Genomic DNA, 455,866 nt, shown 5'->3' with positions numbered 1-455,866 from the left:
CACCAGCGCGCCATGATCGAGCCGCCGCGCGAGACGATGCCGGTCATGCGATTGGCGGTGAGCGGGACATGGGCGAGGCGCACGCCCGCATGAATGGTGAAATAATCGACGCCCTGCTCCGCCTGCTCGATCAGCGTGTCCTTGAACACCTCCCAATCGAGCTTGGTCGCCTCGCCGCCGACTTTCTCCAGCGCCTGATAGATCGGCACAGTGCCGATCGGGACAGGCGCATTGCGGATGATCCAGTCGCGAATATTGTGGATGTTGCGGCCGGTGGAGAGGTCCATCACCGTATCGGCGCCCCAGCGAATCGCCCACACCATTTTTTCCACCTCCTCGGCGACCGAGGAGGTAATGGCCGAATTGCCGATATTGGCGTTGACCTTCACCAGGAAATTGCGGCCGATGATCATCGGCTCGGCCTCCGGGTGATTGACGTTGGCGGGGATGATGGCGCGCCCGCGCGCGACCTCCTCGCGCACGAATTCCGGCGTCACGAAGGCGGGTATTTCGGCGCCGAACCCCTCGCCCGCCTCGATGCGCTCGGCGGCCTGCGCGAAGGCGCGCTCGCGGCAGAGATTCTCGCGATGCGCGACATAGATCATCTCTTCCGTGATCACGCCGGCGCGCGCGAATTCGAACTGCGTCACCGGCGCGGCGCCGCTGGCGCGGCGGATGGCGCGCGGGGCGGGACAAGGCGGAACCAGCCGGTCCTCGCCGACGAAGCCATTGTCCTCGGGCTTCACGACGCGGCCGTCATAGCTCTCGAGGCCGGCGCGGCCGTCGAGCCAGCGGCGCGCCGCCGGCAGGCCGGCCGACAGGTCCGGGAGGAAGTCCGCGCAGCTATAGGGACCGGACGGATCATAGACGCGCAGCGGCGCTTCGCCGGCGGAAGGGTGAAGCGCGATCTCGCGCGCGGGGACGCGAATATCCTCCCGCCCGCGCGGGGAGGAATAAAGCTTGCGCGACGCGCCGATCGGGCCAGTGGTCACGCTCTGGGGAGTCGTCGGGCGTTTGTCCTGCACGTTCATCGTCGCGCTCCCTTGTCTCGAGGATGGATGGGCGGCGGGCGATGAAGTCTGGCGACGCCGGTCCGAAAGATCGGACGACGCGTCCAGCTGGCCTTCCCTCGCGCCGGCATTACCCGGATCAGGTTCGATGGGTGCTTCTCAGCCGCTCCTCACCGGAGAGGCGCCCCTCGCCAAGAGGCCGATGTTATCCGCGGCCTCGGATCGCGGCAAGCCCGGCGGTCGAGCGCTGTGGCAAAAACGTGACAGCGTCGGAAATATTCACAAGGGCGCGAGCGATAGCGCTGTCGCGGGTCGCCTGCTCTGATACCTTTCCGGACGATAGTGAGTCGTGGGATACGAACGCCGCCGGGTTGCCGAGTGCTTCTAAATGGCGTGTGAACGGCGACCGATCTGGCGGGGCGATTGATAATGAACGGATATTCCTGGCGCACTCTCGTGTCGGCAGCTGCGCTCACGGCTTCTCTCGCGGCTCCGTCGCTCGCCGCGGACGGTTATTTTCTGATCGGCTACGGCCCGCGTCAGAAGGCTCTGGGCGGCGCGGGCGTCGCCGATTCGCGAGACGCCATGTCACTGTCGCTCAATCCGGCCGGCCTCGTCGATCTCGAGCGCCAGATGCAGCTGGGCGTCACCGCTCTGTTCCCGGAGCGCGGCTATTCGACCGACGGCCTGCCCAAAGTGCTCGCGCCTGGCGACGTCCGCAGCGGGCGGCCGATCTTCCCGGTGCCCCATGACGCCTATGCGGCGCCGATCGACGCCGATTCGGCCTGGGGCACGGCCTCCTACGCCAATGGCGGCATCAACACCTCCTTCGATTTCGGGCACTATCACCCGCCGCTCGGCGGCCCCTTCGGCGGCGGCTATGCGGGCGTCGATCTCGAGCAGGCCTTTTCGAGCTTCGGCTATGCGCGCAAATTCGGCTCGCTGGCGATCGGCGTCGCGCCCACCATCGCGGTGCAGACGATCAATCTTCAGGGCCTCAAATCCTTCTCGCCCTATTCCTCCGACATGTACCATCTGTCCGACAATGGATATGACTGGTCGGTCGGCGGCGGCGTGCGGCTCGGCGTGCAATGGCGGGTGACCGACCAGTTCCGCATCGGCGTCGCGGGCTCGACGCCCATGTTCATGACCCGTTTCCGCAAATATTCGGGCCTCTTCGCCGACAATGGCAGCTTCGATATTCCGGCCAATATCACAGCCGGCGTCGCCTATGATCTGACGCCGGACCTGACCGTCATGGCCGACTGGCGCCATATCTTCTATTCGGGCGTGGCGACTGTCGCCAATTCGAGCTTCCCGGTGCTGCTTAGGTCGCTCGGCTCGCCCGGCGGTCCGGGTTTTGGTTGGAAGGACACGGATTCGGCCGCCTTCGGCGTCGAATGGCGCGTGCAGCCGGGCTTTGCGCTGCGCGCCGGCTATCATTACGTGACCAACCCGATCCCGACGAATTCGGTGACGCTCAACATACTCGCGCCGATCATCAACGCGCATCACGTCAGCGGCGGCCTCAGCTACGCCGTCACCAAAAATTCGACGCTCGACCTCGCCGTCGTCTACGCCTTCAAGAACAATGTGCGTGGTCCCGAGGCGCTGCCGCAGACGCCGGCGACGCCCTTCGGCGCCTATAATCCGGCCGGCAATGTCAATCTCTGGCTGCGCGGCCTCGAGGTCTCGGTCGGCTGGACCTATAAATTCGACCTCGGCGACAATTCTCTGATCCCGACCCATCTCTGAAGACGAGAACGCGGCCGCGGCGCGCCTCAGAGGCGGCCGCGGCTTTTTGCGTCATCCGATGACGATTTTGGGCGGGGCGCGGCGCGACTGCGTCTCCAGCAAATTCTTCACCTTGGCGGCCAGCTCCTTGTAGATCGCCGCATGCGGCCCGTCCGGCGCGGTGGCGACGACCGGCGTGCCGGCGTCCGAGGTCTGGCGGATGGCGAGATCGAGCGGCACCTCGCCGAGGAAGGGCACGCCCAGCGCCTCCGCGTCCTGCCGCGCGCCGCCATGGGAGAAGATGTCGGTGCGTCCGCCGCAATGCGGACAGAGGAAATAGCTCATATTCTCGACGATGCCGAGAATGGGCGTCGACACTTTCTGGAACATTGCGACGCCGCGGCGCGCGTCGATCAGCGCCAGATCCTGCGGCGTCGAGACGACGACTGCGCCGGCGAGCGGCACCTGCTGCGCCATGGTCAGCTGCGCGTCGCCAGTGCCGGGCGGCATGTCGACGACGAGCGCGTCGAGCTCGCCCCAGGCGACCTCGCCGAGCATCTGGCCGAGCGCCTGCGCCACCATGGGGCCGCGCCAGACCATGGGCACGTCCTCCTCGACCAGGAAGCCGATGGACATGATCTTTATGCCATAGGCCTCGAGCGGGATCATCTTGTTGCCGACGACCTCGGGCTTGCCGCTGAGGCCGAACAGGCGCGGCGCGGATGGGCCGTAGATGTCGGCGTCGAGCAGGCCGACACGCCAGCCTTGCGCTGCGAGGCCGAGCGCCAGATTGGCGGAGGTTGTCGATTTTCCGACGCCGCCTTTGCCCGAGGAGACGGCGACGATGTATTTGATCTTCTCGAGCGCGGCGATGGGCCGCCGCTGCGGCGCCTGACCGGGCGGCGGCGCGGCCGGGGCGGCCTGCGGAGCGCGCTCCGCGGTGAGCGTCACGATCGCCGCCTCGATTCCCGGCACGGTCTTGACGGCGCCCTCGACGGCGACGCGCAGCACCTCGAGCTCCTTGGCCCGCGCCGGATCGCCGGTGAGCGAGACGAAGGCCTTGGCCCCCGACACATTGACTCCGCTGACGAGGCCGGCCGCGACAATCGATTTGCCGTCCGGACCGGCGACGCTCTCCAGCGCTTTCAAGACTGATGCTTCATCGGCCACTGTCTTCGCCTTTCGCACGAACCCGCTTTCCGACGCCCTCTTACGAGGGCGTCTTTGGAAGCGTTCTACGCAATCGGTATGCCGATATTCGGCCGATGCGTCTACGGGCTCGCGCGAATCCGACTAGGCTCTCTGCTTCTGAACGAGAGCGTTGCGGATGAGGCCGACGATCGCCGTCACGATCGCGCCCGAGACGCCGCCGCCGACGAGCTGTCCGGCGAAGACGGCGATATCGAAGCCGCCATTGCCCGCCGCCCCGGCGAGCGCCGGAACGAGCGAGGTGAGGATGGAGCCGCCGCCGGCGCCGCCGAGCGCGCCGATGATGGCGTTGGCGACGGGGCCGAGATCGAAACTCTTATTGGCCTTGGCGACACCAGAACCGCCGGCCGCTCCGGCGAAGAGCTGAATGATGAGGTTGATGAGCGTCTCCGACATGGGCTGCGCCTTTCGTTAACGGACTTTGACCGTAACGAAGTTGCGCGTGACCGCGGAATATCAACCCTGCCGAGACTGACAGCGGCGCATTGCTCGCGTCGCGGGCGCCTGGCTCGAGCGCGAACCGCCCACGGGTCCGCGCTCACTTTTTTCCTTCTCGGCTCTCGGCGTAGGGGAATGATCGGGAAAGCGACGGACCGCCGATCTGCTTGCCGGAATTACAACCAGCAGAAACGCTGCGGGCGCTCGTCGACGAGCCCATCGTCGACAAACACGTCGTATGCGCGCGCTCGGTCGAGTCGAGCCGCTCCTGCGATCGGCGCCGATCACGCTATCCGCGAGGGCGGCGCCGATCGTTATCCGCACTTTCTTGCGATCTCTGAATCGGAGGGCACGGCGAGTCGCCGTAAGAGCAAAATACGCAGCAATCGCCGGCCTTGGGCCGGAGCATCGCCTTGCACTTCTTGCATTCGTAAAAGACAACGCAAGCGTCCGCCGGCATCGCTTCAGCGGATTTATGGCCGCAGAATGGACAGGATATCGTAGACACGAGATGCATCGGGTTGCCTTATTTGGCCGACCGACGCTCGCTCACTTTCGATTGACGGCGGGGGACGATTTGGAAGACCAAGCTGGCCTCTATCCGCGAATACTCTCGAAACTCATATGCTCGAGGTGAGCAATGGTCGGAGTGGCGGGATTCGAACCCACGACCCCTTGTCCCCCAGACAAGTGCGCTAACCGGGCTGCGCTACACTCCGATGGGCGCTCTTATAGAGGCCGCCGAAGCCGCTGGCAACGCATGAGCAAGCAGAAGACGCGAGGAATTCACCGCCGCGTCAGCTCCAACATGCGGCGGCATTCGGCGAGATCGACCAGCGCCTGCCGCAACCGCCGCTCGTCCTGCGGGCGCAGACCCACGGCCGGAGCCTCCGAGAGCCGCACGGCCGGCAGCGTCAGCATGGGCGGCGGCTCGCGCGGGGCGAGCGCGACCAGCGATGTGGCCGGCTCCCGCGCCTCCCCCTCCTCCGCGATCTCGCGCAGATCGACCGGCGCGGGCCGCCGCTCCTCACGCGTCGGCTCATCGACATAGGAGAAGAGCGAGACCTCGGCCGCTGGCAGCTCGCGCTCGTCGAAATCCGTGTCGCGCTCGGCGCGCTCGAGCCCGGCGCCCGGGCCACGGGCGCTCTCGATCACCGCGCGCACGCCCTGCTCGCGCAACAGGCGCTGCACGCCCTTGATCGTATAGCCCCGCCCATAGAGCAGATGGCGGATCGCCGCGACCAGCTCGACGTCGCGCGGCCGATAATAGCGGCGCCCTCCGGCGCGCTTGACCGGCTCGATCTCGGAGAAGCGCGTCTCCCAGAAGCGCAGCACATGCGGCGGAAGGTCGAGGCTCTCCGCGACCTCGCCGATCGTGCGGAAGGCGCCGTCGGTCTTGCCGGTCTCGGTCTTGCCGGTCAAAGTCTTTAGCTCCGCTCCCTGCCCGCGCGACGATTCGCACGCTGCTATTTTCCTCCCTGACGTGGCGATTTTCAGCCGGAATTTTTCTCCCCGCCGCCGTTTCCGCTCCGCAGCCCCGTGGACAAGCGCGCGCGGCTCCCCTTAATTGGCTCGCCAGAGCACTATCCGATCCGATTGGATCGGATAGTGCTCCAGCTTTCTTTCGTTGGAGCGAATTCTGATCGATCGAACGATTCCGTTCGATCGGAAAGCGCTCTAGAGCCTCTCACCTCGAGCCGCGCCCATGACCGACTGGATCCAGTTCCCCGCTCAAACGCCCGCCATCGTCGCGCCGCCGAGCGAGGAGAGCGCCACCGATGTGCGCTTGTGGCTGTGGATCATCGCCGCGCTCGTCTTCGCCATGGTGGTGGTGGGCGGCGCGACGCGGCTCACCGAATCGGGCCTCTCCATCACCGAATGGAAGCCGATAGCGGGCGTTCTTCCGCCGCTCTCCGAGGCGCAATGGGCCGCCGCATTCGAGGATTACAAGAAAATCCCGCAGTATCGCGAGATGTTCCCGAACATGGAGCTCGCGCAGTTCAAAACGATCTTCGCCTGGGAGTGGAGCCACCGTCTGCTCGGCCGTCTCATCGGCTTCGTTTTCGCTCTGCCCCTCGCCTGGTTCTGGCTGCGCGGACGCCTGCCCAAGAGTGTCAAGCCGAAGCTCCTCGGCATATTGGCGCTCGGCGCGCTGCAGGGCGGCGTCGGCTGGTGGATGGTGTCCTCCGGCCTCGTCAATCGCGTCGAGGTGGCGCAGGAGCGCCTCGCCATTCATCTGCTGCTGGCGGCCTTCATCTTCTCCGCATGTCTGTGGGTCGCGGGCGGGCTCGGCTATAAGCCGCGCATCATTGTCGCAAGCGGACGCCGTCGCCTCTCCTTTTTCGCGACTGCGCTGCTCGTTCTGGTCTTCGTGCAGATCGGCGCGGGCGCGCTGGTCGCGGGGCTTCGCGCCGGCTACGCCTATAACAGCTGGCCGCTGATGGACGATAATTTCATCCCGCCGTCGGACGAGCTGCTGCGGCTCTCGCCCTGGTGGAGCAATCTCGTCGACAATGTCGCGCTCGTGCAATTCGACCATCGCATGATCGCTTATGTGCTGCTCGCGCTGGCGCTGTTTCACTTCATCGACGCGGCGGGCTCGGCGGGCGGCCGCGTCGCGCGCGGCGCCGGACTATTGTTCGGCCATATAGGCGCGCAGGCCGTGCTCGGCATTGTGACGCTTCTGCTCGTCGTGCCGCTGTGGGCGGCGCTCTCGCATCAGGCGCTCGCCATGGGCGTGCTGGCTGTCGCGACGCTGCATGCGCGTCGCCTGCGCACGGCCGAGGCCGCGGCAGACGACGACTGAGGTCGAACATTCAAAACCGCGCCTATCGTTCGGCGCGGTCGGATGAAGTCAGCTCACCTGCTCCGACAGCATCAACGATAGATTCTGTACGGCGGCGCCCGACGCGCCTTTGCCGAGATTGTCGAGACGCGCGACGAGCAACGCATGACGCCGCTCCTCATGCGCGAAGACGAAGATTTCGAGATCATTGGTTCCGTTCAAGGCGAGCGGATCGAGACGTCCCGACTTCGGCGCCGGAACGACGCGCACATGAGCCGCGCCCGCGTAATGCCGCGCCAGCGCCGCCTCGAGATCGACCGCGCGCGGCCGAGCGAACAGCGCATCGAGCGCGAGCGGAATCGAGACCAGCATGCCCTGGCGGAAATTGCCGACCGAGGGAACGAACAAGGGCGCCGAAGCAAGGCGCGAATAGGCGGCGATCTCCGGCAAATGCTTGTGCTCGAGCGAAAGGCCATACAGCTCGAAAGCCGGCGCCTCGCCTTTCTCGTAAGCCTCGATCATCTGCTTGCCGCCGCCGGAATAGCCGGAGACGGCGTTGATCGTGAGCTTCTCCTGAGGCGCGATCAGGCCCGCGTCGACGAGCGGTCGCAGCAGCGAGATCGCGCCCGTCGCATAGCAGCCGGGATTGGCGACGCGACGCGCGCCGCGGATCGCCGCGGCCTGGCCGGGCGCGAGCTCGGGAAAGCCATAGGTCCAGCCGGGCGCGACGCGATGCGCCGTCGAGGCGTCGAGAATGCGCGGGCCCGCATCGCCCAATTCATCGGCAAGCGCGACCGTCTCCTTGGCGGCGGCGTCCGGCAGGCAGAGGATGGCGATATCGACGCGCGCGAGAATGTCGCGCTTGGCGGAAACCTCCTTGCGCAGCTCGGGCGCAATGGAGACGAGCTCGATCGTCTTTTCGCCCGCGAGCTTCTCGCGAATTTCCAGGCCCGTGGTGCCGGCGTCGCCGTCGATGAAGATTTTCGCCATTGGTCTTCGTTCCGATCCCCGAGGAGACAAATAAAAAGGGCGGCTCGCGCCGCCCTTCGTAGTCGATCGCCGATCGAAAAATAATCAGCGCTTCGAGAACTGGAAGCTGCGGCGGGCTTTGCGCTTGCCGTATTTCTTACGCTCGACCACGCGCGAGTCGCGGGTCAAGAAGCCCTCGCGCTTCAGCGCCGTGCGGAGCTCGGGCTCATAATGGGTGAGCGCCTTTGCAAGACCATGACGCACCGCGCCGGCCTGGCCGGAGAGGCCCCCGCCGGCGACCGAGACGACGAGGTCGTATTGGCCGACGCGATTGGCGACGCCGAGCGGCTGCTGCAGCAGCATACGCAGCACCGGACGCGCGAAATAGACGGCGATGTCGCGGCCGTTCACGGTGATCTTGCCGGTGCCCGGCTTGATCCACACGCGCGCCACGGCGTTCTTGCGCTTGCCGGTAGCGTAGGCGCGGCCGTATTTGTCGAGCTTCTGCTCATATTTCGGCGCGTCGGAAGCTGCCGCGACCGCAGCCTGATTGAGCTCGGAGAGAGAGGAAAGCGTGGTCTCGGCCATGGTCAGGCGCTCTTAGCGTTCTTGCCGTTGCGGGCATTCTTGGGATTGAGGGCGGCGACGTCGAGCGGCTCCGGGGTCTGCGCGACGTGCGGATGCTCCGGCCCCTTGTAGACGCGCAGATTGCCGAGCTGCTTGCGGCCGAGCGGGCCGCGCGGCAGCATGCGCTGCACCGCCTTCTCGACGACGCGCTCCGGGAAGCGCCCTTCGAGGATGAACTTGGCCGAGCGCTCCTTGATGCCGCCCGGGAAGCCCGTATGGTGATAATAGACCTTCTGCTCGCGCTTGCGGCCGGTCAGGATCACCTTGTCGGCGTTGACGACGATGATGTTGTCGCCGTCGTCGACATGGGGGGTGAAGGTCGCTTTGTGCTTACCGCGCAGACGCAGCGCGATCAGGCTGGCGAGGCGGCCGACGACGAGGCCCTTGGCGTCGATCAGCACCCATTTCTTCTGCACTTCGGCGGGCTTCGCCGAATAGGTCTTGCCAAACATGGGAGAGCTATTTCCGTTTTTCTCGGGTCTGCGCCCGTGGGATGGGGCGTGATAAGCGAGCCACGCCTCCCTGTCAAACGGAATCGGGCGCCGATCGGCGCCCAAAACCCCTGCTTTTCCCGGCGATATCCGTGAAAGGTATAATAATACCTCCGCCCTCAGGGCATGATGATCGGCTTGCCGCGCGGGAATTTGGCGATGGTCGCCTCGTCTATGTCGAGATGCTGGGCGACCATGGCCGGCGGCGTATGGGTCAGCCAATCGACGAGCGAGACGTCGCGAAAATGCGCGGCCCGGAAAACCTCGAGGAATTTCAGCTCGCCATCGCCGACATTCTGCACGTAATGGCCATGGGCGCGCTTCACATAGCCGATGTCGCCGGCGTGGAAATCCTGGGTCACCGCCTTGGGCCCGGCGTCGAAGACCGTCATGCGGCCATGGCCCTCGAGCCAATATTGCCACTCGTCGCCATTGGGATGCCAATGCATCTCGCGCAGCGCGCCGGGCGCGAGCGTGACCAGCGCCGCGGCGATCGTCGACGAGACTTTGAAATTGTCGCTGTCGGCGACGCGCACCTCGCCGCCTTTCGTCTTTATGGCGGCGGCGCTCGCCTTCAGCGAGAAGGTGTAGGGATAGGGCGGCGCCCCCTCCGCTCCGGCGGCGGAGGCCTGGTCGGCGGCCAGGGGGCCCGGAACCTCCCCTTGAAAAATATAGAGCTGATTCAGCGGTATATTGGCGAAGGTCTCGGCCGGCAGGCCGAAATTGGCGGCGAGAATTTCGGGCGGTGTGTGCGCAATCCAGTCGGTCACCAGCAAAGTATTGTATTCGGTCGCCTTTCCGTCGTCGAAACAGAGCAGGAACTCGCAGCCGTCCGGCCCCAGCCCCTGCAGTGAATGCGGCTGGCCGGCCGGGAAATACCAAATGTCCCCCTCCTTCACGTCGGAGACATAGGCCCGGCCCTGATCGTCGAGCACGGTGACGCGGCAGGAGCCATAGGAGACATAGCCCCATTCGGCGGCGAGATGCCAATGCATCTCCCTTATCCCGCCGGCGGTGAGCCGCATATCGACGCCGGAAATCTCCTCGGCGATGGCGAAATCATATTGCGTGACCTGCCGCGCCCATCCGCCGTTCTGCACGCGCTTGGGGGCATTGTTGAACGAGGCCCAGAACATGGGCATGTCGCTGACGTCGGTCGGCGGCGGAAACTGCGCCGAGGGGAATTGCCCGCCGAGCGCCTCGCTGTGCGGTCCAGGATCGGTGAGGCTCGCCTTGTTCTGCGCGTTGATCGCGCCCTGGGGCGGCAGATCGGGATTGCCGAAGGAGGGGACCGGACGTCTCGCGATCGTCTCGCGTTTCGATGCCGTGGCCATGTGGTTCTTTCTCCGCTGGAACAAGGGGGAAGGCGACCGCTCCTCTCAGATTGCGCCCACCGGACGAGGGTCAACGGCGCGGCAAAAAACGCGCGATCGATAAAATCCGAGCATTCGGATTGGCGGGCGGGCAAAAGGGCGCGCGCATTCTCACCCCCGACGGCGGGGCGCCTCCACGCTCCCCGCCTGAGTTTCGGGGGGTCGCGTGGTCTATTTTCTCATTCGCGTCTTGAGTCCGCTCGCTTTGGCGCTCGTCGTCTTCGGCGCTTCCGCCGCCAGGGCCGAGTTCGGCGCCGCCGCCGCCAGGGCCGAAGTCCCGCGCGCGAGCTTCGCCGGCGCCGGGGAGCCTACCTCCATCCCCTATGGCTGGATGGATTTCTGCGGACGCCAGCCGCAGGAGTGTCGGCAGACGGTCCTGCCCGCAGCCGACCTCGAGCTTTCCCGCGAGGCGTGGGCGCGGCTGAACGAGATCAATCGTGAGGTGAACGCGTCGATCCAGCCGCTCTCCAATCTCGAGCATTGGGGCACGATCGCCGATCATTGGGACTATCCCACCGACGGCAAGGGTGACTGCAAAATCTATGCGCTACAGAAGCGCCGGCTGCTGATGGAAATGGGCTTTCCGCGCCAGGCGCTGCTCATGACGATCGTGCGCGACAAGAACGACCAGGGCCACGCCGTTCTGACCGCGCGGACGAGCCGGGGCGATTTCATTCTCGACAATCTCACCGACGAGGTGAGGCCGTGGGAGGCGACCGGCTATCGCTTCGTGAAGCGCCAGTCGCAGGAAGACCCGAATGTTTGGGTCGCGATCGAGACGCGGCGGCGCGTGGGCGCGCGGTGAGGCTCAGGCCGAGATCACATCCCGATAGATTTCCGCGAGCGGCACGCTCACCCCGATCGCCGGAAGATCGAGCTCCGCCTCCAGACCGTCGAGAATGCGCACGCCGGCCCAGACCTCGCCCGCGCGGTCGAAGGTCTCTATATGCGCCCGGTCGCGCTCGACCAGCACGTAATGGCGCAGGCTCGGCAGCTTCTGATAGACGGCCCATTTCTCGAAACGGTCGCGCGCCTTGCTGCCTTCGGACATGACCTCGACGAGGACGGTCGGATCGTTCAGCGACGCCGCGCCGGGCTCGAGCGGACGGCAATGCACGATCACGTCGGGCAGCATCGACGATTCCATCGGGGCGTCTCGCAGCCGGAAGCTCTCGATCAATGTCCGGCACGACGACCCATTCGCCCGAAGCCTCTCGCGAACGCCGGTCGAGAGGTTCTGGATGATGTAATTATGCTCCCATCGTGCGCCGACCATCATGCGGACGACGCGGCCGCCGATCAGCTCCCATTTTTCATCGGCGGGCTTGTCGGCGAGAAGTTCCTCGAAATCGTCGAGGGACATATACTCATATTGCGACGAGAGGCGGCTCACGGGCTTTTCTCCTCACGGATAGTCTAGCATAACGCCCTGCCCCGCGCATCCGACACAATTGGAGCCCGATTCTTTGACCACCCCTCCTCGCCGGCTGGTGACGCCCGAACAACGCGACGACGATCCGGACCTCTCGCTGCGTCCGCTCTCGCTCGGCGATTTCACCGGCCAGGAGGCGGCGCGTAAAAATCTCAAAATCTTCATCGAGGCCGCCAAGACGCGCGGCGAGGCGCTCGACCATGTGCTGTTCGTCGGCCCGCCCGGCCTCGGCAAGACGACGCTGGCGCAGATCGTCGCCCGCGAGCTCGGCGTGAATTTCCGCTCCACCTCCGGCCCGGTCATCGCCAAGGCCGGCGATCTCGCGGCGCAGCTCACCAACCTCGAGCCGCGCGACGTGCTGTTCATCGACGAGATTCACCGCCTCAATCCGGCGGTGGAGGAAATCCTTTATCCCGCCATGGAGGATTTTCAGCTCGATCTCATCATCGGCGAAGGCCCCGCGGCGCGCTCGGTGAAGATCGATCTCGCCAAATTCACCCTCGTCGGCGCGACGACGCGCGCCGGCCTGCTGACGACGCCGCTACGTGATCGCTTCGGCATTCCGGTACGGCTGAACTTCTACACGGCGGAGGAGCTGGAGCTGATCGTGCGACGCGGCGCGCGCGTGCTCGGCGTGTCCATGAGCGAGGATGGCGCGCGCGAGATCGCGCGGCGCTCGCGCGGTACGCCGCGCATCGCCGGCCGGCTCTTACGGCGCGTGCGCGATTTCGCCATCGTCGAGAATGCAGGGCAAGTCACGCGCGAGCTCGCCGACCGCTCGCTGGCTCTGCTCGAGGTCGACAGCATCGGGCTCGATGTGATGGATCGCCGCTATCTCGAAATGGTGGCCGTCAATTTCGGCGGCGGCCCGGTGGGCATCGAGACGATCGCCGCCGCGCTCTCCGAGCCGCGCGACGCGATCGAGGACATTATCGAGCCGTTTTTATTGCAGCAGGGTTTTCTCCAGCGCACGCCGCGCGGCCGCCTGCTGACGCCACACGCCTTCCGCCATTTGGGCCTCGCCGAGCCGACGCGGCCCGCGGCGCAGTTCGGATTGTTCGACGGGGATGAAGAGGGAGAGTGAGGTAGAAGCGCTGGACAGAGGGGGCGCTTCCCGAACCTCTCAACGCTCCCGGACAGCCGCAGCGTCGAAATCCAATATCTCCTTCGTGTAAGTCTCGCGCACTTCCGAGATCGGCTTGCCGTCGCCGCCATGCACGATGGCGCGATGCTCGAACAGCGCATGAGGCGGATCGAGGTCTGCCGTCTTCGGCCGCTCGCTCATGAGCGTCTCGCGTGTCTGGCCCTCCCAGCCTGCCGGCAGCGGCGACCAACGCATCTCCACCGAGAATGTGCGACGGAACGGCCGCAGCGGGGCGATCACTTTACCGAAAGGCGCGTCGCTCGTCTCCAGCGCGCGATTCATCTCGGGCGTCAGGCGCGAGGGCACATACCAATTATCGGCTTCCGAGAGCGTATGCTCGCCGCAGGCGAGCGAGACGCGGCGATATTTCACCTTCTCCTCGGCGCCGACGGCCAGTCGCTCGCGTTGCTCGGCGCTCGGCGGCGCGGCGACGCCCGCCGCGACATGGGCGACGATCTTCGGCTCCGCCGCCATATGATGATCGGCGCACCATTTCTCCAGCACCAAAGTCGCGCTGCGGCCCGCGAGCAGCTCCGCATTCAACGTCTCGACCAGCGCCAGCGCCTCGAGACGGCCGATAAAATCATCCGGCCAGGGCGCGCGCGCCCATGTGGGCGCCGCTGCGGACAAAATGGCGAGCCCCGCAAAAGCCGCTCGTCTCATCATCGATCGCATCGCAACGCTCCTCGACTCTGTGATCGCGCGTGAATAACGCAAGAAAACCACGTTGTCGCGCGCCGCAGACGACGGCGATTTCGCGGCGGCCGCGTCCGCGCGTGGCGACACTGTGACGGTTCGAAGGTATTCCGGCGAAGTCCGTGTTTTTGCTTATTGCTAAGCTTGTGAACCGCAACGGCCTCGCATAGTCCTGATCTCGAACGAGACAAGAGGACGCAATGAAGAACGTCGAATACCGTCTTTTCGCTGCCGCCCTTTGCTTGGCGGCCGCTCCCCTTTCCTCCTCCGTGGCGGAAGCCGGCGTCACTCAGCAGGCGAAATTCTCCGCGGCTGCACGGTTCGAGCCGACGAATGTGCTGGTGCTCGGCTCCGAGCGTCGCGCCAACGCCGAACAATACGCTGTGCGTCAAAAGCTCGACGCCGCGTCGCTGAAGCAGGCGCACGCCGCCTCCGGCCTCATCCAATGCGGCCGCGCGCATGGCGCCGGGCAGCTCACGCTCGCCAATAATGTCGTCACCACTGCGGCGCATGTGTTCTTCGACGAGCGCGGCGCCAAGCGGGCGCGCAGCTGCCAATTCGTCACCGAGGTCGACGGCAAGAAGCGCCGCATTCCGGTCGACATGACGTCGATCGTCGCCGGCGCCTCCAAGCCTTATGCGGTCAAGGCGATCAATGATTGGGCGGTGGCGCGCCTCGCGCAGCCGCTCGACGATGTGAAGCCCTATGATCTCGCCGATCAGATCGCCGTCGAGCAGACCGTCGAATTCGTCTCGCGCGGCCACTCCGATTGGCGCGACGCGGAGACCATGTCCTTCGAGGCCTGCCGCCTGCGCGCGCAGACCAATCAGCTGAAGGGCGGCGCGCGCGAATTCGCCTTCGACTGCGGCACCGGCGACGGCGCCTCCGGCGGAGCGGTTCTCGCCGGCGAGCCGCGCGTCAAACTCGGCGCCATTCTCGTCGGCTGGCGCAGCAACGATCCCTCGCATGTCGGGCCCTATTCCTCGACGAACTATAATTTCGTCGTCTCGGTCGAAGGCGCCTTCCGCGAGGCGGTGCTGGCCGCGGCTGGCCATGAGGCGAGCCCGGCGACAGCGAGCGCCGCGCCGGCCGGCGACAAGGCGGCCGAAGGCGACAAGGCCGCCGCGGAGAGCGACAACCGCCGCTCCGCCGGCCGCGACTGACGGGAAAAGGATTTGCGAGCCTCGAGGCTCGCATCTCGGACCATGCATTCAAAACGCCCGGCGTCGCTCTCAGCGGCCGCCGGGCGTTTCGATTCCGCCCCAGGAATCCTTCACCGCCTCGAAATGCGCAGAGGCGTCATAGGCCGTGACGGCGAGGCCGAGCTGTTGCGCCGACAGACGTCCAATGGCGGCGAGCACGGCGTAAGAGGCGACGACACGGTCGCGCTGCGCGACGACGAGCGCCATGCGTGCGCCGAGCAACTCCTGCTGCGCGTTCAAAATCTCCAGCGTGGTGCGCTTGCCGGCCTTGGCCTCCTCGCGCACGCCCGCGAGCGCGCGCTCGGCCGCCGCGATCTGCGCGCTGGCGGCGGCGATCTGCGCCTTGGCGGCCTGCAGCCCTCCCCAATTGGCGCGGGTCAGCGCCATCAGCTCGGCGCGCGCGGCGTCGACGTCGAATTTCTTCTGTCCCGCCGTCTCCTTGGCCTGACGCAGCCGCGCCGAAGTCCCGCCGCCGGAATAGATCGGCACCGATAATTTGCCGAGCAGCTGCGCGCCGAGGGCGCGATTGCCGCGACCGTCGATGTCGGACTCCGTGTACACCTTGCCGACCATCGAGACGCTCGGCAGGAAATCGCTCTCGATCACCCTTATGTCGAGATCGGCGGCCTCGGCGTCATGCTGGGCGGCGCGCACCACTGGATGCTCGGTGAGCGCGACGCGCTCGGCCGCCTCGCGCGTCTTCGGCAGCAGACGATCGATCGGCTCCGCGGGCGCGAGACGCTTCGCCTCGGCGCCCATGATCTGCGCATAGCGCGCGAGGCTGGCGTCGAGCTCGGCGCGCGCCGTCGCCGCCTGCGAGCGGCCGGCGGAGAGCCGCGCCTCCGCCTGGGCGATATCGGTCGGCGTGATCTCGCCGGCCGCATAGCGCTCCTTGGTCTGGCGCAATTGCTCCTCGAGCACGGCGACATGATTCTGCTGCAGGCGCAGCGCCGCCGTGTCGCGCAACACATTCATATAAACGGCGACCGCCTCGAACAACACGCGCTGCTCGAGCAGGCGCAGCCGCTCGCGCCCCGCATGCACATTGGTTTCGGCGGAGAGCGCGGCGTTGCGCGTGCGAAATCCGTCGAACAAAGGCTGCTCGACGCTGAGCACGGCGGAGCGCGGCGGACCGCCGCGATTGTTCTGAATGCTCTCGACCCAGAGCGGCTCGAGGTAGTTGCCATTGTCGTATTCGAAGGACTTTTGCACCGAGCGCCGCCGCTCCACGCCGAGAAAGGCGTCGGCGCGCACGCTCGGGCGGAATTGCGAGAGCGCGCGCGGCACATTCTCGTCATTGGCGCGCTGCCCGGCGCGCGCGGAGTTGATCGTCGGATTGATCTCATAGGCGCGCGCCAGAGCGCCGGAGAGCGTCTCGCCGAACGCCGCGGCGGGCGCGAAAAGGCCGAGCGCCAGAGCGACGAGTGAAACGCGTCTCATAGGTCGGCGCCCCGCGGCTCTGCGACGACCTCGGCCGCCGGCTCGACGACGGCCTCGTCGCGACCGAACAGCGCATAGAGCGCCGGCAGCACGAACAATGTGAGGATCGTCGCGCTGACGAGGCCGCCGATGACGACGGTGGCGATGGGCTTTTGCACCTCCGCGCCCGTTCCCGTGGCGAAAGCCATGGGCAGGAAGCCGAGCGAGGCAACGAGCGCCGTCATCGCCACCGGACGCAGGCGCGTCATCGCGCCTTCGACGATGGCGTCGCGCGGCGCGCGCCCCTGCTGGACGAGTTGCAGAATATAGCTGCGCATCACGAGGCCGTTGAGCACGGCGACGCCGGACAGCGCGATGAAGCCGACGGCCGCGGAGACCGACATGGGCATGCCGCGCAGCCACAGCGCCGCGACGCCGCCGGAGAGCGCCAGAGGCACGGCGCTGAACACGATGAGCGCGTCACGCGCCGAGCCCAGCGCCGAATACAGCAGCAGGAAAATGAGGAAGAAGCACAAGGGCACGACGAGCATGAGCTTCTGCCGCGCGGCGGCGAGATTTTCGAACTGCCCGCCCCAGGAGAGCCAGTCGCCCGCAGCGAGCGTGACTTTCGCCTTCACGCGCTCCTGCGCGTCGGAGACGACCGAGGCGATGTCGCGCCCGCGCACATTGGCGGTGACGACGACGCGGCGCTTGCCGTTCTCGCGCGATATCTGGTTCGGCCCCTCGTGGAAGGAGAAGGCGGCGACCTGCTTCAACGGCACGGTGCGAACGCGCCCCGTGTCATGGCCATGCACCGAAACGGGAAGATTTTCGAGCGCGCGAATATCGTAGCGCAGCTCGTCCTTCAAGCGCACGATGATCGGAAAGCGGCGGTCGCCTTCGAAGACGACGCCGGCGCGCTGGCCGCCAACCGCCGCGCCGATGACATCCTGCACCTCGGCGACGCTGAGGCCGAGATGGGCGATCTCGGTCTTGTCGATCTTGATCTCGAGGAAGGGCAATCCGGCGATCTGCTCGACCTTCACATCCTCGGCGCCGGCGACGCCGCGCAGCACGCCGGCGATCTGCTCCGCCTCCTTGGCCATGGAGTCGAAATCCTCGCCGAACACCTTCACCGCCACATCGCCGCGCACGCCGGCGAGCAGCTCGTTGAAGCGCAGCTGAATGGGCTGCGAGAATTCATAGAGATTGCCGGGGAGCTTGGAGACATGTCCGTCGATGCGGCGGATCAGCTCCTCCTTGGGGAGCTTGGGATCGGCCCATTCCTCGCGCGGCTTCAAGAAAATATAGGTGTCGGTGAGATTGGGCGGCATGGGGTCGGTCGCCGCCTCCGCCGTGCCGGTCTTGGAGAAGACATAGGCGACCTCTGGCGCGCGATGGACCGCGTTCTCGACCTCGTTCTGCATCGCCTGCGATTGGGTGAGCGAGGCGCTCGGAATACGGCCCGCCTGCATGGCGAGATTCTTCTCGTCGAGCGTCGGGATGAACTCCTGGCCGAGACGCGAGGCGAGCAGCAGCGCCAGCAGGAATGCCCCGGCGCCTATGGCGATCGGCTTGCGCGGCGCAGCGATCGCGCCCCGCAGGCGCGGCAGATAGGCGCGCTTCAGCGCCGCGATGAATTTATTCTCGCTCTCCTCTATGCGCCCGGAGACGAGAATGGCGATCATCGCCGGAACGAAGGTGAGCGACAAAATAAAGGCCGCGATCAGCGCCAATATGACAGTCAGCGCCATCGGATGGAACATCTTGCCTTCGACGCCGGAGAAGGACAGCAGAGGCACATAGACGAGGATGATGATGGCTTGGCCATAGACGGTCGGGCGGATCATCTCGACGGCGGAGGCGATGACCGTCTGCAGCCGGTCCTCGAGAGACAGCGCGCGCCCCAGCGCATGACGCCGCTCGAAGAGATGGCGCAGGCTGTTCTCGGCGATGATGACCGCCCCATCGGCGATGAGGCCGAAGTCGAGCGCGCCCATGCTCATGAGATTGGCGCTGATGTGGCCATAGACCATGCCTGTGGCGAGCAGCAGCATGGTGACGGGGATGACCAGCGCCGTGATGAGCGCCGCGCGGAAATTGCCGAGCAGCAGGAACAGCACCAATATGACGAGCAGCGCGCCTTCCGCGAGATTGGAGGCGACGGTGCGGATCGTCGCGTCGACGAGCACGGTGCGGTCGAGGATCGTCTTCGCCTCTATGCCCGGCGGCAGCGAGGCGCGGATGGCGTCGAGCTTGGCGCCGACGGCGGCGGAGACCGAGCGGCTGTTGCCGCCGATCAGCATCAGCGCCGTGCCGATGACGACCTCCTCGCCGTCCATGCTGGCGCTGCCGACGCGCATCTCGCGGCCGATACCGACTTCCCCAATGTCCTTGACGCGCAACGGCACGCCATTGCGCGTCGAGACGACGACGCGCTCTATGTCCTCGATCGTCTCCAGCCGGCCGCCGCTGCGCACCACATAGCCTTCGCCATTGCGCTCTATATAGCCGGCGCCGCGGCTCTGATTATTGCGCTCGAGCGCGGTGGCGACATCGCCGAAGGAGAGGCCGAGCGAGAACAGCTTCATCGCGTCCGGCCGCACGTCGAACTGCTTCACGAAGCCGCCGAGCGAATCGATGCCGGCGACATTGGGCACGGTTTTGAGCTGCGGCTTGACGATCCAATCCTGCACGGTGCGCAGATAGACGGCGCGCTCGAGCTCGTTGCGCAGGAATTGCCCGTCCGGCGTCAGATAGGTTCCGTCATTCTGCCAGCCCGGCTCGCCGTCGAGATATTTGCGTCCCGGCGTCTTCGGCGCATAGCGGATCGCCCACATATAGATTTCGCTGAGGCCCGTGGCGATCGGCCCCATGCGCGCCTCGACGCCGACAGGGAAATTCTCTTTCGCCTCCGCGAGCCGCTCATTCACCTGCTGGCGCGCGAAATAAATATCGAGCTTCTCGGCGAACACCGCCGTCACCTGCGAGAAGCCGTTGCGCGAGAGCGAGCGCGTATATTCGAGGCCGGGAATGCCGGCGATCACATTCTCTATGGGGAAGGTGATCTGCTTCTCGACCTCGGTCGGCGACAGCGCCGGCGCGATGGTGTTGATCTGCACCTGATTATTGGTGATGTCGGGCACGGCGTCGATCGGCAGGCGATCGAGCGACGATGCGCCGATGAGACAGGCGAGCAGAGTTAGCAGCGCGACGAGCCAGCGCTGGCGAACCGAAAACGCGATGCAACGCTCGATCATCTACCGCCACACATTTTCGCGCGCCGCCACCATCGACCGGGCGGGCGGTCAGTCCAACCCTTCGAGTCGCGATTTGCCGAGCTCCGCCTTCAGGACGAAGACATTGGTCGCGGCGACCTGCTCCCCCTCCTCGAGCCCAGCGACGATCTCGATCGACTCGGCGTCGCTCGCGCCCGTCTCGACCTTGCGCTTCACGAACCCGTCGGGCGCGCGCACGAAGACGACGGTTTCGCCCTCGAAGGTGAGAACCGCAGAGCGCGGCGCGCGCAGGCGCGCAGACTTCTCCTCGAGCGCGATGCGCGCCGTCATCGCCGTGCCGGGGCGTAAGCCGAAATCCGCATTGGCGAAAGAAGCGACGGCGCGGCCGGAATGAGTCTCGTGGTCGAGCATCGGGCCGATGAAGACGATGCGGCCCTCGGCCTCGTCCTCGCCGTCGTGAGAGAGGCGCACGCTCTGCCCCTCGCGCACCGCGGGCAGATCGGCGATGGCGACGGCTATATCGGCGAAAACGGTGGTGAGATCGGCGATGACGAAGAGCTCCTTCGTCTGCCCCTCGCCGCCGACCGGCTGGCCGAGATCGGCGCGGCGCTCGATCACCTTGCCGGAGGACGGCGCGCGAATCTCCTTGCGACGCAGCTCGCCGACCGGCTGGCTCGGAAGCGCGGCGATCTCCGTTTCGGAGAGATCGAGCGCGGCGAGTTTTTGCCGCGAAAGATCGACGCGCAGCTTCGCCTCCTCGAAAGCGCCGCGCGCCTTCAGAAAGCTCTGCTCGGCGGAAATCTTCTTCTCGAAGAGCCCCTTCTCGCGCTGGAACAAGGCCGATTGCAGATCGAGGCCGACCTTGGCGGCGAGATAATCGCTCTTGGCGTCGGCGACCTCGCGGCTCTCGATGATGGCGATCACCTCGCCCTTCTCGACCGGATCGCCGAGCTTCTTGCGCAATTCGGCGACTGCGCCGGCCACTTTCGCGGCCACGCGGCCGATGCGGTCCGGATCGACGGAAACGACGGCCGGCGCGACGACGTCGCGCGTCAGCACGCCGGGAGCCGCCGCGACGGTGGCGATTTTCGCCGCTGCGATCTGCTCGGCGGTCAGCCTGACGAGCCCTTCCGCGCCCTTGGCGGCGGAGGCCTCGGCGGCTTTCTCGCCGGCGCCGAACAGCGCTCGAATCGGCGCGGAGAATTGCGGAAACAGCGAACCGAGCAAGGCGCTCGCCAGCAACGCCGCGCCGAAACGCAGCCCGCGCGCGCGAGCCGAATTAGAATAGCTCCAAACAGGGAAGAAGCTCGACCGCCGCTCCCCTGCATCGGTCGGAACGACGTCCGACACCGCCAATCGGCGGAAGATATGGGCCAAGTCTCTCAATCGCATCTCGAGACTTCTTTAACCCGTACGCCCGGCCGCGTCCACGCCGGCGCGCCGGAAAACCGGGCGCCGCGCCTGCTTATTGAACAGAGAGGCCGATGCGCGACGAAAAAAGCCCGGCGCGATGCGCCGGGCTCTCTCGATGACGGGCTCTGCGACGAGCCGGACGATCAATATTTGGCGACGACCGGAGCCGGCGCGCCGAACAGGTTCAGATGATAGTTCAGGCCGACGCGAACCGTGTGGAAGTGGTTCTGCACGCCGCGCTGCTGCGAGGTGAAGGCCGTGGCGGCTCCAGCGGCATTGAACTGGTTGAAGAAGAAGCCCGGCGCGTTGTCGAGCTCGGTGTAGAGATATTCGATCTTGGCCGAGAGATTGGGCAGGAAGGCCCATTCCACGCCGCCGCCGGCGGTCCAGCCGGTGCGGATGTCGCTCTCGGACTGCTGGCCCCAGAAGCCGGCCGTGTCCCAATAGGTGAAGCGGCTGGAGCCTTCGCCATAAGCGAAGCCGCCCGTGCCATAGACGAGCAGGGTTGGCAGCACGGCGTAGCCGACGCGGCCGCGCACCGTGCCGAACCAGTCGATCGTATGACGGGTGGTCAGCAGCGGGAAATAGCCGACATTGGAGCCGACGCCCTTCGACTGGCCGGTCAGATCGGCCGCCTGGATGTCCGCCTCGAGGCCGACGACGAAGCCGGTGTTGGCGTATTGATAATTGTAGCCGATCTGGCCGCCGCCGAGGACGCCGCTGATGTCGGACGACGGATAATTCCAGGCGACGCCGGTCGGCGCGCCGCCGGGGCCGAACTCGACACCGGACAGGCGATAGGACTCCGTCCAGCCATAGCCGACGTTGACGCCGCCATAGACGCCGGTCCAGCTGAAAGCGGGAGCGACGGGAGCGACGAAAGCCGGAGCGCCCTTTTGCGACGGAAGGTCGGCCGCCAAAGCCGGAGCGGCGGCGAGAGCCAGCGCGAGCGCGCCGACTGCGGAAAACGTCTTCATGGGTTCCTCACTCGAATCAGTGCGGCCGTCTTTCCTGCGCCCCCCGACGCTGATTGGTCCGAGCGGCCGCTCGGTGTTGCCGATCCAGCGTGTACTACGCCTCGGCGCAAAGCCGCGTCAACGCTGGACAGCCCCCTCTGCTTGGCTCGCATGCGATTTTATTTCGATTGTGACAATTCCATCACAATGAATACTCGTTTCATGACGCTATGCGCTTGACATTGTAGGAAAACACGAGCCAGGACACGATTCGCAACAGCGGGGCAAAATGTCTATTTTATTGTGTTATTTCAATATGCTGAATGATATCCGACGCATGTCTCGGGACGTTGTCGGCCGCCGACCGGGAGTCGCGCGTCGATGCGACGCAGCATCGAGCCGAACTATCTGTCAAAGATGAGACGCGAGGCGACAAGCATTCGTTGCGCAGACGGCATGTCGCAGCGACGATTCGACGCGCGAAACTGAATCTTCTTCAATGACTTGGGTGGATCACTTGGGTGGATCGGAGCTGCGGCGCTCGCGCGCGCGTCAGGAGCCGCGCCGCTCGCGACGCAGCCGCTCCCAATAGTCGAGCCGCTTGGCGATCTCGCGCTCGAAGCCGCGTTCCACCGGGCGATAGAAGCTCTGCCGGCCGAGCGCCTCGGGCCAATAGTCCTGGCCGGAGAAGGCGTCGGGCTCGTCATGGTCGTAGCGATAGCCCTCGCCATAGCCTTCGCTCTTCATCAATTTCGTCGGCGCGTTGAGGATCGTCTTGGGCGGCGTCGGCGAGCCGCCCTCCTCCGCGAGGCGGCGGGCCGCCTTATAGGCGACATAGCCGGCGTTGGATTTGGGCGCGGTCGCCACATAGAGAACCGCCTGCGCGAGCGCCAGCTCGCCCTCCGGACTGCCCAGAAAATCATAGGCGTCCTTGGCGGCGTTGGCGACGACGAGCGCCTGCGGATCGGCGAGGCCTATGTCCTCGACCGCCATGCGGACGATTCGGCGCGCGAGAAACAGCGGGTCTTCGCCCGCCACGAGCATGCGCGCGAAATAATAGAGGGCGGCGTCCGGGTCGGAGCCGCGCACGCATTTGTGCAGCGCGCTGATTAGATTGTAATGGCCCTCCTGCGCCTTGTCGTAGATTGGGGCGCGCCGCTGCACCACTTCGACGAGCCGGGCGCGGTCGAAAACCTCGCCCTCGCCGGCGGCGCGCCAAACATCCTCGGCGAGCGTCAGCGATGCGCGGCCGTCGCCGTCGGCCATCGACGCGAGCGCGGCGCGCGCATCCTCGTCGAGCGGCAGGGGGCGGCCCTCGCTCTGCTCGGCGCGCTGCAGCAGCTTCTCGATCGCTTCGGCGTCGAGCGATTTGAAGACCAGCACGCGGGCCCGCGACAAAAGGGCGGCGTTGAGCTCGAAGGAGGGGTTTTCCGTCGTCGCGCCGATGAGCGTGACCGAGCCGTCCTCCATCACCGGCAGAAAGGAATCCTGCTGGCCACGGTTGAAGCGATGAATCTCGTCGACGAAGAGCAGTGTGCCCTGCCCCATTCCGCGGCGCGCGCGCGCCGCCTCGAAAGTCTTCTTGAGATCGGCGACGCCGGTGAAGATCGCGGAAATCTGCACGAAGGCGAGATCTGTCTCATGCGCCAACAGGCGCGCCACCGTCGTCTTGCCGGTGCCCGGCGGACCCCAAAAGATCAGCGAGCCGATCGAGCCGGAACGGATCGCGCGCGTCAGCGCTCCGTCCGGACCGACGAGATGATCCTGGCCGGCGACCTCCTCCAGCTTCTGCGGACGAAGGCGGTCGGCGAGCGGATGCGGCGCATTGCGGTCGAGCCCGGCGGCGGCGAACAAATCACTCATGGGGGCCATTATAGACGATCGCCGGAACGGACGCCCCGCCCCGCGCCCGAGCGGGATTTTTAAAAAGCCGGAAGCGGCTCTCCGATCGAAACCCCGCCCGACCTGTAGTTCGTAGTTTCCGAACCTTTACCTTTGCCGGGCCTGTTTAACCGACGGTTAACCATTGGGGGAGTATTACGATTCTGTAAAATTTTACCGACCCTCCCTGTTCTCTCGTGGCGTTCTTTCTGGTGGCGTCCCGGCGGCGTAGGAGCCTAACTTTCAAACACAGGTCGATCAGCATGCGCACTATCGCATTCGTCACGCAGAAGGGCGGCGCCGGAAAGAGCACGCTCGCTAGCAGCATCGCCGTCGCCGCCAGTTGTGCGGGCGAGCGTGTTTTCATTATCGATTTGGATCCGCTCCAATCATTGGTCAAATGGTCGAAGGCGCGCGAAGCGACCGACGTCCCGGTCGAACACGTGCCTCCGGCCAAGCTCGGCAAAGCCCTCGCCGCGCTCGAGAAGAAAGGCGTCACGCTCGTCGTTATCGACGCGCCCGGCGCCGACAGCGAATATTCCGACGCCGCCATTCGCGCGGCCGATCTCTGCATCGTCCCGGCGCGTCCCAATGTCTTCGACCTCTGGGCTTGCGAGCTCACCCGCGCCAGCATCAAGGACAAGAAGAAGGATTACGCCTTTCTTCTCAATCAGTGCCCGCCCGCTCAGCAGAACGCCCGCGTCGATCAGGGCGCTCAGGCTCTGCAGGCGATCGGCGCGCTGCTCGCGCCGCTCGTCTCGGCGCGCGTCGACTATCAGGAGGCCGCCCGCATGGGACTGGGCGTCTGCGAGCTCAATCCTGAGGGCGTCGCCGCCGAGGAGATGCGGGAATTGTGGCAGTCGGTGAAGCGCCGCCTCAAGAAGGGCGCGCCGGTCGTCAAGGCCGAGCCGAAGGTCGAGGCCAAGGTGGAGGCGAAACCCGCCGCCAAGGCCGAGGCCAAGCCCGTAGCCAAGGTCGAGGCCAAAACCGTCGCCAAGACGGAGGCCAAGGCCGAGACGAAGCCCACGGCCAAGGTCGCCGGCAAGATCACGCCCAAGCAAGAGCAGCCGGTCGCCGCGCGCAAGCAGGCCGCGGCTCCCGCTGCGGAGAAAGCGGCCAAACCGCAGGCCAAGCCCGCAGTCCGCAAGGCCGCGTGACGACATGACGAACCGCGCGGTCGACGCGCGGTTCCTCCTCAGGCGATCTCGACGATCCTGGCGCTGTGATGGATCGCCTCGACGACATCGCCAACGCTCTTGCCGAGCAGCGCCTTCGCCAGCGGCGCGACATAGGGAATGAGCCCCTTTGCGGGATCGGCCTCGTCCTCCCCCACCAGACGAAAGCTCTGACGCTTGCCGGTCTCGTCCTCGATGACGATGCGATGGCCGAAGCGCGCCTGCTCATGGTCGGCGATCGCCCGCACGATCTCCGCGCTCGCGCGCCGCGCCGTCCAATAGCGCAGATCGCGCGCCGCCCGCGCCACGGCGCGCTTGTCGTCCTTCGCCTGCGCGGCGTCGAGCTCCGAATGGAGCCGCCCGAGCTCGGCCTCGATCTGCGCGAAGCCCTCCGGCGTGACGAGATTGCGATGCGGGCTGACCGGACGATCGGGCAGCTCTTCGCGGAGCTCGTCGTCGTCCTGTTCTTTGGTGAAGGCGCTGCTCATTTGCTCACGTCCTGTCCGCCGCCTCGAGAATCGCCTGTCTCGCGAGCGTTCATCGAACGTCCGCGAGACAGGCGCGTCAACCGATCTCGATCACCAACCGGCCTCTGATCTTGCCGGCGACGATCGATCGCGCGCGCTCGAGCGCCTGCGCGAAAGGCGCCGTCTCCGTCATGCGCGCGAGAATCCCCTTGTCGAGATCGCGCGCCAGACGCTCCCAGCCGGTGCGCCGCAGCGGCAGATTTGGCCGCACGCTCTCCACGCCGATGAGCGAGACCCCGCGCAGAATGAAGGGCGCGACCGTGGTCGGCAGCTCCATTCCCTGCGCATTGCCGCAGGCCGCGACGACGCCGTCGATCGCCGTCTGCGCCAGAACATTGGCGAGCGTCACCGAGCCCACCGTGTCGACGCCGCCGGCGAAACGCTGCTTCTGCAGCGGCTTGCCGGGAATGGAGAGCTCGGCGCGATCGACGATCTCCGCCGCGCCCAGGTCTTTGAGATAGGCTTCCTCCTCGGGACGTCCAGTGGAGGCGACGACGCGCCAGCCGAGCGCCGCCAGCAGCGCCACCGTCACAGAGCCGACCCCCCCTGCGGCGCCCGTCACCACCACGGGCCCGCGCGAGGGCTCGAGGCCTCGGCCCTCCAGCGCCAGCACGCAGAGCATGGCAGTATAGCCGGCGCTGCCGATCGCCATCGCCTGCGCCGGCGTCAGCCCCTGCGGCAAATGGACCAGCCAGTCGCCGCTGACGCGCGCGCGCTGCGCGAAGCCGCCGTAATGCTGCTCGCCGAGCCCGCAGCCGCCGGCGATCACCTGCTCGCCGGGGCGGAAATTCGGATGACTGGAGCGCGTGACCACGCCGGCGAAGTCGACGCCCGGAATCATCGGGAAGCGCCGCACGACCGGCGCTTTGCCGGTCACGGCGAGCCCATCCTTGTAATTGACGGTGCTATGCGACACTTCGACGTCGACGTCGCCCTCCATCAATTCGTTCTCGCCCAGCTCGGCATAGGCTGCGCGATAGCCGGCCTCGTCCTTGTCGATACGTATGGCGGTGAAAGCGCTCACTCTTTTACTCCTCACGTCCCACTATCCGGCCGGATACGTAAAAGCTTATGTAAACGAAAGATTTCTGAAGCGGGACATTACCAAACATTAAGTTGCTTTTCGGCGCTCGCGAACGAATTCTGAGAGCGTCAAGTCCACCCATTCCCCCCAGGTGAACGCTCATGAAGAAACATCTCCTCGCCGCCGCCGCCGCGGTCGCTCTCACCCTTCCGCTCTCGGCCGGAGTCTTTGCTGAGCCGGCTCCCGGCGAGCATCATCATCACCAATTCTCGGCGGAGGATCACGCCGCCTTCACCGACGCCAAGATCGCCGCGCTGAAGGCCGGTTTGAAGCTCACCCCCGCCCAGGAGAAGAACTGGCCGGCGGTCGAGACCTCGCTGCGCGACATCGCCAAGGCGCGCGCCGCGCGCTTCGCCGAGGCCAAGGACAAGATCAAGGAAATCCACGAGCATCGCAGCGTGATCGAAGGCCTGCAGCTGCGCTCGAAGGCGCTCGCCGCGAAAGCCGCCGAGACGGAGAAGCTCGCCGAGGCCGCCAAGCCGCTCTTCGACAGCCTCGACGATGCGCAGAAGCGCCGCTTCGCCGTGCTGCTGCATACGATCGCCAAGGGCCCGCATCACGGGCATGAGTTCGGCGGCCCGCATGACGGTCCCGAGCACGACTGACGCTTTTAGAAACCGTAAGTCCTCACGCCCCGCCGGCTCGACGCCTGCGGGGCGTTTTCGCGTCAGTAAGCGCGCTCGACGCAGAAATCGACGACCTCGAGCAGCGCCGACTTCCACGGCGAAGCGGGGAAAATCTCCAGCGCGTCGCGCGCGATGGCGCCATAATGGCTCGCGCGCTCGACCGTGTCCTTGATCGCCTCGTGCTTCTTCATCAGCGCGCAGGCGGCCTCGACGTCGCCGTCGTTTATCTCGCCCTTCTCCAGCGTGCGCCGCCAGAACTCGCGCTCCGTCTCGCTGCCGCGACGGAAGGCGAGCACGACGGGCAGCGTGATCTTGCCCTCGCGGAAATCATCGCCGACATTCTTGCCGAGCTTGGACGATTGTCCACCATAATCGAGCGCGTCGTCGATAAGCTGGAAGGCGACGCCGAGATTCATGCCATAGCTGCGGCAGGCGGCCTCGTCCGCCTTGGAGCGGCCGGCGAGCATGGGGCCAACCTCGGCCGCAGCGGCGAACAGCTCCGCCGTCTTGGAGCGGATGACGGCCATATAGGCGTCTTCGGTCGTCTGCGTGTCCTTGGCGGCGTTGAGCTGGAGAATCTCGCCCTCGGCGATGACGGCGGCCGCTGTCGAGACGACGGAGAGGCAGGAGAGCACGCCGGGCTCGACCATCATCTTGAAGGCGTGGCCGAGCAGAAAATCGCCGACCAGCACGCAGGTCTCATTGCCCCACAGCATGCGCGCGGCGATCTTGCCGCGGCGCATGTCGCTCTCGTCCACCACATCGTCGTGCAGCAGAGTGGCGGTGTGCATGAATTCGATGCCGGCGGCGAATTTGATGTGGCCGTCGCCCTGATAGCCGCACATTCCGGCGGTGGCGAGCACGAGCATCGGGCGAAGGCGCTTGCCGCCCGCCGAGATGAGGTGGTTGGCGACCTCGGGGATCGTCGTCACGTCAGAGCCCGTGCGCTGCAGGATCAGCTGGTTGACGCGCTGTAGATCGGGGCCGATCAGCGAAAGCAGATTATCGAGGCCGGCGGACTTCTTTTCCTTTTCCTCCAGCGGTATGACGATGCCCACGTAGACCCCTTTGGCTTGTCTTGGAATGCTGGGGCGAACTTAAGGCTTCGGAGCGCGCGCGGCAAGCCAGGGGAGCGCGCGCCCCGGCGAGCCCTCCCCTGGCCGATCCGACGCTGTTCTGCGTGAGAATTCAGCATCCGTTCCGGCGCTCCAAGGACTGGAGCTGCCGAACCCGTCGGGCTTCGGCGCCGCCCAGCTGGCCATAGGGCGGAAAGCAGCCCCCGCCGAAAACCGAGCGCCCGCGCGTGGTCCTGAAGCAATGCCCGGCGCGCGCATAGATGGCGTTGCGTTCCCGCCAGAGCTGGTCGCAGAAAGCGCCCGATTGCGCGAGCGCCGGCGCCGGCGCGCCGATTTCGGCAAAGGCCGACAAGATCGCCCCTGCGGCGAGAATACGGATCATGGCGTTCATCGATTTCATCGCATTTCCTCCTCGACGACCACGCGACCGAGCTACGGTCGCGTGACCCGATCCGTTTCAGGCCGTTTCCAAAAGAGCGGAAGCTGATTGCTCGATGCGAGAACTCGCGCTCGATGCGAGAGCTTGCACGACGTGAGAAGCTGTGACATTTTTTCAGTGCGATGAACGTTTCCCGCGCATGAACGTTCCCCCGAACACAAAGGAGAAACGGTCGGAGGCCGCCGCCTTTCTCGGCGGACGCTTGCGTCTGCGCCAAATGCCGCGCGGCCACCGGGCCGGAACCGACGCCGTTCTTCTCGCGGCGGCGACGCCGGCGCAGACGCGCGGGCTCATCCTCGACATCGGCGCGGGAACCGGAGCCGTCGGCCTCGCCGCGGCGTTGCGCGCGCCCGCCGCCACGCTCGGCCTCGTCGAGATCGATTCGGAGACTTGCGCGCTGGCCCGCGAGAATATCGCGGAGAACGGCCTCGCGGCGCGCGCCCGCGTCCACGAGGCCGATCTCCTCTCCATCGAGGCGCGCCGGACGAGCGGGCTCGAGAACGAGAGCGCCGAGGTTCTTCTCACCAACCCGCCCTATCTTTCGCCCACGCGCACACGCGTCTCGCCCGATCCGCGTCGCGCCCTCGCTCATGTGAGCGCCGGCGGACTCGAGCCTTGGCTGCGCGCCAGTCTCGCCCTGCTGCGCCCCGGCGGGGTCTTTGTGATGATCCATCGCGCCGACGCCTTGCAGGAGTGCCTCGCCTGCATCGGCGGGCGCCTCGGCGCAATCGGCCTATTGCCCGTGGCGGCCCATGCGGGCGAAGCGGCGACGCGCATTCTGCTGCGCGGCGTCAAAGGCTCCAAGGGGCCGCTGTCGCTGCTCCCGCCGCTCGTGCTGCACGAGGCGGACGGCGCCTTCACACCGCGCGCGGAGGCGCTCCATCGCGGCGAGGGCGAGCTGCCCTGGCCGCCTGGCGCTTTCACATAAGTATATTCCACAGCTCGATTTCTGATTGCCAAGCCTGCGCTATTAGGGGAATTATATTAGGGAAAATCGCCAGCCCCTGCGGAGCTGCGCGATACATTTACATATTAATAGTATGTTAGAGGCGCAATCATGGATCTCCTGCATCGTGGGTCGAGCCGATCTGGCGAGGTTTCGAAAATCGTTCTGGCTCTGTTTCTCGCAGCTTCCGCCTCCGAGGAGGCCGCGCTCGCCCAGGAGAATGCGCAGATCGCCGATGTGAAAGTCGGCGCCGAGGTCAATGACGCCGGCCTCACGCGCCAGGAGGAGAAGGTTCTCGTCAAGACGCCGCGCTCCGGCGATCTGGTCACCGGCCAGAAGGCGCAGGTCGAGCATTTGGAGCGCCTGTCGGATTTCTCGCAGCTCGTCCCGAACTATCGACCCAATGTCGGCAATCCACAGACGTCGCGCCCGGCCATTCGCGGCGTGGGCCAGGGCGCCGGCACGGGCAATGGCTCGGAGAACGACACCGGCTTCATCGTCGACAATGTGTTCTGGAAAGCGGTCGGCTTCCAATGGTCGGATTTCGTCGAGATCGAGAATTTCGAGCTCGGCCTCGGACCTCAGGGAACCGCCGGCGGCAAGAACACCGCCGTCGGCAACATCATCGTGCGCACGCAGCTCCCCAGCTTCGAGCGTAAGGCGACATTCGAAACCTCATTCGGCAATCACACGCATCTCATCGAGAAGCTGAATGTGACGGGGCCGATCATCGACGAGGCGCTCGCCTATCGCGTCACCTTCTTCTACGACAAAGACAATGGCTTCGTGAAAGACCAAGTGACGGGCGCGGGCATTTCCAACGCCAATCGCTGGGGCGCGCGCGGGCAATTATATTACGTCGGCGACAATGTGACCGACCGGCTCATTTTCAGCTACACGCGCTCCGCCGAATACAACAATAACAATAACGGCCCCTTCTCCAACTCGCTGCAGATTTTCGCCAATGGCACAGTGGCGTCGACCTATTCCTCGACGCTGTTCAGACGGCTCGGCCGCACGGTGATCACCTTCGATCCCTATCGCCCCTATTACACCCATCTCGGCACGCTGAGCTCGCGCACGATCACCGCCTCCAACGAGTTGAACTGGCAGATCGGCGAGAACACGTTCACCTCGATTTCCGCCTGGGGCGAGTTCCGACTTTTGCCCTACAATAATACGGGCAATCAGGAGATCGACATCAGCGACAGCCACACCAATCAATGGACCGATCAATTTTCGCAGGAGTTTCGCCTCTCCTCGCCCAAGGATCAGCCGCTCGAATGGAGCGTCGGACTCTTCGGCCTCTATGAGAAAATCTTCAACTACAGCGAAACGGAATATGGCTCGGACGCCGCGCGATGGTTCGGGACGCCGACGACCGACAAGGGGCTCCTCTGGGGCGTCGACTACCACACCAACGGCAAGGCGCTGACGCTCAACGGAGCGGCCTATGGCCAGGCGACCTATCATGTCGACGAGCAGTTCGCGCTGACATTTGGTCTGCGCAACGGCTATGAGGTGAAGGGCGGATCGAATTTCGGCTGGATACAGCCCGGCTATCTCAGCGGCAATTTCACCTTGCAGCAATTGGCCAACGCCGTGCGCGGAGCGAGCTCGACGCAGCAATTCTTCGATACGGGTGGAACGTCGAAAGGCGCGAATCTGCTGACCGGAATCTTCAATCCGTCCTATCGCTACAACGACAATATATTGGTCTATGGACTCGTCGGGCGCGGCGAGAAGGCGTCCGCCGTCAATTTCGCCGTTCCGATCTACGACTCGACCAACGCCTTCAAGGGGTTTCAGCCGATACTGACGAAGCGCGAAGTCTCCTGGGACTATGAGCTGGGCGCCAAGACCAATTGGTTCGACGGCAAGCTCATCGCCAATATCAATTTCTACTGGAACGATCTCTATAATTTCCAAGCCAATCAGACCGACACGGATTACGTCGACGCGACCGGCTCGCCCATCCGCTCGACCTATCTCGGCTCCGTCCCCCATGTGCGGCTGAAGGGCGTCGAATTCAACGGGCGCTGGAATCCGATCGAGCGACTGTGGATCAACGCCTCCGGCGCCTTCACCGAAGCGCGCTACGTGAGCTATCCCGACGCGGCGCCGCCGGCAGACTGGATTTGGACGACCAATATCAACGGTGTGAGGCCGCCGCTCACCATCTCCCGCTCGAACACGCGCTGGGAGAATCTGCCGATCTGGGCTTTCAACATAGGCGCGAATTACGAGCATCCGCTCGGCGCCGCCTTCGCCGAATTGGGCGAATGGGGCAAACAGCCGGTCACCGCTTTCGGCTATGTCAATGCGAGCTGGTCGGACAAGATCCTCTTCACCAGCCCGGTCGCGACCAATACTTATTGGCAAGCGCCCTTCACCCTGCTCAACGCGGGCGTCGGGCTGCGCAGCGACGACGAGCGCTGGAGCATTTCGTTCTGGGTGAAAAATCTGCTGGATCGCCGCGAGGTCACCAATTCGACGACCTCCACCAACACCAACGCCGCCAACAACAATAACGGCTGGTCGCCCGGCTCCGCGACGACGCCGGCGACGATGGCCTTCACCAATCAGCCGCGCAGCTTCGGCGGCAGTCTGCTGGTGAAGCTCTACTGAAGCGGCGGCCGGTCAGGCGGCGAGATCGGCCACCACAGCATCGAGCACGGGAAATCCTTCCGAGCTCACGCGCAGGCGATTGTCGCGCGTCAGCTCGACCAGCCCATCGCCGATGAGCTCGGCGACGCGCGACTGCGACAGCTTCTTGCCGGTGAGGGCGAAAAAGCGCGCCGGGTCTATGCCCTCGCGCAGGCGCAGGCCCATCAGAAGGAACTCGTCGCCCTCCTGCTCCGCGGAGAGCAGATCGTCCTCGACGAGGCCATGTCCCTCCGTCTCGACGCAGGTGAGCCACATTTCCGGATGCTTCTCGGTCGCCTGGGCGCGGCGGCCGCGCGGCGTGATGAGCCGCCCATGCGCGCCGGGGCCGACGCCGGCATATTCGCCATAGCGCCAATAGACGAGATTATGCCGGCATTCCGAGCCGGGCCGCGCGTGGTTGGAGACCTCATAGGCCGGCAGGCCGGCGCGGGCCGTAACCTCTTGCGTCACGTCCCACAACGCGCGCTGCGTATCGACATCGGGCAGATCGAGCTTGCCGGCGTCGACCATGCGCTCGAACATCGTCTCGGGCTCTATGGTGAGCTGATAGAGCGAGACATGCTCCGTCACGCGCCCCAGCGCCAGCTCCAGCTCCTTGCGCCAGGCCGCCGGCGTCTGCTGCGGACGGGCGTAGATGAGATCGAATGAGGTGCGCTCGAAAATCTTATTGGCGACATCGAGCGCGGCGAGCGCCTCCGCCACCGAATGCTGGCGGCCGAGCGCGCGCAATTCTATGTCGTTGAGCGCCTGCACGCCGAGCGAGGCGCGATTGACGCCGGCCGCCTTGAAGCTGCGGAAGCGCGAGGCCTCGACGCTGGTGGGATTGGCCTCGAGCGTGACCTCGACATCGGCGGCCATGGGCCAATGATCGGCGATCGCCCGGAGGATCGCCTCCAGCGTGGACGGAAGCATCAGCGAGGGTGTGCCGCCGCCGAAGAACACTGAGCGCACCTCGCGTCCCGGCGCAAGCGCGGCGCGATGGGCGATTTCCGTGCGAAAGGCGTCAACGAAGCGATCTTCGTCGACCTCGCCCTTGCGGACGTGGCTGTTGAAGTCGCAATAGGGGCACTTCGACAGGCAGAACGGCCAGTGTACATAGACGCCGAAGCCCGGGTCGAACGCGTTTCGAATCGTCGCAGCCATGGGGGCTTTATGCCACTTCTCTTTGAGAAGGTCACGCTGCGGAAAAGCCGTCTCGAGCTTCGCCGCCGGCATGGTTTCTCATCGCCGCATTGAAAGCCGACGAAACGGCGTTAATTGCCGCTTCGCGGGGTCGTGTCCCGCTCGAGATCATCCGCCGGACATGACCTATTTTCTCGCCTTTTACGGCCTCTGGCTCGCCGTGGCCTTTCTCGTCGGCGCCCTTTGCGGCTTCGGCAGTCTCCGCCGGGACGGCGACGACCCCGCCCTTCTGCGTGAGGGAGATTTCTTCCTCGCGCTGGCGCTGTGTCTCGTCGCCATTCTCGGCAAAGCCGCGCTCGGCCGCTTCGCGCTCTATCTCGAGGGCGTTTTCGCGCTCTATGCGGCCTTTCTGGCCGGCGTCGGCGCCGTCGTCCTGTGGGCCGGGCCGATTTCGCGCGACCATCTCGGATGGCGGATCGGCGCGGGCGCGATCGCGCTCATCGCCGTCGTCGCCAATAGCGAAGCGGCCAAGAGCCTCGAGGATGCGCTCGAGCATCGTCTCGGCTCGCTGGTCCAGCGCGAGGGCGGCGACCCTTTGAATTTCGAGGTGAGCGGCCGCGACGTCTTCCTGCCGGCCGACGCGCTCGGCCATGGGGCGCTGGCGGAGCGGCTGGCGAGCGCCGCCGGCGTGCGAATCGTGTGGCGCGTCGACTCTCTGTCGCCGCCGGCCGCCGCGCAACGCGAGGAGGCCTTGGCCGCCGCCTCCGCCGAGCAGGCCGCCCATCGCGCCGCCGAGGCCGCTTGGACGCAGCGCGAACAGGAGCGCATCGCCGCCCTCGCCGCGCGGCCCCGCGCCGAGGCGCCACCGCCCGCCGTGAAAAAGGGCCGCAAGGAGAAGATCGCCGAAGGCCGCTCGGCCGAGCGTCCGGCGCCGGCCGCCGCGGAGCCGCCCGCCCCTGCCGCCCTCGTCTGGAACACGCCCAAGGATCCGACCCTGCCCGCGCCGGAAGGGCCCGGCGCGCCGCCGCCGGCGACCGAGGCCGAGGAAACGTCCTGCCGCGTGACGCTCATCGCCCTCGCCGCCTCCGAAAAAATCCGCTTTTCAGCGAAGAGCGTCGCGCTCGGCTCCGGGGCGGAGAAATTTCTCGCGCGCCTCGCCGGATCGATGAAGCGCTGTCCCGACGCAGTCCTCGAGATTCGCGGCCACGCGGACGCGCTGGAAGACAAGCGCGCATTGTCGCAGCGCCGCGCCCGCACGGTCGTCGACTATCTTCGCCGCATCGGCGTCGCGCGCGAGAAGCTGACCAGCGCCGGCCTCGGCGATGAGCAGCCGCTCGTCGCGGGCGACGATCCCGCCAGCCGGGCAGAAAATAGGCGGGTGGAGATTTTGGTGCGGTGACGGACTTCGCCGCTTACCGCAGACACGCTTGCGCCAGCGCCTGAAACGCCCGCGCCCTATGCGATAGAGCGCGCGAGCCGTCGCCCGGCATAGCGTGCTTTTCCGCCGACATCATCTCGCCGAAAGTGCGATCCAACCCATCCGGCAGGAAGATCGGATCATAGCCGAAGCCCTTCTCGCCGCGCGGCGGAAACACCAGCACGCCGTCGACGCGGCCCTCGAATTCTTCGATATGGCCGTCCGGCCAGACGATCGCCAGAGCGCAGATGAAATGCGCCGTGAACGGCCCCGTCGCGCCGCGCTCTTTCAGCTCGCGCTCGACACGGCGGATCGCCGCGGCGAAATCGCGGTTCTCGCCACCCCAGCGCGCCGAATAGACGCCCGGCGCGCCGTCCAGCGCATCGACGCAGAGCCCGGAATCGTCGGCGAAGGCAGGCAGCCCCGTCGCCGCGCAAGAGGCGCGCGCCTTCAAGAGCGCATTGCCGGAGAAGGTCGTCTCCGTCTCCTCCGGCTCCACAACGCCGAGGTCGCCGGCCGAGACGGCGTCGACGCCATGCGGCTCGAGCAGCTGGCGCAGCTCCCACAGCTTGCCGGGATTATGCGTCGCGATGACGAGACGACCCTCGATCCTGCGCGTCACGCCAGCGCCGCCTTCTGCAATTGCACGAGCCTGTCGACGCCCGAGCGCGCGAGCGCCAGCATGGCCCCGAGATTATCCTCGGAGAAGACGGCGACTTCCGCCGTCGCCTGCACCTCGACGAGGCCGCCCGAGCCGGTGATGACGAAATTGGCGTCGGTCTCGGCGGTCGAATCCTCATTATAGTCGAGATCGATGACCGCATCGCCATTGCACATGCCGCAAGAGACGGCGGCGACATGGTCGCGCAGCGGATTGTCCTTGATGATGGAGCGCGAGCGCATCCACTGGAAGCAATCGTGCAGCGCCAGCCAGGCGCCGGAGATCGCCGCCGTGCGCGTGCCGCCATCGGCCTGGATCACGTCGCAGTCGACGACGACCTGACGTTCGCCGAGCGCCGGCAGATTGGTGACGGCGCGCAGCGAGCGGCCGATGAGGCGCTGAATCTCCTGCGTGCGGCCGGACGGCTTGCCGGAGCTCGACTCGCGGCGCGTGCGCGTATGAGTGGCGCGCGGCAGCATGGCGTATTCGGCCGTCACCCAGCCGCGCCCCTGCCCGCGCAGCCACGGCGGCGGCTTGTCCTCGAGCGTCGCGGCGCATAGGACATGCGTATTGCCGAATTTGACGAGGCACGAGCCCTCGGCGTAGCGGGCGACGCCCCGTTCGAAGCTGACGGGACGCATTTCGTCTGGCGCGCGTTTGCTCGGCCGCATGAAGGCTCCTTGTTCGAGAGGGAGCCTTAGTAACGCGGTTCGGCCGGGAGTGGAAGCCGGCCGGGCCGGCGGCCAGCTCGAACCGCCGGCGCCGCGTTCAGACCTTGCTATATTTCTCGAAGAGCCGGTCGGCGTTGGACCAATCGATCGTCGACATGACGGTCTTGATGTAATCGCCTGCCTTCGCGCCGAAATCCAAGTGATAGGCGTGCTCGAACATGTCGAGCGCGAGTATCGGGGCGGCGCCCGCTATGTTCTGAGTGTGATCGCTCGCCGATGAATTGACGAGCCGCTCGCCATGCTTGTCGTAAGCGAGCAGCACCCAGCCGGAGCCGCCTCCGAGCGCCTTCCCAATGCCGACGAATTCCGCACGCCAGCGATCGAAAGAACCGAAATCCCGCCCGATCGCGCCAGCGAGCGCGGCGCCTGGCTTGTTCGGCGCGCCGAGGCCGGCGAAATAGAGCTCATGCAGAATCATCGAATTTCTGGCGATCAGCTCTTCGCGCTTCAGCCCGTTGATTTGAAATCCAGAGGCTTTGTCGAAGTCGAGGCTCGCGAGCTGCTCTAGAATGGCGTTCAGCCGCTTGACGGCCCCGACATAATTGTTCTCGTAATGCGAGACGAGGATTTTTTCGGACAATCCGCCGATGCTTTTCGGATCGAAGGTCAGCGGTTTCGGCTGGTGTATGATCGCGGCGCTTTTTGTCGCGGCGGCTTTCTCCTGCGCGCGCTCCTCCGCGCGCGCAGCGCCGGAGACCAATGCGGCGCTCGTCGCGGCGACGCCCAAAAATTGTCTACGATGAAAATCACGCGTCATTCTCGATCTCCTCGTGCGGCGCCGATCGCTCGGAATCCGACCCGAGCGAAGCTATCTCAGAATTGACTACAGCGGCGACAAATTTCTCGCCGTCGAATTTTCGCATGGCCGAGATTCGATGCGGCCGCATTCGAAGTTTTGCGCGAGGAGGCCAAGAGCGATGACGCATTCCATCCCCCAGCTGCCGGAGGAGATCGCGAAAGCCCTCGCTTTCCAGGCGAAAGCCTGCCGCGATCTCGCCTCGCCCTTCGCCGCCGCCGTCTGCGAGGCTCTCGCGCAGAGCCTCGACGAGAACAGCGCCTTCGGCCGCCGGATTTCGTCCTGGGGCGCGCGCGCCAAAGCCGATGCCCTGGCGCTGCGCGCGGCCGGCGCGCTGCATTTTCTCGCCCGATCGGGAAAGGCGCCCGCCCTCGCCGCCGCCTATCCACCCAATGCGTTCGACGCAGCGGCGCTCGCCCGCGAGATCGAACGCGCGATCGACGAACACGACGTTTTCCTCGCGGGCTTTCTCGATCGTCCGCCGCAGACCAATGAGGCGGGACGCTCCAGCGTCATTCTCGGCGGCGCGCTGATCGTCGCCGCGGCGACGGGCCTGCCTTTGGAGACATTGGAGATCGGCGCCAGCGCCGGCCTCAATCTCAATTTCGATCGCTACGCCTATGATCTTCGCGTCGGCGCTTTCGGCGCGCCTGCGGCGGAGCTTCGCCTCGCCTGCGATTGGCGCGGCGCGGCGCCCTCGCTCGAGACCGCATTGCGGATCGTCTCCCGCGCGGGTTGCGATATCGATCCGCTCGATCCGAGCGACGCCGAACATCGCGCGCGGCTGCTCGCCTATGTCTGGCCCGATCAGATGGAGCGTCTCGCCCGCATGGAGCAGGCGCTCGTCCTCGCGGCCGCGCGTCGCGAGCGGGTCGAGCGCGCCGACGCCGGCGACTGGCTCGCGACGCGGCTGTCGGCGCCGCCCGCTGGGAGCCTCGCGCGCTTCGTCTATCACACGGTCGTCTGGCAATATCTGCCGCCCGAGACGAAGCGCAATGCGATGGCCACGCTCGAGGCCGCAGGCGCGGCGGCGACGCCCGAGACGCCGCTCGCGCGGCTGCAAATGGAGGCCGATGGCGACACACGCTCGGCCGCGCTCACGCTGACGCTCTGGCCCGGCGGCGAGAGCTTTGCGCTGGGGCGCGCCGATTTCCACGGCCGCTGGATCGAATGGAGCGGCGCCGGCCCTCATCGCGCCACCTAGCTTCCGTTGTGCGCGCCTCTGCGGCGCCGCAGCGCTTTTCGCCGCTTGCGCGCCGACCCATGTGGTGGGAGCATCATCATCGACGGAGCCGACCAGGTTTCCACTCGCCGGCGCCGGACAACGGGAGCAGGACATGAGTGAAACGAGAACGTCCGGCGCGGCGAGAGCCGAAGGCGCGCGACTGATCGCGCTTGTCGGCCCCTTTCAGAGCGGCAAAACGAGCCTATTCGAGAGTCTGCTCGCGCGCTGCGGCGCGGTGCAGCGGCAAGGCTTCGTGCGTGACGGCGCCACCGTCGGCGACGCCTCGCCGGAAGCGCGCGCCCATGCGATGAGCGTCGAATGCAACATCGGCCGCGTCGATTATCTCGGCGACCGCTACACTTTCGTCGATTGTCCCGGCTCGGTCGAATTCGCGCATGAGCAGCGCCGCGTCCTCGCCGTCGCCGATGCGGCGATCGTCGTCGCCGAGGCCGATCCGCGCAAGCTGCCGGCACTGCAGCTCGTCATGCGCGCAGTGGAGGAGGCGCGCGTTCCGCACTTCCTGTTCCTGAACAAGATCGACGCCGCTGCAGGAAATCTGCGCGACTCTCTCGCGCTGTTGCAGACCGTCTCGCGCACGCCGCTGTTGTTGCGGCAAATCCCGATTTGGAACAATGGCATTGCGGTCGGCTTCATCGATCTCGCGCTGGAGCGCGCCTATGTCTATCGCGAGCACGCACCCTCTGCGGTTGTCGACATGCCCGCCGGCGCAACCGTGTCGGAGAAAGAGGCGCGCTTCTCCATGCTGGAGCGGCTCGCCGATTACGACGACACGCTGATGGAGGAGCTGCTCACCGACATAGAGCCGCCGCGCGACCAGATTTTCGACGATCTCGCCAAGGAGCTGCGCTTCGGCCATGTCGCGCCCGTCTTCATCGGCGCGGCGGAGCGCGGCGCCGGCGTGACGCGCCTGCTCAAGGCGCTGCGCCATGAGGCGCCGAGCGTCGCTGCGACACGGGCCCGGCTCGGAATCGCCGAGACCGGGCCCGCCCTCGCGCATGTGTTCCGCTCGGTCCATACGTCGCACGGCGGCAAGCTGTCGCTCGCGCGCGTGCTGCGCGGCTCCTTCTCCGATGGGCAGACGGTCGCAGGCTCGTCGGGCGCCGAAGAGAAAATCAGCGGCGTGTCGTCGCTGCTCGGCGCCACGACGATGCGCCAGGCGAAAGCGGAAGCGGGCGAGACCGTCGCTTTCGGTCGGCTCGACGGCGTCGTCGCCGGCGACGCGCTGCAGGACACGCGCGCCGGCGCGCCCGACGCTCCGGCTGCGATCACGGCGCCGCACCCGGTCTATGCGCTGGCGCTCTCCGTCGGCGACCGCAAGGACGAGATGCGTCTCGCCGCCGCTCTCGCCAAGCTCATCGACGAAGACCCTTCGCTCGTCTTCGTCCATGACCAGGCGCTCGGCGAAATGAAGCTGCTCGGCCAGGGCGAGATGCATATTCGCGTCGCGCTGGAGCGCCTCGCGTCGCGCTATGGCGTGACCGTCTCCACCCATGCGCCCGCCATCGGCTATAAGGAGACGATTCGCCATGCGGTGAGCGTGCGTGGACGCCACAAGAAGCAGTCGGGCGGCCACGGCCAGTTCGGCGATGTGGTGTTGGAGGTGGCGCCGCGCCCGCATGGCGAAGGCTTCGCTTTCGCCGAGCGCGTCCATGGCGGGACTGTGCCAAAACAATACTTTTCCTCGGTCGAAGCCGGCTGCCGGGACGCGCTGACGCGCGGGCCGCTCGGCTTTCCCGTCGTCGATGTGGAGGCCGTCCTCGTCGACGGCTCCTATCACAGCGTCGATTCCTCCGACATGGCGTTCCGCACGGCGGCGCGCATCGGCATGGCCGAGGCGCTGGGCAAGGCCGAGCCGGTGCTGCTCGAGCCCATGCTCGCCGTGTCGATTTTCGCGCCGAGCGAGGCGGTCTCCCGCGCCACCGGCATCGTCTCGGCGCGACGCGGGCAGATATTGGGCTTTGGACCGCGCCCAGAATGGGACGGTTGGGACGAGCTCGACGCGCTCATTCCGGAGGCCGAGATGGGCGATCTCATCGTCGAGCTGCGCTCGGCCAGCTCGGGCGCCGGATTTTTCGAGGCGTCCTTCGATCATCTCACCGAGATGGTCGGTCGGCAGGCGCATGAGGTCGTCGTCGCCCGCAGCGCCGCCGGCCATTGAAAACGAGACAGCTGCGTTTCGGAACGAAACGCAGCTGGCGCGGTTCTTGATCCGGCACAGGCGACGGCGAAGCATTGTCCCATTTTGGCAATGCTCGCATTTGGTCCCATCCGATTGGCGGATCGAAGGCGAGCGGGCTCGCGCCCTGCGGACCAGAGACGGCGGCGGTCTATACTGGAATGAATAAATGCAGGCTAAGACCGCGACGGAATTCGTGACTCTTCGGTCGCGGAGCGAGCGGCTGTTACGTCCTTCCGGCATCGAAGGCGCTGGAGAAATGCCATGGGGCACGCATTTCTGCCAGTTCTATGAGGATGTCGACGATCTTCTCGACATTGTCGCTCCCTATTTCGCGGCGGGCCTCGCCGGCAATGAGCGCTGCCTGTGGATCGCCTCGCCGCCTTTGACTGTGGCCGTCGCAAAGGCGCGTCTGTCCTCGCTGGTGCCCGATCTCGAGTCCGATCTCGCCCGCCGCCGCATCGACATCGTGAGCAGCGACGATTGGTATTTTCGCACCGGAAAAGTGGACAGCGATCAACTGGTCGACGATTTGCGGGCGGCCCATGACGCGGCCCTGCACGACGGTTTCGACGGGTTGAGGGCTTGCGGCAACGCCTTGGAGTTCGACGCCTCGGACTGGCCGCTCTTCATGGCCTATGAGAACGGGCTCGGAGCGTTACATGGCTCCCGCCGCATGTTGACACTCTGCTCTTATTCGTTGCGGCTGATCGGCGCCGCCGAGATCGTCGAGGTGATCGCTCGCCATGAATTCGCGCTGATCCGCCGCGGCGGCCGCTGGGAGACGATCAAGAGCCTCGACTATGAACGCGCGCGCAAGGCGCTGCGGCGGAGCGAGGAGCAGTTTCGCCTGTTCACCGAGGCCGCGCCTGCGTCTGCGATTTTCACGCTGGACCCGCAGGGACGGATCATCGGCTGGAGCGAGGCGGCCGAGCGCGTCACCGGCTGGAGCCGCGACGAGATTCTGGGCCTCCGGCTGTCGACCCTCCATCCCGCCGACGCGCATGACGAAGCGCTGCCGGGCTCCCTCGCGGAGGGGGGCGTCGTCAAGCGCCAGGACATGCGCCGACGGCGGGACGGCTCGATCTTTCCGGCGGAGGAGTTGATCGCCGCGCTGCGCGACGACGCCGACAATCTCTACGGCTACGCCGTCATGATCAGCGATCTCAGCGAGAGATCGCGGGCCGAGCAGGAGCGCCGGGCCAGCGATGCGCGCCTGCGCGCGATCGTCGAAGGCGCGGTCGACGCGATCGTCATCATCGACGAAAAGGGCGTCATTCTTTCCCTGAATTCCGCAGCGACGCGGCTCTTCGGCCATAAGGCGGAGGAAGCGATCGGCCAGCCGATCGACATTCTATTCCCGGAGCCGTTTCGCGACGCACGTCTCGACCAGATCCCCGCCGACGAGGCGGCGCTCGCCGCATCCGATCCTGAACGCCTCGGCTGCCGCAAGGACGGCTCGGTCTTTCCTCTCGAGCTCTCCATCAGCGAAGCCGCGCATGACGGCGAACGGCTGTTCGTGCTGTTCCTGCGCGATCTCACCGACCGTCACCGGGCGGAGGCGCAGATGCGCAAGCTGCGCGCCGACCGTCTCGATCTGATGGCGCAAATGGCGGCGAGCGTCGCCCATGAGATCAATCAACCGCTCTCGGCCATCTCCACCTATCTCAGCGCCGCGCGCCGCGTGCTACGACGCGGCCCAGTGGCGACGACCGACATAGAGACGATCCTCGACAGCGCCGTCGCGCAGGTGACGCGCGCGGCGCAGATCATCAGCCATTTGCGCGGCTTCGTCACCCGCGCCGAGCCCGACAAGACGCTGCAACGACTACACGACATCATCCAGGACGCCTGCGCCTTCACCGATATGGCGCGCAGCAATGTCAAGGTGACGACCACGCTCGATCTCGAGGCGCCCGACGACAACGTCATCGTCGACCGAATTCAGATTCGTCAGGTGCTGGTCAATCTGAAGCGCAACGCCATAGAGGCGATGCACGGCGCGGAGAAACGCGAGCTCGTGATCTCGACCCGTCTCGTCGCGGGCGGCATGATCCGCACCGACATCGTCGACACCGGCGCAGGACTGTCGGAGGAGGTCGCGAATGTGCTGTTCGAGCCCTTCATCACCACCAAGGCGCATGGGCTCGGCGTCGGCCTGCCCGTCTCTCGCGCGATCGTGGAGGCGCACTATGGGAAGCTCTGGGCGGAGCAGAACCCCGGCGGCGGCGCGACACTGAGCTTCACCCTGCCGCTCGCGGACGAGCGGACCGAGGGAGAGTGAGAAGCCTCTCGAAGGCCGAGTCGACCAACCGATAAAGCGGGGCGTCGAATTTGGGCGACGCCCCGCTCGGATATTTCTCCGCGCGGGGCGTCGCCCGAAACGCGTTCGGAAAGGTCAGGTCAGATACTGACCGCCGTTGATCGTCAGCGTCGAGCCGGTGATGAAGCTGGCGTCGTCCGAGGCGAGGAACACGACCGCGCGCGCGATCTCCTCCGGCTCGCCGAGGCGGCCGACCGCGATATAGGGAATGATGTGCTTGTCGAGCACGTCCTGCGGAACCGCCTTCACCATCTCCGTGGCGATATAGCCGGGCGCGATGGCGTTGACGGTGACGCCCTTGGAGGCGCTCTCCTGCGCCAGCGCCTTGACGAAGCCGATGTCGCCGGCCTTGGAGGCGGAATAATTCGTCTGGCCGGCCTGGCCCTTCTGGCCGTTGATCGACGAGATGACGATGATGCGGCCGAAGCCGCGGTCACGCATGCCGTTGATGACCGGACGGGTGACGTTGAACAGCGAGTTGAGATTGGTGTTGATCACCGCCTGCCACTGCGCGAGCTCCATCTTGTGGAACAGGCGATCCTTGGTGATGCCGGCGTTGTTGACGAGAATCTCTACCCCGCCCAGATCCTTCTCGATCTGCGCGATGGCGGCGGCGCTGGCGTCATAGTCCGACACGTCGAACTTATAGACCGGAATGCCGGTCTCGGCCTTGAACTTGTTGGCGGCCTCGTCGTTGCCGGCGTAGGTCGCGGCGACATTATAGCCGGCCGCCTTCAACGCCTTGGAGATCGCCTCGCCGATGCCGCGCGTGCCGCCCGTCACAACCGCTGTTCTGCCCACCTCGTTCCTCCTTCATCGAATTTTCAAAAAATTGGCCGCGAGCCTCGAAGGCTCGCGGCCCTGATATTTAGCGCTCGATCGTCAGAGCGATGCCCATTCCGCCGCCGATGCAGAGCGTGGCGAGGCCGCGCTTGCCGCCGCGACGGCCGAGCTCGTAGAGCAGCGTCGTCAGCACGCGCGCGCCAGAGGCGCCGATCGGATGGCCGATGGCGATGGCGCCGCCATTGACGTTGACGATGGCGGGATCCCAGCCGAGATCCTTGTTCACGGCGAGAGCCTGCGCGGCGAAAGCCTCATTGGCCTCGATGAGATCGAGGTCGGAGATTTTCCAGCCGGCTTTCTCCAGCGCCTTGCGCGAGGCCGGGATCGGCCCGGAGCCCATGATCGTCGGATCGACGCCGGCGGTCGCCCAGGAGGCGATGCGGGCGAGCGGCGTGAGGCCGCGCTTGGCCGCCTCGGCCGCCGTCATGATGACCAGCGCCGCCGCGCCGTCATTGAGGCCGGAGGCGTTGGCCGCCGTCACCGTGCCCTCCTTGATGAAGGCCGGCTTCAGCTTGGCGACGCCCTCGAGCGTCACGCCATGCTTGATGTATTCGTCCTGATCGACGATCACGTCGCCCTTGCGGGTGGAGACGGTGAAGGGGACGATCTCGTCCTTGAACTTGCCAGCCTTCTGCGCGGCCTCGGCCTTGTTCTGCGAGGCGACGGCGAAAGCGTCCTGCTCGGCGCGGCTGATCTGCCACTTGGCGGCGACGTTCTCCGCAGTGATGCCCATGTGGTAATTGTTGAAGGCGTCGGTGAGGCCGTCGACGATCATGGTGTCGACGAATTTCACGTCACCCATCTTGGTGCCGGCGCGCATGTGAGCGGAATGCTGCGACAGCGACATCGACTCCTGGCCGCCGGCGACGATGATCGTCGCGTCGCCAGCCTGGATCTGCTGGGCGGCGAGCGCCACGGCGCGCAGGCCGGAGCCGCACACCTGATTGACGCCGAAAGCGGTCTTGTCCTGCGGCACGCCGGCCTTGATGGCGGCCTGACGGGCCGGGTTCTGTCCCTGCGCGGCGCCCAGCACCTGGCCCAGGATGACCTCGTCGACGTCGGCGGCCTCCAATTTGGCGCGCTCGATAGCGGCCTTGACAGCGACCGCGCCCAATTCATGGGCGGGCGTCGAGCCGAAAGCTCCGTTGAACGATCCCACAGCAGTGCGCGCCGCGGAAACGATCACGATCTCCGTCGTCATATCGTTCTCCTGATTGGTCGGGCTGGCGCCGGCGGACGCCGCTCGCGCACGTTGAGCATTTTGCAGCAAGGCTCGTCAAGCGCCGGACGCGCGCATCGTTGACGCGGCGCGTCAATTCTTCGGGCGATGGAGGCCGAATTCGGCGGCGAGCCGCTCCAATTCGCTCCTCTCCGTCTCCGCCAGGCCGGGCTCGAGCAGCGCCCGCAGCCCAAGCCCGCGCAGCCGATCGACGAAGCCGGCGGCCGCCGGATCATCCGCCTCACGCCCGAAATAGGCGGCGACGCGGCGCGTCAACCCCTGCGCATGGGCGGCGAGGATGGGCCGCAGCTCCTCCTCCCCGCTCGCGCCGAGGACAATGGCGAGAAAAAAGCGCATCCGCCCGCGGCCCAGCATCAGATTTCGCAGCGCCTCGAGCACATCTTCCGACGCGGCGCCGGCCTCGTCGCGCTCGGCGCGGTCGTGGGCGGCCTGCAAAAGAGCGACGAAGAGATCGGCCTTGCGCGGAAAATAATAAGTGAGGTGGGATTGCCGCACGCCCGCGGCCTTGGCGACGCGCGGCTGGGTGAGCGCCTCGACGCCGTCCTTTTCGACGATATCGAGCGCGGCGTTCAATATTCGCTGTCTGACGCTGATTTCCGCCGTCACTGCATTTCTTTCCGGGCGCGACGCGGCTCCCTACCAAAAACCTGCTCGCTTGGGCAATGCGTCGGCTCGCCCGCGCCGTCCTTTTCGTATGGGTCGCTCTTTCATCCGGGTCGCTCTTGCCAAATCCATATTGGTAACTTACCAATATTTTCGAAAAATGCGATGGGGGCCGAAATGATATCTGTCGGGAGACGCCGGCTCGGCGCTGCGCTTTTCGGCCTCCTGTCGGGCGCGGGCGTCGCGGCCGCGGGGAGCGCCGAGGATGAAACGGCGGTGAAACATCTGCTCATGCAGAGTTTCGACCGTCCCGACGCGCCGCTCGCCGTCGATCCGATCGTCCTCGACGGCGACATCGCCATCGCCGATTGGGCGCAGGGCGAGCAGGGCGGCCGCGCTCTGCTGCGCCGCAAGGACGGCAAATGGGAAATCTCGCTCTGCGCCGGCGACGCGCTGAAGCAGAGCGCCGCGCTGGAGAAGCTCGGCCTCGCGCGGCCGCGGGCGCAAGCGCTGGCCGCCTCGCTGGCTGCGGCCGAGCGCCGGCTCTCCCCTGCCCTGCTCGAGCGCATGTCGCGCTTCGACGGCGTCGTCGCCGTGGACAGCGCGGGCGGCCACACGCCGCTCGACCCGCACCACCGGCCGATCCCCTGATGCCGCTGACCCGCCGCGCGCTGATCGCGAGCGCGAGCCTCCTCGCCGCCTCTGCGGCCGAGCCGGCCGGCGCCGGAGCCGCGCGCGAATTCGGCGTTCTTACCGTAGAGGAGAGCGGCGCCGGCGATCCGCTGCTGCTGATCCCGGGCCTCGCCTGCGGAGCTTGGGCGCTCGCGGACATCGCCCGCCGCCTCGCGCCGCGTTTTTCGATCCACGCTCTGACGCTGCCGGGCTTCGACGGCCGCCCGCCGATCGCGGCGCCGATGATCGCGCGCGTCGCCGCCGACATCGCCGCCTATGTGGCGGAGCGCCGACTGGAGCGACCGATCCTCGTCGGCCATAGCCTCGGCGCCTTTGTCGCGCTGCGAGCGGCGCTGCTGCGGCCGGAGCGGTTCGGCGGCGTCGTCACGCTGGACGGCTATCCGGTCTTCCCCGCCCTCGCTAGCGCAACAGCCGATGAGCGAGCGGCCGCCGCGACGCGCCTCGCCGAGCAATTCGCCGCCGGCGATCCGGCGCGCTTTCTCGCGACGTTGCGCGCCTTTCTGACCGCGCGCATGAATGATCCGCAGCAGGCGGAGCGTTTCGCCGAGCGCGCCGCGCGCAGCGATCCTGCCGCGACCGCCGCCTATGTGGTCGAGATGTTGTCGGCCGATCTGCGGCCCGAGTTCGCACGGCTCGAGACGCCGCTGCTCGCTCTGGCGGCGACCAACTCCTATCTCGCAGGCCGCGCCGAGGAGGATATCTGCGCCTTCTACGCCGGACTGCTCGCCGAAGCGCCGAAAGCCGCGATCGCGCCGATACGCGAGGCCCGCCATTTCGTCGCGGTCGATCGGCCGGATGTCGTCGCCGCCGCGATCGAATCCTTCGCGGCGGGATTGCGCCTCGGACGCGCGTGACTGTGTCCCGAAGGTCACAACCTTCGGGAATCTCCCGATCGAGGCGGAACCGGCCGCCCCTTCGGCTTGCCACAAAAGCCTTGGTCAGTTACCAAGAAAATGGAAGCAGAACCGTATCCCGGTTCGCGCTGCGCGAGAGGCGGATGATCCAGGCGAGGCGGATGACGAAGGCACGAGGAGCGACGCCACGCCCGGCGCGCGCCTTTGTCGCACTGCTCGCCGTTCTGCCGCTGCTGCTGCAATTGCTGTTCGCCGCCACGCCTTTCGCACTCGCGACGAGCGCCAGAGCCGAAGTCGCCGTCACCGCTCCCAATTGCGAGACGCAGGATCATCGGCCCGCCCCCGCCGGCGGAGGCGCGCATTCCCATTGCTGCCTGCTCTGCGAATGCAGCGCCCGCGATGGAGCCGCCGTCATCGGCTCCTTCATCGTCGCCGAGATCGGCGCAGACGCTCACGCGACGCCGATCCGTGCGGCTCCCGACCGGCCGCGACATGCGCCGATCGGCTGGACGACATCCTGGTCGTCGCGCGCGCCGCCTCTCTTCTCCTGATCGAAACAACCGCGCGGCCAAGCCGCGCCCCGCTTTCCGCTTCGAACGGCGCGACGCCGTCTCAGGAGACTTCCCATGTATCGCAGGTTTCTCTCGCGCGGCGTCGCCGCCAGCGCGCTTATTCTCGCCACCCCCGCCGCCTTCGCGCAATCGGCGCTGCCGCCGATCGATATCGGCGGCGACGCGCCCACGACGACGGCGTCGCGACAGAGCGGCTCGCTCACCGTTCCCTCGGTCGCGGAACAAAAGCGCCGCGTCGAGCAGACTGTCGGCTCGGTCGCCTTCGTGGACGCCGCCTCGCCGCAGATGCAGACGCGCCATATCGCCGATCTGCGCGACGCGCTGAAGGATGTGCCCGGCGTCTTCGTCGACACGCGCTATGGGCAGGAGCTGCGCCTCTCCATGCGCGGCTCCAATCTCACGCGCGATTACCATCTGCGCGGCTTCGAGCTGCTGCAGGATGGCATTCCGATGAACTATGCCGACGGCGGCGGCGACTTCTATCAGATCGACCCCAAATATTTCCGCTCGATCGAGGTCTATAAGGGCGGCAACGCGCTCGCCTACGGCTCCTCGACGTTAGGGGGCGCGATCAATTTCGTCTCGCCCACCGCGCATACGGCGCTCGCGCCCAATATTCTGGCTATCGACGGCGGCAGCTTCGGCTCCATCCGCGGCCAGGCGCAAGTCTCGCGCGTCATCGGCGACTTCGATTTCCTCGTCAACGGAACCTTCTCGCATTCGGATGGGTTCCGCACCCATTCGCAATCCGATTATGTGCAGATCAACGGCAATCTCGGCTATCGCTTCTCCAATAATATCGAGACGCGCTTCTATTTCGGCGTCTATGACACCAATCAGCAATTGCCCGGCACGCTGACGCTGAACAATGCGCGCACAAATCCGACGCTCGCGACTCTGCCCTATATCGCCGGCTTCGGCGCGGACGGCTTCGGTGCCGATCAGGCGCGCAATGTCCGCAACCAGCGCATCTCCAACAAGACGACATTCGAGACCGACATAGGCCGCATCGACGTCGACAGCTGGTTCGTTCACAATTACCTCTATCATCCGATCTTCGTCGTCATCGAGCAGGAAGGCGAGAGCTGGGGCTTCGCTCCGAAGCTCACGACGAAATTCGAGATCGCCGGCCATAGAAACGAGCTCACCGTGGGCGGGCGCGTGTGGGGCGGCGGCTCCACCGATAATTGGTATTCCAATTACAATGGCGCGAAATTCAATCCCTATGGCGCGATACCGGCGAATTTCGCCAATGCGGCTTTTTCCTTCCCGCCCTATTCCTTCAACGGCCTCGCGCAATTCGGCGCCGCGGGTTCCTGCTTCGGCTTCTGCGGAACCTTCATCAATCCCGGGCTGAGCGCGCAGATCCGCAACAACCGCATGGCGGCGCTCAATCTCGAGGCCTATTTCGAGGATCGCTTCTATATCGCGCCGCAGCTCGCTCTGATGTTCGGCGCGAAAATCTTCAGCGACGATCGGCGCTATTCCGTGCTCGGCGGCATTCCCTATGAGCCGCTCGCCAATCACACGGAAAAGAATTATCGCGGCATCGTTCCCAAGGTCGGGCTGATGTTCCAGCCGACGCCGGAGATTCAATTCTTCGCCGATATGACCGGCAGCCGCGACGTTCCCGATTTCATCGATCTGACGCAGGGCTTTTTCCCGCCGACGCCGGGCGCCTCCTTCACGCCGCTCGCTTCGCAAAAGGCCTGGACCGGCGAGATCGGCTCGCGCGGCAAATGGGATCGCTTCTCCTGGGATGTGACTTTCTATCACACCGAGCTGCAGGACGAATTGCTGAAGTTCAACGCCAATCCCGGCGCCGGCGTGCCGGCGACGACCTTCAACGCCAAGCGCACCATGCATCAGGGCGTCGAATTCGCCGGCAGCGTCGATTTGTGGCGAGACATCACGGCGCCGGGCGCGGACGATCTCTTGAAGCTCACGCAAGTGTGGACCTGGAGCGACTTCCGCTTCGTCGGCGACGCCAATTACGGAAACAATCCGCTCGCTGGAATTCCGCGCCATGTGCTGCGCACGACGCTCGCCTATAGCCGGCCGGACGGGCTCTATCTCGCGCCGTCGATCGACTGGGTTCCGGAGGGCTCCTATGTCGATTACATGCACACACTGCAGACGCCGGGCTATGTGCTGATCGGCATGCAGGCCGGCATGAAGCTGCCTTACGGGCTGACCTTCTATGTCGACGCGCGCAATCTCGCCGATCGGCGTTACATCAGCGATGTGACGACGGTGATCGACGCGCGGGCGTCGAATCCGGCGGCCTTCTATCCAGGCTATGGCCGCGCGGTCTATGCCGGCATGAAATGGGCGTTTTGAATCTCGATGCGCGAAGCGATCCGTCGGGATCGCTTCGTCGCGACGCTCACGCCATTCCATTTCGAACGCCGCGCCCTAGATGAGAAGTAGCCCGATTTGGGATCACTCCTCATGCCGCAGCAACGCTCCTGGCCATTCTTCCCTTCGCTGCCGCAAGCCATGCTGCGCTACGACCTCGCCGCCGGGCTGACGCTGGCGGCCATCGCCATACCGGAGCAAATGGCCACGGCGCGGCTCGCAGGCTTTCCGCCGCAGATCGGCTTTTTCGCCTTTCTCGCGGGCTCGCTCGCCTTCGCCGCCTTCGGCTCCAATCGCTTTCTCTCCTCCGGCGCGGATTCGACGATCGCTCCGATCTTCGCCGGCGCGCTCGCCCTGTTGGCGACGCGCGGCTCGCCGCAATTCATGGCGCTCGCCTCCTTTCTCGCGCTGCTCGTCGGCGGCATACTCATTCTCGGCTTTCTGCTGCGCGCCGGATGGGTCGCCGATCTCCTCTCCGTTCCGGTGACGACCGGCTTTCTCGCCGGCATATCGATTCACATTCTGATCTCGCAGCTTCCCGCGCTGCTCGGCCTACCCAGCGTCGAAGGCAGCGAATTCTATCGCGTCGCCGAAATGGCGAAGCATTGGCGCGAGGCCGATCCAGCCGCCATCGCCATCGGCCTCGGTTCGCTCGCGACCATCATCATCGGGGAGAAGATCAGCCCCAAGCTGCCGGGCGCGCTGATCGCGCTCGTTGGCGCAGCCTTCGCCGTCCGCTATTTTCATCTCGAGGATCACGGCGTCGCCGTGCTCGGCAAGGTCTCGACGGAGTTTCCGCATCCGCGCTTTCCCGAGATCGCGCCCGCCGATATTCCGCAAATCGTCGGTCTCGCCATCATCATCGCCATGGTGATCATGGTGCAGACGGCGGCGACCTCGCGCTCCTTTCCCAATGAGGAAGACCGCGCGCCGGATGTCGATCGCGATTATTTCGGCGTCGGCGCCGGCTGTCTGCTGGCTGGGCTCGTCGGCGCTTTCGCCGTCGACGCCTCGCCGCCGCGCACGGCGATCGTTTCGGCGACCGGCGGGCGCTCGCAGCTCTCCTCCATCGTCGCCGCGCTGGTCATCGCGGCTCTGCTGCTGTTCGGCGCCGCGCTGCTCGAGCATGTGCCCAACGCCGCGCTCGCCGGGGTGCTGCTGTTCATCGCTGCGCGCATCTTCCGCCTGCAAGTGATGCGCGACATTTATTCAAAAACGCGCGGCGAATTCGCGCTGGTGGCGCTGACCATGGCCGCCGTCGTCGCGCTGCCCGTGCAGACCGGCGTGTCGCTCTCCATTCTGGCGTCGCTGCTGCATGGCGTATGGACGACGACGCGCGCGCGCCTCATCACTTTCGCGCGCGTGCCGGGAAGCTCGGTGTGGTGGCCCAGCTCGCCCGTCGGGGACGAGCCTTGCGGCGAGCGATTGGAAGGCGTGCTGGTCGCGGCCTTTCAAGCGCCGCTGTCTTTTCTCAACGCCTATGGTTTCCAGAGCGATTTGCGCGAGGCGATCGAGGCGGAAAAGCCGACGCTCGTCGTGCTGGAGGCGAGCAATATCGTCGAGATCGATTACACGGCGGCGCGCATATTGCGGCAGGCGATCGAGGATTGCCGCGCTGCGGGCGCGGACTTCGCCATAGCGCGGCTCGAATCCGTGCGCGCGCGTGAGGCGCTGACGCGTTTCGGCGTGATGAGCACGCTCGGCGAAGGGCGGCTCTTCCACAGCGTCGACGAGGCGACGCGGTCGCTCGCGCCCGCCGCCGTCGCCTCGAAGATTGCGGTTCCCACTCTCGTCCCGCGCAGGAGCCGCGCGTTCACGCCGCCTTCTGCTTCGGCGTGATGAGCTTGCGATTGGCCAGCACTTCGGCGATCTGCACCGCGTTCAGCGCCGCGCCTTTGCGCAGATTGTCGGAGACGCACCACAGAACCAGACCGTTCTCGACAGTCGGATCGTCGCGAATACGCGAAACATAGGTCGCGTCCTCGCCCGCCGCTTCATGCGGCGTAATGTAGCCGCCGGGCTCGAGCTTGTCGATGACGAGCACGCCCGGCGCCGCGCGCAGAATGTCGCGCGCCTCGTCGGGCGACAATGGATTCTCGAACTCGATGTTGATCGCCTCGCTATGGCCGATGAACACCGGCACGCGCACGCAAGTGGCGACGAGCTTGATCTTCGGGTCCAGAATCTTCTTCGTCTCCACCACCATCTTCCACTCTTCCTTGGTGAAGCCGTCCTCCATGAAGACGTCGATCTGCGGAATGAGGTTGAAGGCGATGCGCTTGGGGAATTTCTTCGATTCCATCGGATCGGAGACGAAGACCGAGCGCGTCTGCGAGAACAGCTCGTCCATGCCCTCCTTGCCGGCGCCCGAGACCGATTGATAGGTCGAGACGACGACGCGCTTGATCTTGGCGGCGTCATGCAAGGGCTTCAGCGCCACGACGAGCTGCGCCGTCGAGCAATTGGGATTGGCGATGATGTGCTTCTTGCGGAAGCCGGCCGCCGCATCGGCGTTGACCTCCGGCACGACGAGCGGAACATCCGGGTCCATGCGCCAAGCGGAGCTGTTGTCGATGACGACGCAGCCCTGCGCGCCGATGCGCGGAGCCCATTCGCGCGCGACGTCGCCGCCGGCCGACATCAGGCAGATGTCCGTGTCGGAGAAGTCGTAAGTGTCGAGATGGCGGCATTTGAGGATCTTGTCGCCGAAGGACACTTCCGTCCCGATGGAGCGCGACGAGGCGAGCGCGACGACTTCCGAGACCGGAAAGCGGCGCTCCGCCAGAATGTCGAGCATTTCGCGGCCCACATTGCCCGTGGCGCCCGCGACGGCGACCTTGTAACCCATGGTTGCGAACTCCTTTTCGGCCCGCTTATGACGGCGGGCGCGCCTTTTGTCGAGACGGGAGAATCGAACAGGCGAAGCAATCCCGCGGGCCGAAGGCGGCCCGGAGACGGCTTCGCATCTGGTTCGCGAACGAGCCCGACTCCGCGCCGGGGCTCGACATCAGAAGGGCATTCCGACCGCCATATTGCCGCCCGAGCCCATGCTCACCGGCGCGCGGCCGCCGAAACGCGGCGTCTCGTCGTCCTTCTTTTCCTTTTTGGGCGGAGACTTGCCCGGCGACCAGCCCTCGAGCTCGCCGAATTGGCGGTTCTCGGCCTTGGCCGGCGGCTTGCCGGGCGCGGCAGCCTGGCCGGCCGTGGCCTGCTGCTGTTTGTTTTTCTTCGGCTTCGCCTTGGCGGCTCCGGCGGCGGACATGTCCAGCCGGCTCGGGTCGAGCGTATCCTCCGCTCCCGCGGAGAGCGGAAGCGCAGACGAAAAGGCGAAAATAGCGGCGACCAGAAGAAGCGGGCGCAATCGCATGGCGGCTACTCCTCAAGCATCGGGCTCCAAAATGCCCCCACGCCGGGAAAAAGACAAGTTCCGGCGAATCTGCGGCGAAGACTGTGAGACAAACCCGGCGCCATTGCGGCGCCGGCTCCGCTTCACTCGCCCGTCGTTTGCGCGATCGCCAGATTTTTGAGCTCGGCGATGGCCGTGCCGGGCAGCAGGCTCTTCGGACAGGCGTTGGAGCAGTTCAGAATCGTATGGCAGCGATAGAGGCGGAAAGCGTCGTCGACATAGGCGACGCGCTCGGCTGTCGCCTCGTCGCGGCTGTCCACCACCCAGCGATAGGCCTGCAACAGCGCGGCCGGGCCCAGGAATCGATCCCGATTCCACCAATAGCTCGGGCAGGATGTGGAGCAGCAGGCGCAGAGAATGCACTCATAGAGCCCATCCAGCTTGCGGCGATCGTCGGGCGCCTGCAGCCATTCCTTCTGAGGCTCCGGCGTCACCGTCTGCAGCCAGGGCTCGATCGCGGCGTGCTGGGCGTAGAAATCGGCGAGGTCCGGGACGAGATCTTTCACCACCGGCATATGCGGCAGCGGATAGAGCTTTATCGCGCCCTCGATCTCGTCCATGCCCTTGGTGCAGGCGAGCGTGTTGAGCCCGTCGATATTCATGGCGCAGGAGCCGCAAATGCCCTCGCGGCAGGAGCGGCGGAAGGTCAGCGTCGGATCGATATTGTTCTTGATCCAGATGATCGCGTCGAGAACCATGGGCCCGCAATCGTCGAGATCGACGAAATACGTGTCTATACGCGGATTGGACGCCTCATCCGGATCGAAGCGATAGATGCGGAACTCCTTGAGCCTCGCGCTCTCGGGGCTAGGCCAGACCTTGCCCTCGACAGGGCGGGAGGATTTGGGAAGGACGAATTCGACCATTGTCTTCAGCTCGCGATCTCGCCGCGCGGCCCTCGCGGTTTCCACTCCGCGAGGAGGACGATGCGGCTCTTGTGCCCGTTTGCGACGGCCTTTTCCAGAAATTTGCGATCGTCCGTCACCAATCTCGCGTCGTTCATAGCCGCGCAGGCGAGATAGACGCAATCAGGAAAGGGGTGACCGAGGTCGAGGGCTATGTCGAACGCGGCGCGCAAAGTGGCGCTGGAAGGGACAAGCAGAGAAAAGCTGCGCGGGAGGTCTTCCAATGCTTCGAGCGCTTGCTCGCGCGTCGCGGTTCCTTCCGAGACCTTTCGCCGGAGCGCATTTGCGACCTCGGTGAGAATCAAATCCGGCGCAGCGAGCAGGTCATTGGCCGCCGCCAGAATCTCACGCGCTTGCATGTGCTGAGCTTCGGCGACATACCATTTTACCGCGACACTCGCGTCGATGATCACCACTGATCGCGCGCCTCCCGGATGAGAGCTGTGCTGTCGCTCTGGGCCACGCCTTTCGGCGTCATAGAGGCGATGCGGTCGATGGCTGCGAGACGCGCCACGCGATCCGCAACCACCGTCTCGAGAATTGCAGCCGCCTCCTCTTCGACGCTGCGATGATGCAGCGCCGCCAGTTCCTCGATACGGGCGATTGCTTCCGCGCTGATGGTTCGGATGGTGATCGCGTTCATGCCGCTCCCTCTCGATCCCGAACGAATTGCCCCCGCCCCGAGGCGCCCCTCAATACACCCGCGCTTTCGGCTCTATATAAGCCACCTCATTCGACAGCGTGTAGCTATGCACCGGCCGGTAGTCGATCGCCACGCTCTTGCCCGCCTCGTCGATCGTCGAGAGCGTGTGCTTCATCCAATCGGCGTCGTCGCGGTTCGGAAAATCCTCGCGGGCGTGAGCGCCGCGGGATTCGGTGCGGTTCTTCGCCGAATCCATCGTCACCACCGCCTGCACGATGAGATTGTCATATTCCAGCGTCTCGACGAGATCGGAGTTCCAGATCAGCGAGCGGTCCGAAACCTTGACGTCGTCGCTCTTCTTCCACACCGCATGGATCGCCTGCGATCCTTCCTCCAGCACCTCGCCGGCGCGATAGACGGCGCAATGCGATTGCATCACGCGCTGCATCTCGAGCCGCAGATCGGCGGTCGCGATCGAGCCCGCGGCGAAGCGGCGCGCATCGAGGCGTGACAGAGCGAGCTCGGCGGAATCGGCAGGAAGCTCCGGCTGCGCCTGACCGGGCTTCACCAGTTCGGCGGCGCGCTGGCCGGCGGCCCGGCCGAAGACCACGAGGTCGACGAGCGAATTGGAGCCGAGGCGATTGGCGCCATGCACGGAGACGCAAGCGGCCTCGCCGATCGCCATCAGGCCCGGCACCACCACATCCGGGTTGTCGCCGATGCGGCGCAGCGCCTCGCCGTGAAAATTCGTCGGTATGCCGCCCATGTTGTAATGCACGGTCGGCAGCACCGGAATGGGCTCGCGCGTCACATCGACGCCGGCGAAAATCTTCGCGCTCTCGGAAATGCCCGGCAGGCGCTCGTGCAGGATCGCAGGGTCCAAATGCTCGAGATGCAGATGGATGTGATCCTTCGATTTGCCGACGCCGCGGCCCTCGCGAATTTCCACCGTCATCGCGCGCGAGACCATGTCGCGCGGCGCGAGATCCTTCACCGAAGGCGCATAGCGCTCCATGAAGCGCTCGCCCTCGCTATTGGTGAGATATCCACCCTCGCCGCGCGCGCCCTCGGTGATGAGACAGCCCGCGCCATAAATGCCGGTCGGATGGAATTGCACGAATTCCATATCCTGCAACGGCAGGCCGGCGCGCAGCGCCATGCCGCCGCCGTCGCCCGTGCAAGTATGCGCCGACGTCGCGGAGAGATAGGTGCGGCCATAGCCGCCCGTCGCCAGCACGGTGAGCGCGGCGCGGAAACGATGGATCGTGCCGTCATCGAGCTTCAGACACACGACGCCGCGCACGGCGCCTTCCGCATCGACGATGAGATCGATGGCGAAATATTCGACGAAGAACTCCGTGTCGTGACGCAGCGCCTGGCCATAGAGCGTATGCAGCATCGCATGGCCGGTGCGGTCGGCGGCGGCGCAAGTGCGCTGCGCCGGCGGGCCTCTGCCGTAATCCGTCGTCATTCCGCCGAAGGGCCGCTGATAGATGCGTCCATCCTCGGTGCGCGAGAAGGGCACGCCCCAATGCTCGAGCTCATAGACGGCTTGCGGGGCGTTGCGGCACAGATATTCGATCGCGTCCTGGTCTCCGAGCCAGTCGGAGCCCTTGACCGTGTCGTACATGTGCCATTTCCAATCGTCCGGCCCCATATTGGCCAGCGCCGCGGCCACGCCGCCCTGCGCTGCGACAGTATGCGAACGCGTCGGAAATACTTTTGTGATGCAGGCGGCTTTCAATCCCGCCTTGGCGCAGCCGACGACGGCGCGCAATCCCGCGCCGCCAGCGCCGACGACGACGACGTCGAATGTATGATCGACGATCGGATAGGCCCTGCCCCCGATATTCACCGTCGTCTTGCCGTTCGCAGCCATTCCAAATCCTCGTCGAAAGAGCGCCCGAGCCGCTGTCAGCGCGGCGCGGCGATGAGCATGATGGCGAGCGTCCAGACCGCCGCGATCGCGATCACCAGCCATTTGTTGATGAGCAGCGCCGTCGCTTTGAGCGATTTGTCGTGAACGTAATCCTCGATGATATTCTCCACGCCGAGCCGCGCATGATAGGCGACGACGACGATGAAGGCGATGAGCGCAATCGCCGGCAACGGCCGGCCGATCTCGGCGCGCGCGGCCTCATAAGATTTGCCGACCAAGCCGACGATATGCCAAATCGCGATCAGCGCCAGCGGGGCGAGCGCTCTGGCGCTGTGGCGCATGGCCAGCGCATGCAGCGAGCCCGAGCGGTCGGAGACGAAGGCGTCTCCCTTGCCGCTGCGGCCGCTCTGGAACGTCGAGCTCGACATATCCGTTTCTCCATTGACCTTGTTCGACAGGACCGCTCGTCGAGGAGCGTGCGAGATGGCGGCGACCGGCTAGCCCAAGAGCGAGGATGCGATCCACAACAGCGCCGTCAACGCCAATCCGCCGCCCAATGTCGCCTTGGCGAGCAGCTCGCGGCCCTCGCGATCGAGATAGAGGCCGCGGTCCCATATCGCATGACGCACGCCGCCGAGCAGATGATGAAACAGCGCCCAGCTGAACAGCAGCACGAAGACGCGGCCAATGAGGGAATCCACGATCCAGGACACGGCGCCGAAGGCGGACGGCCCGAGCGCGAGCCCCAGCAGATAGAGCGCCAGCAGAAGCGCGCCCACATAGAGCGCCGCTCCGGTGATGCGATGCGCGATCGACATCGCCATCGTGAAGATCGGCTTGTAGATCGAAAGATGAGGGGAGAGCGGCCGCGCGGCGGCGAGGCTCTCGCTCACGGGATCGGCGTCGGCCATGATGTTTTCTCTCCGCTCCAGGCTCGGCTGGACTGATAGTTCAATCGCGGCGCGGCTGCAACACGCGTTCCAGACTATAGCCGCAGCCGTCGTCGCGGCGCGGCCGCCGTCTCGTATCGCGGCGATAGGACGCATGACTTACGTAACGCGTCGAAGCTCCCGGCGCAATCAATGGGCCGATGCGTAGGATTCGAGTCGAAAAACATGGCGTGCGCGTTACGATCTGTTAACATGCGGCCACCGACGTTGCCCGGGACCAGCCGGCGCATCGTCGTTCGGAGCCGGCTTTTTCTCCACCGGCTGCGGACGCGTAGAATAGCGTGAGCGTCGAGGTCGGTCTGCGTCTTCATAGCGAGTCCATGTCGTGTCGGTTCTCGGAGTAGCGTCGTTTTCGTCGTAACGTCGGACCGTCGACTATTTTGTCGGCGGCGGGAGTTCGCTGGTCTCGTCCAATGACTTTTTCGTCAACTCATCTCGCGAGCGATCTATGAATTACAGTGAAACCATCCATATCTTGAACGTCGACCCCATCATTCGTTCGTCTTTGACGAGCGCGCTGGACAAGGCGGACTACCATCTCCGCCTCCATGACGACGCAGGACGCTTCTTCGAAGCCGTCGAGACCGACAGCCGCGGCTGCGTCATCATCTATGTCGACATGCCCGAGATGATCGGGATCGAATTGCTCAGAGACGCCAAGGCGCGGCGGATCGAATTGCCGATCATCGTCATGACCGCGCAGGCCAATGTTCGGGGCGCGATACAGGTGATGAAGGAAGGGGCGTTCGATCTGCTCGAGCTGCCCGTCAATGAGGCGAAGCTGCTCGCCTCGGTGCAGCAGGCGCTGACCCGCCGCATCGACCACCGGGCCTATCGGGGCCGCGCGCGGACCACTCCCGGCCGGCTCGCGACGCTCACCAACCGCGAGAACGACGTGCTGGCCGGCCTCGTCGAGGGCAAGCTCAACAAGGTCATCGCCCATGAGCTCGGCATCAGCGCCCGCACGGTCGAGACGCACCGCTCCCACATCATGACCAAGATGCGGGTCAAGAGCGTCGCGGACCTCGTTCGCATCTCGCTCGGCGCGCCGCGGCCCGATCCGACCGTCCGGCTCGGAACCCCGACTCCGCGCCCCGACTCCGCCGCTCGGCTGGGAACGCCGAGCCCACGGCAGCTCGTCGAGCCGGGCGCCGCGCCCCGCCGCTGACCGATCGACGCTCTGATCGGCAAAATTAATGACGTCGGAGCATGGCGCATGCGATTGGCCATGCGAACGCCATGCTCCGGCGCTAGAATATATTTCGTCATGAGATTCGACCGATCGGCCCGAGCGCCCGTGAACGAGACCGCCCCCGCCGAGGCGCGCGCGAGGACGACTCTCACCATTGATCTTTCCGCCCTCGTCGCCAATTGGCGGCAACTCGCCGCGCATGCGAGCGCGAGCGAATGCGCGGCCGTCGTCAAGGCCGACGCCTATGGCCTGGGCGCCGAACCCGCCGTGCGGGCGCTGGCCGCCGCCGGCTGCCGCACGTTTTTCGTCGCCGCCGCGGGGGAAGGCGAGCGCATTCGCGCCGTCGCTCCGCGCGCCATCGTTTATGTGCTGGAGGGCCTGCCGAGCGGCGGCGCCCGCACGCTCGCGGCCGCGCGCCTGCGGCCGGTTCTCGCCTCGCTCGAAGAAATTCGCGAATGGGCGGCTTTCGGCCGCTCCATCGGCCGCCGTCTCCCGGCCGCGCTGCAATTCGACACCGGCATGAATCGGCTGGGACTTTCGCTGCGCGACGCCGCGGCCGCGGCCGTGGCGGCGCAGGATGTCGACCTCACTCTGGCGATGAGCCATTTCGTCTGCGCGCAATGGGACGACGATCCGCGCAACGCAAGGCAGATCGCCGCTTTCGAGGAGGCGCGGCGCGCCTTCCCCGGCGTGCCGGCGTCCTTGTGCAATTCCTCGGGAATTTTCCTCGCGCAGAAGCCGCATTACGATCTGCTGCGGCCCGGCTACGCCCTCTATGGCGGCAATCCGACGCCCGGCTCGCCCAATCCGATGCGGAGCGTGGCGCGGCTCGAGGCCCCCATCCTCGCGACGCGCTGGATCGAGGCGGGCGAGAGCGTCGGCTATGACGGCGTGTGGACGGCGGCGCGGCCGACCCGGCTGGCGACGCTCGGCCTCGGCTATGGGGACGGATTTCCGGCCGCGGTCGCCGGCTCCGGCCGCCCCGCCCCGGAGGCGATCCTCGCCGGACGGCGCTGCCCGATCGTCGGGCGCGTGTCGATGGATTTCGTCATGCTGGATATCACCGACATCCGAGAGGACGCGGTCTATCGCGGCCAGACGGCGGAGCTCCTGGGCGAGACGATCGGCGTCGACGAGCTGGCGGAGCGCTGCGGGACGATCGGCTATGAGATATTGACTCGGCTCGGCCGCCGCTATGAGCGCGTCTATATCGGCGGATGAGCCTCACGCCCGCTCGAACCAAGGCGTCAGCACCGGATAGCCCTCGCCGGCGAGCAGCGAGGCCGTCTCATAGAGCGGCAGCCCGACGACAGCCGAATAAGAGCCGATGAGCCGCACCACGAAAGCGCCCGCAAGCCCCTGAATCGCATAGCCGCCGGCCTTGCCGCGCCATTCGCCGGAAGCGAGATAGGCGTCGATCTCGGTCGAGGAGAGGCGCTTGAAGCGCAAGCGCGATTCGACGAGGCGGCGACGCTCGGCCCCGCGCGGGGTGATCAGCGTGACGCCGGTAAAAACCCGGTGCTGACGGCCCGAGAGCAGGCGCAGGCAATCCTCGGCCTGCTCTATGTCCTCGCATTTGGGCAGGATTCGCCGTCCCACCGCCACCACAGTGTCGGCGGCCAGCACGAAGCTGCCCTCGAGCTGGGGCTGATAGGCCCTGATCTTGATGGCGGCGGCGGCCTTCTCGCCGGCGAGGCGCTGGGCGAGACTGCGCGGCAGCTCGTTGCGCTGCGGAGTCTCGTCTATGTCGGTCGGCAGCAGAGCGTCGGCGTCGAGGCCGATCTGCTGGAGCAGCTCGAGCCTGCGGGGCGAGGCCGAGGCCAGCACCAGCTTGGGCCGCGTATCGGTCGGGTGAGACGTCAAGACGATCGGCTCCGCCATAAATCGAAATTATTTGAAACGATAGGTAATCCGCCCTTTGGTGAGGTCATAGGGCGTCATCTCCACGAGAACCTTGTCCCCGGTGAGCACGCGGATGCGGTTTTTACGCATCTTTCCGGCCGTATGGGCGATGATCTCGTGCTCGTTCTCGAGCTTGACCCGAAACATCGCGCTGGGCAGCAGCTCGGTGACGACTCCGGGAAACTCCAACAGTTCTTCCTTGGCCATGTGGTTCCTTCTTCAGAGGCCGTTGCGGGCCTCGTATAGCGAAAGGCCCGCTTACGAAGCGGGCGCTCATCAATATGGGATCGAAGCCGAGACGCGCAAATCCGCGCCGGACCCTAATCGAGTACGGCCGATTTGTGAACCGGGGCTTTCGCTCTCCGGCGCGCTTCAGCGCTCCGGCGCGTGAGCGACCGGGCCGGTCGCCGCCGGCGGCTCGATCGCGCACGGCTCGGCGACGGCGGCGGCCTGCGCCGTCGGGACGAGTCGGCCCCCGACACTCTCCCCCGCCCAGGCGCTCAAGAGCTCCCAGGCGACGGCGAGCACCACCGGGCCGACGAAGAGGCCGATGATTCCATGCACCAGCACGCCGCCGATGACGCCGACGATGATGACCAGCAGCGGCGTCGTGAGCCCGCGCGCGATGACGATGGGCTTCAGCACATTGTCGACCAGCGTCACCGTCAACATGCAGCAGGTGAGGAGAAAGGCCGGCAGCGTGTTCATCTCGGTCCAGGCCCAGAGGATCGAGGGCACCACGACGAGCAGCGGCCCGATCTGGACGATCGCCAGCACCAATATGCACAGCGTCAGCAGGCTCGCGCCGGGCGCGCCGGCGAGCTGCAGGCCGAGGCCGCCGATCGCCGCCTGCAGCAGCGACACGCCGATGACGCCGCGCGAGACGGTGCGGATCGTCGAGCCCGAGAGCTCCACGAAATGCTCGGCGCGCTTCGAATCGATGCGCGTCACCGCGCTCTTGATGGCGCGCACCAGCGCCGGGCCGGGCGCGAACAAAAATCCGGCGATGATCACCGATATCAGGAATTTGAAGACGCCGGCGCCGGCGTTCTTCGTCGCGTCGAGCGCGATTTCGCCATAGGGCTTGAGCTGCGGCAGCGCCTGCTCCAGCGCGCTGCGCAGATTGGTGGAGGCGAGCTCCCAGAAATCATAGGCCGACTGGCCGATGAAGGGCCAGGAGCGCAGCGCCTCGGGCGGCGGCGGCACCCAGACGCCGCCGGCGTCGATGCGATCGGCCAGCGTGCGCAGGCCGTCGACGACGCCGAGGCCGAGCCAGGTCGCCGGCCCGATGACGAAGAGCAGGCCGATAAAAGTGATGACCGCGGCCGCCAGCCGCCGTCTTCCGCCGAGCCAGGCCGCCGTCCATTCGAATATGGGATAGAGCGCCACGGCGAGAATGGCGCTCCAGGTCACGATGGTGACGAAGGGCCTCACCAGCAGGAAGGACCAATAGGCGAGCGCGCCGAGCGCGCCCAGCCGAACGATCAAATCGATGAGTGTCGCATTCAACCGCCTGCGGCCGGACGCTTCGCGATGGTCCTCGATCACCCGAGTTTTCCCCGATCTTTTGTCGCGCCTCGGCTGCCGACGCGCCTCCCCCGCGACAACATAGCGCGGATCGGGAATGGTTTCACGCCCGCGGCCGCGCCTGCGTCATTCCCTAGAGCGCTATCCGATCCAATCGGATCGGATAGCGCTCTAGCTTTCTTTCGTTGGAGCGAATTCTGATCGATCGAACGATTCCGTTCGATCGGAAAGCGCTCTAGCGCCCGAAGGCCATGGCGAGCCGCGTCGCGATCAGCCGGCCGATGAGCCGCAGCGGAAAGCCGCGATAGCTCGGCGCGTCCTGCGGCAGCGGCAAATCCGAACGGCGGCGCTCGATCTTCGTTCGCATCTCGATCGGGGGGAGATCGCCTTCATATCTCAGCCGATAGGTCGAGACCCAGAAGCCGGGATCGAATTTCAGGAACATGCCCGTATTGCAGCAGGAGGCGACGACCCTGCGGGTGGGTGAATCCGGCTTCAGCCTATGATCCTCGAGCGCCTCCTCGCCCGCGAGGCAGCGAAAGCGGTCGTCGCGAAAGGTGAGATAGGGTGTGCCGCCATCCGCATCGCGCAGGCGGTGCGCGTAGGGAAGCGCCTCGATCCGGCGGCCGCCCTCCTGACAATCCGAGCAATAACAAACGGCGCTGACGATGGGCTCGCCGAGCGCCTCGCAGCGCACGCGCCCGCAGGCGCAGGAAAAAACACGGGAGGGCGATGGCATGCGCGAAATCCTCTGCATGAAACGAAGCGACCGCATTCTACAGCCGGCGGAGCAGAGGTCACCCCGCCCGTAAACCGTCCTTCCTGTGCTCGATCGAGCGCCGCGCATGGTCGATGGCGAGCGAGGACACCGGATATTGATCCGCCCCCGCCTCGCCCTCGGCCAGCTTGTTCACGCAATCGGCGACGATCTCGCGGAACTCCTTCTCTATTCGCTCGAGGCCCGCGCCATCGGCCGCGAGCGCCTCGTCGGCGAGGCTCAGCAGGCGGAAGACGCGGTTCTGATCCTCGACGAGGCGGCGATTGTTCCACAGGCCGATCAGCACCGCGACGAGCGAGCCCAGAAGGCTCAGCGGAATGCCGATGATGTAGAAATATTGCTGGAGCGAATCGAAAAAGCTCTGGTCGCCGCTCGCGAGATAGGCGGCGACGCCGGGATGGACAGGGAGCAGCGGGTTCTGGGCGTCGAGATCGGGCGCCTCGATCTGCGCGCCGCCGGGCGAGAGGGCGGCGAGCTTGGCCTTGGTCTTGAAGATGGAGCGGCCGACCGCCCCGGCGACGACATTCAGCATCGAAAAAGGCGCGACCAGCCGATAAGTGATGGCGAGGCCCTTCACCGTATCGTCCGGGACCGGCGGATGCGCCTTGAAGGCGCCGTCGGGAATATCGACCGATTCGAAGCCGGGAAAGCGCTTCACGATCGCGTCGGCCTGATCCATCGGCAGGAGCGAGGGCGCACCCTTCATGGCCTTGGCGATCGTCGCGACGACATCGACCGCCTGCCCCGGCCCGATCGGCCCGACCGCCAGCGCCGCCGCCGCGCGGCCCGAGCGCAACGCTCCTCCAATCTCGCCGAGCGGCAGGACGAGGCGCTTCACGCTCGCTGCGGGAACGTCGAAATAGGCGAGAATTTGATCCAGCGCCCGCTGATTTTCCACCTGCAGCGGGCCGGCGGGAATGGCGATGGTCTTACGGGCGAGCCCGGCGGCGTCCTTGATCGGCGAGCCATGCGGCAGGACGATCGCCACCACGTCGCGGCGCAGAATGGCGATGGTCTGGCCATTGGCGGGCGGCGAGACATCGGTACGCACGACGGCGAGATTGACTTTTCGGTCCTCGAGCGCCTTGGCGCTGGCCTCGAGATCGGCGACGGGAACCTCCTCTATGCGGAGAAAAGGATGCGTCCCGGAGACGACATGAATAAAGGTCGAGATCGCGCGCTGGGCGGGCGACATGGCGGGGCCGGTGGTGATGCGCAGCGTCGCCCGCGGCGACAGGAGATAGAACAATGACAAAGCCGCCGCGAGAGCGAACAGCAGAACCGCGACCCAGAAGATCGCGCGCGGCGCATGGCCTTTGGGCATGAGGGCTCCTCCGTCAGGAGGAAATAGGCCTCGGCGCGCCAGAGCCCACGGCCATGCGCGCTCTTCCCATTCGCGCGCGCCGGGCATAAATCTCGCCGCATGAGCGATACGCCCGATCTCCCCGAAACCCTCGACCCGGACGAGGACCGCGACGAGGATATTGCGGAAGAGGCCGAAGGCGCCGCCGCGCCCGAGCTCGCCAAGGACACGCCCGAGAGCGTCAAGCGCGGCGTCGGCGTCATCAAATCCTATTGGAAGAACGCGCCCAACGGGCCGGGCGTCTATCGCATGATCGCCGAGAATGGCGAGGTGCTGTACGTCGGCAAGGCCAAGAACGTCCGCAAGCGCATAGCGAGCTACACGCGCCTCGCCGGCCATGTGAATCGCATCGCGCGCATGATCTCGGCGACCGCCTCGATGATGTTCATCTCGGTCGAGACCGAGACCGAGGCTCTGCTGCTCGAGACCAATCTCATCAAGCAGATGAAGCCGCGCTTCAACGTGCTGATGCGCGACGACAAGAGCTTCCCGTATATTCTCATCGCGCGCGATCACGATGCGCCGCAGATCACCAAGCATCGCGGCGCGCGGGCGCGCAAAGGCGATTATTTCGGTCCCTTCGCCAACGCCGGAGCGGTGGGGCGCGCGCTCAATGCGCTGCAACGCGCGTTTCTGCTGCGCTCCTGCACCGATTCTTTTTACGAGAACCGCACGCGGCCTTGCCTGCTCTATCAGATCAAGCGCTGCGCCGGCCCCTGCACCGGCGAAATCTCGATCGAGGACTATTCCGTGCTGGTGCAGGAGGCGCATGACTTCCTCACCGGCAAGAGCCGCTCCGTGCGCGAGCAGCTCGCCACCGAGATGACCGCGGCGGCGGAGCGGCTCGAATTCGAGCGCGCCGCGCGGCTGCGCGACCGCATATCGGCGCTGTCGCTGATCCAGGGAACGCAGGGCGTCAATCCGCACAGCGTCGAGGAGGCCGATGTCTTCGCCATCGCCAAGGAGGCCGGACGCTTCTGCATCGAGGCGTTTTTCTTTCGCGCCTATCAGAATTGGGGCGATCGCGCCTATTTCCCGCGCGCCGATCAGAGCCTGACGGAAGAAGAAGTGCTCGGCTCCTTCCTCGCGCAATTCTATGGCGAGCATCCGCCGGCGCCTTTGGTGCTGCTCTCCCATGCGATCGAAGATCGCGAGCTGCTGGCGCAGGCTCTGTCGGACAAGCTCGGCCGCAAGGTGGAGATCGCGACGCCGCAGCGCGGCGAGAAGCGCGAGCTGGTCGAGCATGCGCAGACCAACGCCAAGCAGACGCTGACGCGCAAGCTCACCGAGGACGCGAGCCAGGAGAGGCTGCTGATCGCGCTCGGCGAGATGTTCGGCATGGAAAAGCCGCCGCGCCGCGTCGAGGTCTATGACAATTCCCATACGGGCGGCCAGCAGGCCATCGGCGCGATGATCGTCGCCGGCCCCACGGGCTTCATGAAGACGCATTATCGCACCTTCAACATAAAGAGCGCCGAGATCACGCCGGGCGACGATTACGCCATGATGCGCGAGGTGCTGGCGCGCCGCTTCGCCCGCATAACGAAAGACGCCGAAAAGCCGGAGGAGGAGGCGCAAGACGCCTTTCCGTCCAAGCCCGACCTCGTACTCATCGACGGCGGCCGCGGACAATTCGACGCCGCGCGCGCCGTGGCGGCGGAGATCGGCCTCGAGGGCGTGACCATCGCCTCCATCGCCAAGGGCGTCGACCGCAACGCCGGCCGCGAGATGTTCTTCGTCGAGGGACGCGAGCCCTTCCGCCTGCCGCCGCATGATCCGGCGCTCTATTTCGTCCAGCGACTGCGCGACGAGGCGCATCGCTTCGCCATCGGCACGCATCGGGCCCGGCGTAAGAAGGAGTTCGCCAAAAACCCGCTGGACGAGATCGCCGGCGTCGGCCCGGCCCGCAAGCGGGCGCTGCTGCTCGCCTTCGGCACCGCCAAGGCGGTGGCGGGCGCCGCCCTCTGCGACCTCGAGAATGTGCCGGGCGTGAACAAAGCGACGGCCCGGCTCGTCTTCGATCATTTCCAGCGCGGCGGCTGATTCGCGCCGACGGCTAAAATTTGTGCGCGGCCCGGCGACGGCCCCGCCGACCCGCACAATCTGCGAAAACGCCGGATTTGCCGAAGTTTCCCGCTGCGGCGCGGCGAATCGAGCGGGCGCGCGAGGTCGCGGCGCCGGCTCGGAGTCCGTCTCTTCTATTGACAAGGGTGGCGCCGGCCATGTTCCTTCCGGGCATGACATCGACGGCTATTCCGCCGCGCCGCGGGCGCGCGCTCTCCCTGCCCAATATTCTGACCTATGGCCGGCTCGTCGCCGTCCCGGTCGTCGCGGGCCTTCTGCAATGGCCAGAAGAGCATTGGATGCGCTGGACCGCGCTCGGCGTGTTCACGGCCGCCGGCATCACCGATTTCTTCGACGGCTATCTCGCCCGCGCCTGGGCGCAGCAGTCGACGCTCGGCGCCATGCTCGACCCCATCGCCGACAAGCTACTGGTCGCCGCCACTCTGCTGATGGTCGTCGCCGATCAGACGATCTCCGGCCTGACGATCTGGGCGGCGCTCATCATCCTCTGCCGCGAGATGCTCGTCTCGGGCCTGCGCGAATATCTCGCCGAGCTGAAAGTGCCGCTGCCGGTCAGCGCCATCGCCAAATGGAAGACGACGCTGCAGCTCTTTGCGCTCGGCTTCTTCATCGCCGGCCCGGCCGGCGAGCTGGTGCTGCCGGGCACGGTGAACATCGGCAGCGTGCTGCTGTGGATCGCCGCGCTGCTGACGCTCTACACCGGCTATGACTATATGAGAGCGGGCTGGGCGCATTTCGGAACGGACGAAGCGCGATGAAGGCCCTTTATTTCGCCTGGGTGCGCGAGCGAATCGGCCGCGCCGAGGAGGATATCTCCCCTCCCCCGGAAATCGCGACCGTCGGCGAGCTCATCGCCTGGCTGAAGGCGCGGGACGAGACCTACGCCTACGCCTTCGAGAACGCCGCCGTCATTCGCGCGGCGCTCGACAAGGCCCATGTACGCCATGAAGCGCCGATCGCGGGAGCGCGGGAGATCGCCTTTTTTCCGCCGATGACCGGAGGGTGAGATCGTGAGTGCGTCGGGAAATCGCGCTACTCTTCGCTCACCATTGCTCACATGCTCCCCACCATCCGCATCCAATCCGACCCCTTCGACCCGGCCCATGAGGCCGCGCTGATCGAGAGCAGCCGCCGCGACATAGGCGCGATCGTCACCTTCACGGGTCTCTGCCGAGACGAAGACGGGGCGCTATCGGCGCTGGAGCTCGAGCATTATCCGGGCATGGCCGAGGCGGAGATCGCCCGCGTCGCCGACGAGGCGCTGACGCGCTGGCCGCTGCAGGCGCTCACCATCATTCATCGCCATGGGCGCATTCTGCCCAGCGAAAGAATCGTGCTCGTCGTCACCGCGGCGCGCCATCGCGGCGAGGCCTTCGCCGCGGCGGAGTTTCTGATGGATTACCTCAAAACCCGCGCCCCCTTCTGGAAGAAGGAGCATCGCGCCGACGGCGGCGTCGGCGACTGGGTCGAGGCCAAGGCCAAGGACGACGCCGCCGCCGAGCGCTGGAGCAAGTGACGAGAGTTCGACGCGGCTCCAACGCCGAACCGGCGTCCACTTCGGCTGGAAACGCTCTATAGCTTCGTCACCGCCCCATCCGCCGTCGCGACGCGAATATCGGCATAGCGGCAGGCGCCGCGGCGGCGCTGGAAGGGCGTGACCGCCAGCAGCCAAATATGGCTGATCGCCTTGGCCGGCCCGCCGATATGGGCGGCGTAATCGGCGGCGACGTCGCGCTCGAGCTCGCGCCACTGCCCAAGGCCCGCGGCGCCCGAATCGACGACCATATGAGTCTCGACCGCGCTCCAGCCGGCGAGCGGACAGCGGAAGACTTTTCCGGTCGGCAGGCCGGCGCTCCAGAAATAAGTGAGGTCTTGCCCGTCCTCGAATTTCACGCCGATCGAGAGATAGTCGTGGAAAGGCGGCGCATCCTCCGCTCTCGCCGAAGGAAGCTGATCGATCTTCCAACGCCAGCCGAGCTTGGGACGCGTGGCGAAAGAAAGCGGCAGCGGACGCTCGATGATGGAGGCGCTCGCGGCGCTCTCGCAGACGATCTCGCCATTCGCCTCGCGGCCGAAGATCTCGGCGCCGCCGCCGAGGCTGAAGAGATTGTTCCAGCCCTCGGGCAATTTGCGTCCGCGTTTCAGCCGGGCGATCTCCGCCGCTATGAGCCCGCCGACGTCGCCATGCGCGGCGAGGCTCGAAAGGCCCGCAGCCGCGTCGCCCTTCCACAGCAGCGCGACGCCGACGATCTCGACCTCCTGCTTGCGATACTCCGCCTCGGGCGTCCACAGGCTTCCGTCTTCGTCCGAGAATTGCGCCGCGGAACGAGCGATCTCGAGCGGGCCGTCATGGGCCGCGGTCATCGTGCCCGTATCGACGCCAGGGCTGTACATCGGCCGTTTGCCGCGCGTGCGCGCATGGAGGACGAGGCCGGGCGCGAACCAGAGGTCGTAAGGCCGAGCGATCCACATGCGTCCGGCGACGAGAAAGCTGACCTGCTGGCCCTTCGCCGCCGCGAGTCCGAGATCGATCCAGGGCAGATCGGCGCCGCCGATCGTAAACAGCCGATATCCCGCGAGCTCGGGAGAGCGCGAGCGCGCGATCAGCTCCTCGACGCTGCGTTTGAAATCCGCCGGCGCCGGCCCGCTCTGCGCGGCGGCGCCGCCCGGCGCGACCGAGGCGACAAAGGGCAGAGCGGCGCCGATCGCGCCGGCCCGCAACATCTCGCGCCGCGACAGCCCCGCGCCGGGCGAAAGTCCGAGACAATAAAGGCACATATGAAGACCCTCCCTGAACTCGGGCAAACTCCCCGATGGATCGGCGTTCTTGAGCCGAGACCTCGATGCTATCGTCCGCGCCGAAGCGCCGCTTGCCAGGACATGCCGAAATCGCTCCAACATGGCGCGCGCGAGGGCAGATGCGACAGACCGGCTACACACGCGCCAGCACGCTCGGGCCGATCGCCGAGGTCGTCACCGCGACCGGCGGCTCGATCGAGCGGGTGTTTCGCCGCGCCGAGCTGCCCATCGGCCTCATGGAATCACCGGACACTCTGTTGCCGCTGCGCGATCATTGCCGCCTGCTCGCGGCCTCGGCGCGCGAGCTCGCAGACGAGGCCTTCGCCGCCCGTCTCGGCCGGAAGACGACGATCGCCGGCCTCGGCGTTTATGGAAAATGGGTCACCCAGGCGCCGACGCTGCTCGAAGCCATTCATCGCGCGGGGGCGAGCCTGCCGAACATGCTGCAGAGCGCGACGCGGCTGATCCTGCGACGACGAGACGAGGAGGTCGTCTGGTCCTATGAGCTCGGCGACCCGGCCAAGGAGGGACGGCCGCAGAACGAAATGCTGGCGATCTGGTATATGATCGCCATCGTGCGGCATTTCGCCGGCGCGCGCTGGCTGCCCAGCCGCGTGATGCTCGGCGGGCTTCCGGCGAGCGCGCGACGCTCGATCGGCGAGCAGATGGGCGCCGACACTGTGCTCTGCGACGGACCAGGCTCGATCGTCTTCGATCAGCGCCTGCTGATGACGGTCAATCCGCGTCTTTTCGAGCGGGACGGACTCGACGCCGACGAGATCGCCCGCATCTTCGACATACCGGCCCCGGATGATCTTCCCGGCAATATCGGCGTGCTCATCGAGCTCGAGCTGCTCGGCGGCCGCCCCACGCTCGACGACATCGTGCGGCGGGCGGGACTCTCCAAACGCACGCTCCAGCGCCGGCTCGCCGATCTCGGGCTGAGCTACGCCGATCTTTTACGCGACACGCTCCAGCGCCGCGCGATCTTTCTGCTGCGCCAGAAGGAGCGCTCGATCACCGAGATCGCGGCGATGCTCGGCTATCGCGATCCCGCGCATTTCAGCCGCGCCTTCGAGAAATGGGCCGGCGTCGCCCCCAGCCGCTGGCGCGAATCGGCGAGAGCGGGCGAATAGCCACGGACGAAAAAGGCGGCCCGCAGGCCGCCTTTCTCATTTCCATCGCGAGAGGCTCATTCCGTATAGGCGAGCGCCTCGATCGGCAATTGCCGCTCGACGCCTCTGTAGCGGCTCGAGCGCTGACCCATCATCGTCTCGAAGGCCTGATGCACCTCGCCGACCGATTTCGGCTTCATCTTGCGGCCCTCGCGGGCGAAGAAGATCGGCTTATTGGCGCGGGCGGGCCTGGGCAGGAGTTTGGCCGCCGGCGAATTCGGCGCCTCCTCCACTTTCGCCATGAAGCGCGCGGCGTCGTCCGGCCCCAGGAAATGGATGAGATAGGTCTCGCCCGCCGTCAGCGGCCGGCCGAGGCGCTCGGCGATGCGCTCGCCGTCATGCTTCAGCATCTCGGCCGCGAACACCGCGGAGAGATAAGGGTCGTTGCGCATGGCGAGGATTTCGGAGCGCTTCTGCGGCGCGACGCGATAGTCGCCGCCGATCGCCTGCGCCGCGGCCTCCTGGCCATGACTGCGGCCGAACATCCGCACGGCCTTGAACCAGGTCGAATCGATGAACTGGAACAGCCCGCTCGCCGAAGAGGTGCTGGCCTTGGCCTTGGGCGCGAAGCTCGACTCCTTGTCGGCGATGGCCATCAGCAGGGCCGGATCGGAGCCCGTGGTGCGGGCCGCCTGCACGACATGCTCGACAATGGCGCGGGCGACGCGCACCGGGCCGAATTGCAGCACCGCCGGCGCCGCGCCGGAAAGGCTCGTCTGCGCCTCGTTGGCGGCGTCGACGGAGCCGGACCAGGCCTTCACCGCCTCGCCGATCGCCTCGGCCGCATCGGCGTCGAGCGGCTGATCCGTGAGGCCGCGATTCGTCAAGAAGAACAATGGCGGAGGCGCCCGGCGCGCCTGCGCGCCGGCGCGCGAAGCCTCCGACAGTCTGAACCGGCCCCAGCCGTCCGGCAAAGACAGCAGCGCGGCCACCAGAGCGAAGGCCAGGGCCGTCGCTATGGCGAATGCGCGTAGGAGCATGTGAACGGATCCGTCGGGCCCCGCGAGGGGCCGGTCCGCGTCTGCGCGGTTGAGCACGGGCAGAAAGCGCGACCATTTCGGCGCCGACGCTTCGCCGCGAACGGCAGGAGCTATCGCTTCGAAAGACACTCTGTTTCATTCCTCGCTGTTGTTTGGACGAGACAGAGGCTAGCAACCGCGAGGGGCGAAAAATCGACTGCGCGCGTCACGCGCGCGTCACATTCGGGCGGGGCTCCGTAATTCCCACAAACCCTTAAAAATGAAGCGATCCGCTACGTACGGAGGGCGGCCGCCGAAACGCCCGCCACATTTGCGCCAAATCGACACAGCCACGCTTCTGTTTGAAAAAACTCGCTTTTTTATCGAATTCTCAGAAGCTGGTCAGCTTCGACAGCATATTGCGGACGAAATTGAACTCCGCGCCGGCGGTCGGCGTCGTGCGCGTGACGAAATCGACGACCTTGCCGTCCTGCAGCCCATAGTCGGCGATGCGTTGGACTTTTTTCGATTTGTCGAAATAGACCGAGAGAATGTGCTGATCGGCGACCTCGGGCGGCAGAAAGGCGAGCTCGCGCTCGATGCGCTGGCTGACATAGTACCAGGCGTCGCCGCCGATCGTCGATGTCGTCGACGGCGTGCCGAGCAGAGCGAGCACCTGAGGCGCCGCCATGCCGACCTTCACCTGCGCGGCCTTGCGCTCCTCGACGATCGCGCCGCGATTGATGACGCCGTCATAGCCGAGGCAGCCGGCGAGCGGCGCCGCGACCAGCGCGAGGACGGCGAGGCGATGGGCCTGCCGCGAAACGACGACGAGCGAACCCGGAAACCCCATTTTTCTCTCCGCGCTGAGCCTCGCTGCGAGGCCGACCTCTATCGCGACAATGTTCGAAGCGTTGCCTAACTCTCGCTCCGCGCGAAAGCAAGCGGCGACGCCTCCGGCGCAACCCTCAGGCTGGCGTCTGCGCCTCTTCGACCGTATCAATGGCCGGAAAATGGCGAAGCTTCGACGAATGGGCGCGGCGCCCATCTATATTTCCATATTGCTGACCGACGCTGCTGCGTCGGAGAGAAGGAGCGGCGAATGAGCGACGATCTACAATTGCCAAAGACGCCTTTCTCGCGTCCGCTCGCCGCGGTCGACGTTCCCGAGGACGGGCTGGAGCGCTCCATCGCCGCCGAGGCGAAAGAGCGCGCGGCCCTCGCCGAGGCGGATGGACTGCCCGCGCTGAACCGCCTCGAGGCGAAGCTGCTGGTGACGCGCGAAGGCCGCGACGGCCTGCGCGTCACCGGGGAGCTCAGCGCCGATGTGCGCCAGACCTGCGTGGTGACGCTCGAGGATTTCGACACGCGCGTCGTCGAGCCGATCGATGTGTCTTTCGCGCCCGAGGCGTCGCCGGCCGCGCCGCCGCATGAGCGGCGCCAAGAGCTGCGCCAGGAGCGCATGTCGCGGCGCCGGCGCGAGGCGGCGCCCGAAGAACCCAAAGATCCCAAAGAAGCGCGCGCGAGCCGCCATATCGCCGATCTCGACGACGACGCGCCCGACCCGCTCGTCGACGGGCGAATCGATCTCGGCGCGATCGTGGCCGAATTCTTCGCCCTCGCGCTCGACCCCTACCCCCGCAAGCCGGGCGCGCGCTTCGCCCCGCCCGGAGAGGCGGCGGCCGAGGAGGAGGAACGGCCGCCGGCGAAAGCCTCGCCTTTCGCCCGCCTGCGCGACGCCCTGGACAAGGACGGCGGAAACTAGAGGAAGCGGGAGCCTCGGCAGGAATTGCTCTTGCGCTGGCGCCGCGCAAATGGCAATTCGTCAGCCGCTGGCGCCTTGGGCCGGCGGCGAGCCCGGTCCCTATCGCAAGATCGCGGGGAACCGAGGAACGAGCGGACCCTAGCGGCTCCGCCTCGCCGCATCTTTCGCGCGACCGGCGGCCTCGTGGGACGGAACATAGCTGGCCGCGCGGACTTTCGTAATTCGTAACAGGTCGGGAGACGAGGCAGAATGGCGCAGCCCATTCGCATAGCGTTGGACGCCATGGGCGGCGATCATGGTCCGAAGGTCACCATAGCCGGCGCGGCCATCGCTCACGACCGCCATCCCGACAGCAGTTTCCTGCTGTTCGGCGACGAGGCCATGATCCGGACCGAGCTCGCCGCGCATCCGCGCCTCGCGCGCGTCGCGACCGTCCGCCATTGCGACGTCGCCGTCCGCATGGACGACAAGCCGAGCCAGGCGCTGCGCTCGGGTCGGCGCGTCTCCTCCATGTGGCAGGCGATCGAGGCCGTGAAGAAGAGCGAGGCAGACGTCGCCATCTCCGCCGGCAACACCGGCGCGCTGATGGCCATGGCCAAGGTCTGCCTGCGCACCATGGCCAAGATCGAGCGGCCGGCGCTGGCCAGCCTATGGCCGGCGCCGACGGCGCGCGGCTATTCCATCGTGCTCGACGTCGGCGCCTCCATCGGCGCGGACGCGCGCCATCTCGTCAATCTCGCCGTCATGGGCTCGGCAATGTCGCGCGCCCTTTTCGAACTCGATCGGCCGAGCGTGGGCCTGCTCAACGTCGGCAAAGAGGACATCAAGGGTAACGAGGAGGTCAAAGCCGCCTCGAGCCTTCTGAAGGAGACAGACCTTCCCAATCTGGACTATCGGGGCTTCGTCGAGGGCGACGAGATCGGCCAAGGAGTCGTCGACGTCGTGGTCACGGAGGGCTACTCGGGCAATATTGCGCTCAAGACCGCGGAAGGCACCGCGACGCAGGTCATGCACTATCTCAAGGAGGCGATCGGCAAGTCCTGGCTCTCCAAGCTCGGTTATCTGCTCGCCCGTAGCGCTTTTCGTGAGCTGCGCGCCAAAGCAGACGTTCGCAACATCAATGGCGGCGTGTTTCTCGGCCTCGAGGGGATCGTCATCAAGAGCCATGGCGGCGCCGATGCGCTGGCCTTCGCCCGCGCGGTCGAGATCGGCTATGAGATGGCGCATCAAGGCCTGCTCTCGAAGATCCGCGACATGCTGGCCTCGAGCCGTCGCGACGACCAGGAAGCCGCTCAGTGACTCTCTCCTCGCGCCCTCTGCGCTCCGTCGTCGTCGGCCTCGGCAGCTATCTGCCGAGCCGCATCCTCACCAATGAGGAGCTCGCCGCCACGGTCGACACCAGCGACGAATGGATCACGCAGCGCACCGGGATAAAAGAGCGCCACATCGCCGCGCCGGGCGAGACGACCTCCATGCTGGGTGAGAAAGCCGCGCGCGCCGCGCTCGCCGACGCCGGCCTCGGCCCCGAGGACATCGACCTCGTCATCGTCGGCACCTCGACGCCCGACTATACTTTTCCCTCGACCGCGACGCAGATCCAGGCCGCGCTCGGGATCACGCGCGGCGCCGCCTTCGATCTTCAGGCCGTGTGCTCGGGTTTCGTCTTCTCGCTGGCGACAGCGGAAAAGTTCCTGCGCTCGGGCTCGCACAAACGCGCGCTCGTCATCGGCGCGGAGACCTTCTCTCGCATTCTCGACTGGAAAGACCGCACGACCTGCGTGCTGTTCGGCGATGGCGCCGGCGCCGTCGTGCTCGAAGCGCGCGAGAGCGAAGGCTCGCTCGCCGAGCGCGGCATATTGACCACACATCTGCGCTCGGACGGACGCCATCGCGCGAAATTGCACGTCGACGGCGGCCCCTCCTCGACAGGAACCGTCGGCCATTTGCGCATGGAAGGCAAAGAAGTCTTCCGTTTTGCGGTCGGAATGGTAACGGATGTCGTTACCGATGCTTTCACAGCAACCGGCCTGACAGCGGCCGATCTCTCCTGGTTCGTGCCGCATCAGGCCAATCGCCGCATCATCGACATGTCTGCGGCAAAGCTCGGCATAGCGCCCGAAAAAGTCGTCGCCACAGTGCATTTGCACGGCAATACCTCGGCCGCCTCCATCCCCCTCGCTCTGTCGGTCGCCCGCGACGACGGTCGCATTCGCCGTGACGATCTCGTGATGCTCGAGGCCGTGGGCGGCGGATTCACCTGGGGATCGGCGCTCATTCGCTGGTGAGCGCCTGCGCGCCCGGTTCGCGAAAACTGCAACCTGCGCTTGATTTCCTCCGTAGTTTCTGAAAAATAATCAAATTGAGTTTTTCGCTCCTCGCGATACGCGCCTACGGCTGCCTGTCGCGAACGCTCGCGAGGAACCATTCTCCCGCGAGAGTTGTCACAAAGCAGAAAAAGAAGTCGAAACGGGCGATGTTAGATTTCGATTTGAATCAATAAGGCCGATCATGTCGCAAAATGTTTCAGAGAAAAGCGTGCCGGCTCTCGTAGAGCTTTCCCGGGAAGACGCCGCCATTTCCGAGTCGGCGACCGCGCAGGCGCATCACACCGTCACCCGCGCCGATCTCGCGGACGCCGTGCATCGCCGCATCGGCCTGTCCCGCGCCGAATCCGGCGAATTCGTCGAAGCCGTGCTGTCGGAGATTTTCGACGCCATCGTCTCCGGCGAGGATGTCAAGCTCTCGTCCTTCGGCTCCTTTCACATTCGCTCCAAGGGCGAGCGCGTCGGCCGCAATCCCAAGACGGGCGCCTCGGCGCCGATCACCGCGCGCCGCGTCGTGATGTTCAAAGCGTCGAATGTGCTGCGGGCGCGCATCAACGGACAGCGCGTGAGCGAAGAGTAGAGGCGTATCGCTTTCGCTTGCCGAAGCGCGCATCGGCGACATACAAGCGCCCATGAACGAGCCCTCGAGCGAGCGAGCCACAGACTCCGCGCGGACGATCCGCAGCGCCACGCCTATGCCCTCCGCCGTCTGGGCGCTGGGCGTAACCTCGCTGTTCATGGACTTCTCCTCCGAGATGATCCACGCGCTGCTGCCGGTCTATCTCGCCGGAACGCTCGGCGTCGCCATCGCCGAGATCGGTTGGATCGAGGGCGCGGCGGAAGCGACCGCCCTCGCGGTGAAAGTCGTCTCCGGCCGCGTGTCGGATATGATCGGCCGCCGCAAGGGTCTGGCGCTTTTCGGCTATGGCCTCGCCGCTGCGACAAAGCCGATCTTCCCGCTCGCCGGCGGCGCGGCGGAAGTGATCGCCGCACGCGTGCTCGACCGTGTCGGCAAAGGATTGCGGGGCGCGCCGCGCGACGCGCTGATCGCCGACGTCACCACGCCGGATCAGCGCGGCGCCGCCTATGGCCTGCGCCAGACGCTCGACACCGTGGGCGCGGTGATCGGTCCGCTCGCGGCGATCGGCCTGATGCTGGCGACGCATGACGACACCCGCTTCGTCTTCTGGGTCGCCTGCATTCCGGCGCTCGTCTGCGTGCTGGTTCTCGCTTTCTTCGTCCATGAGCCGGAGGAGACGCGTCCGCCGGCCTCCGGGCGCAAAGCGCTGCTCGCGGGATTTGCCGAGCTGCCGCGCGCCTTTTGGCTGCTGCTCGCCTTCGGCGCGATGCTCGCCTCGGCGCGCGTCGGCGAGGCGTTTCTGGTGCTGCGCGCAACGGGCGCGGGTCTTCGAATCGCCTTCGCGCCGCTCACACTGGTCGCAATGTCCTTCATCGCCATGCTCGCCGCCTATCCGGCCGGGAAGATCGTCGACCGCTGGAGCGAGCGCCGGCTGCTCGTCGCGGCGAGCGTGACGCTGGCGATTTCGGAGGCCGCGCTCGCCGCATCGTCGGACATCGCCGTCGTCTTCACGGGAATTGCGCTGTGGGGCCTGCATATCGCGCTGGCGCAAGTGGCGTTCTCGGCGCTGGTGGCCCGCGCGGCGCCGGCGCATCTGCGCGCCACCGGCTTCGGCGTCTTCGGCCTCGCCAACGCCGTGGCGGTCATCGCGGGCAATGTCGCCTTCGGCGCGCTGGCCGAGACGAACGGCCAGGGTTTCGCCTATGGCTGCGCCGCCGTCGTCGCGCTCGCGCCGCTGGCGCTTCTTCCCGTCATGGCGCGTGGAGGCGAAACCCGCCATGGCTAAACCCCGCCAGACCTTCGTCTGCCAGAGCTGCGGCGCGGCGACGAGCCGCTGGCAGGGCCGCTGCGAAGCCTGTGGCGAGTGGAACAGCATCGTCGAGGAGACTGGCGCGGCCGGCGGCGGCTTCGGCCCTGCGGCGCGCGCCGGACGCGGCCGGCCTTTCGCGCTCGAGGCGCTCGCCGGCGACGCCAGCCCGGCCCCGCGCATCGCCACCGGAATCGAGGAATTCGACCGCGTGACCGGCGGCGGCTTCGTGCCGGGCTCGGTGGCGCTGCTCGGCGGCGAGCCGGGCATCGGCAAATCGACGCTGCTTATCCAGGCCTGCGCGGCGCTGGCGCGGCGCGGCGAAAGGGTGATCTACATCTCCGGCGAGGAGGCCGCCGCGCAAGTGCGGCTGCGGGCCGACCGGCTGGGGCTGTCGAGCGCGCCGGTCGAGCTCGCCGGCGCGACCCAGGTCGAGGATATTCTCGCCACCTGCTCCACCGGAAAACGCGCCGCGCTCATCGTCATCGATTCGATTCAGACGATGCATACGCAGGCCGCCGATTCGGCGCCGGGCACGGTGACGCAGGTGCGCGCCAGCGCCCAGGCGCTGCTGCGCCACGCCAAGCTCAGCGGCTCCACCGTGATTCTCGTCGGCCATGTGACCAAGGACGGCCAGGTCGCCGGGCCGCGCGTCGTCGAGCACATGGTCGACGCGGTGCTCTCCTTCGAGGGCGACAGCGCGCATCATTTCCGCATGTTGCGCGCCTCCAAGAACCGCTTCGGCGCGACCGGCGAGATCGGAGTCTTCGAGATGACCGGCGCCGGCCTCGCCGAGGTCGCCAATCCGTCCGCGCTGTTTTTGGCCGGCCGCGACGCCGCCGCGCCAGGCGCCGCCGTGCTCGCCGGCATGGAAGGCCAGCGCCCCATGCTGGTCGAGATCCAGGCGCTGGTCGCGCCGACCTCGCTCGGCACGCCGCGCCGCGCCGTCGTCGGCTTCGATTCGAATCGCCTGTCGATGATTCTCGCCGTGCTGGAGGCCCATGCCGGGCTGAAGCTCGGCATGCATGACGTCTATCTCAATGTCGCCGGCGGGCTGCGCGCCGATGAGCCGGCCGCCGATCTCGCCGCCGCCGCCGCCCTCGTCTCCTCGCTGACCGGTGCGACCCTGCCCGCCGAGCTGCTGTTTTTCGGCGAGATCGCGCTCTCGGGCTCGGTTCGCCCGGTCATCCACGCCGGCGCGCGGCTGAAGGAGGCCGGCAAGCTCGGCTTCCACCGCGCGGTTCTCCCACAGGCCCAGCAGACGACCGACGAGGACAAGAACACGGGCGTCGCCCTGTCGCATTGCGGCCATGTCGCCTCGCTGGTCGCCGACATCGCCAAAGATTCGGTCGGCGCGCGCGAGCGCGGCCGCCCGCCGCGGCGCCCCTGAGCCGTCGAATTTTTCGTTTTCGCGCGAATTCTCGTCGCTCGATATGTTCCGCTCGGGCCGAAAGAGCTCTTTCGGTAAACGCAGAATACGTAGCCGAGGCGTGGATGAATACGTATTTCTACTTGAGACTCTGCACATTCTTCACAGGAATGACGACGTAGAAGCAGATTTATCGGTGCAGCGCCGTCCGCGAATGGTTGCAGAAAATTAACCATGAGCAATAATGATTTCATTCAGCGAATCACGCGTTTTTCAAGTTTCCACGAGGCCGAACGATGCAATCTCGGGAATTTGCGGAGACGAGCAGAGAAATCGCCCGCTGGAGTGAACCATTAGTGGCCGATCGAATATTCAGTGTCTATGAGACCTGGTTTCGAGGACGTCGGCAGATGTGGGACGCTCTCGGACGACAGCATTGCCGCATGTGGCGAAGCCTGCTCGAAGGGGAGCCGCTGATGGCGAGGGACGCGCGCGACGATCTCGTGCGCCTCGCCCGGCGCGCCAATATAGAAGAGCGCTCGCTCGAGGCCATAGACGAGACGGTGATGGACGAGCTCTTCCGCGTGATCCTGCGCCGCTGGCAGGGCCGCGACGAAGCGCGCCTCCATGGCATGGCGCTGATGATCGCCGCCTCCACGCTGGGCGAGATCCGCCGCGCCGCCTGAGCGCTCGATCGCGTTTCCAGCCGAAGCGGACGTCGGTTCGGCTGGAAATGCGTCGAGAGAAAAGGCGGTCGCCCCGCTTCGTCCGCCGCATTTCTCGCAAATGCCGCAATCACGGGGTTTGTATCCGGCCGCGCGCTTGTGGACAAACAGCGCCGCCCGCGCCGGGACGTGACGAACTATGGCCGCTCCCTTATACTCGGGGCTGAGATTCCGACGGCACGACGAACGCGCCGGCCTCGACCTTCGGCGGAGCCCTTCGCGAGCCTCGCCCGAGCGCCGAGCGCGCCCCAAGGGATTCACGCCCGAGCGCGTTCCGCTCGAACCGAATCGTTCGAGCGATCAGAATTCGCTCCTGCTCGAATTTAGACCGGATTCTGGTCCATCGGATCGGAATCCGGTCTAGAGAAGACGAAACACGAGAGGCCTTGCACATGCCGTCCTATCTCGATCTCGCCGTCACCATAGTGGTGCTGGTCTCGGGCCTGCTCGCGCTGCTGCGCGGCTTCACGCGCGAGGTGCTGGCCATTTTGTCCTGGGTGGCGGCCGCGGCAGCGGCCTATTACTTGCATCCGCTCCTCGTGCCTTATGTCAAACCCTATGTGCCGAAGGATAATATCGCCCTGCTCGCGGCGGCGGCGATCGTCTTCTTCGCCACGCTCGTGATCGTGTCGCTGTTCACCGTGAAGCTCTCGGATGTCATCCTCGACTCCAAGATCGGCGCGCTGGACCGCACGCTGGGCTTTCTGTTCGGCGCGGCGCGCGGGCTGCTGCTGGCGGTGGTGGCCTTCCTGTTCTATGCTTGGCTGGTGCCGGACGCGAGCCAGCCGGAGTGGATCAAGAACGCCCGCACCAAGCCGGTGCTGCAGGCCTCCGGCGACAAGCTGCGGGAATATCTGCCCGACGACATCGAGGGGCTCGTCGCCAAGATCAAGACCAAGAAGGCCGGCGTCGGCGCGGAAGAGCCGCCGGCCGAGACCGACAGCGATAAGCCCGACGCCGAACCCGCGCCCGAAAAGCGCGGCGATCTTACAAATCATCCGTCCGTCGCCACATATGGCGCGAACGAGCAACAGAAACTCGACGCCCTCGTCTCCGGACGAAAAGCGCGCTGAGCGTGGGTCGAATGGGCGTGACGCCCGAGGAGAGAAGCGAATGAGCGGTTCGGACTTGGACGGCGGCGGCGAACGTCCTTCCATGTCGAACATGTCGGACGATGATCTCGACGGCGACCGGCTCCGCGAATATTGCGGGGTCTTCGGCATATTCGACCATCCCGAGGCGACGGTTCTGACCGCGCTCGGACTGCACGCGCTGCAGCATCGCGGCCAGGAGGCGGCGGGCATCGTCGCCTTCGACGGCAAGCGCTTCAATTCGGAGCGCCGCCTCGGCCTCGTCGGCGACCATTTCTCGCATGAGAGCACGATCAAGCGCCTGCCCGGCAATTCGGCCATCGGCCATGTTCGCTATGCGACGACCGGCGAGACGATCCTGCGCAATGTGCAGCCGCTGTTCGCCGAGCTCAACACCGGCGGCTTCGCCATCGGCCACAATGGCAATCTCACCAACGCCCATACGCTGCGCCGCGATCTGATCGAGGAAGGCGCGATCTTCCAATCGACCTCCGACACGGAGGTGATTCTCCATCTCGTGGCGCGCAGCCGCAAGACGCGGCTCGTCGAGCGCTTCATCGAGGCGCTGCGCTCGATCGAGGGCGCCTATGCGCTCGTCGTGCTCTCCAACAAAAAGCTCATCGGCGCGCGCGATCCGCTCGGCATTCGCCCGCTCGTCATCGGCGAGCTCGACGGCAAATATATTCTCGCCTCGGAGACCTGCGCGCTGGACATCATCGGCGCGCGCTTCGTGCGCGATGTGGAGAATGGCGAGGTCGTCATCATCTCGGAGGACGGGCTCGAGAGCGTCAAGCCCTTCCCGCCGCAGCAGATGCGCCCCTGCATCTTCGAATATATCTATTTCTCGCGCCCCGATTCGATCGTGCATGGCCGGCCCGTCTATGAGGTGCGCAAGGCCATGGGCGGCGAGCTCGCCCGCGAGCAGAGGATCGAGGCCGATGTCGTCGTGCCCGTGCCCGATTCGGGCGTGCCCGCCGCCATCGGCTATGCGCGGGAGTCGGGCATTCCCTTCGAGCTCGGCATCATCCGCAATCATTATGTCGGCCGCACCTTCATCCAGCCGACTCAGACGGTGCGCGAGATCGGCGTGCGCCTGAAGCACAGCGCCAATCGTTCCGTCGTCGCCGGAAAACGCGTGATCCTCATCGACGATTCGATCGTGCGCGGCACCACTTCGGTGAAGATCGTGCAGATGATGCGCGACGCCGGCGCGCGCGAGGTGCATTTCCTCATCTCCTCGCCGCCGATCACCAATCCCGATTATTACGGCATCGACACGCCGCAGAAGGACAAGCTGCTCGCCGCGACGCATACGCTCGAGGAGATGCGGCAATATATCGGCTCCGACAGCCTCGCCTTTCTGTCGATCGACGGCATCTACCGCGCCATGGGCGAGGAGAAGCGTGACCCGCTGCGGCCGCAATTCACCGACCATTGCTTCACGGGCGATTATCCGACGACGCTGACCGATGTGACGGAAGAGCGCGTGCGGACGCAGCTGTCGCTGCTCGCGGAGGCGAGCTGAGCGAAGCCGGCAGAAGCGTCGAGGCCCGTGCGATGAAACATGGACGCAACACACACGAAGACGCCCGCCGCATGATCGATGCGGCGGGCGGCGACCGAGAAACCGAAGATTTCGGCTGGGCCTCCCGCGTCTCCGCGCAATTCTCCGAAATCGGCCTCTCCGACGAGGAAGCGACAGCTCTGGAACTCCGCGAAGCCTCCTCTACGCGGCCGGCCGAATTAGAGTGATCCTGCTCGAGACGAGCGCCGCCCCCGAAACATCGGGAGCGGCGTAGCGATCATTCACCAGCTGTATTTCAGCCCGCCCTTGCCGCCATAGCTGCGCGAGACGTCCGAGAACTCGCCCTGGAAATCCACGAAGAGCGCCAGACGATCCTCGAGATAGAGCTGCGCGCCGGCTTTGATCTGCGCGAGATTATCGGCTTGGCGCGGGCCGAAGACGGTGAAATTCGCTCCCGGCAGCGCGACCAGCGCATTGGCGAGACGTCGCTGCGGGAAGAACTCGTGTACCCAGGCGACGCTGCCCGTGGGCATGACGCGCCAGCCATTGTCGAGACGGAAGCTGTCGGAGAAGCGCAGGCCGAGGAAGGTCGGCAGCGAGGTCGTGGACTGGCCCTTGTTCGTCAGCGCCAGCGGGCTCGCCGGATTGAGGCCCTTCTCGGTGAAGGCGTCGGATTCGTAGAAGGCGACCTCGGCCGCCGCGAAGGGCGTCAGCTTCACGCGGCCTATGTCATAGCCATGGCCGATCTCGCCGCGCGTGCGATATTCGCGCGAGGAGAAATCCGCGGTGAGCTTGTCATAGGGCAGGAAGCCGAAGCCGCCCGCCGTGCGCGTCGTCGAATTCTGGAAGACGCTGAAAGTCTCGCTCAATTCGACATAGGAGTGGCCGAAGCGACGGCTCGTATAGAGGCCGCCGTGGAAAGCGGTGATGTCGCCCGTCGTCTGCTGCGACGCGACGCCGAAGCTCGACGAGCTGCCGCCCGCCGCGACGCCGACCAGCCAATCGGGATCGATCTGATAATCGAGGCCGATGATCCCACCGTAGTAATTGGCCTTGGCCGACGGCGAGCCGAGATCGGCGTCGGACGAGATATCGACGGCGCCGCCGAAGAAGGAGCCCCAGGCGCGCCATGTGCGGGTGAAGACCGGCGGCGCCTTGGTGACGATCGGGCCCTTGCGCGATTCGAGCCGCGTGTAATTGAGCGCGCCGGAGATGCTCTCGCGCGAGGTGATTCCGGTGACGTCGCTGGTCTCGCCGGAGCGCCAGAAGGCCGCCTGATCGGCGATCGCCGAGCTCGCCAATGCGCCGATATGGATCGCCGTCGATTGCGCGCCCGCGAGGCCGGCGCCGCTCAGCGTGTCGAAGGTCGATTGCGCGCCCTGCGCCGTCTGCAGATAGAGCGTGTTGAAGAGGCTCGCGCCCGGCGCGCCATATGAGCCCTTGCTCGCCGCCGTCAGCGCATTGGCGACAGCGCGCTGATTGGCGTTGGCCGCGACCGCGCCGAAGGCGAGATCATTGCGATTCAAGGTCAGATAGACATTGTTCGCGTCATAGCCGAGCCAGGGCGTGAGAAACGCCAGATTGGTCGAGGCGCCGGAGAAGCTCCCCGACACGCCGCCCTGCGCATTGAGGATCGTATAGGAGGTGCTCGGCAGATAGAGGCCGGAGCCGGCGTTGACGCTCACCGAGCCATTGAGCGAAGCTGTTCCGGTGACATTGGTCCGATCCGCGACGAAAGGCGTCGCTCGCACCGAATAGATCGAGCCGGACTGGAAGGCGAGCGCGCCTTTGACGGTCAATGTCCCGATCGTGTCGACCGCGCCAGGCGCGAGCGTTCCGCCCGAATTCACCGTCACATTGCCGACCGTTCCGGCGCCGGCGAGCGCGCCGCCCGCATTCACCGTGCTCGCCGAGACGATCGAGCCCGCGATCTCGAGCGTGCCGCCATTGACGATGGTCGGGCCGGTGTAGGTGTCCGTTCCGGTGAGCGTCAGCCGGCCCGTGCCGTTCAGAGTGAGGCCGCCCGCGCCGGAAATGTCATTGTTCCAGGAGTCCTTCGCATTGAAGCCGCCCAGCGAGGCGTTCATCGCGATGGAGACCTGCGAGTTGAAGGCGCCATAGCCGTCCGCGGCGGCGAAGAGATTGAGCCGCGCATAGCCCGTGCCGTCGTCGAGCGGCTGGCCGGACGCCAGTTCCGTCGTCGCCAGCACGTCGCGCAGCTGCGCCGTGGTGAGATAGGGAAAGCGGCTCGCGATCAGGACTTCGGCGCCGACGGGCACGACTGGCGCGAGATTGGTGGGGCCGACAGGCGCGAGACCATAGGTCAGCCAATAGGTGAAATTGGCCTTATCCGTCGAAAGATTGCTGAAGCGATCCGTCGCCGATGTCGTCGCGCAGGCGGCGATCCCACCGGAACATGTGCTCAGCAGCGTGCGAAGGTCGTTCTGCGCGGCGGCAAAGAGCGCGGGGAAATCGCTGGTCGTGGTGATGGTCCCGCCGAGCAGGCCGGGCAGCGTCTGATTTTCGTATTTCGAGCTGCCATTCAATATCTGCACCAGATCATAATAGGTCTGGATGCGCGCGCCGATGACATCGAGCGGATAATGCGCGCCGAGCACGATGCGGCTGTTGCCGAATTCGGCGCCGCGCGTGATGAGCTGCTGAAAGCGCTCGGGAACCATTATCGCGAGCAGCAGGCTCGATGTGAAGCCATAGGTCGAATGGCCGCTCGGGAAGGAGGCGTTGCTCTTCAGTGTCGGGATGATGGCCGTGGCGGAATTCGTGCTGACGCCGAAATAATCGTTGGCGACGAAAGTCTGAATCTGGCTCGGCGCGACCTGCGCCGGCCGGCTGTCGCCGACCGTATTGGCGTTGGCCGGCGGCGGATTATAGGCCTTGTCATAGACGTTGAATTGGCCGCCCGCGGGCAGCGAGACGCCGACCGCCTGATGCGCCGGATTGCCATCCGTGCTGCCATTGGCGAAGAAATTCTTGGTGAAGGCGGAATCGCTCGCGGTGATCAGCGTGTTGATCTGGGTGAACAGGCTGGAGAAGTTCGTCGAGAGGCTGGTGGCGGTGAAATTGGCGGCGACGCTGTTCTTGGTCGCGAAAACGGCGAAGAGATTGGAGCCGAGGCCATCCGCCACGCTCGCGCCATTCTGCAGCGAGCCGACGAGCGCCGCGATCGTATTGTCGGAGATCGCCTGCGCGCGCACCGCGGCGGACGAATTATTGTTGATGGCGATCGCCGTGGCGAGATTTTGGTTCAGCACGGTGACGCCGGCGGGCGTATTGCCGAGCAGGCTGAATCCCGACAGCAGATTGGCGTTGTCGATATTCGTCGCGGTCTGCGCCCGAGCGCTCGCGGCCGAAAACCCGACGGCGCCGACCAGCGCCATCGACGCGAAGAAACGATTGTTCATGCCGGGGGCTCCTGAAGCTCGGCTATTCGTTTTTCGCAACTATTTCGGCAACATGTATGCTTGATGACGTCGCGAGCCTCGGCGCGACGATCGCGACGGCCTCTCTCTTGCTTGGACGTAGCCCGAGGAATGAGCCCGCATGACGCCCGCAGCCGACGACAACCGCCTCTACGCCCCTGCCGCCGAGCGCAATCGCGGCCCGATTCTCGATGTGCTGCGCGAGGAGTTGCCAGCGGAAGGGCTCGTGCTCGAGATCGCCAGCGGCACGGGCGAGCATTCCGTGCATTTCGCCACCAATCTGCCGGGCCTCGTCTTCCAGCCGACAGACCGCGACGAAAGAGCGCGGGAGAGCGTCGCCGCCTGGGTCGCGGCGATGGGCCTTCCCAATCTGCGCGCGCCGCTCGCGCTCGATGCGACGCAGACGCCCTGGCCCGTCGAAAAGGCGGACGCCATTCTCTGCGTCAACATGATCCATATCTCGCCATGGCAGTCGACGGAGAGCCTGTTCGCGACGGCGGCGGCAATGCTCCCCGATGGCGCGCCGGTGTGCCTCTACGGCCCCTATAAGCGCGGCGGCGTCCATACGGCGCCGAGCAATGAGGAATTTGACGCGAGCCTGCGCGCGAGCAATCCTGCATGGGGCGTGCGCGACATAGAGGCGGTCGTCGCCTGCGCGCAGAAGAACGGATTTTCCGAGCCGCGCATCGTCGAGATGCCGGCCAATAATCTGACCCTCGTGTTTCGCCTGCGCCGTGCTAGATAGGCGCTCATGACAGCGCCCGCCGGCAAGCTCATGACGATCCCGGAATTCCTCGCCTGGTCGGAGCGGCACGACGAAGGCCGCTACGAGCTCGCCAATGGCGAGATCGTCGCCATGCCGCGCGAGCGGCCGGAACAGGTGACCGCGAAGGGCAAGATATGGCGCGCCGTCGCCGAAGCTTTGGCGCGCGCCGGGGCGCCCTGCGAGGCCTATGTCGGCGGCCTCGGCGTCGCGGTGGATGCGCATACGGTCTATGAGCCCGACATTCTGGTGAATTGCGGCGACCCCATCGCCACGGAAGAGATGCTCGCCCCTGCCCCCATCGTCATCGTCGAGCTGCTTTGGCCGCCCTCCGACACGAATAGCGAGAGCGTGAAGCTCACGGACTATTTCCGTGTGGGAAGCCTCGCCCATTATCTCGTCGTCGATCTCGCCCGCCGCGCCGTGCTGCATTGCCGGCGCGACGCCGAGTCGATTTTCCGACGAGAGACCGTGACCGAAGGGTCGATCCGGCTCGACCCGCCGGGCTTCGACCTCGCGCTGAAGGATATTTTCGCATGACTCTGGAAGGCCGCGTCGCCCTCGTCACCGGCGCCTCGCGCGGCATAGGCCGTGCGCTCGCCGTCGCTCTCGCGCGCGAGGGCGCGCATGTCGTCGCGCTGGCGCGCGGGCAAGGCCCGCTCGAATTTCTCTATGACGAGATCGTCGGCTTCGGCGGCGAGGCGACGATCGTGCCGCTCGACGTCACCGAATTCGACAATATCGATCGGCTCGGCGCCTGCATCCACGAACGTTGGAAGAAGCTCGACATTCTCGTCGGCAACGCCGGCCTGCTCGGCCCGCTCACGCCCCTGCCCCATGTCGATCCGCCGCAATGGAGCCGTATCTTCGATGTGAATGTCACCGCCAATTGGCGGCTCATTCGCGCGATGGACGTTCTGCTGCGCGCCTCTGACGCCGGGCGGGCGGTGTTCGTCACCTCCGGCGCGGCGCATCGCATCAAGCCCTATTGGGGCCCCTACGCCGTCACCAAAGCGGCGCTGAACGCGCTCGGACGCACCTATGCGGCCGAGACGCAGAACACGAGCCGAGTGAAGGTGATGCTCGCCAATCCCGGCCCGCTGCGCACGCAGATGCGCGCCGCCGCTATGCCCGGCGAAGATCCGGAGACGCTGCGCACGCCGGAGGATTTGGCCCCCAAGCTCGTCGCTCTGTGCCAGCCGGACTGGGCCGAGACCGGCAAGCTCTACGATTTCCCCACCGACAGCGTCATCGATTTCGCGTGAGCGCCCAAGGGGCGCCCACGCCGCTCCGCCTCACCCTCAATGATGATGGTGGTGATGGTGGTGGTGATGATGCCGATGGCAGAAACGGCCGTGATGGCGGCCGTGGCGACCGACGACCGGCTCCGGCGCGTAGCGCAGGCTGAGATGGCCGACGCCGGCGGAGAGGATGAGGCCAGTATTCGCCTCGACCGAAATCGGCTGCAGCGTCACAGTGTCATTGGAGCCGCCGACCAGGACCGAGCCGCCGCCGCCGACGCCGAGCGCGAAGGAGCCATGCGCGCCGATATAGTCGCCGGCCAGCGCCCCCGGACCCGCGGCGCCGCTCGCCGCCACCACGCCCCAGGCGAGCTCGCCCGGGCCGCCGACGCCGATCACCGCGCCGACATTGGTGACGCTGCCGACATAATGGACCGGCGGCGCGCCGCTCTCATCCTCGAACAGGCAATCGACCGTCCGCTCCTCGACAACGATCGCGACCTTGTCGCCGGAGAGCTTGCACTCCAGCACGCCGGCCCGGCCATGCGCCGAGGCGGAGACCGGCGCGAGCGCCGCCAGAAGCGCCGCGACGCCGACCGGCGCCGCCGCCACGCGAAACAGAGACTTCAGATAATTGGTCATAGCTACCTCCCAGTTCCCCGCTCGCCCGCCACTCGATGGGAGGCCGCGCGGCTTTCGAAAGCCCGTCTTGTGCTTCACCTTCACATAATCGCCGCGCGCGCCGGATGAACGTGCTCCGGCGCACAGGCCCCCACTCGACAAGGCCCGCCCGCCACTCGACAAGCCCGTGCTCGCCCTTGCGGCGCGGGCCCGTTCATCCGATCTTATCGGCCGGGGCGAGGGCGATGGAAGAGGAAGAACGAGCGTGTCGCAAGCACTTCCCGTCGCGATAGAGCGGTCGATGACCGAGGCCGACCGCGCCGCTCTGCAGGCGGCGGTCGAGATATTGGAGCGCGAGAGCTTCGCAGAAAAACTCACCACGCTCGCCGGGCGGCAGATCGGCTTCGCCGGCCGCATGATTCCAACGGCGCTGCAAGAGGTCGCCGCGAGCGCGGCCCGCCGCGGCCTCGCCTCGGCGCTGCGCGTCGCCATTTCGAGCCTCGACCGCGCCGGGCCGGCGCGCGACGCGACACGCCTGCATCTGCGCCTCGCGGCGGTGAGCGGCGCTATCGGCGGCGCCATCGGTCTCGCCAGCCTGCCGATCGAGCTGCCCGTCTCCACCGTCATCATGCTGCGCTCGATCGCCGACATCGCCCACCGCGAAGGCGAAGACCTCGCCGATCCGGAGGCGACGCTCGCCTGCCTTCAGGTCTTCGCGCTCGGCGGCCATGCGGAGGAAGGCAATATTCTCGAGGGCGGCTATCTCGCCATTCGCGGCCTGCTCGCCAAATCGGTGAGCGACGCCGCGCGCTATGTGGCGGCGACCGCCGTCGCCGACGAGACGGCGCCCGTGCTCGTGCGGCTCGTCGCGCTGCTCTCGACGCGCTTCGGCGTCGTCGTGTCGCAAAAGGCGGCGGCGCAGGCCGCGCCGATCCTCGGCGCTTTCGGCGGCGCGGCCGTCAATGTCGCCTTCACGCGGCATTTCCAATCGCTGGCGCGCGGCCATTTCACCGTGCGGCGATTGGAGCGCGCCTATGGCCGCGAGATCGTCTTTGGCGAATATGCGCGAATGGCCGGACGCGCGGCTTCCGCCTGAAGCGCTATTTCGCGACCTCGGCCGGATGCAGCGCGCGCCAGAGATTTTCCACCTGGCTCAGCGTGCCGATATTGGCCTCGTTCTCCTCGAGCAAAATAGCGTCGGCCTCTTGCGCGCTGGCGCGCAGCTCGGCGAGATCGGCCGGCCGCCGCTCGCCATTGCCGGTCTCGCCGGGCTCCGTGTGATAGCGCACGAGGTCGAAATCATCATTGGCGAGACGCATGGAGAACCAATAATCGATCTGCGGCGGGCACGGCGCCTGCGCCAGCGCGACGATGATCTCGCGCACGAAGCTGCCGCCGAGCGCGAGCAGCCGCGGCGCGCGCGCGCAATGCGCCTCCGTCCCCGGCGCGCGGAGAATGGTCGCGACCGGATAATGCGGATCTGGCCATAGAAGATTGAGCAGATCGAGCAGATCGCGATCGGTCCCCTCCGCCACATCGCCGCGGCGCCAATCGAAATCGAACGCGCCGAGCCCCGCCCCTTCGCCGATGAGCCGCGTCGCCTCGCGCGTCGCCAGCGCGGCGCCGAGCAGATTCCAATGCGTGCCGCCGCGCGGGAAGAAATCTATGTCGTAGTCTTTCTTGCGCGCTTCGAGCAGAGCCGGCGCATCCACAAAGCGAAGCCCGCGCGCGTCGAGCGCCGCGCGATAGGGCCCGAGCTTGTCGACGGTTCCGCGCGCCAGCGCCGGGCATTTCGCGCCAGCGGGGAAATATTGCGGATATTGCGACGCCTTGGACGGCGAGATCAGATAGGCGAAGCCTTTTCCGCGCGCGTGAGCGGCGGCCTCGCTCTCGGCGACGCGCTGCGCCCAGCGCGCGAGCGTCGTCTCGCTCGGCGACGCGCCGCGCCGACAGAATTCGTCGATATAGAAACGCTCGAACAATTGCTCGTCGCGCCCGACGACGAGGCCGCTCGCGCCGGAAACGCCGAACAGCGAATAGAGCAGCTGATTGCGCGCGCGCACGGCGAAAGGAAACACCGGCAGCGATTGCGCGAGATTGTCGGAAAAGCTCTTCTGCGTCGCGCCGGAGAGAATTCCGTCGAGCGAAACCTGCGTCGGCGCCGGCGGCGCGACGCCGGCCAGCGGATGAGCGCTGCGCAGCCGCCATTTCGGATGATCGCGCTCGACCGCGTAATTCCATAAGCTCGCGAGAAAGAAAAACACGACGCCGCCCGCGGCGGCGAAGATCGGCAGACGATGCAGGAGCGTGCGACGCATCGATCAGAACCGGAAATAGATGAAGGGCTTGAACGGATCGGCGAGGCCCTTGCCGATGGCGCAGACAAAGAGCAGCGCCAGAGCGCTGTTGAGCGCGAAAGCGTGACGCTGCGCGAGAAGGCTCCAAAAGAGCTTGTCGCCGCAGGAGAGCTTGTCGCCGCAAGAGAGATAGAGCCGCTGCGCGAGGCAGATCGCCGCAGCGATGGCGAGCACAGTGAAATGATAGGCGGGAATAGCGATAGGCTCCGCGCCCGAGGCGAAGGGCCGCGCCATGGCGAAGAGAAACGCGCCCGTCTGCTCCATCGAAGAGGCGCGAAACACCGTCCAGCCGATCGTCACGACGAAGAAGGTGAGGAGATTGGCGAGCCAAATCGGACGGCGCTTCAGCCAATCGAGCAGGAACAAACGATCGAGCACGAGGAAGAGGCCGTTATAGGCGCCCCAGGCGACATAGGTCCAAGCGGCGCCGTGCCACAGGCCCGAGGCGAGGAAGCACAGCCAGAGATTGACCTGCATGCGCAATTCGCCGCGGCGATTGCCGCCGAGCGGAATGTAGAGATAGTCGCGAATCCAGGAGGTGAGCGACATGTGCCAGCGGCGCCAGAATTCGGTGACGCTCGCCGCCACATAGGGCATGTCGAAATTCTCCTGCAGGCGAAAGCCGAACATGCGCGCGAGGCCGATCGCCATGTCGGAATAGCCGGAGAAATCGAAATAGATCTGGAAGGTGAAGAACAGCACGCCCGCCCATGCGTCGAGGAAGCCGATATGCGCGGCGTCTTGCGAGAAGACGAGATCGGCGCCGCCGGCGAGCGTGTCGGCGAGCAGCAGCTTCTTGCCGACGCCGAGCATGAAGCGCGAGAAGCCTAGCGCGAAATCCTCGCTCGTCGCATGGCGGAAACGCGCCAATTGCTCGGCGATGTCGTGATATTTCACGATCGGCCCGGCGAGCAGCTTGGGGAAGAAGAACACATAGAAGGCGTAGAGCGAGAGGCTCTGCGCCGGCTTGGTCACGCCGCGATGCACGTCGACGAGAAAGGTGATCTTCTCGAAGACGATGAAGGAGACGCCGATCGGCAGAGCGATCGAGGCGATGGCCAGCCCCGGCATGGTCAGCGCGCGCAGGACGACATCGAGATTGGCGACGAGAAAGCCCGCATATTTGAAATAGACGAGCAGGCCGAGATTGGCCGCGACGCCGAGCGCGAGCCAGAGCTTGCGCGCTTTATCATCCGGCGGAAGCGCGTCGATGCGGCGCGCGATGAAGACGTCGGCGAAAGCGGAGGCGAGCACGACGAAGACGAAGAGCGGCTCGCTCCAGGCGTAGAAGAGAAGGCTCGCCGCGAGCAAGACTCCGAGACGCGCGCCGCGATTGCCGCCAATGAGCAGATAGAGGCCATAGACCGCGGGGGCGAACAGGAACAGGAACAGCGGTTCGTAAAAGAGCATTCCGGCGTCCGCGGCCCTTTCCCTCGAAGAGGCCTGCGTCTTAGCAGAGCGGCCGAGCGCGGGCAAGAAAGCCCCTCGCGGGCTCTCAGGGCCCCGAATTCGGGTTAACGAGCAGACATGTTTCCAGCGTCATGGCCGCGCTTGTCGAGGACGAGCGCGGCCATGACGCGGCTGTATAGGAGTTGTTAACCTGGATGCGGAGCCTTGCGCAGGCTCGAACGCCGCTGGACGCGTCGCCGCTCTCGCAATATCATGCATTCGCATCTCTCGTTTTTTTTCGTGCATCGCTTTTCGAGAGCGTCGCGCCGCGACCATCCGCGAAGGGCGACCGATCAGGATATTCTAAAATGAAACGCTCAGCTCTCGTTCTCGTCGTCGCGCCGCTCCTCTGCACATCGGCCATCGCCAAAGAACCGGAATATGAAACCGCGCCCGCCGCCGTGGCCGGCGCTTGTCCGCCGCCCGGCTGGCAGGAGAATTTGGGCAATTTTCAAAAGCCGAACGCCGCTTTCCCGACGCAGGACACGGCCTCGGTCCCGACGCCCGACTGCAATTTCCACGAATGGTCCTTCGAGGCCTACGTCTGGGCGACAGCGTTGGACGCGAATGGAACGCCGCGCTTCCTGACGCTGCCGACGCCCGACGATCTGCTCTCGACCAATGCGAAAGCCGCCGAGATCGGTCCGCGCACGCTGAAGCTCGCGGCGCGCTCGCTGATGCCGCATGGCACGGCCGGCTATACGGAGGGCGCCGGCGCCATCGTCGAGGCCGACGGTAATGTGCTCGTCGGACCCAATGGCTATCCCATTCTGGCGTCGGTTCACATGAACCAATCCTATTTTGCGACCGCCAAGAAGAATCTGATCGTCACCAATGGCTATGCGACGCAGCCGCAGAATTCCTCCTTCGAGACCGGCGCCGCCGTGTTCAAGGCGACATGGCTGCGGCTCGCGCCGGGCCAGAAGCCGCCGGCCGGCGCCTATGTGACGGAAGCCGAGGTTCCGGTGCTGACCGTGCTGCGCACCAAGACGTCGATCGCCATTCTGCCGGTCGCCGGACAATTCGTGAAGGCGCAGGTCGCGCTGGTCGGCCTGCATGTCGTCGGCAGCACTGTGAACCACCCCGAATTCCTCTGGGCGACCTTCGAGCACAAGCTCAATGCGCCCGCCGTCGCCGACAACACATTCGCGCCCTCGCCGACAGCGAAGAATCCGAATGCTTTCACTTTCTATGCGGCGAACACGCCCTTTTCGACGGTGAATAGCGCCAATGTTCCGCCGGCTCTGACCTTCGACCTCCGCAGCCAGCGCTTCGCGCCGGTCAATAATGTCGTGCTGGAGAATCGCACCGGCGGCGAGAACCAGACGGGGGGACAGGCCAATGTGCTGTCGGTCAACGCCTCCGGCCAGACTTTCCTCGCCGGCGAGCCGAACCCGCAGTCGATCTTCGCCAATTACAATCTCGGCGGCACGGTCTGGATGGCGCCGAACAGCTATAATCTGAACAGCGATCAAACCAATGCGGTGGGCTCGGTCAATCTCGCCAATACGACGGCGGAGACCTTCTTCCAGCAGGCGCGCAATCAGCCGATGTCGAATGTGCAGAATTGTTTCACCTGCCACAATCCGACGTCCTACTCCTTCCAGCAGAGCCCGCCTCCGCTGGCGAACCGCCTCATCGCGCTCAGCCATGTGCTGGCCTATGGCTCGCCCTACGCCGTGCCGAACCTCATCACCGGCCGCGTGACGTCGAACTTGCGCTGAGGTTTCGGGCGCGCGGCGGCGCCCTGCTCACTTCTTGAAAAAAGCATCGGCGGCGGCGAGCGAGGCCGCCTTGGCGGCGCGCGCCGTCTCCAACCGCTCGATCTCGGCGCGCAGCAGCGCGATGCGGGCGTCGAATTCGGCGACGGAGAGCGCGTCGAGCGGCTGGCCGAGCTGATGGGAGACAGCCTCATGGAAGACCGCCTTGCCGCTCCCCGGTCCGGCGCGCGGACGGTCTTCTTCGTCGGTCATCTCGGGCCCTTCATCCGCTCTGTTCACACACGCTTAAGGCGCGAGCGCAAATATCATATATGCGGCCCTGCGATACGCAAACTCGACAGATCATGGATGCGAGAGATCCTGGATGAATGACATCTTTCGTCTCGACCTCTCGGATCAGGATTGCGAGTTCATCAAAGACACGCTCGACGGCTTTTGCGAGGGCGCATCGAAATATCGCAGAAAACTCGTCGAAATTCGCGGTCGACGCGCGATGATCGACAGACTCGCTTCGCAGCCCCAGGAAGGGCGACCATACGAATCTGTCACGATCGTCGTCACGGATACGGCTTTCGACGACACGCTGGAGGTCGTCCTCGCCCCAATTTGCTGAACTACGTTCACGCACGAGGAGCGGGATGAGACGAAACCTCGAACCGTTCACGGAATATTCGTCTCGGCCGACCTATTTTGTGACACAAGGGGACCATTCGCCGGCCGGTCCTGGCGCCGCCCGTTGCGACCGTGGGCTCGAATGTGCGAAACTCGTCGCTCGCGTCGCTGAGAAACGTTCGGCCGGTCCGGTTCTTGTATGTTGCGCCGCAGCGAGGCGCCCGGAAAACGATGCTATGACCAAATGGGTCTATAATTTCGGCGGCGGCGCGGCCGAAGGCGCGGCCGTGATGAAGAACCTGCTCGGCGGCAAGGGAGCCAATCTCGCCGAAATGGCCGGGCTCGGCTTGCCGGTCCCCCCAGGCTTCACCATAACCACCGAGGTCTGCGCGCATTTCTACGCGAATGGCAAGACCTATCCGGCCGAGCTCGGGCCGCAGATCGACGCCGCGCTGGAGCGCCTCGGCAAGCTCGCCGGCCACAGCTTCGGCGAGGCGAAATGGCCGCTGCTCGTCTCCGTGCGCTCCGGCGCCCGCGCCTCCATGCCCGGCATGATGGACACGGTGCTGAACCTCGGCCTCAACGACGACACTGTCGGAGCGCTGGCGGCGATCGCCCGCAACGAGCGCTTCGCCTATGATTCCTATCGTCGTTTCATCGAGATGTACTCCACTGTGGTGCTCGGCCTCGAGCATCATGAATTCGAGGACGCGCTGGAGCATTACAAGGCCGAGAAGAGCCTCGTCCTCGACACGGACCTCTCGGCCGCCGATTGGCGCAATATCGTCGGCGCATTCAAGACGATTGTCGAGAAAGCGACTTCCCGCCCCTTTCCGCAGGAGCCGCGCGAGCAATTATGGGGCGCGATCAGCGCAGTGTTCTCGTCCTGGATGAATCATCGGGCGCTCATCTACCGGCAGCTGCACAATATTCCCGAGGATTGGGGCACGGCCGTCAATGTGCAGGCCATGGTCTTCGGCAATATGGACGATAATTCCGCGACCGGGGTCGCCTTCACCCGCAATCCTTCGACGGGCCTGCGCGAGCTCTATGGCGAGTTTCTGATCAACGCCCAGGGCGAGGATGTCGTCGCCGGCATTCGCACGCCGCAGTCGATCACCGAGGCCGCGCGCCGCGCCGGCGGCTCCAGCCGCCCCTCGATGGAGGCGGCGCTGCCGGATGTGTTCGAGGAGTTCCGCCACGTCTCCGATCTGCTGGAGAGGCATTATCGCGACATGCAGGACATGGAGTTCACCGTCGAGCGCGGCAAGCTCTGGATGCTGCAGACGCGAACCGGCAAACGCACCGCGCCCGCCGCGCTGAAAATCGCCGTGGATATGGCCAATGAGGGGCTGATCACGCGCGACGAGGCCATTTTGCGCATCGATCCGCTGTCGCTCGACCAATTGCTGCATCCGACCATCGACCCGGACGCGAAGCCGACGATACTGGCGACGGGCCTCCCCGCCTCGCCCGGCGCCGCGGTCGGCGAGATCGTCTTCGACGCCGAGGAGGCGGAGGCGCTTTCCGCCGCGGGCCGCAAAATCATTCTGGTGCGCGTCGAGACGAGCCCGGAGGACATAGGCGGCATGCATGTCGCCGAGGGCATATTGACGACGCGCGGCGGCATGACCTCTCACGCCGCCGTGGTGGCGCGCGGCATGGGCAAGCCCTGCGTCTCGGGCGTCGGCGCGATCCGCGTGAGTTATGAGGACCAGAGCTTTTCGGTCGCCGGGCGGCGCTTCGCAAAGGGCGATCTCATCACCATCGACGGCTCCGCCGGCCGCGTCATCGCCGGCGCGGTGAAGATGCGCCAGCCCGAGCTCACCGGCGAATTCGCCGTGCTGATGGAATGGGCCGACAAGGCTCGCCGCATGCGCGTGCGCGCCAACGCCGAGACGCCCGCCGACGCCCGCGCCGCCCGCCGCTTCGGCGCCGAGGGCGTCGGCCTCGCCCGCACCGAGCATATGTTCTTCGAGGACGACCGCATCATCGCCGTGCGCGAGATGATCCTCGCCGACGATGTCGAGGGCCGCCGCGCGGCGCTGGCCAAGCTGCTGCCGATCCAGCGCGGCGATTTCCAGGAGCTGTTCGAGATCATGGCCGGCCTGCCGGTCACGATCCGCCTGCTGGACCCGCCGCTGCACGAATTCCTGCCGCATAGCGAGTCGGAGATCGCCGAGGTGGCGCAGGCCATGGGCGCCGACCCTGCCAAATTACGCCAGCGCGCCAAGGAGCTCTCCGAGTTCAATCCCATGCTCGGCTTCCGCGGCGTGCGCCTCGCCGTCGCCTTCCCCGAGATCGCCGAGATGCAGGCGCGCGCGATTTTCGAGGCGGCCATCGCCTCGACGATCGAGACCGGCGTCGCGGCTCTGATCGAGATCATGGTGCCGCTCGTCTTCGCCAAGGCCGAGCTCGATTTCGTCGCCGAGCGCATCAGGGCGACGGCGAAGGCGGTCGAGGCGGAGACCGGCCTTTCGCCCAAATATCACATCGGCACGATGATCGAGCTGCCGCGCGCCTGCCTGCGCGCCGCCGAGATCGCCGAGACGGCGGAGTTCTTCTCCTTCGGCACCAATGATCTGACGCAGACGGCGCTCGGCGTCTCGCGCGACGACGCCGGCTCCTTCCTCGGCGCCTATGCGCAAAAGGGCATATTGCCGGCCGACCCTTTCGTGACCATCGATCAGCAGGGCGTCGGCGAGCTGGTGCGTATCGCGGCCGAGCGCGCCCGCGCCACGCGCCCCTCGATCAAGCTCGGCATTTGCGGCGAGCATGGCGGCGATCCTGTGTCGATCGCCTTCTTCGAGAGCGTCGGTCTCGATTACGTGTCCTGCTCGCCCTATCGCGTGCCGATCGCGCGGCTCGCCGCCGCGCAGGCGGCGCTGGGCAAGGAGGCCGCAGCCGGCACGGCATGAGCCGCGCCGGGGGAGCGCCGCGCAGAGTTTTTACGACGTCAAGGGTGCGGCCTCTCGGCGAAGCGTCTACGTCGCCACGAGCATTTGCAGGGCCGGTCAAGGCCGAGGGACTGAAGAGCCTGCGGCCCAAGATCGTGAAGTGCGACGGGCTTCGACAACCGCGAGGCGCTTTTCCACCCCCTGGATCGCCTTGACGACGCCGCCGAGCGTCGACGCATAGTCGGGAGGCCGGTTTTCGCGGATAGAAATTATGTCGATCGCTCGGCGTAGCGCCGACACTTCCATCCGCAGCTTCTCGAACGCAGCGGCGTCGATTGCAGCGGGACCGCGCACGACGTTGCGTTCGTTGCCGACCGAGCCGGTCACCTCCTCCTTAGCGAGAGCTTTGGCTGCGATTTCCGCAGGAGGCTGCCAAACGAGAGGTTCTGAGCTCTGCGCCGGCCCGACCGCGACGGGTCTTTGAGATTGCGGCGCGCCGACCCCTTGTTGCAACCCGAGGACGCCCCAAACGGCCACAAGGCCAAGCGTGGTGAAGAATCGCCACATAGGTTCCTCCTTCGAATGTAAACAATGTAAAAACTCAATGAACACAGGCTGGCGCGCGTTGCTTAACGGTCTCCTAACAATTTGGCGATCCAGTCGCCGCTTCCGACATTTCACAGAACGAATACAGAACAACCAGCTTCGCCCATGTTCCGCCCTCGCGCACGCTGGACTCCTCGGCCCTTCGCCCGCACATTTCCTTCATGCGACAGGCGATCCATCACTTCCATGTCGAAACCCGCGGCAAGGGCTTTTACGACGTCACCCGCGTCGTCTCCGCCTGGGCGCGCGGCGAGGGGCTGACGACCGGCCTGCTCACCCTCTTCTGCCGGCACACATCTGCCTCGCTGGTCATTCAGGAGAACGCCGATCCGGCCGTGCTGCGCGATCTCGAGCGCGCCTTCTCCGGTCTCGCACCCGAGGGCGAGGGCCTCTATGAGCACGATACGGAAGGCGCCGACGACATGCCCGCCCATATCCGCACGGCGCTGACGCAGACTCAGCTCTCCATTCCGCTGTCGCGCGGCGTTCTGGTTCTGGGAACGTGGCAGGCGATCTATCTCTGCGAGCATCGCCGCGGCGCGCAGTCGCGCGAGCTCGTCGCGCATCTCCTCGGCGACTAGAGCGCCATCCGATCCATCGGATCGGATGGCGCTCTCGCTTTCTTTCGTTGGAGCGCATTCTGTTCGATCGAACGATTCCGTTCGATCGGAAAGCGCTCGCGCGCGCGAGGCTGATCCAAACCGGGACGCGCCAGGAGCGCCGCCTTAACAGACCCGCAAGCCTAATGCGCGATAAGTTTTCCCCGTAAGCTTTTCTGCGTTCGCATGTGGCGTTTCGGCCACGCTCGAGCGAGTCGAGACGGGGCGTCAGCGTATGGGTCGTCGGTCGGGAGTGAGCTGGGCCATGGGCGTCATCGCGCCTTGGTGGCTGGGCACTGGCCTGTTGGTGTCCTTCACCGCGGCGGCCGGGCAGGATCCCGCCCAGGGTTGGAACATTGCGCCGCATCTCGCGCGCATGCAGACGGCGCGCCTCGCCGTCGGCTCGCAAGAGGATGTTCACGCGCAGCCGGACGAGCGCGAGCCACATGCCGCGCTGAAGCCCCAAGCCGAGACGTTTCCGCAGGTCGATCGCACCAAAAAGGGCGATCCGGTCATCGCCATTCGGCCCTCATTCGACTCGCGGCGCAACGACTCCGAAACAGTGGAGGTCTCGCTCGGCTCCGATGGAGAGACGACGACGATCTCCCTCGCCGGCCCGGAGGCCGCCGATCTCCCCGCCGATTCCGGCGGCGCGCCGACGACGCAGCGCGGCAATGGCCAGGCTTCTCCCACGCAGCGCGGCTCGGCGACGACGCAGCGCATCTTCGAGGCGATGCGCGAGCGCGCCGCCCATGGCGCCACCCCGCAGGTCGCGCGCGCCGCGGCGCTGGCCTCCTCGACGCCGGCGCAGCCCGACGCAGTGCCGATCGCCGTCGCCTCTTTCGCGCCCTCGCGCGTTTTGCAGGACACGAAGACGCCGCCGAATTACGCCTCGCTCATCGATCCGGACAAGCTCGCGCGCGAGAAGCGCTGCCTCGCCGAGGCGGTCTATTTCGAATCGCGCAGCGAGCCGGAGGCGGGTCAGGCCGCGGTGGCGCAAGTGGTGCTGAACCGCGTGTCCTCGGGCCTCTATCCGACCAGCGTCTGCGGCGTCGTCTATCAGAACCGCAGCCATTACAAGGCCTGCCAATTCTCCTTCGCCTGCGAGGGCCGCAAGCTGCGCGTCACCGAGCCCGATTCCTGGGCCACCGCCCAGCGCGTCGCCGACGAGGTGATGAACGGCCACACCTATATTTCCGATGTCGGCCGCTCGACGCATTACCATGCGAATTATGTGAAACCGCGTTGGGCCAAGCAGTTGAAGAAGATGGATAAGATCGGCAATCATATCTTCTATCGGCTGCGGCCGGGGCAGACGTGAGTCGAAGCGCAGAGCTCGACGGCGGTCGCCCAATTCAGTCCAGCGAGGACGCCCATTCTCGTCCCGCCTCGTCATTCACCAGGGCGCGCACCAATATTTCGGACAGCCATTGCTGATACCGATCCGGCGTCCAGCCTCCCTCATGCACGAGCATGCGATAGATGTCGCGACTGGTGTACATCCAGAGAATGCGCCGAGCCTCGTCCAATCGGAGTCCCTCCCGCTGCTTCGCTTTCGCGAAGAGGTGAGCGACGCGCTGTTCCTGCATCTCGAATCGGGTGGTCTCGAATTCCTGCTCCATGTTGCGAAGCGCGGGTGAGAAGGCCGAAGCGCCGCGAATGAGACCGAGCTCGGCGCTCTCGCTCTCGTAAATGGCGCGCGCGACATGCGCTGTCAGAGCGATTGCTCCAACGGGATCGGTCACGCCTTCGAGCTTCGCGAGCGCGTCCTGAAATTTCTGCCCGAAAAGGGACGCGCGCATCAGGGCGCGAAGAATGCCCTCTTTGGATTTGAACAGCGCATAAACGGTCGCGGCGGCGACACCCGCCGTTTCGGCGATCCGGGCGATCGTCACTCCATCGATGCCCTGATTCGTGAACAGCTCTTTCGCGGCGTCGAGAATGCGGGTCTTCGTCGCCTCCGCAGACCGGCTCCGAAGCGCGGATGCATATCGCCGCTTGCCACTCGCCGGCATTTTAGATATATCTCACTATATTCAATATGCATGACTCCGAGAGATTGTCCATGAGTTTCCAAGCCTATCTCGACAACATCGAAGCGAAGACGGGCAAGGACGCCGACGACTTCAGGAAGCTCGCCGACGAGAAGGGCTTCACGCGACGAGGAACGCTCGAGAAAGGCGTCAAGGCCGGCGACGTCGTCAAGTGGCTCAAAGAGGATTTCGGGCTCGGTCACGGCCACGCCATGGCCATTTACGCCCTTCTAAAGGGCAAAAAACCATCTCTGCCGGAATAGCGACGCATCGGCGATCAGGAAGGCGCATATGACATCTGCAGACACGGCCGCAACTCGAAACTGGATGCGATGGACCGGCTATGGCCTCACCGGCCTCGTGAGCCTGTTCATGACGATGGACGCGGCCATGAAGCTCACGCAGCTTCCCATCGTATTGGAAACGACCGCTCAGCTCGGCTGGCCCGTCACGACAGTGGTCTCGCTCGGGCTCGTCTTGCTGATAAGCACCGCATTGTACGTGATTCCGAGCACCTCCCTTCTCGGAGCCATATTGCTCACCGGATATCTCGGCGGCGCCGTCGCGACACATGCGCGCGTCGAAAGCCCACTATTCAGCCACACGCTGTTCGGCGTCTATGTGGGTATAATGCTTTGGGGCGCTCTCTATTTGAGGAGCGATCGCCTGAGGAGCCTGATCCCCATCGGCCGATAGCGGCGTTCGGGGGAGGCGCGCAGGGCCCAGCGCGGCAATGGCCAACGGCAAACCACGTCAAACCCGGATGGGCCGAGGCGTCGAAATGGATGGACACATCTTCTATCGTCTGCGGCCGGGCGGACGTGAGGCGAGCGCCTCCAGCCGCTTTGATCAATTTCTTCGAATAGCCGCGGCCGGCGGCCCCCTCAATACAACCGCGCTCCATTCGGCACGGTCCGCTCCGGCGCGACCAGAACCACATCGCCATTCGCGTCCGGAAAGCCCAGCGTCAGCACTTCGGACATGAATTTGCCGATCTGCCGCGGCGGGAAATTCACCACCGCCGCCACCTGACGCCCGACGAGCGTCGAAACATCATAGTGAGCCGTGATCTGCGCGCTGGAGCGCTTCACGCCGACGCCCTCGCCGAAATCGATCTCGAGCTTATAGGCGGGCTTGCGCGCCTCGGGAAAAGGATGGGCGGCGATGATCGTGCCGATGCGAATGTCGACGGCCGCGAAATGGGAAAAATCGATCCGCTCGGCCGCAGGCGCGGCAGGGTCGAAGCTCATCGGGTCTCATCCATGGCGAGCCCTCGCGCGGTTTCGTCGAGAAGCCGCGCGAGGCGGCCTCTCGACAAAGAAAACTCGCCGCCGGCCCACGCTCTCGGCGGGCCGGCGCCTGCGTCAGTGCGCGGCCCAGTCGTCGCGCGTCGGCAGCACGTCGCGCAGCGTCTTCATCTCGACCCAGGCGAAGGCTCCGTCCGGATCGGCGACGGCGATGCTGTTCTCGATGATGAGCTTGTCGCACAGCATCACGCAGATGGCGTCGATCGGCGCGCTGGTGTCGTTCTCCTCGGTCATGCGATCGATGGAGATCTCGCCCTCTTCCTCGCCCTCGACGAGGTGCATGATGAACACCTCCTCGTGCCCGGCGACGCCATGCGCGTTGACCCTGAAAGTTTCGCCACGATATTGGAATTCGCGGATCATGCGTTCCCTTCCCCCAGTTTCTCACGGCGCGAGCGCCGCCAATCGACAAAGTCCGCCGCGCGCGTGAGATTTCCGTCCTCGGGCGCGCGGAACGGCGGCTGGCCGCCATTGGGGAAAATGCTATAGCGCAACCGAGGCGCTTCGAAAACCTCGCGTGCGAGCGGATCGGCGCGGCAATTCGCTCGCCGGACTGGCGCGCGGCGCCACGCATATGGGCGCGCCGCGTCGCGAAACTTTCGCTATGATCGCGCAAGAGTGATTTTATGCCGGACGGGCGTCCGGAGCGCCGGCGCGGCGCGTTTTTCCTCAAAGCCGCTCGGGGCGCTCCCGCTCCGCGCCGCCTCTAGCGATCGGACCGAACGAATGATGCGACGTCTCATCCTGCTGCGCCACGCCAAAGCCGACGCCCATTCCGCCGGGGGCGACCGCCAGCGCCCGCTTACGAAGCGGGGCGAGGACGACGCCCGCTCCGTCGGCCGCTATCTGGCCGAGGCCGGGCTGGCGCCGGATCTCGCCGTCGCCTCCGACGCGCGCCGCGCCAAGCGCACGCTGGATTTGACGCTCGAGGCCTTCCCCAAGGAGGTCGAGCATCGGCTGGACGACGAATTCTATCTCGCGACGCCCGATCGGCTGCTGGACGCCGTGCGCCAGACGCCGGCCGAGATATCGACTTTGCTCGCCATCGGTCACAATCCCGGCTTCGCCGAGCTGGCCTCCGCTCTCGCCGCCGACGGCGAGCCCGCGGCGCTCGACCGCATGCGCTCCAAATATCCGACCGCGGCTCTGGCCGTGCTGGATTTCGACGCCGAGGACTGGACGGAGGTGGCCGAAGGCGCCGGCCATCTCGAGCGTTTCGTGACGCCGGGCGATCTGCGCGGCGGCGTCGCCGACGAGCCGGACTGAGGCGCCCTTACTCGTCGCCGCCGTGGACGCCGGGCGGGTCGGGCTGCGGATTGAAGGCCTGCGCGCCGGCGGCGCTGAAGACGAAGCCGGCGATGAGGCCGAGGGTCAGGAAAAGCTTCTTCACGGGGTTTCTCCGAGTTTTGTGTTTCGCGTCATTTGCGATGTGTGGAGATTAGCCGCCGCTCCCCCTGGCGTTTGTGCGCTGGCGAACATTGCGCGTCCCGCTACCCAAATCGCCGGCCGCTTGTTACATCAGACGTCCCCGCACGCCCGAGCCGCCCTCTTGTCGCAGATTTCCGACCTTCTCTTCGAGACCACCATCGCCGCCGCCAGCCTCAAGGATTTTCTGGCGGGCGGGCGCCTGCGGCTCGGCGTCACCGGCCTGTCGCGCTCGGGCAAGACGGTGTTCATCACCTCGCTGGTGCATCATCTGACGCGCGCCGTCGCCGTGCGCAACGCGGGCCCCGGCCGCAAGAATCAGCTGCCCGTCTTCCGCGTCGCCGCCGAGAATCGCCTGCGCAGCGCTCATCTCGACCCGCAGCCGGACGACGCCGTCCCGCGCTTCTCCTATGAGGAGCACCTCTCCGCGCTGACGGGCGCCGATCGCCATTGGCCGCAATCGACGCGGCGCATCTCCGAGCTGCGGGTGACGCTGGAATATGACCGCAAAGCCGCCGGGCTGCTGGGAAGCTTGCGCTCCGGCCCGGCGCGGCTCGACATAGACATTGTCGACTATCCCGGCGAATGGCTGCTCGACCTGCCGCTGCTCGAAAAATCCTATGCACAATGGTCGCGCGAGACGCTGGAGGCGGCCTCGGAGGCGGCGCGCGCGACGATCGCCGCCGATTGGCGCGGCGCCACGGCGGGGATCGATCCGCTCGGCCGCGCCTCGGAGGACGATGCGCGCAAGCTCGCGGCGCTGTTCACCAATTATCTGCGCTCCGCCAAGACCGAGCGCTTCGCGCTCTCGACGCTGCCGCCAGGCCGCTTTCTGATGCCGGGCGAGCTCGAGGGCTCGCCGGCCCTGACCTTCGCGCCGCTCCCGGTGGAGGAAGGCTCGTCGCCCCCGTCCGGGAGCCTCGCGGCGATGATGGAACGTCGCTACGAGGCCTATAAGACCCATGTGGTGCGACCCTTCTTCCGCGATCATTTCGCGCGGCTCGATCGGCAGATCGTGCTGGTCGACGCGCTCGCGGCGCTGAACTCCGGCCCCGCCGCCGTGCGCGATCTGGAGACGGCGCTCGCCGATGTGCTGACCGCCTTTCGCACCGGCCGCTCCAATCTGCTGGCGACGATCTTCCGCCCGAAGATCGACCGCATCCTCTTTGCGGCCACAAAGGCGGATCATCTCCATCACACGAGCCATGATCGCCTCGAGGCGGTGCTGCGGCATCTCACCTCGCGCGCGATCGAGCGGGCCGAGGGCGTCGGCGCGACCATAGACGTGATCGCGCTCGCCGCCGTGCGCGCGACGCGCGAGGCCATCGTCAAGCATGACGGCGAATCGCTCGCCGCCATCGTCGGCACGCCGATCGCGGGCGAGCGCATCGGCGACGACGTGTTCGACGGCGTAGCGGAGGGCGCGATCTTCCCGGGCGAATTGCCGGCCGATCCGCGCCATGTCTTCCGCGGCGACGCGCTGGCGCTGGCCGAAGAGGACGCCGATTTCCGTTTCCTGAAATTCCGCCCGCCGATCGCCTCCCTCGGCCGCGACAAGGAGCCCCTGCCCTTGCCGCATATCCGGCTGGATCGGGCGATGGAGTTTTTGTTCGGGGATAGGCTGGGCTAATCGCCCTGCGTCATTGCTTCGTCGCTTTCGTTCCTCGCAACGCCGCCCAGTCGCTTGCGAAGCAACGACGCGGAAACCGTATCAAACCCTCGTCAGCAGCTCGACCACCGCATCGAGGCGCGAGAAATCCTCGACCACATGCTCCGCGCCCTCCTCGCGCAGTCGCTCGGCCTCAGCGCCGCTTCCCACGCCGAGAAAGGAGAAGCCGAGCGCTCGCGCCGTGACAATGTCCCAGACTCCATCGCCAACCAGCACGATCCTCTCGAACGAACCAGCTGCGCGCTCGACCGCAAGAGAGAAAATGCGCGCGCGTTCGATGGCGTCATCGCCGCAGGCGAAGGGAAAGCCTCCTATGTCGACGCCAGCGGCCGCGAGTTTCATCGAAATCGGCTCTCGCCATGCGCCTGTGGCGATCACCACCTCGAAGCGAGCGTCGGCGGCGAGCGCGCTCAGAAGACGCGAGGCGCCGGGCGTCTCCTGGAGAGGCTCGCGATCGGACATCGCCGCCTCGAGACGCGACACGAATCGATGCTGAAAGTCGCGCAGCTCCTGCGCTGTCGGCGCGCGACCGATCCTGCGCGCATAGAGTTCCGTGACCACTCCGGGATCGCTCGCATGCTCATAAGTCGTCCAGTCCAGACTTATGTCCGTCGCATCGAAATGCTCGAATAAGGCCGCGCCATAGCACTCGCCGTCGAGAGCCATCGACTGGATGAGAGTGCCGTCGATGTCGAAAACGACCAATGTCCTATGCTCTTTTTCGAAACCTGCCGTCATCGGCCTTTCCTCCTGAAATGAAAAAAGGCGGGGTCTCCCCCGCCTCTTCTAAACGCTTCGCGATATGTCGCTATCCCCTCACCGCGCCAAAATCGCCAGCAGCAGCAGCGCCACGATGTTGGTGATCTTGATCGCCGGATTCACGGCCGGGCCAGCGGTGTCCTTATAGGGGTCGCCGACCGTGTCGCCGGTCACCGAGGCTTTGTGCGCGTCGCCGCCCTTGTAATGGGTGACGCCGTCCTTATCGACAAAGCCGTCTTCGAAGCTTTTCTTGGCGTTGTCCCAGGCGCCGCCGCCGGAGGTCATCGACACGGCGACGAAGAGGCCGTTGACGATGACACCGAGCAGCGCCGCGCCCAGCGCCGCGAAGCCATTGGCCTTGGAGCCGGAAATCAGCGTCACGCCGAAATAGATGACGATCGGCGCCAGCACCGGCAGCAGCGAGGGGATGATCATCTCCTTGATCGCCGCCTGCGTCAGCAGATCGACGGCGCGGCCATAATCGGGCCGCTGCGTGCCGTCCATGATGCCGGGCTTCTCCTTGAACTGCCGGCGCACTTCCTCCACCACGGAGCCCGCGGCGCGGCCGACCGCCGTCATGGCGATGCCGCCGAAGAGATAGGGGATGAGGCCGCCGAGGATGAGGCCGGCGACGACATAAGGATTGGCGAGATCGAAATCGACCTTGCCGACATCCTTGAAGTAAGGAACGCCGCTCTCGGTGAAATGCCGCAGATCATTGGAATAGGCGGCGAACAGCACCAGCGCGCCGAGACCGGCGGAGCCGATGGCGTAGCCCTTGGTCACGGCCTTGGTGGTGTTGCCGACCGCGTCGAGCGCATCGGTGTTATGGCGCACTTCCTTGGGCAGGCCGGCCATTTCGGCGATGCCGCCGGCATTGTCGGTCACCGGGCCGAAGGCGTCGAGCGCGACGATGATGCCGGCAAGGCCGAGCATGGTCGTCACCGCAATGGCGATGCCATAGAGGCCGCCCGCCTGATAGGCGAAGATGATGCCGAAGGCGATCACCAGAGCCGGCGCCGCCGTCGCCTCCAGCGAGACGGCGAGACCCTGGATCACATTCGTGCCATGGCCCGTCACCGAGGCCTGGGCGATCGACACCACCGGGCGCTTGCCCGTGCCGGTGTAATATTCGGTGATGTAGACGATGAGGCCCGTCACGACGAGGCCGATGAGGCCGGCAAAGAACAGGCCATAGCCGTGGATCGCCTCGCCATTGGCCTTGCCGATCTCGCCCCAGCCGACCGTGAAAGTGGTGGCGAGGAAGAGGCCGCCGATCGACAGCACGCCGGCGGCGATGAGGCCCTTGTAGAGCGCGCCCATGATCGTGTCCGGCACGCCGATCTTCTCGAACAACGGGCCGGCGATCTTGCCGATCTCGGACTCATCGGCGCCGAGCTTCACGAAATAAGTGCCGGCGATGGAGGTGACGATGCTGAGGCCGCCGATCGCCAGCGGATAGACGATGGCCGAGGCGAGGCCGTCCTGGCCGGCGAAGAAGATCGACGCCAGAACCATGGTCGCGACGATGGTCACGACATAGGTCTCGAAGAGATCGGCCGCCATGCCGGCGCAATCGCCGACATTGTCGCCGACATTGTCGGCGATGGTGGCCGGATTGCGTGGATCATCCTCGGGAATGCCGACCTCGACCTTGCCGACGAGATCGGCGCCGACATCGGCGCCCTTGGTGAAGATGCCGCCGCCCAGACGCGCGAAGATGGAGATCAGCGAGCCGCCGAAGCCGAGCGCGACAAGCGCATCGACCACGGTGCGATCCGACGGCGCATAGCCGGCGAAGACGGTGAGGATGAAATAATAGATCGCGACGCCGAGCAGAGCGAGGCCGGCGACCAGAAGGCCGGTGATCGCGCCCGCCTTGAAGGCGATGTCGAGGCCGCCGGCGAGCGAGACCGTCGCCGCCTGCGCGGTGCGGACATTGGCGCGCACCGAGACATTCATGCCGATGAAGCCGGCCGCGCCAGAAAGCACCGCGCCGATGAGGAAGCCGAAGGCGACCCACCAGCCGAGCAGAATGACGAGCAGCACGAAGATGACGCCGCCGACATAGGCGATCGTCGTATATTGGCGTTTCAGATAGGCCTGCGCGCCTTCCGCGACTGCGCCGGATATTTCCTGCATGCGCGCGGTGCCGACGTCGGCCTTCTCGAGTTCTTGCCAAGTCTTGACGCCATAGGCGACAGACAATAGTCCGAAGACGATGCTGAGAAACAATACCATGACGATTGCGCCCTCTCCGTTCCTCGGCCGCGCGCGCTGATTTGTTCTCGTCGACCGCGCTTGCGGCAATTTCGTCCCGGCGACAACGATATTCCGACCGCAGTCGAATCGTTCGGCTGCGGCGCCGGGGAATAGCGCGTCAGTCATGCCAGAAACGTCGGTTTTCGGCAATGGCGGCAAAGGTCGCGCGCCGCTGCGGCGTTAGAAGTGACTGAAGGATAGACGGCTGAAATTTATAATAGTTCCAGACGAATTTAAGAATTGTGGCGGCTCGGCGCCGGCTACGACCGCGCCGATTTCGGTCAAGGCGACGCCCACCTCGCGCGCCGCCTGCGCGATCGCCGGACAGGCCTCCGGAGCCACGCAGCAGAGGATTTCATAATCGTCTCCGCCAGTGACCGCGCGGTCGAAGAGCGCGGACTCGAGCGTGATCGCAGCGCGCGCCGCCTCCGAGAGCGGAACCTTCGCGAGCTCCACGCGCGCGCTCACGCCGCTCGCTCGCAGCAGCTTGGCGAGATCGCCCGCGAGCCCGTCCGAGACGTCCATGGCGGCGCTCGCATGATCGCGCAATGCTGCGACGAGAGGCAGGCGCGGCTGCGGCAGGCGGTAACGCTCGACGAGCTGCGCCCGCGCCGCCTCGCCGAGCCGCGCGGCAAAGGCCTCGCCGCGGGCGACGCCGAGGCCGAGCGCCGCGTCGCCTATGGTCCCGGAAACAAAAATGCGATCGCCCGGCCGCGCGCCCGAACGCGAGACGAAGCGCGCAGCGCGGCCAAAGGCGGTGATGGAGATGGTCAGAGGACCGGGCGTCGCCGTGGTGTCGCCACCGAACAGCGGACAGGCGAAGGCCCGCGCATCCTCGGCGAGGCCGGCGGCGAAGCTGCGCGCCCAATCATTGGTCCAATCGGGCGGCAGCGCCAGCGTGAGCAGAAAGCCCAGAGGCTCCGCCGCCTTGGCCGCGAGATCGGAGAGATTTACGCGCAGAGCCTTCTTGGCGACGAGGCCGGGCGGATCGTCGGGGAAGAAATGCACGCCGGAGACGAGCGCATCGGTGGTGACGACGATCTCCCGCGCCCCACCCAGCGGCAGCAGAGCCGCGTCGTCGCGCAGGCCGAAGGCGCCGTCGGCCGCGAGTGGCGCGAAGATTTGCGCAATCAGCTCATCCTCGCTGAAGCGGCGCTCCGCCATCGCTTGCTCCTCGCCCGAGCCCCTCACCCCAGCCCTCTCCCCGCGAGCGGGGAGAAGGTGAGATCACTTCTCGGTGAAATGCTCCGGCCGCGCCTGCCGCGCCAGGCGATCCAGCACGGCGTTGATCATGCCGGATTCGGTCGCGCCGAAGAAGGCGCCGGCGACGTCCACATATTCCTTGATGACCACTTTGACAGGTATGTCGCGCCGAAACCCCAGCTCATAGCCGCCGGCGCGCAAAATCGCGCGCATCACCGATTCGATGCGCTGCAACGGCCAGCCGCCCTGCAGAGCGCCATCGAGCGCGCGGTCGATAGTCTCCTGATTGTCGAGCACGCCTTTCACGATATCGCGGAAGAACTGCAGCTCGGCGGGCTTGTATTGCACGCCCTCGATCTCGCGGCCGATCCAATGGACCTCGAATTCGGCGAAGATCTCGTTCACGCCTTTGCCGGCGACCTCCATCTGATAGAGCGCCTGCACGATGGCGAGCCGCGCCGCCGATCTCTCCTCGACGCTCACGAGCGGCCTCCGAGCTTGCGCTTCAAACGCACCAGAGCGAGCGCCGCCAGAGCGGCGTCGCCGCCCTTGTCGGCCCCGCCCTGCTTGGGATCGGCGCGCAGCACGGCCTGCTCCTCATTGTCCACGGTCAAGACGCCATTGCCGAGCGGCAGACGGCGCGCGACGGAGAGATCGGTGAGCGCTCTCGCACTCTCATTGGCGACGATCTCGAAATGATAGGTGTCGCCGCGAATGACGCAGCCGAGCGCCACCACGCCCTCATATGGCGCGCCGGCGGCCTCGGCGGCGTCGAGCGCGATGGCCGCGCCCGCCGCCAGCTCCAGCGCGCCGGGGACGGTGATGGTGGTGACGTCGCAGCCGAGCTCTTCCAGCGCATGGACGGCGCCCTCGTGCAGAAGCTCGACGATATCTTCATTGAAATGCGATTCGACGACGAGAATACGCGCGCCTTCGACAGGCGCGAGATCATCGTCATCGGCGCGGTAGGAACCTGCCATTCATGACTCCATGGGCGGAGGGGAAGCCCTCCTTCACCCTCCCCCGCTCTACGGGAGAGGGATGCGGCGAGCGTCTCGCGAACTCTCTATGAAGTGCGCAACCTGCTCCCTCTCCCGCGAAGCGGGGGAGGGCCGCGGAGGCGGCGCGCGACGCTCCGTGAAACGAAGCCGCGATGGATACACATTTTTTCGGGGAAAGCCTACAGCAGGCTTCGAAAGAAGGACGCGCCCCTCCCCGCGAGCGGCGATCGAATGCACACATCCTCCTCGCCCCCGCGAGATCGTGGCTGGGCTTGTCCCGGCCAGGACGACCGCAGCGTCTCGCAATGGGTGAATCCGATAGCCCATGAAGGGGAGGGTGGAAGCGCCCCTACTTCCCCGCTTCCGCCAGTCGGGCGGCGTAGCGGGCCATCAGATCGACCTCGAGATTGAGGCGGTCCCCTACCCGGTAGCCGCCCCAGGTCGTCACCGCGAGCGTGTGCGGGATGATCAGCACGGAGAAACGGTCTCCCTCCACCGCATTCACGGTGAGCGAGGTTCCGTCCAGCGCCACCGAGCCCTTCTCGGCGATGAAACGGGCATATTCATGCGGCGCCTCGATCCAGAAGCGCAACATTCCGTCGAAATCATCGCGCGAGACAATTGTCGCGACGCCGTCGACATGGCCGGTGACGATATGGCCGCCGAGTTCGTCGCCGATCTTCAGCGAGCGCTCGAGATTTATGCGGCGGCCGACAGCCCATTCGCCCGCATTGGTGCGCGCCAAAGTCTCGGCGGCGGCGTCGACCTCGAACACCGTGCGCGCGCCCGCGCGACGCAGGCCCACCGCCGTGAGGCAGGGGCCGGAGCAAGCGATAGAGGCGCCGAGCGCGATCCCTTCCAGCGGATAGTTGCAGGCGATGGCGACGCGGCGCAATTCGCCGCGCGGCTCGACTGCGAGGATTTCGCCGACATCGGTGACGAGGCCCGTGAACATTTCAGCCGATCCTCTCATAGCGGGTCAGGCGGTCGACGCCGAGCATGGCCGCATCGGCGAGGCGATAGCGGCTCTGGTCCTCGACAATGGCCCGCGCCGTGGCGGACAGAGCGAGCCGCCCCGGACGGCCGAGCGGCCTCAAGCCCGTATGAATGACGACGTCGTCGGCGAGCGCGGCGACGAGCAGGCTTTCGGCGACGCGCGGCCCGCCCTCGCTGAAGACGCGCGTGATTCCGCGACGCGCCAGCTCGGCGAGCGCCTCGCCGAGAGCGAGACGGCCGGCGGCGTCGAGCCCGATGCGCGCCACCTCTATCCCGGTCGCGGCGGCGAAATCCTGCGCCTCTGCGTCCGTGACTCCCTCTCCGGCGATGACCAGCGTCGGCGTCTCGCGCGCGGTGGCGGCGAGGCGCGAACTGCGCGACAGGCGCAGACGCGCGTCGAGCACCACGCGCAGCGGCTTGAACGTCTCGAGGCCCGGCAATCGCACGGTGAGCAGAGGATCGTCGACCGCGGCCGTGCCATGGCCGACCATGATGGCGCTATGCAGCGATCTCTCGATATGGGTGACGGAATCGGCGAGCGCGCCGGTGATGAAGAGGCGCGGATCATGCTCCGCCCCGGCGGCGTAGCCATCCGCCGTCTGGGCGAGCTTCAGAGTGACCATCGGCCGGCCCTGCGTCACGCGCAATATGTGGCCGAGGTGATCGGCGCGAGCCTGCACGGCGCGCACGCCGGTCGTCACTTCGACGCCCGCCTCGCGCAGACGCGCATGACCGCGGCCGGCGACGCGGGCATCGGGATCCTCGAGCGCCGAGACGACGCGGGCAATTCCAGAGGCGATGATCGTGTCCACGCAAGGCGGCGTCGCGCCGTGGTGAGAGCAAGGCTCCAGCGTGGCGTAGAGCGTGGCGCCGCGCGCCGCCTCGCCCGCCGCCGCGACGGCGATCGCCTCGGCGTGCGGGCGGCCGCCCAGCGCCGTATAGCCGCGCGCGATGACGACGCCGTCCTTGACGATGATCGCGCCGACGGCGGGGTTCGGCCCCGTGCGGCCGAGATTGCGGCGGCCGAGCGCCAGCGCCGCCGCCATGAAGGCGTCGTCGATGATGGTCTGAGACTCGGATTGCGGGTTCGTCGCGGTCATCTCCCGCCCGGCGCAGTTTCGGCGTCCTCGGCCGCCTCCGAGCGCTGCTCGCCGTCGCTATGCGACAATTCGTCGATCAGCGCATGGAAATCGCCGACCTCGCGAAAATCGCGATAGACGGAGGCGAAACGCACATAGGCCACATCGTCGAGCGTTTTGAGGCCCTGAATCACCAATTCGCCGATCTGCGCGCTTTCGACCTCCGCGTCGCCGGAGCTCTCGAGCTGGCGCACGACGCCATTGACCATGCGCTCGACGCGCTCGGGATCGATGGGCCGCTTGCGCAGCGCGATTTCCAGCGAGCGCATCAGCTTGTCACGATCGAAAGGCACACGGCGACCCGATTTCTTCACCACGATCAGCTCGCGCAGCTGCACGCGCTCGAAAGTGGTGAAACGGCCGCCGCAGCCGGGACAGACGCGCCGACGCCGGATCGAGGAGGAATCCTCGGCCGGCCGGGAGTCTTTCACCTGCGTGTCGGGCGAGCCGCAATAGGGACAGCGCATGGACTCACCTTACCGCCGATACTGCGCCGGACGCCCCGAGTCCTTCTCCCCGCGAGCGGGGAGAAGGGACAGCGGGCGCCCTGCGATAACCCCGATCAATAGATCGGGAACTTCGCCGTCAGCGCGTGGACCTTCTCCTTCACCGCGGCTTCCGTCGCGGCGTTGTCCGCCTCGCCCTTGGCGGCGAGACCGTCCAGCACCTCGACGATATAGCCGCCGACGAGCTTGAACTCCGCCGTGCCGAAGCCGCGCGAAGTGGCGGCCGGCGAGCCGAGGCGAACGCCCGAGGTGACGAAGGGCTTCTCCGGGTCGAAGGGGATGCCGTTCTTGTTGCAGGTGATGTGCGAACGGCCGAGCGCCGCTTCTGCGGCCTTGCCGGTCAGCTTCTTCGGGCGCAGATCGACGAGCATCAGATGATTGTCGGTGCCGCCGGAGACGATGGCGAGGCCGGCGTCGACCAGCGTCTGCGCCAGCGTCTGGGCGTTGTCCTTGACCTGCTGCTGATAGGCCTTGAACTCGGGCTTCAGCGCCTCGCCGAAGGCCGCGGCCTTGCCGGCGATGACATGCATCAGCGGACCGCCCTGCAGACCGGGGAAGACCGCCGAATTGATCTTCTTGGCGATGTCTTCGTCGTTGGTCAGCACCATGCCGCCGCGCGGGCCGCGCAGCGTCTTATGCGTGGTGGTGGTGACGATATGCGCATGCGGGAAGGGCGAGGGATGCAGACCCGCCGCCACCAGACCGGCAAAATGCGCCATATCGACCATGAAATAGGCCCCGACGCTATCCGCGATCTTGCGGAAGGCCTCGAAGTCCCAAATGCGCGAATAGCCCGAGCCGCCGGCGATGATGATCTTCGGCTTATGCTCAGCGGCGAGCGCGGCGACCTGCTCCATGTCGATGCGCTGATCGTCCTTGCGCACCGTATAGGGAACCGGCTTGAACCATTTGCCGGAGAGATTGACCGGCGAGCCATGCGTCAGATGGCCGCCAGCGGCGAGATCGAGGCCCAAGAACGTATCGCCCGGCGTCGCCAGGGCGAGGAAGACCGACTGATTGGCCTGGCTGCCGGAATTGGGCTGCACATTGGCGAATCCGCAGCCGAACAGCTGCTTGGCGCGCTCGATCGCCAGATTCTCGGCGATGTCGACGAACTGGCAACCGCCATAGTAGCGCTTGCCCGGATAGCCTTCCGCATATTTGTTGGTGAGGACGGAGCCCTGCGCTTCCAGAACCGCCTTGGACACGATGTTCTCGGAGGCGATGAGCTCGATCTCGTCGCGCTGACGGCCGAGCTCGAGGCCGATGGCCTTGGCGAGATCGGGATCCGAATCGGCGAGCGAGGCAGTGAAGAAAGCGGATTGGCTCATTTAGCATCCTCTATCGAGACAAGGCGCGGCAAGTGACGGCGGCTCCCGGCTCGCCCGCGCCTTCGGGCGGAGCCGTTCGCGGGAAGCGAGGTTTCGCTCGGGGACGCCGGAAACGGCGATCCCGAAACGGCCTCGAGCTCCCGTTTTCAGCGCAAAATTCTCTCGGCCGACCGAAATCCGTCCGCAGAATGCGCGCTCGCGCATCGGTGTGGAGGTTCGCTTATCACGCTCTCGCAAGGACGAAAAGGGGCGGCGCGGACGCGGGGGCCGGAGTTTGTCGCCGCGCCGGCCGATTCGCTCCCGTTTCGAGCGGGTCGCGCGCGATATCCAGGCGTCGCAGCGATTGTCATCGACCCGATATGTCGCCTCGCTAGCGTCCGCCCCGCCAATATTAGGGGGCTACAAAATGTTCTTGAAGCGTTCGATCGGCGGCCTCGCGGCCCTCGCCTGCGCGGCGTCCGCGACGCCCGCCAGCTCAGAATCTCTGCGCGAATTCAATCATATCGTCGTCATCTACCAGGAAAATCACAGCTTCGACAATCTGTTCGGCCTGTGGGGCGCGGTGAATGGCGAGCCGGTCCAGGGTCTGCGCTTCGCAGACACGGCGCACACCAAGCAGGTCCGCGCCGACGGCGGCGCCGCCTATTCCTGCCTGCTGCAGAAGGATGTGAATCTCGCCTCGCCGTCGCCCTTGCCGACGAACTGCACGGACGCGACCGACGCGCCCCCCTTCCAGAGCGCTTTCCCCAATGCGCCCTTCGAGATCGACGACTATATCGCCGCGACCGACACGACCTGCCCCGCGCCGGGCGTCTCCGCGTCGAATGGCGTGCTCAAAGGCGCCGGCCTCGCAGGCGGCTGCACCCGCGACCTCGTGCATCGCTTCTATAGCGAGCTGTTCCAGATCAATGGCGGCAAGCAGAACCGCTATGTGACGGGCAGCGACGCGGCCGGCCTGTCGATGGGCTATTACGACACGACCAAATTGCCGATCTATGTCGCGCTCCACAAGCATGGCGCGCCGCATTACGTCATCGCCGATCATTTCTTCCAGGCGGCCTTCGGCGGCTCCTTCCTCAACCATCAATGGCTGGTGGCCGCGACGACGCCGGTCTTCGCCAACGCCGCCAATGACGCCGGCGCGACTGATTTTCATTCGGTCGTCGATCAGAACGGCATGCCGACCAGCACGCCGCTCTACGCCAATCTGCTCGGCTCCTCCGCCAAGGACGCGCAGCTGACCGCCTCCTGCGCTCCGCCGTCGGGACGGCCGGCGACGCCGGCCAACGTCGCCTGCGGCGATTTTGCGATCAACACGATCCAGCCTTATTATCAGCCCTATGCGCCCGGCACTGCGGATGTGAGACGTCTGCCGCCGCTGGAAAATCCGACGATCGGCGAGCGTCTTTCCGCCCGCGGGATCGATTGGGCCTGGTATTCGGGCGGCTGGTCCAACGCCAATGGCGACGTCGGCGCGCCCGGCTGGACCAATGGAGCCGGGCCGAATTGCGCCGACCCCAATGCGTTCGCCACGGCGGTCTATCCGAACTGCCCGGACAAGCTGTTCCAGTTCCACCATCAGCCCTTCAACTATTTCAAGGCCTACGCCACGGGCACGGCGGCCCGCGCCGCCCATCTGCGCGATGTGGCGGAGTTCGTCCAGGCCGCCAACACCGGCCGGCTCAAGCCGGTCAGCTTCGTGAAGCTCATCGGAGCGGAAAACGAGCATCCCGGCTACGCCAGTGAGGCCGCCGGCAGCGCGCATCTCGTCGATCTTATCGCGTCGATCGTGAACGGCCCGGATGGGCGCGACACGCTGATCATCGTCACCTATGACGAGTTCGGCGGCTCCTGGGACCATGTGCCGCCGCCGCCCTATCAGAACGAGCGCGTGGCCGAGTGGGAGCATCACCACCACCACGACCACGATCATCACGCCGGCGGCGGCGCGCACGACCGCTGGGGCCCCGGCACGCGCATTCCGGCGCTGCTGATCTCCAAGCGCTTCGATCGTTCCGGGGTGGATCATGCGAATTACGACACGACCTCGATCCTGAAGCTGATCGAGGAGCGTTACCGCCTGGCCCCGCTCGCCTCGCGCGACGAGGAGGTCCACAGCCTCGCGCGGGCGCTGGACGCCGCCGAGCGCTGATTGACGCGACCGACAAAGAATCGGCCCCGCGCGAGCGGGGCCGTTTTCGTCGCGCGCCTCGCATTCTGTTCCGAAACGCGCGTCGCGCCCAGGGCGATGGCGCGAACGCCGCAATAGGCGCGTTCGCCTGATTGCCCCGGCCTCGCGCCGTTTCGAACTTTTCACAGCCGCGCGATCATGCGATGTAGCCGACGACGCCGGCCCGTTCGCCCGCGCCGCAGAGGGGGCTCGCCAAGATGAATTCCTCCAATCCCGGTCGGCTCGCGAGGCTCGCCTGCGCCGGCGCGCTCTTCGCTCTGGTCTCGGGATCGTCGGTCGCCCAGGACGCCGATTTCTCGCAATTGCCGATCTACCGGGAGTATCGCGACCAACTCGCCGCCCAGGGCTGGAGGCCGGACGCCGGCTTCGGCCTCAAGCTCCCCTCCGGCAAGCCGCTCTATCGCTTCCCCGAGGTGCTGTGCGGGCCGAAGATCTGCCACGCGCGCTGGATGCGCTCGGGAACGGAGAAGATCGTCACGCTGATCCGCGGCGACCTAACCGAGGACTATCGCGTCTCGCCCTGATGGCGAGAGGCGCTTGTTTCGACGCGTTTCCGAGGCTGAACGGGACTTCCCTCCGGCAGGAAGCGCGCTCGGCTCACTGCCGCGCCGGCGCGGCGGCCTGCGTCGCGAGAACGCCCGAGAGCCGCTCCACGAGATCGGCGGCGACCGCCGCGGGCAGAGCGAAGGCCAGCCGATTGCCGTCCGGCGAGACGAAAGTGAGGAGCAGATTGTCGCCGAGCATCTCGCGATGCAGCGCGACATTCTCGACCGGCGTCGCCAGCACCGCCTCGACCTCGCCGCTCGCCGGCTGCCTCTCGGCGAGGCCCTTCTCGCGCAGCGCGAGCGCGGAGCGGGTCAGATCGAGAATATCGGCGGCGGTGAGGACGATCTTCGCCGTCACGCCATCGTCGCCAGTGCGGCTCAGAATGAAATCATCGCCGATCGGATCGAGGTTGAGGCCGGACGACGCCTCGGACATGGGTCTGCGCTCCTGGGATCGGACTAGAATCCTTCCGTGTTTCAATGAAACACGGAAGGATTCTAGTCCTTCGCTTTGACGCCTTTCCAAGGCCGAACCGACATTCACTTCGGCTGGAAACGCTCTAGAAGCGTCAGCATATTCGAGCCGATCGCAAATGTCTCCATCGGCTGCGCAGACCGGCCGGGCGCCGTTCAGCGAAAGGCGAGAGCGATGGCCGATTCGTCCTCGCATCCGGCCGCCGGCTCCATGGGCGGCCCCTCTGCGGCGAGCAGGGATTCGACGAAATCGACCGAGACGTTCTCGTCCTCGGCGCGCAAGGCCTCTCCCATCAAGCGCGTTTGGATTCGAATATACGAGTCCTTTTCCACGCATTGCAGCAGAGCGCTCATCTCCCGCGTCGTGACGGTGCGGAAATCGCCGCGAACGCCGAGTCCGTGATAGACGACGCGCGCCGTATTTCCGGGGTGATCGAAACCGATCGGGAAGACGATCATCGGCACGCCGAAATAGGCGCATTCCTTTATCGTGGCGGCGCCGCCATGCACTATGGCGAGCGCGGAGCGCCGGAGCAGCGCCAATTGCGGCGCGCGCTTCGCCAGGATCACATTCTCCGGCACATTGTCGAAATCGCCCGGGTCGAGCGCGTCATAGAGGCAAACGACCCAGCGATCGTCCGGCCGCGTCGCCGCGACGTCGAGAACGACCTGAAAGAACCCGCGATATTTGTCGGGACGGCCCCAAGTCAGCGTGCCGAGCGCGCTTCCGCGCGCGCGAAGGTGGAGCAGAGATAGACGCTGACGACGCCCGCCTCGAAGGCCAGCAATGACGGGATGATCACCTCGAAGTCGGAGCTGTGGATGATCAGGAGATCGGGCCTCGCCCTCTCCAAAATATCCTGGAGCTCGCGGTCGCGATCGGACGCCAAAGCCTCCAGCAGCGCGACCGATGCGCGGCTTCTCGCACGCGCTTCCTCGCGGCGCTTCTGCACGCTCCAATCCTTCGTCTCATCCGCCGCCGGCTCCTCGGGCAACCAGCCGACATAGACGGGCGTGAAGGGAAATCCATGCGGCTCGATGAATTTCCGGCTGCTCGCCGGGCCGATATAGGAGACGTCGTGCCCTCGCGCGCGCAGGCCGCGCGCGATTTTGAGCCCCGCGAGGACGGAGGCCGGCATCGGCCATACGACGAAGACGATGCGGGCCATGAAGCGCTCCGGCCTAATGAAGCGCTCCGGCCTAAGTCAGCTGGAAACTAGACGCTTCGGCGCAGGGTCGCGTCACCCCTTCGCCACCCCGCTCTTTTGATAATCCTTCACATCCGAGAACACGATCGCAGCATGCCGCTCCGCGTCATAGCGCAGCTGGAACTCGCTCGACGACATGAACACGGGCGCGCCGTCTATGTCCTCCGCCATGGAGGAGCCATGCGAGTCGACGAAGCTCTTCATCGCGATCGGATCATTCGACGTGATCCAGCGGCAGATCGCAAAGCGCGAGGTCTCGTATTTCGTCTCCAGCCCATATTCGGCCTCGAGCCGCGTCGCCAGCACGTCGAGCTGCAGCGCGCCGACGACGCCGACCAGCGCGCCCGAGCCGTCATTGGGCAGAAACAGCTGCACCACGCCCTCCTCCGCGAGCTGGCGCAGCGCCTCGCGTAGCTTCTTGGCCTTCATCGCGTCGGAGATGACGATGCGGCGCAGGATTTCCGGCGCGAAGCTCGGCACGCCGCGGAAGGAAATCTCCTCGCCCTCGGTGAGCGTGTCGCCGATGCGCAATATGCCGTGATTGGGAATGCCCACGACGTCGCCCGCATAGGCTTCATCGGCGATGGAGCGGTCGCGCGCGAAGAAGAATTGCGGCGCATTGAGCGAGATGGTTTTGCCCGTGCGCACGATCTTCGCCTTCATGCCGCGCGAGAGCTTGCCCGAGCAGACGCGCATGAAGGCGATGCGGTCGCGATGGTTCGGGTCCATATTCGCCTGAATCTTGAAGACGAAGCCGGCCATCTTCGGCTCCTTGGCCTCGACATGGCGCTTGTCGGCGTCCTGCCCGCGCGGCGAGGGCGCATATTCGGCCATAGCGTCGATGAGATCGCGCACGCCGAAATTGCGCAGCGCGCTGCCGAAGAAGACGGGCGTCAAATGCCCCTCGCGAAAGCCCGCGAGCTCGAACTTCTTGCAGCCTTCCTCGGCGAGCATCGCCTCTTCCAGCCAGGCGTCCGCCTCATGCGCCGGCAGCAGCGCGAGCAGCGCCGGATCGTCGAGGCCGGAGACGGTCATCGGCTCCGTGTCGGCGTCGATCTTGCGCACCGATTTGGTCGCGAAGCAGTAGGTGCCGGCAAAGCTCCGGCCCGAGCCGATCGGCCAAGTCACCGGCGCGGTGTCGAGCGCCAGCGTCTTCTCGATCTCGTCGAGGAGCGAGAAGGGATCGCGGCCATCACGGTCCAGCTTGTTGATGAAGGTGACGATCGGAATGTCGCGCAGCCGGCACACTTCGAAGAGTTTTCGCGTGCGCGCTTCGATGCCCTTGGCGGCGTCGATCACCATCACCGCCGCATCCACGGCGGAGAGTGTGCGATAGGTGTCTTCCGAAAAGTCCTCATGGCCCGGCGTGTCGAGCAGGTTGAAGACGCAATCGCCATATTCGAAGGTCATCACCGAGGTGACGACGGAAATGCCGCGCTCGCGCTCTATGCTCATCCAATCGGAGCGCGTTTGCTGAGCGTTGCGCTTGGCCTTCACCGCGCCGGCGAGCTGAATCGCGCCGCCGAACAGCAGAAGCTTCTCAGTGAGCGTGGTCTTGCCCGCGTCCGGGTGGGAGATGATGGCGAAGGTGCGCCGCCGCGAGACGGGGTCGCTCGGCTGTGGGCTGGTCAAGGCTGAGGCTCGCTGGAAAGTGGCGGGTTCGCCACGCCCTTTAAGGGCAATCGGCGGATAAGGCCAGCTTTCCGTGCCGGCTCACGCCGCGAGCTCGCGCAAGACCTCCGGCCGCCGCTCGGCGATCTTATAGAGCGTCACCGCGGCCGCGGAAGGCTTGCGCCGGCCCTGCTCCCAATCCTGCAAGGTCCGCACGGAAACGCCCAGCAGAGCGGCGAACGCCGCCTGCGACAGGCCGGAGGCGAGCCGCGCGCGCGCGAATTGCGGGATTTCGGGCGGGATTTCGGGATTGTGGACCCGCGACCTGGCGCCGGCCTTCATCTCCCGCACCGATGCGAGCAGCTCCGCGCCGATGTCGATCGCCTTCGCGCGCTGGGCGGATTTCGGAGCGTCAGCCATCGTCGAGTTCCTTCTTGATCTGACGGAGGACATCAGCGGGAATATTGTCCCGCGCCGACTTGGGATAGACCAGCAGCAGCCAAACCTCTCCATTCGCCAGCCGATTGAAATAAATCACGCGAACGCCGCCGCGCTTGCCGCGTCCGACGCTCCCCCAGCGAATTTTTCTCAGGCCTCCCGAGCCTGGAACGACATCTCCGGCCTCCGGGTTCGACGCGATGAAGTCGATGAACGCAGTCCGATCGTCATCTTCCCAGCACTGAGCGGCGAGCCGCGCGAAAGTGGGAGTTTCGATGACGGTCGACACAGGGAGAATATATACGGCTACGCCGTATAGACGTCAAGGCCGCATCGCTCACGCGAAATCCCCCGCGAGTTCCACCCGCACAGCCTCCGGCATGACAGCGATATGCCCGTAATTCTGATGCGTGAAGCCGATCAGCGCGCGCGCGCCCGGCGTGCGGAACGCCGCCGCCTGCGCATCGGTGAAAGGAAAATGCACGAATTGCACGGCCGAGGCCTTGCCGTCGGCCCTGGTGCGGTCCTGATCGGCCTCGGCGACGCCGGCGATGCGCTCGCCGCCCAATTCGATGAAGGCGGTCTCCTCGATCGCGCCCAGCGTGTCCAGCACGCGCTTCCTGCGCAGCGGATCGTCGATCTCGATCATGAAGGTGGCGACCAATTCGCGGCCCTTGGGGATCAGCGGATCATAGGCGGCGATCTCGCTCGGCGCCTGCTCGAGCGTCCCCTTCTCTATGTGGATCATCTCCTGGATCTGCAGCCAGATCGTCTCGAAATCCTCGAAATAAAAGGTCACGAACGGCCCGACCTCGATGCGGCGATTGCGCTTGCGCGCGGCGATGCGGCGCCGGCTCTCGATGCGAATCTTGACGTATTCGTCCGGCGGAAGAAGATCGGCGACGGTGATGTGGTGCTTCGCCATCGTGCTATCTCCATTTACCTAAATGTAGCGCAGCAGTTTGTGTTCGTCTTCAGGTTCGAATGTGATCCCAGCGGCTCGGTAGCGAGCCATCAGATCAAAGAAGTCTGCGCCATCAGGATGTCGATTGCGTAGCCCTTTTTTGGTAAGAGCGGCATCTTCTTGCTTCAAGACCACAACGCCTTGAACATGACGGCGCAAAAAGTCTCGCATTTGCTCTGTCGATTCGGTCGCCTGCCGTAAACCCTCTCGTAGCAGTTTTAGCGGTATCGCGTGCTCATATGTGATAGGAAAGCGCCCACTATTAAAGGGAATGCCCATTTCACGTGCATTGCGGTGCATAACCCTCGCGGCCTTGGAATGAGGCCGATCGAAAGACCACTTCGCTGCTACCCCGCCTTCGTAAAGAAAAAAAATTGCTTCACGCCTTACTTTATCAATCCGCTGCGGTGGTAGGCCACGGTCAACGAGATCATGTAGCTGAATCAATATTTGTCTAATCGCTTCAACCGTCGTATTTTCCATCGTGCTTCTCAGAATTCGTGATCAAAAGAACCCATAGGCCCGCGCGAGAATCTCGATCGGATGCGCGAGAAGCTCGGGCTTTTTCGCCTCGGCGTCGAGCCGCTCCATGCCCTGCACGATATGCGGGCCGGAGAGCGGACATTCCGAGACGATATAGGCTTTGCCCGAAGATTGCGCCTGCCGCGCCACCGGCTTGCCCACCTTCAGCGCCGTCTCGAAATTGGGCGTCTTGTAGCCCCAGGCTCCGCCATGGCCCGAGCAGCGCTCGATGACCGCGACATCCGCCTGCGGGACGAGATTCAACAGCTCCGCGCCCTTCCGCCCGATATTCTGCGCGCGCGAATGGCAGGAGACATGGAAGGCGACGCCGCCCTCGATGGGCCCGAGCCCTTCCGCCAGTCCCTCCTTGCGGGCGATGCCGACGACATATTCGCTGAGATCATAGGTCGAGGCAGCGAGACGCTTCACTTTTGGATCATCGGTGACGATCAGCGGCCATTCGAATTTCAGCATCAGCGCGCAGGAGGGAACCAGCGCGATAATGTCATAGCCCTTGTCGATCCAGGGCTCGAAGGCGGCCGCGACCTGTTTCGCCGAGGCTGCGACCTCGCCGATGAGCCCCTGCTCGAGCAGCGGCATGCCGCAGCAATGCGGGTGCAGAATCTCCGTCTCGACGCCATTCTTGGCGAGCACCGCGCGCGCGGCGAGGCCGACGCCCGGATCATTATATTCGCCGAAACAGGTCGCGTAGATCACCGCCTTGCGGCCGAAACCCGGCGCGTCGCGATTCACTTCGACCGGCTGCTCCTTCGCGAGCGCGGCGAGCGTTTTCTTCGAATATTTGGGCAGCGCGGCCTCGTGATGCAGGCCGGCGACCTTCTCCAGCGCATTGCGCGCGGCCGTATGCGCGCAATCCGTCGCCCAATTGGCGAGCGGCGCGAGCTTCGTCGCCAATGCGCCATTGCGGTCGGTGTCGGCGAGCTGGCGATCCGCGAAACCGACGCCGTTCTTCTTCGCCTCGACGGCGCGATAGCGCAGCATCAGATGCGGGAAGTCGAGATCGAACTCATGCGGCGGCACATAGGGACATTTGGTCAAAAAGCACATGTCGCAGAGCGTGCAGGCGTCGACGACCTTCTTGAAATCGGCGCTATCGACGGTCTCGATTTCGCCTTTCGCCGACTCGTCGACGAGATCGAACAGGCGCGGAAAGGAATCGCACAGATTGAAGCAGCGCCGGCAGCCATGGCAAATATCGAGCACGCGGCGCATTTCGGCGTCGAGCTTCGCCTCGTCGTAGAAGTCTGGATTTTCCCAATCCAACGGACGCCGGAAGGGCGCCTCGAGCCCGCCTTCTCTCATCTCGCTTCCAAGCCCTTCGCGTCCATTGCCTGATGAATTGTTCCGCGTTCGTCATCGCGAGGAGCGAAGCGACGAAACGATCCAGGGGCCGCAGGGCGGCTCTGGATCGTTTCGCTTCGCTCGCAATGACGGCGGCAGGCCGTTCCGGCGGCTCCTGCTTTCGTTCGGGCCGCCGGACGATTGTCGGAAAAGCCTACTTCAGCTCGTCCAGCGCCTTTTGGAAGCGGCCGGCGTGCGAGCGCTCGGCCTTGGCCAGCGTCTCGAACCAATCGGCGATCTCCTCGAAACCCTCCTCGCGGGCGGAGCGCGCGAAGCCAGGATACATATCCGTATATTCATGCGTCTCGCCGGCGACGGCGGCCTTCAAATTATCCTCGGTCTTGCCGATCGGCAGGCCGGTCGCGGGGTCGCCCACCACCTCGAGGAATTCGAGATGGCCATGGGCATGGCCCGTCTCGCCCTCCGCCGTGGAACGGAAGACGGTCGCCACATCATTGTAGCCCTCGACATCCGCCTTTTGGGCGAAATACAGGTAGCGGCGGTTCGCCTGCGACTCACCGGCGAAGGCCGCTTTGAGATTCTGCTCGGTCTTCGTGTCCTTGAGCGTAGCCATAACTCAGCTCCTTGGATGAACCCTGATCGGGGCGCCGCCACTGTCCCGATGGCCAGTCGGAACGCCCTTGTTTAGAATAATTCGAAATTAATGATTGCCAAGCGCCAAAGCCGTCTTTGCCTGGGGACGAGGCGCCAAATCCATGCTGCAGCGCGATATTGGCTTCGAAACTGCATGTAACGCGAGATTGTACGAACGCGGCCGGCCCTTTTCGCACAAAAGCGACGGGGTGCGGCGCCCGACGCATGAGAGCGCGCTGAATGTCGGAGGAATTGGACTGGGTCGTCTGGAACGGCTCGCTCGGCGTGTCCGACAAGGTCGCGATCGGCCGCGTCGAGATCGTCGACGGCGTCCGCACCGCCTGTCTCGCGCCGCCCTATGAGGTGGTGGGGCCGTTCAGCCTGGACGAGTTGGAGACGCAAGGGCGCATCGCCTTCGGCGCCTGCTTCGTCATGTCGCGCGAGCGCTGGAAGGAGGATCAGGTCGAGCTGCGGATCGAGGGCCGCAAGCAGCGCGCCGCCTTCCAGAAGATGTTCGATTTCGACGAGGACGACAATCAGGAGCACCGCGAGACGCTGGAGCTGCCGACAGAGGGCGCGCTCGAGCCCGCGGAGATCAAAGCCGCCTTTCGCCGCCTCGCCAAGACCGCGCATCCCGACGCCGGCGGCAGCGCCGAACATTATCGCCGCATCGCCGAGGCGCGCGATGCGCTGCTGGAGCAGTTCGAAGGGGCGAGCTGATCCGGCCGTCGGCCAGAGCGGGGCCTATCTCTTCCCCTTGTCGTAGGGATTCTCCCCCGAGCGCGTCGAAATGCGGATCGGCGTGCCGGGCAGATCGAAGCCGCGGCGCAGGCTGTTCATCAGAAAGCGCAGATAGCTCGTCGGCAGCTCGTCGAGCTGATTGCCGAACAAAATGAAATGCGGCGGCCGCGCCTTGGCCTGCGTCATATAGCGAATCTTGATGCGCCGGCCGGAGACCGCCGGCGGCGGCGTCTCGTCTATGGCGCTCTCGAGCCAGCGATTGAGCCGCGCCGTCGAGATGCGCCGGTTCCAGACGTCATGCGCCCCGAGAATCGCGCGCATCAGGCCGTCGAGGCCGTAGCCGGTCACGCCGGAGACGGGAACGACCGGCGTGCCTTTGATCTGCGGCAGCAGGCGCTCGGCCTCCTCGCGCAGCTTGGCGAGCCGCGTTCCCGGATCGTCGACCGCATCCCATTTGCCGAGCGCGATGACGACAGCCCTGCCCTCGCGCGCGGCGAGATCGGCGATGGTCAAATCCTGCTTCTCGAAGGGAATGGCCGAATCGAGCAGCAGCACGACGACTTCCGAGAAGCGCACGGCGCGCAGGGCGTCGGCGCCGGCGAGCTTTTCCAGCTTGTCGACGACCTTGGCGCGCTTGCGCAGGCCTGCTGTGTCGAAGAGCTTCACCTCGCGGTCGCGCCAGCGGAAGGGCACGGAGATGCTATCGCGGGTGATGCCCGCCTCCGGCCCGGTAAGCAGGCGATCCTCGCCGAGCAGGCGGTTGATCAGCGTCGATTTGCCGGCGTTGGGGCGCCCGACGACGGCGATGCGCAAGGGCTTGGTGGGATCGGCCTCGCTGCCGTCCTCATCCGCCGAGACGGCGATATCGGTCGCGGCCTCGTCGTCCTCCTCCGGCGCCTCGGTCGCCTCCGGCAGAGCCTCGCGCAGCGCGTCGAACAATGCGCTCATGCCCTCGCCATGCTCGGCCGAGAGCGGCACGGGATCGCCGAGGCCGAGCTCGTAAGCCTCGACGAGACCCGCCTCGCCCTTGCGCCCTTCCGCCTTATTGGCGGCGAGCACCACGGGCTTGCCGGCGCGGCGCACGAGGTCGGCGAAATATTTGTCGTCCGGCGTCACGCCGACGCGCGCGTCGATCATGAAGAGAATGGCGTCGGCGACGTCGATCGCCGCCTCCGTCTGCGCGCGCATGCGCCCTTCCAGCGTCGCGGCGGCGCCCTCCTCGAGGCCCGCCGTGTCGATGATGGTGAAGCGCAGATCGGCGAGCCGCGCCTCGCCCTCGCGGCGATCGCGGGTGACGCCGGGCCGGTCGTCGACGAGCGCCAGCTTCTTGCCGACGAGCCGGTTGAATAAAGTCGACTTGCCGACATTCGGCCGGCCGATGATGGCGAGCGTGAAGGACATTGTGGCCCTTTGGTCCAACGTCGCGGCGACGCCGCCTGCAGCGTTATTGCTTACTTCGCCGGCGCCGGAGCGGCGGGCGCGGGTGTCGCGGCCGATGAAGACCCACGCGCGGCGTCGAGCAGCGCCTTAAAGGCGCCGGCGCGCTGACGCATCGCATGCGGCGCCTCCTGATCGTTGAGGATGATCTTGAAGGCGCGCTCGGCCTCGTCGAAATCGCTGTCCTGGAGCGCGTCGAGCCCCAAGAGCTCCTGCGCCGTGTAGCGGAACGGCCCATTGGCGATGACGAGCTCGCCCAAATGATCCGCCATTTTCTGCCGCTCGCCCTGCTCGAGCAGGATGACCCCGGCGCGCAGCTTGGCGACCTGCTGCGTCAGCTTGTCGACGCCCTTGTCCTCGGCGATGGCGTCGAAGGCCGCGACCGCCTTGGCCTTGTCGCTTAGCGCCAGCTCCTCCGCCGCGCGCAGGCGCGCCAGAGTGGCGTAGCCTCGGGGCGCGTCCTTGACGACAGCCTCGAAGGCGGCGAGCGCCTCGGCGCTCTTGCCCTGCGTCGCGAGCGCGGCGGCTGCGCCGAAGCGGACATTGGCGCCCTCGGCGGCCTTGATGCGATTGCTCTCGTAGAAGCTGTAGACGCCTGTCGCGACGACGACCAGAAAAGCGCCGACGATCACCGGCGTCTGATAACGCTTCCAGAGGTTCGCCGCCTTGTCCCGGCGGACGTCTTCGTCGACCTCGTGGAAAATGTCGGACATGGCCGCTCCTGTCGAGATTGGCGCCGGGACGATCCGGCCGCGGAGGCCGCTGTTAGCATGAGCAAGGACGCAAGGCCAGTTCTCCCCGCCCATCCAGACAGCGGACTTCGCCTGCGGCGATAGACCTCCCCCTCGGAGAGACCCCGCGCGCGCCCGTCGTCTTGTTCTCCGCCACTGTATGATGTTATTTTATTTTTTTCATACACAGAAACAGCCATGGGAGGCGCGCCGCTATGAATTTTCGGGTCCGGCCAGCGACGGCGATTTTTGCGTTCTTCGCCCTCGCCTCTTCCTTCCTCGCCTCTTCCCTGGTCTGCTCCCCGGCCTTCGCCCACACTGGGGATATTTCCAGCGCCAAGATCGTGCCCGAGACTGGCGACCGCTATCGCGTCGACGTCGGCTTCCTCGGAACGGATATAGAGCGCATGTTCCAAGAGACCCAGGAGGAGCGCGCCGGCGTCGACCTCTCGCCGCCGGGCGTGCTCGAGGCGGAGATCGGCAAATTCATCGTCCGGCGCGTCGATCTGCGCAACGCCGAGGGCAAGCTCTGCGCGAGCAAAGTGGTCTACGCCGGCGAGGATCCGACCAATCCCTATGACGCCAAGGTCTCGCTGCAATTCGACTGCTCGGGCGTGGCGGGCCCGATCCTCTATGATCCCGCCCGGCTGATGACGACGCAGGGCAAGCGCGCCAAGCAGCTCGTCTCGATCGGCGAGCGTCCCGACCAGCCCGTGCTCACGCCAGAGCAGCGCGTCGGCGCGACGCCTGGCCCCGGGCAGGTGCTGATCTTCCCCGACGACGGCGCCGTCGATCTCTCCAAGCCATTGCTCACGCCCACGCCCTGGGAGCTCGCGCCGAAATTCTTACATGCCGGCATAGAGCACATCATGACCGGCTATGATCATCTGTGCTTCCTGCTCGCCGTCGTGCTGTGGGCGAGCCGCATCTGGCCGGTGGTGAAGATCGTGACCGCCTTCACCGCCTCGCATTCGGTGACTCTGACGCTCGCCGCGCTGAATATCGTGACGCTGCCGAGCTTGTGGGTCGAGATCGCCATCGCGCTGTCGATCGTCTATGTCGCGGTGGAGAATTTCTTCACCCGCGTCACCGACACGCGCTGGCGCGACACATTTCTCTTCGGCTTCATTCACGGCTTCGGCTTCGCGAGCGGGCTCATCGAGATCGGCGTCCCGCAGCGCGCCGTCGTGCCGGCGCTGGCGAGCTTCAACATCGGCGTCGAGGTCGGCCAGATCGGCGTCGTGCTCGTCGTCGTGCCTTTGCTGCTGGCGCTCGATCGCTTCTCCGACAAGGGCAAGCGCAGCCCGAAGATCGTCTATCCCTGCTCCGCGCTCATCGCTCTGTTCGGCCTCTATTGGGCCGCCGAGCGCGTCGGCCTCCTCGGCTGACGCAGCTCCTTCGTCATTCGCGCGACAAAGCAATCCAGACGCCGCGCTGCGGAGATGGATTGCTTCGCTCCGCTCGCAATGACGCGAGACGCGGCGACGTCAGGCGCCGCCGGGCTCTCCGGTGAACTTCACCAGTATATCCTGGTCGCGCACCACATATTGGCAGGCGAGCCGATATTTCGGCGGAATATCGTCGACCTCCGCGCGGATGATCTCCTCCGTGGTGATCTTGCCCATGGACTTGAGCTGCGCCTTCTCTTTCTCGGTGAGCGTCGCGCCCATCGTTTTATCGTCGAGCGGCGCCACCTCGATGAGGCAGGAGCCGCATTCGCCGTCCTTGCAATCATGCGGGATCGGAATCTTATTCGCCTCGGCGACAGCGAGTATCGTGTGCGTGTCGCCGGCGACCGCATAGACCGTCACATTTTTGTGGAGAAGAGGGGTGGAGAAAGTGACGTCGGGCATGGCCGTCCTCCCTTATTTTTTTATTTGCAGGGAGAAGCGTACGCCTCGACCCGTCATGCGTCAATCGACGATCGCATGCGGCAAAAAGAGCGAGCGATCCGTCGTCACCAGCGACGAATCCTCACGTATGCCCATGCCCGCCGGAGCGCCGCCGACGAGCCAGCAGCCGAGCACGGGATAGCGCCCGCCGAAATTGGGCAACAGACATAATTCCTGCCGCACAAATCCTTCGCCGCCATATGTTCCCTGCGTCTCCGCGAGACGCGCGTCGCCATCGACGAGCGCGACATTGGCGCCCTCGCGCGAATAGAGCGGCTTGCGCGCATAGCGCGACAATGACGATGCGCGCGCATCGTCCTCGAAGAAGCAGGGCAGAAGATTGGGATGGCCTGGCGCCGCCTCCCACAGAAAAGCGAGAAAGCCTTTGTTGGAAGCGACCGCCTTCCATGGCGGCTCGACGAAGCGCGTCGCGCCCATCGCCGCGGACTTGCCGAAAGAATCGGCGAACATCCACTCCCAGGGATAGAGCTTGAACAGTCGCTCGACGCGTCGCCCCAGACGATCGACGAACATCTCGCCGGAAAGGCCGATGTCGCGCATATCGATGCGCGCCGTCCACGAGCCGGCCTGCGTCGCGCAATCGGCGAGATAGGCGACATTGCCGCGATCCTCGACGCTCGCCGTCATGCAGGCGAAATGCACGGGACCGCCATCGGCGATCTCTCGCCATCGCGCGATCAGCCGATCATGCAGCGAATTGAACTGATCCGCGCCCTTCGGCAAATGGCCGCGCTCGATCATCTGCTCGAGCCAGAACCATTGCACGGCGGAGGATTCGAACAGGCTCGTCGGCGTGTCGGCGTTATATTCGAGAAGCTTGGGCGGCCCCTCTCCATCATAGGAAAAATCGAAGCGTCCGTAGAGCGAGGGATCGCGCCGCGCATGGCTCTCGGCGATGAGCGCCCATGCGTGACGCGGAATGCGCAGACGCTCGAGCGCCTGCTCGTCGGTCACGATGCCCGCGATCACCTCCTCGCAGAGCGCGGCGAGATCGGCCGTCGCCGTCTCGAGACGATCCTCGATCTCGCGCATCGAAAAAACATACCGCGCGCTCTCGTCCCAATAGGGCTCGCCGTCCGCTTGCGCGAATTGAAAGCCGATTCTTTTCGCCTCTTCGGCGAAGTCCGGCCGCGGCGGCGAAAGCTCGCGCCTCACGATCCGCCGCCATGACCCGAGCCGGCGCCGCCGAAACCGCCGAAGGAAACCGCATGGCCGGAGACGCCGCCGCCGCTCGAATTCGACGAGGACGAGAAGGACGACGAGCCGCTGGATGACGAGCCGTGCGAGGAGCTGCTCGAAGACCCGCCGCCGTGACCGCCGCCACTGCGCGATTGGCGGCATTCCTCCTGCCGCTCCCAGTCGCCTTCCTTGGCGCAATCGCGCCGACGCGCATTTTCGATCGCCGCATAGGTTCCGATCGATAGCGAGCCGGCGGCGATCAGCGCGATGACGATCGAACGCTTACGGCCTGCGGAAGGCGCGCCCGCGCCGCCGAGAAGCCCCTTCGGCGCATTGGTGACGACGGGCGGGGCCTGGCCGCGGCGTCCGAATTCCTTGCGGGGTTGCTCGGCCCGGGGGTGCTCCGCCATGGCGCCGCCTCAGGGGCTCATGCAGGCGGCGCTGAGCACGCCGGCGGAGATGGAGACGGCGCCGAGCCAGACCGCCGCGGCGATGGCGTTCTGCTCGATCGCCTGCGAGAGCCCTGGATGCGCGAGCCGCGCGAGAAGATAGGCGATGATCTGCGTGGCGAAGGCGACGAAGCCCCAGATGATGAACTCGAGCCCCGATTGCGTATTATGCACCGCGCCAGCGAGCGCGATGGCGAAGCCGATGAGGCTCCCTCCGAAGGCGATGGCCGCGGAGGCGTTGTGCTCATCGACGATGAGATCGAATTCGCAATGCGGCGTGAGCCGCGTGTAGACGACGCAGAATGCGGCGCAATAAGCGATACCCCCGAGGAAATAGGCCGCAAAGGACAGAAGGCCGGTGACGAGGTCTGCGGGCAAAGTCGGTCCTCTCGAAAATATCGAGCGGAGAGGTTAGCAGGGGCACCGTAGGAAGGAAAGCCGCAGGCCTGGGCGTGCGCGCCGTCAAAACACCCCCGCCTCCAGCCCTGCGGCCATGGCCATTCCGAGCTCATGGCAAGCGCGCTCGAACTCCTCGCGCCATTCCCCGCGAAAGATCAGCGGCTCCTGCACGGCGCGCCAGCGCAAGCCCGTCGCCACGCTCTCGACGCTGCGCCTGGCGCCGGCGCCGTCATTGCCGGCGCGGATGTAGAGCGCATAGGGACGCCCCTGCGTGCGCTCGAGGCAGGGATGATAGCAGCGGTCGAAGAAATCCTTCAGCGCGCCGCTCATATAGCCGAGATTTTCCGGCGTCCCGAGAATGAGCGCATCGGCCGCCAGCACATCCTCCGGCGTCGCGGCGAGCGGCGCGCGGGAAACGACCGCGACGCCGGCGATCTCGCGCGCGCCGGCGAGAACCGCGTCGCGCAGTCGCTCCGTGTTGGGAGACGGCGCATGGGCGAGGAGGAGCAGACGCTTACCGGCCATGGGGCGAAGAATTCTCCTTTGACCGCCACGGCTTGTGCGCCGCCGCACAGCGCGGCCTCCGCGAAGATGATAGCGCCTTTTTCCGCTCGTGCGACCCTCTAGGGCGTAGCCGTCGGACGGGCTAGAGTCCTCGCGCCACTTCGAATCGAACGGATGCCCATGGCGCAGCAATTCCTCACCCAGACCTTCTCCGACGGCTCGAGGACAGGCCCCACACTTCCACAACGCATCATCCTCGCCGAAGGCTGGACGCGCCGCGCCATCGCCTTCGCCGCCGGCGCGGTGGGCGCGCTGGCGCTGGCCCCGGTCGATTTCGCGCCGGCCATGTTCGTGACCCTGTGCGTCGCGGTCTGGCTCCTCGACGGCTCCGCGGCCGCCAGCGGCGAGAGCGGCTTCTCTTATCTCGCCGCCTCGGTCCGCCGCGCGGCGGGCGCCGGCTGGTGGCTCGGCTTCGGTTATTTTCTCGCCGGGCTCTGGTGGCTCGGCGCCGCCATGCTGGTCGAGCCCGACCAATTCGCCTGGGCGCTGCCGCTCGCCGTCATCGGCGCGCCGGCGGTCCTCGCCCTTTTTCCGGCGCTGGGCTTCGCGCTGGCGCGGGCGCTGTGGTCGGGCGGCTCGGCGCGCGTCTTCGCGCTCGCGGCCGGCCTCGGCGCCTCGGAGTTTCTGCGCGGCCATATCTTCACCGGCTTCCCCTGGAATGATTTCGGCATGGCGCTCGCCGCCATCCCCTTCCTCGATCAGACGGCGGCGCTCGTCGGCCTGCATGGGCTCGATATTCTCGCGGTGATCGTGTTCGCCGCGCCGGCGACGCTCGCCGACGGCCGGCGACGCCTCACCCCGGCCGTCGTCGCCGCGCTCGTCCTCGCCATCGCGATGGCGGGCTATGGCGCGCTGCGGCTCGCGTCGGGCAAAACGGAATATGTCGAGGACGTGAAATTGCGGCTGATGCAGCCGAACCTTCCGCAGGACGCCAAATTCAAGCCCGAGAACGGCCCGGCGATCCTGAGCCGCTATCTCGAGCTGTCCGACCGCGCCGTCGCGCCCGGCCGCTCCGGCGTCGCCGACGCGACCCATCTGATCTGGCCGGAATCGGCTTTCCCCTTCATTCTCTCGCGCGATCCGGACGCGCTGGCGCGAATCGCCGCGACCATGCGCGGCGCGGTTCTCGTCACCGGCGCCGCACGCGCCGAAGAAGACGGGCGCCGCGAGAACGGCAGGCGCCGCACGAAAATCTTCAATTCGGTCCTGGCCGTGCAAGGCGGCCGCATCGTCGCCGCCTATGACAAGATCCATCTCGTGCCGTTCGGCGAATATCTGCCGCTTTCGAAACTGCTCGCGCCGCTCGGCGTCACGCAGCTCGTCCCCGGAATCTGGGACGAGGGGACCGGCCCGCGGCGGTTCGCCGCGCCCGGCCTGCCGCTCGCCGCGCCGCTGGTCTGCTATGAGGCGATCTTTCCGGGCGAGACGGTCGCGGCCGGCGGCGAGCGGCCGCAATGGCTGCTCAATGTGACCAATGACGGCTGGTTCGGCGCGACGAGCGGCCCCTATCAACATTTCGCGCAGGCGCGACTGCGAAGCATCGAAGAAGGCCTGCCCTTGGCGCGCGTCGCCAACACGGGGATTTCCGCGGTCGTCGACCCCTATGGGCGCGTTCTCGAGCGCCTGCCGCTCGGCGTCGACGGAGTCATCGACGCGCGCCTGCCGCGAGCCGCGGAGGCGCCGCCTTTCGCGGCCCATCCTTTTCGCTGGACTTCAACGCTTTGGTTCTTCACAATAATTTTCGCCCTGTTCGGACGCTTTCGCGGCCTCGCAGGTTTGACTGCGTTCCGAGCCGGTGCTTAATGAAACACCCCTCGAAATCGCGGCCAATGCGTCCGCGCCAGCCCTTGGCTCGGCGAAACTCCGCTTAAGATCAGCCCCTTCGACAAAAGGCCGGACAGTCATGAGCAAAAGGAACCAGTCGCAGTGAAAAAGGCGCCCGATCCGATCGACCGGCACGTCGGAAGTCGCGTGCGCATGCAGCGCATTCTGATGAAAATGAGCCAAGAGAAGCTCGGGGAGGCGCTGGGCCTGACATTCCAGCAAGTGCAGAAATACGAAAAAGGCACAAACCGCATCGGCGCGAGCCGGCTGCAACAGATTTCGAAGTCGCTGAACGTGCCGCCCTCCTTCTTCTTCGAAGGCGCGCCGTCCACCCAGCCCGCCGGAGACGGCTTCGCCGAGGAATCGTCCTCGCAATATGTCGTCGATTTCCTCTCGACGGCGGAGGGCCTCCATCTCAACCGCGCCTTCGCCCGCATCAAGGATCCCAAGGTACGCAAACGCGTGATCGACCTGATCTCGACGCTCGCCGATCAGGACGAAGCCGCCAAGGAGCCGGTCGCCGCCGATCCGGTCGCCAAATAGGCGGCGTCTCGACGATCAGAGTTCTCTATAAAGAACATTTTGCCGCAGACGGCTTGACGAAACGAACGACCCCTGTCTTGATTTAGACGAGTGGAAGGGTCTGTCCGCCAGTAAGCGGCGGGTCGGCGATTGGACGGAGATCGAATGTGACACGACAGAACTATCTTTTCACCAGCGAGTCGGTTTCGGAAGGCCATCCCGACAAGGTATGCGACCGTATTTCCGATGAAATCGTCGATTTGTTTTTTCGCGAGGGCGCCAAATTCGGCGTCGACCCCTATCAGATCCGCGTGGCCGCCGAGACGCTCGCCACCACCAATCGCGTCGTGATCGCCGGCGAGGTGCGCGGCCCCGCCATCCCCAAGGAGCAGATCGTCGACGTCGCCCGCAAGGCGATCAAATCCATCGGCTATGAGCAGGCCGGCTTCCATTGGCAGAACGCCGATGTCGAAGTGCTGCTGCACGCGCAATCGGCCGATATCGCCCAGGGCGTCGACGCCGCCGGCAATAAGGACGAAGGCGCGGGCGATCAAGGCATCATGTTCGGCTATGCGGTGCGCGAGACGCCCGACCTGCTGCCGGCCCCCATTTATTACGCGCATAAAATCCTCGAGAAGCTCGCCCACGCCCGCCACAGCGGCAAGGAGAAAGGCCTCGGCCCCGACGCCAAGAGCCAGGTCACTCTGCGCTACGAGAACGGCAAGCCGGTCGAGGCCACGCAGATCGTGCTCTCGCACCAGCACACCGACGAGAATCTCACGCCGCAGGACATTCGCGCCATCGTCGAGCCCTATATCCTCGAAGCGCTGCCCGCGGGCTTTGTGACGAAGGAGACGGTGTGGCACGTCAATCCGACCGGCAAGTTCCACATTGGCGGCCCGGACGGCGACGCCGGCCTCACCGGCCGCAAGATCATTGTGGACACCTATGGCGGAGCGGCTCCCCACGGCGGCGGCGCCTTCTCCGGCAAGGATCCGACCAAGGTGGACCGCTCGGCCGCCTACGCCGCCCGCTATCTGGCCAAGAACATCGTGGCGGCCGGCCTCGCCGACCGCGCGACGCTGCAGCTCTCCTACGCCATCGGCGTCGCCGAGCCGCTGTCGATCTATGTCGATCTGCACGGCACCGGCCAAGTGCCCGAGGACAAGGTCGAGGCGGTGCTGCCGCAGATTCTGCGCTTGTCGCCGCGCGGTATTCGCGAGCATCTGCAGCTCAACAAGCCGATCTACGCCCGCACCTCGGCCTATGGCCATTTCGGCCGCACGCCGGACGAGGAAGGCGGATTCTCCTGGGAGCGCACCGACCTCGCCGAGGCGCTGAAGGCGCACTTCTCCTGACGAGTGTAATCGGCCAAGTCCCGATGAGCGCAATCGGCGAAGACGACGGCGCCATGAATGAGACCGACAGCGGCGCGCCCCTTGTGGCGCGCCGCCTCTACGGGCGCAGCAAGGGCAAGGCCCTGCGCGCCGGCCAGGCGCGTCTGCTTCAGGATCTCTTGCCGAAGCTGACGCTGGACCTCTCGGCGCCCTGCCCTTCGGCGGCGAGCCTATTTTCGGCCCCCGTCCAGCACGTTTTTCTCGAGATCGGCTTCGGCGGCGGCGAGCATCTCGTCGCGGCCGCGGCGGCGCGCCCCGATGTCGGCTTCATCGGCTGCGAGCCCTTCGTGAATGGAATGGCCAAGCTCCTCGCCAGAATCGACGCGCTGGGCCTCGCCAATATCCGCCTCCATCAGGGCGACGCGGCCGAGGTCATCGGCTGGCTGCCGCGAGCGAGCCTCGGCCGGACCTTCCTCTTCTACCCGGACCCATGGCCCAAGCGCCGCCACCGCAAGCGGCGTTTCGTCGCGAAGGAGACATTGGACGCGCTCGCGCGGGTGATGACGCCGGGCGCGCAATTGCGTTTTGCGACAGACATCGACGATTATGCCGGCTGGGCGCTGGCGCGCGTCCGGGACGCCACGGATTTTGCATGGACCGCGGCGACGTCGGCGGACTGGCTCACGCCCTGGGAGGGTTGGACGCAGACGAAATACGAGGCGAAAGCGATGGCGGCCGGACGCAAACCGGTCTATCTGACTTTCGTGAGGCGTTGAGGACGCGAGCGACGGCTGGCGGGCGAGTGACGCCCAGCGGGAGAGCGTGCGGGAGACGGTGCGATGGCGGCGGAACTGACGGCGCAAGACGACACCCGGGCGACCGAGACGACGACGGCGACATTTCGCGCCGACGTTCTGGAGGCGTCGCTGCGCCAGCCCGTGCTCGTCGATTTCTGGGCGCCCTGGTGCGAGCCCTGCAAGCAGCTCGCGCCTGCCCTGGAGCGGGCGGTGAAAGCCGCCGACGGACGGGTGAAGCTCGTCAAGATGAATATCGACGAGCATCCGGAGATCGCCGGCCAGCTCGGCGTGAAATCCATTCCCGCCGTGGTCGCCTTCCAGCGCGGCCGGCCGGCTGACGGCTTCGTCGGCGCGCTGCCGGAGAAGCAGCTGCGCGGCTTTATCGAGCGGCTCGCCGGCCCGCTCGAGGACGAGGGAACCGACGCTTTTCTCACCGCCGAGGCGCTGATCGGCGAGGGCCAGCTGGAGGCCGCCGAGGCGATCCTGCTCGAGCTCGTCGGAGAGACCCCGCCCTTCGCCAAAGCGGCGGCCGAACTCACCCGCCTCTATGTGGAGCAAGACCGTCTCGCAGACGCGCAGGCACTGCTCGACGGCCTGCCCGCCCCAACGCGCGCGGACCCGCTCGTCGCCGCAGCGGCGGCGTCGCTCGAGAATGCGCTCGCCGCCTCCGATCTCGGCGAGATCGACGAGCTCCAAAAGCGCGTCGGCTTCGATCCGGACGATCTGCAGGCGCGCTTCGATCTCGCCCTCGCGCTCAACGCCAAGGGCAAGCGCGACGAGGCCGCCACCGCGCTCCTTGACATCATCCGAAAGGACCGTAGTTGGAGCGACGACGGGGCGCGGAAGCAACTCATCCAGTTCTTCGACGCCTGGGGGCCGCTCGACCAAGCGACCATAGGCGCGCGGCGGCGCCTGTCGTCGCTGCTGTTCTCCTGATCCGAGCGAGTTTCTCGAGGAGTGGCGGCGATCGCCGCTGACCGACATGAGCGTCAATCAACCCTATAAAGATGCGAACGCATTGCCGGACGTCGTTCCGGTGTTTCCGCTGACCCGCGCGCTGCTGCTGCCGCGCGGCGAGCTGCCGCTCAACATATTCGAGCCGCGCTATCTGGCGATGGTCGACGACGCCATCGCCTCGCAGCGCGTCATCGGCATGATCCAGCCTCTGCCGGGTCAGGACGAGCGCGAGCAGACCCCGATCCTGCACCGTATCGGCTGCGCCGGACGCATCACGCGATTCTCCGAGACCGGCGACGGCCGCTATCTCATTTCCCTCACCGGGATCGCGCGCTTCCGCATAGAGGAAGAGCTGCCGGCGACGCTGGCCTATCGGACCTGCCGGGTCAGCTATGACGATTTCCTGATCGATCTCGAGCCCGGCGCCGGCGAGGCCGACGTCGATCGCACGGGGATGATCCGCATGCTGCGCGAATTCGCCGACGGCTCGCAGCTCGACGTCGATTGGACCAGCATAGACGCCGCCCCCAACGAGGCGCTGGTGAATGCGCTCGCGATGATGAGCCCCTTCGGCGCCAATGAGAAGCAAGCGCTGCTCGAGGCGGTCGACCTGCGCTCGCGCGCCGAGATTCTCGTCGCGCTGGCCGAGCTCGATCTGGCGCAGAACAGCGACGATCCGCCGCAATTTCATTAGAGATTATTTCCGCCGCTGCGGCATATACCGCTTCTGACTTGCAGAAAGGCGCCACGATGAGCGACAAATCCGAGAAGCCCGCGAGCGAAGGCGAGGACGCTTCCGCATCCAAAGCGACGAAGGTCGATCCGCGCCTTTTGGAGATTTTGGTCTGCCCGCTCACCAAATCGACGCTGGAATATGACGCCGAGCGGCAGGAGCTGATCTCCCGCTCCGCGCGGCTCGCCTATCCGATCCGCGACGGCATTCCCATCATGCTGCCGGAGGAGGCGCGGCCGGTCGACTGATCCGCATGGACGCCCCCCACCCCACGCATGAGCTGCTCGCGCTGCTCGACCTCGAGCCCCTCGGCGAGGACGTCTTCCGCGGCTACAGCCGGTCCCGCAGCCCGCGCGTCTATGGCGGGCAGGTCGTGGGACAGGCGCTGGTCGCCGCGCAGCGGACGGTCCCGCCCGAGCGGCCGGCCCATTCGCTGCACGCCTATTTCATCCTGCCCGGCGATCCGCACGCGCCGATCGATTTTGCGGTCGAACGTCTGCGCGACGGCAGGAGCTTCACGACCCGGCGCTGCGTGGCCCGCCAGCGCGGGCGGACGATTTTCTCCATGGAGGCGTCGTTCCAGATCGACGAGCCCGGCCTCGAGCATGCGTTCCCGGCGCCGCAGGCCCCCCCTCCCGAGAGCCTGCCGACGAAGAATGCGCTGGCCGAGCGCTTCGCCGAATTCCTGCCGCCGGGCGCCACCGAATGCATCGCCGGATCTCCGGCGGTGGATATACGCGTCGTCGATCCACACGCCTATTTTTCGAACACTGCGAAGGCGGACGCGAAGCAGTTCATCTGGTTTCGACTGGTCGACCGCATCGGCGACGATCTGGCGACGCACCAATCCGTGCTCGCCTATCTCTCGGATATGACGCTGCTGAACACTGCGCTCATCGCGCATGGACGCTCGATCTTCGACGATCGCTTGCAGGTCGCGAGCCTCGACCACGCCTTGTGGCTCCATCGGCCGTTCCGCATCGACGAATGGATGCTCTACGCCCAGGACAGCCCCACCGCCGCCGGCGCGCGGACGCTCACGCGCGGAATGATCTTCTCCAAGGATGGACGTCTCATCGCCTCGGTGGCGCAGGAGGGACTGATCCGCGATCTCTCAATCGAAACTCGAGCAGACCGCTGATTATTTAATAGGCGCCTGCCGCCTTTTTCCAGGCGCCTTCTCTCGCGTCCGCCTGCTGAGCCCCTGCGACGGCGCCGGGCGGAAAACCCTTGTCCTGCGCACTGCCCGCCTCCTGCGGCTCTTCGCCACGGAATTGATTTGATTTGCAGTTCTTTTCTGTTTCGTGTCGCCCCGCGAAACCGCGCGGTGGCTGGCACGGCATTTGAAAGCTCGCGGCCTGAGCACAACGGTGCTCATCATGGCCCTCGCCACATTGGGCGCCGTCTCGCAGGGCGAGCCGTCACAGCCATGAAGGTCCAGAACAACAGGATAGGCAGATGAAAATCGTGACAGCGATCATCAAGCCCTTCAAGCTCGATGAGGTCCGTGACGCGCTGACGAACATCGGCGTCCACGGTCTCACCGTGACGGAAGTCAAGGGATACGGGCGTCAGAAGGGCCACACCGAGATCTACCGCGGCGCGGAATACGCCGTCAGCTTCCTGCCGAAGCTGAAAATCGAGGTCGCCGTGACGTCGGAGCTCGTCGCCAAGGCCATCGAAGCGATCACCACCGCCGCCCACACCGGGCAGATCGGCGACGGCAAGATTTTCGTTCTTCCTCTCGAGCAGACGATCCGCATCCGCACCGGCGAGCGCGACGCCGACGCGCTCTGACCCACTCACGAAAAATCACCAGGAGTTCCCAATGAGACTTCGTCTGCCTCGGAGCCTGTCTGCGGCTTCGATCCTCGTCGGCGCGGCGATCGCCGTGGGCCTCGCCGACCCCGCCCTCGCCGCCGGCAATGCGCCGACGCCCAATCCCGGCGACACCGCCTGGGTGCTGGTCTCCTCCGCGCTCGTGCTGCTGATGTCGATCCCTGGTCTCGCGCTCTTCTACGGCGGCCTGGTGCGCTCGAAGAACGCTCTGTCCGTGCTCACACAGACCTTCGCCATCGTGTCGCTCGTCGGCGTCGTCTGGACGCTCTACGGCTATTCGCTGGCCTTCGGCGACGGCGGCTCGCTCAACGCCTATATCGGCGGCTTCAACAAGCTGTTCCTGAAGGGCGTTGACGCCTCCTCCAACGCGCCGACCTTCACGCCCGGCCATGTCATTCCGGAATACGCTTATTTCGTGTTCCAGATGACCTTCGCCATGATCACGCCGGCGCTCATCATCGGCGCCTTCGCCGAGCGCATCAAATTCGGGGCGGCCTTCGTCTTCGTGCTGCTGTGGGTGACGATCATCTACTTCCCGGTCGCGCATTGGGTGTGGGGCGTCGCCGATCCCAACGCCCTCGTCGACGCGGCGACCAAGCTCGCCGCTGCGACCACGGATGAAGCCAAGACCGCCGCTCAAGGCGAGATCGACACGCTGCTCGGCTCTGTCGGCTGGATCGCCGGCGGCCTCGCGCCCTGGATGAAGGGCGTCGGCGCTCTGGACTTCGCGGGCGGCACCGTCGTCCACATCAACGCGGGCATCGCCGGCTTCGTCGGCGCGCTGATCATCGGCAAGCGCATCGGCTACGGCAAAGAGGCGCTGCCACCGCACTCGCTGACTCTGTCCATGGTCGGCGCTTCGCTGCTGTGGGTCGGCTGGTTCGGCTTCAACGCCGGCTCCAACCTCGAGGCCAATGGCACGACGGCGCTCGCCTTCGTCAACACGATGGTGGCGACCGCCGCGGCGGCGCTCTCCTGGCTGCTGACGGAATGGGCGGTCAAGGGCAAGCCCTCGCTGCTCGGCCTCATCTCCGGCGCCGTCGCCGGCCTCGTCGCGGTGACGCCGGCTTCCGGCTTCGCCGGGCCGATCGGCTCCATCGTTCTGGGCTTGATCGTCTCGCCGATCAGCCTGTTCTTCGTCTCCAAGGTGAAGAACTTCTTCGGCTATGACGACTCGCTCGACGTGTTCGGCGTGCATGCCATAGGCGGAATCACCGGCGCTCTGGCCACCGGCATTCTGGTGAGCCCGGACTTCGGCGGCGTCGGCATCACCGACTACACCAATATCGGCGAGAATTTCGCCGGCAAATACGACATGACCCAGCAGATGATCTCGCAGGCGACCGCCGTCGGCGCGACGATCCTGTGGTCGGGCATCGGCTCGGCGATCCTCTACAAGATCGTCGATGTGGTCATCGGCCTGCGCGTCGCCCCGGACCAGGAGCGCGAAGGCCTCGACATCGCCGATCACGGCGAGCGCGCCTACAACCACTGAGCGACGTCGCTCATCTGCCGAAAATGGAAACGGCGCCTCTCGGGGCGCCGTTTTTCTTTGTGTGTCGCCTCGCGTCGACATTTTGCTTTCAATGTCGTTTCGTCATCGCCCAGCAGCCGAAGAGGAAGGTCTGATAGAAGCGGATGGGCGCGTCGAATCCCGCTTCATTCAGCAAATCCAGCAATTCACTCTCGGAAGCGAAAGCGATGTCATCGTCGATATGAGCGCGGTCCTTCTCCAGCTCCCGCGTCTCGACGCCCTGAGACGCATAGGATACGAGCCAGGCTTCCAGCAGAGAGCCGAATTCGCGCGACGCTCTATCGCCGAAAAGATCGGCGAGAACGAACGTCCCTCCGGGTTTCAGAAGGGACGAGACGGCGCGAAAATAGGCGAGCTTCTCGTTCCACCCCGCAATGAAGTGAGAGACGAATATGGACGAGGCCGCGTCGAATGGCGTCGCCGGTCGAAACTCCTGCAGTCGTCCATGGAAGCAGGCCGTCCGATCCGCCATTCCGGCCGCGACGACGCGATCGCGGCAAGCGTTCGACATATCGCGCGAGACATCGACCGCGGTGAAGCGCCAAAAGGGGAAACGGCGCCCGAGGGCGAGAATTTCCGCGCCCGTTCCCGCGCCAGCAGACAAAAATTCGGCTCGCTCCGGCAGATGCTCGAACCAAGCGGCCATGATGTAGTGCAGCGCGTCGTAGCTCGGGCAGAACGATCGAATTCTGCGATCGTATCGCGTCGCCGAAGCCTCATCGAAATGCGCCGCCGCGTCGAATGCGCCGCGGGACTGGGGCATGAAAATCTCCGATCCGAAACGGACGCCGCTCACCTACCCCCCGACCACCCGCGCCACTACTTTCGCCGTATAATCCACCATCGGCACGATGCGCGCGTAATTGAGCCGCGTCGGGCCGATGATGCCGAGCGCGCCGACGATACGCTTATTGCCGTCGCGCAATGGCGCGGCGATCATCGAGGAGCCGGAGAGCGAGAACAGGCGGTTTTCCGAGCCGATGAAAATACGCACGCCCTCCCCCGTCTCGGCGCGCTCCAGAAGATCGATGACCTCGGTCTTGGTCTCGAGATCGGAGAACAGCAGGCGGATGCGGTCGAGATCGGCCATTGCGGTCAGATCCTCGAGCAGATTGGCTTGGCCGCGCACGATGAGCTGGCGATGATCCGTCGCCGCCCCGCCCCAGCTCGCGAGCCCGGCGTCGACGAGCCTCGCCGTCAATTCGTCGAGCTCGGTCTGCGCCGCCTTGCGCGCGTCCTCTATCTCCGATCGAACCTGACCGAGCGTGAGGCCGCGAATGCGGGCGTTGAGATAATTGGCCGCCTCGATCAGCGAGGAGGCCGGAAGATCGCGCGGCACCTGCAGCACGCGATTTTCGACCGAGCCATCCTCGCCGACGAGAATGGCGAGCGCGCGCTCCGGCTCGAGACGCACGAATTCGATCTGCTTCAGCCGCGCATTGTCCTTGCTGGTCACGACGACGGCGGCGCCGCGGGTGAGGCCGGAGAGCATGCTCGTCGCCTCGGCCAGCACGCCCTCGAGGTCATGGTCCTTGGAGGCGGCCTCGACCTGCGCCTCGATCTGCGCGCGCTCGTCCTCGGCGACGTCGCCGATCTGCAAGAGCGAGTCGACGAAAAAGCGCAGGCCGAGCTCGGTCGGCAAGCGGCCGGCGCTGGTGTGCGGCGCATAGACGAGGCCGAGCTCCTCCAAATCCTGCATCACATTGCGCACGGAGGCGGGCGACAGCGCCATGGGCAGCAGCCGCGACAGCTGGCGCGAGCCGACCGGATCGCCGCTCGACAGATAAGTGTCCACGATCTGGCGAAAGATTTCGCGCGGCCGATCGCCGAGATTGGCGAAGCTCGCGCCCGGCTGCGGGGAGATTGGATGGCCCATGCGGATCATGACAGGAGAATGGCGCCTCGGCGGCGCGGGTCAAGCCCGCACACGCGGAAGGGGAAAAATACGCTACGCTTTTGCCCGGGCTCCCCTATTTCCCTGACGTAAGATGGGGGCGGGACAGGCGCGATGCGCGACGAAATTCTCGTCGATCTGGCTTTGCAGGGCGGCGGCGCGCATGGCGCCTTCACCTGGGGCGTTCTCGATCGGCTGATCGAGGAGCCCTGGCTGCGCATAGACGGGGTCTCCGGCACCTCGGCCGGCGCGATGAACGCCGCGGCGCTCATCCACGGCTTCTCGCTGGACGGCGCCGAAGGCGCCCGGGCGGCGATGGAGAGCTTCTGGCGGCGCGTCGCCAGCGCGGCCCGCTTCAGCCCGCTGCAGCGCCCCCCTCTGGACATGGCGCTCGGCCGCTGGACGCTGGACAATTCGCCTGCCTTTCTCGCCATGGACATGGCCTCGCGGCTCGTCTCGCCATATGATCTCAATCCCGCCGGGGCCAATCCGCTGCGCGACATACTGCGCGAGACCATCGATTTCGAGCGCCTGGCCAAATCGCCCATCAAGCTGTTCGTGACCGCGACCAATGTCCGCACCGGCCGGGCGCGCGTCTTCCGCAACGCCGATCTCTCGGCGGAGGCGCTGCTCGCCTCGGCATGTCTGCCGACCATGTTCCAGGCGATCGAGATCGACGGCGAAGCCTATTGGGACGGCGGCTACGCCGGCAATCCGACGATCACGCCACTGGTGCGCGAATGCGCGTCGCAAGATACGATATTGGTGCAGATCAATCCAATCGAGCGCAAGGAGACGCCGCGCAGCGCGATCGACATATTGAACCGGCTGAACGAGATTTCCTTCAACTCGCCGCTGCTGAAGGAATTGCGCATGATCGCGCTGCTGCGCCAAGTCGCCGATCCCGGCCATAGCGAAGGCGCGCGCTGGGCCGCCATGCGCATTCACGCCATTGCGACGGATATGGCGGCGGAGCTGTCCGCCTCCTCCAAGCTCATCGCAGAATGGGATTTCCTGCTCATGCTGCGCGAGGAAGGACGGCGCCGCGCGCAGGAATTCCTCGATCGCAATGGCGACGATCTGGGAAAGCGCTCGAGCTTCGATCTCGCGCGAATGCTGGACTATGTTTGATGAGTTGAATGCGCGCCTTCAGGCGCGCATCGCGGCGCCGATGAGCGGCGGCGCGAGATCGGCGATATTGGCGCGATAGGCGTCGAGCGAGAAATGCGCGTCATAGAAGCGCCGCATGTCGCTCGCCGCGCGCTGCGCTTCGCTCGGAACGCGCGCGTCGGCCGCGGCGGCCTTCAATGCATGCGCGAAATCCGCGGCGCTATCGGCGACGATCACATCGGAAAAGCGCGCCGGATCGACGCGCATGCCGCGAAAAGCATGACTCGTCGTGATGAGCGGCAGACCGCTCGCCAGCGCCTCGACAGTCTTGATCGAGAGGCCGTGTCCGCTGATCGTCGGCAGCAGCACGAGGCGCGCCGTCGCATAGGCCGCGCCAGGATCGTCGACGCGGCCGACGAAGGCGGCGCGATGGGCGGCGTAGAGCGCGGGATCGCGCGCCTTCACGCCGGCGTCGACATTGCCGACGATGCGCAGATTCGCAATCGAAGCGTCCGCGAGAACCTCGCGCAGGAACCAGCACACACTGTCGACATTGGCGCTGTTGTTGCTCGCGACGAGCAGAATATCGCCGCCGCCGGGACCGAGCGGCGCCTCGGGCGCGCTGGGATAGAGCAGCGCATGCTCCTTCTCCGGCAGCAGCGCGCGGAAATCGTCATATTCCTGCGCATTGAGATGCAGCAGCAGATCGGCGCCGCGCATTAATTCGAGCTCGCGGGCGAGCATTCGATCATAGGTCACGCGCGGCGGCAGCCATGGCGTGCGCTCGTTCATCAGCGCGAATTGGCGCGCTTGCAGATCATGGCTGTCGAGCAGGATCGGCGCGCCGCGCGCGAGGCGCTTCGCCACCGACATCAGGAAGAAATGATTGCAATGGACGAGATCGAAGCGGCGATCGGTGAGGCCCGGCGCCAGCTCCGCGCGCTCGGCGACGCCGGCGCGAATGACCGCCTGATCGCCGTGGAGATAGGGCCAGAGCACATCGCGCAGAAACCGCGGCGCCGCGAAAGCGTGAAAGGACGCGCCGCCGAACCAGCGCTCGCCCTGCGAGAGTTCCGGCGTCGCCTCGACAAAGGAGCGCCAGCGCCAGGCGCGATCCGGCGTGTATCCCGGCATATCGCATATGGCGACAGGCGCGACGCGGGCGCCGAGCGCGCGATAGGCGGCGACCTGTCCCAGCACGACGCGATAAGTGCCGCAGGAATGCCAGGCCGGATGGACGATGGCGACATGCCGGCCAGCGAGCGGAAGAGCGGCGGGACCATTCATTGCGTGAGCAGCGTTCGTTGTGTGAGCAGCGGCGCGGCCGCCTCGCGCAAGGCGCGCGCATAGGCGGCGGAGCTGAACATCTCGTCATAGAGACGGCGCGTGTCCGATTGGGAGCGCGCGCCGCTTTTGCGGCGTTGGCCCGCGGCGCGCAAGGCGGCGGCGAAAGCGCCGGCCTCGTCGGCCAGAGTCACATTGCTCAGCCGCTCGGGATCGATGGCCATGCCGCGAAACGCCCGGCGCGTCGCGATGAGCGGCGCGCCGCTCGCCATCGCCTCCACGGCCTTGACCGAGAGCCCGTGCCCCTCGATCGTCGGCAGCAGCACGCAGGCGGCCTGCGCATAGACGGCGCCGATATCGTCGACGCGGCCCTTGAAGAGGCGCCGATTGGCGTCGAAGAGCGCCTTGTCGCGGCTTCTCACGCCGGCGTCGATATTGCCGTAGATCTCCATCTCGACTCCCGGCGCGAACGGCGCGACCTCACGCAGGAACCAGCGCAGACTGACGAAATTCGCGTAATTGTCGCTGGCGACGATGACGATGCGCTCGCCGCCCGGCCCACAGGGAACGGGCGCGATGGCGGGATAGACGAGGCGGTGCCGCGCCTGCGGCAGCAGCCGGGCGAATTCGGCCCGCTCCTCCTCGTTGAGATGTATGCAGAGGTCCGCGGCGCGCATCCACTCGAGCTCGATCGACAGCATGTCGTCATAGGTCGCATAGGGAGGCACGAAGAACCCGCCCTGGTTTCGCAGAATATACTGACGCGCCTGTATGTCCTGCGTCTCGACCATGACCGGAACGTTTCGTTCCCGAAGCAATCGAGCAACGAATGGAAGGGTGAAGTAATGATTGGCGTGGACGAGATCGATATGTTCGTCTGCGAGGCCCGGCGGCAGGGCGGCGATCTTGGCGAGCTCGACGAGCCAAGTCGCCTGATCGCCATGGATCAACCGCCACCAGGCGTGAGCGAGAAAGGACGGCGCGAGCGCGGCCCATCGGCTCGGACCGCAGAAATAGCGCCGATCCGCCGGCAGATCGGCGGAGGCGGCGAGATAGGCCCGCCAGCGCGCGCCCTCGGGCGGGGGCGAAGCCGGCGCGTCCATCAGCGCGACCGAGATCGTCCGCGCGCCGAGCGCGCGATAGGCCTCGAGCTGGCCGACATTGACCTGATAGCTGCCGCAGGAATGCCAGGCCGCATGGACCACTGCGACCGTTTTTCCGGCGAGCGGCCGCTCATCGGCTGAAACATCATTGGAAACAAGGGACTCTATCGGCGTCTCCCGTTGCGTTCGGTCTTCCGGGCAAAGCCCCTGTCCGCCCGGCCGCTTGCCCTGCGGCGGCGTTTCCAAGTAGACGGGGTATATGAGCCTTCGACCCGCAAATCCAGATTTTTCCCCGCTACGCGCCGCCCCCGACCAGAGCGGAGCGGTTCCAGGCAAGCGCTATGGCGTCGCCATCGTCGGCAATGACAAGATCATCGACTGGCTGCTCCCCTTCCTCGAGAGCTACGCCCAGACGAACGCCCATCTGCCGCTCTATCTCGTCCCCTATGACGAGAATGTCGCGCAGACGCGGCGCGCGGCGGAAATCTATGGCGCGCATTTCATCGAGGAGGTTCCCGAGGCGATCGACAGACTCGCCGCGGAGCTCTATCCGGGCCCCTTCAACGGCAATCGCCGCCGCCTGCGCAAGCTGCAGGCGCTCGCTCTGCCGCTCGACGAGGTCGTCTATGTCGATGTGGACGTCGTGCTGTTCCGCGACTTCTCGCCGCTCTTCGGGCGGCTCGAGGCCCAGAAGACCGAGTTCATCGTCGCTTCGCCGAGCTTCGAATATGTCTATAACGAGAAGAAGGCGGACTACCCTTTCCTGCGCGACGCGCTGCTGTTCAATGACGGCTTCTGGGTCACATCGAGCAAATATCTGAAGCTCGAGCACTTCATCGAGACGATTCGCGACGACGCGAAAATCTTCCACGAAGTACGCAAGCGCGGGCAGCTCTTCGCTCAGCCGCTGGTCAATTTCGTGACCCATAGGCGCGGGCTGGCGATCACGCTTTTGCCGCATTGCGTCGAGCGCGCCTCGCATGAGAGCTTCTACAAGGCGCCCGGAATCACTTTTTCCGACGGCAAGCCGCTCGATCCGGACGGCAGGGAAATCTATTTCGCCCATTGGGCGGGAGCGACGGCCCTGCCTTCGACGGGCGTCTTCGACGCCGCCTGGAAGGAGTTTTCCAAAGCCGCCTGGGCGAAATTTCGCAAATAGGCCGAATTCCGCTATGAGACTAGCGTGCGGCGGCGGCCTTCCTCTCGGGAAGGCGGCTCTCGACGCGCGGAACAGGACTCATGCCTCGCCTTCTCTTCCTCTATCTCGCTCGGCGAATCCTGTTCAGCACGCTCGTCGTCCAGCTCGCGCTCATCGTGCCGGTCGTGCTCTCCTATCTGCTCTACACGCTGACGCCGGCCGCGATTCGCGCCGGCCTGCTGGCCCCGGCGCTGATCGGCACCATGCCGACCGTCGGCTTCATCACTCTGCCCATGGCGATCGGCGTCGCCACGGCGCTCGAATTCGCGCGCATGTCCAATGAGGGCATGATCGCGGTTCTCTATGCGCTGCGACTGTCGGTGTGGTCGGTGTGCCGGCCGGCGATCGTCTGCGCCGGCGCGCTCGTCGTCCTCGGCTATGGGCTCGCCAATCTCGTCGCGCCCTATTACGCCAGCGGCTTGCAGGACGTCATCAATGTGGTGCGCAATTCGCTCAACCACCGCATGCTCGACGCGGCGCATTTCTACACTTTCGACAATGGCGTGAAGACGCTCTATCTGCAACGCTGGGAGACGCCGGACATCGCCGTCAATCTCTTCGTGCGGCAGATTTCCATCGAGAAGCGCCAGGAGGAGACGATCACCGCGGCGCGCGCCGAATTCCGCCGCCAGCCCTCGGGCGTCGTCGTGGCGCTGTCCAACGGCAGCATTCAGACCAAGCCCTTCGACACGGATGAAGTTCGCATCGCCAATTTCGACGAATACGCCATGGCGCTGCCCATGCAGGGCAGCGAGGCGCTGCCGCCGCGCAATTGGCGCGGAGTCTATGAGCTGACCTTGCCGGAGTTCATCGCCAATTGGCAGATCGCCCGGCTGGACCGGCGCCAGGCCGGCGAGTGGATGGCAGAGGCGGCCAAGCGATTCGGCGTGCCGTCGCTCGCCATCGCCCACACGCTATTGGCGATGGCGCTAGTGCTGACCTTCGGCAGCGTCACCGGACGGCGCGGCGGCATGAGCTCCTTGGTCATCATCGCCATTCCGGCAGCGCATATTTTCTTTCTGGTGGCGCTCGAATCGCTGCTGCGCGCCGATGCGCGCTTCGCCTTTCTGCTCGCGGCGGTGGCGGCTCTCGAAGTCGGCGTGTCGATTCTGCTGATTTTCCGCCGCAATATGAGCACGAGCCCGATGCGCCGACTATCGGGCTATGACGCGCTCGCCACAGAGCCGCAGAGCCTCGCAGCCTGAATAGAGCGGGCTCGGGAGCGAGCCTTCAGGCTCGCACTCCTCCCACCCTCGGCGCAAATCAGGCGGCCGCGAGCACGACTTTGCGATAATGGGGGATGACCACCTCCGGCGCGCCGGTCTCGCGCACCGCGCCCTCGTCGATCCAAATCACCCGATCGCAGAGATTGGAGAGGAATCCGAGATCATGCGAGACCATCAATATGGTCCCGGTCTTGGCGAAATCGGCGATGAAGGCCTCGCATTTGGCCTGGAAGACCTCATCGCCGACCGACAGCGCCTCGTCGACGATGAGAATATCGGCGTCCGCGTTGGCGCAAATGGCGAAGGCGACACGCGCCACCATGCCGCTGGAGTAGAGCCGCATGGGCTGATCGAAGAAGGGGCCGATATCGGCGAAAGCGGCGATGGCCGGCAGGCGCTTCTCCACCTCCTTGCGCTTGAGGCCGAGGATGGCGCCGCCGATCATGGCGTTCTCGCGCCCGGTCAGCAGCCCGTCGAATCCGGAGCCCAGCGCGAGAATCGGCGCGATGCGGCCCTTCACCTCGAAGGCGCCGCGCGTCGGCCGCGTGATGCCGCAGAGAATTTGCAGCAGCGTCGTCTTGCCCGCGCCATTGCGACCGATGATGCCGACCTTCTCGCCCTTGGCGACCTCGAAGCCGACATTATGGAGCACCCAATGCTCCTGGTAGAATTTCTTCCACAGGCCGAACAGCACCTGCTTCAACTGGTCGTTGCGGTGCAGATAGAGCTGGAACGCCTTGCCGACGCCGTCGCAGCGGATGATGGGTTCAGATGACATCGACGATGACCGATTTGTAGCGCATGAAGAATTGGTAGCCGAACAAGAATATCCCGTAGGAAATGGCCACCAGCGCGACATAGGCGATAGGATTTGGCAGCACCCCGTCGAGCGCCGCCCCGCGCAGCATCTCTATATAGTCGCCGACGAGATTGAGCCGCAGCCAGATCGAAATATGCGGCGGCATCTGATCCAGACGATAGAAGATCGGCGTCGCGAACATCAGCACCGGCACGATCGACACCATGATATGCGCCACATCGCGGGTGAAGGCGCCGAGCGCCATCAAAAACCAGACGACGCCCAGCATGAACGCGGCGAAAGGCAGGATCAGCAGCGGCGTGAAGAGTATCGTCAGCGGCAATTCGCCAGCCGTCAGCAGGCGCAGGACGATATAGACGCCGAGGCTGATGCCGCCATAGACGAAAGCGCGAATCGTCGCCACCCAGGCGATCGTCTCGCTGGGGAAGATCGACTTCTTCACGAAGGTCACATGCTCGTGCAGCAGGCCCGGAGCGCGATAGGCGAGCTCGCTGAACAAATTGAAGACGATGAGCCCGATGAAGACGCCGGAGGCGTAATCGGTCGTGCTCATGCCCGCCGACAATTGCGGAACCGTCATGGAAAACAAGACGGTATAGGTCAGCAGCATGATCAGCGGGGCAAGCACCGCCCATAGCGGCCCGAGGACGGAGCCGCGGAATCTGGAGGTGAGCTCCCGTCGCACCACGGCGCGAATGAGCTCCCTATGGTGCCAGGCCCGCTCGAAGGGCGCGACATAGGCGACGAGCGGCAGTTGAGCGAGCGACAGGCCGAACCTCCTTGGATCGAATGCGGCGGCGCAGCCGCATAGACCAGTTCGGCGCCGCCCCTGTCAACGGTCCGCCTGCCGGCAGGCTGGGTCCGCCTGCCGGCAGGCTGGGTCGGCCTCGGCTTGACGCGGCGCCGCGCGGTTCCTACTCTTTCGAAAAATGTTTCAATTCGAAAGGAAAGCCATGTCTGCCGTGACTGTCAAAGTCTCCGATGCGAGCTTCGAAGCCGAGGTTCTGAAATCCGACCAGCCGGTCGTCGTGGATTTCTGGGCCGAATGGTGCGGCCCCTGCCGCACGATCGCCCCGGCGCTCGAGGAAATCGCCACCGAGCTCAAGGACAAGCTCAAGATTGTCAAGCTCAACGTCGACGAGAACCCCAATGTCGCCGGCATGCTGGGCATTCGCTCCATTCCGACGCTCATCATCTTCAAGGACGGCAAGGCCGCCTCGCAGAAGGTGGGCGCCGCGCCCAAGGGCGAATTGCTGCGCTGGATCAACGCCGCTATATAAGCGCTCGACGTAACGCGAGCGAAGGCGTAAGCCCAAGGGAATGATACTCTCGGATCTTGCGCCTTCGCTCGAATTCTCCCCGCAGGAGCTGACGGCGATCGCCCTCAGCCTGAAAGTGGCGGGGACGGCGACCGTCGTTTCGCTGCCGATCGCCGTCTTCGTCGCCTATGCGCTGGCGCGCTGGCGCTTTCCCGGCCATGCGGCGCTGAACGCCCTCATTCATCTGCCGCTGGTCATGCCGCCGGTCGTCACCGGCTTCGCGCTGCTGCTGCTGCTCGGCCGCAAGACGCCATTCGGCTCCTTCCTCGCGGAATATTTCGGCGTCGTCTTCGCCTTCCGCTGGACCGGCGCGGCGCTGGCCGCCGCGGTGATGAGCTTTCCGCTGATGATTCGCCCCATTCGCCTCTCCTTCGAGAGCATAGACGAGCGCCTCGCTCTGGCCTCCCGCTCGCTGGGCGCCAATCCGCTCTGGACCTTTTTCCTGGTGACGCTGCCTCTGGCCGCGCCCGGTCTCATCGTCGGAGCGATTCTCGGTTTCGCCAAGGCGCTCGGCGAGTTCGGCGCGACGATCACCTTCGTCTCCAACATCCCCGGCGAGACGCAGACGATTCCCTCCGCCATCTACAGCCTCACCCAGACGCCGGACGGCGACGCCGACGCGCTGCGGTTGGCGGCCGTATCGGCGGTGATCGCCGTGACCGCGCTGGTCGTATCGGAAATATTGCAAAAGCGCGCCGACGCGACGAGAGCCGGCAAATGATCGGCGTCGACATAAAATTGCGGCGCGGCGATTTCACCCTCGTCGCCGCCTTCGCGTCGAAGGCGCGCATCCTCGCGCTGCATGGGCCCTCCGGCTCCGGCAAGACGACGCTCGCCCATCTCGTCGCCGGCCTCGTCGCGCCGGACGAAGGCCATATCGTGGTGAATGGCGCGCTTCTCGTCGATACGGCGCAACGTCTGTTCGTGCCGCCGGAGAAGCGGCGAATCGGCCTCGTGTTCCAGGACGCGCTGCTGTTTCCGCATCTCGACGTGAAAACGAACATAGTGTTCGGCCGCTTCTTCACGCCGAAGGCGGAGCGCCGCGTGCCTTTCGACGCCGTCGTCGAGACGCTCGGCGTCGCGCATCTGCTGCGCCGCCGCGCCGGAGCGCTATCGGGCGGCGAGCGCCAGCGCGTCGGCCTCGCCCGCGCGCTGCTGTGCTCGCCGCGCCTTTTGGTGATGGACGAGCCCATGGCCTCGCTCGACTATGACCGCCGCCAGGAGATCATGACGCTGATCGAGCGGCTGCGCGATGAATTCTCCATTCCGATCCTGCTCGTCTCGCACGCGGCCGACGAAATATTGCGCCTCGCCGACGAGGTGATCTCGCTCGACCGCGGCCGCATCGTCGCGCAGGGCCTGCCCTCGGAGACGCTGGCCGCGGCGAGCCGGCTCGTCGAAGGCGGCCGCTTCGCGCTCGTCAGCGCGCTGGAGGCGCAGGTCGGCGCCTTCGATCCGCGCTATGGCGTGACGCGGCTCGAGCATCCGGCGGGCGAGATCGTCATCGCCGCCCATATCACGAATGGCGACCGGCGCGTGCGCGCGCTCATCAACGCCACCGATGTCGCGCTGGCACGGCGCAGGCCGCAGGACATCAGCATCCGCACCGTGCTCGAAGGGCGCATCGTCGGCATAGACGAGGATGCGAGCCCGCTCGCCTTCGTGCAGATCGAGTTGAAAGGCGGCGGCCGACTCGTGTCGGCGGCGACACGGCTCTCCGTCGCCGAGATGAATCTGACCACGGGCGCAGAAATTTTCGCGCTGGTGAAATCCGTCGCTCTCGACGAGAGAGAGCTCGGCGCGAGCGCGTGACCGCCTGTAGGCGCTGCGTGTTCCAAGCGCCTGCGCGGCTTCGTCGCTCTCGCCGCCGTCTCTCGAGCCTCGGTGCTAAGTTTTTGTTAGCTCTTTCACTTAGATGTTTGTTAAGACCTGGGTGCCACTATCCGAACCGCGAAGCCTCCGATGATGGATGGTCTCGTATTCGCGCCGAACAGGACAGATGATCTGTCCGCCGCCGGCCCGGCATAGGAACCTTGAGCCCATCCGGCTCACAGGTCTCCACCGGAGGGCATGGCCTGGCGCGACGGTGTTCCCAAAACCCATGTGACGAAGACACAACCGCCGGCCACTTCGCGCCGGAGCGATCGCTCGCGCGTCATCGCTGCGTCTCCCGCTCACGCCCGACACGGACCGAGACGCCGCGCTCGGGCCGAGAACCGTACGCCGGCCCACTTTTCGTTTCTTCGTAAACAGCTTCATTGGAAGCGGAGCGCCCGATGACCTCGATCTTCACATCTCTCACCGCCACTCAGGTTGCCGGGCTCACAACCACGATCATATCCAATCTGTCGACGACGGACATCGCCGCGCTGAGCACCACGCAGGCGGCCGCGCTCAAATCGACGCAGCTCAACGTCCTCAATTCGACTGATCTCCAATATCTGGCGCAGACGCAGATCGCCGCGCTCTCGGCCAACGCCATCGCCGGCCTCTCGCTCGCGCAGATCGGCAATCTGACCACCACCCAGGCCGACGAATTCACCGCCACTCAGGTCGCGGCGTTCACCTCCTCGCAGATCGGCGCGCTCACCTCGACCGAGTTGCAAGGATGGGACGCCACGCAGATCGGCGCGCTCACCTCCACGCAGATCGGCAAGCTCACCACCACGGCGATCAGCAATCTGTCGACGACGCAAATTTCCTCGCTGAGCCAGACGCAGGTGCGCGGCCTCACCACATCGCAGCTCAATGCGCTGAGCACCGACGATCTCATCGCCGTCAATCTCGCCAATCTGACCACCTCCCAGATCGCCGGCCTCGACGGCGCCGCCGCCGGCAATCTCTCGACCACTCAGGCGGAAGGCCTCACCTCCGCGCAAATCGGCGCTCTGTCGGCTACCGCTTTCGCAGGCCTCTCGTCGACCGAGGTCCAGGCCTGGAGCACCACCCAGCTCGCCGGCCTCACCGCCACGCAGATCGGCAAGCTCACCACAACCGCCTTCTCCAATCTCTCCACCACCCAGGTCACCGATCTCACCTCCACCCAGGTCCGCGGCCTCACCGCGACGCAGATCGGCGGACTGACCGCCTCCTATCTCGACGCCATAGACGCCGGCGACTTCTCGACCAGCCAGATCGCCGCCTTCGGCTCCACCACGGTCGGCGATCTCTCCACGACCCAGGTCGGCAATCTCACCTCGACGCAGATCGGCTCGCTCTCCGCCACCGCATTCGGCGCGCTGACCTCCACCGAAGTGCAGGCCTTCTCCTCCACTCAGCTCGCCGGCCTCACCGCCACCCAGATCGGCAAGCTCACCACAACCGCCTTCTCCAATCTCTCCACCACCCAGGTCACCGATCTCACCTCCACCCAGGTCCGCGGCCTCACCGCGACGCAGATCGGCGGACTGACCGCCTCCTATCTCGACGCCATAGACGCCGGCGACTTCTCGACCTCGCAGATCGCCGCCTTCGGCTCCACCACCGTCGGCGACCTCTCCACGACCCAGGTCGGCAATCTCACCTCGACGCAGATCGGCTCGCTCTCCGCCACCGCATTCGGCGCGCTGACCTCCACCGAAGTGCAGGCCTTCTCCTCCACTCAGCTCGCCGGCCTCACCGCCACGCAGATCGGCAAGCTCACCACAACCGCCTTCTCCAATCTCTCCACCACCCAGGTCACCGATCTCACCTCCACCCAGGTCCGCGGCCTCACCGCGACGCAGATCGGCGGACTGACCGCCTCCTATCTCGACGCCATAGACGCCGGCGACTTCTCGACCTCGCAGATCGCCGCCTTCGGCTCCACCACGGTCGGCGATCTCTCCACGACCCAGGTCGGCAATCTCACCTCGACGCAGATCGGCTCGCTCTCCGCCACAGCATTCGGCGCGCTGACCTCCACCGAAGTGCAGGCCTTCTCCTCCACCCAGCTCGCCGGCCTCACCGCCACCCAGATCGGCAAGCTCACCACAACCGCCTTCTCCAATCTCTCCACCACCCAGGTCACCGATCTCACCTCCACCCAGGTCCGCGGCCTCACCGCGACGCAGATCGGCGGACTGACCGCCTCCTATCTCGACGCCATAGACGCCGGCGACTTCTCGACCTCGCAGATCGCCGCCTTCGGCTCCACCACCGTCGGCGACCTCTCCACGACCCAGGTCGGCAATCTCACCTCGACGCAGATCGGCTCGCTCTCCGCCACCGCATTCGGCGCGCTGACCTCCACCGAAGTGCAGGCCTTCTCCTCCACTCAGCTCGCCGGCCTCACCGCCACCCAGATCGGCAAGCTCACCACAACCGCCTTCTCCAAAGTCTCCACCACCCAGGTCACCGATCTCACCTCCACCCAGGTCCGCGGCCTCACCGCGACGCAGATCGGCGGACTGACCGCCTCCTATCTCGACGCCATAGACGCCGGCGACTTCTCGACCTCGCAGATCGCCGCCTTCGGCTCCACCACCGTCAGCGACCTCTCCACGACCCAGGTCGGCAATCTCACCTCGACGCAGATCGGCTCGCTCTCCGCCACCGCATTCGGCGCGCTGACCTCCACCGAAGTGCAGGCCTTCTCCTCCACTCAGCTCGCCGGCCTCACCGCCACGCAGATCGGCAAGCTCACCACAACCGCCTTCTCCAATCTCTCCACCACCCAGGTCACCGATCTCACCTCCACCCAGGTCCGCGGCCTCACCGCGACGCAGATCGGCGGACTGACCGCCTCCTATCTCGACGCCATAGACGCCGGCGACTTCTCGACCTCGCAGATCGCCGCCTTCGGCTCCACCACGGTCGGCGATCTCTCCACGACCCAGGTCGGCAATCTCACCTCGACGCAGATCGGCTCGCTCTCCGCCACAGCATTCGGCGCGCTGACCTCCACCGAAGTGCAGGCCTTCTCCTCCACCCAGCTCGCCGGCCTCACCGCCACCCAGATCGGCAAGCTCACCACAACCGCCTTCTCCAATCTCTCCACCACCCAGGTCACCGATCTCACCTCCACCCAGGTCCGCGGCCTCACCGCGACGCAGATCGGCGGACTGACCGCCTCCTATCTCGACGCCATAGACGCCGGCGACTTCTCGACCTCGCAGATCGCCGCCTTCGGCTCCACCACCGTCGGCGACCTCTCCACGACCCAGGTCGGCAATCTCACCTCGACGCAGATCGGCTCGCTCTCCGCCACCGCATTCGGCGCGCTGACCTCCACCGAAGTGCAGGCCTTCTCCTCCACTCAGCTCGCCGGCCTCACCGCCACGCAGATCGGCAAGCTCACCACAACCGCCTTCTCCAATCTCTCCACCACCCAGGTCACCGATCTCACCTCCACCCAGGTCCGCGGCCTCACCGCGACGCAGATCGGCGGACTGACCGCCTCCTATCTCGACGCCATAGACGCCGGCGACTTCTCGACCTCGCAGATCGCCGCCTTCGGCTCCACCACCGTCGGCGACCTCTCCACGACCCAGGTCGGCAATCTCACCTCGACGCAGATCGGCTCGCTCTCCGCCACCGCATTCGGCGCGCTGACCTCCACCGAAGTGCAGGCCTTCTCCTCCACTCAGCTCGCCGGCCTCACCGCCACGCAGATCGGCAAGCTCACCACAACCGCCTTCTCCAATCTCTCCACCACCCAGGTCACCGATCTCACCTCCACCCAGGTCCGCGGCCTCACCGCGACGCAGATCGGCGGACTGACCGCCTCCTATCTCGACGCCATAGACGCCGGCGACTTCTCGACCTCGCAGATCGCCGCCTTCGGCTCCACCACCGTCGGCGACCTCTCCACGACCCAGGTCGGCAATCTCACCTCGACGCAGATCGGCTCGCTCTCCGCCACAGCATTCGGCGCGCTGACCTCCACCGAAGTGCAGGCCTTCTCCTCCACCCAGCTCGCCGGCCTCACCGCCACCCAGATCGGCAAGCTCACCACAACCGCCTTCTCCAATCTCTCCACCACCCAGGTCACCGATCTCACCTCCACCCAGGTCCGCGGCCTCACCGCGACGCAGATCGGCGGACTGACCGCCTCCTATCTCGACGCCATAGACGCCGGCGACTTCTCGACCTCGCAGATCGCCGCCTTCGGCTCCACCACCGTCGGCGATCTCTCCACGACCCAGGTCGGCAATCTCACCTCGACGCAGATCGGCTCGCTCTCCGCCACAGCATTCGGCGCGCTGACCTCCACCGAAGTGCAGGCCTTCTCCTCCACCCAGCTCGCCGGCCTCACCGCCACCCAGATCGGCAAGCTCACCACAACCGCCTTCTCCAATCTCTCCACCACCCAGGTCACCGATCTCACCTCCACCCAGGTCCGCGGCCTCACCGCGACGCAGATCGGCGGACTGACCGCCTCCTATCTCGACGCCATAGACGCCGGCGACTTCTCGACCTCGCAGATCGCCGCCTTCGGCTCCACCACCGTCGGCGACCTCTCCACGACCCAGGTCGGCAATCTCACCTCGACGCAGATCGGCTCGCTCTCCGCCACCGCATTCGGCGCGCTGACCTCCACCGAAGTGCAGGCCTTCTCCTCCACTCAGCTCGCCGGCCTCACCGCCACGCAGATCGGCAAGCTCACCACAACCGCCTTCTCCAATCTCTCCACCACCCAGGTCACCGATCTCACCTCCACCCAGGTCCGCGGCCTCACCGCGACGCAGATCGGCGGACTGACCGCCTCCTATCTCGACGCCATAGACGCCGGCGACTTCTCGACCTCGCAGATCGCCGCCTTCGGCTCCACCACCGTCGGCGACCTCTCCACGACCCAGGTCGGCAATCTCACCTCGACGCAGATCGGCTCGCTCTCCGCCACCGCATTCGGCGCGCTGACCTCCACCGAAGTGCAGGCCTTCTCCTCCACTCAGCTCGCCGGCCTCACCGCCACGCAGATCGGCAAGCTCACCACAACCGCCTTCTCCAATCTCTCCACCACCCAGGTCACCGATCTCACCTCCACCCAGGTCCGCGGCCTCACCGCGACGCAGATCGGCGGACTGACCGCCTCCTATCTCGACGCCATAGACGCCGGCGACTTCTCGACCTCGCAGATCGCCGCCTTCGGCTCCACCACGGTCGGCGATCTCTCCACGACCCAGGTCGGCAATCTCACCTCGACGCAGATCGGCTCGCTCTCCGCCACAGCATTCGGCGCGCTGACCTCCACCGAAGTGCAGGCCTTCTCCTCCACCCAGCTCGCCGGCCTCACCGCCACCCAGATCGGCAAGCTCACCACAACCGCCTTCTCCAATCTCTCCACCACCCAGGTCACCGATCTCACCTCCACCCAGGTCCGCGGCCTCACCGCGACGCAGATCGGCGGACTGACCGCCTCCTATCTCGACGCCATAGACGCCGGCGACTTCTCGACCTCGCAGATCGCCGCCTTCGGCTCCACCACCGTCGGCGACCTCTCCACGACCCAGGTCGGCAATCTCACCTCGACGCAGATCGGCTCGCTCTCCGCCACCGCATTCGGCGCGCTGACCTCCACCGAAGTGCAGGCCTTCTCCTCCACTCAGCTCGCCGGCCTCACCGCCACCCAGATCGGCAAGCTCACCACAACCGCCTTCTCCAATCTCTCCACCACCCAGGTCACCGATCTCACCTCCACCCAGGTCCGCGGCCTCACCGCGACGCAGATCGGCGGACTGACCGCCTCCTATCTCGACGCCATAGACGCCGGCGACTTCTCGACCTCGCAGATCGCCGCCTTCGGCTCCACCACCGTCAGCGACCTCTCCACGACCCAGGTCGGCAATCTCACCTCGACGCAGATCGGCTCGCTCTCCGCCACCGCATTCGGCGCGCTGACCTCCACCGAAGTGCAGGCCTTCTCCTCCACTCAGCTCGCCGGCCTCACCGCCACGCAGATCGGCAAGCTCACCACAACCGCCTTCTCCAATCTCTCCACCACCCAGGTCACCGATCTCACCTCCACCCAGGTCCGCGGCCTCACCGCGACGCAGATCGGCGGACTGACCGCCTCCTATCTCGACGCCATAGACGCCGGCGACTTCTCGACCTCGCAGATCGCCGCCTTCGGCTCCACCACGGTCGGCGATCTCTCCACGACCCAGGTCGGCAATCTCACCTCGACGCAGATCGGCTCGCTCTCCGCCACAGCATTCGGCGCGCTGACCTCCACCGAAGTGCAGGCCTTCTCCTCCACCCAGCTCGCCGGCCTCACCGCCACCCAGATCGGCAAGCTCACCACAACCGCCTTCTCCAATCTCTCCACCACCCAGGTCACCGATCTCACCTCCACCCAGGTCCGCGGCCTCACCGCGACGCAGATCGGCGGACTGACCGCCTCCTATCTCGACGCCATAGACGCCGGCGACTTCTCGACCTCGCAGATCGCCGCCTTCGGCTCCACCACCGTCGGCGACCTCTCCACGACCCAGGTCGGCAATCTCACCTCGACGCAGATCGGCTCGCTCTCCGCCACCGCATTCGGCGCGCTGACCTCCACCGAAGTGCAGGCCTTCTCCTCCACTCAGCTCGCCGGCCTCACCGCCACGCAGATCGGCAAGCTCACCACAACCGCCTTCTCCAATCTCTCCACCACCCAGGTCACCGATCTCACCTCCACCCAGGTCCGCGGCCTCACCGCGACGCAGATCGGCGGACTGACCGCCTCCTATCTCGACGCCATAGACGCCGGCGACTTCTCGACCTCGCAGATCGCCGCCTTCGGCTCCACCACGGTCGGCGATCTCTCCACGACCCAGGTCGGCAATCTCACCTCGACGCAGATCGGCTCGCTCTCCGCCACAGCATTCGGCGCGCTGACCTCCACCGAAGTGCAGGCCTTCTCCTCCACTCAGCTCGCCGGCCTCACCGCCACGCAGATCGGCAAGCTCACCACAACCGCCTTCTCCAATCTCTCCACCACCCAGGTCACCGATCTCACCTCCACCCAGGTCCGCGGCCTCACCGCGACGCAGATCGGCGGACTGACCGCCTCCTATCTCGACGCCATAGACGCCGGCGACTTCTCGACCTCGCAGATCGCCGCCTTCGGCTCCACCACCGTCGGCGACCTCTCCACGACCCAGGTCGGCAATCTCACCTCGACGCAGATCGGCTCGCTCTCCGCCACAGCATTCGGCGCGCTGACCTCCACCGAAGTGCAGGCCTTCTCCTCCACCCAGCTCGCCGGCCTCACCGCCACCCAGATCGGCAAGCTCACCACAACCGCCTTCTCCAATCTCTCCACCACCCAGGTCACCGATCTCACCTCCACCCAGGTCCGCGGCCTCACCGCGACGCAGATCGGCGGACTGACCGCCTCCTATCTCGACGCCATAGACGCCGGCGACTTCTCGACCTCGCAGATCGCCGCCTTCGGCTCCACCACGGTCGGCGATCTCTCCACGACCCAGGTCGGCAATCTCACCTCGACGCAGATCGGCTCGCTCTCCGCCACAGCATTCGGCGCGCTGACCTCCACCGAAGTGCAGGCCTTCTCCTCCACTCAGCTCGCCGGCCTCACCGCCACCCAGATCGGCAAGCTCACCACAACCGCCTTCTCCAATCTCTCCACCACCCAGGTCACCGATCTCACCTCCACCCAGGTCCGCGGCCTCACCGCGACGCAGATCGGCGGACTGACCGCCTCCTATCTCGACGCCATAGACGCCGGCGACTTCTCGACCAGCCAGATCGGCGGGCTGGACGCGACCGCGGTCAGCAATCTCACTTCGACCCAGGTCGGGGCGCTGACTGCGGGGCAGGTCGGCGCGCTCTCAGCGACCGCGATCAATTCGCTGACCACGACCGAGATCGACGCTCTGAGCAGCACGCAGGTCGCGGGCCTCACCAAGACGCAGCTCACCGCGCTGAGCACGACCAATTTCACGGCTCTGACCAGCACGACGGGCATTCCGGCGCTCACGACGACGGCGATCGCCGGCATAACGACGACCGATATCGCCGCCCTCAGCACGACCCAGGGCAACGCCTTCACGACAACCCAGATTCAGGCAATGTCCGTGGATCAAGCTATCGCGCTCGTGTCTCTCATCGGCTGACGGCGAGGGGCGCGAGACGCGGTGACCTTCGTCACGCGTCCGCAACGGCGCTTCGGGCGGGATCGCTCGGGCGCCGCCCTCTCGAATGGACGTCGACATGACCACTCAGCCGAACGAATCGGAGTCTGCCCTCGCGCTATTCAAAAGCGCGATCGAAAAATCCTTCTCGCGCAAGCTGACCATCGCCGATCTGTTCACCGCCGCAGCGCAGCTCAAAGCGGCGGGGCTCGATCGGCGGGCGGCCGAGCTCTATAAACATTGGATCGCCTTCAACGCGGACGACCCGGTCGTCTATGCGGCCTATTTCAACTTTGCGACCGCGCTGTCCGAGACGGGCGACCGCCCCGGCGCGATCAATGCGCTGCGCGAGGCGATCCGCATCCAGCCGGATTTCCAGCCGCCCTACATTAATCTCGGGCGGCTGCTCGAGGATTCCGGCCAGGTCGGCGCGGCAGTCGCGCAGTGGCTGGCGCTGGTCGAGCGGACCGCCGCCATCAATGGCGACGCGGTCGCTCACAGACTGAGCGCGCTGCAGCAGACCGGACGCGTGCTCGAGAGCCTCAACAAGGACGAGGCGGCCGAAGATGCGCTGCGACAGATTCTCGAGATCGACCCCAAGCGGCAGGAGGTGGTCCAGCATTGGATCGCGCTGCGCCAGCGGCAATGCAAATGGCCGGTGGTCCTGCCCTCCGAGCGCGTGAGCCTCGCCGATCTCGCCAATGGCATTTCGTCGCTGTCGCTCGCCAATCACGCCGACGATCCGATGTTCCAACTCGCCAAGGCGCATCATTACGAGAAGCGCGCCATCGGCCGGCCCGAGCGTCGCCTGCTCCCGCCAGAGCCGAAGCGGAGGCCCGCCAAAACAAAGCTACGCATCGGCTATGTCTCCTCTGATCTGCGCGAGCACGCCGTCGGCTTCGCCATGACGGATGTGCTCGAGTCGCATGATCGCGCGCATTTCGAGATCCACGCCTATTATTGCGGCATCGCGCGCAATGATCCGACGCGCGAGCGCATCGTCGCCGCCGTCGATCACTGGACCGACATCAATGGGATGAACGACGAGACCGCCGCGCGCAAAATCGCCGAGGACGAGATCGATATTCTCGTCGACCTCAACGGCTACACCAAGGACGCGCGCACCAAGGTGTTCTCGCTGCGTCCGGCGCCGATCATCGTCAATTGGTTCGGCTTTCCCGGCACGATGGGCAGCCCCTATCATCATTATATCATCGCCGATCCGGTGATCGTCCCGGAAGGATCGGAGATCTATTATTCCGAGAAGGTGCTGCGGCTTTCCTGCTACCAGCCCAATGACCGCAAGCGCGTCGTCGCGCCGAACCGCCCGACGCGCGCCGAGGCGAGACTGCCGGAAGACGCTTTCGTCTATTGCTCGCTCAACGGCATGCAGAAGCTCACCGCTCTGACCTTCGACCGCTGGGCGCGCATATTGACGGCGGTTCCGGGCAGCGTGCTGTGGCTCTTGACCGGCACGGAACAGACCAACGACCGCGTGCGGGCGGAGGCGAAGGCGCGCGGCGTCGCGCCGGAGCGCATCGTCTTCGCCGATAAAATGGCCAATCCGCAGCATTTGGCGCGCTATGCGCTCGCCGATCTCTTCCTCGACAATTTCCCCTATGGCGCCCATACGACGGCCGCCGACTCGCTGTGGATGGGCGTGCCGATCGTCACCTTCCCCGGCCGCAGCTTCGCCTCGCGCGTCTGCGCCAGCCTGGTGCGCGCCGCCGGCGTCGGTGAGCTCGCCTGCTCATCGGCCGAGGATTATATCGCGCTCGCCATCGAGCTCGGCAAAGACAGGCGCAAGCTCGCCGGCGTCCGCGACAAGCTCGCGAAGGCGCGCGACGCCTCGCTGCTGTTCGACACGCCGCGTCTCGTCGGTGAGCTCGAGACGCTCTATCGCGGCATGTGGCGCGACTACGAGCAAGGCGAATTGCCGCGGCCCGACCTGCGCAATCTCGACATTTATCACGAGATCGGGCTCGAGCTCGATCTCGAGAAGATCGAGCTCGTGAGCGACGACGATTATCGCGCGCTCTATGAGCGCAAGCTCGCGGATTGGGACGCCGCCTATCCGATCGAGCCCGACACGCGCATGTGGCGGCCGCGCTGAGCGCGCGGCCATGACGCGATCACTCCCCCCGCTCACTCGGCGAGCATTCGCTTCAGCAGCTCTATGACCTCGGACAGGCTCTTGTCCTTGGAGGCGAGCTCCTCGACCTTGCGCACGGCATGCAGCACGGTCGTGTGGTCGCGTCCGCCGAAGCGGCGACCGATCTCCGGCAGCGAGCGCAGCGTCAGCACCTTGGACAGATACATGGCGATCTGCCGCGGGCGCACGACATTGGCGGTGCGGCGCGAGGACAGAATATCCGCGCGAGAGATGTTGTAGTGGCTGGCGACGAGCTTTTGAATGTCGTCGATCTTGACGCGCTTGGGCTCCTGGCTGCGCACCAGATCGCGAATGGCGTTCTCGGCGGTCTCGACGCAGAGCGGCGCGCCATTCAGCGTCGAATGGGCGAGCAGACGATTGACCGCGCCTTCGAGATCGCGGCCATTGGTGACGATCGTCTTGGCGATATAGGAGACGACCGCCGGCGGCACGTGGAAAGTGGGCTGCGCCTCCTGCGTGGCGGCGATGCGCGCCTCCAAAATCTTCACGCGCAGCTCTTCGTCGAGCGGCCCGATGTCGACGCAGAGCCCGCCCTTGAAGCGCGAGAGCACGCGCTCGTCCAACGTCTCGAGATCGGACGGCGGACGATCGGCCGCGACGACGACCTGCTTGCCGGCGTCGATGAGCGAGTTCAACGTATGGCAGAACTCCTGCTGGATCGACTTGCCCTGCAGAAACTGCACATCGTCGATGATCAGCACGTCGATGTTGCGCAGCCGCTCCTTGAAAGCGATCGAGTTCTGCTGCGTCAGCGCCGAGACGAAGCCGCTCATGAATTTCTCGGCGGTGAGATAGAGCACGCGCCGCTTATTGTCATTGGCGGAACGCGCCACTGCTTGCAGCAGATGCGTCTTTCCGAGTCCGACGGCGGCATGCGTGTAGAGCGGATTGAACAACGGATGCTCGCCGGGGCGGGCGTCGGCGACGCGACAGGCGGCCGCATAGGCGAGCTGGTTGGAGGGGCCGACGAGAAAGGTCGAAAAAGAGAGACGACGATCGAGCGGCGAGCCGCCGAAAGAATCGGCGTCGCCGCGCCCGGAAACCCGCATCGGAGCCTTGACGGGCTGTGTCTCCATGCGATCGGCGATGGCGGGCGCCGCCGGCGCCGCCTTCTCGGCCGCAGCGCCGGCGTCCGCATCGCGCGGACGCGAGCGCCGCGTCGGCGAGCGCACGTCTATGACGATCTGCTCCAGCGTGGAAAATTCGGCGCAGAGCCGCGTGCGGATGCGATCCGCATAATGCGAGTGAATCCAGCTCTTCAAGAATTTGGTCGGCACCGTCAGCAGCGCGGCTCCGTCCTTCACGCCCTCGAGCTCCAGCCGCGCGAACCAGGAATTATAGACCGCCTCGCCGAGCTCGGCGCGCAGCCGGCCCCGCACACGTTCCCATTTTTGCCGGTCCTCCCCCGATAGTTCACTGGAATTCGACTGGTCATCGCTATTATCGGACATGGCTTTCTTTCGCGCTGAAGACGAGTCGAGGCGCGGCGCCTCGACAGCGTCGTCACAGTGAAACGGATGAATCGGTCGGTTTCGATCGATATGCGCGATCGGCGCTTAGAGGACGCTTACAGCCTGATAGGGGGCCCCACGGAACATTCGCTGAAGTCGAACGGATTTCGGCCGTCCTTTCGACTGCGACGTCGCGCGTCGTAGCGCTGCGCTTCGTCGTCGCTCGTTCTCGTGTCGGCTCGCCGCCCAAAAGCCATCACATCACCCCTACATCCGCGATGAGCGAAAGCTCGTCGCGGTCCTAACAATCGGATCTGAAGATACGCAGACAGAAACGCACCCAGCGGGAATTCGGCCGATGCATTCGTGGTGTGGTCGACGCATTCGACGAACGCGTCCGGCAGTCTATCGCAGAGAAGGTGTCACCCGAAGGCCTACATACGTTCACTCACCCGTCTAAGCGACGCCGCTCCGCAACGCCACGCCACGTTTCGAACCTACACGCAGGCATTTGCGCACGCAACGATCGTCGAGCCGCAGAATGCGCAGATCGTCGCCGCATCGTTGCCGCAGAGGCCCTCTTCGCCAGGATAAGGTCATGATTCGCCGCTCAGAAAAATCGACGGCCGACCGAGGCGCCGCAGAGCGATCGTTGCAGCGCTGCAGCGCGCGCCGTCGCGAAGAGTCCCTGTCAAGCCCGCCGAGCGTTGGCGGCGCAACGGGCCTATAATGCAATTAACTGTTTTTAAACCATATACGCTGCGCACAAGAAAAACGTGTGAAAATAAATCTCACACTACGCGGACTAGCGGAATCGGTTTTCACGATGGTCGAAGAATTACGCAGAACGCAAAAAAGCCCGGCTGAGCCGGGCTTTGAAAACGCGCGATTTGCGTAAGGAAAGATCAGGCCGACAGAGCCTTCACGCGAGCGGTCAGACGAGAGACCTTTCGCGATGCGGTATTCTTGTGAATGACGCCGTGCTGCGCTGCGCGCATGACGACCGGAGCGACGCTCTTGAGCACCGCCGCCGCCGTCGCGGCGTCGCCGCTCGCGATCGCCTCCTCGACCTTGCGCACTTGCGTGCGCAGCAGGCTGCGACGCGCGCGGTTGACGGCCGTGCGCCGGGCGATCTTGCGGACGGCCTTCTTGGCCGAGCTGGTGTTGGCCATCTTTGTTCCTTCGACGGTCGAGGCGAGGCGGGCGGGGTCGCCGCCCAGAAAAGCAAAGCGGCCGCGAAATCGCGGCCAGTTCGCCGGCCTTATACGCGCGCCGACGCCGTTTCGTCAATGCCCGGCCCAAGCGGCTCCCAAGCGGCGCGAATAGGGCATGGACGCGGCGCCGAAGCGCTCCGGCTCAGCGATGCTCGAAATGCGGCGGGCGCTTCTCGATGAAGGCGGTCATGCCCTCTTTCTGATCATGCGTCGCGAACAGGGAATAAAACAATCTCCGCTCGAAACGCACGCCTTCCGACAAAGGCGTCTCATAGGCGCGTTCGACGGCCTCCTTCGCCATCAGAACCGCCGGCAGCGACAGAGCCGCGATCGTCTGCGCAGTCTTCAGCGCCTCTTCGAGCAGCCGGTCCGCAGGCAGTATGCGCGCGACGAGGCCGCAGCGCTCGGCCTCCTCCGCGCCCATCAGCCGGCCGGTCAGAACGAGCTCCATCGCCTTGGATTTGCCGATGGAGCGCACCAGACGCTGGGTGCCGCCGGAGCCCGGAATGACGCCGAGCTTGATCTCTGGCTGGCCGAATTTTGCCGTATCCGCGGCCAGGATGAAGTCGCACATCATGGCGAGCTCGCAGCCTCCGCCGAGCGCATAGCCGGCGACGGCGGCGATGACCGGCTTGCGCGCGCGGGCCACCCCGTCCCAGCGCGACAGGAAATCGTCGAGATAGGCCTCGGCGACGGTCTTGTCGCGCAGCTCCTTTATGTCGGCGCCCGCGGCGAAGGCTTCGGCGGAGCCGGTCAGCACGACGCAGCCGATCTCCGGGTCCGCCTCGAAATGCGTCAGCGCGTCGGCGACCTCGCCGATCAAACGGGCGTTCAGCGCATTGAGCGCACGCGGACGGTCGAGCCGCAGCAGCGCGACGCGTCCGTGCGTTTCGATCTTGATCGTCTCATAATCCAAGGCTGGCCCTCCTGTTTCCTCGATCACTCGGCGAGCGAAGGCCGGGGTCCATGTGACCCCCCCCGCATGCGCGTCAAATATCGAAGTCGCCGTCATTCCCCTCGATCTCGCCGAGTCCGGCGGCGACCGCCTGCCCATGCAGCTCGTCCAAGGTGATCATATCGAGCTTGGCTAGCGCCTGGCGCTCGGCGTCGGCGAATACGGGATCGACGGCGAGCGCCAGCAGCCGCGGCTCCTCCCCATCCATAGCCCCCTCCTCCGCCCGCAGCGCCACGCGCACGATCTCGCCGACATTGAGGCGGCGGCGCTCGCGCGCCAGCTCATAGCCGCCGGCCGGTCCGCGCACGCTCTTGAGAATGCCGGCGCGCACCATGGCCTGCAGCATGCTCTCGAGATGCCGCGGCGGCAGATCGTGACGCGCCGCCAGCGCCCGCGACGACACCGGCCGCGACCGCGCATGCAAGGCGATGTCGAGCGCCGCCAAAACGGCGAGGCGCGCGGGACGCGGCAGCAGGCTCATTCTGCGCCGCCCTCGCCGATCCCCGTCGAGCCGAAGCCGCCGGCGCCGCGCGCGGTCTCGGCCAGCGCGTCGGCCGCCTCGACGAGCTCCACGCGCTCATAGCGCGCAACCACCAGCTGAGCGATGCGCATGCCGCGCGAAATCTCGAAGGGATGCGCGCCAAAATTGACGAGCAGAACCTTCACCTCGCCGCGATAATCGCTGTCGATCGTGCCGGGCGCGTTGAGCACGCTCACGCCGAATTCGAGCGCCAAACCGGAGCGCGGCCGCACCTGCGCCTCATAGCCCGGCGGCAGCGCGATGGAGAGGCCCGTCGGCACGAGATCGCGCGCGCCCGGCTCGAGCACCAGCTTGCCGCCCGGCGCGATCGCCGCGCTGAGGTCGAGGCCGGCGGCGCCTTCGCTGGCGTAAGCGGGCAGAGCGACGCCTTCGCCATGCGGAAGGCGGCGGATGGCGATTTTCATCACGGCGTCTCCCCGGAGGCGAGCTTTTCGCAAAGATGCGCGAGGAGCCGCGCCGCGACCTCGGATTTATCCAGCCGCGGCCAGGATTGAGCGCCCTCGCGCGAGACGAGGTGAACCTCGTTGCTGTCCGCGCCGAACACGCCGGCGGCGGCGCCGACATCATTGGCGACGATGAGATCGCAGTCTTTGCGCGCGAGCTTTTCCTGCGCATGAGCGAGCATGTCGCGCGTCTCCGCGGCGAAGCCGACGACCAGCGCCGGCCGCCCCTCGCGCCGTTGCGCGACGCTGGCGAGAATATCCGGATTCTCGCGCAGAACGAGCGTCGGAGGCTCGCGCGAGGCGCCTTTCTTGATCTTGTCGGCCGAAGGCTCGACGCGCCAATCGGCGACGGCCGCGGCGGCGATGAAAATATCGGCCGGCAGAGCCGCCTCGACAGCCGCGAGCATTTGCTGCGCCGTCTCGACATGGCGCGTCACGACGCCCTGTGGATCGGCGATCTCCACCGGGCCGCTCACCAGAGTGACGCGCGCCCCGGCGCGCGCCGCCGCCGCCGCTATGGCGTGGCCCTGCTTGCCGGAGGAGCGGTTGGAAAGATAACGCGCCGGATCGATCGGCTCGCGCGTCGGCCCCGAGGTGACGAGCACATGGCGCCCGGCGAGCGGCCCGTGCGCGGCGAAAGGAAGCGGCAACAGCGTATCCCCGCGCAGCGCCGCCTCTATGGCGCCGACGATCGCCAGCGGCTCGGCCATGCGTCCGGGGCCATATTCGCCGCAGGCCATATCGCCCTCCTCCGGCCCGACGAAGAGCGCGCCATCGCCGCGCAGCGTCGCGACATTACGCTGCGTCGCCGGATGCAGCCACATGCGCAGATTCATGGCCGGAGCCAGCAGAGTCCGCTTGTCGGTGGCGAGCAGCAGCGTCGTCGCCAGATCATCGGCGAGCCCCTGCGCCATGCGCGCCAGAAGATGCGCCGTCGCCGGCGCGACCACGACGAGATCGGCCTCACGCGACAGCCTTATATGACCCATTTCCTGCTCGTCGCTGGGCGAGAACAAATCCTCGTGGACGCGCTCGCCGGTGAGGCTCGCGAAGGAGAGCGGCGTGACGAAGCGCGCGGCCGCGGCGGTGAGGACCGCGCGCACGACCGCCCCGCGCTCGCGCAGCCGGCGCACCAGCTCGAGCGACTTGTAGGCGGCCACGCCGCCGCCGACGACGAGCAGGATGCGCTTACCTGAAAGGCTCTGCGGATCGGAACAGGCCACGCGACAGCTCCGCTGGCGATGAAGGGGCGACAACATACTCTCTTTCCCGCCGGCCCGGAAAGGCCGACGCGAGGCGACGCTCCGTATTCCGCCGGAGGGCTGCAAAGCCGTATCCGGTCGCGACGCCTTGGTCTATATTCGGGATCGCCTGCGCGCGAGGAAAGGGGATGTCGGACTATCTCGACAAAGTGAATCGCATTCCGATCTCGGCCGATCTCCTCGGCGAGGTGCTGGACATGCTGCGCCAGCTCCCTGCGGAAGAGCGCTGGGCCTCTGGCTCGCGCTCGGCTCGCCTGTTCGAGCTGCTGGAGCGCCGCGGGATGTCCGAGACGGCGGACGTCATCGCCGTCGCCATAGACCTGCGCGTCACCGCTCTGCTACGGCTGCAGAGCGCCGACGCGCTGCGCGGCTGGACGAGCCCCGGCGGCGAGCTCGGCGTCAATCTCCTCCACCCCGATCTCCTGAAGGCCGCCGCCGCCGAGCCGCTCATCGAGGAGGCGGACGGCGAGGCCGGCTTCGACGCCGGCAACTTCCGCCTGCGCCTGCTGGCGGGCGCGGAGGTGTATGGGCGGGCGTGAGGGTGGCGATTTGAGTTCCGCTCGCGACTCGAGCCGTGAATCATCCGGCATTCTTCAGCCCTGCGCGGGGCCGTCCGGGACAAACCGCTTCACAATGATCTGGTCGGAACGGTCGCGCATGGCGCAGGCGTCGAACCATGCCTGCATCCTCAACAGTGTTTCCATGCTGACGCCGAAAGCCTTCTCGATACGTAGCGCCATTTCAGGCGACAAGGCCGAATTGCCGTTCACGAGGTCGGACAGCGTGGCGCGGCGCACTCCCAACACATCGGCGGCCTGCGCGATCGAAAGGTCGAGAGGCTCGAGGACTTCCTCGCGGATGAAAGCGCCTGGATGCGGCGGCCTCATGCCTATGGTCACAGCTCTGTCGGTCATTAATGATAATCCTCCAAGTCGAGGTTTATGATGTCGCCGCCATCGAGTTCGAAGGTGATGCGCCAGTTGCCAGAAACGGAAATGCTCCACGTCCCGGCCCTGTCTCCGGAAAGCTGATGTATCCGCCAACCCGGTGAGCCTTGCACACCGTCCATATTTGTCGCGGCGATAAGCGCGGTGAGGATATTGCGCGTTCGATTGACCAGATCGGGGCGCAACTCCCTCGGGTCGTCAATCTCGATGAAGCGCTTCAGGCCTCGGTGTTTGATCATGCGAAGATTCATCCGCACTTTGCGTACGGTATAGCCGTACATACCGCAAGCCTTTTCTGGGCGACTTCCGCACGCACTTTTGCACAAATAGCAGCGAAAAATCATCCGCTTTGGATTTCGTTTGATTTCTCGAAATTCGCGTCGAGCTCGACAGAAAGTGGAGCATCGGCCGAGCGCAAACGCGCGCCCCGCGAAAGCTCCCCTCACACTGGCCCTTCGCGCGCGCCCGTGGCAAAGCGTGCGGCATGACGCCGAGCGATCCTCCCATTCTCGCCCCCATGGCGCGGCGGCTCCAGCTCGCCGACTATCGCTCTTATACCGCGCTCGATTGCGCGATCGAGGCGCCGCTCGTCGCGCTCTCCGGCGAGAACGGGGCCGGCAAGACCAATATTCTCGAGGCGCTCTCATTGTTCTCGGCCGGGCGCGGGCTGCGCGGCGCCGAGCTCTCCGATTGCGCCCGCCGCCAGGGCTCGGGCGGCTTCGCCGTCTCCATCGAGCTTTTTGCCGACGGCGTCGCGACGCAGCTCGGCCATGGGCTCGAGCCGGCGAGCGGCGATCAGGGCGCGGCGCGGCGCTTTCGCATCGATCGCGCGCCGGTCTCCTCCGCCCGCGCTTTCGCCGATCATCTCCGGCCGCTTTGGCTCACGCCTTCGATGGACGGGCTGTTCGCGGGCCCGGCGGGCGATCGGCGGCGGTTCTTGGATCGGCTGGCGCTCAGCCTCGACGCCGAGCATGGGACGCGCGCCGCCCGGCTCGAGCGAGCGTTGCGCAACCGCAACCGCCTGCTCTCGGAAGATTCGCCCGACGCGCGCTGGCTCGATGCGACGGAGCGCGAGATCGCCGCGCTCGGCGTCGCCGTCGCCGCCGCGCGGGGCGAGACGGTGCTGCGGCTGCGCGCCCTCATCGCGCGCGAGCGCGACGACAGCTCGCCCTTTCCATGGGCGGAGGTCACGATCGAGGGCGAGCTCGAGCGCATGGTCGGCGAGGAGCCCGCTCTGCGTGTCGAAGATCGGTATCGCGCGCGGCTCGCCGCCTCGCGCCGGCGCGACGCCGCCGCCGGCCGCACGCTGGAAGGGCCGCAGGCGAGCGATCTTTCCGTGCGCCACGGCCCCAAGGACGAGGCGGCGCGCGCCTGCTCCACCGGCGAGCAGAAGGCGCTGCTGACCGGCCTCGTGCTCGCCCACGCCCGCCTCGTCGCCGCCACCACGGGACGCGCGCCGCTGCTGCTGCTCGACGAGGTCGCCGCCCATTTCGATCCGCTGCGGCGCGAGGCGCTCTACGCCGAGCTCGCGCGCATCGGCGGACAAGTGTGGATGACGGGCGCCGATCCGGAGGTCTTCGCCTCGCTCGCCGGCCGCGCGCAGCTTTTGCGCGTCCTTCCGGGCCGCGTGGAGCGCGCGATATGAATGTCGCCGAGGCGCCTCTCCGCCGGTCCTGAAAAAGGCCGCATTCGGGGCCCTGAACAAGCGCGCCGCGGCTCCGGGTCCGCGGCGACGACGAAGCCGCCAAACGATCGAAGAAGCGCATGCGCGAGCCGAATGAAATCGATTTCTGGCGCGGCTTCGCTCTCGTCACCATTTTCGTCAATCATATTCCCGGCATTTTCTTCGAGCGCTTCACCTTCCGCAATTTGGCGATCTCCGATTCGGCGGAGCTGTTCGTCTTTCTGGCCGGCTGGGCGCTGCGCAAGCTCGTCGACGGGCCGGCCAAGCCGCTCTCGGCGCGCTATCTGATCCTGCGCCTCGAGGGACGCGCTTTCACCGTCTATCTGGCCCAGCTCGTCATCGCGCAATTGGCGATCGCGCTGCTCGCCGGCGCCGCGCTCTGGCTGGACGCGCCATTCCTGCTCGACTGGAACAACGCCTCGGCCATTTTCACCGATCCAGCGCGCGCCCATCTCGGCCTCGTCGCGCTGACGTTTCAGCTCGGCTATTTCGATATTCTGCCGCTCTATGTCGCGCTGATGCTCGTCTCGCCGCTGATCGCCCTCTCCTATCGCCATGCGCGGGCGCTTTTGCTGCCGGTCTCGCTCGCCATTTGGGCCTTTGCGCTGGCGACAGGCGTGAATTTCCCGACCTGGCCGGTGGAAGGCGCCTGGTTCTTCGATCCGCTCGCCTGGCAGCTCGTCTTCGTGCTCGGCTTTCTGCTCGCCGGCGCGGACGGGATCGGCGGCCTCGCGCGGCGCCACAGAAAATGGCTGTGGCGCCTCGCTCTGCCCATCGTACTGCTCGGCGCGCTCGCGGCGCGGACCGATTTCGATCCCTCGCCGATCGCTCTGCCGGAGCCCAAGCTCTTCTTCGTCTTCGACAAAACCTTCCTCTCGCCGGCGCGGCTGCTCTCCAATCTCGCCATTGTCGCGGTCTTCGCGGGCTCTTTCGGCGCAATCTCACGGACGCTGCCGCGTCTCGGCGGCTTTCTGTCGCTGCTCGGCCGCAATTCGCTCAATGTCTTCTGCGCCGGCTCTCTGCTGAGCCTCGCCGGACAGGTGTTCCGCTTCGCCTATGGCGGAGATGTTGTAAGCGACGCTTTTATCGTTATGTTCGGCCTCGGTGTGATGGGAGCGGCCGCATGGGCTTCGGAATGGCGCGAAAGGCTGCGGGCAAAAACGTCGAAAGAGCCTGCGGCTTAGCGCTGGCGCTTACGGCCTCGCTCGCCCTCGCTCAGGAATCCGCGCCGCCGGAGGCGCCGCCCCCGCTCAGCCCGGCCTGCGAGGCGCCGGCCGGCGATATCGCCGCGCCCGCCATGCTGCCGCATTTCGCCAGGGCGCTGCGCGAGCGCAAAACGGCGCGTATTCTCGCCATCGGCTCGTCCTCGACCTCGGGCGTCGGCGCCTCTTCGGAAGCCAAGAGCTATCCCGCCCAGCTCGAGGCCATTCTCGAGGGCGCGATGAAAGGCGTCGACGTCGTCGTCGCCAATCGCGGAATCTCGGGCGAGGTCGCCGCCGTCACGGCCGAGCGCATCAAGAGCGAGGTGACGCGGGAGAAGCCCGATCTACTGCTGTGGCAGCTCGGCACGAATGACGCGCTGGTGCGCGTCGCGCCGGACGAATTCGAGAATACGGTGCGCTCGACGATCCGCTGGCTCAAGGACAATGAGATCGACGTCGTTCTCGTCGGGCTGCAATACAGCTCGCGCTTCTCGCGCGACGAGGAATATTTCGCCATTCGCAACGTGCTGCAGCGCGTGGCCAGCGCCGAGAATGTCGCCTATGTGCGCCGCTATGACGCGATGCGCTTCATCGCGCAGAACCACGCCAATCTGCAGATGATGGCGCGCGACAATTTCCACCTCAACGATCTCGGCTATCAATGCATGGCCGAGCATATCGCGCGCGCGGTGATCGTCGGCGTGTTCGCCAAGCGTCGGCCCAGCGCGAATTGACTCCGTCGTTCCTCTATGCGCCGCGCGAACCGATAGGACAGATAGGCGACCGCGACTCCGCCGATCGGGTCCACGGCATAATGTCCGCCGTCCGTCACCGTGCCCACCATCAGGGCGGCGTCGACGAGGCACAAGACGTAGAAGACCGGGCGCACAGAGCGCAGGCTGAGAGGCGTCAGCGCGCCGACCACGGCATGAAAGGAGGGAAAGCTCAAAAGGCCGCCGATCGCGCTGTTCGCGAAATTCAATGGACCGGCCTCGCGCAAGCGCGCCAGATGATCCAGCGGGGTGCGGCCGGCGAACCGAAGCTCGTGAAACATCGAATTGTCGACGAGAGTGATCGCGCTCGAGGCCGGAAGCAGAGCGGCGATGACGATCGTCGCCGTGAGCGCGATCGCGTAGGAGAGAAGATAGACGCGCAATTCGTCGATGCGCTCGAGCGCAGCCAGCAGAAGCACCGGCGCGATGATCTGAATGGCCATGCTCGCATAGGCTTTCCGTAGCCATTCCGCCAACACAGGACGATCGTCGATATAATGGACAAAGGCCAGCCAATCGACGCCGAGCCATCGATCGAGCGAGAGAAACAGCTCGTCCTGCAGCGGCATGGCGAGACGCTGCGTCGCATAGCTCGCAAAGGCGCCCGCGAGCGACGTCGCCACCAGATAGATCATCGAATAGACGAAAATCGGCGCAACGCGCGAGACCAAGCTCGGCGAGGCGAAGCGACAATAGACGTCGAGAGCGAAGACTGCGACGAGGAAAAGGCTCAGGTCCGGGAAGGGTGGCAGCGTCAGCCCCGTCGCTTTGGCGCCGACATAGGCGCTTACCATCAATGCGAGGCTGAGCCGCACGGCGGCAAATGGGACAGCGACGAACCGCGATCGTAGATAATCGAGACAAAGATCGCAAAATCGGCGGTAAATATGAAGAGAATTACAAAGCAACGTCAAATACATGCGAAACTCGCGTCTCGAGATGATTTGGAGACGCGCCGCCGGACTCGGCGAAAACGCCTCAGAAATGGCCGACTCGCGCCGGCAATCCAATGAATACTCAACTACGAAACCGCGGTTACATTTTGGTAAACGACTAATTTTATAATGTATTCCAGTAATATAGCCGCCTCACCACTCGATCGGCGCGCGTCCTTTCGATTCGAGATAGGCGTTGGCTTTGGAAAAATGCCTGCAGCCGAAGAAGCCGCGCGCAGACAGCGGCGAGGGATGCGCGCTCTCGAGCACCAAATGCTTGGCGCGATCGACGCCCGCGCCTTTCTGCCGCGCGTAATTGCCCCATAGAAGAAAGACGACGCCCTCTCGCTCGCGCGAGAGCGCCTGCACGGCGGCGTCGGTGAAACGCTCCCAGCCCTTGCCCTGATGCGAGCCGGCGGCGCTCCCGCGCACGGTGAGCGTGGCGTTGAGCAGCAACACGCCCTGACGCGCCCAGCGCGAGAGGTCCGGATCGCGCGAGACCTTCCGCCCGAGATCGGCCTCGATCTCCTTGAAGATGTTCTGCAGCGAAGGGGGCGGCGCAATGTCGCGGCCGACAGCGAAGCACAGGCCATTGGCCTGGCCGGGGCCGTGGTAGGGATCTTGTCCGAGGATCACCACTTCGACAGCGTCGAAAGGGCATTCGTCGAAGGCGCGGAAAATCTGCTTGGCCGGCGGATAGACCTTGGCTCTCGCATATTCCTCGCGCACGAAATGGCGCAGCGCGCCGAAATAGGGCTGCTCGAACTCCGCTCCGAGGCGAAGCTTCCAGCTCTCGTCGATTTGCACGGGTTTGTTCATATCCGCCAAGCTAACATGCGCGCGGGTCAGGCGAGAACCAGGGCGCGCACGAGTCGCGCGGCCGCGTTGCAAAATGGCTCAGATGATGTTTAAAACATCATCTTGGCGATGTAAAACATGTCTGCTAATATAAAAAGCGTGAGCATATGAGATGATCACCGCCGCTCAATTGCGCGCCGCAAGGGCGCTGCTCGGCATAGATCAGAAAAAGCTGGCCGAGCTTTCCGGCGTCTCCTTGCCGACGATTCAGCGCATGGAGGCGAGCGACGGCAATGTCCGCGGCGTGATCGAGACGCTCACCAAGGTCGTCGAGGCGCTGACCGAGGCCGGCGTCGAGCTGATCGGCGAGAACGCCCGCAGCGAGGGCGGCGGACGCGGCGTCAGAATGCGCCGCCCCGGCCCGCCCCATTCGACGACGTGAGACGACCAGAATCTTTCGATGTTTCATTGAAACATGGAAAGATTCTCGACATTTGTGTCGACGCGTCTCCAGCCGAACCGGCGTCCGCTTCGGCTTGGAGACGCTCTGATCCGCGACGACGACCGCCGACTTCGCGCCGACGATCCCGCCGCTCCTCGAACGAAGGAGCCGATGTTGAGAGATCGACGTTTTCGCCAGCCGAGCTTCATCGAGCTGTTCACGCCCAAGCTCGTCACCATTTTGCGCGAAGGCTATGGCCTTGCCGATCTGCGCGCCGACGCCATCGCCGGCCTCACTGTCGCGATCGTCGCTCTGCCGCTCTCCATGGCCTTCGCCATCGCCTCTGGATTGAGCCCGGACCGCGGGCTCTATACGGCGATCATCGGCGGCTTTCTCGTGTCGGCGCTCGGCGGCAGCCGTTTTCAGATCGGCGGGCCCGCGGGCGCCTTCATCGTTCTCGTCTTCTCCATCGTGCAGCGCCAGGGCTATGACGGGCTCGCGCTCGCCACGATGATGGCGGGCGTCATCCTGCTCGCGATCGGCCTGCTGCGCGGCGGCACCTACATCAAATACATCCCCTTTCCGGTGACGGTCGGCTTCACCGCCGGCATAGCCGTCATCATTTTCGCCAGTCAGCTCAAGGATCTTCTCGGCCTCGATATTCCGCACGAGCCGGCCGCGCTCGGCCCCAAGCTCGCGGCGTTATGGGAGGCGCATGGCAGCTTCCGGCCGACGACGATCGCCGTCTCGGCGCTGGCGCTCGCCGTCATTCTCGGACTGCGGCGCTTTCGACCGCATTGGCCGGGAATGCTGATCGCCGTCGTGCTCTGCGCGGCGGCGACAGCGGCGCTGCATCTCGATGTGGAGACGATCGGCTCGCGCTTCGGCGGCGTGCCGCATACGCTGCCGGCGCCGGCGACGCCCGCCTTCGATCTGGCGCGGCTGCGCGCGCTGCTGCCCGACGCCCTCACCATCGCCCTGCTCGGCGCAATCGAGTCGCTGCTCTCCGCCGTCGTCGCCGACGGCATGAGCGGGCGGCGCCATCGCTCCAATTGCGAGCTCGCGGCGCAGGGAATCGCCAATATCGTCGCGCCGATCTTCGGCGGCATTCCGGTGACGGGAACCATCGCCCGCACGGCGACCAATGTGCGCTCGGGCGCCAAGGGTCCGGTCGCCGGCGTGCTGCATGCGGCGTTTCTCCTCGCATTCATGCTGGTCGCTGCGCCGCTCGCATCCTTCATCCCGCTCGCCTCGCTCGGCGCGGTGCTCGCGGTCGTCTCCTGGAACATGGCGGAGAAGAAAGAATTCGTCGCGCTGGTGAAAGCCTCGCGCGGCGACGCGCTGGTGCTGCTCTCGACCTTTCTGCTCACCATATTCGAGGATCTGACGATCGGCATAGGCGTCGGCGTGACTCTGGGCGCCTTCTTGTTCCTGCATCGCCTCGCCGAGAGCGTCGAGGTGCAGACCGGCGAGGCCTTCCTCGACGAGGACCAGGCCGACGATTATGACGGCCATCGCCCAGCCTATGACTCCGCGGCCGCCTCCGACGCCGAGGTGATGGTCTATAAGATCAGCGGCGCGATCTTCTTCGGCGCCTCGGCGACGGTGAGCGCGGCGCTGGACGAGATCGGCCGCTATCCGCGCGTCTTCATCTTCGACTTCACCGATGCGCCGCTCGTCGACAGCACGGCGGCGCGCGCGCTCGAAAGCTTTGTCGCGCGGCTGCGGCGGGCGGGCACGACGGTCTGCGTCGCGGGCGCGCGGCCGGGCGTGCGGCGGGCGCTGCTCGCGGCTGGCCTGCACGAGCCGGAGACTTTCTACGCAGGCACGGTCGCCGACGCGCGGCGCCGGGCCGCGGCGCCGGAGCAGCCGACGGATCGCGAGCCGAGGCTGACACGCGCCGCCGTCGCCGGCCGCGCGTGACGATCCCAGGAGCGGCAAACCCAGAGCGGCAAGCCGTTTGCTTGTCGCTCCGGGCATCCTCTCACCCGCGATATCTCATGGCGTCCGAACACATTCCCGAGCCCGATTTCGGGCAGACCGACCCCGGCCTCGGCATTCTTCGCATGGCGGCCCTCCTCGCCGAAACGGACAATGATCCGGGCGAGGAGACGATGAATCATTTGGCCGATCAGGTCGAGAACGGCGGTCTCGCCGGCCTGGACGCGGCCGATATCTGGCCGGAGCTCCTCTTCGGCCTTTCCGGCCCGGCGCCCGGCAAGGTCTTGCGCATCCTGCGCATCTGCGGCGCGCTGCGGGCGATCCTGCCCGAAGTCGACGCTTTGTTCGGCGTTCCGCAAATTTCGGAGGGGCAGTCTGAGGTGGACCTCGGCGCGCATATGCTGCGCTCGCTCGACGAGGCCGGGCGGATCGACGCGCCGCTCGCCGTGCGCTTCGCCCTGCTCGTCATGAATGTCGGCAAGGCGGATTCGCCGCGCGAGCATCTGCCGCTCCATTACAAGCACATCGACCGCGGCGGCCCGCGCATAGAGGCGATCGTCTCGCGTTTCGGCGTCCCGGCCGATTGTCTCGAGCTCGCTCTGCTGGCGCTTTCCGAATGCGAGCGCGTCCATCGCGCCTCGGAAGTGCGCGCCGGTCCCGTCGCGCAAATGCTGGAGCGGCTCGGCGCCTTCGATGCGCCCGAGACATTCGCGCGGCTGATGAGCGTCTGCGGCTGCGATTTCTCCGCCCATGCCGGACGCACCGACGAGGCCTATCCCAAGGCTGTGCTGCTGGAGACGGCGCGAAACGCTTGCGCCGCGATCGAGCCCGCCACTCCAGAGGCCCGCGCCGAGGCGATCGCTCAGGCGTTCCGCTCGCAACGCTGGTCGAGCGACAGCTGAACCTCCCGCCCCGCGGCGACCTCCGCCGCTTCGCCCGGCTCGGCTCCGGCCTCGGGGAGCCGCACCTTGAAGGTGGCGCCGCCGCCGGGCGTCTCCTCGACGGAGACCTCGCCGCCGAGCAGGTCGACGAGCTCGCGGACGATCGATAGGCCGAGCCCCGTGCCGGGGGGCGCATCGTCCTTGCGCCAGAAGGGCTCGAAAATGCGGTCGCGGTCGGTGTCGGACACCCCGCTCCCGTGATCGACGACCTCGATCGCGCATTCGGACAGCACGCGAACGATCACGACGCCGCCTGCGGGCTCCGCGCGCACCGCATTGGCGATGAGATTGGTGACGATGCTCTCGACGCTCCACCGCAATCCGAGCGCCGTCACACGGCGCGACGGCGCCTCGAGCTGGATCTCGCGATCATTGTCGATCGCGATCGGCACATAATCCGCGGCGACGGCCAGCACGACATCGTAGAGATCGAGCTTATGAGGCGCGATCCGCCCGCGCTCCTTGATCTGCGCGAGCAGCAGCATCTGCTCGACGATCGTCTGCACGCGCAACACATCGCGCTCGATCTCGAATTTGAGCGGGCCCTCCTCCATCTTGCCGACGCGTGCGCGCAATATGGTGATCGGCGTGCGCAATTCATGCGCCGAATTGGCGGAGAAACGCCTTTGGCGATCGACGCCCTCCTGCACCCTCTCGAACGCCTTGTCGACCGCTTCGACGAAGGGCCGCATCTCCGACGGCGCATCGTCGAGCGCGATGCGCTCCTTCAAGGAGTTCACGTCGATTTTCGCGATTTTCGCCGCCGCCGCGCGCAAAGGCGCGAGGCCGCGATTGACGACGAAGAGCGCGATGAGGCACATCGCCCCCCAAGGGGGAAGAAACATCAGCGCTTCGGAGAAGTTGCTCGCATAATAAAGCAGAGAAACACTGTCGCTCCAACGGAACTTGGAGCCGTAACTCGCCAACAGGACTTCGCCGACCGGCGACGCCACGGCGGCGAACTCTCCCTTGGGCGTCGATCCGCCGACGGAAATGTGGAAAGTCGAGCGGTGGAGATTCAGCGGCGCGCCGAAATTTCCGAAAGCCTCCACCAATTCCGGCGCGGATCCCTCGAGCGCCCGCTTGCTGCGCGGATCGAAGACGGCGAAGCGAAATTCCGGATTCTCTCGGATGAAATTCTGCAGATCGCGAGTCTTCTCGATATATTTCTCCCCGTCCGCGTCTTTGCGCAGAGCGGCGATCACGACCTCGCGCGTGCGCGGATTTCGAATTTCGTCGAAAGGCGAGCGCCCACCCTGCCACAGGCTCGTCGCGAGAAGGCCGAGGACGAAAATCATCGGCAATGTCACGAAGCCGATGATAGAGCCGAAGATCGCATAGACGATCAATCGGGACGAGAGCGAGCGCAATATCATGGCCCGCGCGCTTCACGGATGAGATAGCCTATGCCGCGCGGCGCATGAATCTCGACGCCCGCATGCTGATCGTTCAAACGCTGCCGCAGTCGCATGGCGACCATCTTCAGCGCGCCGATGCGCGATAGATCGTCGGAGCCATAGACCTCTTCGAGCAGCGTCGAGAAAGTGACCGCTCGCCCCGCGCGGCGCATCAAGGCCCCGAGCAGCAACAGCTCGCGCCTCGGCACGACGAGCGGAGACCCGCCGATGGAGGCGCTGTCCGAATTGAGATCGAAGGAGAGCCTGCCGATCGCGATCGGAGGCGCCGGATCGCCGCCCGGCCGCCGCAGGCTGGCGCGAATGCGCGCCAGCAGCTCGTCGGGAGAAAACGGCTTGGTCAGATAATCGTCGACGCCGGCGTCGAGCCCGTCGACGCGCTCCTCGATCGAACGGGCCGCCGTCACCGCCAGAATTCGGATGCCGGGACGAATTCGCTTCGCCGCGGCGACGGCGGACAGTCCGTCGCCATCGGGCAAACGCCTGTCGAGCAGCATCACCGGATAATCATAGGCCTCGAGAGCGTCGGGAATATCGGCCAGAACGCGGACGCAATCCGGTATATAGCCGGCTCGCCGAACACGATCGGCGATCAGCGTGGAAATATCCGGTTGATCTTCGACGATCAGAATTCGCATCGAACAATTGTTCCCATCGAATTTCGACAGGCGCACGGCGATGACGAGACGACGCGCGGGACTGATCGGCGACGGCTCGCCGCGCGAGGCCTAGCGATCCATTATCGAGCGCCGGACGTCCGGCCGCAATAGAAATCACGCTCCTCGCTCCCCGGGGCGGCGGCGGTTCGCCGCTCTCACTCGCCGGTCTGCAGCAGCGTCCCGGCGCGGCGCGCCGCGGCGAGCAGGCGCACGAAAGCGAAAGAGGCCGCAGCGAACAGAACCGCATCCAACGCCAGCCCATAGGCCATCAGATCGACGCGCAACGCATGGTCGACGAGCACGCCGCGCAGCCCCTCGAACACATAGGTCGGCGGCAGCGCCCAGCAGATCGGCTGCAGCCAATAGGGCAGCACGGCGACCGGATAATAGACGCAGCCGAGCGGCTGAATGATGAACATCAGCGACCAGACGAGATTTTCCGCGCCGAGACCATAGCGCAGCAGCAACCCCGCGACGAAGAGGCCGACGCTCCAGGCGAAGAAGATAAGAATGGCGAAAAACGCCGCAAAGGCGAAGCCGAGCGCCCAGAGATTGAAGCCGAAGAACCAAATGGCGAGGACCGTCACCGGAACCATGCCGACGAGGAGCCGGATGAGGCTCATCGCCATCATGGAGGCGACGAATTCCGCCGGCCGCAACGGGCTCATGAACAGATTGGGCAGGTTGCGCGACCACATCTCCTCGAGAAAGGAGAAGGAGAAGCCCTGCTGGCCGCGCAGCAATATGTCCCACAGCAGCACCGCGCCGATGAGCGAGCCGGCGGCGATCGTCGTCTTGTCGGCGCCCGCGAGCCCGCCCGGCGCGCGTAAGAGATAGGTCTGCAGAAAGCCCCAGGTGAGCATTTGCACCATGGGCCAATAGATCATCTCCAGCATGCGCGGCACGGAGGAGCGCAGCAGATAGGAATAGCGCAAGGTCATCGCGCCGACGCGCGCGAGCGAAAACTCGAAAGCGGCGCTCATGCGGCGCCTCCATTGCCGCGGCCGCGCGCGACATCGAGAAACACCTCCTCGAGATTGGCGCGGCCATAGCGCGCCAACAGCGCGGCGGGCGAGCCGTCGTCGACGAGGCTTCCCTCCTTCAGCATCATCACGCGATCGCAGAGGCGCTCCACCTCCGCCATATTGTGCGAGGCGAGCAGGATCGCGCAATTGCGGCGGCGGCGATACTCCTCGAGATGGGCGCGCACCCAATCGGCGGTGTCGGGATCGAGCGAGGCGGTGGGCTCGTCGAGCAGCAGCAGCTCCGGCTCGTTGATGAGCGCCTTGGCGAGCGCGACGCGCGTCTTCTGCCCCGCGGAGAGACGTCCGCTCGGACGATCGAGAAATTCTTTCAGGGCGAGGCTGGCGGCGAGCTCCTCGATCTTGGCGGCGACGCCGCGAACGCCGTAGAGACGGCCGAAGACGGTGAGATTCTGCCGCACGGTGAGACGATGCGGCATGTCCACATAGGGGCTCTCGAAATTCATGCGGCCGATCGCGTGATAGCGATCTTTCAAAAAATCACGGCCGAAAATTTCTATTGTTCCCGTAGTGGGCTCGATGAGGCCCATGACCATGCCGATGGTCGTCGTCTTGCCGGCGCCATTGCCGCCGAGCAGCCCCGTCACCGAGCCCGCCGCGAGCGCGAAGCTCAACGGCTTCACGGCCACGGTCTCGGCGTAGGTCTTGGAGATGCCGTCGACCCGCAAAATCGGGCCGGTTTCGAGCGCCATTGCAAGTCTCGGAGAGGATTGCCGCGATTTCCTTCGCGCCCCTTATCGCGAGTTCGGCCGGTAAGATCAACCGGCCGCCGCTTGCGCCGCAGGCGCGGCGGATCGGTGGCGCAACCCGATGATATAGGCGCGCGCCAGATTGCGGCCGCTGCGGCGATCATGCTCGGTGAGCAGGCGCAGAGCGAGATCGGCGGAGCGGTAGCAATCATGCACGATCTGCGCGAGGCCGATCAATTCCTCGTCGGCGAGCAGCTCCGGCCGCATGAAGTCGCGCACGAAAATGGCGTCGCTCCAGACGATCTGGCTCATGCCGGCGAAAATATCCTTGCCCAGCATCAGCGGCCGCAACACGCGGCTCGTCAGCGGCGTGAAGCGATGCAGAACATAGCCCTGCGCGCGCAAAAACAGCTCGATTTCCGAAAACAGCGGCTGCCCCTCATAGAGCGGCAGGAATTCGACCTCGACATGAAGCACATAGGCGCGCCGCAGCCGCTCGACGGCATTCTGCAGGATCATCAGCTCCGCGCCCTGCACGTCCAACTCCAGAAAGGTCGCGCCGTCGGTCTCGGGCACGTCGTCGAGCCGCACCGTGTCGATCTCTTGCGTCGCGACGATCTCCGACCACACGGGAAAGCCGTGGAACAGCTCCATCGCTTGTCGGTTGGGCTTCAGCAGCGAGGTCATGTCGCGCGCCGCGCATATATGCAGCGTATGGCGCCCGCCATCGCCGACGGCGTAGGGCAGATAGACATCGCCCGGATTTTTACGCGCGTTCAGCTCTTCGACGGCGGCCTCGTCGGGCTCGAAGCCGACGACCGTCGCCTCGCCGCCGCGCAGCAAGGGCGCATAGACCGGCTCGCCGCTGATATGGCGCGCGCCAATGTCGACGATCTTCTGCCGGACGCTGGTGCCGGCAAGCTCGATGAAGGGAGGGAGCGCGTCCGCATGTTCCATGAAAGCCTCGCCCGATGGCCGGCGCGTCGATCGGCGAGGACAGAGCGCAGGATTTATCCTAGTATGAGACCGAGCTTTGAACGCCGCCGCTTGCGCGGGACTGGCGTGCTCACTTCTGGCATTCACGACAGAAGAAGGTCGAGCGCCCGCTCTGCGTCACGCGCGAGACCTGGCCGCGGCAGCCCAGCGTCGGACAGGGCGCGTCCTCGCGGTCATAGACGCGGAAAGAATGCTGGAAATAGCCGAGCGAGCCATCCGTCTGGCGATGGTCGCGCAGGCTGGAGCCGCCCGCCTCTATCGCCTCGCCCAGCACTTGCCGGATCGTCTCGACGAGATCGACGAGCCCGCGCTTCGGCCGACCCTTGGCGTCGACGAGGGTTCCGGCGGCGCGCAGCGGCGAGAGGCGCGCGCGATGCATCGCCTCGCAGACATAGATATTGCCGAGGCCGGCGATGATCCTCTGATCGAGCAGCGCGGCTTTGAGCGGCGCCTTGCGGCCGCGCAGCTCCTCGGCGAGACGCTGCGGCGACAGCTCCAACCCCAGCGGCTCGACGCCGAGCCCGGCAAAGAGCGAATGCGTCGCCAGCTCGCCGGGCGGGACCAGCAGCATGAAGCCGAAACGGCGCGGATCGTTGTAGGTGACGCTCGCGCCGCTCGTGAAATGGAACACGACATGGTCATGCGCCGGCTTCGTGCTCGCGGCGCGATGGTAGACGCCTTGCGCGTCGTCGGCGTCGATGCGGAAGGAGCCGCTCATGCCGAGATGCATGACGAGCGTCTCGCCGCTATCCAGCTCGCCCAAAAGATACTTGGCCCGCCGCTTCAGCGCCGCGACGCGCCGGCCGGCGAGCCGCGCGGCAAAGCCCTGCGGAAAGGGAAAGCGCAGATCGCCGCGGCGCAGTTCCACCCTGTCCAGCCCCGAGCCGGTGAAGACGGGCTCGAGCCCGCGGCGAACCGTCTCGACCTCGGGCAGCTCGGGCATTGGTTCAGCGCCCGCTCGATTTCCAGGCCGCGACGGCCACAGGGACGATGGGCTCGATGAGCTTCTCCATCGCCTCGGCGTAGACGCGGATCTCATATTGCGCGTGCGGATCGGCGCGGAGCGACAGGAACTTGAATAAATTCAAAAGATTGACCTTGGCGAACATATGGCTGTAGGTCGACAGCGGCAGCACGGTGCGGGCGAGTTCGCGCGGCCAGCCGGCGGCGAGCAGCTCGCGATAGGCGGCGAAAGCGGCCTCGAAACCGGCGCGCAGCTTCTCGACCTCGGCGCGGCGCGCCTCGAGATCGCCGCCCGGCTGACGGCCCTGCTTGTTGGTCGTCGCCTGCTCGCCGATGTTTTCGGGATCGGGGAGGTAATAGGTCTCCGGCAATTCGCGATAGCGGCCGGAGAGCTCGTTATAGGTCCAGGTGCGGTGGCGGTGCCATTGGCGCAGCACGAAAATGGGCGCCATCACCTCGAATTGGAGTTCCACCGCCTCGAAGGGCGTCGTATGGCGGTTCTTCCAGAGATAATCGATGAGCTTCTTGTCGGAGCCCTCATTCTCCCCGGCGCGCCAGGCGGCGTCATAGGAGACGCGGGCCGCGCGCACGATGGAGAGGTCCGAGCCCATATGATCGACGAGGCGGACGAAACCATGGTCCAGGACTTTGATCTGATTTGACATACGACGCCGTTCCGCCCTCCCCGGCTCGCCTCCCGCGTTCCATGGCGGATGGAGCCTCGCCCCATCGATAACACGTTTTGGGCAGCGCGCAGCCCACCTCCCCCTCGAGTGGCTCGCAGATTCACATATCTTCCCACTCACCCATGACGTCCTGGCCGGGCTTGTCCCGGCCATCCACGCCAAGACATTGCGTCTGCTAGCTAATTTGGCGCAGCGTCGACGCTCCGGCCGCATTCTGACGGGGTTCTGCGGCGAAGGCGCCCACCGCAAGAAGCCTAAATTTGCCGATGGCGGGCGCTTCCAAAGACATCTCCGCCGCTCGGCGTGGATGGCCGGGACAAGCCCGGCCAGGACGGCCTTGGAGCCTTATGAGATGTGTGAATGCGATAGTCCTCCCCTAGGAGAGGGCGGTTTTCGGCCCCAGCCATAGCCACAGGCCGCAAGGCGCGTTATATCGCCCCGAACGCCACCGGACGCGAGAGATTATGACATCGCAAAACGAGACTTCGACCCATTTCGGTTTCTCCGAAGTCGGATTGGACGAAAAACAAGGCCTCGTGGACGATGTTTTCCACAAGGTGGCGCGCCGCTACGACATTATGAACGATCTGATGTCCGGCGGCATGCACAGGCTGTGGAAGGATGTCTTCGCCGCCAAGGTGCGGCCCTCCCGCCGCGGCCCCTTCCGCCATTTGGACGTCGCCGGCGGCACGGGCGACATCGCCTTCCGCATCGCCAAGGCCGCCGGGCCGGAAGCGGAGATCGTCGTGCTCGACATCAATGGCGACATGCTGGACGTCGGCCGCGACCGGGCGGTCCAGCGCGGCCTCTCGGACAAAGTGGAGTTCGTCCAGGCCAACGCCGAGTCCCTGCCCTTCCCGGACGCGCATTTCGACGCCTATACGATCGCCTTCGGCATTCGCAACGTGCCGCGCATAGATGTCGCGCTGGCCGAGGCGCATCGCGTGCTCAAGCCCGGCGGGCGCTTCCTGTGCCTCGAGTTCTCGCAGGTCGCGATTCCGGGCCTCGACAAGATCTACGAGGCCTATTCCTTCAATGTGATCCCGGCGATCGGCAAGCTCGTCGCCGGCGACGCCGAGCCCTATCGCTATCTCGTCGAGTCGATCCAGCGATTCCCCCGCGCGGAGGAATTCGAGCGGATGATCCGTCAGGCCGGCTTCCGCCGCACGGGCTTCGAGCGGCTGACCGGCGGCGTGGTGGCGATCCACTCCGGCTGGAAGCTCTGATCCACTCATTCGAGACGAACGGCGGCTCTTCGTGCTCATCGGTTTCGGGCATCTCTTCCGACTGGCGCGCGCCGGCTTCATTCTGGCGCGCGAAGGCGTGTTCAAAAGCGTCGATCCGGCCATACTGCCCGTCCCGGCGCAGTTTCTGCTCCGCTTCGGCAATCTTTTGGCCAAGCCCGGCAGCAGCGCCGGCGGCGCGCCGCAGGCTCTGGTGCGCGCCTTCGCGCAGATCGGCCCCTCCTATGTGAAGCTCGGCCAGTTTCTGGCCACGCGCCCGGATGTCGTCGGCGGCGAGATCGCCGACGCGCTGACCGCTTTGCAGGACCGGATGGAGCCCTTCGGCCGCAAGGCCGCGGTCGAGATCATCGAAAGGGCCTTCGGCAAGCCGATCGACGAGATTTTCCTCTCCTTCGGCGAGCCCGTGGCGGCGGCCTCCATCGCCCAGGTGCATCCGGCCCGCGTCGCCTATGCCGAGGGCGAGCGCAAGGTCGCGGTGAAGGTGCTGCGGCCGGATGTGGAACGCCAGTTCCGCCGCGATCTCGCCGATATGTATATTCTCGCCCGCGCCGCCGAGCGTTTCTCGGCCGAGGCGCGGCGGCTGCGGATGATCCAGGTCGTCGACACGCTGGCCCGCTCGGTCAAGCTCGAGACGGATTTCCGCCTGGAGGCGGCGGCGGCCTCGGAGTTTCGCGACAATGTGGCCGATGATCCCGATATTCGCGCCCCCGGCGTCGATTGGGACCGCACGACCCGCGAAGTGCTGACGCTCGAATGGATCGACGGCGCGCCTCTGTCGGACATCGCGCGCGTCGCCGCCATGAGCCATGATCTGAAGGATTTGGGCCGCAAGGTTCTACAGTCCTTCCTGCGCACGGCGATGCGCGACGGCTTCTTCCACGCCGACATGCATCAGGGCAATCTCTTCGTCGACCGCAAGGGACGGCTCGTCGCCATCGATTTCGGCATCATGGGACGGCTCGGCTTCAAGGAGCGGCGCTTTCTGGCCGAAATCCTCTTCGGCTTCATCACCCGCGACTACAAGCGCGTCGCCGAGGTGCATTTCGAGGCGGGCTATGTGCCGCCGATCCATTCGGTCGAGGAATTCTCGCAGGCGCTGCGCGCCATCGGCGAGCCGCTGCATACGGTGAATGCGCAAGACATCTCCATGGCGCGGCTGCTCACTCTGCTCTTCGAGGTGACGGCGCTGTTCGACATGCGTACGCGCACCGAGCTGGTGCTGCTGCAAAAGACCATGGTGGTGGCTGAAGGCGTCGCCCGCTCGCTCGATCCGACGCTCAATATCTGGAAGACCTCGGACCCCGTCGTACGCGGCTGGATCGAGGACAATCTCGGCCCCAAGGCCAAGCTCGAGGACGCCGGCAAGGCGGCGATCGAAGTCGCCAAATTCGCGACGCGCCTGCCCAAGCTGCTCAATGACGCCGAGGCGGCGGTGGAGATGTTGGCCTCCGCCGGCACGAAGGGCGTGCGGCTCTCGGACGCCTCGCTCGCGGGGCTGGCGCGGGCGCGGCGGCGGGCGGATCGCTGGTTTATGCTGGCGGTCGTGCTCGTGGCGCTGCTGGCGATCCATTGGATGAGGTGACGTCGATGATGATGAGAACTGCTCCGCTCGCGTTTCTTCTCGCCTTCGTTCCCCTCGCCGCCTCCGCCGTCACGCCGGAGGAGGCCTATCTCGCGTCGCGCGATCGCCATATCGCCAAGCTCCGCAAGCTGGAGGCGGCCGGCAAGGCCGCCGGGCAAGCGGAGGCGAACGAGAAGAAGGCTCTGAAGGAGCTCGACGAGAAGATGGAGGCGATCATCGGCCCCGTCTCCGTCGAAGGCTTTCAGAAGCTCGGCAAATACAGCATAGAGACGCTGTTCGACGGGGTCGGCGCAGATCAGCTGGACGGCCTCGCCTTCGCCGGCGACGACGACAAATCGCAGCTGAGCGTCTCGACCGACGGCCTCGCGGAGGCCTTTCTGCGCGCCCATCGCAAAAGCTGGATCAAAAGCGAGAAGCCGCCGCAAACGCTCGGGCAAGCGCTGGCTTCGCCCTATTTCTACACTGTGGCGATCAGCCCGGACGCGGGCGTAGAGAAATACGCGGATCTGCCCATCGCCAAGCCCGCCGCGGCGACGCTCGCCGCCGCCCTCCTCGATCTGCGCAGCCAGGACGACGCCGGCGGAACGCTGCCGGACGAGATCATCGTCGCCGTCGCGAGCGGCGGACGGCTATTCATCGCCTCGACGCCGGCCAAGGCGAAGATCGAGACAGCGCCCGCTTGCGAGAAAGCCTGGAGCGAGCATCAGGCAAGGGCCAAAAAGGCGATGGACTCCTACTCCGCCTCCGGCCGCGCCGACGAGAAGGATTTCGAGGCATATTCGAAGCTGCAGGAGGAGGGCTCCGCCGCCTTCCGCCGCTGTTTCGCGGAACATGCGAAATCGGAGAAATTCTTCGTCGCGCTGACGCAAGAGGCGCAGGCGCTCGCCGACAAGCTGGCCGCGGTGAAGCGCTGAAAAAGCGGATCGTAGGGGGACCGCTCCTCCCCTTTAGGGGAAGGGTCGGACGGCGAAGCCGTCCGGGGTGGAGTTCATCGACGAAGACTCGGGGGAACGCCTCCTCCCGAGCGCCGCTTCAGGCGAGCAGGCCGTGGTCGCGTGCGAGCTGGCGCAGATCCTTCTGCGGCCGCGCGCCGACATGGGAGATGACCTCCGCCGCCGCCAGCGCGCCCAGCGAGGCCGCGCCCTCGTAGAGAGCCCCGCGCGAAAGACCGGCGAGAAAGCCCGCCGCGAAGAGATCGCCGGCGCCGGTCGTATCCACGACTTCCGTGACCGGATAGGCCGGAACGGCGACGCATTTCGTCCCCTCGACGACGACGACGCCCTGCGCCGAGCGCGTGACGACTCCGAGAAGATTGGACTCTGCGCCGAGCGCCTTCACGGCGGTGGCGAAATCGGCGGTCTCATAGAGCGAGTGCAATTCGCTCTCATTGGCGAAGAGAATATCGACGAGCCCGTCGCGCACCAGCCCCAGAAACTCGCCGCGATAGCGATCGACGCAGAAAGCGTCCGACAGCGAGAGCGCGACCCGATTGCCAGCGGCGCGGCTGGCCTTGGCGGCCTTCAGAAAGGCCTCTTTGGCGGCCGGCGGATCCCAGAGATAGCCTTCGAGATAGAGAATTTTGGAGGCGCGGACGAGCCCCTCGTCGACATCCTCCGGGCCGAGAGCCTGGCAGGCGCCGAGAAAAGTGTTCATGGTGCGCTGGCCATCCGGCGTCACCAGAATGAGGCAGCGCGCGGTGGCGGCGCCGTCGACGGCGGCGGGCGTGTCGAAGGCGACGCCCGCCTGGCGAATGTCATGCGCGAATTCGCGGCCGGCGTCATCGTCCTTCACCTTGCCGATGAAAGCCGCGGCGAGGCCGAAGCCGGCCGCGCCGACGAGCGTATTGGCCGCGGAGCCGCCGGACATGACCGTCGTCGGCCCCATTGCGGCGTAGATTTCGGCGGCGCGGGCCTCGTCGACGAGCTGCATCGCGCCCTTGTGGAGGCCGGCCGCCAGCAATTGATCGTCCTCGGCGCGGGAAAGAGTATCGACAATGGCGTTGCCGACGCCGAGGACATCATAGGTCGCGGTCATGAAATCACCTTGCGGAACGGGGGCGTGAGCGCCGGAAAGCCCTCTGTAATCGACGCCGCCGGGACGTCAACCGACCGCGCCCGCGCGACTCCGGACGGCCGCTGCCGGCGGAAAGCGCCACGCGCCCCGCCAGACGCATCTAGTATATTGAAATAGCTATATTATTTAAAATACGCCGCATTCGGTGGAGCGGCGCGCGGCGGCGTCCGAGATTTTTTTTCCGGGGGCCGAGCAAACGCCCGGCTTTTCTTGTAGGAGATTTGCAGCGGGGCCGCGTCGGCGAAGGAGGCGGCCCCGCGACCTCGCTCGCCGCGCTCCCCGAGGGGCGTTCGGCGCGCGAAACGCATATGAGCAAATGTTACCGGCCGCGGTGGGCGTCGCCATGTCGATCAAGCATCCGATCATCTCGATCACCGGCTCGTCCGGCGCGGGCACGAGCTCGGTCAAGCAGACCTTCGAGCAGATCTTTCGCCGCGAGAAAGTGGAGGTCGCCTATGTGGAGGGCGATTCCTTCCATCGCTTCGACCGCGACCAGATGAAGGCCGCCATGGTCGAGGCGCAGGCGCGCGGCAACGCGCATTTCAGCCATTTCGGCCCGCAGGCCAATCTGCTCGGCGAGCTCGAGACCCTGTTCAAGGAATATGGCGAGACGGGCACCGGCCAATATCGCCATTATGTGCATGACGCGAACGAGGGCGCCGTGCTCGCCTCGCCGCCCGGAACCTTCACGCCCTGGTGCGAGCTGCCCGCCAACACGGACCTTTTGTTCTACGAGGGCCTGCACGGCGCCGTGGTGACCGAGGAGGTCAATGTCGCGCGCTACGCCGATCTCAAGATCGGCGTCGTGCCGGTCATCAATCTCGAATGGACGCAAAAGCTCCACCGCGACCGCAACACGCGCGGCTATACGACCGAGGCCGTCACCGAGACGATCCTGCGCCGGATGCACGATTATGTGTATTACATCTGCCCGCAATTCTCGGAGACCGACATCAACTTCCAGCGCGCGGCGACGGTGGACACGTCCAATCCCTTCGTCGCCCGCTCGATCCCGAGCCCGGACGAATCGATCGTCGTCATCCGCTTCCGCGATCCGCGCGGCGTCGACTTTCCCTATCTCGTGACGATGATCGCCGGCAGCTGGATGTCGCGCGCCAATTCCATCGTCATTCCGGGCAATAAGCTCGATCTCGCCATGCAGCTCATACTCACGCCGCGGATATTGGAGCTGATGAAACGCAAACGTGGCGAAGCCTGAGGAAACGAACCAGATGTCGAATGTTTTGGAAACTGTCGCCGAAGTCGCCGCGGCCGAGGACGAGCGCCGCGCCGCCAACGCCATTCGCGCGTTGGCGATGGACGCGGTGGAGAAGGCCAAATGCGGCCATCCCGGCATGCCGATGGGCATGGCCGACGTCGCGACGGTTCTGTTCCAGCAATTCGTGAAATTCGACGCCTCGGCTCCCGATTGGCCCAACCGCGACCGCTTCGTGCTCTCGGCCGGCCATGGCTCCATGCTGCTCTACGCGCTGCTCTATCTGCTCGGCTATCCGGGCGTTTCGATCGACGACATCAAACAATTCCGCCAGCTCGATTCGAAGACGCCGGGCCATCCCGAATATGGCCATACGGTCGGCGTCGAGACGACGACCGGCCCGCTCGGCCAGGGTCTCGCCACCGCCGTCGGCCTCGCCATTGCGGAGCGGCTGCAGGCGGCGCGCTTCGGCGACGATCTCGTCGACCATCGCACCTATGTCATCGCCGGCGACGGCTGCCTGATGGAGGGCGTCAGCCATGAGGCGATCGACCTCGCCGGCCATTTGCGGCTCGGCCGGCTGACCGTGCTGTGGGACGACAATGGAATTTCCATAGACGGGCCGACGACGCTCTCGACCTCGACCGATCAGCTCGCGCGCTTCGCCGCCTCCGGCTGGCATGTGCAGCGCGTCGACGGCCATGCGCCAGCGGAGATCGCCGCCGCGCTCGCGCAGGCGCAGCAGGACGAGCGGCCCTCGCTCATCGCCTGCCGCAGCGTCATCGGCTATGGCGCGCCCGGCAAGCAGGGCAAGGAGACGGTTCACGGCGCGCCGCTCGGCGCATCGGAGATCGAGCTCGCCCGCGCGGGGCTCGGCTGGCCCTACGAGCCATTCGAGATTCCTGCCGAGACTCTGGACGCCTGGCGCGCCTCCGGGCTCCGCGGGACAAGCGAGCGGCTCGCCTGGGAGCAGCGTCTTTCCGCCTCGCCGAAGCGCGCCGAATTCGAGAGCTTTCTGAAGGGCGACATTGCGGGCGAGATCGCCACGCCGCTGCGCGCGCTGCGCGAGAGCTTCGCCGCCGAGCGGCCCAAGGTCGCGACGCGCAAATCCTCCGAGACCGTGCTCGGCGTCGTCAATGCGGCGACGAGCGCGACGATCGGCGGCTCGGCCGATCTCACCCATTCCAATTTCACCATCACCAAGGGGCTCGGCTCGGTTTCGGCGGAGAATTTCTCGGGCCGCTACATTCACTATGGCGTGCGCGAGCACGGCATGGCCGCCGCGATGAACGGCATTGCGCTGCATGGCGGCTTCGTTCCCTATGGCGGCACTTTCCTCGTCTTCTCCGATTATGCGCGCGGCGCGATCCGCCTCTCCGCGCTGATGGGCCAGCGCGTCGTCTATGTGCTGACGCATGATTCGATCGGCCTCGGCGAGGATGGGCCGACGCATCAGCCTATCGAGCATCTCGCCTCGCTGCGCGCCATGCCCAATCTCTATGTCTTCCGCCCCGCGGATGCGATCGAGACGGCCGAATGCTGGGAGATCGCGCTCAATGCGCGGACGACGCCCTCCGTGCTGAGCCTGTCGCGCCAGAATCTGGCGACGCTGGAACGCCCGATCGGCGAGAATCTCACCGCCCGCGGCGCCTATGTGCTGCGCGAGCCGAGCGGCGGACGCCAGGTGACGCTCATCGCCACCGGATCGGAAGTGCAGATCGCGCTGGCGGCGGCCGATCTTTTGTGGGCGCGCGGCAAGCGCGCCGCCGTCGTCTCCATGCCCTGCTGGGAGCTGTTCGAGACGCAATCGCCGGCCTATCGCGCGAGCGTGCTCGGAGCCGCGCCGCGCGTCGCCGTGGAGGCGGCCGTGCGACTCGGCTGGGACCGCTGGATCGGCGAGCGCGGGGCCTTTGTCGGCATGACCGGCTTCGGCGCCAGCGCGCCGGCGGATGCGCTCTATGAGCGTTTCGGCATAACGGCCAAAGGCGTGGCCGACACGGCCGAAGCGCTGCTCTGACCAAAACGCGATCGAAACGGCGTCCGCGATTTTCGCGGGCGTCGCGCCGACCGGGGACCAATATTCAGATTTCGAGCTCGAACGAATAGACCAAGAGAAACCCTCCCGAGGCGGAGCGGCAATTCTCGGCGGGCGGCAGCGGGAGGTGATGACATCGCCGGCGCTCCGCTATATCGCTATCAGCGGAATCGGCCTGCGCCCCCGCATTGCTCTGGCGGCGCCGCCGTAGACTTTATCGAATTCCGGCACTGGGAGGACACCGCAAATGGCGCTCATCACCCTGAGACAATTGCTCGACCACGCCGCCGAGCACGACTATGGCGTGCCGGCCTTCAATATCAACAACATGGAGCAGGGCCTCGCGGTGATGGAGGCAGCCGCCTCGGTCGACGCTCCGGTCATCATCCAGGCGAGCCGCGGCGCCCGCTCCTACGCCAATGACGTGATGCTGGCCAAGATGATCGAGGCGCTGGCGATCATGTATCCCGACATTCCGCTGGTCATGCACCAGGACCATGGCAATAGCGAAGCGACCTGCGCCAGCGCCATTCGCTTCGGCTTCACCTCGGTGATGATGGACGGCTCGCTCGAGGCCGACGGCAAGACGCCGGCGAGCTATGACTACAATGTCGCGGTGACGCGCCGCGTCGTCGATCTCGCCCATTGGGTCGGCGCTTCGGTCGAGGGCGAGCTCGGCGTGCTCGGCTCGCTGGAGACCGGCGAGGGCGAGAAAGAGGACGGCCATGGCGCCGAGGGCAAGCTCAGCCACGACCAGCTGCTGACCGACCCCAGTCAGGCGGTGGATTTCGTCGCCCGCACCAAGGTCGACGCTCTCGCCATCGCCATGGGCACCTCGCATGGCGCTTACAAATTCTCGCGCAAGCCCGACGGCGCCATTCTCGCGATGCATGTGATCGAGGAGATTCACAATCGCCTGCCGAACACGCATCTCGTGATGCATGGCTCATCGTCGGTGCCGCAGGATTTGCAGGACGCGTTCAACGAGGCCGGCGGCGAGATGCCGCAGACATGGGGCGTGCCGGTCGAAGAGATTCAGCGCGGCATCAAATTCGGCGTGCGCAAGATCAATATCGACACCGATTGCCGCATCGCCGTCACCGCCTCCATCCGCGCGACGCTGCTGAAGAACAAGGGCGAGTTCGACCCGCGCAAATATCTGAAGCCGGCGCAGGAGGCGATGCGCAAAGTGTGCAAGCAGCGCTATGAGGAATTCGGCGCCGCGGGCCAGGCGAGCAAGATCAAGCCGATCCCGCTCGCCGATATGGCCAAGCGCTACGCCAGCGGCGCGCTCGATCCGCAATTCGCGGAAAAGAAGGCCGCGGAGTGAGGTCTAAAACGGCGCGCCCTGATATATCGGGCGCGTCGATGCTCGCTTCGCGCTTATTTGCACTGATTGAGATCAGGACGATCGGCGGCGCAGAAATTCGTGCCCTTCGCGCTGGGCTTGCCGCTGGAGGCGAAGCCGCCCGTCAGCGCCGCGCCCTTGAAGGTCGCCGTCACGACCTTGTATTTCGTGATATCCAGGCGGGAGTTGTCGCAGTGCTTCAACGCCGACGCGGAGCATTCGGCTTCGCTCTCGGCCGATTCCTGCGTGTCGCACTCCTGCTTGCCGTTGCACTTCTTGTAGGATTCCGCCTCCTGACCGGCGCAGGCCGTGCGCTTGATGCGAACGACGCAATCGGCGGCGAGAGCGTTCGTAACCGACAGCGCCAGCAGCGCCGCGAGAGCAATGGCTTTTTTCATGGGGTCCCCCCTCTATGTTGTATACGGCGGACGGGCGGTACAGACCGGGCGCCGCCATCTCATTGGTGCATGGCCATTGCGAAATCTGCGTGACGCAAGCTGATGCGGCCCGCCGGATCGCATTTGCCCTTGGCGGGATCCGCCATTATCTCGACTGCCGGCTGCGACGGAGCCTTTCATATGACTCATGACATCGTCATCGCCCCCTCCATTCTCTCCGCCGATTTCGCGCGGCTCGGAGAGGAAGTGCGCGACGTCGCCGCCGCCGGCGCCGATTGGATTCATCTCGATGTGATGGACGGGCATTTCGTGCCCAACATCACATTCGGCCCCGCGGTGGTGAAGGCGCTGCGCCCGCACGCCTCATGCGTCTTCGACGCGCATCTGATGATCGAGCCGGTCGACCCCTATGTCGAGGCCTTCGCCAAGGCCGGCGCCGACATCATCACCGTGCATGCCGAGGCGGGCGCCCATCTGCATCGCTCGCTGCGGCTCATTCGCTCGCTCGGCAAGAAGGCCGGCGTCTCGCTCAATCCGGGCACGAGCGAGCGAGCGCTCGACTATGTGCTCGACGATGTCGATCTCATTTTGGTGATGAGCGTCGATCCGGGCTTCGGCGGGCAGAGCTTCATCCCCTCGCAGCTCGACAAGATCCGCCGCATCCGTGAGACGATCGGGCGGCGCGACATATTCCTCGAGGTCGACGGCGGCGTCACGCCGCAGACGGCGAGCGCCATCGTCGAGGCGGGCGCCGATGTTCTCGTCGCCGGCTCGGCCGTCTTCGCGGGAACGGGCGTCGCCGCCTATCGCGAGAATATCGCTGCGCTGCGCGGAGCGGCGGCCGCCGCCGGCTCGCTCGCCGTGTGACGGCTCGTCGCAGACGGCCGTTGCGAAACCGTCACGAAGGAGGAGGAGAGCATCAGCGCCGAGCCTCGAACGGACCACATCCGATGAACGACTCCATTCACAGGACGGCGAGCGAGGCGCGCGCCGATCTTCTCGAATTGCTGACCGCCCTGTCGCGATTGCGTGAGGAGGTCGTCGCCGACGGCGGCGCGCTCCTCGAGCGCTGGGGCGGGCCGTTCCCGCCGGACGCCGCGCCGGCGGCCGAGAATCTCGCGCATTACCTCGCTCTGCGCCGCCGCGACCTCAGCGATCTGCAATCTCGCCTCTCGGCCTTCGGCCTGTCCTCGCTCGGCCGCAGCGAAGCCAAGGTCATGGAGGCGCTCGACGCGCTGCTGGCGACGCTGCGTCGGCTGACCGGGGAGGCCGACGCCCCCTACCCCTCGCCCGCCGCCATGCGCGCCGGCGAGGACGCCCTCTGCGCCACACGCGACCGCATTTTCGGCGCCGTCCCCACGACGCCCCACGCCGTCGTCATGGTCACGCTGCCGAGCGAGGCCGCGAGCGATCCTTCGCTGATCCGCCGGCTGCTGGAGGCCGGCATGGGCTGCGCGCGCATAAACTGCGCGCATGACGACGCCGCCGCCTGGGAGGCGATGATCGCCAATATTCGCGCCGCCGAGAGCGCGCTCGGGCGCAACTGCCGCGTGCTGATGGATCTCGCCGGGCCCAAATGCCGCATCGAGCGATTGCGCGCTCCCGAGAAGCTGCGCCTCTATCGCGGCGACCGTTTCGCCATGGTCGCCGCGCTCGATTCGCGCGGCGTCGGGCCTGTCGCGATCGCGCCTTCTTTTCCGGAGGCGATCGGCCAGCTCACGCTCGGCGCCGAGGTGTGGATCAATGACGGCAAGATCGGCGCGCGCGTCGTCGGCGCGATCGACGGCGGCGTCGAGCTGGAGGTGTTCAGCGCGCGCGGCAAGGGCGAACGGCTCAAGGTCGAGAAGGGGCTGAATTTTCCGACCACCGATCTGCGCCTGCCGCCGCTGACGCCAAAGGATTTCCGCGATCTCGACTTCGTCGCCGCCAAGGCCGATCTCGTGGGCTTCTCCTTCGTCCAGGAGCCGGCCGACGTCGAGCTGCTGCAGGACCATCTGGCGGCGCGGCGCGGCGCGCTGCCGAAGCAGACGATCGTGCTGAAGATCGAGACGCCGCTGGCGGTGCGCAATCTGCCGCAGCTCATCATGCGCTCGGCGCTGCATCACCCGACCGCGGTGATGATCGCCCGCGGCGATCTCGCTGTGGAGCTCGGCTTCGCGCGGCTGTCGGAGATGCAGGAAGAAATATTGTGGCTGTGCGAGGCCGCTCATGCGCCGGTGATATGGGCGACACAGGTGCTGGACCAGTTCATCAAGGACGGCGCGCCGAGCCGGGCCGAGACGACCGACGCCGCCATGGCCCAGCGCGCCGAATGCGTGATGCTGAACAAAGGCCCCTATCTGGCCGAGGCGGTGACCTTCCTGCGGGACGTGCTCGCCCGGATGGATCGCCATCAATCGAAGAAATTCGCGCGTTACACGCCGCTGCGCGCCTGGGACTAAAAGCGCCGAAAAAGTTGCGGAGGCGACGCCAGGGCATTATGGGATAGCCGCCGCCCGGCGACTCGGCCAGGCGGCTCGATGGGGCGTCGCCAAGTGGTAAGGCAGCGGATTTTGATTCCGCCATACGGAGGTTCGAATCCTCCCGCCCCAGCCAGAATTCCGCAAATCATTGGAATCGCTAGAAAACCGCCTCAGCTGGGGCGCGTTTCCACATCCGTGTGACACATGGCTGGTACACCACGGAGAATTTCGTGCCCGCCATACCCCATGTCGTGCGTCGCGGCGCGTTCTATTATTGGCGGCGGCGACTGCCATCGGCGCTTGCCGAATCGAGAAATTCTGCGACGCTGATTCTCGGCCTGCGCACCAGCAACCCCGGGAGAGCGCGCTACCTCGCCGGCCAGATTTCCGCGCTCGCCGATCGTTGTTTTTTTCCGGCCGCCATGACCAGTCGCCTCTCACAGCAGCAAATTCAGAAGGTGTTCCGCATCGTCTTCACGCAGCACCTCGACAAGCTCGAGGCCGTAGCGGCGCGCGAACGCACGGAGAACGATTTCGATCCCGAGAAGAGCCGCCGCAGCGAGCGCGTGATGGGGCACGTCTATCGCCTGCTCGAGACGCGCGGACGCGCCGCCGCCGTCGACGAGCGCTCCGCCGCGCAAATGGCGGCGCAGGGGATGGGGCCGGACGAGATCGCCGAGATCACCTTCATGCTCGATCTCATGCAGCGCCAAAACGTCGCCGCCGAAAAGCAGGAGCGGCTCGCGACGCTCGTCGAGGAGGTCGGCGGCGAGCCCAATCCGATGAATCTCGCGCTCGCGCAGGAGACGGTCTACCGGGCCTTCGCCGAGGCGAATTTTCAGTCGGAGCGCCGGCATGACGGCGTGCGCGTCGAGATCGAGAAGACCATCGCCGACATTCTGAAGGATCACGCCAGGGCGCCCCGCGACTCGGTCGATCACGCCGAGACGAGGCTCGTCGTTGCGCCCCTCGCCTCATCCCCGATTGTCGTCCCTCGAGAAGCGGCCGCGACGGCCGAAGGCGCCCGAAACGAACATGCGCCGCCGCCTGCCGACCCCGCGCCGAGTCCCGCCAAGGCGGCGAGAACGAAGCCGTTGACGCTCGACGAGCATCCATTCGTCGTGTTCGCCGAGGGGGTCATCCAGAAGAATGCGGACGCCAAGGCCTGGGACACGAAATCCCAGCGTCAGGTGCGTCAGATTTCGCGGCTTTTCGCGAGGCTCCTCCTCGAGCAGGGCGTCGTCGAGTTCGAAGACATCCACCAGAAGCACCTGGGCGATCTCGACGACCTCTTCGGCGCTGTCGCCAAGAGCTACGGCCGCAGCCCGCGAGACAATCACCGGACGCTCGATCAGCTTCGCGCGATCGGCGCGGCCAAGCCGCCATCGGAGCGCGGCTTGGTCGCCGGAACGGTCAATCGGCATTTTTCATTTCTGGGCCAAGTCCTCGCCCATATTCGAAGCCGCGGCCACAAGCTCGACCGGGACATCGACATGACGCTGATGCGTCGCAAGTCCACGGAACGCGGGCGCACGAAGCGTGGACTCCTGACCGAAGCCGACGCCGGCGCCATCTTCCGCCTCGCCTTCTTTATCGGCTGCGCCGGTTGGAAAGACGACGAGATATTGATCCCAGGCCCGCACGTCTTCCACCGCGCGCTGTATTTCGCGACGCTCATGCTCCACTACACCGGAGCGCGGCGCGAGGAGATCTGCGGCCTCTCCGTCCGTGACGTGGCCTACGTCGACACGGTGATCGACGGCAAGTTACAACGCCTCCACTATATAAAGATCAGAACGAGCGAAATTCGGCGCATCAAAAATCTGTATTCCGAGCGCTTGGTCGTCCTGCACCCGGAGCTTATCCGCCTCGGCTTTCTCGATTATGTCGCGGCCGTGAGAGCACTCGGCTATGAGATGGTCTTCCCCGATCTCAAATCGCCGACATCCTCGTCACCTCTGGGCGATCGGCTCTATGACGAGCTGATCGACGGGCTGCACCAAGCCATTCCCGACGCCAAGGAGCGCAAGAAGGTCATCCATTCGATGCGCAAATCTTTCGGCAATTCATTGAAGCAGAAGGGGATTCATAGCGAGATTCGGAGCGACATCATGGGGCATTCGGGCGCCACCCCGACCGAGGAAATCTACTGCGACGCAATCGCGCTCGCCGACATGCTGCCGAGCATCATGAAGATTCCAATCGTGACGGCGCATCTACAGCCTCACCCGATCCGCCTGCTGCCCTGGGTGCAGGACAAGATGCCGCCGCCGTTCTCGCGGAAGCGGAAGGGGACGGATGGCGTGGGTCCGGGACGTAGGCGGATGAGAAAGACGAAGGGAGCACCGGACCGCTCGCGACCCTGAGCGGTCATTTAGATCCGAGACAAATAGCGCTGGCAAAACCTTTGATATCCGCGCACTTATGTTTCGGACTCAATATTATCGACGTCCAGTGATAGGGCAATGTGTAGGTTAGCTAATCTTGCCAAAAGCTCGGGCTCAAAAACCTCGCCACTGTTGTGATAAAACGTCCAGCCGATGAAAAACTCGATATGGCCGCCTGCGCTTCGGATTGATTCGAAATATTCTCTGAACGGCGAAAGACGGTCGAGCAATTCGTTTAGAGCCTCGACCAAGCCTCGCTCGCGGTATTCCGCTTCGCAAAGAGTCGCATACCAATAGCTGAGCTTATAAACACCGCTCAGTGGTGTCCCGACACGGGTTCTCCGCGCTTCACCCGCGCGCCACGTCCATTCTGGCTCAATGCCAAGAGCTGCTGTTATGTGTCGCGGATCAATGTCGGGGTGGCGAACTCGCAATGTCACTACGTATGAATAGTGCCTTCGTTCCGGTTCTTCGTCCTCGCCATGGGACATTTCTGCTCGTCCAATTGAGCGCGCATGAGAACTGACGCCCGATTTTTTTATGCGGCCGCGGCAACCCGACCGGCTCGGCGGATCATTCATCATAGGGGTCGATAAGCGCTCCGGTAGCGACGTCGCGACGCTCCCGCCGGATTATCGTCGCTCTCAACTCCCAATACGGCATGTGTCTATCAAAACAAATGCTCTCGGCGAGGGACATACCGTCGGCGAGCTCGACATGGCCAAACCGAGCCGAGCGGCAGATAATCCCTTCAGCGGCTCTCGATAGATCAACGACCTCCAGCTTCCAGGAGCAATCATCACCCCATATGCACCCCGCAACAAAGCCAGTTGTAAGAGACATCCAGCGACCAAACGAAAGTTTGCTGCCATACTCGGTCGTTTCTTCACCACAATGCTTTTCTGCTTTTCCCTCAAACCACCAATCTTCGCTTTCTCGACCGCTTTCCTGATTCGTTATTATCACCTTCTTGTAGCGCGGCACAAAGAATTCAACAGGGCAGAAACCAATCGGCGCGGGCTCTTCGCCGCCCAAATCTACGCAATCAGGTAAACTCATTACTCGAGTCGATGAATAGTCTCTGGAGTAGAGGGCATACCACGCTCCGTCGATCTCGAATGGTTCAAAAGTAGTCAAGGCATAACCGGGATAGTTCCGTATATATTCTCCGATCTGTGTATCTCCATCGAAGATTTTGACCTGCGATGATCCCCAACTGCCAGTCCGATGCGGCTCGACGTTTGCCTCGACCCGAAACCGCCTAGCTTCTAATCCAGCTTTCACGGCGCCCCCCTCGACTACAATTCAAAGCACAATATCGCTAAAGCCCCTCGGGCGAACAGCCTGCGACCGCCCTCGCGCAACGGACGGCGCGTTTCGGATTTCGATGCCCGAAATAATCCCGCCGGTATACCGCCTCGCGCGAAAGTCCGGAAATGGCGCCTCACGGAAATTCGAACCCGGCCACCAGCTTCGCCCTCCCCTCCTCCACAGAACACACCGCCATTGCGAACAAAACAAGAATCATGATTCAGTCCGCTGGCCCGCTCACCCTGCCGATTCGCCCATGACCGCTGTCGCATATCTCGAAAAGCTCAATGCCGAACAGCGCCGCGCCGTCGAGCACGGGCTTGCTGACGGCCCGTCGGCATCCGTCGGCGGCCCGCTGCTCATCATCGCGGGCGCCGGCTCCGGCAAGACGAACACGCTCGCTCATCGGGTCGCGCATCTCATCGTCCGGGGCGCGGATCCGGGGCGCTTATTGCTGATGACCTTCTCCCGCCGCGCGGCCGCCGAGATGACGCGGCGGGTCGAGCGCATCTGCGCCGAGGCGCTGGGCGCAAAGGGCGGCGGCGACGTCCTCGCCTGGGCCGGCACGTTTCATGCGATCGGCGCCCGGCTACTGCGCGAATACGCCGGCCCCATCGGCCTCGATCCCGCCTTCACCATTCATGATCGCGAAGACTCCGCCGATCTGATGAATCTCATCCGCCATGAGCTCGGCTTCTCCAAGACCGAGAGCCGCTTCCCGACCAAGGGCACGTGCCTCGCGATCTACTCCCGCGCCGTGAACGCCGAAATCCCGCTCGAGCAGGCGCTGCTCGGCGCCTTTCCCTGGTGCGCCCGCTGGCACGAGGAGCTACGCCGCTTATTCGCCGCCTATGTCGAGGCGAAGCAGGCGCAGAATGTTCTCGATTACGACGATCTCCTGATCTACTGGGCGCAGATGATGCAGGACGAAGCCCTCGCAGAGGAGATCGGCGGCCGCTTCGACCATATTCTCGTCGACGAATATCAGGACACCAATCGTCTCCAGGCCTCCATCCTGCTCGCCCTGAAGCCGAAGGGCCAGGGCCTCACCGTCGTCGGCGATGACGCCCAATCCATCTATTCCTTTCGCGCCGCCACTGTGCGCAACATTCTCGAGTTTCCGAAGAGCTTCACGCCGCCGGCGGAAGTCGTCACGCTCGACCGCAATTATCGCTCGACCGAGCCGATCCTCGTCGCGGCCAACGCCGTCATCTCGCTCGCCGCCGAGCGCTACGCCAAGAACCTCTGGACCGAGCGTCGCTCCTCGGAGCGCCCGCAGCTCGTCACCGTGCGCGATGAGAGTGATCAGGCGCGTTTCATCGCCGAGCGTGTGCTCGAGGCGCGCGAAGCCGGCATGACGCTGAAGCAGCAGGCGGCGCTGTTCCGCGCCTCGCATCACAGCGCCATGTTGGAGCTGGAGCTCGCCCGCCGCAACATTCCCTTCGTGAAATTCGGCGGGCTGAAGTTTCTCGACAGCGCGCATGTGAAGGATGTTCTCGCTTTGCTGCGCTTCGCGCAGAACCCGCGCGATCGCGTCGCCGGCTTTCGCATTTTGCAAGTCCTGCCCGGCGTCGGCCCCTCCTCCGCGCAGAAGATTCTCGACTTCCTCATCGAGCGCCCGGACCCGCTCGCCAGCCTCGCCGAGGCGCCGACGCCGCCGCGCGCCGGCGAGGAGTGGCGCGGCCTCGTCGCCACGCTGCAAATGCTGCATGCGAAAGAGGGCTGGCCGGCGGAAATGGAAGCGGCGCGCCGCTGGTATGAGCCGCATCTCGAGCGCCTGCACGAGGACGCGCCGAGCCGCCTCGCCGATCTCGTCCAGCTCGAGCAGATCGCCGCCTGCTATCCCTCGCGTGAGCGCTTCCTCACCGAGCTGACGCTCGACCCGCCGGACGCGACCAGCGACGAGGCCGGTCCGCCTCTGCGCGACGAGGATTATCTCATCCTCTCGACGATCCATTCCGCCAAGGGGCAGGAGTGGAAGTCGGTCTTCGTGCTGAACGCCGTCGACGGTTGCATCCCCTCCGATCTCGCGACGGGAACGGGGCGGAGATAGAGGAGGAACGCCGGCTGCTCTATGTCGCGATGACGCGCGCGAAGGACAGCCTGCGCCTTGGTGACGCCGCAGCGATTTTTCACCCACGGCCAGCCGGCGCAGGGCGACCGGCATGTCTACGCCGCGCGCACGCGATTCATTCCGGCGGAGATGCTGCGGTTTTTCGACTGCGTGAGCTGGCCGGCCGTGGCGGCGGTGGGCGAGCGTCTCGCCGGAGGTGGGCTGCGGGTCGATGTGCGGGCGAAGATGCGGGGGATGTGGGGATAGCAAAGGGAAGGTTTCTATGCAGTTCGGCCTCCTTTTTTATTCTCGGAACTTGAATTCGATTATTGGGTCGTGAGGCTGCTGGCAGTTAGCTGTCGGGGGGAGTCTTGCCTTAATGCGCTCGATCACAGCCGGGCCATATTTGTCGACCAACCGCTCAAGAAACTCAGGCTCAATCGCGTTGACGAAGGCTAGAAGGCCAGAGAGACGCGCAGTTTCATGGCCATTGAGCTGCCCGAGCGCGTAATGGTGCAACGCGGCGCGGATATCTCTTTTCCGATCCCGTCCCAGTGACACCTTTCCATCGTCAGCGAGGACCAAGCCAGTTACGACTCGCCGGTACTTTCTTGTCGCGAGGACCGTTTTGTCCTCATTCAGACGCAAGTGCGGCGAGGCGACTTCCCGAATAATGCGTCTGAGCACGCGCTCTATGCCAATAAGATTATGAGCTCGCTTCGCGGAAAACGTCAGGTCATCAGCGTAGCGGGTGTACTTGACTTTCTCCTTGGCAACGGCTTCGGTAACGCGCTGGTCGAACTCTCTCATCAGGATGTTTGAAAGATGGGGCGATGACGGTGCACCAATTGCAAGACGCAGTACTGAGCCGTATTTCGTTCGCCGGAACAATAAGTTTGCGCTCAGACGTATATCGTCTACGTCCTTGAATACCGAATGCCGGCGGCAATACGCCGCCCAGTCGTCGGCTTTAATCGAGGGGAAGAAGTCGGCGAAGTCGAACTTGAGGATTGCTCCACCACCGGCATGAACAGCAGCGTTGTCTCTTATCGACCGGCCCTCCCGGTAAGCCATTGCTGCGTCATGTACGGGGAGTCGGGACAGTATCTCTTCAACAATGATCCTCTGGAGGAATTTAACTTCTCGCGCCGGCTGCGATATGATTCTTTCGCCACCGCGCCTTTTAGGTATCGAATATGTTTTGTAGCGGGACGGCGCTGTCGCGATGATCGTTCGAACGTCGCGTTCGCTAAGACCCGAAGCTGCCACGAGCGCCTGAACCACGTCAGACACGTTGCATCCCTTTAGCTGCTTGCTGGATTGCGGCAAACCTTAGCTTGTCTTTTTCCTTCCAATGTTCTCTGATCACTGCTCGACGTCGCATTTTGCTTGTATCCTTGGTTCCTTCTTTTACGGGCAACGTCGCCGCGTCTACGCCCTTTGCTATACTGCTTGCGGTCTGCACGTAGTAGTCATTCGTTCCCTTCGAAACAGTTGTGAGCCAGTCAACAGCAGCCGCGCAACGTAGATACCCACGAATCTGGTCATCGCTCTTCTCGGCCCCTAGGACCTTCAGCAACCATGATATCTCCCGAAGAGTGAGTGCTCCATATTCCTGTACCAGTCCTACAATTAGTTTTATCACATGCCCCGCTCGATGAGGGTCGAAGGTGGTCGGCTCTCGGACTGTGTTGACCCGGCGTTCCAGAGGCCCCTCCAACATCTCCACTAGCTTTTTCTTGTCCACTTTTGCGGCGGATTTTCCCTCCAGGCCAACGTCGTGGTCTGCAATTACATGGATCGCCTCGCGACCGACTTCGCGCTCGATGCGCCGAAGTGGTCCGAGTTTTACGAATGACGGCTCATTCCAGTGCTCTTCTTTGATCACGACGAACAGGCGTTTCATGATCTCGTCGATCATGGAAAAAGCCCCGAGTTCGGCGAGGCTGCCGGCACTTTCGCAAAAGATGATGATTAGCTCAACGATCTGAGCGAGATCCGTCTCGAATATGAGTATGTCGTCGTAGCTTTTATGGAAATCATATTGCTTCGTGATGTCCTCCGCCTGGATCAATTCCCGATCCCTCAAGGGCTTTGGAGGAAGCGCTTTGAGGAAAGCGTCCCTAAGAGATTTCGGGACAGGGTCTCCAATATCGCCGTATTTCCCGCCGCACAACAACACGACGTCGAACGGCTCCTTCACGTGGATTCGTTCGGCGTCGATTTCTTCGACGAAAGGCAACAAGTGCTTACCTTTAAGGACTCGGAAGACGGCTTTGCGCCATCGAGCGGAGCGGTCCCACGGACGATGGCGCAAAGCCGTCTTCCGAGGCCGCAAGTGAGGACAATAAAGTTAGACCTAGCGAAGCGCCGGGCCACGTGCCTGACGGCACGTTACGCGTAAGCATAAACGAAGCTATTTCGTAACCATCGGCCTGTCAATCGCGCCTCCCGGGGATTGCCCCGTCGGCCAACAATGCAGCAAGACGGAAGCCAAAACGAACTCCGAATCCAAAAGCGCTTGACGACGTCGTCGAGAAGGTCGCCGTCTTTGCTCATGCGTCCCTCCCGCGCGTTTTCGGGCCGCGGCCGCGGGCTCCGGAGGCCGCGACGAGCGTCGCGACATCCTCGCCGGTGAGAAATCTCCGCGCGAGCAGAGCCTCAGCGATCCTCTCGACGTCGGCGCGCCGCCTGCGCATCAGGGCGAGCGATCGCGCATACAGACGGGAGAGGTCGGCCTCGACGATGTCGCGCAGCTCGCGGTCATAAGCGAGCGATGCGGCCGCGTCGCTTCGATGCAGCAGCGTCGCCCCCAGCCCGTGCGCGGCGTGGCCCTCGGCGAGCGCGCGCGTCGCCATGGCCAGATCCGCCACCGCGCCGGTCGACGCCGCGCCAAGAATGGCTTTTTCTGCCGCCCGCCCTGCGAGCAGGATCATGACGCCGGCGTCGAGATCGGCCCTGGTCGGGAACGCTGGCCGTCGTCCTGCGGCGCGCGTTTCCCCTCCCGATGCGCCGCGCGGGATGATCGAGGCCGATGCGATCTGCATTTCGGCCTCCCGATAGGCGACGCAGTGCCCCGCCTCATGGACGGCGGCGACTCGGCGATCCGCCGGGGTGCGTTCGTCGGGCGGCGCGATGATGCGCAGCAAATCGTCCAGGGCCGGCGCACGCCCGGCCTCGCGGGCGGCCTGGAGCATGTCGCGCGCCCAGTCGGCGGCCTGCGCAGGCGTCGCGGCTGGGCCGGCGAGGCGAAAGGCCGCACGGAGGTCCGCATCGGCGACAGTGGAAAGCGCGCCGCCGAGCCGCCAGCGCAGCACGCGCATGAGCGATTCCGCGCCCGGCGGGCCGACGTCGACGCGTCGCAATCGTCCGGGTCTTGTGGCGGCGGCGTCGATGGCGTCGCCGCAATTCGAGGCGGCCACAATGATCACGCCCTCATGATTCTCGAGGAGGGTCAGCACGAGGGTCACGAGCGGCGCCCAAAAATCTCGCCCGCGGCGGTCCATCGACGCTCTGTCCGGACAGGCCGCGTCGAATTCATCGAGGCAAAGGATACTGGCGCCAGCGGTCGCCGCGGCGGTGCGCGCCGCATCGAAGGCATCCTGCACCGCGCGGGCGATCGTGCCGAGATGGCCGGCGTCGCCGCTTCGCGCGAAAATTTTTCCACATGAGTCGACGACCAGGGGCGCTCCTAAAGCGCGAGCAAGGACTGCGGCGAAGGTCGTCTTTCCGGCGCCGGGCGGGCCTGCGAGCAGCACGGCGGTCGTCGGCATGTCGCGCCAACGGATGCGACCGGCGCGATAATCGGCGACGCCCGAGACTATATCCTCCGCCAACCGGCGGAGATCAGCGGGGAGGCAGTCGAGCGGCGGGACGTCGGCAACGGCGCCGCCGACGTCCGCTTTCTTGGACTCCGCGGCGCGGAGGAGATTGGCAACGACATCGCGTGCGGATGCGCCGGCGCGGAAAGCGCTGACCGTCTCGGCGAATGTCAGCGCCAGCTTGGCTCCATCGGGAATCTCCGCCGGCGCCTTGCCGCGCGCGTGCTTTCTCAGGAGCCGGCGAAGAATATTCGCATCGGGCGGCGCGACGGAAATGCGCACGTCCGCCGCCGATAAAAGCGCGGACGGCAGGAGCGATTGCGGATCCTGCGAGACGCCGATGACGGGACGCCCGCCCGCGAGGGCCAAGGCCACTTCGTCATTGCCTTTCGCCGGGTCGTGCTCGCGCCGGGAGGAGCCGTCACGTGACACACAGAGGACTCGCGCCGAGTCGCGCCGCAGCACACGCGTCAGCGGGCCGCACCATTCGGCGCCGGGCGCCTGGACGATGACGGCGACCGGGTCCCCGCGTCGGATGCGCTGGCGCAGCGCGGCCGGCAGCGCCGCCCGCAGACATTCCCATGCGAGCGCATCGGCGACGGAGCCAGCCTTCTGCGCCGGCTCGTCGGCGTCATCGTCCACCGCGTCGAAAATGTCGTCCTCGCCTCCGAGGCGCCCTAGCTTGCTCATTGGCCCCTCCCGCGAGCATTGGCCACGGCGTTGGAAGTATCGCGCTCGAAAAGCATCCGCGTCTTGTCGACGGCGTCAGAAATGGAGAATGGATCGGCGTACATCGTGAAGGTCCCACTGATACGAACTGAAGAAGAGGAACAGCGGCGCTGGAACGGCGGGATCGCCGCATCGGCTGTCGAAGTCCGAAGGAGCGCGGAAAAAGCCCCGCGCTCTTTCGAGTCGCCGCGATCAGAGCCCGAACTGGCGCCCGCCAGCGCGGACGCGCCGCGCCGCCTCGCTCTCGACAGGCTGCTGAACTTGCGCATCCCGCTGCGGCCGAAAGCGCATAGCGCCCCGGGCCTCCGCGACGTCCGCGAAGGGGCGATCCATGACCGCCTGGCGCATGCCTCGGTTGTGATCGAACGTGGCGGCCATGGGCCGCAGCAGCGCGTTCATCTGGTGGTCCAGCTCATGGCGGAGCACGTCGCTCAGGGCGGCGATTTTCGCAGTCGCCGGAGCGCCCAAGAAGCGATCGATGTCCTCTCCATGAAGAACCACGTCCTCCGAGAAACCGGCTTGGCCCAGCCAATCGACGGCAGCCACCGTCGCGGTTTCGATGCCCGCAAACCCTTGCTGGCGCAGCCACGACGCCAGGGTGAGATTCAAGGCGCGTATCTCGCGCTCCGATCGCTTTCTCTTGGTCGGCTCCGTTGCGCCGCCGCCGCGGCGCACTTGCAGCGCCGCCGCCCAGCCTTCGTAGACCGTCAGAATATCCGCGTCGAACCAGCCGCTGATGTCTTCGGCGTCATGCGAGAGCAGACGATTGCGGTTCAGCGCGTAGTCCGGCGACACGACAAAGGCGAAGGCGGCGCGCGTGTAGGGGATTTTCACGCCCTGCCAGACCTCTGCGCCGGTTTCCGCGAGGGATTCGATGATCGCCGTCTCCAGAAGGCGGCCATGTCTCTTCACCACCGATGCGCAGGTCGACAAGACGCGGGAGAGCGCCGGATCGAAAAGCGGCTCCGGCGGAAACTTCGTCGCGACCGCGCTGAGGACGGCGGCGCGGGCGGCTTGGGTGAGCTCGTCGCTGCAACGGACAGGCTCGGGACGCGGGGGCTGATTACAGTTGACAGGCATGTCTCTTCACTCCTTTTGCTCGAGAGCACGCACTGCTTAGATCACAAAATAGGAATTGACGCACTAAATGGCATGTTTTATAGTTAACAGATGATGACCAAGCAGCCCATCCCCGCCCTTTCCGCGGCGCAGCTCCGAGCCGCTCGAGGGTGGCTGAACCTCTCGCAGCAGGACCTCGCCGACGCCTGCCTGGTCAATCGCAGGACGATCGCCGAATTCGAACGCGGCGCGACCGCGCCGCACGACAGGACCCTGTTGGATCTCCAGCGGGCGCTCGAGGATCGGGGAATTGAGCTTCTGTTCGAGAAAGGTGTCGCGGTCGGAATACGACTATCCACGGCCGCCGCCGTGAAGTCCGGCTGACGGGACGACAACAGCGCGATCGCGCCCGTCGATCCGCGACCGAAACTCCGAGAAACCGCGTGGCGGCGCCGACGCTATCCGTTCGAGCTCTCGACCGGCCGCGTCGGGAAGCGCGCTTCGCCGCCTGTCTCCAGCAGCATGATCGCGCCGACCGGAAAGGAGCGCGCGACCGAGACCAGCAGGGAGCGCACATGCTCGTCGTCCCACACCCAGCCGCGGTGAAAATCGGGCAGCTGAATCCGGCCGGCGACCATGTCCTCGAGGATTTGGTCCTCGAGGATTTGCGACAGGCTGATTTTGGTGGAGGCGAAGGTCGTCATATGCGTCGTCTCACGATAGCTTTTTTCTCGTCTTGCGGGCCGGCGGCGCGGCGCGGGCGGCTTTGATCTTCTCGAGGAGCTTTTCCGCCGGCTCGTCGCTCGGGTCCTGGGGGACGAGCTCGCCGCGAAAGGCTTTGGCGAGGATCGCCTGATCCAGACGATCGAGAAGCGCGCGCGCCGAAGCCGCCTCAGCGGCGATGCGGTCGATTTTCGCGAAGGCGGCTTCGATGCGGCGGACGATTTCGCGTTGTTCGGCTCTCTCGCACCAAGGAAACACCGTTGCTCGGAGAAACTTCATATGTCGACTGTAACCTTTGTCGGGCAGCCGAACTGCAAGCAGAGCAAAATATAAATATTGTATGTCAAATTCAGCTTTTACTTTAAGAACCTTTACGCCATCCGCTCCTTGTATGAATGGAATCTCGATCAGCTTAACGCATCGGGTATGGTCGCCAAAAACAACAAAAGGCGGCATAGCTGTTTGGACCATATCATCTCGGTCAGACCAACCAGCAATATATGGCTCACCTTGATCAACGATCGGAAGCTTGCCTGCCTCCCTGTATTCCTTTGTAGGAAGCTTACGGCGAGAGTCGGTCACGTCTACAAAGACCGCGCTAAAGACCTTCCATTCCCAACCTCTAGGCAATTCATCTTGCGGCCATTCACCACGTTCAGATTGATCCAAACCAAGCGCCGATAGGCAGCGACGATCAGTAAGCGCACTCTTGCTTGCTGCTCGGAACCCAGTTGTCAAATTGCCACTGAAGGCCTTTTCCAAAATCGCCTGTTTAGCGCGGGCGACGAGGGTGGGGATGCGGTCGAGATCGGCGCGGGCGCGTTTCGCGCTCGCGTCCAGCGCATCCAGTTTGGCGACGATGCGGCGTTGTTCGGCGAGGGGCGGCAATGGGATGCGAACTCGTTGCATGCCTCCTTGCGTCAACTTCAAGCGGGTCGTGCCACTAACAAATGGAAGCCAATCGATCGCGTTGAGCCACCGCACCAAAAAGCCGACCGAGATGCCCCCGCTCGGCTCGATGATATGAGCGTGATTATTCACCCAGAAGCGCCCATCGACAGCATAGGCGACTCCGCGCTCCGGCTGATCAAAATACCCACCATCTTCTGCGAGCAGCACGTATTGTCCGTCAAAAATATAATCATCGATATGATCGACGACGCCGTTCGCGCCGTAATACGCATATTTTCCTTGCCGCGACTGTCGCTGCTCCTGATTGAGAGGAATGCGACGGCCGTCGTGAAGGGTGATGACTTCCGTGAGCGGAGCTTCTGACCACCCGTCTCTCAGCTCGCTCATTGCGCCGCCTCGGCAGTAATCCCCTCGCTCCCCTCCAGCTCCTCGCTCAAAACCTCGATCTCCGCGAGCGCGCTTCTGAGATGCCCGAGGATCGCGCCGATCAACTCCTCCGGCTCGCTCATCGCATCTTCCGGGTCGCTCGACGTGTCGCGCAGCCAGGCGAGGTCGAGATTGTCGCCGCGCGCGGCGATGTCGACGCGGGAAAAGCAGCGGAAGCGTCCCTCCTCCCCTTCGTCCCGGCGAGCGCCGCGGCCATGCGGATCGTCGCCGAAGGCCTGCTCGAATTGGGCGAAATGCGCTGGCGTCAAAGGACTCGTCTTGCCGAAGGCGGGCATGTTGGCGCGCAGATCATAGACCCAGACCTGGCTCGTCTGCCCGCTGTCGGCCTCGCCCTTGGTGAAGAAGATCACATTGGTCTTCACGCCCTGCGCATAAAAAATGCCGGTCGGCAGGCGCAGGATCGTGTGCAGATCGCAACGGTCCATCAGCATGCGGCGCAATTCGCGCCCGCGTCCATCCTCGAACAAAACATTATCCGGCACGACGACGGCGGCGCGGCCTCCGGCTTTGAGCTTGCGGATACAATGCTCCACGAAGGGCAATTGATAGGAGGAGACCGAGGCCGTCACGGTGAGATCGTCGCGCGAGGGCCGTCCGCCCGCCGGGCCGAAAGGCGGATTTGTGAGGATGAGATCGGCCTTCTCGAGATCGGCGCCAGCCGGCGAGAGCGTGTCGCCGAGCTCTATGCGCAGGCTGTCGACGCCATGCAGAAAGAGATTCATCAGCAGCAGCCGATAGACGCCCTCGACATTCTCCATGCCATGGAGGGCGTAGCGGAGCTGGAACTCCTGCTGCTTCGGCGCGAGGGTGAAGAGATCGTCGGTCTCCGCCTTGATGAAGCGATTGGCGGCGATGAGAAAGCCGCCGGTGCCGGCCGCCGGGTCCTGGATCACCTCGCCGGCCTTGGGCTTCATGAGCCGCACCAGCAGGTCGATGAGCACGCGCGGGGTGAAATATTGCCCGGCGCCGCGCTTCGTCTCCTCGGCGTTCTTCTGCAACAGGCCTTCATAGAGATCGCCGAAGGAATCGCGCTCCTCGGTGAACCAATGCAGATCGTCGATGGCGGCGATGAGCTTGTCGAGATTGACCGGCTCGCGGATGAAGGTCGCGGCATTGGCGAAGATCGCCTGCACGGTGCGGTCACGCTTCTTCTGCGGATCGCCGAGATCGGCCAATATGCGGCGATAGAGCGCGAGCCTCGTGACGCCTTCTTGCGCGACGATATCGCGCCAGCGCGCGCCCTCCGGGAGCTTGTTCTCCTCGAGCTTTCGCTCGGCCAGCATCTTCAGGAACAGCAAATAGGTCAGCTCGGTGACATATTGCTGATAGGTGATGCCGTCCTTGCGCAGGACCGCGCAGAGGCGCCAGAGCTTGTTGACGAGGTCGGACGAGGGATTCATCTCAGCTCCAAATCGGCCGGTCAGCTCGCCCGGCCCCAAATGGCTTCGTTAAGGTCCGCGAGGACATCCTGCAAGCGGTGGTCGAATTCGGCGTTTACGGTCTCATAGCCGCCCTGAGCGGCGAAGGCCGGCTCCGCCAGAATGGCGCGGTCGCCGACGGGCTGCTCTTTCAGGACGCGGCCGATCCGGCGCAGCCATTGTTTCTGCTTCTGCGTCCAGGGCTTCGCGGCTTCGATCTTGGCGAGCGCCGAGTCGACGCGGGCCGCATAGGGGACGAGCGGATCGCCGAGCGCCGCCTGGCGGACGAAGCCGATGATATGGGCGGCGATGTCCGCATTGCGGGCCCGGCCGTAGGCGCGGCGCAGGCTCGCTTCCGAAAAGCCGTGCTCGTCCAGCTCGGCGGCGAGCGACTTCAGCTCCTTGCGGGTGAGCTCGCGCGGGCGCTGGGTCGCGGCGATCATGGCCGCGGAGGCGTTCATATTCTCGCGCACGAAGCGCTCGAAGGCGGAGATGAAATCCTCCGGACTCGCCGCGCCGGCGAAGACGTCCTCTACGGCGACGAGTTCGTCCGCATGGGTGGAGATGAAGATGCCGCGATCGCGGGCCGCCGGACGCGCGCCGGCGGCGATCGCCAAGGCCCCCGCCTGGGCCTGGAGCCAGGCCGGAGCCTCATGCGGCGGCGCGGCGCGCAGGCGCGCGAGGAAATCGCGGGGCGGCATGCCGGCCGCACGCTCGAAGGCTTGCGCCTGCGCGTCGGTCAGATGCTTGAAGGCGCGCCGGAGCCGCACGAGGATCTCGTCCCGGACGAAGCTGCGATCCTCGTTGGTCGGCGCGCGCTGGAGATCGGTGAGCAGCGTCTCCAGCGGAATATTCGGATCGACCACGACGGGGCGCATGTCGGTGACGGTCTGGAGATTGGCGTATATGTCCACCGCATCGAAGATGCGGAAGATTTCCTTGCCGATCGCCGGCGAGAGGCGAGTCGCGCGGCCGATCATCTGGTCATAGAGAATGCGGCTGTTGACGCGGCGCACGAAGACGAGATTGCAGATGTCCGGCACATCGACGCCGGTCGTCAGCAGATCGACCGTCACCACATATTTCGGGCGGGGATCATTGCGGAAGGCGCGGATATGGTCGCCCGGCCGATCGACCTTGCCGGTGATCTTCTGCACGAGGTCGTGCGGCTGCGGGCCATATTCCGTCTCGAGAGCGTTGCGCAGCTCCGCGACGAGCGTGTCGGCGTGATCGTCGCGGGCCGCGAATAACAGGGTCTTGCCGGGCGCCGACGGCGGAATCTCCGCGGCGACGGCTTCGGCGACAACGCGATTGAATTCGATCGAATAGACCTTCTTGTTGAATTCCTGGACCTCGAACTCGACCTGATCCGGCGTCTGGAACAGGTCGATCTGACCGGTGCGCGGGTCGATGATCTCGACATCCTCGCCCGCCGCGAAGGTAATGCCCGCCAAGGCCAGGGCCGTCTTGATGCGGCGTGGCGGGGCGTGGTCGATCAGATAGCCGTCCACCACCGCCTGACGATAGCCGTAGCGATAGACCGGCGCGCCGAAGATCTCCGCCGTATGCAGGGCCGGCGTCGCGGTGAGAGCGATCTTCGTCGCGTCGAAATAGTCCAGCACCCGGCGATATTTCGACAGATAATCGTCGAGCGAGCGGAACTCGAGATCCTCCTCGCGTAGCTCCGCGTCGAGCGTGTAGCCGCGATGGGCCTCGTCCACGACGATGCAATCATAGACGCCGGGCGTCGGCCGGTCCTCCTCGCCGTCCGGCGACAGAACGCGCTTCACCATCGCCTGCACCGTGGCGACATGGACGCGGTCCTCCTTGTCCGGCAGCCGCTTGTCGAGCCCGGCGACATTGTAGCTCTCGGAGAATTTCAGCAGCCCCTCGAGTTCGGTGTTGGCGAGCGCTCGAAGCGTCTGCTCGCCGAGCGCGTTGCGATCCACCAGAAAGAGGATTCTCCGGAAACGCTTGTGCTTGAGCAGTCGATACATCAGGGCGATGCAGGTGCGCGTCTTGCCCGTGCCGGTCGCCATGGCGACGAGAATGTCGCGCTGGCCGCGGCCGATCGCCTCCTCGATCGCGACAACGGCCTCTTGCTGAAAGGGATAGAGGCCCGCGTAATCGAAGGGCTCCGCGGCGAGGCTGGCCGCATCGGCGACCTGGGCGAGCTTGTCCTTCAGGTCCTGGGGGCTGAACCAGTCGCTCAGCGGCACTGGGGGGTTAAACTCGCGGCGCGCGTCCCGGAACCAGACGCCCGACAATGTCGGCATTTGCTTGACATAGGGACGGCCATTGGCGGCGAAGAGGAATGGGATCGCGCCCGGCGCCTCTCCGGCGATCTCCGGCGGGAGCCGCTGCGCGTCCGAGAGCTCGACGCCCTCGGCGTAGCGCGCCGTCTGAGCGAGGACGGCCGGCACATTCCTGCTCGCGCGCTTGGCTTCGATCAGGCCGACGCAACGGCCGTCAATGAAAAGCGCGTAGTCGGCGGGTCCGGTCGCCGTCGGCCATTCGGCGATGGCAATGGCGGCGGCGTCGCCGGGGCGGGCGCCCCGCGCGTATCGGAGCGTCGCGGAATCGACAGTCCATCCCGCGGCCGCCAGCTTCGAATCGATCAAGACCCGCGTGTCGGCCTCGTCCATTTCGATATTGGCGTCGGCGGTCTCGGCCGCCTGCTGGAGCGAGGCGATTTGCGCGGGCGCGCGGGTCTGCGCTTCCGTTCGGAGCAGGTCGAGCGCGCGTTGCGCATCCTCGCGCGCCGAAGCCTCTTCCGTCGCCAGCCGCTCCCATTCGGCGCGCTCCTCGGCCTCGCGTCGCACGAGCGACTCGGCGTCGAGCCGGGCGCGAGCGGCCTCGTCGGCCTCCCGCCGGGCTCTTTCCGCCTCGCCTTCCGATGCGGCGAGACGGGCGCGTAGGCGCTCGATCTCGCCCGCGAGCTCCGCGGCCGCGTTCCTCGGCGGCTCCGGAGGGCTGAAGGGCGCAATGGTCAGTTTCCGTTCGGCGCCATGAACCCGGACGTGCCAAACGGCGAGCTGATGGGCCAATTTCAGGCCGGTCAGCGCCTGTTGCGGCGTGCCGACGTTTTCGTGCAAGGCTGCATTGCCGGCCCGTCGCAGGAAATGCAGCACGTCGCCGGCCTGCCGGGGAAGCCGGCCCTCCTGCTGCAAAGTCCGCAGGGTTTCATCGAGATTCGCGCGCCGATCGAGAGCGAGGCCGCTTCTCGCGGCCAGGGATTTAGCCAAGTGTTCCGCGAATTGCCGCAATTTTCCGAGCGCGGTCGGCGCGTCCTGATGGAACGCCCATTCCGCGAGGGCGCCAAGCCGCGCGAGCTCGGGATCGAACTCCGTCAGGAACAGGAAATTTCGGGAATGCGGCGGCACTGGTGTTTCGGAGTTCGCAATTTTCGACGCTATATTTTGGTCCAATCTATCGAATCCGGCAACTCCACCTCTGGGGCCGCCTCGGTGTCCAGACTCGCGCAAGCCGCATCGCCGTGCTCGGCGCTGTTGGTCTCGGCACTCCTGACTTCAGCCGCGCCCGGCTTCTCGCGCCCTTGCGTGGCGGCTCGGCGACGCGCTTTCGGGCGTCTCGGACGCCGATCTCGTCGCGACGATCCGCCTCGCCGGGCCCGGCGCGACGCCGGCCCATACGGCGCATTGGGCGCGCGACGTCCTCCACGCCGCCCGCGCCGCGCGCCGTGACGCCGGGCTCGACGACCTACTGCGCGCGGTCGCCCCGCCCGATCATCGCTCCCCCGCCGACCGGCGCGTCGCCGCCGTCCATGAGGCCGGGCATTGCGTCGCCTATCTCGACGCGGGACTGACCATCGCCTCGACCTCGATCGTGGCGCGCGGCGACTCTGGCGGGGAGACCCGCGCCGCCGGGAGGCGACCCGAGTTCCCGACGCGCGCCGATCTCGACGCCGGCGTCGTGATCCTGCTCGCGGGGCGTTCCGCCGAGGAGGTCGTCCTCGGCGCGGCGTCCACCGGCGCCGTCGTCGATCTGGCGATGGCGACGCGCGCGCTCGCCGACGGGCACGGCGCCCACGGGCTGGGCGACACGCTGCGGCACCGGCCCGACCCGGCCGCGTCCTTGAACTTCGATCATGGATTGCGCGGAGCCGTCGAGGCGGATCTCGCCCGGCTGCTCGACCGCCGCTTCCTGACCGGGGACGACGTCGCCGCCCTCTTGGCGACGTCGCCGATCCGCAATGTCGGCCCGAAGGACGGAGCGAAGAACGCCATGCCCGGCCCGAAGATTCGCGGACCGAAGGTTCGCGGGAGAAATTCATGAGCCGGGACGCCGATCTCCTCGACGCCGCCGCCGCCGCGTGCCTATGGACGGTGCGCGAGCGGCTCGGCGCCCACCTCTACCGCGCCGCCGAGTTCGCCGCTCCGTGCGATCGAGAGCGCTGTCCTAGACGAGGCCGATCGTCGAGCCCGACAAAACAATGAAATAGACAGCACGGTCGAATGCGTCCCACGGGTGTCGCCAGCAACCTAGTCCTCTAGACTCTGTGCCGTATTGTTGGCGTCTCCACATTGCAACCAGGAGTGATCGCTTTCTCGTTGGAAGCATACAGGAGGCGTGAAGCCCGATATGCACTATGTTTCTCGAACCAATTCCTCATTCGACGTTTCATCGCCCACGACACACATGAGAACGCCGGCCTGCATCGTCAGCACTCCTCCTTCGAGCGCATCGTCGATCTGCTTTTGGATGACGTCTCGCACGGCGGCGCTGGTCGATTTGATACCGAGCATCCGGGAGACCGCTTGCACGACCTGATCCGATGTCGCGCCGAAATTGTTGCGCACGACATCGATGACGGCCGCGCGGATTTCGGAGGGCGGCAGCATGTCCGCGCGTCGTAGTGTCTGAGAGATCGCGGCGCTTCGATCTCGAACGCGGATGGGCGAATTCGGAGCCGACAGGAAATCGATTAACTTTTCGATCCGACCGGTCGTAACGGCGACGCCAATCGCCGCTTCGACTGCTTGCTGAATACGATTTCCCGCTCTTTTGAGACCGAAAGCGTCGCGAATACGACTGACGACTTCGTCAGAATGAACGGGACCTTCGATCCGCACCGCCTCTTCGACGAGCGCGATCAGGATACCGATCGGCGCTTCGTGCAATTCACCGGCCCAAGCCGAGGGCCGGCTCAACACCGCTTCGATATAGGCGTCGCTCGAACTCTGAGACTCTTCGCCAACGGGAACGAGGCCGATCTCTGTGACGTCCTCCCGCTCGATCGTGACGATGTCGACCGGCGCCGCGCGAGTCGCTCTCGTGGTCGTAGCGTCGTGCTCCTCCTTGGCCGTTTGTATTTTGGCGATGATGAGGTCGAGCTGCTCGGCCGGACGTTGGAACCAATCTGCGCTCCAGACTCGATGAATGGTCCAGCCATGACTTTCGAGCACCGATTGCCGCAGCCGGTCGCGGTCGCGCGCTGAGCGGGAATCGTGATAAGCGACGCCATCGCACTCGATCCCTAGCAGATAACGGCCGGGCCGATCCTCGTCGGCGACGGCGAGATCGATGAAGAAGCCTGCGAGTCCGACCTGACGGTGAACCTGATAGCCGCGAGCCTGAAGAGCCTTGGCGACCTGCTCCTCGAACACGCTGTCATGGTCGCGACCGGTGCTCTCCGCCAAGGTCAGCCTCCCTGTCCGCGCATAATGCAGGAACAGGCGAAAGGCGAAGACGCCCTTGCGGGTCGACGCGAAATCCGGCTCGATATCCTCGTCGGTCAATGAGGCGAATACCTCGCAGCGCTGCCTGGCGCGAGAAATCAGCACATTCAGGCGCCGTTCGCCGCCTTCCGCGCCGAGCGGTCCAAAGCGCATCGGAACACGACCTCCTGGCGTCGTGGGCCCGTATCCGACCGAGATGAAGATCACGTCGCGCTCGTCGCCTTGCACGTTTTCCAGGTTCTTGACGAAAAACGGTTCCGCATGATGCGCCTGAAAAAATGCCTCCGTCTCCGGCGGCAATGTGCGGCGGATGAGCTCCAACTGGTCGAGGATCGCGCGTCGCTGAGCGACCGAAAACGCGACGACGCCGAGTGATAGATTCGAATGCTCGCTCGCGTGAGCGGCTATCGCCTGCGCGACGATCTTGGCTTCGATCTGATTGGTGCGGGAGGCGCCGGCCTCGAACAATCCTTGCTCTATGTGATGGAAGCGTAATCCCATGCCGGCTTCGGATGTGTAGGGGCTCGGAACGATGAAGAGCTTGCCCTCATAGAACTGGCGGTTGCTGACCGCGATCAGTGACTGATGCCGGCTGCGATAATGCCATCGGAGCATTCGCGTCGGCAGGCCACGGGCCGTGAATAGACCGAGGATGCTCTCTATGTCCGCGACCCGGCCGCCGTCATCCTCATCGTCATCGTCGACGGCGCCGGTCATTTTCGAGAAAAAGGCTGTCGGGGGCAGCTGTTTCGGATCGCCGACCACGACGACTTGCTTCGCGCGTGCGATGGCGCCGAGCGCGTCGACAGGTTGGATCTGGCTCGCCTCGTCCATCACCAATAGGTCGAAGTCGAACACGCCCGGAACGAGAAACTGGGCCACGGAGAGGGGGCTCATCATGAAGACCGGCTTGAGCGCCTGCACCGCCGGCCCGGCCTTCTCCATGAGCTTGCGGATCGGCATATGACCGCGCTTCTTCTGAATTTCAGCGCGAAGCGCGCCCAAAGGACCGACGGAGCCGCCGTCCCGAGGGGGAATCTGCTTGTGATGCGCGCGCACGACCTCGAGGCCGGCTATCGCCATCCGCTGACGGTCGAGATCGACGAACTCGCGCACCTTGCGGCCATGCAGAGTTCCGTCGAACCGACCGAGTTCCGGCGCCAGACGCACCTGATCCGCGTGGACGGCTTCGTAATAGGCCATCTCGAACGCTGGGATGACCTCGCCGGCCTTCAACCTGCCATCCTCCAGATGGCCGACGACCTCTGCGCAGCCGAGCGCTCGGCCTCGCTCCGCGCGATCTCGATAGGCGACCCATTTGGACAATTGCTCGCCGCCGGCAGCCCAATCGCCGAGCCGCTGTCGCAGACTTTCGAGCGACACGAGGCCGATGGTCGCCGACCCGAAACCTCTTGGGAGGTCGAAGGACATTGCCGTGAATGCGGCGTCGAGATCGGCGACGAGCGACGACCGGTCTCCTTCGATCGCATCGGCCCGATCGGCGAGCGCTCGCCGATCCTCGATCCGACTCGCCAAGAGCCGAATGTCGCCGTTGCCGTCGATCCAGTCGGCGGCGCTCTTCAGCATGTTCCACTCGGATGTATTGCCGCGCCAAGCCACGCCGAAGGCCGAGCCGCCGAGCGTCTCACCCGACGCCAGCGCCTCGGCGCATGTGCGCCCTTCTGCGATGAGAGCCAGCATATCCAGCCGAACAGCAAGAATGGTGAACGAGGCCTTCTCGAGCGCCGCCACGGCTCGGTCGGCGGCATGGAATCCTCTCGCCGCATCGAGCATGGGAGCGAGTTCGGCCCTGTCCGCCGTCGGCGCCGCGCCGAACAATAGGGCGCGCTCCGGCAGCTCGTTCCAGAGCGCTTTGACGACCGGCGCCGCCTCGACGAGAAGCTTCGCGGTCCGCTCCATGCAGGATGCGATCATCTCACGGTCTGGATTATTCGCCGCGACACGTCGCGGCTCATCGCCCAGCCCCTTCAGTGACCGCATCCATTCGACGAGCGCCGACAATGGCGCCGAAGCGGAACGGTCGCTCCTCCAGTCCGAGGCGAAGACTTTTCGTCCGAAATCGTCGTCGCTCTCGATCAGCCGCTTGGCGGCTTGCCCCCTGATGAGCGCATCGAGCTGCGCGAGCGTATCCGCCAATGGCTGATCCGGGCTACGGAGGACGGAGCGAGCCAAGGCGTTGGCGTGTCGCCATTCGCCGCTCAGAATTTTGAAGAATCCGTCGCCGTGATAAGCGAGCGTCGTCCGCGCGCCCGACAAATCCATCGTCCAAGCCGCATCCGACAGGCTGGCGCCGATCTCCGCTCGCGCCTGCTCGAGCGAGCGAATGGCGTCGGCGAGATCGGCTGCGCGCTCGACGTTATCGTTCCAAAGATCATTCGCAAAGGCTTCGGCGCTCGCGACCGGCGCCGCTACGACGCGCTCGCCGATCTGCATGAGACGCCGAACATCGGCGAGCGTGAGCGGCGTCGCAAAGGCCATTGTGTCGGCCAGCCCCTTCGCCTCTATGGCGAGGCGCGGGAGAATGGCGACCAGAGTCCCAAGGCGCTCGAAAGCCGCCGAAGAGAAGGCGGGCGGCAACAGCGCCAGAATCTCGCGAAGCGGCGCGGTCTCCGTTTCCCACGCCTCGTCATGGAAGACGCTCGCCAAATCGGTTCGGAGGCTCGCATAACGAGCGCCATTCACCAGCAGCGTTTGGATCGCCTCGCGATTGTCGACCCAGGCGGTCGCGCCGAGCGCCGCGCCGGAAAGGTCAGGCGCGGCGGCGATGCGTCGAGCGAGCGCGATGACCGGGGAAAGCTCGTCGAGCGTCGTCGCCGGCGCGCGCTCGAGAATCGATGCGAGGTCGACCTGCGATGCCTCGAGCGCGTGGAGCCGTTCACTGAGCGCCGCGAAACGCGTGGTCAGGCGATCCACTTCCAATGGCGTGACGGCGGCGAGCCCGACGCCGCGCCAGATGTGATCGTCAGGCGTGCCGATCGCCTCGACGCGCTCGACCAGCTCGGAAAGCACCGCGTGGCGTTCCGAGAATCCATCAGCCGTCCATTCCGCAGGAGCTTGCAGCTCGATATCATTAGGCCTTTCGCCTGCGAGCCGCAGGCGGACGAGCTGTCCAATCACCTGATAGGGCGTCAACCCGGCCGCGGCATGGGGCTGGTGCATTCTCGCGGCGTGCGCGTTCAACCCGTCTCGCGCTTCCGTCAAACGTGCGCACAATGAGCCTGCATCTGGCCCCCTCGGCGCCCCGAGCTCCCATGTGCGGCGCAGTTCTTCGAGCAAAGCGCGCTTATTGGCCTTGTTGCTATGCAGTTCCAGACAGGCGTCGCCCACGCCGGTGGCGTCGAGCCGGCGCTTCACCACATCCAGAGCCGCCATTTTCTCCGCGACGAACAGCACCGCTTTTCCGTCCGCCACGGCGGAAGCGATGATGTTGGCGATCGTCTGGCTCTTGCCGGTTCCGGGCGGCCCTTGGATCACCATGTCGCGTCCGCGCCGCACTTCGTGAATGGCGAGCGCCTGGCTGCTGTCGCTGTCGACGATGTGCACCATATCGGCGGGCGGAATGAACGGATCGATCTTGGCGTCCTCGTGGATCATGCCTTCCGAGCCGTCGAAGCCGTCGGTGAGCAGGCTGCGGATCAGCGGCCGATCGCTGATCCGCGCATGATCCGGCCAAGTCTCGGGGTCGAGGTCGCGATACATGAGGAATTTGGCGAAGGAGAAGAAGCCGAGAGCCATGTCGTCATGTTGGACGGCCCAGCCCGGCTTTTCCGTGACCGCCTCCACCACACCGTCCATATAGGCGATCGGGTCGAAGCTATCGGACGCTTCGAAATCCGGCAGCCGTATGCCGTGGATGCGTTCGAGATAGGCTTCGAGCGATAGATTCGACGCGAATTCCTCCGGCCGCGAACGAAGCTTGAACTTCTCGCCCGCATTGCCGCGCTCGAGGGCGACCGGAACGAGCAGCAGCGGCGCGAATCGAATATTGGCCGCGTTCCCCGGATCAATCCACTTCAGCGCGCCGAGCGTGAGATAGAGGATGTTGACACCCTGCTCCTCCTCGAGCGTGCGCGCGTCGTAATAGAGCTCGAGCAGTCGCTTCTGAAGCCCTTTCGGCGTCAGCCGGGTCTGGAGCCGCGTGTCGGAATGTCTGGTGAACACGCCGCGCTCATCCGCTACATCGTCTTCGGGCTGGGCGAGGTCCGATATTTCGTCGCTTTCCCCCTCCGGCTCGCCATCGCTCGTGCGCGCCGCCTTTCCGGCGACGAAGGTGAAGACCTTGCCTTCTCGTATCAGCAGGCGAAAGACTTCGGCGCTCTTCTCATCCACGATTTCGAGCGATCGTCCCGCCTTGGCGGAACGCGGCATGTTGAGCAGCCGATTTCGCGCCGAGAGGTCCAGCAGTTCCATGCGCGCGCGATCGAGCTTTTCGGCGATCGGGAGATTGCTTTGAAATACTGAGACATTTTGGTCTTCGGGATGAACAATGGCGTCCATCGAAATACACGTCCCTCATTCAGGATGAAATGAATTCTATTCAGAGCTCGATCGAGCTCCGATCGCCCTCGCAATGACCGGGCAGGCCGCTGCGCTCTGGCTGGTGACGATATTCGGCAAAACGCGATCAGCCAAGCCAGCCCGCGAGAAAAACTCATAGCGTGTTACCGGTTACCGGTTTTACCAGTTGCCAGCTGTCAGCGTTTTTTTCGGCGTCGCCGGCCGCTCCTTTACCAATGTTCCCAACGTTCGCGCCGATGGTCGATTCGCGACGACCATGCGACCTCTTTCAGTCGTCTATCTTACGCAGCGATCGGACGCGACGATAGCGAGGCCTTGGACGGCTCCGTCGCGCCTGAGCCGGCGCCATTCGGCAAGATGCAACGGATTGGCGGAAGCTTAATGGTACCCCTCCAGACAACGGCCGTTTCGGGCGAGGACCGCCTATCTTTGCAAGGTTTCTAACGAAAGTTGACCGATGAGACGATCAATTAGTCCATAAAGAACGACATGTGAACGCGGGGCCCGGGAATAGCCTCGAGGCTACAAAGGTTAGTTTGATCGCAGAAAAATAATATACGCTATTGACAGAGCAAAAATCTCGAGTGACGCTTACGCATCGATCTCGATTAACACATCGGTGCCGCCAATGATCATGCCAGACCCAGCCGCTTTCGCCAGCGAGGCCGAGGCGCTCCATTTGTTGCATTCTGCTTCCTCCAAAGCCATCGATGCCATGTGGAGACGGACCGGCCGTGAGGCGCTCAAAGCTCATCTCGACCGACCGATCGGCGGCGTCACCCCAAAAATGATCTACGGCGCGATCGGAATCGCCGCGGAAATGCTGAACGATCCATCCCAACGCGCGGCGCTCGAGGCTCGCGGCGACGCTGTGCCGACGGTCGATCCTCCGGCGATCGATACGACTCCCTGCGATCTCGTGCTCGTCCTGCCGCAGAAGCCCTCTCCAGCCCTCGCGCAAAGGCTCATCGAGCTTGGCCTCACCTGCCACACGGACGCGAGACGCACGCATGGAATCGCCTGCTGCCTGTGGCAGGGGCGGGCCGCGCCGTCGATCGTGATCCCGCTCGTGGAGGCGGTCCGCGGGCAGGTGATCGCCATCAGCCTGCCGCCGTCGCCGAATGGCGCTGAGAGCGACACCTCCGGCGGCGACACCTCCGGCGGCGAAGCCCCGGACGACGATTCTGATCGGCGCGAGTCCGAGATCGAGGTCGAGGTCGAGCCCGCCCCGAGCGTCACGGTTGCCCGGCGACGTGGGCGGCCCAAGGCCGAGCAGAAATCCGCTGCGCAAAACGACGCGGTCACGCCCGCGCCGGCGCCTTCCACCCCTGCGGATACCCCGGAAGGCGACCGGCTCCAGCAGGACGACGCCCCGCCGATCATCGCGGATGACAATGTCGAGATCGACGGCGAATTGGCGCCCTCGCTGGCCCCGGCCCTCGAGGAGCACGGCGAGCCGCCGTTCGCGATGCGAATGAACAGCGCGGCGCCCGCGATCGAGAGCCCGACACAGAGCAGCGACCCCGAAATCCCCGAGTTCCTGCGCGATGGATGAAAATGGTTCGTAATCCGACGAGATCGCAAATCTCGGCGGGAGGGAGGACCCGATCACCGCACCTCGGAGCTAGGCCGTGCACTTCGCTTCCGTCCGTCTCTCGCGTCTCAAGAATGGCAGGCAGATCCAAGCGGCGAGCGACCATGCCAATCGCCTCGACGACATCTCCAGACTCAGAGTCCGGCCTGACGCGGACAGCGGCCGAAATTTTGCGTCGCATCCTTGGCGCGAGGATGGCGTCTGTGGCGGCCTGCGATTCGACTACTTGGAGGACCTGAGATGCATGCAGGCCGCCACAGGCGCCATCCAACGCGGGAACACGGCGCCGGTCGGGCATCTGATTTGCGTCGTAAGTGTTGGATGGCTGATGGAAACCGGCGACCAGCACGATCCGCAGAATCCGCGCAATCGCCTGCTATTCGACGCCGCTATCGCATGGGCGCAGAAGACTTTCGGAGAGACGTCGCTATTGAGCGCCAGAATGGATCTCGATGAAAAAGGCGCCGGGGTGGTCGACGTATTCGTGGCGCCGATGACGACGAGCAAGACCGGAAAGAAATTCTTGTCTGTCAGTCCTACCCTGACGAAATTACAGGCGCAATACAAGACAAGAAATACATTCGCTGCTCTACAGGATAGTTGGACGGAATTCGTCCGAGCGAACCTCGACCCGACTATCGAGCGCGGCCGCGAAAAGGAGGCGCGTGGCCCCGACCGTTTGTCGCCGGAAGCCTACGCCGCCAAGGCAGAGACCGAAAAGGCCCGCGAGTTCATCCGCTCGGAGAGCGACGAACTGGATCGGCTGCGATCGGAGCTGGTGATCGCGGACAATGCACGCATTGCCGCCGAGCAGGCCGTGGCCGAACGCGAGCGGCGATGCGCGGCGACCGAGGCAGCGCTCGAGCAGCGGCGATTAGCGCTAGAGACGGCCGCCGCAAAAAAATTGACGAAAGCCGGCAAAAGGCTCGTCGAGTCTTTCCAGCTCGGAATGCTCGCCTGGCTCGATGGACGGATCACTCTCGTCCAGGTCGATCACGAAGAGCGATATCGAGTGTCCTTGACGGATGCGGTGAGCGACGCCGACGTCCGAGACATCGAACGATCACTGCGCCCCGCTGTAGAATTGGGCCTCGCGCGCCTGCTCGCGGCATGGCAGCTCGTGGCAGACGAATTGGGAGTCGAGGCAGACGAGGTCAAGAACAGGATCGGGCGGCGGTCTGGTCTCCTATGACCTGCGCGGTCTGGCTACCCGAGGCCAAATCGATCGCAGATGCTGGCTGGCAGCGACGCCCGATTTCGAGCTCCCGAAAATTGAACCCTCGACGAGTCGGCTGTTCTGAAAAGGTACAAGGTCCGCGACGGCGCCACCCTGCGAACGTGAAAGTTTGACCCGTTGCAGACATCGGGGGTGGGCCATATGAATCATCTATCAGCGCTGACGCCGTCCAAGTGGCGCGTTCCCGCCGCTCGGTATACATTGTCAGAACTATGGATGAAACGATCACGCTATGGCGGCCCGTTGGGCCGAAGGAACTCGCCTTGATCAAGGCAACGGGAATGCGGGCATTTCCGCCCCGCCTTCCTGAACAGCCGATTTTCTATCCGGTAATCAGCGAGGACTACGCCATCAAAATCGCCCGAGATTGGAATGTGGCCGCTGACGGCGCGGGATTCGTCACCCGCTTCCTCGTCCGGAAGGCGTATATCGACGGCTTCGTCGCGCAAGAAGCTGGCGGCAACTCTCATCTCGAATACTGGATTCCGGCGTCGGAACTCGATGCCTTCAACGCGGCTATCGTGGGCCAGATTGAAGTTGTGCAAACGTTCCGCTGAACATTGTGACGTGCCCCGCTCAGATGCAGAATTCTTGAGTTGTGCACATGGACGGAAATTGTTGCCGCAACGACCGGCGGCTACCAGCTGTCAGATATCGCTAAATGGGTTCAGTTTAAGGCTTTTAATCACTGTGCGGCAGGCGGCCTCACCAGCCGTCTTGGCCCAACGCTCGGTCTCCTCGATCTCTGGCTGTAAATCCAACAAGGCATTGGGATGCCAAAACTGTCGTGCGCGCTCCGCTGGAAACCGGTCAGTTTCACTATCTATGGCGACAAAGGGCAGAAACTCATCCGATCTTTCAAGGCGCGCGGCCTTTAGCAGCCCGACGATCGAACTGCTGCCCGCCATGTACGAAAGCTCTCCGGCCAACATCTTCTTCGCTAAATCAATGATGGCCGCCCGAGCTGCTTCGATCTCGTTCAGGTTGATGCTCATCCAGCTTTGATAGCTTTGCGCACAACGCCCGTGAAGTCAACTTCGGTAAGACTAATTCGCCGTACAAAATTATTGAGTTTCGAAACATCTGCGCAGCGACGATGGCCAATTTCCCGTGTCAGCACTGTCCTGACAATATGTCAGATCAGCCCTTACAATTAGGCAAATCCATAGGCCCAGATGAAACTGCCACTCAAAAAAATTCTGTGCTGCTCCTTCTGCGGTAAATCGGAGCACCAAGTCACCAAGCTGGCGGCCGGTCCTGGCGGCATACACATTTGCGACGAATGCGTGGAAGCCTGTCGCCTGTTCATGAGCGGAGAGGCGGCGTTGCCGCGCGATTTCGAGCCGACGAACTTGCCGACCGAGCGATTGCTCGAAGTGCTCGGGCCCCTGAACGCCACGGCGGAGGCGCATCGTCGTCACCTCGGTGCAGTTGTTGACGCTCTGCGAGCGCGAGACATCAGTTGGGCGGCGATTGGCGAAAAGCTCGGCGTTTCGCGCCAAACGGCGTGGGAGCGGTTCGGTTAAAGCTACTCCGGCTGCCCGTCGGACTCGCATAATTGCCCATTATGATGCGAGTGAAGGTCTGCAATTGGCGCATCTTGGACAACATTACCCATAAAAAAGCGAGGTGAGAGTAGTCACCCCGCGTTGGAAGCCCCGTAATCAGAGCCTCGGATCGATCGGCTCGCTCTCCAGCGCGAGGATGGCGAAGACGCATTCGTGCGTCTTGCGCAGGGGCGCGCCGGCGGTAAAGCGCGTCAGGGCTTCATGGCCGAGCGCGAATTCGCGCAGGGCGTTGGTCCTTTTGGCGCCGAGGCCGCGTTGGCGCAGGCGTTCGAGATGTTCCGGCAGATCATATTCCGGGCCGTAGATGATGCGCAAATATTCCGGGCCGCGCACCTTCAGCGCCGGCTGGATCGGCCCCTTGGCGCCGCGCGCGATGTAGTCTCGCGGCTTCACCACCATGCCTTCGCCGCCCGCCGATGTCAGCTCCTCCCACCAGCGCGTCGCCTCCTCGCAGGCCGCCGTGTCGTCTAGGGCCAGGCGACGCCAGCGAGTCGTCGCCACATTCTGCGCGCCGGTCGCCGCCAATGTTTCGGCGATCGACATGTGCCAGAGATGGTCCTTGTCGAAATGCGTGGCGCCCTCGCTCGCCAGCAGATGGAACGGGGCGACGCGCAAATCGTCGAGCGAGCGAACCGGCCAGACATAGGGCTTCCATGCCTCGCCATAGCGCGCTGCCTTCTCGGCGCGGATCGCGAGCCGATCGCGCAGCGCCTCGACAGGAATGCCGCGAGCCGCGGCGCGCGCGGCGGCGTCATGGGCGAGGGCGAGCCCGGCGTGGCTCGCGGCGGCTACAGGCGCATATTGCTGCTCGATCAGCGCCGAGGCCTTGGCGGACCAGGGCATGATTTCCGTATCGAACAGGAGCCAGTCGGTCGCGAGCGTCTCCCAGAGGCGGGCGCGGTCGCAGGCTGCGCGCAGCCGCGCGAGCAGCGCCTCGCATTCGGCGCCATCCGGGAAAAAGGCGCGGCCCGAGCGCGTCCAGATCTGGCCGCTCTCGCCGGAGAGGACGCCGAAGCGCCGCCGCGCGACGTCGGCGTCGCGGCAGAGCGCGACGACGGCGCGCGAGCCCATGTGCTTTTCCTCGAGCACGACTTCCTTTTGGCCGCGCTCGCGGAAGAAAGCGAAGGCTTCCTCCGGGCGCTCGAGAAAGCCGTCGCGCGCGCTCGTCTCCACCGGCGACATGGTCGGCGGGAGATAGACGAGCCATTGCGGCGCGAGAGCGAAGCGGCTCATCGCTTCGAGCGCCGCAGCGGAATTCTCCTCGGCGATGGGAATGCGCCGCAGCAGCGTCGTGTCGATCCATCGCCGTCCCGACACATCGGCATGATCGAGGAGCCGATCCGCCTCGGCCTGCAAGGCGGTCTCCGGCGCGGCGACGAGCGGGCGCGCCGGCTCGCAATAGACGCGCGCCGCCGGAATCTCGACGGGCTCCCGCTCCGGCCAGCGCAGCGCCGTGAGCTTGCCGCCGAAGACGCAGCCCGTGTCGACGCAAATGGTGTTGTTGACCCATTCCGCATCCGGCGTCGGCGTATGGCCATAGACGATTGCCGAGCGGCCGCGATAATTCGCAGCCCAATCGAGCCGCACCGGCAGGCCGAACTCATCCGTCTCGCCCATCGTCTCGCCGAACAGAGCGAACTCGCGAACGGCGGGCGAGCCGCGGCCGATCATTTCCTCCTTCAGCCCCGCATGGGCGACGGCGAGCTTGCCGCCGTCGAGCCAATAATGGCTGCGGAGATCCGCGAGGAAAGTCTTCACGCGGTCACGAAACTCCGCCGGCTCCTCGGAGAGCTGATCGATCGATTCCTGAAGCCCGTGGGCGACCGTAACCTTTCGGCCTTCGAGCCAGCGCGACAATTTGCGGTCATGATTGCCCTGCACGACATAGGCGACGCCTGCGGCCTGAGCCGCCATGGCGATGCGCAATACGCCCGGCACGTCTGGACCGCGATCGACGAGATCGCCGACGAAGACCAGCTTGCGGCCATGCGGCGCCGAAACGGCGACGGCGTCGCCTTCGCCCTCGACGGCATAGCCGAGCGCTTCGAGCAGCCGCCGCAATTCGTCGCGGCAGCCATGCACGTCGCCGATCACATCGAAGGGGCCGACATCGTCGCGCTTGTCGGTCCACATGGGGCGGCGCTCGACGACCGCCGCCTCGATCGCCGCGACCGAGGACAGCTTCCAGATCTGCCGAAAGCCCTCATTAGCGAGCCCGCGCAGGCCGCGATGGATCTCCTGAATCATGCGCTGCGGCACGCCGGGGCCGAAATCGCGATCCGGCCGCGTCTTGTTCCGCTCGATGCAGACATCGAGGCCCGGATCGACGACGATCGCCACAGGCAACGCGTGCCAGCGGCGTGCGAGCTCGACCCAGGATTTGCGATCAGCGGCGCGCACATTGGTGGCGTCGATCACCGCGAGGCGGCGGTTCTTCAGCCGCTTCTCGGCGATGGCGGCAACGAGCGCGAAAGCGTCGGCCGAGGCCGATTGATCGGTCTCGTCGTCGCAGACGAGACCGCGGCAATGATCCGAGGAGATCACCTCCGTCGGCTTGAACCAGCGCGAGGCGAAGCTCGATTTGCCCGCGCCCGTCGCGCCGATCAGCACGACGAGGCAGAAGTCGGGAATGTCCAGGAGGGTCGGGAGAGGCGCATTCATCTCGAGAACACCGCGACCTGCGTGACGGGGCCGAGGTCCGGATGCTCCTCGCCTATGCCGGAAAAGGCGACCGAATAGCCGTGGCTCTCGGCGATCGCCTGCGCCCAATCGTGAAATTGCGCGCGGGTCCATTCGAAGCGATGGTCGGGATGGCGGAAGGCGCCGGCGGGCAGAGCATCGAACAGGGCGTTATATTCGGCGTTCGGCGTCGTCACGATCACGGTCTTCGGACGCGCTGCGCCGAAGACGATCTCGACCAAAACCGGCAGACGATCGGCGTCCAAATGCTCGATCACCTCGACGAGGGCGACGGCGTCGACATCGGCCCAGCGCGCGTCGCGATAGGTGAGCGCGCCATGCAGCAGGCTCAACCGCTCCATGGAAGGGCCGCCGGCGCGATCGAGCTTCAGGCGCTCCCTGGCGCGCTCCAGCGCGCGGATGGAGGCGTCGAGACCAATCACTCGCTCGAAGCCGCGCTCCTTGACCAGCCGTTGCAGCAGCCTGCCTTCTCCGCAGCCGAGATCGGCGACGCTGCGCGCGCCCGCGTCTTTCAACAGGCCGACGACGGCGTCGAGCCGCCGGTCGTGCAGACGCAACGGCGCTTCGAGCGCCTCCTCGCGCGGCGGCGCCTTTTCGTCCTCGGGACCGTCCTCATTCTCGGCTTCCGGCGCGAGACGTGCGAGGGCGGCGCGCGCGAGGCTGCGGCGGTTCTTCAAAAAGCGCCGCGCGATCGTCTCCCGCTCGGGATGCGCAGCGAGCCAGGCGCCGCCTTTGGCGACGAGCTTTTCCACCTCGTCGTCGCCGACCCAATAATGCTTGTCGGCGTCCATCGCCGGGATCAGCACATAGAGATGTCCGAGCGCGTCGGCGAGTCGCAGCGTCCCCGTGAGCCGCAGCTCGACATAGCGCGAGGGGCCGTCCGCCCCCTCGATGCGGCGCGCCTCGACGGTCCAGCCGAGCGGCGCGAAGAGGCGTGTCAGCAAATCGCCGTCGCGCGGCGCGGGCAGAGGCGCGACGACGATCTCGAGCGGGATCGCGGTGGCGGCGAGCTCCGGCCGCTCGCGCGAGACGCCGGTCATCGCCGTGCGGAACGCCTTGTTGAGCGCGACCGAGAGGAAGGACGACGCCGCATAGGGTCGATCATTGACATATTGATCCGCGACCCCTTCGGCGCCGCCGCGGCCGCGCACGAGAGCCACTGGATCGAGGTCGAGGATCAGCGCCGCCTCGCAGCGCTCCGCCTCGGCCTGCGGGAAAAACACGGTTCCGCGTCCAAAGGACAGCTCGACGTCATGGGCGCGATTGGGATGCTTCATCAGCAGAAAGCCGAGATCGGTGGCCGGCGCATGCGTGGTGGCGATGGACAAATACATGACGGATATCGAGCTTGCTCGGCAATGTGTTCGGCGCGCAAGCCTATAGCAGGCGAGCTTCTGCTTGTCTCGGCTGAGGACGGCGAACGTGAGGCGGAGATCGACGCCGCCGACCTGCGGATCGCCACGCCGATGGTCCACGATCTTGCGTCCAGGCGCCACCATGATGTATCAGTGTCACCATTGGACGGCGCGGTTGCCGGATAGGGTTTTTCGGTAGAATCAACATGTTACGTGTCTATTGGTAGCGAGTCCCTCCTCCGCTACCACTCGCCGTAACGCCGAAACAATCCTATCCGTACAATGTTTTAGCCGTCCGCTGGTAGTCGGCTCTACGTGGCCCTTGCGCGTCGGGTTCTGGTGCGAACGGCGTGAGCAGGGCATAATCCTTCCGAGGGCGGAACCGAACGCCGGGGTTATGGGCGATGCTGAGCGCGAACGATCTTTTCAATGGGTCATCGTTCTCTGCGTGCGCTGATATCTGCGATACAAGCTCAGCTTCCGAGATCTCGTGGAAACGATGCGGAGCGCAGCTTGTCGTTAGCCCATACGACCATCATGCGCTGGGTTCAGCGCTACGTTCCGGAGGTCGAAAAGCGGTGGAACCGTTTCGCGCCGGGCTGGCGGATCGTGGCGCGTCGATGAGACCTGCGCCAAAATCAAAGGGCCACCCATCGCGTAGTTATCGGCAAAAATTGCACCGCAACCGGCTTGCTCACCGAAAAATGCTCGCACCGGCATGATCGCTAAATTTTCAAGGTCGAAGCGGACTCTTGGGCAATGCGCGGTCTGTTTCCGTTACGGCTGTGGATGTCTGCCCTGTCCAGACCAACTGTAGAATAGTGTCCCACTTTGCGGCCCAGGCTTCGAGACGCTGAACATATCGTGATTTGTCCAGATTTCGCGCGAGATTATATTTGTTCCAGTCATTGTCCAGCCATGCGACCTTTGTCGATGGCGTGATCCCCTCGACCTCGGGATTGAAAAAGAATTTCGCGATCAGCAGGCGCTCGTGGCTCGCATAGCGGAACATGGCTCCGAGCATTGTGCTCGGCACAGTGACGCGCCTTTCGTCGAGGTCGCCGAAAGCGGCGCGCAACAAAGTGTTTGGCTGCGGCGACGAGGATTCCTGCACGTCGGTGATGAGCAAGTCGACATAATAGCATCGCTGATCGCCGAAATCTTCGTTGCGGACGAGCTTGGTGAAGATGACGTCGCTCCTCTCGCAATTGGCGTCGGCGCGAAATCCGGTCGGGCTCGGCGTCGTCTCGTCGTTTCCGACTAGCAGCACCAGCCCGCGCAGCTTCCCTTCCGACTCGTTCGCCAGCGCCTTCACATCGATGGTGACGTGATTTGTGTCTGTGCCCGGCAGGGAGGCGACGACGCGCCATGTTCCTGCCGGGAGCGGGATGACGCGGCCGTTGAAAGAAATTTCGCGCTCGAGAACATCGCCATATTTCACGGTGGAAATGGGCGGCTCCGGTTCCGTCGCCGGCGTGGCGCCGGAGCTCGGCGAGACATAAGCGCTCGGAGTCATTGGCGATCCGCTCGAACCCGCCCGAAGACTCGTGAAGCTCGGCGGATAGGCGAGAGTGAGTGCGGAGTCGCAGATCGCGATGATCAACGCTGTCCGCCACGCGGGCGCGGTTCGCCAGAGGTGTTGGAAGCCCGACATGATTTCCTGTTCTCTGCGGGGGAGCCGCCTCAGTGTTTCGATCGTCGGACGCGAGGATGGAGCCTGGCCCAGGGCGCGGATGCGTCGTCGAGCCTTCGCTCGAAAGCCGCTTGGACGAAACCGTGCCAGCTTTTGATCCATGTCCGCAAAGAGGCGTAGACGGCCTTTTGCCGTGGGCCGAGCGGCCCTCGGCTCGGCAGCCATTTCGACTTGTCGTTCGCCTCGTCCTCGGGCAGCTCTTCCGAGAGCCGGGTCGAGGGGAAGCCGTACATCAGGACCGCCGTGCGATCACGGTCGCCGATCTCGAACACTGGGTTCAAAATTAGTTCGGGCGCAGAGACGCCGCGCGCGCGCAGTTCCGCCTCGATCGCCTCATATCCGCGGAAGGCTCGCCGAATTCCTGCGCCGTCGTCGATGTGTATCTCCCAGCAGTCCTGAATGGCGCCGAGCTCGAAGCGCTCGCGTTCGCTGAAAAAGCCGGAAGCGTGCGCGCAGGTGTTTCGAACCTTTTCGACCGGTAAAGCCAAATCGGGCCGCGCATAGGCGATGCTGACAACGCCTTCGAGCTTGCCCTTCGACAGCTGCGCCAGAACGATCTCGTCCGCGACAATCGAGTCGTCGATGGATTGCGGAACCGCCGCCAGCAGAGTCCAGGCGCCGCGCGGCAGAGGCCAGCGGTTGCCGCCGAGCGGCACGCTGCCGATGTAGGTTTCGCCGATCCGCGGATTGGCGACGGGGCGAAATCTTTCGCTTTTGAGATCGAAGTTCCGCCATTTCGCGGGGAGCGGCCCGTTATCGAGCTCTCCGCTCAGTCCGGCGCGCACCGCCTCCGCCCAGCGGCGCGTCCACCAGCGCCACTTCTCGACGAAGGGCGTCCATTCGATGGGAACGGCTCCCGCTCGGTAAGATTTGGGCGCTGGTAGTCCGGCGCGCTCTGGCGAAAATCCGACGAAGACGTAGAGGCTGATGAGCTTGTTGGAAAACGCGAAAAAGGAGCCGATGAGCTGTGGCGGCACGTTCGTCACCCCGCGGGCGACCAGCTCCCGATATAATGGAAAGCGGGCGTCCTCCGGCGAAATCTCGGTCGGATTGATGACCGCGCAATAGTCGTCGGGGCCACGATAAGATGCGAGGTCGATCGAGCGCTTCTGCGCGCACAAGCTCTCTTCTTGCGGATCGAGAAAACGAGCTTCGATCTGGATCACGCCCTCGAGCGCATGATCGGCGATGCGTACGAGTGTGACTTGATCGATCGCGGTGGCGTCGTCTGAATCGACCTGCGGATTGCGCAGCGCGGCTTTCCACTTCCCCGGCGGCAACGGCACGAGAAAGGGGCCGATCGGCGCGACGTCCGAGAACACTTCGCCCGCCCGGATTCCCAGGTCAGGCAGCATGGGAATGTCGCTCCTCGGATTTCGGAGGCGGGGCAGGCGCAGGGGCGCAGCCGTCGGTTCCGCAGCGCTCGCGGCCGGGCCGGCCAATCCGTCTCTCACCCTATGGTCCCAGTGAATGGCCCATTCTCGCAGCATCAGCATGATGCTGAGCCTCAGCCCTTCGAATGCGTCGTTCGAGCGTGGTCCTCCAGGCCAGAGCGCGGGCGGAATTTCTTTTCCGTCGCGAGCGCCCGAATAGAGCCGCTCTGTCCGCAGCCACACGAACGTATGGGCTATGACGCCATTTCGCTTGGTGACGGACGAGACGGCCGGCAGCAATCCGATCGTCTCTTCAGACGGAATCTTGAGCCGAATGAGATCGGAGACCGGATCGGGCGGCAAATTCGTCCGATCGATTGTCCCGAGCTTCCAGCAGCTATAGTCGCTTTCTGCGTCTCGTATCGCTTTCTCGCCTTGATACGGGGCCTTCGGCGGATCGCATTCCCCCGAGGCGCTCGCATCGGAGCCGGGTCGATCGCCGACTTCGCCGACGGCGAACATGACGAGCGCTTCGAATTTGCGCCGCTCGTCATATCGGGCGAGCGCGACGCGGAAGGCGCGGACGCCGTTGGGATTCAGCTTCGGCACATAAGCCAGAAGCTCCCAGCTTCCTTCCGGCAGGGGCCAATCGCGGTCGCCGAAGCGAATGCCGCCGACATAGACATCGCCTTCTTTCGGAGGCGATGGGGCGCTCCTCGCGGGCGCCGGCCCGAGAAGGACCACGACGAGCGCTGCTAAGAGCGTCGAGAGAAACGGACGTCTCATGCGGGTTCGACCACCACTCTGCCGCCGTCATTGACGAGCATGACGCGCTGCGCATTGCGCTGCTTCGCCTCGATCAGAGAATCGCTGATCGTGTCTTCTATCGCGCGCGCCAGATCGCGCGACGATGCGGCCGCGCCGAGGCGCTCGTGCCGCTGCATGATATCGAAGAGCAGATGCGCATCTATGCCGCCATCGGCGACCGAAAGGCCATAGCCGGCGATCATCGCCTCGATCTCGAGCGCGGCCACTCGCGCGACATCGAGCCCTCGAAGCGGCGCGAACACGAAAATCCGATCGATCCGATTGAGAACCTCGGGCGCGAAGCTTTCAGCTTTCAGCGCCTCCACCGAGGCGCGGCGGATCTCGTCAGGCGCGCCGGCGCCGGCCTTGGCGATCTTCGTCAGCTGCTCCGTCGCCGCATTGGTCGTCACGATGAAAATCGCACGCGTCGTCGAGATCTGGCGTCCGTCCGACGCCTCGGTCACGAAACCGTCGTTCCATGCGGTGAGGAATTTCTTGTGAACCTCGTCATGCGCTTTCTCGAACTCGTCGAGCAGAACGACGACTTCCGGGTGGTTGCGCAGCATCGCCGTCAGCTTTCCATAGCTGTCAGAGCCGGCGTAGCCTTGCGGCGAGCCGAATATTTGGGTCGACGCCAGAGGCGAGGAGAATTGCGTCATGTCCAGATGGAGCAGCGGCCGATCCAACGCCACCGCGAGACATTTTCCGAGATAGGTCTTGCCTGTTCCAGGCGAGCCCGCGAACAAGAAAACGCCGACCGGCCTGTTCCGCAGGCTCAGCGCCAGACGGCGACGAATTTGCGCGGCGATGTCGTCGCACACCTCGTCCTGCCCGATGACCTTCGCTTTCAGCCGCTGTCTCAGATCATTGGCGTCGATCAGCACCGATATTCGGCTTTCGCCGGCCACGAGGCGCTCCAGCGCGTTTTTGTTGGTGAGGCGGTCGAGAATATCCATGATCCACCTGTGGGATAGAAAGCGAGGCCACGCCCTCCCGGCGTGGAGCAGTCCGGCGACAACTGCGGCCCAGGCCATTGTCGCTACGGCAAAATAGAACCAGGAGCCGCGTGTGAGGAACGCATTGGCGGATTGCGTGGTGACGCCGGACTGAATCGCCAATTGGAGGGTGGACAAAATCCATAGGGGCAGCAACAGCAATGGCGCGTAACGCGTGAGCGCGGAGAGGAGCCGCTGCATGGCGCTATTCCAAAATCACCGGGATTGAAATTTGCTGCCCAACGCTCAGCACGGCGAGAGGCGCGGCTCCGTCCGGCCCGACGAGACCGACGGTGACTCCGCCGCCGCCGCCATCGACGACGCCGATGACCGTCGCCACCCCGTCGGAGGGAAAGGGGATCGCTACGGCGACCGGCTGCTTGGCGAGCCGGATCATTCGAGAAAATCCACCGCTTTGAATTTCGATTACATCGCCGTCCTCGGCGTCGGAATCGTAGAAAACGATCCAGACCAGCTTCGCCTGTCGCGAGGCGATATCCGCTTCCAGGCTCTCTTGCGCCTGCGACGAAAGCGCCATTTCGAGCATCGCCGCTTTCATCTCCCTCCGTTCGACCGAACGTAAGGCGACGGGCGGCCGGGCCTCGGCGATAGACGCGCGACGCGCGATTTCCGCCGGAGAAATCCGATCCTCCGAGGAGCCGGTCATCTGCGCCGCGCCGATCAGTGCGGCCGTCGTGGCGGCGACGATTATCGGAATAGTCGGAAGCTTCGGCGCCGGCTTCGGCGTCGACTTGCAATCGGGGCGCGGAAAGCTGTCCATATCTACATGAACCAAGAAGATTATCGGGATGGTGATGAAGTATGATAACATATCGTCGATACGCTTGCGACCGGAATCGCTCGACGTTTGGGGGCGAGCGCGGCGCGCTCAAATCTCGCCGACGATATCGCTCGCGACTTCGGCGATCAAAGACCGCAGCCAGCGATGGGCGGGATCGTGGCGGTAGCGCATGTGCCACGCCATCTCGACCGGGAAGGTTCCGAGATCGACGGGAGCCGGCAGCACTTTGAGCCGTCGGTCGTCGGCGAGGCGGCGGCAGATCAGGCGCGGCAAGGTCGCGCAATAATCGGTAACCGCCACCATCTCCGCGACCGCGAAGAAATTCGTCACCGAAATGGCGACGTCGCGCCGCAGCTCCTGTCGCGCCAGCGCCTGAAACAGCCCCACGCGCAGGCGGCCGGGTGGAACCACATTGACGTGGCGCAGCGCCTCGAACTGCTTCCTCGTGATCTTGTCGCCGATTTCGGGGTGATCCGCCCGCACCACGCAGGCCAGGCTCTCCTCCATCAGATGCTGCACGACGAGATTGTCCGGCGGGTCGACGATACGGCCGAGAACCATCGCCGTGGCGCCGGAAACGACTCCGGTCTCCGCGAGGTCGGCGCCATAAGGCGTGAGACGCAAAGTGACTCCCGGCGCGATCCGCCCGAGCCGCGCGACGATCGCCGGCGCCAGCACATATTCGACATAGCTGTTGGGCGCGATGGTGAAGAGACGCTCGGCCTTCGCCGGATCGAAATCCTGCTGGCCCAGCACAGCGTCGTCGAGCTTCGTCAGCGCATCGGCGATCACCGGAGCGAGCTCCAGAGCGATCGGGGTCGGCTGCATGCCGTAGCGCCCACGGATGAAGAGCTGATCTTGCAGCATCGCCCGTAGCCGCGCCAATGCATTGGACATGGCCGGCTGGGTCATGCCGAGCCGCTCCGCCGCGCGAGTGACGCTGCGCTCCTCCATCAAGGCGGCGAAAATGGGCAGCAGGTTCAGATCATAGCGCATCAGTTATAATCCCATACCTATATCTAGAATAAAAGAAATAAAGCTGTAGAATGATAGGCGCAGGCGCATGTTGGCGGCGTCCAAAGGGATGCGAGCCAATGGAGGCTGCAATGACTAAAGGGAAAGTGCTGGTGATCGGCTCCAACGCCACACGGATCGAGGTCCAGGGCGGCGGCTGGGGCGCGACCGGTCAATATCTCAACGAAACAGTCGTCCCTGCCATGGCGCTGATCGACGCCGACTATGAGATCGTCCTCGCCACGCCCGACGGAACCAAGCCGCATATCGACGCAACGTCGGACTCGGCCGCGCATTTCGACAGCGACGAGGCCGCCTATCGGCGTGCGAAAAGCTTCTACGCCGAGCATCCCGCGATGAACGCGCCGCGCAAGCTGCGCGAGGTCATCGCGGAAGGTCTCGACATTTATGTCGGCGTCTTCGTTCCCGGCGGACACGCGCCGATCGCAGACCTCATGCAGGATCGCGACATGGGCGAGGTCCTTCGCCATTTCCACGAAAGCGCCAAGCCCACCGCCCTACTCTGCCATGGTCCGATCGCGGTGGTCGCGGCGATGCCGCGCGCTCGCGAATTCCGCGCGGCTCTGATCGCCGGCGCCGTCGAGACCGCCAGGAAATGGGCCAAGGGCTGGCAATATGCCGGCTATAGGATGACCGTATTCTCCGCGAGCGAGGAGACGGTCGCCGAAAACCAAATCCTCCATGCGAAGCTCTATTTCGACATGCCCTTCGCGCTGACGGCGGCGGGCGGCGATGTTTCCGTCGGCTCGGTCGACTTCGCGCCGCATGTCGTCATCGACCGTGAGCTCATCACCGGACAGAACCCACGTTCCGATCATCCGATCGCTGCGGCTTTCGTCGCTGCATTGGATCGCTCGCTCGCGCCGACATGAGCAAATGAAATGAGAACGCGCATGACCGGCGGGGCGCTGCGCATGCGCGTCGCGATCCTCGCGACAGTCGAAGGACAGACGGCAATGACAGTGAAAATCATCGCTCTGCTCACCGCTAGACCCGACAAGAAAGAGGCGCTCGAAGCGCTGCTCACCGGCATGATCGCGCCGAGCCGCGCAGAGCCGGGCAATCTGCGCTATGATCTATGGCGCGACCAGGCCGACCCCGCGCGCTTCGTGCTCGACGAGCTCTACGCGAGCAGCGAAGCAATTGCGGCGCATCGCGAGACGCACCATTTCCGAGCCTATCTCGCGGCGATCAATGATCTCGCCGAAAGGACGGCCTTGTCGCTCGCCCCCGTCCAGGTGGGCTGACAGTCCAATCATCGTCTCCGGCGGCGCGAGATGGCCGGAACTGTCGGCCTCGTCTCCGGCGGAAGCCGAACACGTGCGACACATGAGGATTTGCATCATGAGCGAAGGCATCGAAGGCAAAGTCGTGCTCATCACCGGCGGCGGCGTCGGACTCGGCGCCGAGACCGCACGCCATCTCGCCGCACGCGGCGCCCGCATCGCCGTCGCAGCGCGCCGCAAGGACAAGCTCGACGCGGTCGTCGCCGAGATCACGAAAGCCGGCGGAAAGGCGCGCGCCTATCCTCTGGATGTGACCGACAAGCATCAGGTCAAGGCGGTCGTCGATGCGGCGGTCGCCGATTTCGGCCGCCTCGACGTCATCGTCAACAATGCCGGGCTGATGCCGATCCGTCCCATGATCGAAGTGAACACCGACGAATGGGACGCGATGATCGACGTCAATCTGAAGGGCGTGCTCTATGGAATCGCCGCCGCTCTGCCGATCTTCGTCGCGCAGGACAGCGGCCATGTCATCAACATCAGCTCCGTCGCCGGCACAAAAGTCTTCGCGCCGGGCGGCACGGTCTATTCGGGCACGAAATTCGCCGTGCGCGCGATCTCCGAGGGGCTCCGGCAGGAAATCGGCGGCAAGATCCGCGTCACCTCGATCGAGCCGGGCGCCGTCGATAGCGACCTCAAATATTCGACGACGAGCGCCGCCCGCGCGACTGTGATGGACTTTTACAAGATCGCTATTCCGGCCGCTTCCGTCGCGCGCGCCATCGCTTTCGCGATCGAGCAGCCCGCCGATGTGGACATCAATGAAATCGTGCTGCGCCCGACCGCGCAGGAATTCTGATCGACCAGGGTCCGGCGGCAGGCAGGAAGGCCGCCGCCCGAGGAGCCAAAGGATGGAAACGGTGAGCATAGAGAAGCTTCTGCCGAGCAAGCTCGGCTTCGGCGCCGCCCCGCTCGGCAATATGTTTCGCGACATTCCCGAGGAGGAGGCGCGCGCGACTGTGGAGGCCGCCTGGAACGACGGCGTCCGCTATTTCGACACGGCGCCCTTCTATGGCGCCGGCCTCGCGGAACTCCGCTTGGGCGAGGCCTTGGCGGGCAAGCCGCGCGAGGATTACGTCATCAGCACCAAGGTGGGCCGCGTCATCCTCGACGAGATCGAGGACGTCGGCGCCCGCGATCTCGGCGAGAAGAGCGGCGTCTTCGCGCATGGCCGTCCGAACCGCATCGTCAATGATTATTCGGAGAGCGCGACGCTGCGCTCGCTGGAAGACAGCCTGAAGCGCCTGAGGACAGACCATATCGACTTCATCTTCGTCCATGACGTGGCGCAGGATTTCTATGGCGACGAATGGCTGGCCATGTTCGAGAGCGCGCACCTCGGAGCGTTTCGCACTCTCGACCGACTGCGCGACGAGGGCGTGATCGCGGGATGGGGACTCGGCGTGAACCGCGTCGAGCCGATCGAGATCGTGATGGAGCTCGACGAGCCGCGTCCCGACATATTTCTGCTCGCCGGCCGCTACACGCTGCTCGACCATGAGAAGGCGCTTCAGCGCGTGATGCCGATGGCGGCGGAGCGCGGCCTTCGTATCGTCGTCGGCGGCCCCTATAGCTCGGGCGCGCTGGTGGGCGGGCCCAATTTCGAATATGCGCCGGCGACGCCTGCCATTCTCGACAAGGTCGCGCGGATCAAGGCGATCGCCGACGAGCATGGAGTCGGCATGAAGGCGGCCGGGCTGCAATTCTCGCTCGCGCATCCGGCGGTCGCGGCGGCGATACCCGGCGCGAGCCGTCCGAGCCGCATTGCAGAGGATCGCGCCGCCATGGATGAGATCATTCCGGCAGAGTTTTGGCGCCGTCTGCGCGACGCCGGCCTCATCGACCCCGCCGCGCCCACTCCTGTTGCACGGTGACAGGGCTCCCCGGCTCGATCCGAGCCGGCCATTCGCGCCATTCGCCGCCGCAACCATTTGGCGGCCGAGCCGATCGATCGCGCACGGTCTCAAAGATAGCCGCGGCGAATCACGGATTGCGTCGCGGCGCCAGAGTGCTACAAATGCGCGTGACACCACTCGGCCAACCTCGCCGGACGTGATGCGACGCCAATGACTTGCGCATTCTGGCGCCCGGGGGCGGTATCCTCCCGCCCCAGCCAGAATCTAGATTTAACAACTTTAACAATAAGATAGCCGGAAATTTCAGGACGACACCCGTCACCTCCCGTCACACCCGACCGTCACAACGGCACGTCTCGATTCAAAGCATGGGTGGCATCAACGCGCAACCCATCTTGTGCTCAGCACGGACGATGCTGATTCGCTCTCAGAGCCCCTACTCCCGTGATTCTTGCTCTTTGAGCTCAACCGAGAGCCATTCTAATTCCTCTGCGGTCAGGTCGACCTCCTCCGGGGCATCAGCACGCGAGATTGGCATCGATCCCGATCGCCCTTCGCCCCGCCCTGAAGGCTTCAATTGCCGCAGAACTCGGTAGACGTTTGCTGACGTCCAAGGACCGCCACGAGCCGTCGAATAGCCAGCCTGATTGAGCGTCGATGCAATTTGACCGGCCGTTTGTGCGCCCTGCCGGCGAGCTTCGGCGAGTATTCTCGCGAATTCTCCGGCGCGCTGCCGAGCGAGGGCTCTGTTGGCATCGGCGCCTTTCCTCTGCGCCTCATTCAAGTTGACAGTATTGCCGAGACGGGCGCCACGAGCCTTAGCCTTGGCCAGCCCTTCCCTTGTGCGCCGACCGATCTCCCGCCCTTCTTTTTGAGCACGCGCGGCTTGACTGCGCAGAACGAGGTAATCGGCATCGGGGCCGTTGCTTGCTGAAATAATATGTAGCTTATTGTTGAGAACATGATTCTCTGCCGTAGCCAGATTTCGTGTAAATCGATCGAAACTCGCCACGATTATAGGCCACCCCTTACGGTCAGATAAATCAGCAGCCTCTCTAAGCACTGGCCGGCTTTCAATAGATTCGCCCATTGCCGAGGCAGACTCCCTCATTACCTTCATTATCTTAAAGCCTATATCCTTAGCAAATCTACGAATTTGTGTCGTTTGACCATCCAAGCTTATCCCATTTGCTGCCTGATGCTCAGTCGAAACTCTTACATACGCTATAGCTCCACGCATAACGGCGATCCCTCTATACATGTCTAATGAACGACACTATACCAACCCATATAGAGATATACAACAGTAAAAACTGACTGATTTTGAATGGATTTTATCGGCATACGTTTAGTGATATACAAGTTGACCGACGATCACCGACCTTTTAGAGGTGTGCAACCCGAATGCGGGCAAAGCAATTCGCGACCCTAAAGCGCGCCCGGGCTCCGAAATCCCGCAATAAAATATAGACGATACCCAACCTTGAATGACAAAAAGATAGCTTTTACACCCCGCACAACAAAACAAAAATGTATGTTAAAACAGCAAATAGCTACTTTTAATAGAGGACAATCAACGTGAAGACTAAGTGTTGCGAGCAACGAGCGACGGCCACCAAGCTAATACGAGAGGGGCTAGAGGCTCTTCAAGAACGGAAATCAGCATCACAGGTCGCGATGGACATCGGCTACAGCAGTGATCGGCCGATCTGTCTTTTCGCCACCGGTGAACTTCGCGTGCCCTTAGAGCAAACGATTCCTCTCGCCATAGCTTTGGAAATCGAACCCGGCGCGCTCTTCTCAGCCGTCCTGGGATCCTACATGCCGCTGCACCCCGGCCTACAGATTACCTTCGATCCGAAGTATGCGGCGCGCCGAGATGCTCGAATATCCCCATGCATGGAGGTCGGCGACGACCCAAGCTCCACGATCGAGAGCGAAGATGCGACCGGCGCCGTCCCATCGGCGGGTCGGCCGGCTCCTGTGGATATGAACTTCAAGGTGTCCTCCGATTTCCATCGTCGCTTTAAGGGGGAAGCCGTTCAACGAGGGATGTCTATGAAAGAGCTCCTCGAGACGTGCTTCGAAACATTCCTTCGGTCGAATGACGCGGCCGAACGGTGATAGGGATCGGCGGCCTGATTACTCTGCTCCCAGGCTCCATCCCCATGGAACGTCCGGGTTTTTTCTAGGACTTCGAACATAGCGACGTGGCTAGGAAATCCGCAGGGCCGCCGAGCGTCCGGCGCGGCTTATTGGGCTTTCGTGCCCCTCGCCTCCATCGGGAATGGCGATCCATCGATCGTCCGAGGCGGCGGTGCGGGAGCGGATACCGTCTTCTCTGAAACCGTATTGCTTTCCGGCGTCGCGGCGGCAAGATAGGCCCCTTCGATTTCGTGGGGGAATTATGGCTTCGGATGATGCGGATACAGATCGGCGGCTCTGGAACGTGGCGGACCAGCTGCGGGCGAATTCCGGCCTCAAGCCTTCCGAATATTCCCGCCCGGTGCTCGGTCTCTTGTTCCTCCGCTATGCGGACGGGCGCTTCGCCGAAGCGGAGAAGAAGCTGAAGCCGCGTCCGGGCAGTCGTCTCGGCGCGCCGACGCCGGATGCTTTCAAGGCGCAGGGCGTCGTCTATCTGACCCCGGAGGCGCGCTTCTCCCATCTCCTCGCTCTGCCCGAGGGCGCCAATCTCGGCCGCGCCCTCAATGGCGCGATGGCGGACATAGAAAAGCACAATCCCGATCTCGCCGACGCTCTACCCAAGAATTACGGCGCCGTCGGAGACGATATTCTGCGCGAGCTCATCAAGCAGCTGGCTCCGCTCGACATCTCCGGCGACGCCTTCGGGCGTGTCTATGAGAATTTCATGGGCAATTTCGCCAAGCAGGAGATGCAGAAGGGCGGCGAGTTCTACACACCCTCCAGCATCGTGCAGCTCATCGTCGAGATCATCGAGCCCTATCACGGCCGCATCCTCGATCCCGCCTGCGGCTCCGGCGGCATGTTCGTCCATTCGGCCGATTTCGTGCGCGCCCATAAGCGCGCGCCGGAGAAGGAGCTGTCAATCTTCGGCATTGAGAAGGTCGCCGAGACGCAGCGCCTGGCGCGCATGAATCTCGCGGTTCATGGCGTCGGTGGGACGATCCGCGAGGCCAACGCCTATTATGACGAGCCCTTCCCTATCGTCGGCCAGTTCGATTACCTCATGGCAAATCCGCCTTTCAATGTCGATGGCGTCGACAAGGAGAAGGATGCGATCAAGAAGCGCGAGGATCGCTTCCCGCATGGGCTGCCCAAGCCCGACAACGCTAATTATCTCTGGATCGAGATGTTCTGGTCGGCGCTGAACGAGACGGGCCGCGCCGGCTTCGTCATGGCCAATTCCGCCGCCGACGCGCGCGGCACGGAGCTCGACATTCGCAAGGCGCTGATCGAGACGGGGATGGTGGATTGCATCGTCTCGGTCGGGCCGAATTTTTTCTACACGGTCACTCTGCCTTGCACGCTCTGGTTCTTCGACAAGGGCAAGACGAAGACCAAGCGCGCGAATGAGGTTCTCTTCATCGACGCGCGCCATGTGTTCCGCCAAATCGACCGCGCGCATCGCGAGTTCACGGACGCGCAGATCGAGTTCCTCGCCAATATCGTGCGTCTGTGGCGTGGGGAGCAAGTGGAGCTGATCCGCAATTCCTTCGATCTGCTCGACGAGCGCGGGCTTGCGAAGAGCTATGCCGATGTGCCGGGCCTCTGCAAGGCGGCGAGCCGCGAGGAGATTGAGGCGCAGGGCTGGAGTCTCAATCCTGGACGCTACGTCGGCGCCTCGGCGCGTGAGGCGGAGACCGAGGATTTTCGCGAGAAGCTCGAGGAGTTGCAGGAGGAGTTCGAGAGGCTGACGGGAGAGGCACGTGAATTGGAGACTCTCATTGCCTCAAATGTTGCGGAATTGATGTAATGCGCCAAACAAACACAATTTTGGAACTCGCGGATAAAGCGCCACATGCTCTCAACGGTGGCCCTTTTGGTTCGAAGCTCGTTTCAAGTATGTATGTGCATAAAGGTGTTCCTGTTATCCGTGGAATAAATCTTCCCTTCGATCGTCGGTTTAACGCCAACGATTTTGTATTTGTATCGCAGCAAAAAGCTGATGAATTAAGCGCGCACATTGCGCGACCGGGAGATCTTGTATTCACTCAACGGGGGACACTCGGCCAGATTGGGCTGATACCAGAAAATGGTCCTTATGATCGTTACGTGGTTTCACAAAGTCAGATGAAACTTACGGTAGATCCGTCAATGGCCGATTCTACTTTCATTTATTATTATTTCAGACAGCCAAGGATAATAGCTCAAATTGAAGCTTTAGCGTCTTCGTCTGGGGTGCCTCATATAAATCTTCAAATGCTCAGAGAGTTCGAGGTTTCACTGCCCAGCTGCGATGAACAACGGCGTATAGCGGATTTCCTTGCCAGGTTTGACGACCTCATCGAGAACAACACGCGGAGGATTGCGATCCTGGAGGATATGGCGCGGCGCATTTTCGAGGAATGGTTCGTCCATTTCCGCGCCCCCGGCTGCGAGGGTCTGCCCTTGGTCGAAAGCGCCATCGGGCCGATCCCGCGTGGGTGGACGATGGCTACGATCAAAGACGTTTGCGATAAAGTCGACTACGGCTACACCGCTAAAGCCACACAGGAAAACATCGGCCCGAAGTTTCTGAGAATCACAGATATCGTTCCCGCGGCCATTGATTGGAGCCGTGTTCCATATTGCAGTATCCCAGCAAAAAAAGCTGAGCAGTATTCTTTATCTCCAGGTGACATTGTTATAGCCCGCACTGGCGCTACGACTGGATACGCGAAGCATCTTGGCAAACGTCACCCCTCTGCTGTCTTTGCGTCGTATTTGGTCCGCCTCCGGATCACCAATATTTCTTCGAATTATTATTTAGGGCAAGTTATCGAGAGTGACAAATATAAGGCGTTCATTGCGAGAAACGTCGGCGGGGCGGCGCAACCGAACGCCAATGCCCAAGTCCTTACCTCTATGCCGATAATATTGCCGCCTAAGCGACTGTTGGAACAGTTTGATCATATCATGGAAGGCTTTGCAGACCTGAGAGAGATCTTGGAGTGTGCAAACGCCAACCTCCGCGCCCAGCGCGATCTCCTCCTCCCCAAGCTCATCGCCGGCGAGATCGACGTCAGCGCCGCTGCGACAGCGCTGAAGGAGGCGGCGGAATGAACTCGATCGTCACGCTCGGCAAATTCGACCGTGTGCCGCTCACCAAAGCCTGGCCGACCGAGGACGGCAATTTCACGCCCTGGCTCGCCGAGCCGGCCGTGATAGCGCTGCTCGGCGACGCGCTCGGCATGGAGCTCGAGGTGGAGGCCGTCGAGCATTGGGTCGGCTCCTTCCGCGCCGATATTCTGGCGCGCTCGACCGAGGAGGCCGATCATCGCGTCGTCATCGAAAATCAGTTCGGCCGCACCGATCACAAGCATCTCGGGCAAATCCTCACCTATCTCGCCGGCATAGAGGGCGCCAAGACGATCGTCTGGATCGCCGAGACGATCCAGCCCGACCATCGTGCGGCGATCGATTGGCTGAACACGAACACGGCCGACGACTTCTCCTTCTTCGCCATAGAGATCGAGCTGTGGCGCATCGACAATTCGGCGCCGGCTCCGCGCTTCAACGTCATCGCCAGCCCTAACGACTGGACGAGGAGCGCGCGCTCGGCGGCGCGTCATCTCGGAGAGGGTGAGCTGGCCGCGCGACATCATGTGCGGCTCTCCTATTGGGCGTCCTTCTCCGAGTTCCTGAAGGCGAGAGGTTCGCACTTCAAGATCAGGCGTCCCAATAAGGACCATTGGTTCAACTTCCCGATCGGCCGCAGCGACTTCGTGATCAGCGCCACCATCAGCACAGACAAGAGGCGAATCGGCGTCGAGCTCTACGCTCGTCGCGACGTAGATAAATCCGCCTTTCGCGCTCTCTTCGCCGACAAGCTGGCTATCGAACGGGAGTTCGGCGAGGCGCTCGACTGGCAAGAGCTGCCGACAAAGAAGGCGTCGCGCATCGCTCTGTTCCGCCATAGCGTCGACCCCAGCGACGAGTCCCAGCGCGAGGATCTCCATGATTGGATGCTCGCAAAGATGGACCGCTTCAAATTGGTGTTCGGCAATCGCGTGAAGGCGCTCTCGCGTCCGGCTGATGGTGAGCCTCTGGAAGAGGATCAGGGCGAGGAATGACGCGTTCCGGTGGATCCGACGACATTTCCTATGAGCAGCGCCAGCAGCTCTATGGCGGTTTTTCCGAGAATGATCTCATCGAGCAGCCCGCCATAGAGCTGTTCGCATCGCTCGGCTGGCAGACCGCCGATCTCTATGGCGAGTTCTCCGGCAGGGGCGGCAGCGTCGAGGGGCGCGCCTCCAAGCGCGACGCCATTTTGCCGAACCGGCTCCGCCTCGCGCTGAAACGGCTCAATCCCGATCTGCCGCAAGAAGCTCTCGACGACGCCTATTCTGTCATCGCTCGCGAACGCGGGGCGATCGATCCCATTCGGGCCAATGCCGAAATTCATGATCTCCTGCTCAATGGCGTAAAGGTCGAGATACGCGGCGCCGGCGGCGCCAGGGTGACGGAGACGGTCCGCGTCATCGATTGGGTAGCGTCGGATCAGAATGACTTCTTGCTGGCCTCGCAGGTCTGGTTCGCGGGCGAGCTCTATACGAAGCGCGCCGATCTCGTCGGCTTTGTGAATGGCCTGCCGCTGCTGTTCATCGAGCTGAAGGCGGCCCATCGCGCCATGGCCGACGCCTATACGGGCAATCTCAGCGACTATCGCACTACCATTCCGCATGTCTTCACGCCCAACGCTTTCGTCGTGCTCTCCAATGGACGCGAAGCCGTGCTGGGCGCTCCGCAGGCGCCGCTCGAATATTTCGCCGAGTGGAAGCGGGTCGATGACGAGGACGAGCCCGGCGTCGTCAGCCTCGACACGCTGATCAAAGGCGCGTGCCGTCCTGCGCGCTTCCTCGATCTCATCGAGAATTTCATCGTCTTTGAGGAAGGCAAGAACGGCCTCGTCAAGAAGCTCGGCAAGACGCATCAGCTGCTCGGCGTGAACCGCGCCATCGCGGCCGTCGACAAGATCGACGAGAACCGGGGACGGCTCGGCGTCTTCTGGCACACGCAAGGCTCAGGTAAGAGCCTGTCCATGCTGTTCTTCGCCCGTAAGGTGTTGCGCAAGAAGCCGGGCGATTGGACGTTTCTGATCGTCACCGATCGCACAGAGCTCGACGAACAGATCACCGGAACCTTTTCCGCTTGTGGCGCGCTGATCAAGACCCGTGATGAGGTGCAGGCGCGCAGCCGGGAGCATCTGAAAGAGCTGCTGCGCGGGAATGAGCGCTACATCTTCACGCTGATCCAAAAATTCGGGACCGCACGGGGAGAGGTCTATCCCGTGCTTTCGACCCGTAAGGACATCATCGTCATCACCGACGAGGCGCATCGCAGCCAATACGATACGCTCGCGGCCAATATGCGCGCGGCGCTGCCGAACGCCGCCTTCATCGGCTTCACCGGAACGCCGCTGATCGCCGGCGAGGAGGAGCGGACGCGTGAGGTGTTCGGCGATTACGTCTCGATCTATGATTTCGCGCAGTCGATCGCCGACGGCGCCACAGTGCCGCTCTATTACGAGAGCCGGCTGCCGGAGCTGCACCTCACCAATGAGCAGCTCGGCGACGAGATCGCCCAGGTGATCGATGACGCGGACTTGACCGAGGAGGAGGAGGACGCCCTCTCCCGGCGCTTCGCCAAGCAATATCACCTCATCACCAATAACGATCGCCTAGAGAAGGTCGCAGCCGATCTCGTGCGTCATTTTTCAGCGCGCGGCTATCGCGGTAAGGCGATGTTCGTCGCCATAGACAAGGCGACCGCGATCCGCATGTATGACAAGGTTCGCCATCACTGGGACGAGATGCTGGCGCGGGAGGCGAAGCGCGTCGCCGCGATCTCGGATGCAGTCGAGCGCGCGGCGCTCCAAGAGCAGGTCGATTGGCTCGCCAAGACCGACATGGCCGTCGTCGTGAGCCCCTCGCAGAATGAAATCCAGCTCATGGCGAAGCGCGGCCTCGATATCGAGCCGCACCGACGACGACTGGTCAAAGAGAATTTGGACGAGAAGTTCAAAGCGGCGGAGGATCCGCTGCGGCTCGTGTTTGTCTGCGCGATGTGGATCACCGGCTTCGACGTGCCGACCTGCTCGACGGTCTACATCGACAAGCCGATGAAAAATCACACGCTGATGCAGACGATCGCGCGTGCAAATCGCGTCTCTGCCGGCAAGCAGGCTGGGCTGATCGTCGACTATGTCGGGGTGTTTCGCAATCTCAAGGCCGCGCTGGCGATCTACGCCCAGCCGCGACCCGGCGTCACCACGGACCCGATCGAGCGAAAGGAAAAGCTGGTCGAGGAGTTGCGGGTGGCGCTACGTCTGGCGGTCGCCTTCGCCGAGGCGCGCGATGTTCGTCCCGCCGAGGTGATGCGCGTGAACGGCTTCGAACGTCAGGCGGCGCTGCAGCAAGCGGCGGAGAGGCTTCTCGGCAATGACGAGGAGAAGCGCACATATCTGCGCCTCGTCTCGGACGCTTGGAAGCTCTTCAGGGCGGTCCTGCCAGATCCCGCCACGATAGAGTTCCGGGGCGATATGATCGTTCTCCAGGTCGTCGCGGAGATGATCCGAACGATGACCCGAAAAGGACCGACCAGGAGTGCACTCGCCGCAATCGCCGAAATCGAGCGACTGATCGATGAGGCTATCGCAGGCGTCGAGATCCGCGCTCCCGTGCCGTCCGGCGAAGATATGAAACAGCTCTTCGATCTCTCCACCGTCGACTTCGACAGGCTGACCGAGCTATTCGCTCAGGGACGCAAACGAACGGCGACCGAAATTTTGCGCGGTCAAGCCGAGGAACGTGTGAAGGGGCTCGCCAATCGCAATCCAACGCGGGTGGACCTGCTCGAACGACTGAATAGTCTCATAGACCGATACAACGCCGGCAGTTTGGATGCGGAGCGCCTTTTCGAGGAGCTGACGGCTTTTGCGAGGTCATTGAACGAAGAGGAGCAGCGACACCTCAAAGTGGGATTGACCGAGGACGAGCTCGCTATTTTCGACATCCTCACCCGTCCGGAGCCCAAGCTCACGAAGGCGGACGAGGTGAACGTGAAGGCAATCGCACGCGAGCTACTCGACAAGCTGAAGCAGGAAAAGCTCATTCTCGACTGGCGGTTGCGTGAATCTGCTAAGGCGGATGTGCGTGAAACAATTCGGCAGGAACTAGACCAACTACCGGAAGTGTATGATCGTAAACTCTGGGATGAAAAAGTCGAACGGACGTATCAGTTTGTCTTCGAGCATTTTCCATATTCCGCAGAAGGCAGGACACCACATAATTAGCCTGAAAAACACTATACACATCATAAACTTGCAATTTTTCGTGATTTAGTCAGTCAGATATGACTGATATAGCGTCTCCTGCAATCGTATATATGCTGATAACAAAAATCAATAATGCGATTAGCGTTGAAATTTTTGCACTCAAATTGTATATGAATCAAGCTACATCGGCTTGTATCTTTGCAATCACTCATCTGGAAAAAGCTATGCCCGACGGCGCTCTCGAATCGCCCACTCCTAGCTTGCGCTTCAAAGCATCGGATATTCGCGATCACTTGAAAAAACATCATCCAAACTGTCCAAATAGACATGTAAGAGCGATAGTAAACCGCGTCGCCGGTCGCTACTGGGTCGACGCGAGCATTGGCACCGCCGTCGGTATTGTGATGGACGGCTACATCCGGCATCAATTGACAGACTACGATGCCCTACTGGCGAAATCCGTAAAGCGGGAAGATGCTAGGGCCAAAGTCAAGAGCATAGTCGACTATACACTTAAATCATGGAGTTGCGACGCTATAAAATTAAATAAAACAGAGAGATGATTGCCATTTTGTTATCTGAAATTACTTGTATCAATCCGCCGGAGTTATGGTGCAAATTTAGTGTTTTAAAACGTCTAGCATCACTTTCAGAAGGCACCGTTTATTCATCTGTTATCACCATCGCCTTTTATGCGCACATTTTGCGCCTTAATACAGCAATATCAGCCCCGCCACTTCGATATAGCTCCACGCATTGGATAAACAAAATGCCGTGTAAAATAATATATCTAAACTGATATAAAAAAATTTAACTGACACTCCATTCATCGAAGTTAAGCTTTATATAAAATTATTTATATTCAGATACTTATAAACGCACACCGCCTCATGTGATCGGTATTTAGTTAAGAATCATGTGATAAAGTTAATTATATTCCATTTAGTTAAGCGTCGCCAGAGCGAAGGTTAAGCACACAGCCGAATGAAATACCCAGAGGTAACGGCCTCGCTCAATCGCTGATAGGTCGGACAACTGAGGATTGCTGTTCGCTGTAAGCAACGGCCCGCGCACGCTGAATCACGCGCCGGTCCACGCCAAACTCTTTCGCTAGGCCGTATATGCTCGAACCGGCAGCAAGCCGCGCTACTATCTGCTGCTTCTGAATTTTAGAAAGGCGAGAGGGCCTTCCAGGCTGTTTCCCTTCCGCCCGAGCGCGGGCAAGACCCGCTTGCGTCCTTTCGATCAAGAGGTCGCGTTCAAACTCGGCAACAGCGCCGATCACGCTCATCGTCATTTTTCCGGCGGGCGCGGTAAGGTCGACCCCACCGAGTGCAAGACAGTGCACCCTCACGCCACGCTGCGCCACCGCCTCCACTGTCTGACGCACGTCAATCACATTACGACCTAACCGGTCCAATTTCGTCACCACCAACACGTCTCCCGGCTCGAGCCTATCAAGCAATTTTGCAAACCCCGAGCGGGCGCTCGCCGGGATCCCGCCGCTGACCGTTTCTGCCACGATACGATGCCGCTCGACCCAAAAACCAGCAGCCTCTATTTCGCGAACTTGGTTCTCAGGGGTCTGATCGCTCGTGCTCACTCGACAGTATGCAAAAGTCCGGCTCATTGGGTGCCTCATATGGGCGCTTTATAGGGCACCAATATCGCACCTGAGCGAAATAGGCCACCAGCTAGTTTTCGCCCATGCCGAGCAAGACCTGCGCGAAATCGATCGTTTGCGCACATAACGAAAAACCGCAAGCTCTACGCTCTCTCTAATTCACCACGAAGCACGTCGAGGCGCTCGGCAAGCATTTCTAGACCGCTCGGCTCTTTGAGAGCTCGCATATTTTTTCGTGCTTTGCCCGCGATCCGACTGCATAACAATTTTATGCGATCTCGCCCATCTGCGTTCTTAGGTGCCGGGAAACGTAAGGTATATTCTAGAATCATGTCAATAACATCTATATGAACCTCCTTTTTACGGTCAACTATATATTCAAGAAGACCAAATATAACATCAACATTTCTGCCTGCAACATTAAAGTATGCATTGATAGGCCTTTCGAGCCAGCCGATATTTTCTCTAATGTCAATACCTCTTGGCACCATCTTTCCAACATCTATTGCCTCAAGGTAAGCATCTATTGACTTATTAAGCTCAAGAATACACTTCTCTGTATCTGTTAATTTGAATGATGTAGAAATAAATAAATGACAATAGCCAAGCTTACTTAAAAACTCACTTCTGTATCTAAGAGAAATATCCCTAAATGACAGGACCTTTCTACAAATCCGCTCCGCCTCAGGCAAATTATAACGAGACTTAATTTCCATATGATACCAGTTTCGCATCATCTGGATATCCCTGAGATTGCTAGATTCCGCTGCTCGGAAATGCTCTCGGGCCAATTCCATATATTTATCATCCATCGAGCTGTAAGCGCGCCCGAAAAGCGCTCGAACTTTTGGGTTAGCCAAAAGTTGATCATCACGCGACAAGCGGTGGTCTTGATCGATGATCCCTTGGTAGTCGGACACTAACAGCATCCCATCCAACTTTGATATCATCGCCGCTTCAGCTGGGGTTGCGTGCGACCCCTGGGTTCTGAAATGTTCAATTTTGCGCTTGAGAGTGCCGAAAAACGGCAAAGTCTTGGAAACTTGGCCAATGAACGGCGCTGCCGGAGGCGATAACTGATATAGAGTTTCCCCACTCTCAACGACATCCACAGTGGTCAAAAAGATCGCAGAGCACTCTGTGACCGCATCAACAATCTGATCTGCAGAATTCTCATATAGAACAGAACTAATAGTATCTGTTGAAACAGGATCCTCAAGCAGATATAGACTTGCAAGAACATACCTAGACTTTCCATCCTTATGCAGCGCGTCATACTCCCGCTGATATAGATAACTCCGTGCCTGCGCGCCACCTTTTGTATTATATTGAGATATAGCAATATCATACGTAGACGCGAACTTCCTAATTCCAACTATAGTTTCAATTATTAGTGGAAGTCCGTCAGTCGCAGTATATATATTGTCTAATTCACCTTTAGATGGATTGTTTACACCAAACTGCTTGCAGCATTCTTCAATAAATACCCCTACCTCCTTGTCTTCTTTCAAGCCAGGAACAGGTATGCAATTCTGCAAGGCATACGTCGCCGGATATCGAACTGTATACAATATCTTTACCCTTCGCTTGCTCTTAGCGATACGCAAAAACAAAAACTCCTCTCCGGTATCAACCCTTCTTCTGCTAAGGGAATCAATATCATCCAACACTATTAGCATATTAAAATTATCGAATAGCTCATCAATTAAGTAATTTATATTTTCCGATCCCATGCTTATGACATCAGACATAGATACTAATCCAGAATGGACAAGTATTGCTTTGAGTTGCTCCTCTGAGTTTAAAAAGTCACAAAGCATAAACTTTTGTTCCCTTTTAGAAATTGGATTGAATTCCGTTTCTTTAGCGGAAAGGAAAATCACGCAGTCCAACTTCTCCGAATTAGGGAAGCGGACGTCTCCGGCGGTCTCCGCGATCGCCCTAGCAAACTCAAACGCAAGAGTCGTTTTACCCGAACCACCGGGTCCACTTAGATAGAGACGGGGAGAATCCCCGAAAATGAGCCACTCCCAAAGTGCCTCCATTAAGCTCTCGCGCCCGATAAAGTTTTTAATCGTCGAGGGTGGCGGTGGCAAGAAACGCTGTATTCTACCGGAATTTGATCTAGTTTCGAATGTTAACAAAGAACGATCTGAATATAACAAGTTAAAATTAGATGACTTTGCCTCAATACACTCATGTCTATCCCTAATCCAAAGCATGCCGGGTTGATATTTATAAACCTGCCTCACTAACTTTACAGGTCTAGAAAGACGACGCCTAGGAACCAGAACCGCGGCAACCTGTAGATTAATTCCTGGCACATGATATAACTTTGTGAGACACTCAATGCTTACGCCAGTAGAATCTGACAACGCCCTGTTAAAAAACTCAATTTCAAAATTTGACGATACGCCGCATATATCAAGAGTCCTATCATTAACTCCAAATAAAATTATCCCGCCAATTGTGTTATGGAATGCTAGCGCGAGCCTAATTATACCTGCCCCATAGGAGTCAGAGAATTTTTCCGGGAGTTTGTCTTTGAAATCTAGGACATATGTTTCCTGGGCCTGGAAACGGGCCTCCTCTGAATTCCAAAGATACGAAAATAGCGCTTCAAAATGCGGCGGCAATTCTTGTCTTTCAATTGCATCCCAAAGCGGAAGAAGCTCTTCTCGCATATGCTGACCTCCAGATGCGCCCACAGATTGATGTTATTATTTAGCCGATCCCTATTCCATCGCTACCGAGGCTACGATATCTCCAGTTGAGCCATCATGGATTCCAAGAGCTGCCTGCGAAATCCCATCCAGCGGCGAGTCGAGTCCAACGGTTGATACCCCCGCAGGCGTGGAGTGAGCAACAGGCGATCGGCTGAGCGGGACTGTCAGGAATCTTGTGTGCGGGGCCGGGTTTCCATCACGCCGCGACGAAGCGATCGTCGAACATGATGGCGAATTGATTTTTCGCCTCGCACCATTCGCGCGGCGCCATTTTCCACTCCCCGGCGACTTGGCGCAAGACGAGATAGAGGAGCTTCATCGCCGCATCGTCAGTCGGAAAATGCCCTCTCGTCCGCACGGCGCGCCGCAGCTTCGCGTTCAAGGATTCTATGGCGTTCGTCGTGTAGATGATCCGCCGTACCGCGATCGGAAAGGCGAAAAACGGGATGACCTGCTCCCAATTGCGTCGCCAGCCCTGCGCGATCGACGGATATTTCTTGCCCCAATGGCCGCCGTCGAAGGCCTCCAACGCCTCTTTGGCCGCCTCGGCGGTCGGGGCGCGATAGATCGTCTTCAGCGCGGCGGCGATCGCCTTGCGGTCCTTGTATGAGGCGAATTCCATCGAGTTTCGAATGAGATGCACGATGCAGGTCTGCACGGTCGTCTGCGGAAACACCGCATTGATCGCCTCCGGAAAGCCCTTCAGGCCGTCGACCACGGCGATCAGTATGTCGCCGACGCCGCGGTTCTTCAGCTCGTTCATCACCCGAAGCCAGAATTTGGCGCCCTCCGAGGTCTCGATCCAAAGCCCCAGAATGTCCTTCGTTCCGTCCGGCGTGACGCCGAGCGCCACATAGACGGCCTTGTTGCGGACCAGGCCTTCGTCGCGGATTTTGACGCGCAGCGCGTCGAAGAAAACCAAGGGATACATCGCCTCGAGCGGCCGGTTCTGCCATTCGGCGACGGTCTCCAGCACGGCGTCGGTGACTGTCGAGATCAGATCGGGCGAGACTTCCAGGCCGTAGAGCTCGAGCAAATGGCCCTGGATCTCGCGCACCGTCATGCCGCGCGCATACATCGACACGATTTTCTCGTCGAAGCCGGGAAAGCGGCGCTGATAGCGCGCGATCAGCTTGGGATCGAAGCTCCCCTCCCGGTCCCGCGGGACCCTGATGTCGATCTTCGACGTCTCGGTCAGCACGGTCTTCTTCGAATAGCCGTTGCGGTGGTTCGCCTTGCCCGCCGCCGCTTCGCTCTCGAGATGGTCGTCCATCTCCGCGTTCAGAACCCGTTCCGCCAGCGCCTTCTTCAGCTCATCGAACAAGCCATCCTTGGAAAAAACCTCCTTCGGATCGCGTCCCGACAGCAATTGGTCCAATGTGCCCTTCTTGATCGCCATAGCCCGCCTCCTGCGGTTCTACTATGGCCCCACACACAAGATTCCTGACAGTCCCGCACTCCATATCTCCGGGTCGTCCCCGTTTCCCGGCGTGTGTGGCCGAGAATAAATCCAAACTCCGCATCCAGGTAGCCTGCCCGCCGAAATGCGTCAGCAACAGTATGCCGGAATGAGTGAAAGTTCGTTTCCTTCCCATCCTTCAATCCGATACGCCGTAAGTAGCGACCATACCAACGGCTCGGAGTGCCGCTGATTTGGCCCCGCGTGTTTGCCGTGATCTCAGGGAACAGTCGTCGTTCGGAACGCTCTTTCATCGCCACGTGATATTTTAGAATTCCGATTCGTATCAGCTCGCCATGAACAGGAATGATGCGGCGCGATCCCTTTGTCTTGACGCTCTTTTCCGGATCGCCCTCTTGAGTGACATGGAACACCCATCGTCCCTCAATTTCCCGGAGGTCGTCGACAAGTAGCTGAGAGAGTTCGCCGAGTCTGGCACCGGTAAACAGCGCGATGGTCGGAAGCCAGAAGCGCCAGTCTCGCGTCTGGACCTCGCCCGGCAGATAGTCCTTCTCGTCCGACTCGCAGCCAGTGAAGATCGGTGAGGAGAAAATCGCTCGGAGCTCTTCGATCGAGTAAGATCGCACTGGTTGAGCATCCTTGTCGATGACGTCCTGCATCCCCGAAACTGGGTTGCCGTCGATGTAACCACGCTTATCGAGCCATCGGCAAAAGCTTCCCAGCGCCGCCAGATACTTGTTTTGAGTCCGTCTTGAGATCGTCGGCTTACCGTAGACGGCATTCGCCTGCACGACGGCCCTGATGGTCTTCCCTCGAAACTCTTTCGCTTCGGCCGCTTTCACGGGAAACTGCCTGAGGAGATCGTGCCATTCGCGGACTGATTTCTTGTCGATCGCGCTCGCCGGATAACCTCTGGGCAAGCTCTGGGCGAAGAGCTCGATGCATTTCCGGCTGTAATTCAGCGTGTCGAGCTTGACGTTGTGCGGATTGGCCTGAGCAAAGGCTTCGAAGCGCTCCATGATCGTCTCGCCTGGCGCCGCGGCTGGTGTTGCCGGTCGTCCAGATGGCTTGACGATCTCATCGGCGGGCCGCCCGCTCCAATCTCCTTCGTCTCGCAGATGGGCCTGCTTCAGCTGCTCGATCCACGCCCTCATGACGGATTGGCACAGTTGGCGATATTCCCGGGTCCCGCGCTTGATCAGAAGCCGATGCTCCCGCAGGGCGGCATCGACCCTGTCTCGGACCAGCGCGGTTTCTCCGCTTGCAAGATGCTTTTGGAGCGTGGCGAGGAGATGCTTTCGGCGATCGCGATCCAGCTTTGCAGCGTCTCGCGCCACCAGGTAGTCGAGACCTGCGGCAAGGGCAGCCACAGGATCTGACCGCGCATCTTTTCGCATTTTTTCCAAGTAATTCGCGTATTCTGGATCCTCCGCGAATAATTTCTGATCAGGTGCCGCATCCACGGAGGTGATCAATTTTTGGCGTTCGATCTCGATTGCGTCGCCATCGGGCAAGTCGGCGCGGCGCAGCCGATCTGCCTCCATTTCCCCCTGATAGAGTTCTGCGGCTATCCGGACGTGGTCCTCCAGCGTCGCGTGACGGCGCCGACGAATTTCCTCCCACTCATCGAACAGCTGGGCCTTGCGTCGAGCAGCTCGCTGGCGCGCTTCTCGGTCGACACGGGTCCCTAAAGACTCACGAACCACCTTCCTACCGAAGAACTCCTGGACGTCTTTAGGCACCTCGATCCGCAGCACATACGTTCGCCCCCGGAGGACAATATTTCTTTCTATCGTCATTGTAGCCCGTCACGCTCACCCGTCACAGTTAGCCATACCACATCCGATAATAAGAACAATTTTTTCAGTATCTTCTAGGAGTATCTGGCACTTTGATATATGCTGGTTCGAATCCTCCCGCCCCAGCCAGAATTCCGCAAATCATTGTAATTGCTAGAAAACCTCCTCAGCTGGGGCGAGTTTCCACATCCGTGTGACACATGGCTGGTACACCACGGAGCTTCTCGTGCCCGCCATACCCCATGTCGTGCGTCGCGGCGCGTTCTATTATTGGCGGCGGCGACTGCCGTCGGCGCTTGCCGAATCGAGAAATTCTGCGACGCTGATTCTCGGCCTGGGCGCCAGCAACCCGAGGAGAGCGCGCTTCCTCGCCGGCCAGATTTTAAGCGCTCGCCGATCGCTGTTTCTTTCCGGCCGCTAAGACCCGCCGCCTTTCCCAGCCGCAAATCCAGAAGGTGTTCCGCGCCGTCTTCACGCGGCGCCTCGATAAGCTCGAAGCCGTCGCTGCGCGCGAGCGCGCGGAGGACGGCTTCGACCCTGAGAAGAGCCGCCGCAGCGAGCGCGTGATGGCTCACGTCTATCGCCTGCTCGAGACGCGCGGCCGCGCCGCCGCCGTCGACGATCGCGCCGCCGCGCAAATGGCGGCGCAGGGGTGATGACGCCGGACGAGATCGCGGAGACCACCTTCATGCTCGATCTCATGCAGCGCCAAAACGTCGCCGCCGAAAAGAAGGAGCGGCTAGCGATGCTCGTCGAGGAGGTCGGCGGCGAGCCCAATCCGATGAATCTCGCGCTCGCGCAGGAGACGGTCTACCGGGCCTTCGCCGAGGCGAATTTCCTGTCGGAGCGCCGGCACGACGGCGTGCGCATCGAGATCGAGAAGACCATCGCCGACATTTTGAGTCGCACGCCAAGGCGCCCGTCGACGCGATCGACCGCCGCAGCGAGCCCGTCTATCCTTCCACGAAACTCCTGCGGTCCGCAGTAAAGGCATTCGTGGTGTCCGTCACACGGGGCGCTACGCCGCGGGTGCTCCGATTACAAGGGATATCCGGTGAGGACAGAGGCGAGCTGAAGCCAAGGCTGCGCGCCGCTCAGGCTCGCGAAAAGCAGAAGCGCCGTCGCGAGCTGAACGCCGACGACGACCAGAGACGCTCGGGACAAATTTCCGGACTGGTCTTTGAATCCGGCCGCTCCGGCATAGAGCAAAAGGGAAATCAGCAATGAGCCATAGGTGACCGCCGGCCCCGCCGGAATGACGAAGCGCAGCGCGCGCGCCGTCGCCGGCGCAATGAAAGTAAAGAAGCTCGCCAGCTGAAAGTGGCGATGCCACTCGCGACGACGGATCGTGGCGAAAGCGCCCACCCCGAAAATCGCGACCTCTGTGAGAACCCAGAACGGATAGGCCAGACCAATCAGAGGCGCGACGCCCGCAGTTTGCGAATCCGCCGAAGCGACCCTCGCCACAGCCGTCACGATCGACAATGCGATGACCAGGCCGAATAGCACCGCGCCGATCACGCCGACGGTCCTATGGCGCTTCAGCACTCCTCTGCTCGCGGTGAAATATTGAAAGACGAAAACGGCGAGCCACGCCGTCGTCGTCACGCCATGCGCGAGCACGAGATGCGTCAGCGGCTTTCCGGCGCCGAAGACGGGCTTGAGATAGAAGGTCGGCGCGAAGCCGACGAGAAGCAGCAGAACCCCGAGCCCGACGAACAAATCCTGTTTCGTGAGACGGATCTTCGACTCGATAGGAAGGCTGACGACGGCTTCGCTCATGGGGAATGGCCTCTGGGTAAGAAGGATCGAATGTTGCAGGCAGGCCCGCGCTCGATGCGCGAGCGCATCGGCCGCGCCCGGCGCGCTGGCGAAACCCGGCCCGTCGAGCCGGAAAAAAACTCGAAAAGCACACGGCCCATTCACCAGCTCGTCAATCTAGTTATTATAGCGATTTAGATAAATTGTCGAGCGGCGCGCGCTCAACGCTCGTCCGCCAGCGTCAGGACGGAAGCGACCGCGGGGCCGGCGCATTCTGCGAGCCCTCCTCCGGCGCGCAGCCGAGGCAAAACCGTCTCTTCAGACTTCGTCAAATGGCCTGCCCGCCCCGCATGCCGACGCACAAATAGCCCGTCAGCGCGCAACATGAGCCGGCGCGCGCTCTCCAGTCGCCGCTCTAGCCAATGTCGGCGGCTACACGCAAACAAGGCTTGATTTTGTACATTTTCCTAGTAGGTTTATATTATATATTGTCGATTTTCGGGCGCTCCGCTTTCCCGATTCGACTTGCTGGCCGAGGGGTGACTGGATGAGAAAGCCATTGAAGAAGGCATATTTGGCGCTGCTGCTCGGCGCTTCGTGGGCGTCCATCGCCGTTGCGGCGGACCCGAAGCCGACGGAGACATCGCCGCGGGCGACGACCACCCGACCGCACTGGGCCTATCAACCCGTGCTGCGCCCGGGCGTCCCGAACGTCGCGCAGAATTCATGGGCGCGATCGCCGATCGACTCCTTCATTCTCGCGAAGATCGAAGCCGCCAAGCTCGCTCCTTCTCCGGAGGCCGATCGCGCGGCCCTCATCCGCCGCGCGACTTTGGACGTCTGGGGCCTCATTCCCGAACCAGAGGACGTCGCCGCTTTCGTGAACGACGCCTCGCCGGACGCTTATGAGAGGCTCGTGGACAGATTGCTCGCCTCGCCCCGCTATGGCGAGCGGCAGGCGCGCCGCTGGCTCGATCTCGCCCGCTACGCCGACAGCGCCGGCTTTCAGGGCGATGTGACGCGGCCCAATTTCTTCCGCTATCGCGATTATGTCGTCCAGTCCTTCAATGAGGACAAGCCCTATTCGCGCTTCATCCAGGAGCAGATCGCCGCCGACGAAATCGCGCCCGGCGACCAAAAGGCGCTGGTGGCGACAGGATTCCTCGCGAGCTATACGGATAATCCCAACGCCCGCGATTTGATCGGTCGAAAATATCAGATCACGACCGACATCGCCGACACGATCGGAACGGCCATTCTCGGCACGACGGTCGGCTGCGCGCGTTGTCACAATCACAAGTCCGACAAGATCACGCAGAAAGACTATTTCTCGCTGCAGGCCTTTTTCGCCAATACCGCATTCGACGAGAAAATCCCCGCCGCCAAGGGCGAGCAGGAGATCGAATATCAGAAGGCGCTCGCCAAATACGAAACCGCGGCGAAAGACATTCTCGCCAAGCAGAAGGCGATCATCGAGCAGATTCGCGAGAAGGCCACGGCCTTTTACAAGGAGCGCTACAATCCGGATGCGCGCGCTTCGATCTTCAAGCCGAAGAGCGAGTGGAACGCGCTCGACCGCTGGGTGAATTATCGCGCCGACACAGTCACCGATCAGCCGGTTCTGGCGAATTATCTGCGCGACATCGCCAATGATCTGCAGAGCCCGGACCACACGCTCGAGGCGGTGGCGAAATGGGCCGAATATCAGAAGCTCACGGAAGAGCTGAAGAAATTCGAGAAGCTCAAGCCGACGCGCGGCGCCGACACTTTCACCGCGGCGACCGAGCTCGGACACTCCGACGCGCCGCCGACTTTCGTGTTCTTCGGCGGCAATCACGAGCGTCCGCTCGACGAAGTGCAGCCGGCGTTCCCCGAGGCTTTCGCCAATGGCGAGACTCCCGTCATCGTCCCGACCGCGACCTCCTCTGGCCGCCGCACGGCGCTCGCCAATTGGCTGGTGAGTCCGACCAATCCGCTGACGGCGCGCGTCTTCGTGAACCGCGTTTGGAACGAATATTTCGGCAAGGGGATCGTCGGCACCGTCAGCGATTTCGGCAAGGCCGGCGACAAGCCGATCAATCCGGAGCTTCTCGACTATCTCGCCGATAATTTCGTCCAGGGCGGCTGGAGCATAAAGAAGCTGCATCGGCAGATTCTCTTGTCGAGCGTCTATCGGCAATCTTCGGCGCATCGCGAGGATGTCGCCGCGGCCGATCCGGAGAACAAGCTGCTCGCGGTCTTCCCGCGCAAGCGTCTCGACGCCGAGCAGATTCGCGACTCTTTCCTGCTCGCCTCCGGACGTCTCGAACAAGCCGTGGGCGGCCCCGCCGTCTTCCCACCCCTGCCCGCCAATCTCAATGTCGGCCCGGCTTGGGAGGCGTCGAATGATCCGCATGAGATCAACCGGCGTAGCCTCTATGTCTTCGCGCGGCGCAGCGTTCCCTATCCGCTGCTCGAAACTTTCGACCTCAACAATGCGCAACAAGCGCACAGCAAGCGCGACGTCACGACGACGCCCTTGCAGGCGCTCACCCTCGTCAACAACGATCTCGTCTTCCAATGGTCGCAGGCGCTCGCCGGCCGGGTGATCCGAGAAGCCGGCGGAGACGAGACCGCGCGTATCGATCGGCTCTATCAGATTTTGTTCGCGCGCAATCCCGACAGCTTCGAGCGATCGGTGCTGAAGGACTTCCTCGACGAGCACGAGAAGCTGATCGCGAGCCGAGCGACGGACGGAAAATTCTCGATCGCCGTCCCGACGGGCAAGGATTTGAAGACGACCGACCCCATCCGCGCGTCGGCCTTCGTCGACCTCGTGCATACCGTCGCCAATTCCAACGAGTTCATCTACCGCTTCTGACAAAAATCGCATCTGTCAAAATGAAAGGACTGTCATCATGAGCAAGACGCGTCGAGAATGGCTGTTCAACGCCGGATATGGCCTCGGTGGAGTGGCGTTGAACGGCTTCATGCCGGGCGGCGGCGTATTTTCGGTTCCGCTCGCGCAGGCGGCGGCGACCTTCGTCGATCCGCTCACCAAGAAGGATCCGCATTTCGCGCCAAAGGTGAAATCGGTCATATGGCTGCATATGGACGGCGCGCCGAGCACGCTCGATCTCTACGATTATAAGCCCGAGCTCGTCCGTCTCGCCGGTCAGGAGGTTCCGGAGTCCTTCCTCAAAGGTCTCCAGGTCACGACGTCCGGCGGCGCCGGCAAGCTCTTCGCCTCCAAGCGCACATGGAAGCAATATGGCCAGAGCGGCGCTTGGTTTTCCGATCTTCTGCCCAATCTCGCCGAACACGCCGACAAGCTCACTTTCATCAAATCGAGCGTCACTGTCGGCGCGACGCACGACATATCGATCCTCAAGCTCAACACCGGCGATGTGACGCCCGGACGGCCGTCGCTCGGCGCCTGGATCACCTATGCGCTGGGGTCGGTCAATCCGGATCTGCCGCCCTATGTCGTGCTCTACAGCGGCAAGCGCGAGCCGCGCGGCGGCGCGGTGAATTGGAGCTCCGGCTTCCTGCCGGCGATCTATCAGGGAACCGCCTTCCGTCCCGGCGCGTCGCCGATCCTCAATCTCGACAAGCCAGAGCTCATCGCAGCCGCTCAGCAGCGCGACAATCTCGATCTGCTGCGCAAGCTCAACGAGCACAAATCCACGGAGCTTCCCACCGACACCGAGCTTCAGGCGCGCACGCGCTCTTATGAGCTCGCCTATCGCATGGAGTCGTCGGCTCCCGAAGCGGTCGATCTCTCCAAGGAGACGGCGGCGACCAAGGCGCTCTACGGCCTCGACAATGACGCGACCAAGGATTACGGCACCGTTCTCCTGCGCGCGCGCCGTCTGGTCGAACGCGGAGTGCGCTTCATCCAGGTCGTCTCTGGGCCCGTCGACGGCATCAATGACGACAATAAAAACTGGGACGCGCATCGTAAGCTCGAGGAGAATCACGGCGCCAACACACGCGCGATCGACAAGCCGATCGCCGGCCTTCTCGCCGATCTCGCGGCGCGCGGATTGTTGGACGAGACGCTCGTCGTCTGGACGTCGGAGTTCGGCCGCACCTCTTACGGCCAGAGCGGCGACGGACGCGACCATAATCCCTGGGGCTATACGCAATGGCTCGCCGGCGGCGGCCTCAAGCACGGCCTCACTTATGGCGCGACCGACGAGATCGGCCTCAAGACGGTCGAAAACCCCGTCGATACCTATGATCTCCATGCGACCGTGCTTCAGCTGCTCGGCCTCGATCATTTGAAGACGGTCTATCTGCGCGCCGGTCGCGCGGAGCGGCCGACCGTTGTCTATGGAAAGGTCGTCGGCGATCTTCTCGCCTGAGACAGACCAAGCGAGTTGAAAAGCGAGGCGCCCGTCCAGGATGAGGACGGGCGCCTCGAGCGATTTTTGGAGCCGCGTCGACCTCCGCATGCGAGATCGAGCGTTACGGCCAGCTTGTTGATGTGAACGAGCGCTCGCCCCTTGCGGAACATCGCCGAAAAATACGTTGGATCGGCGACGAGCCGCTCGCCTTGGTGGAAGCGCACTGGACCTTGTCGCCGAGAGCGAGCGCCAGCTCATCGAGCAGGGATTTGGCACGTTCGTCCAGACGGTCCCAAAATGCGCGCCGAGCACCGGAATGATTTCGCTAGCCGCATCGCCTTTGTGCTACGCCGCGCGATGACCAGAGTTTCCGGCTATGGCTTTCGCCCGACCTGCTCGAAAGACGGAGCGCCTACGGCGAGGCTCGCGCCAGCATAGTCGAAAATGTTCGGCCATGAAATGTTAGGGGCGTCCTCGGAACCAGGTCTTCGGGAGCCAGGCCTTCGAACGACGCTCTCGTCGATCTCGCGCAACTCTCCAAAACGGGCGATGCGCTCCGCTATGAAGCGAGCGCGACGATCACGACATCGCCCTCGACGCAGCACGCGGAGAGACCGGGCCCAGAAAACGCCAGCTGTTGTCGACGATGAGATCCGAGCCGACAAGGCCGCGGAGCGGAGACGAATGTCTCTTTGATCCCCACAAAGGCGACTCCGCGCCCGTCGCGACGCCAGCGTTTCGCTTCCACGTCTCGCATCATCCGAATGAAGGCGCCGCAGGCTCAACGCCTATTTGCGGCGACTTCTCTTCTCTATGGACCACTTTTCGTCCAGCCGCCGCTCACTTTCCCGACTAATAGGGCGGGCTTCGTCGGGCCTGATCCCAACTCGCTCACACCTTATCTTCTCGCGGCGAATTCGCGCTCAGCGCGCAGCCGTCTTGGTCTTGGCGGCCTTCACCTCGGCATAGAGCCATTTGACGAAGCGCTCGGAGGTCTGTTCCGCATTCGGCACTTTGGCGTCGAATTCCGCAGTCGGTTTGGCCGCGATCGTCTCCTCCAAAGTCTTGCCCTGATCGATGAGCGCCGCCACCTTGTCGCGCACGGCGACAATGAGATCACGCTGGGCGATGAGCGCGTTGCGATCGACGATCGCGCCATGGCCGGGAACGACCTTCGTGTTCGGGCCCGCGCGGCCGATCGTGGCGCCGAGACCGTCGACGATGCCGGCGAGCGAGCCTCCATTGTTGAGATCGACCACCGGATAGCCCGTGCTGCGGAAATAATCGCCGACCGCGAGAATGTCGTGCTCGGGGAAATAGACCAGCGTGTCGCCATCCGTATGCGCGCTGCGGATCGGGATGAGACGGACGTGCTCGCCATCGAGATGGATGGTGACCTGATTGTCATAGGTCACGACCGGCAGCGCCTGGGCGGCGGCGGGCTTGCCGGGCGTTCCATCCGCAGCCGGATTGGGATTGAGGAGACGCGCGCGCAGCTGATCGCGCGCGAAGATCAGAGCGCCGAGCTTGGCGAGATTCTCATTGCCGCCGACATGGTCCCCATGCACATGCGTATTGACGAGGAAGCGGATCGGCTTGTCGGAGATCTTCTTGATCGCCTCGACGATCTTGTCGGTGAGCGGCGCGAATTGCGAGTCGACGAGCAGAACGCCCTCCGGGCCGCTCAGCACGCTGATCGCGCCGCCCTGGCCTTCCAGCACATGGAAATTCTCGGCGAGCTGCGTCGTCTTGATCTCGACCTTGCTGAAATCGGGGCGCTGCTGCGCCATGGCCTCGAAAGCGAAAACACTCGCCGCGAGAGCGAAGGAGGTGCTGGCGATCTTGCGCATGGTCGGTCGCTCCATTAATTCACAAATATAGTAGTTATATAGATATATTCCGACGGGCGCGGAGCCGACAAGCGCTTTTTTTGCCGAAGTGATTTTTATCGCCACGGTGAGGCGTCGAGAGAAAGAAAAAGCCGTGACGCAGATCGACTGAGCGAATTTCGATCCTACGAGCGCTGCGCTCGGCGGCGAGGCGACCGGACTCGCGGCCCGGCCGACGATTCGTGGTGAAGTTCGAAGGCGCGCTCGATGCGAAGCGACACGCTATTCGGCGAGTTTCGTCCGGTCGCGTCCTCGCGTCGAACTCGAGCGCGCCAGGAGCCGGATTTCAGCCTCGTGAAGGTCGCCATTTCGTGTGCGCTCTGTGTGCACTGAGAAGTCGAAAAGGAGCGAAAAGTGTCGTATCGAGGCGTACCGGAGAGTGCATACGCCCCGACCTAGGGCCTTGAGAGTAAATGAAATCGCTTACAAAACAAGACATTAGATTCTCTACCGCGCCCATGAGGGACGTGACTATCCCGGCCTAGGCTCAGGACCTATTAATTTGGAGTGAGGCGTGATTCAAGGTCTCCGAAATGGAGGCTTTGATGGGTGATTTGTTTTTGCTGAGCGAAGCGGAGATGGCGCGAATTTCCCCTCACTTTCCCTTGGCGCACGGCGTGCCGCGGGTGGACGACCGCCGCGTGGTCAGCGGGATCGTCTAGGTCATCAAGAATGGCCTGCAATGGAAGGACGCCCCGAAGGAGTATGGGCCGCCCAAGACGCTCTACAATCGCTTCATCCGTTGGAGCCGGCTCGGCGTCTTCGATCGTATCTTCGCCGCGCTCGCGGGAGAAGGGCCGAAGCCGGAGCGGATCATGATCGACTCCACTCATCTGAAAGCGCATCGGACGGCGGCGAGCCTCCTAAAAAAGGGGCTCTTTCCCGCTGTATCGGCCGCACGAAAGGCGGGCTGAACTCCAAGCTCCACGTCGTTTGCGACGGCGCCGGCAAGCCGCTTGTCATGATGCTGACCGAAGGGCAGATGAGCGATCACAAAGGCGCGAGGCCGATGCTCGACGCGCTGCCGCCGTCCTCGGCCCTGATCGCAGATCGCGGCTACGACAGCGACTGGTTTCGGCGAGCGCTCGCGGAACGCGGGACCGAGCCCTGCATTCCGCCGACAAAGAGCCGTAAGAAGCCTCTCGATTACGACAAGGCGCTCTACCGGCAACGTCATAAGATCGAGAACCTCTTCGCCAAGCTCAAAGACTGGCGGCGCATCGCCACCCGTTACGATCGATGCGCGCACGCCTTCTTCTCCGTCATATGCATCACCGCCGCTGTCGCCTTCTATCTCAATCAATGAGTCCTGAGCCTAAAGCGTATTCTGCGATGTTGCGTACCGGCGGGGTATCCGAATCTCAGGCGGCGCATTCTCCAAATTCACGAGTTTCGGTGAGTGCGTTTGTTGGAGGCTTCGTCGACGCCGCGGCTCGTGGGGATGTCGCCACACGTTGATGGAACGCGGACACGAAGGCCTACCCCTCTTTCGTCTCAGCGCGGTACTCCAATATATCGCCGGGCTGGCAGTCGAGAACCTTGCAGATCTTCTCGAGCGTGTCGAAGCGCACGCCCTTGACTTTGCCCGATTTCAGCAGGCTGACGTTGGGCTCAGCGATGCCGATATGCGCGGCGAGATCGCGCGAGCGCATCTTGCGCTTGGCGAGCATCACGTCGAGATTGACGATAATCGGCATCTTACACAAATCGCTCATGCTCGTCGACGAACTCGGCGGCGGTCTCGAGGATCACGCTGAGCGCGAACACGCAGCCGCAGAACAGCAGATAGAAAACATCCTGGGGATTGATCCAAGCGTAAGCGGGCAGCTTGGCGAGGAGCTCGGTCGAAACAAGCCCGAAGATGAAGGGACGCACCCCGATGTTGAACACCGTGGCAGCCAAGCCTGTCAGCGCAAAAAGGCGCAGCGCCTCCGCCGCCGCGATGGAGAACACGCGTCCATCGAGATAGATCCCCGTGAGACGCCACAAACGCGCGGCCGCAAGCGCGGCCAGCGCCCAGGTTGATAAGGCGATCGACGTCGAGGACCAATAGCCCAGAGCGGATACGCTCTCAGGGTCCAGGCCATAGAGCTTGTGCATGGTCTCCAGACTGTCGGCGCGATGGCCCCAGTTCCAGCTCGTCAGCCCGAGTCCGAAAACGACCCAGGCCGCAGCGACGAGGCGAATCGAAAAGCAGGCCCAACGCAGCTTCGCATTGAGCGCGACGAGCCGCACGGATGGCGGTGGGGCGCTCTCATCGATGGCAATGGTCATAACCCTCATCCTTTTTCGAAGACCCCATTGAACGGTTCGACACAGTCGCAAGGCGACCGCGCTCGAAGCTCAGACGAACCGCGCGTGCTCGCTGGCGATTTCCGCAGCGGTCTCGAGAATCACACTGAGCGCCAGAGTGAAGACGCAGCACAGCACGAAAAATACATCAATCGGAGCCAACCAAACATCCATCGGTAACTTGACAATATGCTCGGTCAAGATAAGCGCGGCGGCGAGCGGCAGCGTCGTGAGGTCCACGATTGTGGCGGCGAAGCCCCACAGGGCGACGAGGCGCAGAGTCGCAGCAGCTTCGACTGAAAAGACTCTCCCTTCCAGATAAATGCCCGTAAGGCGCCAGAGCCGAGCGACGGCGATGGCAGCCAAGGGGAATTTGAGCATCACGATCGTCACAGCGCTCCAGTATCTGAAATCGGAAACTCCAGCCGGGTCCAGTCCGTAAAGACGGGACATTCGCTCGAGAAGCGCGGTTCGGTCGGTCAAGTCCCACAAAATGATCGCCGGCTCGAAAACGATCAAAACCAAAGCGGCCAGGCGGATTGAATGGCATGCCCAACGCAGCTTTGGGTTCAGTGCGAGGAGCCGCGTGGAGTTGATCGGCGCGCTGTCGTGAGTCGTGTCGTTGCTCATGGTCGCGATCCTCGTTTTCGCGGAATAGCTCCTGCAAGCCGAAATTAGACGATTTGCGCGTGATCAACCGCGCTCTCGACCGCTGTCCTTTGCCCAACGGGCGGCCCTGCGATCTCCGCCCTCGCACCGAGCAAAATTCTCGACCTTCCATAGCATAGGCATTGGCCCGGTTACGCACGCGCCGCTCCGGAACAACGTCGGCAGCTCGAAGGGGGCGTTCAAGCTGCGGGCTCGTCGCCGCAGCCGGCGACGAGCAGTCGAGGGACGGCTCCGGGAGCGAGGCGAAGAGCGACCGGCTTGCTCATAATTACGTCCTCCAGGATCGGATGACATTGACACGATATAAAATTAATGTCAAACATAATACTATTAACTCACAGCATGGGCACGAGCCCATCCTGCGAAAAGCCGTCTGGGCGCTCCGCTGCGGCGAGGGCCAAATGATTACTCGAGCGAAGGATACGATATGAAAACCGGGATCATCGTCTGCTGCACAGCTCTGTTTTCCGTCGGCGCAGCGAACGCCGCGGATCTGCCTGCCCGCAAGGCGGAGCTCGATTTCGTGCCACCGCCGGCGCTTTTCTACGAGGGCTTCTATGTCGGTGCGCAAGCCGGAGTCGCCGGTTTCAGCAACCGCGCGCAATCGGCGCTCGCGTCGAACAATGCAGTTCTCTTTTCCAAGACCGCAAGTGGCAACAGCTTCATCGGCGGCACCCACGCCGGCCACGATTGGCGCTACGGTTCCATCGTATATGGCCTCGTCGGCGACATCTCGGGCACCCGCGCCCGGGCCTACACGATCGACCCCATTTTCAGTTATGGCGTACAGAACACGATCGACGGTCAGGGATCGATTCGCGGACGCTTGGGCTTGAACTACGAGCGAGCGCTGCTTTACGTCACCGGCGGTTTGGAACTCGCACATATCGAGCGGTCCTATCAGGCGCCCCTTGGCTCGATGACCACGAATTGGTGGTCGGTGACGCCGACCGTCGGCGCCGGCGTCGAATACGCCCTCGATACACGCTGGAGCGCACATGTCGAAACTCGGTGGTTCGGCGGGCACACGCGAGCCGAGGCCGTAAATTTCGCACAGCCGGCGCTGGCGACGCGACACGCACAGGGCGAAGGCTCGCTGACAGCGGGCGTGAGCTATCATTTCGGCAAATGAGCGGCGATCGGGCACCTCGTAATTAGTGGATTTGGTCAGGCTGATGCGGCCGCGCCGCTCGAGGAGGCCCTTTCGCCGCGGCCGATCACAAATAGACTTCGAACCGCGCCTACCGCTCGAGAACTGTCCCCATGGTTTCAAAGCTCGCGATTTTTCTGATCTGCCTGACGTTGGCGACGTTCGGCGTCGTCGCCGCCGAGGTAAGTGTAGCGCCGACCGTTCCGCCGGCGACGCAGCTCAACCTCGTAAAGTCGAACAAAACTAAAGCCAAAGAGGCTGCGCCGCTTTGTCCACTCGGCGGGCAACGGAAGGATGATCCGACTTGTTTCGACTTCAACGACCTGCCGATGCGGGCCAAAACCAAGGGTCGCGACGGGAGAGCGGGCAACAGCTCCATGGCGCCGACTCTGTTCTTAAAAGGCCCAGGGCAGGCTCCCATCAACGATCCAAACGTGAAGCCTCCCCGAGGCGGCTCGGTCGGACTTCAATTTTTGTTCTGAGCTGGCCTATCCGGCGACGGCGGATCAACAGCGCGCCGAGCACAATAAAGAAGGCGGCGAAGAGGGCGGGCGCAGATATCCAATCGTGTTTGCTATATGGTTTTGGTCAACTCGAATCTGGTGACTTTAGGCAGCGTGCTGAATTCAATCATTCCACGGCGAATATAACTCATGAACAGCGGGCTGTAATTTCGTGCGAAAAGTTGGCGCGAAAGGGAGGGGCTTTATCGTGGCTCGTCCGGAGCCATGGCAAGGTCCGCTTCGGGTCACGAGCGGAAATTTCAGACCACTCCACGACCCGCAGACGACGGCCCTCGATCGTCCTTCCGCACATCGCGACGACGGCGAGCCCGAAGGCTCGCCGTCCGACACGTTCCGACCCCTTCGCTCCGCGCGCCGCCATGCCTGCGCGACGCGCCCCCCTGCCCGCTGTCACGGCGTCGGCGCGGGGGCCAGCATATGGACGATCATGCCGTGCAGAAAGGCCGCCGCTATGCCCAGCACGAGGCCCGCCGCCGTGAAGACGTCCGAATATTCCTCCTTGCTGCGCATCATCCGCGAGACGCCCATATAGAAGAGATAGACCGCATAGACGCCGAGCACGTCCAGCCAGCGCAGGCCCGGGATGAGGCCGAACACCTCGGCGAGCCAGATGGGTGTGTAGGAGAAGGCGACGAGCTTCAGCGCGCGCAGATCGTCGCTCTTGCCTTCGAAGCTCGGCGCGAGGCGGGAGATCGCCAGAGCGACGCCATAGAGCAGCGGCAGGCCGAGCCCATATTGCAGGGCGGCGCGAATGAGGCCGCCGAAAAACGTGTAATGGACCACGCTGTCGCCGCGCGAATAGCCGAACAGCCAATTGCCGAGGAAATTGGCTGCCGCCGGCACCGCCGCCAGATAGATGATGTAATTGCGATAGAGATCGACCGCGGTCGTGGGCTCGGCCTCGATCGCCGCCCATTCCGTCTTGGGCGACAAAATGATGCGCTTCGCGCGCTCGGCTATGTCCTTCAGCCGCTCCTTGATGTCCATCCGTCTCTCCCCTGCCTCACCTTGTTGCGCCGCGCGGGGAGACTGGCCCAAGGCGCGTCGGGAAACAAGGCGCGCCGGCAAACAAGCGTGCAACGGCGCCGGGGGCCGGATCAGTCGGCGCCGGTCCAGTCCCGCGCCAGCTCGGCCGCGCCCATCAGCCGGGCGAAGCAGGACAGGAGCGGCAGCGCCGCGCCGCGCGCGGCGATGATCTCCGCCTCGCCGTCGAGCGGAAAGGGCGAGGCGTCCTTGACCACGATGATCGGATGGCCGGCGAGGAAACCGTCGATCGCCGTCTCCATGGCGAGATCGCCGAGCTCGTCGCCGAGCAGGATCAGCAATGGGCCGCCGAGACTCTCGAACAGCCGCACGAAATTCGCGTCGCGCAACAGCGACGGCCCTTCCGCGCAAAGCACGGCGTCCCCCGCTGTCGGCCGCCGCAGAAGGTCGTCCTCCCCGGAAAAGCGCGCCGCGCCGGGCGCCGACGCCGCGGCGGACGGAGCCGCGCGCTGCAAAGCGAGGCCGCGCTCGACGAAGACGACGGGCAGACCCGCCGCCTCCCATCGTCCCAGCAGAGTCGCGCCCCACATCTCTAGGGCGCTCTGCGATCGCGCCGGCCGCGGTGCGCGCGGCAGACGTCTCTCGGCGATGCAGACCAATATGGCCCTGGGTCGCGGGTCGGCGATATGCGATCGAGCCACAGGCGTTTCCGTTCCAAAATGCGCCCTCGACCGTCCGATTCCGTCGCCGGACTTTCGAGGGCCTGCGTGAAATCTCATATTTTTCTACTTATGCGAGTATCGTAGCAGAGCGGACGCGCCGCCGCATCATTCTTCGTGCGGCGCCTCGATCTGGTCCTCCGCCTCGCGATCGATCCGCTGCGGCTGGACGAGCGACATTCGCACCAGCTCCGGCAGGCTGCCGGCCTGCATCTTGGCCATCACATTGGCCCGATGCACCTCGACGGTGCGTACGCTGATGCCGAGCTCATGGGCGATGATCTTATTGGGCTGCCCCCTCAGCAATGCGGCCAGCACCTCGTGTTCGCGGCTCGTCAGCATGGTGAGACGGCGCTGGATCTCCTGCGCCTGGAGGTCGCGCGCGCGCTTGCCGCTGTCATAGGCGAGCGCCTGGCGCACGGCGGAGAGGAGGGATTCGTCGGTGAAAGGCTTCTCCAGCAGATCGAGCGCGCCCTCCTTCATGGCCTGGACGGCGAGCGGCACGTCGGCGTGAGCGGAAATCACCACCACCGGCAGCGACAGCCCCATGTTCTTCACCTTCAGCAGCAGCTCTATGCCGGTCATCTCCGGCATGCGCACGTCGGTGACGATGCAGCCGGTGGCTGCGCGATCGACGTCGGCGAGGAAATCGACGGCCGATCCATGTGTCACGACGTCATGTCCCTCGGTCGTCAACAGCAAGCGCAGCGCGTCGCGAACGGCGGCGTCGTCGTCGATGATATGGACGGTCGGCTCGCTCACTCTTCCTCCTCCATCGCGGCGAGCGGCAGCGTGAAGCTGAAGGTCGCGCCGCCGTCGCTATTGGGACCGGCCCATATCTTTCCGTAATGGGCCTCGACGATCGAACGCGCGATCGTGAGGCCGACGCCGAGGCCGTTCGGCTTCGTCGTGGCGAAGGGCTCGAACAAGCTCGCACGCGCGTCCTCGGAAAGGCCGGCCCCCGTGTCGGCGACGTCGAGCCGGATCATCGACCGGCCTGCGAGCGAAGTCGAGATCGTCATCTTGCGCATGCGCGAGACGCCCATCGCGTCGCGCGCATTGCGCATGAGATTGACGAGAACCTGCTTGATCTGCACGCGATCCGCGAGCACGCGGTCGTCGGCGGCGTCGAGACGGAACACGACATTGATGTTCGACTGCTTGGCTTCGACGATGACGAGCTCATGCGCCTCGTCGACAATGTCGTGCAGATTTTGCAGCGTCTTGTCCGGCTCGCCGCGCGAGATGAACTCGCGCAGATGCGCGATGATCTGACCGGCGCGCACGATCTGCGTCGCGGCGTTGTCGAGCGCGTCCTCGACATTGGCGGGACGCTGATCGGGCGGCATTTGCAGAAGGCGGCGCGCCGCCTTCAGATAGATGGCCGTCGCCGAGAGCGGCTGATTGAGCTCATGCGCGAGGCCGGCGGCGAGCTCGCCGACGGCGTCGAGCCGCTCGGCGTGCAGCTTCTGCATGCGCGCTTCGATCTTGCGTCGCTCGGTGAGGTCGCGCACGAAGGCGATATAGAGACGGCGTCCGTGATAGGAGGCCTCGCTGACGGCGAGATCGACCGGAAACAGCGCGCCATCCTTGCGGCGACCCTGCGTCTCGACGACATTGCCGAGCGCCTCCGGCCCGTCGGAGAAGCGCGCGCCGATGCAGGCCTTGCGGCCGCCGAACAGGCGCACCGGCACCAGCGTCTCGACATGCGCGCCGATCGCCTCCGCCTTGGCGTAGCCGAACATGCGCACAGCGGCGGAGTTCAACGACTGGATCGCGCCTTTCTCGTCGACGGTGAGGATCGCGTCATGCGCGCCTTCGACCGTGGCGTAGAGACGCGCCTCCTTGTCGACGAGCGCCTGCTCTATGCGTTTGCGCTCGGTGACATCCTGCAAATAGCCGTGCCACAGCGTCGCGCCATCGGGCTCGCGCGTCGGCCGCGATTGCGCCTCCACCCATATCCACCCCTTGCGCGGATGATTATAGCGATAGCTCTCCCGCCAAACGGTCATCGTCCGCGCCGATTCCGCGATGCTCGCGCGAACGCGCTGCAGATCGTCCGGATGCAGGCGCGCGAATTTGCCGTCCACCCCTCGCCGCAGCGTCTCGGCGTCCATGCCATAGACATCCTCCACATTGGGAGAGGCGTAGGGCATGGAGGCCTTGCCGTCGGGCCCGAGGCGATAAGAGGCGATGAGCCCGGGCACGGAGGCGGCGATGCCGGCGAGCTGATCGGCGAGCCGCGCCTTCTCGCGCAATTCGCCCTCCGTCGCCTTCTTTTCCGTGATGTCGCTCACGACGCCGATCAGCCGCACGGCGCGGCCGTTCTCGAATAGCGCGCGCGCGCGGGAGGCGATCCAGCGCTCGGCGCCGTCGTTCATTCTGTGGATGCGGTATTCCGCCTGATGGCGCCCTTCCCCCGACGGGTCGAGCGCCGAGCGCATCGCCTCTCGCACGGAGACGACGTCGTCCCGATGGACGACCTCGAGGACGACCTCCGGCGAGACCGGCAGATCGGCCGGAAATCCGAAGATCTCGCGATATTTCTGATCGGCCTCCGTGACCTCCGCGGCGACGTCGTATTCCCAGCTGCCGATCGCGCCGGCGGCGAGCGCGAGACGCAGGCGCTCATTGCTGCGGCGAAGCGAATCCTCGATCTCGCGGCGGTCGGTCACATCGATCGCGGCGCCGATCGCGCGCGTCGCGACGACGCCGCGCGAGCTGCGGCGGAACTCGAATTGTCCGGCCATGGCGATCCAGCGCACGGCGCCGTCCATGCGCCTTATGCGCATCTCATGGCTCCATTCGCCATTCTTCACGCCCGCGCAGGCTTCGAGGAATTTCCGCTCGAAATCCTGCTTGTCGGCGTCGAACAGCATGGCGTCCGCCTCGGCGAAGCCGAGCGTCTGATCCGGCGCCAATCCAAGAATTTCATGCATGGTGACGGAGAAGCGGTTCGCGCCGGTGACGAGATCGACGTCGAATGTGCCGACGCCGCCCGCCGCCACCGCGAGCCGCGACCATTTCTCACGCTCGCGCAGCGCCTCGGTCGCCGCGAAGGAGCGCTCCATCCATTTCGTCTGGGTGAGGTCGGTGACGATGGCGAGGCGCGGCCGCGCATCCTCGGCCGGCGCGCCGAGCGAGACGCTCACCGGCAGCATCGAGCCGTCGGCGCGGCGAAACTCGAACTCGCGGCTCGCCGCTTCCGGCGCCGCGACGAAGGCGGCGAAGCGCTCCGCCTGATCGGCCGCGACATGGTCGAGAACATTGTCGCCGATGAGCTGCGCCGCGGGGCGCCCGATCATCTCGCGAAACTGGCGATTGCAATGCAGGATCGCGCCGTCGGGCGCGAGCTCGATCGAGCCCTCGCGCATCTGCTCCAGCAGCCGACGGCAGAAATGCTCGGCGCCGTCGCGGCGCGTTCGGGACTCCGCCGGCGCCGCTTCGACTCCGCGGAGGTCGCGACTCTGCCCGGCCTCGACGAGAAGCCGCCGCAGATCCTCGAGTTCCTGAAGCTGATCGCCCTGTTCGTCCACCGACATCCTCTCCCCTTCCGCGCACGCGGGCGTCGCAGACGCCCGAGCCGGGAAAGCCTTTCCCGCCACGGCGCGACCGCAGGACGCGCTCGCGCGAACGTCGCGTTCGAGCCGCGCGCGACGCGCGCGCTTCGGCTCGATCTGGAGGCGAGAGCTTGCGCCTCGCGAAGGGATCGGGGGCTTGTAAGACAGGCGCGCGCGGCAAACTGCCTGTGGAAACTACTTAGCGCGGCGACTGTTCGAGGGGGTCGGTCGAGCGAAGAAAAATCGCGCCAGATCAATCGTCTGGCGCGTCGCCTCATCGCGAGAACATTCGTTTTCTTTTTAAAAAAATGCGCTCCGGCCGCGCGGCCGGAGCCTCGGGGATCAGAACTCCTCCCAGCTTTCGTCGGCGGCCGGAGCCGAAGCGCCGCGTCCACCCGCGGCGGCGACGCGCCGACGTGCGGGAGCCGCCTCGCTTCGCCGCTCGCTGGCGCGCGGAACGGAAGCCGAACGCGCGCTCTCGCCGCGCTCGAGACGGAACACGGAGATGAGGCTGGCGAGCTCCTCCGCCTCATGACTGAGGCTGTGACTGGCCGCCGTCGTCTCCTCGACCATTGTGGCGTTCTGCTGCGTCATGCTGTCGAGCTGGCCGACCGCGCGATTCACCTCGGTGAGGCCCGTCGCCTGCTCGCGCGAGCCGGCGGCGATGTCCCGCACCACGCCGCTCACCTCGCCGACCTGCGAAACGATGCGCTCCAGCGCCGCGCCCGTCTCCGTCACCAGCACCACGCCATTCTCGACCTGCGAGGTGGAGGCGGCGATCAGCGCCTTGATCTCCTTGGCCGCCTCGGCCGAGCGCTGCGCCAGCGCGCGCACTTCCGAGGCGACGACGGCGAAGCCGCGTCCCGCCTCACCCGCGCGCGCCGCCTCGACGCCGGCGTTGAGCGCCAGAAGATTGGTCTGAAAGGCGATCTCGTCGATGACGCCGATGATCTTGCCGATGTCGCGCGTCGAATTCTCTATGCGCCGCATCGCCTCCACCGCGTCGCGCACGATGGAGCCGCCCTTCTCGGCGTCGGAGCGCGTCACCTCGAAGACCTCGCTCGCATGGCGCGTGCTGTCGGCGGTCTTGTTCACCGTCGCGGTGATCTCCTCGAGCGCCGCGGCCGTCTCTTCGAGATTGGCGGCCTGCGCCTCGGTGCGGCGCGCGAGATTGTCGGAGGCCTTGGCGATCTCGACGCTCGACGAACGGATCGCGCTCGCCGATTCTCCCACATCGGCGAAGGCCGTGGCGAGCTTGGCGGCCGCATTGTTGAAGTCTTCCTTGATCTTGTCGAAGCCGCCGTCGAGCTTGTCGACGACGCGCCGCTGAAGATCGCCGCGGGCGAGCTCCTCGAGCGCATGCGCCATTATGTCGAGCGCATGGCGCTGATGCGCCTCGGCCTCCGCGCGCTGCGCCTCGGCGCTGCGGCGCTCCTCGCGCAGCACGTCGAGATAGACGGAGACGGAGAGATTCATGTCGAGGAACACCGCCTTGACCAGCGCCGCGACGCCGCGGGAGGTGCGATCGACGCGCGTCTTGCCGGCCAGCATGGAGCCCGAGAGATTGTCCTCGACGATGGCTTGGATCAGGCGCTCGGTGATGAGCGCATAGGCGGAGATATAGAAGCTCGGCTCCAAGCCGATGCGGGCGTGCGCCTGGCCGACGGCCGTCACCATGCGCACATATTCCACGCCGAACTCGGCCTCGGTGATCTGCGCCCAATGCCGCATCTGCGCGGATTTCGCCGCCGCCATATGGCGCTCGTCCGAGAAGAAGCCGCGCAATCTCGAGTCGCCGCGAACCTTCTCGTAGAAAGCGTCGAGAGCCGGACCGAGCGCACGCGCGATGACAGGCTTGACCTGACGCAGGGCGGAGCGGGTGGACTCGTTCATCTCCATGAACGCCAGACTGTCGTCGAGCGACGAGCCACTCTTCAAAGACTCGGTCATCTTCTGCTCCCGCAATTCGTTAACCATCGGGCGCGCCTCTCTCCCAACATAGGCGAATCGATTCGCGCATTCCCGCCTCTAACGGATTAAGCGATTTGGGAAGTTTCGGCATTACTAACACGTCATAAATCGTCATTGCGTCGCACAGGCGCGCAGGCGCCGAAACAATGTAACGTCAGTCCGAGACAAGCTCGCCTCGTTAGTCGAAAGCTTCGTCCCTCTGCGTCGAGGCCTATGCGTTGAAATCGAAACAGCAGAAACGACTTATGGCCGCCGCGCCGCGGCCGACCGATGCGAGCGAATTCCTCGCCGAGCTGATGGCGAGCCTGCAAGCGGACGATCTTGCGACCGCGCTGCGTAAAATCGACGCATCCCGCAATCTCGTCGATCGCCACGCTTTCGCGAGCTATCTCGCCGGCCTCATTCGCGTCTCGCTCGGGCAGGACGCTGCGGCGATCGATCATTTCGGCAAAGCGATCACGATCGATCCGAACCATGCGCAGGCGCTCTACGGCCGCGCTGTGGCGTTGCAGAAATCTGGACGCGTCGAGGCGGCGATCGGCGATCACGAGAGATCGCTGCGGCTCGATCCCGCCAATGTCGAGGGATGGCTGAATTACGGCGCCGCGCTGCAAATGGCCGGGCGCTGCGCCGAGGCCGTCGACGCCTATGGACGATTGCTGGCGCAGGCGCCGAACCATGCGCAGGGCTTCGCCAATCGCGGCCTCTCACTGCACGCGATGGGAGACGATGCGGGCGCGATAGAAAACTACGACCACGCCATCGCGCTGCTCCCTGCCGATCCCTCGCCGCTGCGCAACAAGGCGGTTTCGCTGGCGCGCCTCGCGCGCCATGAGGAGGCGCTCGATTGCTTCGCGCGCGCCTTCGCGCTCGACCCCACCTATCTCGACGCGGCCGATGGCGCGCTCGCCGCGCTCGTCGCGCTGCGCTTCTTCGAGGAGGCCGTCTCCTTCTGCGACACCGTGCTGAGCATCGCGCCCGGCCATGTCCCCGCGCTGTTGACAAAAGCCAATGCGCTGCACGAAACCAAGCGACATGTCGCGGCGCTCACCATTTTCGACGAGGCGCTCGCGCATGCGCCGGGCGATCCGAAGCTGCTGACCAATCGCGGCATGACTCTGTTCGAGCTCGGCCGGCTCGAGGAGGCGCATGAATCCGCGCTCGCGGCGATTGCGGCCGACGCCACTTTCGCGCTGGCGTGGCGCTGCCGCGGCATGGTGGAGATGCGCCGCTCCGATCTCGACGCGGCGCTCGCCTCCTTCGACGAGGCGCTGCGCCTCGCCGATAGTGAACCGGATGTGCATTGCGGGCGCGGCATCGTGCTGAAGGAGCTCGGCCGTTTCGACGAGGCGCGCGCCGAGTTCGACCGCGCGCTCGCCATCGATCCGCGCCATGCGGAGACGAAAGCCAACAAGGGCACGCTGCTGCTGCTGCGCGGCGAGTTCGAAGCAGGCCTCGAGCTCTTCGAGCATCGCTGGGTGCTCGACGACCGCCCCAAGGCTGAAGTCGCCTATCGCTGGCCGGAGTGGCGCGGCGAGCCCGTCGCCGGCAAGTCGATCCTCATTCTGGACGAGGCCGGCCTCGGCGACGCGCTGCAATTCATCCGCTACGCGCCGATGCTGGCGCAGGCGGGCGCGAAGGTCGCCTATCATTGCCGCCCCTCGTTGCAGCGCGTGATGCGCGGCCTCGGCGAAGCGGTGGAGATCGTCGCCGCGCCGGCAGAGGACGCGGCCTATGATTATTGCGTCACGCTATGCAGCCTGCCGCGCGCCTTCGGGACGCGCGCGACGACGATTCCGGGCGAGCCTTATCTGCGCGCCGAGCCGGAGCGCGTCGCGCTCTGGCGCGAACGTCTTTCCGGCGAAGGATTGAAGGTCGGCATCGCCTGGCACGGCAGCTCGCATTCGCGCTCCGATCATGCGCGCGCCGCGCCGCTCTTCGCCTTCGCGCCGCTCGGCGCCGTCGCCGGCGTGCGACTCTTCAGCCTGCAGAAGAATTTCGGCGCCGATCAATTGCGCGACGCGCCCATGCGCGTCGAGGCGCTCGGCGACGATTTCGACGCCGGGCCGGACGCTTTCCTCGATACGGCGGCGGTCATCGAAAATCTCGATCTCGTCGTGACGATCGACACCTCCATCGCCCATCTCGCCGGCGGGCTCGGCAAGCCGGTGTGGATCGCGATCAAACATGCGCCCGAATGGCGCTGGCAATTGGAGCGCGAGGACAGCCCCTGGTATCGCAGCGCGCGGCTGTTCCGTCAGGCGAGGCGCGGCGATTGGAGCGACGTCTTCGCGCGCATGGCGCAAGAGCTCGAAGCGCTCGCGGCGCCGCATGGACGTCCCGAGCAGGCCGACGCCATTCTCATTCCGGGCTCGGTCGGCGACCTCATCGACCGCATCACGATTCTCGAGATAAAGGCGGAGAAGATCGCCGACGCCGCCAAACGCGCCAATGTGGCGCGCGAGCTCGCATTGCTGCAGGGCCTGCGCGACGATCGCGGCTTTGCAGGCGGCGCGCTCGATGCGCTGGCGCTGGAGCTCAAAGACACCAATCTCGCTTTGTGGGACATAGAGGACCACATTCGCAATTACGAGAAGCGGAGCGATTTCGGCGAGGAGTTCATCGCGCTCGCGCGCAGCGTCTATCAGCGCAACGACCATCGCGCGGCGCTGAAACGCCGCATCAATCTGGCCTGCGGCTCGGCGATCGTGGAAGAGAAATCCTATGACGAGGCGCCGCGCGCCGGATGAGGCGGCGGAGATCGCCGGGCGAAATCGTCAAATTCCGCTCGACTTGGACGAGAACTCGAAGCCCTCGATCCGCATGGGCGGCGCTGAGATCGCCGCGCCTCCCATCTCGGTCTTCACGCACTCGCTCGCGCCGATCGCCGCTATGCGCGAGAAGACGCCGTCGAGATTTTCATTGAAGCGCATATTGCGCACGGGCGCGACGATCTCGCCGTTCTCGATGAGGAAATTGCCGTCGCGCGTCAGTCCGGTGAGCAGCAGGCTGCGCGGCTCGACGAGATTGGTGTACCAGAAGCGCGTCACCAATATGCCGCGCCGCACGCCGCGGATCATCTCCTCGAGACTGGTCGGCCCGCCCGCCACGGTGAAATTCGCCGCCGGTGGGATCGCCTCCGCGCCCGTCTTCTGCGCCCAGAAGCGGGGGCGGGCGAGGCTCCGCAGCACGCCCCTCTCCACCCAGAGCCGCGCCTCCTGCGCGAGCCCCTCGTCGCCGAAGGGCGCCTCGGGCGCGTTCTCGTCGCGCGGATCGGAGCCGATGGAGAATTCGGGACTGAATAAAGTCTCGCCGAGCCGCGTCCCTCCGCCGGCCCGGGAGAAGAAGCTGCGGCCCTCGTCGGCCGGACGCGCGCGCAGCATCCACATCAGCCATTGGGCGAGTTCGCCCACCGCTGTCGGCTCGAGAATGACGGTATAACGTCCGGGCTCGAGATCGAGCGGCTCCTCGTCGCGCGCGGCCTTCAGCGCGGCGCGGCGGCCGATGGCGGCGGGATCGAGACGCGCGACCGCCGAATGGCGCGCGCCCGCCCAGCCGGACCAGCCGTCGTTGCGATGGCGCGCCGTCGTCGAGAGATCGACGAAGCTCTCGCGGTCATAGGCGAACAGGCCGCCGCTCGACGCCAGCGCCGTGAAACGCCGTCCGGCGGCGGCGCAGCCGAACATGTTCACCGAGCGCGCGGCTCCCTCGGCGACGACGCGCGCCGTCGCCTGCGCGAGAAAGCCGAGATCGAGCGCCGCCGTCTCCTCGTCATAGCGCGCGGAGTGGGGATAGCTCTGCGCCCCGAGCGGCGCCAGAAATTCCGGATCCTCCGGCAGCAGGCGCGCGATCTCCTCCGAGCGCGCCACGGCGCGGGCGATATCCTCCGGCTCGAGGCCGCCTGCCGAGACCGCGCCGACGCGCCCGCCGACATGCGACTCGACGCGCGTCGTCACCCGCGCCGTCGCGACATTGGTGGTCACGCCGCCGCCGGCGAAACGCAGGCTCTGCGCCTCCTCGCCATCGACCCGAATGACGCAGGAATTCGCCGTCGACGACGCGAGCAGGCGCTGGACGAGGGCAAGAGCGTCGTCTCGCGTCAGGAACATGGCCGGCCTCTCTCCGTTCGACTGGTCCCGGCGGCGGCCGGCTGTCGCATGATAAGATGTATATCCGCCGGTCGAAAGCCGTCCGGCGCGGCCGGGACTGTGTCCGCCGCGCAACAGCGGCTCGGATAGTGGGCCGCGCCGGCGCTCGCTCATTGACCAGCCAATTCCCGCGGACCTATTTTCGCGGCCGATGAGGACAGTCTCCTCCATACGCCGCCCGGCGCGCCGGCTTCTCGCCTGCGCTACGGTGTTTCTCGCCCTGTTGCAAGCCGTCGCCCTGCTCGGCTCCGCGGCGCGCGCCCATGCGGCCTCCGGGCCGGGCCTTTCGGCGAGCGCGCTCTGCGCCGCCGCCCGCGACAGCGGCGACCGGCCCATCGCCCATCACATCGGCGAGCATCATTGCGTCTTGTGCTCGGATCGCGACGCGGAGCCGCCGGCCGTCGCGCCCGCCGCCGCGCCCATGCTGGTTCGCCCCGACGGCGTCGCCAGCATAGGAGCGCGGGCGCTGTCGCCGCGCGCGCCGCCGCTCGGCTGGGCGAGCTCCTGGTCCTCGCGCGCGCCGCCATCGGCTTAGAAAAATCGAATGCCGCCGCCCTCCGGCGAGCGGCAAGTCTCGACTTTTCGGACCAATCGCGCTCCGCGCCAGCCAGGGCGTCTCCTTTGTCTCGATCGATCTCTTCGCGCGGCGATCGGCCGGCGAACGCCAAGCCGGAATTCGTGACTTGGCGGTTTCGCGAGCTGTTTCTCGCCCATAAACGCGATCTCTTCGGCTTTCTGGTGCGCAAGGTCGGCGCCGTCGACGCGCCGGATCTGCTGCAGGAGACCTTCCTGCGCATGATCCGCCACGACCGGCCCGAGACCATCGCCGATCCGCCGGCCTTTCTGAAGCAGATCGCCGTCAATCTCGCCCGCGATTTCGCGCGCCGCCGCAAGACCGAGGAGAGCCATCTCCAATTCGGCGATTATGTGATCGATCCGCCCTCGCCGGAGACGCCGATCGAGGAGCGGCTCGACTATGAGAGGCGCTCGGCGCTGTTGAAGGCGGCCATGGAGACTCTACCGCCGCGCTGCCGCGAAGCCTTCGATCTCCATATCTATCAGGATGTCCCGCTCACCGAGGTGGCGCGGAGAATGGAGATTTCCGATCGCATGGCGCGCAAGCATGTCGGCCTCGCGCTCCGCGCCTGCCGCGCCGCGCTGCGAAGCGACGCCGAGTGATTTTTTCCCGTTTCGAGGTTCCGTCTCGCCCAGAAGCCGCGTCATCTATACTGTCGGCCCGCGCGGCGCCGAGAGCACGGATGGAGACATGACCGGGAAACAGGCGAAGGAACCCGCGCCGGACGAAGCCGGGGACGCCGCCATAGAATGGTTCGTGCGCCTGCGTGAAGGAGTCCTGCCGCCGGACGACGCCGCGGCCTTCGAGAGCTGGCGCGCAGAGCCCGCGCATGCCGCCGCCTTCGACGAGGTGCTACATATATACGGGCATCTCGCCGGCATGAGCCCGGCCCGCAAAACGCGGCCGGCGCCGCGCGCCACGGGCCGGATGCGGGCCGCCGCGCTCGCCTTCGCCGCGGCGACGGCCGTCGCCGCCTTCGCCACCTATGATGAAATCGCCATCCGCCTGCAATCCGACCACTTCACCGGCGTCGGCGAGAAGCGGCTGGTGACGCTGGACGACGGCTCGCATGTTCTGCTCGACTCGCGCTCGGCCATCGCCCTGCGCTATTCGGCGGGCGAGCGGCGGCTCACTCTGCTCTCCGGCGAAGCTTGGTTCGACGTGGCGCCGGACGCCACGCGCCCCTTTGTCGTCGAGGCGGGGGAAGGCCGCGTGACCGCGCTCGGCACCGCCTTCGACGTGGCTCTGGAAAAATCCGGCGCGCGCGTGACGGTGACCAAGCATCGCGTCGGCGTCTCCAGCGGCGGCAAGACGGTGCTCGTCGAACAAGGCCAGCAGACGGGCTTCGAGCGCGATGCGACGGCGCGTGCGCCGGAGGCGGTCGACGTCGATGCGGCGACGGCGTGGCGACGCGGCAAGCTCATCGTCAACAAGCAACCGCTCGGCGATGTGCTCGCCGCCATCGGCCGCTATCATCGCGGCTATGTCTATTGCATCGACGCCACGATCTGCGCGCAGCGCATCTCCGGCGTCTTCGGCGCCGAGGAGGACGCGTTGCAATCATTGGCGGAGATAGAAGCCTCGCTCGGACTGCGCGCGATCCACCTCACCCGCTACATGATCCTTCTGTATTGAATTCGAACATTTCTCGAGCATTCGATTTTTTTTGCATGATGGAGGTTCCGGTTTTTTCGCCTGCCGCGTCCTGTTCCCGAGAGCCCAGACTCTATGACGGGCGTTGCGACGGCGGGACGAAATGGCCATGGCGAGAAAAAAGCGTGCGAGCAAGGGCGTGAACATGAGTTCGACGGCGATCGCCTTGGCGCTGAGCGCGATGACGCTCGGCGTGGAGGCCCCGGTCACGAGCGCGCAGGCGTCGATTTCGCCGCAAGAGCGCGGCGGCCAGCTGCGTGACTATCGCATTCCGGCAGGCGCGATGGAGACGGCGCTCAACGCCTTCGCCGACCGCAGCGGATTGCATATCGTCTTCGACGTGCGCCTCACCGAGCGGGTCCGCACCTCCGGCGTCCTGGGCAGCTATTCGATCCGCGAAGGCCTCGATCGCCTGCTCTCCGGCACGGACCTCTCGTATCGCCTCTCGGAAAACGGCCGCTCCGTCTCCATCATTCTCGCCCAGGCCGCGCGCGGAACCATGACCGACGCCAACGGCGCGGAGCTGCCGCCGATCGACATCGGCGCCGAGCAGAAAAGAGGCTCTGGCGCCTCGAACGCGCCGGGTTTCGACGCCGAGCGCGCCAAAGAGCCGATCTATCGCGATCCGCCCGGACAGACGGTGACGACGGTCGATCACAAATTCCAGAAGGCGACGCCGATGTCGACGGTGCAGAACGCGCTTCGCTACAGCCCCGGCGTCACTTTCAGCCAGGGGCAGAACGCGCGCGACTTCGTCATCTCGATCCGCGGCTCCGGCAATCGCGTGAGCGCGCCCGGCGTGCGCAACATCATGATGTTCTCGGACGGTTTCCCCATCGTGACGTCGGACGGCGAAGGCCGCTCGGAAATCCTCGACCCGCATTCCTTCGGCGCCCTCGACGTCTATCGCGGCCCGTCCTCGGCGATGTTCGGCAATCACGCCTATGGCGGCGCGATCAATTTCCGCTCCTTCAAAGGCGCCGAGATCGACGGATTCGAGACGGGATCGGAATTCGGCAGCTACGGCTACATCAATAATTACATGCGCGCCGGCAAGAAGCTCGTCGACAAGAGCTTCGGCGAGCTCGATCTCTCGCTCTTCGCCTCCGATTGGCGCGGCGACAGCTATCTCACCCACAACGCCCACGCCTTCCAGAACGCCAATTTCCTCGGCACATGGTCGCCGACGCCGACCGACCGCTTCACGCTCAAATTCGCCTTCAGTCAGACATTCTCGCAGACCTCCAACCGCCTCTCCCTCACCTCCTATTATCTGAATCCGTTCTCGCGGAATTACGGGTGTCGGATCGCGGTCACGGCCAATTCGGCGCTCTGCAACAATCTCACCCAATACGCCAATGGAATAAGCGGCGCGACGACGCGCGGCAGCGTCGATCAGTTCGGCACGCATATGCACATTTATCGTGACATCGCCGGCCTGCGCTGGGAGCACGATATCGACCAGAACACCACATGGCGCACGCAGGTCAGCTATGATCTGATGGAGACCGCGAGCGGAACGCTCATTCCGCCGAAATTCGTCGGCGGCCCGGGCGGTCCGGTGGCGGCGACGGGGCCTGCTGTCGGCTTCGCCGTCTCGACCGATGTGACCAATCACGGCTCGCTGTTCGGCCTGCCGGCGACGCATTACCTCGGCTTCTTCTACGACAATCTCAAATCCACCTATTCCTCATTCGCCCAGGTTCCGAACATTTGGAATTACGGCATGCGCGGCGCGCCGACGGGCAAGATCGGCTCCTATCATTCCAATATCGGTCTCAGGGCGCGCGAGGAGATCGCGCTCACGCCCGATCTCACGGCGGCGATCGGCTTCAGCTCCAATTGGAACCGGGCCTGGGGCGTCAACACCGTCTACAATCTCGCCAATGACGGAACGGCGCTACGCGCGCTCGATGTCGCCGCCGACAATGATTATTGGAACACCGCTCCGGAAGCCGCGCTCACCTATCGCTACAGCCCGGAATGGCAGTTCCGCGCGCGTTACGCCACCGGCTATGGCACGCCCAATTTCCGCAATCTGACCGCGACGGCGACCGGCGCCGGAAACAATACGATGCTGAAAGCGCAGACCAATATGGGCGTCGACGCCGGCGTCGATTGGACGCCGAACGAGCGGCTGCGATTCAGCGTAACAGGCTATAACGAATGGTTCCGCAACGAGCTGTTGCAGCTCACCAGCCCCTTCCCGCTTCTGATGGTCTATAACGTCAACATACCGAGCGCGATCCATCGCGGCGTCGAGGCCGAAATGGATTGGCGGCCCTTCGACGGTTGGCGCTTCCTCGCAGCCTATTCCCACAACGACCAGTTCTCCACCAATTATGTGGAGCAGATTTCCGGCCAGTATTTCGATCGCCAGGGACACAAAATTCCCAACGTGCCTCCGCATCTGCTGACGACGCGCATCGGCTATGATCAGCCGGACGGCGCCTTCAAAGGCCTCGGCGCCTATCTCGAATATGTCTACAAGAGCGGATACGCGCTCGACGTCGGCAATCTGCTCTATGCGCCCTCCTATGGGATCGTCAATCTGAACCTTCATTACAGCCGCGACATTCAGAACTTCTACATCAAGAATGTCGAGCTCTACTTCAACATCGACAATCTGTTCGACCGCACCTATATCGCCGGCGCGACGGCGACCACCAACACGCTGACCAATGGCGTGCAGACGCCCGGCCCGCTGCTCGCCAACTCCACCGGCGCGGGGGTCGTCGCCGGCTCGCCCCGCGCCTTCACAGGGGGCGTGAAGTTCAAATTCTGAGAGATCGCCTCGCTCGCGATCAGCAATCTGCGTCGAACCAAAGTGAAGGGCGCTCGAGCCCCTTCCCGACCCTCCCCCGCTACGCGGGAGAGGGGGCAGATTGCGCGCTTCATGGAGATCTCGTGTAGCGTTTGCCGCTTCCCTCTCCCGCGAAGCGGGGGAGGCCTTCGACGTGAAGGACTTCAGTCGCGCGCCGTGTTCAACACGGTCACGCCGCGGAAGCGCGCCGCCGGCGCGCCATGCGACACCGGCGCGAGCTGCATCGGCTCCGCCTTGCCGCAGGTGAAAGTGCCGCAGAGCCGGTAGGTGGAGGAATCACCGAGACCGTCGAGCGAATTCCAAAACGGAATGGTGCGGCCCTGATAGGCGGCGTCGCGCACGGGCTCGCCGAGCTCGCCGTCGCGGATCTCGTAGAACATCTGCCCGCCGAATTGGAAATTGTCGCGCTGCTGATCGATGCTCCAGCTTCCCGCGCCGACGATATAGAGCCCCTTCTCGACGCCGCCGATCAGCTCTTTCAGCGAGCAAGTCTCGGGATTGGGCGCGAGCGAGATATTGGGCATGCGCTGAATGGGGAAGGCGGTCGGATCATCCGCATAGGCGCAGCCGTTGGAGCGCTCGGCGCCGATGAGATGCGCCTGGCCGAGCGCCATTTGATAATTGCGGAACACGCCCTTGGAGATGATCTCGAATTCGGCGCATTCGCGCGGCGCGCCATCGTCGTCGAAAGCGACGCTGGCGAGCCCGCCCTCCTGCGAGCGATCGGCCTTGATCGTCATCAGCTCGCTGCCGAAGCGCAGAATGTTCAGCATATGCGGCTTGACGAAGGAGGTGCCGGCGAAATTCGCCTCCCAGCCGAGCGCGCGATCGAGCTCGGTGGAATGGCCGACTGTCTCATGAATGGTGAGCCAGAGATTGGTGGGGTCGATGACGACATCGGTCACGCCCGCCTCGACGGGCCGCGCATCGAGCTTGCGGCGCGCATCCTCGACGGCCTGACGCGCCTCGCCGAGGAGGTCGCAGGACAGCGCATAGTCCCAACCCGCGGCCCGCGCCGGGGCGAGGCTCTCGCGCGTCGCATAACGGCCCGAGCCCTTGTCCAAAACGGTGACCTCGAAGGAGGGCTGCGTGCGCGTGCGCGACTGAAAGATGCGGCTGCCGCGGCTGTCGGCGAAGAGCCGCTCCTCCGTGGCGAAGGCGAAGGAGGAGACGCAATAATCCGCGCCCGCGGCCAGCGCGGCGGCGTTGATCGCGACGAGGCCCTCGACCTTGGACGGCGCGTCGACGGCGAAAGGATCGACGCCGAGCGGCATGATCCACTCGGCCTCGTGAGGCTCGGTCTCTTCCAGCCCGACGGGCGCGACGCGGATCGGCGCGACGGCGCGGGCGTTATGGATGGCGCGCTCCACCGCCGCGGCTATCGCGCCGGGCTCGAGCGAGCGGGCGCCATAAAAGCCCCAGCAGCCGTCGACCAGCACGCGCAGGCCGAAACCGGGGCTGGAGCTCTCGAAAAATTCGTCGAGCCGCTCTTCCTTCGCCTGGACGAACTGGCGGCGCGTTTCGCCGATGCGGATGTCGGCGTAGCTCGCTCCGGCGAGACGCGCGGCGGCGAGCGCCGCATCCGCCAGATCGGCGAGACGGGCGCGGTCGAGACGAAATGGCGCGGCCGTCCGCGAAGCCTCTTTCGGATTTTGCGCAATGGTCATGGATCCCTCGCCGCCCGAGGATAGACTCGGAGCGGCGGCGAGGGAATGCCGAAAAGCCGGGACGCCCCGCCGTCCCGGCGCCTCCGCTCTGTCAGCGCAGAACGGCGAAGCCCTGCTTCTTGTAGAAGCCGGCGGCCTCCGGGCCCTTCAGAAAGGCGAAGAACTTCGCCGCCGATTCGCTCGTCGAGGAGGCGGTCTGCGCGAAGGGATAGACGATCGGCGGATGCGAGGACGCCGGGAAGGTCGCGACGACCGTGACCTTCGGCTCCGAATGTGCATCGGTCAGATAGACGATGCCGAGCGGCGCCTCGTCGCGCGCGACGAACAGCAGCGCAGCGCGCACATTCTCGGCGAAAGCGAAGCGCGATTCGAGATCTTCCCACAGATTGAGCTTGGTCAGCGCCGCCTTGGCGTATTTGCCGACCGGCACGGAGGCCGGATCGCCCGTGGCGATGCGTCCGCTATCGCCGAGCGCGCCGAGCAGCGCAGCCTTTTCGAGCGCGACCTTCTTGCCGCCCGCGATCTTCGGCGCGACGAGGACGAGGCTATTGCCGAGCAGATCGACGCGCGTGCCTTCCTTCAAGAGACCGCGCGAGGAGAGATAATCGGCGGAGGCGACATCCGCCGAGATGAAGATGTCCGCCGGCGCTCCCGACTCGATCTGCTTGGCCAGCGGCAGAGAGGCCGCATAGCTGATCGACACCTCGACGCCGGTCTTCTTCTTGAAGGCGGCGGCGGCGTCGTCGAGCGCATTTTTGAGGCTCGCCGCAGCGAACACCGTCACTGTCTTGGCGCCGGCGGCCGCGCCCGCCGCGGGCGCCTCGGCGAAGGCGGGAGTGAAATTCAGCGACAGAAAAGCGGCGACGAACGCCAGACTTGGCATTTTGACCATGAGAACGACTCCGATGATCGGCCCGGATGTGCGAGCCCTGCTCTAGTTATGCATATATTTTGCCTAGATGAGAGTCTTTTACATGATTTCACATGAAAATGCCGCACCCTATCCTCTCGTCATCGCGCGCAGAGTGGTCTTTTTTCGCGCTTTTCGGCGAGTCGGCGAGATTGTCGCCGGCCATATGCCATGTTAATTTTCCGCGTCTCGGAAAAAATGCACAATGTCAGAATTTCTCACCACACGCGAGCTCGCCGCGCTTTTGCGCGTCAAGGAGCGCAAGGTCTATGATCTTGCCGCGGAAGGCGCTTTGCCGGTGCGCCGCGTCACCGGCAAGCTTCTGTTTCCACGCGTGGAAATCGAAGAGTGGCTGGCCGCGGGCGCGAGCGGCCGGGCCCCCCGCGCGGAAGCGACGGCGGCGCGCCCGCTCGTCGTCGCCGGCGGTCATGATCCGCTGCTCGAATGGGCTTTGCGCGAATCGCGCTGCGGCGTCGCCGCCCTGCTCGACGGCGCGCTCGACGGGCTGGAGCGTGCGGCCGCGGGCGGATGCGTCGCCGCCGGCCTGCATATTCCGGAGCCCGGCGACGGCTGGAATATAGAGACGGTGGCCCGCAGGCTCGCGGGCGAGCCGATCGTCGTCGTAGAATGGGCGAAGCGCCGCCGTGGGCTGATGTTTCGCAAGGGACTTCCGCGGCGCATAACGGGGCTCGCCGATGCGCGCGACCTCGACTTCCAATCGCGCCAGCCGGAGGCCGGCAGCGAGCTCGTCCTGTCACAGCTGCTCGAAAGCGAGGGGATGAAACGCGAGCATCTGCGCCTCGTTCCCGCGGTGGAGCGCTCGGAGACCGATCTCGCCTCGGCGATCGCCGCGGGCCGCGCCGACATCGGCCTCGGCCTCGAGGCCAGCGCACGCCAATTCGGCCTCGATTTCTCGCCGCAGATCGTCGAGCGCTTCGATCTCGTCGTCTGGCGCAAAGCCTATTTCGATCCGCCCTGGCAAACGCTCATGCGCTTTTGCGCGAGCGAGGCGTTCTCGGCGCGCGCGGCGCGGCTCGGCGGCTATGACGTCTCCCAATTCGGCACGGTGCATTTTAACGCCGGCTGAGCGAGAGCCGAAACAGTAGAATGCCGCTCGGCGCGCGTTGGCGCACGCCTTGCTGTATCGTCAAAGGAATAGGATGAGAGACAATGTCAGCTTCCACCGAAGTGAGCGTCGACGCCGAGGTAGCGTCGATCGAAGCCGCGATCGTCACCTGCGTTCGCTCTTTCTACGACAAGGGGCTTTCCGACCCGCTGCTCGCGCCCATTTTCGGCGCGATCCCGGAACTCGACCATCATCTGGATATCATCGCGAATTTCTGGTCGAAGGCGCTGCTCGGAACCGAGCGCTATGAGGGCCATCCCTTCGCCGTTCACGTCGATCTGCCGGTCGAGCCCGAGCATTTCGCGCGCTGGCTCGAGCTCTTCACGCAATCGGTTCGCGAAAATCTCCCCGCAGCCGAGGCCGAGCAGGCCATCGCCAAGGCGACACATATGTCGCAATGTTTCCAGGGCGGGCTGTTTCCCTTCACCGGCGCCGACGGCAAGCCGTCGCGGCTGCCGCCGCGCTGATGCGGATGGCCGGCGTCCTCAGATCGAGAGGCCGCCGCCGCCTTCCAGAAACGCATCCCAGGAAAAGGGGGTCCAGCCCTCCGCCTGCATCTCTATGGCGAAAGAAACCCCGCGCGCGATGAGCCGGTTGCGCGCGCTCATGCCGGCGACCTGAGCGCCGCTCGAGGCCGCAATGTCGGCGAGCGGCGTGCCGATGGTGACTGCCCTGCCCTGCTTTATGATTCCCCGGATGCGGCCGCCATAGGGCGCGACGACGGGCGCGCCGTCGATCGCGCCGAACGCCTCGCCCGCCTCGACGACATTGCCTATGTCCTTGAACATTTTGAAGAGTCCGGCGACCGGCGCGCGCACCGGCTCGGCCTCCCCCGGCTCGGCCTCAGCGCTCGGGCCCGGACCGTCGCCGGGCCTGCGGATCGCGCCCGGATCCTTGCCGAAGGCGTCGATGGCGAGGTCGCAATTTTCGCCGGGCGAGGAGCCCGGCGCGACGCCGATCGTCAGACCGGCGAGACTTTTGACGGAGAAAGGCTCCTTGCGCGGCGTCATTTCGGCGTCGACGACGACCTCCCACGGCCAGCGCTCGAGAATCTCGTTGAGCGGATGCGTCAGCACCGGCAGGAACATGCGGCTGCGCAGGCCGAGCATGAATTCGGCGACGAGATCGGCGCGGCGCGCCTCCACGCCCTCGAGCACGCTCGAGCCGTCGAACCAAGCGTCCGAAAAGGTCATCTTGCGGCGCAGATCGGGCGGCGGCGCGGACTCGTGGAGGGCGACGATATGATCGGCGAGGAACAGCTCCCGCGCTATGGCGGAGGCCGTTTCACCGATGCCGAGAATGAGGACGCAGGAATGTCTGTCGGACATGACGGCTCTCTTCGGCTGAAGTGACACGGGTTGGGCGATCAAGCAAGAATCTGGCCTTTCCTGCGAAAGCGGCGCCATCCGGCCGCCCGCCGCGGCGCTCTGGGGACAGCCGAGGGTGACCTTATGCCGCAGCCGAAATCGCCCTTGTCTGGAACTTTTGCAATATACTCTTCTATACGGCTGACGTAGAAAGAAACGTTCGGGCGCGGACGCCGGCTCGGCCGATCCGTCGAACGCCCGACCAATCGGAGAGCTCCGCGAAACGCGGCGAAGATGGAGGACGACGTGCAACCGAATGTTTCTTCAGAGGTCTCGACGGAAGTCGGCCATGCTGTCACGAATGTCCCCGCGGCTGTCGAGCCGGTGGAAAAAGACGCCAGCGTCGCGACGGCTGTCGGCGACAGCGTCATCGTCATGGTGCGTTTCCGCCCCGATACGACCGTCTGGGAGATCAACGGCCTTCCCGCCCATCTCGACAAGCAGGCCTGGTTCAATCTTCTGTGCAAGCGCGCGGGCGACAAATATGAGGCTCGCGCCGGCGGCCGCGGTTATTTCCGTCTGACCCGCGAGCAATATGAGGCGATCGCCGCCCGCAATCCGAACTGAAGAATCGAGACGGACGCCGCCGAGCGGCGTCCGTGTCCTGGCCTCTGGCCAGTCGACGCGCGAGCATGATTTCCCTTACGAAAATATGAGATTGGCGTATTTCTCGCTAGTTCGGCGATCATGCTGGACAAAACGACGCCGCTCTTTGCTAGAACCCACCACTACGTGTCGATTTTCCCGGCGCGCGTGCTGCGTCACGACCCCGACGCAGGCCTCTCCACGCTGTTTTTCGCCGGCGGCGAATTGCGCGTGCCCTTGGTCGACGCCGTTGTCGGAACGGCGATCGAAGTGGAGATCGACGCGCGCGACGTCTCCATCGCTCTCTCGCGGCCGATGGACGTGTCCATTCTCAATCGCCTGCCGGGCAAAATCCTCGAGCTGGATTTCCTGCCGCCGCCCTTCACGCGCGCCAGCCTCTCGCTCGGCGGCGCGCGCATCGACGCGCTGATCACCCATGAATCGGTGGAGCGGCTCGCTCTGGTCGAAGGACTCTCGACCTGGGCGATGATCAAAACAGTCGCGGTCAGCGGCCGGACGCTCGATCCCGACGAGGCTCCGTTTCCGCGTCACTGGCCGACTTCTGAAAGGACCAGTCGAGCGCGCCGATGATCTCGTCCAGCGTGCGCTTGGCCGAATTGGCGGCGTGGCGCTCGATGGAGCGATAGACGCTCACCAGCCGCTCGCCGAAAGGCGTGATCTCCGCCCCGCCCTCGCGCCGGCCGGGAAAAGTCGCCACGACCGGACTCTCGAAGGTCCGGTTGAGCGCGTCCACCGACAGCCAGCATTTGCGATAGGACAGGCCAAGCGCCCGGCTCGCGCCGATGATCGAGCGCTCCTTGCGGACCGCATCGATCAGCTCGAGATCCGCCGGGGCGAGGACTCCGCCATTGGGCAGCTTCAAAATCACGCCGACCTGCGGCGCATCCATGTCTGTTCGCATCGTCCCGGGCCTCCTACGACGCCGCGATCTGTATCGAACAAAATATAGCTGAAATACGACGCTCCTGTCACATTGGGAACAGGAGTGTCAGTGTGCGACGAATGGTCCTTCGATCGGCGTCGCCTCGCGCTTGGCGAGCTCGATGCGGATCGCCCGGCCGACGCCGCTCGCGACCAGAGCCGATCGCTCGTCTATGCCGGTCCATTTCGCCGAGCGGCCGCGCGGATCGATCTCGAGGAGCTTGACCCCGGCAGGGATGTGGACTCCGTCGCGGGCGACGCCGCGCAGCACGCCGTCGAGCGGCGCGGTGACGGGCTCGCCATCCAAATGGCCGACGACGAAATCCTTGAACACGAGAACGCCTATGTCGACCGCCGAATGCCACAGGCCTGGCTTGCGGGAATAGGAAAAGCGCTCCTCCCCGACATCGCCCAGCCGGTTCGGAATATGGTCGGCGGGCTCGGTCGCGCCTTCATGGACGATGACGCCCGCCTGCGAGGGCTTGGTCTCTATGGCGATGTCGCAATTGCGGCCCACCGCGAAATTGGGGCCGAGCCCGACCGCGACCTTGGCGAGATGCCGCAGATCCGGCGTGGCCCGATATTTCTGCATGCGCGCGTCGACCAGCGCATGCGCCGTGCGAATGGCCACGAGATCGTGGAACTGCAGCGGCGTCACCGCGACCTTGGTCGTGCAGTCGAGGATTTCGACGAGCTCGATCGTGGTGTCGGCGCGCTCGGCCTCGACCCCCTCGAGCGTGACGCTCTCGCCATAGAGGCAATCGTGAAACGCCATCTGCCGACGGATGACCGGCGGAAACGGATCATGGCTGAGCACGCAAGCCCAGCCGATGCGGTTCATATGGACGGCGACCGCCGAGGCGATCTCATTCGTTCCCAAAATGACGGCCAATGGGCGCTTCCGCCGCGGCGTCGCGAATTCGTGTCGAGGGCGCATCGCTCACTCCTGATCTATAAGGCAGGAAGCAAGCCGCGCGCCAGCGCTTACGCAGTCTATTATTCATTTATATTCAATAAGATAAAAAATAAGATCGCGCTCGGACAATCGGCGAACCTATATTGTCGCGTATATAACAGTGGCGGTTTCCGACAGACTGTCGCGCCGTCAGGCTCCCTTGGCGCGAAAGTGGACGGCGAGCCAGACGGTCGGCAACGCCGCATCGGTCCATTCGACGCGATGGCGGCGATGCGCGGCGATCTCGAGATAATCGCCGGGCGCGAGCGTCAGGACGTCTTCCCGGTCCGCGAAGCGCAGGCCCGCGGAGCCCGAGAGCAGGAGCACCCATTCCGATTCGTCCTGATCGAACCAGAAGCCGGGCGGGCTGGCTTGGCCGAAGGAGACGATTCGCTCGACGCGCACGCCCGGCGCGGCGAGGAGGGGCAAGAATTGCTCTTGCTCCGCCTTCTCCGGCAGATCGACGAAAATGTTTTCTGCGCGCATCCGTCACCCCGCAGCTCGCGCTCCGCCGCGGTTCGTCGCGGCGCGACTATTCCGCGGCGTCGTGCAGTCGCGCGCGGGCCACCGCGCGCAAATCGTCGATGGGCGCCAATCCGGCGCCCGATTCGAAATGCCAGAATGTCCAGCCATTGCAGGCGGGCAGGCCTTGAACCAGCGCCCCCGTCTTATGGATAGAGCCGACGATCGCGCCGATCGCCAGCGCGCCATCGGCGCGAACCACGGCCGTGTGGCGGCGGCGCGCATCGGTGAGCGTCGCGCCGGGGGCGACGAGCCCCGCCTCGACGACGCTGGCGAAAGCGACGCGCGGCTCATTGCGCTTGGACGGCGCCGGCGCCACCGCTTCCGCCGGGAGGGGCGAGACCGCCGCAATTCGCGCGCGCGCCGCGGCGGCGTAGGTCAGGTCGCGCTCTATGCCCAGATAGTCGCGGCCGAGCAGACGCGCCGTCGCCCCGGTCGTGCCGGAGCCGAAAAAGGGATCGAGCACGAGATCGCCCGGATTTGACGCGGCGAGCAGGATTCGCGCGAGCAGCGCCTCGGGCTTTTGCGTCGGATGGGTCTTGCGGCCGCTCGCGTCTTTGAGCCGCTCGCCGCCCGAGCAGATCGGCAGCAACCAGTCCGAGCGCATCTGGCAATCCTCATTGCCGGCCTTCAACGCCTCGTAATGAAAGGTGTAATTGCGCGCCGATGCGTCGCGCGCCGCCCAGATCAGCGTCTCATGCGCATTGGTGAAGCGACGGCCGCGGAAATTCGGCATGGGATTGTTCTTCCGCCAGACGATGTCGTTCAGGATCCAGAACCCGAGGTCCTGCATGATCGCGCCGACGCGGAATATATTGTGATAGGAGCCGATGACGAAAATAGTGGCGTTGGGCTTCATCGCCCGCCGCGCCGCCGCCAGCCAATCGCGGGTGAAGGCGTCATAGGCCGCGAAATCGGTGAATTTGTCCCAATCGTCGTCGACCGCATCGACGACGCTCTGGTCCGGCCGGGTGAGCCTGTTGGCCAGCTGGAGGTTATAGGGCGGGTCGGCGAAGACGAGCTCGACGCTCGCCTCCGGCAGACTCAGCATGACCTCGACGCTGTCGCCGATGACGACCTCGTTGCGAAGAATCGCGCGCTTCGGCGCGCGAGGCGACCCGAAATTCGACGTCCCAGTACGCGAGACCTTTATCTGGGACTTGGGGCGGGCCGCCCCGACGCGCGCGCTACTCATGAACAATCACCGGCTACGCAACCAACGCTGCGAACATTGCCCGATCGCGGTAAAAGCCGGGTTTAGAGAGCCGGTGCGCGACTGTCTCTTTTCCGCACGCCTTCGTTAAGAAATCGCAACTTCACCAGATGTTTACGAAACGTCATGGCTCGCTCGCGAGTCAGCGGCGCGCCTCCTTCAGCGGGGCGAAGCTCATGCGGTGGAAAGGCGTCGGCCCATGGGTTTGCAGGGCTGCGAGATGCTCGCGCGTGCCATAGCCCGCATTGGTCTCGAATCCGTAATGGGGGTAGAGCGCGGCGAGCCGGCGCATCTGGCGGTCGCGAACGACTTTGGCGACGATCGACGCCGCGGCGATAGAAAGAGAGAGAGCGTCTCCTTTTACGATCGCCTCGCCGGGGCAGGCGAGCTTGGGCAGGTCGCGGCCGTCGACGAGAACGAATCCCGGCGCGAGATGAAGCGCGGCGACGGCCCGCGCCATGGCGAGCAGGCTCGCCCGCCTGATGTTGAGCCCGTCGATCTCCTCGACGCTGGCGAAAGCGACGCCGATCGCCAGCGCGCTCTCGGCGATGCGCTCGAAGGCCTGCTCCCGCGCCTTGGCGGACAGCGCTTTCGAATCGTCGACGCCGTCCGGCAGGCGGTCGGGGTCGAGAATCACAGCCGCCGCCGCGACAGGCCCGGCGAGCGGCCCGCGCCCGACCTCGTCGACGCCGGCCACGGGCCGGCCGTAATCGCGCAGAACGCGCGTCTCGGTGAGAAAATGGGGGGGCATGCTCGCTCGGCTTCGTCGAAAAAAGGGCGGCTGAAAAAAACACAGTGGCCGGATCGAGGCAATCTTTCCGCGACCGCCTCAGAACAGGTTGAGCTGCTCGGCGTCACTGCGAGGCGCCCGGAACAGATCGGCGCGCAAGCGCGTGCGGGAAAAGCCGAGCCGCGTCGCCGCGAGCTCGAAACGGCGACCGATCATCCAAGCGTAGGGCCCCTCGCCCGTCATGCGCTTGTCGAAGGACGGATCATAGAGCTTGCCGTCGCGGGCCGAGCGCACGAGCGACAGCACATGCCGGGCCTTGGCCGGAAAATGAGTGACGAGCCACTCGCTGAACAACTCGCGCAGCTCGAGCGGCAGGCGCAACATCACATAGCCGGCCTCCCGCGCTCCGGCGGCGTGGGCGCGCGTCAATATCGTCTCTATTTCCGCGTCATTGACCGCCGGAATGATCGGCGCGACCAGAACCGCGACGGGAATGCCGGCCTCGGCCAGCCGCTCGATCGTCGCGAGGCGCCGCTCGGGCGAGGCGGCGCGCGGCTCCATCACCCGCGCCAGCGCCGGATCGAGCGTCGTCACCGAGATCGCGACCTTGACGAGGCCCTTGCGCGCCATTGGCGCGAGAATGTCGATGTCGCGCACGACCAGCGACGATTTCGTCACTATACCGATCGGATGATCGGCGCGGCTCGCCACCTCGAGCAGCCCGCGGGTGACGCGATAGCGCTTCTCGAGCGGTTGATACGGATCCGTATTGGCGCCGATCGCGATCGTCTTGGGCGAATAATTGCGCGCCGATAATTCGCGCTCGAGCAATTGCGCCGCGCCCTCCTTGACGAAAATCTCCGTCTCGAAATCGAGGCCGGGCGAGAGACCCATATAGGCGTGGCTCGGCCGCGCATAGCAATAGACGCAGCCATGCTCGCAGCCGCGATAGGGATTGACGGAGCGATCGAAGGAGATGTCCGGCGAGTCGTTGCGCGTCACGATCGTCTTCGCCTTCTCGACATGGACATTGGTGCGGAATTCGCCGAGCTCCTCGAGGCTGTTCCAGCCGTCGTCGGTCTCGACGCGCCGCTCGCGCTCGAACCGGCCGCTCTCATTGGAGAGCGCGCCGCGCCCGCGCCGCCGCGCCGGATCGACGATCGGAACCTCCTCGGACGAAAAATTCACGATCGCGCCGATCGCCTCGCGGCTGCGCTGCGCCGCCTGGCGCCGATCGCTTTTCTCCGATTTCTCGATCAGACGTTTCGCCGAGCTCGCCATGGCGACAATCTCCTTGCCGGCGCCGGCCTCGCTTCGGCCCGCGGACGGCGAGGCGCCCATGCGCGACACTGGGGCGCCTCGCGACCGCGAGCCTCGATGCGACGCGTATAACTCTAGGGGACTTGTTTACTTACGCACGGAACGTTTGACGAACGAAGGAACATATACGGAACAACGCAGGGGCCGTCAAGCGGTTCCGCGCCGCGCGCCGACAGAGCCTTCCGCTCGCTGGGGCTCCACCCGGCCGAAAGATGCGATCGGCGGCGCGACGACGCTCTTGCGCAGACCAATTCGAAAGGTCGCGCCGCCGCCGCTCGTCGCATCCACGCCGATCGATCCGCCCATCTGCTCGGCGAGCGTCTTCGAGATCGCGAGGCCGAGACCAGTTCCATTGCTCTTATTGTCGCGCCGCCAGAACGGCTCGAAAATCTTGTCGCGTTCCGCGAGCGGAACGCCGGCGCCGTGGTCGACGACCTCGACCACCGCCGTCGACAGCGCTCGGACCTCGATGACGCCGCCTTCCGGCTCGGCGCGCAGCGCATTGTCGAGCAGATTGGCGACGACGCATTCGAGCGCCCATCTGTCCGCTCTGACGATGGTCGGCTCCGACGGCGGCTCGAATTCGATACGCCGTCCGCTCTCGATCACAAGCGGCGTATAATCGGCGACCATGGCGAGAACAGCCTCGCCGAGATCCATGTCCACATCGGCGCAGGCGTCGCGCATGGAAAATCGCGCGGTCGCCAATAATTGCTCGACGATCGTCTGCACGCGACGAATGTCGCGCTTCATATCGCGACGAAAGACGGCGTCGTCAGGATTGTCCGCATGCGCGCGCATGATTGCGATCGGCGTGCGCAGCTCATGCGCCGCATTGGCGGTGAAGCGGCGCTGCGCCGCCATTCCCGCATTGAGGCGCGTCAGCGCGTCATTGACCGCTTCGACGAAGGGCGCGATCTCTTTCGGCGCTTCCTCGACGTCTATGCGCCTGTGCAGCGTGTTCACATCGATCGCCGCCACATCGGCCGCGGCGGATCGCAGCGGCGCGAGACCGCGGCGAACGACGATCCATGCGATGGCGAGAGCGCATAGCACGGCGGGCGCGACGACCGCGGCGCTGTGCGGCGTGAGAAACAAGGCCGCGACCGCGAAAAGATCGTCCCAGGCGAAACGATAGCTGTAAGCCGCTATGGCGCATGCGCCGGACGCGGCCGGCGCCCGCCGCAGGAAACCGCGCGCGCGTGGATCGGGATCGCCCGGAATCTTGAATTTCAGCGTCGTGGCGCGAATACGATCGAGCCCGCCGAGCGCGTCGACGAGCTCGCGCGAGGAGCCGCGCAGCACGACGCCGCTGCAGTCGAAAGCCGCGTAACGCGCCTGAGGATTGGTCTCGAGATAGGCGCCCAGCGCAGCGCTCGGCTCAAGGATCGCCTCGCCCGTCTCGGCGCGCGTCACCGAGCCGGCGACCAATCCATAGATGCGATGCTCGCCCCAATCGTCGGGCGCGACCTCCCAGCCGGGAGCCATGCCGGAGGCGGAGATCAGGAAATCGGTGATCGGCACGAGAAGCAACATGCCGCCCATCTGCGCGATCGCGAGATAGACGATCAAGCGGAGCGCGAGCGAGCGCCGGCGCGTCATGGCGAGGCTCTCGCCAGCATATAGCCTATGCCGCGCGCCGCATGAATCTCGACCTCGGCGCCGAGATCGCTCAACCGCTTGCGCAAACGCGACACCAGAATGTTCAGCGCATTGACGTCGACATTGTCGTCGAAGCCATAGACCTCCTCGACCAGCCGGCCACGCAGCACGATGCGGCCGGCGCTGCGCACCAGCGTCTCCAGCAGCGCGAGCTCGCGCCGATGCAGCACGGCGGGCTCGCCGTCGACCCGAACCTCGCGAGCCGCGAGATCGAAGGAGAGGCGGCCGATGACCACGGGCGGCGCGACCGCTCCAGGGGCGCGGCGCAGACAGGCGCGCACGCGCGCCATCAATTCGTCGAAATCAACCGGCTTGGCGAGATAATCATCGGCGCCGGCGTCGAGGCCGCTGACGCGCTCGCTCACCGCCTCGCAGGCGGTCAGAATGAGAATCCGCGCGTCCGGCTGCAGCCGGCGCAATTCGGGCAAAAGCTCGAGGCCGTCGCCGTCCGGCAAGCGACGATCGAGAATGGCGAGCCCATAGCGATGGCAGGCGAGCGCCTCTCGCGCATCCCCCAAGGCGCCGACATGATCGGCGATGAAACCCGAGCGCCCGAGCCGCAGCGCGAGCGCATGCGCCATCTCCGCTTCGTCCTCGACTAGCAGAACGCGCATCGAGTAGAGCCGTGGCCGGCGTTCGGCGAGCGCCCGGGAGGCGCGCCGCTCGGCGTCATGATACGAGACATTGTTCCGTCGCTCCGCCGCATGCGAAGGCGAGGACCATAAGACAAAGCGCGCGCGGAACGCAACCGCCCGCCGGGAGCCGAAATCGTCGCCCTCGCCGCTCCATGTTATCTCCATGAAAGGTTGGCTTCCTACGTCCGGTTCGGATGCGGCGTGTCCATAGGGACGAATTGAGCGCTAAAGGAGGCCAAATGCTCGATCGCGATCTTCTGCGAAGCGTCGGCGCGAATGCGCTGGCCATAGTCTTTCTCGGCGGCGGGGCGCTCGCCCAGGAAGCGCTGCCGCCGATCGACATCGACGCGAACCGCCTGCGGCGCGGCGCCGAGACGGAGCGGCAGGGGCCCGCGACCGTCGAGACGACGGCTGGCCCGGTGCGCGGCTATCAGGCGCAGACCGCGACGGCGACGCGGCTCGCGACGCCGATCCGCGAATTGCCTCTCTCGATACAGGTGATTCCGCGCAAGCTCATCGACGACAGCCAAGCCATTTCGCAGAGCGAGGCGTTCCGCAACGTCTCCGGCCTGCATGCGGTCGATCCGCTGTTCCCGGGCGGCATAGGCCCGAGCCTGCGCGGCATGCGCGCCGAGCGTTATGTCGACGGATTGCCGAACTATTATGATCTCGGCGTGCGCGACCTGCTCGCCAATGTCGAGCGTATAGAGGTGCTGAAAGGCCCGGCGAGCATATTGTTCCAGGGCGGCGCGAGCCCCATCGGCGGCGTCGTCAATATCGTGTCGCGAATGCCGACGACGGAGCGTTTCGCGGAAGCCGGCGTGCGCGCCGGCGGCTATCGATTCGTCAGCCCCTATATAGACGTCAATCAGCCGCTCACCGCCGACAAGAGCGTGCTGTTCCGCGTGACGGCGCAATATGAATCGACGCATTCCAACATAGACGTCGTGCATCGCCGCAGCTATTCGATCGACCCGACGCTGAAATTTGTCCCGAGCGAAGACACCTCGCTCACCATTCAAGGCCATATTTCGCGGCGCGATCAGCCCGATTATCCCGGCCTTCCGACGACGGGGACGATCGACCGCTCCTTCTATTCGCTGCGGCCGACGAGCTTTCTCTCGAATGCGAGCATCCCCGATGCGACGACGGAGTCCTCCGGCGTCACGGTCCAATTCAGACATCGCTTCGACGAGACTTTCTCGACCTTCACCAGCGCGCGTTGGACCTCTTCGCGAATGTACGAGCCATCGCAGATTCCCTTCGGCGGCAATCGGCCGAATTATTCGGTCGATCCCTTCTTCGGCGCCTATGGCGGGCCGAGCCAATTCGTCATGCTGAACACGATACTCGGGCAGCAGATCGAGGAATTCGCGATCACTTCCAATATCGTCGCCAAATTCGACGCCGGGCCGACGCAAAACCGACTGCTCGTCGGCGGCGATTTCAATCGCGTATGGGAGCGCGGGCAGCTCGCGGCGGCCTACGCCACAGGCCCGGATTCGAGCATCTACGGATTATTCGGCTTTCCGCGGCCGACGGATTTCCGTGTCCCGGTGTTTCCGCTCTACGCCTATCCGCTGCCCGGCCAGTCCGGCTATAGCGTCTTCAACCAGAGCAACAATCAATATCAGAACGCCGGCGCGACGGCGCAATTGCAGTCGACGATCTTCGATCGTCTGCACTTCCTCGGGGCCTTGCGCGTCGCCATGGTCGACATCGACAATTACGAAGGCGCCTACACGCCGCCGCGGACTTTCACGACGAGCGAGACCAAAGTGCTGCCGCGCGCCGGCGTGACCTATGATTTGCTCGATTGGCTGTCGGTTTACGGCAGCTATTCGCAGGGCCTGCGCGCCGTCACCTTCTTCAGCGGCCCCAACGGCGCGGCGCCAAAGCCGGAAGGCTCCGAGCAGTTCGAGGCGGGCGTCAAGCTCGACGGACTCTATGGCCTCTCCGGCACGCTCGCCTATTTCGATCTGAAGCGCACCAATGTGCCGACAACCACGCCCGGCGCCCTCACGCAGACGCAGGCTGGCGAGTGGCATTCCTCCGGCTTCGAGGCCGATCTCGTCTGGCAGCCGACCGCGGAATTTTCTGTTCTCGCGAGCTACGCCCATATCGACGCGAAAATTTCGCGCAATGCGAATCCGAAGCTGCAGAATGTGCCGCTCAATCTCGCGCCGGCGGATTCGGGGCGCCTGTGGGGCAATTACGCTTTCACCGGCGCGCTCGCGGGATGGTCGCTAGGCGCGGGCCTCTACGCCTCATCGGGACAGGTGATCGAGCTCGGCCAGCCCTGGACGACGAGCGGCTATGTCGTCTTCGACGCGGCGCTCGCCTATAAGCACGAGAATTTCACCTTCGCGCTCAACGCCAAGAATCTCGGCGATCGGCGCTATCTCACGGCCTATCCCTATCTCTCGGGAAATGTCGCGCAGGCCGAAGGACGAACCTTCTTCGTCACTGTCTCCGCGCGCATGTAGGAGCCACGATGAGCGACATGGACCGTCGTATGGATCGACGCCGCTTCGGTGAAGGAATCGCGGCTTTCGCAACGCTGCTCGCGAGCGGTCTGCCGGCCGCATCCGCGGGCGCGGCGCAGGCCGCCGCGATGCCCTCGCATGATATGTCCTCCATGCCCGCGCATTGGATGGGCAAGGAGAAAATCGCCTTTCTCATTTATCCGGGCTTCACTGCGCTCGACATGGTCGGGCCGCAATATATGCTCGCCAATCTGATGGGCGCGAAGATCGAGATCGTCGCCAAGACGAAAGAGCCCGTGCGCAGCGACACGGGACTCGTCTTCACGCCCTCGGCGCGCTTCGAGGATGCGACAGCGATCGACATTCTCTGCGTGCCCGGCGGCTCGACCGGCACGCTCGACGCCATGCGCGACGAGGCGACTCTGGTTTTTCTGCGCGAGGCGGGACGCAAGGCGAGCCATGTCACTTCCGTTTGCACGGGCTCGCTGCTGCTCGGCTCGGCGGGGCTGCTCGACGGCTATCGCGCGACCTCGCATTGGGTGACGAAGCCGCTGCTGCCGATCTTCGGCGCGACGCCGACCGCGGGACGCGTGGTGCATGATCGCAATCGGATCACGGCGGAAGGCGTGACCGCAGGGCTCGACTTCGCTCTCGCGCTCGTCGCGCAGCTTCGCGACCGCACTTATGCGGAAAGCGTGCAATTGCTGGCGCAATATGCGCCGGAGCCGCCCTTTTCGGCCGGCGAGCCGGATACGGCGCCGCGCGCGGTCACGACGATGATCGAGAGCATGTTCGTCGGTCTGACCAAGGACATGGGCGAAGCCGGAAAAACCGCCTTCGCCAAGATGCGCGAGCGTTGACGCGCGGCGCGCTCAATCGCGCGCGTCGACGATGCGATAGGACTCGTGGCAGGCGACGCAATTGCGCATGAGCTCGCCGAGGCGCGCGAGCGAGCGGCTCTCGCCCTCGCCGTCCGCGAGGCCCTTCGCCAATTCGTCGAAGCCCTTGCGCATCGGCTGGCCGAAGCTGCGCCATGTCTCCGGAAATTTGGCGCCGAGCGTCGGCGGCATGGCGTTTTCCGCCTGAAACCGCGCGCCGCCGCGGGCGGCCGCCGCCTGCGCGGCCGTCGCTCGATCGCCCGAAGCGAGCGCCGAGACGATCTGCTCTATGCTCTTCACGAAGAGGCGCATCTGGCCGAGGACGAAGGCCTTCTCCGGCGCGGTCATCGCGACGGCGACGCGCGAATCGGCGTCCTCGCCACGCGCCGACGCCGTCGTAAGACAGAGGCAAAGGGCCGCAAATCCCGCATGACGCCAGCGCATCGCAGCTCCTCTTCGACAGCGCGGTCATATATTCTCGGTATATGCCGCGGCCGCCTCGCGCGACAGGCCAAAATGCAGGCGCCGGGCGGCCGCTGTTGTCCACAGGCGGCGCGACGCAGTTGAACGCGCGGCGCGAATCGATATGACTCCGCGTCATGATCTTTCCCTCCCTCACGGCCGGAGGGGCGCCGCGATGACGGCGCCCGCCAAGGTTTCCATCGACCTCGGCGCCCGCGCGGACGGCGGCGTCGCCACTCTCGATCTCGAGGAGCTGCTGGCGACCCGCCTTTTGGTGCAGGGCAATTCCGGCTCCGGAAAATCGCATCTGCTGCGCCGCCTGCTGGAGCAGAGCGCGCCCTGGGTGCAGCAGGCGATCATCGATCCGGAGGGCGATTTCGTCACGCTCGCCGAGCGCTATGGCCATGTGGTGGTGGATGCGCGCTGCGGCATCGCCGATCTCACACGCATCGCCGCGCGCGCGCGCCAGCACCGCGTCTCCGTGGTGCTCGATCTCGAAGGGCTGGACGCCGAGCAGCAGATGCACGCCGCCGCCGCTTTCCTCGGCGGGCTCTTCGACGCCGAGCGCGACCAATGGTATCCGCTGCTCGTCGTGGTGGACGAGGCGCAGCTCTTCGCGCCCGCCGTCGCCGGCGAAGTGTCGGACGAGGCGCGCAAGGCCTCGCTCGGCGCCATGACCAATCTGATGTGCCGCGGCCGCAAGCGAGGTCTCGCCGGCGTCATCGCCACGCAGCGGCTCGCCAAGCTCGCCAAGAATGTCGCGGCGGAGGCGTCCAATTTTCTCATGGGCCGCACCTTTCTCGACATAGACATGGCGCGCGCCGCCGATCTGCTCGGCATGGAGCGGCGGCAGGCGGAAATGTTCCGCGATTTGCAGAGCGGCAATTTCGTCGCCCTCGGCCCGGCCATGGCGCGCCGGCCGCTGCCCGTGCGCATCGGCCCGGTGGAGACCTCCGCGCGCAATGTCAGCCCCAGGCTGCTGCCGCTGCCGGAGGCCGGCGCCGACGACGCGCATCTCATTTTCACGCCCGGCGCGAATGAAGCGCGCTTCGAGGCGCCGCGCCGGCCGCCGCCGCCCGCGCCGACCGCCGATGTGCTGGCGCGTCTCGCCCGCAGCGCGCCGCCGGCGCCGCCCGCCGCCGAGCCGCCGCCGAGCATCTCGCCCGAGCAGCGCCAGGCCGCGATCGATTCGGCGCTGCGCGAGATTTTGAGCGACAGCGACGCCAATTTCCGCACCATCGCGGTGCTCTATCAGGATTTTCTGGTGCGCTGCCGGATTCGTCGCATCGGCGGCGAGCCCTTGAGTCTGCCCGCCTTCCGCCGCCGCCTCGCCGTGGCCCATGCCGGCATAGAGCTCGCGGAAGCCGAGTCCGCGGATTCGCCCTGGGCCGAGGTGCTCGCAATGGCGGGCGCTCTGCCCGAGGATATGCAGGGCGTTTTTCTATCGCTGGCGCGCGCGGCCTTCGACCATCGCCCCTGCCCTTCCGACGCCGATGTCGCCAGCGCCTATGGCACGCGCTCGCCCGGACGGGCGCGGCGGCTGCTCGCCTATATGGAGGAACAGCAGGCGATCGTCTGCCGGCTCGACCAGCGCGGCTGGCGCATCGTCGCCATTCCCGGCGTCGCTTGGGAGACCGAGCCCGGCGATCCGGGCGCGGCAGCGACGACGACCGAGGCGAGCTCGGCCTGACGATTTCCGATGATTGAAGTCGCGCCGCCTATGCCGCCTTCCCTCTCACCGCTCGCGGGGAGAGGGAGACGCGCCTCCCCTTATTGCCGCGCAGTCTCCCGCTGCGCATAGCCGAGCCGCACATTCAGCTCTTGCAGCACTTTCTCCGCCGCCTCGGGGATATTGGTGCCGGGCGGGAAGATCGCCGCCGCTCCGGCGTCATAGAGCGCCTGGAAATCCTGCTCGGGAATGACGCCGCCGACGACCATCATCACCTCTTCGCGCCCCTCGGCCTTCAACGCGTCGCGCAATTCCGGCGTCAGAGCGAGATGGCCCGCGGTCATCGTGTTCACGCCGACGATATGCACATTCTCTTCAGAGGCGCGCTTGGCGACCTCCTCCGGCGTCGCGAAGAGATCGCCGATGACGACCTCGAAGCCCAAATCCGCGAAGGCGGAGGCAATGACCTTCTGGCCGCGGTCATGGCCGTCCTGGCCGAGCTTGGCGACGAGAATCTTCGGCTTGCGCTTGTCGTTCTCGGCGAAGGCCGCCGTCATACCGCGCACGCGCGCGACCTTGTCGCAATTCGCGCCCGCCTCGCGCGCATAGACGCCGGAAATGACATTGGCCTTCGGCTTGTGACGGTCGAACACTTTCTCCAGCGCATAGGAGATTTCGCCGACGCTCGCCTTTGCGCGCGCAGCCTCGATGGCGAGCGCGAGAAGATTGCCGTCTCCCTTCGCCCCGTCCGTCAGCGCGTCGAGCGCGGCTTGCGTCTTCGCCTCGTCGCGCTCGGCGCGCAGGCGCTCGAGCTTAGCGATCTGCGCGGCGCGCACGGCGGAATTGTCGACCTTCAACACATCCGGCGCGACATCGCTGTCCGGGCGGAACTTATTCACGCCGACGACGACCTGCTGCCCCGTGTCGATGCGCGCCTGCGTCTTGGCGGCGACTTCCTCGATGCGCTGCTTGGGCAGGCCCGCGGCGATCGCCTTGGCCATGCCGCCGAGGCTCTCGATCTCCTGAATATGCTTCCACGCCGCTTCGGCCAGCTCGGCGGTGAGCTTCTCCACATAGAAAGAGCCGCCCCAAGGATCGATGATGCGCGTGGTGCCGCTCTCCTCCTGCAACACGATCTGCGTGTTGCGGGCGATGCGGGCGGAGAAGTCGGTCGGCAGCGCCAGCGCCTCGTCCAGCGCATTGGTGTGCAGCGATTGCGTATGGCCTTGCGTCGCCGCCATCGCCTCGACGCTGGTGCGGATGGCGTTGACGTAGACGTCCTGCGCGGTGAGCGACCAGCCGGACGTCTGGCAATGGGTGCGCAGAGTCATGCTCTTCTCGGATTTGGCGCCGAGATCCTTCATCAGCCGCGCCCACAGCAGGCGCGCGGCGCGGAGCTTGGCCACCTCCATGAAGAAATTCATGCCGATGGCGAAGAAGAAGGAGAGCCGCGGCGCGAAAGCGTCGATATCGAGGCCCGCGGCGACGCCGGCGCGCACATATTCGACGCCATCGGCGAGCGTATAGCCCAATTCGAGATCGGCGGAGGCGCCGGCCTCCTGCATATGATAGCCGGAGATCGAGATGGAGTTGAACTTCGGCATATTCTTGCTGGTGTAGGCGAATATGTCCGAGACGATGCGCATCGACGGAAACGGCGGGTAGATATAGGTGTTGCGCACCATGAATTCTTTTAAGATATCGTTCTGGATCGTGCCGGTCAGCTGCGCCGGCGAGACGCCCTGCTCCTCGCCCGCCACGATGAACAGCGCGAGCACCGGCAGAACGGCGCCGTTCATCGTCATGGAGACGCTCATCTGATCGAGCGGAATGCCGTCGAAGAGCGTTCGCATGTCATAGATCGAGTCGATGGCGACGCCCGCCATGCCGACATCGCCGGCGACGCGCGGATGATCGGAATCATAGCCGCGATGGGTGGCGAGATCGAAGGCGATGGAGAGGCCCTTCTGCCCGGCAGCGAGATTGCGGCGGTAGAAGGCGTTGCTGTCCTCGGCCGTGGAGAAGCCGGCATATTGGCGGATCGTCCAGGGCTGGGCGACATACATGGTCGGATAGGGCCCGCGCACATAGGGTGCGACGCCCGGAAAACCGTCGATGAAGGAGAGGCCTTCCACATCCTGCGGGCCGTAGGAATTCTTGACTTCTATCCCCTCGGGCGTCAGCCAGCGGCGCGGCTCGGCGGCTTGCGCCGGGGTCGCGGCGACGGGAGCGAAGGCGATTTTGCTGAAGTCGGGAATTTGGGACATTTCTTTCCTCTGACGGCTCCCTCAGACTATTAGCGAAAAGCGGCGGGCGGCGCAAAGGGCGGCTATTTGGCCGAAGCCTTCCACCGCGGCCCCTCGGCCCCGAAATCCAGATCCCAGCGGAAGCGGCTCAAAATATCGAAGCCGAGGATGATCGGCGCCTCGCCGCCGAGCGCCTCCCGCAAAGGGCCGAAATCGTAAGAAACGACGACGACATCCTTCAATATGCGCCCCTCGCCGAGATCGATCTCCTTGGCTTTATAGACCTTCGACGCGAATTGCTTGCCGGAGGCCTCGCTCACCTTCACCTTCTTCTTGACGGGCGTGAACAGCCCCTTGTGCCGCTCCAGGAAGCGGCGGTCCACCGCGGAGATTTCTGCGCCCGTGTCGAAGAGGCCCACCGCCCCCGTCTTGCCCAGGCGCACATCGAGGCCGACGAGCTTCTGATCCGCCCACAGCCGGCGGAAGGGGCGAAAGCCATCGTCCCCCTCGCTCTGAGGGAAGAAGACCATCTCGCCGCCCGCGAGATCGAGCGAGAAGCGCGCGCCTTTGAAGAAATCCAGCCCGAGCAGATCGTCGCCGTCCGAGGTCGCGCAGCGGGTGACGCGATATTTCGCCCGGCCGATATTATTGCCCTGCGCGGCTTTCAGCTCGACATTCGTCGCCTCGACATCCTCGCAGCTCGTGGCGGCGCCCGAGGCGCCCGTCGAGACGCTGGCGCCCTGCGCCGGAAAGGCCTCGTTCCAGGGCGCGAGCTTGATGCGGCTCGTCGAGGCGGCGGTGTCGAGCCGCATCGGCCCCATCACATTGCCGAAGCGCATGGTGACATAGGCGCGGCCGCCGCCATCCGCGCCATGGATCACGGTCAATGGGACGACGGAGCGCTCCTGCGCTTGCGCCGGCCAGGCGCCGGCGAGAGCCGAGAGAAGAAAAAGCGGGAAGCGCGAAAGGATTTTCGTCATGGCGCGGCGGCTCCATCCCGGCGGGGGAAGGCGTCTATAGCGCGCCGCGCGCGGCGCGTCTTCCGCGGGAATGGGCCGAAGCCACGAGGGCTCCGGCCGCTTTCGGCGTCGTCAGCCCGGCCGGCGCTCGCTCCCCTGCGTCCCCTGCCAACGCAGCGACCCCGGCGTCGTCAGCAATTCGCCGGTCTCGAGCAGCGTCTTGAGGCCGGAGAGCACCATAGGCCAACCGCCATAGAGCTGGGCGTTGGCGCCTTGCCGCAATCGATCGTGAGTGACGGTCAGCCGGCAGGAGTCGCCGATCGGCTCTATCTCCCAGGTGATCCGCGACGTCCCCTCCTCCTTGATCTCCTCGCTCCACAGCGCCCGGAGGGTCTGGACCAGGCGGCGCGGCGGATCGACCTCGAGATTCTCGCCCTCGAATATGGGCGCTCCATTGCCGAGGCTCTTATAGGAGGAGCCCGGCGTCCAATCCGAGGCGACGACGGCGCCGAATGTGTATTTGGCGCGCATTTGCGGATCGGTGATCGCCCGCCACAGAAGCTCGGGCGTGGTCTTGATGTAGATTTCGAAAACCTTCTCCATGCTGCGGTCCTCCAGTTCATGTTTGAGATCGCTGAGCGCTGCGGCCCAGGGCTCGGCGAATTTGCTCACCCAGCGGTCGTGGATGAGCCGGATCGGAACGACGTTGAGGAAATGCAGCTTCTCGCGGCCACGCTTCTTGGCGACGACGAGGCCCGCCTCCTCGAGCACTTTGAGATGCTTCATCACGCCGAATCGCGTCATCGGCAGCCGGCCCTCGAGCTCGCCGAGCGTCTGGCCGTCCTCGCGGAACAATTCGTCGAGCAGGCTGCGCCTCGTCGGATCGGCGAGAGCGCGGAACACATCGTCCATTTCGATCATGATGGAGAATAGGTGACCATTAAGTCACATGTCAAGACGTCGCCGAAAGCGTCGGAATTTGCGATAATCGCGAATTGTCTCGGCTCGGTCCGCGCGGGTGATCCCCGCCCGGCGGCGGAAGGGCCCAGGAGGTCACCCATGGGACGTGCGGCGCTCCGGCTGGCGGTCGGACTAGTGGCGATTTTTTCGAGCGCGGCGCTCGCGCAGCAGCATCGGCAGCGCGGCTTTCCCAGCGACGCGCCCCGCGGGCCGGCCGGCGGCGGCGGCCCGGACGCCGTGCTGGCGACGGCGAGCGAATGGGGCGGCGCCGGCGGCGTCTATACCTGCGAGCAATGGAAGCAATATCTCGAGCGCATGTTCCGCCTCGCCGACAAGCGCAAGCGCGGCTTCATCGACGCGCAGGATTTCGAGATCATCCCGCGCATGAGCCCGGTGTTTCAGGCGGCGAGCTTCGATTATTTCGACATGGCCGGAAAGGGCCGCGTCACGCGCGCGGAGTTCCTGGCCTTTCCCAGCCCCTTCTTCGCCCGCTACGACAAGAAGAAGAGCTGCCGCGTCTTCCAGGAGGAGCTCGCGAGAGCCCAGGCGCCGAGCGCGGGATCGCAATCACCCGCCGCCCCCGAGGCCGGGAATTTTCCCGGCAGGGGCGGCGGCGGCGGTTTTGGCGGCGGATATGGCGGCGGCGGATTCGGCGGGGGCGCTGGCGGCTTCGGACGTTGAGCTCGGCTCATCGCGGGCTCTCGGGGCGCGTCCTCGAGAGCAGGTTGGAGCGTCGGATCGTCACGAAACCGCGCTATCTATCCGCTTCGTTGTTTTGGACATGATCGATAGGGAGCCGCGAAGATGAAGATCGACGAAGTGCTCGATACGGCCTATGCGATGCCGCTCACCAATCCCGCCTATCCGCGCGGGCCCTATCGTTTCTACAATCGCGAATTCCTCGTCATCACCTATCGCACCGATCGCGAGGCGCTCGAGGCCGTGGTGCCCGAGCCGCTCGAAGTGGACGAGCCGATCGTCAAATATGAATTCATCCGCATGCCGGATTCGACCGGCTTCGGCGACTATACAGAGAGCGGCCAGGTGATCCCTGTGCGCTTCAATGGCCAGAAGGGCGCTTACGTCCACGCCATGTATCTCGACGATGACGCGCCGATCGCCGGCGGCCGCGAGCTCTGGGGTTTTCCGAAGAAGCTCGCCTCACCCAAGATCGAGCATGACGGCGACGTCATTCTCTGCACGCTGCGTTACGGCCCGGCGCTCTGCGTCGAGGCTTCGGTCGGCTATAAGCATCGCATATTGGAGACGGCGCCCGTCGCCGAGGCGCTTCGGCAGCCGAATTTTCTGTTGAAGATCATCCCCCATGTCGACGGCTCGCCGCGCGTGCTGGAGCTCGTGCGCTACCATATGACGGATATCGTCGTGAAAGGCGCCTGGGCCTCGCCGGCGGCGCTCGCGCTGCATCCCCATGTCGCCTGCGACGTCGCCCGCCTGCCGGTGCGCGAGATTGTCTCGGCGACGCATTTCGTCGCCGATCTCACGCTGGCGCTGGGCGAGGTCGTGTACGACTATCTCGACAAGAAATAGCGGCGCTCACGCGCCCTTGTCGCTCGACGCGCGCGCCAGCAGAATTTTGTACGGAATGTCGAAATAATCGGGAACCGCGCAGCGCGCGACCGTGTCGCCGCGCATGAGTATGGCCGGAATCCAGGCGGCGCCGAGCCCGGCCTCGACCTGCGCCAGCAACGCCTCGGCCGAAGCGCTCTCGCAGACCGGCCGCCCGCGCATGCGGACGCCATGCGCCACGAGCATCGCCGCGATGCGCGCGCCATAATGCGTGCCCGGCGCATAGACCATGAGCCGTCCGACCAGATCCTCCCCGTCGAGCGCGGCGAGACGCGCGGCGCCGCGACGCTGCGCGAGGATCAGACGATCCTCGCCGATCGCCTCGAGCTCGAGCCCAGCGAGATTTTCGGCGTCGCCGAAATCGGGAATCATAGCGAGATCGGCATGGCCGCGCTTGACCGCCTCTATGCAGCCGGAGACGGAGGCGACGACGACGGAGTAATTGCGCAATTCACGCTCTATCAACCATGGCGACAGAAAGGTCGCGGCCAGCGTGTTGGTCGCATAGATGCGCAGCGCCTTCTCCAAATGGCTCGACACCGAGAGCACGGCGCGGCGCGCGTCGAAAATCTCGTCGCGTAGACGATGGGCGCGCGACAGGAACTCCTCGCCGGCCGGCGTCAGCGTCACCGGGCGGCGCTCGCGGTCGAACAGCGGCGCGCCGAGCCATTCCTCCAGCCGCTGCATGCGGCGGCTGTAGGCGGATTGCGTCGTGCCGCGCGCCTGCGCCGCGCGGGTGAAATTGCGCGTCTGGCAGAGCGCCAGGAAATCGTCGATCCACTGCAGCTCCATGATGCGAGAAATGCATCATCGAATCGCAAATGACAATTGGATCGGCCCGCAGGAGCGCGCCATATCCATCGCGGTGACGAAAGCTCTAGGAAGCGAAACGGCGATGGAACCGCTGACGATATTCGAGAAGGACGATGGCGCGGGCTTCGCGCTGCTGCCGCGCTGCGTGCGGCTGCTGGCGGCGCCGGCGGAGGCCCGCGCCTTCTGCGAATTCGAGGTGGTGAGCGGAAACGCGGCCTATCGCGAAGGCGAGAGATTCTATCTCACTCAGGCGAAAGCGCGGCGCGCCTATCGCGCGGCGGCGCTCTCGCCGAAGGAGGACGACGACGCGCCCTGACGGCGCCGCCGCGACATTTCAGCGCCTGCGATAGCGCCCGGCGCAACTGGACAGTCGCCGTTCAAATTACAATTATCTTAGACGATGAGACAGGATCACCGCCCCGAGCGCGCTCAATGACGAGCTTTCGCTTCTCGCTACAAGCGCAATTGGCGCTGTTTATCGCCGCTTTTCTGGCGATCGTGCTCGGCCTCGCGGTTCTTTCCGCGCAGAGCCTGCGCGCCGTCGACGCGAAGACCGACGCGCTCGCTGCGAAATGGATCGAGGGAACGCGAATTCTCGGAGAATTGTCCGACCGAATCTCCGAGTTCAGAATCGCCGAGACCTATCGCGCGCTGGCGAAGAGCGAAGAAGAGCGGATCGCGGCGGAACAGCGCGCCGCCGACGATCGGCTCATCATCGGAGAGCTGCAACGCGACTATTTCGCGCTCTTCCAAGCCGAGCACCGTCCCGACCTCGCCAGATTTCGCGCGGCGCTGGCCGCCTATCTCGCCGCCCATGATCTCTGGATGACGCAGGAGCCGGACCTCGCCGCGATCCGAGAGGCGCAAGGGGTGAGCGCTCTGCACGATCTCTACAGAGCCACGGACGAAGCTGCCGACGCCGCCATAGACGAGCTCAAATGGTCGGCCCACGCAGAGGCGGATACGGCCGCGCGCGTCACTGAAGGCGCGCTGAAGACCAATTTGCTCGCCTCGGCGCTCGCCATCGCGCTCGCCATCTGGCTGCTGTTTCGCGTGAAGCAGCAAATCACGCGGCCGCTCGCGGCGATCACCGCATCGCTCGCCGATCTCGCGGCCGGAAACCGCTTTGTCGAAGTCCCGGGGATCGGGCGCAACGACGAGATCGGCGCCATGGCGAAATCCTTCGACGTGTTCCGCGCCAATGCGCAGGCGCTGGAGCGCGCGCATGAAGCGACGCGCGCGGCCCAGGAGCGCGCGCAGATTCTCGCGCGGCAGGATTCGCTCACCGGCCTGCCCAATCGGCGCATGCTCGTCGCCGATCTGCACGCGGCGATCGAGCGCGTCGAGGACGGCGCCACGGCCTGCGCGCTGCTCTTCGTCGATCTCGACCGTTTCAAGCCCATCAACGATCTCGAGGGGCATAGAGTCGGCGACGCCGTGCTCTGCGAAGTGGCGCGGCGCCTGCGTCAGGCTTCGCGCAAGAGCGATGTCGTCGCGCGTCTCGGCGGCGATGAATTCGCGATTTTGATCGAGATGGCTCCGGCGACCCATGTGGATCAGGCGACGAGAGTCGCCGGCCGGGCGCTCGCCGCCATCGCCGAACCGATCGAGATCGGCGACCGACGCGTCGAGCTCAGCGCCAGCGTCGGCGTCTCGCTCTGCCCGGAGGACGGTCTCGACGTCAGCACGCTGCTGCGCGCGGCGGATATCGCCATGTATCACGCCAAGCGCGACGGCCGCGGCCTGTTCCGCTTCTTCGAGCAGAGCATGGACGAGGAGTTGCGCCGGCGCGCCGAGCTCGAATCGGCGTTGAAGAAAGCCGTCGCGGCCGGCGACATACGTCCCTTCTATCAGCCGCTCGTCGATCTGCGCGACAATCGCGTCTATGGCTTCGAGGTGCTGTCGCGCTGGACGCACGAAAAGCTCGGCGCCATTCCCCCCGACGTCTTCATTCCGCTCGCCGAGCAGATCGGCGTCATTGCCGATCTCACCTGGTCGGTGGTGCGGCGCGCCTGCCGCGAGGCGCTGCAATGGGGCGACCAGGTGCGCCTATCGGTCAATGTCTCGCCGGTGCAGCTGAAGGATCCGCTGCTCGCCTCACGCCTGCTGGCGACGCTCGAGGAGGAGAAATTCCCGCCCTCGCGACTCGATGTCGAGATCACCGAGAGCGCGCTCGTCGACGATGTCGACACCGCCCGCGCGACGCTCGCCGCGCTGCAGGCCGAGGGCATACGCATCTCGCTCGATGATTTCGGCACGGGCTATTCGAGCCTCTATCATCTGCGCGCCTTCCATTTCGACAAGGTGAAGATCGACCGCTCCTTCGTGCTCGCCATGCAGCATGACGAGGAGAGCGGACGGATCGTCGACGCGATACTGAGCCTGTTGAAGCATCTCGGCGTGACGACGGTCGCCGAAGGCGTCGAGACCGTGGAGGTGCTACGCCGCCTCGCCGAGAATGGCTGCGAGATCGGCCAGGGGTTTTATTTCGGCAAGGCGATGACCATCGGCGAGGCCTCGAAGCTGCTGCGCCGCCGGCGCGCCGATCGCCGCGTGGCCTGAAGCCACGCGGCCCGTGTCCCTTTTATCTCAGGGAAGTGTCCTTTTATCTCAGGGAATGACGCCGGTCGCCATGCGGCCGAGATCGCCGACCGCGCCGGTGACCGAATCGACAGCCCGCTGCACGAAGCCGGGCTGCTCGCTCGGCGCGGGGGGCGGGGGAGCTGCGGCCGGCGCTTCCGCGAGCGGCGCGGGCGCGGGCGGAGCCGCGGCGGCGGCCGGAGCGGGAGCCGCCGGCTTCGGCTTGGCCGGCTTGGCCTGCTGCTGCGCCACAGGCTTGGCCGGCGGCGCAGCATGCGGCTTGGCGGCAATCGGCTTGGCGGACGCCGGCTTGGCGGCGGCGGTCGGCGCCTTAGCGGCCGGCGGAGGAGCGGCGACGACCGGCTCGGGCGCCGGGGGAACGGGCTCCACCGGAGCCGGCGCGGCGACAGGCTCTGCGGGCGCCGCTTTCGGCGTCGGAATAATGCGAATGGGCGCGGCCGTCGGCGCCGTGAGCGGAACGGCGTTGGCGGCCGGCGGGCTCAACGCGCCTTCCGGCAGAGCGGTCGGCGTCTGGGCCGGGATCGCTGCGGGCTCGTTCGCAGCCGCGGCGGGCGCATCGGCGGCGCCAGAATCGGCTTCGGCGGCAGGCGCGGAGTCGGCCGCCATCTCGTCGCGTCCGGAAGCCTCGGCGTTTTCCGCGGCGGCGGCGTTCGAAGCAGGCTCGGCGGGATCGATGGTCTCGCGCTGCGTCGCCGAGACGACAGGCTCCTCCTCCTCCCCATCGCCGGGCAGGAAGACAGTCGCCACAGCGCCGGCGCCGACCGCGAGAATGACCACGGCGGCCGCGATCAGCCATCCGCGCCCGCGCCGGCGAACCTCGCCGCGCTCGACGCTCGATTCGTCCGCCCCGGGCTTGCGCCGCGCGCGCAGCCGCCGATCGACCTCGCTCGGCGCCCGCACGGCCTCGGGCTCGGCGCGCGGCGGCTCGGCGGCCCATTGCGGGTCGGCGGCCAATTGCGGGTCGACGGCATGATCCAGCCGAGCGTGAGACTCGTCGCCCTCCTGCTGCGGGCCGGCATGACGCAACAGCTCCTTGAACTCCTCGAACTCGGCGATGAGCTTCTTGTCGGCGGGCGCGTTCATCTTCCAGTCCTCCGATTGCGTCGATTGCGTCGGTCCAAACCCCGCGACGCCCGACGCCATCTTTCGCGATTTTCGCCGATCGCGGCCTCCACGAATATTCGCGAAACACCCCGGTCGGCGTGAAATTCCACACGGCGATCCATGCCGCGCGCGATCAGAGATATAGAGAAATGTGGCCGATCTTTGCCGAGGCGGCGACGCCCGCCCCCGCCCGCCAATGCGGAACAGAGCCGATTCGCATGGGAAAATGCGGCTGCGAGCCTCGCCCTCAGACCAGCTGCTCCTTCAATTGCAGCGTTCCGGCGACGCCGATCGCGTCATAATGCTCGTCGAGAAACTCCTTGCCGGCATTGCGGCCGATGTCGAACAGAGACCGCAGGAAATCATAATCCGCATCGAGCTTGGTGTCGGCGCCGAAGCGCTTCATCGCCGCCCCGCCCTCGACGAGATGCAGCAGCACCTTCTTATAATGCGTGCCCTTCAGACGCCCGGCGTCGATGAGGCGCGCGACGAAGTCGATGGCGCGGAACTCGTGCAAGAGCGAAGCGTTGAAGGTGATCTCGTTCAGCCGATCCATTATGTCCTGCGAGCTGCGCGGAATCTCGTCGCGCTCGACCGGATTGATCTGCACCAGCACGATGTCGCAGCAATCGGTCTCGGTGTAGAGCGGAAACAGCGCGGGATTGCCCATGTAGCCGCCGTCCCAATAGGCCTCGCCCTCCACCTCCACCGCCTGGAACACAGTGGGCAGGCAGGCCGAGGCCATCAGCATGTCGATCGTCAGCTCCGGCCGGCGGAAAATGCGGACCTTGCCGGTGCGCACATTGGTCGCCGAGATGAACAGCTTCAGATCGTCGGTGGCGCGCAGCGCCTCGAAATCGATGAGGCCGTCGATGAGATCGCGCAGCGGATTTATGTCGAGCGGGTTGAAGTCATAGGGCGAGAGATAATTGGCCGCATTCTGCGTGAACGCCTTGCGCAGCTTCAGCGGATCCCAGAAGCCGAACACCATGTCGCAGAGATCGCGCTGCGCCTTGCTGAGCTCGCCATCGACGCTGATGGTGCGCCAGAACTGCTGGAGCTGGGCGCGGGCGCGCTCCGGCCCGCCCTCGCGCAATCCGTCGGCGTAGACGACGGCGTTCATCGCGCCGGCGCTGGCGCCGCTGACGCCGATGACGTCGAGCCGCCCGTCCTCGAGAAACGCGTCGAGCACGCCCCAGGTGAAGGCGCCATGCGCGCCCCCGCCCTGCAAGGCCAGAGTGACTTTCTTCTTGGCTGTCATCCCGCCGTCCAGCCGCCGTCTATGGAGATGTTGGAGCCGGTGATCTGCGCCGCCGCGTCCGAGCACAGGAACACGACCAGCGCCGCGATCTGATCGACGGTCACGAACTCCTTGGTCGGCTGCGCCTGCAGCAGCACGTCGTTGATGACCTGCTCGCGGGTGAGGTTGCGGGCCTTCATCGTGTCGGGGATCTGCTTTTCGACCAGCGGCGTCCAGACATAGCCGGGCGAGATGCAATTGGCGGTGACGCCGAAAGTGGCGAGCTCCAGAGCCACCACCTTGTTGAGCCCGGCGATGCCGTGCTTGGCGGCGACATAGGCCGCCTTGAAGGGCGAGGCGACCAGCGAATGCGCCGACGCCGTGTTGACGATGCGGCCCCAGCGACGCTTCTTCATGCCGGGCGTCGCGGCGCGGATCGTGTGGAAAGCCGAGGAGAGATCGATGGCGATGATCTGATTCCACTTCTCGATGGGGAAATCCTCGATCGGCGAGACATATTGTATGCCGGCGTTATTGACGAGAATATCGACCGAGCCGAGCTTTTCCTCGGCATTGTGGATGAGAGCGGCGATCTCTTCCGGCTTGGTCATGTCGGCGCCGTCGTAGATGGCGGCGACGCCGAACTCTTTCTCTATCGCGGCACGCTCCTTCTCGATCTCGGCGGCGTCGCCGAAACCGTTGAGGACGACATTGGCCCCCTCCTTGGCGAGGGCGCGGGCGACGGCGAGGCCGATGCCGCTGGTGGAGCCGGTGACGACGGCGTTGCGTTTGGCGAGAGACATTCGCGCTCCTCTTCGTGAAAACGCGCCGACTAGAGGCGCCGGAAACTATTCGTCTGGACGCAATCTAGCGTCTCGACGTCGACGGAACATGACGCCGCCGCCATGGCGATCGGGCAGACGCGACGCCGCCCCCTCACTGGCTCGCCCAGAGGATGCGGGCGATCCAGCTCACCTCCTCCCGAGGCAGGACGCGGTCCGGATAAGCGGGGTTGAAGGACTTCAGCTCGATCGTGCGTGTCGTCTGTCGCTTCAACTCTTTGGCGAGAACCTCTCCGGCCGTCGTCTTCACCACCACACGGTCGCCGCGACGCACCGGAGCGGCCGGCGAGACGATGACGATGTCGCCGTCGCGATAGAGCGGGGCCATGGAGTCGCCGGAAATCTCGAGCGCATAAGAGTGCTCGTCGGCGTCGGCGAAGACGTCGATCTCGTCCCAGCCCGTGCCGGTGGCGAAACCGGCGTCGTCGAAGAAGCCGCCCACCCCGGCCTGGGCGAGGCCGATGAGCGGCCGCGCGCTGCGCGGCGGCCGCAGCCCCTTGGCGGAGACCAGGGTCATGAACTCGTCGAGGCTCGCCCCCGTCGCCTGCAGAACCTTGGCGATCGATTCGGTCGAGGGCCAGCGCAGACGCCCGTCGGCGGTCTGCCGCTTGGAGCGGTTGAATGTGGTCGGGTCCAGCCCGGCCTTACGGGCGAGGCCGGATGCGGTCAAGCTGTAGCGCTCGCCGAGCGCGTCGAGCGCCGCCCAGATCTGCGCATGCGTCAGGATTTCAGCCATTTGGCGGACCTCATTCCTATAGCTAGGAATAGAACAGTCGCGCCGCCTCCGCAATTCGAGATTTGCCGACCGCCGTCATTGCAGGCGCTGCGCGCCGCGGCCTTTTTTTCCGGCAGAAAACCTCGCATTTTCAGTAAACTCCGGGAATCGGGCGGCAAGGCTCCATTGACCATGGCGGCCGGGCCGCCTATCTTGCAGCGATCGTGACCCAGCAGAACGACAAATCCTGGCAGTATGGACAGACGGCGGCGACGCTGCTCGTCGCCTATCTGCTCGTGCTGCAGGGACTGACCGCAGGTCTCGTCGTCGGCGCACGCGCCGGACAGAACGTCCTCGGCAGCGCGATCTGTCTCACCGCCAAGACGACCGCGGTCGACGAGAACTCCCAAGGGCCGAGCGCCCCCGCCCAAAGGATGGACGCCTGCTGCGTCCAACATTGCACGGGGCTCGACGGCGGCGTCATCGGCCGCTTCGTGGAGCTCGACGCGCCGCGCTCGCCTGTGGCGGGTCGTCTCCTGCCGCTGCGCGAATCCGGCGGCCACAAGCGTCTCGCGCAGCTTCCCGTCGGAGCGCGCGCTCCCCCGTCCCTCGCCGTCTGACTGCAGCCGAAGGCTGCGCTACTGGCGCGTCTCTATGCTCCCGCTTTCGGGGGCGAAAGACGCATTTTCCCAGAAGACAAACGCGAATCCGTGCTCGATCCCGCAGGCGCGCGCAGCGCGACCCAGAATCGATCCGGGACTTCGCTCAGAGGCCGAGACGAGACAATGGCTTATGATGTTTCTCCCCGAGAAGGCCGGCGCGCCGCGCGAACCGCGGCTGCGCCCAGCCAGGACCAATCCAAGACGCCGGCGCGCCGACGGATCGAGGTGCTCGAGACCTATTTCGGCGCCGACGGCCGCCCGGTGAAGCGCAAGAGCATCGGCGCGGCGCGCGTCGCCCGTCACTATGACGAGCGCGGCAACAAGGTCGAGGAGGCCTATTTCAACGCCGACGGCAAGCCGACGCTCCGCAAGGGACTCGGCGTCGCCCGCATCGCCTGGAGCTATGACGAGCGCGGCCGGCAGATCGACGCCTCCTTCTTCGACGTCGCCGGCGAGCCCGTCGACAAGGGCGTCGCCGCGCGCGACCGGATGCTCGCCGACGCCTGAGAGCGAAGCGAGGTCACAATTATCCGCAGGGCGGCCGAACGGCCGCCCTCGGCCTATCGAAGCACAGAACGAGAGCATGCGTGGCCCCTGAGGCGTCGCGACGCTCGCCCTCCCCTGTCATCTCCCAAGATGTGAAACGGTCGCGCCATCTGCCCGTAGCTCGCGCACGCTTCGAGTGGCGCGGCGACGCGCGGAATTCGTTGGCCTTTCATGGCCCGCGCGATCGCGATCCTCGGCGCGCTGGGGCCGCTCTCTCGGCCTCTCAGCAATAGTCTTCGCGTCGACCTCTGCGGTCCGCCTATCGCGCGATGGAAGGCTCCGGCGAAACGCGCCTCCGCGACATGAAATCGAGGGCGCGCCCTCGCGCATGGCTCGAGCCGAGTAAGCGCGCGCGTCAACCGTTCACGAATGCGACCGCGAAACCATCCCAGCCCTTGGAGCCGACCGTCTGAATGGCGGTGGCCGTCACACGCGGCTCCGCGGCCAGAGCGTCGAACAGCGCGCGGGCGCCGATCGCGCCCGGATCGTCGGCCTTGGCGGGATCGACGATCGCCCCATCCCGCACGACATTGTCGACAATGATGAGGCTCCCCGGCCGGGAAAGCTTCAGCGCCCAGGCGAAGTAATTGGCGTTATTGAGCTTGTCGGCGTCGATGAAGGCGAGGTCGAAGGGCCCCGCCGCTTCCGCCGCGAGCTTGGGCAGCGTGTCGAGCGCCGGGCCGACGCGAATGTCGACACGCTCGGCCAACCCGGCGCGGGCGAGATTGGCGGCGGCGACATCGGCGTGTTTCTGCTCGAGCTCGAGCGTCACGAGCCGGCCGCCCTCCGGCAGAGCGCGCGCCAGCCATATGGTGCTGTAGCCGCCGAGCGCGCCCACCTCGAGAATCCGCCGCGCGCCGATCGAGCGCGCGAGCAGATGCAGCAGCTTGCCTTGCGGGGGCGAGACGTCGATCGCCGGCAGGCCGGCGGCGGCGTTGGCGGCGAGCGCGGAGTCGAGCTCCGCATCCTCGCCGATCAGGCGATCCGCAATATAGGCGTCGACCAAATTCCAGGCTTGCGACGACACGGGCCCCTCCTCCGCGAGAGACAGGACGAGGCTCGGCGATCAGACGCCGAGCTTCTTCTGCAGATTGGTCGACGACGTCGTGTATTGGAACAGCAGCTTCTTGTCCGGATAGACGTAGCGATGCGCCTTTTGCGCGGCCAGCGACGCCTCGTGAAAGCCGCACAGAATGAGCTTCAGCTTGCCCGGATAGGTGTTGATGTCGCCGATGGCGAAAATGCCGGGGTGATTGGTCTCGAATTTCTCCGTGTCCACAGGAACGAGATTCTCATGCAGATTGAGACCCCAATCCGCCACCGGGCCGAGCTTCATCGTCAGACCGAAGAAGGGCATGAGGCGATGCGCCGAGACGATCGTATCGGCATTGTCGTTGCCGCGGATCGTCACCGAGGAGAGTTCGCCGTCCGCGCCCTCGATCGCCGTGACCTGGCCGAGGCGGAAGTCGACCCGCTTGGCGGCGATGTGCTCCTGCAGCGCATTGACCGAATGCGGCGCGGCGCGGAACTGGTCGCGGCGATGGACGAGCGTCAGGCTCTTGGCGATGGGCTGCAGATTGAGCGTCCAATCGAGCGCGCTATCGCCGCCGCCGACGATGACGACGTCACGGTCGCGGAAATCCTCCATGCGGCGCACCGCATAGAAGACGGATTTGTTCTCGTACGCGTCGATGCCGGCGATCGGCGGCTTCTTGGGCTGGAAAGAGCCGCCGCCCGCCGCGACGAAAACGACCTTGGTCTTGAATTTCGTGCCGGCGTCGGTCGTCACCTCGAAGGAGGGAGACTCGGGCGTGCCGGTGGGCGTGAGCGTCTCGACCATCTCGTTGAAATGGAAGGTCGGGTTGAAGGGCTTGATCTGCTCGAGCAGATTGTCGGTGAGGCCCTGGCCGGTGACGAGCGGATGGCCGGGAATGTCGTAGATCGGCTTTTCCGGATAGAGCTCGGAGCATTGTCCGCCGGCGCGCGGCAGAATATCGATGACATGGGCCCGAATATCCAGCAGTCCCAATTCGAAAACCGCGAACAGACCGGCCGGGCCGGCCCCGACGATCAGCGCGTCGGTTTCGATTGTCTCACTCATTTTCTTGTCCTTCGCCGCGTCCAAAACGAAATTTGCGAGGGGCGAGGCAGCTTCATCGGACCGAAAATGCGCCGGGGCGCGTGGGGCTATCCCCCGAGGCGCCGCTCGTCTCGATCGTCCATGGCCGCCGCCTTCGAAACGGGCCCTGCCGAGGGCAAGCCCCGGCCGAAGCCCGATCCTTCACCGCTCTGGTCTATAGCATCCGCGCCGTCATGCAAATGTCTTCGGGCGCCGAGCGCCGCCGGTCTCCGATCGGCTGGGCGAGGCCGCGCAGAACCGGCCCGCCGCCGCAAAAAAAAACGCCGCGTCTCCGCGGCGTTCGGGTGGTCCGAAAGAAGCGAGACGCTCAGCCCTGCTGCGAGGGCGTCGTCACCACGAGCCCGTCGAGCTCCGGCCGCACGGTGATCTGGCAGCTGAGGCGCGAATTGGGCTTCACGTCGAAGGCGAAGTCCAGCATGTCCTCTTCCATCTGCGAGGGCTTGCCGGCTTTCTCGACCCAGGCCTCGTCCACATAGACATGGCAGGTGGCGCAGGCGCAGGCGCCGCCGCATTCGGCCGGAATCTCGGGGATATCGTTGCGGCGCGCCGTCTCCATGACGGTGGAGCCAGTTTCGCCCTCGACCGTGCGGGCCTGACCATGCGAATCGACGAAAGTGATCTTCGCCTTGGTCGGAGCGCCGCCGCCGGGCTCGGCGCCATAGCGGTTCGCTTGGTCGTAGAGGCTGGTCTTCACCATGATTCTCTGTCTCTTCCGTTGACGTGTCGGCGCGCCTGCCGCTGGCGCAAAAATCGGCGGGCCGCCGAAGTCCTTCGCCCGAAGCTTCGGCCCGACGCTCGTCCTATCGCGCGATCAGTTATCATCGGCGGAGCGGGCGCGCTAGTCTTTCCTCGAGCCTACGACGGCGCGATGTCGGACGGGACAAAATCACACTTGCGCCGCTGTCCAACGCACGATCTGGCCGACAGTCGCGGTCAACGCCTCGTCCAGCGCCTGCGTCGCCGCCGCGCCAGTGGAATGCAGCGCCGGCGCGCGGCTCGAGAAGACGCGGCCATGGCCGATCGGCGCCCCGCGCGAATCCAGCATTTTGGCGGAAATCTCGACGACCGCCTCGGCGCTCGTCACATCGATCTCGAACCGGCGGATCTCTGTCGCGAGAACGCGATCGGCGACCATTCCCGCGCGCACGACGGAGCCGGTCGCCCGGCCGATGTCGAAGCCCGCGATGAGCCGCGCCTGCACGAGCCGCGGCAGCCGATCCACCCATTGCGCCTCGGCAAGATTGGCCACCTCATTGGGCCCGGTGCGCACGACGATGCGGTCGGAGTCGATGGGCTGCACCGCCTGCGGCTCAGCGACCGCGAGCGTGCCGCGCAAGGGCCGCGCGAGCGTCCGCGCCGCCCCGCCCGGACCGCCGAGATCGAAGCTCTCGCGCTGCGGCGCCCCGCCGCAAGCCGAGAGCGCGATGCAGGCGAGCAAAAGTGCTGAGAGCGACGCTCTCGACGGCGTCATGAACCGATCCTTCTCGCTGACCGCGCGCGACGCCGCGGCGCTTTTTACTGTGATTCCAAGATTACTCGAACGTCGCTGGACATCAAAGAGCGACACTCTTCACCGTCCGCGATATTCCGGCAGAGCGGGGCTCGCGCCGAAGATCACCTGCTGCGGATTCTTCTCGAGCGAGCGAACGGCGCGTTCGACCGTCTCCAACGTCTTGCGCGCGTCGACGGCGAGCTGCTCATATTGCTTGAGCCCGCTCGAGGAGAAATTCTTGAGATTGGCCGAAGCGCCGGCGATGTCGGTCGCTATGCTGTTCAGCTTCTTGGGATCGATCGCCGCGAGCAGCTTGTCGATGCGCGCCGGCAGCGGCTTCATCGAGGCGCTGATCTCGGACATGTCGTGGATGAAGGAGTCGATGCCGCCGGAATTATCGGCCAGCGCCTTGGTGAATTTCTCGGTGTTCTTCAGCGTATCCGAGATCGTCTGCGAATTGGCGTCGAGCAGCTTGCCCAATTTGTCGAGCACGTCGGTCGCGCTCGACGAGAGCTTCTGCACATTCTCCAGAATATTCTGGAACTCGGAGCGCTCCGCCGCGATGATCGGATAGGTCTCGCCCTGCTTGGCGCGCAAATCCTCGGCGCCGGGCGTGCCGCCGGTCAGCGACACATAGGCGACGCCGGTGAAGCCCGTCTGCTCGAGGCGAGCGCGCGTGTTGGTCTTGACCGGCGTCTTGCGGTCTATGCTGACGAGCACGTCGACGCGGCTCGGGTCTTGTTCGGAAATGGCGAGCTGCGTCACCTCGCCGACCTTGAGGCCGTTGAAGCGCACGTCGTTTCCGCGCAGCAGGCCGCTGACCGAGCCGTTGAAGTGCAGCTCGAACGTCTTGTATTGCGCCGTCTGGCTCGCCCCCGAGAACCAGAAGACGAAGCCGAAGGCCGCGAACACCACGGCGACGGCGAAAGCGCCGATGAGCGCGAAATTGGCGCGGGTTTCCATAGGGCTCTACTCTCGTCCTCGCATATCTCTCGATTTGCGCTCGTCGAGCGCTCCGGCGAGGCGCGAGCCGCGCACGCCGTGGAAATAGGCCTTCAGCCAGGGATGATCGAAGGCGAGCATCTCCTCCATCGGCCCGGCGGCGATCACTTTGCCCTCGGCCAGCGCCGCCACGCGGTCGCAGATGGAATAGAGGCTGTCGAGGTCATGTGTGACCATGAAGACGGTCAATCCGAGCGTGTGTTGCAGTGTAGCGATCAACTCGTCGAATTCGGCCGCGCCGATCGGATCGAGCCCGGAGGTCGGCTCGTCGAGGAAGACGAGCTCCGGATCGAGCGCGAGCGCCCGGGCGAGCGCCACGCGCTTGATCATGCCGCCCGATAATTCGGCCGGAAATTTGTCCGCCGCGCTCGCCGACAGTCCGACGAGCTCGAGCTTGAGCATCGCCAGCTCGTCCATCAGCCGCGCCGAGACCTGCCCGCTCTCGCGCATCGGCATTTGAATATTCTGTCGCACGGTCAAGCTCGAGAACAAAGCGCCGTTTTGGAACAGCACGCCCCAGCGCCGTTCGACGCGCCGCCGCTCCGCCGACGACATGCGGTCGCGGTCCTGCCCGAACAGCTCGATGAGGCCGGAGCGCTTTTCGACGAGGCCGAGAATGGTGCGCATCAGCACCGATTTGCCCTGCCCCGAGCCCCCGACGAAGCCTAAGACCTCGCCGCGATAGACGTCGAGATCGAGGCCCCGCATGACCAGCGCCTGGCCGAAGCCGACGAAAAGATCGCGCACGCGGATGACCGTCTCGCGCGCCGCGCTCGGCTCCGGTTTTTCGATCGTTTGCGAGGAGAGATCGGTCATCGCGCGCTAATATTTTACCGAGGCGAAGAAGACGGCGAAGAGGCCGTCGACGACGATGACCATGAAGATCGCCTTCACCACCGAGGCGGTGACGTGCCGCCCGAGCGATTCGGCCGACCCTCTGGTCGCCATGCCCTCCATGGCGGCGACCATGCCGATGATGAGCGCCATGAATGGAGCCTTGATGAGGCCGACGAAGAAAGTGTTGCGGCCGATCGCCGACTGCAGCAGCGAGAGATAGGCGGCCGGGCTGATGCCCTCATAGACCCAGCAGACCAGAAGACCGCCGAACAGCGCCGACATATCGGCGACGAAAGTGAGCAGCGGCAGCGACAGCACCAGCGCCAATATGCGCGGCGTGACCAGCACCTCGATCGGCGAGAGGCCCATCACGCGCAGCGCGTCGACCTCCTCGCGCATCTTCATCGAGCCGAGCTCGGCGGTGATGGCGGAGCCGGAGCGGCCGGCGATCATGATGGAGGTGAGCAGCACGCCGAGCTCGCGCAGCACCAGAATGCCGATGAGATCGACCGCATAGGCGCCGGCGCCGAAGCGGCGCAGCTGGAAAATGCCCTGCTGCGCGACAATGGCGCCGACGAGAAGATTGATGAGCGCGATGATCGGCAGGCTGCGAAAGCCGAAGCTCTCCATATGATAGACGAGCGAGGTGAAGCGGAATCGACCCGCCGCCAGGAAAGCGACGCTCGCGGCGACGACGAATTCGCCGAGAAAGCCGATCCCATTATAGGCGTCCTGCCCCGCCGAGACGACCGAGCGGCCGAGATCGGCGAGAATATCGACGACGAGAAAGCGGCTGCATCGCCCCGGGGCCTCGAGTGGACGAAATTTCGTCTCCTGCAGCAGGACGGAGTGCTCCGGCCGCGCGCCCTCCACCGAGACGGCGACGCCCGCATGGGCGATCTCGTCCAACGCCCGGCCGATGACCCAGGCGCCGGCGGTGTCGAGCCGGGCGACATGCGCGAGATCGACGATGGCGCGAGCGGCGCCGCGAGCGGTCGCAGCCATGCCGGCGGCGTCCCGCTCCAGAGCATGCGAATCGGCGAGCACCCATTCGCCGGCGAGCGCGAAGACGGCGGTCTCTCCCTCTCGTCGCGACGAGAGGCGGGCCGTATGGTCGAGGTCAGTGGCCATGCCTATTTTCGGCCCTGTCGGCCGACGGCTCCCTTTCTCCGCGCCCCGCAGCGTCTTAACTTCCGGCGCAGCCGAAGTCGAGCGCGAGCGTGGCCTCGAGCCGCGGGCGGCTATTTGTTTCAACTGGAAAAATCCGCATGAGCGTCCAACTGACCGTTTCCGTCGAACGCTTCCCCATCGCCGGGCGCTTCGTCATCTCGCGCGGCGCCAAGACGGAGGCCGTCGTCGTCACCGCCCGCCTGCGCGACGGCGCGGCCGAGGGTCGCGGCGAATGCGTGCCCTACGCCCGCTATGGCGAGAGCGTGGAGAGCGTCGTCGATCAGCTGGAGAGCGTGCGCGCTCTGCTGGAGAGCGGCGCGGACCGTGCGGCTCTGGCCGCCCTGCTGCCGCCGGGCGCGGCCCGCAACGCCGCCGATTGCGCGCTCTGGGATTTGGAGGCGAAGCGCACTGGCGTTCCGACCTATCGGCTCGCCGGGCTCGAACGGATGGAGCCGCTCGTCACGGCCTTTACAATTTCCGTTGGGACGCCGCAGGAGATGCGCGAGGCCGCGGCAAAGGCCGCGCATCGCCCCCTATTGAAGGTGAAGCTCGCCGGCGATGGCGACGCCGAGCGCATTGCCGCGGTGCGCGCCGGCGCGCCCAATTCGGCGCTGATCGTGGACGCCAACGAGGCGTGGAGCGAAGAAAGTTTCGCCGCCAATAGCGAGTCCTGCTCCCGCGCCGGGGTGAGGCTGATCGAGCAGCCGCTGCCGGCCGGCGCCGATGAAGCGCTCGCGCGCCTCCCCCGCCCCGTGCCGATCTGCGCCGATGAGAGCGTCCACGACCGCATCGGCCTCGCCGCGCTGGTCGGGCGCTATGACGCGGTGAACATAAAGCTGGACAAGACCGGCGGCCTCACCGAGGCGCTGGCGCTCGCCGCCGACGCAAGGCGGCTCGGCTTCTCGATCATGGCCGGCTGCATGGTCGGCACCTCGCTGGCCATGGCGCCGGCGCTGATCGTGGCGCAAGGGGCGGAATTCGTCGATCTCGACGGGCCGCTGCTGCTGGCGAAGGATCGCGAGCCGGGGCTGCGCTACGAGGGGTCGCTGGTGTTTCCGCCGGAACGGGAGTTGTGGGGGTGAGTGGCGGGCGACATCCCTCGGCTGTTACTTCGACGCGGAGTCCGAAAAACTGGCCCAAATGCGCTTTTCCAAGCGGTAGAGGGCGTGCCGACTCAACGCGTGCCCCACAGGCAAATTCGGATGGTCGAAATCGTCCTTCGATTCGTAATGCATCCCGAGTCGCTCCATGACACGACGCGAGCGCTGATTGCCATGCGCCGTGAATGACACGATCTCCGGCAAGCCCAGGACGCCGAAAGCGTGATCGAGCACCGCTCCCGCCGCCTCGGTCGCATAGCCGTGTCCCCAGTGTCGGCGGGCCAACCGCCACCCGATCTCCATGCAGGGCGTGAAATGCGCAGCAAACGTCGGCTCGGCCAATCCGACGAAGCCGAGAAACGGCGCGACGCCTGGCGCTTCGACCGCCCATAAGCCGAAGCCGCGTTCGGCGAGCTTCGCTCGCGCACGATCGGCGAATGCGTCGCTCTGCGCACGGTCGAGCGGTCGAGGGAAGAACATCATAACACTCGGATCGGCGTTGAGCGCCGCAAAGGGTTCGAGATCGGCGTCGCGCCAGTCACGAAGCCGAAGCCGTTCTGTGATTAAATTCGGCGCTTCCATGATCGCATTCCCGAAACTCACGCCACCTTCGGCGCGAGTCGAGCGATGGAAACGCTCGCCCGCGCCCGCGCCCGCGCGAGGTCATAGGCGATCTGCATTCGCATCCAGGCGTCGGCCGATCCGCCGAAAGCCTGCTCGAGCCGCAGCGCCATTTCCGGCGTGAGCCCGTGGTGTCCGTTGATGAGACGATAGAGCTGCTGCCGCGTCACGCCGAGCCCCTTCGCCGCCTCGGCGACGCTCAGGCCCAGCTCCTCGATATTGTCTCGGATGAGCCCACCGGGATGGGCAGGATTTTTCATCATCGCCCGCGCCTTCATCAGTGATAGTCGACGAAATCGACATCTTCCGCCGCGCCGTCCTGGAAACGGAAAACGATCCGCCAGTTCGCCCGCACCGTCACCGCCCAAAAACCTTTCAGCTCTCCTTTGAGAGCGTGGAGACGGAACGTCGGCTGATCCAAGTCCTCCGCCCGATCCGCAGCATCCAGAAAGGACAGAATACGGCGAATGCGCTCGATCAAATCGGGCGGCAATCTGCTCCCGTCGTCACTCTCGAACAACCGCCGCAATCCCTTGTGCCGAAAGCTCGCGATCATGACGATTTGTAACTTGTAACGCAACAGGTGTCAAACTCGAGCAGGCCTCATCTTCGACCCGATCGCCGAAACATGCTATTGGAAACCGCGTCCGCCCGAGGCGAGCTCCCCATTTCTCCCTTCGAATAAACCCGAGGCTTACCATGCCCACCAAGGCCTATGCGGTCCAATCCGCCACGGCGCCTTTCGCGCCCTTTTCCATCGAGCGCCGCGCGCCGGGACCGAAGGATGTCGCGATCGACATTCTGTTTTGCGGCGTCTGCCATTCCGATCTCCACACGGCGCGCAGCGAATGGCCGGGCACGCGTTACCCCTGCGTGCCGGGCCATGAGATCGTCGGCCGCGTGACCGCCGTCGGCGCAGAGGTGACGAGATTCAAAACCGGCGATCTCGCCGCCGTCGGCTGCATGGTCGACAGCTGCCGCCGCTGCTTCTCCTGCGACGATGGGCTCGAGCAATATTGCGAGCATGGCTTTGTCGCCACCTACAACGGCCCGCTCGACGGCTCCGGCGAGAACACTTTTGGCGGTTATTCGGCGGCCGTCGTCGTCGACGAGCATTTCGTGCTCACGGTTCGCCACTCGGAGGCGCAACTCGCCGCCGTGGCGCCGTTGCTCTGCGCCGGAATCACCACATGGTCGCCGCTCAAACATTGGGGCGTCGGGCCAGGCAAGAAAGTCGGAATCGTCGGCATCGGCGGGCTCGGCCATATGGGCGTGAAGCTCGCCCATGCGCTCGGCGCGCATGTCGTCGCCTTCACCACCTCGCCGTCGAAGCGCGAGGCGGCTCTCGCGCTCGGCGCCGATGAGGTCGTCGTCTCGAAAGACCCGGAGGCCATGGCGGCGCGGGCCAATAGCCTCGATTTCATTCTCGACACGGTCGCTGTCTCCCATGATCTCGACGCCTATGTGAATCTGCTGAAGCGCGACGGCGTGCTGACGCTCGTCGGCGTGCCGGAGACGCCGCATCCCTCGCCTTCGGCGGGCGGGCTCATCTTCAAGCGGCGGCAGATCGCCGGCTCGCTGATCGGCGGCATAAAGGAGACGCAGGAGATGCTCGACTTCTGCGCCGAGAAGGGCATCGTCGCCGATATAGAGACGATCGCCATGCAGGAGATCGAGACGGCCTATGCGCGCATGGTGAAGAGCGATGTGAAATATCGCTTCGTCATCGATATGGCGACGCTGAAAGCCGCGTGAGCCTCGCGAGGGCTCGCCCGCTCAATGGAAATCGAGCAGCGAGCCCTTGTCGATCTTGAACAGATTGGGGTCCGGCGAGCGGCTGCGGTCGACGTTGAAGAGCGACACCAGAGTCTCATAGCCCTGCGGGTCGGAGACCTGCCACTGCTTCAGCGTGAATGTCTTGGAATCGAAGATCAGCTTGATTTTCGACGTGCCGCCGAAGGTCGCCTTGTCCTCGATGGAGATGGAGGCGCCGGCGTCGTCGATGACGACATCGACGAGCTTCACGTCCTTCTCGAGGTCGATCTTCTCATTGAGCAGGAATTTCAGCGGCGTCTGCGAGATGAAATAGAGATCCTGCGTATTGAGCTTGCGATCGCGCACGGCGACCTGCGAGCCGTCGGAGACGACCTCCATCGTCGCCGGCTGCGCATATTCGAAGCGCATGCGCCCGACCTTATGGACATAGAGCTTGCCCTCGGCTCTGCGGCCGTCGCCGCCGATCTGCACGAAATCGGCCGTCATGACGGGAGAGGAGTTGAGGGAGGCCTCGGCGCGCTTGATCGCCTCCTCGCGCGTCAAGGGCGCCTGCGGCTGGGCCGCGACAGCGACGGCGGCCGCGGCTCCGCCCACGGCGGCGGCGCCTATGGCCGCTTTGGCGGCGTCCGGAACCGCGGGAGCGGGCGGCTTGGCGGCGGGAGCGGCGGCTTTGGGGTCGGCCGGCTTGGGGTCGGCAGGCTTGGCCTGCGCGGTTTTGGGATCAGCGGGCTTCGGCTTCGCTTTGGCGTCGGCGACCGGCTTGCCCTTGGCCGCCGGCTTGCCCGCCTGAGCCTTGGCGGCCGGCGGCTTTTTCGTCTGCTCCACGGCCTGAGCGCCGGAGGCGGCGAGAAGGGCGAGGACCAGCGCGGCGGCGAGAGGCGATTTCACAGGATTGGGTGCTCCGGACGATTCGGCGCGGCCGATCGGGGCCGTGCGCCGTCCTCACTAGGACGGCGATATGGCTAATGTTGGATCATATTCGGCGAGATCGATTGCGTCGCCCTGACGTCGACCGTCCGCCTCTCGAGGCGCGTCCCTTCCGTCATCGACAAGCGAAGCAGAAATCCCTCACGCCGCGTCTATATCGAACGCCCCGCGGTCTATCCCGCCGCCCACGAGAATCTCGCGCTTGCCGGCGTGATTGGCCTGGCCCACCACGCCCTCGCGCTCCATCTGCTCCACCAATGACGCGGCCTTGTTGTAGCCGATGGACAGGCGGCGCTGAATGTAGCTCGTCGAGCATTTGCGGTCGCGCAGCACGATCGCCACGGCGCGATCGTAGAGATCGGCGCCCTCCTCCGCATCCATGGAGCCCGGCGCCGCGCTCTCCACGGCCTCGTCGGAGGGCTCCTCCTCCGTGGTGATGGCGTCGAGATATTGCGGCTGACCTTGCGTCTTCAAATGCGCGACGATCTTCTCGACCTCGGTGTCCGAGACGAAGGGCCCATGCACGCGCGAGATGCGGCCGCCGCCGGCCATATAGAGCATGTCGCCCTGGCCCAAGAGCTGCTCGGCACCCTGCTCGCCGAGAATGGTGCGGCTGTCGATCTTCGACGTCACCTGGAAGGAGATGCGCGTCGGGAAATTCGCTTTGATCGTGCCGGTGATGACGTCGACCGAGGGACGCTGCGTCGCCATTATGAGGTGAATGCCGGCTGCGCGCGCCATTTGCGCGAGACGCTGGATCGCGCCCTCTATGTCCTTGCCGGCGACCAGCATCAGATCCGCCATCTCGTCGACGATGACGACGATGAAGGGGATCGGATGCAGTTCCATCTCCTCGCGCTCGAAAATGGCTTCGCCGGTCTCGCGGTCGAAGCCGGTCTGCACCGTGCGGGTGATGACCTCGCCTTTCGCCTGCGCCTCGACGACGCGCTGGTTGAAGCCCTCTATATTGCGCACGCCGAGCTTGGACATTTTCTTGTAGCGGTCCTCCATCTCGCGCACCGCCCATTTGAGGGCCACCACCGCCTTTTTGGGGTCGGTGACGACGGGCGTCAGCAGATGGGGAATGTTGTCGTAGACCGAGAGCTCCAGCATTTTGGGGTCGACCATGATGAGGCGGCATTCTTCCGGCTTCATCCGGTAGAGCAGCGACAGAATCATGGTGTTGATGGCGACGGATTTGCCCGAGCCCGTCGTGCCGGCGACGAGAAGATGCGGCATGCGCGCGAGATCGACGATGACCGGCTCGCCGCCGATCGTCTTGCCGAGCGCAATGGCTAGGCGATGCTTGGTCTTCTCGAAATCCTCGCAGGCGAGCAGCTCGCGCAGGAAGACGGTCTCGCGGCGTTGGTTCGGCAGCTCTATGCCGATGGCGTTGCGGCCGGAGACGACGGCGACGCGCGCCGAGACCGCCGACATCGACCGGGCGATATCGTCGGCGAGGCCGATCACGCGAGACGATTTGATCCCCGGCGCGGGCTCCAGCTCATAGAGCGTGACCACCGGGCCGGGACGCACATTGATGATCTCGCCCTTGACGCCGAAATCCTCGAGCACGCCCTCGAGCAAACGCGCGTTCTGCTCCAGCGCATCCTGCGAGATTTTGGCGGCGGCCGCCTGTTTCTTGGGCTCGCTCAGCAGCAGCAGCGGCGGCAGCTCGTAGCGATGCTGCTCATTGCGGCTCTCGAACAGAGTGGGCTGGCGCTCGCGCATCACGCGCTTGCCCTGCTTCAGCGGCCCGACCGGCTCCATCACGCGCGCCGAGGGCTGCGGCGGCTCGTCGTAATCTTCCTCGCGCGGCGCGGCGGCCGCTGCGGCGGCGCGCGCGGGCGCCGGCGGCGGGACGAAGGAGAAAGCGTCGAAAACCGGCTCGCGGCGGGCGGAGAGCAGCGGCGGCCCCGAGGGCTCATCGAATTCGACCGGCTTGCTGCGGCGCGACAGAAGCGCGGCGAGGCGGCGCGAGACGAGCGTCTTGATCGTCAGACCCGCGTGAATGAGCGCGCCGAGCGACACGATGGCGACGCCCGGCTCGTCGTCCTCGTCTTCGTCGACGCGGCGCTCGACGGGCTCGTCCTCCGGATGGCTCGTCGCGGACGGCTCGAAACCAAAGCCGGCGGCGCCGGTGAGGGCGAGAATGGCGGTCCCGGCGCCGATCAGCGCAACCACGGCCATGGCCGCCGCCGATTCGCCGAAGAAGCGGCGCGGCAACGCCAGCACGGCGTCGCCGAGCACGCCGCCGAGCCCTGTGGGCAGCGGCCAGCGATCGGTGACGGGCAAAAGCGAGACGACCGCCGCCGCCGAAAGCGCGCCGACGATCCACAGGCCGAAGCGCAGCAGTGGCCGATGCAGCGCGCGCTGCGTGACCAGCCGCAGGCCCTGGGCGGCGAGCGGCAGTATCGCCGCGATCGCCGCGAGACCGAGCATCTGCATCAAAATATCGGCGGCGACCGCGCCGCCGGAGCCGAGCAGATTGCGCACCCGCCCAGTGGTCGCATGGTTGAAGGAGGGATCGCGCGCCGACCAGGAGACGAGCGCCAGAGCCGCTGCGACCGACGCCGCGATGAGCGCCGCGCCGGCGAGCTCCGCAGCCCGCCGCGCCGTGAATTCGCGAACCGGCTCGGAGACGTGACGGAATGCGTTGCTGCGCATCATGACGAACGAGCCCACTCGTGCGATCGAAAACAGCGAAAAGCCCCGGATGGGGGCGTCCTCACCTGACGTGACGGCCGAGGGTAGGCAGGCGGGGTTAAGGGGCGATTAACCCTGACGCCGCCTCGGCTCGCCGGCCGGCTCCGACCGCGCGCTCAGATCGGGCCCGACTCGGGCGGGCCATAGCCCATCTCCGGCAAGGCGTAGACCTGATAGCTATAGACGTTGTTCAGTGCTTCCTCCGGCGTCATGCGCCGGTAGTCGTGTTTTCCCGCTTCGCGCGCCGCCCCATTCGGCTTGGGATGCGGCGTGCTGACGTGATCGATCACGCTCCCGGATCGGAAACGGCCGCCACAATAGTGACCCAGCTCGTGGATGATCACCGGGAGGCTGCCGAACCGCTCGTTGGCGACATAGACATATGCGCCCTGCTCGCCGGATTCGATTTCTGCGATGCTGAAAGAATACCCGCCCACATGCGCGTAGGCGAGAGCGTCCTCGCGATAGTGATCCGATAGTTGGAAAAGCGGGAAGCTGCCGGCGATGAATCTGCTCAGGGCGGCGTTCATCCTCTGGTAGACCGTCGACACCGCGTCGATATTCTCTAACGGATAGGCCGACTTGTGGAATTTGAAATGCCAATCCGCCTCGCGTTTCAGCTGCGCGTTGGAGAATAGCGAGCTCGGCAATGCGTAGGAGGACCGCACGACCGAAAGGCGGTGGAGGGCGTTCATCACCCGCGCTCGCGCGACCGGAGCCTGTTTCCGCGCGATCTCCAGCAAATCGGTTCGGCTCCCCCAATTGGCGATGACATTCCTCTTGTCGATCGTCCATTTTCCTGGATCGACGCGTCCATCCGGGCGCCAGCCGTCATGGAATTGCGGATTTGCCGGAAACTGCTTCTTTTGGAAGTCGAGAATGGCGCCTCTCGTCAGCGGCCCGCATATGCCGTCTGTCGCCAGCAGTGACGCGGGACCGCCGTTGATCTTCGGAATCTTATCGAGAAGCTGCTGAATTTTCAGCACGTCCGAATAGGAATTGACGCCGCCGAGGCCGACCGATTCGGAAATTCGAACCTCGTCCGGCTTGCGCGCCGGCGGCGCATCCGCGGAACGATAGTCGATGATTCCGTGCGACTTGCAGATACACCAACGCATTCGCGGCCCCCCGCCCTCGATCGAGACGACTGCTCAAATCCTCCTTTGACCGATCCGACGATCGAAGGAGGACGATCTGAACGATTCGGACCCTCGGGCCACAAAATCCGCGTCGATCGCCGAGCGGCTTTCTCGCCCGCCACAATGCGGGATAATGTGCGCCCACGCACAAGAGGACGCAAGGATTCCGCCCCAAGCCTATCGCGCCGAGCGACAGGCTCGCGCAAGGCGCGCGGCTAGACTGCGTGAAAGGCGCGTCCCGATTCGCCGAGGACCGCCCTCGCATTCTCGAGGAGACCGCGCGTGAAGGCCGTAATATTCGCAGGCGGTCTCGGCACGCGCCTCAGCGAGGAGACCGACAATCGCCCCAAGCCCATGATCGAGATCGGCGGCAAGCCGATCCTGTGGCACATAATGAAAATATACTCGCAGCACGGGGTCAATGAGTTCATCGTCTGCCTCGGCTATAGAGGCTATTTCATCAAGGACTATTTCACCAACTACTTCCTGCATATGAGCGACGTCACCTTCGATCTCGCCGAGAACAAGACGATCGTCCATAATAAAATGGCCGAGCCTTGGCGGATCACGCTGGTCGACACCGGCATAGAGACGATGACCGGCGGGCGCCTCAAGCGCATCGCGGATTATCTCCCCGATAACGAGCCCTTCTGCCTGACCTATGGCGATGGCGTCGCCGATATCGATATCGCTGGCGAGATCGATTATCACCGCGCCCATGGCCGGCTCGCGACCATGACCGTGGTGCGTCCGCCCGGCCGCTTCGGCGCCGTCACAATGGATGGCGACGACATTCTCTCTTTCGATGAAAAGCCGCGCGGCGATGGCGGCTGGATCAATGGCGGCTTCTTCGTGATGTGGAAGAAGGCGCTCGATTATATCGACGGCGATTTGACCGCGCTCGAGCAGCAGCCGCTGACCCGCATCGCCGCCGATGGGCAGCTGCGCGCCTTTCGCCATGACGGTTTCTGGCAATGCATGGATACGCTGCGCGACAAGCGTTTCCTCGAGCAATTGTGGAACGGCGGCGAGGCGCCCTGGAAGGTCTGGGCGTGAACGCCTCCTTCTGGGCCGGCAAGCGCGTCCTCGTCACTGGACACACCGGCTTCAAGGGCGGCTGGCTCTCCTTATGGCTCATGCGGCTCGGCGCGAATGTGGCGGGCTATGCGCTGGCGCCGCCGACCGAGCCCAGCCTCTTCGCGCTGGCGCGCCTCGACCAGAAGACGACCAGCGTCATCGGCGACATTCGCGACGCCGAACGGCTGGCGCGCGCGGTGCGAGAGCTCGAGCCGCAGATCGTCTTTCACCTCGCAGCGCAGCCGCTCGTTCGCTACTCCTACGCCAATCCGATCGAGACCTTCGAGGTCAATGCCCTCGGCACGGCGCATCTGCTCGAGGCGCTGCGCGGCGCGCCTTCGGCGCGCGCCATCGTCATCGTCACCAGCGACAAATGCTATGAGAATCGCGAATGGCCCTGGGCCTATCGCGAGAATGAGGCGATGGGCGGCTTCGACCCCTATAGCGCCAGCAAAGGCTGCGCGGAGCTCGTCGCCGCCTCCTTCCGCAATTCCTATTTCGCGACGATCGAGCATCCCTCGCGCGGAGCGGCGCTGGCCACGGGCCGCGCCGGAAATGTCATCGGCGGCGGCGATTGGGCGGCGGATCGGCTCGTGCCCGATATTTTGCGTGCGCTGGAGCGCGGCGAGACGGCCGCCATACGCTTTCCGCGGGCGGTGCGTCCCTGGCAGCATGTGCTCGAGCCGCTCGCCGGCTATCTGACGCTCGCCGAGCGTCTGTGGAGCGATGGCGCGCCCTTCGCGGAAGCCTGGAATTTCGGTCCAGATCCCTCCGGCGAGCGCACGGTGGGAGAGATCGCCGACGCGCTCTGCCGCGCCTATGGCGAGGGCGGCGGCTGGACCAAGAGCGGCGGCGACGAGCCGCATGAGGCGCATTTGCTGAAGCTCGATTCCGCCAAGGCGCGCAGCCGGCTCGGCTGGCGCCCGCAATGGTCGATCTTCGAGGCGCTGGAGGCGATCGTCGATTGGGAATCGCGCCGCCGCCGCGGCGAGGATGCGGCGACCACATCGCTCGCCCAGATCGACGCCTATGAGAGACGCATGGACGCCGCGCAAAGCGGCGCGAGCACGCCCGGAGCAACGCCATGACCCCGCCCGCCGCAGCAGCCCTGCAAGCCCCCGCCAAAACGGCGGACGAGAAGGAGGCGCTGCGCGAGCAGATTTTGGCGCTCGTCGGCCGCTATGCCGAGATCGCCCATGCGACGCCGGAGTTTCGCCCCGGCACCTCCGCCGTGCCCGTGTCCGGCAAGGTCTATGGCGCAAGCGAGATGCAGACGCTCGTCGACTCGGCGCTCGATTTCTGGCTCACCACCGGGCGCTTCAATGCGGCCTTCGAGAAGGCTCTGGAGGAGTTCATCGGCGTCAGACATGCGCTGACCGCCAATTCCGGCTCCTCGGCCAATCTTCTGGCGCTCACCGCGCTGACCTCGCCGCTGCTGAAGGAGCGCGCGCTTCAGCCCGGCGACGAGATCATCACCGTCGCCGCCGGCTTTCCGACGACGCTCAATCCCATTTTGCAGAATGGGATGACGCCGGTGTTCGTCGATGTCGACATTCCGACCTACAATATCCGCGCCGATCTCATAGAGGCGGCGATCTCGCCGCGCACGCGCGCCATAATGATCGCCCATACGCTCGGCAATCCTTTCGATCTCGCCGAGGTGACGCGCATCGCCGAAAAATACGATCTGTGGCTGGTCGAGGATTGCTGCGACGCGCTCGGCTCGCTCTATGACGGGCGCCAGGTCGGCACATTCGGCGACATAGGCACGCTGAGCTTCTATCCCGCGCATCACATCACAATGGGCGAAGGCGGCGCGGTGTTCACCTCGCGCTCCGTGCTGCGCCGCAGCGTCGAATCTTTTCGGGACTGGGGCCGAGATTGCTGGTGCGCGCCGGGCAAGGACGACACTTGCAAGAAGCGCTACGAATGGCAATCGGGCGATCTGCCCTTCGGCTATGATCACAAATATGTCTATCAGCATCTCGGCTATAATCTGAAGATCACCGATATGCAGGCCGCCGTGGCGCTGGCGCAGATGGAGCGGCTGCCGGGCTTCATCGCGGCGCGCAAGCGCAATTTCGCGTCGCTGACAGACGCGCTGCGTCGATACGAAAATATATTCATCCTGCCCGAGGCGACGCCGCGCAGCGATCCGTCCTGGTTCGGCTTCGCGCTGACCTTGCGCGAGGAGGCCCCCTTCGAGCGCGAGGCTCTGCTGCGTCATCTCGCCGAGCGCCGCATCGGATCGCGGCTGCTGTTCGGCGGCAATCTGCTGCGCCAGCCCTATATGAAAGACCGCCCACATCGCGTCGCCGGCGCGCTCGCCGCCACCGACGTCGTCATGCGTCGCACCTTCTGGGTCGGCGTCTATCCAGGACTGACGGACGATCATATCGCCTATATCGCCGACGCGATCGGCGAATTCATCGCCGACTCCGAGCGCTGGCGCGCAGCCTGAGGCGCTCGCCTCGCTCAGCGGCGCGGCAAAGGCTTTTTTATCCGACGACGACGCAAAGCGAGAAGGCGCCCGCTTCTTCGAGGCTTGTCGCATCGGCGACGTGTTTCGTCTGTAGGCTTCTGTATGTAACAAAACACGTATTAGTTGTATACGAGCGGCGTCAATGCTATATCTCATCGCCATGCAGCGGATCTTCGGCCGATTGTTCGCGAGTCGCCACGTGTCGAAAAGCGTCGCGGCCCTGCTCTGCGTCATCGTCCTTCAATCACCGCTTTTTCTACGCATCCAAACATTCGTCGAGACTGGCCTCTCCCTCCCGCCGATCTGCGCTTCGACCGCGATGGGCGGAGCGGCCGACGATCCGCTTCACAAGCGAACTTGCCGCACTCTCGAATGTTGCGCGCTCGGCTGCGCCGCGCATGACGCCGCATGTCTCGAGGCCGCATTCGCTCGCGCCTTTCCCTACCCATGGTCGATGCGCTCGTCTTCGCGCTGGCCGCGCGAATCGACGGCTCGCCTCCTCGTCGCGAGCGTCGTATTCGGGGCGCGCGGCCCGCCCGCGCGCCTCTGATCTCGTTTCGAAAACCTTCCTCTATTTCAATCTGTGAGCCGCAGCGGCTCGCGCGAGCGTGGCGTCTCCCGACGTCGTGACGCGCGCCGCCTGTCGCACGGCCGAGGATTTGTCGCGCGCGACTTCGCCTTTCGCGCGCAACGCGGAACTTCGCCTTTTTTCAGAAACGACGGGAGCTCGATGGAGCTCCGCCCTCGACGAAGGGGATTTTCAATGCAGAAACCCGAGCCTCGAATTGGAGCCGCCGCTATCCTTTCTCGCGTCGAGACGAGGGAGAGCGCGCGATGAGCTCGTCCGAGAAAGTCCTCGACAAATTGTACCAAGACTACGCGCCGGCTCTGCGCCGCTTCGCGCGCCGGCGCGTCGGAGCGCAAGAGTCCGAAGACATTGTGCAGGACATCTATCTCCATGCGTTGCAGCGCGTCGACGTCACGAAGCTCGAGAGCCCCCGCGCCTATCTCTTTCGCATCGCCGCCAATCTCTCGGTCGACGCGATACGCCGCGATCGCATCCGTTCGCGCTATGTCGAAGAGGCTGCGCGCGCTGCCGATCAAGCGGAGCGATCCAATTCCGGCGACACGATCGCGATGCTGATGGAGCTGCAAAAGCTGTGCGCGTCGCTCGAGCGCTTGCCGCCGCTCTTACGTGAGATATTTCTTCTCAAACGCCTCGAGCATCTGACGAGCGCCGAAATCGCCACACGCGTCGGCATATCCGTGCGGACCGTCGAACGTCTTCTCGCCAGGGCGAATGACGAGATAAGGCGCGATTTCCGACTCTGAAGCGAGAAGCGGGCCGGCGGCGCATAACGCGATCCGCCGTCGGCGGACTATCTCCTCGACGCTCGGCCGCCGATCGTCGTCTGTCAAACGCTCGACATGCCGCCATCCACCAGGAGATCGACACCGGCCACATAGCCGTTGGTCGCGAGAAACAACACCGCCTGCGCGACTTCTTCCGGTCTGCCGATGCGCCCCAATGGCGTGCGCGTCTTCAAATAGTCGCGAAGCTCGACGACCTCGCTTTCCGTAAGACCGAGCTTGCCATAGATCGGCGTCTCCGTCGCGCCGGGACTGACCACATTGACGCGTATCCCACGCGGCGAGAGCTCCTTCGTCCAGCTGCGCGCGAAGGAGCGCACAGCGGCCTTGCCGGCGGAATAGACGCCGAAGGCCGGAGTTCCCTCGACGCTGGCGTTGGACGAATCGAGAATGATCGCTCCGCCCGCAGCCATGAGGGGCAGCGCCTTCTGCACGGTGAACAACAGGCCTTTCACATTTATGTCGAACAGGCGATCGAAATGCTCCTCCGAAATCGCGCCCAGCGGCGCGAATTCCGCGATCGCCGCATTGGCGAACAAAATGTCGATGCGTCCGAACGCTCGTCCGATTTCGGCGTAGAGCGCGTCGAGATCGGCGAGCTTCGACACATCGCCGCAAACGCCATGCGCCTTCGCGCCGATCCGCGCGACGGCGGCGTCGAGATCGGACCGGCGCCGCCCGGTGATGACGACATCGGCCCCGCGCTCCACGAAGAGCGCCGCGGTCGCGAGCCCTATGCCGCTCGCGCCGCCGGTCACGACGGCTATTTTTCCGTCGAGTTCCGCCATTGACGCGCCCTCCGCTCGTCGATCAGACGGCCACGAGGCCGCCGTCGACATAAAGATCGACGCCGGCGACATAGCTGCTCGCGTCGGAGGCCAGGAACAAGACGGCCTCCGCGACCTCCTCCGGCGCGCCGAAGCGGCCGAGCGGCACGTTGGTCTTCAATTGCTCCGCCAATTCGTCGTGCTGTTGCGTGGAGAGGCCCATTGTGTCGAAGATCGGCGTGTCGATCGGGCCGGGACTCACCACATTCACGCGAATATTGCGGCCCTTCAGCTCGCTCGTCCAAGTGCGGGCGAAGGAGCGGACCGCCGCTTTCGTCGCCGAATAGACGCCGAAGCCGGGCGTACCCACCGTATTGGCGATGGAGGAGTTGAGCACGATCGCGCCGCCGTCCGAGAAAAGCGGCAGCGCCTTCTGCACGGTGAACAAAAGTCCTTTGACGTTGATGCCGAAGAGCTGGTCGAACAGCGCCTCGTCCACGCCCTCGATCGGGGCCAGGCGGACGACCCCGGCATTGGCGAAGAGAATGTCGATGCGGCCGAAACGCTCCTTCACCTCGGCGAAAAGCCGGTCGAGGTCCGCGAGAGCAGAGACATCTCCCTGCACGCCGATAGCGCCGGCGCCGATGCGGGCGACCGCGGCGTCGAGCTCCGCTCTACGGCGGCCGGTCAGCACGACCTGCGCCCCCTCCTTCACGAAAAGCTCGGCCGTAGCGAGGCCTATCCCGCTGTTGCCGCCGGTGACGACCGCGATTTTTCCTGAAAGCCGACCCATGCTCGCGCTCCTTTCGCGCTAAATTCCATAGTTCAGGAATACTGAACTAATGCGCGAATGTCAATTCATGCTAGTCTGGCGCATGAGGAAGCTTCATCACCCGAGGCTCGAGGAGATCACCGTCGAGGGGATTCTCTACGCATTGGCGGACCCCGTGCGGGTGCAGATTTTCACGCGGCTCGCGGCGTCGGAATGCGCGAAGAACTGCTCCACCTTCCTGAATATTCAGGACGCGCCGCTGGCCAAATCGACGCTCTCGCAGCATTTCCGCATCCTGCGCGAGGCGGGCCTCGTCCGCAGCGAGCGGCGCGGCGTCGAGCTCATCAATTCGACGCGCTGCGCGGAGCTCGCGGAGCGATTCGGCCCGATGGTGCAATCGATCGTCTCCGCCTATGAACGGCAGAAGATCGAGGCGGCCGAGCTCGCCGCGACAAAGAGCGAGTGCGATCCGCCGGGCGCCGAGCCCTCCGAGACGCGATGAGCCGTCGGATCGCGGCGCCCGACGCCCGATTGACAATGAACCGGCGCCCGTTTAGGGCTATCCCGCTTCATCGCGGCGGTTTCGCCGCGATTTTCTTTTTGCGCCGGCGATAATCCGTCGCAAGGAGCGAAGCGCAAAACCGGTCAACTGCAAAAAAGCCGGCCGGCGGTCTCCGCCAGAGCCGGGACGAACACAGGAAAACAAGATGTTCGCAGTCATCAAGACCGGCGGGAAGCAATATAGCGTCACCGCCGGAGACACGATAACCGTCATGGCCCTCGAGGGCGCGGCGGGCGACAAGATCACCTTCGACGAGGTGCTGTTCGTCGGCGCCGAGGGTTCGGCCAAGATCGGCGCGCCGCTCGTCGCGGGCGCCAGCGTCACCGGCGAGATCGCCGAGCAGGCGCGCAGCCCCAAGACGCTCGCCTTCAAGAAGCGCCGCCGCCAGAACTCCAAACGCAAGCGCGGCCATCGTCAGGATCTGACGATCGTGCGAATCACCGGCATAGAGGCCGGCGCCTGAGCCTCGCGGGGCGTGGCGAAACGCCGCTGATGGGCGTATAGAGAGAGAATATGCGCGCCGCGAGAACGGCGCGCGCGACAATTCAGCGGCCGCCGAGCGCGGCCCCGAGCGGCGGGCGAGCCGGCTCGGCATGAGATTCGGGAGCGAGAACAATGGCTCACAAGAAAGCGGGCGGCTCGTCGCGCAACGGTCGCGACTCCGACGGTCGCCGTCTCGGCGTGAAGAAATTCGGCGGCGAGGCCGTGATCAGCGGCAATATCATCGTGCGCCAACGCGGCACGAAATGGCATCCCGGCCGCAATGTCGGCATCGGCAAGGACCATACGCTCTTCGCCCTCGTCGACGGCGTCGTTCTGTTCAAATCGAGCGGCGGCCGCGCCTCGGTAGCGGTCGTGCCTCCGGTGGCTGCAGCCGCCGAATAGGCGGAGGATCTGAGACCCTCCGCCGGTGTTTCGATCCCCCGGCGGATTTGGTCTCAGCGGTCGCGATAAGGCGACGCTCCAGGCGCAAAATCCGGAAAAAGGCCTCAAAGGGTCGATAGGGGAAGCGGAACGCCGCTTCCCCTTCGTCTTTTTTCGGCCTCTTTTCGCACACGGCCGCCATGGAGCCTCGGATGTTTCCGGAAATTGCCCGCGACGACATTTTCAGATTGGAGACCTCGAGACTGTGGCTGCGCTGGCCGCGCGCCGCCGACCAGGGCTCCATCTGCCGTCTGGCCGGCGATCCGGAGGTCGCCCTGCGGACCGCGCGCATTCCGCACCCATATGAGGCTTATCACGCCGAGGCCTACATCCTCGCCGTCCGCGCCGAGAACGCCAGCGGCGAGGGCCTCACCCTCGCCTTGACGCAGAAGCGCCAGGCCGACGAGGCGATCGGCGTGATCGGCGTGCATGGCTCGAATTCGCGCGGGGCCGGCATGATCGGCTTCTGGCTGGGGCGGCCATATTGGGGACGCGGACTGATGAGCGAAGCGGCGACCGCCTTCATCGATGTGGTCTTCGGCATGACGGGCCTCGAACGAATCGTCTCCTCCGCCATGCCCACCAACGCCGCCTCGCTGCGCGTCCACGAGAAGCTCGGCTTCACCCGCACGGGACAGGGGAAATTCCCGGCTCCGGCGCGGGGCGGCGAGGTCGATGTGGAGCTCTTCGACCTGAGGCGCGGCGCCATTCCGACGAACTTCGGCGCGCGGCGTCCGAAGCTGCAATCGACATGAGTTCGAAAAAGCCATGAAATTCCTCGATCAGGCGAAAATCTACGTGCGTTCGGGCGACGGGGGAGCCGGCTGCGTCTCCTTCCGTCGCGAGAAATTCATCGAATTCGGCGGGCCGGACGGCGGCGACGGCGGCCGCGGCGGCGATGTGACGGCAATCTGCGTCGACGGGCTCAACACGCTCATCGACTATCGCTATCAGCAGCATTTCAAGGCCAAGACCGGCGTGCATGGCATGGGCAAGAACCGCCATGGCGCCAAGGGCGCGGATGCGGTGCTGAAAGTGCCCGCCGGCACGCAGATTCTCGAGGAGGACGGCGAGACGCTGATCGCCGATCTGACCGAGGTGGGGCAGACCGCGATCATCGCCCGCGGCGGCAATGGCGGCTTCGGCAATCTGCATTTCACCACCTCGACCAATCGCGCTCCGCGGCGCGCCAATCCCGGCCAGGAAGGAATCGAGCGCACGCTCATCCTGCGGCTGAAGCTGATCGCCGACGCCGGGCTGATCGGCCTGCCCAACGCCGGCAAATCGACCTTTCTGGCCAGCGTCAGCGCCGCCAAGCCGAAGATCGCCGACTATCCCTTCACGACGCTGCATCCAGGGCTCGGCGTCGTGCGTGTGGACGAGCGCGAATTCGTCCTCGCCGACATACCTGGCCTCATCGAGGGCGCGCATGAGGGGCATGGTCTGGGCGATCGCTTCCTGGGCCATGTGGAGCGCTGCCGGGCGCTGCTGCATCTCGTCGACGCGACGGGCGAGCATGCGGGGCGGGACTACAAGGTCGTGCGGCGCGAGCTCGCCGCCTATGGCGCGGAGCTCGACGAGAAGCGCGAGATCGTGGCGCTGTCGAAAATCGACGCGGCCGACCCCGAGCATCTGAAGAAGCAGAAGGAGCGGCTGAAACGTGCGATGGCCTCCGCCGGCCCTGCGGGGGCCTCTGAGCGCCCTGCCCTGCTGCTCTTGTCCTCCGCCACGAGCGAGGGCGTGACGACGGCCCTGCGCGCCCTGGCTGCGGCCAAGGAGACGGCGACGCGCGACGAAGCGGCCGCGGCCGAGCCCGCGCCGGAGTGGCGCCCCTGAGGGCGCCGACAGAAATATGACGAATTTTTCTTTTCTGAGCTGGACATGAGCGATCTCATTGGGTATTTGCACGCCTCGTTCCGCTCATTCGGCGCCAGCCGAAACGACGGACGGGCGCATAGCTCAGTTGGTAGAGCAGCTGACTCTTAATCAGCGGGTCCAAGGTTCGAGCCCTTGTGCGCCCACCACTATTTAAGACGATAAAACCACCGCCTTGCACGAGCGCAGAGCGTTGGATGTAGGCGCGAGCGCCATCCGAGGTTTCATCCTCGGGGCGAGGCCCCGAAGGCCGAAATCGATCCGCAGTTGCGGACGCACGCCGCCCCGCGAGCCCTCTCGAATCATCGTGACCGAGCAGAGCTCGCCGTGAATCAGCGCGGCGCCCGGAGACGCCAGCGAACTCTCCTGCACGGCCGCGCCAGAAGTCGCGAGCCCCATGCCGCGACGCGCAGGATGCGTGCGCGCACACCATCTCGACGACGATCCGTCACGCGTTCTCATAGTCACGGGCTGCGTTCATCCGGAGGACGCAGGAGAGCGCCAAAGCGTCAGCAAAAAAGCATCGGCGACACGACCACCATGACGACAAGGACGGCAAGGACGGCAAGACTCTCGAAGACGCGCCGACGAACCATTGGTGAGCCCTCCTCACCGCGACAATCAGCATTCTTTCGCGGAGCTACTCGATATTGTTTCTAAACGTCGGATATATGTTGTGCATATATATGACTATCGCGTGAGAAAATTCCGTTTGTTCCAGCGCCCGCGGCGCAGCGCAGCTCAGTTCCGTTGCATTCCCTTCGCTTTCGTCGCGCCCACCCAAAGCCTGGGCGCCTGCTCAATATTTCGGCTGTATGCGCTGTTTATATAATTGAAATATATAATGAGTCGGCTTCAGATAGCGCGGATCGTCCGTCAGGCGACGCGCCCCTCGGCCTTGGTGAACCACATCCCCGATCGTTCGGTCGGCCTGGCGCCGACGGCCTCTGAAAATGACGGACGGAAATCGCGGAGCGACCGATTCTCACGACCGGATCGCCGATAAAAAGTGAGCGAATGAAATGGACCAGAGTGCCGGCGGATCGATCGAACGCCCGCGAAAACACGATCGACGCGCAATGCGTCTACTCCGTTCGCAGACCAACCGCCGACTCCGCGCGATCGGCATTTCGGCCGCCGGCGTAAGTCTCGCCGCGCTTTCGATATCGGCGGTCCGAGCGCAGGACATGCCGAGCGAGCTCCCGACGGTCGACATCGCCGCCGCAGGAAGCGCGCCGATCAATTCGGCGAGCGTCGAAGGCGGTTATCGCGTCGAGAAGGCCTATGTCGGTCCATTCGGCGACAAGGCTTTGGTCGATACGCCGTTTTCGATCGCCGTTGTTCCGCTCGATCTCGTGAAGAACCAGCAATTGCTCAGCCTGCGCGAAGCCTTTCGACTCGTTCCGTCCGTCCAAGGCGAAAACATTCGGCCGCAGACGCGCGGCATGCAGGCGGGCGTGGTTCAGAACACGCGCATAGACGGGCTGAATATCGCGGCGACGACCGACTATCCATTGGAGCAATTCGAGCGCATCGAAGTGCTGAACGGCTTGTCGAGCGCGCTCTATGGCCCTTCCAATCCGGCAGGCGCATTCGACTACGTGCTCAAGCGGCCGACGGAATCGCCGTTGCGCGAAGTCACTTTTTCCTATCTGACGCAAAGCGCCTGGTTCGGCCACGCCGATCTCGGCGGCTTTCTCGACCCGGAACGCCGCTTCGGCTACCGGCTGAATTTGCTCGAGCAGAATGGCGAGACCTATGTCGACGGCAGCCAATCGAAGCGCCAGCTGGCGAGTCTCGCCTTCGACATTCATGCGACGCCGAACACTGTGCTCGAGACCAATGCGAGCTTCTACAATTTCACGACCAAAAATCTGCCGGGCACATTCACGCTCGGCCGCAACGCCACGATTTTTCCTGCGGCCCCCGATCCTACTCGTCCGGGCTATGGCCAGACCTTCGGAGGCGACGACAATCAGACGGCGATCTTCAGCGGCAAGCTGCGTCACGATTTCAATCAGGATTGGCGTCTGACATTGGGCCTCTTGCGTCAAAGCAACGATCGCGCCTCGACTGTTCCGACCAATACGCTGACCGATAATTTTGGAAACTATACGACGACCGCTGCGACGACCACATTCTCCTTGGACACTGTGCTCAGCAATCAGGCCGCCATCAACGGACGCTTCTACACGGGCTCTGTCTCCCATGATGTCGTCATCGCCAATAATGGCTTTCTCTGGGATCGCTATCGCCCCTATGTGCTCGGCGCGGTCACGCTCGGCGGCGCCAATCTCGCCAATCCGGCTTTGTTTGCCGCCCGCTCCTTTCCCGATTTCAAGAATCGCTTTCTTTCGGTCGAAACCTTTCAGCAATCGCTCACCATCGGCGACGCCATCGGCTTCGGCGAACATTGGGGCGCGCAATTCGCTCTCTCACAGAGCTGGATCAATGCGCGGAACGTGAACAGCGCCGGCGTGACGACCAGCACTTTTGACACGAGCGGACTGAGCCCGACGGCGAGCTTGCTGTTCAAGCCGATGCGAAATCAGACCGCCTATCTGACCTATTCGGAAAACCTCCAGCAGGGCGACACCGCGCCGAACGGCGTCGCCAACGCCGGGGCTGTCCTCGCTCCCTTCCGCGCCAGGCAATGGGAGCTCGGCTACAAGATCGATCTCGACCGCATCGATCTGCGAGCGGCGCTGTTTCAGATCGAGCGGCCCTACGCCTATACGGTCAACAACGTCTATGGCGTCAACGGCCGGCAGATCAATCGCGGCGTCGAGCTGACGGCGTCGGGAAAGGCGACCGACGACCTCACCGTCTTCGCCGGCCTGTCGCTGCTCGATCCGAGGCTCTACGACACCGGATCGGCGCTGACGAACGACAAGCAGATCCTCGGCCTGTCGCATGTCGTGTTCAACATTCTGATGGATTATCAGATCCCATTCGCGCCCGGGCTCGCCGCCAACGCCAATATCAATTTCGCCAGCGGGAGACCCGGCAATTACGCGAATACGACCTTCGTCGACGGCTACACGGTCGCCGATCTCGGACTGCGTTATCGCACGCGACTGCTAGACCGCGCGGTGACATGGCGTCTCAACGTCTACAATGTCGCAAATGCGCATTATTGGGCCAATGTCGCGCCGACCGGGCAAAATGGCTACAACAGCACGGATTTCGGCACAGGCACGCTCGGCGCGCCGCGCACGCTGCGTCTTTCCATGCAGATGGAGCTCTGATCATGTCGATCTCACCTATCCGACGTGTCCTCGCGCTGTCGCTCGTTCTTTGGCCGCTCGGACCATGCCGGGCGCAGGAGGCTCCCGACAAGACGCCTCTTCACATTCATGCGGCAGGCAGTCTCGGCGGCGCCCTCCGAGCCATCGCCGCCCGCTACCAACTGGAGACGGGCGAGAAGATCGCCCTGGCTTTCGGCCCGTCGGGCCTGCTGCGCGAGGCCATAGAAAAGGGCAATGAGGCCGATCTCTTTCTCTCCGCGAACCGGCAGCATCCAGAGCGGCTCGCCGCGGAGGGAAAAGCGGCGCCGCCGGTCATTTTCATCCGCAATGCGCTTTGCGCCGCGGCGCGCGCCGATCACCCGCCGACCACGGACACGCTTCTCGACCATATGCTCGATCCGGCGACGAAAATCGGCACATCGACTCCCAAGGCGGACCCCGGCGGGGATTACGCCATGGAACTGTTCGCCAGGGCCGAGCGCGCGCATAGCGGCGCAGAACGACTGCTCCGCGAGAAGTCGCGCGCCCTCGTCGGCGGAGCTCCTCCGGAGCCCTCGCCCACGCAGACCGGACAGAGCGGCGCCGGGCCGGTCAAGAAATTTCTGCTCGATGGGACGGTGGACCTCTTCATCGGCTATTGTAGCCGGCGGGAGACGCGTCCAGACCCCGATCTCGTCAGCGTGCGCATGCCGGACGCGCTCGCCGTGCGCGCCGATTACGCCATGGCGCTGCTGCGCGACAAATCGCCGGAACGACAGGCCGCAGCAGCCCGCTTCGCTCTATATTTGATGACGCCGCGAACGCAGGCGATCTTCGCCGATTACAATTTCATTCCCATCGCCGCCTCGTCAGAGCCATGAAAACGAGAGCGGCCGCTGGAAGCTTATGGGAGTCGAGGCCGCTTGAGGGTCGACGATTGCGAGAATTCGCGCCGACGCCCCGCGCGTGTCATCGTCCGGTCATGGCGGAACGCTAATCGGGATGCAGAGCAACCGGCGGCCGAGCGCCGCCGAGGGCTCTAACGCCGGGCCGGAGGTACGTCCGGCGTTTTTCTTTTGTGGGGACTGCTCAACGCCTGACCGCGGTCAGCAGCGTGTCCACCCCTTCCCGATATTCGACGCGAATATCGACGAAGCCGATCGCCGCCATGCGCTCCAGCGCCGGCGTCAGATACATCACATGCTCCGGCGATTCGTCGCTGAAGAGATGCGCGACCCAATCCTCGAGCAGATCATAGCGGCCGATCGCCCCGAGCTTTGCGAACCAGCTCCGCACCTCCGCCTGAGTCGCGGAAAGATGCGCGGCGCGGTCGTCCAGCGCATAGCGGTCGCCATTGACGAACAGCCCGCCCGGCTTCAGCACGCGGAAAATCTCGCCGAGAAAGTCCCGACGATAATCGTCGAGAAAATTGTGAACCGCGTAATTGGAGGAGACGACGTCGAGGCTGGCGTCGGGAAGGCCGCGCAGAAAGCCGAGCGCGTCCGCCTCGACGAAATCGACGCGGCCGGCGGCGACCCAATCGGAAAGATGGGACCGCGCCTGATCCAGCATTTTTGCGGCGCTGTCGATGGCGGTGACATGGAGATCGTCGCGCCCGGCGACGAGCGGCAGCGTGCTCACGCCCGTGCCGCAGCCGATCTCCAGAACCTCGAGCATCTCGCCCTCGCGCCAATGCGCGACGCGCTCCGCCACGCGGCGGGCGAGCAGCGCCGCATTGGGGCAGATCAGCTCCAGCATGCGATATTCCGCGCCGATCGGTCCGGTGAAGAGATTTTCATCGATGCGCTGCGACATGAGCGATCACCCGAAATTCGCGAGACCCGGAAAGGTCTCGAGCAGCCAGAAGGAGAAGCTCTGCATCCCGCCGGTGAGAAAAGCGAGGCCCGTCAGCACGAGCAGCGCGCCGACGACCCTCTCGACCTTGCCGAAATGCTTCTTGAACTTCTGCATGAAGCCCATGAAGGGCCCCATCGCCGCCGCCGCGGCGAGGAAGGGAAGACCGAGGCCCGCCGAATAGACGCCGAGCAGGACCGCGCCACGGCCGACCGTCTCCTGCGAGCCGGCGACGGCGAGAATGGCGGCGAGGATCGGACCGATGCAGGGCGTCCAACCGAAGGCGAAGGCGAGGCCCATGACATAGGCGCCGAGGAGGCCGACCGGCTTTGCGACCTCGAGACGCTTCTCGCGATAGAGCAGGCCGATCTGGAAGACACCGAGGAAGTGCAGGCCCATCAGGATGATGGCGACGCCGGAGGCTTTCTCCAATATCCATTGGTAGGCGTGCAGCGCTCGTCCGAACGCGCTCGCCGTCGCGCCGAGCGCCACGAATACGGTGGAGAAGCCGGCGACGAACAAGATCGCAGCCAGGAACACGTCACGCCGAGCGCGCTTCTTTCCCTCGACCGCGAGATCCTCGAGCGTCGCGCCGGCGATGAAGGTGAGATAGGGCGGCACCAGCGGCAGCACGCAGGGGCTCAAGAACGAAAGTACGCCCGCCGCCGCAGCGGCGGGAAAAGTGACATCGGCCGCCATGGAGTTCCTCGCTTTACGCCATCGCTTTTGCCACAGCCGGCGCGCCGAAGCAAAGCGAAGCTGCGCCAGAAGATTACGACCCTATTTCGACATTGGTGAGAGGAGAATTTTTCTCATGCGCACCATCATCGAGCCCTTCCGCATAAAAATGACCGAAGCTCTGCCGATCACCACGCGGCAAAAGCGCGAGGAGCGGCTGCAAGCCGCGTTTTACAACGTGTTTCTGCTCGACGCCGAGGACATCACCATCGATCTTTTGACCGACAGCGGCACGGGCGCCATGTCGGATCGACAATGGGCTGCGCTCATGATGGGCGACGAGAGCTATGCCGGAAGCCGGTCATGGCGACGCTTCGAGAAGACCATTCGCGACATCACCGGCTTCGCGCATATTTTTCCTACGCATCAGGGCCGCGCGGCGGAGCGTATTCTCGCCGCGACGCGGCTGAAGCCGGGCGACATCGTCCCCAACAACAGCCATTTCGACACGACGCGCGCCAATGTCGAATATGTCGGCGCGACGGCGCTCGATCTGCCCAGCGCCAAGGCCGCCGACATTCATGCGGAGACGCGCTTCAAGGGCGACATCGATCTCGAGGCGCTGGAGCGCGTGCTGAAGCGCGAGGGGAAGAAAATTCCCTTCTGCATGATAACGGCGACGAACAATGCCGGCGGCGGCCAGCCGGTCTCGCTGCGCAATATTCGCGAGGCCAAGGCTCTGCTGGCGCGACATGGGATTCCACTCGTGCTCGACGCCTGCCGCTTCGCCGAGAACGCCTATTTCATCAAGCTGTGGGAGAAAGGCTGCAGCGACCGCGCGCTCATCGACATAGCGCGCGAAATGTTCTCGCTCTGCGATGGCGCGACGATGAGCGCCAAGAAGGACGGCCTCGCCAACATCGGCGGATTCTTCGCCTGCAATGACGATCGCTGGGCGGAGGATTTTCGCAATCTGCTGATATTGACGGAAGGATTTCCCACCTATGGCGGACTCGCCGGACGCGATCTCGAGGCGATCGCCGTCGGGCTCGAGGAGGCGCTGGAGGAGGAATACCAACGCTATCGCCATGCGACGGTCGAATATCTCGCCTCGCGTCTCGTCGCGCGCGGCGTGCCGATCGTACGGCCGGCGGGCGGACACGCCGTCTTCATCGACGCCGCGGGCTTTTGTCCGCATCTTTCCGCGACTGATTTTCCGGGCATCGGCCTTGCCGCCGCGCTCTATCTCGAGGGCGGCGTGCGCGGCGTGGAATTGGGCAGCGTGATGTTCGGCCGCAGAGCCGCAGATGGAACGGAAACGCCGGCGCCGCGCGAGCTTCTGCGCCTCGCCTTTCCGCGCCGCGTCTATACGCAGAGCCATTTCGACTATGTGATCGAGACGATCGAGAATGTGTTCCGCGAGCGCGCCGCGATCCCGCCGTTTCGCATCGTGAGGCAGGCGCCATTCCTGCGCCATTTCACCGCGCATTTCGCGCCCGGCTGAGCGCCTTTGCGGCCGGCCGGCGCGCGCCTATCTAGTAGTTCGCGTCTTTCGTATCGAAGACCCGCGCTCCCTCCCCAACCCTCCCCCGCTTTGCGGGAGAGGGTTGGGGAGGGAGCGCGGACGAGAACCCGGCTTTCGCTCAGGAGGGCCGCATGGAGAAGGGCAAGAACCGCTACGCCGACGCGCCCCGCCGCGCCGATTGGACGATAGAGCAGGATTGGCCCTCCTATAGCGCGGCCGAACACGACCGCTGGCGCCGGCTCTACGCCCGCCAGGCCGCGCTCCTGCCCGGCCGCGCCTGCGACGAATATATCGCCGCCATGGACGCGTTGAAGCTGTCGCCGGACGGCGTTCCCGATTTCGACGCGCTGAGCGCGCGCCTCTCGCCGCTGACGGGCTGGCGCGTCGTGCCGGTCGCCGGCCTCGTGCCGGACGATGTCTTCTTCGAGCATCTCGCCAATCGGCGCTTTCCCGCCGGCGCCTTCATCCGCCCGGAGGAGGAGCTCGATTATCTCGAGGAGCCGGACGTTTTTCACGACGTCTTCGGCCATGCGCCGTTGCTGGCGAATCCCGTCTATGCGCGCTTCCTGCAAGCCTATGGCGAGGGCGGACGGCGGGCGCTGGCGCGCGGCCAGCTCGACAATCTCGCGCGGCTCTATTGGTACACGGTCGAGTTCGGGCTCATCGCGACGCCAGCGGGGCTGCGCATCTTCGGCGCGGGCATTCTCTCCTCGCCGGCGGAGACGGTCTTCTCGATCGAGGATACTTCGCCCAATCGCATCGGTTTCGATCTCGAGCGGGTGATGCGCACCAATTACATCATCGACGATTTCCAGCAGTGCTATTTCGTCGTCGACGGATTCGAGCGCCTGCTCGAGGCCTGCTATCGCGACTTCGGCCCCATCTACGACCGCCTGCGCGCAGAGCCCGATCTCGCGCCGCATGAGACCGCGCCGGACGATGCGCTGATCGCCCGCGGCGATTTCCATTATTTCCGCAACAAGGCGCACGCCGCCTGAAAGTCAGCCGCCCCGCGCCTCCTCCAGCGCGGCGATGCGGATCGGCGCCGGCGGATGCGAATAATAGAAGAGCGCATAGAGCCGATCCGGCGTCAGCGTCGCGAGATTGTCGCGAGAGAGCTTGGTGAGCGCGCTCACCATCGGCTCCTTGCCATAGATCGATTTGGCGAAGCCGTCGGCCTCGAATTCGGCGCGGCGCGACAGAAAGTTGGTGAGCGGCGACAGAAGATGAAGGATGGGCGCCGCCGCCGTCAGCGCGATGACGAAAATGACGCCCGGATCATTCGGCAGGCCGAAAGCGCCGGCGAGCCCCCACTCGAAGGCGAAATGCAGCGCCGCGAAGCCGATGAAGAGGAAGCCCGCCGCCTGGAATATCCGCTGCCGCACATGGCCGAATTTATAATGGCCGAGCTCATGAGCGAGAATGGCCAGGATTTCATCGGGGCTGTGCTTGCGCAGCAGAGTGTCGAAGAAGACGATGCGCTTCGCCTTGCCGAAGCCGGAGAAATAGGCGTTGCCATGGGTGGAGCGCGTCGAAGCGTCCATGACGAAGAGCCCGCCGGACTGAAATCCACAGCGCGCGAGCAATTCCTCCATGCGCGCCTTCAGCGCCGCGTCGTCGAGCGGCGCGAAATTATTGAACATCGGCGCAATGAAGGCGGGATAGATCACCGTCATGGCCAGCAGCAGCGCCACCGCCGCGACGAAGCCCGCGAGCCACCAATAATCGGGCGAGAAGCGCGCGGCGAAGAACAGCCCATAGAGCAGGGGAATGAAGAACAGCAGCCAGAGCGCCGCGCCTTTCGCCTCGTCGAGGAGAAACATCGCCGGCGTCGAGCGGTTGAAGCCGAAGCGCGTCTCGAGGCCGAAGGTCTCGACGAATGAGATGGGCAGGCGCAGCAAATGGTCGACGATCGCCACGGCGGCGACGACGGCGACGCTGAGCGTGAGGCCCGGCGCGATGAATTGCGCCAGCAGCGCATGCAGCGGGCCGAGCAGAAGGGCGAGCCATGCGACGGCGAGCGCCGTATCGAACAGCGTCTCGGCGACGGAGAGCCGCATGCGCGCCACCGTGTAGTCGGCGGCGCGGCGATGCTCTTCCGCAGTGATCGTCGCGGCGAATTCGACGGGCGGGGTCTCGCGGTCGGCGCGCGCGGCGCGGCTCTGACGCGCCTTCAGATAGACGCCGAGCCCCGCCGAGGCGAGAATGGCGAAATAGACGGCCGCTGCGACGAAGCTCATGCGCATCTCCGAATTGCCGGCCGGCGGGCCGGCGCGCGGATCGAATATAAGCGGCCGCGCGGTGGAAAGCGACGTCAGGCGGAGGATGGCTCCGCCGCCGCGGCGCTCACGGCGTTGCGCGCCACGACGAGACTCGCGGCGAGCAACAGCGCGGCCACGAAATATCCCGCCCCCGGAAAGCCGCCTGCGCCGATCGACGCCGAGAGAATTTGCGTGAAAAACAGCGGGCCGACCATTCCCGAGACGCCGCGAAGACTCGACAGCGCGCCCTGTAGCCGCCCCTGCTCCGAGGCCGAGGCGAAACGCGTCGCGAGCCCCTGAAAGGCCGGATTGGCCATGGCCCAGAGCGCGATGAGCGGCGGCGCCGCCATGAAAATCCCGCCCGTGGGCGCGAAGGCGTAGGCCGCGAAGCCGAGCGCCCCCGCCGCCAGAGCGACGACCAGCGTCGCGCGCTCGCCGAAGCGCTTGACCGCCGGCCGCACCAGGCCGCCGGACACGACGGTCTGCGACACGCCGACGATGGCGAGCGCCCAGCCGGTCGTCTCCGCATCCCAATGGTAGCGATATTCGGTGTAGAGCACGAAGAGGCTCGGCAGCGACTCATGCGCGAGAAAGGAGAGAAAGATCGCGACCGCGAGCAGAGCGAGCGAGCGGTCGCGGCGCAGAAAATCGAGCGAGCCGAGCACATTGGCGCTGCGCCACAGGATCGAAGTGGTGCGCTTCTCCGGCGAAAGCGACTCCGGCAGGATGAAATAGCCATAGGCCGCATTGAGGAGGCTCAGCGCCGCCGCGGCCCAGAACGGATAACGCAAGTCGTGATTGCCGAGCACGCCGCCGAGCGCCGGACCGAGGATGAAGCCGACGCCGAAAGCCGCTCCGATCATGCCGAAGCGGCCGGCGCGCTTCTCCGGCTCGGTGATGTCGGTGATATAGGCCGTAGCCGTCGAGACGCTCGCCGCCGTCACGCCGGAAATCAGCCGGCCGATGAAGAGGAAGGACAAGGAGGGCGCGAGCGCCATGAACACATAATCGAGCCCCATGCCGAGATTGGACAGGAGGACGACCGGCCGGCGGCCGAAACGGTCCGACAGCGCCCCGAGCACCGGCTGAAACAGGAATTGCATGAATGCCCAGGCGAAACCGAACACGCCCGTCGCGACAGACGCGCTTCGCAAATCGCCGCCCTCGAATTCCACGATGAGCTTGGGAAGCACCGGGATCATCACGCCGAGCGCCAGCATGTCGAGCGCGACGGTGACCAGGATGAAGGCGAAGGCCGCCTTGCCGGGACGCTGAAACATCGATTACTCTCTGTACGGCCGCCGATCCGTCGCGGCCCGACGCGTCGCGGGATAGCGCGAAACCGCCATCCGGCGCAAGGAGTCTGGAACGACTCTAAAACTCCTCCCCTCCGCGCTCCGGAGTCGGCGAACCGCAGGCGGCAACTCAGATTATATCATTTAAAAACAAATAGTTGATACAAAATACTCCGGAGGACGCAGACGAACCAGAGTTGACAGGGGCCGTACGATCTTTCAATAGGCGGGGGATTAGAGAGACAGACTTTGGGCTTGAGAGGCCGCGCGATCGGGCCTCCGGTTCAGGAAAAGGGTGGTTTTCGCGGATGCGCCTTCCCTTTTGCTTCCTCGCCGCGACGACGACGCATTCCGCCCGCCGCGAACGAATTGGGCGTTAACATGCGTCTGCTCGTCACCGGCGGCGCGGGCTTCATCGGCTCGGCGCTCGCCCGTCGCATCGTCGAGACGACGCCGCATGAGCTGCTCGTCTTCGACAAGCTCACCTATGCCGGCAATCTCGATTCGCTCGCGCCCATCGCCGGCGATCCGCGCTATTCCTTCCGCCGCGCCGACATATGCGACCGCGCCGCCGTCGCCGCCGCCTTCGAGGAGTTCCGGCCCGACGCCGTGTTGCATCTGGCCGCCGAGAGCCATGTCGATCGCTCCATCGACGGCCCCGCGGCCTTCATCGAGACCAATGTCGTCGGCACTTTCACTCTGCTTTCCGCCGCGCTCGACTATTGGCGCCGTCTCGACGCCGAGACGGCCATGGGCTTTCGCTTCCTGCATGTCTCGACCGACGAAGTCTTCGGCGCGCTCGGGGCCGAGGGGCTGTTCCGCGAGGACACGCCCTATGCGCCCAATTCGCCCTATTCGGCCTCCAAGGCGAGCTCCGACCATCTCGCCCGCGCTTGGCGCGAGACCTATGGCCTGCCGACGATCATCACCAATTGCTCCAATAATTACGGCCCCTATCATTTCCCCGAAAAGCTCATTCCGCTCACCATTCTCAATGCGCTGGAAGAAAAGCCCCTGCCCGTCTACGGGCGCGGCGAGAATGTGCGCGATTGGCTCTATGTCGAGGACCACGCCGAGGCGCTGCTCACCGTCGTGCGCGCGGGCGTCGTCGGCCAGACCTATAATGTCGGCGGCCGCTCGGAGATGCGCAACATAGAGGTGGTGCAGGCGATCTGCGACAGTCTCGATGAAATCAAACCCCGCGCGCGCGGCTCCTATCGCGAGCTGATCGCCTTTGTGCAGGACAGGCCGGGCCATGATCTGCGCTATGCGATCGACTGCTCCAAGATCGAGCGCGAGCTCGGCTGGCGCGCCAAGGAGAGCTTTGCGAGCGGGCTCGATAAGACCGTGCGCTGGTATCTCGACAATGAGGAGTGGTGGAAGGCGATCCGCTCCGGAAAATATCGCGGCGAGCGTCTCGGCTGCGTCGTCTGACGCGCGGCTCCGCACCACGAGGACAGCATGAAGGTCGAAGACACGGCGCTGGAAGGCGTCAAGCTCGTCACGCCGGACCGCTTCGGCGACGCGCGCGGTTTTTTCTCCGAGAGCTATAATGAAAGGCGCTGGGAGGAGCGCGGCCTGCCGCCTTTCCGCTTCGTGCAGGACAATCATTCGCTCTCCCGCGATGTGGGCGTCATCCGCGGCCTGCATTTCCAGACGGCGCCTTTCGCGCAGGACAAGCTGGTGCGCGTCACGCGCGGCCGCATTCTGGATGTCGCGGTCGACATTCGCCGCTCGTCACCGACCTTCGGACGCCATGTCGCCGTCGAGCTCTCCGCGGAGAATTGGCGGCAATTGCTCGTTCCCATCGGCTTCGCACATGGCTTCTGCACGCTCGAGCCCGATACGGAGGTCGTCTACAAGGTGACGAATTTCTATTCGGCGCCGCATGATCGCGGCCTCGCCTTCGACGATCCCGATCTCGACATCTCCTGGCCCGTCGCGCATGATCGCGCCGTTCTGTCGGACAAGGATCGCCGCTGGCCGCGCCTGCGCGATCTCGGCCACGCATTCGCGTGAGGACGACGATGCGCATCGCCGTCACCGGCGCGCAGGGCCAGATCGTCTCCGCCTTGCGCGAGCGCGCGTCGGAAAAAGCGGAGATCGTCGCGCTCGGCCGGCCGCAGCTCGATCTTTCCGATCGCGAGAGCGTGCGCGCGGCTCTGCGCGAGGCGCGCTGCGATGTGATCGTCAACGCCGCCGCCTACACCGCCGTCGACAAGGCCGAGCAGGAGGAAACGCTCGCCATGCGCGTGAATGGCGAGGGCGCCGGCCATGTCGCCGAGACGGCCGCCGAGCTCGGCGTTCCGCTGCTGCATTTCTCGACCGATTACGTGTTCGACGGCTCCGCCCCGCGCCCCTATCGCGAGGACGACGCGACCGCGCCGATCGGCGCCTATGGCCGCTCCAAGCTCGAAGGCGAGAGGCGCGTCACAGCGCTCTGCCCGAACGCCGCGATCCTGCGCACGGCCTGGGTCTACAGCCCGTTCGGCGCGAATTTCGCGCGCACCATGCTGCGGCTCGGCGAGACGCGCGAGGAGGTCGGCGTCGTCGCCGATCAGCTCGGCAATCCGACGAGCGCGCTCGACATCGCCGACGCCACGCTCGACATCGCCTCGCGCCTGCTGCAGGACGATGCGCCGGAGCTGCGCGGATTGTTCCATATGACGGGCGCGGGCGAAGCGAGCTGGGCGGATGTCGCCGAGGCGATCTTCGCGCGCGCCGCCGAGCGCGGCCGCGCGCCGGTGCGCGTTCGCCGCATCGCCACGGCCGATTATCCGACGCCGGCGCGACGTCCCGCCAATTCACGCCTCGACAACGCCAGGCTCGCGCACGCCTATGGCGTTGCTCTGCCCGACTGGCGCGCCTCGCTCGCAAATTGCGTCGACCGGCTGCTGGCCGGTCCCGCTCATTGAGGACCAGATCATGCGTGGCATTATTCTCGCCGGCGGCAGCGGCACGCGCCTTCACCCCGCGACGCTCGCCGTCTCCAAGCAATTGCTGCCGGTCTACGACAAGCCGATGATCTATTATCCGCTGAGCGCGCTGATGCTCGCGGGCGTGCGCGAAATTCTCGTCATCACCACGCCGGAGGATGAAACAGCCTTCAAACGCCTGCTCGGCTCCGGCGCGCAATGGGGCGTCGCCTTCTCCTACGCCGTCCAGCCGCGCCCGGATGGCCTCGCGCAGGCCTATGTCATCGGCGCTGGTTTCGTCGAAGGCCAGAGCTCCGTGCTGGTGCTCGGCGACAATATCTTCTACGGCCATGGCCTCACGGAGTCCCTGACCAAAGCGAAAGGCGACCGCGGCGCCACCGTCTTCGCCTATCACGTCGTCGATCCGGAGCGTTACGGCGTCGTCGATTTCGACGCCGCGGGCCGCGCGCTGTCACTCGAGGAAAAGCCGAAAGCGCCCAAATCCAATTGGGCGGTCACCGGCCTCTATTTCTATGACGAGCGCGCGCCGCATTTCGCGGCCGGCTTGAAACCCTCGGCGCGCGGCGAATTGGAGATAACCGATCTCAACAACATCTATCTCGAGCGCGGCGAATTGAATGTCGAACGCTTGGGACGCGGCTTCGCCTGGCTCGACACGGGCACGCCCGCCTCGCTGCTGGAGGCGGCCGAATATGTCCGCGCCATAGAGCTACGTCAGGGGCAGCGCATCGCCTGTCTCGAGGAAATCGCCTTCCGCCAGGGCTGGATCGACGCGGAGGCGCTGCGCGCCGCCGCGCAGAAATTCGCCAAGAGCCAATATGGCGCCTATCTCACGCAAGTGGCGCGCGAGCGCTGATCGCACGCTCACGCCATGTGGTTGCGCACGAAGGCGATGAGGCCGACGACGATTCCGTAGATCGCGAGCGAGGCCGCTAACAAAATGCCCGAATAGAGCCAACGCCGCGGATAGCGGGCCTCCTCCGGCAGCGCCGGCGCCTCGATCTGATGGAGATAGAGCAGCTTGCGCTCGCTGAGCAGACGCGCGCCGTCGAGCGAGGCGGTGGCGATCTCATAGCTCGTCTCGGCGATCTTGTGCTCGAGGTCCAGATTGGCGAAGGTCGTCATCTTGCCCGAGAGGGTTTTCCGCGCGAGCGCGTCGAGCCCCTGCTCCTCGCGCGTGGTGATGTCCGCCTTGCGATCGGCGACCTGCTTCTCGAGCGATTCGATGCGCCGCTTCAACACGCGCATCTGCGGCGCGCTCTCGTCGACGTAGCGCGACTGAGTGAGATACTCCTGCTGATATTTCAGCAGATCGGATTCGATCCCGGAGAGCACCTCGCTCTGCGACTTGCTCGTCTGGCGGACGTCGATCAGCCCTTCCAGATTGCGCGCGCGCTCCAAATTCACCCGCGCGACCTTGACCCGCTCGGCGGCGCGCGCGAGATCTTGCTCGGACGCCCTGACCGTGTCCTGCCGCATCCGCTCATTGAGCTCATTGACCAGAATTTCGCAATCGGCGACGACCTTGTCGGCGATGGTCTTGGCGTCGGCCGGCGAGAAGGCGCGGACCGTCAGTGTGACGATTCCGGACGGAAAGCCGATCGTCGCGGCGGTCATCTTCTTCCAATAATCGGTGAATTTCTCGATCGATTTCGATTTTCTAAATCTCGCCCACCAATCGATCTGATCCGAGCCATAGAGTTCGCGAAGGTTCACCTGACGCTCGAGCTGCTCGACGAGCGTCCGGCTCTCGATATATTCGACGATGATCATCGAATCCTGAAAGATCATCATCTGCGGCAGGCCGGTGACGGAGCCGAGCCCGTCGAGCTTGGGAATGGCGGCGCTGCTGACGGTGAATTTCGCCTCCGCGACAAATTGGTCCGAGGCGAGCAGGCCGTAATAGAGCGCCCCCACGAGATTGGGGATCGCCACCATGACGATCGACAGGACGAGAAAGGCGATGCGCATCGCCTTGGCGCCGCGCCGCTCCGCGAAACTGGATTTCTGATAGGCTCCGCGCGCGCGCGCCGAAAATCGCGCGCGCCGCGCCGCTTCCGAGAGAAAGCGGGAAACCGCCTCGGCGCGCTCGAGCGCATTGGCCGTGCGAAAATCGGGAGGTTTCGGGGGTTCGTTCATCCTCGCCCCTATCTATTCAAGCGATTGTACATTTCGATCGCCTTGGCGACCGTGTCGAACATGAAGAGGCGGCCATCGACCAGCACGCCGCCGCGATCACAATAGTCGCTGACCGCCTGCATCGAATGCGAGACGAAAATCACGCTAGAGTTCTTACGCCGTTGCTCGAAGGCGTCATGGCACCGCTTCTGGAAGCTCATGTCGCCGACGCCCGTGATCTCGTCGATGAGATAGACGTCGAAGTCGATGGCCATCGACATGCCGAAGGCGAGACGCGCGCCCATGCCGGACGAATAGGTCTTGACCGGAGCGTCGAAATAATCGCCGAGCTCGGAGAAATCCTCGACGAAGATCGCCGCCTTGCGCGGATCGGCGCCATAGACCCTGGCCACGAAATGCACATTCTCGCGGCCCGTCATCGCGGGATGGAAGCCCCCGCCGAAGCCGAGCGGCCAGGACACGCGCACAGTGCGGCGCACCTTGCCGGAATTCGGCAGCTCGGTGCCGGCGATGATCTTGAGCGTCGTCGACTTGCCGGCGCCGTTGACGCCGAGCAGCCCGTACGAATAGCTCGAGTCGAAGACCATCGAGACATGGTCCAGAATGATCTTCGAGTGCCGCTCGGTCTTATAGAATTTGAAGACCTCTGAGAATTGGATCATCTTCTCTTTGTCGTTCTCGCCTGGAACCGCCAACGACACGAACCGCGGCCCTTATAGCCCAGCGCGTTCGCCTCGTCCACGCGCGCGCCACGGCCTATTTTGGCCACTTTTTCGCCATTACGATTCGTGTTTGCGCCGGGGATATCGCCTATTCGCGATCTATGGCCAAGGCGCGGCGGCTCGACTATATGACCGAGGCCCGGAGCCGACGTCGGCCTCCACGTCTGGAAGGCATGGTCTTGTTGCTGAGAATTCCTTCTGTGCGTCGATCCGGGCTGCGCCGGCTCGGCTGGGAGAGCTGGCAGGCTACCGATCCGGACCCGCTCTTCGTCTTCGCGCCGCGATTTTTTCGCGCCGCCTATATCATTCTCGAGGTCGCCGACGCCGATCAGACGCTCGACCCGCGCATTTATATCGATTTCGGCAAGGGTTTCGAGCCGGACGAGGAGATCGAGCTCAAACACACGCGCGACGGCGTCTATGTGGTGTCGCTCCAGAGCTTCGGCCGCGTGCATAAGGTCCGCTTCGACCCCTCCTCCTACCCGTCCCAGTTCCGTTTTCGCGCCTTTATCGCCTATGACGAGAAATCCGTGCGCGCCTTCGTCGGCAAAAGGCTGCGCGCGGCGGCGATGGGCGAACGCGCGGCGCCGCTGTGCGAGATCATCGCGCGGCCCGGCGCGCCCGAGCTTTCCGGCGTCGGCGCGCGCGTCGCCCGCGTGCGCGGCGCGACGCCGCATTTCGAGCAGGTCATCGCCATGGCCAACGACCGCTTCGCCGGCGCGGCGGCCTGGTCGGGCGAGAGGCCGGCCTTCTCTTTCGTGACGCCGGTCTATGACGCGCCCGCGCGCTATCTCGATCAATTGCTCGACTCCTTCCGCATTCAGAGGAGCGGGGCCTATGAATTGATCCTCTCCGACGACGGCTCGACCTCGCCGGAGACGATCGACTGGCTCGAGCGTCATCGCGGCACGCCCGATGTGACGATTTTGCGCGCGGCGCAAAATGGCGGGATCGCCGCCGCGACCAATAGCGGGCTCGCCGCGGCGCGCGGCGAATGGATCGGCTTCATCGATCACGACGACGCGCTCGCGCCTTTCGCCGTGGATGCGCTGTTGGAGACGATCGAGCGCACGCCTCGCGCGCAATTCGTCTTCACCGACGAGATCGTGGCCGACGCGCAACTGCAGCCCAAGCATTATTCGCTGAAGCCCGCCTTCGACCCGGTGCTGCTCTCCGGCGTGAATTACGTCAACCATCTCTCGCTCTATCGCCGCGAGCGGCTGCTCGCGCTCGGCGGCCTGCGTCGCGGCTTCGACGGCTCGCAGGACTATGATCTGCTGCTGCGCTACACGCACGGTCTCGCGACGGAGGAAATCGTCCATCTTCCCTATCCGGCCTATCTCTGGCGACGCGACGGCAAGAGCTATTCGGTGAGCTTTCTCGATCGCGCCACCGCCAGCGCGCGCCGCGCCCTCGCGGAGAGCTATTCGTCGGACGGCGCGCCGGCCGTCGTCGAGCCGGCGCTCAACGCCGATCTGCATCGCGTGCGATTCGCGCCGAAAAGCGACGCCTGGCCGCTCGTCTCTGTCGTCGTGCCGAGCCGCGACTCCTTCTCGCTCGTCACGCGCTTGTTCGACGATCTGACGCGCCGGACCGACTATCCGAATTTGGAGATCATCGTCGTCGACAATGGCACGCAGGACAGCCGCGTTCTCGACCTCTATGAGCGGACCAAGGCCGCCTACCCTTTCTTTTCGGTCGACATCGTCGAAGAACCGTTCAATTTCGCGCGGCAGGTCAATCGTGGCCTGCGGGCGGCGCGCGGCGATCACATATTGCTGCTCAACAACGACATAGAAGTCATCGACGCGGGCTGGCTGAAGGAAATGGTCTCCTGCCTCGCCTATCCTTCGGCCGGCGTCGTGGGCGCGCGGCTGCTCTATCCCAACGGGACATTGCAGCATGCGGGCGTCATCGTCGGCCTCGGCACGGTGGCCGGACATTGGTTCTGTGGAATGCCCGGCGATTATCCGGGCCCCATGGGCCGGCTCGAGGTGCGCCAATCCTTGGCGGCGGTGACGGGCGCCTGCATGCTGATCACGCGCGCATGTCTCGAAGCCGTCGGCGAGCTCGACGAGCAGAATTTCGCCATCGCCTACAACGACACGGATTATTGCCTGCGCGCCGGCCGTGCGGGATTTCGCGTGGTGTGGACGCCCTTCGCGACGCTGTATCACCATGAATCGGCGAGCCGCGGAAGCGACGAGACCGACGCCAATCTCGCCCGCTTCCGACGCGAGCAGGACGCGCTGCGCAAGAAATACGGCCTGCTCGACTTCGTGGACCCGGCGTTCAACCCCTGGTACAGCCGCGACAACGCCGCGCCGCGCTTGCAGCTGCTGCGCAGCCTTCCGTCGGGACGGCATTTCCGCGTTTGAGCAGGAGCGCGCAATTGCCAAACGCGCCGCGACGGCGTAGTCCATCGCGCCGCCTCGCGGGGAGCCGTCGCGCCGCCAGAGCGCTGTCGCGCGAGCCAGGTCGTTCGAGCGATGGGAATTCGCTCCAAATGAAAAAGTCAGACCGTAGAAGCGGTCTGATCATCGGTGAGGGACGATCGGATCGATGCTGAGGAAGCTGCGAAGCAAACTGCCGAAACGCTCCCCGGCGGAGGTTTTCGACTCCTATGTGTCGAGCGTTCCGCGCCTGCAGAACGCCGTCGACGCGATCGGCGGATGGAGCTACGCCTTTCCGCCCGAATGCGGCGTCTCGGCGGGCGAGCTCGAAGCCCATGACGACGCGCGCATTCGATGGGCGATCGATTGTTTCGGCTCGCTCGAAGGCCGTTCGGCGCTCGAGCTCGCCCCCGGCGAAGCGAGCCACAGCTTCCTTCTCGAATCCGCCGGCGCGCGCGTGGACGCGATCGAGCCGAGCCGGGCTGGATTCATTCGCTGCCTCATCGCCAAAGAAGTCATGCGCCTCTCGCGAACGCGCTTCTGGCTCGGCGATTTGGAGGGATTTCTGCGCGAGACGGACAAGACCTATGATCTCGTCGTCGCCTGCGACGCGCTGCGCCGTTTCGCCGATCCGCTCGCCGGCGTAGCGCTTCTCGCGCGCCGCGCCGACGCGGTCTTCATCCATTCGCAGATCGTGCAGGAGGATGCGGCCGCCCGCGCGCAATCGGCGGGAGCGGCGACGCTCACGCGTCGCAATCTGATCGAAACATTGCACAAAGCCGGATTTTCGGACATTCGCGAAGCGGAGAACGGCCACTCCTCCGCGCTATCGATTTTTGCGCGCAAGTAACGACACGCAGAGTTTGCGCGCTCCAAAAAGGAGCACGGCCGATGTTCTTCACGCGCAAGCGGCAGAGGGAGTTCTCTGGCTATGTCGACCGCGCGAGCGGCGGGCGCGTCTCCGGCTGGGTCTATGACCGACTGCGGCCGCGTGATCGCTTCGAGGTCGAGATCTGCTCCGCCGGCGCAGTCGTCGGCATAGCGCGCGCCGACGAGCCGCGCGAGGATTTGGCGCGCGCCGGATTCGGCGATGGTCGCTATGGCTTCCATTTCGATCTGCCGAACGGCGACTATCACGAAGAGACTCTGGCCGCGCGTGTGCGCGGCGAAGCGTTCTGGCTGCTCGACAGCTCGAGCCGGCAGAACCTCTCGGGCGAGCTGATCAATTCTACGCGGCGCGGCCTGCCGCGGCTCGAGCCGACGCTGTCGCTTCGCCGGGTCGACGAGCGCGACGCCGAAATCGCCGCCGAGCTGCAGAGCGCCTGGGCGAAGCACGCCAGCCGCCCGGGCGCGCGGCAATTGGGCGGCGGCGGCGCCATGTGGACGGATATCGTCTCCAAGCGCCATCAGCCGCTTCTCGCGCTTCTCGACGGCGGCGATCCGCGCGCGCTCGCGCAATGCCTCGTCGACGCGCAGAAATCCTCCGTCGCCACCGGGCTCGAACAGGGCGTGCAGGCCTATCACGACTTTCTCGCCGCCTCGCCGGAGGGCCGCCGGGTCGCCGTCGCGCCCTTCCACGATATGCTGGCCTCGCTCGCGCAATATCTGGGCCTCGCGCGAGTCGAATGCTCCGAGCAGGATTATGTGGGCGAGACGCTCGTCGCCTCCTCGCGGCGGCTCGTCGCCGAGATCGAGGCCGCGCTCGGCTTCGCGGTCACGCCGCCCGCGGTCTTCGACGGGCTCTATGGCCTTTCCATCGGCGAGGGCGTGCTGCACGGCCGCGACATTCAGGCGCTCTATCTCGCCCTGCGCGCGATCGAGGCGAGCGGCGTCGCGCGGCCGAAGATTTGCGAGATCGGCGGCGGTTTCGGCAAGGCGGCGCGCTACGCGCTGCTCGCCGGCGCGCGCCATTACACGATCGTCGACCTGCCGACCGTCGCCGCATTGCAGTTCTTCTCGCTGCGCCGCGCCCTGCCCGAGGCGCAAGTGCGCTTCCGCCACCCTCGCGAGCCGTCGCAGGGCGAGGGCGTCGACCTCGTTCTCGCATCCGATATCGACGATGCGACCGTCATCGCCAGCGACATCCTCGTCAATTGCGACTCCTTCCCCGAGATGGGCGACGCCGTCTGCCGCAGCTATTTCGCACGGATTGGCCGTTGGGCTCCGCTGCTGCTCAGCGTCAATCAGGAGGCCAATCGCGAGGTCGGCTCCTCCGGCCGGCAGTCGGTGGTCGGCGCGCTGCTGCCGGATTACGGCTTCACGCGGCGCTACCGCTTCCGCAGCTGGATCAGGCGCGGTTACGCAGAGGAGTTGTGGAGCGCGCCGGAGCGCCCCGCGGAGCTCTGACGGCGTTCGCGGCGGCGCTCGCCGAAGACACTTTCCGCGAGCCGCTCCCGCGCGGGAGGATCGGACCGAGCTCCGATCCCGCGACGCCCGCCACCATCGGAAAATAGCGAGGCCGCCGCAATCCCGGCGGCCTTTCTCGTCTGTCGTCGCGGCGCGCGCGGAGGCGGCCTAGACGCCGCGCAAAAGTTGAAACCATAGATATTTCAGAAACCTTTTGTTGCTTAGGCTCTGCTGCAATTGCGCACAGGTCGGCTCCACGCCCGAGAGCTGCGCCGACGCGCCCTCGATCACTGTTCACAAGGACGCTTTCTCGATGCGTTTCGACAATTTGAAGCTCACCACCAAGAGCCTTCTCCCGCTCGCCCTGACTTGCCTGCTGTTTCTCGGAGCCACTGCGCTGGGCGTCCATCGAATGAGCGACCTCGGCCAGCGTTACGAAGATCTGACCGAGCATTCCTATGCCGCGGTGGTGAAGTTGCTGCGGTCGAATCGCGCCATCACCGAATTCGGCCTCTCGGTCCATCAGATGATCGCCTATGACTCGGACTCGCCGATCTCTCGGGCCGCTCAGAAGGAGGCCGCCTCGGTCGGCCCACGCGTCGACGCGCTGCTCGGCGAGGCGATGCAGCTCGAGCCCGTCCGCGCGGCGGAGATCAAAGTCTTCCGCGACCGCTTCGCCAAGGTCTTCGAGCAGGCGAAGCCGGCGATCGCGATCGCCCAGGAGCTTCCGGCGCTCGAGCTCGGCTCGCGCCTGAAGCCGCAGGATCTGGATCAGCTCGCCAAATGCGTGTCGCTGCTGCGCGGCGCCGACGAAGAAATCCGCGCGATCGCCGATGAAATGCGCGCGATCTATAGGGCGGCCGAGGTGGAGAACCAGCACGTCGGCGAAGAGCTGCGCCGCCAGACCGAGTCGACGATCTGGACGATGCTCGCCGTCGGCGCGATCGCCATATTCCTCGGCGGCGCGGCCTCGGTCTATATATCGAGCCGCAAGATCGGCGCTCCGATCACGCGCCTCACCGGGCAGATGGGCGATATCGCCAAGGGCGAATTGAGCGCCGCCGTGGAGGGCGTCGAACGCGGCGACGAGGTGGGCGCGATGGCGAGAGCCCTCGACACGTTCAAGCGCAACGCGCTCGAGCTGCGGGCCGTGGAGGCCCGTGCGGCCGAGGAGCAACGCCGCAGTGACGAGGCGGAAGCGCGCCGCAAGGCCGAGCAGGCCGTGATCGAAAAAGAGCGCGAGACGGCGTTGCAGGCGATCGGCGAGGGCCTCGAGAAGCTCGCCTCGAAGAATCTCGCCTATCGTCTCGCCGACGACATGCCCGCAACCTATCGCCGGCTGCAGAGCGATTTCAACTCGGCGATGGGCCAGCTGGAGTCGGCGCTCGGCGTCGTGGCGGCCGGCGCCGAGGCCATCCAGTCCGGCTCCAGCCAGATCTCCGTCGCCGCGGACGATCTCGCCCGCCGCACGGAGCAGCAGGCCGCGGGCCTCGAAGAGACGGCCGCCGCGCTCGAAGAAATCACCACCACGGTGAAAAAAAGCGCCGATGGGGCGGTCCATGCGAGCCATATCGTCGGCTCCACCAAGACCGAGGCCGAGAAGAGCGGCGCGATCGTCCGCAGAGCTGTCGACGCCATGGGCCGGATCGAGAAATCCTCGCAGGAGATCGGACAGATCATCGGCGTCATCGACGAAATCGCCTTCCAGACCAATCTGCTGGCGCTGAACGCCGGCGTCGAGGCCGCGCGCGCCGGCGAGGCCGGCAAGGGCTTCGCCGTCGTCGCCTCGGAAGTGCGCGCGCTGGCGCAGCGCTCCGCCGAGGCCGCCAAGGAGATCAAGGGCCTCATCTCCACATCGACGATCGAGGTGGAACAGGGCGTCGATCTCGTCGGCGCGACCGGCAAGGCGCTCGCGACGATCGTCACGCAGGTCGCCGAGATCGACAAGGTCGTCGCCGACATCGCCGCCGGCGCGCGCGAGCAGGCGACCGGCCTCGCCGAGATCAACACCGCCGTCAATCTGATGGATCAGAACACGCAGAAGAACGCCGCTATGGTCGAGCAGACCACCGCCGCGAGCCATAGCCTGCGCAAGGAGACGGAAGCGCTGACGCGTTCGGTGATGAGCTTCCGGCTCGGCGACAAGCCCGTCCATGCGCCGCGCCCTGCGTTGAAGCGCGTGTCCGCCGGCGGCGGCGGCGCCGTGCGCGAGCCGCAGGCCAGTCAGGACGGTTGGGACGAATTCTGATCGCTCACCGACAATGGCTCGGCGTCGGTGGTCTCCCGACGCTGGGCCGCGTCGCCGTCCTCGTCGAGACAGGCGGCGAGAAGACGCTCGATCAGCGGCCTGCTGTCCTGCTCGGCGAGGAGCGGCTCGATCCGCAGCACCTCACGCAACAGCGAGAAACCGATGAGGCAGGAGACGAACAGCGCCGCCCGCTGCTGCGCCGCCGGCCCATCGAGCTTGGCGGCCAGAGGCCCGATGAAATCCCTGTAGCAGCAGGCGCGAATCAAATCTCTCGCGAGCGGGCTCGTCAGCGAACGAACGAAGATATGCAAGCCTTCGTGTTGCTGCGATTCGAAGGCGAAACTCGAGAACAATGCGCTGAGGCGGCTCCGCTCCGCCGTCAATAGCGCCGCCGGACAGGCGTCGACGACGGCGGCGGCGAACAGCTGTTCCTTCGAACCGAAGGATCGATGCACCAACGCCACATCGACGCCCACATCCGCCGCTATATCGCGAAGCTTCACCTCCTCATAGGAGGCGCGCGCGAAACGTGTGATCGCCGCGGCGAGGATGCGCCGCCGCGTCTGCTCCCCCGAGCGCTTTTCTGAATTTTCCGGCCGCATCGAGAATCCCTCTCCCGATATGGGAAATACAATTGTTCGACCGTCGGTTGCCGTCAATCGCCATTCGCGCCGCAACGCGCGCGCGCGCCCAAATTCTTCCAAAATTTACCGGTTAGGGAAATGTGAACCATTCGAGGCCAAGCTGACGCTCGTCATCCGCAAGGTGAAACCACGTAGGGCTCGACCGGATTTCCATCCGACGCACCCTCGGGCACATTCGCCGAGGAAATCAACCACGGTTGACAAATCAGGCCGATTCGATGATTTTCGGCCCATAGCTTCGCTCTGGTCGGGGGCGGCGACTGAAGCGTTTCTTTCAAGTCCCTCGGAGGTTTCCATGCATATCAAAACCAGCCTTTCGGCTCTCGCGGTCGCCGCGCTTCTCTCGGTCGGCGCCGCTCAGGCGGCGGATCTGCCCTATCGCAAGGATGCGCCGGCCTTCGCGCCGCCGCCGCCGGTCTTCTCCTGGACGGGCGCCTATGTCGGCCTCAATGTCGGCGGCGCCTTCAAGTCCGACAACAGCTTCGGCGCGGCGGGCGACGTCAGCGGCGTCGTGGGCGGCGGCCAGATCGGCTACAACTATCAGATCTCGCCGCTCTTCGTCGTCGGTCTCGAGACCGACTTCCAGGGCACGAGCCTGCGCTCCAACAGCTTCGCCAACGCCAATGTGAGCCTGCCCTGGTTCGGCACGGTGCGCGGCCGCGCCGGCTTCGCGCTGCTCGACTCGCAGCTCTTCGTCTATGGCACGGGCGGCTTCGCCTATGGCGAGCTGAACACGCCTTTCGGCAACGACACCCGCACCGGCTGGACCGCCGGCGGCGGCGTCGAATGGGCCTTCCTGCCGAACTGGTCGGCCAAGGTCGAGTATCTCTACACCGATCTCGAGCGCAATGGCGGCGGCTGGACCGTGGGTCCGCAGCAAGCCAAGTTCCACACCGTCCGCGCCGGCGTGAACTACCACTTCAACCTGTTCTAGTCTCCGGCGCCGCATGGCCCGGCTTCTTTCAAAGCGGGTCATGCGTGCGGGGCCAGAGCCTCGAGCAATAAAAAAGGCGAAGCGACCTCTGGTCTGCTTCGCCTTTTTCGTTGGAAACCCATTCCCGGCCGCCGTGACGGCCGGGAAAATGCGCGATCCGATCAGCCCTTTGGGGCGATCAGCCTTTGGCCGCCGCCGCCACTTCCGCGGCGAAATCGCTGGTCTCTTTCTCTATGCCCTCGCCGAGCGCATAGCGCACGAAGCCCTTGATGGCGATCGGCGCGCCGGCCTTGCCCTCGTGCTCCTTGAGCGTCTGGGTGATCGTCTTGCCGTTATGGTCCGGATGGTTGGAGAGCTGATCGAGCAGCAGAACCTCTTTGTAATAGGTCTTGAGGCCCGACTCGATGATCTTCTCCAGCACATTGGCCGGCTTGCCGGCGTTCTTCTCGGCGAGCAGCGCCTTCTCGCGCTCGACCGTCGCGGGATCGAGGCCGGAAGCGTCGAGAGCGAGCGGATTGGCCGAGGCGACATGCATGGCGATCTGACGCGCGAGCGTCGAGAGCACCTCCTTGTCGCCCTTCGACTCAAGCGCGACGATCACCGCGATCTTGCCGAGGCCGTCGGCGATCTGCGTATGCACATAGCGATTGACCGCGCCTTCCACCGAATAGAAAGCGGCGCGGCGCAGCGTCAGATTCTCGCCTATGGTGGCGATGCCCGTGGTGATCGCCTCGGCGACCGTGCCGCCGCCCGGATAGGCCTTGGTCGCGAGCTCCTCGGCGTTTTGCGCCCCGGTGGTGAGAGCGACCTGGGCGATATTGCCGACGAGCTTCTGGAAGTCTTCGTTGCGGGCGACGAAATCGGTCTCGGAATTGACCTCGACGACAACGCCGACGCCGTCGCCGACGACGGCCGCGACAAGGCCTTCCGCGGCCACGCGGCCAGACTTTTTGGCGGCCTTGGACAGGCCTTTCTTACGCAGCCAGTCGACGGCCGCTTCGATATCGCCATTGGTCTCGGTGAGCGCGGCCTTGCAATCCATCATGCCGGCGCCGGTGCTTTCGCGCAGGTCCTTGACGAGAGCGGCGGTGATCTGGGCCATGGGTTCTCGACCTCTAGCTAGAGCTTAGGACGCCGGCCCCTCGTCGGAGCCGGCGCGATCTTATGAGCGTGAATGTGACGCTAGCGCGAAATCAGGCCGAGGCCAGCGAGCGCGCCTGATCGACCCAGCCGTCGCGGGCGATGCGGCCATTGAGCTTCAGATCCAGGTCGAGCTTCTCGACATCGGCCGGCGTCAGAGCGGCGATCTGCCAATAATGGAAGATGCCGCCGTCATTGAGCTTCTTGACGAGCTGCGGGCCGACGCCATGCAGCTTGGCGAGATCGTCCGGCGCGCCGCGCGGGGCGGTGAGCAGCTCGAAGGGCTCGAGCGCGACATCGACCTCGACGGCCGCCTCGGCGGCGACATCCTCGGGCGAGCGCAGATCGGCGTGGACCCGGCCGAGCGCCGGCTCCGCGACGGGCGCCTCGAGCGCGCCGATATCGACGCCCGAAAGGCCCTGGCTGCGCGAGATGCCATCGATCGCCGCGCGGGCGATGAGATCGCAATAGAGCGCGATGGCGCGGCCCGCATCGTCGTTGCCGGGGATGGGGAAAGTGATGCCGTCCGGATCGCAATTGGTGTCGAGGATCGCCACCACCGGGATCTTCAGGCGGTTCGCCTCCTTGATCGCCAGCTGCTCCTTATTGGTGTCGATGACGAAGATGAGGTCCGGCGTGCCGCCCATATCCTTGATGCCGCCCAGCGCCTTCTCGAGCTTGTCGCGCTCGCGGGTGAGGAGCAGACGCTCCTTCTTGGTCACGCCGCCGCTGCCGGCGCCGAGCTGCTCGTCGAGCTTGCGCAGGCGCTGGATGGAGCCGGAGATCGTCTTCCAATTGGTGAGCGTGCCGCCCAGCCAACGGGAATTGATGAAATATTGCGCGCTGCGACGAGCGGCGTCGGCGATCTGGTCCTGCGCCTGACGCTTGGTGCCGACGAACAGCACGCGGCCGCCGCGCGCGACCGTGTCGGAGACGATCTTCAGCGCCTGATGCAGCAGCGGCACCGTCTGGGCGAGATCGATGATGTGGATATTGTTGCGGGCGCCGAAAATGAAGGGAGCCATTTTCGGGTTCCAGCGATGCGACTGGTGGCCGAAATGAGCGCCGGACTCGAGCAGGCCGCGCATGGTGAAATCGGGAAGCGCCATTGTTTTTTCTCCGGTTCTAGCCTCGGCGAAAGCGTGGAGAAGCCGGAGAACCGGCCACCGGAACGGCGCCTTGAAGCAGGAGCCGTAAGACTTTCGCCTGTGGGATGGCGCGGCTTATAGGCGAGAACGGCGGTGGGGGCAAGCGGGGTGGAGATACGAAAGGCGCCCCCGAAACCGCTGCCAATCACTGCGATATTGCAGAAGCGCGAGACTCGCGTTCCATTGCGACGGTCTCCAGCCCGGAACTCGAGTATAGCGCCAATCGGTCTCGAAGAAACGCAGGCAGTCGTGATGTTTCCGCGAGAACAAACCCCGCGGTTCCGTAGAATGGTATGAGATACCGATAGGGAAGACAAAACGCCGTCGTGTTTTCGAGAAAAGTGAGACAGTGGCGCAGCAACCGCGCACCAACTCCTCGCCGTTGAAATCGCCGACGAACCTGCATTCCTCGCAGAACTGTGAAGCGCTCATGCGAACACAAGCGAACGAGCGCGATCATCGAACCGTCGGCATCGTGCGCCGCGATGACTTTATCGGATTCATCGACGCCGCCGCCATATCCACATTCGACATAAAAATGACGCGCCTCGGGTAGGTCGCCGGCGCCGACCAAGCCAATTGTCACATCAAAATTATTCATGGAAATCGATCCTCGTCACCGCCTCGGTGGAGTATCCCGAACTCTTCCGACGTTCGCCACGTCGCTCGGAGGCCTGCCTCAGAAAACCATAAGATAATGGAAATCGACGAAGCGGTCGCCAGCAGCCGTCATCCGACCCTCGCTAACGCGAGGGCGCCCAATTCTGTCGACCTCACCCCCGCGATCTGCTAATCACCGCCCCGCCGTCACTTCCCCTTTTCACGAGGCCGCTTTGCCGCTCTTCGTCGCCATCTGCCAGGACAAGCCGAATCATGTCGAGCTCCGACTCGCCACGCGGGAGGCGCATCTCGCCTTTCTCGCCGCCAATGCGGCCGCGGTGAAGCTCGGCGGGCCCTTTCTCGATTCGGCCGAGAAGCCTGTCGGCTCCCTGCTGATCGTCGAGGCGGCGGATGAAGCGGCGGCGAAGGCGCTGCTCGCCGACGACCCTTACGCCAAGGCGGACCTCTTCTCGAGTGTCGAGCTCAAGCCCTGGAAGCGCGTGGTGGGGGCCGAGCTCTGATGGCGCATTGGCTGTTCAAGAGCGAGCCCAAGACCTGGTCCTGGGACCAGCAGGTCGCGGCCGGAGCGAAGGGCACCTTCTGGAACGGCGTGCGCAACCATCTGGCCAAAAAACATCTGATGGCGATGCAGAAGGGCGAGCGCGGCTTTTTCTATCACTCCAACGAGGAAAAGGCCGTCGTCGGCGTGGTGGAAGTCATCGAGACTTATTATCCGGACCATACGGATGAGAGCGGCAAATTCGGCATGGTCGACATAAAGGCGATCACGCCATTGAAGAAGCCCGTCACCCTCGCGCAGATCAAGGCCGACCCTCGCCTCGCCGAAATGGTCCTCGTCAATAATTCTCGTCTTTCGGTGCAGCCCGTCACCGAGGAGGAGTGGAAACTCATCCTTTCGCTCGGCGGCGTGGACGCGCTCTAGCAGAGCCAATTCGGAAAGCCCATTTTCGCGGCCGTGAAACGCCCGCGCGCGTTCTTGCTCAATTTTCGTGCGAAGCCCTTGTCGGATGCGACTCTCGTCTTTTCAGACGCCGAAAAGCGCGCTAGCAGTTCATTTCTAGGCCCGCCCATAGGAGAAACGATGGCGCGCAAGAAAATCGCCCTGATCGGCGCCGGCCATATCGGCGGCACGCTGGCTCATCTCATCGGCCTCAAGGAGCTCGGCGATGTCGTACTCTTCGATATCGCCAGCGGCGTGCCTCAGGGCAAGGCGCTCGACCTCTCCCAATCCTCGCCGATCGAGGGGTTCGACGCGCGCGTCGCCGGCGCGGATGATTATTCCGCCATCGCCGGAGCCGACGTCGTCATCGTGACCGCCGGCGTGCCGCGCCAGCCGGGCATGAGCCGCGACGATCTGCTCACCATCAATCTCGGCGTCGTGTCCAAGGTCGGCGCGGGCGTCAAGGCCTATGCGCCGAACGCTTTCGTCATCTGCATCACCAATCCGCTCGACGTCATGGTCTGGGCGCTGCAGAAGGCGAGCGGACTGCCGACCAACAAAATCGTCGGCATGGCCGGCGTGCTCGATTCGGCCCGCTTCCGCTTCTTTTTGGCGGAGGAGCTCAATGTCTCGGTCGAGGACGTCAGCGCCTTCGTGCTCGGCGGCCATGGCGACGACATGGTTCCTTCCGTGCGCTATTCGACGGTGGCGGGCGTTCCTTTGCCCGATCTCGTCGCCATGGGCTGGACGACGCAGGCCAAGATCGACGCGATCGTCGACCGCACGCGCAAGGGCGGCGGCGAGATCGTCGGCCTGCTCAAGACCGGCTCCGCCTATTACGCCCCCGCCTCCGCGGCCATCGCAATGGCCGAGAGCTATCTGAAGGACAAGCGCCGCGTGCTGCCCTGCGCCGCCTATCTCGACGGCCAATATGGCGTCAGCGGGCTCTATGTCGGCGTGCCGGTGGTCATCGGCGCGAATGGCGTGGAGCGCGTCGTCGAGATATCGCTCGACGCCGCCGAGCGGCAGATGTTCGACAAATCGGTGGCCTCGGTGAAGACTCTGATCGCCGCCAGCAAGGCGCTCGACCCGGCCTTCGCCTGACCCGGCCCTCGCCCGACCCGGCTTTCGCCCGACCCATGCGAAGCCGCCGTTGTTCCGCCCCTTTCGGGGCGCGTTGTCGCGACGCAACTATCAGGATCGACGAAAGATGAACATCCACGAATATCAGGCCAAAGCCATTCTGCGTGAGTTCGGCGCCCCCGTCGCCGAGGGCGCCCCCGTGCTGGAGGCGGGCGAAGCGCGCCAGGCGGCAAGCGGCCTGCCCGGCCCCGTCTATGTGGTCAAGGCGCAGATCCACGCCGGCGGCCGCGGCAAGGGCAAGTTCAAGGAGGCCTCCGCCGGCGACAAGGGCGGCGTGCGCCTCGCCCGCACGCTCGACGAGGTCGAGACCTACGCCAAGGAAATGCTGGGCTCGACGCTGGTCACCGCGCAGACGGGCGAGGCCGGCAAGCAGGTGAATCGCCTCTATATCGAGGACGGCGCCGATATCGACAAAGAATTCTACCTCTCTCTACTGATCGACCGCGCCACCTCGCGCATCTCCTTCGTCGTCTCCACCGAGGGCGGCACGGATATCGAGGCCGTCGCCCATGCGACGCCCGAGAAGATCGTGACCTTCTCCGTCGATCCGGCGACCGGCATTCTGCCGCATCACGGCCGCCGCGTCGCCGATGCGCTGGGCCTTTCCGGCGGCCTCGTCAAAGAGGCGGTCTCGCTCACCGAGCGGCTCTTTTCCGCCTTCGTGGCCAAGGATATGGAGCTGCTCGAGATCAATCCGCTGATCGTCACCAAGGACGGGCGCCTGCGCTGCCTCGACGCCAAGGTCTCCTTCGACGACAATGCGCTCTACCGCCACCCGGACGTCGTCGCGCTGCGCGACAAGACCGAGGAGGACGAGAAGGAGATCGAGGCCTCGAAATATGAGCTCGCCTATATCGCGCTCGACGGCGCCATCGGCTGCATGGTGAACGGCGCCGGCCTCGCCATGGCGACGATGGACATCATCAAGCTCTATGGCGAGAATCCGGCCAACTTCCTCGATGTCGGCGGCGGCGCGACCAAGGAAAAAGTCACCGCGGCCTTCAAGATCATCACCGCCGACCCCAAGGTGAAGGGCATTCTCGTCAACATCTTCGGCGGCATCATGCGCTGCGACGTGATCGCCGAGGGCGTGATCGCCGCGGTCAAGGAGGTGGGGCTCGCCGTTCCTCTCGTGGTGCGGCTCGAGGGCACCAATGTCGAGCTCGGCAAGGAGATCATCTCCGGCTCCGGCCTCGACGTGATCTCCGCCGACGACCTCGACGACGCCGCGCAGAAAATCGTGGCCGCCGTGCGCGGACGAAGCTGACGCGACGCTTTCGCGACAAAAGACGGCAGCCCCCGCTGGGATATTTCGCACTTGCGGGGGCGGCCCAAAACAGCCATCTTCCCGCATGATGGTGGCGCTCGGCGGCTTCTTTCGAGGCGAGCCGGCGCCGCGCCGCTGCGGCCGATTGCGGGAAACAGCACGTGAACAGAATTTTCTCGTCCGATGCGCCGAAACGGCGCCGCGTTCGCTCTTTCTCGACCCGCGCGGCCTGCGCCGCCGCGGCTTTTTGCGCTCTTTCGCTCGGGGCCGATGATTTCGTCGGCAAGGACTTGTTCCTCGGCAAGGGTATGGCCCACGCCCGCGAGACGAGCCTCTCCATCGCCACGCCCTTCGAGGTCGGCGAGAGCGCGTCCGGCAATTATCTCGCCGCGATCGTCGCCGGCGCGGAGCGCGACACGCTCGCCGCCTCCACATTTTTCCGCGAGGCGCTGCGCAGCGATCCGCGCAACCGCGAGCTGACGGAGCGCGCCTTCGTCGCCGCGCTCGCCAATGGCAATATGCGCGAGGCCGTCTCGCTCGCCACCCGCGTCGCCTCCTTCGACCGCGCCAATGGCCTCGCCAATCTGACGCTCGGCGTCGAGGCGATAAAGGCCAAGAAATTCGCCCGCGCCCGCGCGGTTCTCGCCAAGGGCGGGCTGGACCGCAAACACGACGTCACCTCCACTCTGCTCACCGCTTGGGCCTATGCCGGCGCCGGCGAGACGAAGCAGGCGCTGGCGACGGCGGACAAACTCAAGGAAGACGCCTTCGCCGTCTTCCGCGACTATCACGCCGCGCTGATCTCCGATTCGGCCAAGACCGTCGACAAGGCCGAGGCGACGAAGCGCTTCAAGGCCGCCTATGGCTCCGAGCGCAATACGCTGCGGCTCGTCGACGCCTATGCGCGTTTCCTCGTCGCGCATGGCAGCCGCGAGGAGGCGCGCCGCGTCTATCGCTCCTTCGACGATCTGGCCCCGCGTCATCCGATCGTCACCGCGGCGATCGCCGATATCGATTCGGGCAAGCCGCTCGCCCCCTTCGTGCGTGACGCCGACGCCGGCGCGGCCGAAGTGCTCTATGGCCTCGGCGCGATCGGCGGCCGGCAGGGCGACGAGCTCGCCTCGCTCATCTATCTGCGTCTCTCCCTCTTCCTCGCGCCAGACAATGCGCTGGCGACGATCACGCTCGCCGACATATACGAGCGCATGAAGCAGGAGGAGATCGCCATCGATCTCTACGACAGCGTGCCCAAGGACAATCCGCTGCGCGTCAACGCCGATGTGCAGGCGGCGCTGCTGCTGGAGACGCTCGGCAAGACCAAAGAGGCGACCGATCATCTTCAGGCCGTCATCGCCGAGAATCCCAAGGATCAGGAGGCGCTGACCGCGCTCGGCAACATCCAGCGCTCGCGCAAGCTGTTCGCCGATTCGGTGACCACCTACACCAAGGTGCTCGATCTGCAGCCGCAGGCCGACAAGAGCCAATGGCTGCTCTATTATTACCGCGGCATCGCCAATGAGCGCCGCAAGAACTGGCCGACTGCCGAGGCCGACCTCAAAAAGGCGCTGGAGCTCTATCCCGACCAGCCGCTGGTGTTGAACTACCTCGGTTATTCCTGGGTGGATCAGGGCGTCAATCTCGACGAGGCGTTCAAAATGCTGCGCCGCGCCGTCGATCTGCGCGCCCGCGACGGCTATGTCGTCGACAGTCTCGGCTGGGCCTATTACCGGCTCGGCCGCTATGAGGAGGCGGTGCGCGAGCTCGAGAAGGCGGTCGATCTCAAGCCCTCCGATCCGGTCATCAACGACCATCTCGGCGACGCCTATTGGCGCGTCAATCGCAAGCTCGAGGCGCGCTTCCAGTGGAACCACGCGCGCGACATGAATCCCGACCCCGACGATCTGCCGAAGATTCTCGAGAAGATCGACAAAGGGCTGAGCGACGCCTCGCCCATCGCCAGCGATCAGACCAAGAAGAAGAACGGCGGCTGAGGCGCGGAGTTCCGCGCCTTCATCGGCTGCGCCAAACTTTGGCGGCCGAGCCCAGCAGGATCGCCGCGAGGAACGGCCGTAGCACGTCTTCGGCCACGATCCCGAGCAGCCGTCCCCCGACAAAGGCGCCGAACAGAGATCCTGCCGCCATAATGCCGAGAAAGCCGCGATTTTCGCCGAGCGCGGCGAAATTGGCGGTCTTGCTGTAACGCAGGAAACCGATCAGCATCGTCGGTAGGCTGACCGCCAGAGAAAGGCTGCCGGCGAGCTTTATGTCGGCCCCGAACAGCAGAACCAATGTGGGAATGAGCAATTCCCCGCCGGCGACGCCGAGCATGGAGGCGACGACGCCGATCGCGAGACCGGCCGCGACGCCGGCCGCGATAAGCGACGCGCCGTCCAAAGCGGCGACGCCCCCAGTCCCGGCATGGCCGAACGCCAACAATACGCCGATTCCAGCGAGCACGACCGCGATGATGCGATGAAGCGTCCCGGAGTCGATCCGCGCAGCGAAGCCCGCCCCGAGCCATGCGCCGACCAAGCTGCCTGCCAGCAGATTTACGATCACGGGCCAATGCTCGGCAATATCCGCGAAGCTCGCCACATGGGCGCGAAAGGGCAGCGCGGCGGCAACAACGACGAGGCTCGTCGCCTTGTTCAAAATGACCGCCTCGAGCGCTGGAAAGCCGAACAGGCCGATCAACAGCGGCAGGCGGAATTCTGCGCCACCGAGACCGATCAGCCCCCCGAGCACGCCGATCGCAGCGCCGCTCGAGAAGGAGGCAAAACCGTTTCGCCGAAGTGAGGAAGAGTTCGTAGAAGCGCGCATGAGCTATATATGCACAAATATAGATTGGATAAAGCACGCCGCTTCACCTGCCGGCGCGCAGCGCCGTCAGGCAGAACTCCACCATTTGCGCAGCGCTCGGCGCGCCGGGGTCGGCGCATTCCACCTGTATGCGCGGATGGCAATAGCGAATGCAGGCCGAATGGACGAGGCGCGCCGCGAGATGCGCGTCGCCGCGACGAAACTCGCCACTCTCCATGCCGGACGCGATGACCCGTTCGATCGCCGCGTCTACACGGGCGATGTGCTCGCCGATGATCGGCCAATGCTCGGCCATCGCCGCCTCGACGATGTCGTGCAGCTTGCGATCGTCGACATAGCGCTCGCGATTCATCGCCTCATTGGTTTCGACGAGCCATAGCAGTCGTTCGGCGGCCGCGCCCGGGCCATCGGCGATGGCGTCGACGACCGCCTCCACCTCTCCCGTCAGCAGGCGCGCGACGGCGGCGTTGATCTCCGATTTGGCGCCGAAGTAGCGATAGACATTGGCCGGCGACATGCCGAGCTCTCGCGCTATGTCGGCGACAGTGGTCTTCTGAAAGCCCATCAGCCGGAACAGACGTTCGGCCGTCGCGACGATGCGGGCGCGCTGCTCTGCGCCGCGCGCAGCAGCGGGCGCGGCGCTCTCGCTCATTCGGCGGCCCTCTCCGCGAGTTCGCCATAGCCGAATTCCGCGGGCGCCGGCGGAGGCGTCTCGATCGGCGCATCGGCGAGGCGGCGGCGGAACCACAGCGCATAGAGCGCCGGCAGAAACAGCACGGTGAGGAAGGTCGCGACGAAGAGTCCGCCCATGATGGTGAGCGCCATCGGGCCCCAGAACAGTGAGCGCGTCAGCGGGATCATGCCGAGAATGGCGGCGAGCGCGGTCAGCGCCACCGGCCGCGCGCGGCGCACTGTGGCGCCGATGATGGCCTCGCGATAATTGGCGCCCTTTTCGAGATCCTGGCGCACCTGATCGACCAATATGATCGAATTGCGCATGTCCATGCCGGAGAGCGCGATGAGGCCGAGCAGAGCGACGAAGCCGAAAGGCGCGCTCGCCAGATTGAGCGCGAGCGAGGCTCCGATGAGCCCCAGCGGCGCGCTCATCATCACCAGGCCGAGCCGCGTGAAATCCTGCAGCTGGAACATCACGATGACCAGCATGACCAAAATCATGACCGGAGCCACCGCGGCGATGGAGGAATTGGCCTTGGCCGATTCCTCGATCGCGCCGCCGATCTCGATCCGATAGCCCGGCGGCAGATGCTCGCGCAGCTCGGCGAGGCGCGGCCAGATGCGATTGGTGACGTCGGGCGCCTGCACGCCGTCTTTCACATCGGCGCGCACGGTGACGAGCATGTTGCGATTGCGCCGCCAGATGATCGGCTCCTCATGCTCATAGACGATGTTGGCGATCTGCGAGACCGGCACCGGCGCGCCCGCCCGCGTCAAAATCACCATATCGTCGAGCCGGCCGAGATCGCCGCGCTCGGCCGGAATGGCGCGCGCGACGACGTCGACGCGATCGATGCCGTCGCGCAGGCTGGTGATCGTGACGCCCGAGATCATCATCTGCAAGCGGGCCGCCACCTCCTGCGGCGTGAGGCCCATGGTCCGCGCGCGGTCCTGATCGATGACCAGTCGCACGGCGGGCGTCTGCTCGTTCCATTGCAGATGCGGCTCGACGACGGCCTTGTCCTCGCGCATCAGATCGCGCACGCGATAGGCGATGGCGCGCACTTCCGTCGGATCGCGGCCGATAACGCGAAACTGCACCGGAAAGCCGACCGGCGGCCCGAAATTGAAGCGATCGACGCGCGCGCGCGCCTGCGAGACGGCCCCCTCGTCCAGCGCCTTCGTCAATCTCAGCTTCAGCCGCTCGCGCGCCTCGAGATCCTTGGCGACGATGACGATCTCCGCATAGGCCTCGTTCGGCAGCGCCGGGCTGAGGCCGAGCCAGAAGCGCGGCGGGCCGCGCCCGATGTAGCTCGTGTAATGGACGGCGTCCTCGTCGCCCTTCAGCAGAGTCTCGGCCTGCTCCACCGCCGTCGCCGTGGCGAGAATCGACGAGCCCTCCGGCATGCGCAGCTGGAAGAACAGCTCCGGCCGCTCGGAGATCGGGAAAAATTGCTTCTGCACATGAGTGAAGCCGATCAGCGCCGCGACGAAGACGCCGGCCGTCGCACCGACGACGAGCAGGCGATTGTCGACGGCCCAGGTCACGAGCCCGCGCAGACCGCGATAGAAGGGCGTCGAATAGATCGCCTCGGGATCGTGATGCTGGCGGCTCGAGAAATCCGGCAGCAGCTTCACGCCGAGATAAGGCGTGAACAGAACGGCGACGAACCAGGAGGCGACGAGCGCCACCGCGAGCACGAAGAACAGCGAGCCCGTATATTCGCCGGTCGAGGAGGCGGCGAAGCCGACCGGCATGAAGCCCGCCACCGTCACCAGAGTGCCGGTGAGCATGGGAAAGGCCGTGGACGTCCAGGCGAAGGTCGCCGCGCTTATTCGATCTGCGCCCTGCTCCATCTTCACCGTCATCATCTCGACCGCGATGATGGCGTCGTCGACGAGGAGGCCGAGCGCGATGATCAGCGCGCCGAGCGAGATGCGCTGCAGATCGATCCCGAACGCATTCATGAACACGAAGACGATGGCGAGCACGAGAGGCGCCGACAAAGCGACGATGATCCCAGTGCGAAAGCCCAGCGAGACGAAGCTCACGAAGAGCACGATGACGAGCGCCTCGACGAAGGAGCGCGTGAACTCGCCGACGGCCTGCGAGACGACCTTCGGCTGATCGGCGATCTGCGTGATCTCTATGCCGACCGGCGTCTCGGCGCGGACCTCGGCCATGGTCGCGTCGAGCTGCTTGCCGAGCGTCAGCACATTGCCGCCCTTCGCCATCACCGCGCCGACGACGATCGTCGGCTCGCCCTTGTAGCGGGCGAGGAAGCTCGGCGGATCCTCATAGCCGGCGACGACATCGGCCACGTCGCCCAAGCGAAACACATGGCCATTCGCCTCCACCGGCGTCGCGGCGATGGCCTCTGCGCCCTTCAGCGCGCCGGTGACGCGCAATTGCACGCGATTGGCCGGCGTCTCGAAGACGCCGGCGGCGTTCACCGCATTCTGCTTGGCGAGCGATTCGAACAGCGCTTGCGGAGTGACGCCGAGATTGGCGAGCTTGGCCTGGCTGAACTCCACGAAGATCTTGCGGTCCTGCCCACCGTAGACATTGACCTTCACAATGTCCGGCGTCTCCAGGAGGCGCTGCCGGAACATTTCGACGATGCGGTCGAGCTGGTGATAATCGGCGCCCTCGCCGTGAACGGCGTAGAGGACCGCGTCGACGTCGCCGAATTCATCGTTGATGTCGGGCCCGAGCACGCCTTGCGGCAGCTCCGGCTGAATATCGCGGAGCTTCTTGCGCAATTGATAGAAGAGGCCGGGCACCTGGGCGGGCGGCGTCGTGTCCTTGAAGGTCACCTGCATCGCCAGAAAGCTCGGCTTCACATAGGTCTCGATCTTCTCGAGAAAGGGAAGCTCCTGCAGCTTCTTCTCGATACGGTCGGACACCTGGTCGCGCATTTCCAGGGCAGTGACGCCCGGCCAGATCGCCGTGAGATTGGCGACCTTGATGGTGAAGGACGGATCCTCCGCGCGGCCGAGGCGGAAATAGGAATAGAAGCCGGCGATGGCGACGGCCAGGATCAGCGCCAGAGTGAGCGTCTGACGTTTGACGGCCCAGAGGGACAGGTTGAAGCTCATCTGTCGCGCCTCACAGGGCTTCGGCGTCGACGGCGCGCACCCGCTGGCCGGGATCGAGCTTATGCGCGCCGAGCACGACCACCCGGTCGCCCTCCGCGACGCCGGCGGCGATCAGCGCCGTCTTGGCCTCGTAGCGCAGCACGGAGACCGGCGCGAGCGTGAGCTTGCCGTCACCCTCCACCTTCCACACGCTCGGGCCTGCGCCTTGATCGAAGAGAGCGGCGAGCGGCAGAGCGGCGGCGACGCCCTGGTCCTTGCTGGCGAGCGTCAAGGTCGCGCTCATGCCGAGCCCGACTTTCTCGTCCGCGCCGACGATCGAATAGCGCGCCGCGAAAGTGCGGCTGGCGCCGTCGGCGGAGGCGCCGAGCTCGCGCAGGCTCGCGCGATAGATTTTGGACGGATCGGACCACAGATAGAGGCTCGCCTCTCCCGCCCCGGCGGCGGAGGCGAAAGCCTCGGGAAGCGAGACGACGGCCTCCAGCGCGCCCGCGCGGGCGACGCGCACCGCCGTCTGCCCGGCCGAGATCACCTGCCCCGGCTCGACGAAGGTCGCGGTCACGACGCCGTCGGAATCGGCGCGCAGCGACGCATAGTCCAGCGCATTCTTGGCGAGCTCGACGGCCCGCAGCGCGCGCTGCTGGCGCCCGCGCGCCTCCTCGGCGGCGGCCTTCTGCCGATCGAGCGCCGCCTGCGCGGTCCAGCCGTCCTTGCGCAGCGTCTGCGCGCGGCGCTCGTCGGCGGCGGCCTGCTCCAGCCCCATGCGCGCGGCGGAAAGTTCCGCCTCGGCCTGCTCCTTCTGCAGACGGAGATCGACCTCGTCCAGAACGGCGAGCAGATCGCCGGATTTGACGCTCTGGCCGTTCTCGACGAGGCGGCGAACCACCTTGCCGGACACGCGGAACGCCTGGTCGGTCTCGACGCGCGGGCGGATGGTGGCGACGAATTGGCGCGTCTGCGCGCGCGGGACATAGCGCACCGGCGCGACGAGCACGACCCGCGCCGGCCCCTCGGCCTTACGGCCCCCGGAATTGTCGCAGGCGGAAAGAAGCAGGAGAACGCATAACGCCGACGCGGACCGCAACAACGATCGACTCTTCTGCATTGCGGCGATTCTCCGCCAAAGACGCCCGTCCGTATTACACCAAGTCGAATCGCACGCTTCGTGACGAAAATCAAATATCGTCAGTCGTCATCTGGAAGGAGCAAAGGCCGCCCTGTTCGAAAACGTAACGGAAACCGACAGGAGAGGCTCGGCTAGAGCGACAGCAGCTGGGCGAGCCGTGTCGCGATCCGCTCGAGCGGCCCCTCCACCTCTATGCTGAGGCCCATATAGGCGTGAATCGCGACCGCCGCCGCGAGGAAGACGATGAGCGCCGGAGCCCCGATCGCGAGCCGCGAGGGCGCGCCGCCGAGGAACACGCCGAATGCGGCCAAGCCTATGAAAAACCCGGCGAAAGCCTCCGGCGCCGTATGCGCCCCCTCCACCACGCGGCCGATGGCGACGAGCACGGCCACGGCCACGCCGAGCGCCGCCGCGAGAATTCCGGCTCGTCTTTCGCGAACGCGCATGAAAATTGCGGAGAGCGGCAGGAAGAAGGCAGCCGCGAGCGCGGCGTGGCCGCTGGGACTGTGCAGCGGCGGAGGGCCGAAGGCCATGGAGAAAATCTTGGCGAGCGTCGCCATCACGCCGCAGACCGCGATAGCGGCCAGGAAAGCGACGGCGGCGCGGCGGTCTCCGGCGGCCCACAGCGCCGCGGCGAGGCCCCCGCTCGCGGGCAAGACAAAGCCGGCGTCGCCGAAGACGACGACGATTCGGAACAAGGGTTCGATCGACTGCAGCAGCACGCGTCGGCCTGCTCGGGACGAGAGTTCGGAAAGGGACGCAGGCGAGCGGCGACCAGCGGCGACGGGCGCCGCGAGCAACCTTCGCTTCGCGAATCGCTCGCGTGAGAATAAGCGAAAGCGGGCCCGAACGATAAAACTGCGGCGTGGCGACAGAAAATCCCGGCCCCGACGGAGCTTGCCGCCGTCGGAGGCTTCATTCTATATGCCCCGCGCACTCTATCTGCCCAGCGCACTTGCGCCGATGCAGGCCGATGACAATCTGAAGGGACGGTGAACAGCCGATGCGCGGCGGGCTGAAAATGCGAGCCGCCGAAGGATCGGCGACATACGGGCCGCTTCGGGACCCGGCGATTTCGAAAGAACGAAAGGAACGGCGATATGGCTAAAATCATCGGCATCGACCTCGGCACGACCAATTCCTGCGTGGCCGTAATGGAAGGGTCGAGCCCCAAGGTCATCGAGAACGCGGAAGGCGCGCGCACCACGCCGTCCATCGTCGCTTTCACAGAGGACGGAGAGCGTCTCGTCGGCCAGCCCGCCAAGCGTCAGGCGGTGACCAATCCCGAGCGCACCTTCTTCGCGATCAAGCGCCTCATCGGCCGCTCTTTCGACGATCCGATGACCAAGAAGGACATCGGCCTCGTCCCCTATAAGATCGTCAAGGCTCCCAATGGCGACGCCTGGGTGCAGTCGGACGGCAAGCAATATTCGCCCTCGCAGATTTCCGCCTTCATTCTGCAGAAGATGAAGGAGACGGCCGAAGCCTATCTCGGCCAGACCGTGACTCAAGCGGTCATCACCGTTCCCGCCTACTTCAACGACGCCCAGCGCCAGGCCACCAAGGACGCCGGCAAGATCGCCGGCCTCGAGGTGCTGCGCATCATCAACGAGCCGACGGCGGCCGCGCTCGCCTATGGCCTCGACAAGAAGGGAGCCGGCACGATCGCGGTCTATGACCTCGGCGGCGGCACCTTCGACGTGTCGATCCTCGAGATCGGCGACGGCGTGTTCGAGGTGAAGTCGACCAATGGCGACACATTCCTGGGCGGCGAGGACTTCGACAGCCGCCTCGTCGAATATCTCGCGGGCGAGTTCAAGAAGGAGCAGGGCATCGACCTGACGAAGGACAAGCTCGCTCTGCAGCGCCTGAAGGAAGCGTCCGAGAAGGCCAAGATCGAACTCTCCTCCGCCACGCAGACCGAGATCAACCTGCCTTACATCACCGCCGACTCCTCCGGTCCGAAGCATCTGACCCTGAAGCTGACGCGCGCCAAATTCGAGGCGCTGGTCGACGATCTCATCCAGCGCACCATCGAGCCCTGCCGCAAGGCGCTCAAGGACGCCGGCCTCTCGGCGGCCGAGATCGGCGAAGTGGTGCTCGTCGGCGGCATGACGCGCATGCCGAAGGTGCAGGAAGTCGTCAAGCAGTTCTTCGGCAAGGAGCCGCACAAGGGCGTCAACCCGGACGAGGTCGTCGCCATCGGCGCGGCGGTGCAGGCCGGCGTTCTGCAGGGCGACGTCAAGGACGTTCTGCTGCTCGACGTAACGCCTCTGTCGCTCGGCATCGAGACGCTGGGCGGCGTGTTCACGCGCCTCATCGACCGCAACACGACCATCCCGACCAAGAAGAGCCAGGTGTTCTCCACGGCCGAGGACAATCAGACCGCGGTCACCATTCGCGTCTTCCAGGGCGAGCGCGAGATGGCGCAGGACAATAAGCTGCTCGGCCAGTTCGACCTCGTCGGCATTCCGCCGGCGCCGCGCGGCGTGCCGCAGATCGAGGTGACCTTCGACATCGACGCCAATGGCATCGTCAATGTGACGGCGAAGGACAAGGCCACCAATAAAGAGCAGCAGATCCGCATCCAGGCCTCCGGCGGCCTGTCGGACGCCGACATCGATAAAATGGTCAAGGACGCCGAGGCGCATGCCGCGGAAGACAAGACCCGCCGCGAGCTCGTCGATGTGAAGAACCATGGCGAGGCGGCCGTGCATTCGGCCGAGAAGTCGGTCGCCGAATTCGGCGACAAGGTGTCCTCCGCCGACAAGAGCGCGATCGAGACGGCCATTGCGGCGCTGAAGACCGCTCTCGAGGGCGAGGATGTGGAGACCATCAAGGCCAAGAGCAATGAGCTGGCGCAGGCCTCCATGAAGCTCGGCGAGGCGATGTACAAGTCCCAGCAGGCCGAAGGCGCCGCGCCCGGCGCCGGCGAGACGCACGCCCAGGACGATGTCATCGACGCGGACTTCAAGGAAGTCGGCGGCGACGAGAAGAAGAAGTAAGACTAGAAAAAGCGCTTCCTTCTCCCGCTCCGCGGGAGAAGCTCGCCCGCACGGCGTTTTCAATCGAATTTGATCGGCTTATCGACGCGCGCTCCCCCAAATAGGAGAAGGAGCGCGCGTCGAGAGTCGGACTATCGATTTTCCGGGTCAAAACCTCATGCTCGTCGTGTTCAGCGGCCTTCCCGGTTCCGGCAAGACCACCATTTCCCGCTTGCTCGCCCAGCGCCTCGAGGCGGTCTATCTTCGCATCGACACGATGGAGCCGCCGATCCAGGCGGCCTATGGCCACGACATCGGAGCTGTCGGTTATTGCGTGGCTCACGGCGTCGCCGCCGACAATCTGGCGCTCGGACGCAAGGTCGTCGCCGACTGCGTCAATGATGTGAACATCACGCGAGACGCATGGCGCGCGCTGGCGCTGCGGGCGAAGGCCGCCGTCGCCGAAATCGAGGTCCGGTGCTCCGACGCGCAGGAGCATCGTCGCCGCGTCGAAACGCGGATCGCAGACGTGGACGGCCTGATCATGCCGAGCTGGGAGGACATCGTCGCGCGGCGGCAAGATCCCTGGCTGCGCGACCATATCGTCGTCGACACTGCGGGTCGCAGTGTGGAAGACTGTGTCGTCGAATTGATGGGCGTCTGCCGCATCCTTTGGACCGAGAGGAACGCGCTCGGCGGCTCCGAACTCGACTTTGGCGTCGCTCGGGAACCGTGGTAACAGATTTCCCGAGTTCATATATCGGCTGCGATCCTCGGCGCGTCCCGCCGGCAGGACGCCTTCCCCCAACATCTGTCGACCGTCCCCATGTCCAAACGCGACTTCTACGAAACTCTCGGCGTTGCCAAGACCTCGACCGACGTCGAGCTGAAAATCGCCTTTCGCAAGGCCGCGATGCAATATCATCCGGACCGCAATCCCGGCGATGCGGAGGCCGAAGCGCGCTTCAAGGAGGTCAACGAGGCCTATCAGTGCCTCTCCGACACGCAAAAGCGCGCCGCCTATGACCGTTTCGGCCACGCCGCTTTCGAGCAGGGCGGCGGCGGTTTCGGGGCGGGCGACGGCTTCGCGGCCTCGATGGCCGATATTTTCGACGATCTCTTCGGCGAGGTGATGGGTCGGCGCGGCGGCGGCCGCGGCAGCGCCCGCGAGCGCGGCTCGGACCTGCGCTACAATATGGAAATCACGCTGGAGGAGGCGTTCCACGGCAAGGCGGCGACGCTGAAGCTACCCACCACCATCTCCTGCGAGGCCTGCGGCGGCACGGGGGCCAAAAAGGGCTCCAAGCCCAAGACCTGCCCGACCTGCGCCGGCCATGGCCGCGTGCGCGCCCAGCAGGGCTTTTTCGCCATTGAGCGCACCTGCCCCACCTGCCAGGGCCGCGGCGAGGTCATCGACAATCCCTGCTCCGTCTGCGCGGGAACCGGCCGCGCCACCATAGAGCGCACGCTCTCCGTCAACGTGCCGCCAGGCGTCGAGGACGGCACGCGCATCCGTCTCGCCGGCGAGGGCGAGGCCGGGCTGCGCGGCGGCCCGGCGGGCGATCTCTATATTTTCCTGTCGGTCAAGCCGCACAGCTTCTTCCAGCGCGACGGCGCCGATCTCTACTGCCGCGTGCCGATCTCCATGGTGCGGGCCGCGCTCGGCGGCAAGATCACCGTGCATACGATCGACGGCGGCGAGACCGAGATCAAAATTCCCGAGGGCGCGCAAACCGGCAAGCAGATCAAGGTGAAAGCCAAAGGCATGCCCTTGCTGCGCGGGCGCGAATCGGGCGATCTCTATGTGCAGATCAGCGTCGAGACGCCGCAGAATCTGACGAAGCGCCAGCGCGAGCTGCTCAATGAATTCGAGGACGAGTCTTCTCATCAGACTCATCCGGAAGCGACCGGCTTCTTCGCGAAGATGAAGGAGCTGTTCGGCAAGTGAGCGAGTGCGTGAGCGACAGTTCGAGCGAGGCTCGCCATTGACCGATCGGCCCTGTTATACCAAGGTCGCGCCGCCGTAATGATGGAGAGGCAACCCGAGCGTGTTACAGAATCTCGAGCCCCCGAAAAACTCCTTGGTTTACAATGCGCGTTTCATTCGCTCGCTGATCGAGAATCCGCGCCTCGTCGGCGCGGTTTCGCCCTCCGGCCCGGTGCTGGCCAAGACCATGGCCAGCTATGTCGACATTTCCGGCGACGCGCCCATCGTCGAGCTGGGGCCGGGCACTGGCCCGGTGACGCAGGCGCTGCTCGATCGCGGCATTGCGCCGGAGCGCCTCACCCTCGTCGAATATGAGGCGAAATTCTGCGACCTGCTGCGCGAGCGCTTTCCCGGCGTGAATGTCGTGCAGGGCGACGCCTATGGGCTGAAGAAGACGCTCGCAGGCAAGATCGACGGGCCCGTCGCCTCCATCGTCTCCAGCCTGCCGCTGCTCAACCAGCCGGAGGCCGACCGTCTGCGGCTGCTCGACCAGGCTTTCGAGCTGATCGCGCCGGGGGGCGTGTTCATCCAATTCACCTATAGCCTGTGGGTCTCGCCCATGCCGTTGAAGCGCCACGCAAATCGCGCGGCCTACACGGCCGAGGGCCTCGGCCCGATCTGGTTGAATCTGCCGCCCGCGCGCGTGTGGCTGTATAAGCGGGCCCGCTGAACCAGACCGTCGAGGCCGCGACGGCCGAGGCGCTTTTTTCGATGGACGCTTTTCATGCCGCTCGCCATTCGAAGCGCCTCATCCGAAGACGAGGAGCCAGTGGTCGCGCTGTGGCGCGCCTGCGGCCTCGTCGTCAGCTACAATGATCCGGCCGCCGATTTTCGATTCGCCAGAGCCAAAACCTCATCGGACGTTCTGGTCGGCGTCGATCGCTCCGGCCAGATCCGTGGCTCGGTCATGGTCGGACATGATGGTCATCGCGGCTGGCTCTATTATCTCGCCTCGCATCCGGACACGCGCGGCGTCGGGTTCGGGCGGGAAATGGCGCTCGCGGCCGAGGAATGGCTCCGCGAGCGCGGCGTCGTCAAAGCGCAGCTGCTGGTGCGGGAGACCAATACCGGCGTCGTCTCTTTCTACGAGCGCCTGGGCTATGAGGTGGCGCCTCGGGTGCTCATGAGCAAATGGCTGACGCCGCCCGCCTGATTTCGGCCGCCGACAGGAGCGCATGCATGGCCTCGGACGCAAATACAGCCGCGCGCGATCGGCTGATCGTCGCGCTGGACGTCGACAGCGTGGAGGCGGCGCGCGCACTGGTCTCGCGGCTGGGCGATTCGGTCTCCTTCTACAAAATCGGCATGGAGCTCGCCTATGGCGGCGGCCTGCCGCTGGTCGAGGAGCTGAAGGCGAAGGACAAAAAGGTCTTCGTCGATCTGAAGCTCCACGACATCGGCCAGACGGTCGAGCGCGCGACCCGGCAGATCGCTCGGCTCGGCGCGGATTTCCTCACCATTCACGGTTTTCCACAGACGATGCGCGCCGCCCGCCAGGGCGCGGAGGCCTCCGGCCTGCGGCTGCTCGCCGTCACGGTGATGACCTCCTATGACGATTCCGATCTCGCCGAGGCCGGCTATTCGATCGGCGTCGCCGAGCTCGTCGCGCAGCGCGCGCGCCAAGCGAAGGCGGCCGGGATCGATGGGCTGATCCTGTCGCCGCAGGAGGTCGCGCCGATTCGCGCGCTGGTCGGGCCGCAGATCGTCTTGGTGACGCCGGGCGTGCGTCCCGCCGGCGCCGCGCTCGGCGATCAAAAACGGGTGATGACGCCGGGAGAGGCGATCACAGCCGGCGCCGACCATCTCGTCGTCGGCCGCCCGGTGACGCAGGCGGACGACCCGCGCGCCGCGGCGGAGGGAATCGTCGCGGAAATCGCCGCCGCCTCTGCGACGTAGGACCGCTCAGAGCAGCGCCATCTCCTTCAGCGTCCGCTCGACCTGCTCCGGGCTCTCGAAACGCGTCGCATGCAGCCCGACCTTGCGGGCGCCTTCGACATTGGCGGGAGAATCGTCGATGAACAGACAGGCCGCCGGATCGAGCCCATAGGTTTCGAGCAATAGGCGATAGATCGCGGGATCGGGCTTCAACAGCTTCACCCGGCCGGAGACGACGACGCCGGCAAAGCGTCGGAAAAAGCCGAAGCGCTCATAGGTCTCCCCATATTTCTCGTCCGAGAAATTGGTGAGCGCATAGAGCGGCGTCGCGCGCTCGGCGAGCCGCTCCAGCAGAGCGACCGTGCCGGCGATGGGTCCGGCGATCATCTCGGCCCAACGCGCGTCATAGGCGCGGATGAGATCGGCGAAATCGGGATAGAGCGTGACACGCTCGGCGACCGCCTCGGCGAAGGGCCGCCCACGGTCCAATTCGAGATTCCAATCGGATGTGCAGACCTCCCCGAGAAACCGCTCCATGGCCTCGGCGTCGTCGAAGAGCTTGCGATAGAGATAGCGCGGATTCCAATCGACGAGCACATTGCCGATATCGAAGACGACGGTGGTGACGCGAGATTTCACGAACATTCGGGGGCTCCGGGCTCTCGGGCGCGCAGGTCGGGCCTATAGTGACCGCTTGTGTCGGCAATGCGATGACGCGCCGCGACGTCGGTGAGGAACGTTTCATTCCGGCGGCGCCCGCGCTATGACGAGGATCGGTCCATGACCGGAGACCCAGGCCTTGCGCATCGCCACTTGGAACGTCAATTCCGTCCGCCAGCGGCTGGAGCCGCTCACCACCTATCTGCGCGAGGTCGCGCCGGACGTGCTCTGCCTGCAAGAGATCAAATGCGAGGACAAGGCCTTCCCGCGCGCCGAGATCGAGGACCTCGGCTATAATGTCGAGACACACGGGCAAAAGACGTTCAACGGCGTCGCCATTCTGTCCAAGACGCCGATCGAGGTGGTGCGCGGCCTGCCGAAATTCGAGCATGATCCGCAGGCGCGCTACATAGAGGCCGTGGTCTCGACCGAGCATGGCGCTGTACGCGTCGCCAGCATCTATCTGCCCAACGGCAATCCGCCCGAGACGGAAAAATACCCCTATAAGCTCGCCTTCATGGATTGCCTCATCGCCCATGCGGCGAGCCTTCTGGCGCTGGAGGAGCCCGTCGTGCTCGCCGGCGACTATAATGTCATTCCGGCGCCCGGCGATGTCTATGACCCCGTCGGCTGGGCCGGCGACGCGCTGTTCCTGCCGCAGACGCGCGCCAAATTCCAGGAGCTGCTGAACCTCGGCTATACGGAGGCGCTGCGCGCCTCCACCGACGTCACGGGGCTCTACACATTTTGGGACTACCAGGCCGGAGCCTGGCAGAAGAACAAGGGCCTGCGAATCGATCATCTTCTGCTCTCGCCGCAGGCCGCCGACCAGCTGCGGAGCGTGACGATCGACAAGGAGCTGCGCGCCGGGCCTAAGCCCTCCGACCATGTGCCGATCAGATGCGACCTGGAATGACGCGCGAACGGTGGAGCCGCCAGCCATGACCGACGTCTGGTTCTATCACCTCCAGCGGCTCCCGCTGGAAAGCGCTTTGCCCAAGCTGCTCGAGCTGTCGCTCGCGCGCGACTGGACCGTCGTGGTGCAGGCGACGAGCGCGCCGCGGCTCGAGGCGCTCGACGATCTGCTCTGGTCCTATTCGGGGGACAGCTTTCTGCCGCATGGCTCGATCAAGGACGACGATCCCGAAAGCCAGCCGATCTTCCTCACGCTCGGGCCCGACAATCCCAATCGCGCCGATGTGCGCTTTTTCGTGGAAAATGCGGAGCTTTCGCCTGTGCTCGCCGATGCGCGGAGTGCGCCGACGCAGCGCGCCATACTGATGTTCGACGGCAATGACGCGGCGGCGGTGACGGCCGCGCGCGAGCAATGGCGGCGGTTGAAGGCGGAGGGGCACACGCTCTCCTACTGGCGCCAGAGCGAGGACGGGAAATGGGAGAAGCAGGCGTGAGCGAGGAGTTTTTCGCGCGCCGCGCAGCCGCGAGAGCGCGTCTCGACGAGATCGACCCACATAAGAGGCCGGGCGGCGTCGAGGCCGATCCGCAGCGCAAGGACTGGTTCGAGGCGGTCTATCGCCTCGCCAAGGGCGACGCCGCCGGCGTGCCCTGGGCCCATCTCGCGCCCCATCCGCTGCTCGCGGAGTGGCTCGCTGGGCGCTCGCTCGAAAGATTGCGTGCGCTCGACATAGGCTGCGGGCTCGGCGACAACGCCGAGGCGCTCGCCGCCGCCGGCGCCCACGTCACCGCCTTCGATCTCATAGAGGAGGCCGTGGCCTGGGCGCGGCGCCGCTTTCCGCAGAGCGCGGTCGATTATCGCGCCGCCGATCTCTTCGCCCCGCCGCCCGAGTGGCGCGGCGGCTTCGATCTCGTCCATGAATGCTACACGCTGCAGGCGCTGCCCGACGCGCTGCTCGATCAGGCGGCGCAGGCGCTCGCGGCGCTGGTCGCGCCGGGCGGATTGTTGCTCGTCATAGCGCGCGCCCGCGACGAGGGGCAGGAAGTCGCGGGGCCCCCGTGGCCGCTGCCACCGAGCCGGATCGCGGCGCTCGCCGCCGACGGCTTGCGTCCCGAGACTGTCGAGGATATTCCCGCGACCGACGCCATGGTCCGCCATTGGCGCGCGGCCTTCCGCCGCGACGGCTGACGGCGCGATCGCTCCGAGCCATAGAGGCTCGCTCCGCCGATCGCAGAACGGGAGCGAAATGACCGACGCGCCGCTACTCTCGATCAAAGGCGCGTCCAAGCGCTTCGGCGCCGTCACGGCGCTGGACGATGTGTCGCTCGAGGTGGGCGCCGGCGAATTCTTCGCGCTGCTCGGCCCCTCCGGCTGCGGCAAGACCACGCTGATGCGCCTCGTCGCCGGCTTCGAGACGGCGGAGGCCGGCCGCGTCGAGATCGGCGGCGCCGATATGAGCGGCGCGCCGCCGCATCGGCGGCCGGTCAATCTGATGTTCCAATCCTATGCGTTGTTCCCGCATCTCAGCGTGTTCGAGAATATCGCTTTCGGCCTGCGCAGGCAGGGCAAGGGCAAGGCCGAGATCGCCGCCCGCGTCGCCGAGCTGTTGCAGATCGTGCGGCTCGAGGGCGTCGAGACGCGAAGGCCGGATCAGCTCTCCGGCGGCCAGCGGCAGCGCGTGGCGCTCGCCCGCGCGCTCGCGCCCGGCCCGCGGCTGCTGCTGCTCGACGAGCCTTTGGGCGCGCTCGACCGGCAATTGCGCGAGGAGACGCAATTCCAGATCAAGGAAATCCAACGCCGGCTGAAGACGAGCTTCGTCGTCGTCACCCATGATCAGGACGAGGCGCTGGTGATGGCCGATCGCATCGCCGTGATGCGCGCCGGCCGCATAGAGCAGATCGGCTCGCCGACGGATGTCTATGAGCGGCCGGCGACGCGCTTCGTCGCCTCCTTCATCGGGCAGATGAATTTCCTCGAGGGCCGCATGGAGAGCGGCGAATTCACCGGCCCCCTCGGCCGTCTGCCGGCGCACGACAGCGGCCTCGCCGCCGGCGCGAAAGCCGTGCTCGCCGTGCGGCCCGAGCGCATCGCCATCGCGCCTGTGAGCGAGGGTGGCGCGGGAGTGGGGGGAGCAGGCGTGGACGGCGTGGTGGAAGACGTCGCCTTTCGCGGCGAGACGACGCATTTTCGTCTGCGCCTGTCCGGCGGCGAGGCTTTACGCGTCTCGCGCGGCGCGATCGGCGGGCCGTCCTTTTCCGTCGGCGACGCCGCGCGCATTTCCATCGCGCCCTCGGCCGCGCGCTTCTTCGCGAGCGAATAATGCCGGAGAGCGACAAAAGACGCAGGCTCACGCGCGGCGAGCTTCTCGTCATCGCGGCGCCCTACGCCTGGATCGCGCTATTCTTCCTCGCGCCCTTCGCGCTCATCGTCAAAATCTCGCTGTCGCATCCGGCGCAGACGCGCCCGCCCTATGAGCCCGTCCTCGATTTCTCGAGCGGCGTCGCCGGGTTTTTAGAAAAGCTCTCGCAGTTCGGCTTCGACGCCTATCGCGGCCTCGCCGACGACAATCTCTATCTCGATTCCTATCTCTCCTCGCTGACGATCGCCGGCGTCGCGACGATCGTCAGCCTCGCCGTCGCCTATCCTTTCGCAATCGCCATAGCGCGCGCGCCGCGGCGATTGCGGCCCATTCTCATCGGCTTCGCCGTCGCGCCCTTCTGGACGAGCTTTCTCATCCGCGTCTACGCGTGGATCACGCTGCTGAAGGATGAGGGGATCATCAATCACGCTCTGATGGCGCTCGGCCTCATCGACTCGCCGCTGCCCATGTTCGCGACGAGCGGCGCGGTCGTCGTCGGCATCGTCTATTCCTATCTGCCCTTCATGCTGCTGCCGCTCTATGCGGCGATCGAAGGGCAAGACCCCGCTCTGCGCGAGGCCGCGGCCGATCTCGGTGCCTCGCCGCTACAGGTGTTTCTGCGCGTCACTCTGCCTCTGTCGCGGCGCGGGATCGTCGCCGGCGCGCTGCTCGTCTTCATTCCGGCGGTCGGCGAATTCGTCATTCCCGATCTGCTCGGCGGCTCCGACACTCTGATGATCGGCCGCACTTTGTGGAATGATTTCTTCGCCAATCGCGATTGGCCCGCCGCCTCGGCCGCGGCGGTGACGCTGCTCGCTCTGCTGCTCGTCCCCATACTGCTCTATGAGCGCGCGCAATTGCGTGAGGGCCGGCGATGAGCGCCGCGCGCCTTCTCCGTTTTGCGGCGCTGACCCTCGGTTTCGGCTTTCTCTACGGGCCGATCGTCATTCTGGCGACGATGAGCTTCAACGCCTCGCGGCTCGTCACCGTCTGGGGCGGCTTCTCGACCAAATGGTATGCGGCGCTGCTTCACGACGAGCAGATGTTGCGCGCGGCCGAGATCAGCCTCGCCGCCGCGGCGCTCTCCGCGCTCATCGCGACGATCAACGGATTGCTGGCGGCGCTGGCGCTGGCGCGTTTCGGCGGCTTCCGCACGCGCACCTTGTTCGCGGGCTCCATCTATGCGCCGCTGGTGATGCCGGAAGTGGTGCTCGGCCTCGGGCTTCTGCTCGTCTTCGTCGCGCTCGGCGTCGAGCGAGGCTTTCTCACTCTGGTGCTGGCGCATTCGGCCTTCACAATGTGCTTCGCCACGGTGATGATCCACGCCGCTCTGAAGGGCTGCGACCGCACGCTCGAGGAAGCGGCGATGGACCTCGGCGCGACGCCGGTCCGCGCTTTCGCGCTCGTCACTCTGCCGCTGATCGCGCCGAGCGTCGTCAGCGCCTATCTGCTCGCCTTCATCATCTCGCTCGACGATCTCGTCATCGCGAGCTTCACCACCGGGCCGGGCGCGACGACCTTGCCCATGCGCATCTATTCGCAGGTGCGGCTCGGCGTGTCGCCGGAGGTCAACGCCATATCGACGCTGCTGCTCGGCTTCGTGGCCGCGGCGCTCGGCGCCTCGGCGCTGCTGACGCGCGGGCGCGCCAAGGGCGGCGGGGCCGGGTGAGGTACGGGGGTGAGGCCGCCCTTGGCGCCGCTCACGCCGTCGCGCTTTTCCTCGCCTTTTCTTGAATGAGATCGAACACGCGCCGCGCATCGTCGATCATCAGAAATTGCGGCGTAGGATCGAGCGCGGGCGTCATATCTGTCCAGCCTCGATTGCCCCACAAGGGCGCCGGGGCGCCGAAGCGGATGGAGCCGCTTCCATCGACGCGTTCGCTCAAATCGACCGCCGGAAGCCGGTCGAGCGCGAGCGCCGTGAATCGCCCGAAAGGCTCCGGCCGCATGATCAGAATGCGCAGGTTCGTGACGGCGTAGCGCATATCGCTCCGAAGCCAGGCGTCGAACAGGAATCGGCCGAAGACGAAATAGAGCCCCATGCAAACGAAGAGGCAGCCCATGGCGACGAAAAACCAGGGCGCGTTCATCCGCCCGGCGGAAAACGTCCAGAACACCGCGAAGCCGCACCAGAGCAGGCTGAAGGGGATCAGAAAAACGTCGCGATTGCGCAGCGATAGGCCACGAGCCGGCTGGCCCGACCAGAGAACGTGTTCGCCGTCGAGCAGGCGATCTGAGAAAAATTCGGCAGTCATGCGCGCCCCTTCGAATATCTAGGACGGATGCCACGCTTATAGCAGAAGCGTTAGGCTGCTGTCCCCTCGAAGAGCGGCTCGAGACGACGCTTCACCTCTCCTTCGCCGCGCCCGCCTCCGGCTCGACGCGCGGCAGCAGCGGCGCCGCCGCGCCCGAGCGCTTGATCAGCGCCGCTGCGTCCGGCGCGAAGACGGGATCGTCCCAGGGGCCGGAGAGATCGAAGCCGATCTGCACGCCCTTCTCGCGCGGCTTGCCGGCGGCGTCGGCCTCATTGGCCTGCGCCTTCATCGCGAGGCTGCGCTCGGGGATGCGCGTCTGGCCGGCGAAGGCCAGCGCGAAGCCCGGCCCATGCGCCTGACCGTCCTCTATATTGGCCGTTCCCTTCACGATTTTGATCGTCGCGCTGGCGCGGTCCACCAATGAATGGCCCGAGCGAATATCCATCGCGCTCGACAGCGGACGCTTGTCGATGCGGCGCAGCGCGCGTTCGAGATCTATGCCGCCGACCTCGCCTTCCGATAGCGAGAGGCTGGCGCGGCCGTCGAGATCGCGCATGATCTGCGCGACGCTGTCGCCGGTCGCATCCAGCGTGAAACTCGCGTCCAGCGCGCCGCCGAGATCGGGCCGCGCCGCGAGATCCCAGGCGAGCGCGCCGGCGTCGACGCCCGTCAATTGCCCATTGCCGTGGAACTCGAGCGCGCCGGCCGCATTGGCGGCGAAGATCGCGCGACCCTTGACCGTGCCTTTATAGGCCTGCGCTTCGGCGAGCGCGAGCTCGAGGCGGCCGCCGCGCAGCAGCAGCGACAAGGCCGCATCCTCCATATTCAGCCGCAATATGCGGGCGCGCGTCGCCGAGAGGCGCAGATCGACATCGGCGTCCTGAATGTCCGGCAGGGAGAAAGCGTCGCGGCTCCACTGGCCGTCCGGGCCGGAGAGCCCCGGCAAATCGGCGATCATCGGCTTCAGCGACACGAAATTGCTGGCGAGGGTCGCATGGACGATCGGCTTGTCGCCCTCGTGGCGCAGCGCGAAAGACCCCTCGAATTCATTGTCATCGGCCGAGAACTTCAGATCGGTGAGCTGGAAATCGCGCAGGCCGACGCTCGCCTTGGCGGAGAGCTGCACATTCTCGAACGGGCCGGGCAGCGGCGCGCTCACTTTGGCGAGGCCGAGCGCATGGCGCAGCGAGGGCGACGAGCCGGTCAGGCGCCCCGTGTAGCGCGGCTTGGCGCCGAGCTGACCGAAGCCCTCCGCCTCCAGCCGCACGCTGTCCGAATCGAGCCTCACGGTGACAGGCGTCTGCTCGCCGCGCAGCAGCGCGCCGGGCTTGAGCACCCACAGCATGGCGCGCGGACGCTCGCCGCGCCAGGAGAAGGCGAGATCGAGCGTCGCCGGCGAGCCGACGGTGCGCCAGTCGAGCGTCGCGTCCAGATCGTCGAGCGTCTCCGCGCCGCCGGCATATTTGAGCCGCGCGACGCCGGAGACGATGGAGACGCCGCCGAGCCGCGCGCGATCCGCCTTTTCGGCCGCGGGCGTCGACGGCCGCGCCGCCGCGGCGCGCACGGCGGCGCCGGCGGAGCTCATCGGCTTGCGGTCGAGATCGACCTCGATCGAGGGGCGAATCAGCTCGACGTCGGCGATCTCGAGCCGGCCGGCGAGCAGTGGCAGGAGCAGCACATTGCCGTGCAGCCGCTCCGCCTCGATGGTGAGCGCGGCGGCCGGGTCGGCGAAGGCGATGCTGTCGATGGTGATATGCGGGCGCGGCAGCAGCGAGAAGGTCGAACGCCCCTTGGCGGCGATATAGAGCCCCGAGGAGGCGTTGAGCTGGCCTGAAATCTCCTCGAGCAGAGCGCTGGTGGAAAAGGTCCAGGGCGCGAGCGCCGCCCCGAGCGCCACCGCGGCGACGGCGCCCATCGCGATCAGCACACGGCGCGAGGGGCGAGCGAAACGCAAACGGCGGCCGACGGCCATGGGCTTCGATCCTTCGAGTTCGCGCATTGGGCCGGTCGAGTGAGACATTCCATCGTCCATGCAGAAAGAGGCGGGGCGGCCGCAAGGGCCGCGGGCGACGCAGCGCGCGCCCGAACGCGAGGCGCGATACGCTCGAGACACGCCTTATTCGCTTGTCCGCCGCGCGAAAAGGCCCGCGCGCGAGAAGCGCGCGAGGCCGGGAACATGGCCGCAAAGGGCGGCGAGATCGTGGCGGCGGGCCCGACCTCAGTATTTGCGCAGAAGGCTGACCAGCCGGCCCTGGATGCGCACGCGATCGGGCCCGAAAATGCGCGTCTCATAGGCGGGATTGGCGGCCTCGAGCGCTATTGAAGCGCCGCGCTTGCGCAAGCGCTTCAATGTCGCCTCCTCCTCGTCGATGAGGGCGACGACGATATCGCCGGTGTCGGCGGTGTCCTGCTTCTTCACCACGACGACGTCGCCGTCGAGAATGCCGGCCTCGATCATCGAATCGCCGCGCACCTCGAGCGCGAAATGCTCGCCGCCGCCGAGCATGTCCGGCGGCAGATTGATCGTGTGGCTACGGCTCTGCAGCGCGGAGATGGGCGTGCCGGCGGCGATGCGGCCCATGACCGGGATAGCCACCTGCTGGTCCGACTCCGGCTCGCCGGCCGGGACGGGCCGCACGCGGCCGAGCGCGCCCTCTATGACCGAGGGCGAGAATTTGCCGCCGCGCGCGGCGACGCGGGGCGTCGCCGATTCGGGCAGGCGCAACACCTCGAGCGCGCGGGCGCGATTGGGCAGACGGCGGATGAAGCCGCGCTCCTCGAGCGCGAGAATGAGCCTGTGAATGCCGGATTTGGAGCGCAGATCGAGTGCGTCCTTCATCTCGTCGAAGGAGGGCGGCACGCCGGTCTCCTTCAGGCGCTCATGAATGAAGCGCAGCAGATCGCTCTGTTTCTTGGTCAGCATAGGAGAACCCCCGGCGCCGCCCGGCCTGCGGCGCGCTTCCACTCGGCGCGCATATGATGGCGCGCCTTCATAAACAAATCATGAACAGGAGGATAGGCGTTCTCGGTGCGTTCTGCAAGCCGACGGACGACATTTTGCGTCTATGGGACGCATCGATCCGCTTCAACCGCAGCGATGCTTGTTGTTACAGATCGCCATTCTCTTTGGTCATCGTCATTAGTTTTAGCACTATTCGTATTATCGCTACTTTCATTACCTCTATTTTTTGCTGTCTTCAGAAAATATACTCGCCCGTCCGACACGTGGGGAGCAGGTCCGAATGGACCGATGGCGAAACCGTTTTTATATTCCTGGATGTAGACACCGCCATTTGCATAAGAACAAAACCAATTTAGCCACCCTATCCACTGCCATCCCTTCTCATCAGCATCCCAATGCCTCGCAACCCCGTAAAATGGCGGCAGCTTTCCTTTTGGAGGCTTGAACCTCTTCTTTAGCCACTCCAGGTCAGCGTAATGGTCCCGATTTCCCCAATCAGCATCACTTTCTTGCTTTGCTATCTTAAGATCTGGCCTCAGTATGTATAAATACGAAGCATCCCACAAAACAATCGCCTGCTCGTGAGCATATGTTATTACTTTTTGAACCTCGTACGGACGACCTATACTTTCACCCAACTCAATATCAGGAGGCTCTCGCACGCGAAAGACAGCGTAGATAGAACTCTTTCTTTCATATTCCAGATATACATAAGTCACAATCAACGCAGTAAGTGGAATTATTCCGATAATTACACAACTAGGCCGTCGCAGCTTCATTGCCATTAGAGCACATACGGCAAACGCTGCTACAGCTAACACAGAAGCAACAATTATTCCCTTTCCAAAACTCGTCCACCATGCCAATCCGGCTACGACAGCCGATAACGGAATGATAGCTCCCCAGTCGCGGATCTGCCCCAACACTTCAACGATTCGTTCATTCTGCATTTGGTGATCATACAACAACCCATCTCAGCATCCAAAAGCGATCGCGGTCTCTTCCTTCGGCAAGGCGCCAACCACCGTCCAGAAAATCAACAATATCCCCCTCTACTGCGCCGCCGCCGCCGCCACCCCCAGCATCGGCCGCACATGGCGCGCGAAATCCTCGAGCGAGCGCAAATTCTTCTCCGCATCCCGCGAGATCGGCTTCAGCAAGATCGACCGCGCGTCCGTCTCCTCGCGATAGGCGGCGATCTTCTCGGCCACCTCGTCGAAATCGCCGATCAGCGAGCGCTGCAGCAGCCCCTCCTCGGTCAGCGAAGGCGGCGCCGCGCCGTCCTGGCGGGCGAAATTGCCGCGCATGCGCTCGGCGAAACGCGCGAAGAAGGGAACCGCCTCGGCCAGCGCCTGCTCGCGCCGCGGAGCCGCGAAATAAAAGCGCGCCATGGTGAAGCGCGGATCGCCCTCCGGCCCCGCCGCCTCGCGATAGATGCGCAAAGTCTCCTTGATCTGCTCGATCGGGAAAGGCGGGCCCGCCATCACGCCGAAACCGTTGCGCGCGGCATAGCGAATCGCCCCCGGCGTGGTGGTGGCGAGATAGGTGGGGATCGGCTTTTGCAGCGGGCGCGGCGTGATGCTGAGGCCATTGGCCTCGTAATGCGCGCCGGTGAAGGTCACCTTGTCTTCGTAGAGCAGGCGATTGACGAGGCCGAGCGCCTCCAGAGTCATCTCGCGCGTCGAATCCTTGCCGGCGCCGAAATGCCGGTTCTGCAATTCGAAGGGCCCGCCCCGCGCCACGCCGAAATCGAACCGACCCTTGGAGAGAAGATCGATCGTCGCGACATCCTCCGCCACCTGGATCGGATTGCGGAAGGCGAGCAGCACAGCGGCCGAGCCGAGCCTGATCGTCGTCGTCACGCCGGCGAGATAGGACAGCAGCGCGAGAATGGAGGGGCAGACGGCGTCCGGCTCGAAATGATGCTCGGCGATCCAGGCTTCCTCGAAGCCGAACGCCTCCGCATGACGCACGAGCCCCGTCTGCGTCTCGAGGCAGCGCGCGTAATCCTGCTGCGGATTTTCATAGGTGCAGAAGACGCCGAACCGCATGGCGAGGGCCTCGGAATGCGCGCCGCCGCTCCCATGCGCGCTCTGGCTATATACGGCAGTTACATATCGTCATACAGGATATGGACGCCGGCGCCCGCCCGCAAGCGCAAAATCATTGGCGTTTCGTGCGAATTTTCGTCAGCGAGGAGAAAGCCGCCGTCCATTCCGTCAGATAGAGCGGCAATAGAGGAATCGAATAAAGCGACGGGAAATAGATATTGATCGATGATCGCCGCTGTGGCGATTTTCCGATAGAGAGAGTTGAAAACGTCTCGGCCCTCGGCGTCGACGGGGGCCTGCGGGCGCCGCTCGGGGGCGGCGTTTCGGTTCGCTCATGACGCCGCCATAGAGGCGCGGCTCGGTTTCGGAGGATTTCATGTCGGTAGCCGCTTTGCCATCCCGGCATTTTCTGAGCCGGGAGCGCTCCATCGCAGCGCATGGCTTCAACCGCTGGCTGGTGCCGCCGGCCGCTCTCGCCGTGCATTTGTGCATCGGCATGGCCTATGGCTTCAGCGTGTTCTGGTTGCCGCTGTCGCGCGTCGTCGGCGGCGCCGAGCCCAAGGCCTGCCCGGCGGATATGGGCTTTTTCGCCAGCATTTTCGCCACGAGCTGCGATTGGAAGATCAGCATGCTCGGCTGGACCTTCACGCTGTTCTTCGTCTTTCTCGGCTCCTCGGCGGCCGTGTTCGGCCATTGGCTGGAGACCGCCGGCCCGCGCAAGGCGGGCCTGGCGGCGTCGGTGTGCTGGTGCGGCGGCCTGCTGATCTCGGCGGCCGGCGTCTATCTGCATCAGATCTGGATGCTGTGGCTCGGCTCCGGCGTCATCGGCGGCATAGGGCTCGGCCTCGGCTATATCTCGCCGGTCTCGACGCTCATCAAATGGTTTCCGGATCGGCGCGGCATGGCGACCGGCATGGCGATCATGGGCTTCGGCGGCGGGGCGATGATCGGCGCGCCGCTCGCCGACAAGCTGATGGCCTATTATGCGACGCCCACCTCCGTCGGCGTGTGGCAGACCTTCGTCACCATGGCGGCGATCTATTTCGTCTTCATGGTGGGCGGCTCGCTCGGCTATCGCGTGCCGCGCGACGGCTGGAAGCCGGAGGGCTGGTCGCCCTCGGCGACGGCCGCCAATAAAATGGTGACGAGCCGCCATGTGCATCTCGAGGTGGCGTGGAAGACTCGGCAATTCTGGCTGCTGTGGGGCGTTCTCTGCCTCAATGTCAGCGCCGGCATCGGCGTGCTGGGCATGGCCTCTCCCATGTTGCAGGAAGTGTTCGGCGGCCGGCTCATCGGCCTCGACATGGGATTCGCCGATCTCGACGCGACGCAAAAGGCGAAGATCGCCGCCATCGCGGCCGGTTTCACCGGCCTGCTCAGCCTCTGCAACATCGGCGGGCGCCTGTTCTGGGCCACATGGTCCGACATGCTCGGCCGCAAGACGACCTACGCCATCTTCTTCGTGCTCGGCTTCTTGCTCTATTCCGCCGCGCCCTGGGCCGCGCATGAGGGCAATGTGGTGCTCTTCGTGCTGTTCTTCTGCGTGATCCTGTCGATGTATGGCGGCGGCTTCGCGACCATTCCGGCCTATCTCGCGGATATTTTCGGCACGCATTATGTGGGCGCGATTCACGGAAGGCTGCTCACCGCCTGGTCGACGGCGGGCGTGCTCGGCCCGGTGCTGGTCAATTACCTTCGCGACTATCAGATCGACCACGGCGTCGCGCGCGAGGCGGTCTATAATCAGACCATGTATATTCTCGCCGGCCTGCTCGTCCTCGGCCTCGTCTGCGATCTCGCGGTGCGGCCGGTCGCCGAGAAGCTGTTCATGACCGACGAAGAGGTCGCCGCGGAGAAGAAGACCAGCGTCGCCGCCGTCGTGCAGGCAGAGAAAGAACCGCACGCCGATTTCGAGGATTATGTCGAGGAAGGTCAGGCCGCGGAAGCTGCGGCGGCCGAGGCGCGCCGCGCCGCCGCCGCACAGAACGGCGGCTCGCGCCTGCTACTGATCGCCGCCTGGGCCGCCGTCGGCATACCGCTCGCCTGGGGCGTATCGATCACGCTGCAGAAGACCTTCGTGCTGTTCCACTGAATGAACGGGGGACGCATGTTCGCGCGATCTCTCCTGCTCGCTGCGCTGGCCTTCTGGGCCGGCGAGGCGCTGGCCGAAGGCCCGCCGCCCGCGGTGCTGCAGAGCGAGTTGAAATATGCGCCCGTGCCGCTGTTCACCGGCGTCTTCGCCGCGCCGGTGAGCGGCACGGCGACGCAGCCCGGCGCGCTCTATGCGCTCTCGGTGAAATATGCGGCCGGCGCGAGATCGCTGCCGCACACCCATCCCGACGCGCGCGTCGTGACGGTGATTTCCGGCCGCTTCTATGCGGGCGTCGGCGAGCGGCTCGACGAGAGCTCGCTACGCGCGCTCGGGCCCGGCGATTCGATCGTCGTGCCGGCGGAAACCGTCCATTACGGCTGGGCGAGGGACGGCGAAGTCCTGCTGCTCGAGACCGGCGTCGGCCCTTCCGGCGCCAGCCTGTGGCCAAAACCGCCGCAGCGCTGACTTCCGTCGTGTCCTTCGTGTCTTCGTGGTAGAGCAAACCACGAAGACACGAAGGACAAGGAAGCTGCTCACCCTCCTCCACACGGCCGATTGGCATCTCGGCGCCCAGCTGCAGGGCTGGCCGCGCGAGGCGGAGCATCGCAAAGTCCTGCACGCGCTCGTCGCCATCGCCGCGGAGCGCCGCGTCGACGCCGTGATCGTCGCCGGCGACATATTCGACAGCCTCAACCCTTCCGCCGAAGCGCAGAAGCTCCTCTATGACACGCTGAAGGAGCTGCGCGCCGCTCTGCCCGCGGCGACGATCGTCCTCCTCGCCGGCAATCACGATCCGGCCGGGCGCATAGAGGCGCCGCGCGCTTTGTTCGATCTCGTCAATGTCGCCGGCGTCGGCACGATCACGCGCAAAGACGGCGCGATCGACGCCGGCGTCCATCTCGTGCCGCTGCGCGGGGCCGGCGGCGCGATCGAGGCGCATCTTCTCGCCGTGCCTTATCCGCGCGCCGCCGATCTGCCGATCCTCGACGGCGAGAGCGAGGGCTCGCCCGTCGTGCGCTCGGTGCGCGCGCTGTACGCCGAGCTCATCGCCGCCGCGCGGGCGCGCATCGGCGCGGCGCCGCTCGTCGTCACTGGCCATCTGCATGTCGCCGGCGGCCTCGAATCGGAAGGCGCCGAGCGCCGCATCCTCGTCGGCGGCGAGCATGCGGTTCCGCCGGACGTGTTTCCGCCGGATGTCGCCTATGTCGCGCTCGGCCATCTGCATCGGCCGCAAGCGGTCGGGCGTGAGAGCATACGCTATTCCGGCTCGCTGTTTCCGCTGTCCAAGACGGAGATCGACTATCGCCACGGCGTGTCGATCGTCGCTATCGACGGCGCGCAGACGATTGTCGAGCATGTCCCCCTCCCCCGCCCGACTCCCTGCCTGCGCATTCCGCCGCGCGGCGGAATCGCGCGCGAGAATGTCGAAGCCGCTTTCGCCGCGCTCGGCCTCGACGCCGCGACGCCGGCCGATGAAAAGCCTTTCGTTCATCTGACCGTCGCCGCCGACGGGCCGATCGTCGGCTTGGACGCCGAGATCGACGCGATCGCGGAGAAATTTCCGATCCGCCTCGCCTCGCTCACCGTGGAGCGCCCGCAGCGCGCGGAAACAGAGGCCCCGGCGCCCGCGGCCCTGCGCCTCTCCGAGCGGCAGCCGGTCGAATTGTTTCGCGAGGCCTTCGCGCTCACCCATAGAGCCGAGCCGACGGCGGAGCATCTGACGCTGTTCCATTCCGCCGCCTCGGAGGAATAATGCGTATTCTCGCGATAAGGGGCGAAAATCTCGCGAGTCTCGCCGAGCGCTTCGAGATCGATTTCGAGGCCGAGCCTCTGCGCGGCGCCGGCCTCTTCGCCATCACCGGCGAGACGGGCGCCGGCAAATCGACGATTCTCGACGCGCTCTGCCTCGCGCTCTATGACGCGTTTCCTCGCGTCGCCGCGCAGGGCGTCAACGAGAGCGTGCCGGACCCGAGCGGGCAGACGGTGAGCGCCGCCGATCCGCGCTCCATTCTGCGGCGCGGCGCGGGACGCGGCTTCGCCGAGGTGGATTTTTTGAGCCGCGACGGCGAGCGCTATCGCGCGCGCTGCGACATCGCGCGCGCGAGGGGGCGGGCGACTGGCAATCTGCAACAGCGCAGCCGCGCGCTGCATCGCCTGGACGCGGCGGGCGCCGTCGTCGCGGCGGTGGCCTCGGGCGTCGAGCCCGTGCGCGCCAAAATCGTCGAGCTCACCGATCTCACCTTCGATCAGTTTCGCCGCACCGTGCTGCTGGCGCAAGGCGATTTCGACGCTTTTCTGCGCGCCGATTCGAAGGAGCGCGCCGATCTGCTCGAGAAGATCACCGGCGCCTCTGTCTATGCGGAGATTTCCAAGCGCGTCTATCTGCGGACCAAATCCGCGCTCGAGGCGCTGGACATTCTGCGGCGACGCCGCGAGGACGTCGGCCTGCTGCCGGACGATGCACGCGCGGCGCTGGAGATCGAGCGCGAAACCTCCGCGGCGGGTCGCGTCGAAGCCGCGCGCCGACGCGACGAAGCCGCCGCGCTGCTGCGCCGCCACGAAAGCATTGCGCAGGCGGAGACTCGTCTCGCCGAAACCGCCGCGCGCCACCAAGCGACGCTCGCAGCGCAGGAGTCCCTTGCGGAAGCACGCGCGCGACTGACGACGCTCGACGCCGCCGAGCCGCTGCGCGCGCCGCTCGCCGCGCGCGAGGCCGCGGCGCAGACCCTCCTCCGCGCGACGACGAGCGACATCGCCGCGCGCGAAGCCTCGACGAAAGCGCAGGCCGCGCTCGAGCAGGCATGCGCGGAAGAGGCGCAAAAGCGCGCGCGCTTGGAGGCGGCGGAAGCCGAATTCAAGACATTCGGGCCTCTGTGGTCGCAGGCCGAAGGTCTCGACGCCGAAATCCTCGCGGCCAAGCGGGAGGCGACGCAAGCCGAGAAAGTCGCGCTCGGCTCCATGCAGATCGCGCGACAAAAGGCCGCCGAAGAAACCGCTCTGATCGAGCGCGTCGCGACTGCCGAGGCGAGAGCCGAGACGACGCACGCCGCGCTGGAGCGTCTCGCCGTCGCGGAGCCGCTGGTCGCGCGCTGGAGCGAGATCGCCGAATGGCTCGACCGTCGAAGCGAGGCGGCCAAATCGCTCGTCGACGACACGGCGCGCGCGAAAGAGCTCGGCGCCGAGATCGACGCCGCGACTCGCGAGCTCGAGACTTTCGACGCCGATGATCGCGAGGCGAAAGCACACCACGCAAAGCTCGCCGAGCAGATCGAAGCGCGCAGCGATGCGCTCGCGCAGCTGAAGGAAGAAGAAGCGATCACGAGGAGCCGCGCGCTCGACGCGCTCGGGCGGATCGCGACTCGGCTCGAGACGCAGATGCAGCGCCATGCGAAGGCGCGCGAAGCGTCGAGACGCGCGACGCAGGATCTCGCGGCCGCGAACGCCGTGCAGGAGAGCGAGACGCGCGCGCTCCACGAGGCCCGCGCGGCCTGCGAGATCGGCGAGGCGAAGCGCGGAGAGGTCGAGCGGCTCGGCGAGATCGCCGACGCCGCCGTCTCCAAAGAGGCGCTGGCGCTGCGCGCGAGCCTCGTCGAAGACGCCCCCTGCCCCGTCTGCGGCGCGCGCGAGCATCCGCACGCGCATTCGAGCGCGGCCGCAGACGCGCTCATCGCCGAGCTTCGCGCTCGACGCGACGCGCTGCGCCGTGAAATGACGGAAGCGCAGCGCTCGATCGCCACATCGAGCGGTCGCCTCGCCGCAGCGCAAGAGCGCGCCGCCGATGCGACGCGCCGATGCGACGAGGCGTTGGCGGAAAGTGAAGACGCCGCGAAAGATCATGAGGAAGCGCGTGGCGGCTGGCGCGACGACGCGCTGCCCGCGCCGGGAGCGATCGACGATATGACCGCGCTCACGCTCATCGCCGAGGCGATCGAGCGCGAGAGCGTCGCGCTCGACAGCCGGCGCGCAGGCGCGCGGGCGCTACGCGCCGATATGGACGCGCTGCGCCAGAAATATGACCGCCTCGCCGCCGCGATCGACGAGCGCCGGCAAAGGCGCGACGATCGTCTCGCGCGCGTCGCCGCGGCGCGCGAGGAGGCCGCCCGTCTCGGCGAGGCCCGCGCCGCCGCGACCGAAAGCCTTCGCGCCGTCGATCGCGCGCTCGCGCCCTTTCTGCCGCTTTGCGACCTCTCCTCCGCCGATCTCGACCGCGATCTGCCGAGCGCGATGCGGCGGCTGAAAAAGCGAGGCGAGGATTTTCGCAACGCCCAGGAGAGCGCCGCGCAGGCGAAGCGCGATCTCGACGCGCTCGCGCAAAAGCTCGTCGGTCTGCGCGTCGAAGCGCGCGCCTGCGCCGAGGCGGCGGCGACGGCGAAGACACAGCAAGACGAACGCGCGGGCGCGGGCGCCGAGCTGCGCGCGCGCCGCGGCGAACTGCTGGGCGGCGAGCCGACGACGATCCATCGCACACGCTGCAATGACGCGCGTCTCCTCGCGCAGCAGGCGCTCGAATCCGCCGCGCGCCTGCGCGCCGAGACGGAGGCGCGCCGCGCCGGCGCCGAGCGCGACCTCGCCCATGCGGCGAACGCTCTCGCCGAGGCGCGCGCGCGAAGCGAGGCCGCCGCGCAGGATTTCGCCGCCGCGCTGATTGTCGCGCAAATCGACGAAGAGGCGGCGCTCGCTCTTCTCGCAGTCTCACCGCGAGAGCGCGCGGAATTGCGGGCGAGCCTGGAGGCCGTGGACGCCGCCGTCGCCGCCGCGCGGACCGAAAAAGAGGCGCGCGCCCGCGATCTCGCCGACACGCTCGCCGAAGGTCGCCCGGAGCAAGACGTCGCAATGCTGGACGCGCGCCGCGCCGAAGCGGAGACGAAACTGGAAGCGCTGGCGCGACGGCTCGGCGAGATCGGCGAAAGACTCGCCGCAGACGACATTGCGCATGGGCGCGCCGCGACGCTCGCCGCCGAGATCGCCGCCGCCGAGGCGACGCATAAGAGCTGGGCCGAGGTCGACGCCGCCATCGGCTCGGCGAGCGGCGACAAATTCCGCCGCTTCGCGCAGAGCGTGACGCTGGAGCATCTCGTCGCGCTCGCCAATCGCAATCTGGCGACGCTGACGACGCGCTATCGGCTGGAGCGCTCCGCCTGCGACACGGCCGACCTCGGTCTGCAGATCGTCGATCGTGATCTTTGCGACGAGCGTCGCTCGACGCGCTCGCTGTCCGGCGGCGAGCGCTTTTTGGCCTCGCTCGCGCTGGCGCTCGGCCTCTGCAGCCTCGAGGGGCGCGGCTCCTTCGTCGACACTCTGTTCATCGACGAGGGCTTCGGCACGCTGGATCAAACGACGCTCGACGTCGCCATGGACGCGCTGGAGCGTCTGCACGGACAGGGCCGCAAGGTCGGCGTCATCAGCCATGTCGAATCGCTGCGCCAGCGCATTCCTGTGCAGATCAGAGTGGAGAAGCGCGGCGGCGGCCGCAGCGCGGTGCGCATTGAGGCGCACGCGGGGTTGTTGGTGTGATGCGAGGCTCTAAGGAGATCGAGCTAAATAGGCGTTTCAATTCCAAGCGAAAATCATGACGCGCGACTCCTTCTCCCACTCGTGGGAGGTGGCCTAGCCATAGGGCGTCCGACAGGACGCCCGTCGCAAGAGTCGGGCTATGGCCGCGTCGGATGACGGGCTGCTACGGTTTTCCACATGGACATAGCTTTAAAGAGCAATGGCGGCAGCTTGGTCCCTCATCCGCCCCTCGCTGACGCGAGGGCCACCTTCTCCCGCAAGCGGGAGAAGGGCGCGCCCTTTTCTCGCGGCTTCTCTAATTCACTTATTTCGCGGCGTCGCCTAAGACTCGCATCGGAAGCAATCACACAGAATCCAGATAAGGCGCCTCACAGAGCGTTGCGATAGGCCTTGCGCGAGAAGATCGTCATCACGATGATCCAGATGTCGAGCGGCAGCGACCAATGGTCGATGTAATAGAGATCATGCTCGACGCGCAGGCGGATCTTCTCCGGCGAGTCGATCTCGCCGCGCAGCCCGTTGACCTGCGCCCAGCCGGTGATGCCGGGCTTCACATTGTGGCGGCGCGCATAGAGGGCGATCTTGCGCTCGAAGATCTGGTCATGCGCCAGCGCATGCGGGCGCGGGCCGACCAGCGACATCTCGCCGCGCAGCACATTGATGAGCTGCGGCAGCTCGTCGATATTGTAGCGGCGGATGAAACGGCCGACGCGCGTCACGCGCTTGTCGCCGGCGGTCGCCTGCGTGATCTCGCGGCCGTCCTCCATCGTCGTCATGGAGCGGAATTTGGCGATGCGGAAGGGCTCGCGATTGAAGCCGTGGCGGCGCTGGAAGAACAGCGCCGGCCCTTTGCTGTCGAGCTTGATCGCCGCTGCGACGACAAGCAGCAGCGGCGACAACAGGGCGAGGCCCGCCGCCGAGCAGACGATATCGAAGAGACGCTTGGCGATGATCTCGAGCGAGTCGTGCCGGCGGCCGTTCAGATTGAGGCTGGCGATCGAGCCGATCTTATTGATATGGGCGTCGGCGAAACGGTCGAGCACGCGCTCCGGCCCGAGATGGATCGACGCCGGCACGCGTAGGAAGGCAGTCACGCAATCGTCGATGACGTCGGTGCGGCTCCAGGGCGCGAGAATGAACACATCGTCCGGCAGCAGCATGCGCGCGGAGGCCTGCGCCAGAGCGAGATCGTCCTGCAGCGCGTCGGCGCGGTCGCGCAGCGCCACGGCGGCGATGACATTCATGCCGCTCTCCCAAGGCTGGTAGCGGCGCATGAACTCCTCGATATCGCTCTCGAAGCCGACGAGAAACACGCGGCGCGCCGAGGCGCCGCCGCGCTCTGCGCTGCGCCGAACCACACCGACGAGGGCGGCGCGCGCCGCATAGACGGAGAGAAAGCCCGTCGCATAGAAGAGAACGAAAGCGCCGCGCGAGGATTCCTCCGTCGCCTTGGCGAGAAAGCCGAAGGTCAAGGCGCAGACGAAGGCGACGCTCCACAGCACCGCGCCGCGCCAGCCATGGCCGTCCAGCGTCAGGTAATTCTTGATGGCGTATTCGTGCCGCATGACGTTGGACAGGACGAACAGAATCGCCGCGAACACGCAGAGCCGCAAATTGGGCGGCGTGGAGCCGTCGAAGCCGTAAGCGAAGAGGTGATACAAAGTCTCGCAGGCGATCGCCGTGCAGAGAATGACGACGACATCGAGCAGCGCCGCGATGACGGAGAAGGAGGCGCGCATCAGCGCCGCATTCTGGCTCGGCATGGCATGCGCCCAACCGCCGCGAAGGGTGGCGCTGCTCTCGGCTCCGACTTTGGCGCGAGCGTCGCCTCTACGAAGCGACGGAATGGGAAGATCGGCGATACTCGACACGGCCTGGTCTCCAACCCGATACTGCCGCCGTGCCGTAATGGAACAAATCGCCCGTTTCGGCCGGCTTTCGCAGCTTTGGCTGCAAACGGCCTGCCCGCAGAGCGGCGAAATCGCGGCGAGACGGGGCGTAAGACGCGCCGCCGGAGCCGCAGCGCCAACCCAATCCATTGATTTATAAAGAATTTACCATTGCGGGTGATCGCGTGGCGGGCTCTGCGGCGCCGCAGCGCAGAGAGAAGCCTTCACAATGGCGTCATCCTGCCTATAGACTATGCCGGCGGCTCGGGGGCTGGAGGGCGTCCGATCGATTCGCGGAAAGAGGGCCGAGGTGACCGTTCACTTTCGCCAGTCCAATGTTTCGCCGCAGGCCTGTCCTGCGCTGGTTCTCAACGCCGACTATCGGCCGCTGAGCTACTACCCTCTGTCTCTGTGGGGCTGGCAAGACGCGATAAAGGCCGTCTTCCTCGACCGGGTCAATATCGTCTCGGAATATGACAAGACGGTCAAAAGTCCGAGTTTCGAAATAAGGCTCCCTTCGGTCGTTTCGCTCAAAGCCTATGTAAAGCCCGCCCGCCATCCCGCCTTCACCCGCTTCAACGTTTTCCTCCGCGACCGCTTCACCTGCCAATATTGCGGACAGCGGGACGATCTCACCTTCGATCATGTGATCCCCCGCTCCAAGGGCGGGGCCACCACTTGGGAAAATGTCGTGGCCGCCTGCTCCGCCTGCAATCTGCGCAAGGCCGACCGGCTGCCGCATGAGGCGCATATGGTTCCGGCTCAGCCGCCCTTTCAGCCGAGCGTCGCCGATCTGCATCGCAACGGCCGCCTCTTCCCGCCCAATTATCTCCATGAGAGCTGGCTCGACTATCTCTATTGGGATTCGGTGCTCGAGCCCTGAGAGCCGCCCTTTGGGAATGTTGCGCCGCCTGCTCGTCATATCCTTCGGCTTCGTGCTCGCGGCCGGCGCCGGCATGATCTTCCTGCCGATCGCCGCTTTGACCGACGCGACGACGCGCGAGGCCGGCTCGTCGCTGGCCATGGCGGCGCTGTTCTGGGCGGAGCCGGACGATGTCGCGGCGGCCTTCGGTTACGTGCTTTGGACGATGGGGATCGCCGGCTGCGCGGCGCCGCTCGCCATAGTGGCGCTGGTCGGCGAGATCGCCGGCGTGCGCGCCTACACATGGTATGCGGGCGCGACGGCGCTGCTCGGCGCCGCCGCGCCGACGATTTTGCGCGCCGCGCGCGGGACCGGACGCCTCGCCGAGACGAGCCCGGCCGAGGGACGCTTCGCGCTTTTGTTCTTCCTCGCGGGGGCTTTGACGGGCACGATCTATTGGCTGATCGCCATGCGCGGACGCCAGCCGCGCGGCTGATGATAGCTACGCGGGTTTTTCAATGAAATTGCGTCCGATTGTGTTTTTGCCGCCAGCATTCGCTGTTTTGGTTTCCGCGGCGCGGGCGCAGACGGACGAGAACGATCGCTGGCGCTTCGACGGCAATGGAGAGATTGCGCAATTGGTTCGCGCCTCGAGACGACCCTCATCCTCGACAAAGGCGATTTGGCCGAGATCGCCGATCTGATGAAACGGGACGACGATCCTGCCTTCCAATTGCTCCCCGATCTGAAAAACATCGAATTCAAGATCGAGAGCAACGCGATGCATGGCTGGACATTGGCCTTTCCAGTCGACGCCGCCTCCGAATCCATGCGCTCCTTCGGACGCAGCGGCGAGCTTCGCTATCGGCTCGACAAGGTCACGCGCCGATACGGAAGCTCGGCCAGCAAAGACGACGCCGCAGCCTTTGTGAAGCGCTGCGCCAAGAAATAGACCGAGAGTTCGCCGCTCCGACGCCTTGAACTCCCGCATAGCGACGCTTATTGTGACCACATATGACCATCCGATGGGCCATTTTATGCCGACCATCAATCTGAAGGACGCGAAGGCGGGCTTCTCCGGCCTCGTCGACCGCGCCGTCGAAGGGGAGTTCGTGACGATCACCCGTCACGGCAAGCCCGTGGCCGCTCTCGTCTCGATCGAGGCGGCCGAGATCGCGCGAAAAGCGATGGCGCGCAAGCGCCCGGGCTTGGTCGATTATTTGAAGACGTTTCCCGGCGGCGATTTCGAGCGCAATAGCGCGCCGTCGCGAGATGTCGAGCTTTGAGCGGATTTCTGCTCGACACCAATGTCGTCTCCATGCTCGCGCCATCGCGCGCCGAAGCCTCGCCTCGCTTTCTCGATTGGCTCGAGCGCATGGACCACGACGGAAAGCTGTTTCTCTCGGTCGTGACCATTCACGAGATCGAGAAAGGAATCGCCCTGCTCGAGCATAAGGGCGCGACAGCGAAGGCGGCGGGGCTGAAGCTCTGGCTCGCGGGTCTCGCCGCGACATATGACGACAAGATCATCGGCGTCGATGCGCGCGCCGCCACCATCGCCGGCCGGTTGGAAGCCGAGGCGATCTCCAGCGGAAATGATCCCGGAATGGCGGATGCGATTATCGCCGGCGTCGCCGCAGCGAACGATCTCCACATCGTCACCCGCAATACGAGACATTTCCTGCCTTTCGGCGTCCCGGTCTCGTCGCCGGAGGAAGCCGCGGCATAACGCCCGTCAGCGCGATATCCCGCCGAGCACGCCGCGCAGCACTTCCTTCGCGATCTGTGTGCCGATGGAGCGCGCCGCCGATTGCACCGCCGAGCGCATGGCGAGCTCGCCCGTCGACATGCGCTTGGGATTCTCGCGCTTGAACAGGCCGCCGACGACGCCGCCGATCTTGCCGAGAATGCCGCCGCCGGCGCTCGCCTGCGTCGTCTGCTCCTCGGGCCGGGCGGGGCCGGCGCCCGCCGCGCTCAAATGGCCTTCGGCGCGCTTCTGCAGCACTTCGAAAGCCGATTCGCGATCGATGGGCGTGTCATATTTGCCGCGCAGCGGACTTTCCGCCAGAACGCTGGCGCGCTCCTCGGCGGTGATCGGCCCGACGCGCGCGGCGGGCGGCGCGATCAGCACGCGATCGACGATCTCCGGCTTGCCCTTGGCGTCGAGCATGGAGACGAGCGCCTCGCCGACAGAGAGCTGCATGATCGCCTCCGCCGTGTCGAAGGCTGGGTTTTGCCGGAATGTTTCCGCCGCCGCGCGCACGGCTTTTTGGTCGCGCGGGGTGAAGGCGCGCAACGCATGCTGCACGCGATTGCCGAGCTGGCCGAGCACACTGTCCGGCACGTCCAACGGATTTTGCGTTACGAAATAGACGCCGACGCCCTTGGAGCGGATGAGCCGCACCACTTGCTCGATCGCCGTCAGCAGCGGCTTGGGCGCGTCGTCGAAGAGAAGATGCGCCTCGTCGAAGAAGAAGACGAGCTTGGGCTTGTCGAGATCGCCGACCTCCGGCAGCTGCTCGAACAGCTCCGATAGGAGCCAGAGCAGGAAAGTGGCGTAGAGCCGCGGCGAGCGCATGAGTCTATCGGCGGCGAGTATGTTGATGACGCCGCGGCCATCGCGGTCGACGCGCAGAAAATCGGAAATGTCGAGCGCCGGCTCGCCGAAGAAATTCTCCGCCCCTTGGGCTTCCAGCACCAAAAGCTGACGCTGGATCGCGCCCACCGTCGCCGGCGCGACATTGCCGTATTTCGTCTTCAATCGGCCGGCATTGTCGGCGACATAAGTCAGCGCGGCGCGCAGATCCTTGAGGTCCAGCAGCAAGAGGCCCTGTTCGTCGGCGACGCGGAACGTCACATTGAGAACGCCCTCTTGAACATCGTTGAGCTCGAGCAGGCGCGCCAGCAGCAGCGGCCCCATCTCGGAAATGGTGGCGCGCACCGGATGCCCCTGCTCGCCGAAGAGATCCCAGAAGTCGACGGGAAAACGATCCGCCACATAGGCGAGCCCGATCTCGAGCGCGCGATCGACGAAAGCCTGGCGCGGCTCGCCCGGCTGCGACAATCCGGCGAGATCCCCTTTCACATCGGCGAGGAACACGGCGGTCCCCGCATTGGAGAAACCTTCGGCCAGCTTCTGCAGCGTCACCGTCTTGCCGCCGCCGGTCGCGCCGGCGATGAGCCCATGGCGATTGCCGACGGAAAGGGTCAAGTAACTATAGACGCCGTCAGTGTTCGCGCCGACGAGGATTTTTCCGGGGCTGGCGTTCGGATCGTCAGTCATGTTCTCGTGCCTGCGCTCATTGAGAGAATCGACGAGCGGCCATTATATAACCAGCCGTCGTCGAAGCGGGTGTTTTCGTACGGCTTGCTGCGGCGCGGCGCCGCGGCCTTCGCATCCTTCCGCGGCGACGCTTGGCGAACGCCCTTCCGCAGGCTAAGTTCTGAACCACTAGAGAGGAGCGTCGAACGCAATCGCACGCCCGGTCGCGGCCGCGCAGAAGGGCAGGCTTTCTCTCCGAGGCCGCCGAGCTCGCAGCAGGATCTGGAAATCGCCGATGATCGCGACGCCTCGCGACTCCCTCGGCTGCGGCGATGAACGAGAAGCGACGCCATATCTTCGGGAAGAAAACGCATGTCCAAGAGTTACGCCAAGAGTTCGCAAAAGGGTCGCGCCAAGGGCGGCAATATTCCCAAGCTGCCTCTCTTCGCGATCGGCGGTGTCTTCCTCGCGGCCTTCGCCGCGCTGGTCGTCTTCACCAGCCTGAAGCCGCCGCCGCCGCCCGCCTCTGCCATCGGTGGTCCGTTCCAGCTCGTCGCGCACAACGGCCAGACGGTCACCGAGAAGGATTTTCTCGGCCGGCCGTTCCTGGTTTTCTTCGGCTACACGCATTGCCCGGACATCTGCCACACCACTTTGTTCGAAATATCCGAGATCCTGCGCTCGCTCGGACCAAAGGCCAACGCCGGCGCCATGTTCGTGACCGTCGATCCAGAGCGCGACACGCCCGCCGTGCTCAAGGACTATCTCTCCAATTTCGATCCGCGCATCATCGGCGTCTCCGGCGAGCGGGCCGCGCTCGATCCCGTGCTGAAGGAATATCGCATCTACGCCAAAAAGGCGGCGGACAGCGGCGAAGACTATGCGGTCGATCATACGACCGTCGTCTATCTGATGGACAAAAGCGGCCGCTTCGTCAGCTCCTTCAATGTCGGACGCAAGCCCGCCGAGGCCGCGCGCGAGCTCGAACGCTATATGTGACGCGCGACGCCGAGACACAGCGACGCAGAGACGACACACTCGACATTTTTTTGCGTAAGTCGCGCACTTCCCTGTCGCGACTCGGCATGGCTTTGCGTTAGCATCACGCCATGCTTCGTCTCCGACGCGACGGACTCGCAAAGACCGCGGGCTCCACAGCCATAACAGTCACTCACGCCGGCGAGACGCTCGTCGTCTCGCTGCGGCGTCTCGGCAGCGCCCGTCGCTTCACGCTGCGCGTTCGATTCGCGGCGCGCGACGCCGTGCTCACAATGCCGACGCGCGCCTCTTTGCGCGAGGCGCGCGAATTCACCGAACGTCACGCCGCCTGGATCGCCGCGCGCCTCGGCCGGCTGCCGGAGACGATTCCCTTCCGCGACGGCGCCGTCGTGCCTCTGCGCGGCGTCGACCATTCGATCGCGCATCGCCCCGGCGCGCGCGGAACCGTATGGATCGAGACGCGTTCTTCTCTGGACTCGTCGCAATGCGCGGGTTTCGATCTCTGCGTCGCCGGCGCGCAGGAACATGTTCATCGCCGCGTCGTCGACTTTCTGAAACGCGAGGCGCGCCGCGATCTGGAAGAGGCGGTGGAGCGCCATACGCGCACGCTCGGCCTCACCGCGCGCAGCGTCGGTCTGCGCGACACGGTGAGCCGCTGGGGCTCCTGCTCGGCGACAGGCTCGCTGAATTTCTCCTGGCGGCTGGTGATGGCGCCGCCTTTCGTGCTCGACTATCTCGCCGCGCATGAGGTCGCCCATCTCGAATATCTCGATCACTCCGATCGCTTCTGGGCGCTGGCGCGACGCCTATGCGCCGAGACGGACCGCGCCGAGATATGGCTCTCCGCGCATGGCGCGCATTTGCATAAATTCGGCGTGGCCGAATAGCCGCGGCGACTTTTTCCTATATCTCGCTCCCATGACTCGCTCCTATGACTCGCTCCCCTTGCGCGAATCGCGAAGGGCGCGCCCGTCATCGGCGCGTCGCGGTCGTCTGGTTTCTGAATCGTTAAAAATTTCTCCCCTACCGAATCGCGCCGTTCCGCGGCGCACAAAAATGCGCTATAAAAGAGACAAAGCTCCCTTCTTCGGTAGTCGCTCATCGAGGTGGCGCGTATGGCCGACGTGATCTTCTACGAAAAACCCGGTTGCTCTGGAAACGCGCGCCAGAAGGCGCTGCTGCTCGCCTCCGGCCATGCGCTCCAGGTGCGGAACCTTCTCTCCGAGCCCTGGAGCGTCTCCAGCCTGCGCCCTTATTTCGGCGAGACGCCGGTGCGCGAATGGTTCAATCTCGCGGCGCCGCGGGTCAAATCCGGCGAGATCGACATCGACAAGATCACGCCGCAGGCGGCGCTGGTCATGATGATCATCGACCCGATATTGATCCGCAGGCCGCTCATCAAGGTCGGCGGCCGCTGCGAGGCGGGCTTCGATCCGGAGCGGATCGGCGCCTGGATCGGCCTGCAGCCGACCGAAAAGCGGGTGACCGACACCTGCGTGCGGGCGGAAGCCGCGGCGCTGCGCGCCGAGAGCGAGACCGGGACCGCGCCCGCGGTCGACTGAAGCATCGACGGCGCGTGGCTGAGCGAAGGTCCGAGGAGATCGTGATGCTGTTCCGGCGCGATGGCGCGGCCTCCGGCTCTCCTTGCGGAATGTATTTCGAGACTTTGCTCGAGCGCTGCCGGGCGATGCGGCCCATTCGCATCGGCGTCGTGCATCCTTGCGACGCCGTCTCCGTCCAAGGCGCGCTGGCGGCGCGGGACCAGGGCCTCATCACGCCGGTTCTGGTCGGTCCCCGCGCCAAGATCATGGCCGCCGCCGCTGCTTCGGGCCTGTCGCTCGACGGCGTCGAGATCGTCGACGCGCCCCATAGCCACGCCGCCGCCGACGAGGCCGTCGCGCTCGTGCGTCGTGGCGAGCTCGAGGCGCTGATGAAAGGCTCGCTCCACACCGACGAGGTGATGGGCGCCGTCGTGCGCGAGGGGACGGGCCTGCGCACCGAGCGGCGCATCAGCCATGTCTTCGTGCTCGACGTGCCCAATTACTGCAAGCCGCTGCTCGTCACCGACGCCGCGATCAATATTGCGCCGACCCTCACCGAGAAGCGCGACATCGCCCAGAACGCCATAGATCTCGCTCATGCGCTCGGCATAGAGCGGCCCAAGCTCGCGGTGCTCTCGGCGATCGAGACCGTCGACGCCAAGATCCCCTCGACCATCGACGCCGCCGCGCTGTGCAAAATGGCCGATCGCGGCCAGATCACAGGCGCCGATGTCGACGGGCCGCTCGCCTTCGACAACGCCATCTCGCCGGAGGCGGCCAAGGCGAAAGGCATTGTCTCGAGCGTCGCCGGCGACGCCGACATTCTTCTCGTCCCCGATCTCGAGGCCGGCAATATTCTCGCCAAGCAGCTCGTCTATCTCGCCGATGCGGAGGACGCGGGGATCGTCCTCGGCGCGCGCGCGCCCATCGTGCTGACGAGTCGCGCCGACGGCGTGCGCGCCCGCATCGTCTCTTGCGCTCTGGCGCAGCTCTTCGCCCATCGCATCGTGGAGATCGCGTGAGCGGCCTTTCTGCGACGACGGTCGTGCTGGCGCTCAACGCCGGCTCCTCGAGCCTCAAATTCGCGCTCTATGACGCGGCGACGCTCGCGCCACTGTGCCGCGGCGGCGTCACCGAGATAAAAGAAAAAGACCAGCCCGCGCGTTTCTCGGTGAAGGGCGAGGCGGCTGCGGCGCTCTGCGCAGGCGCCGGCCCCGCGCCGGATGTCGATCATGAAGGCGCGGCGCGCTGGCTGATCGAGGCGATCGGCGAAAGACTTGCGGAGCTTCCCATTGCGGCCGTGGGTCACAGGGTCGTTCATGGCGGCGCGGAGTTCGACCGCCCGGTCCTGGTGACGCCTGAAATTTTGAAGCGGCTGGAGGCGCTCTCGCCGCTCGCGCCGAGCCATCAGCCGCATAATCTCGCGCCGATCCGCAGCCTGCTCGAAAGCGCCCCGCAACTGCCGCAGATCGCTTGTTTCGACACGGCCTTCCATCGCACGCAGCCGCGTCTGGCGCAGCTGTTTCCGCTGCCGCGCGAATTCGCCGAGCGCGGCGTGCTGCGCTATGGTTTCCACGGCCTCTCCTACCAATTCATCGCCGAGGAGCTGCGCCGCCTCGGCGTCGCGCGCGCGCAGGGGCGGACCATCGTCGCGCATCTCGGCCATGGCGCGAGCCTTTGCGCGATGTGCAATCTCGAGAGCGTCGCGACGACAATGGGCTTCACCGCGCTCGACGGACTGATGATGGGCAGCCGCAGCGGCGCGATCGATCCCGGCCTGCTGCTGCATCTCGTCATGCAGGAAGGCTATTCGCCCAAAGACGTCCATGCTCTGCTCTATGAGCGATCGGGCCTTCTCGGCGTCTCGGGGATCAGCGACGATCTGCGCGCGCTGGAGGAGAACGCCTCGCCCGCCGCCGAGGAGGCGATGGCGCTCTTCGCCTATCGCGCCGCGCGTGAGATCGGCTCGCTCGCGAGCGCGCTGAACGGGCTCGATCTTCTCGTCTTCACGGCCGGAGTCGGCGAGAATTCGCCCGCCATGCGCGCGCGCATATGCGCCTATCTCGGCTTTCTCGGCCTCGCGCTCGATGAGGAAGCGAACGCCCGCAACGCGCTCGCCATCGGCGCGCCCTCGAGCCGCGCCGAGACGATGGTCGTCCCGACCAATGAGGAAGCGGTGATCGCGCAGGCCGCTCGAGCGCTCCTGCACATCGGCTGAGGGCGCCGAAATGTCGAAGACCGCACAGCTATTCGGCGCCCGTCGCTCATTTTGCGGGCGCGCATTCGCGCCATGCGAGATCGGCTTTTTCCACAAATCACTGAATTGTCGAGGCAAGGCTCGCCGCGCTATGCTGGCGCCCGTATTGCGTCTAATATTTCGCCGAGACGCGAGCTCTCGGCGCGGCCCAAAGAGGGGCCAAAATCAGCAACGCCGCTGTTCCGATCGAGTCGCGCATGAATGCGCGGCCTCTCGGACGGCGGCTTTTTTTGTCCGTCGCGCCCCCTCGACGGAGCGCGGCGCCGACGAGGGGCAGACAAGACAATGAGAAATTCGAAACGAAGCGAGACCGCCGCGAGCGCGAAGACCTTGGCCGTCGCCGCGGCGTTGTTCGGCGTTTGCGTCGGGGAGGCTGCGGCCGCCGACGCGCCGGGCAAGCTCGTGGCCGCGCCTGCACCCGATGTGGCCGCCACCACCCCGCCTCCGCCCGCGCCGCTCGGCGTCTTCGGCGCCGATATGCCGCCCGCCGGCAAGCTCGTCGTCTCCATCATTCCGCAATTCGCCAATCTCTCGCATACGCTGAAAGGGACGCGGCGCGTCTCGTCGGAAGAAGTGGCGGCGACGACGCCCTGGTTCGGCCATCCCACGCTGAAGCTCCGGCTCGTGCCGCAGAATGTCTCGGTCGCCTCGCAGACGCTCGCGCTCGCCTATGGCATAACGAATTACTGGTCCATCGTCGTCACCGGCGGCATGATCGAGCGCAATCTCGACATGCTGACCTTTCAAGGGCCGACGAGTCTCAACAGACTCGGGCTCAGCCATACGGGAACCGACGGCCTCGCCGATTTCACCGCCTCGACGATCTATCGCGTCTATCAGGATCCGATACACCGCATTCAGCTCAATCTCGGCGTGAGCTTCCCGACCGGAAGCACCCACGACACATTCCGCCTGCTGCTGCCCGACGGAAGCTATGCGACGAGCCGCGCCTTCTACGCATTGCAGCCGGGCGCCGGCACTTTCGACGTCATGCCCGGAATCGTCTACGCCGGCCATATCGACAAATGGTCCTGGGGTCTGTCCTATCGCGGCCGTTTTCCGCTGGCCACCAATCCAGAGGGCTATCTCTACGGCGATCTGCACGAGTTCAACGGCTGGGCCGGCTATAGCTGGATCAAGGGCCTCACCACCACATTCCGTGTCAACGCCACGACGCAGGGCGAGATTCGCGGGCTCGATCCGATGATCCGCGGCAAGGCGCAGGCGGCCAATCCCAATTTCTACGGCGGCCAGCGCGTGGAGCTGTGGGGCGGCGCGACGATCAGCGGCGCCTTCATCGGCCAGGACGCGCTCACCATTGCGCTGGAAGGGGGCATTCCGGTCTATCAGAGCCTGAACGGCCCTCAGCTCTCCAAGAATTGGCAGGCCGGCATGGCCCTGCGCTGGAAAATCTAGAGGCGCTGGCGAGAACGCCGGGCGCGGCGGCCCGGCCTCGCGCCTTCTCCACCGCCCGCGTTCTCGACATCGCCTGCCGAGCATGGCACAACCCGCCACAGAAAATGAGAGCCGTGGCGGGACGATGACGGATATAGCGGAACTGGAGACGGAGACTTTGGCGGCGATCGCGGCGGCGGCCGACGAGGCCGCGCTCGAGGCCGTGCGAGTCGGCGCGCTGGGCAAGAAGGGAAGCATCTCGGCGCTGCTGGCGACGCTCGGCAAAATGTCGCCGGACGAGCGCAAGACCGAAGGCGCGAAGATCAATGCGCTGAAGGACAAAGCCGCGGAGGCGATCGCCGCGCGTCGTGGCGTGCTGCAGACGCAAGCGCTGGAAAAGCGCCTTTCCGCCGAGACGCTCGACGTCACCCTGCCCGTGCAGGAGAGCGGCCAGGAGCAGGGACGCATTCATCCGATCTCGCAAGTGCTGGAGGAATTGACCGCCATCTTCGCCGATATGGGCTTTTCCGTCGCGGAAGGGCCGGACATCGAAAGCGACGACTATAATTTCACCAAGCTGAACTTCCCCGAGGGGCATCCCGCGCGGGAAATGCACGACACTTTCTTCTTCCCGCCCGGCGCGGACGGGAAGCGCAAGCTGCTGCGCACCCATACGAGCCCGGTGCAGGTTCGCACAATGCTGAGCAAGGCGCCGCCGATCCGCGTGATCTGCCCCGGCCGCACCTATCGCTGCGACAGCGACCAGACGCATACGCCCATGTTCCATCAGGTCGAGGGGCTCGTCATCGACGAGACGACCCATATGGGCCATTTGAAATGGGTGCTGGAGGAGTTTCTGAAGGCCTTCTTCGAGGTGAAATCGGTGAAGATGCGCTTTCGCCCGTCCTTCTTCCCCTTCACCGAGCCGTCGGCCGAAGTCGATGTGCAATGCCGCCGCAAGGATGGCGACATTCGCTTCGGCGAGGGCGAGGATTGGATGGAGATTTTGGGCTGCGGCATGGTGCATCCCAATGTGCTGCGCAATTGCGGGCTCGATCCAGACAAATATCAGGGCTTCGCCTTCGGCGTCGGCATCGACCGTCTCGCCATGCTGAAATATGGCATGTCCGATCTGCGCGCCTTCTTCGAGGCCGATGCGCGCTGGCTCACGCATTATGGATTCAGGCCGCTGGATTTCCCGACGCTGGCGGGCGGGCTCAGTGGGTGAGGCATGCCATCCCTGCTGCGATGGCGAGGCTATCGCTTCTTCTTCTACTCGGCGGATGGATGGGAGCCGCCTCATATCCATGTAGTCAAGGACGGCAAGGAAGCGAAAATCTGGCTGAACGACCTCAATCTCGCGATCAATCTCGGTTACTCCGCCAAGGAGCTGAACGAGATCATCCGAAAGACGCGCGAGGAGCGCGATATCTTTCTGGAGGCGTGGCATGACCATTTTGCAAATTGACATCGAGGATAGCCGTCCGATCGCCGCGCATTGCGACGACGATTTCTTGAATGTGACGCTCGCCGACGGCCGCGAGCTGCGCACGCCTCTGTGGTGGTATCCCCGCCTCGCGAACGCGTCGCCTTCGGCGCGCAACGTCGTCGAATTCATGCCGATGGGAATGCATTGGCCGCAGATCGATGAAGACATCAGCGTCGCCAGCATGCTGCGCGGTCAAAAAGCGCCGGGCGCAACGCCGCCCGCGCAGATCGCACGAGGCGCCTCGCGCACATGAGCTCAACGATCTATTTTGTCACCGACGTCGAGCTCGATGGACCCGATCCGTCGCGCAATTCGATGATCAGCTTCGCTTCCGCCGCGCTCGACGCCGACAGCGGCGTCGTCGGGACGTTCGAGGTCAATATCGCGCCCCTCGCGGGCCGCTCGCCCGATCCGCATACGGCCGCCTGGTGGGCGACGCAGCCGCTCGCCTATGAGGCGTCGACGCGCGATCCGCGCGCGGCCGAGGAAGCGATGATCGCCTTCGCCGATTGGGTGGAGAGCTTCGCCGGCGTCCGCGTCTTCGCCTCACGCCCACTGATGCTCGATGGCGTCTGGATCGACGAATATCTGCGCCGCTTCGCCGGCGCGCGCGTGTTCGGCGCCCCCTGGGAAGGCAGGCGGCTGTTCCATGGCGCCGGCCTCGATATCGGCAGCCTACTCATCGGCCTGTTCGGCTGGAGCTATGCGCAGGCGCATGACGTCGCGTTTCCCGCCGACTGGCTCGGCGGCCATGAGCATACGCATCGGGCGATCGACGACGCGCTCGGCTACGCCAATGTCCTACACCGCGCCTTGCGCGTCAGCGCCGCGCAGCCCAAAAAGCACGAAGACTTCCGGAACGTTCACGCATGAAACTCACACTCTCCTGGCTGAAGGACCATCTCGAGACGAGCGCCTCGCTCGAGGAGGTCGTCGAAACTCTGACGCGCATCGGCCTCGAGGTCGAGCATCTGCACGATCCCGCTGCGCAGTTGAAAGACTTCGTCATCGCGCATGTGATCGAGGCGAAGCCGCATCCCAACGCCGATCGCCTGCGCGTCTGCTCGGTCGATACGGGCGCGGGCGCGCCTGTGCAGGTCGTCTGCGGCGCGCCCAATGCGCGCACGGGATTGAAGACCGTCTTCTCGGCGCCCGGAACCTATATTCCGGCCAAGAAGATCACGCTCGGCAAGGGCGTCATTCGCGGCGTCGAATCGCTCGGCATGCTGTGCTCCGCCGCCGAGCTGGAACTCTCCAACGATCATGACGGCATCATCGAATTGCCCGAGGACGCGCCCATCGGCGCCGTCTACGCCAAATGGGCCGGGCTCGACGATCCGGTCATCGAGATCAATCTGACGCCGAACCGCCCCGACGCCGCCGGCATATTCGGCATTGCGCGCGACCTCGCCGCGGCCGGACTCGGAACGCTGAAGACGCCCACGATCGAAAAAATCGAAGGCCGCTTCCCCAATCCGCAGCGCGTCACGCTGGATTTCGCGGAGGAAGACAAGCATCTCGCGCCGCTCTTCGCGCTGCGTCTGGTGCGCGGCGTGAAGAATGGGCCGAGCCCCGCCTGGCTGCAGGATCGCCTGCGCGCCATCGGCCTGCGCCCCATCAATGCGCTCGTCGACGTCACCAATTATCTGACCTTCGACCGCGCGCGTCCGCAGCATGTCTTCGACGCGAAAAAGGTCGCCGGCGATCTTACGGTGCGCCGCGCCCGCGCCGGCGAGGAGATGCTCGCGCTCGACGGCAAGACCTATGCGCTGGACGCGGACATGGTCGTCATCGCCGACGACAAGGGCCCCGAATCGCTCGCCGGCGTCATGGGCGGCGAGCATTCCGGCTGCTCCGACGAGACGACAGACGTGCTCATCGAGACGGCGCTGTGGGATCCCGCCAACATCGCCCATACCGGCCGCAAGCTCGGCATCTCCACCGATGCGCGCTATCGTTTCGAGCGCGGCGTCGATCCTGCTTTCGCTCTGCCCGGCCTCGAGCTGGCGACGAAGCTGGTGCTGGAATTCTGCGGCGGTGAAGCGTCGGACATCGTCGTCTGCGGCTCGGCGGAATCGCCGACGCGCCAGCTGCGCTTCCCTTGGAGCGAGACGAAGCGCCTCACCGGCCTCGACGTCTCGCGCGAGGACGCGACGACGATACTGACGCGCCTCGGCTTCATTGTCGAAGCGACGCCGGACGAAGCGCTGGTGAGCGTCCCGACATGGCGCCCGGACATAGAGGGCAAGGCCGATCTCGTCGAGGAGATCGCCCGCATCATCGGCTTCGACAATATCGCCGCCGCGCCCCTGCCCCGCGCAGCAGGCGTCACCGAGCCGGTTCTCACCCTGCTGCAAAAACGCACGCGCGCGGCGCGGCGGGCGCTCGCCGCTCGCGGGCTGGTGGAGGCAGTCACCTGGTCCTTCGTCTCCAAGGAGCAGGCGCAGGCTTTCGGCGTCGCCGACGATCATCGCCTCGCGCTCGCCAATCCGATCGCCGCCGAGCTCTCCGACATGCGGCCGAGCCTGCTTCCCGGGCTCGTGACAGCCGCCGGCCGCAACGCCGCGCGCGGCTTCCCCGATGTCGCTCTGTTCGAGGTCGGACAGATTTTCCAGAGCGAGGACGAGAAGGGTCAGAAGATCGCCGCCGCAGGCCTTCGCCGCGGCCTCGCTTTGCCCGCCGGCGCGGGCCGCCATTGGTCGGCGAAGGAGCGCGCGGTGAGCGTCTTCGACGTCAAGGCCGACGCGCTCGCGCTGCTGCAGACGCTCGGCGTCGCCACCGGCGGCTTGCAGATCGTCGCCGGCGCGCCCGACTGGTATCATCCGGGCCGCTCGGGCGCGCTGCAATTCGGCCCCAAGGCGATCATCGGCCATTTCGGCGAATTGCATCCGCGCGTGCTGCAGGCGCTCGACGTCGACGGGCCGATCGCCGCTTTCGAGATCATCCTCGACGCGCTTCCGGCGCCCAAGGCGAAACCGACAAAGGCCAAGCCGAAACTGGAGCTCTCCGATCTCCAGCCGGTCTCGCGCGACTTCGCCTTTCTATTGGATCGCGCCCAGCCCGCAGGCGATCTCGTCCGCGCCGTGCAGAACGCCGATCGCGCGCTCATCACCGATGTCGCCGTCTTCGACATTTATGAGGGGCCCGGCGTGCCGGAGGGCAAGAAGTCGGTCGGCGTCGCCGTGCTGCTGCAGCCCCGCGACAAAACGCTCACCGACGCCGAACTCGAGGCGCTCGCCCACAAAATCGTCACAGAGGCGAGCAAGAAAACGGGCGCACAATTGAGAGGATGACGATGCTTCGCATGATTCGGCTCGTCTTCGTCGCTTGCCTCGCGACGGGCGCCGCGGTCGCAGAGCCGCGCAACATCGGCGAGTGCGAGCAGATACAGGCGGCGGACGCGTATAACCGCTGCCTCGCCTCCTTCGGCCCGGCCGCCCGCGCGCATAACACGCGCTCCGCTCTCTCCTTCGCTCCAGAGGAGCAGGCGGTCTCGCATAGCGGCAAGCGCTCCGGCGCCGTCGCCGAGCGGGGCCGGCGCGGGCGCCTGCGCATGATGTTCACGCCCGGGGGGCGCTGACGCCCGCGGCCGGCGAGGGAGGAGCGACCAATGGTTCGAACGCCCTCGATCGGCATCGCGCGACGCGACTTTCTCAACGGATTGCTCATCGCCGCCGGCGGCTCCGCTATTGTCGGCAGCGTTCCGACGCGGGCGCTGGCGGCGCTCGCGGGCGCGTCCTGCGACGGGCCGATCGGCCTCGATCCGCGCGCGCTGCGCGGCGGCAATCTTCCGTCGACCTTCATGGTCTCGCATTGGCTGCGCGACGAGCGCCTGCGCTTCGAGACGGGCTCCGTCACGGTCGCGCCCGGCTGCGACGAGATCGCCGGGACTTTCCCCATCATCGACGAGAGCGCGGGTTTCGACGCCATCGTCATCGGCGGCGGTCTCTCCGGCCTTTCTGCGGCCTTTCATCTGTTGCGCGAGCGGCCGCGCGCGCGCGTGGCGATCCTCGAGGCCGCCTCCCGTCTCGGCGGCAACGCCGGCCGCGACGAGGGCGCGCCGCTTCCCGGCCCCGCCTCCACCGCAGGCGCCTATGGAGCCGCGCCCGCCGCCGATTGGCTCGCGCAATTCTATCGCGCGCTTCGAGTCGACTGGCGCGCGCAGAGCATCCCCGGCCCGGAGAGCAGCTTTTATTTCGACGAATTCGCCCCCGGCGCCATCGCCGGCCGTCGCTGGAACATCGACACGTTCGAAAAGGGCTTGGCCCAGCTTCCCTATGACGCGCGCATTGTCGCCGACTTCGCCCGCGCGCGTGAAGCGATCCGCGCGCTCGGCGAAAAAGGCCTCACCGATCCGGCGGATGAGAGCGATCCGGCGCTCGACGATCTCTCGACTATCGGCCTGAGGCATTACCTCGACGAGCAACTACGCTGCGATCCGATCGTCGCGCAATTCTTCACCGCCTATACGCTCACCGCATTCGGCGGAACCGCCGAACAGGTGAACGCCCATAGCGCGCTCGCATTCCTGTCGAGCGAATTCACGCGCGGCGCCCTCTTCACTTATCCGGGCGGAACTTCGGAGATCGCACGCCGCGCTCAGCGCTTTCTGACACAGAGCGAGACGCCGCCGCGCATCGAATGCGACGCCACGGCGCTGCGGATCGATCCGCGATCCTCCAACGCGCGCGCGGGCGCGAGCGTCGTCTATTTCAAGGACGGCGGTTTTCGCCGCGTCTCTGCGAGGCAGATCATCCTCGCCGCGCCGGCGCAGAGCGCGCGCCATCTCGTCGCGCATGTCTCCGACGCCGCGCGCAAGGAGGCCTGGAGCGGGTTCCATGCCGCGCCGATCGTCACCGCCAATGTGACGCTGCGCCGCGCTGCGCCGCTGCTGGAACTCGGTCTCGGCTATAGCCAGAGCTGGTGGGGCGGACGCCATTTCGTCAATTACATCGTCGCCGATTGGATGAGCGACAAGCGCGCCGATCCCGAGCGGCAAACGACGCTCACCTTCTATGGCGGCTGCGACGCGCCGCTCGACGGTCTCGCCGAAGCGCGCATGAAGCTGATGCACACGCCCTTTTCCGATTACGAAGACTCGCTCCGCAACGATCTGTCGCGGCTGATGCGCGGCGCGGATTTCGATTTCGATCGCGATGTGCGCGCGCTCTTCCTCTATCGCTGGGGCCACAGCATGTTGCGGCCGCCGCCGGGCTTCCTCTTCGGCGCGACGCGAGACGCGAGCGGAAGGCTCGACCGCGCCCAGGCGCCACGGCGCATCGCCTGCGCGCCACTGGGGCCCGTGGTTTTCGCCGGACAACATGTCGAAGGCGCTCCATCCGTGGAGAGCGCTGTCGGCTCCGGCCGGCGCGCCGCGCTTCAGGCTCTGAAGGACCAATAATGAAAAAGCTCGCGACGGCCGCTTCCGCCATCTTCTTCACGCTCGCCTATCTCGGCGTCGCGGCGCTGGGCGCGGGCGGGGTTTCCGCCTTTCTCGTAAAGCCGCCGCTCGTCGCGCTGGCGCTCGTCACGCTGGCGCTCGCCGTCGCCGCCGCTTTCTCGCAGGGCCATCTCGGCGCCGGAGAGCGCGAGGATCGCGGCAATCGCTGGGTGCTCGCCGCTTTCGGCGTGATCGGCCTGCTCGACGCCTTCCTCCCCGCCTATACGGATCGCCTCGACATTCTCACGATCGGCGGCGACGGGCTGCGCTGGATCGGCGTCATCCTCTCTGTCATCGGCGGCGTGGTCCGTCTCTGGCCGGTGTTCGTGCTCGGGCGGCGCTTCAGCGGCCTCGTCGCCATACAGCCGGGTCACGAGCTGGTGACGACCGGCGTTTACGCCCATATCCGCAATCCGAGCTATCTCGGCCTTCTCATCGGCTTCGTCGGCTGGGCGCTCGCCTTTCGCTCCATCGTCGGCCTGCTGCTGGCAGCGGCGACGATCCCGCCGCTCGTCGCCCGCATGAAATCCGAGGAGGCGCTGCTCGCCTCCCATTTCGGCGCGACTTACGAGGCCTATCGCGCGCGCACCGCCCGGCTCGTTCCCGGCCTCTACTGAAAGCGCCTCACCAGCGCAGCACCGCGCCGCCCCAGGTCATTCCGGCGCCGATCGCCATCATGGCGATCACATCGCCTTTCTTCAGCCGGCCGGCGCGATTGGCCTCGTCCAGAGTGATCGGCATGGAGGCGCTCGACGTGTTGCCGAAGCGGGAAATATTCATCCAGCATTTCTCGAGCGGCACGCCGAGCGACGCCAGCGACGCCTCTATGATGCGGGCATTGGCCTGATGCGCGATGACGTGATCGACATCCTTCGCCTCGAGGCCGGCCATGGCCAGCGCCTCGGTGACGATTTCCGGCAATAGGCGCAGCGCGACCTTATAGACCTCGCGGCCGCGCATCTTGATCTTATGCGCCTCCCCCGGCGTCGGCCCGTCCTGACGCGGATCATAGGCGCGCGGAATGCCGAGAATGCTGGTCATGGTCCCATCGGTGCGCAGACTGGTGGAGAGCAGGCCGCGGCCTTCCTCCTCACCCGGACCGAGCACCATGGCGCCGGCGGCGTCGCCGAACAGCACGCAAGTCTCGCGATTCGTCCAATCGACGACGCGGCTCAAAGTCTCCGCCCCGACCACGAGCGCGCGTCGAACCTTGCCGGTCTTGATGAACTGATCGGCGATGGAGAGCGCATAGAGCGAGCCGGCGCAGGCGGCCGAGACATCGAAGGCGAAAGCGTTCTCGGCCCCGATCTTGGCCTGCAGAAAGGCTGCGCAGGCGGGCGTCTGGGCGTCGCCGGTCACTGTGGCGACGATGATGAGATCCAGCTCGCGCGGATCGACGCCAGCCAGCTCCAGCGCGTTTTTCGCCGCAGCGGCGGCCAAATCGGAGGTGGATTCGCCCGGCGCGGCGATGCGGCGCTCCTCGATCCCGGTGCGGCTGACGATCCAGGCCCCATTGGTCGCGACCATTTTCTCGAGGTCGGCGTTGGTCAGAACCTTCGCGGGGGCGTAGGATCCGGTTCCGAGTATGACGGTTCTGAGCAACGGCGTGCAGCCTCTTTCTTTTGACCGGGGGCGGCGGGGACGCCGCCGCATGAACCTCATGCCTAGCAGGGATTGGCGAGGCGCGAACCTTAAAACTCGTTAATCCCCAAGCCGAGCTCGAGTTTGGCCGGGCTCGCGCCGGCTCGGCTCGCGTTTTGGCGAGCTGCGCCGAGTTCTCGTTTCGATCCGCGCGCGATTGCCATGGCGCGCGCGCCATGGCAAGCCTGCGGCCATGCAGAACGTCCCCGCCGATCCGCCCGCGCCGGCCAAAGAAGCGCCGCGCGTCTCCTTCGTCTCGCTCGGCTGCCCCAAGGCGCTCGTCGACAGCGAGCGCATTCTCACGCGCCTGCGCGCCGAGGGCTATGAACTCACCCGCACCCATGCGGGGGCCGATGTCGTAGTGGTGAACACCTGCGGCTTTCTGGACAGCGCCAAGGCAGAATCGCTGGAGGCGATCGGCGCGGCGCTGAAGGAGAATGGCAAGGTCGTCGTCACCGGCTGCATGGGCGCCGAACCGCAGGCGATCACCGAGCGCTTCCCCGACGTTCTCGCGATCACCGGCCCGCAGGCCTATGAGAGCGTGGTCGAGGCCGTCCACGCCGTCGCCGCGCCGAGCCATGACCCGTTTCTCGATCTCGTGCCCGAGCAGGGCGTCAAGCTCACGCCGCGCCATTACGCCTATCTCAAAATCTCGGAAGGCTGCGACAATAGCTGCTCCTTCTGCATCATTCCGCATTTGCGCGGCTCGCTGGCCTCGCGGCCTGCGGGCGAGGTGCTGCGCGAGGCCGAGCGGCTGGTGAAGGCGGGCGTCAAGGAGCTGCTCGTCATCTCGCAGGACACCAGCGCCTATGGCCGTGATCTGCGCTATTCCGAGAGCCAATGGGGCGACCGCGCCGTGCGCGCGCGCTTCCTCGATCTCACAAAGGAACTCGGCTCACTCGGGGCCTGGGTGCGGCTACATTATGTCTATCCCTATCCGCATGTGGACGAGGTCGTCGAGCTGATGGCGCAGGGCAATATCCTGCCCTATCTCGACATTCCTTTTCAGCACGCCGCCCCTTCCGTGCTGAAGGCGATGAAGCGCCCCGCCAATGAGGAAAAGACGCTGGAGCGGATAAAGGCGTGGCGGCGCATCTGCCCCGATCTCGCGCTGCGCTCCACTTTCATCGTCGGCTTCCCCGGCGAGACGGAGGAGGATTTCGCCTATCTGCTCGATTGGCTGGAGGAGGCGGAAATCGACCGCGCCGGCGCCTTCCGCTACGAGCCCGTGGCCGGCGCGCCCGCCAATGATCTGCCGCTCGACGCCATAGCGCCCGAGGTGAAGGACCAGCGCTGGAAGCGCTTCATGGAGCGCCAGCAGAAGGTGAGCGCCCGCCTGCTGAAGCGCAAGATCGGCAAGCGCCTGCAGGTTCTGGTGGACGAGCCGGGCGGCGGCGCGACAGGCCTCGCGCGCGGACGCAGCAAATCGGACGCGCCGCAGATCGACGGAACGGTGCATATCTCTTCGCGCCGTCCGCTGCGCGCCGGCGACATTGTGACGGTGAAGATCGACCGCGCCGACGCCTATGATCTCTACGGCGCAGCGGTGTGATATATGAAGGCGAAGCCGCGCCGCGCGTCTCCTTCTCCCGTTCCGGGAGAAGGTGGCCCGGCGAAGCCGGGTCGGATGAGGGCCCCGCCCAGCGCGAAAGACGCCGCGTTGACGACAGTGTCCGCGAACCGCGACGGACCCTCATCCGACCTCGCTTCGCGAGGCCACCTTCTCCCACGAGTGGGAGAAGGAACCGCGCACGACGAGCGCTGAAAACAACAATGGGAGAGGAGCGCCGCCTATGACCGAAGAGCCCCCGAAGGACCGCATTCCGCGCTTCCTGGCCAGCCGTCAGCTGATGTTCTTCACGGCGGTCATCCTCGCCATGTGGGTGTTCGTCACCTTCTTCTTCCGCAACCCGTATCAGCAGGCGGTCGAGTTCGGCTATTACGACAGTCACCCTTATGACGAAGGCACGGTCTGGACCTATGTGCTGGTCGTCGTGCCGATGATCGGCCTAGGGGCCGCCCTGCTCTGGTGGCAGCGCCGCAGCGCCGGCAAATAATTTCGCGCTGCGCAGCGCGGTGGAAGACTGCGCGACGCGCGGTGCGTGCAGATAGACGAAAGCGGGCGGCGCGGCGTCTGCGAGCAACGGCGCCGCGCGCTCTGGCAGGCGCGCGCGAGAAAAGCGCTGCGCCGCCTTGGCGGACATCGCCCGGAAGGTCGCGCCCGGCCGATCGACGATGGCGATGGGCGTCGTCCGCGCAATCTCCTCCCAATCGCGCCAGCGGTCGAATTGCAACAGATTATCCGCGCCCATGATCCAGACGAAACGCACATGCGGACAGCGCCGATGCAGGAAGCGCAGCGTATCGGCGGTGTAGCGCGCGCCGATCTCCGCCTCGAGGCCGGTGACGAGGATGCGCGGATCACGGGCGAGCTTTCTCGCCGCTGCGATGCGCTGCGCGAGCGAAGCGAGGCCGGCGGTCTGCTTCAGCGGATTGCCGGGCGTCACCAGCCACCAGAGCCGATCGAGCGCGAGCCGCCGCAGCGCGACTTGCGAGACATGGGCGTGCCCCTCGTGCGGCGGATCGAAGGAGCCGCCGAAGAGGCCGATCCGCATCCCCGGCGCATGGGGCGGCAGGCGGATCATCGCGCGATCTTCGAATGTTCGCGCCCCTTCTCCCGTTTACGGGAGAAGGTGGCCCGGCGAAGCCGGGTCGGATGAGGGCCGCCGCGGTTTTCGGCATACGAACCGAATTGCCGCCGACGATCGCGATAATCGCCGGGGCCCTCATCCGACCTCGCTTCGCGAGGCTGCCTTCTCCCGCAAGCGGGAGAAGGATGCGCGCACGAAGATCGCGCGCTCATCCCCTCACCTGCCCGGCGCCATGCACGCGATATTTGAACGACGTCAGCTGCTCGACGCCGACCGGCCCGCGCGCATGCATGCGGCCCGTCGCTATGCCGATCTCGGCGCCGAAGCCGAACTCGCCGCCATCGGCGAATTGCGTCGAGGCGTTGTGCAGCACGATCGCCGAATCCACCTCGGCCATGAAGCGCCGCGCCACATCCTCGTTCTGCGTGATGATGCAATCGGTGTGATGCGAGCCGTAGGTTTCAATATGCGCGATCGCCGCCTCGAGCCCGTCGACGACGCGCACGGCGATGATGGCGTCGAGATATTCGGCGCGCCAATCCTCCTCGCTCGCCGGCAGCACGCGCGCGTCGGCCGCCTGCGCGGCGTCGTCGCCGCGCACTTCACAGCCGGCGTCGAGCAGCATCTTCACCAGCGGCGACAGATGTGTGGCGGCACAGGCGCGATCGACCAGCAGCGTCTCGGCGGCGCCGCAAACGCCGGTGCGGCGCAGCTTGGCGTTGAGCAAGATGCGTCTCGCCATGTCGAGATCCGCTTCCGCATGGACGAAGACATGAACAATGCCCTCGAGATGCGCGAAAACCGGCACGCGCGCCTCATGCTGCACGCGCGCGACGAGGCTCTTGCCGCCGCGCGGCACGATGACGTCGATATTGCCGTCGAGCCCGGCGAGCATGGCGCCGACGGCGGCGCGGTCGGCGATGGGCACGAGTGAGATCGCCGCCTCCGGCAGACCCGCCGCGACGAGACCGGCGACGAGACATTCATGGATCGCGCGCGAGGAGCGCAGGCTCTCCGAGCCGCCGCGCAATATGGCGGCGTTGCCGGCCTTGAGGCAGAGGGCGCCGGCGTCGGCGGTGACATTGGGCCGGCTCTCATAAATGACGCCGATGACGCCCAGCGGCGTCGCGACGCGTTCGATGAGCAGACCGTTCGGCCGCTCGAAGGAGGCGAGCAGACGGCCGACGGGATCGGGCAGATCGGCGATCTCCTCGAGGCCGCGGGCCATCGCCTCGACGCGCTGGTCGTCGAGCGTCAGCCGATCGAGGTAGGAGGCGACCGTTCCGCGGCCTCTCGCCTCCGCCACATCGAGCGCATTGGCGGCGAGCAGAGCCGGCGCGCGCCGACGCAATTCCGACGCCGCCGCGCGCAAAGCCGCATTCTTGACCTCGGCCGGAGCCAGCGCGACCGCCCGCGCCGCCTGCCGGGCGCTGCGGCCGAGCTCGGCCATCAGATCGCCCAACTCCCGCTCCCCCGTCACGACTGCTTCCGCTCGCGCCATTTTTTTCGCCTTTTCCGCTGCTCGCGATCCGCTACCATGAATCGCCCTGCGCCCGAAAGCGGGCTCGAATCGAGCAGACTTGCCTTCCGACGAGGCCTTTTGTAATACGCCTGCAACTCATATCCACGGCTCGCGGGAATTCGATCTCGAGACATCGCCCGCGGAAGGCGAAAACGGCTCGCTCTCGTTTCCCGAGCCGATCCATTCCCGGGCAAATGCCCGATGGCGCCTCTGGACGCATGCGATGCGGCGTCCCGGCGGGCGTCGGTCGGAGCGCTTCGCCGAAAGAGGTTCTTCTATGACGAAACGCGCGCTGTTGACGGGCATTACCGGGCAGGACGGAGCCTATCTCGCACAACTACTGCTCGGCAAAGGTTATGAGGTCTATGGCGTGATCCGACGCTCCTCGCATCGGGGCGTCGAGGACCATCGGCTCCGCTGGCTCGGCGTCGCCGATGACGTGCATCTGCTCGACGGCGATCTCGGCGATCTCTCGAGCCTGTTGCGCATCGTGCAGGAGGTGAAGCCGGACGAGATCTACAATCTCGCGGCACAGTCCTTCGTCGCCTCCTCCTGGCGCCAGCCGATCCTCACCGCCAACATCACCGCCGTCGCCGTCGCCAATGTGCTCGAGGCGGTGCGGCTCGGCGCTCCCGGCGCGCGCTTCTATCAGGCCTCCTCCTCCGAAATGTACGGCCTCATCCAGGAGCCGATGCAGAGCGAGAAGACGCCCTTCTATCCGCGCAGCCCCTATGCCGTCGCCAAGCTCTACGGTCATTGGATCACCGTCAACTATCGCGAGAGCTTCGGCCTGCACGCCTCCTCGGGCATTCTCTTCAATCATGAGAGCCCGCTGCGCGGCATAGAATTCGTCACCCGCAAGGTGACGGACAGCGTCGCGCGCATCAAGCTCGGCCTCGCCAAGGAGCTGCGCCTCGGCAACATAGACGCCAAGCGCGACTGGGGCCATGCGCGCGATTATGTGCGCGCCATGTGGCTGATGCTGCAGCAGGAGACGCCGGACGATTATGTGGTGGCGACCGGCGTCACCACCACTGTGCGCGACATGTGCCGCATCGCCTTCGCGCATGCCGGCCTCGACATGGAGGCGCATGTGGTGATCGACCCGAATTTCTACCGCCCGGCGGAGGTGGAAATTCTGCTCGGCGACTCCTCCAAGGCGCGCAAGGCCCTGGGCTGGGCCCCCGAGACCTCGCTCGACCAGCTGATCCGCGAAATGGTCGACGCCGATCTCGCGCGGCTGAAGCAGGAACCGAGAACTCGATGACCCAAGAAACGGCGTCCAACTCATCGGCCCGTTTCGAGCGCATATTGGTGACCGGCGGCTCCGGCTTCGTCGGGCGCTATATGCTCGAGGCGCTGGCCCGCGCCTATCCCTCCGCGCAGCGCATGTCGCTCGCGCGGGCCGGCGAGGCCGATCCCAATTCCGGCTGGAGCCCGGTGAGCTTCGATCTCCTCGATCCCGCCGATGTCGCGGCGACGATCGCCGAGTCGCGGCCCGATCTCGTCGTCCATCTCGCCGCCCAATCCTCGGCGGCGCGCTCCTTCGTCGCGGCGGAGGAGACCTGGCGCGTCAATTTCGTCGGCTCCTTCAATCTCGCCTCGGCGCTCGCGCGTCACGCGGCCGAGGCCGTCGTGATCTTCGCCTCCACCGCCGACGTCTATGGGACGAGTCTCGGCGAAGGCGCGGCGCATGAGAACATGGTCCCGCGCCCGCTCAACGCCTACGCCCGCTCCAAGGTGGCGGCGGAGACCATGTTCGCCGACTTGCTGCCGCAAACGGCGCGGCTCGTCGTGGCGCGGCCCTTCAGCCATATCGGCCCGGGGCAGGACAAGCGCTTCGCCGTCTCCTCCTTCGCCGCGCAGATCGTCGAGATCGAGCAGGGACGCGCCGAACCGCGCCTTTCGGTGGGCGATCTGTCGGTGCAGCGCGATTTTCTGGACGTGCGCGACGTCATCGACGCCTATCTCCGCCTCATCGCCGTCGCGCCCGATCTGCCTGCCCGCAATGTGTTCGACATCGCTTCGGGCGAGACGCGCTCGCTCGCGTCCCTGGTCGACAGAATGCGCGCGCTCTCGCGCCGCGATTTCGAGATCGTCGTCGATCCCGAGCGGCTGCGGCCGGCGGACATTCCGATCGCCCGTTGCGCCGCCGCCAAGCTGCGCGCGGCGACCGGCTGGAGCCCGCGCCGGACGATCGACGAGACGCTCGTCGATCTGCTCGACTATTGGCGTGCGTCCGCAGAACGGACGAAGTGACCGAAAGCGACCGCGAGCGACGTTTGGAGGAGCGGGTCCGCCTCCTCGAGCATCAGCTCGACTATCTCCGGGCGGAGCTGCTGCATCTCGTTCATGAGCGGGAAAAAAACGTCTATTCGGCCGCCTGGCTGATCTTCCGGCCGCTTCGCCGCTTCGAGGCGGCGCTCGTCGACGCCGTCTCGCCGGTCCTTCGACGCCTCTCCCGCGATGCGGCCGCTCCGGCGCTCGAGCCGTCGGCGATGGAGACGCCACCCGCGACGCATCCGACGACGCGGGCGCGACGATTGCTCGTCGATGTGACGGCTACTGCGCGACATGACGCCGGAACCGGCATACAGCGCGTCGTCAAAAAGATTACGCAGGCGCTCTATCGCGACGACGCGCTGCCCATCCCGGCCGTCGCCGTGCGCTGCGAGGGCGGGCGGCTGTTCACTTGCGAAGCCTTTGTCGCGGCGCTCGGTGGCGAGCCGGCCGGCCCTGATCGGGAGATCGAGATCGCGCCCGGCGATCGCTTCTTCATGCTCTCGGACAGCTGGAACGCTTTCGAGGAGTTCCAGCCGATCTTCGCGCGCATCCGCGCCGGCGGCGGCGAGATCGTCACCTGCGTCTTCGACCTCATCCCGGTCCTCTATCCGCACGCCTGCCATGAGGTGACGCCGCCGCGCTACGAGGCCTGGCTGCGACGGGCGCTCGTCGAGAGCGACGCATTTCTGGCCATTTCGCGCACTGTCGCCGAGCAGCTCGCCGAGTTCGTGGCCAAGGCCGGCGCGCCGCATCGGCCGGGTCTCGCGATCGGCTGGTTCCATTGCGGCTCGGACATAACCGAGGCCGCGCCGGCCGCGCCCCGCCCGGAGATCGCCGCGGCGGCCGCCGGCGGCGCGATGTTTCTGAGCGTCGGGACATTGGAGCCGCGCAAGGGCCATCGCGTCGCGCTCCGAGCTTTCGACGCGCTCTGGCGCGCGGGCCGCGACGCGCGGCTCGTCTTCGTCGGGCGGCGCGGCTGGTTCGAGGAGGCGATCGTCGCCGAAATTCGCGGCCATGCCGAATTCGGGCGGCGTCTCTTCTGGTTCGACGATGTCGGCGACGCCGAGCTCGCCTTTCTCTATGACGAGAGCGCGGCGGCGCTGGTCCCCTCCTACGCCGAAGGATTCGGTCTGCCCATCTCCGAGGCCGCGCGTCGCGGCCGGCCGGTGATCTGCAGCGATATCCCCGTGTTCCGGGAGGTCGGCGGCGCGGGCGCGGTCTATTTCCGAGTCAATGATCCGCAGGCCTTGGCGGAGCGGATCGCGGATTTTCTGGACGGCCGCGTCTCGGCCGATCCGTCCCAAGTCAGCCGCGCCTCCTGGGCGGAGGCGGCGCATCGCGTCGCGCAGGTGATCGCGACGGAGGATTGGAGCCAGAGGCTGCCCTGAACCGCATCCTGCCGGCCTCTTGCTCGGCTCCTGCGGCTCGTTGTTCCGCCGCGCCCGAAAGCATGATAGAGACGCGGCTGCGGCGGCGGCGCCTGCGGCTCTCTCGAACCGCAGGCTTCGCCGCTTTTGTGTGCAGCGGGGGCGCGAGTCGCGCCTGCCGTGACGAGGCTCCAACCCGATAGGCCGTCAAATGTCGATCTCGCCGCCGTCCATCAGCCTGCCGCCGACGCCGAAGGCGCTCCTCGACCTCATCAAGCTCGAGGTCGGGCCGACCGCCATGCCCGATTCCCGGCTGGCGCTGTGGATCAGCCTCGGCGCCTATGCCGCCGCGGAAGCAGGCGGCCAATTGGTGAACGGCGACATTCTTCCGTCGCTCGTCTACGGCCTGCTGAGCGCCGGCCTGCTGGCCGCGGTGACATTCGGCGCGCTGTTCCTCGCCGGAGCGCGCGACCGCTTCCAGCAGACGCTCGTCGCCCTGGCCGCCACGGGCGCGATCATCGCCGTCGTCTCCATGGTGCTGTCATTGTTCGTCGCGCAGATATTCCCGCCGCCGCTGCCGGCCGCCAAGCTCGTCGGCTTTGTGCTGTTCCCGCTAGTGATGTGGAAATTCACCGTCTTCCTGTGGATCTTCCGCCACGCCTCGCTGCGCTTCATCCCGGCCTTCGCGCTCTCGGCGATCTATATCGGCTTCATGCTGCTGATCCTGTCGCCGTTGCTGGTCCGCGTCTTCAACTTGATCTGACGCGATGCGCCCCGCCGCTGGGCCGCAGCGGGGCGCATTAAGTAACAATTAAGTATAATCGCTTACTCATTGTTCATCACCCGCGTCGCGGCCCGCTCGAGGCCGCCCGGCGCGAAGCGAGGATGAACCAATGAGATTTTCCGGTTCCTGCGCCGGGGCGGGGCTTTTTTGCGCGGCCCTGGGCTTTTTGACCGCCGGCCCGGCCGCCGCCGCGGACATGCCTTTCTTCTCTCCGCCTCCCCTCGATGACGGTCCGGCGGAACTCGGCACGGGATGGTATCTTCGCGGCGACGTCGGCTATTCGAACATTACATCGCCGACTATTATCGCCGACCTCGTCAACGCATCGACCCGCACCGGATCGGTCTCGGGCTCGCTCGGGGCCGGCTATCAATACAATTCCTGGCTACGTACGGAGATTGCCCTCGATCGGTCGGTAATTCGCCCGAACGCGACCTCTGCGCCCGTCTGGTGCCCGTATCAAAATCATCCGTTGAGCTCACAGCCGGAGTACAACAGTAACGGCGTGCTCATCGCGCCGAGTCAAACGCTCGGCTATGGCGTCGATCCGAATGAAACCTGCCTCGCCCGTACAACAGGCAATCTGAGCAGGACCACAGGCCTCTTCAACGCCTACATCGATCTCGGCAACTGGTACGGCTTTACGCCCTATGTCGGCGCAGGCGCCGGCGTTTCTTATGTTCGGTCGAACGGCGCGGTCAACTACTACAAATCTTCCAATGGCACGCCTTACACGGCAGATTTGTCGCCGGTCGAAGGCTATCCGCTCGTTTGGATCGACAGAATCACAGGCGCCGCCCTCACCCCACAGCCCGGGCTGGCGTTCGCGCAGCAGTATTGGGACCGCTCGCGGGCGAAAAGCAGCTGGAAGTTCGCCTGGGCTCTGCTCGCAGGCGTGACCTACGACGTGGCCGACAACATCAAGATCGACGTGGGCTACCGATTCTTGAATTCGGGGAAATATGTAGGCTTGGCGGGCTCGTCTGGCGCGACGGCGGCGCCCTACGACTTGGTCTCTCACGAGGTCCGACTGGGCGTTCGTATCACAACCGACTGACGAAAAAACCGTCGCTGTTCCGGCTCCCCCGGCTTAGCCTTCACGTCTCCCGCTTGACGCGAAGACGTGTTGCGCGTAGCGCAGCATCCGAAAATCCATGCCCCGGGGAGGCAGCGCTCAAATGCCCATCCAAAAGCCCGGCGTGAAGCCGGCAGATCCACGTTTTTCCTCCGGCCCTTGCTCCAAGCGTCCCGGCTGGACGCTCGGCGCGCTCTCGGGCGCGGCGCTCGGCCGCTCGCACCGCTCCCCTGCCGGCAAGGCGAAGCTGAAGGAAGCCATCGATCTCACGCGCGAGGTGCTGCGCGTGCCGGCGAGCCATCGCATCGCCATCGTTCCCGCCTCCGACACCGGCGCTGTCGAAATGGCGCTGTGGTCGCTGATCGGCGCGCGCGGCGTCGACGTCGCCGCCTGGGAGAGCTTCAGCGCGGATTGGGTCACCGACATCATCGAGCAGCTGAAGCCGGGCTCCGCCCGCAGCTTCGTCGCCCCCTTCGGCGAACTGCCCGACCTCGCGAAGATAAACTTCGACAATGACTTCGTCTTCGCCTGGAACGGCACCACCGCCGGCGTGCGCGTGCCGAACGCCGATTTCATCCCCGCCGACCGCAAGGGGCTGACGATCTGCGACGCGACCTCGGCCGCCTTCGCGCAGCCGCTCGATTTCGCCAAGCTCGACGTCGTCACCTACTCCTGGCAGAAGGTGATGGGCGGCGAGGCCGCGCATGGCATGCTGATCCTCTCGCCACGCGCCGTGGAGCGGCTCGAGAGCTACACGCCCGCCTGGCCGCTGCCGAAGATTTTCCGCCTCACCAAGAACGGCAAGCTCGTCGAGAGCATTTTCGAAGGCGACACGATCAACACGCCCTCCATGCTCTGCGTCGAGGATTATCTCGACACGCTGAAATGGGCGAAGTCGATCGGCGGGCTCGACGCGCTCTTCGCGCGGGCGAACGCCAACGCCAAAGTCGTTTCCGATTGGGTCGAGAAAACGCCCTGGTTCACGCATCTCGCGCAGGATCCGGCAACGCGCTCCAATACGGGCGTCTGCCTCGTCTTCGCCGATCCCGCCATCGCCGCAAAGCCGCGGGCGGAACAATCGGCCCTCGCCGCCCGCATCGTCGGCCTCGTCGAGAAGGAAGGCGCGGGCTTCGACTTCGGCGCCTATCGCGACGCGCCGCCCGGCCTGCGCATCTGGTGCGGAGCCACGGTGGAGGCGAGCGATGTGGCGGCGCTGACCGCCTGGATCGACTGGGCCTATGCCGAGGCGGTCGCGCAATCGGCCAAGGCGGCTTGAGACCGACGCCGCTCGTCACGATCTAGGGACAGGGACGGACGCCGCGACAGAGCGGCGCCGAAAGGGGGCGAATTCGCTCGGCGCAAGCCGAGGGAGGCCCCCTCATGCTCAAACGCGTGCTCGTTTCCGACGCGCTCTCGCCCGCGGCTCTCGAACTCTTCCGCTCACGCGCTATCGAGGCCGACTACCGGCCGGAGCTCGGCAAGGACGCCCCCGCGCTCGCCGCCGCCATCGGCGCCTATGACGGGCTCGCCATTCGCTCGACGACGCAAGTCGACAAAGCGCTGCTCGCGCAGGCGGAGCGGCTGAAAGTCATCGGCCGCGCGGGCGTCGGCGTCGACAATGTCGATGTCGCCGCGGCGACGACGCGCGGCGTGATCGTGATGAACACGCCCTTCGGCAATTCCATCACCACCGCCGAGCATACGATGGCGCTGATGCTGGCGCTCGCCCGCCAGATTCCCGCCGCCGACGCCTCCACCCGCGCCGGCAAATGGGAGAAGAACCGATTCATGGGCGTCGAGCTCGCCGGCAAGACGCTGGGCGTCATCGGCTGCGGCAATGTCGGCGCCAATGTCGCGACCCGCGCGCTCGGCTTTTCCATGCGCGTCATCGCCTATGATCCCTTCCTGACCGAGGAGCGCGCGCGGCGGCTCGGCATCGAGCCGGTCGATCTCGACGCGCTGCTCGCGCGCGCCGATTTCATCACGCTGCATACGCCGCTCACCGCCAAGACGCGGGGCTTGCTGAACGCCGTGTCGCTCGCGGAGACCAAGCGCGGCGTGCGTATCGTCAATTGCGCGCGCGGCGGGCTCGTCGACGAGGCCGCTCTCGTCGCGGCTCTGGACGAGGGCCATGTCGCGGGCGCGGCGCTCGATGTGTTCGAGACCGAGCCGGCGCGCGAAAACCCGCTTTTTTCGCGCCAGAATGTCGTCTGCACGCCGCATCTCGGCGCCTCGACGGTCGAGGCGCAAGAGAAGGTCGCGGTGCAGATCGCCGAGCAAATGTCCGATTTTCTGACGCGCGGCGCGATCGTGAATGCGGTCAATTTCCCGTCGATCGGCGCCGAGGAGGCGCCGCGGCTCGCGCCCTTCGTCGATCTCGCCGAGAAGCTCGGCTCCTTCCTCGGCCAATCGACCGAATCGCCGATCGAACGCATCTTGGTCGCCTATGAAGGCGCGGCGGCGCAGCGCAATGTCCCGGCGATGACGGCGGCGGCCGTCGCCGGATTGCTGCGGCCGGCGCTCGCCGAGGTCAATCTCGTCTCGGCGCTCGCGATCGCCAAAGAGCGCGGCATAGCGATCGACGAAGCGACACGCTCCGGCGCGAGCGATTATGATTCACTCATCGCCGTATCGGTGACGACGCGCGACGGGGAGAGGACGCTCGCCGGCTCTCTGTTCCACGACGGCCGGCCGCGCATCGTCGCCGCGGATGGCGTCCGCGTGGAGGCTGAGTTCTCCGAGCGAATGATCTTCGTGTCCAACGCCGACAGACCCGGCTTCATCGGGCGTTTCGCGGGGCTGCTCGGCGCTGCGGGCGTGAATATCGCGACCTGCGCGCTGGGACGCGATCGTCCGGGCGGCTCCGCCGTGGCTCTCGTCGCGATCGACGAGCCGGCGCCGCGCGAGACGATGCGAGAGATCGCCGCGCTGGCCGGAGTGCGCTTCGCGACGACGCTGCAATTTTGAGGAAGACGGGAGGGGCGCGCTGTTTTTCGAGGTGGCGCTCTCGAACCTCGCGCGAGGGAATCGGAGCGCCCTCGCGCCTGTCGTCCCCCTCACTCCGCCTCATTGTCGCGACAACGAGGCGGAGGAGGCGGATCGAGTGTGACTTTCTTTAAAAGTCGGCGATCAACGCCAAGCCGCTAACTTCACGAGAAGGATGGCGAAGCTGCAGACGAAAGGCGAGAGATCGTCGATCTTACTGAATCATCTTCACGGTGCGGCCGACGCCCGGGTCGGAGCCGTTGCCCGTGCCGTTGGTGCCGGCGGGGGAAATCCAGTCCGGAACCTTCGTCAGCGCAATGATGACGAAAGCGACGATGGCGACCATCCACAGAACAGTCTTGCCGATCTCAGCGCTGCTGTGTCCGATTGTTGACATGTGACGATCCTCCGAATGTTGGTGCTTTTTTGCTTTTTTTTCACTTGATGCGCGACAAAGCGTCGCATCGGCGTCAGCCTACACCAACTCTTTTCCGGGCACAATGCGGCATGTGCGCGCGCGACAAAATTAGTCAGGCCCCGTGAAGAGCAGCGAAAACGCGACGCAAAAAGGCGATCCCGGGCCCGACGGCTCCAGGATCGCCTCGCATTCTCGGCCGATGAGTAAGGGGGTCAGTCCCGGCGCGTCAGATAATATTCGAGCATCGCCACCGCCGCTTTGCGGTCCGCCTCGCCCGCCCGCGCCAATGCGCGGGAATGCAGCTCGACGATCCATTGATCGGTCGGCCGATCGCCGGCGGCCTCGCGCGCCAGCGTGAGATACATGAGGCCGCGCGCCCGCTGAGGCGGACCGCCGGCTTCGCCGTTGAACATCAGATGGCCGAGCAGCGCCTGCGACGGCGCATGGCCCTTCCGCGCGGCGAGATCGAGCCAATTGGCGGCCTGGCGCGCGTCCTTGGAGACGCCATTGCCGTCGAGATACATGCGCGCGAGATTATATTGAGCGTCGGCGTTGCCGAAATAGGTCGCGGCGTAGCGGAAGAGATCGAAGGCGCGGCCGGCGTCCGGCGTGATCTTCGCGGCGGCAATCCCCTCGAGATAATAGACTCCGACGGCCACGAAGGCGCCGGCCGCCATCAGCCGCTCGCGCGGGCTCGGCTCGTCGTCGGCGAAATGCTCGACGAGCTTGGCGAAATAGGAATAGGCCTTGGCGTCGTCGCGGGCGACGCCGTCGCCGTCCGCATACATGCGGCCGAGCTTCCATTGGGCGAGCGATTCGCCGCCATCCGCGGCGTAGCGCAGCGCCTCCACCGACTTCTTGGTGTTGCCGGCGTGATAGCTCTCCAGCCCGGCGCGCAGAGCGGCCTGCGGATCCTTGAAGATGGTCAATGGCTGCGTGGCGGCCGCGAGGGAGCGCGGCTCCGACGCGTCGAAGGCGGCGGCGGCGCCCGCCCAAAGAGATCCGGCTGTCGCACAGCCGAGCGCGAGAAGCAGCGTCGAACGACGCCCGCGCGGCCCTACCGTCGACGCAATCGCCTGGAGAAACACGATCATCGAGGATCTGACTTTCTCAACGCCGCTGGCGTCTCAAAAAAAACGCCGCGCACAACACCGCCATGCGTCACCGCCGAAAATCGACGACAGGCGTTCGGAAACGAGGGGAGCGTTCTCCCGCGACGAGCCGGCGCGGGAGGCGTCTCCATGTCTTCGATGACCTTGTGACGGGTCGAGATTAGCGCAGCGTTTATGGCTGAAAAGGGGCATCTGGCCCTTTGCCCGGCTCGCGGAAAACTATCTCGACGACTGTTGCAACAAGGTCACAAATTTTAGCGTTTCGCCGCATGCTCGGCGCCGCTGCGACGCATCCGGCTACGCATTGCGACATAGAAACGACCCAGTCCATCGCATCGCCGGAGGGGCGAAGCCGAGCGCAGGCGCGAAAGGCGTCCGCCGGCCCGCTGGCGCTCGCGGCGAGCGGGGCCTATATCCTCGTGAGACGCCTGCCGGAGACGAGGGCGGACGCGATCTCGCGAAGAAGAAAGCCGCCGCATGCACGCAGCCTCGCCCGACCTCTCCGCCACGCTCGTCCCGGCTCGCGGCGATATGCGCGGCTCGGTGCGCGTCCCGCGCGAGACCGTCGGCTTTCGTCGTCTCTTCATCTTCCTCGGCCCCGGCTATCTCGTCGCCACCGGCTATATGGACCCCGGCAATTGGGCGACCGCGCTCGCCGGCGGCTCCAAATTCGGCACGGCGCTGCTCTTCGTCGCCGTGCTGTCCAGCGTCATGGCGATCGTGCTGCAATCGCTGACGGCCCGGCTCGGCCTCGCCACCGGCCTCGATCTCGCCAGCGCCTGCCGCCGCCGCTTTCCCCGCGCCGCCTCCGTGGCGCTCTGGCTGCTGGCCGAGGCGGGGATTCTGGCGACCGACCTCGCCGAGGTCATCGGCACGGCGATCGGCCTGCAATTGCTGTTCGGCCTGCCGCTCGCTTTCGGCGTCGTCGTCACCTTGCTCGACACTTTCCTCGTGCTCGCCTTCGAGCGTCTCGGCTTCCGCAAGATCGAGCTCTTCGTCGTCGCCATGCTGGGGATCATCGCGCTGGCCTTCGGCGGCCAGCTGCTGCTGGCGCGGCCCGATCTCGGCGAGGTCGCCGCCGGCCTCGTGCCGAGCCGCGCGCTCATCGAAAATCCCGAGATGCTCTATATCGGCCTCGGCATTCTCGGCGCGACGGTGATGCCGCACAATCTCTTCCTGCACTCTTATATCGTGCAGACGCGCGACGTCGGCGCCTCCTCGGCGGAGCGCCGCGAGGCGATCGACTTCGCCATATTCGACAGCACCTTGGCGCTCATTTTCGCGCTCGTCATCAATGGCTCTATCCTGGTGCTGGCGGCCGCCGCCTTCCACTCGACCGGCCATACCGATGTCGTCGAGCTCGGCCAGGCCTATACGCTGATCGCGCCGCTGCTCGGCGCGCCGATCGCCGCCAAGCTCTTCGCCATCGCGCTCATCGCCTGCGGGCTCAACTCCACGGTGACGGCGACCCTCGCCGGTCAGATCGTGATGGAGGGGTTCGTCGAGCTGCGCATGAAACCGGCGCTGCGGCGTCTGGTGACTCGGCTCATCGCCATCGTCCCGGCCGTCGCCGTCACTCTGGTCGCCGGCGAGGCGGCGACCGGCCGGCTGCTGGTGCTGAGCCAGGTGGTGCTGAGCTTCACCCTGCCCTTCGCCGTCGTGCCGCTGGTCTGGTTCACCGCCTCGCGCAGGCTGATGGGCGAGCTCGCGGCGCCGCGCGTCACCACAGCCGTCGCCGCAGTCATCGCCGTGGCCATCGTCGCGCTGAACGGCAAGCTGCTCCTCGACGCGCTCACAGGCTGATCCTTTAACTTTCCCTTGACCATGCGGCTCCGCAAGCGCGCGTCAACCAAGCGCGCGCGGGAACGATCTTCTTTCGCGCGACGTTCTTCCCCGGCCGAGGCGGCGCTGGGGGCCCTCCTCGAACAAGGGAAGAAAACGGCATGTTTCGACATATGGTTTATGCGGCGGCCCTGGTCGGCGCGCTGATGCTGCCCGGCGCGGCCTCCGCCCGCGGCCACCATCGTCACCACCACCACCACCATCATCATCACCATCATCACCATCATCACCATCACGGCCGCCACGCCAGCGTCCATCACGGCTGGGGCCATCACGGCTGGCGCCACGCCGGATGGGGCGGCAGTTATGGCGGCGGTTATTATGGCCGGTCCTATTATGCGGGACCGCGCCGCGCGCCGGCTTCCAACGCCTGCTGGCGCTGGTGGAACGGCCGCCGTCAATTCGTGTGCTGAAATCGGCTCGGCGCCGGGGTTCCGGCCGGGCCATCGGCCAGCCGGCGCCCTGCGCCTTTTAGAATTCGACGCCTATCTGCGCCTTCACACCGGCCTGGAAGTGATGCTTGATCAGCGTCATCTCGGTGACGAGATCGGCGATGGCGACGAGTTCCGGCTTGGCGTTGCGGCCGGTGACGACGACATGCAGATCGGCGCGCCGCGCCTTCAGCGTCTCGACCACCTCATCCAGCGGCAGATGCTCATAGCGCAGCGCGATCGACAATTCGTCGAGCACCAGCAGCCGAATCGACTCCTGCGCCATCAGCGCCTTCGCCTTTTCCCAGGCGCGGCGGGCCGCCGCCTCGTCGCGGGCGCGATCCTGCGTCTCCCAGGTAAATCCCTCGCCGAGCGTATGCCAGGAGACGAGCCCCTCCTCCTCGCCGAGCTTCTCGAGGATGCGGCGCTCGCCGCTCTCCCAGGCGCCCTTGCCGAATTGCACCACGCCGACCCGGAACCCATGGCCCATCGCCCGCAGCGCGAGGCCGAAGGCGGCCGTCGACTTGCCCTTGCCGGCGCCCGTATGGACCATGAGCAGGCCCTTTTCGGCGATGGTCTTGCCGGCGACCTCGGCGTCCTGGACGGCCTTGCGCTTCTCCATCTTCTCGCGATGGCGGCGGGCCGCGTCTTCCTCCGCGAATTCCGACACGATTTGCGTCTCCTCGCCGTTTGACGGCTCCTGCTCTCCGTCATATGACTGTTCGGGACGGTCCTCCGCAAGGAGGCGAACAGGGAATGCGGTAAGGGGCTCGTCCCCGATTCCGCGGCTGCCCCCGCAACTGTGAGCGGCGAGCGCGCGCCCGTAAAGCCACTGGGCGAAAGCCCGGGAAGGCGGCGCGTGCGGCGACCCGCGAGCCAGGAGACCTGCCGTCATGTGACCTGCCGTCACGCGAAACCACGAATGCCGCCGGTGGGGCGGCGAGGAGAATCAGATGACCGCCAAGACCTTTTCCGTGAAGACCCTTTCCGCCGACGCCGTCCTCGTCTCGAGCCGCATAGAGGTGCTGCGCGCCGCGCTCGTCGTCTTCACGCTCGGCGCAGGCCTCGTCTATCTCGCCGGCTTCTCCTATGCGAGCGTCGCCCATAATGCGGCCCACGACTCGCGCCATTCGCTCGGCTTCCCCTGCCATTGACGCAACGGTGATCCAGCGACTCCTCGCGGTCGGTCTTCTGGCCGGCCTTCTCGCGGGGCTCGCCGTCGCGGCCCTGCAGAATGTCACCACGACTCCGCTGATCCTCGCCGCCGAGGTCTATGAGACCGCGGCCGAGCAGGCGCATGGCGGAGCCGCGGCGCACGACCACGCCGCGCATGAGCACACCGGGCATGAACACACGACTCATGAGCACACGACTCATGAGCATGCGCCCGCCTGGGAGCCGGCGCCCGGCCTCGAGCGCACTGCGGCCACCAGCGTCGCGACCAGCGTCACCGCCGTCGGCTACGCCTTTGTGCTGCTGGCGCTGATGCTCCTTTCCGGCGAGACGATCGAGCCCAAGCGCGCCGCGCTCTGGGGCGCCTGCGCCTTCGCCTCGACGGGTCTCGCGACGAGCCTCGGCCTCGCGCCGGAGCTGCCGGGCAGCGCCGCCGGCGATCTCGCCACGCGCCAGCTCTGGTGGCTGGCCACGGCGGCCTCGACGGGCGCCGGCCTCTTCGCGCTGCTGCGCGTCGAGCGGCCTGTCGTCAAGGCGCTGGGCGTCGCTTTGCTGATCGCGCCGCATCTCATCGGCGCGCCGCAACCGCCCGCGCCGGAGAGCACCGCGCCCGCCGAGCTCGCCGCGCGCTTCGCCGCGGCTTCGCTCGCCATCCATGCGCTCACCTGGATTCTCGTCGGCGCGGCGGTCGGCTTCGTCTGGCGCTTCCTCGGCCAGAGGGCGAGCAGGGAGGCCGCGGCGTGAGCGCTCTCACGAAAATCCCTGCGACGATCGTCACCGGCTTTCTCGGCGCCGGCAAGACGACGCTGATCCGCCACATACTGGAGACGGCGCGCGGTCGTCGCCTCGCGCTCGTCATCAATGAATTCGGCGACGTCGGCGTCGACGGCGACATTCTACGCGCCTGCGGCGTGGAGAATTGCCCGGAAGAGAATATCGTCGAGCTCGCCAATGGGTGCCTCTGCTGCACCGTGGCCGATGATTTCGCGCCCGCGATCGAAGCGCTGCTCGCGCTTCCCAACCGCCCCGAGCACATCATCATCGAGACCTCCGGCCTCGCTCTGCCGAAGCCCTTGGTCAAGGCCTTCGAATGGCCGACCATCCGCCCGCATCTGACCGTCGACGGCGTCATCGCCGTGGTGGACGGGCCGGCGGTGGCGGCGGGCCGCTTCGCCGACGATCTCGACGCCATCGCCAAGGAGCGCGCCGAGACCCTCGCGATCGACCATGACAATCCGCTCGAGGAAGTGTTCGAGGATCAGCTCCTCTGCGCCGATCTCATCGTGCTCAACAAGATCGATCTTCTGAGCGACGAAGAAGCGACGCAGGTCGCCGCGCAGATCCGCGCCACGGCGCCGCGTGCGGCAAAGCTGCTGCGCGCGAGCGAGGGACGGCTCGATCCCGCCATTCTGCTCGGCCTCGGCGCCGCGGCGGAGGACGATCTCGCCAACCGCCCCTCGCATCACGATACGGAAGAGGGTCACGATCACGATGATTTCGAGAGCTTCATCGTCGAGATCGCCGCCGTGCGCGATCCGGCCGAGCTCGTCGAGCGTCTCGCCCGCGTCGCGGAAACCCATGATGTGTTGCGCATAAAGGGCTTCGTCGAGATCGCCGGCAGGCCGATGCGGCTGCTGGTGCAGGGCGTCGGCGCGCGCTTTCGCCATCAATTCGACCGCCCCTGGCGCGCCGACGAGCCGCGCGCCAGCCGTCTCGTCGTCATCGGCGAAAAAGGTCTCGACCGCGCGGGCGTGACGGCCATGCTGACGAGCTGAGGGCGCCATGCATCTGCTCGCGCGCGATCTCCATGGCCTCGATGACAATGAGGCGGCGGTCGACCTCGGGCAAACTCCGGCGACGGTCATTTTTCTGTCCTTCTCGGACGCGGAGCTCGGCCTCGTCGCCGAGCTGCATGAGCAGAACGCAGCGCTTCCCTCGCTACGCTGCGCCTCGCTCGCTAGGCTGAAGCACCCCTATTCCGTCGATCTCTATATCGACAAGGTCGCGCGCCATGCGCGGCTCGTCATCGTGCGCCTGCTCGGCGGCAAGGATTATTGGTCCTATGGCGTCGACGAGCTTGCGGCCGCCGCCCGCGCGCGCGGCTTCGCTCTGGCGATCGTTCCGGGCGATACGCATCACGACGAGAGACTCGAGCGCGCCTCCACGCTCGCGCCCGACGATCTCTCACGCATCTGGTCATTCTTCCGCGATGGCGGACCAGACAATCTGCGCGCCTTCCTCTGTCTCGCGTCCACGCTCGCGGGAACCCCGGCGCCCTGGCGCGAGAGCGAGCCCGTTCCCCTCGCCGGCCGCTGCGAAACAGCCTGCCGACCCAACCGCCCTCCCCCTCATGCCGAGGAGGTCGCGAAGCGACCGTCTCGAAGCACGAGGGGGAGCTCCAGAAGGCGCCGCGTGACGGCTCCATCGACCTGCGCCGACCCGGCGTCGGCACCGCGCGCGCTCATCACTTTCTACCGCTCGGCGTGGCTCGCCGGCGATTTCGCGCCGATCGTCGCGCTCGCCGATTCTCTGCATGCGCGCGGCTTCGTCGTCGAAGCCTGGTTCGTCGCGAGCCTCAAGGACCACGCCTGCGAAAAGATTCTCGCGCAGACGCTCGCGGAATTTTGTCCCGACGTCGTCCTCAACGCCACCGCCTTCTCGGCCCGCACGGAAGGCGGCTGCGTTCTCGACCGCGCCGATGCGCCCGTCCTGCAAGTCGCGCTCGCAACCACGACGCGCGAGTCCTGGGAGAGCTCCAAGCGCGGCGCCAATGGCGCCGACCTCGCGATGAATGTCGTGCTGCCGGAGGTCGACGGCCGCATCTTCACCCGCGCCATTTCCTTCAAGGCGCAGACGCGCACGCGGACGGCGAGCGAATTCGACGAAATCCGCCATGCGCCCGAGCCTTCGCGCATAGATCATGTCGCGGCGCTCGCGCAGAATTGGGCGCGCCTGCGCCGACTCGACAATAGCGACAAGCGCCTCGCGCTCGTGCTCTCCGATTATCCCGCGCGACGCGGACGCGGCGGCTACGCCATAGGGCTGGATACCCCGCAAAGCGTGCTTGCCATATGTGATCTGTTGCGAGACGCGGGCTACGGCATCGGCGATCATTCTCCTGTCGCTTTGAGAAGCGAGCAAAACTCGCGTCTCGTAGGGCGAGAGGAGAATGATCGCCCCACGGCCGCCTCCTTCGAGACGCACGCTGCGCGGGCTCCTCAGGACGAGGGGACTGTTGCTTTGATGCGCGCGCTCGAAGACGGCGCGCATTGCGCCGAGCTTCCGCTCGACGATTATCGGCGTTTCTTCGCCGCGCTTCCCGACGAATTCACGCGCCAAGTCGCCGCCGCCTGGGGCGCGCCCGAAGACGATCCCGCGCTTCAGAACGGCGCCTTCCGCTTCTCCTGCGTCGAAAGCGGCAAGCTCGTCATCGCGCTGCAACAAGATCGCGGAAACAGAACCGAGCGGCGCGAGACCTATCACGACGCCGAGCTTCCCCCGCGTCACGCTTACATCGCCTTCTATCTCTTTCTGCGTCACGTCCGAAACATCGACGCGCTGATTCATCTCGGCACGCATGGCACGCTCGAATGGCTGCCCGGCAAATCCGTCATGCTCGGCCCCGCTTGCGCGCCAGAGGTTCTGCTGGGGCCGACGCCGCTCGTCTATCCTTTCATCGTCAATGATCCCGGCGAAGCGGCGCAGGCCAAGCGCCGCACCAGCGCGGTGACGATCGGTCATATGACGCCGCCGCTCGTCGAAGCCGGACTCGCGGCGGAGGCGCAAGAAATCGAGAGCCTGCTCGACGAATATGCGAGCGCCGCGACACTCGACCCGCGCCGCGCGAAGCTCATCGCCGAAGCGATTCTCGACGCTGCGGAGCGCAACGGCCTCGCGCAGGAATGCGGCGTCACGCGCGAAACGGATCGCGCCGAGGCGCTGGCGCGGCTCGACGCCTGGCTCTGCGACGTCAAGGAAATGCGCGTCGGCGACGGACTGCATGTGTTCGGCGCCGGCCCCTGCGGCGAGGCGGAGACGAGCGGATTGCTGCGCGCGCTCGAAGGCCACTTCGTCGAGCCCGGCCCTGCGGGCGCGCCCTCGCGCGGACGCGCCGATGTGCTGCCGACGGGACGCAATCTCTTCTGCATCGATCCGCGCCATGCGCCGACGCGCACGGCTCATGACATCGGCGCCCGCGCCGCGCGCGAGGTCATGATGCGTCATGCGCAGGAACATGGCGAATGGCCGCGCAATATCGTGCTCGATCTCTGGGGCAGCGCGACGATCCGCACCGGCGGCGAGGATTTCGCGCAAGCGCTCGCATTGATGGGCGTCGCGCCGCTCTGGGATCACGCCAGCGCGCGCGTCGCCGGCTTCGAGATCGAACCGCTGGCCAAACGCGATTTTCCGCGCGTGGATGTGACGCTTCATATCTCAGGCTTGTTCCGCGACATGTTCCCCGGCCTCATCGCGCTGTTTCACGACGCCGTCGCGGCCGTCGCCGCGCTCGATGAAGACGAGGAATCCAATCCTCTCGCGGCGGCTCGTCGCGAAAGCCGCTCGCTCGAGCGCGTCTTCGGCGCGGCGCAGGGAAGCTACGGCCTCGGCCTCTCCGAAGCGATTGCGCGAGGAGAGACGCGCGACGCGCTCGGCCGCGCTTTTCTCGAGGCCGGCGGCCACGCCTTTTCGCGCAATGGCGAGAGCGCGCCGGCGCATCACGCTTTCGGCGAGCGCGTCGGCGCCGCCGATGCGCTGGTGCATGTGCAGGATATGGCGGAGACGGATGTGCTCACCGGCGCAGCCTTCGCGGAGTTCGAAGGCGGCTTTGCCGCCGCCAACGCCGCGCTCGGCGGCGCGGCCGAGGTGGTGCATCTCGACGCGACGCGCCCCGCCGCGCCGAAGCTGCGCTCGCTCGACCGAGAGATCGCGCGCGTCATTCGCGGCCGCGCCGCCAATCCGCGCTGGCTCGAGGGGCAGATGCGCCACGGCCATCGCGGCGCCGCGGAAATCGCCGAGACGATCGACAATCTCTTCGCCTTCGCCGCGACGACCGCCTTCGTGCGCGACTCGCAATGGGACTTGGTGTTCGACGCGACGCTCGGCGCGCCGCATGTGCGCGCCTTTCTGCTGCGCGACAATCCGCGCGCGGCGGAGGCTATTCGCGATGTTTTCGAGCGCGCCATCGCGCGGGGCTTCTGGCGCACGCGGCGCAACAGCGTCGCAGCGGCGCTCGGCGAAAGCCCCGTCCCCGACCCTGCCCCGTTCGCGACACTCACCGGGACGGGGGCGGAGCCATGACAGCCGCGCCGAAAATCCAGGGCTGGTGCCCCGGCGCGCTACGGCCCATGCAGAGCGGCGACGGCCTGCTGCTGCGCGCCAAGACGTTGCAGCCACGCCTTCTCGCGCATGAGGCGCGCGAGATCGCCGCCATCGCGCGCGACTGCGGCAATGGCCTCGTCGATCTCTCGCAGCGCGCGCAATTGCAATTGCGCGGCGTCGACGAGACGCGGCTCGAAGTGGCGCAGCATCGCCTCGCCGCGCTCGGCCTGCTCGCCAAGGATGCGGCGACGGAGAGCGTGCTCAATTTTCTGGTCTCGCCTTTCGCGGACGAACACGCGAGCGCCCTCGCCTCGCGTCTCGCGCGAGACCTTTCGAAAGACGGCGCTTTGCAGGCTCTGCCGGGCAAATTCGGTTTTCTCGTCGATGACGGCGGCGCGCTCGGCCTCGCCAATTCGGCGATGGACATTCGTCTCGAGGCGCATGACGACAAGATCGCCGTCATCGCCGAAGGCGCCCGCGAACAGGCCTTTCTCACAGAGCTCGAAACAGCGACGGACGCCGCGCTCCAGCTGGCGCGCGCGTTTCTCACATTGCGGGAGGGACGCGAATTCGAATTGCGCCGCATGCGCAATGTCGTCGCCGCCTTCGGGCTCGACGCGCTGGCGAAACAGACGGGCCTCGCGCCGACGCCCTACCGCTCGCGCTGCCGCGCCGCCTCGGCGGCCGCGATTTTCGGGGTCCGCCCCCTCCCCGGCCCTCCCGCGCCAGAGGCGGGAGCGGGAGGCGCTCTCTCCCGCGAGCGAAGCGAGGGAGCCTTCGTCGGAATCGGCGCGCCCTCGGGACGCCTGAGCGCGGATGAGCTCGGCGCGCTCGCCGATCTCGCCGACGCGCACGGCCTCGGCGAATTGCGCCTGACGCCCTGGCGCGCCCTGCTCCTGCCCTGCCCCACGGAAAAAGCGGCGCGCATGATCGCAAAGATCGCCGCGCAGCGCGGCCTCGTCGTCGACGCCGAAGATCCGCGCCTCGCCGTGATCGCCTGCCCCGGCGCGCCCGAATGCCCGCAGGCGCAGGCGCCCACCCGCGGTCTCGCGGCGCAGCTCGCCCCTCTCGCGGCGCGGCTTGCGTCCGAGGGCGCGAGGCTGCACATATCCGGCTGCGCCAAGGGCTGCGCCTTTCCCGCTGCGGCGAAGGTCGCGCTGGTGGCGACGCCGCAGGGCTTCGATCTCGTCGACGATGGCGGCGCGAACGACGCGCCGACGCTGCGAGGCCTCGACGCGAATGAAATCGAAGACGCAATGAGAGCGCGCCTCGCGCGCGCCACAACGCAGGAGCCGCCATGTCCGGCGCATTGACCTACATCCGCGACGGCGCCGCGATCTACGACCGCTCCTTCGCCATCATCCGCTCGGAAGCGCGGCTCGAGCGATTCTCGCGCGAGGAGGAGCGCGTCGCCGTGCGCGTCATCCACGCCTGCGGAATGGTGGAGATCGCCGACGACATTCTCTTCGCGCCCGGCATGGCGGAGGCCGCGAGCGCGGCGCTGCGTAAAGGAGCGCCCATTCTCTGCGACGCCAATATGGTCGCCCATGGCGTCACCCGCGCGCGCCTGCCGGCGAATAACGAGGTGATCTGCACGCTCGCCGATCCGCGTGTTCGCACGCTCGCCGAAGATATGCGAACAACGCGCAGCGCGGCGGCGATGGAGCTGTGGCGAGAAAATCTCGCGGGCGCCGTCATCGCGATCGGCAATGCGCCGACGGCGCTGTTCCGCCTCATCGAAATGCTCGACGAAGGCGCGCCGCCGCCTGCTGCGATCATCGCAATGCCGGTCGGCTTCGTCGGCGCGGCGGAATCGAAAGAGGCGGCGCTCGCCGACGGGCGCGTCCCGACCGTGATCGTGCGCGGCCGCAAGGGCGGCAGCGCCATGGCGGCGGCCGCGATCAACGCGCTG

413 protein-coding genes, 3 tRNA genes, 4 pseudogenes and 2 riboswitches (2 of these 422 cut by a window edge) are annotated in these 455,866 nt (G+C 65.2%); of the genes and pseudogenes, 217 read left to right on the top strand and 203 right to left on the bottom strand.

Annotated features, from left to right (window positions below):
• Nucleotides 1-1,031, bottom strand: partial view of a phosphomethylpyrimidine synthase ThiC gene (gene thiC, locus IY145_RS16775; RefSeq protein ID WP_196409260.1) — the 5' portion only. 802 nt of this gene lie to the left of the window's left edge; only the first 1,031 of its 1,833 coding nucleotides appear in the window; it begins with the start codon at nt 1,029-1,031; its stop codon lies beyond the left edge, outside the window.
• Nucleotides 1,032-1,108: 77 nt separating this feature from the next.
• Nucleotides 1,109-1,209, bottom strand: a riboswitch (TPP riboswitch).
• A gap of 230 nt (nt 1,210-1,439) precedes the next feature.
• Here thiC and IY145_RS16770 point away from each other — a divergent pair.
• Entirely contained in the window at nt 1,440-2,765 is a 1,326-nt protein-coding gene (locus IY145_RS16770) for an OmpP1/FadL family transporter (RefSeq protein WP_196409259.1), read from the top strand.
• A 51-nt stretch (nt 2,766-2,816) separates the two neighbouring features.
• Here IY145_RS16770 and IY145_RS16765 read toward each other — a convergent pair whose 3' ends face one another.
• The 5 genes from IY145_RS16765 to IY145_RS16750 all read right to left on the bottom strand — a co-directional run bounded on the left by IY145_RS16765 (nt 2,817) and on the right by IY145_RS16750 (nt 5,813).
• Entirely contained in the window at nt 2,817-3,914 is a 1,098-nt protein-coding gene (locus IY145_RS16765) for an Mrp/NBP35 family ATP-binding protein (RefSeq protein ID WP_196409258.1), read from the bottom strand.
• Nucleotides 3,915-4,037: 123 nt separating this feature from the next.
• Nucleotides 4,038-4,349: a hypothetical protein gene (locus IY145_RS16760; protein ID WP_196409257.1), complete on the bottom strand. Its 312-nt coding sequence runs from the start codon at nt 4,347-4,349 to the stop codon at nt 4,038-4,040.
• A 331-nt stretch (nt 4,350-4,680) separates the two neighbouring features.
• A complete protein-coding gene (locus tag IY145_RS25780) occupies nt 4,681-4,908 on the bottom strand; it encodes a GDCCVxC domain-containing (seleno)protein (RefSeq protein ID WP_246722074.1) in 228 nt (75 codons plus the stop codon).
• Nucleotides 4,909-5,032: 124 nt separating this feature from the next.
• Nucleotides 5,033-5,110 (bottom strand) — tRNA-Pro (locus IY145_RS16755).
• A gap of 67 nt (nt 5,111-5,177) precedes the next feature.
• Nucleotides 5,178-5,813 (bottom strand): MerR family transcriptional regulator, encoded by a 636-nt coding sequence (locus IY145_RS16750; RefSeq protein ID WP_196409256.1) that lies wholly within the window; start codon nt 5,811-5,813, stop codon nt 5,178-5,180.
• Nucleotides 5,814-6,096: 283 nt separating this feature from the next.
• Between IY145_RS16750 and IY145_RS16745 the strand changes: the two genes are divergently transcribed.
• Nucleotides 6,097-7,197, top strand: coding sequence for a COX15/CtaA family protein (locus IY145_RS16745; protein ID WP_196409255.1), 1,101 nt, complete (start codon nt 6,097-6,099; stop codon nt 7,195-7,197).
• Nucleotides 7,198-7,245: 48 nt separating this feature from the next.
• On the opposite strand, the gene argC is transcribed toward IY145_RS16745, so the two are convergent.
• The 4 genes from argC to IY145_RS16725 form a co-directional block, all read right to left on the bottom strand.
• A complete protein-coding gene (gene argC, locus IY145_RS16740) occupies nt 7,246-8,166 on the bottom strand; it encodes an N-acetyl-gamma-glutamyl-phosphate reductase (protein WP_196409254.1) in 921 nt (306 codons plus the stop codon).
• An 84-nt stretch (nt 8,167-8,250) separates the two neighbouring features.
• The gene (rpsI, locus tag IY145_RS16735; protein WP_196409253.1) at nt 8,251-8,733 is read right to left on the bottom strand and encodes a 30S ribosomal protein S9; all 483 of its coding nucleotides are present in this window, start codon (nt 8,731-8,733) and stop codon (nt 8,251-8,253) included.
• Nucleotides 8,734-8,735: 2 nt separating this feature from the next.
• Nucleotides 8,736-9,224, bottom strand: a complete 489-nt coding sequence (gene rplM, locus IY145_RS16730) for a 50S ribosomal protein L13 (RefSeq protein WP_196409252.1) — start codon at nt 9,222-9,224, stop codon at nt 8,736-8,738.
• A 158-nt stretch (nt 9,225-9,382) separates the two neighbouring features.
• On the bottom strand, nt 9,383-10,597 hold the full coding sequence (locus tag IY145_RS16725) for a cupin domain-containing protein (protein ID WP_196409251.1): 1,215 nt from the start codon (nt 10,595-10,597) through the stop codon (nt 9,383-9,385).
• A 205-nt stretch (nt 10,598-10,802) separates the two neighbouring features.
• Here IY145_RS16725 and IY145_RS16720 point away from each other — a divergent pair, with 205 nt between their 5' ends.
• Nucleotides 10,803-11,441 (top strand): transglutaminase-like cysteine peptidase, encoded by a 639-nt coding sequence (locus tag IY145_RS16720; RefSeq protein ID WP_196409250.1) that lies wholly within the window; start codon nt 10,803-10,805, stop codon nt 11,439-11,441.
• 3 nt (nt 11,442-11,444) lie between these two features.
• Here the strand turns inward: IY145_RS16720 and IY145_RS16715 are convergent, their stop codons facing one another.
• Nucleotides 11,445-12,029 (bottom strand): Uma2 family endonuclease, encoded by a 585-nt coding sequence (locus IY145_RS16715; protein WP_196409249.1) that lies wholly within the window; start codon nt 12,027-12,029, stop codon nt 11,445-11,447.
• A 73-nt stretch (nt 12,030-12,102) separates the two neighbouring features.
• Between IY145_RS16715 and ruvB the strand changes: the two genes are divergently transcribed.
• Nucleotides 12,103-13,152, top strand: coding sequence for a Holliday junction branch migration DNA helicase RuvB (ruvB, locus tag IY145_RS16710; protein WP_196409248.1), 1,050 nt, complete (start codon nt 12,103-12,105; stop codon nt 13,150-13,152).
• A gap of 39 nt (nt 13,153-13,191) precedes the next feature.
• On the opposite strand, the gene IY145_RS16705 is transcribed toward ruvB, so the two are convergent.
• A complete protein-coding gene (locus tag IY145_RS16705; RefSeq protein WP_196409247.1) occupies nt 13,192-13,887 on the bottom strand; it encodes a hypothetical protein in 696 nt (231 codons plus the stop codon).
• 221 nt (nt 13,888-14,108) lie between these two features.
• Between IY145_RS16705 and IY145_RS16700 the strand changes: the two genes are divergently transcribed.
• The gene (locus IY145_RS16700) at nt 14,109-15,071 is read left to right on the top strand and encodes a trypsin-like peptidase domain-containing protein (protein ID WP_196409246.1); all 963 of its coding nucleotides are present in this window, start codon (nt 14,109-14,111) and stop codon (nt 15,069-15,071) included.
• A gap of 69 nt (nt 15,072-15,140) precedes the next feature.
• On the opposite strand, the gene IY145_RS16695 is transcribed toward IY145_RS16700, so the two are convergent.
• The 5 genes from IY145_RS16695 to IY145_RS16675 form a co-directional block, all read right to left on the bottom strand.
• On the bottom strand, nt 15,141-16,550 hold the full coding sequence (locus IY145_RS16695) for a TolC family outer membrane protein (protein ID WP_196409245.1): 1,410 nt from the start codon (nt 16,548-16,550) through the stop codon (nt 15,141-15,143).
• Complete coding sequence (locus IY145_RS16690) at nt 16,547-19,789, bottom strand: efflux RND transporter permease subunit (RefSeq protein ID WP_196409244.1); 3,243 nt, start codon at nt 19,787-19,789, stop codon at nt 16,547-16,549. The genes IY145_RS16695 and IY145_RS16690 overlap by 4 nt, the downstream gene beginning before the upstream one ends.
• 48 nt (nt 19,790-19,837) lie before the next feature.
• On the bottom strand, nt 19,838-21,154 hold the full coding sequence (locus IY145_RS16685; protein ID WP_246722073.1) for an efflux RND transporter periplasmic adaptor subunit: 1,317 nt from the start codon (nt 21,152-21,154) through the stop codon (nt 19,838-19,840).
• 170 nt (nt 21,155-21,324) lie between these two features.
• Nucleotides 21,325-22,158: an outer membrane protein gene (locus IY145_RS16680; RefSeq protein WP_196409242.1), complete on the bottom strand. Its 834-nt coding sequence runs from the start codon at nt 22,156-22,158 to the stop codon at nt 21,325-21,327.
• A gap of 531 nt (nt 22,159-22,689) precedes the next feature.
• Complete coding sequence (locus IY145_RS16675; protein WP_196409241.1) at nt 22,690-24,000, bottom strand: replication-associated recombination protein A; 1,311 nt, start codon at nt 23,998-24,000, stop codon at nt 22,690-22,692.
• Between the two features lie 281 nt (nt 24,001-24,281).
• On the opposite strand from IY145_RS16675, the gene IY145_RS16670 reads away from it, so the two are divergent.
• A complete protein-coding gene (locus IY145_RS16670) occupies nt 24,282-25,175 on the top strand; it encodes a division plane positioning ATPase MipZ (protein WP_196409240.1) in 894 nt (297 codons plus the stop codon).
• 38 nt (nt 25,176-25,213) lie between these two features.
• On the opposite strand, the gene greA is transcribed toward IY145_RS16670, so the two are convergent.
• Both greA and IY145_RS16660 read right to left on the bottom strand, forming a co-directional pair.
• On the bottom strand, nt 25,214-25,681 hold the full coding sequence (greA, locus tag IY145_RS16665) for a transcription elongation factor GreA (RefSeq protein WP_196409239.1): 468 nt from the start codon (nt 25,679-25,681) through the stop codon (nt 25,214-25,216).
• A 76-nt stretch (nt 25,682-25,757) separates the two neighbouring features.
• Entirely contained in the window at nt 25,758-26,744 is a 987-nt protein-coding gene (locus tag IY145_RS16660) for an MDR family oxidoreductase (protein ID WP_196409238.1), read from the bottom strand.
• Nucleotides 26,745-26,905: 161 nt separating this feature from the next.
• Here IY145_RS16660 and IY145_RS16655 point away from each other — a divergent pair, with 161 nt between their 5' ends.
• Complete coding sequence (locus IY145_RS16655) at nt 26,906-27,409, top strand: Spy/CpxP family protein refolding chaperone (RefSeq protein WP_196409237.1); 504 nt, start codon at nt 26,906-26,908, stop codon at nt 27,407-27,409.
• A gap of 62 nt (nt 27,410-27,471) precedes the next feature.
• Here the strand turns inward: IY145_RS16655 and IY145_RS16650 are convergent, their stop codons facing one another.
• Both IY145_RS16650 and IY145_RS16645 read right to left on the bottom strand, forming a co-directional pair.
• A complete protein-coding gene (locus IY145_RS16650) occupies nt 27,472-28,482 on the bottom strand; it encodes a polyprenyl synthetase family protein (RefSeq protein ID WP_409455327.1) in 1,011 nt (336 codons plus the stop codon).
• 136 nt (nt 28,483-28,618) lie between these two features.
• Nucleotides 28,619-28,906: a YARHG domain-containing protein gene (locus IY145_RS16645; RefSeq protein WP_196409235.1), complete on the bottom strand. Its 288-nt coding sequence runs from the start codon at nt 28,904-28,906 to the stop codon at nt 28,619-28,621.
• Nucleotides 28,907-29,084: 178 nt separating this feature from the next.
• On the opposite strand from IY145_RS16645, the gene IY145_RS16640 reads away from it, so the two are divergent.
• Together IY145_RS16640 and IY145_RS16635 are read left to right on the top strand one after the other, a co-directional pair.
• Nucleotides 29,085-29,873: a tRNA1(Val) (adenine(37)-N6)-methyltransferase gene (locus IY145_RS16640; RefSeq protein WP_196409234.1), complete on the top strand. Its 789-nt coding sequence runs from the start codon at nt 29,085-29,087 to the stop codon at nt 29,871-29,873.
• 129 nt (nt 29,874-30,002) lie between these two features.
• Nucleotides 30,003-32,519, top strand: a complete 2,517-nt coding sequence (locus IY145_RS16635; protein ID WP_196409233.1) for a TonB-dependent receptor — start codon at nt 30,003-30,005, stop codon at nt 32,517-32,519.
• Between the two features lie 12 nt (nt 32,520-32,531).
• Here the strand turns inward: IY145_RS16635 and hemW are convergent, their stop codons facing one another.
• A complete protein-coding gene (hemW, locus tag IY145_RS16630) occupies nt 32,532-33,701 on the bottom strand; it encodes a radical SAM family heme chaperone HemW (protein ID WP_196410585.1) in 1,170 nt (389 codons plus the stop codon).
• A gap of 160 nt (nt 33,702-33,861) precedes the next feature.
• Between hemW and IY145_RS16625 the strand changes: the two genes are divergently transcribed.
• Entirely contained in the window at nt 33,862-35,079 is a 1,218-nt protein-coding gene (locus IY145_RS16625; RefSeq protein WP_196409232.1) for an OmpA family protein, read from the top strand.
• Between the two features lie 13 nt (nt 35,080-35,092).
• Here IY145_RS16625 and rdgB read toward each other — a convergent pair whose 3' ends face one another.
• The 3 genes from rdgB to IY145_RS16610 all read right to left on the bottom strand — a co-directional run bounded on the left by rdgB (nt 35,093) and on the right by IY145_RS16610 (nt 37,246).
• Nucleotides 35,093-35,719, bottom strand: a complete 627-nt coding sequence (gene rdgB / locus IY145_RS16620) for an RdgB/HAM1 family non-canonical purine NTP pyrophosphatase (protein ID WP_196409231.1) — start codon at nt 35,717-35,719, stop codon at nt 35,093-35,095.
• Nucleotides 35,716-36,429 (bottom strand): ribonuclease PH, encoded by a 714-nt coding sequence (rph, locus tag IY145_RS16615; protein ID WP_196409230.1) that lies wholly within the window; start codon nt 36,427-36,429, stop codon nt 35,716-35,718. The genes rdgB and rph overlap by 4 nt, the downstream gene beginning before the upstream one ends.
• A 97-nt stretch (nt 36,430-36,526) precedes the next feature.
• Entirely contained in the window at nt 36,527-37,246 is a 720-nt protein-coding gene (locus tag IY145_RS16610; RefSeq protein ID WP_196409229.1) for a Fe-Mn family superoxide dismutase, read from the bottom strand.
• A gap of 160 nt (nt 37,247-37,406) precedes the next feature.
• On the opposite strand from IY145_RS16610, the gene IY145_RS16605 reads away from it, so the two are divergent.
• The 3 genes from IY145_RS16605 to IY145_RS16595 all read left to right on the top strand — a co-directional run bounded on the left by IY145_RS16605 (nt 37,407) and on the right by IY145_RS16595 (nt 42,991).
• Complete coding sequence (locus tag IY145_RS16605) at nt 37,407-38,489, top strand: DUF2332 domain-containing protein (protein ID WP_196409228.1); 1,083 nt, start codon at nt 37,407-37,409, stop codon at nt 38,487-38,489.
• A 133-nt stretch (nt 38,490-38,622) separates the two neighbouring features.
• Nucleotides 38,623-40,689: an elongation factor G gene (locus tag IY145_RS16600; RefSeq protein WP_196409227.1), complete on the top strand. Its 2,067-nt coding sequence runs from the start codon at nt 38,623-38,625 to the stop codon at nt 40,687-40,689.
• Between the two features lie 187 nt (nt 40,690-40,876).
• On the top strand, nt 40,877-42,991 hold the full coding sequence (locus IY145_RS16595) for a PAS domain S-box protein (RefSeq protein WP_246722072.1): 2,115 nt from the start codon (nt 40,877-40,879) through the stop codon (nt 42,989-42,991).
• Between the two features lie 114 nt (nt 42,992-43,105).
• On the opposite strand, the gene phbB is transcribed toward IY145_RS16595, so the two are convergent.
• The 3 genes from phbB to IY145_RS16580 form a co-directional block, all read right to left on the bottom strand.
• Nucleotides 43,106-43,831 (bottom strand): acetoacetyl-CoA reductase, encoded by a 726-nt coding sequence (phbB, locus tag IY145_RS16590; protein ID WP_196409226.1) that lies wholly within the window; start codon nt 43,829-43,831, stop codon nt 43,106-43,108.
• 67 nt (nt 43,832-43,898) lie between these two features.
• Nucleotides 43,899-45,074, bottom strand: coding sequence for an acetyl-CoA C-acetyltransferase (locus IY145_RS16585; RefSeq protein WP_196409225.1), 1,176 nt, complete (start codon nt 45,072-45,074; stop codon nt 43,899-43,901).
• A gap of 111 nt (nt 45,075-45,185) precedes the next feature.
• Entirely contained in the window at nt 45,186-45,719 is a 534-nt protein-coding gene (locus IY145_RS16580; protein ID WP_196409224.1) for a TetR family transcriptional regulator, read from the bottom strand.
• 174 nt (nt 45,720-45,893) lie between these two features.
• Here IY145_RS16580 and IY145_RS16575 point away from each other — a divergent pair, with 174 nt between their 5' ends.
• The 5 genes from IY145_RS16575 to IY145_RS16555 all read left to right on the top strand — a co-directional run bounded on the left by IY145_RS16575 (nt 45,894) and on the right by IY145_RS16555 (nt 52,032).
• Nucleotides 45,894-46,367, top strand: a complete 474-nt coding sequence (locus tag IY145_RS16575) for a copper uptake system-associated protein (protein WP_246722071.1) — start codon at nt 45,894-45,896, stop codon at nt 46,365-46,367.
• A complete protein-coding gene (locus IY145_RS16570; RefSeq protein ID WP_196409222.1) occupies nt 46,367-47,263 on the top strand; it encodes an alpha/beta fold hydrolase in 897 nt (298 codons plus the stop codon). The genes IY145_RS16575 and IY145_RS16570 overlap by 1 nt, the downstream gene beginning before the upstream one ends.
• A gap of 161 nt (nt 47,264-47,424) precedes the next feature.
• Entirely contained in the window at nt 47,425-47,814 is a 390-nt protein-coding gene (locus IY145_RS16565; RefSeq protein WP_196409221.1) for a hypothetical protein, read from the top strand.
• 75 nt (nt 47,815-47,889) lie between these two features.
• The gene (locus IY145_RS16560; RefSeq protein WP_196409220.1) at nt 47,890-50,175 is read left to right on the top strand and encodes a TonB-dependent receptor domain-containing protein; all 2,286 of its coding nucleotides are present in this window, start codon (nt 47,890-47,892) and stop codon (nt 50,173-50,175) included.
• A gap of 111 nt (nt 50,176-50,286) precedes the next feature.
• Complete coding sequence (locus tag IY145_RS16555; protein ID WP_246722070.1) at nt 50,287-52,032, top strand: SulP family inorganic anion transporter; 1,746 nt, start codon at nt 50,287-50,289, stop codon at nt 52,030-52,032.
• On the opposite strand, the gene IY145_RS16550 is transcribed toward IY145_RS16555, so the two are convergent.
• The 8 genes from IY145_RS16550 to sdhC all read right to left on the bottom strand — a co-directional run bounded on the left by IY145_RS16550 (nt 52,007) and on the right by sdhC (nt 57,937).
• A complete protein-coding gene (locus tag IY145_RS16550) occupies nt 52,007-53,041 on the bottom strand; it encodes an aspartate-semialdehyde dehydrogenase (protein ID WP_196409219.1) in 1,035 nt (344 codons plus the stop codon). The genes IY145_RS16555 and IY145_RS16550 overlap by 26 nt on opposite strands.
• A gap of 159 nt (nt 53,042-53,200) precedes the next feature.
• Nucleotides 53,201-53,560 (bottom strand): hypothetical protein, encoded by a 360-nt coding sequence (locus tag IY145_RS16545; protein WP_196409218.1) that lies wholly within the window; start codon nt 53,558-53,560, stop codon nt 53,201-53,203.
• Nucleotides 53,561-53,682: 122 nt separating this feature from the next.
• Nucleotides 53,683-54,465: a succinate dehydrogenase iron-sulfur subunit gene (locus tag IY145_RS16540; protein WP_196409217.1), complete on the bottom strand. Its 783-nt coding sequence runs from the start codon at nt 54,463-54,465 to the stop codon at nt 53,683-53,685.
• A gap of 5 nt (nt 54,466-54,470) precedes the next feature.
• Nucleotides 54,471-54,920, bottom strand: coding sequence for a type II toxin-antitoxin system VapC family toxin (locus IY145_RS16535; RefSeq protein ID WP_196409216.1), 450 nt, complete (start codon nt 54,918-54,920; stop codon nt 54,471-54,473).
• Complete coding sequence (locus IY145_RS16530; RefSeq protein WP_196409215.1) at nt 54,914-55,147, bottom strand: FitA-like ribbon-helix-helix domain-containing protein; 234 nt, start codon at nt 55,145-55,147, stop codon at nt 54,914-54,916. The genes IY145_RS16535 and IY145_RS16530 overlap by 7 nt, the downstream gene beginning before the upstream one ends.
• Before the next feature lie 49 nt (nt 55,148-55,196).
• The gene (gene sdhA, locus IY145_RS16525) at nt 55,197-57,026 is read right to left on the bottom strand and encodes a succinate dehydrogenase flavoprotein subunit (RefSeq protein WP_196409214.1); all 1,830 of its coding nucleotides are present in this window, start codon (nt 57,024-57,026) and stop codon (nt 55,197-55,199) included.
• A gap of 35 nt (nt 57,027-57,061) precedes the next feature.
• The gene (gene sdhD, locus IY145_RS16520; protein ID WP_196409213.1) at nt 57,062-57,454 is read right to left on the bottom strand and encodes a succinate dehydrogenase, hydrophobic membrane anchor protein; all 393 of its coding nucleotides are present in this window, start codon (nt 57,452-57,454) and stop codon (nt 57,062-57,064) included.
• A 69-nt stretch (nt 57,455-57,523) separates the two neighbouring features.
• A complete protein-coding gene (gene sdhC, locus IY145_RS16515) occupies nt 57,524-57,937 on the bottom strand; it encodes a succinate dehydrogenase, cytochrome b556 subunit (RefSeq protein WP_196409212.1) in 414 nt (137 codons plus the stop codon).
• 487 nt (nt 57,938-58,424) lie between these two features.
• Between sdhC and IY145_RS16510 the strand changes: the two genes are divergently transcribed.
• Together IY145_RS16510 and alr are read left to right on the top strand one after the other, a co-directional pair.
• Entirely contained in the window at nt 58,425-59,144 is a 720-nt protein-coding gene (locus IY145_RS16510; RefSeq protein WP_196409211.1) for a response regulator transcription factor, read from the top strand.
• Nucleotides 59,145-59,243: 99 nt separating this feature from the next.
• A complete protein-coding gene (gene alr / locus IY145_RS16505; RefSeq protein WP_196409210.1) occupies nt 59,244-60,389 on the top strand; it encodes an alanine racemase in 1,146 nt (381 codons plus the stop codon).
• Between the two features lie 3 nt (nt 60,390-60,392).
• On the opposite strand, the gene IY145_RS16500 is transcribed toward alr, so the two are convergent.
• From IY145_RS16500 to IY145_RS16480, 5 genes are all read right to left on the bottom strand, one after another.
• Nucleotides 60,393-61,049: a Maf-like protein gene (locus IY145_RS16500; protein ID WP_196409209.1), complete on the bottom strand. Its 657-nt coding sequence runs from the start codon at nt 61,047-61,049 to the stop codon at nt 60,393-60,395.
• Between the two features lie 9 nt (nt 61,050-61,058).
• Nucleotides 61,059-61,277 (bottom strand): translation initiation factor IF-1, encoded by a 219-nt coding sequence (gene infA, locus IY145_RS16495; protein ID WP_018266249.1) that lies wholly within the window; start codon nt 61,275-61,277, stop codon nt 61,059-61,061.
• A 165-nt stretch (nt 61,278-61,442) separates the two neighbouring features.
• A complete protein-coding gene (locus IY145_RS16490) occupies nt 61,443-62,618 on the bottom strand; it encodes an AI-2E family transporter (RefSeq protein WP_196409208.1) in 1,176 nt (391 codons plus the stop codon).
• 214 nt (nt 62,619-62,832) lie between these two features.
• Nucleotides 62,833-63,336 carry a GFA family protein gene (locus tag IY145_RS16485; RefSeq protein WP_196409207.1) on the bottom strand — a complete coding sequence of 168 codons (504 nt, stop codon included), beginning with the start codon at nt 63,334-63,336 and terminating at the stop codon, nt 62,833-62,835.
• Between the two features lie 58 nt (nt 63,337-63,394).
• Nucleotides 63,395-64,699 carry a TAXI family TRAP transporter solute-binding subunit gene (locus tag IY145_RS16480; protein WP_196409206.1) on the bottom strand — a complete coding sequence of 435 codons (1,305 nt, stop codon included), beginning with the start codon at nt 64,697-64,699 and terminating at the stop codon, nt 63,395-63,397.
• 99 nt (nt 64,700-64,798) lie between these two features.
• Here IY145_RS16480 and uvrC point away from each other — a divergent pair, with 99 nt between their 5' ends.
• The 4 genes from uvrC (at nt 64,799) to IY145_RS16460 (ending at nt 68,339) form a co-directional block, all read left to right on the top strand.
• Entirely contained in the window at nt 64,799-66,781 is a 1,983-nt protein-coding gene (uvrC, locus tag IY145_RS16475; protein ID WP_196409205.1) for an excinuclease ABC subunit UvrC, read from the top strand.
• 179 nt (nt 66,782-66,960) lie between these two features.
• Nucleotides 66,961-67,581, top strand: coding sequence for a CDP-diacylglycerol--glycerol-3-phosphate 3-phosphatidyltransferase (pgsA, locus tag IY145_RS16470; RefSeq protein WP_246722069.1), 621 nt, complete (start codon nt 66,961-66,963; stop codon nt 67,579-67,581).
• On the top strand, nt 67,578-67,829 hold the full coding sequence (gene moaD, locus IY145_RS16465) for a molybdopterin converting factor subunit 1 (RefSeq protein WP_196409204.1): 252 nt from the start codon (nt 67,578-67,580) through the stop codon (nt 67,827-67,829). The genes pgsA and moaD overlap by 4 nt, the downstream gene beginning before the upstream one ends.
• Nucleotides 67,830-67,880: 51 nt before the next feature.
• Nucleotides 67,881-68,339, top strand: a complete 459-nt coding sequence (locus IY145_RS16460) for a molybdenum cofactor biosynthesis protein MoaE (RefSeq protein ID WP_196409203.1) — start codon at nt 67,881-67,883, stop codon at nt 68,337-68,339.
• A 56-nt stretch (nt 68,340-68,395) separates the two neighbouring features.
• Here the strand turns inward: IY145_RS16460 and IY145_RS16455 are convergent, their stop codons facing one another.
• On the bottom strand, nt 68,396-69,601 hold the full coding sequence (locus IY145_RS16455; RefSeq protein WP_196409202.1) for a DUF3047 domain-containing protein: 1,206 nt from the start codon (nt 69,599-69,601) through the stop codon (nt 68,396-68,398).
• 140 nt (nt 69,602-69,741) lie between these two features.
• Here IY145_RS16455 and IY145_RS16450 point away from each other — a divergent pair, with 140 nt between their 5' ends.
• Nucleotides 69,742-70,758, top strand: a complete 1,017-nt coding sequence (locus IY145_RS16450; RefSeq protein ID WP_196409201.1) for an AraC family transcriptional regulator — start codon at nt 69,742-69,744, stop codon at nt 70,756-70,758.
• Nucleotides 70,759-70,814: 56 nt separating this feature from the next.
• Here IY145_RS16450 and IY145_RS16445 read toward each other — a convergent pair whose 3' ends face one another.
• Complete coding sequence (locus tag IY145_RS16445; protein ID WP_246722068.1) at nt 70,815-71,777, bottom strand: transglycosylase SLT domain-containing protein; 963 nt, start codon at nt 71,775-71,777, stop codon at nt 70,815-70,817.
• Between the two features lie 370 nt (nt 71,778-72,147).
• The gene (locus IY145_RS16440; protein ID WP_196409199.1) at nt 72,148-72,609 is read right to left on the bottom strand and encodes an outer membrane protein assembly factor BamE; all 462 of its coding nucleotides are present in this window, start codon (nt 72,607-72,609) and stop codon (nt 72,148-72,150) included.
• Nucleotides 72,610-72,858: 249 nt separating this feature from the next.
• Here IY145_RS16440 and IY145_RS16435 point away from each other — a divergent pair, with 249 nt between their 5' ends.
• The 10 genes from IY145_RS16435 to IY145_RS16390 all read left to right on the top strand — a co-directional run bounded on the left by IY145_RS16435 (nt 72,859) and on the right by IY145_RS16390 (nt 82,668).
• Nucleotides 72,859-73,521 (top strand): DUF177 domain-containing protein, encoded by a 663-nt coding sequence (locus tag IY145_RS16435; RefSeq protein WP_196409198.1) that lies wholly within the window; start codon nt 72,859-72,861, stop codon nt 73,519-73,521.
• Nucleotides 73,522-73,770: 249 nt separating this feature from the next.
• Complete coding sequence (plsX, locus tag IY145_RS16430; protein WP_196409197.1) at nt 73,771-74,820, top strand: phosphate acyltransferase PlsX; 1,050 nt, start codon at nt 73,771-73,773, stop codon at nt 74,818-74,820.
• Nucleotides 74,817-75,806: a beta-ketoacyl-ACP synthase III gene (locus IY145_RS16425; protein WP_196409196.1), complete on the top strand. Its 990-nt coding sequence runs from the start codon at nt 74,817-74,819 to the stop codon at nt 75,804-75,806. The genes plsX and IY145_RS16425 overlap by 4 nt, the downstream gene beginning before the upstream one ends.
• A gap of 289 nt (nt 75,807-76,095) precedes the next feature.
• Complete coding sequence (locus IY145_RS16420) at nt 76,096-76,425, top strand: integration host factor subunit alpha (RefSeq protein WP_312030636.1); 330 nt, start codon at nt 76,096-76,098, stop codon at nt 76,423-76,425.
• A gap of 52 nt (nt 76,426-76,477) precedes the next feature.
• Entirely contained in the window at nt 76,478-77,710 is a 1,233-nt protein-coding gene (locus IY145_RS16415) for an MFS transporter (RefSeq protein ID WP_246722067.1), read from the top strand.
• The gene (gene radA, locus IY145_RS16410) at nt 77,703-79,121 is read left to right on the top strand and encodes a DNA repair protein RadA (protein WP_196409194.1); all 1,419 of its coding nucleotides are present in this window, start codon (nt 77,703-77,705) and stop codon (nt 79,119-79,121) included. The genes IY145_RS16415 and radA overlap by 8 nt, the downstream gene beginning before the upstream one ends.
• Before the next feature lie 389 nt (nt 79,122-79,510).
• Nucleotides 79,511-79,786, top strand: a complete 276-nt coding sequence (locus tag IY145_RS16405; protein WP_196409193.1) for a hypothetical protein — start codon at nt 79,511-79,513, stop codon at nt 79,784-79,786.
• Between the two features lie 431 nt (nt 79,787-80,217).
• Nucleotides 80,218-80,898: a CvpA family protein gene (locus IY145_RS16400; protein WP_196409192.1), complete on the top strand. Its 681-nt coding sequence runs from the start codon at nt 80,218-80,220 to the stop codon at nt 80,896-80,898.
• A gap of 82 nt (nt 80,899-80,980) precedes the next feature.
• Complete coding sequence (purF, locus tag IY145_RS16395; protein ID WP_196410580.1) at nt 80,981-82,441, top strand: amidophosphoribosyltransferase; 1,461 nt, start codon at nt 80,981-80,983, stop codon at nt 82,439-82,441.
• 32 nt (nt 82,442-82,473) lie between these two features.
• On the top strand, nt 82,474-82,668 hold the full coding sequence (locus tag IY145_RS16390) for a hypothetical protein (protein WP_196409191.1): 195 nt from the start codon (nt 82,474-82,476) through the stop codon (nt 82,666-82,668).
• A 54-nt stretch (nt 82,669-82,722) separates the two neighbouring features.
• On the opposite strand, the gene IY145_RS16385 is transcribed toward IY145_RS16390, so the two are convergent.
• The gene (locus tag IY145_RS16385; protein ID WP_196409190.1) at nt 82,723-85,863 is read right to left on the bottom strand and encodes an autotransporter domain-containing protein; all 3,141 of its coding nucleotides are present in this window, start codon (nt 85,861-85,863) and stop codon (nt 82,723-82,725) included.
• Between the two features lie 139 nt (nt 85,864-86,002).
• Between IY145_RS16385 and IY145_RS16380 the strand changes: the two genes are divergently transcribed.
• From IY145_RS16380 to IY145_RS16370, 3 genes are read left to right on the top strand one after another with little or no spacing between them, the layout of a single operon-like run.
• A complete protein-coding gene (locus IY145_RS16380) occupies nt 86,003-86,626 on the top strand; it encodes a DUF938 domain-containing protein (RefSeq protein WP_196409189.1) in 624 nt (207 codons plus the stop codon).
• A 6-nt stretch (nt 86,627-86,632) separates the two neighbouring features.
• Nucleotides 86,633-87,184, top strand: a complete 552-nt coding sequence (locus IY145_RS16375; protein ID WP_196409188.1) for a Uma2 family endonuclease — start codon at nt 86,633-86,635, stop codon at nt 87,182-87,184.
• Nucleotides 87,181-87,909 (top strand): SDR family NAD(P)-dependent oxidoreductase, encoded by a 729-nt coding sequence (locus IY145_RS16370; RefSeq protein ID WP_196409187.1) that lies wholly within the window; start codon nt 87,181-87,183, stop codon nt 87,907-87,909. Before IY145_RS16375 ends, IY145_RS16370 begins: the two co-directional genes overlap by 4 nt.
• Nucleotides 87,910-87,945: 36 nt before the next feature.
• Here the strand turns inward: IY145_RS16370 and IY145_RS16365 are convergent, their stop codons facing one another.
• Complete coding sequence (locus IY145_RS16365) at nt 87,946-88,527, bottom strand: DUF992 domain-containing protein (RefSeq protein ID WP_196409186.1); 582 nt, start codon at nt 88,525-88,527, stop codon at nt 87,946-87,948.
• Nucleotides 88,528-88,807: 280 nt separating this feature from the next.
• Here IY145_RS16365 and IY145_RS16360 point away from each other — a divergent pair, with 280 nt between their 5' ends.
• Entirely contained in the window at nt 88,808-89,602 is a 795-nt protein-coding gene (locus IY145_RS16360) for an EcsC family protein (RefSeq protein WP_210332683.1), read from the top strand.
• A 4-nt stretch (nt 89,603-89,606) separates the two neighbouring features.
• Here the strand turns inward: IY145_RS16360 and IY145_RS16355 are convergent, their stop codons facing one another.
• The gene (locus tag IY145_RS16355; protein WP_196409184.1) at nt 89,607-90,824 is read right to left on the bottom strand and encodes an alginate O-acetyltransferase AlgX-related protein; all 1,218 of its coding nucleotides are present in this window, start codon (nt 90,822-90,824) and stop codon (nt 89,607-89,609) included.
• A gap of 3 nt (nt 90,825-90,827) precedes the next feature.
• Entirely contained in the window at nt 90,828-92,273 is a 1,446-nt protein-coding gene (locus IY145_RS16350) for an MBOAT family protein (protein WP_196409183.1), read from the bottom strand.
• Nucleotides 92,274-92,620: 347 nt separating this feature from the next.
• Between IY145_RS16350 and IY145_RS16345 the strand changes: the two genes are divergently transcribed.
• A complete protein-coding gene (locus tag IY145_RS16345; RefSeq protein WP_196409182.1) occupies nt 92,621-94,036 on the top strand; it encodes a hypothetical protein in 1,416 nt (471 codons plus the stop codon).
• Nucleotides 94,037-94,063: 27 nt separating this feature from the next.
• Here the strand turns inward: IY145_RS16345 and IY145_RS16340 are convergent, their stop codons facing one another.
• Nucleotides 94,064-94,285, bottom strand: coding sequence for a DUF1192 domain-containing protein (locus tag IY145_RS16340; protein ID WP_196409181.1), 222 nt, complete (start codon nt 94,283-94,285; stop codon nt 94,064-94,066).
• Between the two features lie 112 nt (nt 94,286-94,397).
• Between IY145_RS16340 and IY145_RS16335 the strand changes: the two genes are divergently transcribed.
• Both IY145_RS16335 and ppdK read left to right on the top strand, forming a co-directional pair.
• Nucleotides 94,398-94,646 (top strand): hypothetical protein, encoded by a 249-nt coding sequence (locus IY145_RS16335; RefSeq protein ID WP_196409180.1) that lies wholly within the window; start codon nt 94,398-94,400, stop codon nt 94,644-94,646.
• A gap of 235 nt (nt 94,647-94,881) precedes the next feature.
• Nucleotides 94,882-97,563 (top strand): pyruvate, phosphate dikinase, encoded by a 2,682-nt coding sequence (gene ppdK, locus IY145_RS16330; RefSeq protein WP_196409179.1) that lies wholly within the window; start codon nt 94,882-94,884, stop codon nt 97,561-97,563.
• Between the two features lie 96 nt (nt 97,564-97,659).
• Here ppdK and IY145_RS16325 read toward each other — a convergent pair whose 3' ends face one another.
• Nucleotides 97,660-98,109, bottom strand: coding sequence for a hypothetical protein (locus tag IY145_RS16325; protein ID WP_196409178.1), 450 nt, complete (start codon nt 98,107-98,109; stop codon nt 97,660-97,662).
• A gap of 200 nt (nt 98,110-98,309) precedes the next feature.
• On the opposite strand from IY145_RS16325, the gene IY145_RS16320 reads away from it, so the two are divergent.
• Both IY145_RS16320 and IY145_RS16315 read left to right on the top strand, forming a co-directional pair.
• The gene (locus tag IY145_RS16320; protein ID WP_196409177.1) at nt 98,310-98,729 is read left to right on the top strand and encodes a secondary thiamine-phosphate synthase enzyme YjbQ; all 420 of its coding nucleotides are present in this window, start codon (nt 98,310-98,312) and stop codon (nt 98,727-98,729) included.
• Between the two features lie 253 nt (nt 98,730-98,982).
• Nucleotides 98,983-100,068, top strand: a complete 1,086-nt coding sequence (locus tag IY145_RS16315) for a cell wall hydrolase (RefSeq protein ID WP_196409176.1) — start codon at nt 98,983-98,985, stop codon at nt 100,066-100,068.
• Between the two features lie 34 nt (nt 100,069-100,102).
• Here the strand turns inward: IY145_RS16315 and IY145_RS16310 are convergent, their stop codons facing one another.
• Nucleotides 100,103-100,762, bottom strand: coding sequence for a TetR/AcrR family transcriptional regulator (locus IY145_RS16310; protein WP_196409175.1), 660 nt, complete (start codon nt 100,760-100,762; stop codon nt 100,103-100,105).
• Between the two features lie 50 nt (nt 100,763-100,812).
• Between IY145_RS16310 and IY145_RS16305 the strand changes: the two genes are divergently transcribed.
• Nucleotides 100,813-101,043: a DUF4287 domain-containing protein gene (locus IY145_RS16305; RefSeq protein WP_196409174.1), complete on the top strand. Its 231-nt coding sequence runs from the start codon at nt 100,813-100,815 to the stop codon at nt 101,041-101,043.
• 28 nt (nt 101,044-101,071) lie between these two features.
• A complete protein-coding gene (locus tag IY145_RS16300; protein ID WP_196409173.1) occupies nt 101,072-101,476 on the top strand; it encodes a DoxX family protein in 405 nt (134 codons plus the stop codon).
• Between the two features lie 188 nt (nt 101,477-101,664).
• Here the strand turns inward: IY145_RS16300 and IY145_RS16295 are convergent, their stop codons facing one another.
• Entirely contained in the window at nt 101,665-102,030 is a 366-nt protein-coding gene (locus IY145_RS16295; protein WP_196409172.1) for a tRNA-binding protein, read from the bottom strand.
• A gap of 114 nt (nt 102,031-102,144) precedes the next feature.
• Nucleotides 102,145-102,450 carry a hypothetical protein gene (locus tag IY145_RS16290; RefSeq protein ID WP_064032942.1) on the bottom strand — a complete coding sequence of 102 codons (306 nt, stop codon included), beginning with the start codon at nt 102,448-102,450 and terminating at the stop codon, nt 102,145-102,147.
• A gap of 363 nt (nt 102,451-102,813) precedes the next feature.
• Between IY145_RS16290 and IY145_RS16285 the strand changes: the two genes are divergently transcribed.
• Entirely contained in the window at nt 102,814-103,353 is a 540-nt protein-coding gene (locus tag IY145_RS16285) for a SixA phosphatase family protein (RefSeq protein ID WP_246722066.1), read from the top strand.
• A gap of 283 nt (nt 103,354-103,636) precedes the next feature.
• Nucleotides 103,637-105,142 (top strand): YcjX family protein, encoded by a 1,506-nt coding sequence (locus tag IY145_RS16280; protein WP_196409171.1) that lies wholly within the window; start codon nt 103,637-103,639, stop codon nt 105,140-105,142.
• A gap of 81 nt (nt 105,143-105,223) precedes the next feature.
• Here the strand turns inward: IY145_RS16280 and IY145_RS16275 are convergent, their stop codons facing one another.
• From IY145_RS16275 to glyA, 9 genes are all read right to left on the bottom strand, one after another.
• Nucleotides 105,224-105,919: an HAD family hydrolase gene (locus tag IY145_RS16275; RefSeq protein WP_196409170.1), complete on the bottom strand. Its 696-nt coding sequence runs from the start codon at nt 105,917-105,919 to the stop codon at nt 105,224-105,226.
• 78 nt (nt 105,920-105,997) lie between these two features.
• On the bottom strand, nt 105,998-108,181 hold the full coding sequence (locus IY145_RS16270) for a sodium-translocating pyrophosphatase (protein ID WP_196409169.1): 2,184 nt from the start codon (nt 108,179-108,181) through the stop codon (nt 105,998-106,000).
• Nucleotides 108,182-108,382: 201 nt separating this feature from the next.
• Nucleotides 108,383-109,366 carry a thiamine-phosphate kinase gene (gene thiL, locus IY145_RS16265; protein ID WP_196409168.1) on the bottom strand — a complete coding sequence of 328 codons (984 nt, stop codon included), beginning with the start codon at nt 109,364-109,366 and terminating at the stop codon, nt 108,383-108,385.
• A gap of 63 nt (nt 109,367-109,429) precedes the next feature.
• The gene (nusB, locus tag IY145_RS16260) at nt 109,430-109,888 is read right to left on the bottom strand and encodes a transcription antitermination factor NusB (protein ID WP_196409167.1); all 459 of its coding nucleotides are present in this window, start codon (nt 109,886-109,888) and stop codon (nt 109,430-109,432) included.
• Entirely contained in the window at nt 109,885-110,385 is a 501-nt protein-coding gene (gene ribH / locus IY145_RS16255; RefSeq protein ID WP_196409166.1) for a 6,7-dimethyl-8-ribityllumazine synthase, read from the bottom strand. Before ribH ends, nusB begins: the two co-directional genes overlap by 4 nt.
• Nucleotides 110,386-110,755: 370 nt before the next feature.
• On the bottom strand, nt 110,756-111,361 hold the full coding sequence (locus IY145_RS16250; RefSeq protein ID WP_196409165.1) for a riboflavin synthase: 606 nt from the start codon (nt 111,359-111,361) through the stop codon (nt 110,756-110,758).
• A 1-nt stretch (nt 111,362) separates the two neighbouring features.
• Nucleotides 111,363-112,502: a bifunctional diaminohydroxyphosphoribosylaminopyrimidine deaminase/5-amino-6-(5-phosphoribosylamino)uracil reductase RibD gene (gene ribD / locus IY145_RS16245; RefSeq protein ID WP_196409164.1), complete on the bottom strand. Its 1,140-nt coding sequence runs from the start codon at nt 112,500-112,502 to the stop codon at nt 111,363-111,365.
• On the bottom strand, nt 112,499-113,008 hold the full coding sequence (gene nrdR, locus IY145_RS16240) for a transcriptional regulator NrdR (RefSeq protein WP_196409163.1): 510 nt from the start codon (nt 113,006-113,008) through the stop codon (nt 112,499-112,501). The genes ribD and nrdR overlap by 4 nt, the downstream gene beginning before the upstream one ends.
• A 95-nt stretch (nt 113,009-113,103) precedes the next feature.
• Nucleotides 113,104-114,378: a serine hydroxymethyltransferase gene (gene glyA / locus IY145_RS16235; RefSeq protein ID WP_196409162.1), complete on the bottom strand. Its 1,275-nt coding sequence runs from the start codon at nt 114,376-114,378 to the stop codon at nt 113,104-113,106.
• Between the two features lie 406 nt (nt 114,379-114,784).
• Here glyA and IY145_RS16230 point away from each other — a divergent pair, with 406 nt between their 5' ends.
• The gene (locus tag IY145_RS16230; RefSeq protein ID WP_196409161.1) at nt 114,785-116,530 is read left to right on the top strand and encodes an alkaline phosphatase family protein; all 1,746 of its coding nucleotides are present in this window, start codon (nt 114,785-114,787) and stop codon (nt 116,528-116,530) included.
• Nucleotides 116,531-116,766: 236 nt separating this feature from the next.
• Nucleotides 116,767-117,093 (top strand): hypothetical protein, encoded by a 327-nt coding sequence (locus tag IY145_RS16225; RefSeq protein WP_196409160.1) that lies wholly within the window; start codon nt 116,767-116,769, stop codon nt 117,091-117,093.
• Between the two features lie 73 nt (nt 117,094-117,166).
• Here the strand turns inward: IY145_RS16225 and IY145_RS16220 are convergent, their stop codons facing one another.
• The 10 genes from IY145_RS16220 to IY145_RS16175 all read right to left on the bottom strand — a co-directional run bounded on the left by IY145_RS16220 (nt 117,167) and on the right by IY145_RS16175 (nt 124,267).
• Nucleotides 117,167-117,550, bottom strand: a complete 384-nt coding sequence (locus tag IY145_RS16220) for a hypothetical protein (RefSeq protein ID WP_196409159.1) — start codon at nt 117,548-117,550, stop codon at nt 117,167-117,169.
• A gap of 194 nt (nt 117,551-117,744) precedes the next feature.
• Nucleotides 117,745-118,299, bottom strand: a complete 555-nt coding sequence (locus tag IY145_RS16215) for a nucleotide disphospho-sugar-binding domain-containing protein (RefSeq protein WP_281433697.1) — start codon at nt 118,297-118,299, stop codon at nt 117,745-117,747.
• A complete protein-coding gene (locus IY145_RS16210; RefSeq protein ID WP_196409157.1) occupies nt 118,296-118,757 on the bottom strand; it encodes a hypothetical protein in 462 nt (153 codons plus the stop codon). Before IY145_RS16210 ends, IY145_RS16215 begins: the two co-directional genes overlap by 4 nt.
• 72 nt (nt 118,758-118,829) lie before the next feature.
• Nucleotides 118,830-120,428, bottom strand: coding sequence for a peptide chain release factor 3 (locus IY145_RS16205; RefSeq protein ID WP_196409156.1), 1,599 nt, complete (start codon nt 120,426-120,428; stop codon nt 118,830-118,832).
• Between the two features lie 81 nt (nt 120,429-120,509).
• Nucleotides 120,510-120,827, bottom strand: a complete 318-nt coding sequence (locus IY145_RS16200) for a DNA-binding transcriptional regulator (RefSeq protein WP_196409155.1) — start codon at nt 120,825-120,827, stop codon at nt 120,510-120,512.
• The gene (locus IY145_RS16195; protein WP_196409154.1) at nt 120,820-121,134 is read right to left on the bottom strand and encodes a transcriptional regulator; all 315 of its coding nucleotides are present in this window, start codon (nt 121,132-121,134) and stop codon (nt 120,820-120,822) included. Before IY145_RS16195 ends, IY145_RS16200 begins: the two co-directional genes overlap by 8 nt.
• A 48-nt stretch (nt 121,135-121,182) precedes the next feature.
• A complete protein-coding gene (locus tag IY145_RS16190) occupies nt 121,183-121,770 on the bottom strand; it encodes a DUF3501 family protein (protein ID WP_196409153.1) in 588 nt (195 codons plus the stop codon).
• A gap of 18 nt (nt 121,771-121,788) precedes the next feature.
• Nucleotides 121,789-122,292: a hypothetical protein gene (locus tag IY145_RS16185; protein WP_196409152.1), complete on the bottom strand. Its 504-nt coding sequence runs from the start codon at nt 122,290-122,292 to the stop codon at nt 121,789-121,791.
• 21 nt (nt 122,293-122,313) lie between these two features.
• Nucleotides 122,314-123,654 carry a heterodisulfide reductase-related iron-sulfur binding cluster gene (locus tag IY145_RS16180; RefSeq protein WP_196409151.1) on the bottom strand — a complete coding sequence of 447 codons (1,341 nt, stop codon included), beginning with the start codon at nt 123,652-123,654 and terminating at the stop codon, nt 122,314-122,316.
• Nucleotides 123,655-123,847: 193 nt separating this feature from the next.
• Entirely contained in the window at nt 123,848-124,267 is a 420-nt protein-coding gene (locus IY145_RS16175) for a rubrerythrin family protein (protein WP_196409150.1), read from the bottom strand.
• A 260-nt stretch (nt 124,268-124,527) separates the two neighbouring features.
• On the opposite strand from IY145_RS16175, the gene IY145_RS16170 reads away from it, so the two are divergent.
• The gene (locus IY145_RS16170) at nt 124,528-125,007 is read left to right on the top strand and encodes a J domain-containing protein (protein ID WP_196409149.1); all 480 of its coding nucleotides are present in this window, start codon (nt 124,528-124,530) and stop codon (nt 125,005-125,007) included.
• 24 nt (nt 125,008-125,031) lie between these two features.
• On the opposite strand, the gene der is transcribed toward IY145_RS16170, so the two are convergent.
• Together der and IY145_RS16160 are read right to left on the bottom strand one after the other, a co-directional pair.
• Nucleotides 125,032-126,429: a ribosome biogenesis GTPase Der gene (gene der / locus IY145_RS16165; RefSeq protein WP_196409148.1), complete on the bottom strand. Its 1,398-nt coding sequence runs from the start codon at nt 126,427-126,429 to the stop codon at nt 125,032-125,034.
• Between the two features lie 50 nt (nt 126,430-126,479).
• Nucleotides 126,480-127,178 carry a tetratricopeptide repeat protein gene (locus IY145_RS16160; RefSeq protein WP_196409147.1) on the bottom strand — a complete coding sequence of 233 codons (699 nt, stop codon included), beginning with the start codon at nt 127,176-127,178 and terminating at the stop codon, nt 126,480-126,482.
• A gap of 233 nt (nt 127,179-127,411) precedes the next feature.
• Between IY145_RS16160 and IY145_RS16155 the strand changes: the two genes are divergently transcribed.
• Complete coding sequence (locus IY145_RS16155) at nt 127,412-128,584, top strand: HupE/UreJ family protein (RefSeq protein WP_196409146.1); 1,173 nt, start codon at nt 127,412-127,414, stop codon at nt 128,582-128,584.
• A gap of 99 nt (nt 128,585-128,683) precedes the next feature.
• Here IY145_RS16155 and IY145_RS16150 read toward each other — a convergent pair whose 3' ends face one another.
• The 5 genes from IY145_RS16150 to IY145_RS16130 form a co-directional block, all read right to left on the bottom strand.
• Nucleotides 128,684-129,049 carry a 2Fe-2S iron-sulfur cluster-binding protein gene (locus IY145_RS16150; protein WP_196409145.1) on the bottom strand — a complete coding sequence of 122 codons (366 nt, stop codon included), beginning with the start codon at nt 129,047-129,049 and terminating at the stop codon, nt 128,684-128,686.
• 60 nt (nt 129,050-129,109) lie between these two features.
• The gene (locus IY145_RS16145) at nt 129,110-130,264 is read right to left on the bottom strand and encodes a glutathionylspermidine synthase family protein (RefSeq protein WP_196409144.1); all 1,155 of its coding nucleotides are present in this window, start codon (nt 130,262-130,264) and stop codon (nt 129,110-129,112) included.
• On the bottom strand, nt 130,261-130,698 hold the full coding sequence (locus tag IY145_RS16140) for a hypothetical protein (RefSeq protein ID WP_196409143.1): 438 nt from the start codon (nt 130,696-130,698) through the stop codon (nt 130,261-130,263). The genes IY145_RS16145 and IY145_RS16140 overlap by 4 nt, the downstream gene beginning before the upstream one ends.
• A 9-nt stretch (nt 130,699-130,707) precedes the next feature.
• On the bottom strand, nt 130,708-131,115 hold the full coding sequence (locus IY145_RS16135) for a DUF350 domain-containing protein (RefSeq protein ID WP_196409142.1): 408 nt from the start codon (nt 131,113-131,115) through the stop codon (nt 130,708-130,710).
• Between the two features lie 84 nt (nt 131,116-131,199).
• Nucleotides 131,200-131,661: a flavodoxin family protein gene (locus tag IY145_RS16130; protein ID WP_196409141.1), complete on the bottom strand. Its 462-nt coding sequence runs from the start codon at nt 131,659-131,661 to the stop codon at nt 131,200-131,202.
• Between the two features lie 159 nt (nt 131,662-131,820).
• Between IY145_RS16130 and lnt the strand changes: the two genes are divergently transcribed.
• From lnt to IY145_RS16080, 10 genes are all read left to right on the top strand, one after another.
• Nucleotides 131,821-133,503 (top strand): apolipoprotein N-acyltransferase, encoded by a 1,683-nt coding sequence (lnt, locus tag IY145_RS16125; RefSeq protein ID WP_196409140.1) that lies wholly within the window; start codon nt 131,821-131,823, stop codon nt 133,501-133,503.
• A gap of 123 nt (nt 133,504-133,626) precedes the next feature.
• A complete protein-coding gene (locus IY145_RS16120; RefSeq protein WP_196409139.1) occupies nt 133,627-134,067 on the top strand; it encodes a helix-turn-helix domain-containing protein in 441 nt (146 codons plus the stop codon).
• A 146-nt stretch (nt 134,068-134,213) separates the two neighbouring features.
• The gene (metK, locus tag IY145_RS16115) at nt 134,214-135,404 is read left to right on the top strand and encodes a methionine adenosyltransferase (protein ID WP_196409138.1); all 1,191 of its coding nucleotides are present in this window, start codon (nt 134,214-134,216) and stop codon (nt 135,402-135,404) included.
• Between the two features lie 53 nt (nt 135,405-135,457).
• Nucleotides 135,458-136,159, top strand: a complete 702-nt coding sequence (gene trmB / locus IY145_RS16110; RefSeq protein ID WP_196409137.1) for a tRNA (guanosine(46)-N7)-methyltransferase TrmB — start codon at nt 135,458-135,460, stop codon at nt 136,157-136,159.
• Nucleotides 136,160-136,222: 63 nt separating this feature from the next.
• A complete protein-coding gene (locus IY145_RS16105; RefSeq protein ID WP_196409136.1) occupies nt 136,223-137,116 on the top strand; it encodes a co-chaperone YbbN in 894 nt (297 codons plus the stop codon).
• 46 nt (nt 137,117-137,162) lie between these two features.
• Nucleotides 137,163-137,831, top strand: coding sequence for an LON peptidase substrate-binding domain-containing protein (locus IY145_RS16100; protein ID WP_196409135.1), 669 nt, complete (start codon nt 137,163-137,165; stop codon nt 137,829-137,831).
• Nucleotides 137,832-137,887: 56 nt separating this feature from the next.
• Complete coding sequence (locus IY145_RS16095) at nt 137,888-138,118, top strand: Trm112 family protein (RefSeq protein ID WP_196409134.1); 231 nt, start codon at nt 137,888-137,890, stop codon at nt 138,116-138,118.
• A gap of 5 nt (nt 138,119-138,123) precedes the next feature.
• Entirely contained in the window at nt 138,124-139,011 is an 888-nt protein-coding gene (locus IY145_RS16090; RefSeq protein ID WP_196409133.1) for an acyl-CoA thioesterase II, read from the top strand.
• A 317-nt stretch (nt 139,012-139,328) separates the two neighbouring features.
• The gene (locus tag IY145_RS16085; RefSeq protein ID WP_003610684.1) at nt 139,329-139,667 is read left to right on the top strand and encodes a P-II family nitrogen regulator; all 339 of its coding nucleotides are present in this window, start codon (nt 139,329-139,331) and stop codon (nt 139,665-139,667) included.
• 31 nt (nt 139,668-139,698) lie between these two features.
• Nucleotides 139,699-141,204: an ammonium transporter gene (locus tag IY145_RS16080; protein ID WP_196409132.1), complete on the top strand. Its 1,506-nt coding sequence runs from the start codon at nt 139,699-139,701 to the stop codon at nt 141,202-141,204.
• 88 nt (nt 141,205-141,292) lie between these two features.
• On the opposite strand, the gene IY145_RS16075 is transcribed toward IY145_RS16080, so the two are convergent.
• Nucleotides 141,293-142,006 (bottom strand): class I SAM-dependent methyltransferase, encoded by a 714-nt coding sequence (locus tag IY145_RS16075; RefSeq protein ID WP_196409131.1) that lies wholly within the window; start codon nt 142,004-142,006, stop codon nt 141,293-141,295.
• Nucleotides 142,007-142,039: 33 nt separating this feature from the next.
• Nucleotides 142,040-143,128 carry a heat-inducible transcriptional repressor HrcA gene (hrcA, locus tag IY145_RS16070; RefSeq protein WP_196409130.1) on the bottom strand — a complete coding sequence of 363 codons (1,089 nt, stop codon included), beginning with the start codon at nt 143,126-143,128 and terminating at the stop codon, nt 142,040-142,042.
• Between the two features lie 123 nt (nt 143,129-143,251).
• Here hrcA and IY145_RS16065 point away from each other — a divergent pair, with 123 nt between their 5' ends.
• Nucleotides 143,252-144,268: a patatin-like phospholipase family protein gene (locus tag IY145_RS16065; RefSeq protein ID WP_196409129.1), complete on the top strand. Its 1,017-nt coding sequence runs from the start codon at nt 143,252-143,254 to the stop codon at nt 144,266-144,268.
• Between the two features lie 18 nt (nt 144,269-144,286).
• Here IY145_RS16065 and IY145_RS16060 read toward each other — a convergent pair whose 3' ends face one another.
• The gene (locus IY145_RS16060) at nt 144,287-145,534 is read right to left on the bottom strand and encodes a glycosyltransferase (RefSeq protein ID WP_196409128.1); all 1,248 of its coding nucleotides are present in this window, start codon (nt 145,532-145,534) and stop codon (nt 144,287-144,289) included.
• Nucleotides 145,531-146,736 (bottom strand): glycosyltransferase, encoded by a 1,206-nt coding sequence (locus IY145_RS16055; protein WP_196409127.1) that lies wholly within the window; start codon nt 146,734-146,736, stop codon nt 145,531-145,533. Before IY145_RS16055 ends, IY145_RS16060 begins: the two co-directional genes overlap by 4 nt.
• Nucleotides 146,737-146,893: 157 nt before the next feature.
• Between IY145_RS16055 and IY145_RS16050 the strand changes: the two genes are divergently transcribed.
• Nucleotides 146,894-147,793 carry a hypothetical protein gene (locus IY145_RS16050; protein WP_196409126.1) on the top strand — a complete coding sequence of 300 codons (900 nt, stop codon included), beginning with the start codon at nt 146,894-146,896 and terminating at the stop codon, nt 147,791-147,793.
• Nucleotides 147,794-147,873: 80 nt separating this feature from the next.
• Complete coding sequence (locus IY145_RS16045) at nt 147,874-149,037, top strand: LptF/LptG family permease (RefSeq protein ID WP_196409125.1); 1,164 nt, start codon at nt 147,874-147,876, stop codon at nt 149,035-149,037.
• 58 nt (nt 149,038-149,095) lie between these two features.
• On the opposite strand, the gene IY145_RS16040 is transcribed toward IY145_RS16045, so the two are convergent.
• Both IY145_RS16040 and IY145_RS16035 read right to left on the bottom strand, forming a co-directional pair.
• Nucleotides 149,096-149,836 (bottom strand): ABC transporter ATP-binding protein, encoded by a 741-nt coding sequence (locus IY145_RS16040; RefSeq protein ID WP_196409124.1) that lies wholly within the window; start codon nt 149,834-149,836, stop codon nt 149,096-149,098.
• Nucleotides 149,826-150,566: an ABC transporter permease gene (locus tag IY145_RS16035; protein ID WP_312030600.1), complete on the bottom strand. Its 741-nt coding sequence runs from the start codon at nt 150,564-150,566 to the stop codon at nt 149,826-149,828. The genes IY145_RS16040 and IY145_RS16035 overlap by 11 nt, the downstream gene beginning before the upstream one ends.
• 265 nt (nt 150,567-150,831) lie before the next feature.
• Here IY145_RS16035 and trxA point away from each other — a divergent pair, with 265 nt between their 5' ends.
• The 5 genes from trxA to IY145_RS16010 all read left to right on the top strand — a co-directional run bounded on the left by trxA (nt 150,832) and on the right by IY145_RS16010 (nt 163,371).
• Nucleotides 150,832-151,158: a thioredoxin gene (gene trxA / locus IY145_RS16030; protein ID WP_196409123.1), complete on the top strand. Its 327-nt coding sequence runs from the start codon at nt 150,832-150,834 to the stop codon at nt 151,156-151,158.
• A 40-nt stretch (nt 151,159-151,198) separates the two neighbouring features.
• Nucleotides 151,199-151,918 carry a molybdate ABC transporter permease subunit gene (modB, locus tag IY145_RS16025; protein ID WP_196409122.1) on the top strand — a complete coding sequence of 240 codons (720 nt, stop codon included), beginning with the start codon at nt 151,199-151,201 and terminating at the stop codon, nt 151,916-151,918.
• A complete protein-coding gene (gene modC, locus IY145_RS16020) occupies nt 151,915-153,009 on the top strand; it encodes a molybdenum ABC transporter ATP-binding protein (RefSeq protein ID WP_196409121.1) in 1,095 nt (364 codons plus the stop codon). The genes modB and modC overlap by 4 nt, the downstream gene beginning before the upstream one ends.
• A 464-nt stretch (nt 153,010-153,473) precedes the next feature.
• Complete coding sequence (locus IY145_RS16015) at nt 153,474-161,240, top strand: ice nucleation protein (RefSeq protein ID WP_196409120.1); 7,767 nt, start codon at nt 153,474-153,476, stop codon at nt 161,238-161,240.
• Nucleotides 161,241-161,337: 97 nt separating this feature from the next.
• Nucleotides 161,338-163,371, top strand: coding sequence for a glycosyl transferase (locus tag IY145_RS16010; RefSeq protein WP_196409119.1), 2,034 nt, complete (start codon nt 161,338-161,340; stop codon nt 163,369-163,371).
• A gap of 32 nt (nt 163,372-163,403) precedes the next feature.
• On the opposite strand, the gene dnaA is transcribed toward IY145_RS16010, so the two are convergent.
• The 6 genes from dnaA to coaBC all read right to left on the bottom strand — a co-directional run bounded on the left by dnaA (nt 163,404) and on the right by coaBC (nt 169,294).
• Nucleotides 163,404-164,882, bottom strand: a complete 1,479-nt coding sequence (dnaA, locus tag IY145_RS16005; protein WP_196409118.1) for a chromosomal replication initiator protein DnaA — start codon at nt 164,880-164,882, stop codon at nt 163,404-163,406.
• A 905-nt stretch (nt 164,883-165,787) separates the two neighbouring features.
• Nucleotides 165,788-166,054: a 30S ribosomal protein S20 gene (rpsT, locus tag IY145_RS16000; protein WP_024879343.1), complete on the bottom strand. Its 267-nt coding sequence runs from the start codon at nt 166,052-166,054 to the stop codon at nt 165,788-165,790.
• 184 nt (nt 166,055-166,238) lie between these two features.
• Nucleotides 166,239-167,012 carry an enoyl-CoA hydratase gene (locus IY145_RS15995; RefSeq protein ID WP_196409117.1) on the bottom strand — a complete coding sequence of 258 codons (774 nt, stop codon included), beginning with the start codon at nt 167,010-167,012 and terminating at the stop codon, nt 166,239-166,241.
• A gap of 73 nt (nt 167,013-167,085) precedes the next feature.
• Nucleotides 167,086-167,532, bottom strand: coding sequence for an Rrf2 family transcriptional regulator (locus IY145_RS15990; protein ID WP_196409116.1), 447 nt, complete (start codon nt 167,530-167,532; stop codon nt 167,086-167,088).
• Complete coding sequence (gene dut, locus IY145_RS15985; RefSeq protein ID WP_196409115.1) at nt 167,529-167,996, bottom strand: dUTP diphosphatase; 468 nt, start codon at nt 167,994-167,996, stop codon at nt 167,529-167,531. The genes IY145_RS15990 and dut overlap by 4 nt, the downstream gene beginning before the upstream one ends.
• Nucleotides 167,996-169,294 (bottom strand): bifunctional phosphopantothenoylcysteine decarboxylase/phosphopantothenate--cysteine ligase CoaBC, encoded by a 1,299-nt coding sequence (gene coaBC, locus IY145_RS15980; protein WP_196409114.1) that lies wholly within the window; start codon nt 169,292-169,294, stop codon nt 167,996-167,998. Before coaBC ends, dut begins: the two co-directional genes overlap by 1 nt.
• Before the next feature lie 131 nt (nt 169,295-169,425).
• On the opposite strand from coaBC, the gene IY145_RS15975 reads away from it, so the two are divergent.
• Nucleotides 169,426-169,836: a hypothetical protein gene (locus IY145_RS15975; RefSeq protein WP_196409113.1), complete on the top strand. Its 411-nt coding sequence runs from the start codon at nt 169,426-169,428 to the stop codon at nt 169,834-169,836.
• A 54-nt stretch (nt 169,837-169,890) separates the two neighbouring features.
• On the opposite strand, the gene IY145_RS15970 is transcribed toward IY145_RS15975, so the two are convergent.
• Both IY145_RS15970 and IY145_RS15965 read right to left on the bottom strand, forming a co-directional pair.
• The gene (locus IY145_RS15970) at nt 169,891-170,211 is read right to left on the bottom strand and encodes a HigA family addiction module antitoxin (protein ID WP_196409112.1); all 321 of its coding nucleotides are present in this window, start codon (nt 170,209-170,211) and stop codon (nt 169,891-169,893) included.
• On the bottom strand, nt 170,211-170,525 hold the full coding sequence (locus IY145_RS15965; protein ID WP_246722065.1) for a type II toxin-antitoxin system RelE/ParE family toxin: 315 nt from the start codon (nt 170,523-170,525) through the stop codon (nt 170,211-170,213). Before IY145_RS15965 ends, IY145_RS15970 begins: the two co-directional genes overlap by 1 nt.
• Before the next feature lie 203 nt (nt 170,526-170,728).
• Between IY145_RS15965 and recF the strand changes: the two genes are divergently transcribed.
• From recF to IY145_RS15950, 3 genes are all read left to right on the top strand, one after another.
• On the top strand, nt 170,729-171,889 hold the full coding sequence (recF, locus tag IY145_RS15960) for a DNA replication/repair protein RecF (protein WP_196409111.1): 1,161 nt from the start codon (nt 170,729-170,731) through the stop codon (nt 171,887-171,889).
• Between the two features lie 119 nt (nt 171,890-172,008).
• A complete protein-coding gene (locus tag IY145_RS15955; protein ID WP_196409110.1) occupies nt 172,009-173,112 on the top strand; it encodes an OpgC family protein in 1,104 nt (367 codons plus the stop codon).
• On the top strand, nt 173,052-173,864 hold the full coding sequence (locus IY145_RS15950) for a GDSL-type esterase/lipase family protein (RefSeq protein WP_196409109.1): 813 nt from the start codon (nt 173,052-173,054) through the stop codon (nt 173,862-173,864). The genes IY145_RS15955 and IY145_RS15950 overlap by 61 nt, the downstream gene beginning before the upstream one ends.
• On the opposite strand, the gene IY145_RS15945 is transcribed toward IY145_RS15950, so the two are convergent.
• Both IY145_RS15945 and ung read right to left on the bottom strand, forming a co-directional pair.
• Nucleotides 173,789-174,718 carry a phosphatase PAP2 family protein gene (locus tag IY145_RS15945; RefSeq protein ID WP_196409108.1) on the bottom strand — a complete coding sequence of 310 codons (930 nt, stop codon included), beginning with the start codon at nt 174,716-174,718 and terminating at the stop codon, nt 173,789-173,791. The two genes, IY145_RS15950 and IY145_RS15945, sit on opposite strands and share 76 nt — an antisense overlap.
• Before the next feature lie 273 nt (nt 174,719-174,991).
• Nucleotides 174,992-175,657: a uracil-DNA glycosylase gene (gene ung / locus IY145_RS15940; RefSeq protein WP_196409107.1), complete on the bottom strand. Its 666-nt coding sequence runs from the start codon at nt 175,655-175,657 to the stop codon at nt 174,992-174,994.
• Nucleotides 175,658-175,808: 151 nt separating this feature from the next.
• Here ung and IY145_RS15935 point away from each other — a divergent pair, with 151 nt between their 5' ends.
• From IY145_RS15935 to IY145_RS15925, 3 genes are all read left to right on the top strand, one after another.
• On the top strand, nt 175,809-176,078 hold the full coding sequence (locus tag IY145_RS15935) for a helix-turn-helix domain-containing protein (protein ID WP_196409106.1): 270 nt from the start codon (nt 175,809-175,811) through the stop codon (nt 176,076-176,078).
• A 171-nt stretch (nt 176,079-176,249) separates the two neighbouring features.
• Nucleotides 176,250-178,001 carry a SulP family inorganic anion transporter gene (locus tag IY145_RS15930; protein WP_196409105.1) on the top strand — a complete coding sequence of 584 codons (1,752 nt, stop codon included), beginning with the start codon at nt 176,250-176,252 and terminating at the stop codon, nt 177,999-178,001.
• A 77-nt stretch (nt 178,002-178,078) separates the two neighbouring features.
• Nucleotides 178,079-178,921: a tRNA nucleotidyltransferase gene (locus IY145_RS15925; RefSeq protein ID WP_246722064.1), complete on the top strand. Its 843-nt coding sequence runs from the start codon at nt 178,079-178,081 to the stop codon at nt 178,919-178,921.
• Here the strand turns inward: IY145_RS15925 and IY145_RS15920 are convergent.
• The 7 genes from IY145_RS15920 to thyX form a co-directional block, all read right to left on the bottom strand.
• Nucleotides 178,882-180,336 carry a HAMP domain-containing sensor histidine kinase gene (locus tag IY145_RS15920; protein WP_196409104.1) on the bottom strand — a complete coding sequence of 485 codons (1,455 nt, stop codon included), beginning with the start codon at nt 180,334-180,336 and terminating at the stop codon, nt 178,882-178,884. The two genes, IY145_RS15925 and IY145_RS15920, sit on opposite strands and share 40 nt — an antisense overlap.
• The gene (locus IY145_RS15915; protein WP_196409103.1) at nt 180,333-181,013 is read right to left on the bottom strand and encodes a response regulator transcription factor; all 681 of its coding nucleotides are present in this window, start codon (nt 181,011-181,013) and stop codon (nt 180,333-180,335) included. The genes IY145_RS15920 and IY145_RS15915 overlap by 4 nt, the downstream gene beginning before the upstream one ends.
• A gap of 176 nt (nt 181,014-181,189) precedes the next feature.
• Nucleotides 181,190-182,017, bottom strand: coding sequence for an ABC transporter permease (locus IY145_RS15910; protein ID WP_196409102.1), 828 nt, complete (start codon nt 182,015-182,017; stop codon nt 181,190-181,192).
• On the bottom strand, nt 182,014-182,769 hold the full coding sequence (locus IY145_RS15905; protein ID WP_196409101.1) for an ABC transporter ATP-binding protein: 756 nt from the start codon (nt 182,767-182,769) through the stop codon (nt 182,014-182,016). Before IY145_RS15905 ends, IY145_RS15910 begins: the two co-directional genes overlap by 4 nt.
• A gap of 66 nt (nt 182,770-182,835) precedes the next feature.
• Nucleotides 182,836-183,723 carry an FkbM family methyltransferase gene (locus tag IY145_RS15900; protein WP_196409100.1) on the bottom strand — a complete coding sequence of 296 codons (888 nt, stop codon included), beginning with the start codon at nt 183,721-183,723 and terminating at the stop codon, nt 182,836-182,838.
• 109 nt (nt 183,724-183,832) lie between these two features.
• Complete coding sequence (gene mutM, locus IY145_RS15895) at nt 183,833-184,705, bottom strand: bifunctional DNA-formamidopyrimidine glycosylase/DNA-(apurinic or apyrimidinic site) lyase (protein ID WP_196409099.1); 873 nt, start codon at nt 184,703-184,705, stop codon at nt 183,833-183,835.
• 4 nt (nt 184,706-184,709) lie between these two features.
• A complete protein-coding gene (thyX, locus tag IY145_RS15890) occupies nt 184,710-185,390 on the bottom strand; it encodes an FAD-dependent thymidylate synthase (protein WP_196409098.1) in 681 nt (226 codons plus the stop codon).
• Between the two features lie 485 nt (nt 185,391-185,875).
• Between thyX and ubiE the strand changes: the two genes are divergently transcribed.
• Genes ubiE through IY145_RS15875 form a run of 3 tightly spaced genes read left to right on the top strand, consistent with a single transcriptional unit; the run spans nt 185,876 to nt 189,151 of the window.
• The gene (gene ubiE / locus IY145_RS15885; RefSeq protein WP_196409097.1) at nt 185,876-186,637 is read left to right on the top strand and encodes a bifunctional demethylmenaquinone methyltransferase/2-methoxy-6-polyprenyl-1,4-benzoquinol methylase UbiE; all 762 of its coding nucleotides are present in this window, start codon (nt 185,876-185,878) and stop codon (nt 186,635-186,637) included.
• Nucleotides 186,638-186,668: 31 nt separating this feature from the next.
• Nucleotides 186,669-188,237 carry a 2-polyprenylphenol 6-hydroxylase gene (ubiB, locus tag IY145_RS15880; protein WP_196409096.1) on the top strand — a complete coding sequence of 523 codons (1,569 nt, stop codon included), beginning with the start codon at nt 186,669-186,671 and terminating at the stop codon, nt 188,235-188,237.
• A gap of 5 nt (nt 188,238-188,242) precedes the next feature.
• Entirely contained in the window at nt 188,243-189,151 is a 909-nt protein-coding gene (locus tag IY145_RS15875; RefSeq protein WP_196409095.1) for a hypothetical protein, read from the top strand.
• A 118-nt stretch (nt 189,152-189,269) separates the two neighbouring features.
• Here the strand turns inward: IY145_RS15875 and IY145_RS15870 are convergent, their stop codons facing one another.
• Complete coding sequence (locus IY145_RS15870; RefSeq protein WP_196409094.1) at nt 189,270-190,271, bottom strand: adenosine kinase; 1,002 nt, start codon at nt 190,269-190,271, stop codon at nt 189,270-189,272.
• 382 nt (nt 190,272-190,653) lie between these two features.
• On the opposite strand from IY145_RS15870, the gene IY145_RS15865 reads away from it, so the two are divergent.
• From IY145_RS15865 to fba, 3 genes are all read left to right on the top strand, one after another.
• Nucleotides 190,654-191,529, top strand: coding sequence for a phosphoribulokinase (locus IY145_RS15865; RefSeq protein WP_196410575.1), 876 nt, complete (start codon nt 190,654-190,656; stop codon nt 191,527-191,529).
• 13 nt (nt 191,530-191,542) lie between these two features.
• Nucleotides 191,543-193,543 (top strand): transketolase, encoded by a 2,001-nt coding sequence (tkt, locus tag IY145_RS15860; protein WP_196409093.1) that lies wholly within the window; start codon nt 191,543-191,545, stop codon nt 193,541-193,543.
• A 265-nt stretch (nt 193,544-193,808) separates the two neighbouring features.
• Nucleotides 193,809-194,891 carry a class II fructose-bisphosphate aldolase gene (fba, locus tag IY145_RS15855; RefSeq protein ID WP_196409092.1) on the top strand — a complete coding sequence of 361 codons (1,083 nt, stop codon included), beginning with the start codon at nt 193,809-193,811 and terminating at the stop codon, nt 194,889-194,891.
• 53 nt (nt 194,892-194,944) lie between these two features.
• On the opposite strand, the gene IY145_RS15850 is transcribed toward fba, so the two are convergent.
• Complete coding sequence (locus tag IY145_RS15850; protein WP_196409091.1) at nt 194,945-195,307, bottom strand: hypothetical protein; 363 nt, start codon at nt 195,305-195,307, stop codon at nt 194,945-194,947.
• 180 nt (nt 195,308-195,487) lie between these two features.
• On the opposite strand from IY145_RS15850, the gene rpe reads away from it, so the two are divergent.
• The 4 genes from rpe (at nt 195,488) to IY145_RS26325 (ending at nt 200,135) form a co-directional block, all read left to right on the top strand.
• Nucleotides 195,488-196,174: a ribulose-phosphate 3-epimerase gene (gene rpe, locus IY145_RS15845; protein ID WP_196409090.1), complete on the top strand. Its 687-nt coding sequence runs from the start codon at nt 195,488-195,490 to the stop codon at nt 196,172-196,174.
• An 83-nt stretch (nt 196,175-196,257) separates the two neighbouring features.
• Nucleotides 196,258-197,748, top strand: a complete 1,491-nt coding sequence (locus tag IY145_RS15840) for a pyruvate kinase (protein ID WP_196409089.1) — start codon at nt 196,258-196,260, stop codon at nt 197,746-197,748.
• 79 nt (nt 197,749-197,827) lie between these two features.
• Nucleotides 197,828-197,902, top strand: a tRNA-Gln gene (locus IY145_RS15835).
• 97 nt (nt 197,903-197,999) lie between these two features.
• Nucleotides 198,000-200,135, top strand: a complete 2,136-nt coding sequence (locus tag IY145_RS26325; protein ID WP_196409088.1) for a DUF6538 domain-containing protein — start codon at nt 198,000-198,002, stop codon at nt 200,133-200,135.
• A gap of 56 nt (nt 200,136-200,191) precedes the next feature.
• Here the strand turns inward: IY145_RS26325 and IY145_RS15825 are convergent, their stop codons facing one another.
• A complete protein-coding gene (locus IY145_RS15825) occupies nt 200,192-200,740 on the bottom strand; it encodes a DUF4279 domain-containing protein (RefSeq protein ID WP_196409087.1) in 549 nt (182 codons plus the stop codon).
• Entirely contained in the window at nt 200,730-201,440 is a 711-nt protein-coding gene (locus IY145_RS15820) for a hypothetical protein (protein ID WP_196409086.1), read from the bottom strand. Before IY145_RS15820 ends, IY145_RS15825 begins: the two co-directional genes overlap by 11 nt.
• Before the next feature lie 283 nt (nt 201,441-201,723).
• On the opposite strand from IY145_RS15820, the pseudogene IY145_RS15815 reads away from it, so the two are divergent.
• Nucleotides 201,724-203,787: pseudogene (locus tag IY145_RS15815) on the top strand (ATP-dependent helicase).
• Nucleotides 203,788-203,823: 36 nt separating this feature from the next.
• On the opposite strand, the gene IY145_RS15810 reads toward IY145_RS15815, so the two are convergent.
• The 4 genes from IY145_RS15810 to IY145_RS15795 form a co-directional block, all read right to left on the bottom strand.
• Nucleotides 203,824-204,813 (bottom strand): retron St85 family RNA-directed DNA polymerase, encoded by a 990-nt coding sequence (locus IY145_RS15810; protein WP_196409085.1) that lies wholly within the window; start codon nt 204,811-204,813, stop codon nt 203,824-203,826.
• Nucleotides 204,806-205,765, bottom strand: coding sequence for a retron St85 family effector protein (locus IY145_RS15805; RefSeq protein ID WP_196409084.1), 960 nt, complete (start codon nt 205,763-205,765; stop codon nt 204,806-204,808). The genes IY145_RS15810 and IY145_RS15805 overlap by 8 nt, the downstream gene beginning before the upstream one ends.
• Before the next feature lie 310 nt (nt 205,766-206,075).
• Nucleotides 206,076-208,031 (bottom strand): AAA family ATPase, encoded by a 1,956-nt coding sequence (locus tag IY145_RS15800; RefSeq protein ID WP_196409083.1) that lies wholly within the window; start codon nt 208,029-208,031, stop codon nt 206,076-206,078.
• 231 nt (nt 208,032-208,262) lie between these two features.
• Complete coding sequence (locus tag IY145_RS15795; RefSeq protein ID WP_210332681.1) at nt 208,263-208,904, bottom strand: hypothetical protein; 642 nt, start codon at nt 208,902-208,904, stop codon at nt 208,263-208,265.
• 40 nt (nt 208,905-208,944) lie between these two features.
• Here IY145_RS15795 and IY145_RS25330 point away from each other — a divergent pair, with 40 nt between their 5' ends.
• Nucleotides 208,945-209,133 (top strand): hypothetical protein, encoded by a 189-nt coding sequence (locus tag IY145_RS25330; RefSeq protein WP_210332680.1) that lies wholly within the window; start codon nt 208,945-208,947, stop codon nt 209,131-209,133.
• Between the two features lie 107 nt (nt 209,134-209,240).
• Nucleotides 209,241-209,513, top strand: coding sequence for a helix-turn-helix transcriptional regulator (locus IY145_RS15790; protein WP_246722062.1), 273 nt, complete (start codon nt 209,241-209,243; stop codon nt 209,511-209,513).
• A gap of 74 nt (nt 209,514-209,587) precedes the next feature.
• Here the strand turns inward: IY145_RS15790 and IY145_RS15785 are convergent, their stop codons facing one another.
• The 4 genes from IY145_RS15785 to hsdR are packed head-to-tail and all read right to left on the bottom strand — an operon-like array spanning nt 209,588 to nt 216,012.
• Nucleotides 209,588-209,833, bottom strand: a complete 246-nt coding sequence (locus IY145_RS15785) for a DUF262 domain-containing protein (RefSeq protein ID WP_210332679.1) — start codon at nt 209,831-209,833, stop codon at nt 209,588-209,590.
• A gap of 10 nt (nt 209,834-209,843) precedes the next feature.
• On the bottom strand, nt 209,844-211,151 hold the full coding sequence (locus tag IY145_RS15780) for a restriction endonuclease subunit S (protein WP_196409081.1): 1,308 nt from the start codon (nt 211,149-211,151) through the stop codon (nt 209,844-209,846).
• Nucleotides 211,148-212,611: an N-6 DNA methylase gene (locus tag IY145_RS15775; protein ID WP_196409080.1), complete on the bottom strand. Its 1,464-nt coding sequence runs from the start codon at nt 212,609-212,611 to the stop codon at nt 211,148-211,150. Before IY145_RS15775 ends, IY145_RS15780 begins: the two co-directional genes overlap by 4 nt.
• 20 nt (nt 212,612-212,631) lie before the next feature.
• Nucleotides 212,632-216,012 (bottom strand): type I restriction-modification system endonuclease, encoded by a 3,381-nt coding sequence (hsdR, locus tag IY145_RS15770; RefSeq protein WP_196409079.1) that lies wholly within the window; start codon nt 216,010-216,012, stop codon nt 212,632-212,634.
• Nucleotides 216,013-216,244: 232 nt separating this feature from the next.
• Between hsdR and IY145_RS15765 the strand changes: the two genes are divergently transcribed.
• Nucleotides 216,245-216,925, top strand: a complete 681-nt coding sequence (locus tag IY145_RS15765; RefSeq protein WP_196410573.1) for a hypothetical protein — start codon at nt 216,245-216,247, stop codon at nt 216,923-216,925.
• A gap of 311 nt (nt 216,926-217,236) precedes the next feature.
• Here the strand turns inward: IY145_RS15765 and IY145_RS15760 are convergent, their stop codons facing one another.
• Nucleotides 217,237-222,846: a DUF3320 domain-containing protein gene (locus IY145_RS15760; RefSeq protein WP_196409078.1), complete on the bottom strand. Its 5,610-nt coding sequence runs from the start codon at nt 222,844-222,846 to the stop codon at nt 217,237-217,239.
• Between the two features lie 736 nt (nt 222,847-223,582).
• On the opposite strand from IY145_RS15760, the gene IY145_RS15755 reads away from it, so the two are divergent.
• From IY145_RS15755 to IY145_RS15745, 3 genes are all read left to right on the top strand, one after another.
• Complete coding sequence (locus IY145_RS15755) at nt 223,583-224,422, top strand: hypothetical protein (RefSeq protein ID WP_196409077.1); 840 nt, start codon at nt 223,583-223,585, stop codon at nt 224,420-224,422.
• A gap of 283 nt (nt 224,423-224,705) precedes the next feature.
• Nucleotides 224,706-225,653: a hypothetical protein gene (locus IY145_RS15750; RefSeq protein ID WP_196409076.1), complete on the top strand. Its 948-nt coding sequence runs from the start codon at nt 224,706-224,708 to the stop codon at nt 225,651-225,653.
• Between the two features lie 257 nt (nt 225,654-225,910).
• The gene (locus IY145_RS15745; RefSeq protein ID WP_196409075.1) at nt 225,911-226,255 is read left to right on the top strand and encodes an ADP-ribosylation/crystallin J1; all 345 of its coding nucleotides are present in this window, start codon (nt 225,911-225,913) and stop codon (nt 226,253-226,255) included.
• Between the two features lie 90 nt (nt 226,256-226,345).
• Here IY145_RS15745 and IY145_RS15740 read toward each other — a convergent pair whose 3' ends face one another.
• Complete coding sequence (locus IY145_RS15740; protein WP_196409074.1) at nt 226,346-226,693, bottom strand: hypothetical protein; 348 nt, start codon at nt 226,691-226,693, stop codon at nt 226,346-226,348.
• Nucleotides 226,694-226,873: 180 nt separating this feature from the next.
• On the opposite strand from IY145_RS15740, the pseudogene IY145_RS26180 reads away from it, so the two are divergent.
• Together IY145_RS26180 and IY145_RS25770 are read left to right on the top strand one after the other, a co-directional pair.
• Nucleotides 226,874-226,954, top strand: a pseudogene (locus IY145_RS26180) (ClpX C4-type zinc finger protein); the annotation flags it as partial.
• Between the two features lie 51 nt (nt 226,955-227,005).
• Complete coding sequence (locus IY145_RS25770) at nt 227,006-227,224, top strand: hypothetical protein (RefSeq protein ID WP_246722406.1); 219 nt, start codon at nt 227,006-227,008, stop codon at nt 227,222-227,224.
• Nucleotides 227,225-227,362: 138 nt separating this feature from the next.
• Here IY145_RS25770 and IY145_RS15730 read toward each other — a convergent pair whose 3' ends face one another.
• Both IY145_RS15730 and IY145_RS15725 read right to left on the bottom strand, forming a co-directional pair.
• Nucleotides 227,363-229,927 carry a polynucleotide kinase-phosphatase gene (locus IY145_RS15730; protein WP_196409072.1) on the bottom strand — a complete coding sequence of 855 codons (2,565 nt, stop codon included), beginning with the start codon at nt 229,925-229,927 and terminating at the stop codon, nt 227,363-227,365.
• Nucleotides 229,924-231,300, bottom strand: coding sequence for a 3' terminal RNA ribose 2'-O-methyltransferase Hen1 (locus IY145_RS15725; RefSeq protein ID WP_196409071.1), 1,377 nt, complete (start codon nt 231,298-231,300; stop codon nt 229,924-229,926). Before IY145_RS15725 ends, IY145_RS15730 begins: the two co-directional genes overlap by 4 nt.
• A gap of 481 nt (nt 231,301-231,781) precedes the next feature.
• On the opposite strand from IY145_RS15725, the pseudogene IY145_RS26595 reads away from it, so the two are divergent.
• Nucleotides 231,782-231,967, top strand: a pseudogene (locus tag IY145_RS26595) (IS6 family transposase); the annotation flags it as partial.
• A gap of 87 nt (nt 231,968-232,054) precedes the next feature.
• On the opposite strand, the gene IY145_RS15715 reads toward IY145_RS26595, so the two are convergent.
• The 5 genes from IY145_RS15715 to IY145_RS15695 form a co-directional block, all read right to left on the bottom strand.
• Nucleotides 232,055-232,837: a hypothetical protein gene (locus tag IY145_RS15715; RefSeq protein WP_196409070.1), complete on the bottom strand. Its 783-nt coding sequence runs from the start codon at nt 232,835-232,837 to the stop codon at nt 232,055-232,057.
• A 167-nt stretch (nt 232,838-233,004) separates the two neighbouring features.
• On the bottom strand, nt 233,005-235,173 hold the full coding sequence (locus IY145_RS15710; RefSeq protein WP_196409069.1) for a hypothetical protein: 2,169 nt from the start codon (nt 235,171-235,173) through the stop codon (nt 233,005-233,007).
• Entirely contained in the window at nt 235,170-236,390 is a 1,221-nt protein-coding gene (locus IY145_RS15705) for an AAA family ATPase (RefSeq protein ID WP_024879293.1), read from the bottom strand. Before IY145_RS15705 ends, IY145_RS15710 begins: the two co-directional genes overlap by 4 nt.
• Nucleotides 236,391-236,394: 4 nt before the next feature.
• Nucleotides 236,395-236,985 (bottom strand): hypothetical protein, encoded by a 591-nt coding sequence (locus IY145_RS15700; protein ID WP_196409068.1) that lies wholly within the window; start codon nt 236,983-236,985, stop codon nt 236,395-236,397.
• A 93-nt stretch (nt 236,986-237,078) separates the two neighbouring features.
• Nucleotides 237,079-237,987: a LysR family transcriptional regulator gene (locus IY145_RS15695; protein WP_196409067.1), complete on the bottom strand. Its 909-nt coding sequence runs from the start codon at nt 237,985-237,987 to the stop codon at nt 237,079-237,081.
• 110 nt (nt 237,988-238,097) lie between these two features.
• On the opposite strand from IY145_RS15695, the gene IY145_RS15690 reads away from it, so the two are divergent.
• From IY145_RS15690 to IY145_RS15675, 4 genes are all read left to right on the top strand, one after another.
• Complete coding sequence (locus IY145_RS15690) at nt 238,098-238,898, top strand: type 1 glutamine amidotransferase domain-containing protein (RefSeq protein ID WP_196409066.1); 801 nt, start codon at nt 238,098-238,100, stop codon at nt 238,896-238,898.
• Nucleotides 238,899-238,907: 9 nt separating this feature from the next.
• On the top strand, nt 238,908-239,273 hold the full coding sequence (locus IY145_RS15685) for a putative quinol monooxygenase (protein ID WP_409455310.1): 366 nt from the start codon (nt 238,908-238,910) through the stop codon (nt 239,271-239,273).
• Nucleotides 239,274-239,370: 97 nt separating this feature from the next.
• The gene (locus IY145_RS15680; protein ID WP_196409065.1) at nt 239,371-240,111 is read left to right on the top strand and encodes an SDR family oxidoreductase; all 741 of its coding nucleotides are present in this window, start codon (nt 239,371-239,373) and stop codon (nt 240,109-240,111) included.
• A gap of 52 nt (nt 240,112-240,163) precedes the next feature.
• Nucleotides 240,164-241,186: an aldo/keto reductase gene (locus tag IY145_RS15675; protein WP_210332678.1), complete on the top strand. Its 1,023-nt coding sequence runs from the start codon at nt 240,164-240,166 to the stop codon at nt 241,184-241,186.
• A 418-nt stretch (nt 241,187-241,604) separates the two neighbouring features.
• Here the strand turns inward: IY145_RS15675 and IY145_RS15670 are convergent, their stop codons facing one another.
• On the bottom strand, nt 241,605-242,408 hold the full coding sequence (locus IY145_RS15670; protein ID WP_196409064.1) for a recombinase family protein: 804 nt from the start codon (nt 242,406-242,408) through the stop codon (nt 241,605-241,607).
• Nucleotides 242,409-242,845: 437 nt separating this feature from the next.
• Between IY145_RS15670 and IY145_RS15665 the strand changes: the two genes are divergently transcribed.
• The 6 genes from IY145_RS15665 to IY145_RS15640 all read left to right on the top strand — a co-directional run bounded on the left by IY145_RS15665 (nt 242,846) and on the right by IY145_RS15640 (nt 251,188).
• On the top strand, nt 242,846-243,292 hold the full coding sequence (locus IY145_RS15665) for a hypothetical protein (protein WP_196409063.1): 447 nt from the start codon (nt 242,846-242,848) through the stop codon (nt 243,290-243,292).
• 283 nt (nt 243,293-243,575) lie between these two features.
• Nucleotides 243,576-245,123, top strand: a complete 1,548-nt coding sequence (locus tag IY145_RS15660) for a class I SAM-dependent DNA methyltransferase (protein WP_196409062.1) — start codon at nt 243,576-243,578, stop codon at nt 245,121-245,123.
• Nucleotides 245,123-246,412: a restriction endonuclease subunit S gene (locus IY145_RS15655; RefSeq protein WP_196409061.1), complete on the top strand. Its 1,290-nt coding sequence runs from the start codon at nt 245,123-245,125 to the stop codon at nt 246,410-246,412. The genes IY145_RS15660 and IY145_RS15655 overlap by 1 nt, the downstream gene beginning before the upstream one ends.
• Nucleotides 246,409-247,422 carry a DUF4268 domain-containing protein gene (locus IY145_RS15650; RefSeq protein ID WP_196409060.1) on the top strand — a complete coding sequence of 338 codons (1,014 nt, stop codon included), beginning with the start codon at nt 246,409-246,411 and terminating at the stop codon, nt 247,420-247,422. The genes IY145_RS15655 and IY145_RS15650 overlap by 4 nt, the downstream gene beginning before the upstream one ends.
• Nucleotides 247,419-250,643 carry a type I restriction endonuclease subunit R gene (locus tag IY145_RS15645; RefSeq protein ID WP_196409059.1) on the top strand — a complete coding sequence of 1,075 codons (3,225 nt, stop codon included), beginning with the start codon at nt 247,419-247,421 and terminating at the stop codon, nt 250,641-250,643. The genes IY145_RS15650 and IY145_RS15645 overlap by 4 nt, the downstream gene beginning before the upstream one ends.
• 59 nt (nt 250,644-250,702) lie before the next feature.
• The gene (locus IY145_RS15640; RefSeq protein ID WP_210332677.1) at nt 250,703-251,188 is read left to right on the top strand and encodes a DUF2293 domain-containing protein; all 486 of its coding nucleotides are present in this window, start codon (nt 250,703-250,705) and stop codon (nt 251,186-251,188) included.
• A gap of 449 nt (nt 251,189-251,637) precedes the next feature.
• On the opposite strand, the gene IY145_RS15635 is transcribed toward IY145_RS15640, so the two are convergent.
• The 4 genes from IY145_RS15635 to IY145_RS15620 form a co-directional block, all read right to left on the bottom strand.
• On the bottom strand, nt 251,638-252,255 hold the full coding sequence (locus tag IY145_RS15635) for a recombinase family protein (RefSeq protein WP_196409057.1): 618 nt from the start codon (nt 252,253-252,255) through the stop codon (nt 251,638-251,640).
• Nucleotides 252,256-252,392: 137 nt separating this feature from the next.
• Entirely contained in the window at nt 252,393-254,933 is a 2,541-nt protein-coding gene (locus IY145_RS15630) for an RNA-binding domain-containing protein (protein WP_196409056.1), read from the bottom strand.
• Nucleotides 254,934-255,171: 238 nt separating this feature from the next.
• On the bottom strand, nt 255,172-256,374 hold the full coding sequence (locus IY145_RS15625) for an IS256 family transposase (RefSeq protein WP_196406404.1): 1,203 nt from the start codon (nt 256,372-256,374) through the stop codon (nt 255,172-255,174).
• Nucleotides 256,284-258,194 (bottom strand): site-specific integrase, encoded by a 1,911-nt coding sequence (locus IY145_RS15620; protein WP_312030599.1) that lies wholly within the window; start codon nt 258,192-258,194, stop codon nt 256,284-256,286. The genes IY145_RS15625 and IY145_RS15620 overlap by 91 nt, the downstream gene beginning before the upstream one ends.
• A 193-nt stretch (nt 258,195-258,387) precedes the next feature.
• On the opposite strand from IY145_RS15620, the gene IY145_RS26590 reads away from it, so the two are divergent.
• The 3 genes from IY145_RS26590 to IY145_RS15610 are packed head-to-tail and all read left to right on the top strand — an operon-like array spanning nt 258,388 to nt 259,182.
• Nucleotides 258,388-258,615, top strand: a complete 228-nt coding sequence (locus IY145_RS26590; RefSeq protein WP_409455309.1) for a DUF6538 domain-containing protein — start codon at nt 258,388-258,390, stop codon at nt 258,613-258,615.
• Nucleotides 258,616-258,649: 34 nt separating this feature from the next.
• On the top strand, nt 258,650-258,850 hold the full coding sequence (locus tag IY145_RS15615) for a hypothetical protein (RefSeq protein ID WP_196409054.1): 201 nt from the start codon (nt 258,650-258,652) through the stop codon (nt 258,848-258,850).
• Nucleotides 258,850-259,182, top strand: coding sequence for a hypothetical protein (locus IY145_RS15610; protein ID WP_196409053.1), 333 nt, complete (start codon nt 258,850-258,852; stop codon nt 259,180-259,182). The genes IY145_RS15615 and IY145_RS15610 overlap by 1 nt, the downstream gene beginning before the upstream one ends.
• Before the next feature lie 50 nt (nt 259,183-259,232).
• On the opposite strand, the gene IY145_RS15605 is transcribed toward IY145_RS15610, so the two are convergent.
• A complete protein-coding gene (locus IY145_RS15605) occupies nt 259,233-259,976 on the bottom strand; it encodes a hypothetical protein (protein WP_196409052.1) in 744 nt (247 codons plus the stop codon).
• 526 nt (nt 259,977-260,502) lie between these two features.
• On the opposite strand from IY145_RS15605, the gene IY145_RS15600 reads away from it, so the two are divergent.
• Together IY145_RS15600 and IY145_RS15595 are read left to right on the top strand one after the other, a co-directional pair.
• Entirely contained in the window at nt 260,503-262,815 is a 2,313-nt protein-coding gene (locus tag IY145_RS15600; RefSeq protein ID WP_196409051.1) for a DUF1549 and DUF1553 domain-containing protein, read from the top strand.
• Nucleotides 262,816-262,852: 37 nt separating this feature from the next.
• The gene (locus IY145_RS15595; RefSeq protein WP_196409050.1) at nt 262,853-264,301 is read left to right on the top strand and encodes a DUF1501 domain-containing protein; all 1,449 of its coding nucleotides are present in this window, start codon (nt 262,853-262,855) and stop codon (nt 264,299-264,301) included.
• A gap of 905 nt (nt 264,302-265,206) precedes the next feature.
• On the opposite strand, the gene IY145_RS15590 is transcribed toward IY145_RS15595, so the two are convergent.
• The gene (locus tag IY145_RS15590; protein ID WP_196409049.1) at nt 265,207-266,133 is read right to left on the bottom strand and encodes an MBL fold metallo-hydrolase; all 927 of its coding nucleotides are present in this window, start codon (nt 266,131-266,133) and stop codon (nt 265,207-265,209) included.
• Nucleotides 266,134-266,717: 584 nt separating this feature from the next.
• On the opposite strand from IY145_RS15590, the pseudogene IY145_RS15585 reads away from it, so the two are divergent.
• Nucleotides 266,718-267,478 (top strand): annotated as a pseudogene (locus IY145_RS15585) (IS5 family transposase).
• 172 nt (nt 267,479-267,650) lie between these two features.
• On the opposite strand, the gene IY145_RS15580 reads toward IY145_RS15585, so the two are convergent.
• The 3 genes from IY145_RS15580 to IY145_RS15570 form a co-directional block, all read right to left on the bottom strand.
• Nucleotides 267,651-267,869, bottom strand: a complete 219-nt coding sequence (locus IY145_RS15580; RefSeq protein WP_064032298.1) for a helix-turn-helix domain-containing protein — start codon at nt 267,867-267,869, stop codon at nt 267,651-267,653.
• A gap of 1 nt (nt 267,870) precedes the next feature.
• Nucleotides 267,871-268,446, bottom strand: a complete 576-nt coding sequence (locus tag IY145_RS15575) for a hypothetical protein (RefSeq protein WP_196409048.1) — start codon at nt 268,444-268,446, stop codon at nt 267,871-267,873.
• A gap of 69 nt (nt 268,447-268,515) precedes the next feature.
• Nucleotides 268,516-269,094, bottom strand: a complete 579-nt coding sequence (locus IY145_RS15570) for a DUF2975 domain-containing protein (RefSeq protein ID WP_196409047.1) — start codon at nt 269,092-269,094, stop codon at nt 268,516-268,518.
• A 466-nt stretch (nt 269,095-269,560) separates the two neighbouring features.
• On the opposite strand from IY145_RS15570, the gene IY145_RS15565 reads away from it, so the two are divergent.
• A complete protein-coding gene (locus IY145_RS15565; RefSeq protein WP_196409046.1) occupies nt 269,561-270,265 on the top strand; it encodes an outer membrane protein in 705 nt (234 codons plus the stop codon).
• A gap of 131 nt (nt 270,266-270,396) precedes the next feature.
• Nucleotides 270,397-270,765 (top strand): hypothetical protein, encoded by a 369-nt coding sequence (locus IY145_RS15560; protein WP_196409045.1) that lies wholly within the window; start codon nt 270,397-270,399, stop codon nt 270,763-270,765.
• 432 nt (nt 270,766-271,197) lie between these two features.
• Here the strand turns inward: IY145_RS15560 and IY145_RS15555 are convergent, their stop codons facing one another.
• The 5 genes from IY145_RS15555 to IY145_RS15535 all read right to left on the bottom strand — a co-directional run bounded on the left by IY145_RS15555 (nt 271,198) and on the right by IY145_RS15535 (nt 278,020).
• Nucleotides 271,198-271,794 carry a Yip1 family protein gene (locus tag IY145_RS15555; RefSeq protein ID WP_196409044.1) on the bottom strand — a complete coding sequence of 199 codons (597 nt, stop codon included), beginning with the start codon at nt 271,792-271,794 and terminating at the stop codon, nt 271,198-271,200.
• Between the two features lie 110 nt (nt 271,795-271,904).
• Nucleotides 271,905-272,492, bottom strand: a complete 588-nt coding sequence (locus IY145_RS15550) for a hypothetical protein (RefSeq protein WP_196409043.1) — start codon at nt 272,490-272,492, stop codon at nt 271,905-271,907.
• A gap of 126 nt (nt 272,493-272,618) precedes the next feature.
• Entirely contained in the window at nt 272,619-273,272 is a 654-nt protein-coding gene (gene fixJ / locus IY145_RS15545; protein ID WP_196409042.1) for a response regulator FixJ, read from the bottom strand.
• A complete protein-coding gene (locus IY145_RS15540; protein WP_246722061.1) occupies nt 273,269-276,052 on the bottom strand; it encodes a PAS domain S-box protein in 2,784 nt (927 codons plus the stop codon). The genes fixJ and IY145_RS15540 overlap by 4 nt, the downstream gene beginning before the upstream one ends.
• Nucleotides 276,053-276,412: 360 nt before the next feature.
• Complete coding sequence (locus IY145_RS15535; RefSeq protein ID WP_196409041.1) at nt 276,413-278,020, bottom strand: methyl-accepting chemotaxis protein; 1,608 nt, start codon at nt 278,018-278,020, stop codon at nt 276,413-276,415.
• Nucleotides 278,021-278,286: 266 nt separating this feature from the next.
• On the opposite strand from IY145_RS15535, the gene IY145_RS15530 reads away from it, so the two are divergent.
• Nucleotides 278,287-280,791 (top strand): DUF6165 family protein, encoded by a 2,505-nt coding sequence (locus IY145_RS15530; protein ID WP_246722060.1) that lies wholly within the window; start codon nt 278,287-278,289, stop codon nt 280,789-280,791.
• A 27-nt stretch (nt 280,792-280,818) separates the two neighbouring features.
• Here the strand turns inward: IY145_RS15530 and IY145_RS15525 are convergent, their stop codons facing one another.
• Nucleotides 280,819-282,150 (bottom strand): TldD/PmbA family protein, encoded by a 1,332-nt coding sequence (locus tag IY145_RS15525; protein ID WP_196409039.1) that lies wholly within the window; start codon nt 282,148-282,150, stop codon nt 280,819-280,821.
• Between the two features lie 190 nt (nt 282,151-282,340).
• Between IY145_RS15525 and IY145_RS15520 the strand changes: the two genes are divergently transcribed.
• The 4 genes from IY145_RS15520 (at nt 282,341) to IY145_RS15505 (ending at nt 287,204) form a co-directional block, all read left to right on the top strand.
• Complete coding sequence (locus IY145_RS15520) at nt 282,341-282,724, top strand: DUF2946 family protein (RefSeq protein ID WP_196409038.1); 384 nt, start codon at nt 282,341-282,343, stop codon at nt 282,722-282,724.
• Between the two features lie 86 nt (nt 282,725-282,810).
• Entirely contained in the window at nt 282,811-283,368 is a 558-nt protein-coding gene (locus IY145_RS15515) for an RNA polymerase sigma factor (protein ID WP_196409037.1), read from the top strand.
• 88 nt (nt 283,369-283,456) lie between these two features.
• The gene (locus tag IY145_RS15510; RefSeq protein WP_246722058.1) at nt 283,457-284,401 is read left to right on the top strand and encodes a FecR family protein; all 945 of its coding nucleotides are present in this window, start codon (nt 283,457-283,459) and stop codon (nt 284,399-284,401) included.
• A gap of 127 nt (nt 284,402-284,528) precedes the next feature.
• Entirely contained in the window at nt 284,529-287,204 is a 2,676-nt protein-coding gene (locus IY145_RS15505; RefSeq protein WP_246722056.1) for a TonB-dependent receptor domain-containing protein, read from the top strand.
• Between the two features lie 182 nt (nt 287,205-287,386).
• Here the strand turns inward: IY145_RS15505 and IY145_RS15500 are convergent, their stop codons facing one another.
• Together IY145_RS15500 and modA are read right to left on the bottom strand one after the other, a co-directional pair.
• Complete coding sequence (locus tag IY145_RS15500) at nt 287,387-288,910, bottom strand: TldD/PmbA family protein (protein WP_196409034.1); 1,524 nt, start codon at nt 288,908-288,910, stop codon at nt 287,387-287,389.
• A gap of 91 nt (nt 288,911-289,001) precedes the next feature.
• A complete protein-coding gene (gene modA / locus IY145_RS15495) occupies nt 289,002-289,802 on the bottom strand; it encodes a molybdate ABC transporter substrate-binding protein (protein WP_196409033.1) in 801 nt (266 codons plus the stop codon).
• A gap of 223 nt (nt 289,803-290,025) precedes the next feature.
• On the opposite strand from modA, the gene IY145_RS15490 reads away from it, so the two are divergent.
• Nucleotides 290,026-290,907 carry a helix-turn-helix transcriptional regulator gene (locus IY145_RS15490; RefSeq protein ID WP_196409032.1) on the top strand — a complete coding sequence of 294 codons (882 nt, stop codon included), beginning with the start codon at nt 290,026-290,028 and terminating at the stop codon, nt 290,905-290,907.
• Between the two features lie 83 nt (nt 290,908-290,990).
• Nucleotides 290,991-291,413 (top strand): group III truncated hemoglobin, encoded by a 423-nt coding sequence (locus tag IY145_RS15485; RefSeq protein WP_196409031.1) that lies wholly within the window; start codon nt 290,991-290,993, stop codon nt 291,411-291,413.
• A gap of 18 nt (nt 291,414-291,431) precedes the next feature.
• Here the strand turns inward: IY145_RS15485 and IY145_RS15480 are convergent, their stop codons facing one another.
• Nucleotides 291,432-292,274 carry a hypothetical protein gene (locus IY145_RS15480; protein ID WP_196409030.1) on the bottom strand — a complete coding sequence of 281 codons (843 nt, stop codon included), beginning with the start codon at nt 292,272-292,274 and terminating at the stop codon, nt 291,432-291,434.
• A 285-nt stretch (nt 292,275-292,559) separates the two neighbouring features.
• Between IY145_RS15480 and IY145_RS25765 the strand changes: the two genes are divergently transcribed.
• The gene (locus IY145_RS25765) at nt 292,560-292,880 is read left to right on the top strand and encodes a hypothetical protein (protein WP_246722054.1); all 321 of its coding nucleotides are present in this window, start codon (nt 292,560-292,562) and stop codon (nt 292,878-292,880) included.
• A gap of 120 nt (nt 292,881-293,000) precedes the next feature.
• Entirely contained in the window at nt 293,001-293,489 is a 489-nt protein-coding gene (locus IY145_RS15470) for a TOBE domain-containing protein (protein WP_196409029.1), read from the top strand.
• On the opposite strand, the gene IY145_RS15465 is transcribed toward IY145_RS15470, so the two are convergent.
• From IY145_RS15465 to IY145_RS15450, 4 genes are all read right to left on the bottom strand, one after another.
• Entirely contained in the window at nt 293,404-293,820 is a 417-nt protein-coding gene (locus IY145_RS15465; protein ID WP_196409028.1) for a winged helix-turn-helix domain-containing protein, read from the bottom strand. The genes IY145_RS15470 and IY145_RS15465 overlap by 86 nt on opposite strands.
• Nucleotides 293,821-293,907: 87 nt before the next feature.
• Nucleotides 293,908-294,777, bottom strand: a complete 870-nt coding sequence (locus IY145_RS15460; protein WP_196409027.1) for a xanthine dehydrogenase — start codon at nt 294,775-294,777, stop codon at nt 293,908-293,910.
• A gap of 168 nt (nt 294,778-294,945) precedes the next feature.
• The gene (locus IY145_RS15455; protein ID WP_196409026.1) at nt 294,946-295,281 is read right to left on the bottom strand and encodes a cupin domain-containing protein; all 336 of its coding nucleotides are present in this window, start codon (nt 295,279-295,281) and stop codon (nt 294,946-294,948) included.
• Nucleotides 295,282-295,327: 46 nt separating this feature from the next.
• Nucleotides 295,328-296,368 (bottom strand): site-specific DNA-methyltransferase, encoded by a 1,041-nt coding sequence (locus IY145_RS15450; RefSeq protein WP_196409025.1) that lies wholly within the window; start codon nt 296,366-296,368, stop codon nt 295,328-295,330.
• Between IY145_RS15450 and IY145_RS15445 the strand changes: the two genes are divergently transcribed.
• Nucleotides 296,367-296,621, top strand: a complete 255-nt coding sequence (locus tag IY145_RS15445) for a hypothetical protein (protein ID WP_196409024.1) — start codon at nt 296,367-296,369, stop codon at nt 296,619-296,621. The genes IY145_RS15450 and IY145_RS15445 overlap by 2 nt on opposite strands.
• Nucleotides 296,622-296,672: 51 nt before the next feature.
• On the opposite strand, the gene IY145_RS15440 is transcribed toward IY145_RS15445, so the two are convergent.
• From IY145_RS15440 to IY145_RS15425, 4 genes are all read right to left on the bottom strand, one after another.
• Entirely contained in the window at nt 296,673-297,281 is a 609-nt protein-coding gene (locus tag IY145_RS15440) for a ribonuclease HII (RefSeq protein ID WP_196409023.1), read from the bottom strand.
• A gap of 78 nt (nt 297,282-297,359) precedes the next feature.
• Complete coding sequence (locus tag IY145_RS15435; protein WP_196409022.1) at nt 297,360-298,541, bottom strand: PA0069 family radical SAM protein; 1,182 nt, start codon at nt 298,539-298,541, stop codon at nt 297,360-297,362.
• Nucleotides 298,542-298,727: 186 nt separating this feature from the next.
• On the bottom strand, nt 298,728-300,182 hold the full coding sequence (locus IY145_RS15430) for a sensor histidine kinase (RefSeq protein ID WP_196409021.1): 1,455 nt from the start codon (nt 300,180-300,182) through the stop codon (nt 298,728-298,730).
• Nucleotides 300,179-300,856, bottom strand: a complete 678-nt coding sequence (locus IY145_RS15425; RefSeq protein WP_196409020.1) for a response regulator transcription factor — start codon at nt 300,854-300,856, stop codon at nt 300,179-300,181. Before IY145_RS15425 ends, IY145_RS15430 begins: the two co-directional genes overlap by 4 nt.
• Nucleotides 300,857-301,116: 260 nt before the next feature.
• Here IY145_RS15425 and IY145_RS15420 point away from each other — a divergent pair, with 260 nt between their 5' ends.
• Both IY145_RS15420 and IY145_RS15415 read left to right on the top strand, forming a co-directional pair.
• A complete protein-coding gene (locus IY145_RS15420; protein ID WP_196409019.1) occupies nt 301,117-303,363 on the top strand; it encodes a TonB-dependent siderophore receptor in 2,247 nt (748 codons plus the stop codon).
• 8 nt (nt 303,364-303,371) lie between these two features.
• The gene (locus IY145_RS15415; RefSeq protein WP_409455308.1) at nt 303,372-304,223 is read left to right on the top strand and encodes a DJ-1/PfpI family protein; all 852 of its coding nucleotides are present in this window, start codon (nt 303,372-303,374) and stop codon (nt 304,221-304,223) included.
• 12 nt (nt 304,224-304,235) lie between these two features.
• On the opposite strand, the gene IY145_RS15410 is transcribed toward IY145_RS15415, so the two are convergent.
• Nucleotides 304,236-304,685, bottom strand: a complete 450-nt coding sequence (locus IY145_RS15410) for a hypothetical protein (protein WP_196409018.1) — start codon at nt 304,683-304,685, stop codon at nt 304,236-304,238.
• A gap of 193 nt (nt 304,686-304,878) precedes the next feature.
• Here IY145_RS15410 and IY145_RS15405 point away from each other — a divergent pair, with 193 nt between their 5' ends.
• Complete coding sequence (locus tag IY145_RS15405; RefSeq protein WP_196409017.1) at nt 304,879-306,393, top strand: ATP-binding protein; 1,515 nt, start codon at nt 304,879-304,881, stop codon at nt 306,391-306,393.
• Nucleotides 306,394-306,473: 80 nt separating this feature from the next.
• Here IY145_RS15405 and scpA read toward each other — a convergent pair whose 3' ends face one another.
• From scpA to IY145_RS26320, 3 genes are all read right to left on the bottom strand, one after another.
• A complete protein-coding gene (gene scpA / locus IY145_RS15400) occupies nt 306,474-308,639 on the bottom strand; it encodes a methylmalonyl-CoA mutase (RefSeq protein WP_196409016.1) in 2,166 nt (721 codons plus the stop codon).
• A gap of 62 nt (nt 308,640-308,701) precedes the next feature.
• A complete protein-coding gene (locus tag IY145_RS15395) occupies nt 308,702-309,598 on the bottom strand; it encodes an aspartyl protease family protein (RefSeq protein WP_196409015.1) in 897 nt (298 codons plus the stop codon).
• A 111-nt stretch (nt 309,599-309,709) separates the two neighbouring features.
• Complete coding sequence (locus tag IY145_RS26320) at nt 309,710-310,498, bottom strand: SRPBCC domain-containing protein (protein ID WP_312030598.1); 789 nt, start codon at nt 310,496-310,498, stop codon at nt 309,710-309,712.
• A 138-nt stretch (nt 310,499-310,636) separates the two neighbouring features.
• Between IY145_RS26320 and IY145_RS15385 the strand changes: the two genes are divergently transcribed.
• Nucleotides 310,637-311,218 (top strand): EF-hand domain-containing protein, encoded by a 582-nt coding sequence (locus IY145_RS15385; RefSeq protein WP_196409014.1) that lies wholly within the window; start codon nt 310,637-310,639, stop codon nt 311,216-311,218.
• A 123-nt stretch (nt 311,219-311,341) separates the two neighbouring features.
• Nucleotides 311,342-312,085, top strand: coding sequence for an acetoacetate decarboxylase (locus IY145_RS15380; protein WP_196409013.1), 744 nt, complete (start codon nt 311,342-311,344; stop codon nt 312,083-312,085).
• 6 nt (nt 312,086-312,091) lie between these two features.
• On the opposite strand, the gene IY145_RS15375 is transcribed toward IY145_RS15380, so the two are convergent.
• Nucleotides 312,092-312,916 carry a LysR family transcriptional regulator gene (locus IY145_RS15375; protein WP_196409012.1) on the bottom strand — a complete coding sequence of 275 codons (825 nt, stop codon included), beginning with the start codon at nt 312,914-312,916 and terminating at the stop codon, nt 312,092-312,094.
• Nucleotides 312,917-313,019: 103 nt separating this feature from the next.
• On the opposite strand from IY145_RS15375, the gene IY145_RS15370 reads away from it, so the two are divergent.
• Nucleotides 313,020-313,253 (top strand): hypothetical protein, encoded by a 234-nt coding sequence (locus tag IY145_RS15370; RefSeq protein WP_196409011.1) that lies wholly within the window; start codon nt 313,020-313,022, stop codon nt 313,251-313,253.
• Nucleotides 313,254-313,369: 116 nt separating this feature from the next.
• The gene (locus tag IY145_RS15365) at nt 313,370-315,499 is read left to right on the top strand and encodes a bifunctional diguanylate cyclase/phosphodiesterase (protein WP_196409010.1); all 2,130 of its coding nucleotides are present in this window, start codon (nt 313,370-313,372) and stop codon (nt 315,497-315,499) included.
• 48 nt (nt 315,500-315,547) lie between these two features.
• Here the strand turns inward: IY145_RS15365 and IY145_RS15360 are convergent, their stop codons facing one another.
• The 4 genes from IY145_RS15360 to IY145_RS15345 form a co-directional block, all read right to left on the bottom strand.
• A complete protein-coding gene (locus IY145_RS15360; RefSeq protein ID WP_196409009.1) occupies nt 315,548-316,621 on the bottom strand; it encodes a hypothetical protein in 1,074 nt (357 codons plus the stop codon).
• 268 nt (nt 316,622-316,889) lie between these two features.
• Complete coding sequence (locus tag IY145_RS15355; RefSeq protein WP_196409008.1) at nt 316,890-317,903, bottom strand: patatin-like phospholipase family protein; 1,014 nt, start codon at nt 317,901-317,903, stop codon at nt 316,890-316,892.
• Nucleotides 317,900-318,685, bottom strand: coding sequence for a 3-hydroxybutyrate dehydrogenase (locus IY145_RS15350; protein ID WP_196409007.1), 786 nt, complete (start codon nt 318,683-318,685; stop codon nt 317,900-317,902). Before IY145_RS15350 ends, IY145_RS15355 begins: the two co-directional genes overlap by 4 nt.
• A gap of 133 nt (nt 318,686-318,818) precedes the next feature.
• Nucleotides 318,819-319,460, bottom strand: coding sequence for a helix-turn-helix transcriptional regulator (locus IY145_RS15345; RefSeq protein WP_196409006.1), 642 nt, complete (start codon nt 319,458-319,460; stop codon nt 318,819-318,821).
• Nucleotides 319,461-319,663: 203 nt separating this feature from the next.
• On the opposite strand from IY145_RS15345, the gene IY145_RS15340 reads away from it, so the two are divergent.
• Together IY145_RS15340 and IY145_RS15335 are read left to right on the top strand one after the other, a co-directional pair.
• Nucleotides 319,664-320,059, top strand: coding sequence for a hypothetical protein (locus tag IY145_RS15340; RefSeq protein WP_196409005.1), 396 nt, complete (start codon nt 319,664-319,666; stop codon nt 320,057-320,059).
• A gap of 165 nt (nt 320,060-320,224) precedes the next feature.
• A complete protein-coding gene (locus IY145_RS15335; RefSeq protein ID WP_196409004.1) occupies nt 320,225-320,608 on the top strand; it encodes a hypothetical protein in 384 nt (127 codons plus the stop codon).
• 394 nt (nt 320,609-321,002) lie between these two features.
• Here the strand turns inward: IY145_RS15335 and IY145_RS15330 are convergent, their stop codons facing one another.
• The 7 genes from IY145_RS15330 to IY145_RS15300 all read right to left on the bottom strand — a co-directional run bounded on the left by IY145_RS15330 (nt 321,003) and on the right by IY145_RS15300 (nt 327,249).
• On the bottom strand, nt 321,003-321,674 hold the full coding sequence (locus IY145_RS15330; RefSeq protein WP_196409003.1) for an O-methyltransferase: 672 nt from the start codon (nt 321,672-321,674) through the stop codon (nt 321,003-321,005).
• A 39-nt stretch (nt 321,675-321,713) separates the two neighbouring features.
• Nucleotides 321,714-322,748, bottom strand: a complete 1,035-nt coding sequence (locus tag IY145_RS15325; RefSeq protein ID WP_196409002.1) for an NAD(P)/FAD-dependent oxidoreductase — start codon at nt 322,746-322,748, stop codon at nt 321,714-321,716.
• 346 nt (nt 322,749-323,094) lie between these two features.
• On the bottom strand, nt 323,095-323,484 hold the full coding sequence (locus IY145_RS15320) for a 2Fe-2S iron-sulfur cluster-binding protein (protein ID WP_024879018.1): 390 nt from the start codon (nt 323,482-323,484) through the stop codon (nt 323,095-323,097).
• A 189-nt stretch (nt 323,485-323,673) separates the two neighbouring features.
• Entirely contained in the window at nt 323,674-324,258 is a 585-nt protein-coding gene (locus IY145_RS15315; RefSeq protein WP_196409001.1) for an ABC-type transport auxiliary lipoprotein family protein, read from the bottom strand.
• A gap of 99 nt (nt 324,259-324,357) precedes the next feature.
• Nucleotides 324,358-325,242 carry an MlaD family protein gene (locus IY145_RS15310; RefSeq protein ID WP_196409000.1) on the bottom strand — a complete coding sequence of 295 codons (885 nt, stop codon included), beginning with the start codon at nt 325,240-325,242 and terminating at the stop codon, nt 324,358-324,360.
• 6 nt (nt 325,243-325,248) lie between these two features.
• Nucleotides 325,249-326,097: an ABC transporter ATP-binding protein gene (locus IY145_RS15305; RefSeq protein WP_196408999.1), complete on the bottom strand. Its 849-nt coding sequence runs from the start codon at nt 326,095-326,097 to the stop codon at nt 325,249-325,251.
• A 6-nt stretch (nt 326,098-326,103) separates the two neighbouring features.
• Nucleotides 326,104-327,249, bottom strand: a complete 1,146-nt coding sequence (locus tag IY145_RS15300; protein WP_196408998.1) for an ABC transporter permease — start codon at nt 327,247-327,249, stop codon at nt 326,104-326,106.
• Nucleotides 327,250-327,386: 137 nt separating this feature from the next.
• Here IY145_RS15300 and dgcA point away from each other — a divergent pair, with 137 nt between their 5' ends.
• Entirely contained in the window at nt 327,387-328,370 is a 984-nt protein-coding gene (gene dgcA / locus IY145_RS15295; protein ID WP_196408997.1) for an N-acetyl-D-Glu racemase DgcA, read from the top strand.
• 24 nt (nt 328,371-328,394) lie between these two features.
• On the opposite strand, the gene IY145_RS15290 is transcribed toward dgcA, so the two are convergent.
• From IY145_RS15290 to IY145_RS15280, 3 genes are read right to left on the bottom strand one after another with little or no spacing between them, the layout of a single operon-like run.
• Complete coding sequence (locus tag IY145_RS15290) at nt 328,395-328,970, bottom strand: GNAT family N-acetyltransferase (protein WP_196408996.1); 576 nt, start codon at nt 328,968-328,970, stop codon at nt 328,395-328,397.
• A 17-nt stretch (nt 328,971-328,987) separates the two neighbouring features.
• On the bottom strand, nt 328,988-329,272 hold the full coding sequence (locus tag IY145_RS15285; protein ID WP_196408995.1) for a HigA family addiction module antitoxin: 285 nt from the start codon (nt 329,270-329,272) through the stop codon (nt 328,988-328,990).
• 14 nt (nt 329,273-329,286) lie between these two features.
• The gene (locus IY145_RS15280; protein WP_246722053.1) at nt 329,287-329,589 is read right to left on the bottom strand and encodes a type II toxin-antitoxin system RelE/ParE family toxin; all 303 of its coding nucleotides are present in this window, start codon (nt 329,587-329,589) and stop codon (nt 329,287-329,289) included.
• 119 nt (nt 329,590-329,708) lie between these two features.
• On the opposite strand from IY145_RS15280, the gene IY145_RS15275 reads away from it, so the two are divergent.
• Nucleotides 329,709-330,764: an NAD(P)-dependent alcohol dehydrogenase gene (locus tag IY145_RS15275; protein WP_196408994.1), complete on the top strand. Its 1,056-nt coding sequence runs from the start codon at nt 329,709-329,711 to the stop codon at nt 330,762-330,764.
• 21 nt (nt 330,765-330,785) lie between these two features.
• Here IY145_RS15275 and IY145_RS15270 read toward each other — a convergent pair whose 3' ends face one another.
• The 3 genes from IY145_RS15270 to IY145_RS15260 form a co-directional block, all read right to left on the bottom strand.
• Nucleotides 330,786-331,673 (bottom strand): LolA family protein, encoded by an 888-nt coding sequence (locus IY145_RS15270; RefSeq protein WP_196408993.1) that lies wholly within the window; start codon nt 331,671-331,673, stop codon nt 330,786-330,788.
• Between the two features lie 180 nt (nt 331,674-331,853).
• Nucleotides 331,854-334,382, bottom strand: coding sequence for a DNA translocase FtsK 4TM domain-containing protein (locus IY145_RS15265; RefSeq protein WP_409455307.1), 2,529 nt, complete (start codon nt 334,380-334,382; stop codon nt 331,854-331,856).
• 152 nt (nt 334,383-334,534) lie between these two features.
• On the bottom strand, nt 334,535-335,536 hold the full coding sequence (locus IY145_RS15260) for a peptidoglycan-binding domain-containing protein (protein ID WP_196408992.1): 1,002 nt from the start codon (nt 335,534-335,536) through the stop codon (nt 334,535-334,537).
• Between the two features lie 303 nt (nt 335,537-335,839).
• Between IY145_RS15260 and rfbF the strand changes: the two genes are divergently transcribed.
• The 5 genes from rfbF to IY145_RS15235 all read left to right on the top strand — a co-directional run bounded on the left by rfbF (nt 335,840) and on the right by IY145_RS15235 (nt 340,448).
• Nucleotides 335,840-336,613 carry a glucose-1-phosphate cytidylyltransferase gene (gene rfbF, locus IY145_RS15255; RefSeq protein WP_196408991.1) on the top strand — a complete coding sequence of 258 codons (774 nt, stop codon included), beginning with the start codon at nt 335,840-335,842 and terminating at the stop codon, nt 336,611-336,613.
• A complete protein-coding gene (gene rfbG, locus IY145_RS15250; RefSeq protein WP_196408990.1) occupies nt 336,610-337,722 on the top strand; it encodes a CDP-glucose 4,6-dehydratase in 1,113 nt (370 codons plus the stop codon). The genes rfbF and rfbG overlap by 4 nt, the downstream gene beginning before the upstream one ends.
• Nucleotides 337,719-339,095 carry a lipopolysaccharide biosynthesis protein RfbH gene (rfbH, locus tag IY145_RS15245; RefSeq protein WP_196408989.1) on the top strand — a complete coding sequence of 459 codons (1,377 nt, stop codon included), beginning with the start codon at nt 337,719-337,721 and terminating at the stop codon, nt 339,093-339,095. The genes rfbG and rfbH overlap by 4 nt, the downstream gene beginning before the upstream one ends.
• A gap of 220 nt (nt 339,096-339,315) precedes the next feature.
• Entirely contained in the window at nt 339,316-339,666 is a 351-nt protein-coding gene (locus tag IY145_RS15240) for a hypothetical protein (protein WP_196408988.1), read from the top strand.
• Between the two features lie 284 nt (nt 339,667-339,950).
• Nucleotides 339,951-340,448: a sigma-70 family RNA polymerase sigma factor gene (locus tag IY145_RS15235; protein ID WP_196408987.1), complete on the top strand. Its 498-nt coding sequence runs from the start codon at nt 339,951-339,953 to the stop codon at nt 340,446-340,448.
• Nucleotides 340,449-340,531: 83 nt separating this feature from the next.
• Here IY145_RS15235 and IY145_RS15230 read toward each other — a convergent pair whose 3' ends face one another.
• Together IY145_RS15230 and IY145_RS15225 are read right to left on the bottom strand one after the other, a co-directional pair.
• Nucleotides 340,532-341,275: an SDR family NAD(P)-dependent oxidoreductase gene (locus IY145_RS15230; protein ID WP_196408986.1), complete on the bottom strand. Its 744-nt coding sequence runs from the start codon at nt 341,273-341,275 to the stop codon at nt 340,532-340,534.
• A 22-nt stretch (nt 341,276-341,297) separates the two neighbouring features.
• Nucleotides 341,298-342,047 (bottom strand): glucose 1-dehydrogenase, encoded by a 750-nt coding sequence (locus tag IY145_RS15225; RefSeq protein WP_196408985.1) that lies wholly within the window; start codon nt 342,045-342,047, stop codon nt 341,298-341,300.
• 82 nt (nt 342,048-342,129) lie between these two features.
• Here IY145_RS15225 and IY145_RS15220 point away from each other — a divergent pair, with 82 nt between their 5' ends.
• The 8 genes from IY145_RS15220 (at nt 342,130) to IY145_RS15185 (ending at nt 349,495) form a co-directional block, all read left to right on the top strand.
• Nucleotides 342,130-342,528: an ArsR/SmtB family transcription factor gene (locus tag IY145_RS15220; RefSeq protein WP_196408984.1), complete on the top strand. Its 399-nt coding sequence runs from the start codon at nt 342,130-342,132 to the stop codon at nt 342,526-342,528.
• Between the two features lie 205 nt (nt 342,529-342,733).
• Complete coding sequence (gene rplU, locus IY145_RS15215) at nt 342,734-343,051, top strand: 50S ribosomal protein L21 (RefSeq protein WP_024878998.1); 318 nt, start codon at nt 342,734-342,736, stop codon at nt 343,049-343,051.
• Between the two features lie 152 nt (nt 343,052-343,203).
• Nucleotides 343,204-343,473, top strand: coding sequence for a 50S ribosomal protein L27 (gene rpmA / locus IY145_RS15210; RefSeq protein ID WP_196408983.1), 270 nt, complete (start codon nt 343,204-343,206; stop codon nt 343,471-343,473).
• Between the two features lie 191 nt (nt 343,474-343,664).
• Nucleotides 343,665-344,267, top strand: coding sequence for a GNAT family N-acetyltransferase (locus IY145_RS15205; RefSeq protein ID WP_196408982.1), 603 nt, complete (start codon nt 343,665-343,667; stop codon nt 344,265-344,267).
• 13 nt (nt 344,268-344,280) lie between these two features.
• A complete protein-coding gene (gene obgE, locus IY145_RS15200) occupies nt 344,281-345,348 on the top strand; it encodes a GTPase ObgE (protein ID WP_196408981.1) in 1,068 nt (355 codons plus the stop codon).
• Between the two features lie 112 nt (nt 345,349-345,460).
• Nucleotides 345,461-345,536, top strand: a tRNA-Lys gene (locus tag IY145_RS15195).
• Between the two features lie 1,038 nt (nt 345,537-346,574).
• On the top strand, nt 346,575-348,635 hold the full coding sequence (locus IY145_RS15190) for a TonB-dependent siderophore receptor (RefSeq protein ID WP_246722051.1): 2,061 nt from the start codon (nt 346,575-346,577) through the stop codon (nt 348,633-348,635).
• Nucleotides 348,636-348,637: 2 nt separating this feature from the next.
• On the top strand, nt 348,638-349,495 hold the full coding sequence (locus IY145_RS15185; RefSeq protein WP_196408979.1) for a substrate-binding domain-containing protein: 858 nt from the start codon (nt 348,638-348,640) through the stop codon (nt 349,493-349,495).
• Between the two features lie 208 nt (nt 349,496-349,703).
• Here IY145_RS15185 and IY145_RS15180 read toward each other — a convergent pair whose 3' ends face one another.
• Complete coding sequence (locus IY145_RS15180) at nt 349,704-350,429, bottom strand: class I SAM-dependent methyltransferase (RefSeq protein ID WP_196408978.1); 726 nt, start codon at nt 350,427-350,429, stop codon at nt 349,704-349,706.
• 6 nt (nt 350,430-350,435) lie between these two features.
• The gene (locus tag IY145_RS15175; RefSeq protein ID WP_196408977.1) at nt 350,436-351,167 is read right to left on the bottom strand and encodes a cytochrome c biogenesis CcdA family protein; all 732 of its coding nucleotides are present in this window, start codon (nt 351,165-351,167) and stop codon (nt 350,436-350,438) included.
• Nucleotides 351,168-351,282: 115 nt separating this feature from the next.
• Between IY145_RS15175 and IY145_RS15170 the strand changes: the two genes are divergently transcribed.
• Together IY145_RS15170 and phhA are read left to right on the top strand one after the other, a co-directional pair.
• The gene (locus IY145_RS15170) at nt 351,283-352,650 is read left to right on the top strand and encodes a tryptophanase (RefSeq protein WP_196408976.1); all 1,368 of its coding nucleotides are present in this window, start codon (nt 351,283-351,285) and stop codon (nt 352,648-352,650) included.
• A 152-nt stretch (nt 352,651-352,802) separates the two neighbouring features.
• Nucleotides 352,803-353,669 carry a phenylalanine 4-monooxygenase gene (gene phhA, locus IY145_RS15165; protein ID WP_196408975.1) on the top strand — a complete coding sequence of 289 codons (867 nt, stop codon included), beginning with the start codon at nt 352,803-352,805 and terminating at the stop codon, nt 353,667-353,669.
• Between the two features lie 3 nt (nt 353,670-353,672).
• Here the strand turns inward: phhA and IY145_RS15160 are convergent, their stop codons facing one another.
• Nucleotides 353,673-354,911, bottom strand: a complete 1,239-nt coding sequence (locus tag IY145_RS15160) for a M48 family metallopeptidase (protein WP_196408974.1) — start codon at nt 354,909-354,911, stop codon at nt 353,673-353,675.
• A gap of 74 nt (nt 354,912-354,985) precedes the next feature.
• Nucleotides 354,986-356,212 (bottom strand): TCR/Tet family MFS transporter, encoded by a 1,227-nt coding sequence (locus IY145_RS15155; protein ID WP_196408973.1) that lies wholly within the window; start codon nt 356,210-356,212, stop codon nt 354,986-354,988.
• Between the two features lie 396 nt (nt 356,213-356,608).
• On the opposite strand from IY145_RS15155, the gene rfbB reads away from it, so the two are divergent.
• Genes rfbB through rfbA form a run of 4 tightly spaced genes read left to right on the top strand, consistent with a single transcriptional unit; the run spans nt 356,609 to nt 360,019 of the window.
• Complete coding sequence (gene rfbB / locus IY145_RS15150) at nt 356,609-357,661, top strand: dTDP-glucose 4,6-dehydratase (RefSeq protein ID WP_196408972.1); 1,053 nt, start codon at nt 356,609-356,611, stop codon at nt 357,659-357,661.
• A gap of 27 nt (nt 357,662-357,688) precedes the next feature.
• Entirely contained in the window at nt 357,689-358,246 is a 558-nt protein-coding gene (gene rfbC / locus IY145_RS15145) for a dTDP-4-dehydrorhamnose 3,5-epimerase (protein WP_196408971.1), read from the top strand.
• 8 nt (nt 358,247-358,254) lie between these two features.
• Nucleotides 358,255-359,142, top strand: a complete 888-nt coding sequence (rfbD, locus tag IY145_RS15140; protein ID WP_196408970.1) for a dTDP-4-dehydrorhamnose reductase — start codon at nt 358,255-358,257, stop codon at nt 359,140-359,142.
• A gap of 10 nt (nt 359,143-359,152) precedes the next feature.
• Nucleotides 359,153-360,019 carry a glucose-1-phosphate thymidylyltransferase RfbA gene (gene rfbA / locus IY145_RS15135; RefSeq protein WP_196408969.1) on the top strand — a complete coding sequence of 289 codons (867 nt, stop codon included), beginning with the start codon at nt 359,153-359,155 and terminating at the stop codon, nt 360,017-360,019.
• An 8-nt stretch (nt 360,020-360,027) separates the two neighbouring features.
• On the opposite strand, the gene IY145_RS15130 is transcribed toward rfbA, so the two are convergent.
• Nucleotides 360,028-361,302 (bottom strand): lipopolysaccharide biosynthesis protein, encoded by a 1,275-nt coding sequence (locus IY145_RS15130; protein ID WP_196408968.1) that lies wholly within the window; start codon nt 361,300-361,302, stop codon nt 360,028-360,030.
• An 8-nt stretch (nt 361,303-361,310) separates the two neighbouring features.
• Nucleotides 361,311-361,964 (bottom strand): ABC transporter ATP-binding protein, encoded by a 654-nt coding sequence (locus IY145_RS15125; protein ID WP_196408967.1) that lies wholly within the window; start codon nt 361,962-361,964, stop codon nt 361,311-361,313.
• A 239-nt stretch (nt 361,965-362,203) separates the two neighbouring features.
• Here IY145_RS15125 and IY145_RS15120 point away from each other — a divergent pair, with 239 nt between their 5' ends.
• The 4 genes from IY145_RS15120 to IY145_RS15105 all read left to right on the top strand — a co-directional run bounded on the left by IY145_RS15120 (nt 362,204) and on the right by IY145_RS15105 (nt 369,011).
• Nucleotides 362,204-364,402, top strand: coding sequence for a glycosyltransferase family 2 protein (locus IY145_RS15120; protein WP_196408966.1), 2,199 nt, complete (start codon nt 362,204-362,206; stop codon nt 364,400-364,402).
• Between the two features lie 184 nt (nt 364,403-364,586).
• On the top strand, nt 364,587-365,267 hold the full coding sequence (locus tag IY145_RS15115) for a bifunctional 2-polyprenyl-6-hydroxyphenol methylase/3-demethylubiquinol 3-O-methyltransferase UbiG (RefSeq protein ID WP_196408965.1): 681 nt from the start codon (nt 364,587-364,589) through the stop codon (nt 365,265-365,267).
• A 41-nt stretch (nt 365,268-365,308) separates the two neighbouring features.
• Entirely contained in the window at nt 365,309-366,763 is a 1,455-nt protein-coding gene (locus IY145_RS15110) for a hypothetical protein (protein WP_196408964.1), read from the top strand.
• 313 nt (nt 366,764-367,076) lie between these two features.
• Nucleotides 367,077-369,011 carry a methyl-accepting chemotaxis protein gene (locus tag IY145_RS15105; protein ID WP_196408963.1) on the top strand — a complete coding sequence of 645 codons (1,935 nt, stop codon included), beginning with the start codon at nt 367,077-367,079 and terminating at the stop codon, nt 369,009-369,011.
• Here the strand turns inward: IY145_RS15105 and IY145_RS15100 are convergent.
• Entirely contained in the window at nt 368,987-369,613 is a 627-nt protein-coding gene (locus IY145_RS15100) for a TetR/AcrR family transcriptional regulator (RefSeq protein ID WP_196408962.1), read from the bottom strand. The genes IY145_RS15105 and IY145_RS15100 overlap by 25 nt on opposite strands.
• A gap of 337 nt (nt 369,614-369,950) precedes the next feature.
• Here IY145_RS15100 and IY145_RS15095 point away from each other — a divergent pair, with 337 nt between their 5' ends.
• Complete coding sequence (locus IY145_RS15095) at nt 369,951-370,589, top strand: outer membrane protein (protein WP_196408961.1); 639 nt, start codon at nt 369,951-369,953, stop codon at nt 370,587-370,589.
• Nucleotides 370,590-370,767: 178 nt separating this feature from the next.
• Here IY145_RS15095 and tsf read toward each other — a convergent pair whose 3' ends face one another.
• The 3 genes from tsf to IY145_RS15080 all read right to left on the bottom strand — a co-directional run bounded on the left by tsf (nt 370,768) and on the right by IY145_RS15080 (nt 373,478).
• Nucleotides 370,768-371,691 (bottom strand): translation elongation factor Ts, encoded by a 924-nt coding sequence (gene tsf, locus IY145_RS15090; protein WP_196408960.1) that lies wholly within the window; start codon nt 371,689-371,691, stop codon nt 370,768-370,770.
• A gap of 91 nt (nt 371,692-371,782) precedes the next feature.
• The gene (locus IY145_RS15085) at nt 371,783-372,838 is read right to left on the bottom strand and encodes a 30S ribosomal protein S2 (RefSeq protein WP_196408959.1); all 1,056 of its coding nucleotides are present in this window, start codon (nt 372,836-372,838) and stop codon (nt 371,783-371,785) included.
• Nucleotides 372,839-373,022: 184 nt separating this feature from the next.
• On the bottom strand, nt 373,023-373,478 hold the full coding sequence (locus IY145_RS15080) for a GNAT family N-acetyltransferase (protein ID WP_196408958.1): 456 nt from the start codon (nt 373,476-373,478) through the stop codon (nt 373,023-373,025).
• Nucleotides 373,479-373,710: 232 nt separating this feature from the next.
• Between IY145_RS15080 and IY145_RS15075 the strand changes: the two genes are divergently transcribed.
• The 5 genes from IY145_RS15075 to IY145_RS15055 all read left to right on the top strand — a co-directional run bounded on the left by IY145_RS15075 (nt 373,711) and on the right by IY145_RS15055 (nt 378,839).
• Nucleotides 373,711-373,998, top strand: coding sequence for a YciI family protein (locus tag IY145_RS15075; protein ID WP_196408957.1), 288 nt, complete (start codon nt 373,711-373,713; stop codon nt 373,996-373,998).
• Nucleotides 373,998-374,420 carry an EVE domain-containing protein gene (locus tag IY145_RS15070; RefSeq protein WP_196408956.1) on the top strand — a complete coding sequence of 141 codons (423 nt, stop codon included), beginning with the start codon at nt 373,998-374,000 and terminating at the stop codon, nt 374,418-374,420. The genes IY145_RS15075 and IY145_RS15070 overlap by 1 nt, the downstream gene beginning before the upstream one ends.
• A 159-nt stretch (nt 374,421-374,579) precedes the next feature.
• Nucleotides 374,580-375,542 carry a malate dehydrogenase gene (gene mdh, locus IY145_RS15065; protein ID WP_196408955.1) on the top strand — a complete coding sequence of 321 codons (963 nt, stop codon included), beginning with the start codon at nt 374,580-374,582 and terminating at the stop codon, nt 375,540-375,542.
• Between the two features lie 106 nt (nt 375,543-375,648).
• Entirely contained in the window at nt 375,649-376,848 is a 1,200-nt protein-coding gene (gene sucC / locus IY145_RS15060) for an ADP-forming succinate--CoA ligase subunit beta (RefSeq protein WP_196408954.1), read from the top strand.
• Nucleotides 376,849-377,009: 161 nt separating this feature from the next.
• On the top strand, nt 377,010-378,839 hold the full coding sequence (locus tag IY145_RS15055) for a tetratricopeptide repeat protein (RefSeq protein ID WP_196408953.1): 1,830 nt from the start codon (nt 377,010-377,012) through the stop codon (nt 378,837-378,839).
• Between the two features lie 19 nt (nt 378,840-378,858).
• On the opposite strand, the gene IY145_RS15050 is transcribed toward IY145_RS15055, so the two are convergent.
• From IY145_RS15050 to IY145_RS15030, 5 genes are all read right to left on the bottom strand, one after another.
• Nucleotides 378,859-379,668: a sulfite exporter TauE/SafE family protein gene (locus IY145_RS15050; RefSeq protein WP_196408952.1), complete on the bottom strand. Its 810-nt coding sequence runs from the start codon at nt 379,666-379,668 to the stop codon at nt 378,859-378,861.
• 43 nt (nt 379,669-379,711) lie between these two features.
• Complete coding sequence (locus IY145_RS15045; RefSeq protein WP_196408951.1) at nt 379,712-380,320, bottom strand: TetR/AcrR family transcriptional regulator; 609 nt, start codon at nt 380,318-380,320, stop codon at nt 379,712-379,714.
• Nucleotides 380,317-383,442 carry an efflux RND transporter permease subunit gene (locus tag IY145_RS15040; protein ID WP_196408950.1) on the bottom strand — a complete coding sequence of 1,042 codons (3,126 nt, stop codon included), beginning with the start codon at nt 383,440-383,442 and terminating at the stop codon, nt 380,317-380,319. Before IY145_RS15040 ends, IY145_RS15045 begins: the two co-directional genes overlap by 4 nt.
• A gap of 10 nt (nt 383,443-383,452) precedes the next feature.
• Nucleotides 383,453-384,544, bottom strand: a complete 1,092-nt coding sequence (locus tag IY145_RS15035; RefSeq protein WP_196408949.1) for an efflux RND transporter periplasmic adaptor subunit — start codon at nt 384,542-384,544, stop codon at nt 383,453-383,455.
• Between the two features lie 152 nt (nt 384,545-384,696).
• Entirely contained in the window at nt 384,697-385,287 is a 591-nt protein-coding gene (locus tag IY145_RS15030; protein WP_196408948.1) for a phosphatase PAP2 family protein, read from the bottom strand.
• A gap of 378 nt (nt 385,288-385,665) precedes the next feature.
• On the opposite strand from IY145_RS15030, the gene dnaK reads away from it, so the two are divergent.
• The 6 genes from dnaK to pyrF all read left to right on the top strand — a co-directional run bounded on the left by dnaK (nt 385,666) and on the right by pyrF (nt 391,432).
• Nucleotides 385,666-387,570: a molecular chaperone DnaK gene (gene dnaK / locus IY145_RS15025; protein WP_196408947.1), complete on the top strand. Its 1,905-nt coding sequence runs from the start codon at nt 385,666-385,668 to the stop codon at nt 387,568-387,570.
• A gap of 157 nt (nt 387,571-387,727) precedes the next feature.
• Nucleotides 387,728-388,288: an AAA family ATPase gene (locus IY145_RS15020; protein ID WP_196408946.1), complete on the top strand. Its 561-nt coding sequence runs from the start codon at nt 387,728-387,730 to the stop codon at nt 388,286-388,288.
• Nucleotides 388,289-388,375: 87 nt separating this feature from the next.
• Complete coding sequence (gene dnaJ / locus IY145_RS15015; RefSeq protein WP_196408945.1) at nt 388,376-389,497, top strand: molecular chaperone DnaJ; 1,122 nt, start codon at nt 388,376-388,378, stop codon at nt 389,495-389,497.
• 133 nt (nt 389,498-389,630) lie between these two features.
• Nucleotides 389,631-390,206 carry a class I SAM-dependent methyltransferase gene (locus tag IY145_RS15010; RefSeq protein WP_210332675.1) on the top strand — a complete coding sequence of 192 codons (576 nt, stop codon included), beginning with the start codon at nt 389,631-389,633 and terminating at the stop codon, nt 390,204-390,206.
• A 54-nt stretch (nt 390,207-390,260) separates the two neighbouring features.
• Complete coding sequence (locus IY145_RS15005; RefSeq protein WP_196408943.1) at nt 390,261-390,689, top strand: GNAT family acetyltransferase; 429 nt, start codon at nt 390,261-390,263, stop codon at nt 390,687-390,689.
• A gap of 26 nt (nt 390,690-390,715) precedes the next feature.
• On the top strand, nt 390,716-391,432 hold the full coding sequence (gene pyrF, locus IY145_RS15000) for an orotidine-5'-phosphate decarboxylase (protein ID WP_196408942.1): 717 nt from the start codon (nt 390,716-390,718) through the stop codon (nt 391,430-391,432).
• A 6-nt stretch (nt 391,433-391,438) separates the two neighbouring features.
• Here the strand turns inward: pyrF and IY145_RS14995 are convergent, their stop codons facing one another.
• Complete coding sequence (locus IY145_RS14995) at nt 391,439-392,056, bottom strand: HAD family phosphatase (RefSeq protein ID WP_196408941.1); 618 nt, start codon at nt 392,054-392,056, stop codon at nt 391,439-391,441.
• A 154-nt stretch (nt 392,057-392,210) separates the two neighbouring features.
• Here IY145_RS14995 and xth point away from each other — a divergent pair, with 154 nt between their 5' ends.
• From xth to IY145_RS14965, 6 genes are read left to right on the top strand one after another with little or no spacing between them, the layout of a single operon-like run.
• Nucleotides 392,211-392,987, top strand: a complete 777-nt coding sequence (xth, locus tag IY145_RS14990; protein WP_196408940.1) for an exodeoxyribonuclease III — start codon at nt 392,211-392,213, stop codon at nt 392,985-392,987.
• 25 nt (nt 392,988-393,012) lie between these two features.
• Nucleotides 393,013-393,480: a DNA polymerase III subunit chi gene (locus IY145_RS14985; protein ID WP_196408939.1), complete on the top strand. Its 468-nt coding sequence runs from the start codon at nt 393,013-393,015 to the stop codon at nt 393,478-393,480.
• A complete protein-coding gene (locus tag IY145_RS14980) occupies nt 393,462-394,172 on the top strand; it encodes a bifunctional 2-polyprenyl-6-hydroxyphenol methylase/3-demethylubiquinol 3-O-methyltransferase UbiG (protein ID WP_196408938.1) in 711 nt (236 codons plus the stop codon). Before IY145_RS14985 ends, IY145_RS14980 begins: the two co-directional genes overlap by 19 nt.
• A 58-nt stretch (nt 394,173-394,230) precedes the next feature.
• Entirely contained in the window at nt 394,231-395,304 is a 1,074-nt protein-coding gene (locus IY145_RS14975; RefSeq protein ID WP_196408937.1) for an ABC transporter ATP-binding protein, read from the top strand.
• Nucleotides 395,304-396,221, top strand: coding sequence for an ABC transporter permease (locus IY145_RS14970; RefSeq protein ID WP_196408936.1), 918 nt, complete (start codon nt 395,304-395,306; stop codon nt 396,219-396,221). Before IY145_RS14975 ends, IY145_RS14970 begins: the two co-directional genes overlap by 1 nt.
• A complete protein-coding gene (locus IY145_RS14965) occupies nt 396,218-397,012 on the top strand; it encodes an ABC transporter permease subunit (protein WP_196408935.1) in 795 nt (264 codons plus the stop codon). Before IY145_RS14970 ends, IY145_RS14965 begins: the two co-directional genes overlap by 4 nt.
• Before the next feature lie 31 nt (nt 397,013-397,043).
• Here IY145_RS14965 and IY145_RS14960 read toward each other — a convergent pair whose 3' ends face one another.
• From IY145_RS14960 to IY145_RS14940, 5 genes are all read right to left on the bottom strand, one after another.
• Nucleotides 397,044-397,598, bottom strand: coding sequence for a PH domain-containing protein (locus IY145_RS14960; RefSeq protein ID WP_196408934.1), 555 nt, complete (start codon nt 397,596-397,598; stop codon nt 397,044-397,046).
• 91 nt (nt 397,599-397,689) lie between these two features.
• A complete protein-coding gene (locus tag IY145_RS14955) occupies nt 397,690-399,597 on the bottom strand; it encodes an AsmA family protein (RefSeq protein ID WP_196408933.1) in 1,908 nt (635 codons plus the stop codon).
• 219 nt (nt 399,598-399,816) lie between these two features.
• Nucleotides 399,817-400,521: a transcriptional repressor LexA gene (lexA, locus tag IY145_RS14950; RefSeq protein ID WP_196408932.1), complete on the bottom strand. Its 705-nt coding sequence runs from the start codon at nt 400,519-400,521 to the stop codon at nt 399,817-399,819.
• Between the two features lie 140 nt (nt 400,522-400,661).
• Nucleotides 400,662-401,510 carry a hypothetical protein gene (locus IY145_RS14945; RefSeq protein WP_196408931.1) on the bottom strand — a complete coding sequence of 283 codons (849 nt, stop codon included), beginning with the start codon at nt 401,508-401,510 and terminating at the stop codon, nt 400,662-400,664.
• Nucleotides 401,511-401,612: 102 nt separating this feature from the next.
• Nucleotides 401,613-402,611 (bottom strand): LLM class flavin-dependent oxidoreductase, encoded by a 999-nt coding sequence (locus IY145_RS14940; RefSeq protein WP_196408930.1) that lies wholly within the window; start codon nt 402,609-402,611, stop codon nt 401,613-401,615.
• A gap of 376 nt (nt 402,612-402,987) precedes the next feature.
• Here IY145_RS14940 and IY145_RS14935 point away from each other — a divergent pair, with 376 nt between their 5' ends.
• The 4 genes from IY145_RS14935 to IY145_RS14920 all read left to right on the top strand — a co-directional run bounded on the left by IY145_RS14935 (nt 402,988) and on the right by IY145_RS14920 (nt 410,217).
• Nucleotides 402,988-404,703: an OFA family MFS transporter gene (locus IY145_RS14935; RefSeq protein WP_196408929.1), complete on the top strand. Its 1,716-nt coding sequence runs from the start codon at nt 402,988-402,990 to the stop codon at nt 404,701-404,703.
• A 15-nt stretch (nt 404,704-404,718) separates the two neighbouring features.
• The gene (locus tag IY145_RS14930) at nt 404,719-405,168 is read left to right on the top strand and encodes a cupin domain-containing protein (protein WP_196408928.1); all 450 of its coding nucleotides are present in this window, start codon (nt 404,719-404,721) and stop codon (nt 405,166-405,168) included.
• A 64-nt stretch (nt 405,169-405,232) separates the two neighbouring features.
• The gene (locus tag IY145_RS14925) at nt 405,233-406,456 is read left to right on the top strand and encodes an exonuclease SbcCD subunit D C-terminal domain-containing protein (protein ID WP_196410564.1); all 1,224 of its coding nucleotides are present in this window, start codon (nt 405,233-405,235) and stop codon (nt 406,454-406,456) included.
• Nucleotides 406,456-410,217 carry an AAA family ATPase gene (locus IY145_RS14920; protein ID WP_196408927.1) on the top strand — a complete coding sequence of 1,254 codons (3,762 nt, stop codon included), beginning with the start codon at nt 406,456-406,458 and terminating at the stop codon, nt 410,215-410,217. The genes IY145_RS14925 and IY145_RS14920 overlap by 1 nt, the downstream gene beginning before the upstream one ends.
• 368 nt (nt 410,218-410,585) lie before the next feature.
• Here the strand turns inward: IY145_RS14920 and IY145_RS14915 are convergent, their stop codons facing one another.
• On the bottom strand, nt 410,586-412,088 hold the full coding sequence (locus IY145_RS14915) for an exopolysaccharide biosynthesis polyprenyl glycosylphosphotransferase (RefSeq protein WP_312030596.1): 1,503 nt from the start codon (nt 412,086-412,088) through the stop codon (nt 410,586-410,588).
• Nucleotides 412,089-412,416: 328 nt separating this feature from the next.
• Between IY145_RS14915 and IY145_RS14910 the strand changes: the two genes are divergently transcribed.
• From IY145_RS14910 to IY145_RS14890, 5 genes are all read left to right on the top strand, one after another.
• A complete protein-coding gene (locus tag IY145_RS14910) occupies nt 412,417-412,989 on the top strand; it encodes an HNH endonuclease (protein ID WP_196408926.1) in 573 nt (190 codons plus the stop codon).
• Nucleotides 412,990-413,005: 16 nt separating this feature from the next.
• Nucleotides 413,006-413,464: a hypothetical protein gene (locus tag IY145_RS14905; RefSeq protein WP_196410562.1), complete on the top strand. Its 459-nt coding sequence runs from the start codon at nt 413,006-413,008 to the stop codon at nt 413,462-413,464.
• A gap of 186 nt (nt 413,465-413,650) precedes the next feature.
• Entirely contained in the window at nt 413,651-413,920 is a 270-nt protein-coding gene (locus IY145_RS14900) for a hypothetical protein (RefSeq protein ID WP_196408925.1), read from the top strand.
• 85 nt (nt 413,921-414,005) lie between these two features.
• The gene (locus tag IY145_RS14895) at nt 414,006-414,254 is read left to right on the top strand and encodes a type II toxin-antitoxin system Phd/YefM family antitoxin (RefSeq protein ID WP_196410561.1); all 249 of its coding nucleotides are present in this window, start codon (nt 414,006-414,008) and stop codon (nt 414,252-414,254) included.
• Nucleotides 414,251-414,697 (top strand): type II toxin-antitoxin system VapC family toxin, encoded by a 447-nt coding sequence (locus IY145_RS14890; RefSeq protein WP_196408924.1) that lies wholly within the window; start codon nt 414,251-414,253, stop codon nt 414,695-414,697. The genes IY145_RS14895 and IY145_RS14890 overlap by 4 nt, the downstream gene beginning before the upstream one ends.
• Before the next feature lie 6 nt (nt 414,698-414,703).
• Here the strand turns inward: IY145_RS14890 and IY145_RS14885 are convergent, their stop codons facing one another.
• Entirely contained in the window at nt 414,704-416,251 is a 1,548-nt protein-coding gene (locus IY145_RS14885) for a helicase HerA-like domain-containing protein (RefSeq protein WP_196408923.1), read from the bottom strand.
• Nucleotides 416,252-416,602: 351 nt separating this feature from the next.
• Here IY145_RS14885 and IY145_RS14880 point away from each other — a divergent pair, with 351 nt between their 5' ends.
• The 14 genes from IY145_RS14880 (at nt 416,603) to IY145_RS14815 (ending at nt 429,968) form a co-directional block, all read left to right on the top strand.
• A complete protein-coding gene (locus tag IY145_RS14880) occupies nt 416,603-417,229 on the top strand; it encodes an SCO family protein (RefSeq protein WP_196408922.1) in 627 nt (208 codons plus the stop codon).
• Nucleotides 417,230-417,339: 110 nt separating this feature from the next.
• Nucleotides 417,340-418,116, top strand: a complete 777-nt coding sequence (locus IY145_RS14875) for a M48 family metallopeptidase (protein WP_196408921.1) — start codon at nt 417,340-417,342, stop codon at nt 418,114-418,116.
• 228 nt (nt 418,117-418,344) lie between these two features.
• On the top strand, nt 418,345-418,791 hold the full coding sequence (locus tag IY145_RS14870; protein WP_196408920.1) for an ArsC/Spx/MgsR family protein: 447 nt from the start codon (nt 418,345-418,347) through the stop codon (nt 418,789-418,791).
• Nucleotides 418,792-418,835: 44 nt separating this feature from the next.
• Entirely contained in the window at nt 418,836-419,792 is a 957-nt protein-coding gene (locus tag IY145_RS14865; protein ID WP_196408919.1) for a bifunctional enoyl-CoA hydratase/phosphate acetyltransferase, read from the top strand.
• The gene (locus IY145_RS14860; protein ID WP_312030595.1) at nt 419,789-420,988 is read left to right on the top strand and encodes an acetate/propionate family kinase; all 1,200 of its coding nucleotides are present in this window, start codon (nt 419,789-419,791) and stop codon (nt 420,986-420,988) included. The genes IY145_RS14865 and IY145_RS14860 overlap by 4 nt, the downstream gene beginning before the upstream one ends.
• Before the next feature lie 324 nt (nt 420,989-421,312).
• A complete protein-coding gene (locus IY145_RS14855) occupies nt 421,313-422,443 on the top strand; it encodes an alpha-amylase (protein WP_196408918.1) in 1,131 nt (376 codons plus the stop codon).
• Nucleotides 422,444-422,567: 124 nt separating this feature from the next.
• Nucleotides 422,568-423,650 carry a phenylalanine--tRNA ligase subunit alpha gene (pheS, locus tag IY145_RS14850; protein WP_196408917.1) on the top strand — a complete coding sequence of 361 codons (1,083 nt, stop codon included), beginning with the start codon at nt 422,568-422,570 and terminating at the stop codon, nt 423,648-423,650.
• 3 nt (nt 423,651-423,653) lie between these two features.
• Complete coding sequence (locus IY145_RS14845; RefSeq protein ID WP_196408916.1) at nt 423,654-423,890, top strand: DUF4160 domain-containing protein; 237 nt, start codon at nt 423,654-423,656, stop codon at nt 423,888-423,890.
• The gene (locus tag IY145_RS14840; protein WP_312030594.1) at nt 423,871-424,164 is read left to right on the top strand and encodes a DUF2442 domain-containing protein; all 294 of its coding nucleotides are present in this window, start codon (nt 423,871-423,873) and stop codon (nt 424,162-424,164) included. Before IY145_RS14845 ends, IY145_RS14840 begins: the two co-directional genes overlap by 20 nt.
• Nucleotides 424,161-424,784, top strand: coding sequence for a DNA polymerase III subunit epsilon (locus IY145_RS14835; RefSeq protein WP_196408915.1), 624 nt, complete (start codon nt 424,161-424,163; stop codon nt 424,782-424,784). The genes IY145_RS14840 and IY145_RS14835 overlap by 4 nt, the downstream gene beginning before the upstream one ends.
• Nucleotides 424,781-427,204, top strand: coding sequence for a phenylalanine--tRNA ligase subunit beta (gene pheT / locus IY145_RS14830; protein WP_196408914.1), 2,424 nt, complete (start codon nt 424,781-424,783; stop codon nt 427,202-427,204). The genes IY145_RS14835 and pheT overlap by 4 nt, the downstream gene beginning before the upstream one ends.
• Nucleotides 427,205-427,206: 2 nt before the next feature.
• The gene (locus tag IY145_RS14825; RefSeq protein WP_196408913.1) at nt 427,207-427,491 is read left to right on the top strand and encodes a hypothetical protein; all 285 of its coding nucleotides are present in this window, start codon (nt 427,207-427,209) and stop codon (nt 427,489-427,491) included.
• 30 nt (nt 427,492-427,521) lie between these two features.
• A complete protein-coding gene (locus IY145_RS14820; RefSeq protein WP_196408912.1) occupies nt 427,522-429,312 on the top strand; it encodes an FAD-dependent oxidoreductase in 1,791 nt (596 codons plus the stop codon).
• Nucleotides 429,312-429,968 carry an isoprenylcysteine carboxylmethyltransferase family protein gene (locus IY145_RS14815; protein ID WP_196408911.1) on the top strand — a complete coding sequence of 219 codons (657 nt, stop codon included), beginning with the start codon at nt 429,312-429,314 and terminating at the stop codon, nt 429,966-429,968. Before IY145_RS14820 ends, IY145_RS14815 begins: the two co-directional genes overlap by 1 nt.
• 7 nt (nt 429,969-429,975) lie before the next feature.
• Here IY145_RS14815 and IY145_RS14810 read toward each other — a convergent pair whose 3' ends face one another.
• A complete protein-coding gene (locus IY145_RS14810; protein ID WP_196408910.1) occupies nt 429,976-430,953 on the bottom strand; it encodes a beta-ketoacyl-ACP synthase III in 978 nt (325 codons plus the stop codon).
• Nucleotides 430,954-431,185: 232 nt separating this feature from the next.
• Between IY145_RS14810 and rimO the strand changes: the two genes are divergently transcribed.
• Both rimO and IY145_RS14800 read left to right on the top strand, forming a co-directional pair.
• Complete coding sequence (rimO, locus tag IY145_RS14805) at nt 431,186-432,544, top strand: 30S ribosomal protein S12 methylthiotransferase RimO (RefSeq protein WP_196408909.1); 1,359 nt, start codon at nt 431,186-431,188, stop codon at nt 432,542-432,544.
• A 241-nt stretch (nt 432,545-432,785) separates the two neighbouring features.
• Entirely contained in the window at nt 432,786-433,049 is a 264-nt protein-coding gene (locus IY145_RS14800) for a hypothetical protein (RefSeq protein WP_196408908.1), read from the top strand.
• Here IY145_RS14800 and IY145_RS14795 read toward each other — a convergent pair.
• Nucleotides 433,002-433,637 carry a nicotinate-nucleotide adenylyltransferase gene (locus IY145_RS14795; protein ID WP_196408907.1) on the bottom strand — a complete coding sequence of 212 codons (636 nt, stop codon included), beginning with the start codon at nt 433,635-433,637 and terminating at the stop codon, nt 433,002-433,004. The two genes, IY145_RS14800 and IY145_RS14795, sit on opposite strands and share 48 nt — an antisense overlap.
• Nucleotides 433,638-433,851: 214 nt before the next feature.
• A complete protein-coding gene (locus IY145_RS14790; protein ID WP_196408906.1) occupies nt 433,852-435,144 on the bottom strand; it encodes a glutamate-5-semialdehyde dehydrogenase in 1,293 nt (430 codons plus the stop codon).
• Nucleotides 435,145-435,442: 298 nt separating this feature from the next.
• On the opposite strand from IY145_RS14790, the gene gmd reads away from it, so the two are divergent.
• The 7 genes from gmd (at nt 435,443) to serA (ending at nt 443,641) form a co-directional block, all read left to right on the top strand.
• Nucleotides 435,443-436,432: a GDP-mannose 4,6-dehydratase gene (gene gmd / locus IY145_RS14785; protein ID WP_196408905.1), complete on the top strand. Its 990-nt coding sequence runs from the start codon at nt 435,443-435,445 to the stop codon at nt 436,430-436,432.
• On the top strand, nt 436,429-437,424 hold the full coding sequence (locus IY145_RS14780) for an NAD-dependent epimerase/dehydratase family protein (RefSeq protein WP_196408904.1): 996 nt from the start codon (nt 436,429-436,431) through the stop codon (nt 437,422-437,424). The genes gmd and IY145_RS14780 overlap by 4 nt, the downstream gene beginning before the upstream one ends.
• Nucleotides 437,421-438,836: a glycosyltransferase family 1 protein gene (locus tag IY145_RS14775; RefSeq protein ID WP_312030593.1), complete on the top strand. Its 1,416-nt coding sequence runs from the start codon at nt 437,421-437,423 to the stop codon at nt 438,834-438,836. Before IY145_RS14780 ends, IY145_RS14775 begins: the two co-directional genes overlap by 4 nt.
• Nucleotides 438,837-439,026: 190 nt before the next feature.
• On the top strand, nt 439,027-439,578 hold the full coding sequence (locus IY145_RS14770) for a hypothetical protein (protein ID WP_196408902.1): 552 nt from the start codon (nt 439,027-439,029) through the stop codon (nt 439,576-439,578).
• 130 nt (nt 439,579-439,708) lie between these two features.
• Nucleotides 439,709-440,656, top strand: a complete 948-nt coding sequence (locus IY145_RS14765; RefSeq protein ID WP_196408901.1) for an outer membrane protein — start codon at nt 439,709-439,711, stop codon at nt 440,654-440,656.
• A gap of 121 nt (nt 440,657-440,777) precedes the next feature.
• Complete coding sequence (locus IY145_RS14760; RefSeq protein ID WP_196408900.1) at nt 440,778-441,950, top strand: phosphoserine transaminase; 1,173 nt, start codon at nt 440,778-440,780, stop codon at nt 441,948-441,950.
• A 104-nt stretch (nt 441,951-442,054) separates the two neighbouring features.
• Entirely contained in the window at nt 442,055-443,641 is a 1,587-nt protein-coding gene (gene serA, locus IY145_RS14755; RefSeq protein ID WP_196408899.1) for a phosphoglycerate dehydrogenase, read from the top strand.
• Between the two features lie 232 nt (nt 443,642-443,873).
• On the opposite strand, the gene IY145_RS14750 is transcribed toward serA, so the two are convergent.
• Both IY145_RS14750 and IY145_RS14745 read right to left on the bottom strand, forming a co-directional pair.
• Nucleotides 443,874-444,056, bottom strand: coding sequence for a hypothetical protein (locus tag IY145_RS14750; RefSeq protein WP_161912931.1), 183 nt, complete (start codon nt 444,054-444,056; stop codon nt 443,874-443,876).
• A 233-nt stretch (nt 444,057-444,289) separates the two neighbouring features.
• Nucleotides 444,290-445,171 (bottom strand): tetratricopeptide repeat protein, encoded by an 882-nt coding sequence (locus IY145_RS14745; protein WP_196408898.1) that lies wholly within the window; start codon nt 445,169-445,171, stop codon nt 444,290-444,292.
• A gap of 495 nt (nt 445,172-445,666) precedes the next feature.
• Here IY145_RS14745 and IY145_RS14740 point away from each other — a divergent pair, with 495 nt between their 5' ends.
• A complete protein-coding gene (locus IY145_RS14740; RefSeq protein WP_196408897.1) occupies nt 445,667-446,992 on the top strand; it encodes an Nramp family divalent metal transporter in 1,326 nt (441 codons plus the stop codon).
• 140 nt (nt 446,993-447,132) lie between these two features.
• A complete protein-coding gene (locus IY145_RS14735; protein ID WP_196408896.1) occupies nt 447,133-447,444 on the top strand; it encodes a hypothetical protein in 312 nt (103 codons plus the stop codon).
• 58 nt (nt 447,445-447,502) lie between these two features.
• Here the strand turns inward: IY145_RS14735 and cobO are convergent, their stop codons facing one another.
• Nucleotides 447,503-448,132, bottom strand: coding sequence for a cob(I)yrinic acid a,c-diamide adenosyltransferase (gene cobO / locus IY145_RS14730; protein WP_196408895.1), 630 nt, complete (start codon nt 448,130-448,132; stop codon nt 447,503-447,505).
• 41 nt (nt 448,133-448,173) lie between these two features.
• Nucleotides 448,174-448,370: riboswitch (cobalamin riboswitch) on the top strand.
• Nucleotides 448,371-448,415: 45 nt separating this feature from the next.
• Between cobO and IY145_RS14725 the strand changes: the two genes are divergently transcribed.
• The 6 genes in view from IY145_RS14725 to IY145_RS14700 are tightly spaced (at most 7 nt apart) and all read left to right on the top strand, a layout consistent with a single transcriptional unit that may run on beyond the window.
• The gene (locus IY145_RS14725) at nt 448,416-448,616 is read left to right on the top strand and encodes a CbtB-domain containing protein (RefSeq protein ID WP_196408894.1); all 201 of its coding nucleotides are present in this window, start codon (nt 448,416-448,418) and stop codon (nt 448,614-448,616) included.
• Nucleotides 448,617-448,623: 7 nt separating this feature from the next.
• Nucleotides 448,624-449,379: a CbtA family protein gene (locus IY145_RS14720; RefSeq protein ID WP_196408893.1), complete on the top strand. Its 756-nt coding sequence runs from the start codon at nt 448,624-448,626 to the stop codon at nt 449,377-449,379.
• The gene (gene cobW / locus IY145_RS14715) at nt 449,376-450,410 is read left to right on the top strand and encodes a cobalamin biosynthesis protein CobW (protein ID WP_196408892.1); all 1,035 of its coding nucleotides are present in this window, start codon (nt 449,376-449,378) and stop codon (nt 450,408-450,410) included. The genes IY145_RS14720 and cobW overlap by 4 nt, the downstream gene beginning before the upstream one ends.
• Before the next feature lie 7 nt (nt 450,411-450,417).
• Nucleotides 450,418-453,933: a cobaltochelatase subunit CobN gene (gene cobN, locus IY145_RS14710; protein ID WP_196408891.1), complete on the top strand. Its 3,516-nt coding sequence runs from the start codon at nt 450,418-450,420 to the stop codon at nt 453,931-453,933.
• A complete protein-coding gene (gene cobG / locus IY145_RS14705) occupies nt 453,930-455,267 on the top strand; it encodes a precorrin-3B synthase (RefSeq protein ID WP_196408890.1) in 1,338 nt (445 codons plus the stop codon). The genes cobN and cobG overlap by 4 nt, the downstream gene beginning before the upstream one ends.
• Nucleotides 455,252-455,866: the 5' portion of a precorrin-8X methylmutase gene (locus IY145_RS14700; protein WP_196408889.1), read on the top strand. It continues 18 nt past the right edge of the window; 615 of the gene's 633 nt are visible here — the first part of the coding sequence; it begins with the start codon at nt 455,252-455,254; its stop codon lies beyond the right edge, outside the window. Before cobG ends, IY145_RS14700 begins: the two co-directional genes overlap by 16 nt.

Source organism: Methylosinus sp. H3A (assembly GCF_015709455.1).
In the GTDB taxonomy this organism is placed as follows: domain Bacteria; phylum Pseudomonadota; class Alphaproteobacteria; order Rhizobiales; family Beijerinckiaceae; genus Methylosinus.
The sequence above is the reverse complement of the archived record's forward strand: the minus strand, read 5'-3'. Positions and strand labels throughout refer to the sequence as shown.

Coding starts and splice junctions, on each gene's coding strand:
- mdh (WP_196408955.1), top strand. CDS start 374,580: ATGGCGCGCAAGAAAATCGCCCTGATCGGCGCCGGCCATATCGGCGGC.
- IY145_RS16200 (WP_196409155.1), bottom strand. CDS start 120,827: ATGGCTGACGCTCCGAAATCCGCCCAGCGCGCGAAGGCGATCGACATC.
- IY145_RS15155 (WP_196408973.1), bottom strand. CDS start 356,212: ATGTTTCAGCGTCCCGGCAAGGCGGCCTTCGCCTTCATCCTGGTCACC.
- serA (WP_196408899.1), top strand. CDS start 442,055: ATGCTCAAACGCGTGCTCGTTTCCGACGCGCTCTCGCCCGCGGCTCTC.
- IY145_RS15730 (WP_196409072.1), bottom strand. CDS start 229,927: ATGAATGCGCCTCTCCCGACCCTCCTGGACATTCCCGACTTCTGCCTC.
- IY145_RS15840 (WP_196409089.1), top strand. CDS start 196,258: ATGAACGACTCCATTCACAGGACGGCGAGCGAGGCGCGCGCCGATCTT.
- IY145_RS16285 (WP_246722066.1), top strand. CDS start 102,814: ATGATGCGACGTCTCATCCTGCTGCGCCACGCCAAAGCCGACGCCCAT.
- IY145_RS16350 (WP_196409183.1), bottom strand. CDS start 92,273: ATGCTCTTTTACGAACCGCTGTTCCTGTTCCTGTTCGCCCCCGCGGTC.
- IY145_RS14875 (WP_196408921.1), top strand. CDS start 417,340: ATGCTTCGTCTCCGACGCGACGGACTCGCAAAGACCGCGGGCTCCACA.
- IY145_RS15205 (WP_196408982.1), top strand. CDS start 343,665: ATGTTTCCGGAAATTGCCCGCGACGACATTTTCAGATTGGAGACCTCG.
- IY145_RS15005 (WP_196408943.1), top strand. CDS start 390,261: ATGCCGCTCGCCATTCGAAGCGCCTCATCCGAAGACGAGGAGCCAGTG.
- IY145_RS14985 (WP_196408939.1), top strand. CDS start 393,013: ATGACCGACGTCTGGTTCTATCACCTCCAGCGGCTCCCGCTGGAAAGC.
- IY145_RS16545 (WP_196409218.1), bottom strand. CDS start 53,560: ATGCGATTGCGCCCGCTTCTTCTGGTCGCCGCTATTTTCGCCTTTTCG.
- lexA (WP_196408932.1), bottom strand. CDS start 400,521: ATGCTGACCAAGAAACAGAGCGATCTGCTGCGCTTCATTCATGAGCGC.
- IY145_RS15360 (WP_196409009.1), bottom strand. CDS start 316,621: ATGAACGCGCCCGCCGACAAGAAGCTCATCGCCGAGTTCGAGGAGTTC.
- radA (WP_196409194.1), top strand. CDS start 77,703: ATGGCTAAACCCCGCCAGACCTTCGTCTGCCAGAGCTGCGGCGCGGCG.
- purF (WP_196410580.1), top strand. CDS start 80,981: ATGTCGAACATGTCGGACGATGATCTCGACGGCGACCGGCTCCGCGAA.
- ubiE (WP_196409097.1), top strand. CDS start 185,876: ATGACATCGCAAAACGAGACTTCGACCCATTTCGGTTTCTCCGAAGTC.
- IY145_RS15650 (WP_196409060.1), top strand. CDS start 246,409: ATGAACTCGATCGTCACGCTCGGCAAATTCGACCGTGTGCCGCTCACC.
- IY145_RS14940 (WP_196408930.1), bottom strand. CDS start 402,611: ATGCGGTTCGGCGTCTTCTGCACCTATGAAAATCCGCAGCAGGATTAC.
- IY145_RS15100 (WP_196408962.1), bottom strand. CDS start 369,613: ATGCGGCCGGAAAATTCAGAAAAGCGCTCGGGGGAGCAGACGCGGCGG.
- IY145_RS15800 (WP_196409083.1), bottom strand. CDS start 208,031: ATGAGCAAGCTAGGGCGCCTCGGAGGCGAGGACGACATTTTCGACGCG.
- IY145_RS15275 (WP_196408994.1), top strand. CDS start 329,709: ATGCCCACCAAGGCCTATGCGGTCCAATCCGCCACGGCGCCTTTCGCG.
- IY145_RS16760 (WP_196409257.1), bottom strand. CDS start 4,349: ATGTCGGAGACGCTCATCAACCTCATCATTCAGCTCTTCGCCGGAGCG.
- IY145_RS15955 (WP_196409110.1), top strand. CDS start 172,009: ATGCGCGAGCCGAATGAAATCGATTTCTGGCGCGGCTTCGCTCTCGTC.
- IY145_RS15185 (WP_196408979.1), top strand. CDS start 348,638: ATGTCGATCTCACCTATCCGACGTGTCCTCGCGCTGTCGCTCGTTCTT.
- rpmA (WP_196408983.1), top strand. CDS start 343,204: ATGGCTCACAAGAAAGCGGGCGGCTCGTCGCGCAACGGTCGCGACTCC.
- IY145_RS16010 (WP_196409119.1), top strand. CDS start 161,338: ATGACCACTCAGCCGAACGAATCGGAGTCTGCCCTCGCGCTATTCAAA.
- IY145_RS15480 (WP_196409030.1), bottom strand. CDS start 292,274: ATGTCCGACAGACATTCCTGCGTCCTCATTCTCGGCATCGGTGAAACG.
- IY145_RS15990 (WP_196409116.1), bottom strand. CDS start 167,532: ATGAGCCTGCTGCCGCGTCCCGCGCGCCTCGCCGTTTTGGCGGCGCTC.
- IY145_RS16095 (WP_196409134.1), top strand. CDS start 137,888: ATGAGCGACAAATCCGAGAAGCCCGCGAGCGAAGGCGAGGACGCTTCC.
- IY145_RS14760 (WP_196408900.1), top strand. CDS start 440,778: ATGCCCATCCAAAAGCCCGGCGTGAAGCCGGCAGATCCACGTTTTTCC.
- infA (WP_018266249.1), bottom strand. CDS start 61,277: ATGGCCAAGGAAGAACTGTTGGAGTTTCCCGGAGTCGTCACCGAGCTG.
- IY145_RS15355 (WP_196409008.1), bottom strand. CDS start 317,903: ATGACAGCCAAGAAGAAAGTCACTCTGGCCTTGCAGGGCGGGGGCGCG.
- IY145_RS14790 (WP_196408906.1), bottom strand. CDS start 435,144: ATGGCGCGAGCGGAAGCAGTCGTGACGGGGGAGCGGGAGTTGGGCGAT.
- IY145_RS16085 (WP_003610684.1), top strand. CDS start 139,329: ATGAAAATCGTGACAGCGATCATCAAGCCCTTCAAGCTCGATGAGGTC.
- IY145_RS15580 (WP_064032298.1), bottom strand. CDS start 267,869: ATGCCGATTATCGTCAATCTCGACGTGATGCTCGCCAAGCGCAAGATG.
- IY145_RS16180 (WP_196409151.1), bottom strand. CDS start 123,654: ATGAGAGAAGGCGGGCTCGAGGCGCCCTTCCGGCGTCCGTTGGATTGG.
- IY145_RS14930 (WP_196408928.1), top strand. CDS start 404,719: ATGTTCGCGCGATCTCTCCTGCTCGCTGCGCTGGCCTTCTGGGCCGGC.
- IY145_RS15825 (WP_196409087.1), bottom strand. CDS start 200,740: ATGATGAATGATCCGCCGAGCCGGTCGGGTTGCCGCGGCCGCATAAAA.
- IY145_RS16405 (WP_196409193.1), top strand. CDS start 79,511: ATGTGGGACGCTCTCGGACGACAGCATTGCCGCATGTGGCGAAGCCTG.
- dnaK (WP_196408947.1), top strand. CDS start 385,666: ATGGCTAAAATCATCGGCATCGACCTCGGCACGACCAATTCCTGCGTG.
- IY145_RS16250 (WP_196409165.1), bottom strand. CDS start 111,361: ATGTTCACGGGCCTCGTCACCGATGTCGGCGAAATCCTCGCAGTCGAG.
- IY145_RS16345 (WP_196409182.1), top strand. CDS start 92,621: ATGAAACGCTCAGCTCTCGTTCTCGTCGTCGCGCCGCTCCTCTGCACA.
- IY145_RS15575 (WP_196409048.1), bottom strand. CDS start 268,446: ATGACCATTGCCATCGATGAGAGCGCCCCACCGCCATCCGTGCGGCTC.
- IY145_RS15695 (WP_196409067.1), bottom strand. CDS start 237,987: ATGCGCTATGATCTGAACCTGCTGCCCATTTTCGCCGCCTTGATGGAG.
- IY145_RS15925 (WP_246722064.1), top strand. CDS start 178,079: ATGGCGTCCGAACACATTCCCGAGCCCGATTTCGGGCAGACCGACCCC.
- IY145_RS16550 (WP_196409219.1), bottom strand. CDS start 53,041: ATGGGTTACAAGGTCGCCGTCGCGGGCGCCACGGGCAATGTGGGCCGC.
- IY145_RS15760 (WP_196409078.1), bottom strand. CDS start 222,846: ATGGACGCCATTGTTCATCCCGAAGACCAAAATGTCTCAGTATTTCAA.
- IY145_RS16340 (WP_196409181.1), bottom strand. CDS start 94,285: ATGACCGACGAAGAAGACCGTCCGCGCGCCGGACCGGGGAGCGGCAAG.
- IY145_RS16365 (WP_196409186.1), bottom strand. CDS start 88,527: ATGACCAATTATCTGAAGTCTCTGTTTCGCGTGGCGGCGGCGCCGGTC.
- uvrC (WP_196409205.1), top strand. CDS start 64,799: ATGAGCGATACGCCCGATCTCCCCGAAACCCTCGACCCGGACGAGGAC.
- fba (WP_196409092.1), top strand. CDS start 193,809: ATGGCGCTCATCACCCTGAGACAATTGCTCGACCACGCCGCCGAGCAC.
- IY145_RS15905 (WP_196409101.1), bottom strand. CDS start 182,769: ATGGCGCTCGAAACCGGCCCGATTTTGCGGGTCGACGGCATCTCCAAG.
- IY145_RS16390 (WP_196409191.1), top strand. CDS start 82,474: ATGAAACATGGACGCAACACACACGAAGACGCCCGCCGCATGATCGAT.
- IY145_RS14945 (WP_196408931.1), bottom strand. CDS start 401,510: ATGCAGAATGAACGAATCGTTGAAGTGTTGGGGCAGATCCGCGACTGG.
- IY145_RS16770 (WP_196409259.1), top strand. CDS start 1,440: ATGAACGGATATTCCTGGCGCACTCTCGTGTCGGCAGCTGCGCTCACG.
- IY145_RS15920 (WP_196409104.1), bottom strand. CDS start 180,336: ATGATATTGCGCTCGCTCTCGTCCCGATTGATCGTCTATGCGATCTTC.
- greA (WP_196409239.1), bottom strand. CDS start 25,681: ATGAGCAGCGCCTTCACCAAAGAACAGGACGACGACGAGCTCCGCGAA.
- IY145_RS16190 (WP_196409153.1), bottom strand. CDS start 121,770: ATGGCGAAGCACCACATCACCGTCGCCGATCTTCTTCCGCCGGACGAA.
- IY145_RS15780 (WP_196409081.1), bottom strand. CDS start 211,151: ATGAGCGAGCTGAGAGACGGGTGGTCAGAAGCTCCGCTCACGGAAGTC.
- IY145_RS16445 (WP_246722068.1), bottom strand. CDS start 71,777: ATGCTCCTACGCGCATTCGCCATAGCGACGGCCCTGGCCTTCGCTCTG.
- IY145_RS16415 (WP_246722067.1), top strand. CDS start 76,478: ATGAACGAGCCCTCGAGCGAGCGAGCCACAGACTCCGCGCGGACGATC.
- IY145_RS16575 (WP_246722071.1), top strand. CDS start 45,894: ATGATATCTGTCGGGAGACGCCGGCTCGGCGCTGCGCTTTTCGGCCTC.
- sdhD (WP_196409213.1), bottom strand. CDS start 57,454: ATGTCGAGCTCGACGTTCCAGAGCGGCCGCAGCGGCAAGGGAGACGCC.
- IY145_RS25780 (WP_246722074.1), bottom strand. CDS start 4,908: ATGCATCTCGTGTCTACGATATCCTGTCCATTCTGCGGCCATAAATCC.
- IY145_RS15625 (WP_196406404.1), bottom strand. CDS start 256,374: ATGGCGATCAAGAAGGGCACATTGGACCAATTGCTGTCGGGACGCGAT.
- IY145_RS14735 (WP_196408896.1), top strand. CDS start 447,133: ATGTTTCGACATATGGTTTATGCGGCGGCCCTGGTCGGCGCGCTGATG.
- IY145_RS15870 (WP_196409094.1), bottom strand. CDS start 190,271: ATGACCGCGACCTATGATGTCCTCGGCGTCGGCAACGCCATTGTCGAT.
- IY145_RS15635 (WP_196409057.1), bottom strand. CDS start 252,255: ATGAGCCGGACTTTTGCATACTGTCGAGTGAGCACGAGCGATCAGACC.
- IY145_RS16355 (WP_196409184.1), bottom strand. CDS start 90,824: ATGCGTCGCACGCTCCTGCATCGTCTGCCGATCTTCGCCGCCGCGGGC.
- IY145_RS16485 (WP_196409207.1), bottom strand. CDS start 63,336: ATGCCATCGCCCTCCCGTGTTTTTTCCTGCGCCTGCGGGCGCGTGCGC.
- IY145_RS16610 (WP_196409229.1), bottom strand. CDS start 37,246: ATGACGCGTGATTTTCATCGTAGACAATTTTTGGGCGTCGCCGCGACG.
- dut (WP_196409115.1), bottom strand. CDS start 167,996: ATGAAAATCGCCATCCGCCGCCTTCCGCATGGCGAAGGCGTCGCTCTG.
- IY145_RS15690 (WP_196409066.1), top strand. CDS start 238,098: ATGACTAAAGGGAAAGTGCTGGTGATCGGCTCCAACGCCACACGGATC.
- IY145_RS15420 (WP_196409019.1), top strand. CDS start 301,117: ATGCTCGATCGCGATCTTCTGCGAAGCGTCGGCGCGAATGCGCTGGCC.
- IY145_RS16675 (WP_196409241.1), bottom strand. CDS start 24,000: ATGAGTGATTTGTTCGCCGCCGCCGGGCTCGACCGCAATGCGCCGCAT.
- gmd (WP_196408905.1), top strand. CDS start 435,443: ATGACGAAACGCGCGCTGTTGACGGGCATTACCGGGCAGGACGGAGCC.
- IY145_RS16150 (WP_196409145.1), bottom strand. CDS start 129,049: ATGCCCGACGTCACTTTCTCCACCCCTCTTCTCCACAAAAATGTGACG.
- rpsI (WP_196409253.1), bottom strand. CDS start 8,733: ATGGCCGAGACCACGCTTTCCTCTCTCTCCGAGCTCAATCAGGCTGCG.
- IY145_RS15380 (WP_196409013.1), top strand. CDS start 311,342: ATGAAGATCGACGAAGTGCTCGATACGGCCTATGCGATGCCGCTCACC.
- rfbD (WP_196408970.1), top strand. CDS start 358,255: ATGCGCATCGCCGTCACCGGCGCGCAGGGCCAGATCGTCTCCGCCTTG.
- IY145_RS16360 (WP_210332683.1), top strand. CDS start 88,808: ATGACCGAGGCCGACCGCGCCGCTCTGCAGGCGGCGGTCGAGATATTG.
- IY145_RS15850 (WP_196409091.1), bottom strand. CDS start 195,307: ATGAAAAAAGCCATTGCTCTCGCGGCGCTGCTGGCGCTGTCGGTTACG.
- IY145_RS14835 (WP_196408915.1), top strand. CDS start 424,161: ATGAGCTCAACGATCTATTTTGTCACCGACGTCGAGCTCGATGGACCC.
- IY145_RS14740 (WP_196408897.1), top strand. CDS start 445,667: ATGCACGCAGCCTCGCCCGACCTCTCCGCCACGCTCGTCCCGGCTCGC.
- IY145_RS15175 (WP_196408977.1), bottom strand. CDS start 351,167: ATGGCGGCCGATGTCACTTTTCCCGCCGCTGCGGCGGCGGGCGTACTT.
- cobN (WP_196408891.1), top strand. CDS start 450,418: ATGCATCTGCTCGCGCGCGATCTCCATGGCCTCGATGACAATGAGGCG.
- IY145_RS15540 (WP_246722061.1), bottom strand. CDS start 276,052: ATGTCGGTGGACGAACAGGGCGATCAGCTTCAGGAACTCGAGGATCTG.
- IY145_RS25330 (WP_210332680.1), top strand. CDS start 208,945: ATGATCGCCGTCTCCAGAAGGCGGCCATGTCTCTTCACCACCGATGCG.
- IY145_RS15710 (WP_196409069.1), bottom strand. CDS start 235,173: ATGAGACGTCCGTTTCTCTCGACGCTCTTAGCAGCGCTCGTCGTGGTC.
- cobG (WP_196408890.1), top strand. CDS start 453,930: ATGACAGCCGCGCCGAAAATCCAGGGCTGGTGCCCCGGCGCGCTACGG.
- IY145_RS15095 (WP_196408961.1), top strand. CDS start 369,951: ATGCATATCAAAACCAGCCTTTCGGCTCTCGCGGTCGCCGCGCTTCTC.
- recF (WP_196409111.1), top strand. CDS start 170,729: ATGACGCCGAGCGATCCTCCCATTCTCGCCCCCATGGCGCGGCGGCTC.
- IY145_RS16220 (WP_196409159.1), bottom strand. CDS start 117,550: ATGTCCGAGGCGTCGTCCGGCCTCAACCTCGATCCGATCGGCGATGAT.
- IY145_RS16325 (WP_196409178.1), bottom strand. CDS start 98,109: ATGTGGCGATTCTTCACCACGCTTGGCCTTGTGGCCGTTTGGGGCGTC.
- argC (WP_196409254.1), bottom strand. CDS start 8,166: ATGGCGAAAATCTTCATCGACGGCGACGCCGGCACCACGGGCCTGGAA.
- IY145_RS14955 (WP_196408933.1), bottom strand. CDS start 399,597: ATGCGCGAACTCGAAGGATCGAAGCCCATGGCCGTCGGCCGCCGTTTG.
- IY145_RS15220 (WP_196408984.1), top strand. CDS start 342,130: ATGAGGAAGCTTCATCACCCGAGGCTCGAGGAGATCACCGTCGAGGGG.
- IY145_RS15605 (WP_196409052.1), bottom strand. CDS start 259,976: ATGAGCGAAGCCGTCGTCAGCCTTCCTATCGAGTCGAAGATCCGTCTC.
- IY145_RS14815 (WP_196408911.1), top strand. CDS start 429,312: ATGAAAAAGCTCGCGACGGCCGCTTCCGCCATCTTCTTCACGCTCGCC.
- nrdR (WP_196409163.1), bottom strand. CDS start 113,008: ATGCGCTGTCCCTATTGCGGCTCGCCCGACACGCAGGTGAAAGACTCC.
- IY145_RS16370 (WP_196409187.1), top strand. CDS start 87,181: ATGACTCTGGAAGGCCGCGTCGCCCTCGTCACCGGCGCCTCGCGCGGC.
- IY145_RS15425 (WP_196409020.1), bottom strand. CDS start 300,856: ATGCGCGTTCTGCTAGTCGAGGACGAAGCGGAGATGGCGCATGCGCTC.
- dnaJ (WP_196408945.1), top strand. CDS start 388,376: ATGTCCAAACGCGACTTCTACGAAACTCTCGGCGTTGCCAAGACCTCG.
- pheS (WP_196408917.1), top strand. CDS start 422,568: ATGACGGATATAGCGGAACTGGAGACGGAGACTTTGGCGGCGATCGCG.
- IY145_RS15335 (WP_196409004.1), top strand. CDS start 320,225: ATGGCTTATGATGTTTCTCCCCGAGAAGGCCGGCGCGCCGCGCGAACC.
- IY145_RS16725 (WP_196409251.1), bottom strand. CDS start 10,597: ATGGCCACGGCATCGAAACGCGAGACGATCGCGAGACGTCCGGTCCCC.
- IY145_RS16570 (WP_196409222.1), top strand. CDS start 46,367: ATGCCGCTGACCCGCCGCGCGCTGATCGCGAGCGCGAGCCTCCTCGCC.
- IY145_RS14770 (WP_196408902.1), top strand. CDS start 439,027: ATGTCGATCTCGCCGCCGTCCATCAGCCTGCCGCCGACGCCGAAGGCG.
- IY145_RS15640 (WP_210332677.1), top strand. CDS start 250,703: ATGACTGATATAGCGTCTCCTGCAATCGTATATATGCTGATAACAAAA.
- IY145_RS16385 (WP_196409190.1), bottom strand. CDS start 85,863: ATGAACAATCGTTTCTTCGCGTCGATGGCGCTGGTCGGCGCCGTCGGG.
- IY145_RS15555 (WP_196409044.1), bottom strand. CDS start 271,794: ATGGACATCAAGGAGCGGCTGAAGGACATAGCCGAGCGCGCGAAGCGC.
- IY145_RS16060 (WP_196409128.1), bottom strand. CDS start 145,534: ATGAATGGTCCCGCCGCTCTTCCGCTCGCTGGCCGGCATGTCGCCATC.
- IY145_RS16695 (WP_196409245.1), bottom strand. CDS start 16,550: ATGAGACGCGTTTCACTCGTCGCTCTGGCGCTCGGCCTTTTCGCGCCC.
- IY145_RS16595 (WP_246722072.1), top strand. CDS start 40,877: ATGCAGGCTAAGACCGCGACGGAATTCGTGACTCTTCGGTCGCGGAGC.
- IY145_RS16700 (WP_196409246.1), top strand. CDS start 14,109: ATGAAGAACGTCGAATACCGTCTTTTCGCTGCCGCCCTTTGCTTGGCG.
- IY145_RS14935 (WP_196408929.1), top strand. CDS start 402,988: ATGTCGGTAGCCGCTTTGCCATCCCGGCATTTTCTGAGCCGGGAGCGC.
- IY145_RS15435 (WP_196409022.1), bottom strand. CDS start 298,541: ATGGCGAGCTCGGCGAAACGTCTGATCGAGAAATCGGAGAAAAGCGAT.
- IY145_RS15535 (WP_196409041.1), bottom strand. CDS start 278,020: ATGACCGAGTCTTTGAAGAGTGGCTCGTCGCTCGACGACAGTCTGGCG.
- IY145_RS15290 (WP_196408996.1), bottom strand. CDS start 328,970: ATGGAAGCGCCGAATTTAATCACAGAACGGCTTCGGCTTCGTGACTGG.
- IY145_RS15750 (WP_196409076.1), top strand. CDS start 224,706: ATGCAGGCCGCCACAGGCGCCATCCAACGCGGGAACACGGCGCCGGTC.
- rfbA (WP_196408969.1), top strand. CDS start 359,153: ATGCGTGGCATTATTCTCGCCGGCGGCAGCGGCACGCGCCTTCACCCC.
- rfbH (WP_196408989.1), top strand. CDS start 337,719: ATGACCCCGCCCGCCGCAGCAGCCCTGCAAGCCCCCGCCAAAACGGCG.
- IY145_RS15915 (WP_196409103.1), bottom strand. CDS start 181,013: ATGCGAATTCTGATCGTCGAAGATCAACCGGATATTTCCACGCTGATC.
- pgsA (WP_246722069.1), top strand. CDS start 66,961: ATGTTCCTTCCGGGCATGACATCGACGGCTATTCCGCCGCGCCGCGGG.
- IY145_RS16230 (WP_196409161.1), top strand. CDS start 114,785: ATGTTCTTGAAGCGTTCGATCGGCGGCCTCGCGGCCCTCGCCTGCGCG.
- IY145_RS14920 (WP_196408927.1), top strand. CDS start 406,456: ATGCGTATTCTCGCGATAAGGGGCGAAAATCTCGCGAGTCTCGCCGAG.
- IY145_RS16290 (WP_064032942.1), bottom strand. CDS start 102,450: ATGATCCGCGAATTCCAATATCGTGGCGAAACTTTCAGGGTCAACGCG.
- IY145_RS14795 (WP_196408907.1), bottom strand. CDS start 433,637: ATGATCCGCCTGCCGCCCCATGCGCCGGGGATGCGGATCGGCCTCTTC.
- ppdK (WP_196409179.1), top strand. CDS start 94,882: ATGACCAAATGGGTCTATAATTTCGGCGGCGGCGCGGCCGAAGGCGCG.
- IY145_RS15520 (WP_196409038.1), top strand. CDS start 282,341: ATGAGGACAGTCTCCTCCATACGCCGCCCGGCGCGCCGGCTTCTCGCC.
- IY145_RS16655 (WP_196409237.1), top strand. CDS start 26,906: ATGAAGAAACATCTCCTCGCCGCCGCCGCCGCGGTCGCTCTCACCCTT.
- IY145_RS15705 (WP_024879293.1), bottom strand. CDS start 236,390: ATGCAGCGGCTCCTCTCCGCGCTCACGCGTTACGCGCCATTGCTGTTG.
- dnaA (WP_196409118.1), bottom strand. CDS start 164,882: ATGTCCGATAATAGCGATGACCAGTCGAATTCCAGTGAACTATCGGGG.
- IY145_RS16435 (WP_196409198.1), top strand. CDS start 72,859: ATGAGCGACGATCTACAATTGCCAAAGACGCCTTTCTCGCGTCCGCTC.
- IY145_RS16625 (WP_196409232.1), top strand. CDS start 33,862: ATGACCTATTTTCTCGCCTTTTACGGCCTCTGGCTCGCCGTGGCCTTT.
- IY145_RS15325 (WP_196409002.1), bottom strand. CDS start 322,748: ATGAGTGAGACAATCGAAACCGACGCGCTGATCGTCGGGGCCGGCCCG.
- IY145_RS16455 (WP_196409202.1), bottom strand. CDS start 69,601: ATGTGCCTTTATTGTCTCGGACTTTCGCCCGGCGCGGGGCTGTCGCGG.
- rpsT (WP_024879343.1), bottom strand. CDS start 166,054: ATGGCCAACACCAGCTCGGCCAAGAAGGCCGTCCGCAAGATCGCCCGG.
- dgcA (WP_196408997.1), top strand. CDS start 327,387: ATGAGCGTCCAACTGACCGTTTCCGTCGAACGCTTCCCCATCGCCGGG.
- IY145_RS15070 (WP_196408956.1), top strand. CDS start 373,998: ATGGCGCATTGGCTGTTCAAGAGCGAGCCCAAGACCTGGTCCTGGGAC.
- rph (WP_196409230.1), bottom strand. CDS start 36,429: ATGCGGCCGAGCAAACGCGCGCCAGACGAAATGCGTCCCGTCAGCTTC.
- IY145_RS15740 (WP_196409074.1), bottom strand. CDS start 226,693: ATGAGCATCAACCTGAACGAGATCGAAGCAGCTCGGGCGGCCATCATT.
- IY145_RS14995 (WP_196408941.1), bottom strand. CDS start 392,056: ATGTTCGTGAAATCTCGCGTCACCACCGTCGTCTTCGATATCGGCAAT.
- IY145_RS25770 (WP_246722406.1), top strand. CDS start 227,006: ATGAGCGGAGAGGCGGCGTTGCCGCGCGATTTCGAGCCGACGAACTTG.
- IY145_RS15190 (WP_246722051.1), top strand. CDS start 346,575: ATGCCGAGCGAGCTCCCGACGGTCGACATCGCCGCCGCAGGAAGCGCG.
- IY145_RS15590 (WP_196409049.1), bottom strand. CDS start 266,133: ATGCGCAAGATCGCCAGCACCTCCTTCGCTCTCGCGGCGAGTGTTTTC.
- IY145_RS15045 (WP_196408951.1), bottom strand. CDS start 380,320: ATGAGCGAGAGCGCCGCGCCCGCTGCTGCGCGCGGCGCAGAGCAGCGC.
- pyrF (WP_196408942.1), top strand. CDS start 390,716: ATGGCCTCGGACGCAAATACAGCCGCGCGCGATCGGCTGATCGTCGCG.
- IY145_RS15950 (WP_196409109.1), top strand. CDS start 173,052: ATGGGCTTCGGAATGGCGCGAAAGGCTGCGGGCAAAAACGTCGAAAGA.
- IY145_RS16585 (WP_196409225.1), bottom strand. CDS start 45,074: ATGACGACGGAGATCGTGATCGTTTCCGCGGCGCGCACTGCTGTGGGA.
- IY145_RS16565 (WP_196409221.1), top strand. CDS start 47,425: ATGACGAAGGCACGAGGAGCGACGCCACGCCCGGCGCGCGCCTTTGTC.
- IY145_RS15415 (WP_409455308.1), top strand. CDS start 303,372: ATGAGCGACATGGACCGTCGTATGGATCGACGCCGCTTCGGTGAAGGA.
- IY145_RS16555 (WP_246722070.1), top strand. CDS start 50,287: ATGCCGCAGCAACGCTCCTGGCCATTCTTCCCTTCGCTGCCGCAAGCC.
- IY145_RS16050 (WP_196409126.1), top strand. CDS start 146,894: ATGAGCCTTCGACCCGCAAATCCAGATTTTTCCCCGCTACGCGCCGCC.
- IY145_RS15320 (WP_024879018.1), bottom strand. CDS start 323,484: ATGGTGAAGACCAGCCTCTACGACCAAGCGAACCGCTATGGCGCCGAG.
- IY145_RS15395 (WP_196409015.1), bottom strand. CDS start 309,598: ATGACGAAAATCCTTTCGCGCTTCCCGCTTTTTCTTCTCTCGGCTCTC.
- IY145_RS14745 (WP_196408898.1), bottom strand. CDS start 445,171: ATGATCGTGTTTCTCCAGGCGATTGCGTCGACGGTAGGGCCGCGCGGG.
- IY145_RS15975 (WP_196409113.1), top strand. CDS start 169,426: ATGTCGGACTATCTCGACAAAGTGAATCGCATTCCGATCTCGGCCGAT.
- IY145_RS16270 (WP_196409169.1), bottom strand. CDS start 108,181: ATGGTATTGTTTCTCAGCATCGTCTTCGGACTATTGTCTGTCGCCTAT.
- glyA (WP_196409162.1), bottom strand. CDS start 114,378: ATGAGCCAATCCGCTTTCTTCACTGCCTCGCTCGCCGATTCGGATCCC.
- mutM (WP_196409099.1), bottom strand. CDS start 184,705: ATGCCCGAGCTGCCCGAGGTCGAGACGGTTCGCCGCGGGCTCGAGCCC.
- IY145_RS15785 (WP_210332679.1), bottom strand. CDS start 209,833: ATGACGACCTTCGCCTCCACCAAAATCAGCCTGTCGCAAATCCTCGAG.
- IY145_RS15715 (WP_196409070.1), bottom strand. CDS start 232,837: ATGACTCCGAGCGCTTATGTCTCGCCGAGCTCCGGCGCCACGCCGGCG.
- sdhA (WP_196409214.1), bottom strand. CDS start 57,026: ATGGCTGCGAACGGCAAGACGACGGTGAATATCGGGGGCAGGGCCTAT.
- IY145_RS15370 (WP_196409011.1), top strand. CDS start 313,020: ATGGAACCGCTGACGATATTCGAGAAGGACGATGGCGCGGGCTTCGCG.
- IY145_RS16080 (WP_196409132.1), top strand. CDS start 139,699: ATGAGACTTCGTCTGCCTCGGAGCCTGTCTGCGGCTTCGATCCTCGTC.
- IY145_RS15970 (WP_196409112.1), bottom strand. CDS start 170,211: ATGACCGACAGAGCTGTGACCATAGGCATGAGGCCGCCGCATCCAGGC.
- IY145_RS16210 (WP_196409157.1), bottom strand. CDS start 118,757: ATGGCCCGCATCGTCTTCGTCGTATGGCCGATGCCGGCCTCCGTCCTC.
- der (WP_196409148.1), bottom strand. CDS start 126,429: ATGTCCTTCACGCTCGCCATCATCGGCCGGCCGAATGTCGGCAAGTCG.
- IY145_RS15460 (WP_196409027.1), bottom strand. CDS start 294,777: ATGCGCCCTCGACACGAATTCGCGACGCCGCGGCGGAAGCGCCCATTG.
- IY145_RS15600 (WP_196409051.1), top strand. CDS start 260,503: ATGAGAAAGCCATTGAAGAAGGCATATTTGGCGCTGCTGCTCGGCGCT.
- modA (WP_196409033.1), bottom strand. CDS start 289,802: ATGGTCAAAATGCCAAGTCTGGCGTTCGTCGCCGCTTTTCTGTCGCTG.
- IY145_RS15265 (WP_409455307.1), bottom strand. CDS start 334,382: ATGATGCGCAGCAACGCATTCCGTCACGTCTCCGAGCCGGTTCGCGAA.
- IY145_RS14880 (WP_196408922.1), top strand. CDS start 416,603: ATGTCCAAGAGTTACGCCAAGAGTTCGCAAAAGGGTCGCGCCAAGGGC.
- IY145_RS15385 (WP_196409014.1), top strand. CDS start 310,637: ATGGGACGTGCGGCGCTCCGGCTGGCGGTCGGACTAGTGGCGATTTTT.
- IY145_RS16540 (WP_196409217.1), bottom strand. CDS start 54,465: ATGGTCGAATTCGTCCTTCCCAAATCCTCCCGCCCTGTCGAGGGCAAG.
- rfbB (WP_196408972.1), top strand. CDS start 356,609: ATGCGTCTGCTCGTCACCGGCGGCGCGGGCTTCATCGGCTCGGCGCTC.
- IY145_RS16670 (WP_196409240.1), top strand. CDS start 24,282: ATGCGCACTATCGCATTCGTCACGCAGAAGGGCGGCGCCGGAAAGAGC.
- IY145_RS16530 (WP_196409215.1), bottom strand. CDS start 55,147: ATGAACGCGATCACCATCCGAACCATCAGCGCGGAAGCAATCGCCCGT.
- IY145_RS14765 (WP_196408901.1), top strand. CDS start 439,709: ATGAGATTTTCCGGTTCCTGCGCCGGGGCGGGGCTTTTTTGCGCGGCC.
- IY145_RS15305 (WP_196408999.1), bottom strand. CDS start 326,097: ATGACCGATCTCTCCTCGCAAACGATCGAAAAACCGGAGCCGAGCGCG.
- hrcA (WP_196409130.1), bottom strand. CDS start 143,128: ATGATCCGCATGGGCCATCCAATCTCCCCGCAGCCGGGCGCGAGCTTC.
- obgE (WP_196408981.1), top strand. CDS start 344,281: ATGAAATTCCTCGATCAGGCGAAAATCTACGTGCGTTCGGGCGACGGG.
- hemW (WP_196410585.1), bottom strand. CDS start 33,701: ATGGCTGCGACGATTCGAAACGCGTTCGACCCGGGCTTCGGCGTCTAT.
- IY145_RS14780 (WP_196408904.1), top strand. CDS start 436,429: ATGACCCAAGAAACGGCGTCCAACTCATCGGCCCGTTTCGAGCGCATA.
- IY145_RS16480 (WP_196409206.1), bottom strand. CDS start 64,699: ATGCCCAAAGGCCATGCGCCGCGCGCGATCTTCTGGGTCGCGGTTCTG.
- IY145_RS16175 (WP_196409150.1), bottom strand. CDS start 124,267: ATGGCTACGCTCAAGGACACGAAGACCGAGCAGAATCTCAAAGCGGCC.
- IY145_RS15035 (WP_196408949.1), bottom strand. CDS start 384,544: ATGCAGAAGAGTCGATCGTTGTTGCGGTCCGCGTCGGCGTTATGCGTT.
- IY145_RS16450 (WP_196409201.1), top strand. CDS start 69,742: ATGCGACAGACCGGCTACACACGCGCCAGCACGCTCGGGCCGATCGCC.
- IY145_RS15610 (WP_196409053.1), top strand. CDS start 258,850: ATGACGCCGGACGAGATCGCGGAGACCACCTTCATGCTCGATCTCATG.
- modC (WP_196409121.1), top strand. CDS start 151,915: ATGATCGGCGTCGACATAAAATTGCGGCGCGGCGATTTCACCCTCGTC.
- IY145_RS16100 (WP_196409135.1), top strand. CDS start 137,163: ATGAGCGTCAATCAACCCTATAAAGATGCGAACGCATTGCCGGACGTC.
- IY145_RS15510 (WP_246722058.1), top strand. CDS start 283,457: ATGACCGGGAAACAGGCGAAGGAACCCGCGCCGGACGAAGCCGGGGAC.
- IY145_RS15670 (WP_196409064.1), bottom strand. CDS start 242,408: ATGCGTGGAGCTATAGCGTATGTAAGAGTTTCGACTGAGCATCAGGCA.
- IY145_RS26320 (WP_312030598.1), bottom strand. CDS start 310,498: ATGATCGAAATGGACGATGTGTTCCGCGCTCTCGCCGATCCGACGAGG.
- IY145_RS14820 (WP_196408912.1), top strand. CDS start 427,522: ATGGTTCGAACGCCCTCGATCGGCATCGCGCGACGCGACTTTCTCAAC.
- IY145_RS16305 (WP_196409174.1), top strand. CDS start 100,813: ATGAGTTTCCAAGCCTATCTCGACAACATCGAAGCGAAGACGGGCAAG.
- IY145_RS15875 (WP_196409095.1), top strand. CDS start 188,243: ATGATGATGAGAACTGCTCCGCTCGCGTTTCTTCTCGCCTTCGTTCCC.
- IY145_RS15500 (WP_196409034.1), bottom strand. CDS start 288,910: ATGACCATTGCGCAAAATCCGAAAGAGGCTTCGCGGACGGCCGCGCCA.
- IY145_RS14855 (WP_196408918.1), top strand. CDS start 421,313: ATGAGAAATTCGAAACGAAGCGAGACCGCCGCGAGCGCGAAGACCTTG.
- IY145_RS14825 (WP_196408913.1), top strand. CDS start 427,207: ATGCTTCGCATGATTCGGCTCGTCTTCGTCGCTTGCCTCGCGACGGGC.
- IY145_RS16635 (WP_196409233.1), top strand. CDS start 30,003: ATGGATCTCCTGCATCGTGGGTCGAGCCGATCTGGCGAGGTTTCGAAA.
- IY145_RS16015 (WP_196409120.1), top strand. CDS start 153,474: ATGACCTCGATCTTCACATCTCTCACCGCCACTCAGGTTGCCGGGCTC.
- IY145_RS15445 (WP_196409024.1), top strand. CDS start 296,367: ATGACCTCGACGCTGTCGCCGATGACGACCTCGTTGCGAAGAATCGCG.
- IY145_RS14965 (WP_196408935.1), top strand. CDS start 396,218: ATGAGCGCCGCGCGCCTTCTCCGTTTTGCGGCGCTGACCCTCGGTTTC.
- IY145_RS15345 (WP_196409006.1), bottom strand. CDS start 319,460: ATGGCTGAAATCCTGACGCATGCGCAGATCTGGGCGGCGCTCGACGCG.
- IY145_RS16045 (WP_196409125.1), top strand. CDS start 147,874: ATGCCTCGCCTTCTCTTCCTCTATCTCGCTCGGCGAATCCTGTTCAGC.
- IY145_RS15285 (WP_196408995.1), bottom strand. CDS start 329,272: ATGATGAAAAATCCTGCCCATCCCGGTGGGCTCATCCGAGACAATATC.
- IY145_RS14960 (WP_196408934.1), bottom strand. CDS start 397,598: ATGACTGCCGAATTTTTCTCAGATCGCCTGCTCGACGGCGAACACGTT.
- ribH (WP_196409166.1), bottom strand. CDS start 110,385: ATGGCAGGTTCCTACCGCGCCGATGACGATGATCTCGCGCCTGTCGAA.
- IY145_RS15020 (WP_196408946.1), top strand. CDS start 387,728: ATGCTCGTCGTGTTCAGCGGCCTTCCCGGTTCCGGCAAGACCACCATT.
- IY145_RS16745 (WP_196409255.1), top strand. CDS start 6,097: ATGACCGACTGGATCCAGTTCCCCGCTCAAACGCCCGCCATCGTCGCG.
- IY145_RS16090 (WP_196409133.1), top strand. CDS start 138,124: ATGGACGCCCCCCACCCCACGCATGAGCTGCTCGCGCTGCTCGACCTC.
- IY145_RS15630 (WP_196409056.1), bottom strand. CDS start 254,933: ATGCGAGAAGAGCTTCTTCCGCTTTGGGATGCAATTGAAAGACAAGAA.
- IY145_RS15125 (WP_196408967.1), bottom strand. CDS start 361,964: ATGATCCAATTCTCAGAGGTCTTCAAATTCTATAAGACCGAGCGGCAC.
- IY145_RS16130 (WP_196409141.1), bottom strand. CDS start 131,661: ATGGCCGGTAAGCGTCTGCTCCTCCTCGCCCATGCGCCGTCTCCCAAC.
- IY145_RS15310 (WP_196409000.1), bottom strand. CDS start 325,242: ATGGAAACCCGCGCCAATTTCGCGCTCATCGGCGCTTTCGCCGTCGCC.
- IY145_RS15130 (WP_196408968.1), bottom strand. CDS start 361,302: ATGAACGAACCCCCGAAACCTCCCGATTTTCGCACGGCCAATGCGCTC.
- IY145_RS15755 (WP_196409077.1), top strand. CDS start 223,583: ATGTGGAGACGGACCGGCCGTGAGGCGCTCAAAGCTCATCTCGACCGA.
- IY145_RS16640 (WP_196409234.1), top strand. CDS start 29,085: ATGAACGTTCCCCCGAACACAAAGGAGAAACGGTCGGAGGCCGCCGCC.
- IY145_RS15485 (WP_196409031.1), top strand. CDS start 290,991: ATGTCAGCTTCCACCGAAGTGAGCGTCGACGCCGAGGTAGCGTCGATC.
- IY145_RS15080 (WP_196408958.1), bottom strand. CDS start 373,478: ATGAATAATTTTGATGTGACAATTGGCTTGGTCGGCGCCGGCGACCTA.
- IY145_RS16320 (WP_196409177.1), top strand. CDS start 98,310: ATGCGACAGGCGATCCATCACTTCCATGTCGAAACCCGCGGCAAGGGC.
- lnt (WP_196409140.1), top strand. CDS start 131,821: ATGGCGCAGCAATTCCTCACCCAGACCTTCTCCGACGGCTCGAGGACA.
- sdhC (WP_196409212.1), bottom strand. CDS start 57,937: ATGGCCGACGCCGATCCCGTGAGCGAGAGCCTCGCCGCCGCGCGGCCG.
- coaBC (WP_196409114.1), bottom strand. CDS start 169,294: ATGTTGTCGCCCCTTCATCGCCAGCGGAGCTGTCGCGTGGCCTGTTCC.
- alr (WP_196409210.1), top strand. CDS start 59,244: ATGAGATTCGACCGATCGGCCCGAGCGCCCGTGAACGAGACCGCCCCC.
- IY145_RS15105 (WP_196408963.1), top strand. CDS start 367,077: ATGCGTTTCGACAATTTGAAGCTCACCACCAAGAGCCTTCTCCCGCTC.
- IY145_RS15260 (WP_196408992.1), bottom strand. CDS start 335,536: ATGCGTTGGTGTATCTGCAAGTCGCACGGAATCATCGACTATCGTTCC.
- scpA (WP_196409016.1), bottom strand. CDS start 308,639: ATGTCCCAAATTCCCGACTTCAGCAAAATCGCCTTCGCTCCCGTCGCC.
- IY145_RS15745 (WP_196409075.1), top strand. CDS start 225,911: ATGGATGAAACGATCACGCTATGGCGGCCCGTTGGGCCGAAGGAACTC.
- IY145_RS14975 (WP_196408937.1), top strand. CDS start 394,231: ATGACCGACGCGCCGCTACTCTCGATCAAAGGCGCGTCCAAGCGCTTC.
- IY145_RS15170 (WP_196408976.1), top strand. CDS start 351,283: ATGCGCACCATCATCGAGCCCTTCCGCATAAAAATGACCGAAGCTCTG.
- IY145_RS15300 (WP_196408998.1), bottom strand. CDS start 327,249: ATGGCCACTGACCTCGACCATACGGCCCGCCTCTCGTCGCGACGAGAG.
- pheT (WP_196408914.1), top strand. CDS start 424,781: ATGAAACTCACACTCTCCTGGCTGAAGGACCATCTCGAGACGAGCGCC.
- IY145_RS15315 (WP_196409001.1), bottom strand. CDS start 324,258: ATGACGCCGTCGAGAGCGTCGCTCTCAGCACTTTTGCTCGCCTGCATC.
- IY145_RS16160 (WP_196409147.1), bottom strand. CDS start 127,178: ATGTCCGACATTTTCCACGAGGTCGACGAAGACGTCCGCCGGGACAAG.
- rpe (WP_196409090.1), top strand. CDS start 195,488: ATGACTCATGACATCGTCATCGCCCCCTCCATTCTCTCCGCCGATTTC.
- IY145_RS15790 (WP_246722062.1), top strand. CDS start 209,241: ATGATGACCAAGCAGCCCATCCCCGCCCTTTCCGCGGCGCAGCTCCGA.
- modB (WP_196409122.1), top strand. CDS start 151,199: ATGATACTCTCGGATCTTGCGCCTTCGCTCGAATTCTCCCCGCAGGAG.
- IY145_RS14905 (WP_196410562.1), top strand. CDS start 413,006: ATGTTGCGCCGCCTGCTCGTCATATCCTTCGGCTTCGTGCTCGCGGCC.
- IY145_RS15680 (WP_196409065.1), top strand. CDS start 239,371: ATGAGCGAAGGCATCGAAGGCAAAGTCGTGCTCATCACCGGCGGCGGC.
- IY145_RS15900 (WP_196409100.1), bottom strand. CDS start 183,723: ATGGAACATGCGGACGCGCTCCCTCCCTTCATCGAGCTTGCCGGCACC.
- IY145_RS15505 (WP_246722056.1), top strand. CDS start 284,529: ATGGCGAGAAAAAAGCGTGCGAGCAAGGGCGTGAACATGAGTTCGACG.
- IY145_RS16680 (WP_196409242.1), bottom strand. CDS start 22,158: ATGAAGACGTTTTCCGCAGTCGGCGCGCTCGCGCTGGCTCTCGCCGCC.
- rfbC (WP_196408971.1), top strand. CDS start 357,689: ATGAAGGTCGAAGACACGGCGCTGGAAGGCGTCAAGCTCGTCACGCCG.
- IY145_RS15110 (WP_196408964.1), top strand. CDS start 365,309: ATGTTCTTCACGCGCAAGCGGCAGAGGGAGTTCTCTGGCTATGTCGAC.
- IY145_RS16460 (WP_196409203.1), top strand. CDS start 67,881: ATGCTCCCCACCATCCGCATCCAATCCGACCCCTTCGACCCGGCCCAT.
- IY145_RS15430 (WP_196409021.1), bottom strand. CDS start 300,182: ATGACGCGCCGGCGCTCGCTCGCGCTCCGCTTGATCGTCTATCTCGCG.
- IY145_RS15375 (WP_196409012.1), bottom strand. CDS start 312,916: ATGGAGCTGCAGTGGATCGACGATTTCCTGGCGCTCTGCCAGACGCGC.
- IY145_RS16140 (WP_196409143.1), bottom strand. CDS start 130,698: ATGGCGGAGCACCCCCGGGCCGAGCAACCCCGCAAGGAATTCGGACGC.
- IY145_RS14970 (WP_196408936.1), top strand. CDS start 395,304: ATGCCGGAGAGCGACAAAAGACGCAGGCTCACGCGCGGCGAGCTTCTC.
- IY145_RS16690 (WP_196409244.1), bottom strand. CDS start 19,789: ATGATCGAGCGTTGCATCGCGTTTTCGGTTCGCCAGCGCTGGCTCGTC.
- IY145_RS15675 (WP_210332678.1), top strand. CDS start 240,164: ATGGAAACGGTGAGCATAGAGAAGCTTCTGCCGAGCAAGCTCGGCTTC.
- rimO (WP_196408909.1), top strand. CDS start 431,186: ATGCAGAACGTCCCCGCCGATCCGCCCGCGCCGGCCAAAGAAGCGCCG.
- IY145_RS16400 (WP_196409192.1), top strand. CDS start 80,218: ATGCCGTCCTATCTCGATCTCGCCGTCACCATAGTGGTGCTGGTCTCG.
- thiL (WP_196409168.1), bottom strand. CDS start 109,366: ATGGCGGAGCGCCGCTTCAGCGAGGATGAGCTGATTGCGCAAATCTTC.
- IY145_RS16605 (WP_196409228.1), top strand. CDS start 37,407: ATGACGCATTCCATCCCCCAGCTGCCGGAGGAGATCGCGAAAGCCCTC.
- IY145_RS16600 (WP_196409227.1), top strand. CDS start 38,623: ATGAGTGAAACGAGAACGTCCGGCGCGGCGAGAGCCGAAGGCGCGCGA.
- IY145_RS16185 (WP_196409152.1), bottom strand. CDS start 122,292: ATGGAAAATACGACGGTTGAAGCGATTAGACAAATATTGATTCAGCTA.
- IY145_RS14870 (WP_196408920.1), top strand. CDS start 418,345: ATGGCCGACGTGATCTTCTACGAAAAACCCGGTTGCTCTGGAAACGCG.
- phhA (WP_196408975.1), top strand. CDS start 352,803: ATGGAGAAGGGCAAGAACCGCTACGCCGACGCGCCCCGCCGCGCCGAT.
- IY145_RS16335 (WP_196409180.1), top strand. CDS start 94,398: ATGAATGACATCTTTCGTCTCGACCTCTCGGATCAGGATTGCGAGTTC.
- IY145_RS15230 (WP_196408986.1), bottom strand. CDS start 341,275: ATGGCGGAACTCGACGGAAAAATAGCCGTCGTGACCGGCGGCGCGAGC.
- IY145_RS15665 (WP_196409063.1), top strand. CDS start 242,846: ATGGACATCGGCTACAGCAGTGATCGGCCGATCTGTCTTTTCGCCACC.
- IY145_RS15050 (WP_196408952.1), bottom strand. CDS start 379,668: ATGCGCGCTTCTACGAACTCTTCCTCACTTCGGCGAAACGGTTTTGCC.
- IY145_RS15560 (WP_196409045.1), top strand. CDS start 270,397: ATGGTTTCAAAGCTCGCGATTTTTCTGATCTGCCTGACGTTGGCGACG.
- IY145_RS14980 (WP_196408938.1), top strand. CDS start 393,462: ATGGGAGAAGCAGGCGTGAGCGAGGAGTTTTTCGCGCGCCGCGCAGCC.
- IY145_RS15655 (WP_196409061.1), top strand. CDS start 245,123: ATGCGCCAAACAAACACAATTTTGGAACTCGCGGATAAAGCGCCACAT.
- IY145_RS15410 (WP_196409018.1), bottom strand. CDS start 304,685: ATGCGCTGGCGTCATGCGGGATTTGCGGCCCTTTGCCTCTGTCTTACG.
- IY145_RS15595 (WP_196409050.1), top strand. CDS start 262,853: ATGAGCAAGACGCGTCGAGAATGGCTGTTCAACGCCGGATATGGCCTC.
- IY145_RS16075 (WP_196409131.1), bottom strand. CDS start 142,006: ATGCCCCAGTCCCGCGGCGCATTCGACGCGGCGGCGCATTTCGATGAG.
- IY145_RS16225 (WP_196409160.1), top strand. CDS start 116,767: ATGAATTCCTCCAATCCCGGTCGGCTCGCGAGGCTCGCCTGCGCCGGC.
- IY145_RS15525 (WP_196409039.1), bottom strand. CDS start 282,150: ATGTTCCTGACGCGAGACGACGCTCTTGCCCTCGTCCAGCGCCTGCTC.
- IY145_RS16380 (WP_196409189.1), top strand. CDS start 86,003: ATGACGCCCGCAGCCGACGACAACCGCCTCTACGCCCCTGCCGCCGAG.
- IY145_RS15180 (WP_196408978.1), bottom strand. CDS start 350,429: ATGTCGCAGCGCATCGATGAAAATCTCTTCACCGGACCGATCGGCGCG.
- IY145_RS15465 (WP_196409028.1), bottom strand. CDS start 293,820: ATGCGAACAGACATGGATGCGCCGCAGGTCGGCGTGATTTTGAAGCTG.
- IY145_RS15440 (WP_196409023.1), bottom strand. CDS start 297,281: ATGCCCCCCCATTTTCTCACCGAGACGCGCGTTCTGCGCGATTACGGC.
- IY145_RS15455 (WP_196409026.1), bottom strand. CDS start 295,281: ATGCGCGCAGAAAACATTTTCGTCGATCTGCCGGAGAAGGCGGAGCAA.
- IY145_RS14885 (WP_196408923.1), bottom strand. CDS start 416,251: ATGACTGACGATCCGAACGCCAGCCCCGGAAAAATCCTCGTCGGCGCG.
- IY145_RS15865 (WP_196410575.1), top strand. CDS start 190,654: ATGTCGATCAAGCATCCGATCATCTCGATCACCGGCTCGTCCGGCGCG.
- IY145_RS16065 (WP_196409129.1), top strand. CDS start 143,252: ATGCGCGACGAAATTCTCGTCGATCTGGCTTTGCAGGGCGGCGGCGCG.
- IY145_RS15570 (WP_196409047.1), bottom strand. CDS start 269,094: ATGAGCAACGACACGACTCACGACAGCGCGCCGATCAACTCCACGCGG.
- sucC (WP_196408954.1), top strand. CDS start 375,649: ATGAACATCCACGAATATCAGGCCAAAGCCATTCTGCGTGAGTTCGGC.
- IY145_RS15775 (WP_196409080.1), bottom strand. CDS start 212,611: ATGAATCCCTCGTCCGACCTCGTCAACAAGCTCTGGCGCCTCTGCGCG.
- IY145_RS15685 (WP_409455310.1), top strand. CDS start 238,908: ATGAGAACGCGCATGACCGGCGGGGCGCTGCGCATGCGCGTCGCGATC.
- ribD (WP_196409164.1), bottom strand. CDS start 112,502: ATGACCGCGACGAACCCGCAATCCGAGTCTCAGACCATCATCGACGAC.
- thyX (WP_196409098.1), bottom strand. CDS start 185,390: ATGTCAAATCAGATCAAAGTCCTGGACCATGGTTTCGTCCGCCTCGTC.
- IY145_RS15405 (WP_196409017.1), top strand. CDS start 304,879: ATGACGGCGCCCGCCAAGGTTTCCATCGACCTCGGCGCCCGCGCGGAC.
- IY145_RS15565 (WP_196409046.1), top strand. CDS start 269,561: ATGAAAACCGGGATCATCGTCTGCTGCACAGCTCTGTTTTCCGTCGGC.
- IY145_RS16510 (WP_196409211.1), top strand. CDS start 58,425: ATGAATTACAGTGAAACCATCCATATCTTGAACGTCGACCCCATCATT.
- IY145_RS15530 (WP_246722060.1), top strand. CDS start 278,287: ATGGCCGCCGCGCCGCGGCCGACCGATGCGAGCGAATTCCTCGCCGAG.
- IY145_RS16295 (WP_196409172.1), bottom strand. CDS start 102,030: ATGAGCTTCGACCCTGCCGCGCCTGCGGCCGAGCGGATCGATTTTTCC.
- IY145_RS16315 (WP_196409176.1), top strand. CDS start 98,983: ATGGGTCGTCGGTCGGGAGTGAGCTGGGCCATGGGCGTCATCGCGCCT.
- IY145_RS16040 (WP_196409124.1), bottom strand. CDS start 149,836: ATGTCATCTGAACCCATCATCCGCTGCGACGGCGTCGGCAAGGCGTTC.
- IY145_RS16275 (WP_196409170.1), bottom strand. CDS start 105,919: ATGACGGCAGGTTTCGAAAAAGAGCATAGGACATTGGTCGTTTTCGAC.
- IY145_RS16170 (WP_196409149.1), top strand. CDS start 124,528: ATGTCGGAGGAATTGGACTGGGTCGTCTGGAACGGCTCGCTCGGCGTG.
- IY145_RS16300 (WP_196409173.1), top strand. CDS start 101,072: ATGACATCTGCAGACACGGCCGCAACTCGAAACTGGATGCGATGGACC.
- IY145_RS16375 (WP_196409188.1), top strand. CDS start 86,633: ATGACAGCGCCCGCCGGCAAGCTCATGACGATCCCGGAATTCCTCGCC.
- IY145_RS15660 (WP_196409062.1), top strand. CDS start 243,576: ATGGCTTCGGATGATGCGGATACAGATCGGCGGCTCTGGAACGTGGCG.
- IY145_RS16645 (WP_196409235.1), bottom strand. CDS start 28,906: ATGAAATCGATGAACGCCATGATCCGTATTCTCGCCGCAGGGGCGATC.
- IY145_RS15930 (WP_196409105.1), top strand. CDS start 176,250: ATGTTGAGAGATCGACGTTTTCGCCAGCCGAGCTTCATCGAGCTGTTC.
- IY145_RS15040 (WP_196408950.1), bottom strand. CDS start 383,442: ATGAGCTTCAACCTGTCCCTCTGGGCCGTCAAACGTCAGACGCTCACT.
- IY145_RS14800 (WP_196408908.1), top strand. CDS start 432,786: ATGACCGAAGAGCCCCCGAAGGACCGCATTCCGCGCTTCCTGGCCAGC.
- IY145_RS16105 (WP_196409136.1), top strand. CDS start 136,223: ATGGCGGCGGAACTGACGGCGCAAGACGACACCCGGGCGACCGAGACG.
- ung (WP_196409107.1), bottom strand. CDS start 175,657: ATGAACAAACCCGTGCAAATCGACGAGAGCTGGAAGCTTCGCCTCGGA.
- IY145_RS16705 (WP_196409247.1), bottom strand. CDS start 13,887: ATGCGATCGATGATGAGACGAGCGGCTTTTGCGGGGCTCGCCATTTTG.
- IY145_RS14840 (WP_312030594.1), top strand. CDS start 423,871: ATGACCATTTTGCAAATTGACATCGAGGATAGCCGTCCGATCGCCGCG.
- IY145_RS14865 (WP_196408919.1), top strand. CDS start 418,836: ATGCTGTTCCGGCGCGATGGCGCGGCCTCCGGCTCTCCTTGCGGAATG.
- IY145_RS14750 (WP_161912931.1), bottom strand. CDS start 444,056: ATGTCAACAATCGGACACAGCAGCGCTGAGATCGGCAAGACTGTTCTG.
- IY145_RS15935 (WP_196409106.1), top strand. CDS start 175,809: ATGATCACCGCCGCTCAATTGCGCGCCGCAAGGGCGCTGCTCGGCATA.
- IY145_RS15115 (WP_196408965.1), top strand. CDS start 364,587: ATGCTGAGGAAGCTGCGAAGCAAACTGCCGAAACGCTCCCCGGCGGAG.
- IY145_RS14895 (WP_196410561.1), top strand. CDS start 414,006: ATGCCGACCATCAATCTGAAGGACGCGAAGGCGGGCTTCTCCGGCCTC.
- tkt (WP_196409093.1), top strand. CDS start 191,543: ATGTCGAATGTTTTGGAAACTGTCGCCGAAGTCGCCGCGGCCGAGGAC.
- IY145_RS15450 (WP_196409025.1), bottom strand. CDS start 296,368: ATGCTGAGTCTGCCGGAGGCGAGCGTCGAGCTCGTCTTCGCCGACCCG.
- IY145_RS15470 (WP_196409029.1), top strand. CDS start 293,001: ATGCTGGACAAAACGACGCCGCTCTTTGCTAGAACCCACCACTACGTG.
- IY145_RS15085 (WP_196408959.1), bottom strand. CDS start 372,838: ATGGCGCTTCCCGATTTCACCATGCGCGGCCTGCTCGAGTCCGGCGCT.
- IY145_RS15965 (WP_246722065.1), bottom strand. CDS start 170,525: ATGTACGGCTATACCGTACGCAAAGTGCGGATGAATCTTCGCATGATC.
- IY145_RS15490 (WP_196409032.1), top strand. CDS start 290,026: ATGTCAGAATTTCTCACCACACGCGAGCTCGCCGCGCTTTTGCGCGTC.
- rplM (WP_196409252.1), bottom strand. CDS start 9,224: ATGTTTGGCAAGACCTATTCGGCGAAGCCCGCCGAAGTGCAGAAGAAA.
- IY145_RS15225 (WP_196408985.1), bottom strand. CDS start 342,047: ATGGGTCGGCTTTCAGGAAAAATCGCGGTCGTCACCGGCGGCAACAGC.
- moaD (WP_196409204.1), top strand. CDS start 67,578: ATGAAGGCCCTTTATTTCGCCTGGGTGCGCGAGCGAATCGGCCGCGCC.
- trxA (WP_196409123.1), top strand. CDS start 150,832: ATGTCTGCCGTGACTGTCAAAGTCTCCGATGCGAGCTTCGAAGCCGAG.
- IY145_RS16310 (WP_196409175.1), bottom strand. CDS start 100,762: ATGCCGGCGAGTGGCAAGCGGCGATATGCATCCGCGCTTCGGAGCCGG.
- IY145_RS16500 (WP_196409209.1), bottom strand. CDS start 61,049: ATGGCGGAGCCGATCGTCTTGACGTCTCACCCGACCGATACGCGGCCC.
- IY145_RS15350 (WP_196409007.1), bottom strand. CDS start 318,685: ATGTCTCTCGCCAAACGCAACGCCGTCGTCACCGGCTCCACCAGCGGC.
- IY145_RS16440 (WP_196409199.1), bottom strand. CDS start 72,609: ATGGGGTTTCCGGGTTCGCTCGTCGTCGTTTCGCGGCAGGCCCATCGC.
- IY145_RS16155 (WP_196409146.1), top strand. CDS start 127,412: ATGAATTTTCGGGTCCGGCCAGCGACGGCGATTTTTGCGTTCTTCGCC.
- IY145_RS15645 (WP_196409059.1), top strand. CDS start 247,419: ATGACGCGTTCCGGTGGATCCGACGACATTTCCTATGAGCAGCGCCAG.
- IY145_RS15620 (WP_312030599.1), bottom strand. CDS start 258,194: ATGACGATAGAAAGAAATATTGTCCTCCGGGGGCGAACGTATGTGCTG.
- trmB (WP_196409137.1), top strand. CDS start 135,458: ATGAATGAGACCGACAGCGGCGCGCCCCTTGTGGCGCGCCGCCTCTAC.
- IY145_RS15365 (WP_196409010.1), top strand. CDS start 313,370: ATGACGAGCTTTCGCTTCTCGCTACAAGCGCAATTGGCGCTGTTTATC.
- IY145_RS15910 (WP_196409102.1), bottom strand. CDS start 182,017: ATGAGCGCCGCTTTCGAGTTTTCGCTCGCGCGCGTCGGCGCGATGACC.
- plsX (WP_196409197.1), top strand. CDS start 73,771: ATGGCGCAGCCCATTCGCATAGCGTTGGACGCCATGGGCGGCGATCAT.
- IY145_RS14845 (WP_196408916.1), top strand. CDS start 423,654: ATGCCATCCCTGCTGCGATGGCGAGGCTATCGCTTCTTCTTCTACTCG.
- IY145_RS15160 (WP_196408974.1), bottom strand. CDS start 354,911: ATGAGCTTCGTCGCAGCGGCCGTCTATTTCGCCATTCTCGCCTCGGCG.
- IY145_RS16560 (WP_196409220.1), top strand. CDS start 47,890: ATGTATCGCAGGTTTCTCTCGCGCGGCGTCGCCGCCAGCGCGCTTATT.
- IY145_RS15235 (WP_196408987.1), top strand. CDS start 339,951: ATGAGCTCGTCCGAGAAAGTCCTCGACAAATTGTACCAAGACTACGCG.
- IY145_RS14725 (WP_196408894.1), top strand. CDS start 448,416: ATGACCGCCAAGACCTTTTCCGTGAAGACCCTTTCCGCCGACGCCGTC.
- IY145_RS15725 (WP_196409071.1), bottom strand. CDS start 231,300: ATGTATTTGTCCATCGCCACCACGCATGCGCCGGCCACCGATCTCGGC.
- rplU (WP_024878998.1), top strand. CDS start 342,734: ATGTTCGCAGTCATCAAGACCGGCGGGAAGCAATATAGCGTCACCGCC.
- tsf (WP_196408960.1), bottom strand. CDS start 371,691: ATGGCCCAGATCACCGCCGCTCTCGTCAAGGACCTGCGCGAAAGCACC.